The 461,373-nt window shown below is 39.5% G+C and carries 376 protein-coding genes, 6 tRNA genes and 1 pseudogene (2 of these 383 running past the window's edge); 181 read left to right on the top strand and 202 right to left on the bottom strand.

What is annotated here, in order from left to right:
* Positions 1-759, bottom strand: the 5' portion of a protein-coding gene (locus tag G7B20_RS05180; RefSeq protein WP_164108944.1) for a branched-chain amino acid aminotransferase. It extends 309 nt beyond the left edge of the window; only the first 759 of its 1,068 coding nucleotides appear in the window; its start codon is at positions 757-759; its stop codon lies off the left edge, out of view.
* 155 nt (positions 760-914) lie between these two features.
* On the opposite strand from G7B20_RS05180, the gene G7B20_RS05175 reads away from it, so the two are divergent.
* Positions 915-2,681 carry an OmpA family protein gene (locus G7B20_RS05175; protein WP_164108943.1) on the top strand — a complete coding sequence of 589 codons (1,767 nt, stop codon included), beginning with the start codon at positions 915-917 and terminating at the stop codon, positions 2,679-2,681.
* A gap of 243 nt (positions 2,682-2,924) precedes the next feature.
* Here G7B20_RS05175 and G7B20_RS05170 read toward each other — a convergent pair whose 3' ends face one another.
* Positions 2,925-5,501 (bottom strand): CHAT domain-containing protein, encoded by a 2,577-nt coding sequence (locus tag G7B20_RS05170; RefSeq protein WP_164108942.1) that lies wholly within the window; start codon positions 5,499-5,501, stop codon positions 2,925-2,927.
* Positions 5,502-5,504: 3 nt separating this feature from the next.
* A complete protein-coding gene (locus G7B20_RS05165; RefSeq protein ID WP_164108941.1) occupies positions 5,505-7,655 on the bottom strand; it encodes a PKD domain-containing protein in 2,151 nt (716 codons plus the stop codon).
* A gap of 180 nt (positions 7,656-7,835) precedes the next feature.
* On the opposite strand from G7B20_RS05165, the gene G7B20_RS05160 reads away from it, so the two are divergent.
* A complete protein-coding gene (locus G7B20_RS05160; protein WP_164108940.1) occupies positions 7,836-8,402 on the top strand; it encodes an RNA polymerase sigma factor in 567 nt (188 codons plus the stop codon).
* A complete protein-coding gene (locus G7B20_RS05155) occupies positions 8,402-9,115 on the top strand; it encodes a tetratricopeptide repeat protein (protein ID WP_164108939.1) in 714 nt (237 codons plus the stop codon). Before G7B20_RS05160 ends, G7B20_RS05155 begins: the two co-directional genes overlap by 1 nt.
* On the opposite strand, the gene G7B20_RS05150 is transcribed toward G7B20_RS05155, so the two are convergent.
* From G7B20_RS05150 to recJ, 3 genes are all read right to left on the bottom strand, one after another.
* Positions 9,112-10,629, bottom strand: a complete 1,518-nt coding sequence (locus G7B20_RS05150) for a GH3 auxin-responsive promoter family protein (protein ID WP_164108938.1) — start codon at positions 10,627-10,629, stop codon at positions 9,112-9,114. The two genes, G7B20_RS05155 and G7B20_RS05150, sit on opposite strands and share 4 nt — an antisense overlap.
* 18 nt (positions 10,630-10,647) lie before the next feature.
* Entirely contained in the window at positions 10,648-11,382 is a 735-nt protein-coding gene (gene lptB, locus G7B20_RS05145; protein WP_164108937.1) for an LPS export ABC transporter ATP-binding protein, read from the bottom strand.
* Between the two features lie 81 nt (positions 11,383-11,463).
* On the bottom strand, positions 11,464-13,164 hold the full coding sequence (gene recJ / locus G7B20_RS05140) for a single-stranded-DNA-specific exonuclease RecJ (RefSeq protein ID WP_164108936.1): 1,701 nt from the start codon (positions 13,162-13,164) through the stop codon (positions 11,464-11,466).
* A 116-nt stretch (positions 13,165-13,280) separates the two neighbouring features.
* Here recJ and G7B20_RS05135 point away from each other — a divergent pair, with 116 nt between their 5' ends.
* The 3 genes from G7B20_RS05135 to G7B20_RS05125 all read left to right on the top strand — a co-directional run bounded on the left by G7B20_RS05135 (position 13,281) and on the right by G7B20_RS05125 (position 15,944).
* On the top strand, positions 13,281-14,069 hold the full coding sequence (locus tag G7B20_RS05135) for an MBL fold metallo-hydrolase (protein WP_164108935.1): 789 nt from the start codon (positions 13,281-13,283) through the stop codon (positions 14,067-14,069).
* Positions 14,070-14,150: 81 nt separating this feature from the next.
* Entirely contained in the window at positions 14,151-14,630 is a 480-nt protein-coding gene (locus tag G7B20_RS05130; RefSeq protein WP_164108934.1) for a cation:proton antiporter regulatory subunit, read from the top strand.
* A gap of 6 nt (positions 14,631-14,636) precedes the next feature.
* The gene (locus G7B20_RS05125; RefSeq protein ID WP_164108933.1) at positions 14,637-15,944 is read left to right on the top strand and encodes a cation:proton antiporter; all 1,308 of its coding nucleotides are present in this window, start codon (positions 14,637-14,639) and stop codon (positions 15,942-15,944) included.
* On the opposite strand, the gene G7B20_RS05120 is transcribed toward G7B20_RS05125, so the two are convergent.
* Together G7B20_RS05120 and G7B20_RS05115 are read right to left on the bottom strand one after the other, a co-directional pair.
* On the bottom strand, positions 15,941-16,255 hold the full coding sequence (locus tag G7B20_RS05120; protein WP_410528434.1) for a metal-sulfur cluster assembly factor: 315 nt from the start codon (positions 16,253-16,255) through the stop codon (positions 15,941-15,943). The two genes, G7B20_RS05125 and G7B20_RS05120, sit on opposite strands and share 4 nt — an antisense overlap.
* A complete protein-coding gene (locus tag G7B20_RS05115; protein WP_164108931.1) occupies positions 16,230-17,435 on the bottom strand; it encodes a glycosyltransferase family 4 protein in 1,206 nt (401 codons plus the stop codon). The genes G7B20_RS05120 and G7B20_RS05115 overlap by 26 nt, the downstream gene beginning before the upstream one ends.
* Positions 17,436-17,657: 222 nt before the next feature.
* Here G7B20_RS05115 and G7B20_RS05110 point away from each other — a divergent pair, with 222 nt between their 5' ends.
* Both G7B20_RS05110 and G7B20_RS05105 read left to right on the top strand, forming a co-directional pair.
* Positions 17,658-18,635, top strand: a complete 978-nt coding sequence (locus G7B20_RS05110) for a polyprenyl synthetase family protein (protein ID WP_164108930.1) — start codon at positions 17,658-17,660, stop codon at positions 18,633-18,635.
* A 75-nt stretch (positions 18,636-18,710) separates the two neighbouring features.
* Positions 18,711-19,487, top strand: a complete 777-nt coding sequence (locus G7B20_RS05105) for an amidohydrolase (RefSeq protein ID WP_164108929.1) — start codon at positions 18,711-18,713, stop codon at positions 19,485-19,487.
* Positions 19,488-19,500: 13 nt separating this feature from the next.
* Here the strand turns inward: G7B20_RS05105 and G7B20_RS05100 are convergent, their stop codons facing one another.
* Entirely contained in the window at positions 19,501-19,908 is a 408-nt protein-coding gene (locus tag G7B20_RS05100) for a hypothetical protein (protein ID WP_164108928.1), read from the bottom strand.
* Positions 19,909-20,018: 110 nt separating this feature from the next.
* Between G7B20_RS05100 and G7B20_RS05095 the strand changes: the two genes are divergently transcribed.
* Positions 20,019-20,459 (top strand): MarR family winged helix-turn-helix transcriptional regulator, encoded by a 441-nt coding sequence (locus G7B20_RS05095; RefSeq protein ID WP_164108927.1) that lies wholly within the window; start codon positions 20,019-20,021, stop codon positions 20,457-20,459.
* A gap of 66 nt (positions 20,460-20,525) precedes the next feature.
* On the opposite strand, the gene G7B20_RS05090 is transcribed toward G7B20_RS05095, so the two are convergent.
* The 5 genes from G7B20_RS05090 to G7B20_RS05070 all read right to left on the bottom strand — a co-directional run bounded on the left by G7B20_RS05090 (position 20,526) and on the right by G7B20_RS05070 (position 27,700).
* Positions 20,526-22,085, bottom strand: coding sequence for an FMN-binding glutamate synthase family protein (locus G7B20_RS05090; protein ID WP_164108926.1), 1,560 nt, complete (start codon positions 22,083-22,085; stop codon positions 20,526-20,528).
* 129 nt (positions 22,086-22,214) lie between these two features.
* Entirely contained in the window at positions 22,215-22,985 is a 771-nt protein-coding gene (locus G7B20_RS05085; protein WP_240465982.1) for a Rossmann-like and DUF2520 domain-containing protein, read from the bottom strand.
* A complete protein-coding gene (locus G7B20_RS05080; protein ID WP_164108925.1) occupies positions 22,985-25,459 on the bottom strand; it encodes a heme lyase CcmF/NrfE family subunit in 2,475 nt (824 codons plus the stop codon). Before G7B20_RS05080 ends, G7B20_RS05085 begins: the two co-directional genes overlap by 1 nt.
* Before the next feature lie 38 nt (positions 25,460-25,497).
* Positions 25,498-25,905, bottom strand: coding sequence for a cytochrome c maturation protein CcmE (locus G7B20_RS05075; protein ID WP_164108924.1), 408 nt, complete (start codon positions 25,903-25,905; stop codon positions 25,498-25,500).
* Positions 25,906-26,479: 574 nt separating this feature from the next.
* The gene (locus tag G7B20_RS05070; protein ID WP_164108923.1) at positions 26,480-27,700 is read right to left on the bottom strand and encodes a dicarboxylate/amino acid:cation symporter; all 1,221 of its coding nucleotides are present in this window, start codon (positions 27,698-27,700) and stop codon (positions 26,480-26,482) included.
* Positions 27,701-28,049: 349 nt separating this feature from the next.
* On the opposite strand from G7B20_RS05070, the gene G7B20_RS05065 reads away from it, so the two are divergent.
* Complete coding sequence (locus G7B20_RS05065; protein WP_164108922.1) at positions 28,050-29,015, top strand: lipid A-modifier LpxR family protein; 966 nt, start codon at positions 28,050-28,052, stop codon at positions 29,013-29,015.
* A 73-nt stretch (positions 29,016-29,088) separates the two neighbouring features.
* Complete coding sequence (gene mnmD, locus G7B20_RS05060) at positions 29,089-29,754, top strand: tRNA (5-methylaminomethyl-2-thiouridine)(34)-methyltransferase MnmD (RefSeq protein WP_164108921.1); 666 nt, start codon at positions 29,089-29,091, stop codon at positions 29,752-29,754.
* A gap of 51 nt (positions 29,755-29,805) precedes the next feature.
* Here mnmD and G7B20_RS05055 read toward each other — a convergent pair whose 3' ends face one another.
* The 3 genes from G7B20_RS05055 to G7B20_RS05045 all read right to left on the bottom strand — a co-directional run bounded on the left by G7B20_RS05055 (position 29,806) and on the right by G7B20_RS05045 (position 33,200).
* A complete protein-coding gene (locus G7B20_RS05055) occupies positions 29,806-30,306 on the bottom strand; it encodes a peptidylprolyl isomerase (RefSeq protein ID WP_164108920.1) in 501 nt (166 codons plus the stop codon).
* Between the two features lie 20 nt (positions 30,307-30,326).
* Positions 30,327-32,339 (bottom strand): thioredoxin domain-containing protein, encoded by a 2,013-nt coding sequence (locus G7B20_RS05050; protein ID WP_164108919.1) that lies wholly within the window; start codon positions 32,337-32,339, stop codon positions 30,327-30,329.
* 360 nt (positions 32,340-32,699) lie between these two features.
* Entirely contained in the window at positions 32,700-33,200 is a 501-nt protein-coding gene (locus G7B20_RS05045) for a SixA phosphatase family protein (RefSeq protein WP_164108918.1), read from the bottom strand.
* A gap of 221 nt (positions 33,201-33,421) precedes the next feature.
* Between G7B20_RS05045 and G7B20_RS05040 the strand changes: the two genes are divergently transcribed.
* On the top strand, positions 33,422-34,654 hold the full coding sequence (locus tag G7B20_RS05040) for a hypothetical protein (RefSeq protein ID WP_240452787.1): 1,233 nt from the start codon (positions 33,422-33,424) through the stop codon (positions 34,652-34,654).
* A gap of 12 nt (positions 34,655-34,666) precedes the next feature.
* Here G7B20_RS05040 and G7B20_RS05035 read toward each other — a convergent pair whose 3' ends face one another.
* From G7B20_RS05035 to G7B20_RS05015, 5 genes are all read right to left on the bottom strand, one after another.
* Positions 34,667-35,413: a hypothetical protein gene (locus G7B20_RS05035; protein ID WP_164108917.1), complete on the bottom strand. Its 747-nt coding sequence runs from the start codon at positions 35,411-35,413 to the stop codon at positions 34,667-34,669.
* Positions 35,414-35,586: 173 nt separating this feature from the next.
* Positions 35,587-36,444 carry a glycosyltransferase family 2 protein gene (locus G7B20_RS05030; protein ID WP_164108916.1) on the bottom strand — a complete coding sequence of 286 codons (858 nt, stop codon included), beginning with the start codon at positions 36,442-36,444 and terminating at the stop codon, positions 35,587-35,589.
* Positions 36,445-36,447: 3 nt separating this feature from the next.
* A complete protein-coding gene (locus G7B20_RS05025; protein ID WP_240452788.1) occupies positions 36,448-37,266 on the bottom strand; it encodes an alpha-1,2-fucosyltransferase in 819 nt (272 codons plus the stop codon).
* 35 nt (positions 37,267-37,301) lie between these two features.
* Complete coding sequence (locus G7B20_RS05020) at positions 37,302-38,120, bottom strand: family 6 glucosyltransferase (RefSeq protein ID WP_164108914.1); 819 nt, start codon at positions 38,118-38,120, stop codon at positions 37,302-37,304.
* A gap of 18 nt (positions 38,121-38,138) precedes the next feature.
* Entirely contained in the window at positions 38,139-38,993 is an 855-nt protein-coding gene (locus G7B20_RS05015; protein ID WP_164108913.1) for a glycosyltransferase family 2 protein, read from the bottom strand.
* A gap of 156 nt (positions 38,994-39,149) precedes the next feature.
* Here G7B20_RS05015 and G7B20_RS05010 point away from each other — a divergent pair, with 156 nt between their 5' ends.
* From G7B20_RS05010 to G7B20_RS04995, 4 genes are all read left to right on the top strand, one after another.
* Positions 39,150-40,178, top strand: coding sequence for a hypothetical protein (locus G7B20_RS05010; RefSeq protein WP_164108912.1), 1,029 nt, complete (start codon positions 39,150-39,152; stop codon positions 40,176-40,178).
* A gap of 376 nt (positions 40,179-40,554) precedes the next feature.
* Positions 40,555-41,367, top strand: coding sequence for a glycosyltransferase family 2 protein (locus G7B20_RS05005; RefSeq protein ID WP_164108911.1), 813 nt, complete (start codon positions 40,555-40,557; stop codon positions 41,365-41,367).
* Between the two features lie 62 nt (positions 41,368-41,429).
* Entirely contained in the window at positions 41,430-42,434 is a 1,005-nt protein-coding gene (locus G7B20_RS05000) for a hypothetical protein (RefSeq protein ID WP_164108910.1), read from the top strand.
* A 76-nt stretch (positions 42,435-42,510) separates the two neighbouring features.
* Positions 42,511-43,539, top strand: a complete 1,029-nt coding sequence (locus G7B20_RS04995) for a glycosyltransferase family 4 protein (protein ID WP_164108909.1) — start codon at positions 42,511-42,513, stop codon at positions 43,537-43,539.
* Positions 43,540-43,566: 27 nt separating this feature from the next.
* Here the strand turns inward: G7B20_RS04995 and G7B20_RS04990 are convergent, their stop codons facing one another.
* The 13 genes from G7B20_RS04990 to gltB all read right to left on the bottom strand — a co-directional run bounded on the left by G7B20_RS04990 (position 43,567) and on the right by gltB (position 62,586).
* Positions 43,567-44,691 (bottom strand): glycosyltransferase family 4 protein, encoded by a 1,125-nt coding sequence (locus G7B20_RS04990; protein WP_164108908.1) that lies wholly within the window; start codon positions 44,689-44,691, stop codon positions 43,567-43,569.
* Positions 44,682-45,698: a glycosyltransferase family 9 protein gene (locus tag G7B20_RS04985; RefSeq protein WP_164108907.1), complete on the bottom strand. Its 1,017-nt coding sequence runs from the start codon at positions 45,696-45,698 to the stop codon at positions 44,682-44,684. The genes G7B20_RS04990 and G7B20_RS04985 overlap by 10 nt, the downstream gene beginning before the upstream one ends.
* 8 nt (positions 45,699-45,706) lie before the next feature.
* Positions 45,707-46,312 carry a DUF4254 domain-containing protein gene (locus tag G7B20_RS04980; protein WP_164108906.1) on the bottom strand — a complete coding sequence of 202 codons (606 nt, stop codon included), beginning with the start codon at positions 46,310-46,312 and terminating at the stop codon, positions 45,707-45,709.
* Between the two features lie 106 nt (positions 46,313-46,418).
* The gene (locus tag G7B20_RS04975; protein WP_164108905.1) at positions 46,419-47,906 is read right to left on the bottom strand and encodes an NADH-quinone oxidoreductase subunit N; all 1,488 of its coding nucleotides are present in this window, start codon (positions 47,904-47,906) and stop codon (positions 46,419-46,421) included.
* 5 nt (positions 47,907-47,911) lie between these two features.
* A complete protein-coding gene (locus G7B20_RS04970) occupies positions 47,912-49,516 on the bottom strand; it encodes a NuoM family protein (protein WP_164108904.1) in 1,605 nt (534 codons plus the stop codon).
* A 1-nt stretch (position 49,517) separates the two neighbouring features.
* Positions 49,518-51,524 (bottom strand): NADH-quinone oxidoreductase subunit L, encoded by a 2,007-nt coding sequence (gene nuoL, locus G7B20_RS04965; protein WP_164108903.1) that lies wholly within the window; start codon positions 51,522-51,524, stop codon positions 49,518-49,520.
* On the bottom strand, positions 51,524-51,829 hold the full coding sequence (gene nuoK, locus G7B20_RS04960; protein ID WP_164108902.1) for an NADH-quinone oxidoreductase subunit NuoK: 306 nt from the start codon (positions 51,827-51,829) through the stop codon (positions 51,524-51,526). Before nuoK ends, nuoL begins: the two co-directional genes overlap by 1 nt.
* On the bottom strand, positions 51,826-52,368 hold the full coding sequence (locus G7B20_RS04955; protein ID WP_164108901.1) for an NADH-quinone oxidoreductase subunit J: 543 nt from the start codon (positions 52,366-52,368) through the stop codon (positions 51,826-51,828). The genes nuoK and G7B20_RS04955 overlap by 4 nt, the downstream gene beginning before the upstream one ends.
* A gap of 5 nt (positions 52,369-52,373) precedes the next feature.
* Positions 52,374-52,934, bottom strand: a complete 561-nt coding sequence (locus G7B20_RS04950) for a NuoI/complex I 23 kDa subunit family protein (protein ID WP_205600178.1) — start codon at positions 52,932-52,934, stop codon at positions 52,374-52,376.
* 89 nt (positions 52,935-53,023) lie between these two features.
* The gene (gene nuoH, locus G7B20_RS04945; RefSeq protein WP_164108899.1) at positions 53,024-54,097 is read right to left on the bottom strand and encodes an NADH-quinone oxidoreductase subunit NuoH; all 1,074 of its coding nucleotides are present in this window, start codon (positions 54,095-54,097) and stop codon (positions 53,024-53,026) included.
* 274 nt (positions 54,098-54,371) lie between these two features.
* Entirely contained in the window at positions 54,372-56,357 is a 1,986-nt protein-coding gene (locus G7B20_RS04940; RefSeq protein WP_164108898.1) for an FUSC family protein, read from the bottom strand.
* A gap of 242 nt (positions 56,358-56,599) precedes the next feature.
* Entirely contained in the window at positions 56,600-58,066 is a 1,467-nt protein-coding gene (locus G7B20_RS04935; protein ID WP_164108897.1) for a glutamate synthase subunit beta, read from the bottom strand.
* A gap of 20 nt (positions 58,067-58,086) precedes the next feature.
* Positions 58,087-62,586: a glutamate synthase large subunit gene (gltB, locus tag G7B20_RS04930; RefSeq protein ID WP_164108896.1), complete on the bottom strand. Its 4,500-nt coding sequence runs from the start codon at positions 62,584-62,586 to the stop codon at positions 58,087-58,089.
* Positions 62,587-63,006: 420 nt separating this feature from the next.
* Between gltB and G7B20_RS19580 the strand changes: the two genes are divergently transcribed.
* Positions 63,007-63,699 carry a LuxR C-terminal-related transcriptional regulator gene (locus G7B20_RS19580; protein WP_164108895.1) on the top strand — a complete coding sequence of 231 codons (693 nt, stop codon included), beginning with the start codon at positions 63,007-63,009 and terminating at the stop codon, positions 63,697-63,699.
* 53 nt (positions 63,700-63,752) lie between these two features.
* Here the strand turns inward: G7B20_RS19580 and G7B20_RS04920 are convergent, their stop codons facing one another.
* From G7B20_RS04920 to G7B20_RS04890, 7 genes are all read right to left on the bottom strand, one after another.
* Complete coding sequence (locus G7B20_RS04920; RefSeq protein ID WP_164108894.1) at positions 63,753-64,451, bottom strand: DUF3575 domain-containing protein; 699 nt, start codon at positions 64,449-64,451, stop codon at positions 63,753-63,755.
* A 299-nt stretch (positions 64,452-64,750) separates the two neighbouring features.
* Positions 64,751-65,455 (bottom strand): LuxR C-terminal-related transcriptional regulator, encoded by a 705-nt coding sequence (locus tag G7B20_RS04915; RefSeq protein ID WP_164108893.1) that lies wholly within the window; start codon positions 65,453-65,455, stop codon positions 64,751-64,753.
* A gap of 329 nt (positions 65,456-65,784) precedes the next feature.
* Entirely contained in the window at positions 65,785-66,729 is a 945-nt protein-coding gene (locus G7B20_RS04910; protein WP_164108892.1) for a hypothetical protein, read from the bottom strand.
* Positions 66,730-66,735: 6 nt separating this feature from the next.
* The gene (locus G7B20_RS04905; protein WP_164108891.1) at positions 66,736-67,428 is read right to left on the bottom strand and encodes a hypothetical protein; all 693 of its coding nucleotides are present in this window, start codon (positions 67,426-67,428) and stop codon (positions 66,736-66,738) included.
* A gap of 83 nt (positions 67,429-67,511) precedes the next feature.
* The gene (locus G7B20_RS04900; protein WP_164108890.1) at positions 67,512-68,522 is read right to left on the bottom strand and encodes an OmpA family protein; all 1,011 of its coding nucleotides are present in this window, start codon (positions 68,520-68,522) and stop codon (positions 67,512-67,514) included.
* A 147-nt stretch (positions 68,523-68,669) separates the two neighbouring features.
* Positions 68,670-69,302, bottom strand: coding sequence for a response regulator (locus G7B20_RS04895; RefSeq protein ID WP_164108889.1), 633 nt, complete (start codon positions 69,300-69,302; stop codon positions 68,670-68,672).
* The gene (locus G7B20_RS04890; RefSeq protein WP_164108888.1) at positions 69,292-71,253 is read right to left on the bottom strand and encodes an ATP-binding protein; all 1,962 of its coding nucleotides are present in this window, start codon (positions 71,251-71,253) and stop codon (positions 69,292-69,294) included. Before G7B20_RS04890 ends, G7B20_RS04895 begins: the two co-directional genes overlap by 11 nt.
* 164 nt (positions 71,254-71,417) lie before the next feature.
* Here G7B20_RS04890 and G7B20_RS04885 point away from each other — a divergent pair, with 164 nt between their 5' ends.
* On the top strand, positions 71,418-72,524 hold the full coding sequence (locus tag G7B20_RS04885) for a serine hydrolase domain-containing protein (RefSeq protein ID WP_164108887.1): 1,107 nt from the start codon (positions 71,418-71,420) through the stop codon (positions 72,522-72,524).
* A gap of 371 nt (positions 72,525-72,895) precedes the next feature.
* Here the strand turns inward: G7B20_RS04885 and G7B20_RS04880 are convergent, their stop codons facing one another.
* On the bottom strand, positions 72,896-74,188 hold the full coding sequence (locus G7B20_RS04880) for a M64 family metallopeptidase (protein ID WP_164108886.1): 1,293 nt from the start codon (positions 74,186-74,188) through the stop codon (positions 72,896-72,898).
* A gap of 148 nt (positions 74,189-74,336) precedes the next feature.
* On the opposite strand from G7B20_RS04880, the gene G7B20_RS04875 reads away from it, so the two are divergent.
* The 4 genes from G7B20_RS04875 (at position 74,337) to rdgB (ending at position 78,066) form a co-directional block, all read left to right on the top strand.
* Entirely contained in the window at positions 74,337-75,434 is a 1,098-nt protein-coding gene (locus G7B20_RS04875; protein ID WP_164108885.1) for a mandelate racemase/muconate lactonizing enzyme family protein, read from the top strand.
* Positions 75,435-75,749: 315 nt separating this feature from the next.
* Positions 75,750-76,730, top strand: a complete 981-nt coding sequence (locus tag G7B20_RS04870) for a deoxyhypusine synthase family protein (RefSeq protein ID WP_164108884.1) — start codon at positions 75,750-75,752, stop codon at positions 76,728-76,730.
* A gap of 159 nt (positions 76,731-76,889) precedes the next feature.
* Positions 76,890-77,423 carry a hypothetical protein gene (locus G7B20_RS04865; RefSeq protein ID WP_164108883.1) on the top strand — a complete coding sequence of 178 codons (534 nt, stop codon included), beginning with the start codon at positions 76,890-76,892 and terminating at the stop codon, positions 77,421-77,423.
* A gap of 67 nt (positions 77,424-77,490) precedes the next feature.
* Complete coding sequence (gene rdgB, locus G7B20_RS04860) at positions 77,491-78,066, top strand: RdgB/HAM1 family non-canonical purine NTP pyrophosphatase (protein ID WP_164108882.1); 576 nt, start codon at positions 77,491-77,493, stop codon at positions 78,064-78,066.
* A gap of 258 nt (positions 78,067-78,324) precedes the next feature.
* Here rdgB and G7B20_RS04855 read toward each other — a convergent pair whose 3' ends face one another.
* Positions 78,325-80,646 carry an OstA-like protein gene (locus G7B20_RS04855; protein WP_240465981.1) on the bottom strand — a complete coding sequence of 774 codons (2,322 nt, stop codon included), beginning with the start codon at positions 80,644-80,646 and terminating at the stop codon, positions 78,325-78,327.
* Positions 80,647-80,740: 94 nt separating this feature from the next.
* Here G7B20_RS04855 and tilS point away from each other — a divergent pair, with 94 nt between their 5' ends.
* The 8 genes from tilS (at position 80,741) to G7B20_RS04815 (ending at position 86,619) form a co-directional block, all read left to right on the top strand.
* Entirely contained in the window at positions 80,741-82,084 is a 1,344-nt protein-coding gene (tilS, locus tag G7B20_RS04850; protein WP_164108881.1) for a tRNA lysidine(34) synthetase TilS, read from the top strand.
* Between the two features lie 73 nt (positions 82,085-82,157).
* The gene (locus tag G7B20_RS04845; protein ID WP_164108880.1) at positions 82,158-82,643 is read left to right on the top strand and encodes a hypothetical protein; all 486 of its coding nucleotides are present in this window, start codon (positions 82,158-82,160) and stop codon (positions 82,641-82,643) included.
* Positions 82,644-82,823: 180 nt separating this feature from the next.
* Positions 82,824-83,156 (top strand): DUF4834 family protein, encoded by a 333-nt coding sequence (locus G7B20_RS04840; protein WP_164108879.1) that lies wholly within the window; start codon positions 82,824-82,826, stop codon positions 83,154-83,156.
* A complete protein-coding gene (gene recF / locus G7B20_RS04835) occupies positions 83,157-84,260 on the top strand; it encodes a DNA replication/repair protein RecF (RefSeq protein WP_164108878.1) in 1,104 nt (367 codons plus the stop codon).
* Positions 84,253-84,567, top strand: a complete 315-nt coding sequence (locus G7B20_RS04830) for a DUF721 domain-containing protein (protein WP_079641095.1) — start codon at positions 84,253-84,255, stop codon at positions 84,565-84,567. Before recF ends, G7B20_RS04830 begins: the two co-directional genes overlap by 8 nt.
* 68 nt (positions 84,568-84,635) lie before the next feature.
* Positions 84,636-85,550 (top strand): EamA family transporter, encoded by a 915-nt coding sequence (locus tag G7B20_RS04825; RefSeq protein WP_205600170.1) that lies wholly within the window; start codon positions 84,636-84,638, stop codon positions 85,548-85,550.
* A complete protein-coding gene (locus tag G7B20_RS04820) occupies positions 85,547-86,125 on the top strand; it encodes a Crp/Fnr family transcriptional regulator (protein ID WP_164108877.1) in 579 nt (192 codons plus the stop codon). The genes G7B20_RS04825 and G7B20_RS04820 overlap by 4 nt, the downstream gene beginning before the upstream one ends.
* A gap of 44 nt (positions 86,126-86,169) precedes the next feature.
* The gene (locus tag G7B20_RS04815) at positions 86,170-86,619 is read left to right on the top strand and encodes an SRPBCC domain-containing protein (protein WP_164108876.1); all 450 of its coding nucleotides are present in this window, start codon (positions 86,170-86,172) and stop codon (positions 86,617-86,619) included.
* 9 nt (positions 86,620-86,628) lie between these two features.
* On the opposite strand, the gene G7B20_RS04810 is transcribed toward G7B20_RS04815, so the two are convergent.
* The 14 genes from G7B20_RS04810 to G7B20_RS04745 all read right to left on the bottom strand — a co-directional run bounded on the left by G7B20_RS04810 (position 86,629) and on the right by G7B20_RS04745 (position 99,642).
* On the bottom strand, positions 86,629-87,249 hold the full coding sequence (locus tag G7B20_RS04810) for an L-threonylcarbamoyladenylate synthase (protein WP_079641099.1): 621 nt from the start codon (positions 87,247-87,249) through the stop codon (positions 86,629-86,631).
* A 102-nt stretch (positions 87,250-87,351) separates the two neighbouring features.
* Positions 87,352-88,797, bottom strand: a complete 1,446-nt coding sequence (gene asnS, locus G7B20_RS04805) for an asparagine--tRNA ligase (protein ID WP_164108875.1) — start codon at positions 88,795-88,797, stop codon at positions 87,352-87,354.
* 102 nt (positions 88,798-88,899) lie between these two features.
* Positions 88,900-89,673 carry a tryptophan synthase subunit alpha gene (gene trpA, locus G7B20_RS04800; RefSeq protein ID WP_240465980.1) on the bottom strand — a complete coding sequence of 258 codons (774 nt, stop codon included), beginning with the start codon at positions 89,671-89,673 and terminating at the stop codon, positions 88,900-88,902.
* Between the two features lie 75 nt (positions 89,674-89,748).
* Positions 89,749-90,933 carry a tryptophan synthase subunit beta gene (gene trpB, locus G7B20_RS04795; RefSeq protein WP_164108874.1) on the bottom strand — a complete coding sequence of 395 codons (1,185 nt, stop codon included), beginning with the start codon at positions 90,931-90,933 and terminating at the stop codon, positions 89,749-89,751.
* Positions 90,908-91,549 (bottom strand): phosphoribosylanthranilate isomerase, encoded by a 642-nt coding sequence (locus G7B20_RS04790; RefSeq protein WP_164108873.1) that lies wholly within the window; start codon positions 91,547-91,549, stop codon positions 90,908-90,910. The genes trpB and G7B20_RS04790 overlap by 26 nt, the downstream gene beginning before the upstream one ends.
* A 115-nt stretch (positions 91,550-91,664) precedes the next feature.
* The gene (gene trpD / locus G7B20_RS04785; protein WP_164108872.1) at positions 91,665-92,654 is read right to left on the bottom strand and encodes an anthranilate phosphoribosyltransferase; all 990 of its coding nucleotides are present in this window, start codon (positions 92,652-92,654) and stop codon (positions 91,665-91,667) included.
* Positions 92,655-92,901: 247 nt separating this feature from the next.
* Positions 92,902-93,357 carry a hypothetical protein gene (locus G7B20_RS04780; RefSeq protein WP_164108871.1) on the bottom strand — a complete coding sequence of 152 codons (456 nt, stop codon included), beginning with the start codon at positions 93,355-93,357 and terminating at the stop codon, positions 92,902-92,904.
* A 230-nt stretch (positions 93,358-93,587) separates the two neighbouring features.
* Positions 93,588-93,809, bottom strand: a complete 222-nt coding sequence (locus tag G7B20_RS04775; protein WP_002996718.1) for a DUF2795 domain-containing protein — start codon at positions 93,807-93,809, stop codon at positions 93,588-93,590.
* A 111-nt stretch (positions 93,810-93,920) separates the two neighbouring features.
* Positions 93,921-94,700 carry a lysophospholipid acyltransferase family protein gene (locus G7B20_RS04770; RefSeq protein WP_164108870.1) on the bottom strand — a complete coding sequence of 260 codons (780 nt, stop codon included), beginning with the start codon at positions 94,698-94,700 and terminating at the stop codon, positions 93,921-93,923.
* 154 nt (positions 94,701-94,854) lie between these two features.
* Positions 94,855-95,766, bottom strand: coding sequence for a molybdate ABC transporter substrate-binding protein (locus G7B20_RS04765; RefSeq protein WP_164108869.1), 912 nt, complete (start codon positions 95,764-95,766; stop codon positions 94,855-94,857).
* 11 nt (positions 95,767-95,777) lie between these two features.
* A complete protein-coding gene (locus G7B20_RS04760; RefSeq protein WP_164108868.1) occupies positions 95,778-96,251 on the bottom strand; it encodes a DsrE family protein in 474 nt (157 codons plus the stop codon).
* Between the two features lie 6 nt (positions 96,252-96,257).
* Positions 96,258-97,226, bottom strand: a complete 969-nt coding sequence (locus tag G7B20_RS04755) for a c-type cytochrome (RefSeq protein ID WP_164108867.1) — start codon at positions 97,224-97,226, stop codon at positions 96,258-96,260.
* Between the two features lie 105 nt (positions 97,227-97,331).
* Positions 97,332-98,219, bottom strand: a complete 888-nt coding sequence (locus G7B20_RS04750; protein ID WP_164108866.1) for a LysR family transcriptional regulator — start codon at positions 98,217-98,219, stop codon at positions 97,332-97,334.
* A 52-nt stretch (positions 98,220-98,271) separates the two neighbouring features.
* Positions 98,272-99,642 carry a dipeptidase gene (locus G7B20_RS04745; RefSeq protein WP_164108865.1) on the bottom strand — a complete coding sequence of 457 codons (1,371 nt, stop codon included), beginning with the start codon at positions 99,640-99,642 and terminating at the stop codon, positions 98,272-98,274.
* Positions 99,643-99,827: 185 nt separating this feature from the next.
* Between G7B20_RS04745 and G7B20_RS04740 the strand changes: the two genes are divergently transcribed.
* Together G7B20_RS04740 and G7B20_RS04735 are read left to right on the top strand one after the other, a co-directional pair.
* A complete protein-coding gene (locus G7B20_RS04740; RefSeq protein ID WP_164108864.1) occupies positions 99,828-102,548 on the top strand; it encodes an outer membrane beta-barrel protein in 2,721 nt (906 codons plus the stop codon).
* A gap of 8 nt (positions 102,549-102,556) precedes the next feature.
* Entirely contained in the window at positions 102,557-103,345 is a 789-nt protein-coding gene (locus G7B20_RS04735) for a GLPGLI family protein (protein WP_164108863.1), read from the top strand.
* Between the two features lie 71 nt (positions 103,346-103,416).
* Here G7B20_RS04735 and G7B20_RS04730 read toward each other — a convergent pair whose 3' ends face one another.
* On the bottom strand, positions 103,417-103,599 hold the full coding sequence (locus G7B20_RS04730) for a histone H1 (RefSeq protein ID WP_164108862.1): 183 nt from the start codon (positions 103,597-103,599) through the stop codon (positions 103,417-103,419).
* Positions 103,600-103,719: 120 nt separating this feature from the next.
* A complete protein-coding gene (locus G7B20_RS04725; RefSeq protein WP_164108861.1) occupies positions 103,720-105,858 on the bottom strand; it encodes a S46 family peptidase in 2,139 nt (712 codons plus the stop codon).
* A gap of 127 nt (positions 105,859-105,985) precedes the next feature.
* Between G7B20_RS04725 and G7B20_RS04720 the strand changes: the two genes are divergently transcribed.
* Genes G7B20_RS04720 through G7B20_RS04705 form a run of 4 tightly spaced genes read left to right on the top strand, consistent with a single transcriptional unit; the run spans position 105,986 to position 108,404 of the window.
* The gene (locus G7B20_RS04720; RefSeq protein WP_164108860.1) at positions 105,986-107,347 is read left to right on the top strand and encodes a DEAD/DEAH box helicase; all 1,362 of its coding nucleotides are present in this window, start codon (positions 105,986-105,988) and stop codon (positions 107,345-107,347) included.
* Position 107,348: 1 nt separating this feature from the next.
* On the top strand, positions 107,349-107,588 hold the full coding sequence (locus G7B20_RS04715) for a hypothetical protein (protein WP_240452790.1): 240 nt from the start codon (positions 107,349-107,351) through the stop codon (positions 107,586-107,588).
* A 56-nt stretch (positions 107,589-107,644) separates the two neighbouring features.
* Positions 107,645-107,995, top strand: a complete 351-nt coding sequence (gldC, locus tag G7B20_RS04710) for a gliding motility protein GldC (protein WP_164108859.1) — start codon at positions 107,645-107,647, stop codon at positions 107,993-107,995.
* A 1-nt stretch (position 107,996) separates the two neighbouring features.
* Positions 107,997-108,404, top strand: coding sequence for an EVE domain-containing protein (locus G7B20_RS04705; protein WP_164108858.1), 408 nt, complete (start codon positions 107,997-107,999; stop codon positions 108,402-108,404).
* 46 nt (positions 108,405-108,450) lie between these two features.
* Here G7B20_RS04705 and G7B20_RS04700 read toward each other — a convergent pair whose 3' ends face one another.
* The 6 genes from G7B20_RS04700 to ileS form a co-directional block, all read right to left on the bottom strand.
* Positions 108,451-108,975, bottom strand: coding sequence for an acyl-CoA thioesterase (locus G7B20_RS04700; protein WP_164108857.1), 525 nt, complete (start codon positions 108,973-108,975; stop codon positions 108,451-108,453).
* The gene (locus G7B20_RS04695; RefSeq protein WP_164108856.1) at positions 108,976-109,893 is read right to left on the bottom strand and encodes an SDR family oxidoreductase; all 918 of its coding nucleotides are present in this window, start codon (positions 109,891-109,893) and stop codon (positions 108,976-108,978) included.
* 1 nt (position 109,894) lies between these two features.
* Positions 109,895-110,836 carry a M20/M25/M40 family metallo-hydrolase gene (locus G7B20_RS04690; RefSeq protein ID WP_164108855.1) on the bottom strand — a complete coding sequence of 314 codons (942 nt, stop codon included), beginning with the start codon at positions 110,834-110,836 and terminating at the stop codon, positions 109,895-109,897.
* Positions 110,837-111,147: 311 nt separating this feature from the next.
* Complete coding sequence (locus tag G7B20_RS04685) at positions 111,148-111,798, bottom strand: lipoprotein signal peptidase (protein WP_164108854.1); 651 nt, start codon at positions 111,796-111,798, stop codon at positions 111,148-111,150.
* An 88-nt stretch (positions 111,799-111,886) separates the two neighbouring features.
* Positions 111,887-112,273, bottom strand: a complete 387-nt coding sequence (locus tag G7B20_RS04680) for a TraR/DksA family transcriptional regulator (protein WP_164108853.1) — start codon at positions 112,271-112,273, stop codon at positions 111,887-111,889.
* 3 nt (positions 112,274-112,276) lie between these two features.
* A complete protein-coding gene (gene ileS, locus G7B20_RS04675) occupies positions 112,277-115,690 on the bottom strand; it encodes an isoleucine--tRNA ligase (protein WP_164108852.1) in 3,414 nt (1,137 codons plus the stop codon).
* Positions 115,691-115,853: 163 nt separating this feature from the next.
* Between ileS and G7B20_RS04670 the strand changes: the two genes are divergently transcribed.
* Complete coding sequence (locus G7B20_RS04670) at positions 115,854-117,293, top strand: DUF4419 domain-containing protein (RefSeq protein WP_164108851.1); 1,440 nt, start codon at positions 115,854-115,856, stop codon at positions 117,291-117,293.
* A gap of 168 nt (positions 117,294-117,461) precedes the next feature.
* On the opposite strand, the gene G7B20_RS04665 is transcribed toward G7B20_RS04670, so the two are convergent.
* Positions 117,462-117,815: a HesB/IscA family protein gene (locus tag G7B20_RS04665; RefSeq protein ID WP_164108850.1), complete on the bottom strand. Its 354-nt coding sequence runs from the start codon at positions 117,813-117,815 to the stop codon at positions 117,462-117,464.
* A gap of 219 nt (positions 117,816-118,034) precedes the next feature.
* On the opposite strand from G7B20_RS04665, the gene G7B20_RS04660 reads away from it, so the two are divergent.
* From G7B20_RS04660 to purE, 9 genes are all read left to right on the top strand, one after another.
* Complete coding sequence (locus G7B20_RS04660; RefSeq protein WP_164108849.1) at positions 118,035-118,448, top strand: hypothetical protein; 414 nt, start codon at positions 118,035-118,037, stop codon at positions 118,446-118,448.
* 164 nt (positions 118,449-118,612) lie between these two features.
* A complete protein-coding gene (gene glyA / locus G7B20_RS04655; RefSeq protein ID WP_164108848.1) occupies positions 118,613-119,884 on the top strand; it encodes a serine hydroxymethyltransferase in 1,272 nt (423 codons plus the stop codon).
* Between the two features lie 276 nt (positions 119,885-120,160).
* On the top strand, positions 120,161-120,751 hold the full coding sequence (locus G7B20_RS04650; RefSeq protein ID WP_164108847.1) for an RNA polymerase sigma factor: 591 nt from the start codon (positions 120,161-120,163) through the stop codon (positions 120,749-120,751).
* A 245-nt stretch (positions 120,752-120,996) separates the two neighbouring features.
* A complete protein-coding gene (locus G7B20_RS04645; RefSeq protein ID WP_164108846.1) occupies positions 120,997-121,683 on the top strand; it encodes a zinc metallopeptidase in 687 nt (228 codons plus the stop codon).
* A 328-nt stretch (positions 121,684-122,011) separates the two neighbouring features.
* Positions 122,012-123,355, top strand: coding sequence for a signal recognition particle protein (gene ffh / locus G7B20_RS04640; RefSeq protein ID WP_164108845.1), 1,344 nt, complete (start codon positions 122,012-122,014; stop codon positions 123,353-123,355).
* Positions 123,356-123,482: 127 nt separating this feature from the next.
* Complete coding sequence (locus G7B20_RS04635; RefSeq protein WP_164108844.1) at positions 123,483-124,082, top strand: NADH-quinone oxidoreductase subunit A; 600 nt, start codon at positions 123,483-123,485, stop codon at positions 124,080-124,082.
* The gene (locus tag G7B20_RS04630; RefSeq protein WP_164108843.1) at positions 124,079-124,585 is read left to right on the top strand and encodes an NADH-quinone oxidoreductase subunit B; all 507 of its coding nucleotides are present in this window, start codon (positions 124,079-124,081) and stop codon (positions 124,583-124,585) included. Before G7B20_RS04635 ends, G7B20_RS04630 begins: the two co-directional genes overlap by 4 nt.
* 15 nt (positions 124,586-124,600) lie before the next feature.
* Complete coding sequence (locus tag G7B20_RS04625) at positions 124,601-125,743, top strand: 5-(carboxyamino)imidazole ribonucleotide synthase (RefSeq protein ID WP_164108842.1); 1,143 nt, start codon at positions 124,601-124,603, stop codon at positions 125,741-125,743.
* A 3-nt stretch (positions 125,744-125,746) separates the two neighbouring features.
* The gene (gene purE / locus G7B20_RS04620) at positions 125,747-126,253 is read left to right on the top strand and encodes a 5-(carboxyamino)imidazole ribonucleotide mutase (RefSeq protein WP_164108841.1); all 507 of its coding nucleotides are present in this window, start codon (positions 125,747-125,749) and stop codon (positions 126,251-126,253) included.
* Between the two features lie 31 nt (positions 126,254-126,284).
* Here the strand turns inward: purE and G7B20_RS04615 are convergent, their stop codons facing one another.
* From G7B20_RS04615 to bshA, 4 genes are all read right to left on the bottom strand, one after another.
* Positions 126,285-127,262: a sugar phosphate isomerase/epimerase family protein gene (locus G7B20_RS04615; RefSeq protein WP_240452791.1), complete on the bottom strand. Its 978-nt coding sequence runs from the start codon at positions 127,260-127,262 to the stop codon at positions 126,285-126,287.
* Positions 127,263-127,556: 294 nt separating this feature from the next.
* Entirely contained in the window at positions 127,557-128,120 is a 564-nt protein-coding gene (frr, locus tag G7B20_RS04610) for a ribosome recycling factor (RefSeq protein WP_164108840.1), read from the bottom strand.
* A gap of 20 nt (positions 128,121-128,140) precedes the next feature.
* Positions 128,141-128,845, bottom strand: a complete 705-nt coding sequence (gene pyrH / locus G7B20_RS04605) for a UMP kinase (RefSeq protein WP_164108839.1) — start codon at positions 128,843-128,845, stop codon at positions 128,141-128,143.
* Positions 128,846-128,924: 79 nt separating this feature from the next.
* Entirely contained in the window at positions 128,925-130,058 is a 1,134-nt protein-coding gene (bshA, locus tag G7B20_RS04600; RefSeq protein WP_164108838.1) for an N-acetyl-alpha-D-glucosaminyl L-malate synthase BshA, read from the bottom strand.
* 125 nt (positions 130,059-130,183) lie between these two features.
* Between bshA and arfB the strand changes: the two are divergent.
* From arfB to G7B20_RS04580, 4 genes and pseudogenes are all read left to right on the top strand, one after another.
* Positions 130,184-130,549 (top strand): annotated as a pseudogene (gene arfB / locus G7B20_RS04595) (alternative ribosome rescue aminoacyl-tRNA hydrolase ArfB); the annotation flags it as partial.
* Positions 130,550-130,677: 128 nt separating this feature from the next.
* Positions 130,678-131,046 (top strand): BlaI/MecI/CopY family transcriptional regulator, encoded by a 369-nt coding sequence (locus G7B20_RS04590; RefSeq protein WP_164108836.1) that lies wholly within the window; start codon positions 130,678-130,680, stop codon positions 131,044-131,046.
* Between the two features lie 37 nt (positions 131,047-131,083).
* A complete protein-coding gene (locus G7B20_RS04585; RefSeq protein ID WP_164108835.1) occupies positions 131,084-133,108 on the top strand; it encodes a M56 family metallopeptidase in 2,025 nt (674 codons plus the stop codon).
* A gap of 13 nt (positions 133,109-133,121) precedes the next feature.
* A complete protein-coding gene (locus tag G7B20_RS04580; protein ID WP_164108834.1) occupies positions 133,122-133,961 on the top strand; it encodes a hypothetical protein in 840 nt (279 codons plus the stop codon).
* Positions 133,962-134,024: 63 nt separating this feature from the next.
* Here G7B20_RS04580 and G7B20_RS04575 read toward each other — a convergent pair whose 3' ends face one another.
* The 14 genes from G7B20_RS04575 to G7B20_RS04510 form a co-directional block, all read right to left on the bottom strand.
* Positions 134,025-134,708, bottom strand: a complete 684-nt coding sequence (locus G7B20_RS04575; RefSeq protein WP_164108833.1) for a phosphoribosylaminoimidazolesuccinocarboxamide synthase — start codon at positions 134,706-134,708, stop codon at positions 134,025-134,027.
* 32 nt (positions 134,709-134,740) lie between these two features.
* Positions 134,741-135,484, bottom strand: coding sequence for an SDR family NAD(P)-dependent oxidoreductase (locus tag G7B20_RS04570; protein ID WP_164108832.1), 744 nt, complete (start codon positions 135,482-135,484; stop codon positions 134,741-134,743).
* A 247-nt stretch (positions 135,485-135,731) separates the two neighbouring features.
* Positions 135,732-136,007 (bottom strand): chaperone modulator CbpM, encoded by a 276-nt coding sequence (locus G7B20_RS04565; protein WP_164108831.1) that lies wholly within the window; start codon positions 136,005-136,007, stop codon positions 135,732-135,734.
* 1 nt (position 136,008) lies between these two features.
* Positions 136,009-136,920 carry a DnaJ C-terminal domain-containing protein gene (locus G7B20_RS04560; RefSeq protein WP_164108830.1) on the bottom strand — a complete coding sequence of 304 codons (912 nt, stop codon included), beginning with the start codon at positions 136,918-136,920 and terminating at the stop codon, positions 136,009-136,011.
* Positions 136,921-137,064: 144 nt separating this feature from the next.
* Positions 137,065-138,636, bottom strand: a complete 1,572-nt coding sequence (locus tag G7B20_RS04555; RefSeq protein WP_164108829.1) for a M28 family peptidase — start codon at positions 138,634-138,636, stop codon at positions 137,065-137,067.
* Positions 138,637-138,676: 40 nt separating this feature from the next.
* Positions 138,677-139,108: a ribose 5-phosphate isomerase B gene (rpiB, locus tag G7B20_RS04550; RefSeq protein WP_164108828.1), complete on the bottom strand. Its 432-nt coding sequence runs from the start codon at positions 139,106-139,108 to the stop codon at positions 138,677-138,679.
* A 22-nt stretch (positions 139,109-139,130) separates the two neighbouring features.
* Positions 139,131-139,997, bottom strand: coding sequence for a twin-arginine translocase subunit TatC (gene tatC, locus G7B20_RS04545; RefSeq protein ID WP_164108827.1), 867 nt, complete (start codon positions 139,995-139,997; stop codon positions 139,131-139,133).
* Between the two features lie 80 nt (positions 139,998-140,077).
* Positions 140,078-141,433 carry an acetyl-CoA carboxylase biotin carboxylase subunit gene (gene accC, locus G7B20_RS04540; protein ID WP_164108826.1) on the bottom strand — a complete coding sequence of 452 codons (1,356 nt, stop codon included), beginning with the start codon at positions 141,431-141,433 and terminating at the stop codon, positions 140,078-140,080.
* Between the two features lie 150 nt (positions 141,434-141,583).
* The gene (gene accB, locus G7B20_RS04535) at positions 141,584-142,075 is read right to left on the bottom strand and encodes an acetyl-CoA carboxylase biotin carboxyl carrier protein (RefSeq protein WP_164108825.1); all 492 of its coding nucleotides are present in this window, start codon (positions 142,073-142,075) and stop codon (positions 141,584-141,586) included.
* Between the two features lie 145 nt (positions 142,076-142,220).
* Complete coding sequence (locus tag G7B20_RS04530) at positions 142,221-143,210, bottom strand: beta-ketoacyl-ACP synthase III (protein ID WP_164108824.1); 990 nt, start codon at positions 143,208-143,210, stop codon at positions 142,221-142,223.
* A 6-nt stretch (positions 143,211-143,216) separates the two neighbouring features.
* Positions 143,217-144,155: a phosphate acyltransferase PlsX gene (plsX, locus tag G7B20_RS04525; RefSeq protein WP_079641206.1), complete on the bottom strand. Its 939-nt coding sequence runs from the start codon at positions 144,153-144,155 to the stop codon at positions 143,217-143,219.
* Positions 144,156-144,258: 103 nt separating this feature from the next.
* A complete protein-coding gene (gene rpmF / locus G7B20_RS04520) occupies positions 144,259-144,450 on the bottom strand; it encodes a 50S ribosomal protein L32 (RefSeq protein WP_079641208.1) in 192 nt (63 codons plus the stop codon).
* A gap of 16 nt (positions 144,451-144,466) precedes the next feature.
* A complete protein-coding gene (locus G7B20_RS04515) occupies positions 144,467-145,009 on the bottom strand; it encodes a YceD family protein (RefSeq protein WP_164108823.1) in 543 nt (180 codons plus the stop codon).
* A gap of 69 nt (positions 145,010-145,078) precedes the next feature.
* A complete protein-coding gene (locus G7B20_RS04510) occupies positions 145,079-145,741 on the bottom strand; it encodes an epoxyqueuosine reductase QueH (RefSeq protein WP_164108822.1) in 663 nt (220 codons plus the stop codon).
* 189 nt (positions 145,742-145,930) lie between these two features.
* Here G7B20_RS04510 and G7B20_RS04505 point away from each other — a divergent pair, with 189 nt between their 5' ends.
* Positions 145,931-147,052, top strand: a complete 1,122-nt coding sequence (locus G7B20_RS04505; RefSeq protein WP_164108821.1) for a hypothetical protein — start codon at positions 145,931-145,933, stop codon at positions 147,050-147,052.
* Here the strand turns inward: G7B20_RS04505 and G7B20_RS04500 are convergent.
* The 10 genes from G7B20_RS04500 to G7B20_RS04455 all read right to left on the bottom strand — a co-directional run bounded on the left by G7B20_RS04500 (position 147,049) and on the right by G7B20_RS04455 (position 162,672).
* Complete coding sequence (locus tag G7B20_RS04500; RefSeq protein ID WP_164108820.1) at positions 147,049-147,897, bottom strand: transglutaminase-like domain-containing protein; 849 nt, start codon at positions 147,895-147,897, stop codon at positions 147,049-147,051. The genes G7B20_RS04505 and G7B20_RS04500 overlap by 4 nt on opposite strands.
* A gap of 47 nt (positions 147,898-147,944) precedes the next feature.
* A complete protein-coding gene (locus tag G7B20_RS04495; RefSeq protein ID WP_164108819.1) occupies positions 147,945-148,610 on the bottom strand; it encodes an ABC transporter ATP-binding protein in 666 nt (221 codons plus the stop codon).
* Between the two features lie 66 nt (positions 148,611-148,676).
* Positions 148,677-151,076, bottom strand: coding sequence for an ABC transporter permease (locus G7B20_RS04490; RefSeq protein ID WP_164108818.1), 2,400 nt, complete (start codon positions 151,074-151,076; stop codon positions 148,677-148,679).
* Between the two features lie 22 nt (positions 151,077-151,098).
* Positions 151,099-153,516 (bottom strand): ABC transporter permease, encoded by a 2,418-nt coding sequence (locus G7B20_RS04485; RefSeq protein WP_164108817.1) that lies wholly within the window; start codon positions 153,514-153,516, stop codon positions 151,099-151,101.
* An 814-nt stretch (positions 153,517-154,330) separates the two neighbouring features.
* The gene (locus G7B20_RS04480; RefSeq protein WP_164108816.1) at positions 154,331-154,552 is read right to left on the bottom strand and encodes a helix-turn-helix domain-containing protein; all 222 of its coding nucleotides are present in this window, start codon (positions 154,550-154,552) and stop codon (positions 154,331-154,333) included.
* A gap of 173 nt (positions 154,553-154,725) precedes the next feature.
* Positions 154,726-155,634: a hypothetical protein gene (locus G7B20_RS04475; RefSeq protein WP_164108815.1), complete on the bottom strand. Its 909-nt coding sequence runs from the start codon at positions 155,632-155,634 to the stop codon at positions 154,726-154,728.
* Between the two features lie 28 nt (positions 155,635-155,662).
* On the bottom strand, positions 155,663-158,071 hold the full coding sequence (locus tag G7B20_RS04470) for an ABC transporter permease (protein WP_164108814.1): 2,409 nt from the start codon (positions 158,069-158,071) through the stop codon (positions 155,663-155,665).
* Between the two features lie 12 nt (positions 158,072-158,083).
* Complete coding sequence (locus G7B20_RS04465; protein ID WP_164108813.1) at positions 158,084-160,465, bottom strand: ABC transporter permease; 2,382 nt, start codon at positions 160,463-160,465, stop codon at positions 158,084-158,086.
* A gap of 199 nt (positions 160,466-160,664) precedes the next feature.
* Positions 160,665-161,342, bottom strand: coding sequence for an ABC transporter ATP-binding protein (locus G7B20_RS04460; RefSeq protein ID WP_164108812.1), 678 nt, complete (start codon positions 161,340-161,342; stop codon positions 160,665-160,667).
* A gap of 79 nt (positions 161,343-161,421) precedes the next feature.
* Entirely contained in the window at positions 161,422-162,672 is a 1,251-nt protein-coding gene (locus tag G7B20_RS04455) for an efflux RND transporter periplasmic adaptor subunit (RefSeq protein ID WP_164108811.1), read from the bottom strand.
* 266 nt (positions 162,673-162,938) lie between these two features.
* On the opposite strand from G7B20_RS04455, the gene G7B20_RS04450 reads away from it, so the two are divergent.
* Genes G7B20_RS04450 through G7B20_RS04435 form a run of 4 tightly spaced genes read left to right on the top strand, consistent with a single transcriptional unit; the run spans position 162,939 to position 167,523 of the window.
* Positions 162,939-164,252, top strand: coding sequence for a TolC family protein (locus tag G7B20_RS04450; protein ID WP_164108810.1), 1,314 nt, complete (start codon positions 162,939-162,941; stop codon positions 164,250-164,252).
* Between the two features lie 51 nt (positions 164,253-164,303).
* A complete protein-coding gene (locus G7B20_RS04445) occupies positions 164,304-165,716 on the top strand; it encodes a sigma-54-dependent transcriptional regulator (RefSeq protein ID WP_317164265.1) in 1,413 nt (470 codons plus the stop codon).
* A gap of 3 nt (positions 165,717-165,719) precedes the next feature.
* Positions 165,720-167,039 carry a sensor histidine kinase gene (locus tag G7B20_RS04440; protein ID WP_164108809.1) on the top strand — a complete coding sequence of 440 codons (1,320 nt, stop codon included), beginning with the start codon at positions 165,720-165,722 and terminating at the stop codon, positions 167,037-167,039.
* A gap of 28 nt (positions 167,040-167,067) precedes the next feature.
* Entirely contained in the window at positions 167,068-167,523 is a 456-nt protein-coding gene (locus tag G7B20_RS04435; RefSeq protein ID WP_164108808.1) for a hypothetical protein, read from the top strand.
* A gap of 4 nt (positions 167,524-167,527) precedes the next feature.
* On the opposite strand, the gene G7B20_RS04430 is transcribed toward G7B20_RS04435, so the two are convergent.
* The gene (locus G7B20_RS04430) at positions 167,528-168,673 is read right to left on the bottom strand and encodes a BamA/TamA family outer membrane protein (RefSeq protein WP_164108807.1); all 1,146 of its coding nucleotides are present in this window, start codon (positions 168,671-168,673) and stop codon (positions 167,528-167,530) included.
* A gap of 484 nt (positions 168,674-169,157) precedes the next feature.
* On the opposite strand from G7B20_RS04430, the gene G7B20_RS04425 reads away from it, so the two are divergent.
* From G7B20_RS04425 to uxuA, 16 genes are all read left to right on the top strand, one after another.
* A tRNA-Thr gene (locus tag G7B20_RS04425) sits at positions 169,158-169,230 on the top strand.
* 26 nt (positions 169,231-169,256) lie between these two features.
* Positions 169,257-169,337, top strand: a tRNA-Tyr gene (locus G7B20_RS04420).
* Between the two features lie 32 nt (positions 169,338-169,369).
* Positions 169,370-169,442: transfer RNA gene (locus G7B20_RS04415), tRNA-Gly, on the top strand.
* Between the two features lie 85 nt (positions 169,443-169,527).
* Positions 169,528-169,599, top strand: a tRNA-Thr gene (locus tag G7B20_RS04410).
* Between the two features lie 75 nt (positions 169,600-169,674).
* On the top strand, positions 169,675-170,859 hold the full coding sequence (tuf, locus tag G7B20_RS04405; RefSeq protein WP_079641244.1) for an elongation factor Tu: 1,185 nt from the start codon (positions 169,675-169,677) through the stop codon (positions 170,857-170,859).
* Positions 170,860-171,013: 154 nt separating this feature from the next.
* Positions 171,014-171,084, top strand: a tRNA-Trp gene (locus G7B20_RS04400).
* Positions 171,085-171,108: 24 nt separating this feature from the next.
* A complete protein-coding gene (gene secE, locus G7B20_RS04395; protein ID WP_164108806.1) occupies positions 171,109-171,300 on the top strand; it encodes a preprotein translocase subunit SecE in 192 nt (63 codons plus the stop codon).
* Positions 171,301-171,320: 20 nt separating this feature from the next.
* Positions 171,321-171,866, top strand: a complete 546-nt coding sequence (gene nusG, locus G7B20_RS04390; RefSeq protein ID WP_164108805.1) for a transcription termination/antitermination protein NusG — start codon at positions 171,321-171,323, stop codon at positions 171,864-171,866.
* Between the two features lie 229 nt (positions 171,867-172,095).
* Entirely contained in the window at positions 172,096-172,539 is a 444-nt protein-coding gene (gene rplK, locus G7B20_RS04385) for a 50S ribosomal protein L11 (RefSeq protein ID WP_079641248.1), read from the top strand.
* A 22-nt stretch (positions 172,540-172,561) separates the two neighbouring features.
* Positions 172,562-173,260, top strand: coding sequence for a 50S ribosomal protein L1 (gene rplA, locus G7B20_RS04380; RefSeq protein WP_021068873.1), 699 nt, complete (start codon positions 172,562-172,564; stop codon positions 173,258-173,260).
* A 2-nt stretch (positions 173,261-173,262) separates the two neighbouring features.
* Positions 173,263-173,781, top strand: a complete 519-nt coding sequence (rplJ, locus tag G7B20_RS04375) for a 50S ribosomal protein L10 (RefSeq protein ID WP_164108804.1) — start codon at positions 173,263-173,265, stop codon at positions 173,779-173,781.
* A gap of 75 nt (positions 173,782-173,856) precedes the next feature.
* Positions 173,857-174,234, top strand: coding sequence for a 50S ribosomal protein L7/L12 (gene rplL, locus G7B20_RS04370; RefSeq protein WP_002992785.1), 378 nt, complete (start codon positions 173,857-173,859; stop codon positions 174,232-174,234).
* Positions 174,235-174,398: 164 nt separating this feature from the next.
* Positions 174,399-178,208, top strand: coding sequence for a DNA-directed RNA polymerase subunit beta (gene rpoB, locus G7B20_RS04365; protein ID WP_164108803.1), 3,810 nt, complete (start codon positions 174,399-174,401; stop codon positions 178,206-178,208).
* Between the two features lie 73 nt (positions 178,209-178,281).
* A complete protein-coding gene (gene rpoC / locus G7B20_RS04360; RefSeq protein ID WP_164108802.1) occupies positions 178,282-182,559 on the top strand; it encodes a DNA-directed RNA polymerase subunit beta' in 4,278 nt (1,425 codons plus the stop codon).
* A 159-nt stretch (positions 182,560-182,718) separates the two neighbouring features.
* Positions 182,719-183,540, top strand: a complete 822-nt coding sequence (locus G7B20_RS04355) for an SDR family oxidoreductase (RefSeq protein ID WP_164108801.1) — start codon at positions 182,719-182,721, stop codon at positions 183,538-183,540.
* A complete protein-coding gene (uxuA, locus tag G7B20_RS04350; protein WP_240452792.1) occupies positions 183,509-184,717 on the top strand; it encodes a mannonate dehydratase in 1,209 nt (402 codons plus the stop codon). Before G7B20_RS04355 ends, uxuA begins: the two co-directional genes overlap by 32 nt.
* Here uxuA and G7B20_RS04345 read toward each other — a convergent pair.
* Genes G7B20_RS04345 through G7B20_RS04335 form a run of 3 tightly spaced genes read right to left on the bottom strand, consistent with a single transcriptional unit; the run spans position 184,710 to position 189,190 of the window.
* Positions 184,710-185,747: a LacI family DNA-binding transcriptional regulator gene (locus G7B20_RS04345; RefSeq protein WP_164108800.1), complete on the bottom strand. Its 1,038-nt coding sequence runs from the start codon at positions 185,745-185,747 to the stop codon at positions 184,710-184,712. The genes uxuA and G7B20_RS04345 overlap by 8 nt on opposite strands.
* A gap of 60 nt (positions 185,748-185,807) precedes the next feature.
* Complete coding sequence (locus G7B20_RS04340; RefSeq protein WP_164108799.1) at positions 185,808-186,467, bottom strand: LolA family protein; 660 nt, start codon at positions 186,465-186,467, stop codon at positions 185,808-185,810.
* A 32-nt stretch (positions 186,468-186,499) separates the two neighbouring features.
* Positions 186,500-189,190 (bottom strand): FtsK/SpoIIIE family DNA translocase, encoded by a 2,691-nt coding sequence (locus tag G7B20_RS04335; RefSeq protein WP_164108798.1) that lies wholly within the window; start codon positions 189,188-189,190, stop codon positions 186,500-186,502.
* Between the two features lie 143 nt (positions 189,191-189,333).
* On the opposite strand from G7B20_RS04335, the gene G7B20_RS04330 reads away from it, so the two are divergent.
* Positions 189,334-190,041: a DUF4397 domain-containing protein gene (locus G7B20_RS04330; RefSeq protein ID WP_164108797.1), complete on the top strand. Its 708-nt coding sequence runs from the start codon at positions 189,334-189,336 to the stop codon at positions 190,039-190,041.
* Between the two features lie 14 nt (positions 190,042-190,055).
* Here the strand turns inward: G7B20_RS04330 and G7B20_RS04325 are convergent, their stop codons facing one another.
* From G7B20_RS04325 to G7B20_RS04305, 5 genes are read right to left on the bottom strand one after another with little or no spacing between them, the layout of a single operon-like run.
* Positions 190,056-190,490, bottom strand: a complete 435-nt coding sequence (locus G7B20_RS04325) for a hypothetical protein (protein ID WP_240452793.1) — start codon at positions 190,488-190,490, stop codon at positions 190,056-190,058.
* A complete protein-coding gene (locus G7B20_RS04320; protein WP_164108796.1) occupies positions 190,490-191,272 on the bottom strand; it encodes a hypothetical protein in 783 nt (260 codons plus the stop codon). The genes G7B20_RS04325 and G7B20_RS04320 overlap by 1 nt, the downstream gene beginning before the upstream one ends.
* 33 nt (positions 191,273-191,305) lie before the next feature.
* Positions 191,306-191,851: an RNA polymerase sigma factor gene (locus tag G7B20_RS04315; RefSeq protein WP_164108795.1), complete on the bottom strand. Its 546-nt coding sequence runs from the start codon at positions 191,849-191,851 to the stop codon at positions 191,306-191,308.
* Positions 191,852-192,805 carry a transketolase family protein gene (locus tag G7B20_RS04310; protein WP_164108794.1) on the bottom strand — a complete coding sequence of 318 codons (954 nt, stop codon included), beginning with the start codon at positions 192,803-192,805 and terminating at the stop codon, positions 191,852-191,854. It lies immediately after the preceding gene.
* A 34-nt stretch (positions 192,806-192,839) separates the two neighbouring features.
* Entirely contained in the window at positions 192,840-193,688 is an 849-nt protein-coding gene (locus G7B20_RS04305; RefSeq protein ID WP_164108793.1) for a transketolase, read from the bottom strand.
* 165 nt (positions 193,689-193,853) lie between these two features.
* Here G7B20_RS04305 and G7B20_RS04300 point away from each other — a divergent pair, with 165 nt between their 5' ends.
* On the top strand, positions 193,854-195,461 hold the full coding sequence (locus G7B20_RS04300) for a mucoidy inhibitor MuiA family protein (protein WP_164108792.1): 1,608 nt from the start codon (positions 193,854-193,856) through the stop codon (positions 195,459-195,461).
* A gap of 172 nt (positions 195,462-195,633) precedes the next feature.
* Here the strand turns inward: G7B20_RS04300 and G7B20_RS04295 are convergent, their stop codons facing one another.
* The 3 genes from G7B20_RS04295 to G7B20_RS04285 form a co-directional block, all read right to left on the bottom strand.
* On the bottom strand, positions 195,634-196,047 hold the full coding sequence (locus tag G7B20_RS04295) for a hypothetical protein (RefSeq protein ID WP_164108791.1): 414 nt from the start codon (positions 196,045-196,047) through the stop codon (positions 195,634-195,636).
* A gap of 82 nt (positions 196,048-196,129) precedes the next feature.
* Positions 196,130-197,866 (bottom strand): M28 family metallopeptidase, encoded by a 1,737-nt coding sequence (locus G7B20_RS04290; RefSeq protein ID WP_240452794.1) that lies wholly within the window; start codon positions 197,864-197,866, stop codon positions 196,130-196,132.
* A gap of 85 nt (positions 197,867-197,951) precedes the next feature.
* Positions 197,952-198,590, bottom strand: coding sequence for a SprT family zinc-dependent metalloprotease (locus tag G7B20_RS04285; RefSeq protein WP_164108790.1), 639 nt, complete (start codon positions 198,588-198,590; stop codon positions 197,952-197,954).
* A 160-nt stretch (positions 198,591-198,750) separates the two neighbouring features.
* Here G7B20_RS04285 and G7B20_RS04280 point away from each other — a divergent pair, with 160 nt between their 5' ends.
* The 7 genes from G7B20_RS04280 (at position 198,751) to G7B20_RS04250 (ending at position 209,888) form a co-directional block, all read left to right on the top strand.
* Positions 198,751-199,644, top strand: coding sequence for a DUF4835 family protein (locus G7B20_RS04280; protein WP_164108789.1), 894 nt, complete (start codon positions 198,751-198,753; stop codon positions 199,642-199,644).
* Positions 199,645-199,666: 22 nt separating this feature from the next.
* On the top strand, positions 199,667-201,328 hold the full coding sequence (gene recN / locus G7B20_RS04275) for a DNA repair protein RecN (protein WP_164108788.1): 1,662 nt from the start codon (positions 199,667-199,669) through the stop codon (positions 201,326-201,328).
* Positions 201,329-201,484: 156 nt separating this feature from the next.
* Positions 201,485-202,069: an RNA polymerase sigma-70 factor gene (locus G7B20_RS04270; RefSeq protein WP_164108787.1), complete on the top strand. Its 585-nt coding sequence runs from the start codon at positions 201,485-201,487 to the stop codon at positions 202,067-202,069.
* Between the two features lie 78 nt (positions 202,070-202,147).
* Positions 202,148-203,308: a FecR family protein gene (locus G7B20_RS04265; protein WP_164108786.1), complete on the top strand. Its 1,161-nt coding sequence runs from the start codon at positions 202,148-202,150 to the stop codon at positions 203,306-203,308.
* 137 nt (positions 203,309-203,445) lie between these two features.
* Positions 203,446-206,907: a SusC/RagA family TonB-linked outer membrane protein gene (locus G7B20_RS04260; RefSeq protein ID WP_164108785.1), complete on the top strand. Its 3,462-nt coding sequence runs from the start codon at positions 203,446-203,448 to the stop codon at positions 206,905-206,907.
* Positions 206,908-206,944: 37 nt separating this feature from the next.
* The gene (locus G7B20_RS04255) at positions 206,945-208,546 is read left to right on the top strand and encodes a SusD/RagB family nutrient-binding outer membrane lipoprotein (protein WP_164108784.1); all 1,602 of its coding nucleotides are present in this window, start codon (positions 206,945-206,947) and stop codon (positions 208,544-208,546) included.
* Positions 208,547-208,550: 4 nt separating this feature from the next.
* Positions 208,551-209,888 (top strand): aryl-sulfate sulfotransferase, encoded by a 1,338-nt coding sequence (locus G7B20_RS04250; RefSeq protein WP_164108783.1) that lies wholly within the window; start codon positions 208,551-208,553, stop codon positions 209,886-209,888.
* Positions 209,889-209,940: 52 nt separating this feature from the next.
* Here the strand turns inward: G7B20_RS04250 and G7B20_RS04245 are convergent, their stop codons facing one another.
* The 6 genes from G7B20_RS04245 to hemA form a co-directional block, all read right to left on the bottom strand.
* Complete coding sequence (locus tag G7B20_RS04245; protein ID WP_164108782.1) at positions 209,941-210,360, bottom strand: hypothetical protein; 420 nt, start codon at positions 210,358-210,360, stop codon at positions 209,941-209,943.
* 160 nt (positions 210,361-210,520) lie between these two features.
* Complete coding sequence (locus G7B20_RS04240) at positions 210,521-211,333, bottom strand: hypothetical protein (RefSeq protein ID WP_164108781.1); 813 nt, start codon at positions 211,331-211,333, stop codon at positions 210,521-210,523.
* 134 nt (positions 211,334-211,467) lie between these two features.
* Positions 211,468-212,778, bottom strand: a complete 1,311-nt coding sequence (gene hemL, locus G7B20_RS04235) for a glutamate-1-semialdehyde 2,1-aminomutase (protein WP_164108780.1) — start codon at positions 212,776-212,778, stop codon at positions 211,468-211,470.
* A 26-nt stretch (positions 212,779-212,804) separates the two neighbouring features.
* Positions 212,805-213,776: a porphobilinogen synthase gene (gene hemB, locus G7B20_RS04230; RefSeq protein ID WP_164108779.1), complete on the bottom strand. Its 972-nt coding sequence runs from the start codon at positions 213,774-213,776 to the stop codon at positions 212,805-212,807.
* Positions 213,777-213,842: 66 nt separating this feature from the next.
* Positions 213,843-215,432, bottom strand: a complete 1,590-nt coding sequence (gene hemC / locus G7B20_RS04225; protein ID WP_240452795.1) for a hydroxymethylbilane synthase — start codon at positions 215,430-215,432, stop codon at positions 213,843-213,845.
* Positions 215,433-215,538: 106 nt separating this feature from the next.
* Positions 215,539-216,780, bottom strand: a complete 1,242-nt coding sequence (gene hemA / locus G7B20_RS04220; RefSeq protein ID WP_164108778.1) for a glutamyl-tRNA reductase — start codon at positions 216,778-216,780, stop codon at positions 215,539-215,541.
* A gap of 350 nt (positions 216,781-217,130) precedes the next feature.
* On the opposite strand from hemA, the gene G7B20_RS04215 reads away from it, so the two are divergent.
* The 6 genes from G7B20_RS04215 (at position 217,131) to G7B20_RS04190 (ending at position 221,541) form a co-directional block, all read left to right on the top strand.
* Positions 217,131-217,529, top strand: coding sequence for a hypothetical protein (locus G7B20_RS04215; protein WP_164108777.1), 399 nt, complete (start codon positions 217,131-217,133; stop codon positions 217,527-217,529).
* A gap of 16 nt (positions 217,530-217,545) precedes the next feature.
* The gene (locus tag G7B20_RS04210; RefSeq protein WP_164108776.1) at positions 217,546-218,613 is read left to right on the top strand and encodes an AI-2E family transporter; all 1,068 of its coding nucleotides are present in this window, start codon (positions 217,546-217,548) and stop codon (positions 218,611-218,613) included.
* 359 nt (positions 218,614-218,972) lie between these two features.
* The gene (rbfA, locus tag G7B20_RS04205; RefSeq protein ID WP_164109083.1) at positions 218,973-219,344 is read left to right on the top strand and encodes a 30S ribosome-binding factor RbfA; all 372 of its coding nucleotides are present in this window, start codon (positions 218,973-218,975) and stop codon (positions 219,342-219,344) included.
* Between the two features lie 19 nt (positions 219,345-219,363).
* Positions 219,364-220,041 carry a leucyl/phenylalanyl-tRNA--protein transferase gene (gene aat, locus G7B20_RS04200; RefSeq protein ID WP_164108775.1) on the top strand — a complete coding sequence of 226 codons (678 nt, stop codon included), beginning with the start codon at positions 219,364-219,366 and terminating at the stop codon, positions 220,039-220,041.
* Positions 220,042-220,633: 592 nt separating this feature from the next.
* The gene (locus tag G7B20_RS04195) at positions 220,634-221,281 is read left to right on the top strand and encodes a hypothetical protein (protein WP_079641315.1); all 648 of its coding nucleotides are present in this window, start codon (positions 220,634-220,636) and stop codon (positions 221,279-221,281) included.
* Positions 221,282-221,337: 56 nt separating this feature from the next.
* Entirely contained in the window at positions 221,338-221,541 is a 204-nt protein-coding gene (locus tag G7B20_RS04190; RefSeq protein ID WP_164108774.1) for a dodecin family protein, read from the top strand.
* A gap of 61 nt (positions 221,542-221,602) precedes the next feature.
* On the opposite strand, the gene tsf is transcribed toward G7B20_RS04190, so the two are convergent.
* The 4 genes from tsf to rplM form a co-directional block, all read right to left on the bottom strand.
* Entirely contained in the window at positions 221,603-222,439 is an 837-nt protein-coding gene (tsf, locus tag G7B20_RS04185) for a translation elongation factor Ts (RefSeq protein ID WP_164108773.1), read from the bottom strand.
* Positions 222,440-222,605: 166 nt separating this feature from the next.
* Positions 222,606-223,412 carry a 30S ribosomal protein S2 gene (gene rpsB, locus G7B20_RS04180; protein WP_079641319.1) on the bottom strand — a complete coding sequence of 269 codons (807 nt, stop codon included), beginning with the start codon at positions 223,410-223,412 and terminating at the stop codon, positions 222,606-222,608.
* A gap of 18 nt (positions 223,413-223,430) precedes the next feature.
* Positions 223,431-223,817, bottom strand: a complete 387-nt coding sequence (gene rpsI / locus G7B20_RS04175) for a 30S ribosomal protein S9 (protein WP_079641321.1) — start codon at positions 223,815-223,817, stop codon at positions 223,431-223,433.
* Positions 223,818-223,828: 11 nt separating this feature from the next.
* Entirely contained in the window at positions 223,829-224,272 is a 444-nt protein-coding gene (gene rplM / locus G7B20_RS04170) for a 50S ribosomal protein L13 (RefSeq protein ID WP_079641323.1), read from the bottom strand.
* Positions 224,273-224,543: 271 nt separating this feature from the next.
* On the opposite strand from rplM, the gene G7B20_RS04165 reads away from it, so the two are divergent.
* The 5 genes from G7B20_RS04165 (at position 224,544) to G7B20_RS04145 (ending at position 230,213) form a co-directional block, all read left to right on the top strand.
* Complete coding sequence (locus tag G7B20_RS04165) at positions 224,544-226,256, top strand: tetratricopeptide repeat protein (protein WP_164108772.1); 1,713 nt, start codon at positions 224,544-224,546, stop codon at positions 226,254-226,256.
* Positions 226,246-227,016, top strand: a complete 771-nt coding sequence (locus G7B20_RS04160) for a DUF4292 domain-containing protein (protein ID WP_164108771.1) — start codon at positions 226,246-226,248, stop codon at positions 227,014-227,016. The genes G7B20_RS04165 and G7B20_RS04160 overlap by 11 nt, the downstream gene beginning before the upstream one ends.
* A 98-nt stretch (positions 227,017-227,114) precedes the next feature.
* Positions 227,115-228,380, top strand: coding sequence for a murein hydrolase activator EnvC family protein (locus tag G7B20_RS04155; RefSeq protein WP_164108770.1), 1,266 nt, complete (start codon positions 227,115-227,117; stop codon positions 228,378-228,380).
* 84 nt (positions 228,381-228,464) lie between these two features.
* A complete protein-coding gene (locus G7B20_RS04150) occupies positions 228,465-228,665 on the top strand; it encodes a twin-arginine translocase TatA/TatE family subunit (protein WP_079641331.1) in 201 nt (66 codons plus the stop codon).
* Between the two features lie 108 nt (positions 228,666-228,773).
* On the top strand, positions 228,774-230,213 hold the full coding sequence (locus G7B20_RS04145; protein ID WP_164108769.1) for a LysM peptidoglycan-binding domain-containing protein: 1,440 nt from the start codon (positions 228,774-228,776) through the stop codon (positions 230,211-230,213).
* 29 nt (positions 230,214-230,242) lie between these two features.
* On the opposite strand, the gene G7B20_RS04140 is transcribed toward G7B20_RS04145, so the two are convergent.
* Both G7B20_RS04140 and G7B20_RS04135 read right to left on the bottom strand, forming a co-directional pair.
* Positions 230,243-230,758 carry a phosphoribosyltransferase family protein gene (locus G7B20_RS04140; protein WP_164108768.1) on the bottom strand — a complete coding sequence of 172 codons (516 nt, stop codon included), beginning with the start codon at positions 230,756-230,758 and terminating at the stop codon, positions 230,243-230,245.
* A gap of 126 nt (positions 230,759-230,884) precedes the next feature.
* On the bottom strand, positions 230,885-231,460 hold the full coding sequence (locus tag G7B20_RS04135) for a C40 family peptidase (protein ID WP_164108767.1): 576 nt from the start codon (positions 231,458-231,460) through the stop codon (positions 230,885-230,887).
* A 524-nt stretch (positions 231,461-231,984) separates the two neighbouring features.
* Between G7B20_RS04135 and thrA the strand changes: the two genes are divergently transcribed.
* The 4 genes from thrA (at position 231,985) to G7B20_RS04115 (ending at position 238,221) form a co-directional block, all read left to right on the top strand.
* Positions 231,985-234,432, top strand: coding sequence for a bifunctional aspartate kinase/homoserine dehydrogenase I (thrA, locus tag G7B20_RS04130; protein ID WP_164108766.1), 2,448 nt, complete (start codon positions 231,985-231,987; stop codon positions 234,430-234,432).
* Positions 234,433-234,555: 123 nt separating this feature from the next.
* Complete coding sequence (locus tag G7B20_RS04125; protein ID WP_164108765.1) at positions 234,556-235,539, top strand: homoserine kinase; 984 nt, start codon at positions 234,556-234,558, stop codon at positions 235,537-235,539.
* Positions 235,540-235,583: 44 nt separating this feature from the next.
* Positions 235,584-236,891 carry a threonine synthase gene (thrC, locus tag G7B20_RS04120; RefSeq protein WP_164108764.1) on the top strand — a complete coding sequence of 436 codons (1,308 nt, stop codon included), beginning with the start codon at positions 235,584-235,586 and terminating at the stop codon, positions 236,889-236,891.
* 145 nt (positions 236,892-237,036) lie between these two features.
* Positions 237,037-238,221 (top strand): class I SAM-dependent rRNA methyltransferase, encoded by a 1,185-nt coding sequence (locus tag G7B20_RS04115; RefSeq protein ID WP_164108763.1) that lies wholly within the window; start codon positions 237,037-237,039, stop codon positions 238,219-238,221.
* Between the two features lie 247 nt (positions 238,222-238,468).
* On the opposite strand, the gene G7B20_RS04110 is transcribed toward G7B20_RS04115, so the two are convergent.
* Entirely contained in the window at positions 238,469-239,515 is a 1,047-nt protein-coding gene (locus G7B20_RS04110; RefSeq protein WP_164108762.1) for a 3-oxoacyl-ACP synthase III family protein, read from the bottom strand.
* Between the two features lie 151 nt (positions 239,516-239,666).
* On the opposite strand from G7B20_RS04110, the gene G7B20_RS04105 reads away from it, so the two are divergent.
* The 3 genes from G7B20_RS04105 to G7B20_RS04095 all read left to right on the top strand — a co-directional run bounded on the left by G7B20_RS04105 (position 239,667) and on the right by G7B20_RS04095 (position 241,783).
* On the top strand, positions 239,667-239,948 hold the full coding sequence (locus G7B20_RS04105) for an ATP-dependent Clp protease adaptor ClpS (RefSeq protein WP_164108761.1): 282 nt from the start codon (positions 239,667-239,669) through the stop codon (positions 239,946-239,948).
* 494 nt (positions 239,949-240,442) lie between these two features.
* Entirely contained in the window at positions 240,443-240,613 is a 171-nt protein-coding gene (locus G7B20_RS04100) for a hypothetical protein (RefSeq protein ID WP_164108760.1), read from the top strand.
* A 360-nt stretch (positions 240,614-240,973) separates the two neighbouring features.
* Positions 240,974-241,783, top strand: coding sequence for a DUF1080 domain-containing protein (locus tag G7B20_RS04095; protein ID WP_164108759.1), 810 nt, complete (start codon positions 240,974-240,976; stop codon positions 241,781-241,783).
* A gap of 59 nt (positions 241,784-241,842) precedes the next feature.
* On the opposite strand, the gene G7B20_RS04090 is transcribed toward G7B20_RS04095, so the two are convergent.
* A complete protein-coding gene (locus G7B20_RS04090) occupies positions 241,843-242,544 on the bottom strand; it encodes a YjjG family noncanonical pyrimidine nucleotidase (protein WP_164108758.1) in 702 nt (233 codons plus the stop codon).
* A 96-nt stretch (positions 242,545-242,640) separates the two neighbouring features.
* Here G7B20_RS04090 and G7B20_RS04085 point away from each other — a divergent pair, with 96 nt between their 5' ends.
* From G7B20_RS04085 to G7B20_RS04060, 6 genes are read left to right on the top strand one after another with little or no spacing between them, the layout of a single operon-like run.
* Positions 242,641-243,516, top strand: coding sequence for a sensor histidine kinase (locus G7B20_RS04085; protein WP_079641605.1), 876 nt, complete (start codon positions 242,641-242,643; stop codon positions 243,514-243,516).
* Positions 243,506-244,225, top strand: a complete 720-nt coding sequence (locus tag G7B20_RS04080) for a response regulator transcription factor (protein ID WP_164108757.1) — start codon at positions 243,506-243,508, stop codon at positions 244,223-244,225. The genes G7B20_RS04085 and G7B20_RS04080 overlap by 11 nt, the downstream gene beginning before the upstream one ends.
* 5 nt (positions 244,226-244,230) lie before the next feature.
* Positions 244,231-244,746: a hypothetical protein gene (locus G7B20_RS04075; RefSeq protein ID WP_164108756.1), complete on the top strand. Its 516-nt coding sequence runs from the start codon at positions 244,231-244,233 to the stop codon at positions 244,744-244,746.
* A gap of 6 nt (positions 244,747-244,752) precedes the next feature.
* Positions 244,753-245,787, top strand: coding sequence for a uroporphyrinogen decarboxylase (gene hemE, locus G7B20_RS04070; RefSeq protein WP_079641360.1), 1,035 nt, complete (start codon positions 244,753-244,755; stop codon positions 245,785-245,787).
* A gap of 50 nt (positions 245,788-245,837) precedes the next feature.
* On the top strand, positions 245,838-246,389 hold the full coding sequence (locus G7B20_RS04065) for a CopD family protein (RefSeq protein WP_164108755.1): 552 nt from the start codon (positions 245,838-245,840) through the stop codon (positions 246,387-246,389).
* A gap of 3 nt (positions 246,390-246,392) precedes the next feature.
* On the top strand, positions 246,393-246,893 hold the full coding sequence (locus G7B20_RS04060) for a porin family protein (RefSeq protein WP_164108754.1): 501 nt from the start codon (positions 246,393-246,395) through the stop codon (positions 246,891-246,893).
* Between the two features lie 15 nt (positions 246,894-246,908).
* Here G7B20_RS04060 and G7B20_RS04055 read toward each other — a convergent pair whose 3' ends face one another.
* The 4 genes from G7B20_RS04055 to G7B20_RS04040 all read right to left on the bottom strand — a co-directional run bounded on the left by G7B20_RS04055 (position 246,909) and on the right by G7B20_RS04040 (position 251,613).
* The gene (locus G7B20_RS04055; protein WP_164108753.1) at positions 246,909-248,339 is read right to left on the bottom strand and encodes an NAD-dependent succinate-semialdehyde dehydrogenase; all 1,431 of its coding nucleotides are present in this window, start codon (positions 248,337-248,339) and stop codon (positions 246,909-246,911) included.
* Between the two features lie 81 nt (positions 248,340-248,420).
* Positions 248,421-249,635 (bottom strand): bifunctional 3,4-dihydroxy-2-butanone-4-phosphate synthase/GTP cyclohydrolase II, encoded by a 1,215-nt coding sequence (locus G7B20_RS04050; protein ID WP_164108752.1) that lies wholly within the window; start codon positions 249,633-249,635, stop codon positions 248,421-248,423.
* A 75-nt stretch (positions 249,636-249,710) separates the two neighbouring features.
* On the bottom strand, positions 249,711-251,168 hold the full coding sequence (locus G7B20_RS04045) for an LptF/LptG family permease (protein ID WP_164108751.1): 1,458 nt from the start codon (positions 251,166-251,168) through the stop codon (positions 249,711-249,713).
* A 67-nt stretch (positions 251,169-251,235) separates the two neighbouring features.
* Positions 251,236-251,613 (bottom strand): START-like domain-containing protein, encoded by a 378-nt coding sequence (locus G7B20_RS04040; protein ID WP_164108750.1) that lies wholly within the window; start codon positions 251,611-251,613, stop codon positions 251,236-251,238.
* A 240-nt stretch (positions 251,614-251,853) separates the two neighbouring features.
* Here G7B20_RS04040 and G7B20_RS04035 point away from each other — a divergent pair.
* Positions 251,854-251,927: transfer RNA gene (locus tag G7B20_RS04035), tRNA-Met, on the top strand.
* Between the two features lie 317 nt (positions 251,928-252,244).
* On the opposite strand, the gene G7B20_RS04030 is transcribed toward G7B20_RS04035, so the two are convergent.
* The 27 genes from G7B20_RS04030 to G7B20_RS03900 form a co-directional block, all read right to left on the bottom strand.
* A complete protein-coding gene (locus G7B20_RS04030) occupies positions 252,245-252,640 on the bottom strand; it encodes a helix-turn-helix domain-containing protein (protein ID WP_164108749.1) in 396 nt (131 codons plus the stop codon).
* A gap of 26 nt (positions 252,641-252,666) precedes the next feature.
* Positions 252,667-254,580 carry a polysaccharide biosynthesis protein gene (locus G7B20_RS04025; protein WP_164108748.1) on the bottom strand — a complete coding sequence of 638 codons (1,914 nt, stop codon included), beginning with the start codon at positions 254,578-254,580 and terminating at the stop codon, positions 252,667-252,669.
* A gap of 9 nt (positions 254,581-254,589) precedes the next feature.
* Complete coding sequence (locus G7B20_RS04020) at positions 254,590-255,645, bottom strand: GNAT family N-acetyltransferase (protein ID WP_164108747.1); 1,056 nt, start codon at positions 255,643-255,645, stop codon at positions 254,590-254,592.
* 10 nt (positions 255,646-255,655) lie between these two features.
* The gene (locus tag G7B20_RS04015) at positions 255,656-256,726 is read right to left on the bottom strand and encodes a GNAT family N-acetyltransferase (RefSeq protein ID WP_164108746.1); all 1,071 of its coding nucleotides are present in this window, start codon (positions 256,724-256,726) and stop codon (positions 255,656-255,658) included.
* 19 nt (positions 256,727-256,745) lie between these two features.
* Positions 256,746-257,240, bottom strand: a complete 495-nt coding sequence (locus G7B20_RS04010; protein ID WP_164108745.1) for a GNAT family N-acetyltransferase — start codon at positions 257,238-257,240, stop codon at positions 256,746-256,748.
* A gap of 173 nt (positions 257,241-257,413) precedes the next feature.
* Positions 257,414-258,400 (bottom strand): hypothetical protein, encoded by a 987-nt coding sequence (locus G7B20_RS04005; protein WP_164108744.1) that lies wholly within the window; start codon positions 258,398-258,400, stop codon positions 257,414-257,416.
* Positions 258,401-258,433: 33 nt separating this feature from the next.
* Entirely contained in the window at positions 258,434-259,237 is an 804-nt protein-coding gene (locus G7B20_RS04000; protein ID WP_164108743.1) for a phytanoyl-CoA dioxygenase family protein, read from the bottom strand.
* 68 nt (positions 259,238-259,305) lie between these two features.
* Positions 259,306-260,337, bottom strand: a complete 1,032-nt coding sequence (locus G7B20_RS03995; RefSeq protein WP_164108742.1) for a GNAT family N-acetyltransferase — start codon at positions 260,335-260,337, stop codon at positions 259,306-259,308.
* 44 nt (positions 260,338-260,381) lie between these two features.
* Positions 260,382-261,530 carry a glycosyltransferase family 4 protein gene (locus G7B20_RS03990; RefSeq protein WP_164108741.1) on the bottom strand — a complete coding sequence of 383 codons (1,149 nt, stop codon included), beginning with the start codon at positions 261,528-261,530 and terminating at the stop codon, positions 260,382-260,384.
* A 97-nt stretch (positions 261,531-261,627) separates the two neighbouring features.
* Entirely contained in the window at positions 261,628-262,977 is a 1,350-nt protein-coding gene (locus G7B20_RS03985) for a polysaccharide lyase family 1 protein (RefSeq protein ID WP_240465979.1), read from the bottom strand.
* A gap of 233 nt (positions 262,978-263,210) precedes the next feature.
* Positions 263,211-264,311 carry an NAD-dependent epimerase gene (locus G7B20_RS03980; RefSeq protein ID WP_164108739.1) on the bottom strand — a complete coding sequence of 367 codons (1,101 nt, stop codon included), beginning with the start codon at positions 264,309-264,311 and terminating at the stop codon, positions 263,211-263,213.
* A gap of 46 nt (positions 264,312-264,357) precedes the next feature.
* Positions 264,358-265,455: a glycosyltransferase gene (locus tag G7B20_RS03975; RefSeq protein ID WP_164108738.1), complete on the bottom strand. Its 1,098-nt coding sequence runs from the start codon at positions 265,453-265,455 to the stop codon at positions 264,358-264,360.
* A gap of 56 nt (positions 265,456-265,511) precedes the next feature.
* Complete coding sequence (locus G7B20_RS03970; RefSeq protein WP_164108737.1) at positions 265,512-266,393, bottom strand: hypothetical protein; 882 nt, start codon at positions 266,391-266,393, stop codon at positions 265,512-265,514.
* An 83-nt stretch (positions 266,394-266,476) separates the two neighbouring features.
* Positions 266,477-267,586 carry a glycosyltransferase family 4 protein gene (locus G7B20_RS03965; RefSeq protein ID WP_164108736.1) on the bottom strand — a complete coding sequence of 370 codons (1,110 nt, stop codon included), beginning with the start codon at positions 267,584-267,586 and terminating at the stop codon, positions 266,477-266,479.
* A gap of 29 nt (positions 267,587-267,615) precedes the next feature.
* A complete protein-coding gene (locus G7B20_RS03960; protein ID WP_164108735.1) occupies positions 267,616-268,212 on the bottom strand; it encodes a sugar transferase in 597 nt (198 codons plus the stop codon).
* Positions 268,202-269,521: a DegT/DnrJ/EryC1/StrS family aminotransferase gene (locus G7B20_RS03955; RefSeq protein ID WP_164108734.1), complete on the bottom strand. Its 1,320-nt coding sequence runs from the start codon at positions 269,519-269,521 to the stop codon at positions 268,202-268,204. The genes G7B20_RS03960 and G7B20_RS03955 overlap by 11 nt, the downstream gene beginning before the upstream one ends.
* Before the next feature lie 100 nt (positions 269,522-269,621).
* Positions 269,622-270,722 carry a glycosyltransferase gene (locus tag G7B20_RS03950; RefSeq protein WP_164108733.1) on the bottom strand — a complete coding sequence of 367 codons (1,101 nt, stop codon included), beginning with the start codon at positions 270,720-270,722 and terminating at the stop codon, positions 269,622-269,624.
* Entirely contained in the window at positions 270,712-272,544 is a 1,833-nt protein-coding gene (gene asnB, locus G7B20_RS03945) for an asparagine synthase (glutamine-hydrolyzing) (RefSeq protein WP_164108732.1), read from the bottom strand. The genes G7B20_RS03950 and asnB overlap by 11 nt, the downstream gene beginning before the upstream one ends.
* A gap of 1 nt (position 272,545) precedes the next feature.
* The gene (locus G7B20_RS03940) at positions 272,546-273,718 is read right to left on the bottom strand and encodes an O-antigen ligase family protein (RefSeq protein ID WP_164108731.1); all 1,173 of its coding nucleotides are present in this window, start codon (positions 273,716-273,718) and stop codon (positions 272,546-272,548) included.
* A gap of 41 nt (positions 273,719-273,759) precedes the next feature.
* Positions 273,760-274,644 (bottom strand): glycosyltransferase family 2 protein, encoded by an 885-nt coding sequence (locus tag G7B20_RS03935; RefSeq protein WP_240465978.1) that lies wholly within the window; start codon positions 274,642-274,644, stop codon positions 273,760-273,762.
* Positions 274,631-275,764, bottom strand: coding sequence for a DegT/DnrJ/EryC1/StrS family aminotransferase (locus G7B20_RS03930; protein ID WP_240465977.1), 1,134 nt, complete (start codon positions 275,762-275,764; stop codon positions 274,631-274,633). The genes G7B20_RS03935 and G7B20_RS03930 overlap by 14 nt, the downstream gene beginning before the upstream one ends.
* 29 nt (positions 275,765-275,793) lie before the next feature.
* Positions 275,794-277,236 (bottom strand): lipopolysaccharide biosynthesis protein, encoded by a 1,443-nt coding sequence (locus G7B20_RS03925; RefSeq protein WP_164108729.1) that lies wholly within the window; start codon positions 277,234-277,236, stop codon positions 275,794-275,796.
* Positions 277,237-277,239: 3 nt separating this feature from the next.
* Entirely contained in the window at positions 277,240-278,535 is a 1,296-nt protein-coding gene (gene tviB, locus G7B20_RS03920) for a Vi polysaccharide biosynthesis UDP-N-acetylglucosamine C-6 dehydrogenase TviB (protein ID WP_164108728.1), read from the bottom strand.
* Positions 278,523-279,077: a UpxY family transcription antiterminator gene (locus G7B20_RS03915; RefSeq protein ID WP_164108727.1), complete on the bottom strand. Its 555-nt coding sequence runs from the start codon at positions 279,075-279,077 to the stop codon at positions 278,523-278,525. The genes tviB and G7B20_RS03915 overlap by 13 nt, the downstream gene beginning before the upstream one ends.
* 279 nt (positions 279,078-279,356) lie before the next feature.
* Entirely contained in the window at positions 279,357-281,645 is a 2,289-nt protein-coding gene (locus G7B20_RS03910; RefSeq protein ID WP_164108726.1) for a GumC family protein, read from the bottom strand.
* 19 nt (positions 281,646-281,664) lie between these two features.
* A complete protein-coding gene (locus tag G7B20_RS03905; RefSeq protein ID WP_164108725.1) occupies positions 281,665-282,423 on the bottom strand; it encodes a polysaccharide biosynthesis/export family protein in 759 nt (252 codons plus the stop codon).
* 613 nt (positions 282,424-283,036) lie between these two features.
* The gene (locus G7B20_RS03900) at positions 283,037-283,471 is read right to left on the bottom strand and encodes a helix-turn-helix domain-containing protein (RefSeq protein WP_164108724.1); all 435 of its coding nucleotides are present in this window, start codon (positions 283,469-283,471) and stop codon (positions 283,037-283,039) included.
* A 212-nt stretch (positions 283,472-283,683) separates the two neighbouring features.
* Here G7B20_RS03900 and G7B20_RS03895 point away from each other — a divergent pair, with 212 nt between their 5' ends.
* From G7B20_RS03895 to G7B20_RS03885, 3 genes are all read left to right on the top strand, one after another.
* Positions 283,684-284,730, top strand: coding sequence for a cyclic nucleotide-binding domain-containing protein (locus G7B20_RS03895; RefSeq protein ID WP_164108723.1), 1,047 nt, complete (start codon positions 283,684-283,686; stop codon positions 284,728-284,730).
* Between the two features lie 220 nt (positions 284,731-284,950).
* Positions 284,951-285,781, top strand: coding sequence for a universal stress protein (locus tag G7B20_RS03890; protein ID WP_164108722.1), 831 nt, complete (start codon positions 284,951-284,953; stop codon positions 285,779-285,781).
* Positions 285,782-286,265: 484 nt separating this feature from the next.
* Complete coding sequence (locus G7B20_RS03885) at positions 286,266-286,904, top strand: outer membrane beta-barrel protein (RefSeq protein ID WP_164108721.1); 639 nt, start codon at positions 286,266-286,268, stop codon at positions 286,902-286,904.
* Positions 286,905-286,962: 58 nt separating this feature from the next.
* Here the strand turns inward: G7B20_RS03885 and G7B20_RS03880 are convergent, their stop codons facing one another.
* The 5 genes from G7B20_RS03880 to rpsL form a co-directional block, all read right to left on the bottom strand.
* A complete protein-coding gene (locus G7B20_RS03880; RefSeq protein WP_164108720.1) occupies positions 286,963-287,679 on the bottom strand; it encodes a 3-ketoacyl-ACP reductase in 717 nt (238 codons plus the stop codon).
* Between the two features lie 75 nt (positions 287,680-287,754).
* Positions 287,755-288,060 carry a 30S ribosomal protein S10 gene (rpsJ, locus tag G7B20_RS03875; RefSeq protein WP_013667229.1) on the bottom strand — a complete coding sequence of 102 codons (306 nt, stop codon included), beginning with the start codon at positions 288,058-288,060 and terminating at the stop codon, positions 287,755-287,757.
* 73 nt (positions 288,061-288,133) lie between these two features.
* Positions 288,134-290,257: an elongation factor G gene (gene fusA, locus G7B20_RS03870; RefSeq protein WP_164108719.1), complete on the bottom strand. Its 2,124-nt coding sequence runs from the start codon at positions 290,255-290,257 to the stop codon at positions 288,134-288,136.
* A 129-nt stretch (positions 290,258-290,386) separates the two neighbouring features.
* Positions 290,387-290,854: a 30S ribosomal protein S7 gene (rpsG, locus tag G7B20_RS03865; protein ID WP_022829265.1), complete on the bottom strand. Its 468-nt coding sequence runs from the start codon at positions 290,852-290,854 to the stop codon at positions 290,387-290,389.
* 19 nt (positions 290,855-290,873) lie between these two features.
* Positions 290,874-291,287 (bottom strand): 30S ribosomal protein S12, encoded by a 414-nt coding sequence (gene rpsL / locus G7B20_RS03860; protein ID WP_002993550.1) that lies wholly within the window; start codon positions 291,285-291,287, stop codon positions 290,874-290,876.
* A 729-nt stretch (positions 291,288-292,016) separates the two neighbouring features.
* On the opposite strand from rpsL, the gene G7B20_RS03855 reads away from it, so the two are divergent.
* The 15 genes from G7B20_RS03855 (at position 292,017) to G7B20_RS03785 (ending at position 315,074) form a co-directional block, all read left to right on the top strand.
* Positions 292,017-295,370, top strand: coding sequence for a DEAD/DEAH box helicase (locus G7B20_RS03855; protein WP_164108718.1), 3,354 nt, complete (start codon positions 292,017-292,019; stop codon positions 295,368-295,370).
* 90 nt (positions 295,371-295,460) lie between these two features.
* Positions 295,461-297,680, top strand: coding sequence for a heavy metal translocating P-type ATPase (locus G7B20_RS03850; protein ID WP_164108717.1), 2,220 nt, complete (start codon positions 295,461-295,463; stop codon positions 297,678-297,680).
* 33 nt (positions 297,681-297,713) lie between these two features.
* Positions 297,714-297,935, top strand: coding sequence for a heavy-metal-associated domain-containing protein (locus G7B20_RS03845; RefSeq protein WP_164108716.1), 222 nt, complete (start codon positions 297,714-297,716; stop codon positions 297,933-297,935).
* A gap of 135 nt (positions 297,936-298,070) precedes the next feature.
* Complete coding sequence (locus G7B20_RS03840; RefSeq protein ID WP_164108715.1) at positions 298,071-299,222, top strand: alpha-hydroxy acid oxidase; 1,152 nt, start codon at positions 298,071-298,073, stop codon at positions 299,220-299,222.
* 137 nt (positions 299,223-299,359) lie between these two features.
* Positions 299,360-299,962: an RNA polymerase sigma factor gene (locus G7B20_RS03835; RefSeq protein ID WP_164108714.1), complete on the top strand. Its 603-nt coding sequence runs from the start codon at positions 299,360-299,362 to the stop codon at positions 299,960-299,962.
* A gap of 86 nt (positions 299,963-300,048) precedes the next feature.
* Positions 300,049-301,233, top strand: coding sequence for a FecR domain-containing protein (locus G7B20_RS03830; protein WP_164108713.1), 1,185 nt, complete (start codon positions 300,049-300,051; stop codon positions 301,231-301,233).
* A gap of 283 nt (positions 301,234-301,516) precedes the next feature.
* The gene (locus tag G7B20_RS03825; RefSeq protein WP_164108712.1) at positions 301,517-304,792 is read left to right on the top strand and encodes a SusC/RagA family TonB-linked outer membrane protein; all 3,276 of its coding nucleotides are present in this window, start codon (positions 301,517-301,519) and stop codon (positions 304,790-304,792) included.
* 10 nt (positions 304,793-304,802) lie between these two features.
* Positions 304,803-306,221, top strand: coding sequence for a RagB/SusD family nutrient uptake outer membrane protein (locus G7B20_RS03820; RefSeq protein ID WP_164108711.1), 1,419 nt, complete (start codon positions 304,803-304,805; stop codon positions 306,219-306,221).
* A 5-nt stretch (positions 306,222-306,226) separates the two neighbouring features.
* Positions 306,227-306,988 carry a DUF4843 domain-containing protein gene (locus tag G7B20_RS03815; RefSeq protein ID WP_164108710.1) on the top strand — a complete coding sequence of 254 codons (762 nt, stop codon included), beginning with the start codon at positions 306,227-306,229 and terminating at the stop codon, positions 306,986-306,988.
* 21 nt (positions 306,989-307,009) lie between these two features.
* Complete coding sequence (locus G7B20_RS03810; protein WP_164108709.1) at positions 307,010-308,662, top strand: PKD-like family lipoprotein; 1,653 nt, start codon at positions 307,010-307,012, stop codon at positions 308,660-308,662.
* Positions 308,663-308,682: 20 nt separating this feature from the next.
* The gene (locus G7B20_RS03805; protein ID WP_164108708.1) at positions 308,683-310,467 is read left to right on the top strand and encodes an alpha/beta hydrolase family esterase; all 1,785 of its coding nucleotides are present in this window, start codon (positions 308,683-308,685) and stop codon (positions 310,465-310,467) included.
* A gap of 191 nt (positions 310,468-310,658) precedes the next feature.
* A complete protein-coding gene (locus G7B20_RS03800; protein WP_164108707.1) occupies positions 310,659-311,855 on the top strand; it encodes a thioredoxin family protein in 1,197 nt (398 codons plus the stop codon).
* 21 nt (positions 311,856-311,876) lie between these two features.
* Positions 311,877-313,073 (top strand): thioredoxin family protein, encoded by a 1,197-nt coding sequence (locus tag G7B20_RS03795; RefSeq protein WP_164108706.1) that lies wholly within the window; start codon positions 311,877-311,879, stop codon positions 313,071-313,073.
* A 2-nt stretch (positions 313,074-313,075) separates the two neighbouring features.
* Positions 313,076-314,224: a peroxiredoxin family protein gene (locus G7B20_RS03790; RefSeq protein WP_164108705.1), complete on the top strand. Its 1,149-nt coding sequence runs from the start codon at positions 313,076-313,078 to the stop codon at positions 314,222-314,224.
* A gap of 136 nt (positions 314,225-314,360) precedes the next feature.
* Positions 314,361-315,074: an AAA family ATPase gene (locus tag G7B20_RS03785; RefSeq protein WP_164108704.1), complete on the top strand. Its 714-nt coding sequence runs from the start codon at positions 314,361-314,363 to the stop codon at positions 315,072-315,074.
* A gap of 34 nt (positions 315,075-315,108) precedes the next feature.
* Here G7B20_RS03785 and G7B20_RS03780 read toward each other — a convergent pair whose 3' ends face one another.
* The 8 genes from G7B20_RS03780 to G7B20_RS03745 all read right to left on the bottom strand — a co-directional run bounded on the left by G7B20_RS03780 (position 315,109) and on the right by G7B20_RS03745 (position 328,697).
* Positions 315,109-316,521, bottom strand: a complete 1,413-nt coding sequence (locus G7B20_RS03780; protein ID WP_164108703.1) for an arylsulfatase — start codon at positions 316,519-316,521, stop codon at positions 315,109-315,111.
* 180 nt (positions 316,522-316,701) lie between these two features.
* Positions 316,702-318,093 carry a sulfatase gene (locus G7B20_RS03775; protein ID WP_164108702.1) on the bottom strand — a complete coding sequence of 464 codons (1,392 nt, stop codon included), beginning with the start codon at positions 318,091-318,093 and terminating at the stop codon, positions 316,702-316,704.
* Positions 318,094-318,156: 63 nt separating this feature from the next.
* A complete protein-coding gene (locus G7B20_RS03770; protein ID WP_164108701.1) occupies positions 318,157-319,944 on the bottom strand; it encodes a RagB/SusD family nutrient uptake outer membrane protein in 1,788 nt (595 codons plus the stop codon).
* Between the two features lie 18 nt (positions 319,945-319,962).
* Complete coding sequence (locus tag G7B20_RS03765) at positions 319,963-323,424, bottom strand: SusC/RagA family TonB-linked outer membrane protein (protein ID WP_164108700.1); 3,462 nt, start codon at positions 323,422-323,424, stop codon at positions 319,963-319,965.
* Positions 323,425-323,572: 148 nt separating this feature from the next.
* Entirely contained in the window at positions 323,573-324,640 is a 1,068-nt protein-coding gene (locus G7B20_RS03760; RefSeq protein WP_164108699.1) for a FecR family protein, read from the bottom strand.
* Between the two features lie 88 nt (positions 324,641-324,728).
* Positions 324,729-325,271, bottom strand: a complete 543-nt coding sequence (locus G7B20_RS03755; protein WP_164108698.1) for an RNA polymerase sigma-70 factor — start codon at positions 325,269-325,271, stop codon at positions 324,729-324,731.
* A 222-nt stretch (positions 325,272-325,493) separates the two neighbouring features.
* The gene (locus G7B20_RS03750; protein WP_164108697.1) at positions 325,494-327,314 is read right to left on the bottom strand and encodes a serine hydrolase; all 1,821 of its coding nucleotides are present in this window, start codon (positions 327,312-327,314) and stop codon (positions 325,494-325,496) included.
* 90 nt (positions 327,315-327,404) lie between these two features.
* Positions 327,405-328,697, bottom strand: a complete 1,293-nt coding sequence (locus tag G7B20_RS03745; RefSeq protein WP_164108696.1) for a MutS-related protein — start codon at positions 328,695-328,697, stop codon at positions 327,405-327,407.
* A 359-nt stretch (positions 328,698-329,056) separates the two neighbouring features.
* On the opposite strand from G7B20_RS03745, the gene G7B20_RS03740 reads away from it, so the two are divergent.
* The 6 genes from G7B20_RS03740 to G7B20_RS03715 all read left to right on the top strand — a co-directional run bounded on the left by G7B20_RS03740 (position 329,057) and on the right by G7B20_RS03715 (position 338,481).
* Positions 329,057-329,617 (top strand): sigma-70 family RNA polymerase sigma factor, encoded by a 561-nt coding sequence (locus G7B20_RS03740; protein WP_164108695.1) that lies wholly within the window; start codon positions 329,057-329,059, stop codon positions 329,615-329,617.
* A gap of 86 nt (positions 329,618-329,703) precedes the next feature.
* Complete coding sequence (locus G7B20_RS03735; protein ID WP_164108694.1) at positions 329,704-330,900, top strand: FecR family protein; 1,197 nt, start codon at positions 329,704-329,706, stop codon at positions 330,898-330,900.
* Between the two features lie 181 nt (positions 330,901-331,081).
* Positions 331,082-334,501 (top strand): SusC/RagA family TonB-linked outer membrane protein, encoded by a 3,420-nt coding sequence (locus tag G7B20_RS03730; RefSeq protein WP_240458423.1) that lies wholly within the window; start codon positions 331,082-331,084, stop codon positions 334,499-334,501.
* Positions 334,502-334,506: 5 nt separating this feature from the next.
* Positions 334,507-336,063 carry a SusD/RagB family nutrient-binding outer membrane lipoprotein gene (locus G7B20_RS03725; protein WP_240458424.1) on the top strand — a complete coding sequence of 519 codons (1,557 nt, stop codon included), beginning with the start codon at positions 334,507-334,509 and terminating at the stop codon, positions 336,061-336,063.
* Between the two features lie 23 nt (positions 336,064-336,086).
* Positions 336,087-337,655, top strand: a complete 1,569-nt coding sequence (locus G7B20_RS03720; RefSeq protein ID WP_164108691.1) for a DUF5689 domain-containing protein — start codon at positions 336,087-336,089, stop codon at positions 337,653-337,655.
* 10 nt (positions 337,656-337,665) lie between these two features.
* The gene (locus G7B20_RS03715) at positions 337,666-338,481 is read left to right on the top strand and encodes an endonuclease/exonuclease/phosphatase family protein (protein WP_164108690.1); all 816 of its coding nucleotides are present in this window, start codon (positions 337,666-337,668) and stop codon (positions 338,479-338,481) included.
* A gap of 189 nt (positions 338,482-338,670) precedes the next feature.
* Here G7B20_RS03715 and G7B20_RS03710 read toward each other — a convergent pair whose 3' ends face one another.
* The gene (locus G7B20_RS03710; protein WP_164108689.1) at positions 338,671-339,303 is read right to left on the bottom strand and encodes a hypothetical protein; all 633 of its coding nucleotides are present in this window, start codon (positions 339,301-339,303) and stop codon (positions 338,671-338,673) included.
* A gap of 159 nt (positions 339,304-339,462) precedes the next feature.
* On the opposite strand from G7B20_RS03710, the gene G7B20_RS03705 reads away from it, so the two are divergent.
* The 3 genes from G7B20_RS03705 to G7B20_RS03695 all read left to right on the top strand — a co-directional run bounded on the left by G7B20_RS03705 (position 339,463) and on the right by G7B20_RS03695 (position 342,855).
* Positions 339,463-340,653: an ATP-binding protein gene (locus G7B20_RS03705; protein ID WP_164108688.1), complete on the top strand. Its 1,191-nt coding sequence runs from the start codon at positions 339,463-339,465 to the stop codon at positions 340,651-340,653.
* Between the two features lie 24 nt (positions 340,654-340,677).
* Entirely contained in the window at positions 340,678-341,607 is a 930-nt protein-coding gene (locus tag G7B20_RS03700; protein ID WP_164108687.1) for a polyketide cyclase, read from the top strand.
* A 162-nt stretch (positions 341,608-341,769) separates the two neighbouring features.
* Positions 341,770-342,855, top strand: a complete 1,086-nt coding sequence (locus G7B20_RS03695; protein ID WP_164108686.1) for a TlpA disulfide reductase family protein — start codon at positions 341,770-341,772, stop codon at positions 342,853-342,855.
* Positions 342,856-342,857: 2 nt separating this feature from the next.
* Here G7B20_RS03695 and G7B20_RS03690 read toward each other — a convergent pair whose 3' ends face one another.
* From G7B20_RS03690 to G7B20_RS03680, 3 genes are all read right to left on the bottom strand, one after another.
* Positions 342,858-343,058 (bottom strand): hypothetical protein, encoded by a 201-nt coding sequence (locus G7B20_RS03690; protein ID WP_164108685.1) that lies wholly within the window; start codon positions 343,056-343,058, stop codon positions 342,858-342,860.
* A gap of 346 nt (positions 343,059-343,404) precedes the next feature.
* Positions 343,405-344,085 (bottom strand): hypothetical protein, encoded by a 681-nt coding sequence (locus G7B20_RS03685; protein WP_164108684.1) that lies wholly within the window; start codon positions 344,083-344,085, stop codon positions 343,405-343,407.
* Positions 344,086-344,234: 149 nt separating this feature from the next.
* Positions 344,235-344,735, bottom strand: coding sequence for a hypothetical protein (locus G7B20_RS03680; RefSeq protein ID WP_164108683.1), 501 nt, complete (start codon positions 344,733-344,735; stop codon positions 344,235-344,237).
* A gap of 637 nt (positions 344,736-345,372) precedes the next feature.
* Between G7B20_RS03680 and G7B20_RS03675 the strand changes: the two genes are divergently transcribed.
* Both G7B20_RS03675 and G7B20_RS03670 read left to right on the top strand, forming a co-directional pair.
* A complete protein-coding gene (locus tag G7B20_RS03675; RefSeq protein ID WP_164108682.1) occupies positions 345,373-349,065 on the top strand; it encodes a SusC/RagA family TonB-linked outer membrane protein in 3,693 nt (1,230 codons plus the stop codon).
* A gap of 12 nt (positions 349,066-349,077) precedes the next feature.
* Positions 349,078-350,496, top strand: coding sequence for a RagB/SusD family nutrient uptake outer membrane protein (locus tag G7B20_RS03670; RefSeq protein ID WP_164108681.1), 1,419 nt, complete (start codon positions 349,078-349,080; stop codon positions 350,494-350,496).
* A gap of 80 nt (positions 350,497-350,576) precedes the next feature.
* Here the strand turns inward: G7B20_RS03670 and G7B20_RS03665 are convergent, their stop codons facing one another.
* From G7B20_RS03665 to G7B20_RS03645, 5 genes are all read right to left on the bottom strand, one after another.
* The gene (locus G7B20_RS03665; protein ID WP_164108680.1) at positions 350,577-350,951 is read right to left on the bottom strand and encodes a hypothetical protein; all 375 of its coding nucleotides are present in this window, start codon (positions 350,949-350,951) and stop codon (positions 350,577-350,579) included.
* 260 nt (positions 350,952-351,211) lie between these two features.
* A complete protein-coding gene (locus G7B20_RS03660; RefSeq protein ID WP_164108679.1) occupies positions 351,212-351,799 on the bottom strand; it encodes a hypothetical protein in 588 nt (195 codons plus the stop codon).
* A gap of 82 nt (positions 351,800-351,881) precedes the next feature.
* The gene (locus G7B20_RS03655) at positions 351,882-352,580 is read right to left on the bottom strand and encodes an ATP-binding protein (protein ID WP_164108678.1); all 699 of its coding nucleotides are present in this window, start codon (positions 352,578-352,580) and stop codon (positions 351,882-351,884) included.
* An 8-nt stretch (positions 352,581-352,588) separates the two neighbouring features.
* Positions 352,589-352,981, bottom strand: coding sequence for a four helix bundle protein (locus G7B20_RS03650; RefSeq protein WP_164108677.1), 393 nt, complete (start codon positions 352,979-352,981; stop codon positions 352,589-352,591).
* 32 nt (positions 352,982-353,013) lie between these two features.
* Entirely contained in the window at positions 353,014-353,970 is a 957-nt protein-coding gene (locus G7B20_RS03645; RefSeq protein WP_164108676.1) for an AvrD family protein, read from the bottom strand.
* Positions 353,971-354,271: 301 nt separating this feature from the next.
* On the opposite strand from G7B20_RS03645, the gene G7B20_RS03640 reads away from it, so the two are divergent.
* Together G7B20_RS03640 and G7B20_RS03635 are read left to right on the top strand one after the other, a co-directional pair.
* Positions 354,272-355,264 carry a hypothetical protein gene (locus G7B20_RS03640; protein WP_164108675.1) on the top strand — a complete coding sequence of 331 codons (993 nt, stop codon included), beginning with the start codon at positions 354,272-354,274 and terminating at the stop codon, positions 355,262-355,264.
* Between the two features lie 168 nt (positions 355,265-355,432).
* Positions 355,433-355,816 (top strand): hypothetical protein, encoded by a 384-nt coding sequence (locus G7B20_RS03635; RefSeq protein WP_164108674.1) that lies wholly within the window; start codon positions 355,433-355,435, stop codon positions 355,814-355,816.
* Between the two features lie 118 nt (positions 355,817-355,934).
* Here the strand turns inward: G7B20_RS03635 and G7B20_RS19575 are convergent, their stop codons facing one another.
* Positions 355,935-356,066, bottom strand: a complete 132-nt coding sequence (locus G7B20_RS19575; protein ID WP_262886554.1) for a hypothetical protein — start codon at positions 356,064-356,066, stop codon at positions 355,935-355,937.
* A gap of 482 nt (positions 356,067-356,548) precedes the next feature.
* Between G7B20_RS19575 and G7B20_RS03630 the strand changes: the two genes are divergently transcribed.
* From G7B20_RS03630 to G7B20_RS03615, 4 genes are all read left to right on the top strand, one after another.
* Entirely contained in the window at positions 356,549-357,178 is a 630-nt protein-coding gene (locus G7B20_RS03630; protein ID WP_164108673.1) for a fibronectin type III domain-containing protein, read from the top strand.
* A gap of 240 nt (positions 357,179-357,418) precedes the next feature.
* Positions 357,419-357,856, top strand: coding sequence for a DUF5675 family protein (locus G7B20_RS03625; protein ID WP_164108672.1), 438 nt, complete (start codon positions 357,419-357,421; stop codon positions 357,854-357,856).
* Between the two features lie 47 nt (positions 357,857-357,903).
* Positions 357,904-358,098: a hypothetical protein gene (locus G7B20_RS03620; protein ID WP_164108671.1), complete on the top strand. Its 195-nt coding sequence runs from the start codon at positions 357,904-357,906 to the stop codon at positions 358,096-358,098.
* Positions 358,099-358,162: 64 nt separating this feature from the next.
* Positions 358,163-358,330, top strand: a complete 168-nt coding sequence (locus G7B20_RS03615; RefSeq protein ID WP_164108670.1) for a hypothetical protein — start codon at positions 358,163-358,165, stop codon at positions 358,328-358,330.
* A gap of 83 nt (positions 358,331-358,413) precedes the next feature.
* Here G7B20_RS03615 and G7B20_RS03610 read toward each other — a convergent pair whose 3' ends face one another.
* Entirely contained in the window at positions 358,414-360,651 is a 2,238-nt protein-coding gene (locus G7B20_RS03610) for a glycosyl hydrolase family 95 catalytic domain-containing protein (RefSeq protein WP_164108669.1), read from the bottom strand.
* A 340-nt stretch (positions 360,652-360,991) separates the two neighbouring features.
* Between G7B20_RS03610 and G7B20_RS03605 the strand changes: the two genes are divergently transcribed.
* From G7B20_RS03605 to G7B20_RS03550, 12 genes are all read left to right on the top strand, one after another.
* The gene (locus G7B20_RS03605) at positions 360,992-361,606 is read left to right on the top strand and encodes a Crp/Fnr family transcriptional regulator (protein WP_164108668.1); all 615 of its coding nucleotides are present in this window, start codon (positions 360,992-360,994) and stop codon (positions 361,604-361,606) included.
* A gap of 236 nt (positions 361,607-361,842) precedes the next feature.
* Positions 361,843-369,123, top strand: a complete 7,281-nt coding sequence (locus G7B20_RS03600) for an MBG domain-containing protein (RefSeq protein WP_164108667.1) — start codon at positions 361,843-361,845, stop codon at positions 369,121-369,123.
* Positions 369,124-369,190: 67 nt separating this feature from the next.
* Positions 369,191-370,078, top strand: coding sequence for a PorP/SprF family type IX secretion system membrane protein (locus G7B20_RS03595; protein WP_164108666.1), 888 nt, complete (start codon positions 369,191-369,193; stop codon positions 370,076-370,078).
* A gap of 618 nt (positions 370,079-370,696) precedes the next feature.
* The gene (locus G7B20_RS03590; RefSeq protein WP_164108665.1) at positions 370,697-371,341 is read left to right on the top strand and encodes a phage tail protein; all 645 of its coding nucleotides are present in this window, start codon (positions 370,697-370,699) and stop codon (positions 371,339-371,341) included.
* A gap of 6 nt (positions 371,342-371,347) precedes the next feature.
* Positions 371,348-371,890, top strand: a complete 543-nt coding sequence (locus G7B20_RS03585) for a phage tail protein (RefSeq protein ID WP_164108664.1) — start codon at positions 371,348-371,350, stop codon at positions 371,888-371,890.
* A gap of 12 nt (positions 371,891-371,902) precedes the next feature.
* The gene (locus G7B20_RS03580; protein ID WP_164108663.1) at positions 371,903-372,463 is read left to right on the top strand and encodes a phage tail protein; all 561 of its coding nucleotides are present in this window, start codon (positions 371,903-371,905) and stop codon (positions 372,461-372,463) included.
* Between the two features lie 141 nt (positions 372,464-372,604).
* Positions 372,605-373,750 (top strand): ABC transporter substrate-binding protein, encoded by a 1,146-nt coding sequence (locus G7B20_RS03575; RefSeq protein WP_164108662.1) that lies wholly within the window; start codon positions 372,605-372,607, stop codon positions 373,748-373,750.
* 14 nt (positions 373,751-373,764) lie between these two features.
* Entirely contained in the window at positions 373,765-382,527 is an 8,763-nt protein-coding gene (locus G7B20_RS03570) for an MBG domain-containing protein (protein WP_164108661.1), read from the top strand.
* Between the two features lie 83 nt (positions 382,528-382,610).
* Complete coding sequence (locus tag G7B20_RS03565; protein WP_164108660.1) at positions 382,611-383,492, top strand: PorP/SprF family type IX secretion system membrane protein; 882 nt, start codon at positions 382,611-382,613, stop codon at positions 383,490-383,492.
* A 266-nt stretch (positions 383,493-383,758) separates the two neighbouring features.
* Complete coding sequence (locus G7B20_RS03560) at positions 383,759-385,432, top strand: calcineurin-like phosphoesterase C-terminal domain-containing protein (protein ID WP_164108659.1); 1,674 nt, start codon at positions 383,759-383,761, stop codon at positions 385,430-385,432.
* 274 nt (positions 385,433-385,706) lie between these two features.
* Positions 385,707-388,763, top strand: a complete 3,057-nt coding sequence (locus G7B20_RS03555; RefSeq protein ID WP_164108658.1) for a SusC/RagA family TonB-linked outer membrane protein — start codon at positions 385,707-385,709, stop codon at positions 388,761-388,763.
* A gap of 11 nt (positions 388,764-388,774) precedes the next feature.
* The gene (locus G7B20_RS03550) at positions 388,775-390,400 is read left to right on the top strand and encodes a RagB/SusD family nutrient uptake outer membrane protein (RefSeq protein ID WP_164108657.1); all 1,626 of its coding nucleotides are present in this window, start codon (positions 388,775-388,777) and stop codon (positions 390,398-390,400) included.
* Between the two features lie 12 nt (positions 390,401-390,412).
* Here the strand turns inward: G7B20_RS03550 and G7B20_RS03545 are convergent, their stop codons facing one another.
* The gene (locus G7B20_RS03545) at positions 390,413-391,810 is read right to left on the bottom strand and encodes an aldehyde dehydrogenase family protein (RefSeq protein WP_164108656.1); all 1,398 of its coding nucleotides are present in this window, start codon (positions 391,808-391,810) and stop codon (positions 390,413-390,415) included.
* A 247-nt stretch (positions 391,811-392,057) separates the two neighbouring features.
* Here G7B20_RS03545 and G7B20_RS03540 point away from each other — a divergent pair, with 247 nt between their 5' ends.
* The 7 genes from G7B20_RS03540 to G7B20_RS03510 all read left to right on the top strand — a co-directional run bounded on the left by G7B20_RS03540 (position 392,058) and on the right by G7B20_RS03510 (position 403,976).
* Entirely contained in the window at positions 392,058-394,304 is a 2,247-nt protein-coding gene (locus G7B20_RS03540) for an alpha-L-fucosidase (RefSeq protein ID WP_164108655.1), read from the top strand.
* 23 nt (positions 394,305-394,327) lie between these two features.
* Positions 394,328-396,079 carry a DUF4091 domain-containing protein gene (locus G7B20_RS03535; protein WP_240465976.1) on the top strand — a complete coding sequence of 584 codons (1,752 nt, stop codon included), beginning with the start codon at positions 394,328-394,330 and terminating at the stop codon, positions 396,077-396,079.
* 15 nt (positions 396,080-396,094) lie between these two features.
* A complete protein-coding gene (locus tag G7B20_RS03530) occupies positions 396,095-396,931 on the top strand; it encodes a glycoside hydrolase family 16 protein (protein WP_164108654.1) in 837 nt (278 codons plus the stop codon).
* Positions 396,932-397,379: 448 nt separating this feature from the next.
* The gene (locus tag G7B20_RS03525; protein ID WP_164108653.1) at positions 397,380-400,136 is read left to right on the top strand and encodes a DUF1553 domain-containing protein; all 2,757 of its coding nucleotides are present in this window, start codon (positions 397,380-397,382) and stop codon (positions 400,134-400,136) included.
* 11 nt (positions 400,137-400,147) lie between these two features.
* Positions 400,148-401,644 carry a DUF1501 domain-containing protein gene (locus G7B20_RS03520; RefSeq protein WP_164108652.1) on the top strand — a complete coding sequence of 499 codons (1,497 nt, stop codon included), beginning with the start codon at positions 400,148-400,150 and terminating at the stop codon, positions 401,642-401,644.
* A 38-nt stretch (positions 401,645-401,682) separates the two neighbouring features.
* A complete protein-coding gene (locus tag G7B20_RS03515) occupies positions 401,683-402,570 on the top strand; it encodes a sugar phosphate isomerase/epimerase family protein (protein WP_164108651.1) in 888 nt (295 codons plus the stop codon).
* Entirely contained in the window at positions 402,519-403,976 is a 1,458-nt protein-coding gene (locus G7B20_RS03510) for a c-type cytochrome domain-containing protein (RefSeq protein WP_240465975.1), read from the top strand. Before G7B20_RS03515 ends, G7B20_RS03510 begins: the two co-directional genes overlap by 52 nt.
* 142 nt (positions 403,977-404,118) lie before the next feature.
* Here the strand turns inward: G7B20_RS03510 and G7B20_RS03505 are convergent, their stop codons facing one another.
* From G7B20_RS03505 to G7B20_RS03490, 4 genes are read right to left on the bottom strand one after another with little or no spacing between them, the layout of a single operon-like run.
* Complete coding sequence (locus tag G7B20_RS03505; RefSeq protein ID WP_164108650.1) at positions 404,119-405,105, bottom strand: metallophosphoesterase family protein; 987 nt, start codon at positions 405,103-405,105, stop codon at positions 404,119-404,121.
* Positions 405,106-405,128: 23 nt separating this feature from the next.
* Positions 405,129-405,863, bottom strand: coding sequence for an HAD family hydrolase (locus G7B20_RS03500; RefSeq protein ID WP_164108649.1), 735 nt, complete (start codon positions 405,861-405,863; stop codon positions 405,129-405,131).
* Complete coding sequence (locus G7B20_RS03495; protein WP_240465974.1) at positions 405,856-407,103, bottom strand: MFS transporter; 1,248 nt, start codon at positions 407,101-407,103, stop codon at positions 405,856-405,858. The genes G7B20_RS03500 and G7B20_RS03495 overlap by 8 nt, the downstream gene beginning before the upstream one ends.
* On the bottom strand, positions 407,103-408,203 hold the full coding sequence (locus tag G7B20_RS03490; RefSeq protein ID WP_164108648.1) for a zinc-binding dehydrogenase: 1,101 nt from the start codon (positions 408,201-408,203) through the stop codon (positions 407,103-407,105). Before G7B20_RS03490 ends, G7B20_RS03495 begins: the two co-directional genes overlap by 1 nt.
* 174 nt (positions 408,204-408,377) lie before the next feature.
* Between G7B20_RS03490 and G7B20_RS03485 the strand changes: the two genes are divergently transcribed.
* From G7B20_RS03485 to G7B20_RS03475, 3 genes are all read left to right on the top strand, one after another.
* Positions 408,378-408,959, top strand: a complete 582-nt coding sequence (locus tag G7B20_RS03485) for a helix-turn-helix domain-containing protein (RefSeq protein WP_164108647.1) — start codon at positions 408,378-408,380, stop codon at positions 408,957-408,959.
* A gap of 187 nt (positions 408,960-409,146) precedes the next feature.
* Positions 409,147-410,463: a DUF5690 family protein gene (locus tag G7B20_RS03480; RefSeq protein ID WP_164108646.1), complete on the top strand. Its 1,317-nt coding sequence runs from the start codon at positions 409,147-409,149 to the stop codon at positions 410,461-410,463.
* 36 nt (positions 410,464-410,499) lie between these two features.
* The gene (locus G7B20_RS03475) at positions 410,500-411,663 is read left to right on the top strand and encodes a TIGR03364 family FAD-dependent oxidoreductase (RefSeq protein ID WP_164108645.1); all 1,164 of its coding nucleotides are present in this window, start codon (positions 410,500-410,502) and stop codon (positions 411,661-411,663) included.
* A 77-nt stretch (positions 411,664-411,740) separates the two neighbouring features.
* Here the strand turns inward: G7B20_RS03475 and rnr are convergent, their stop codons facing one another.
* The 3 genes from rnr to fsa form a co-directional block, all read right to left on the bottom strand.
* Complete coding sequence (gene rnr / locus G7B20_RS03470) at positions 411,741-413,870, bottom strand: ribonuclease R (RefSeq protein ID WP_164108644.1); 2,130 nt, start codon at positions 413,868-413,870, stop codon at positions 411,741-411,743.
* 614 nt (positions 413,871-414,484) lie between these two features.
* Entirely contained in the window at positions 414,485-414,946 is a 462-nt protein-coding gene (locus tag G7B20_RS03465) for a Fur family transcriptional regulator (protein ID WP_164108643.1), read from the bottom strand.
* A 348-nt stretch (positions 414,947-415,294) separates the two neighbouring features.
* Positions 415,295-415,954: a fructose-6-phosphate aldolase gene (gene fsa, locus G7B20_RS03460; protein ID WP_079645082.1), complete on the bottom strand. Its 660-nt coding sequence runs from the start codon at positions 415,952-415,954 to the stop codon at positions 415,295-415,297.
* Between the two features lie 174 nt (positions 415,955-416,128).
* On the opposite strand from fsa, the gene G7B20_RS03455 reads away from it, so the two are divergent.
* Positions 416,129-417,382, top strand: coding sequence for an MFS transporter (locus G7B20_RS03455; RefSeq protein WP_164108642.1), 1,254 nt, complete (start codon positions 416,129-416,131; stop codon positions 417,380-417,382).
* Here G7B20_RS03455 and ispG read toward each other — a convergent pair.
* Positions 417,342-419,348 (bottom strand): (E)-4-hydroxy-3-methylbut-2-enyl-diphosphate synthase, encoded by a 2,007-nt coding sequence (ispG, locus tag G7B20_RS03450; protein ID WP_164108641.1) that lies wholly within the window; start codon positions 419,346-419,348, stop codon positions 417,342-417,344. The genes G7B20_RS03455 and ispG overlap by 41 nt on opposite strands.
* Before the next feature lie 29 nt (positions 419,349-419,377).
* Entirely contained in the window at positions 419,378-420,286 is a 909-nt protein-coding gene (locus G7B20_RS03445) for a LiaI-LiaF-like domain-containing protein (RefSeq protein WP_164108640.1), read from the bottom strand.
* Between the two features lie 216 nt (positions 420,287-420,502).
* Between G7B20_RS03445 and G7B20_RS03440 the strand changes: the two genes are divergently transcribed.
* From G7B20_RS03440 to G7B20_RS03430, 3 genes are all read left to right on the top strand, one after another.
* Positions 420,503-421,237 carry an MlaE family ABC transporter permease gene (locus tag G7B20_RS03440; RefSeq protein ID WP_164108639.1) on the top strand — a complete coding sequence of 245 codons (735 nt, stop codon included), beginning with the start codon at positions 420,503-420,505 and terminating at the stop codon, positions 421,235-421,237.
* Between the two features lie 66 nt (positions 421,238-421,303).
* On the top strand, positions 421,304-422,059 hold the full coding sequence (locus G7B20_RS03435) for an ABC transporter ATP-binding protein (RefSeq protein WP_164109061.1): 756 nt from the start codon (positions 421,304-421,306) through the stop codon (positions 422,057-422,059).
* Between the two features lie 43 nt (positions 422,060-422,102).
* Positions 422,103-423,002 carry a class I SAM-dependent methyltransferase gene (locus G7B20_RS03430; RefSeq protein WP_164108638.1) on the top strand — a complete coding sequence of 300 codons (900 nt, stop codon included), beginning with the start codon at positions 422,103-422,105 and terminating at the stop codon, positions 423,000-423,002.
* Positions 423,003-423,037: 35 nt separating this feature from the next.
* Here G7B20_RS03430 and G7B20_RS03425 read toward each other — a convergent pair whose 3' ends face one another.
* The 4 genes from G7B20_RS03425 to G7B20_RS03410 form a co-directional block, all read right to left on the bottom strand.
* Positions 423,038-424,813: a hypothetical protein gene (locus G7B20_RS03425; RefSeq protein WP_164108637.1), complete on the bottom strand. Its 1,776-nt coding sequence runs from the start codon at positions 424,811-424,813 to the stop codon at positions 423,038-423,040.
* A gap of 260 nt (positions 424,814-425,073) precedes the next feature.
* Positions 425,074-426,927, bottom strand: a complete 1,854-nt coding sequence (locus G7B20_RS03420) for a DNA topoisomerase IV subunit B (protein ID WP_164108636.1) — start codon at positions 426,925-426,927, stop codon at positions 425,074-425,076.
* Between the two features lie 78 nt (positions 426,928-427,005).
* Positions 427,006-427,797 carry a DUF3575 domain-containing protein gene (locus tag G7B20_RS03415; protein WP_164108635.1) on the bottom strand — a complete coding sequence of 264 codons (792 nt, stop codon included), beginning with the start codon at positions 427,795-427,797 and terminating at the stop codon, positions 427,006-427,008.
* 61 nt (positions 427,798-427,858) lie between these two features.
* Positions 427,859-428,359, bottom strand: coding sequence for a phosphoheptose isomerase (locus G7B20_RS03410; protein WP_164108634.1), 501 nt, complete (start codon positions 428,357-428,359; stop codon positions 427,859-427,861).
* A gap of 102 nt (positions 428,360-428,461) precedes the next feature.
* On the opposite strand from G7B20_RS03410, the gene G7B20_RS03405 reads away from it, so the two are divergent.
* From G7B20_RS03405 to atpG, 9 genes are all read left to right on the top strand, one after another.
* On the top strand, positions 428,462-430,699 hold the full coding sequence (locus G7B20_RS03405; protein WP_164108633.1) for a helix-turn-helix domain-containing protein: 2,238 nt from the start codon (positions 428,462-428,464) through the stop codon (positions 430,697-430,699).
* Between the two features lie 68 nt (positions 430,700-430,767).
* Positions 430,768-430,995 carry an AtpZ/AtpI family protein gene (locus G7B20_RS03400; protein ID WP_164108632.1) on the top strand — a complete coding sequence of 76 codons (228 nt, stop codon included), beginning with the start codon at positions 430,768-430,770 and terminating at the stop codon, positions 430,993-430,995.
* Positions 430,996-431,039: 44 nt separating this feature from the next.
* The gene (locus tag G7B20_RS03395; protein WP_164108631.1) at positions 431,040-431,447 is read left to right on the top strand and encodes a hypothetical protein; all 408 of its coding nucleotides are present in this window, start codon (positions 431,040-431,042) and stop codon (positions 431,445-431,447) included.
* Positions 431,448-431,557: 110 nt separating this feature from the next.
* Positions 431,558-432,610, top strand: a complete 1,053-nt coding sequence (gene atpB / locus G7B20_RS03390; protein WP_240458426.1) for a F0F1 ATP synthase subunit A — start codon at positions 431,558-431,560, stop codon at positions 432,608-432,610.
* 36 nt (positions 432,611-432,646) lie between these two features.
* Positions 432,647-432,835, top strand: coding sequence for an ATP synthase F0 subunit C (atpE, locus tag G7B20_RS03385; RefSeq protein WP_079645055.1), 189 nt, complete (start codon positions 432,647-432,649; stop codon positions 432,833-432,835).
* A 100-nt stretch (positions 432,836-432,935) separates the two neighbouring features.
* On the top strand, positions 432,936-433,436 hold the full coding sequence (locus G7B20_RS03380; RefSeq protein ID WP_164108629.1) for a F0F1 ATP synthase subunit B: 501 nt from the start codon (positions 432,936-432,938) through the stop codon (positions 433,434-433,436).
* A gap of 50 nt (positions 433,437-433,486) precedes the next feature.
* Positions 433,487-434,032: an ATP synthase F1 subunit delta gene (gene atpH, locus G7B20_RS03375; RefSeq protein ID WP_164108628.1), complete on the top strand. Its 546-nt coding sequence runs from the start codon at positions 433,487-433,489 to the stop codon at positions 434,030-434,032.
* 58 nt (positions 434,033-434,090) lie between these two features.
* Positions 434,091-435,665 carry a F0F1 ATP synthase subunit alpha gene (atpA, locus tag G7B20_RS03370; RefSeq protein WP_164108627.1) on the top strand — a complete coding sequence of 525 codons (1,575 nt, stop codon included), beginning with the start codon at positions 434,091-434,093 and terminating at the stop codon, positions 435,663-435,665.
* Between the two features lie 83 nt (positions 435,666-435,748).
* Positions 435,749-436,627 (top strand): ATP synthase F1 subunit gamma, encoded by an 879-nt coding sequence (gene atpG / locus G7B20_RS03365; RefSeq protein WP_164108626.1) that lies wholly within the window; start codon positions 435,749-435,751, stop codon positions 436,625-436,627.
* Positions 436,628-436,765: 138 nt separating this feature from the next.
* Here the strand turns inward: atpG and G7B20_RS03360 are convergent, their stop codons facing one another.
* Entirely contained in the window at positions 436,766-439,684 is a 2,919-nt protein-coding gene (locus G7B20_RS03360) for an alpha/beta hydrolase family protein (protein WP_164108625.1), read from the bottom strand.
* A 124-nt stretch (positions 439,685-439,808) separates the two neighbouring features.
* On the opposite strand from G7B20_RS03360, the gene argH reads away from it, so the two are divergent.
* Entirely contained in the window at positions 439,809-441,140 is a 1,332-nt protein-coding gene (argH, locus tag G7B20_RS03355; RefSeq protein WP_164108624.1) for an argininosuccinate lyase, read from the top strand.
* A gap of 228 nt (positions 441,141-441,368) precedes the next feature.
* On the top strand, positions 441,369-441,812 hold the full coding sequence (locus tag G7B20_RS03350) for a hypothetical protein (protein ID WP_240465973.1): 444 nt from the start codon (positions 441,369-441,371) through the stop codon (positions 441,810-441,812).
* Positions 441,813-441,892: 80 nt separating this feature from the next.
* Here G7B20_RS03350 and G7B20_RS03345 read toward each other — a convergent pair whose 3' ends face one another.
* Positions 441,893-442,381 carry a dihydrofolate reductase gene (locus G7B20_RS03345; protein ID WP_164108623.1) on the bottom strand — a complete coding sequence of 163 codons (489 nt, stop codon included), beginning with the start codon at positions 442,379-442,381 and terminating at the stop codon, positions 441,893-441,895.
* 42 nt (positions 442,382-442,423) lie between these two features.
* Positions 442,424-443,245 carry a thymidylate synthase gene (locus G7B20_RS03340; RefSeq protein WP_164108622.1) on the bottom strand — a complete coding sequence of 274 codons (822 nt, stop codon included), beginning with the start codon at positions 443,243-443,245 and terminating at the stop codon, positions 442,424-442,426.
* A 197-nt stretch (positions 443,246-443,442) separates the two neighbouring features.
* Between G7B20_RS03340 and mtaB the strand changes: the two genes are divergently transcribed.
* Positions 443,443-444,762, top strand: a complete 1,320-nt coding sequence (gene mtaB, locus G7B20_RS03335) for a tRNA (N(6)-L-threonylcarbamoyladenosine(37)-C(2))-methylthiotransferase MtaB (protein WP_164108621.1) — start codon at positions 443,443-443,445, stop codon at positions 444,760-444,762.
* A gap of 127 nt (positions 444,763-444,889) precedes the next feature.
* Here mtaB and G7B20_RS03330 read toward each other — a convergent pair whose 3' ends face one another.
* From G7B20_RS03330 to tyrS, 4 genes are all read right to left on the bottom strand, one after another.
* Positions 444,890-447,154 carry an inorganic phosphate transporter gene (locus G7B20_RS03330; protein ID WP_164108620.1) on the bottom strand — a complete coding sequence of 755 codons (2,265 nt, stop codon included), beginning with the start codon at positions 447,152-447,154 and terminating at the stop codon, positions 444,890-444,892.
* 81 nt (positions 447,155-447,235) lie between these two features.
* Positions 447,236-447,982 (bottom strand): GDSL-type esterase/lipase family protein, encoded by a 747-nt coding sequence (locus tag G7B20_RS03325; protein WP_164108619.1) that lies wholly within the window; start codon positions 447,980-447,982, stop codon positions 447,236-447,238.
* 45 nt (positions 447,983-448,027) lie between these two features.
* The gene (locus G7B20_RS03320) at positions 448,028-449,215 is read right to left on the bottom strand and encodes an aspartate aminotransferase family protein (protein WP_164108618.1); all 1,188 of its coding nucleotides are present in this window, start codon (positions 449,213-449,215) and stop codon (positions 448,028-448,030) included.
* Positions 449,216-449,339: 124 nt separating this feature from the next.
* Positions 449,340-450,623, bottom strand: coding sequence for a tyrosine--tRNA ligase (gene tyrS, locus G7B20_RS03315; protein WP_164108617.1), 1,284 nt, complete (start codon positions 450,621-450,623; stop codon positions 449,340-449,342).
* 155 nt (positions 450,624-450,778) lie between these two features.
* On the opposite strand from tyrS, the gene G7B20_RS03310 reads away from it, so the two are divergent.
* Together G7B20_RS03310 and G7B20_RS03305 are read left to right on the top strand one after the other, a co-directional pair.
* The gene (locus tag G7B20_RS03310) at positions 450,779-451,450 is read left to right on the top strand and encodes a hypothetical protein (protein WP_164108616.1); all 672 of its coding nucleotides are present in this window, start codon (positions 450,779-450,781) and stop codon (positions 451,448-451,450) included.
* A gap of 54 nt (positions 451,451-451,504) precedes the next feature.
* Positions 451,505-453,205: an amino acid permease gene (locus tag G7B20_RS03305; RefSeq protein WP_164108615.1), complete on the top strand. Its 1,701-nt coding sequence runs from the start codon at positions 451,505-451,507 to the stop codon at positions 453,203-453,205.
* Positions 453,206-453,298: 93 nt separating this feature from the next.
* Here the strand turns inward: G7B20_RS03305 and G7B20_RS03300 are convergent, their stop codons facing one another.
* Positions 453,299-455,242 (bottom strand): KUP/HAK/KT family potassium transporter, encoded by a 1,944-nt coding sequence (locus tag G7B20_RS03300; RefSeq protein WP_205600175.1) that lies wholly within the window; start codon positions 455,240-455,242, stop codon positions 453,299-453,301.
* 216 nt (positions 455,243-455,458) lie between these two features.
* Here G7B20_RS03300 and G7B20_RS03295 point away from each other — a divergent pair, with 216 nt between their 5' ends.
* Positions 455,459-455,875, top strand: a complete 417-nt coding sequence (locus tag G7B20_RS03295) for a T9SS type A sorting domain-containing protein (protein WP_164108613.1) — start codon at positions 455,459-455,461, stop codon at positions 455,873-455,875.
* Between the two features lie 26 nt (positions 455,876-455,901).
* On the opposite strand, the gene G7B20_RS03290 is transcribed toward G7B20_RS03295, so the two are convergent.
* The 4 genes from G7B20_RS03290 to G7B20_RS03275 form a co-directional block, all read right to left on the bottom strand.
* On the bottom strand, positions 455,902-456,399 hold the full coding sequence (locus G7B20_RS03290) for a retropepsin-like aspartic protease (protein WP_240452807.1): 498 nt from the start codon (positions 456,397-456,399) through the stop codon (positions 455,902-455,904).
* A 122-nt stretch (positions 456,400-456,521) separates the two neighbouring features.
* Positions 456,522-457,460, bottom strand: coding sequence for a malate dehydrogenase (locus G7B20_RS03285; RefSeq protein WP_164108612.1), 939 nt, complete (start codon positions 457,458-457,460; stop codon positions 456,522-456,524).
* A gap of 636 nt (positions 457,461-458,096) precedes the next feature.
* Positions 458,097-460,409 (bottom strand): BamA/TamA family outer membrane protein, encoded by a 2,313-nt coding sequence (locus tag G7B20_RS03280; protein ID WP_240452808.1) that lies wholly within the window; start codon positions 460,407-460,409, stop codon positions 458,097-458,099.
* Positions 460,399-461,373, bottom strand: partial view of a translocation/assembly module TamB gene (locus G7B20_RS03275; protein WP_164108610.1) — the 3' portion only. Its footprint extends 4,314 nt past the window's final position; only the last 975 of its 5,289 coding nucleotides appear in the window; its start codon lies off the right edge, out of view; its stop codon occupies positions 460,399-460,401. The genes G7B20_RS03280 and G7B20_RS03275 overlap by 11 nt, the downstream gene beginning before the upstream one ends.

Here is a 461,373-nt window from a genome sequence, read left to right as displayed (position 1 = left end):
ATCTCCATGCGGCGTAATGATCGTATCTCCAATACGGAAAATTAAATTGGCAGTACCTGCTTCTTCAATATATTTGTGTTCTGCAGCATCTGTCCACATTATTTGATCATAACCTTCGTCATTAGCCAACTGTGTAGGGTATAAAGAAAGCGCATAATTACCCGCATTTTTCGAGAACCCAACACCACCTTCAGCAGCCCGTGTATAGTGTGTTTCTACTTTTAACGAGATAGGTTTGCTGTAATAAGCACCTACCGGACAAGTGATAATGATAAATTTGTATGATATAGAAGGGTGTACACCTAGTGCTGCTTCTGTAGCAAACATAAATGGACGTATATACAAGGCAGTTCCCTCTTTAGATGGGATCCAATCACGGTCGATATCTAATAGTTTCTTTAATCCGTCCAAGAATATGTGTTCAGGAACTTCAGGCATTTGCAAGCGTGCTGCAGATTTATTGAAACGTTCCCAGTTTTTGTCCGGACGGAAGATACTCACCGTACCATCCTCAAATTTATATCCCTTAATTCCTTCGAATATAGCCTGTCCGTAATGTAAAGCAGACATAGAAGGGCTGACAGCGATATCGCCATAAGGCACAATGCTGACATCTGTCCATTCTCCATTATTGTATTCGGCCACGAGCATGTGGTCTGACATAATCTGCCCGAATTTTAAATTGTTAAAGTCTACCTGCGAGAGTCTTGATTGTTTAGTTGGCTCTACGCGAATTGAAATTTGATCTACCGCGCTCATATCAATGATATAGTTTTTGAAAGTCGCAAGTTAGGAAAAAAAAACGTTGATTTTTTTCATTTAGTGGGTAACAAATAACAAATCGACATTATATATCAATAACAAAGTGAATCCTAAAGGAGGAATAACAAATTGTAAACAAAAAAAAGATGAATATGAAAAAACTTTTACTCGCATTAATGTTATTGGGAATTACATTTTTAGCAAATGTTCAAGGGCAGGAGAAAGGGGACCTGCAAATTGGTGTTCAGGGAGGGGCAAGCTTTCCCATTCAGAAATACAAAAAGATTGGTGAAGTCAAGACGGGTTTTTACTCTGGGTTGTTTGTCGATAAGTATTTCAATGGAAATAAATTTGGATTGGGAGTCGATGCACGGTATATCCGTAATGATATATCCAAAATGGATAGTTTTTATTTTGTGAATGGAAGTATATCCACTGCCTATAAGAATGACTCGAGATTTGAAAATTACCTTTTCACCTTAGGGCCAACTTATAAATTCACTAAGAATAGGTTTCATGCCGAAGCATATGTCCGAGGCGGGGTGATGATACAGTATTTTCCGGAATATGTACGTACAATGAGCTATTCGGATACTAGGGGGACTTACGACTATCCCATAAAATCTACCGACAACGACTCTACGAACAAGGCAAATAGTTGGGCGGGACTCGGAGGTCTACGATTTAACTACATGCTGGGATCTAATTTTGCGGTGTTTGCGCATGTCGATTATGTCCAGACGTTTGGTGTCAAGTTTGGTAATAAAGCAAGTAAGTTTGCCGTAAAGGAAAGTGTCGAAACAGCCAATCCTATTGAATCCACAACAACGATTAAAGGATACCTAGACCATTATGAGGAGGTGCCAGTGGTACGTAATACATTCCATCAAACGGTACAAGCTGGGATCGGAGTTAAATACCTGTTTGGGAAGTCCAAACGGCCAGAGGCCCCTCTAGTTGCTCCCGATAAGCCTAGATACGACGAAGTTGTCCAATCTAAAACGGAGTCAAAAGACCTACAGATTATGGTACGGGATAAGCAGACCAATTTGGCGTTGAGTGGCGTTGTCGTTTCTATCGATGGACCAGAAACACAGGAGAAATCAACGACAGATGCAAACGGGTTAGCATCTAAGTTGATGGCAGTCAAAAATGGAAGATATGAAGTGGTTGGAGAGAAAAATGGTGTAAAGACGCCATTGCTAATCTTGACGGATGCCGATTTTAATACGAATAGCAAAGTTATTTTCAAGGAAATATTTCACGATGATCCGCGGTTTACGCTGATTGGAGAGACATTTGACTGTACTGTAGAACGTAATTTGCCGAATATTAATACGGTCTTGACCAATAGCGCTAATAGAATCAATTCTAACCAAATATCTGATAGTGAAGGTAAGTTTATTTATCAGTTGGATCCCCAAGCGGATTTTACTGTTGTAGCCAATCAGCAGGGACGATACTCGCAAACTGAGTTGGTGACTACCAAAGGATTAGATCGTAGTCAGACGTTGTATGTAATCTTAAAATTAGGTGTATGTGATCTGGAAAAGGATGGAAGCTGGGTGTTAAAGAATATCTTGTACGATTTTGATAAAAGTAACATCCGTTCTGACGCAGCGTTGGTTTTGGATAATGTAGTCACCATAATGAAGCAGAATCCAAGTCTACGGATAGAACTGTCAAGCCATACCGATAGTCGGGGCGACGGTATTTATAATCAAAAGCTATCTCAACGTCGAGCGGATGCAGCTGTAGCATATTTAGTCTACAATGGAATTGCTAGGGATAGATTAATTGCTAAAGGTTATGGGGAATCAAAATTATTGAATCACTGTGAAAATGGTGTCGAATGTTCTGAAGAAATGCACCAAGAGAATAGAAGGACTGAAATTAAAGTTTTGGCATACGTGAAGTAGCAAAGTTTTGCTGATCAACGTTTATTAAATAATCAATAAACTTAAATGATATGAAATATCTTTTTAGCAATAACTGCGCAAGCACGAATGACCGCGAAGCTGTATGCATACCACTTTGCAGCAAAAACGTGCATAATATAGTCGGATATTCCATAAAGCAGTTGTAAATCAAATCATATACACATGAAAGAAGAGATAGAAGAAGAACTTTGGTATCGTGACGAAGATTATAGGCAGATTACTCTATTTAGTTTTATTGTTGGCTTTTTTGTCTTTATTTTCAAACGTTTTATAAAACCATAGTGTCACAGGGTATTGGAGAGCTAGTACGAGTAGTGCTAGCACTCCAACAGTAAAAAAAGGTAGATTTGATCGTTTTTTCAAACCTATTTTGTTCCCTATACCTGTATAATTGATATTGGCCCAGTACCAAGGATTTTGTTGAACGGGGGGCGCTGATTGTAGGAATGTTCGTTTTGCTTCTGCTAATGCACAAATTGGATCATCGTTTTCAAAGAGTTCTTTGTAGAACGAAGTGGTAATGTTTAGCATGGTTTCGTCATTTGCAAACCAAAATGTCGATATAACTGAAGGAACGTTTTTACTTAAAAATACCCGTTGTATACTTTCGGTACCCTCCGATGGGAGAGGACGACCGTGACCAGTATTGCATGCAGAAAGAAAGACTAGTGGTGCATTCATTTCATAAAACCGGAGCTGGTTGGTAGAAATTGGTTCATTGAGGTATATGACTGGAGCAGTAGTCGTATCCAATATGGTATGTGCTGCGATATGAATTACATTGGGCGTTGCAAATTGTTCTCGTATTATAATATCGTTTTGTTTTCTAGGTCCGATTTTATTTACAGCGTATCGTTTGGCTATATTTTGTACTTCTTGTTTGACAAACTGGAGATTAGGGAGAGGTTCGGGATAAGTGGAGCGGTACATTAATGCTATGGCTGATTTTTTCTGAGGTTTTGCGGTTAAAAGGTCGAATAGTAAAAAGGAATTCAGATAAGCAAAATTATGAGTCTTGATTAAAAAATCATTTTTATACAGGGCGTCAAAAGGGAAGCCGTACAACTGCCCATCCAATGATACGAAAATATTACGCTGCGTATCTTCAATGTTGGGAAGGAGTTCTTCGGCAAGATACTGCGCTTCGAGATTATATTCCTGTGGGTTTTGATTGTAATTGTTGGGGCTGCTGCCAAAGTATTTGTCTTTGAAAGCCATGAGACGTACTAAAGGTTCTGCTGTACTTATTCTTTTGAACTGGAGATCGTGTTTTGATGTATAGATAACACTTATACTGCTATCATTGTGGATAAAATAAGTATAGAAATCACTGTTTGGCTTGTTTAGATGGCTTAGAAACTGTGTTTTTTGCGGTTCAAATCGTATCGCCTCAAAATACTTTTCTGACAATTCGAATTCTATCATAACCTGTTGGATCCGCTTAGATAGTTTTATTTTTTCATTTTGATCCGAGGATGTGTCTATTTGATGGTAGAGCTGGCAAATGGTCTGTATTCCTTTTTTTGTTTTTTCAGAAGCGCCTAGCCACTCTTCGGATCTACTAATTTCATTAATTAATAATCGTGCTTTGCTTAGTTCGATACACCAAAGAAGTTGTTGTACAACCTCTTTTTGCTGACTAAGGCCTGGTTTGTTCTCAATGAGTGTAATTATGCTTTCAATGGTTTCTTTGTTAAGTATATTGTTTCGTAGCTGATCCCTGCTGCTGACGATCAGTTGTTGGGTTCTAAAGTCATTTTCTATAGCCCATTCATAATAGTATAATGCGGAGTCCAGTTGTTCCATGACCACATGTATCTTTGCTTTCCCTAAAAGTGCTTGAGTATACGTATAATCTAGTACATATGATTTGCCTTCCGGTTTGAAGTAGTATAGGGTTTTGTCATAAGCATCGAGTGCATCCCGATAGAAACCTTTGTCCCGTAAGAGGTTTCCTTTCATCAGGGTCAGCTTAGCTTTGAATCTATTTTGTTCGTTAGGAAAATCTTTTTCTACGAGATTGATAGCTCTTGTGACAAGTCTATTATCTTGTACTAAACAACCTTTTAATCCTAGGGCGGAGGCATACCAAAGCTGTGCCTCATCTTTCAGAGGAGTCTTTTCAAATTCTTTTACAGCAAGATTGTTATAAAATTTGCTTTTTTCTTTATTTCGTTCTTCTTCATATACAGAAGCTAATGTATTATACAATAAAGCCTTTGTGATTGAACTTGCCTTGTACTTCATAGCTTGAAATAAGACTGTCTTGGCACTGTCCAATTCGGCATTGTATAAATAAGCGTTTGCCAAGTTGTTGCTTAGTTCCACAATTTCATTTTCATTTTTCATTTTTTGTAGCGTAACTTTTAGCAGTGTGATTGACTTTTGTGTGTCATTGATTTGAATATAGAGATTAGCTAAAGGCTTGACGATTTCTGTATTAATATCTCGTATTTGGACAGGAGTTGATTTTATGTAATTATAGGCTTTCTCATAATATTTGGTACTTCCCAAATTATCCCCATGTTGTAAAAGGCCGTATCCCATAAAAATAAGACCATAGAGGTACATCTCTTTTTGATAGCTGCTTTTGGCGCTAACAGTCAGTTGGTTGAAAAAAGAGTCAGGGTCGTTAACATAAGATGCCGGGTTTTCATAGGCGATACCCTCAAAAACTTCGAAAATAGAATCTAACTGTTCCTCGCTAAAATGTAGTTCATTTTTTTTTAGAGGCTCAGAATTAGGTTTATTACAGGCGACTAGTAGGAGTATGTGTAATGCAAGACATTGTATTCTCATCTGCTAAAAGCGAAATATACCATAGATACCTCCATTCCATTTTTGGTGCTTATCATAGGTGAATCTCAATCCAAGTGCTGGGCCTAGGTTGACACTACCGACGTTTAGATCGAGAAAAGGGTTTATCTTGATAGCACTGTTTGTTTTAGATAAATCTTTTGATTCACTCATCTGTGCGATTTCCATTACCCCATTAGCCCCCATTCGTTCGAGGTAATATGTCGTCTGTCCAGAAGCTTTGATGTTAAAGTCTTTTCGGGCACTTGCACCTGCTCCCATGGAAAAGAAAGGGTTGAAGTTATAACGAATCTGTACGGGTATTTGTAATGTGAGGTATTCCCGTTTTTCGAAATCGCTGACAGCATTGTAGACAAAATAGTTGGTTTTTCCATCGACCAAGTAGGGGTGTTCTCCTTTTTTATCTCCACGAGGAGATTGACTCTCTCTCTTGAAATAACTTGTATATAATTCTATCTGCCAGTATGGTTTACGATAAGGGGCGGTCGGAGCGATACCGAAGCCAATTTGATAACCTGTCTTAAATTTATGACTGAGCTCGTTCTCTTTGGGGGTTCCGAAGGTACTTGTGGCACCTATTGTGATAAATGGAGATAGTGTGCGTAAGAATCGTGTAGTTGCTGTATTGGTTTTGATAGGAGGGTTATTATCAAAATAGATATTAGTGTACGCCTCAAAGGACTTGTTCTTAAGCTTTTTTTGTGTCTCTACTTCAAAGAGAATAAATCCCTTTGTACTATCCATATCTGTAATATCTTTTGCTGCTGTTCCAGGGAGGGATATATCCTTGAAATGAAAGACTAACGTACCATCATCTTTTAGATAGTAGCGATAACAACCACGGCTGCTGCTTGTTTCACAGCTGTCACATTTGGGGTATAATGCTTTTAATTTAAAAGAGTTTTTGATAATTTCATCCGGGATGCGCATCTCTAATCGCACATTCTTGGCATCGCCTTCGCCATCGTTTTGAAATTGAACCTTGTAGGTCAGTGTCTTACGTTTCTTTTGAAAGCGATAGTTCATCCTGGCGGGCTTTATAGACATCTTGTTGGGGTCATGGGATTTTACAACTGGGATATCTACTTGGTGGACATTTGCGAGACCATCCTCTGGTATAAATACACCGGTGATGGTGACAATGGCATTCGTGTCTACCAACATATCTTCGGTTACATCAAGATTAATCAAGGAAAATTGCTGATCTCCGTTCGAAGGGTCGATATCATAGGCCGTTAAAGAATTATAAGCATTATAAAGATGTTTGAAATAGTTGATGGCCTGTTGTTGATCTTGAAACGTGGATACCTCTTTTATACCGTAGTCTGGAGATCCAGTCTTAGTGAATGTAGACTGCTTTACACTGGCCCACATACTGGATAATGCTTCTGCTTTTACCAAGCTATCAATGTTTTCTTTATAATAGGTGCTTTGGTGGGCGAACTGAAACCCGTTAAGCCCAGCAATCTTCTCATTAGAGAGTAGATATACTTTACCTTTCTTACCTTCGGTTTGTACACCGAGAATTAATGAAATATCTTCCCCCGGTTTGGCATCGGACAGCTTAAAAATCTGAAATACACCGTTGGACGCAAAGAAATTTTGCTCAAAGGTATTAGACGAACGATGTGCTAATGCTGATGGCGGAGCTGTATTTTTTATTTTTCGTATTGGTCGTTTCGGCTTGGGACCATTCGAGTAATTATTAACAGCATAAAGAGAGACCTCATACTCACCAGGTTTAGCATACTGATGTATAGGCTCTGCCTGTGTGCTAAAGTGGCCATCCCCAAAATCCCATAAGTATTTGTAATAAGGAGTTCGTCCACCAGGAACCTGTATTAGCGGCCTTAAGATAGGTTTGAAAGATACGCCATTAGGAAGCTGTTGAAAATCTATTTTACTTTCAAAGGTATCTATTGGTATAATAGTGCTGTCTTTTTGTGCAGATGCTGAGTAAATATTCAGTATGAAATATCCATACAAAAGTAGCCGCATAAACACGAATGACCGCGAAGCAGCATGCTCACCAATTACAATACATCGTGCATAATGCGATTTGGATGTTCCATATGGCCATTGAAAATTAATTTTTTTACATATGAAAAGTAGGGTAATAATCCAGTGTATTTTCATAATAGTTTTACCTTAAGGTATATTGGAGCTGTTAATGTTAAATAAACATAATTAAATTTCTTATTAATTGCAATATAAGCCCCTCTTATTACGGTCAAAGTTCTGTGTCTCTGGTTCAAAATCAGGATAATTTTATTATCACCGAAATATTTTTAAATTTACAGTGTAATGGCCAATTAAATGCACATAGACCAAGTATATATTCAGTACCTCAAGGATAACGATAGCAAAGGCATACAGCTTATATATAATAAATATGCAAAGCAAATTGTTACCCTGATTATACAAAATAGTGGAACTGAAGATGACGGATATGATATTTTACAAGAATCTTTGGTGGATATTTATCATATGGCTCGGGACAGGAACTTCGTATTAACAACAAGCTTTTTGGCTTTTTTAAGTCTGGTGTGTAAACGTAAATGGTTGAACGTGTTGAAGAAAAGGCAACGTATGCTGGTAACAAATAGCGAAAATGATTTATTATATGTGGAGGACAAGTCGTATGGGGAATGGGATGAACTGTTCGTGCAAATCGATAGAGAGAATTATGTAATGACAGTTTTGGGCACTATGGGGCAAAGTTGTCAGGATATAATACGACGTTGTCTGGTGGAGAAGCAGCAGGAAAAAATAGCCGAATCCTTGGGGATTAGTTACGCTTACTTGCGTAAGAAAAAAAGTGAATGTATGTCGATCCTGATAAAAAAGGTTAGAGAAAGTAATATTTTCAAAAGTTTAAAGTAATGGAGAACCATTCAGAGAAAATACAGGATTATATTGAGGGACTGCTAGAGGGAGAGGAGTTAATGCGGTTTGAAGCCCGGCTTGCTGTCGACAACGAACTCAGAAATATGGTAGCACTACAACGCGAAGTATATGAGATTCTAAACCGTAGAGTGCCAGCGCAAGACGATTCCTTGAAGACGACGCTGGCTGAAGTGAACGAGCGCTATAGAGAGTCCTCAAAATCAACAACTCCCGGTATCAAGAGATGGTTACCTGTAGTAGCAGCAGCTTGTATTCTTTTGGTGGGATCACTTTTTTTCTTTAAGGGCTCTTATGAGGTATATGAGTTGCCTTTGATGCGTTCAGAAATTGTTCGTGGAGAGTTAGAAAACACTTCCTATGAGAAGGCGGTGACAGCTTTTAATGAGGGACAGTACGCTGTCGCTGAAGAGCTGTTGTCCGTTTTATTGGAAAGTGATCCTGAACAGATACAGTATCAATATTATTTAGCTTTGAGTTATATCGGTACCAAAAAGTGGGTCAGTGCTATTGATTTATTATCCCCAATAGCGAGTGGTCCATCGGTGTTTGCATTAGAATCTAACTACTATTTGGCCATAGCTTATTATGAAAAAGGAGATCTGGATAATGCCAAAATGTGTTTGAATAAAATCCCTGCAGAGGGAGATCTTGGTGAGAAAGCTGCTAAACTACGGAAAAAGATAGATTAGGAATTACGCATGACCTCCAATAGTGTGTCCAGATATTCTCTATTATTCGACAAACGGGGGACTTTATTTTGTCCACCTAATTTACCTCTGGACTTCATCCAGTTGTAGAACGTAAAGGTAGGGGCATTATGAATAATAGGCTGTCTTAACGCCATGTTTTTATAGCGTTTAGCATCATAATCGGAATTGATTTCACGGAGTTTCTGATCTAGAATTTCGCAGAATTTTTGAAAATCAGATGGTTTTTTCTCAAACTCGATAACCCACTCATGTGCCCCGGCCTCATTTTCTTTAAAGTATATTGGCCCTGCGGTATAATCCCTGATGCTAGCATTCGTCTCGCGACAGGCTATTTGGAGAGCTTGTTCGGCGTTGTCCACGATTACCTCTTCTCCAAAAGTATTTATGTATTGCTTGGTTCTTCCTGAAATCTGAAAACGATAGGGAGACAAGGATGTAAAACGGATGGTGTCTCCAATTTTATAGCGCCATAATCCCGCGTTGGTAGATATAATGAGTGCGTAATTTTTACCCAGTTCTACTTCGTCCAGATTTAAAGTTTTTGGATCCTCCTTATCTAGATTTTCCATTGGTAAAAATTCATAATAGATTCCATAGTCCAACATGAGTAATAAGTCCTCAGAATCTGATTGATCCTGTAGTCCGAAATAGCCCTCAGAAGCGTTATAGTTTTCTAAATAGTACATTTCGTCTGATGGAATCAGTTGCTTAAACTGCTCGCGGTAGGGTTTGAAGCTGACACCACCATGTCCATAAAATTCTAGGTTAGGCCATACTTCTAAGAGATTGTCCTTTTTGGTGATTTCCAAAATCCGCTTTGCCATGACGATGTTCCAAGTAGGGACTCCTGCTAAGCTGGTCACATCTTCTTTAATGGTATGTTGTGCTATTTGCTCGATTTTTTCTTCAAAATTTGGATTTAAGGTAACATCTAGGTTGGGGGTGCGTTTAAATTCTGCCCAGAAAGGTAGGTTACGAATTAATATAGATGATAAGTCTCCATAATAGGAGTCCGGACTGAAGTTGTTAATTTGCGACGACCCACCGATAACCACTGACTTACCCGTGAAAAGTTTGTTGTCGGGTTTATTGTGGCAGTAGATAGACAGCATGTCCTTGCCCCCTTGATAATGACATTCCTCCAGCGCTTCCATACTTACAGGGATGAATTTGCTCCGGTCTGAAGTAGTTCCTGATGATTTGGCAAACCATTTTATGTCCGAAGGCCATAGAATATTCTGTTCTCCTTTTATCATACGGTCTATATACCCTTTGATGTCGTCGTAATCGCTAATAGGAACCCTTTTTTTATATTCCTCTGGGGTAAGGATGCTTTTGTAATCGTATTTTTTGCCCCATTCGGTTGCCTCTGCTGCTGATATCAAGTTTTGAAACCATTCTTCCTGTACATCGTGTGGATATTTCATGAACAGCTCGATCTGATGTATACGCTTTTTCATGATCCATGTGAAGATAGAATTCAATAGTTCCATAGTTCTTGTTATTAGAGGTTATAGGTTTTTGCGCCTTAAGACGAAATTTTGGCCCAGATAGAATTTTCGTGCCATTTCGCTGTCTGCTATTTCTTCTGGAGTACCGGTGAGCATGATTTTTCCCTCCGTCAAGAGATAAGCACGGTCTGTGATGGAGAGTGTTTCTTGTACATTATGGTCGGTGATTAACACACCGATATTTTTGGCCTTTAGTTTGGCGACGATAGTTTGGATTTCTTCAACGGCAATAGGATCTACCCCTGCAAACGGTTCGTCCAATAGGATAAAATGTGGATTGGCGGCAAGCGCTCTTGCGATTTCTGTACGTCGACGTTCTCCACCAGAGAGTAGGTCTCCGCGGTTTTTACGGACACGGTGCAGACTGAATTCGGTTAATAATTCTTCTAATCTTGCTTTTCGCTCTTCTTTATTTGGGTGGTGAATTTCTAATACTGCTAGAATATTGTCCTCTACCGATAGCTTTCTAAAGACGGAGGCCTCTTGAGCGAGATATCCGATGCCTTTCTGAGCGCGTTGATACATCGCATCTTTAGTTATCTCTTCATCGTCAAGGAATACATGGCCATCATTGGGTTTGATCAGCCCTACAATCATATAAAATGAAGTTGTCTTTCCGGCGCCATTGGGGCCTAAAAGACCAACAATTTCACCTTGCTCTACGTGGAAAGAAACATCGTTTACCACTGTACGCTGTTTGTATTTCTTGATTAAGTGTTCTGCTCTTAGTATCATCGATTTATTATCCGCTTAATGCAAACCTAAATAAAATGCTTTGTATTCACCAATGTCCACAATTTAAAAAATAGAAGTAATTTAATAACGGATTCCTTTGATGTTTAACTGGAGGTTCTTTTTACCTCTCCAATTGTTTTCTTCTATACTATAGCAAATATCAAAAGGCCTCTTGCTATTGAGGTGATGGATATGTTCGGCCAGTCCAAAGGCAATACAGTCAAAACTAGGAGATCCTTCTTGGAGACTTGTAAATTTTAAATGATTAGATCCGACAATATAAGCACTCCCGTGAATCTGTACGTTTCTGGATACAAATATAGGGGCTTCGTTCTGCGGGCCAAAAGGTTCAAATTGCTTAAGAATGCGATAAAATTTGTTGTCGATATCTTTCAGCTCAATTTCTGCATCGATAGAAACTTCTTGTTGCAGCATTTCAGGTTTAATTGATCGTTGCACAACTTCTTCAAAGCGAGCCTGAAAGAGCGCGATGTTTTTCTCCTGCATCGTTAGTCCGGCAGCGTATTTGTGCCCACCAAATTGATCTAGTAAGTCACTACATTCACTAAGTGCTTCGTAAAGGTCAAAACCTACTACAGAGCGTGCAGATCCTGCGATATGGCCATTTGTTTCGGTAAGAATAATGGTGGGACGATAGTATCTTTCTGTCAGTCTCGAAGCAACTATCCCTATCACACCTTTGTGCCAATCCGATTTATAGAGTACTGTTGATTTTTTGAGTTTATCACTTTCACTATTTTCAATAATAGCCAATGCTTCTTCAGTTATTCTCAGGTCAAAATCCTTTCGGAGATTATTCTGATCATCTACCATTGCCGAGTAGTTGGATGCTTCATCTTTTGATTTTGATATCAAAAGGTTTACTGCCCCTTTAGCATGGTCTATTCGGCCAGCAGCGTTTATTCTGGGGCCTATCTGAAACACAATGTCGTTGATCGAAAAAATTCCGGTTCTGTTGGAAGAAAGATCTATAAGCGCTTGCAATCCTACTGAAGGATTGGTGTTTAGTTTTTTTAGCCCAAAGTGTGTTAATATCCTGTTTTCACCGGTAATCGGAACAATATCAGAAGCAATACTTACCGCGACTAGATCGAGGTATTGATAGGCTTCATCCATATTCATTTCATTCTTTTTTATAAATGCTTGGATGATTTTAAAGCCTATTCCACATCCTGATAGTTCTTTATAAGGGTAGGGACAGTCAGCACGCTTTGGGTCCAATACAGCACAGGCATCAGGGATGGTGTCGCCTGGAAGATGGTGGTCTCCAATAATAAAATCCACACCACGCGTATTGGCGTAGTCAACTTTATCCAAAGCCTTGATACCGCAGTCTAAAGCTATAATTAGGGAGAAATCATTGTCGGCAGCGTAATCTATACCTTGCGTAGAAATTCCGTATCCCTCCGCATATCTATCGGGAATATAATACTCAATTCGGGAGTGAAAAGCGCGAAAAAAACTGTAAACGACTGCAACAGCCGTTGTCCCATCGACGTCATAATCTCCGTAGATCAGGATCTTCTCATTGTTGCCTATAGCTCTTTCGATTCGGGAGATCGCAACATCCATATCCTTCATTAAGAAAGGGTCTGGTAACCTCTCCAATGAAGGCCTAAAGAAGGTCTTGGATTGCTCAAAAGTGTCGATGCCCCGATTTACCAATAGCCGAGCAACAATAGGGGTTACCCCCAGTTCTAATTGTAATTTGCTAATTTTGTTGCTGTCATTTTTTGGTTTTAGGACCCACCTTTTTTGCATATCTTTGCACTATATTTTGTATGTAAATATACATTTTCTAGGTGCTTTTACCTAATGTTGGTCATTGTATTTAGTGGTTTGTAGGCCTAACTGTCATATTTACAAGATTATAAAAGATGATACAAGCATATTCCCTTTTTGAAGGTTCATTCTCTGTCGACGGATCAAAGAAATTCATTCCGTTTGATCCATTAAAGGATGATCCGAAGAGCCGTCCGGGTTCTTTATTTGTTCACGTCCATCCCTTCTTGATTGTTGCTCGCTCTGGTTTAATCTTATGTGATGCAGGTTTGGGCTATCGCACTGCCGAAGACGAACTTTTGATCCATTCTAATATCCGTAAGCTTGGGTTTGAACCGGGTGATGTCAAATACGTGCTGATGTCTCATCTCCACAAAGATCATACAGGAGGTATGGTAGATTTCAAACAAGGGGTCGGCCGTATAGCCTTTCCTGATGCAGAATATATCGTACAACGAGGAGAATGGGAAAACGCGTATAGTTCGGAATCGGATTCGTACCGCACCGAGGTATTTGACGTGTTACAGCGTAGTGGCAATTTGACATTAGTCGAAGGAGAGGGAGTTGTTAACAGTGAAATTCGTTATGAGATTAATGGGGGGCATACCGAATTTCATCAGGCTTTTCATATTGAGACTGGAGGCGAGCATTTCTTCTTTGGTGGAGATGTTCTTCCCGAACCTGAAGAGCTTTTTAAAAACTTTATTGCTAAATATGACTATGATGGCCGCGCAGCTCGTGATCGTCGTATGGCGTATTGGGAGCAAGGTGCTCCGGAGGGATGGATTTTTCTGTTCTATCACGGTAAATCTTTGGCTTTAGGAAGGCCTAAGCAGAAAGACGATGGGGCCTATATCCTTTTGGATGCGAGTAAAGAGGGGTAGCCTCTCTGTTACGGGTTGTATACAAAAGTAATTTTCGTTAAGTTTGATTAATATCTAATTTTTAAACTAATAAAACTAATCATGTCGGTAGTTAGAGAAAGTGATCTTATTGGCATTGGGAAGAAGTATCAGATCGAAACTGAAGCTGGGGATAATATGGTTGTAGTCATTCATGATGATGGTAGGCGAGAGCTATACCGCCATGATGAAGAAGATAATGATACGCAGTGTGTCATGACGCTCTCGGATGAGGAGTCGAGGCAGATCGCGGGTATTTTAGGTGGCTTGTCTTATAAACCCAAGGCCTTAGAAACAATTGAGGTGGCTTTAGATGATTTACGTATTGAATGGTACAAAGTAGAAGCTTCTAATGATGGTGCGGATAAAACTATCGGAGAACTCGACGTTCGACAAAAGACAGGAGCGTCTATCATAGCTGCTATTCATGATAATGAAACAGTTATAAATCCCGGGCCTGAGTATATTATAAGGCCTGACGTGACTTTAGTTATTGCCGGTAAAGCAAAAAATATAAAATTATTGAAAGAAATCCTGCTATAAGATTATATGTCGCATATTATAATACTTGAAATAGGAATTGCCGTTTTGTTGGTCGCGTCAGTTGGCTTATTAGCCAATAGGCTGCGCTTTTCGGTCATCCCATTTTTTATTATTATAGGAATGCTGTTGGGAAATAAAGAATATCCCAATTTTTTATTACAATTTTTAGAACAGGCAAATAACCCAACACTGACATCGACCGTTGATAAGGTATGGAACTTTTTTACCTTTTCTGAAAGCAAACCCTTTATCGAGTTTATGGGACGATTGGGGGTACTCTTTTTACTTTTTTATCTAGGTCTTGAGTTTTCTGTTGGGCGATTGATCAAATCCGGTAAATCTATAGTGACCGGAGGATCATTGTATGTGCTACTTAACTTTGTGTCGGGCCTGTTTATCGGTTGGTTAATGGACCTTCCCTTTAAAGAAGTTATGGTCTTATGTGGTTTGATGACGAGTTCTTCTACTGCTATAGTAGCTAAAGTGCTTACCGACCTCAAGCGTACTGCTAACCCGGAAACTGAAGTGATAATGGGGATGATTATGTTTGACGATTTATTTATCGCGATGCATATATCTTTCTTGTCAGGTCTTATTTTAACAGGAGGGACGTCAGTTCTTGCCGTATTAGGTACGTCTTTATTAGCACTGGGGTTTATATTAACATTTCTTGTTCTTGGCCGAAAATTAATCCCTTTTATCGATCGCTTACTTCAGGAAAAATCCTCGGAGCTCTTTATTCTGATTATATTTAGTTTATTGTTTGTTATTGCCGGCTTTTCCGAAACCATCCATGTGGCCGAAGCTATTGGAGCACTAATGGCCGGTCTGGTATTTGCGGATTCGAAGTATATCAAGAAAATTGAAGCGATGGTATTACCGTACAAAGATTTCTTTGGAGCTATGTTCTTTTTTAGTTTCGGTTTGTCGATTGATATATATACGTTAAGCGGTGCGATAGGTTGGGCTACGCTTGCTGCTGTAATTACTGTTGTCTGTAATGTAGCTTCGGGCTATTTTGCTGCTCATTTTTCAAAAATGAAGCCTCGTGCTTCATTTGATATTGGACTGACATTATCGGCAAGGGGGGAGTTCTCAATCATTATGGCCAATATCGGTAAAGCAGGTGGCCTGTTACCTATATTGCAATCTTTTGTTGTAGTTTATGTTTTGATCTTATCTGTTGTATCTCCTTTATTGACAAAAGAGTCTAGAAAAATCTGGAACGCTTTGTTTGGTGAAGAGGAGAAGATTACTAAGCCGAAGAAGACACTCGCTGCATTGGAAGCAAGCGTCTCTTCCAAAAAAGATTAAAGAAAGCCCAATTCCAATTTTGCTTCTTCGCTCATCATGTCTCTATTCCAAGGAGGATCAAATGTAAGCTCCACCAGTGCTTCGTTGACCCCTTCAACAGCGGCGACTTTACGTTGTACTTCATCCATTATTTCTCCAGCTACAGGGCAGCCAGGAGCTGTTAATGTCATGACAATCTTCGCTATTCCGCCTTCTTTGGTGATGATCTCGTATATGAGACCTAAATCTACAATATTGGCAGGCTTTAATTCTGGGTCATAAATTGACTCAAGCACCTCCTGAATTTTAGGTGCTATATTTAAGTGGTCTATTATGATGATACTCATTATTTTTAGCATTGTGATCTATCGCTTTTATATATATATCCAACAATAAATCAATGTTTTTAATTGCGGTGTATTTTTCTATATAGATTGCTCTACAGTTTTTACTTATGACTTCTTTATCATGACTACTAAGCTCTATCCATTGGGCTAGAGCCTCTCGAATACTCTGTGATGAATAAGGGTCGAAATGTAGTCCTGTTTGTAAAGGTACGACCATTTCCTGTAAAATACCAATGTTGCTGCTTAGTACAGGGGTGCCTAATCCATATGCTTCTAATATGGTCATCGGCATTCCTTCATAACATACCGATGGTACCACAAGGGCAGTTGCTTTCTCTATATGTTGGCGAAGTATATCCGGAGACTGAAAACCCAAAAATTCGATATGGTGGTTTTTTTGTATGATTTGAACTACCTCTTTTTCTAAAGGTCCAGTGCCGAGTATTTTGAGATTATAGTCTGTCTTTGCGATTGCATTGATCAATTGCAGTATGCCTTTTTCAAGCGACAGTCTTCCTATATAAAGAAAGAAGTCCTTTGGTTTCTTTTCAGGCGTGTAGCTTACATTGGCAAAGTTGGGCTTTATACTGAAGTGATTTTCTGTTAAACCAAGTTTAGATTGGACAAATATATTTTTAGAAAAATCGGAAAGAACCAAAAATTGATCTACTTGTGTCCATGTGCCTATTTTCCTGTGCCACCAATAGACGAAAGCTGTAATGAATGTTTTTACAAGGTTGTTGTCCAGTACTTTCTTTTTAACGGCAGTCCAAGGGAAATCTTCCCTAAGACTATTTGTAAATAGCCGATCCTTGAAAAAAAGTGTTGCTGAGGGACAAATAAGTCGAAAGTTATGCAGTGTCATCACAACGGGTATACCTTTCCTCTTTAATATACGTATGATCCAAGGGCCTAAGGCATAATGAATATTGTGAATATGTACGATGTCGGGTTCGAATGCCAGGACATCCTTTATTATTCTTTTTGCTTTCCAGATATTAAAGGGATAAAGGAAGAATTGGTATAAACCTTTTAGGCCTCTAGTGTTTTTCGTTGTAATGACTTTTATCTGGTTGCTTTTTGAAAGTTGTTCAGCTTCTTGCTGCACGACTATATCTTCTCCTCCCCGGTGCTGATAAAAGTTATGAATAAGAAGAATGCGCATATCCAAGTTGTTGTCGTCTGTAAATGTTAGTACTCAAACTGCTGGAGACCCGAAGCTGTTCACGCTTGTTGTCCAGTTTTTGATGTACGTTAAGAGCTTTTTTACAAACTTAGATAAAATGAATGTATTCATGTGTATTAAAAAGGTTAATTCATGTAGGGTAGACAGAACACAACGGAATTTATTACTTATCTTCGTGGCAGCATTTTTTAGAAGATCGATATGTTTGGAAATCCAATTTTTGCGGAAAAGATTAGCACAGCATTAACTCACGCTGATTTGCCTTCCTCTCCAGAAAACCTGTACCTACCCATAAAATACATACTTTCGTTGGCAGGAAAGCGGATTCGACCTCAATTGGTGATATTGGGAGCAGACCTTTTTGGTTGTTCAAATATGGATGAAGTAGTGCCGGCATCTGTTGCTGTCGAATATTTTCATAATTTCACATTGATTCATGATGATATTATGGATAAGGCGCCATTACGACGTGGACAGGCTACTGTTCATCAAAAATGGAATGAAGATGTCGCTATACTATCTGGAGATGCGTTGTTAATTAAGGCTTATGAACAGTTAGCTAAATGTCCTCCGGTGTTTGTCCCTATCTTATTAAAAGCCTTTAATAAAGTTGCGTTGGAGGTTTGTGAAGGACAGCAGATGGATATGGACTTTGAGAGAAGAGACAATGTTACAGAAGGGGAGTATGTGAATATGATTCGTTTAAAAACCTCTGTCTTATTAGGCGGGGCGTTGGAACTAGGCGCTATTATCTCAAATGCTTCGGACGAAGATCGATTGAAGTTATACAATTTTGGCGAAAATCTAGGTATTGCTTTCCAACTACAGGATGATATCCTAGATGCATTTGGCGATCCAGGGACCTTTGGAAAGCAAGTTGGTGGAGATATAATCGTTAATAAGAAGACTATATTACATATTTTGCTTAAACAGGGATTAGATAACGAGGATCTGGATCTGTTTAATGCTATTTTAGATCTACCATTATCTGAATCGATCGCAAAAATTGAGCAGATGAAAATGTTGTATGACAAATACGGTATTTTGCAGAAAGCGAATGCACTAAAGGAATCTTATACGCAATACGCTTATGCAAGCCTAGATGATATAAACGTAGCGGAGTCTAGAAAAGAAGATCTTAGAAGTCTTGCTGATCGTCTGATGCATAGGGCTAGGTAAGAATTAACTTAGGATTTTTGGTGTAATTTTGTTAAATTGGTTGTTTAGTATAATATAATCGAGTCGTAAACATTTATGGAAAATATAAAGATCACGGTATTTCAGGCGTATTTGTTTTGGGAGAATGCAGAGAAGAACCTGCAAAATTTGGGGTTGCGCTTGTCTTCACTAAAAGGTAAGACGGACCTGATTATACTTCCAGAGATGTTTAATACTGGCTTTACGACGAATGTTGAAAAGTGTGCAGAGCGAATGGATGGAATAACTATGCGCTGGATGTATAATACGGCTAAGTCCTTTGAATGCGTTGTAGCCGGCACGCTTATCATTGAAGAGGAAGGTAGATACTATAATCGTTTTGTGTGGATGTCACCAGATGGCAGTTATGTCCATTATGATAAGCGGCATTTATTTGGTATGGCGAATGAAGATAGCATTTTTACAGCTGGAACGTCACGTGTTATCGTTGAGCTGAAAGGTTGGAGAATATGCCCAATGATTTGTTACGATCTTCGCTTCCCTGTATGGTCCAGAAATCAAGAAAATGGTTATGATTTGTTGGTGTACACGGCGAGTTGGCCAGACAAGCGTTCTGCCCATTGGAGAGCGTTAATTCCTGCCCGTGCTATAGAGAATCAAGCATTTGTGATCGGTGTCAATCGGGTAGGACACGATGGTAATGAGATATATTATTCGGGAGGGTCTATGTGTATTTCTCCTTTAGGAGACGTGGTCTACTACAAACCTGAAGACGAAGATCTGTATACATTTACGCTAAATCCCAAGGATCTTGAAAATGCGCGCCGACAATTCCCATTTTTGCAGGATGGCGATAAATTTTCGCTATTATAGATTACATACAGTTTTATTTATAAGGGCGGTCTAAAATTGCAGCCTGGATTACAGCTTGTCTCAAGTCAAATGAAACAGGTTGCCTCTCGAATTGTCCTTCGTTATCCAATCTATCTTTTCGTTCGATTGGTTTTACTTTTCTATTTTGTTTTGCGCGTTGTACTTCCTCAGGAACATCTTGTATTATATTACTTTTTGTTACAAATGGGTTTGCTACTTGTTGCTTAACAGTCTTCGGGATAGGAGGTCTTGTTGGCGCCTGATTATGGGAAGGCGATAGAGGGGGATTCCCCGTGTTTCGTTGCTGAGATTGCCTTTGGGGATTACGCTTGGCCGATTTTGCCATTTCTTCTTTATAATTTGAATATATTTTATACACGATCGACCCGACGAATACCAATATTATCAGCAAATTTTCCATACGAATAAATATAAGAAATTTTGAAGCAAAGTTAGAATGTTAAAATAAAATTTGGATATTGAATATGGATTTCCTTAATTGCATAAACAACCTATAATTATTACTAACTAATGAATGAATCGACATTAATTTCTGAGGAGTTTTTTTCCTTTTTATCGGGGAAAGCATCTACAGCTATTTCGAGAAGGCTACATCGTAATCTGAAAGAGTTTAAGGTGAACATAACTGCTGAGCAATGGAGTATCTTGTACTATCTTTGGATGGAAGAGGGACTCACTCAGCAAGAGCTCGCAAATTTGACGTTCAGGGACAAACCTAGTATTACCAGACTCATTAATAATCTCGAGAGGGATAGTTTAGTGATACGGGTAAATGATAAACAAGATCGACGTTCCAATCTGATTTATTTGACGAAAGAAGGGCGTAAATTGAAAGAAATAGGAATGAGACAAGCATCTCAGACAATTCGTGAATCTGTCGAGGGGATTGACGAGGAACAATTGAAAATGGCGCAACAAATACTGGAAAAGGTTTTTCAGAACTTGAAATGAACAGCATATCGTGCTGTAATTAAAAAGACCTAATCTCAGGAATTAGGTCTTTTTAATGATGTCATATTATTGATCCAGGAATTCTTCCTTTGCAAAGGAGTTTTCCTTTTTGTTCAATCTTCCGGTTTCTTTAAAGTAAATGTCTTGGAAACTGAGTGTAGTGATGTTGTCTGTCTTTCTGAAAAACTTATCTGCAGTTACATCATCTAATGTTTTAAACCCACATGCTTCCATGATTTCCACTGTAGCACGAAGCGTGTTTCTATGAAACTGTGCCACGCGCACATACTTATCTTCTACATCTAAGCCTTTGTATAGGTGAGGTCGTTGTGTTGCTACTCCAACAGGGCAGATATCTTCGTTGCATTTTAATGCTTGGATGCAACCTAATGCAAACATCATACCTCGCGCACTATAACAAGCATCAGCGCCCAACGCGATAGCTTTTAGGAGATCAAAACCGGTTACAATTCGACTCGAAGCAATAATTTTAATGTGTTTCTTCAAACCAAAGTTGATCAATGTTTTTGTAACGAACGTTAATGCGTCGTATAAAGGCATACCGAGGTTGTCTGTGAATTCTAGGGGTGCAGCACCTGTTCCCCCTTCTGATCCATCTACAGAGATAAAATCTGGGAATATCTGTGTCGTTTGCATAGCATGACAGATCTCGATAAATTCCTGTTTATCTCCAATACAAATCTTAAAACCTACTGGTTTACCGCCAGATAAGTCTCTTAATCTCTGTATAAATCCCATCATTTCTAATGGAGTAGAAAAAGCACTGTGTGCAGGCGGAGACATAACATCCGTTCCTGGGACCACGTGACGGATAGCAGCAACCTCTGGTGTGTTCTTTGCCGCCGGAAGTATTCCTCCGTGACCAGGTTTCGCTCCCTGTGACATTTTTAATTCAATCATTTTTACATAAGGCCTGCTTGCCTTTTCTGCGAAAAGATCATCATCAAAATAACCATGTTCGTTTCTGCAACCAAAATAGCCTGTACCAACCTGCCAGATGAGGTCCCCGCCGTTTATATGATAATTACTGATACCGCCTTCTCCTGTATTGTGTGCAAAGTTCTGTAAAGCAGCACCCTTATTTAGGGCTGTAATTGCCGTTTTACTAAGCGCACCATAACTCATCGCAGAGATATTATAGATACTTAAACTATAAGGTTTTTTACACTGGCTGTTTCCAACCATCGTACGCAGATCATGATTCTCTATATGTGTAGGAAATATAGAATGTGCAACCCATTCGTTACCGATGGCTTGAGGGTCTGTCTGCATACCAAAAGCTACCGTCTCCCGTTGGTTTTTAGCTCTTTGGTAAACAATAGACCGTTGTCTTCTGTTGAATGGACGACCGTCTGTATCTGATTCCCAAAAGTATTGTCTTAGCTCTGGGCGGATAGATTCGAATATATATCTAAAATAACCAACTAAAGGATAGTTGCGGAGGATTGCGTGACTTGTTTGAACGCTATGGTAGATCGCAATAATGAGTAATGGAATTGGAACGATTAAAAGCCAAAACCAACGTGGTGTAAAGATAATCCCAAAAGAAATGATGATTACATTTAACAGAATAATGGATACAAGAATTAGTTTTCTAACTGCCATGATATATATGAAGTTACTCTATAAACAAACGTTTGTTATTAACGTTTGTTTTAATTTTCAGCAAAATTAGCAAGTAATTTGGGCTTTAGGATGGAGGTTTAAACTTTTATTTTTTTTGTAAACAATGTGCTATTTATGTCTGCTTTTTATAATGAAATCAGACAAATGTTGATAGATTTGAGTTAGCTCATTTGAATAACTTAGGAATTGCAAATGCCTGTTTATCGTGCCGATGTCATTTCTTGCGGCTGGGCCGGTCTGTACGTCTGTAGGGAGGTGATTTTGGACCTTACTTGCTGTTTCTAGAATGATTGGACGCAGGAGATCAAAGTCCATATTTTCGCGTTCTAGGATTTGCTGTGCTATGCTAAATAACGCATTGGGGAAGTTGTTAACAAGGACTGCCGAAACGTGTAGTGCTAATCGTTGTTTGGAGTTGCAAGAGAAGATGCGTACAGCTATAGGGGATAACAAGTTAAATAGTAAGTCTGCGGTCTCGAGCGAATTCGCTTCAATTCCGAATGGTATAAGTGAAATATCGATCTCGAGTTGTTTGCTTATGCTTTGAGCAGGGTATAAGACTCCTGTTTTGTCAAAACGCTGCAAAACTTCGATGGGAGTGGCTCCAGAGCTATGTACTACGATTCCTTTTGTTATTTCTGGCATTTCAGAAATTATTTGGGAAATGGCTGTATCAGAAACTGCTATAAGATAGAGGTCAGCTCTTGGGTCAAGATTTGAAAGCTCTGAGATAGCGTCTGCTTTAACGGCATCAGCCAATGCAAATGCATTGGCTGATCGTTTGCTGAAGACTTGTTTTATCACGTGACCATGTTTATATAACGCTTTTGCAAGGTGCGTTGCAACATTTCCACTGCCCAATACAACAATTTCCATCATTAGTATTTTGTCGGATTATTTTTAGCTTCTTTGATTCGTCTGTATATCGCCATACAGAAACCAACTGTCATAACAATTGTTCCTAGCCAGAAGAAGTTGATGTAAGGAAATTTGATAGCTTTGAAGACAATCCATTTCTTCTCCGGCAGAGGTTTTTGGTAAACCATAATTTCCAACTTGTCTTTTTCAGGCAAGATATTGGTAAATCGAAACTTCAAACCCTGTTCGCTTACGTCTTTATTAAAGTCATAAGCGTTACCTTCTTTCAGCAAGAATGTAGGTTCTACATCGTATGATTTCTGGTCTGCTGCGATGACTTTAATTTTGAGGCCTACTATGACATCATTGGGTTTTAATGGGATGTTTTCTAGTTTAGCATTTTTATTGATGCCTTCTATTACAAAAACACCGTTCCTATAGCGTAAAGTGTCTCCGATATTCACCTGATAGGTGGCCGGTTCATCATAGTCTTCAAATCCGGTTTTCTCTTCTTCTTTAATCTTGCTCATGGGAGCTTGAGAATCCGCGGCGGCGGCCGTAATCAGGGTGTAGACATCGTGAGTCAGGTAGTGTTTGGTTGCAGGAGTACCGATCAACCCGCCCATGTCCGGATTATTCTGTGCAAATGGACTCAAGATGAAATGCTCTTTTACTTTTCCACTCTCTTCGTCCAGACGCTCGTATTTGATGTGATAGTATACGTTGGGTGGAGCAACACTATCGCCTACATATGTGATTTTATAGTCTCCCATTTGAACAGGTTCGCCTTCTGTCAAGAATAGATTTTCTCCAGGATCAGTAAACTTGTCACCTTCTTTTCCGAAATTTTGAACACCGATATAACCACTTTCATTGATCGATATTACCTCATTCGTAGCGGCTGCAATTAATGCACCCAGTACAAGGAGTCCAAATCCGATATGGGATACTGCAGATCCTGTAAGTTTCCATTTGCCTTTGAATGCATCACTCAATATACGAATATTGGCAACGACACAAAATACAGCTGTAAATGTGATAAGCATATACATGACATTGCTGTATACTTTTGTGAAATAGATCACAAGTGCCCCTATTAGGATTGCAACAATTAGTGAAGCCAGGATCGAGGCCCAGAATTTTTTACTATCTGTGCGTTTATATTTCAGGAATTGAGCTACAGCAGTAAGCAATAAGATGACGACCGCGAAGGCACCTTGCCATTTGTTATAGTGTGCAATAGGGTCAATAGGTGGGGCCACTTTTGTGCCAAAAAGAGCATTAAATACAGGGATTGAAGTTGTTGCAATCATTTGTACACATGCTACAGTAAGCACTAGGGCGCCGATAAACAACCAAAACTCGCGGGAATAAATGTCTTCTTCCTTTTGAGAATTAGGAATCTCTTTTCTTCTCCATACCAACAGGCCGATCATAATGAGGAGGAAGGTCAGGTTAAACCAAATTAACTGTCCCGACATACCTAAACTAGTAAACGAGTGTACGGAGGTCTCGCCCAATATGCCTGAACGTGTTAAGTAAGAAGCATAAATTACAAGGACGAAACTAACAAGAGAGAGTAGGGTGGCTGTGAAAAAACCATGTCCTGAATGCTTGTACGCTAGAATTACGTGTACTGCTGCTATAAGGGTAAACCATGGAATAATGGATACGTTTTCTACAGGGTCCCAAGCCCAGAAGCCACCGAAATTTAGCGCTTCATATGCCCAGAATGACCCCATTATAATACCTGCACCTAATATCATTACTGCAAAAAGCGCCCACGGTAGGCCCGGCGTCATCCATTCTTTATACCTTTTTTGCCATAAACCGGATGCGGCGTATGCAAAAGGGACGATCATAGACGCAAAACCCAAGAACAGGGTCGGAGGGTGGATGACCATCCAATAGTTCTGTAACAATGGGTTTAAGCCTCTTCCATCGGCAATCATAGAAAGATAGTTCGGGTCTTTCAAGATCGGGATGTCTAGTGCATCGCGAAGTAGTATAAATGGTGAGCTGCCGATACGACTTCCAAATATTTCTACACCAATCAGCATACTTGCCAAAAATGTCTGACAAAGCATCACGAAGGTCATGACAGGAGTTTCCCAGCTTTTGGCTCTAAAAACAAGAACAGTGCCTAATACAACCTGCCAGAACATCCAAAGCCAGAAACTGCCTTCTTGCCCTTCCCAAAAAGAGGATATAATGTAGTGTGTGGGGAGAGATCTTGAAGAGTGACTCCAAACATAATGATATTCAAAATAGTGACTGTATATTAAGTAAAAAAGAATTGAACCGATGATGACGATTGATAGCGCGTTTAAGAAAAAACCGATACGACCTAATTTTTTCCAATGCCGCTCTTCGGGATTCTTAGTCGCAAAGAAGTAGCTGATAAGTGAAAGTAAGGATGCTCCAAAAGAAAGAATAACAAAAAATTGACCTATCTTTCCTGGCAATAGGTGCTCGCCTACGTAATTAATATCCATTGTTATATGTAAGAAATTAGAAGTAAGAAGTTGGTAAATTATAATGAAGCTGTAGTTGTAGCTTCAATTACTTCAACTTGATCCTTATTGTATTTTGACGGGCATTTCATCAGAATTTTACTTGCATGAAAGGTATCACCTTCCATTTTTCCCGTTAATACGATTTGTTCTGACCGTTCGATATCCTGAGGTTTTGAACCATTGAATACGATCTGGCATTCTGTACTATCTTTATCGTACATGTAGAATGAGAAATGATTGGCATCTTTTACCGGGTCATAATGAAGATCCTTTTCTTTATTCAATACGCCGACCACATAAAGTTCTGTGTTCTTTTCTTTAGCTTCCGCAAAAGTAGAATATGTACTTGAATCTGTGTAGATAACCAAAATCATGGCAATTGCTATTGCGATGATTACAATTAAAATGATCGAACTTTTTTTCATCCGTATATAATTTGTTTTTTAGGGTGATGAAGCTATCAGATTTATTCTCCCGTATGGTCCGCCAACTGACAGATCATAATAGTTTCATCTGTGTATTACTTTTTTTTTATCTGTCATTAACTTGTCCCGATTGCCTTCAATGCGCTCCTTGTAGTCAGTTCATCGGGATGGATTATTTTTAGAGCGTACCGTTTCATTTTTGTAAATGAGTATGTTGCACTCTGACTGTTTTTGTACAAAAATACGAAATGAGAAATGAAAGGAGGAATTTAGCTAACGGATCATATTATTTAGAGACAATCTAAACAACTGGTCAGCGTTGGTTAACCCCTTTTTGTGAGTTGTTAGGTAGTGTTTTTTTATCCTTTTAACAGACACTAGTTTAGATATGCTATTGCATCATGAATATTACAAATCAGAACTATCCCCTTGGTGCATATTTTAGGATTTACGTCTTGTTATGTTTTTTTTCTGGACGTGTACGTTTTATTGATCGATTTATGTTTTTTAAGGAATCAATGGGTTCATTTCATTAGATTCAGTGTCCATCTAGAGATTGGAGCCAAATTGTAAATTATTCGGACGAAAACTTTTCACCAGAGAATCGGGTAACTAACATGGATGCTACAGTATCGCCCGTTGCATTCAAAATTGTAGCTAAAGGATCGACCAAAGCTCCGATAATCATTATCGCCGGTATCGCTTCATTGGGGATACTGTATACGGAAATCATGAGCATCTCGCCAATAAAGCCACCATTTGGGATTCCTCCGGCGACCATACTGACCAAGAGTGTGATGGCCACGGCCATAAATAGGGTTGATGGTTCGAAAAAATCCCAATCTAAAATAGCAAAGGCTACATAAATTTTTAGGATCGATGAAATTGCTGAGCCATTTTTGTAGAGAGTATTACCAAGTGGTATGACGACATTGGCGACACTATTTGGGATACCTATTTTCTTGGCGGCAAGAAGATTTGTAGGTAAAGTTGCCAAACTACTGCATGTGCTTAAAGCCGTAAGAGAGGGGGTGATGTTATTGTTCCAGAAAAGAGGGACTCCCTTTCTTCCTTTAGCAATAAAAGCATATAACGAGAACACCACAAAGAAAAAGATCGTTCCGAAAATGTAATAAAATGCTAACGGTCTTGCGTAAAAACCGAATAATTCGGGACCTAAATCATGTACTTGGTAGGCGAAATAGGCTCCTAAGCCAATCGGGCCTAATTTCATGACTAATCCTAACATGTTTTTCATAACTTCATTTCCTGCTATCAAAAAGCGAAGAAAAGGTTGAGCTATTTCACCGCTTTTGCGGACAGAGGTGCCTACCAAAAAGGAGAAGATAACGAAGGCGAGTATATTTTGTCGGGATAGGAGGTTGACGAATTCGGGAACGGTAACAAATCGAACGATTTTATTGCCCCAACTATCATTTGGATCTGCTAGCATGGTATCATCGAGACCTCGGCCATCACTAATTGCGGTGACCGGGAAGATCCACAGGCCCAATATTGTCAGGACGGATGCGATGACTATGGTAATCATAAATACGAATACCATTGTAGTGAGTATCCGGCCTAAACGATTATCCCCTTCGATACTTGCAACAGCAGATGAGATCGCAAAAAAGAGTAATGGTATTACGGCAACAAATAGTAGGTTTAAGAAAATATCACCAAACGGTTTTATATATGGAACAAAATTGGGTAAAAATGCACCGATAAGGCTTCCAATACTGATACCTACCAAAAGGAGAATTATGTTGCTATAATTGTTAACAATGGATTGCATAGTGAATAGTCTTAAGCTAAAATAGTTTTTTTTTATCATTATCCGTATATCGTTATCAATATGGGTAGCAAAAACCCGTTTTTTTGCTTATTTAACCGTTTTGACGCTATCTCTCTCGTTGTGGAAAACCACGAAAGACTCAGCGTAGCTAGATCTAACGAAATAGATTTCACCAGATAGTAAATAGACCTCTGCATGAGGCGGAGGTGACTTAGCGTGTAAAAATGGAAATCTGTCGTGCTCCCGAAGGGAAGGATTGGCTGGTAAGGCATTTGTTTTTGCTAAAATAAGCTTAGATTTGAGATTGATATTCGATTATCTTATCCTTTAGAAAGGTATACCTATTTTAATGATAAAAATACAAATGAGTGTGAGCAGTCAGTTACTTCTATTCTTTAGCAGGAGGTTGCTCCTTATGATGGGGATTTTTTTTTCAGGAGTCATCGCGTTTGCTCAAGCGAAAAGAAGTCATGCCATATGCTTGCAAACCGACAATGACTCCTACCTTCTACAAGGGCAGGATCAATACTATACAAATGGACTTGTGCTTACTTACGACAAGCTGTTACAGTATTCTCCTGCGCATATTGATTTACTGTCGATACAATTCGGACATCAGCTCTTTAACGGTAAATATATAGGTGGGAGAAGCGACTTGAACTGGGATCGGCCATCCACAGGACGTTTTTTCTTTAACGGAAGTTTTCAACGTAGTTATACCAGCGAGTTGGTATGGCGAATTAAGGCAGAGGTCGCTACTGTTGGTGAAGCAGGTAAGGGGCAACAGATACAACGGTTTATACATAAGACGTTCAATATGTATGAGGTAGAAAGTTGGGAGTCTTCCCTTAACAGTGCTGTGGGACTGGATTTAGAAGCTTCAGTTTTGAAAAAACTGTGGCGAAATGAAACAGATCGTTTTGAGCTCGCAGGAGAGACAAGCGGTAGGGCTGGGATGAATTTCTCGAATGTCTCTGCTCAATTCACGATTCGTTTCGGTAAATTGGCACCGTATCGCCATAGTCAGTTCGCTGGAAACGGTGGTTTTTTGTCAAATGATAAGGAGTATTATTTCTTCTATACGCCGAGTTATATGTACCAGTTTTATAATGCGACTATACAAGGAGCTTTGTTTACAAGCCAAGTGGAGGGGCAGTATGCAATATCTAAACATTTATTGGGTCAGAAGTTTGGGGCAGTTTATTCGCGCGGGATATTTTCTATTGAAGCTGCAGTAATTTTTAATACAAAAGAAGGAAAGGAGATGTACCGTAACCACCAATTTGCACGCATCAAGGCTGGCTTCCGGTTTTAAGTTTTTCAAGAGAGCGGTTTTGTAGGTTCTGCTTACGTTGAATTTGCGTAAGTTTGTGAAAAAATAGCTTATTATGGATTTTGTTGTTACAGCCGATGGCTCCAGTACTTTATATCATGCCGAAGTTGGTGAGCATTATCATTCGAAACATGGAGCTTTACAGGAGAGTAAGCATGTATTTGTCCAGTCTGGTTTAGCATATTATATCGAGAAGGAGAATACAAACACAGCTTCCATTCTGGAAATAGGATTCGGTACAGGACTTAATTTTTTGCAGTCAGCTGACTACGCTTCTAGAAATAAACTCAAACTGAATTATTGTGGAATAGAAGCTTATCCTCTGGCGGAGAATATTATATTTGGTACAGGATACGATCGTTATGTTACACCGGTCATCTGGCAGTCTTTTAGCGATAAATATAGTGATGCTTTGCATCAATCGGTCAATCTTAATACGGAGATAGCGTGGGAGGTGGTCCACAGCAAAGTACTGGAATTCGATAGTGATCGATTATTTGATATAATTTATTTTGATGCTTTTGCAGCGATCCATCAACCTGAAATGTGGACTGATGAGACTTTAGCTCACGTCTGTCAATATTTACGTGTGGGAGGCGTATTTGTCACTTACGCTATTACAGGAAATCTGAAACGCTCGATGAAGGCTTTAGGTTTTAAAGTTGAAAAGGCACCGGGAGCCCCAGGGAAAAGAGAAATGTTGCGTGCTGTAAAGCAATAAAAAAAGCTGTCTCAAAGACAGCTTTTTTTATTGCTTTATGGTGGAGTCGGACTAGTGTCCTTCTGTACCGTCTATGCCATGTGAATGACCGTGCGAAAGCTCTTCTTCTGTCGCAGGGCGAACTGCTAGTACTTCAATGTCGAAGTTTAATTTTTTACCAGCCATTGGGTGGTTTAAGTCAGCTACCACAACTTCAGGACTCACTTCTACTACTACAGCTCGGAACTGATTTCCTTGGTTATCTTGTAACGGTAATACTTCACCTACTGGAGGCAGACCAGTTTCGTTAAACATATCAGCCGGTAATTGTGCCATGGCTTTGTCATCTCTTTCTCCGTAAGCATCTTCAGCATCTAGTTCAAAAGATGATTTGTCACCGATTTGAAGACCAGCAATGTTTTCTTCAAATTTTGGTAACATCATTCCCACACCATATAGAAATGTTAGCGGATTTTCAGTTGTTGTTTGTTCTACAAACGTTTTCTCTCCGTTTTCTTCAATTGTGTGAAGAATGTAATTCAACGTTACTACGTTGTTGTTTTCTATTGCCATTTTTTAATTTTTAAAGAGGTTTAAACCTCATTGCTATTTATTAATTCAATCAATTGTGTAATCGACGATTGCGGAAGACTACAGGTTTTGCTTCGACAAAGGTATGCTTTTGATTCCAATTCTTGCTTATTTACTAACAAAGGAAGTGTAGATTTTGTTCCCCCCAAGATTATTTTATTTGGGATATAGCACTTCTGATCCAATTCTTTGCGCCATTTTGTAGCATTTTCTCCTGTTAGTGCAATCTCATAAGTCCCAAAATGAAATTCAAGTAATTGTATTGCCCAATTGGAGTATGCCGATCCATAACTGGCGATATTTTGAAATACATTGGCAAAGACCTGATCAGCTATTGCTGTGTAATTTTCTTCGTCAAAGAGTAAGGCCATTTTGTAGAGTTGGCGTACTATACTGGAGGATGATCCAGGGATCACATTATCCATAACCTCGCTTTTACGAGCGATGAGCTCCTCTCCTTCATTTGAGGTATAATAGAATGTAGCTGTTTTGGACTCATAAAATAGAGAAATCGCGCGATCCGCCAAGTTTTTTGCTTTATGTAGCCAATCTTCTTCAAATGTTGCTTCATATATAGCAATATAAGCTTCTATCGTAAGCGCATAATCGTCGAGAAAGCCAGGGATTTGTCTGTTTTGATCTTTGGGTTGATGTAGTAAAGAATCTTCTATTGTACATTCCTTGACGATAAAGTGGGCAATGCCAATAGCTGTTATCAGGTAAGATGGCGTATCGAAAATTCTATATGCGTCTACTAGTCCTTTTAATAAAAGTGCATTCCAGCTGGTCAGTTGTTTATTGTCCAGACCAGGGCGAATCCTCGTTGCTCTATAAGCTAACATTTTGGTTTTAATTTCGGTCAAATATATAGACCATTCATCTGTTGAAAATCCAGCTTCACGAATGAGGTGCTCATTGTTGCTATCTACGTAAGGGATATTCGTTTGCTCTTCGCTCCAGTTTCCTTCGTTTGTGATGTTAAAATAATTTCGAGCTAGATCGGCATCATCACCCAAAAGATCGAATTCCTCGGACTGGAACGTGTAAAATTTACCTTCTATCCCCTCGCTATCGGCATCTAATGCGCTGTAGAACCCTCCGTTTTCAGCCTTCATTTCGCGAATAGCCCAAGCGATAGTTTCTTCAACGACTTGTTTATATAATAAGGAGGGCGTTTGTTGATAGGCTTCGCTATAAAGGGAGATCAACTGACCATTGTCGTACAGCATTTTTTCAAAATGGGGGACATGCCATCGTTCATCTACGGAGTAACGAGAAAATCCTCCTCCAATCTGATCGTATATTCCACCATTAGCAATCTGTTTTAACGTGAAATGCACATGAGCCAACAGGTCCTGATCTTTGGTCAATACGGCATAACGCAAGAGAAAGACCCAGTTATTAGGTAATGGAAATTTTGGAGCTTGTCGATAGCCACCGTTCTTGAAATCAAATTGTTCCTTCCAGGGGAGTACGATGGTTTTGAGGTCTCGTAAAGTATATTGTTCGGGTATATCAGCTATAGGAAGGCGCTCTGCCTGTTGTATTCCAGTGGTTAGCTTTTCTGCATAATCAATAGCTGTTTGGGGTGATTCTTCCCACATTTGAGCTATTTGCAATAAAATGTTTTGCCAGTCGTGAGGTTTGAAGTAGGTCCCCCCGTAGATGGGACGTCCATCCGGAAGACAGATTGCATTAAGTGGCCATCCGCCCGATTTGGTCATCAATTGTACGGCTATCATATAGATCTGATCGATGTCGGGGCGTTCTTCACGATCTATTTTTATGGAGATATAAAATTTATTCATGGTCTCGGCAATAGCTTCATTTTCGAAACTTTCCCGCTCCATGACATGGCACCAATGGCATGCCGAGTAGCCTATACTGATGATGATTAACTTGTTTTCCTGTTTTGCTTTAGCTAAGGCCTCCGCTCCCCATGGCATCCAATGCACCGGGTTGTGCATGTGCTGCTTGAGGTAGGGAGAGGTTTCGTTTTGAAGTTTGTTTGCCATATAGCGAAGATACGTAAAAGTTAATGATAAGCTCCTTATAGCTGTTGTATTTGGTGGAAATAATATTTCTTGATACGACTTATTTTTATTGTTTAAAATAATACAGGTGTATTTTAAGGAGTTTGTTTAAAAAGACTAGATACTTTTCTTCAACTGTATAGATACTTTTTGTCGACTCTACTTGTTGTCTTCGGAAAAAGGACGGGGTTCTTTTGACTTTTTTCTTGATTAATTTTTTTCGATAAAAATCACTTCGTTTGCAAAGACAAAATTAAGTGATTTGAGCGCTTTTACTTTTTAATTTAAGGGTATAAAAATTCAAACTTGCTTTTAATTGAAGTTAACTTTTGGTTAAGCGCGTTATAGTTGTTCTGTGATGATTTGGTTTAATGAACCCGTTCCTCCCGATAGGCTACCAAAATCGATTCCTTCTTCCAGCGTTACGACAGCGCAATGCGATGTTTTGAGTTGAATATAGCTATTGCAGATGTAGTTGGTTAAGTCAGATAAGCCAGGGTTATGGCCAAATATCAGCAGTGTGTCTACAGCGCTGGGGATTTGGTTGATAATTTTTAATATATCGAGATAATACGCTTCATATATGGATTCCGTCTGGAATATACGCTGAAGAGGGAACTCTAATGTGGTACAGAAGATATGAGCCGTCTGTATTGCCCTATTAGCAGTCGAAGAAAATACAGCTGTATTGTCATCAATCGTGAGTATGTCTTTTAGTTTGTTGGCTATATGTTGGGCTCGAGCACCCCCCTTGTCCATAATATTCCTTCCAAAGTCTTTCTCTCTCCAAGTTGGTAATTCTGCTTTTGCGTGGCGGATTATATAGAGTGTTTTCGTGTTCATTTTGATGTTGTACTTATTAAAATAAACCTACAAAAAGTCGTCTTTATACGCAATGTAATTGCGCTGAAATATAAAAACAAGTTTTGTAGCTCTCCTCCTCCTCCTCCATTTTAATTTTTATTATTGAGGAAATATACATAATTTTTGTTATAAATTAGCGTCCGCTCAGCGTTGTCTCTTGACAATAGTTTGGTAAGACGAATATTATTAACCTAGGTAAGATGCATTTAAGGAAGTATGCTTATTTTTTGATGCTTTGCGTATTTTGGACAGCTTGTTCAAAAGATGAGGCATCAGATATACCGCCAATGGGCGAAGAGGGGGGAGAAGAGGATATCGTTTCTTCGCATATCTTTAAGGATTTGGGAAGTATGGATATTGCTGTTGAGGCCAACGGTAATTATTGGGGCGGCAGTGACTTGGCACTTATTAAGGATATATCGGGCAAGCGGTATAGCTACTGCCATCCCGATGTGGAATATTTTGCAGATGGATTATATGGCTATAAATATTGGATGGTCTTTACGCCTTACTTTGGTCAGGTCGGGAGTAGTGGTAATGCTATTTTGTATGAAAATCCCACAGTGGTAGTCTCTAATGACGCGCTTCGCTGGACTGTTCCTTTTGGTTTGGTAAATCCGATACAACGGCCTCCTATGAAAGAGGACGGCGAGCTTGACGATGCTCAGAATCGGCGTCAAGGGTATTGGTCTGACGTAGATTGGATGTATCATAACGGGACCTTTGAGCTTTATTACCGTGGTAATGGAGTGTCTCAAAAGAGTCTTGAGCGTATTTGTAGTAATAGTGCTAATAACACTAGAAAATTAAGTGAAAAAAGTGCTGGACGTAATATTGTACGGCAGACCTCTGTAGACGGGGTAAAGTGGAGTTCTGTAGAGATTGCTTTTACAAGTAATTACCCGGCAACTCTGTTTGATAATCACGTTTTGTCTCCTTCTTTTGTGCGTGTAGGAGATGATATCGTTTCCTATGAAGTAGGTTTTAATACGGGTAAGGAAGGATATAAAGAAAATGATCCCTCCTTTGTATTGCAGCGGGTCTCTAAAAATGGATTAGACTTTACAGATTTTGACAAAAGTAAAATTATACACTTTGTTAATAAGCCTTGGAGTTCTGGAAATAAGAATTATTCGCCATGGCACCTGCACGCCTGTTACCGAGAGGGGTATTATTTTCTTACCTTGGCCGTTGGAGATGTGAAAAGATATACCTCCGAAGAGTTATATCTTGCTTTCTCTAGGGATGGGGTTAATTTTAACGTTTTTCCAAAAGCTATTGTAACGTCCAATGTCTATAGATCCTGCATATTCCCAATGGGAGAGAGTAATGATAAAATAGAATTTGGAGCCGTCATCGGTTTACGCACTGGTGAATTTAAATATCGAAAATTCTCTATTAAGAAGCAGTTACTAAGAAAACTGGTGGGTTAATTCCGCCGGATTTTACTTTAGATAATTACCTTTTGTCTTAAATCGAATAAAGCCATCTTTTATACGGTACGATGCTCCCTTCTCATTGTACACATTCAATTCGAATCGGGCCTCAATACACAATACATCATGTTGCAAAGTGTCGATTTTTATAATATGAAAGTAAGAGTCGTCTTGTAGTTGATTGTCCAGCTTCGAGCGCAGTAATACCGAATAAGCAGGTATAGATGTGGTCAATACTTTTCCCGTTTGCAGTGGGTATAGTTCGAGGCTGACTCCTTCTGCCGTATTTTCAAGATTATTGTCGGTCGCAAATTGAGCAGGACCTACCAAAAATGTGGAATCGTTGCTCTTTGGAGCCAGTACAGCCGTTTTTTGAAGAAGTTTGTTTTTCTCATACTTTTTGCTAAAGCCAAATGAGATGCTTGAAAATTCGGGCGACTTGAATGAAAATGTTTGTTCGAATAATAAAGAATCACTTTCTCCATACCACCAATATCCGCCTGTGGCATAAGCAGTCTCCCTGTTTTTGATTGCAGAAGAATAAGGTTTGATATTAATCTGTTTGTTTGAAAAACCAAAGCCATTCATTTCATTGGAGCTATAGGTCTTATCGTTTAACGTAAATGAGATACTGTCTCTATTTGTAGGATCTGTATTCCATTCTTGCTCGTCAACCGATATTTCTTCCCCGTCCTTCTGACAAGATACCAGCGATATCATGAAAAAAAGTAGTATGACTGGTACTGGTAATTTCATGGTTTATAGTTATTCTATCAAATATAGTTATTATTCGGTGAGTTTTTTCGTTTTATTTGAGTTTTTTAGTAATCTATATTCGTTACCTTAATAGGCTTTGTATCAAATGACAAAAGTGACCTCATCTTAAAGCTCCCTCGTGTAAATCTACATTAACATGATTTTTTGTAGTATTACTTAAGAATATTACGAAGTTGTTCATATGCTTTAAATAATCCGATCTTGTACCCCAGCTTAGCCCATTTTGATTTTAAAGGTCTTCGAAGTTTTTCCTTTAATACATTTTTTGAGATGAAATTATCGACGAAAAGGGTCTCTATATTTGTATTAGTTCTTTCTGCCATCTTTATTAGAGCGACCCAGTGCCAAAAAAGAGCTTTGTTGGAGTTATCGTGGGATGAAATACTTTGATTGTGTACCCTATATAAGTATAGGGTATCGTCTATATATTTAACAGGGGCAACTTCACACATCTTCATGTATATGTCCTTATCTTCTGCGCGTTTAATAAAGATGTCTATACCGGTTGTCTGTTCGTATATTTCTTTTTTAAAGCTAGCAAAGTGTGAGATTTCTGCATTAAAATTCAAATAGTCTTCATTGAGATCATCGACTTGTTTGGCATGGCTTATATTTAAACGATTTAGGCTATGATCGCAATACGTGAAATTTGAATAAACGAGTCCTGCTTGTGGAAATAATTCATGGGTCTCAATTGATTTTGCTATGGCATGGGTCTCAAGAGCATCATCTGGATCGAGCCGTGCAAATAAAGGAGACTTCGAAAGTTCAATTCCTTTTATTAACGTTTTTTGATAACCTAAGTTTTCACTGTTTTGGTAGAATCTAAACCTTGGGTCTTCTTTTATTAGTTCATTGATGATAGCAGAAGAATCATCCGTTGATTTGTCATCAATTACAATGGCCTCCCAATCCTGTGAAGTCTGGTTTACCAGACTTCTGAAACAGTCATTAAAGAAATGACCGTTGTTGTAATTGGCTATTATTATGCTGATTTTTTTAGTGCTCATAACTCATATTTTGATCCAAGAACTAGGGATAATATCATCTATGTTGTAATCTACAACCTCGTTATTAAACCAATTTTTTGGAGCTATTTTAATTCCGTTTGAATATTGCGATAGCCAGGCTCCCCACCAGCTAAAGGAACTATTAGCAATAATATGATGTTGGCAAGCGCTCATTAAGGACATGTCTTTCCAACTTGCTCCTTCATTTCCGCTAACAATGTAAACGTTGTTGTATTTTTCAAAATGTAATCTGCAAAATTGAGGATCATCCGAAAATATAACTAAGTCTAGCCCCACGAGTCGATGTTGCAGATATGAAATAGCTTGCTCATAATAACTCAATGGTAGTATACCATGGTATTGTGCAACTGTTGGCTTTAAATAATCTCCCCTTCTTACATGTATTGCTACACTGTTTGGTGTCGCGAGAATCTTTTCCTTTAGAGATTGGTTTTGCTGGTCTAGTTTGGGAAATTGAAATTGCTGTAGTATTTCATTTCTTTTACTAACAAAATATTGTTCAGATTGAAAATAGCCATCTAGATAGATGTTATTAGCTGCAGGGATTTGAACAATTTGGTTATCTTTTTGAGTAACTGTTGTTATTTGACTTAGTTTTCTTAAGTATTTGTAAATTGCAGCATTAGAGAGAAATATTTTTCGTTTAAAGTTTGACAATTCTCTGTAACGAAGATTTGGAAAAAGTTCAAGTGCAAAGTTTCTTTGTGTAAAGCTCTGTGTACTCTCCGTTTTTTTGTTAATGAACTCTAAATCCAAATATACGGTCGGGTCTATTGTAAAAGCTGTTGCAAATTGAAACATCTGATTCCCTAATCCACCCTGTATTTTGCTCACTATCATTTCTTGAATAGATTTCTGAAAAATGTACTCACGCTATTTATAAAATTAGGTTTATCTAACGGTGATGGTAAAATAAACGGATTTGCATATTCTTTGTTAAAATAGTCTCCATAGTGTTTTGCTTTATTTAGAAGGACAACCTTTGGAGAAAATGGATGGGGTTGATCTTCTGGAAAACCATACAAAGCAGGAAGTACAAGAATGGGTTTTCCTAAAAAATAGGCGTTGATGTGAGATTCGTCATGAAAACAAGCCATTATGCCTTTATTTTTGTCCTCTAGAATATTGTTTCTGCATACCTCACACAGTTCTAAGAATTCTTGCGTCTTTCCTCCATTAAATCCGCCCATAAAATAATGATACTTTATCCCCTTAATAAATGGGATATAAGCCATGGATTTTGGATTGCGTTCATAAGGTAGTTCATTTTTCTTAGAATTGTAATATCCAGGATGAAGAACTCCAGTTAGTCCAGAGGGACTTGATATTGGTAGTATTTCCTTTCCAACGAAGTCGATAAATAGCGTGTTTGCATTCAAGAAGAATACATAGTCCATATTCAACAAATCTTTTTTTATAGACAGGAGCATATCGAATCGTTTAAAGGAGTCCGCCGGAAAGCCTTCGGGTTCTTTGTAATATATATGAACGTCGTCACTGGGTTTAATAGAGGTGTCATCAGTAAACACGAAATAGTGTTTTTCGATGTCGGTTTCTTTTAATAGAAATTGCTCGGATGATTCGAAGAAGTTTTTCCAAAACACCGAGTAACGGCCTGTGCATATATATAATATTCCTACTTTGGTTTTATTCATAAGACACTTTCAATAGGATTATCTAAATTTAAAGAGATGCTTAAAAAATCTTTTAATTCTGTTGCTTAATTTTCTTTCTCTTTTAAGTTCTTGGTTTCTTCGAATATCTGTTAGCTCAGCCCTTAAATCAAGGGTTTCGGACGAAAAGCGTTCAAAAAATAATTGTCTATTTTCTTGACTCAGACTGTTGTATATTTTTAAGTGACAGATTTGTTTATGAGTAGTCATATGACTGGTATCTTGCGTAATGCTTTTTTCATGAAGCCTATAACAAACAAGTGTTTCATCAAGAAAATATGTAGTAGGATTTTGTTGATAAATAGCAAGCCAAAATAACCAATCCTCACCTGCTCTCACATCTATATCGAATTGAAATCCTTTGAGTAATTTACGTTTGAATAAACCACAGTGTATAGGGATTGAGAAGGCTTTGTCCCACTTTAAAAGAATAGATTCGTAATTAAAATATTCTCTTTGAAATGTGCAGAAGGGGGATAAATGTTTGTCTTTTTTTAAGTGATCAAAGGAAGTGATGATGATTTCGCTTTGTCCTGCGCATTCTAACGAACGATTTAACTTATCTTCATATAGTAAGTCATCACCATCTAAAAACTGGATGTAATCTCCTTGAGCCTGAGTAAGGCCATAATTTCTGGCTGAACTAAGCCCTCCATTGACTTTTTGTAAAACTTTGAAGCGTTTATCTAGCTTACCCCATCTATTCGCAATAGAAGCTGAATCGTCACTGGAACCGTCATCGATAATAAGACATTCCCAGTTCCTGTATGTTTGATCAGCAACCGATTTTAATGTCTCATTCAAGAATTGGTCTTGATTGTAACAGGGGATTATTATAGAAACTTTTGGGCTCATTATTACGTTTTTTCAAATTAAACGTAGCGCATCGTAAATCTTTCACGTTATGCTACTATGAAAGACTAAGAGATGTTAATAATTGCACCCAAATTTAGCTACAATTTTAGATATAATTGTCATATTTTTGGTTTTTTAGATTTCTAAATTTCAAACATGTTAAAAAAAAAGTTTTTATTGCTGGCTCCGAATACATTTAATTTATATGAGCTAATTGTTGAAAATTTAGAGTTTTTGGGTTATGAGGTTACTCATATAGAGAATGAGGGATATTTATTTAGGTATCGTTCATTATGGCAAAGATTCTGTAATCTAGTGCATAAAACCTTCTACAATAATGGAGAATATAAAGCTAGATTGAGGGAAGAATATGTGTTGAACCAACAAATTGAAATTCTCGATAAAGTAGAAAAATATGATTATTCACTTGTAATAAGAGCTGATTTATTCGATAAGGAATTGATAAAAAAGGTAAGGGCTAAAACTGATAAGTTATTAAGTTTTCATTTTGATGGTATTTCTAGGGATCGCTCTATTTTAGAATATATTCCTCTATTTGATCAATTTTATGTTTTTGATCCAGCTGATGTTCTTTCATTTCCTAATCATAATTTATTCTATTCACCCAATTTTTATTTTGATTATCCAGAACTTTTGATAGATATCGAGACGGAGACGAAGGTGAGCCATGTATATTACGTCAGTTCTCACCATCTTAGTCGTGAACAACATTTGATTGATGTTCATAAATATTTGTCAAATAAATTTAAGTCTGTGAATTTTATTGTGGTATGTCAAGAGAAGAATCTAGGATTTGTATCTGCTTACATTAAAAAGCACATGACAATACTACATGAACATGTAAATTTTGAAGAGCAGATCAGGCAGATTAGGAGATCAGATATCATTATTGATTTAGTGATTTCAGATCATAAAGGTTATTCCTTCCGTATATTTGAGGGAATTAAGTATGGGAAGAAAGTAGTTACTACTAATCCCACCGTAGTAGAGGCGGATTTTTATCACCCTAACAATTTCTTTGTATTAACAAATGATAATTGGGAAGAATTAGACAGATTTCTTGACAGTCCGTTGGTTCAACTTGATGAAGGTGTTAGAGCTAAGTACGCTTTTTCGGATTGGCTTAACTCTAAATTGGAGGCGGCATTGCTATTAGCTAAGTAATCACAGATTTCTAATGTCCTATGAAAAAGCAAATGACAAAATCTGGATGATAATGATAGCTGACTTTATATCCGGTAGGCTTTTTTCTAGCAGAGGTTGGTTTTCTTAGCAAAAGCCGTCTGCTTTAACAAAAAAACTATAAATTTGCCTCCAAATACAGGGTGTTGTTTTGTGTTTTATGTGGTTGTTGGTGAGGGTTTTACGGTTTGAGTTTTTTTGGCAAAAATATTTGTCGATTTTAGGTCATAAAGAGTATTCATCTTTATTCAAAGGATATCTTCTTAAGATGGGCATATCGTAAACTGTCTAAAGAAGAAGTTAATAAATAAAGTTTTGAGAATTGGTTAAATACGAAATTAGTGTAAAATATTAGGAAATGGGGAATTTGGTGAGTGTGATAATACCAACTTTTAATAATGTCGATACGATTATTGATACTTTACAATCCGTTTTTGGTCAAACATATGAGTGCATTGAAGTCATTATTGTAAATGATGGTTCAACGGACGGAACTTTGGAAAAGGTAGAATATTTCATTAAAGATAAAGACAACTTTTATCTTTTTAGTACCGATAACAGAGGCGTTTCGGCGGCTAGAAATTACGGTTTCGAAAATTCGAAAGGGGAATTAGTCGTTTTTTTGGATGCGGATGATCTTCTTGATGCTAATTATATTAAGCTCTGCGTTGATCAATTTGATACAGATCCGTCAATACATTTGGTATATACTAAAGCTGTTTTTTTTGAACGAATTGAGGGCGTTTTCAAGTTGCCAGATTTTTCTATGCAGCGTCTACTTTTTCAAAATTGTTTCACCGTTACTTCGATGCTTAAAAGCAATGATTTTAGGGAAGTGGGTATGTTTGATGTAAATCTTAGTTATGCTGAAGATTGGGAATTTTGGATTCGTTTGGTAAGTAAGTACCCAAAAGTTGTAAAAATAGAAAAGCCACTTTTTTTTTATCGTCGGAGAAACTCTTTGAATTCCGCAACAGATTTACGTGATATTAAAAATGTTGCTGAGTCATCTATGTTTTATATCTATAAGAAGCATCATGAGCTATATCTGAAACATGGCTTAGGTATTGATTCTCTATTGAAAAGTAAAGCTGATGCCATTAAGTATAAGCAGAAATACTATAATATCTGGTATAAAAAGGTGTTTTATTTTTTCAAAAGAGAGAAGTAACTGTAGCATTTTGTAGATTTAGCACGATTTATGTGTGAGTTGTATATCAAGGAATTATTAAAGTGAAGAAAAAAAGTATTATATTAGTTGTTCCATTTCATTTTGAGTTGTATAAAGAATTAATTTTGTCTTTACAAAGAGAAGGTTTGGAAATTATATTCTTATTTGTAACCGATCAACCATTTAATTATAGAAACCTGTTGCAAAGAGTACATAGTTTTCTGCAGAAAAATTTGTTTTCAAATAAGGATTTTAAAAAGCAACTAGTTTTTGCTAGAGAAAACCATAGGTTAATTTCTCAATTGGAGCAGATTGATACGGATGTAGACTATGCGCTGATTATTAGAGCTGATTTACTGGGATTGGATACTCTATCTATTATAAAGAATAGGGTCTCTAAGTTCGTTGCTTATCAATGGGATGGTCTCGATAGGTTCCCCGCTATATTTGATAGAATTAGTTATTTTGATAAGTTTTTTGTTTTTGACAAAGGGGACTATGAAACTTATACTGCTAAATATCTCAATTTACACTATACCACAAATTTTTATTTTGAAATACCAAAAATTGAGAATATTGTTGTTAAGCCTAAGAGTGTCTGTTTTGTAGGGAGTTATCTTGAGGGACGGATGAATCGTATTCAGCAGTTAACTGAGTTTTTACAGGGTGAGGGGATAGATATAGATGTAAAACTATTGTGTTCAAGTACGAGTACGATTGATAAATATAAGGATTCAGGTATTGATTTTATTACCAAGCCTTTTACATATAATCAAATGGTGGAACATGTTCAAAAATACGAAGTTCTATTGGATTTTGATAATTCATTAATTCATAGAGGCTTGTCATTTCGCTTTTTTGAAGCTCTTTTTTATAAGAAGAAAGTGATAACAAATAATTCATTAGTTAAAAGTTTTGATTTCTATCATCCGAATAATGTTTTTATATGGAATAGTAATAATTTGTTATCGCTGAAGGAATTTCTTGAGGTGCCCATGGTAAAAATAGATCAAAGTATTGTTGAGAAATATTCTTTTGGAAATTGGATACGACGAGTTTTAGATTAGTATTAACACATAAAAAGAGCTATTTTTGTTTATTACTACTATGAGGAAATCTAGAATTGTCTTTGATGCAGAACGTATGAAGTATCAACATACTGGTCTGTATTACTTTTGTTTGCATTTAGGGAAAGCAGTGTTAGATCTCTGTCCAGAAGACAAGGAATTTCAGTTTTATTTAAATAGGAAGCTCTCTATCCCTTTCGGTAGCCAAGCACAATATATTAATCAGAGGTCTTTACATAAGTTTCTAAAGCCAAGGTATGAAGGTGTAGATCTATGGCATTCAACATTTCAGCTTTCATCTTATATACCTTCAGATAAGAAAATCAAAGTAGTCTCAACTATTCATGATTTAAACTTTTTGAAAGAAGACAAATCTTCTCAAAAGAGAGCTAAGTATTTGAAAAAAATTCAATCACTCATAGATAGATCTTCTTCAATAATAGCTATTTCAAACTATGTAAAACAAGACCTGTTGGAACATTGTGAATTAGGGGAGAAGACTATTCAAGTTATTTATAATGGTTGTAATATTGATGAAAATATTCATTTAAGATATGAGAATGATATTCCACTAATCCCTGGGGAGTACATTTATTCTTTAGGTACAATTGCTAGAAAGAAAAATATACATACTCTTCCTTACCTTTTAAAGGGTAATAACTTAAAGCTTGTGATTAGTGGTATTGTTCAAGAACCAGATTATCTAGAATATATTAAACGTATCGCAAGTAGTATAGGAGTTGCAGGACGAGTTTTTTATACAGGCCCCGTTACTGAAAGAGAAAAATTGAATTACCTAAAACACTGTTCCATTTTTGCATTTCCGTCTATTGCTGAAGGTTTTGGTTTGCCAGTGATTGAAGCTATGTCGTTGGGAAGAAAAGTTTTATTGTCTACTTACACATCCTTACCTGAGGTGGGAGGTCCCGAGGCTTTTTATCTCGAAGAAACATCAATAGAGTATATGGAGAGTTTTGGAAAATTACATTTAGAGGATATTTTAAATGGGCCTAACCGTGAGGAGGAAATTAAAGGGTGGACATCTCAGTTCTCATGGAAAGAAGCCGCAAAAAAATATTGGACTTTGTATGAGCGACTATTGTAAGTGGAAAAATATTTCAAAAGGGCTAATTTATAACTTCCCCATTAAAAAAGAGGTATACAAAGTATTCCATTTTTCAGCAATCACTTCGTCATTAAATCTTTGTACATATTTCAAACCATTTTCAATCATTTCATTACGTATCTGTTGATTGTCTAATATTGAGTTTATTGCATGTTGCATTTCCTCAATATTTTTTGGGTCTATATAATAGGAGAAAGGTCCACCTGCTTCTGGAAAAACCCCGGAGTTGGTTGTAATGACAGGAACGCCTGAATATAAAGCTTCGATAATCGGAATTCCAAAACCTTCATATATGGAAGGGTATATGAAGATATCTGCCATGGTGTATATTATTGAGAGCTCTTCCATAGATAGACCCTGTAAAAACAGTACTTTTTTATTCAATCCCTTTTCCGATACATATTTTTTGATTTCATCAGCGTATTTGGTGCCTTTTCCCACCAGAACTAATGGAATATCGAGGTGTTCTATCGCTTTAACAATACTAAAAGCATTCTTTCGAGGTTCTATGGAACCTACATTTAATAGAAAGCGCTCTGGAAGGTCAAGCTTGTTTCTAATTTCTTCCTTTTGGACTGCGGTCTTCGGAATCTTAAATGCCGGATGGCAACCTTGATAGATCACATCTATTTTCTCTGCCGAAATTCCGTAGTATGCTACTATATCATTTTTCGTCTGTTCACTGATTGCAATGATCTTGTCGGCATGGTTAACAGCATACTTAAACTTTTTATTATAAATGTACCGATCAATGTGACTGTAAAGTTTGGGGAATTTTAAAAAAATAAGATCATGAATTGTTACAACAGATTTAATTTTTGCTTGTCGCAAGCCCACGGGAATCTCTCCTGAAAGACCATGAAATATTTCAATCTTGTCGCACTTAAGGTCCTCGATGATTCTCCGATTCCTCCAAAGACTTGGGAATAGTTTATTGAAAGTTCCGGTAGGTAATTTTGTTGTTATCCTGAGTGCTTTCGTATAAAGATTGCCTTCGTCAATCTTTGGCGTATATTTAATATAGTTATTTTCAGGATAATATTGCTCAAGTATACGAATAAGGTCTCGGCTGTAATTGCCTAATCCAGTCCTATTCAAAAAATAACGTTTTGCGTCAAATCCTATCCGCATATTTCCTTAATACGATTTATTACCATTTGCGAAGATACTAAATCTATGGCTTCCATACCATCACAGTCACAAGGCTTATTCCCGTATACCGAACTGGGGCGATTTGGATGCTCTACCTGTATGACATCCGAAGTACTTTGGCCATAACCTAGAAATCCAGCAAAGGGATGCGTGGCTCCCCAGAGAGAGAGGCATCTGGTGCCAGCCAAAGATGCCATGTGCATTCCCGAGCTATCCATGCTAATCATCAGATCAAGATGAGAAATGATATCCAGCTCTTGTTTTACAGCGAATTGACCTATAGTATTTCTTATCCCTGGATAATTCCTAGACCAGGTTTCAGCAACTTCTTGTTCTTGTTCTCCTCCGCCAAATATGTAGACGCTATAGTTGTTCTTCGACAGGTATTGAATGAGCGATTCCATTTTTGGTAGCGGAAATACTTTATAGCTATGTTGTGCAAATGGAGCAATGCCTATTTTTGTTGTAGGCTTTGAAAAACTGTCTACGAGAGACACCGGAAGGGGGCGATCCATCTTCTGTCTTTGATGACTCAATGTGAGGCCAAATCCTAAATTTCTAAAAACATCCGCATAACGCTCTGTTGTGAACCTCAACTGACGCTTTATTTTATGGTGTTTGCGTGTTAAGGCTTTCTTTTCCGAACGTCCCTTATCCAAGGTTCCCACTTTATAGCCTGTAAAACGGAATAGCATACCCAATATTCGAGATCGAATATTGTTATGCAAGTCAGCTACAAAGTCAGGATTATATTTTTTTAGTTCTCTAGATAGTCGAAATAATCCTCTTATCCCTTTATGCTGGGTCTTAGGATCAATCGGATGAAAGATTAATCTAGGGATATGTTCGAAAAAGGCCGCGAATAATTTTCGCGACACCATTACGATTTCAGTGTCTGTATGCTGTGCTTGAAACTCGGCGATAACTGAAGCGACCATAGCCACATCACCCATTGCTGAAAAACGAGTAACTATAATACGCTTCATGTTAAATCTTATTTTTGAGTTCCGTATAGCACAGGATTTAATGAAGGATCGTTGTACATCTTCATTTGTTTGTAGGCTTTCATGTATTTCTGTCCGGCCTCAATATCTTCCAATAGCTCATCAATACTTTTTGATAAGTCGGTGCGTTGTTCCACAAGTACGTTAAGCTTTTGTTGGCAGGTATCAATATGATCTTGTCCGACGTCAGTACGAAATGTTTCTTGCTGCATGTGAAATATTTTCAATGCCAAGATAGATAGTCTATCAATTGCCCAGGCCGGACTTTCGGTATTAATACGCGCATTGACCGCGGGTTTTGTATTCGCATATTTTGTTAAGTAGTAGCTGTCAATATACTCGACGGTATCTGTACGTACCTGATTTTGCTTGTCAATTCGTCTTTTCCAATACAAACCTTCTTTGGGATCGATCTCTGGATTTCGTACCACGTCTTCCATATGCCATTGAGCTGTATCTATCCAACATTTCAAATACAGTAGGTGTTCCAAAGAGCTAGACTCGTAAGGGTTTTCAATAGGATGGTCAATCTCATCATGAACGTGATAATCATTGATTACACGTTGGAAAATAGCATTTGCAATTGCAGTGATCATAATGCAAACTTAGATAAAATGCTTTGTATTCGCCAGTCCCTAATGCAAAATTCTTCTTCTAGATCCTTTCTCCAATAGCTTTTTTAAGAAGGTATAAGATCGTTGTTTAGGCAAATAAGCTGGATAGCAAATCTGGGAATATCCCAAAGAGTATGGTCGCTACCCCCATTAGGATGATTATCCCGTATACAAGTGCGGATCCTGATACAGCCTGCACAGCAGTCTCTTCTTTGCGAAGGAAAGCATATAGTGGCACTTTGAAATAGTAAAATAAGGAAATTACCGAGGTGAGGGCGCCTGTTATTAGAAGAAGAAGAATTGGAATATCTTTATTGCTCTGGTAAAGATCAAAAGTAGATGTAAAAACCAAAAGTTTGCCTATAAAACCCGCTGTAGGAGGCAGGCCTACTAGCGAGATTCCTAGTATAGTAAAGAATGTAAACAATAGCGGGAACTTTTTGCCGAACCCGCTGTAGGACGACAGTTCGGTGGAGCTGATTGACTGTTCCAGTGACTGTATAACTGCAAATACCCCTATGTTCATAATGGTATACACCGTTAGGTAGAAGAGTAAGACATTATGATCAGAGCTAGGAGCTGTGATGATAGCCATGAGTAGAAAGCCGGTATGACCTATCGATGAGTAAGCCATCATTCGTTTTACATTGGATTGACGTAGAGCAATTAAATTACCGATCAACATCGTAACGATAGCCACTACAACAACGAAAAGGAGGGTAAGCTCACTAAAGTAAAATAGTGTAGAAGCCCATGCCTGAAATAGGCGCTCAAATAATATCAAAGTTCCGATTTTAGGAATTGTCGAAAGAAAAGCTGTAATAGGAGTCGGCGCTCCTTCATAAACATCGGGCGTCCATAGGTGGAAAGGTACGAAGCCTAATTTAAAACCTATACCTACAAAAACAAAAAGTAAGGCTATACTGCACATCACTTGCGGTGCAGCGATTAATCCTTGGATGTGCGCTGTACTGTTAAAATCCAGATTCCCCGTGAAACCGTAGATTAACGAAAGCCCATACAGCATGACCGCAGCTGATACTGATCCGAAAAGTACATATTTCATGGTGGCTTCCGATTGCACCTTACTTTCCGATAGGTAACCTACCAAAATATAGGAGCTTATGGAGACGGTCTCTATGGCGATGAATACCATCAGCCAATTCGTACTGATCGTCAATAAGTTCATGCCTATAGCTGCAGCAAGCAGTACAGAATATATGTCTCCTAAGTTTTTTACCCCTCTAACTCGGGCATATTGTTGAAGCAAAATTAAGATCGGTAACAAGGCTAGTAGCATAATTAACCTTGAATAGACTGCTAGAGAGTCGATCGTTAGCATACCAAAGAAACCGGTATCAGGTCTGCCTAGTTGTAGGAAAACGAAGTAAGCAGAAAGTAATATGCCAAACACGGTAATACTAAGGGAACCGTATTTCCAGCGTTGATCCAAAAATAGGCTGGATAGAATACTTCCAAGGAAAGCGAAGATAAGTACCAGCTCCGGTTTGAATACCGGAATGGATACCATAATCTGATCTAGAAGAGAGGTGAGCTGCGTGGTAGATCCTTCCATAATTGCTACAAATAAGGAGACAATAACGAGATTAGATGGAGTACACTGCTGTTAACAGTGTCAAAGATTATAGCCGGCATTACACCCAATGCGAGTGCTAGTGCTAAAGCAGGGAATACGACGATACGTTCTCGCCAGGATACATCTGTTAGAGAAGTAGCCCAAGGCTCTCCACCCTTCAGCCTTGTCGTTCCAAAGAACATTCGTTGTAGTGTCCACAAGAAATAGACTGCACTGAGGAGTATTCCGACAGAGCCTGCGATAGCCATCCATCTGGGGATACCAGTTCCTACACTTTCGGCATTGAACGTGCCAATGATTACGAAAGCTTCGCCGATAAAGGCAGAAAACCCCGGTAATCCTAACGAGGCAAAAAAAGCGACGGCCACAAATCCCGTATAGGCAGGCATTAACCCTGCCAGACCTCTAAAATTATATATGTTGCGATCATGTACACGATCATAGATAACCCCCACCAAGAAAAAGAGCGCAGCCGAAAGGAAACCGTGGCTGACCATCTGGAACATAGCTCCAGAGACACCCTCTGCTGTCATCGAGGCTAGTCCAAGTAGAACAAAACCCATGTGAGATATCGAAGAGTATGCGATCAGACGTTTTAAATCGGTTTGTGCCAAAGCATTTAATGCCCCATATAAAATAGACACGACGCCGATAAGACCCAGCCACCAGTTGGCATCAACGGCAGCATCTGGGAATATACTAAAGCAGACGCGTATGATACCGTATCCTCCAATTTTTAGTAAGATACCGGCCAGAATAATCGATACAGGTGTTGGTGCTTCGACGTGTGCGTCTGGCAACCACGTATGTAGGGGTACGATAGGTACTTTGATAGCAAAGGCGATGAACAGTACAATAAAGCCGAGCATCCGTGCTGGAATGCCCAACACTTCGTTGTAGTTATTGAGATATGCAAAAAAGGATCCGTCGACATAGTTGTCCGGATTCATCATATATAGCATATTGAAGGTATGCGCTCCTGTAGCTGGATTGATAACAGAAAAATAGAGACCTACAATGATGAGTAACATAAATACCGATCCAAAAAGGGTATATATGAAGAACTTCATTGCTGCATACTCCCGGTTAGCACCACCCCATATTCCGATCAAGAAATAGAGTGGGAGCAACATAATTTCATAGAAGATATAGAACAAAAAGAAGTCTAAAGCGGTGAAAATTCCGATTACAGCCATATTGAGCAGCATCAATAGTGCAAAGTATCCTTTGGGACTTTTACTCGTATTCCAAGATGCACCGATAGCCATTAACATGACAAAGGTACTTAAAGCGAGAAGAGGTAGGGATATGCCATCTACACCTAAGAAGTAGTCGATTTCTAATTGCCCAAGGTCGCCCAATGCGAGTCGTATCCAAGGTATTTGTTCAACAAACTGATAGCCTTCTACCGTATTGATTCCTACGGCTGCTTTGTCAAACTGTAGATAAAGGATACCCGCTAAGACAAACTGTACAAGGGTGATGCCTAATGCAATGTACTTGTAAGCCTGTTTCAGGTTGGATGGTAGCACCAAAATTAATAGTGTGGCTACTAGCGGTAAAAATACGAGTAATGATAGTAATCCCATGCTATCGTAATATCAAATAAAGTATTCCAATTAAAACAACGGTAAATGCAAATCCCAGATAGTTTTGTATGCGTCCATTCTGAACCCAGCGAAGCAGATGGCCTAAATAATAAGCTGTTCCGGCTATGCTGTTGACGATACCGTCTACGATGTGCCTATCCCACCAGGCTGCTATCTTGCTCAGACTAATAACAATATTGCGGACTACGTTTATGACGCCATCAACAAGAGTTTTGTCTACCCAAAAACTTATTTTACTCAGAGTTAAAGTGCTTTTTACAATCTTGTTGTTTATAAATTCATTCATGCCTAATTGGTTTGTAGCTGCTCGGATCCATCTACTTTCTGCATTTAAGGGATATCTATCCAATACATACCATCTGTAACCAATGATCCAGCTCAGGAGGGCTGTCAGCGTAAGTACGACGGGTATAAATACATGTAAACTATGTATCTCAGCGAATGTATAATTAACTGAAAAACCTGCTAATATTCCAGATTGATGGTAGGAAATCGGATTGATCGAGAAAACAAAAAACAAAGAGCAGATCGCTAAGAAGTACATGGGGTATAGCATAGTGGTGGAAACCTCATGTATATGCTTATTTAGTCCCTGTGGCAAACGCGATGGACCTAAGAAGGTTTTGAAAATTAAACGTCCGATATAGAATGCGGTAAGAATGCTTACCAATACCAACAGTATTGGAATCGCAATAGCGCCGCCCCCTTGGTCCAGCGCCCATTCAAAAGAGGCAATTACGATAGCGTCCTTTGATAAAAAACCGGAGGTCAAAGGAAAACCTGCTAACGCTAAGGAAGCGATGGTCATCAAGACAAATGTTTTTGGCATCGGTATACCGAGTCCACCCATATTGCGTAAATCCTGTGGGTCAAAATCTTGCCCCGATTCTGCTTTAGCATGTGCCACTTCATGGATAACAGCCCCAGCACATAAGAAAAGAAGACATTTAAAAAAAGCATGCGTAGCCAAGTGGAATAAGGCCGCATCCCAAGCGCCAATACCGACCGCAACCATCATATAACCGAGCTGAGATATCGTGGAGAAGGCCAGTACTTTCTTGATGTCGTATTGCCCTAGTGCAAAATAAGCCGCTGAAACAGCAGTAACGGTACCGACAATCGTAATGATCAACAGGACATTTTCATTGAATAATGGGAATATCGTGCACAGTAAAAATACGCCGGCAGCCACCATGGTAGCGGCATGTATCAGCGAAGATACCGAGGTCGGTCCCTCCATGGCATCGGGTAACCAGAGGTGCAATGGAAATTGAGCTGATTTGGCCATGGCTCCAAGAAAGAAACCAAGACCTGCTAGCGTCATTAACCCTGTGTTTTTATCGATAGCTGTATATAAAAGTCCTTGTTTACCAAATAGCTCCACCAGATCTAATGTGCCAAATGATGTAAATACAGCCGCTATACCGATCAGGAATCCCAAATCTCCAATCCGATTGATGAGAAAAGCCTTTTTGTTCGCTGCGACAGCCGCATCTTTGGTAAACCAGAAGCCAATCAGCAGATAAGAAGCAAAGCCGACAAGCTCCCAGAAAATATAAGATACCAGTAGATTTCTAGAAATACATAGTCCCAACATGGCAAAACAGAAAAGACTAAGATACATCCAGTAGCGATGTATCCCAGGATCTCCCTTCATATACACTTTGGAGTAGATATGGACAGGTAATGCTACAATACAGACGATAAATAGCATCAATACCGTGAGGTTGTTGAGTAGGATCCCTATATTAAACGTTTTATTGCCTATACGAAACCAGTCGTAACTGACATGTTGTGGTATGTTGTTCCAGATTTCGGTAAATACAAACCATCCGGAAAGTACAGTGCTTAATGTAATAGCAATGATGGAGAGTAGTCCCGAGGTGGATTTCTTTCCTTGTATTGCCTGAATAAAGAAGGCAAGAAGAGGAAATAGCACAACGAGTATACTGGCATTAATTGGCGATATATTTAATAACTCCTTCATCAGTCGCGCAGATCAGTGATATTATCTGGATTAATAGTTTTGTAGTGTCTGTATACGTTGAGAATAATAGCTAGGGCAACAGCTACCGAAGCGGCTGCCAAGACAATTGCGAACAGAGCAAACACCTGACCTGAGTAGTTTATTTTGTCATAACGGCCGAATGCTACAAAATTGAGTATAGCTGCGTTAATCATAAGTTCGATACCGACCAATATCATTATAGCATTTCTTTTAGCTAGTACGGTATACAGTCCGATGCAAAAAATACAGGCACTGACGACTAGAAAGTGAGTTAACGTAATCATTTTTGTTCCTCCTTCCTAGATAGATGTGCTGCACCTATTAGCGCCATCAGAAGAAATACCGAAATTACCTCAAAGGGTAATACGTATTGGGTCATGAATTTTAAGCCTAATTGTTGGATATTGTTGTCTGTTGGTTGGATGATATCTCCTTGTTTTATATTCTGGATAATCCAATCTGGGGTTTGCTCTTGCCACTCCATTACCCCCCAAAGCATAACTACAAGAAAGCCTAGTGCTAGGAGTAAAGATTGCCAGTTGGGCAAGGACAGAAATCTTCCAGACATATTTTGGAGATCCTTTAATAATTCCTTGTTGGATAGCATAAATGCAAATATCATTAATATCAATACCCCGCCTACGTAAACCATTACCTGCGTTATGGCAACAAAATCCGCTAAAGCGAAGATAAATAGGCCTGCCATAGCAAATAAAGTGACGAAAAATAGAAACAAGGCACGAGCTGTGTTTTTTAAGTTGACCACAAGAAGAGCCGAGATGATGGCCAGAACTGCGAAAGCATAAAATATAAATTCTTCCATATCTTTTACTTTTTCTTCGCTGCCTCCTTTTCAGCTTGAAATCTAGTCCATTCTGCTTTACGTTGTGCTATCTCATTATCCGACATTTCTCCAAATCCATAAATCAGATCCGTAAGTTGTGTCGTGCTGCGGTCGTATTGATTGGTCATGGTGATACATTCGGTGGGACATACGACAGTACATAGCCCACAGTACATGCATTTGGCCATATCAATATCGAATTGTGCGGCATATAGTCTTTTTACCGACCCATCTGAAGTTTTGCCAATGGCTTCTGGCGATTTGATCGATTCAATCGTGATACAATCTACAGGACAAGCCTTTGCGCATAGGTCGCACACAATACAGTCATCAATGTCGACCTCCAATTGATAACGCGCCACCTCGGGGATGGGCATTTTTTCTTTTGGAAATTGTACTGTGGTAACCCCTTGTTGCTTTTCAAAGTAGTCTTCTTGGCGAATATCTAAGGATTGCCGTGCCTTCCGCGCACCAAAAAGGTGCCGGATCGTCAAAAGTAATCCTTTGACAGCCGTAGTAAATCCTTGTATCGTTGTTTTTAAAATCAATTTTTTATTGTTATTCAGTTATCCAGTTATCCAGTTATCCAGTTATCTTGTTCACTTGATAACTCGTTTACTTGATAACTTGTTCACTATACCATCACCAAAATACGCCATAACCCTGATATTGCCATGCATACGAATGCAATAGGAATCATTATTTTCCAGCATAGGTTCATCAGCTGGTCAGCCCTAAAACGCGGCAATGTCCAGCGTATCCATATCTGTATCCCGACAATAGTGAGTGATTTAATTAAAGTCCAAAAGATACCCCATCCCAGGCCTGTCGTCCAGTCTGCAAGTTTTGCAGCTCCCAGATTGGGAAGAGGCGTGTTCCATCCACCCAAAAAGAGGACGACACCTAGTACTGCTACTAAAAACATCATAGCGTACTCTGCCAAGAAAATGAATGCAAAGCGTATTCCTCCATACTCTGTATGAAAGCCACCGATCAATTCGGATTCTGCTTCCGGAATATCAAATGGGGCGCGGTTACACTCCGCCAATGATGCGATAAAGAATATGAGATATACGACGATAAGGTGTGGCGCCTGAAATATATTCCAGGCCAGAATTCCGCCGATATCATTGACATTCCAAATACCCAGAAAGAAAATATCCTGATTAGCCATTATACCTTGCTGCATCGCAATATCATTAAGGTTTAAGGTCTGGGTAATCATGACTGCGGCAATTAAGGATAACCCAACAGGGATTTCATAAGATACCATTTGTGCAATAGCGCGTATAGAGCCCAATATCGAGTATTTGTTGTTCGATCCCCAGCCAGCCATTAAGATCCCTATGGCATCAATGGATACTACTGCCATAATAAAGAATAGTCCGGTATGTGTATTTGCAGGCAAAAAGTCAGGAGCCCATGGGATAACAGCATAGCCTACATATACAGCTCCAAATATGACAATAGGCGCTAGCGCAAATAAAAGACGATCGGCAGCCTTCGGTGTAATGAATTCTTTCTGTAAAAGTTTGAGTATATCGGCTACTGTCTGAAGAAGACCATATTTTCCAGTTTCCATCGGTCCTAGACGATCCTGTACAAAGCCGGCAATCTTGCGTTCGGCATATACGGCGAACAGCGTGAATAACGCAATAAAGCCAAAGATGGCAACAGGTACTATGATATGGATTAAAAGCTGGGTCACTAATCTCTTTAGAATAATTCTTAATTACGTGCAAACATACATAAAAGGTAGCAAAAGAACCATAGGAAAACTATCATGAAGATGTCATACGTATCAACAATCTTTATCTTGTTTACATCTGTCCCAAAAATAAGCTATTTCCTTGAAACCATTATTCAATTCAGGTCTGTTTACCACCCGAAATGAGTAAAATTTCGCAATATTCGCATCAATACGTAAAAGTATATTATTTTTCTGATAAAATATACTAGAATGGTAGACTATTGTTGGTTAACTAAACTGTTGTGTATGTTTTAGGTGTCAGTTTTTCGGATTTCCCCATTGCATTGAGGTCATGGATTAGTAATTCAATATTGTCGAGTCGTTCTAAAAGGGCTTTATCATTTTCATAGGCTATTGATTTGGTGATACTAACTGATACTCCGACCAAAAGTGCATTTATACGATAGGCCAGCGTTTGAAAAGAAGCAATATCACTCCAATCTTGCTTCTTGTAACGCGGCTCTTTTTGAAATTGATCCAGGTTATCGTAAAGCTGCGCCAGTGAAGTCTGGGCATGCTTTCGAACCAATCTCAGTTCCTGAAAGTCTACGGTATTTTCGCAAAGTCGGGAGCGTAGCTTATGATAGTAGTTTTGGTAATTGTCGATAAGCGTGTCAGATAGGTTTTTCATCGCGCTACGGTGGTTTACTGGAAATGCAAAACATCCTATGATTGCGAAAATCGAACCCAATAAAGTGAAAGCTAAGCGGCTACTAAGCAAGTCCCCGATATTGCCCTCGTATAGATGGAGAGATAAGATGGCGGCAATGGTGATGAATATGACGCAGATCAAATAATTTGGTTTGTTGAATAGGAAAAATCCATAGAGTGTTATTGCGGCAATTAGTAGTACTGATAGGGAATCGTGTATGACGAGCGTAATAAGTAGACTGGCTGCAATACCAATTAATGAACCGACAATACGCTGATAGTTTCTTTTTTGCGTATTAGCATAGCTAGGTCTTGCGACAAGAATGACTGTCAGTATGATCCAGGAAGCATAGCGGTATTCAGGTAAGGTATAGCCGACCAGGCCTGATAGTATAAGTAACGTCGCCATGCGTATCGCATAGATAAATACAGGAGATTTGGTTTTTATATGTTTTGCAATTACCTGCCCTTTATGGGTAGACGGGACAAAGTTTTTATAGGCAGCAGTGCTTACCCAGGTCGGGTCTTGTACTACGGTTGATTTTTGAATTTGTTGAACAATAGATAAAATATGTTTGATGTGGATCAGAATAGGATTGACCAGTGATCTACTTTCGAGATCTGTTTTCATTTGTATCTGCTCCAACTTGAATATGTCTGCAGTGATTTGCTTCTCGTTGTCCAATATATGTGAGCTATTTCTTGACTTTTCTAAAACCCTTATCTCGTCGGAGAGTAGTAAAAGGATATGCCTGATTATAGGAAGAGCTTCCGAATGTTTTAGTTTTTCTCGGATAGTTTCATAATCTGTATCTATTCCCATGAGTAGTTCATAAAGGTCAATCAAACGATAGATTTTGTTTAACCATATCAGTTCGGAGTTTTGACAGGATGAGATTAGCGTCTTTTCGCGAAGCAACAAGGAACGTATACTTTCCAGTTGTTCAGAGATTTTAATATGTAGTAAGCTCAATTCTCTATACACCTGTTCCAATGGTGTTTTTTCGTCATAGCACTTTATTTTTACCTCCAACAGAATAGCCATCTGTTCAAAACCTTCCTTCATGGCATATTTCAAAGAGCGGTAAGGTGATACATAAGCTTGGATTAGACTCACGGTAAAGAAGCTTAATGTTCCAAGTGTAAAGTATAAGGAAAAACTTAACGGATCAAGCGGCTTAAGACCTATTGTGAAGCTGATAACAATAAGCGTCAGATTGCCAATAACGCCCCACCTCGGGCCTAAAACTATTAGCATGGTACATATGAATCCCCAAACAGCTAAAATCGGTAGTATACTCCACGATAGATAGTGAAGAGCTGCGGCTGTGGAAAAGGCCGTAAGGGCAAATAGTGGGGTACACCATATTGCAGTCATTGTTTTGTCCTGCCTGTTTCCAGGAAGGTCGGTCAATGATGACAATATGACACCAACGGCGAAAGCTATTGCAGCATGTAGACCGATGGTGTAGAAAAGAAGTATGGAAGGGAGTAGGATCACCAGGATGTTTCTTAATGCATCCTTGGCAAACTCTTTTCCGAAAAAATGATTGATCTTACGAATCATAAAGCCTATTTACAATTGATCTTTTTAATCGATTGCAAAAGTACTAAAAAAACATATTTATAGAATATGTTTTTGGTAACTGATTTTAACTCGAAATATTATTTTGTTATTCTTGACAAAAAGACCTTTCCGAGAAATCGGAAAGGTCTGACAGAAAAAACTTTCATGTGATGAAAGTTCTTGATGTCCATTAAAAACAGACACTTTCAGAAAAAATATAGATTGATGATTAGAAACAAGGGTTAGGCATATTGCTGTACAGCTTCTTTGCTTTCAAGTTCGGTTGTGCCCATTAAAAATTCATCTACCTTTCGTGCACATTCTCTTCCTTCGGATATGGCCCATACCACCAATGATTGGCCACGGCGCATGTCACCTGCCGCAAAATATTTATCCGTATTAGTACGATAACTGCCTTCAGTAGCTTTTACGTTGCCACGCTCATCTAGTGCTATGCCCAGTTGTTGTAATAAACCTTCTTTCTGCGGATGAAGGAAGCCCATAGCGAGTGTAACCAGTTCGCAAGGGATTTCCCTTTCAGAGCCTTCAACCTCTTTGAATTTTGTAGGTCTTCCCAAAGTATCGGTTTCCCACTCCAAGTCTACTACGAGGGCAGCTCGTAAATTTCCAGCCTTATCGCCAAGGAATTCTTTGGTACTGATGCTCCAATGGCGCTGACAACCCTCTTCGTGTGAGGTTGTTGTTTTTAATAACATTGGATAACTAGGCCAAGGCATCGCTTCGGTACGACTTTGAGGTGGCTGGGGCATCAGTTCAAATTGCGTCACCGATTTGGCGCCATGTCGGTTGGATGTGCCTACGCAGTCTGATCCGGTGTCTCCACCTCCGATGATCAGCACATTTTTACCCTTTGCATGGATTTCCGGTACGGCGATAGTAGAGTTGCCGACACGCTTGTTCTGTTGTTTTAAAAACTCCATGGCGTAGTGGACACCTGTCAGATCCCGACCGGGAATGTTTAGGTCACGGGGGATTGTCGATCCGCCGGATAGAACCACAGCATCATATTGATCTAATTCTGTTGCTGGGATATTACCGCCTACTTCGGCATTGGTACGGAATACTATGCCAGATTCTTTCATGATATTGACCCGACGGTCGATGACTGATTTATCTAATTTAAAATCAGGGATGCCATAGCGAAGTAGTCCACCCACTTTATCATCACGTTCGTAGACTACAACATCGTGGCCTGCTTTATTTAACTGAGCTGCTGCTGCTAGCCCGGCAGGACCTGATCCTATGACAGCGACTTTCTTGCCTGTCTTGATGTAGGACTTGTTGGGTTTTACATAGCCCTTTTTGTAGGCTATTTCGATGATATGCTTTTCGATCTCCTCGATAGCTACAGGATTCTTGTTGATGCCCAGTACACATGCCGATTCACATGGAGCGGGACATATACGGCCGGTAAACTCCGGAAAGTTATTTGTAGAAGCTAAGATGTTGTAAGCCTCTTCCCATTTGCCGTCATATACCGCATCGTTAAATTCTGGAATGACATTACCTAGGGGGCAGCCTGAATGGCAGAACGGAATTCCGCAATTCATGCAGCGTGCCGCCTGTCCATTAAGTTGTTCTTCCGAATAAGGGTGAACAAATTCCTGATAATTTTGTTTTCTGTTCTCTATAGACTCTTTCTGAGGAGCCAATCTATCAAATTCTAAAAATCCTGTTGCTTTTCCCATGATATAATTCCTCTTCTATATTAAGCGACTACTAATTTTTTAAGTATTACATTTTTGTATTCCCGCGGGAATACTTTGATGAACCGACTCTTTTCTGTAGCCCAGTTGTTAAGAATGTAAGATGCTCTTTCGCTACGCGTTAGGTGTATATGTCGTTTCAGTAATGCAATGATTGCTGATTCATCTTCGGTTTCCAAAGGATCCAGGTCGACCATCTCTTGGTTGCAGTTACTACGGAATGTTCCTTGGATATCATATACCCAAGCGATACCTCCACTCATACCAGCCGCAAAGTTGCGTCCTGTCTCTCCCAGAATAAGTGCTCGGCCGCCTGTCATATATTCACAGCCGTGATCTCCGATACCTTCAACAACAGCTGTGGCACCGGAATTACGTACCGCAAATCGTTCGCCTGCCATACCATTGATAAAGAGGTGCCCAGAGGTAGCTCCATATAGCGCCACATTGCCGATAATTATATTTTCGTGCGGTATTAGACCACTTTCTTTAGCCGGATAAATGGCCAATTGTGCTCCAGATAGCCCTTTACCTACATAGTCATTGGCTTCACCTTCGAGTTCAAATGATATTCCTTTGGTATTGAATGCCCCAAAGGATTGTCCTGCAGACCCCTCGAATTTGAAATTGATGGTGTTATCTGGTAGTCCTTCTGAACCGTATGCTTTTGAGATCTCGTTTGAAAGCATTGTGCCTATAGTGCGATCCGTGTTCTTGACTCGGAAAGTTCCGAAGACAGGTGTTTTGCTTTCTAGCGCCGGTTTTGCTTGCTTCAATAGGCCCCAATCCAAAATCATTGCTATACCGTGATCTTGCTCTTCCGTGTTATATAAAGGAGAGCCAGATTCGTTGCGTGCGACATACAGTAGATCGTTGAAGTCTACTTTGCTGGCTTTCCAGTGTGCAATAGTTTCTCTTTTTTTCAAGAATTGTGCCCGTCCTACCATTTCGTTAATGGTACGGAATCCTAGTTGCGCCATTATTTCGCGCATTTCCTCAGCCAAAAATTGAAACAGATGAACGATATCCTCTGGTTTTCCTGAGAATAGCTTGCGTAGTTCGGGATCTTGAGTTGCAACACCGACGGGACAGGTGTTGAGATGGCATTTGCGCATCATAATACAACCGCCGGCGACAAGGGCGGCAGTAGCTACCCCCCATTCTTCGGCTCCCAATAGCGTTGCTATGACAAGATCACGCCCGGTTTTCATCTGTCCGTCCGCCTGTAGTACGACGCGGCTTCTTAATTTGTTTTGTACCAATGTCTGATGCGCTTCGGCCAATCCCAGCTCCCAAGGTAGTCCGGCATGTTTGATAGAACTGATAGGAGATGCACCTGTACCACCGTCGTATCCAGCGATCAAGATGACATCGGAGTGTGCCTTTGCAACACCTGCAGCTATTGTGCCTACTCCAGCCTTGGAGACAAGCTTGACGTTGATCCGTGCTTCTCTGTTTGCATTTTTAAGGTCGAAGATAAGTTGTGCCAGATCTTCGATCGAGTAGATGTCATGGTGCGGAGGCGGAGATATAAGGCCTACACCTGGTGTAGCATGCCGTACTTTAGCGATCCATTCATCGACTTTATGGCCTGGTAGCTGCCCTCCTTCGCCCGGTTTGGCCCCTTGCGCCATTTTGATTTGTATTTCATCTGCTTGGGTGAGGTAGTTGGAGGTTACCCCAAAACGAGCAGAAGCTACTTGTTTGATGGCTGAGCGCATAGAGTCCCCATTGGGCAGTTTTTCATAACGTATCTCGTCTTCACCACCTTCTCCTGTATTCGATTTTCCACCGATACGATTCATGGCAATAGCAAGGGTGCTATGCGCCTCATGCGATATGGAACCGAAAGACATGGCTCCGGTGGCAAAGCGCTTCATAATTTCGCTTGCTGGCTCCACCTTGTCAATGGATATTGGCGTGCGGTGTTTGGCAAAATCAAGTAGCCCTCTCAAGGTAAACATATGTTCCTCTTGGTTATTGATCAGTGCCGAATATTTTTTATACGTGTCAAAGTCGCCTGTGCGACAAGCTTGTTGTAGTAAGTGAACGGTCTGTGGATTCCAGAGATGTCCTTCTCCGCGCCTCTTCCATTGGTAGATACCACCTTCTGGTAGGAGGTTTTTTGGTGTGCGTGAGCTTTCGAAGCTACGCCAATGTTTGGCTAAGGCTTCTTTGGCAATATCGTCTAGGTTGAGTCCTCCGATACGGGACACAGCACCACAGAAATAAGCACCTACGACTGATTTATCAATACCGAGTACTTCGAATATCTGGGCGCCGTGGTACGATTGTAGCGTAGAGATCCCCATTTTGGAGAATATTTTCAATAAGCCATTGCATATCGCTTTAACGTAATTTTTCCTCAATTCTTCCCAAGTAAGGTCCGTGTCCAATAGGTTTTCTGCTTTTAGCGTTCGTATACTCGCTAGAGCCAGATAGGGGTTGATAGCTGTTGCCCCAAAGGCCAGTAGACAGGCGAAATGATGGACTTCTATGGCATCTCCAGCTTCAACGACTAGACCTACCGCTCCTCGGTTTCCTGTTTTTATCAAGTGGTGGTGTACAGCAGATACAGCAAGGATTGAAGGTATAGCAGCATGTTGTGAATCTATTGCTCGATCCGATAAGATAATGACCTCAAAGCCGTCTCGTACAGCATCGTCAGCGTAGCGGCAGAGACGTTCTATGCCCGCTTCAAGTGATCCTGGTTTACCATCAGCCCGGAAATAACATTGCAGTGTTTTTGCTTGAAACACCCCGGTGTCGATAGAGCGTAGTTTTTCCAACTCACTGGATGTTAATATTGGATGCTCTAGTGTGACGCAGTGACAGAATTTTTTGTCCTCAATCAATATATTTCCGGCGTTACCGATAAAGGTGGCCAGGCTCATTACCAAACGTTCGCGTATAGGGTCAATCGGAGGATTCGTTACCTGCGCAAAGAATTGTTTGAAGTAAGAGGCCAGGTGTTGAGGTTGATCCGATAACACCGCTAACGGCACATCGGTACCCATAGACCCTATAGGCTCATAGCCCGTCAACGCCATGGGAGTCAATATGGTCTCCAGATCTTCGCGCGAATAGCCAAATGCTTGTTGGTATTTAAAGACAGATTCCTTAGAAAGGTAGGTAAACGTGACACGCGGTTCCGCAAGTTCTTCCAATTTGATCTTGTATTGGTTGATCCAGTCTCCATAGGGTTGTTGACGGATTAATTCTCCTTTCACTTCTTCATCCGAGCGAATCAGGCCTTGTTCCATGTCGACTACGAATATTTTGCCCGGTTGTTGACGGCCTTTTTTAATAATCGTAGATTCATCGAGTGGTAAGGCTCCGGCTTCCGAAGCTACAATGACACGATCATCGGAGGTGATGGCGTACCGCAAAGGACGTAGGCCGTTGCGGTCTAATGTAGCGCCGATGATCTTGCCGTCTGTAAAACAGAGGGCAGCGGGACCATCCCAAGGTTCCATTAAGGTGGCGTGATATTCGTAGAATGCCCTTTTTAGGGGGTCCATTTGTGTGTTGCCATCCCAGGCTTCGGGTACTAGCATCAACATCACATGTGGTAGACTACGGCCCGAATGTAATAGTAACTCAACGACATTGTCTAAGCATGCAGAATCGGACTGTCCTTTGTCTACTACAGGAAGTAAGATCTCCATCTCTTCTTTCGTAAAATAGGGAGAAGACAGTGCGCGTACGCCTGCATAGAACCAATTTAAGTTGCCTGTCAACGTATTGATTTCTCCATTATGTGCTATCATACGGAAGGGTTGTGCCAGCGACCATGATGGAAAAGTGTTTGTCGAAAAGCGGGAGTGAACTAAGCCAAAGGCAGATACTACTCTGCTATCTTTAAGGTCTTTAAAGTACGAGCCTACCTGATAGGTTGTCAGTTGTCCTTTGTAAATTATGGTTTTGCAAGAAAGTGATGCGATATAAAGTGGTAGGGGGTAGGTTTGGTGTGTTTTTATTTTTTGAATAATCCGTCTCCGCAGTACATACAATTTACGTTCAAAATCTTCGGTGCTAGCCACTCCGTCTGGTCTTGATACGAAGAACTGTACTATTTCAGGTTCGGCACTCAAAGCTGTAGGGCCTATTCCTTCGCGATTCACGGAGACAGTTCGAAAACCGAGGAACTCCATGTTACGGTCTGCAGTAGCCTCCTGGATCACGGTACGACAGATCTGGTTTAGCTTTTCCTCTTTTGGTAAAAATACCATTCCTACACCATAATAGCCGGGCTCTTGAAGTTGTATCCCCAGCTGTATACATTCCTCCCACAAAAATTCGTGCGGTAGTTGGATCATAATACCAGCACCATCGCCGCTTTCTGGATCACAACCACAAGCTCCGCGGTGCTCCATGTTTTCTAGCATGGTCAACGCATCTTTGACCTGCGTATGTGATTTTTGTCCCTTGATGTGAGCTACAAATCCGACGCCACAGGCATCATGTTCAAATTCGGGGTTGTAGAGTCCTTCTTGCTGCATTGTTTGTTGGTATTTGGATTGAATGTATTTTTCTTCAATAGTTGGAAAGAAACCTGCTGAGTTAGTTCGTAGCTATAGATGATTGCAGGTTTTTGAAGTATCAACTATCGAGTTTGCTAATATAGAAACAAAAATACTTATATTTTATAAATAATGAAATTAAAATTTAATTTCATTGTGTATTTGTTAATTATTTTGTGTTTTTGTGGGTGTTTTTGTATTATTTTTGGTTTTTATTGCAGATTTGGAAACTTCATTCTGAATAGTGATACGATTAAAGAATTTGCATTATATTGCTTGGAAAAACTAATGTAACAGGTGTTAAATGGGTTTTTTCTCTATCATAGTTGTGAAAAAGGGTGTCTTCGGGGAATTTGACATGAAATAAGAATTGAATTAATCAGATAATTAATCTACAATATGGCTGATAAAGGTTGGGATTTTTGGTTTGATCATGGGCAGCTTTTCTCGGAAAGACCTGTTGTGAAGACTGAGGTGGTTAGTCTAAAGCGCTATCATTTTATTATGAACTGTTTTGGTAATAACTTTGAATTTGTAAGTTCATCATTAAAATCTATTTTAGGCTACGAAACTGCTGAGTTTACATCTGAATTTTTGATGTCTATTATTCATCCGGATGATGTTTCATACTGTATGGAATCTGAGAGAAAGGCTATCGAGCTTATGGATAAGCTATATTTTGAAGATCATTATCGTTTTTATTTCAAATATTCCTACAGAGTCCGTAAAAAAACAGGCGATTATATATTTATTAAACAATCTTATCAAGCAATCGAAATTGACGAACGGGGACATATGAAGCGTTCTTTAGTTTTTCATGACGTTGCAGAGGACGGCTTTCAAAGGAAGGAAAATGATTTTTTAATGATCGATCGTATGAAGAACAGGCCCGTCCACGTAGAAAATCACTATGATCTTTCTAAACGGGAAATTGAAGTCTTAGACTTAATTCTCCAAGGGAAGAGTAGTAAGGATATCGCTGCTTTGATCTTTATAAGTGAACATACTGTAAATACACATAGAAGAAAAATATTGGCCAAGACTAATGCAGAGAACTTTTTGGAGCTAAGGCAACGGTTAAATATGATTTAAATTAAATCCCCTCTGTAAGTATAGAAGAGGAGATCTAATTAGATTGACTAGCTTTAAAATCGATAACCAATGGATAGTCCTGTACGTATTCCCGCCCATGGGCTACGTTTTATATGGATATCTGTGCCATTTTCATGAATATCATATTCCATCTTAATGCCACCTAAAGGCAAATCACCCAAGTCTGTCTTTAGGTCTTCCATACTCTCTCGTAGGGCCTGTTGTTCGTCTGGGTTTAGTACCATCGTTCCAGAGGCTTTACCATTAGCGCTCCCATAGCCTGGGCCTATCAGACGCCAGTCTAAATGAAGTTGACGAGACAGCTTGAAATTGAATCCCAAAGAGAAGCCGCCTGTGAAAGAATTGATAGTTCCCTCCAAAGGGATAGTTTCTGTACGACTGAAGATTTCAGTTCCGCTCTCTTCTACCGCAACATCAAAATCAAAAGGAACAGAAGCTTTATAATTTGCGTATTTTACATACGGTGCCATATAAAAACCTCTAAATAGACCTCGTTTTGAAAGGTAAAACCTGACCTCGGGCGTAATAGAGAAGTTCGAGCTTTTGAAGTTGTTTATTAGTTTATTAAGGTCTTCGTCGTCAACCAAGTCCTGTACGGTGGATTGAAAAGGCAGTTTTTTTTCTGGACGAAAACTTATTGCAGCACCTGCGCTGATGCGGTCTGTTATGGAGCGTTCGTATTCAAAAGCGAACTTTCCTCCCAATAGGGGGAGCACATTAAATTTAACCATGTTATTGCCCTATGGTTCTGCCGTCGGTTCAGTCTGAGACCAGCTAGTAAAGGGTAGCATTGCAAGTACAAGCGTTGCGAGGATAAGTAAATTTTTATTCATATGTATATAATTATCTTCGATGAGCTCGCAAGCTCGGTTTGATTTTTAGTTGCCATATGGAATATCCAAAGTATTTTATCGGTGTTTGCGGGGCCGGTACCACATGGATATTTCATAGCTAAAATTTTATAGCAGCGAAAGTATAGTATATCGTTGTGAATATCTATACCCAAAAATAGGTATTTCTACTGTTTACTTTAGACCAGATCAAAAACCATTGCAAACCGTAATAAATCAGCAAAAGATTTACACTCGATTTTACGGATGATGTTTTTACGGTGTGTTGATACGGTATGGGAGGAGATAAAAAGTTGATCCGCGATTTCATTGCTCGATTTGCCGTTTGCTAATAGCGTTACGATCTCTTTTTCCCTTGTGGTGAGTTCAGCAAAGCGTCTATAGTTATTGCGGATGTATTGGTCCTGGTCCAATGTTTTATTGACGCGTGAGATGAGCTGGTCCATGCCGATGACGGGAGAAGAGAGCAGGATGATTTTGTTCTCTAATTGTGAGTCTTGCCTTACCTGGACAACTTTTAAAACGGTGTAAAACCAGGTGTAATCTGTTTCTTTATAGAGTTTGACCCGTTGAAAGAAGTTATATTGTTTGTCAAAATCGCCTAGCGCCAGATAGTTGTTCATGCCCTGGAAAATGCCATAAGTTTCTTCTTTTACAAAGTAGCGTTCGTAGTAGATTTCTCCCAATTGATTGACCTCTTCTACCGAGGATCCGAGATGTTCACAGCCCCAATTGTTCATATAGCTACATCCAATGGGGCGTAGACCATCCAAGTCTTGAATCATCAGTGATGCCGGGACGATGTCGCCAATGTCAGGAATATTAAAGTCACCGTACTTAAGCCCTTTGGATATACCATGAAGTTGTGTAGCTAAGGGATCCATAATTTTTTATTTATTGTTATATCATGAGACTGAAAGCCTGTTTCGATTTTTTTGTTGACTTTGTTGTCGGGGAGATGCCAGTACTCGTCATATTTATCCAGAAAGTTAACCCATGATCTAAGATAATAAAAAAATGCAACAATATAGAATAATGCTGCTATGTAATGTAATTGGCGCTGTGTGAAGGACAAAGTCTTGTTTAGTAAGAAAGAGCAAATCTTTCCGTATAGGATAAACCCTTTGTTCTTCTTGGTGTCAATAGGAAGGCTATGGCTTATGCTCATAATCTTAAGGCAGTGTGGTTCTGCCTTAAGATAAGTATTTATTTTTTAATCAGCTAATACTGCCCATCCGCTCATCATGATCGGTAAGGCTTTAAATGCCCATTCTGCACTTAACTCCGTATATATAGGCTGAGCCGTACGGCTTTGTAATTCATCGTTTTTAACAATCCGCTGTTCAATATTTTTGGGTTTCATGACCAGTGTAGGGGTTTTATCATCAATGAAATAGATGTCTAAGCGCAGAATGCCGTTTTCTTCTTGTAGATAAAATGGATGCGTAAAATTAATGGTTTTATTAAATAGAGGAGAGGTGTAAACCAATAGTTTGCGCATGTTCATGGGGGCGTCTGGGTCTATGGTTTTTGGTGTGAGTTGAGTGACGTCACATAGGTAGCCATTAATAATCTCTTGTTTATTAAGTGCGACTCTATTAAAGTTGCTGAGTTCGATAGCATTGCTAGCTCCTGCACCTGGATTGGCACTAGGTGTATATTGAGCATATATTTTTTTGTCAGTTTCAGCAATCTCATCCGTTCTGGTCAATGTTTCTAGATAGAGGCTTCCTTTATCCTGTTGTTGGTCGTGGAAGTTGTCCATCTCCCAACCCAAACCTTTTACCTTACCCAATACAACATCGCCTTTGATGTAATAGGTACAGGCTGTTGCATTCATGGATAGCGCTAACCCTGCGATCGGGTTTTGAGCAGCGATCTGTTCTACAACATTTGTAATGGCTTGAACCTCTTTGTCGTTTTTTAGGAGAGTTTGATATTGCGACTTGGGGTCAGTATGCGAGAAATCTACCTTACCGACGAGCTTGCTCAAATCTACGCCTTGTGAAAAGGTGCCCATTTCTATTGTCCCCTGGTCAAACTTCTCTGTTTTAATTTCGCCATCTATGTCATCTTCATGTGTTTCTTTACTACAGCTTGTACAAAAAATAAAAATGGCAATTAATAAACTATTCTGTATGGTGTTTATGAATCTCATGGCTTTTTATTTTACCGTGTAACTTACTAAACCGTAGCTATCGCTGTATGAATCGTCATAGGTTGTTTTTTCGAAAATGATACCGATACCTTTGGCAAGCCAGATTTCGTAGGTGATATTTTCAGTGTAGCCCGTTATGCTATTATGAATTGCTTTCTTGAGCTCCGTTTTTAAAACATCCTGATAGGCTTTGCCATTGATTGTTGTGCTAGCTACTTTTTCCAATATACGGCCTTCATTATGGTGTGTGATTGTCCCGGAAGCTTGCCCCGAGATTTGGAAGGTTACTTCTTCTTTCCATATTTCACCTACTTTCAGGTTGGTATTGATATAGGTTGCGGTCCCTGCTGAGGTGTTTATCCCCATTTGCGAAGTCGCGCCATGGAGTGAGATGAATACGCCATTATCTTCCCGGAAACCGTCATTTAACTCTACTTCGACAGTTGTTCCGACGGGTTTGAACTGGAAGTATGTTTTGCCTTCGTAGGTTAATGATTTGTGGATGATGTAGTCGGATTTGTCTTCAGGATCTTCGGGATTGACCAAATACCAAGCGTTTCCAACAGCATAAGGCCAGTAAGTCCCACTGACATAGCCCCCTTCGCCAGGAGTAGGTTCGGTATCGTAATTAGATTTACTGCAGGAACTGAATACAAATAGAAGTGCTGCTAGTGCGTAAAAGAGAGTGTTTTTCATCATGATTTTTAAAAATAGGTATATCTACCCACCTAGTTTAAATAGATAGAGATACGGATGTGCAAACGGAAAATGTTATTTGTTATCTAGTTCGTCTTTATGAGTTCGACGCGTCTATTTTTTGCTTTATTCTCTTCAGAATCATTGGCAACTAAAGGACGTTCTGCGCCAAAACCTTTTGCTAACAGTCGTGACTTATCAATACCATCTGCAACTAGTGTTTTTACTACAGATTCGGCTCGTGTTTGGGATAGCTTTTTATTATGTGTAGCATCACCGGTATTATCAGTATGACCCTCAACAGTGATTTTTAACGCTGCGTCTTTTTTTAACGCTGCGGCAATTTGATCTGTTACCTCTTTTCCATCTGTGGTGAGGTCTGCTTTATCTATATCAAAATTGATATAAAGAATGGATTTCCCTTTTTCGTTTAGATCTTTGGCAATTTCATCGGCCGTGACTTTGGTGATGGTTTGCTGAAATGCTTCTTCTTGTAAAACGTTGAGCGACGCCCCAGCGTTGTTTGACAGGTACTGTATGTAGATGTTTCCTTTGTCTTTTGTACGAAGCGCCCAGAACTTTATGTTTTGCCCTGCATAGCCTATATCACCTTCACCACCTTTATGTGGGTCTTGCTTGTTGTATCGGTCGTATTCTTCTTTGGTGATTTCGCCGTCAAATATCTTTACCGCCCCTACTGATTGCAGGTATTCCGCCATGCTCTTTTCGAAGAAGTGTTGCGAAAATTCTTCCCCACGTATAGGGGATACAAAGGTTTTATAAAGCTTGCCCTCAAAAGGGGTCATGACGCCATCTATAGGGAAGAAACAAACATCGAAAGGGCGTACTAAAGGCTTGTTCAATTCTTCTAATCCCTTTGGGAGATTGATGAATGGGAAGTCTCCGATAGCTGTTGTGGTGACTGGGATATTCGAAATATCGAAAGCTGTGGCCGCTTTTTCGTTGTTCGCGGGTTCGCTACTTGTTGCTGTATTGTTCAGACTGTCTTGGTTATTGTCTTGTTCCCCTTGTTTGGGCGAATTGTTACACGCAATCATCAATGCAGCTGAAGCGAATAATAATGTCGTCTTTTTCATTGATCTTTGTTTTTAAATACTGACTGATCTTTGTGGATTAATCATGTTAAAATACATAGAATTATCTTCTTTTACAAAAATAGTTTACCATGCAATGATTTGAAATACCTATAATCAGGGGTTTTTATCCTCCTGATTATAGGAGGGTCACAGCAGGTCTTCTTTTACGATAAGCATAAGCAGTTCAGATGTGTTTTTGACTTTAAACTTCTGAAGTAGGTTTTTTCTATAGGTATCGACGGTGAATTTACTCAAGAAAAGTTCCTCAGCAATAGATACTGTAGTCTTACCTTGCGCGAGTAACATAATTAGCTGTTTTTCTCTTTTGGTGAGGGCGGGCAATGTTTTTGTCTGCACGGGGGTGGTGAGTATGCGCATGACCTCCGGATCCATAACGACCTGTCCTTGTAGAGCATCCTGTATGCTGGATATTATTTTTTCGGAAGCGGCGCTTTTTAACAGAAAGCCGGAGGCGCCGTTATCAAACATCTTCCGTATGATGCTTTGCTCGACCTGGTTACTAAGTGCTATAATCTTGATGGTGGGATATTTCGCATGAATCTTTTTACAAATATCGAGTCCGTCAGCATCTGGCAGACTGATATCTAATAGGATGATATCAATGTCTTTTTTTTCTTCCATAAAGGAATAAAAAGCTGTCACATTGTTAAAAGCGGTTACTTTTATTTGTTCATTGTGATTTATGAGAAGGGATTTTATCCCTTCTAGAACTATGGGGTGGTCATCCAAAAGGACGATATTGATGCGCTTAACTGACATGTATTTGGATATTAATAGTAGTGCCCTGTCCTGGTTGACTGTCGATGTGATATTCACCTTGCATATAATTTACCCTATGTTGGATATTTGTAAGTCCTAGGCCGGGTGTCTTTAGTGTTTTTTGTAGTGCAAATCCTTGCCCATCATCTTCGACTGTAAGTAATATGGTTTTACCATTTTGAAGACATTGTACAATGATGTTTTTGGCTTTTCCGTGCCTTTGTGCATTGACTAAGAGTTCTTGTACGATGCGATAAATGTTGGTTTGTATCGCCTTGGAGATAGAAACTGACAAATCTGAAGATTGATATTCAATGGATGTCTCTTTCGATGAGAAGGCAACACAAAGATCTCGTAATGCATTGTCTAATCCATTGCAAAGTAAGCTTTCGGGAACCATATTGCGCGCTATATGACGTACCTCGGCAATGGTTTCTCCTAATTGAAGTATAGCTCGATTTACTATTGGGTCGGTGGATTGTGCTTTTGATTGAGAAAGCTGTATTCGGATGCCTGCTAATGTACCACCTAGACTATCATGTAGATCGCGCCCTATGCGTTGACGTTCTGTTTCTTCACCTTCTAACAGAGCTTTCGTGATTTCTAATTTGTTGTCGGTTTCTAATTGTTGTATACGATTTGCATTGATTTTTTGCTTGCTCTTGTAAATATATACGATGAATCCCAATAGTGTCAATAGCAGAACGGCCGCCGCAGTAAAAAGCCCGGTTAAGATACGCTGGTTTTTTAGACGTAATCTGGTTTCGTTTTGCTCAGCCTTCAAATGTTGAATAGCGGCGTCTTTCTCTTGTGTGCGGAGTTGGACTTCTAGGTTAGAAGTCTGTGTCGCTATCTGGTCTTTACTGACGGAGTCTCGGTGCTTGATATAGCGCTTCCAGTAGTGTGTGGCTTGTTTGTGGTCACCTATTTGTTCATAAGCCAATGCATAGGTCGGTAGTAGTTCGCTTAGGTCTACAGCTCCGAATTTGTCCGGATTGATGTGTATACTGTCTATAGGGTGGCTTTTTTTTAGCAGTTTTAAAGCACCTTGTTTGTCGCCCATGCCTGCACGGGCTTTGTATCGTTGAAAGTGAAGGTTGAGTAGATAACGTGGCGGTACCCCCTTGGTGTTAGATAGGGTGTGATTGATCAACTTTTCTGCTTTTTGATAGTTCCCGTTTTGTATGAGATGCATGGCCTCGAATGAGGTGATGCGTAGTTTCTGGGCCAAATCGGGCTGTATAAGTAATAGCTCTTTGGCTCTACGGATGCTAGAATCTGCCTTTGGACTTCTCTCTAATATATTATAGACATTGGCCAAGGAACCTAAGGTATGAATGTGGTTGTACAACAGGTTTTGCTCTTTGGGCTGGATAGATTCGTATAGTGCTACGGCCTTTTCTAGGTAGGGGACAGCTTCGTTGTACATGTTTTGATTGAAAAAGGAGCGTCCCATCTCCAGGGCAATCTCTGCGTCATATGTTGGGTTCTTGAGTTTCTGGGCGAGTGGTATGATATCTCTTTGCAGCATCGCTATCGCTTTGTCCGCGTGGGGTTGATTGATAAGCCACCTAACCCGATTTATAGCTACCCGATAGGTATAATCCCAGCTATCTGGATTGTTATGTTTACGAAATAGGGCAAGGATAGCATTTACTTCTTGTTCATCTTTGTAAGATGGGATAGACTGATAGCGGTATATGGCGTTTAAGTATTCGTTGCCTCTGGATAGGGTATTGCCTTGTTGGAGGTACTTTAAACCACGTGTTGAGTCTATGTTTATCCATATTTTGGATAGGCGAAAAGCTGCTCTTGCTCGTATGCTATCTGTTTTTCCTTCCTTTAGAATGATTAATAAGCTGTCATTCTTCGATTGATCAGGAGATTGAATCTGGGGTAAAACCTTGATGCTGAGTATAGTGAGAAATAGAAAATAAAATAATCTTTTCATGTTTTACGCTAGGTGCTTGGACGAGATGTCAAAGATGCATAATAAATAGGTAAATCGGAAGATCCTTTATTCAGGGGGGCTTTTAAATTTTTGATATCGAGGATTAGTGGTAAATAAGTTGTATATTAGGTAGGTAACCTTAGATTTTCCTAAAGTATATAGATATGAGGAGAATACACTTCCTATTTTTTTTGGTACTGATTAGTACCTCGATTTTGCTTTCCGCTTGTAAATATGGCCGTTTTGTATGGCACAATTTTGCAGATCTAAACGATTATAAAATTTTCCCGAACCGGGAATTAAAAGCTTCAGCGACTCCATTTGTATTCCATCGTGCCGTTGTGGAGGTGCATCCTGCAAATACCAAATATCAGGATGTGGAGATGTCTTTTGATAATTTTTTAAAGGAGACTAAATCCGTTGCTTTCTTAATTATCCGTAACGATAGCATTCTGTACGAGCGATATTTCGATAAGTATGAGGAAACGTCCATAGTACCGTCATTTTCGATGGCCAAATCAGTTACTTCTATGCTTATCGGATGTGCTATCCAAGATGGCTTGATAAGTTCTGTGCAGGATCCTGTCAGTAAATATGTGCCGGAGATGGCCAAGAATGGATTTGATAAGGTGACGATAGCGCACGTCCTACAGATGACCTCAGGTATCAAATTTAACGAAGGGTATTACAATCCGTTTGGTGAGGTAGCTTCATTTTATTATGGTACAAACCTGCGTAAAGATACGGAAAAGCTGAAGGTTGAAACTGAACCGGGGACACACTTTGCTTATGCAAGTGGCAATACACAGATATTGGGCTTGGTGTTGGAGCGCGTGCTTAATGGTAAGACGATCACGGAATATCTGAATGAGAAGATCTGGATACCTATCGGAATGGAATATGATGCTTCGTGGAGTATTGACAGAAGAGAGAATGGGATCGAGAAGACATTTTGTTGCCTGAATGCTCGCGCACGAGATTTTGCTAAGTTGGGACGCCTGTATCTTCACAAAGGGAATTGGGAAGGCCAACAGCTGGTACCTGAAAACTGGGTAAGAGAGTCAACCAAAGTGGACAGCACTGCAGGTAGCTACAAACGGTATCAATATCAGTGGTGGTTACCTACGGAAGACGGTGATTTTGCCGCGAAAGGTATCTTAGGGCAGTATATTTATGTGAATCCCGATAAAAACCTAGTTATTGTACGTTTGGGGCATAAAGTGAGTACGAATTGGTTTAGGGAGTTTGTCCGATTGGCCAAAGCGTATTAAATGTTGTAGCTTTCTAATCTGAGTTCAATTAATGCAGAAGCTGTCCATCTTCTAAAAGTCGCTTTAGCAGATTGGCAATAGTATTTGGAGGCACTTCCGTTATATCGATACGGTACATCGACGAGTTTAACTTCGCTTAACTCTACTTTGTTTCGGTTTTTGCGTACTTTTTTTGGAAAAAAGTATGAGCCCGTCCGGCTTGAGGGTAAATAATAAAATGCCGTTGATAATCATTGAAATAATTAATAATCGAGCTGTGGTTTCTAATCTTTTGTTATTGTATTCCGAATGTTTAGGAATGTGCAGCTATTGGCTATAGTTAGCGCCCGCAAATAGAAGGATACTAACTATAGCTGTAATATCTTTCTTTATTAAGCTTCGTCGCCTGTATAAAATAGAATAATCTCCTCTATTGCACGACTACAAACCGGACAAAAGTCTTTGGGTTTATTGGCCTTCATTCTGCAATCGTGTGATGGAATGTACAATCCATTTCCTTTTAAACCTTCGAAAGCGCCTATTTCAACGGTTCCTAACAAACTTTCAGGGGTAGGGATTGGTGTGTTTTTAGAAATCATATCAGCCCATTTGCTCTGGAAGTCAGCTAATGAAGTGTTGTTCTTTTCCCAAGGTTCTATCTTTTCAACGGCCTTGTTTTCAAAAACATCTACTGCATAGAAATATTCATCGGCCAATCCTGCAAAGCTATGACCAAATTCGTGAACGACCACTGGTGCGAATTGTTCATTTTTAGTTGTGGTAAGAGCGTAAGAATTCAATATTCCACCACCACCATATACGTCAGTATTTGCCAGAATGATAATGTGTTGGTAAGGTATGTTTTCTAATAAGTTATGTAATAGTTTGGTGTGCGAAGTCGTCAGGTATCTTTCTGCGTAAAAAGTGTCAAAATTAGATTGGACAGCGGTAGACCGCCATAAACCTTTTGAAGGTACACTCACGTTGGAGTCTTTGGAAGGCGATTTTACAGCAACAATTTCGAATGAATTTTCGTGTTTCTTAAAGATTTTATGCTGGAATAAGCTTTGAACAGTTTTATGTGCATAATCCATGAATTCGCTCATCTCTGCTTCCTGATAGCCTTCTGCTACTATGGCAATTTTTATCGGGTTAGCAACGGATGCGCTATGGATTACTTCATAAGGCGTGTCATTTTTGGAGGCTTTCTTAATTAGAATGTCGGTCGGATCTATATGATGTGTCGAGAGGATAGTTTCTTTGTGCTGCGCGTCAAAGAAGGAGACCTGAACCTTGGCTTTTGCTTTTGGATAAGGAATTAAATAAGAGTTTTCAAAACTTTTAGTCGTTTGGTTGGATTCCTCTTGGGTCAGCCATTCCTGGAACAGGCTGCTGAAGGGCAGGACGTAAATCAGTTTGTCCGTTGCTGCATCGTATACTTTTATCTGACCATTGCCCTGAATGGGTGTTGTACTGAGGTTGCCTTTTCTACCGTCCCATCGGTTCAATTGTACCAAATCAGCTAAATATACATGTTGGTCGGTGCTATTTCCTGCGAAAATATAATCTAATCTTAATGTTTTTTCGATGAAATGATCATCAAATTGTTGAGCCTTTGCCGAAATATAGGATAGAGAAATAGTACATACGAGTACGAGCTTAATTACTGCTTTATGTAAAGTCATTCTGATATATTGATTGTTTATTTACGCTTAATCTGTTCTGCTTTGGACAAAAATAGGGGTTTACTTTTGTTTCTTGCTTATTGTTTCAAAAGTCTTTAACTTTCGTCGATAAAATAAAACAGCATTTAATAACCTAAGCAGTACATCGATGATTATTACTAAAATAGAAATATACAGGTTAAGCATTCCTATGGAGCCTTTTGTTATTGCAACAGGTACGATGGATTATGCCCAAAATACTTTTGTACGGGTCTATACCGATGCCGGCATCTACGGAGTCGGCGAATGTTCGGCATTTCCGATGATTGTTGGAGAAACACAGAATACCTGTATTGCGGTAGCGCAGGATTTTGCTAAGATTTGGAAAGGAAAAGATGCGTTGGCTTTGGAGGACCGTCTGGCGGAGCTGCATCTGTATATCGCAGGTAAGGCTACGATAAAATCTGCTTTTGACATGGCGCTGTATGATATCGCTGCTAAGCATGCTGGGCTACCTCTATATCGTTTTTTGGGAGGGGAGAAACGTGAAATCACTACGGATATCACGCTGGGGATAGCGTCGGCAGAGGAGATGGGAGAGAAGGCATTAAAACTAAAAGAAGGCGGGGCTTTTGCGCTGAAGATAAAACTGGGTAAGAAACCTGTTGATGATATCGCTCGGATTAAGGCTATCCGCAAGGCGGTGGGTTTTGATTTGCCGATCCGTATTGATGCTAATCAAGGTTGGTCTTATGAGGGAGCTGTGGAGGCATTGCAGGGATTGGAAGCGTACAAAATCCAATTCTGTGAGCAACCAATGCGCACGTATAATGATCACTTGTTGCCTGAATTGCGTACCCAAACTATTGTCCCTGTAATGGCCGATGAGTCGGTGTACACACATCGTGATGCCGAACGCTTATGTAAAGCGGATGCCTGTGATTATATTAATATCAAATTTTCAAAGTCTTCGGGTATATACGAAGCGCTTAAAATACAGGCGGTGACCGCAGAATATGAAGTGCCTTGTATGATCGGTGGTATGTTGGAGTCGAGGCTCGCCTTGGCTGCTAAGGTTCATTTTGCTTATGCAGCACCGAATGTGAAGTTTTATGATCTGGACACCTGTATGGTTGGACATCTCGAAGATCCTGTGGAAGGAGGTGTCCAATACAAAGGCTACCATATAGCAGTTTCAGAAGAGGCTGGTATCGGAGCAGATATCAAGCAGGAGTTTTTGGATAAATGTGAAAAGTGGGTGATTTGAGGTGAAGAAAGTTAACAAGTGAACAGGTTATCGAGTTAACAAGCCAACTGGATAACAAGATAACTAGGTAACTCGATAACAATAAAACATGAACAATACAACTTGGAGTATAGGAATGTCAGAGATTGTAATTCTCCTGATTATGGTGCTTATCTTGATAGGGGCATTTTTCTTTGTGATGAAAGTTATCCGAAGGAAATAGCTTTTTTATCATTTGTTAAAAAATAGTTTCCCTCCACGGCTTTGCAGGTACTGGAGGGGCTAAAATAAATTATATTCAGTACCTTTGCTGGACTTGTTAAAACACGATAAAAGATGAGTACACAAAAAGGGCCTATCAGCCAATTTATTGAGCACAATTACCGTCATTTCAATGCAGCAGCTTTAGTAGATGCAGCAAAAGGTTATGAAACACACCTATTAGAAGGAGGAAAGATGTTGGTCTCCTTGGGAGGTGCAATGTCAACTGCAGAGTTAGGTGTATCCCTAGCCGAGATGATTCGTCAAGATAAAGTACATATTATCTCTTGTACAGGTGCCAACCTGGAAGAGGATGTCATGAACTTGGTGGCACACTCGCACTACAAGCGTATTCCCAATTGGAGAGATTTGACTCCAGAGCAAGAACGCGAATTGTTGGATACACACTTCAACCGTGTTACGGATACTTGTATCCCTGAAGAAGAGGCTTTCCGTCGTCTTCAAAAGCACTTGGAAGATGTATGGCATGCTGCTGAAGATAAAGGCGAGCGCTACCTGCCGCACGAATTCTTGTACCAAGTGGTAAATTCGGGCGTATTGGAGCAATATTATGAAATTGACCCTAAAGATTCTTGGATTGTTGCAGCTGCTGAAAAGAATTTACCAATCGTATGTCCAGGATGGGAAGACTCTACTACGGGTAATATCTTTGCATCTAATGTAATCAAAGGTAACTTGAAAGCTTCTACCGTAAAATCGGGTATCGAGTATATGATTTACCTGACCGAATGGTACCGTGCTAATTCGGAGGGCAAAGGTGTAGGTTTCTTCCAGGTCGCTGGTGGTATCTCTGGTGACTTCCCTATCTGTGTCGTACCGATGATGTATCAGGATTTAGAATGGACTGATGTTCCTTTCTGGTCGTACTTCTGTCAGATTTCAGATTCTACTACGTCTTATGGTTCATATTCTGGTGCTGTTCCAAATGAGAAAATCACTTGGGGTAAGCTTGATGTCGATACCCCTAAGTATATGATCGAGTCGGATGCAACTATCGTGGCGCCATTGATTTTTGCTTATATTTTAGGACAATAGAATTGAGGGGCTAGTTGCCGTCATTCCGACCGGAGCGGAGGAATCTATGGACTTGATGTCTGTTGGATATACATATAAGTCGTTAGATCCCTCTGTTCCGCTTCGCTACAATCGGGATGACGCCGCTATCTCTTTTATCTCTCATCTCATATTTATAAAATGAACAACCTCCTTACAGATAGCCCAGTCGCACTACAGGCTTTAATGTCGGAAACAATATTTTCGACAGGTTTTTCTGTAGATAGTGTGTTATCAGCGCGACAAGCAGAGACTGAAATGGTCGCTTTTGATAGTTCATCTGAAGAGTTCGTCTTTCAGGGTGATAAAAGCACAGGTGTACTATTTATACTTCGTTATCCAGAATTTCCTTATTTTTCACCTCAGGCCGAAGAGGCTTTTGTAAAGACGATAGGAGCTTTGCAACTGACACCGAATAATGTTGCGGTAGTAAATTTGGCTAATCCCCAAAATCCGAATGAGTTCAAGAAGATTATGGAGTTCTTTAAGCCTACTAAGATTACCCTCTTGGGCGTAGAACCTGCTTCTTTGAAATTACCGGAAATAGCGCACAACTCATACATGCGCGGTAAGATTGCTACGGTTTTCAATACATTCTCTTTTGAGGAGATGTTTGCTGATATCGAGAAGAAAAAGCTCTTTTGGGGAGAGTTTAAGACCTTTATTAATGGTTAATTGTTATCCAGTTAACGAGTTATCCAGTTAACTAGATCACATGTTCATAAGATCACATCATAAAAATATGTTAGAATTAGTTTTTGCTACGAATAATGCCCACAAGCTTGAAGAAGTACAGGCGATGGTTGGGAGTAAGTTTTTGTTGAAATCGTTGTCTGATATTGGTTGTGTGGATGATATTCCTGAAACGGGTATAACGTTCCAAGAGAATGCGCAGCAGAAGACGGATTACTTGGTACAGCGTTTTAAGGTAAGTTGTTTCGGTGATGATTCTGGACTAGAAATAGACGCGTTAGATGGCGAACCAGGCGTATATTCGGCCCGTTATTCGGGGACTCGCGATATGGAGCAGAATATAGATCTAGTGCTGGAACGTTTGAAAGGAACTAAGTCTAGAACGGCTAGATTCAGAACCGTCATTTCGCTTTTCTTAGCGGGAAAACAATACTTTTTTGAAGGTGCTATCGAAGGACGTATCATCGAAGAGCGTCGGGGAGATGGCGGATTTGGTTACGATTCTATATTTATACCAAATGGTTACTCACGTACGTTTGCCGAAATGTCGGCTGCCGAAAAGAACTTAATCAGTCATCGTTCGATAGCGGTGTCCGAAATGGTCGAGTTTTTAAAAGGGTTTTAACATAAAACAAGGCTGTCTAAAGAAACAAAAACTACTGTCATTTGGACTGTGTTGTAGCGGAATGAGTCATTAATTTGAATGCTTTCTGAGAAAAGTAAATTTTAAGCAAAAGCCGTACACTTTAAAACATGTCGCCTAAGAAGTTTTTGGCGATTGCAGGTGGATGCACTATCATACTGCCAAAAGGTTCAAGCGACGATTTTTGGTTACTTTTGTGTAAAAGTAACATGCTCTGCGCCGGCATAGAGGCGCGAAGAACTAATTTCCTTCTTTTTTCGATTCTTCTTTTTCGGGCACATCTTCTAAATCCTCTTTGATACTTTCCTTGGATTTTTCTTTACCCTTTGTGTCCTCTTCTTTACCCTCCTCAGCTTTTGGTAACTCTCTTTTTCTGTTTAAAAGATCTTCTTTTGAGGTAGGTCTATCTTGCGGTCGCCAGATGAAGCCGGGTAATATTTCATTCTCTTGGGTTACTAGTTTCAATGGATATACTTTTTGGTCAACTTTATGAATGGTTTTATAATCGATAAGTTTCTTGTTCTCCATCTTGACTTTAATCCGTCCCCCGCGATCGTGGAACATTTCAGTTAATATTCCTTTATTTTCACTAAATACTAAATTTTCTGCATTTCCATCCACAAACAATTGATCTATGCTGTTATTTGCAAAGAAAGCTGTGATTTTACGGCCTTTCAATTGGTTGAATTTGACAGAGTCCAATACAGCGTTAACCATGAAGGCATTGTCTTTTAAGAGCGCATTGTCCAGCTGTTGATTGACAATCTGCATAAATATGGTGTCTGCAGAGATTTGAGATCCTTGTGACCAAATCATTGGTCTTCCCATAAACCGGAACATTGAGTCTTGCATACCGTAGTAAACGGAATCGGCCACAGCCTGCAAGTCGGATTTAAATAACCTGACGTTGTAATATGCACGTACTATTCGGGTTTTCGCAGTGTCGCTTTGAGCTTTGGGTAGGCTGTCTGTCTTGTTGATTACGGTATCGGGACTTTGAGCGATTCGCAGTGCGTTGTTGATCAGTGTGTCAGCCTGATTGGCTATAGGTACTACAGCCTTTTGTCGTAATACGGAATCTGCTTTGAGTGTACTGCCTATATTTTGTCGGTCGCCAATTCGATTTGGAATTCCTTGAGCAGGTTTGTTTTTTGCAGGAGCGGTCGTTTTGACGGTATCCTTTTTTATTAATGGTTTACTGGAAGCAATCTCTTTTTCTACGATTGGCTTTAACGTGTTTTCAATATCACTTTGTACACTATCCTTTTGATTAGTTAGCGTAGAATCCGATACTCCGTCATTTTCATCACCATAGTCTATCTCTTCATCCACCTCCATTTTACCGCCATCACGACTTAGGTTGAGCTCTAAAGGTTTATAGTCTTTTACAAGAATCATTTGGGAGAAAAGCGTGTCAGCTGTCATGTATACCGAGTCCATCTTGGACTCTCGTGTGCTACTATCTCGGACGGAACGCACAGGAGGTAATTCCGTGTTTTTATTGCCTTTTTCTTCTGTATTAGAAATTTCTGTCTTTGCTTCTTTCTTGCTTTCCTTCGTCGTTTTTTCTTTTTCAACTACCTTCGGTTCAGTTGATGTCGCGGTACTATCCGATTCGGGTGTAGGACTATCTTCTTTAACGACGGTGATGATATACGGCTTGTCCGTCATTCGAATAGATTCTTCAGATTGGGTATACAGCCCCTGTCCACCGAAAGCATAGAATTTGTCTGTGGTATCTACAAATACAACGTTTCTGAAAGCTTCGCCGACTCCTTTTGCGCGTTCGTAATGTAAACTGTCACCTTTGAGAAATTTAGATCCCTCCGTGTAAAGGTTATTTTTATTGAAATCAGCTATACCTGTCCCCGTGTTGTAAGTGCCACGTTCGGTATACAGGTTTTCATTATTGCCTTTTTGGCTGCTAACAGGTTTAATATTGGTAGGGCCAAAAAAGTACGTCATCTTACTTTGTGAATTGTAACGCATGGTGTCGGTATATACCTTCACGTTCTGACTGCGTACAACTACTTTGTGCCTGAAATAGGCATCCGATGTGAGTTCAAAGTAATAGGCGTTCTTGGAGGTTATAGTGTCTCCTTGAGAGATGATCCTTCCACCGCCGGTATAAGTGCCCACTTTTGAGCGCATGTTGTAGGTAAGATGGTTGGTCGTTAATGTCGATCCTTTGTCTACCATCTTGACATTACCTGTCAGTAGGGCATGTTGTGCTGCTGCGTCGTAATGTAGGTAATCGGAGTAAATAACGGTGCCAGATGGTTGTGTAATGACGACGTTGCCAAAAGCTTCAAAGAACTGTCTTTTTATTTCATCCTCATAGATGTAACCACTGTCTGCGGATAGGGTATTGCCCTTATGCTCGTAAACCGGGATGTAGAATACCATGTGTCCCGTCTTAGCATTGATTCGTCCGCTATTGGACGATACAAGATTCAGACGATCGTTTCCTTCCTGTTGAGTCTTCGTGCCACCAATAGGTGTTTGCCCAAATGCGGATGCAATGGTTAGGATAAAAGTTAAAGTTAGAAGCCAATTTCTCACGAAGGCAAAAATATGGATTTTAATAGCAAAAAAATGTTAATTGAACGAAATTTAATGCTAAATAAAATTAAAGATTTTTGGTTAAGTTTGGGGTATGGATATCGATGCTTGTTTTAGTGCGTATGTGGAAGATTATAAGTTGTTTACAAGAGCGGATAAAGTGCTTGTGGCGGTGAGCGGCGGGCGGGATTCTATGTTATTGTTGACGCTGCTTCACCGGTATGGGGTAGAGATGGAACTGGTACATTGTAATTTTCAATTACGTAATGAGGAATCAGACGGAGACGAAGCATTGGTCCTTAAATACGCTGCCCAGCTTGGGATCAAAACACATGTTCGACGTTTTGATACGATAGCTTATGCCAAAAAGCATAAGATGTCGATACAAATGGCCGCACGGGAGCTTCGTTACGATTGGTTCGAGAAGGTAAGGGAGGAACGGGCATGCAAGTATATTGCTATAGCTCAACACAAAAATGATCACGTAGAAACCGTGTTGTTGAATCTGTCTCGTGGCACTGGATTGTTGGGGATGCAGGGGATACTACCAAAGCGAGGTAGACTATTGCGCCCCTTGTTATTTATGACGAGCAAGGAGGTATTGGAGGCTGTCAACATATTGGAAATCCCTTACCGGGATGATTCTTCCAATTTTTCTAATAAATACGCCCGAAATAAGATACGTCTCGATATTATCCCGCAGTTTGAACAGTTAAGCCCTGACTTTATCCAGGTTATGGAAGATAATATCGTGCGGTTTCAGGAATCACAACGCGTCCTGCAGTATTTTGTAGAGCAGAAAAGGAAAGAGCTTTTGGTGAAAGTCGGGCCTAATGAATGGGAGATTGCAAAAGAATCAATCCGAGGACAGGATCTAGCGCTGTTGTACTTTCTTCTTGAACCGTTTGGTTTCTCAAAAAATGTCCTAGTCGACCTTGTACAGTCTTTAGATAAGGAGTCAGGACGTATTTTCGAATCGGATAGTTATCAATTGCTCTTGGACAGAACTAAACTGAGACTTCGATATAACCGCTATGAAGAAGAGGTGGCGCAGCTAAATGCAGATCAAGAGAATTTGATCTGGCGAAATTACAGTTTTATGGTGTCTACTTCTCAAGATCTGTCCATTGATAGGGATGCTTCGGTAGCGTTATTAGATTATGATAAGTTGGTCTTTCCGTTAAAAGTCAGATCTTGGCAGGAAGGTGATATTTTTCAGCCATTGGGGATGGAAGGAAAAAAGAAGGTGTCAGATTTTTTAATACAAAAAAAGATTAATTTATTTGATAAAAGAGAGGTTCCTATCTGGTTCAACGGTAATGGAGAATTGATATGGATTGCTAATTATCAAATAGACAATCGCTATAAGATTACCGAAAATACGCAAAAAGTCCTTAAATTAGTTTGCAATATTAGTAGATATGAAATATCCATGTAGCGCAGACTGCACAAACACGAATGAATATAGTTTGGATATTCCATATGACAGATGAAAATCAAATTATATACATATGAATACAAATAGTTTATTTGTTGAACGTCAGTACCTGGGTAGAGATATGACATGGATTAGTGTTCGGATGGTATTAGCTTTGTTTTGTTTTATAGTATATTACTTGAATATGGATCACTTGGCTTCACGGCAGTTGTTCTTTATCGTAGGTAGTTGCATTATTGTGGTGTCCATAATCATGATGTACCTCGTGCACTATAAAACTGCAGTGACAACGAATAATATTACACTGAGCGGGTTGTGGACAACAAGTCTGGTGAAGATTGATCTCTCTTCGCTGGTTAATGTTGAAAAGAAACCGTATAGCAATTTTGTTTTCAATAATCCCGTGTACAATTTGCACAAGAATGGGAAGATACGGTTTTATGCCGGAGGGAAGGATGCTGTGTGGCTTACAGACAGGGATGGACTTGTTTATATAATTGGTACGCACAAGCAAGAGGAACTCTATAATGCAATCGTCAAAGCCAAAAAGGAATCTTAATAAATGTTAAGATTTTCAGTCTGACACTTCTTTGACCTTCTCTGGAACTGAATTTGTTATTTTTACGCTATTAAAAGTTATAATTGGTGGAGTAGAGCTACAGGATTACAGTTATGGGCGCAATGATATTGCGCGTGATGGCAAATTTATGTAGGTTTGAATAAATAGAATTAGAAAGAAATGGGTTTATTATATTTTATATTATTTGTTGTTGCTTTTTATTACATCTTTAAGTTTTCGATGCGTTTGTTATTGCCGTTTGCAATGCGCAAGTTGACCGAACGAATGATGAAGAAAGCTCAACAACAGGGACAAGGACAATATAATTACGGAGGTGCAGGTAATCCCTTTGGTTCAGGTAATCCTTTTGGCAATACTGATCAACAGCAATCCTATAAAAAGCAGGGTGCAAAGGATGGGAAGGTAACTGTCGATTATGTTCCTGCTCAAGATCCGAAACGTAAAGGCACGGCTACAGCAGGCGAGTTTATCGATTTTGAAGAAGTGAAGTAGATGTGGCTAAAGCAAATTTCGCTGTTAAATTTTAAGAATTATACGGAATCCACATTAAACTTTCTACCTGAAGTAAATGCCTTTACTGGAAAAAATGGTGCAGGTAAGACTAATTTATTAGACGCCATACATTATCTTTCTTTATGTAAGTCCTATTTCAATCCTATAGATTCGCAGCATATAAAGAAAGGGGAAGACTGGTTTATTGTGCAAGGGGAGTTCGAGCGGGATGAAAGAACCGACGCTATTTCGTGTAGTCTGAAGCGTAACCAAAAAAAGCAATTCAAAAAGAATAAAAAGGACTATCCAAGACTTGCCGATCATATCGGCCAGTTCCCGTTAGTGATGATATCACCTAGCGATAGCGAGATCATTACCGAGGGTAGTGAAGAGCGAAGAAAATTCGTGGATAATGTTATTTCTCAAACTGACAATCGTTATTTGGATACGTTGATATTGTACAATAAAGTGCTTCTTCAAAGGAATATGTTATTGAAGAGTATCAAAGAACGTGGTGTTTTTGATGTAGGACTTCTCGAAGTGCTCAATATGCAACTGGTTGAGGTTGGAGAAAGAATATATGCGCGTAGAAAACGCTTTATGGAAGAGTTTAGCCCAGCTTTTCAACGCCATTATACCTATCTCACGGATGAAGCCGAAGAGGTTGCATTGGTTTATGAATCTCCATTGCATGAGAAGGACTTTCTGACACTGTTAAATTCTAGTTTAGAAAAAGATAGGGTATTAGAGCGTACTACACAAGGTGTACATAAAGACGATTTACTCTTTACTATACATGGAGAAATGTCTCTTAAGAAATTCGGGTCACAAGGGCAGCAGAAATCTTTTCTCATAGCCCTTAAACTGGCCCAATATAGCTTTCTTCAAGAACAGAAACAGTTCTGCCCTTTATTATTGCTGGATGATATTTTTGATAAGCTAGACGATAAACGTACTAAGAAGCTTATGCAGATGGTTTCGAATGATGAATTTGGACAGATTTTTATCACGGATACCAACGCTGTCAGAATTCGTGAAATATTTGATGAAATCGCTCAGCCAATACGTATCTTTGATATAGAAGGAGGACAGGTTCATGTATAAGAAGAAATTTGACGAAATACCGACGCGTGACGATATTAGTATGAAGCAGGCGGTTGAAAAATGGTTAGAAGTATACCGTTTGCGTCGAAAATTTGATGAATCATCTGTAGCTTCCTTTTGGGGAGAGATAATAGGCCCCTATATAGAAAAACGTACTCAAAAGATCTTTGTTAAGGATAAGAAGTTGTTTGTTAAGGTAGAATCTGCTGTCGTAAAGCATGAACTGACATTGATGCGGAGACAGGTTATTGGTCGTATCAATGAACACGCGGGTCAGGTTCTTATCGAGGAGCTAGTTATTTTGTAAGAATGGTTATCAAGTGGCCAGGGGCACTCGATAACTACATAACCCGATAACATGTTTACAACCTAATAATGCAATTTAAGTATTACGCTGCGGCACTTTTTTCATTTATCGTTTGGGGAATGTTTAGTTTAGTGCTACGTCCATTAAGTGCCTATGCCTCGTTAGATATTCTATTGTATCGTATTCTTTTTGCCACCGGAGCAATTCTTCTGATTAGTTTTTTGTTTCGACCGAAGGTTACGAAAGAAAATATAAAGATTATTCGCGCATTATCACATCGCGAAAGAAGGTCGGTGTTTTTGCACGTATTTTGTAGCGCAGTGATGCTGTCGCTCAATTGGTTTTTGTTTATCTATGTGATGAATAATGTCAGTGTGAATGCTACTTCATTGGCCTATCTCATTTGTCCTATTATTACGACGGTGTTGGCTAGTGTGTTTTTAAAAGAACAATTGAATCGCGGACAATGGTTAGCAGTGGGACTTAGTGTGTTAGCTTGTCTGATGTTGGCCTATGGAAATTTTATGGATATGATTTATAGTGTCGTTATCGCATTCACCTATGCCACATACCTCGTTTTGCAAAAGCGGAATAATAGGCTGGACAAATTTTTCACGTTGAACTTACACATTATTGTAACATCTATTTTGTTGACTCCGATGCTTTATATTTTGCCAGAAGGTGTTACGTACGGAATGGATTTTTATGGGTACGTATTGTTGATAGCCTTGTTATTTACGATTATCCCTTTGTTTCTGAATATGTATGCATTGAAAGGTTTAGATTCATCTGTAGTTGGGATACTGCTCTATATAAACCCTACGATAGCGTTTCTATTGGCTATTTTTTATTTTAAGGAGGAAATTAATCTCGTTCAGATTATGGCTTATGGTTTGATTTTTCTTGCGGTAATCATCTTTAATGTAGCTTATCTCCGGCAGTATCATCGGTCGAGAAAACAAGAGATCTTAGCTGCTGGATGATGAAAATAGAAAGCCGATTACGGGAAATTTTTGATCTTCCCTCCAAGCAGATTCAGGAGATTAGTCGGTATTTTGTAGAAGAACGTTTCGAAAAAGGACAGATTTTTCTTGATCAGGGACAGCGTGCAGAGCGATTGAGTTTTATAGCATCAGGGATATTTAGAGTATTTGCCCAGACAGAGGCGAGAGAGGTGACACAATGGATTGGAGGGGAAGGATACTTTATTACAGATTTATCCTCCTTTCTGTTTGATCAATCCTCGCGTTGGCAGATTCAGGCATTAACCGATGCCCGTGTGTTTTCTCTTCGAAAGAGTGATTATAGACGTTTTGAAGTATTGGTGCCTCATTGGAACATCCTGGAAAAGCGTTTTATCGCAAAATGCTTCATGGTGCTTGAGAACCGTGTATTTGACTTTATATCACTTTCAGCCGAAGATCGCTATATGCAATATTTTGAACAACATAAAGAGTTTTTCAACCAAGTCCCATTGCAATATATTGCTTCTGTATTGGGGATGACCCCAGAAACTCTTAGCCGTATTCGAGCCAAGCTGGCTGTAGGTAATTCTTGATAAATGTCAAGAGCATTGTTACTATCCCATGGTAACTTTGTACAATGAAACGAAAGCTAGAAACTACAATTTTAATTAATGCCCCCATAACAGCAGTGTGGTTGGTTCTGTCCGATTTCGCTAAATATCCAAGTTGGAGTCCTACGGTACAGTACTTCGAAGGGAAGCCTAAAGTAGGGGAACGCACTAAAGTTCTGTTGAAACAACCTAACGGTATGCAGATCAAAATGAACCCTATATTCTTAAGTATAGATCAAGATCGAGAGTTGCGTTGGAAAGGTAGACTTTGGATGAACGGAATCTTTGATGGCGAGCATTATTTTCTTTTAAAATCTTTACCGAATGGACAGACCAAGTTGATCCAAGGTGAGTTGTTTTCGGGAATTTTAATTCCGTTCTTAAAAAAAATGATTGATGGGGAGACTAAAAATGGATTTACACTGTTTAATCAAGCGTTGAAAGATCGAGTTGAGAAGTTTGTATCGGAGATTTAGGGCGGATACCTATAGGTACAGCTCTAGGTCTCCTTTGCCCTCACGTATGACTTCAAACTCGCCTTCGGTCAAGTCGACTACGGTAGAAGCTACATTGTCTCCATAGCCGCCGTCGATTACTAAATCAACGAGGTCTTGGTATTTTTCATAGATCAATTCTGGATCTGTAGAATATTCGATTATATCGTCTTCATCGTGGATGGAAGCTGTTACTATTGGATTTCCCAGCTGTTTTACGATCTCGCGGACAATATTATTGTCTGGTACGCGGATACCCACTGTCTTTTTCTTTGAACTCAATAGCTTAGGGACCTGTCCACTCGCATTGAATATGAACGTAAAGGGGCCAGGTAGTGCTTTTTTGAGCACACGGAAGACTGTCGTATCGAAGGGTTTAGTATATTGCGAGATATCGGTAAGGTCGTAACAGATAAAAGACAGGTTGGCCTTGTCGGTTTTTAGCCCCCGTATTTGACAAACGCGCTCGATTGCCTTTTGATTCGTAATATCACAACCTATACCATACACCGTATCTGTCGGGTAGATGATTACACCTCCTTTTTTCAAGATATCGACCGCCTGATCTATATATTTAGTATTGGGTTTGTCTTCGTATATTTTTAATAGCATTTTTCGTTCGTTAGTATATTGCGTTTTTGGATAGTTTGACGTATCGCCTCTCTTTTAAAATAACAACAGCCAAAATAATTTGTTTTGGCTGTTGTTATTTTATTAAAACTCCGCGTTCTTCGGTGTGCGGGGAAATGGAATTACATCTCTTATGTTTGTCATTCCTGTGGTAAATAAGACTAGACGCTCAAAACCGACACCGAAGCCTGAGTGAGGGACTGATCCGAAGCGACGTGTATCCAAAAACCATTCCATCTCTTCCGCTTCGATGCCGACTTCGGACATACGCGTTAAAAGTTTCTCTAGGTTTTCCTCACGTTGCGATCCTCCAACCATCTCTCCGATACCGGGGAAAAGGATATCCATAGCACGTACGGTGTGACGACCTTCAGCATCCGGTTGGTTTTGCTTCATGTAGAAAGACTTGATTTCTCTAGGGTAGTCCGTGAGAATCACAGGTTTCTTAAAATGCTTTTCTACGAGGTAACGTTCGTGTTCCGATTGAAGATCAGCTCCCCAACCTTCAATAAGATACTTAAACTGTTTCTTTTGGTTGGGTTTGCTGCGCTGCAATATTTCTACGGCTTCTGTATAAGTTAGACGTTCAAATTTATTTTCCAAGACGAAATTTAACTTTTCAACAAGATTTAATTCAGAACGTTCTGCTTGTGGTTTGGACTTCTCCTCTTCCAACAATCTGTTCTTTAAAAATTCGATCTCGTCAGGACATTGTTCTAACGCATGTTTGATTACATATTTCAATAGATCCTCAGCGAGGTCCATATTGTCTTCCAATTCATAGAAAGCCATTTCAGGCTCAATCATCCAAAACTCGGCTAAATGCCGGGTTGTATTGGAGTTCTCTGCACGGAAAGTCGGTCCGAAAGTATAGATATTTCCAAATGCTAAAGCTGCAAGCTCTCCTTCCAACTGACCGGATACAGTTAGGTTTGTAGCTTTACCAAAAAAGTCCTCTTTGAAATCGACCTTGCCATCTTCCGTCAACGGAGGGTTGGTAGGATCTAAGGTAGTCACTCTAAACATCTCACCGGCTCCTTCTGCATCCGATCCCGTAATAATAGGGGAGTGGAAGTATACAAAATCGCGTTCTTGAAAGAACTTATGGACCGCGAAAGATAGCGCATTACGAACTTTGAAGATTGCGTTGAATGTACCTGTACGTACACGTAAATGTGCGATTTCGCGAAGAAACTCTAAACTATGCTTTTTAGGTTGTAACGGATACTTCTCCGGATCAGATTCTCCGATTACCGAAACTTCTGTCGCTTTAACTTCTACACGTTGTCCCTTTCCTTGAGATTCAATAAGATTACCTTTCACACGAACAGCAGCACCAGTATTGATTTTCTTGAGAATCTCATCTGCTGTGTTTTCGAAATCAACTACGGCTTGGATATTATTTATGGATGAACCGTCGTTAATGGCTATAAATTGGTTGTTACGAAATGTTCTAACCCAGCCTTTGACAATAACTTCTTTTCCAAAATCTTCCGATTGTAATAATTCTTTAATTCGTGTGTGTTCCATTTTTTTTAAGGAAATTTTTTCTTTTTATTCTAGTGCAAAAATACGCTATATTATTGGCTAATTGTTAACAAAAGCGCAAAATGTTAATGCTTCTGACTTTTATCAACGTAGGCTCTGTATAAATTCAGGGATTTTTTTCAAATAATCTTTATCAGCTAACAATTTGACAAAAGCGGTACCTACTATTGCGCCATTGGCGTAGGTGGTAGCTTTTCTGAAGGTCTCCTGATTAGAAATCCCGAAACCGATGATAAAGGGATTGTCCAGATCCATATCCTTGATGCGTTTGAAGTAGCTCTCGGCTTGATCTTTTACTTCAAGGTTTTTACCGGTTGTCGAGTTGGAGGACAAGAGATAGATGAAGCTACTGGACAATTTGTCTATTTTACGGATGCGTTGTTCCGAAGTCTGTGGAGTCACTAAAAAGATGTTACTGATACCATTTTCTTCAAATGTACTTTTGTACAGTTCCTCATATTCATACATAGGAAGGTCCGGTATGATCGTCCCATTGACGCCCACTTCTTTACATGCTCTGCAGAAATTCTCTACCCCAAATTGAATCACAGGGTTGACGTAGCCCATGAGAAAAACGGGGATGGATACGTGTTTGCGTAGATCTTTTAGCTGGTCGAAGAGTACATGTAAATTCATGCCATTTTTTAAGGCCTCTTCTGAACTATGTTGTATGGTAGGACCATCGGCGACAGGGTCGGAGTAGGGAAAGCCTATCTCTAGAAAATCGACTCCAGCCTCTTCGAGTGCTTTGGCGATCTGTACTGTACTATCTAATGTGGGATAACCAGCCGTAAAATATATAGATAATAGTCCGTTTGCGTGTTTGTTGAGTTGCATGTTGTTATAGTTTGTTAACATGTTATCTTGTGATCTTGTTATCGAGGAGTCTTCGTAACTTGTTAACTCGATAATTTGTTCACAGGATAACTAATACTACAAATTAAAATACTTCATATAGTTGTCTAAATCTTTATCTCCTCGGCCTGATAGACAGATGACGACCGTTTCATCCCCCTTGAATGTCATCTTTTCAAGATAGGCTAGGGCATGCGAGCTTTCAATCGCAGGTATAATTCCTTCTAGTTGGGTTAAACGTAAACCTGCTTGCATAGCCTCGTCATCGGTGATGGAGACATATTCGCCGCGACCTGACTTAAACAACCAAGCATGTTGAGGACCAATGCCCGGATAGTCAAGCCCTGCCGAGATGGAATAAGGTTCTACCACCTGTCCGTCTGCAGTTTGCATCAGGATAGAGCGACTCCCGTGGAGTACACCTTCTTTTCCTAGAGCTGTGGTGGCAGCTGTCTCGCCCGAATTGACACCATGACCGGCTGCTTCTACCGCGATAAGACGAACAGCCTCTTCATCCACAAAATTATAAAACATACCAGCCGCATTAGAACCGCCTCCCACGCATGCCATTACGATATCAGGGGTTTCTTGTCCTGTTTTTTCCAAGAGCTGTTTTCTTGTCTCGGCGGATATAATTGACTGAAAACGTGCCACCATATCAGGATAAGGGTGCGGACCAACTACAGAACCGATAATATAATGTGTATCTACGGGATTATTTATCCAGTCTCGCAATGCCTCATTCGTCGCGTCTTTAAGCGTTTGGCTGCCAGAGGTAGCAGCCACCACCATAGCTCCCATCATTTTCATCCGTGCTACGTTGGGGGCTTGGCGTTCAATATCTATTGCTCCCATATAAACCACACACTCTAGCCCTTTTAATGCACATACCGTCGCTGTTGCTACTCCATGTTGTCCAGCGCCTGTTTCTGCGATAATTCTTTTTTTGCCCAGTCGTTGTGCCAATAAGATCTGACCGATGGTATTGTTTATTTTGTGCGCTCCCGTGTGATTTAGATCTTCTCTTTTTAAAAAGATTGTTGTACCATAACGGTCTGATAATCGTTTGGCGTGGTAAAGCGGAGAGGGCCGGCCCACATAATCTTTTAACAGCTGCTCAAATTCAGCTTTAAATGAAGGGTCGTTCATAATCTGTAAATATTGCTGCTCCAGTTCCTCTACATTTGGATACAGCATCTCCGGAATATATGCTCCGCCAAATGGTCCGTAATATCCCCTATTGTCTACCTGATATTTGCTCATGATGTATAATTGATAATGCTTGTGTTACTGTTTTTATGTCTTTTAAACCAGGCTCCAATTCAAATTTAGAGTTTAAATCTAACGCATACAGCCTGTCGTCTTCTATTGTTATTGCTTGTTCTAGATTGTCCAATCCCAGACCTCCACTCAAAAAGTAAGGCTTGGAATAAGGATAATTCATTAACTGCTGCCAGCTAAAAGTCTGCCCCGTACCTCCATGTTGGGTGCTCTTGGTATCGAATAGAAAAAAATCCACATGGTCAAGGTATCTTTCTAAAACAGACCAGTCGAATGCATCGTCGATCCCGAAGGCCTTGATAATCTCTAGTCCGGCTTGTTTTAAAGACGCACAGAGTTCAGCTGTCTCGTTACCATGCAGCTGTATACAGGTAATGCCATATGTGTCGACCTTATCTATTATCACAGGGTATGTATCATTGACAAATACTCCTACTTTTTTTATATTTTCTGGAATAGCCTTCCGGATACCATCCTGAACAAATCGCGGTGATTTTGCGTAAAAGATAAAACCGATATAGTCTATAGGCAGACGGACGAGCTGCTGTATATTATCCAGATCCCGCATTCCGCAAACTTTTATTTTAACGTTGTTCATGTTTGTTATCTTGTTAACCTGTTATCTAGTGCCTGGTTTACTCGTTCACGTCCTATCCTGTTATCCAGTACCTAGTTAGCTTCTTAACTCGTTCACTAGATAACTTATTCACCTCTTAACTTCCTACTAACTTCTTCAGGCTATTCAATGCCTTTAACCCCAATAGAGAGCTTTCTGCTTCGTAATAGCAATCTGCAAAGCTCTTCTCTGGATGGAAGGTTTTTATGGCAAAAGCAGCATTTGTTAACACCACACTGTTCTGTTCGTTGTTACCCTCTCCGTGGATGATTGTGTTGAAAATCCCGGCAGCTTCTTGAATACTTTCCCCTCCTGTTATAGCTGTGGCTAATACAGGGGTAAATCCCAACTCTTCTACTGTATAGCGACTCTCTCCTTTATTATTTATTAGCTTAAAGTCACCGGTTAGAGATATCTCGTCGTAGCCATCCAAAGCATGGATAATACTATATTGTTTATCCGAACTTTGGTATAAATAGGTATACAAACGAGCTAATTCAAGACTAAATACACCTACGGATTGATATTTTGGATTAGCAGGGTTTGTAAGGGGGCCAAGCATATTGAAAAAAGTTTTGACACCAAGTGCTTTACGAATAGGCGCTACAGTTTTCATCGCTGGGTGGAACAGCGGAGCATGGAGAAAACAAATGTATGCATTGTCGAGTTGACGCTGGAGCGTATCCTTGTCATTGGTGAATTGATAACCCAAGTACTCCATTACGTTTGATGAACCGCACCCTGAAGAGACTCCTACATTACCATGTTTGGCAACGTGATATCCTGCGCCAGCAACAACAAATGAGGCTAAGGTCGATATGTTGAAGGTGTTTTTACCATCACCACCGGTACCACACATGTCGATGAGGTCATAGTCCGTAAAGTCTACCTTTAGACAGAGGTCGTACATCGCATCGCGAAAACCGGCTAGTTCCTCCACACGAATGCTGCGCATACCATAGGTGGTCATGAATGCCGCAATCTGATGCGTATCATACTTGCCAGTAGTAATATGCGTTAAAATATCGTAAGCTTCCTTACGACTGAAGGTTTTATATTCGAATAGGTGTCTTAATATCTCTTTCATCTGTTAAAGTAAAAAGTTAATAATACAAAGGACTAATTGGCCAAAATTTTATAAATAAAAAAGGGGCTCGCCGATATGGCAAGCCCCACTATTTTTTGATTGTATCAATTTTAAGCGATAGACATCTGCCACAACATTATCTGTTGTGCCACCACCAGGCATTATTGATTACAAAATTGTTCATTTCTTAATTGTTACTAACAAATATCAAATAAGTTTTTAAAAATGTCAAGTTTTTTTTGATTTTTTAATAAAGAACAAAATGCGCTTTGTTATTTCCTTTTGAAACTAAAGTAAAAGAAGCGATCTTCCCATTCTCTATATACACGGCCAACATCTGTCGTTTTCTGTAGTTTAGGAAGTACATTTGCTCTGTATTTAGGTCTTCGGGATCAATATCCTTGATATCCTTTGTTGGCATTTGACTGTAAGGAATATAGTTAATTTCCTTTAAGTCTTTGGATAATAAGTTAATACGAACTTCCTCTAAGGACACCTCAAGATAATCGTAAATTTCATCAGATGGGTTTTCTATAATGAGATATTTACTTAGCACAATGTCTACTGCCTTATTCTCATCCGCTAGATCCTTGATAAAAGACTGAATAGTACCTATATTTTTCGGATGATCTGTAGCTTGCACTTTCTGTGCCCACAGATTTGATGTAAATAAAATTAGTAAAAAAGTGAATACTACTCTCATAAATGAAGTTTTTATTGTTTGACGAAAGTAATTGAATAAGGATTAATCAAAAGAAATACTCATGTTTAGCGAAGCACAAACACCCATGAGTATTCCATATGGCTGTTAAAAAACAAAATGCGAAGCATTCATGAATACCAATGAAAGCAAACATAAATAAATAATTATACACATATGAAAACGTACATAAATAAAAATCGCACTTCTGAAAGTGCGATTTTTATAATGGATTAATATTCGTCTTCATTGAAAAAGAAGTCATCTTTTGTTGGATAATCCGGCCAGATTTCTTCAATGTTTTCGTAGGGTTCGCCGTCATCTTCCAAAGCTTGAAGGTTCTCGATTACTTCTACTGGAGCTCCAGAACGAATTGCGTAATCAATTAATTCATCTTTAGTCGCAGGCCATGGTGCATCTTCTAAGTGTGATGCTAATTCTAGGGTCCAATACATAGTATTACAATTTAAGTTCTACCTTTTTCCGCAAAAATAGTATAATATTTTAAATAAGCAAGTTAATTATGCGTTAAATGATTTTTTGTTTGTTATCTTGCTTAATATCAATTATATGTTTTTATTTGTCGGTGTTTTTTTTACATCTATAAAGCTATTGAATTTATTCCAATGGGTACTCATCTTGTCGTAAACGAGCGACTGGATTTCATCCGCTTGCACGGATGTTATATTCTTGGTGTCGATTGGTGCGAGCACCTGAATATGTATAATTCCAGGTTTGGAGCCAAACTTCTCCCCATTATCCCATAGGGTTTGCCAAGCATCTTGGATGACTACCGGTAAGATTTGTACCTGATTATCTACGGCTAGTTTGAACGATCCGGACTTAAACTCGTGAAGGCGGGGCGGATATTCATCGTCAATTTTCCCTTCTGGAAATATGACGATTGATTTGCCTGTTTTTATCAAATAGTCTGCTTTTTTGAAAGCTTTGTAAGCTGATATTTTACTTTTTCTATCCACCACGATATCTATACTTCTGAAAAAAATGCGAGTGACCGGATTACGCAGCAATTCAATTTTTCCCATAAAGGAAAATGATTGGGGACACATAAATGTTATCCCTGTAATATCTAGGATAGAAGTATGATTCGGGCAGATAACATAAGGCTTGGACCAATCTATACACGACTCATATTCAATTTTGAAAAATATACCGGAAAATGTTGTGCCGAGAACCGATATTATGCGTCTTAAGCTTGCAATAGTTGAATAGTACCTGTCAGGATTTCTAGTTAATATGTATAAAAGAGGGAATAGTAAGATAAAAAAGAATAAAACACATAGTAGATACCATATTCTATGAAGCTTTTTTAGGATTATCAGCATACGATTCACATTAATGAAAATCGAAATTAAAAAGAAAAAAGGATACCTAGGTATCCTTTTTTATAAATATCTATGTAGCAGAACTAGATAAGCAATCATGAGTCTGTTAGCTTGCTGATGACAGATAAAAACAAATTATACATCTATGAAAGTTTTATTTTATACTGAAACCGTATTTCAGATAAATTTGTTTTGCGGTATCTGTTGCCATAAAGTTCATGAAATCCTCCGCGGCTTTTGGATGAGGAGCCTTTTTTAATTGAGCCGCCATATAGGTCGCTGTAGAATTGAGGGCTTCAGGAATTTCCACAACATCAATGGGGTGGCTGATCATTTTTTGATATACAACTTCGGATCTCCATACCGGAGCGACATCGGCATCACCATATAAAACGCGCATTGGACTCTCTCGGTGATGTATCCGAGTCAAGTAGGTTTTGCCTGTAGTTACTTTGTCTTTCATGATTTTATTGACCAATTCATCTCCGCCAGCTTTTTTATAAGAGGCCTGTATTTGTTCTCCGATCCCTTCCCATAATGGATTTGGCATTGCGATACGTACATGGTCCTGTGCTAGGTCATTGAGAGAGGTGATTTTTGCAGGGTTATTTTTAGGAACCATAAGACAGATATTGTTGTAGCAATAAATCTGCGTACGGCTGAAGTAATCTTTCATGTCTTCAATGGTTCTTTTGCCTGCTGTGTATACATCCGGTATATGCGTAATTCGAAGGTTACCCAATGTCAAAGAACCTCCTTGGATTTGCTTAGCTAATATTCCAGGGGGAAGTGTTTCTACGAATATTCTTTCGTATTGTGGATAATCCTTTTTGAATGCTGCCAAAAGGTCATCTACAACCATAAACTGGTTCCCGGCGAAGAAAATTGTCAGCTGTGGATCTACGATGTCTCCATATAAGTCGGGCACGTTGTTTATTCCAGGCACCGTAAAATTAACTGCAGAAGAAGGAGGCGTATTCCATGGCGGGTCAAAATGGTGGTCTTGTGCCTTTGCTACTGTAGCGACGGCTAATAATAGAAATATTGATAGATTTTTATACTTCATCGGAACTTAATTTATGGTTTTATAATGATCCATCCTTCACTGGCACGTAGAATTAATTCGCCATTACCGCTCGGTACAAACGCTAGAAAATCATAGAGTTCACTTTTAGCGATCTTGCGCTCTTCTAAGGTATTAAGACATTGGACTACATGTACCCCCTTTTCGATCAGATCCTTTAGCGCTGCTTCGTATTGACTGTTTGATTTTTTAAAAGCCTCTGTTCCTCCAGAGAAAGCGATTAGTTCGATCTCTAGCCTGCCTTGAAGACGAGGATCCTTTAGTGCATTATTGATATTTCTAAGTGCTTTAGCAATAATTTTAGGGTCGTCGCTGTCCAGTTGATAAATTGCTTTGTAACTCTTCTTTTTGGCGATAGCGCCTTGAAAGCTTTTGTTTTTGGTCAAAAGATGATTTTCCTGAGCGAATGTTTGTGTCTGCAATGCAACAGCAAATAGAAACAAACAAGTGATGATGATGTTTTTCATGTTAAATTAAAAATTAAAAGGTCCATATTTATGCTGTAGTGCACTAATTTTGTCCGGATAAGGTGGATACGCACAGTCTTTCGGCTTTTTAGCGAGGTTAGGATAGTCGTTTTCTTTGTGGGCTTTTTGAGGACGATCAAACGAATTGATATAGGCTGCTACATCAAAAGCCTCTGCATCACTCAATACAGGCTGATCATAGGTGGCTCCAAGAGGCATATTTGCTTTAATAAAGCGTGCTGCTGTAAGAATACGTGCCATTCCGGCCCCATCATTATAGCTGTCGGGTCCCCACAAAGGAGGGTAGAGGTAACCTCCGGCATCTTGATTTTTCTGTCCCTGTCCTTGTTGACCGTGACAGCTTAGGCATTTGTTGCTATAGATGAGCTGCCCCTGTTTGAGATCTGCGGCTCGATCAGGAATTTCTATCTTCACAAAGCCTTGGCCCTCTAGGCGTTTGTCACTTATGATATGACTGCTTATCTGCTTAATGTATGTAATAATAGCACGCATTTCTTTGCTATTCTCAGGGATAGCTCGACCATTCATACTGCGCTCAAAGCAGCCGTTGATACGTTCTTCAAGCGATTCTATTTTGTCTTCTCGACCGATATAGGTAGGAAAGACTTGGTGAAGACCTACATAGGGAGCCGCAAATGCTTTGGTGCCGCTGTTTAGGTGGCAATTACTGCAGGCTAAGTTGTTCCCTATTTTTTTTCCATCTTCATAAAAATAATCGTATGTATTTTTAATTAACTTTTCGCCATAACGGGCTAGTTTTCCTTCAGTATCCTCCTTGAAAGTTATTGGGACATAATTTGCCACATGTGTAATAACACTATCTGTTTTTGTTGTGCTTAAAGCCTTAGGCTGTCGTTTATAAGCAAATAAGAATACACAGACACATAGGATTAAAAGTAATAATGATACCCCTCCAAGAGCCTTTACATAATTGGTTAGTTTCTTATACTCCATGATTTTATCATAATAAAATGTTTTAGCAAAGAAACCTTATTTTTAAATCTTCAAAAAGAAAGGAAATATTATAAGGTATAACCAAAAGTTATTTGCAAATGTTAATTATCTCATACAGAATTGTAAAAATTGGTTGGGTACGCCAGTTAAGCCTCCATATATATGCGTAAAATGGAAATAACGTTCGATCTGTAAATCAGGTATGTCTACGATTGTAAGTCGATCTTCCAATATTTCTTTTTGTACAGAGTGGATGGAAAGAAAGGCGAAACAGTCACGTTCTTGGATATAACGCTTTATACTCTCTGTTGAAGCCAAAACCATCTCGATGTTTAATTTTGAAAAATCAATCCCAAGACACCGAACTTTGTTTTCGATAATCGAACGTGTACCTGAACCAAGTTCGCGAACGACTAAGGAAATTTTGTATAAATCCAGTACCTCAGGTTTTTTTAGTTGTTTTAACATAGGGTTTCGACTATTCGTGACTAAAACAAGTTCGTCTTTCATAAAGGGAATATATTTTAAGGCCCTGTTGTCTGTTGCTCCTTCAGTGATGCCCAGGTCGATTTTCTGTTCAATCAATAGTTCTTCTATCGCACGGCTGTTGTATTGTGATACTTCGATGTGACTGTTGGGATGTTCATTCAAAAACTTGGCTAATAAGGAGGGAATGATATATTGAGAGATGGTCGTGCTTGCACCTAGGATCAGGTGGCCCTTCATATTGGATTGTAGATCAAAAATTTCTTGGTCTGCCTTGTTGTAAAGTTGGATGATTTGACCGGCATACCGAAATAGAATTTCTCCTGATTTAGTGAGGATTAAGTTGTTGCCTTTTCTTTCAAAAAGCGAAACACCAAGTTTTTTTTCCAACTCAAGGATATTCTTGCTTACTGCTGGCTGGGAAATATAAAGAACAGCAGCTGTTTTAGTAAAGTTGAGCTGTTGCGCTGCAGTGTGGAATACCTTAAGTCGAAAATCAAAATCCATAGAAAAAGGGTTATTTTTTTAAAAATAACCCTTTTATTCGTTTTATAGTAAATTACTTACTTAATTCAGCATAATATTTGTGAAACAAAGGGATAGTTTCGATACCTTTTAAGTAGTTCTCAATGCCATATTTCTCGTTAGGCGAATGCAAGTTGTCACTGTCTAATCCGAATCCGAGCAATACTGTTTTGATTCCTAATTCTTTTTCAAACAAAGCAACAATTGGAATAGAACCACCGCCTCTTGTAGGGATTGGTTTCTTGTTGAATGTGTCTTCCAAAGCTTTTTCAGCAGCCTTGTAAGCGATGCTATCTGTAGGAGTGACCACAGGTTCGCCGCCGTGATGCGGTTTTACTTCTACTTTGACCGATTTTGGTGCTATTCTTTCAAAGTGGTCTTTGAATAATTTGGTGATCCGTTCTGAATTTTGGTTTGGTACCAAACGCATAGAGATTTTTGCATAAGCTTTCGATGGTAAAACCGTTTTTGCCCCTTCACCGATATAGCCGCCCCAAATACCATTCACTTCAAGAGTCGGACGAATTCCTGTGTGTTCGATCGCTGTAAAGCCTTTTTCGCCCCAAAGTTCGTCTACACCTAGGTCTGTTTTATACTCCTCAATATCAAAAGGTGCTTCATTTAAAGCTTTTCTTTCTTCAGTTGTCAGTTCAACGACATCGTCATAAAATCCTGGGATAGCGATATGATTGTTTTCGTCATGTAATGAAGCAATCATTTTAGATAAAATAGTAGCCGGATTGCCTACTGCCCCACCATATACACCAGAGTGCAAATCACGATTTGGTCCAGTGACTTCTACTTCTACATAAGAAAGACCACGAAGACCGGTCTCGATAGACGGATTTTCTAAGCTGATCATCGATGTGTCGGAGATAACGATTACGTCTGCTTTCAAACGTTCCTTATTTGCAGCAACGAATATACCTAGATTTGCAGACCCCACTTCTTCTTCTCCCTCAATCATAAACTTGATGTTACAAGCCAATTGATTGTTTTCCATCATGTATTCAAATGCCTTTACGTGCATATAGAATTGGCCTTTGTCATCAGCAGCTCCACGGGCGTATATTTTTCCGTCACGCACAGTTGGTTCAAATGGAGGAGTATCCCATAATTCTAACGGATCGGCCGGCTGTACATCATAGTGACCATAAACCAATACTGTAGGTAATGAAGGGTCAAATATTTTTTCACCATATACGATAGGATATCCCGCCGTAGGACAGATTTCTACATTGTCAGCACCTGCATCTTGAAGTTTTTTAGCTACGAATTCAGCGGTATTCAATACGCCCTCTTTGTACTGAGGGTCAGCACTTACAGAAGGGAAGCGCAATAGTTCAAATAGTTCGTTTAAGAAGCGCTCTTTATTAGCTTCTACATAATCTTTGATGTTTTGCATGTCAAAAAATGATTTAACACAAAGGTAAGTATTTTGAAACGGTATTTCTGATTTTTTGAATCAGTCTTTGGATTGTGGGGATATGTATGCTTAAAGAACTTTTTTTTGAATAATCTGTAACGTTCTCATGAGTCGAGCAACTAATACGGAAGAAGATTTAACATATATTATTATTCGATCCTTTTATGAGAGGTATATTTTTGTTTTTTATGTTACTATTTGCGGGGTATATGGAAGGTTACTCCCAAAGTTTGATCACGGGTAGGGTGGTTGATGCCACAGACAAATCAAAGCTTGAAAATGCTACGATAATGCTTTTACAAGCGCAAGATTCAGCATTAATTGCGTACGACCGGGCGGATGTGACGGGGCAATTTCAATTAAAGAAGCCGTTATCCGGCGATTATTTCATCGTGATATCCTATCCAAAGTACGCCGATTTTTATGAAGAGTTAAAAGGTGGAACTGCGGTTTCTGACTTAGGGGACTTGGGATTAACCAGTGTTGCGCATCTTATTGAAGAGGTTGTTGTCAAGAGAAGAGCGGCGATTACCATCAAAGGTGATACGACCGAGTACGATGCATCACAGTTTAAGATGGAAAAAAATGCTAAAGTTGAAGATCTGCTAAAGGCGCTGCCAGGGATCACGGTTGATGCGTCTGGTAAGATTACTGCACAAGGTAAGACTGTGAAGAAAGTATTGGTGGATGGCGAAGAGTTCTTTGGGAATGACCCTACTTTAGTGACACGCAATTTACGTTCGGACATGGTTGATAAGGTACAGGTCTACGAGAAGAAATCGGATCAGGCCGAACGAACAGGTGTAGATGACGGTGTACGTGAGCAGACCATTAACGTACAACTTAAAGACGATGCTAAAAATGGGATTTTTGGCAAGGCATTAGCAGGCGGGGGGACAGACAAATATTATATGGGACAGCTGATGATCAATAAATTTAAGGGCTCGCAAAAGATATCTGCATACGGACTATTTGGAAATAATGGGACTACTAGTATGAACTGGGATGATGCGCAGAAATATGGGATAGAGGTGGACGCTTCTTTTGATGGCGGAACTATGGTCGTGAATGATCCTTTTTCAGGTAAGGGTGTCGTGGGGATACCGAGAGCGATTAACACAGGTGTTAACTTTACCGATAGGTGGAAGAAGGATAAGTATCAAATAAACTTAAATTATAAATACGGAAAGATCTCTTCGGATGGTACAGAAGAGACGATGATGTCTGGTGTTGTGAATAGTAAAACAAAGAGGACCGTCGATACGGATAATGATCAACATCGCATCAATTTGAGATTGAATGCAAAAATAGATTCTTTAAATGAAGTCTTAATCAAAGCTTCGGCAACCAAGAAGAAGCTGTGGAGTAATACAATTACAGAATCGAAGAATTTCACAGATGGCGTAACCGCTAATAACAGTAATGAATATGTAGACAATAATGTTAATAATTATGACTTTGATGTGTTGTATACAAAGAGATTCCTGAAGAAAGGACGATCATTATCTTTTAATGCAGTCGGAAGTAAAAGTGAGACCGAAGGGACGGGTACGCTACGTTCAACACTGAGTACAAAAACTACAGGGGCTGAATTTCAAACAGACCAGTCTAAAAACACCCAGCAAGATGTGAATAAATGGCAAGGGCAGGTGACCTATACAGAACCTCTCTCAAAGCTCTTGAACCTGTCATTAGGTTATCAAATCGTGAATGTAACCAATAGTTCTTTGCTGGAATCTCGGAATAAAGATGCTGCTGGAGGGTACAATATTCTAGATGAAAAGTATAGTAGTAGTTATGATTTCAATAGGTTGAGCAATAATTACGATGTCGCGCTGGGCTATAATAGCGAAAAGCTAAAAGCTAATCTGACGAATACATTCAATGATGATCGTCTAAACCAAATCAATAACTATAACGGTAAATCGTTGAAAAGAGACTTCTTTACCTATAATCCTAGACTGACAATGACTTATAACTTTTCAATGGCTAAGGCATTGCGGTTGACCTACTCTGGAAGTAATCAATTACCATCGTTGAACCAAATTCAACCGATAATGAATAATTCTGATCCATTGAATCAGTATGAGGGAAATGAGAATTTGAATCCTTCATTTATAAATACGCTGGAGGGCTTTTACCACAGTTTCAATTTATTGTCCAATCAGTTTAAGTACATAGGTGGTACGATTGCGCTTACGAAAGATCCTATTTCACAGAATATTACGACGATAAAAGATAGCCTCGGCAACTTGATTAATTATTATCGCTGGAATAATATGAATGGGAAGAAGGATTTTAATGCAGCGATGTATGGAGGTTATCATTTCAGGTTAAACAAGGCACTGGTATTGGACAATTCTCTCAGCATAGTTTTTAATGTGGGGGAGAACAATAACTTCTTTAACAGCGAGGCCAACCTTATCAAATCTCAGAGTTATACGTTCAGCTACGAAATAAAGAGGGAGACGAAAACAGGTTTGAATTTTCAGACGAAGTTGAGTCCTCAATATAGACAGATGAAATCCAATTTAAGTCCTGATCAGGATAATAATGGTTTTGTGATGGGGGTGTCGGGTGGATTAGAGTATTTCTTTTCGAGTTCGTTTAAAATATATACGAACTATGATTATTCGTATGAGGCGCCAACAGCAGCATTTGATCAAAAATTAGAGCGGTTCCTTGTTCATCCAGGTATTAGCAAAAAATTCCTGAAGAATGAGTCTTTAATGTTGGATTTTACAGTCAATGATGTGTTTAATAAAAATATAGGGTACTCCAGATCGCAGTCTAATTCGGTGTTTACACAGCGCAGATATGATACCATCCGACGTTATTATATGTTGAAGGTATCATGGGATTTCACTAAAATGTTTGTAAAGTAATGGTTAGTATGAAGAATATAATAATAATGTTAGTTGGGCTATCGATATTGGGATATAAAGCTAACGCACAGTTTGCGATGTTTGGAAAATCAGGGGTAGTAAGCTATGACAAGACTATGTATATCAAGAATATCATGCGTAAGCAATATATAGAGAAAGCGGATGAACGGTCTAAAACTCAATTTGAATCCATGTTGCCTACTATACCTGAAAATATGGTGTTGAAGAAAACGCTTAAATTTAAAGGGAATGAAGTTGTGTTTGAGCCGGTGAAGCAAGAAATAGATGTAAAGACGAAACAGATTATTATGATGTTAGCTTTAGATTTCGATGCGGTTACATTGTCTGATTTAAAGACGAAGGAGTACAATCGATTTAACGACATCATTGGACAAAAAATAATTATTCAGGATACCGTTAAAAAAATTAATTGGCGTATTACGGATGAATATCGCGAAATTGCAGGCTACAATTGTCGAAGAGCAAATGGCATAACGTCAGATTCAACTTACGTGATAGGCTATTATAGTAATGAAATACCTATCGATGGAGGACCGGAATCCATTAATGGTTTACCTGGGCTAATCTTAGGATTGGTAGTACCGAGTCAGCACGTTTCTTATTTTGCAACCAAGGTGGATATTATGGATAATGTGGTTTTGGATAAGAAGGTATTTGAAAATACCAAGACTAAACGTATGACAAGGTCAGAAATCGCGGCGATGATGACAGAAACATTTAGTAACTTCTTAAATAAGGCGACTATTGAGTATGTGGTAAAACTGGCACTGATGTAAGCGAGCAAGATGTCACAAAAAAACCGTTTTGGATATCCAAAACGGTTTTTTTATTTTATAACCTTTAACGATTATTTTTTATCAACGTTTTTCTTAGCTGTTACTTCGTTACGGATGTCTTGAGCTAAAGTCTTGATGTCTTGTAATCCCTTACGTACGCGAGTACCTGCAGCAGAATTACCATTGTTGAAAAATTTTTCAGCATCAGCTTCGATTGAAGCAACCAGTTCTTTTAATTTAGTGTAGTTTTCCATTTTAATTAATATAATTTAGTTTCTAAATATTTGCACTAAGATGTAATAAATATACAAAAACAACAAATACAAAAGTAATTAAATCCTATTTTTTTGTTGAAAAAAGCAATTTAATAGCTATTATTCTACAATAGTCAGTTCATCTATGATGTTTTTAGCCCCAGCAAATTTGTCAATGACAAATAGAACATATCTGATATCTACTGAAATTGTGCGTTGTAATTTCGGATCAAAGATGACATCACCCGCCATAGCTTCTATATTTCCATCAAAAGCCAAGCCAATTAATTCACCTTTCGCATTTAATACTGGAGAGCCGGAGTTTCCTCCCGTTATATCTTGATCACTTAAGAAGTTAACAGGCATGTGACCATCTTTGTCTGCGTAGCGACCATAGTCTTTTTGTTCGTACAATTCAATAAGTCGTTTCGGAAGATCAAATTCCTCGTCATTAGGTTTATACTTTGCGATAGTCCCTTTCAATGTGGTGTAATTATTTACTTTAGCATCGTTTCTTGGGTCTGCAGGTAATGCTCTAACCGTACCGTAGGTAAGACGTAATGTGCTGTTTGCGTCAGGGTAGTACTTGCCTTTGGGGTTCATCTCCAAGAATCCAGCAATATATTTGCGGAATGCTGTCTGAAAATTGTCTTCACGCAATTCCTGTTCTGGTGTACGCTCACGATATTTTGTCATTAAAGCCGCTGATATTTTATACAATGGATCTTGAGCCACTGTCCCTGCAGTTGGATTTGCTAGATAGGCTTCCAATTTTTCTCTAGATCCAAATATGCTGTTTTCAAAAGCAGACTTTACTACACTGTTAAAATTACCGTTATTTTGTTTGGCAAGTTCAGCAATATAGGGCGCTATCTGTCCTCCTTTGGCACTATACAGGTTTAATTCGTCTGCAAGTACATCGATTTCAAGAGGAATATAAGCTTTTTCGTAGCTCTCCTGTATCCCGGCTTCAAATCTTGGTCGCATGTTTGCGCGAGCTGCTTCATTTGCTTCTGCATATTGACTCAAGGCGCCACCTAGACTAAAAGGAAGAGCTGCAAATGTAGAAGAACGGATCATTCCGATCAGGTAATTATCGTGACGGGATTTTTCATTAGTAGCAGCGTAATAATCATTAATTGTTTTTATTACGTCCCCATATTTTGCTTTATTTTCTTTTTTACTGGCCCATTTTTGAAAGTTGTTTTCCAATTTACGTTTGGCTGCTGCTGTCCGGTGTTTGGATAGGGCATCAATCATACCTTGACGGTTTTTCCAGTAGTTTGCCACACCCGAGTATTGTGAAGCATAGTTGATATTTACTGCTTGATCTTTGTCCATGTGTTTTTTCATGGCATCCATACCCGTTTTAGAAGCTTCTACCCAAGCTGGATAGGCATACTTTACGTTTTGGTCGATTCCAGCAGCAGGCATCCAACGGTTTGTACGTCCTGGATAACCTAAAATCATGGAGAAATCACCTTCTTTTATTCCCTTTAAGCTAACAGGTAGGTGGTATTTAGGTTTTAATGGGATATTTTCTTTAGCGTATGGCGCTGGGTTTCCGTTTTTGTCTGCATAAACGCGGAAAAGAGAGAAATCCCCGGTATGACGTGGCCATTCCCAGTTGTCTGTATCGCCACCAAATTTGCCAATGCTGTTTGGAGGTGTACCTACCAGACGTACGTCCTCATAATCTTGATACACGAAGTAGTAGTACTCATTGCCATTGTAGAAAGACTTAACAGAAACAACGTATTTCCCATTGTCACTATTTTCTTTTTCAATTTTTGCAATCTCTTGATTAATGATTTTTTGTCTTTCTTTCTCGGACATGTTATCATTAACTAAACCCAAAATGCGCTTTGAAACATCGTCCATACGTACAAAGAAGCGTACGGATAGAGATTTTGGTTTTAGCTCCTCGCTATAGTTTTTTGCCCAAAAACCATTCGTTAGGTAGTCATGTTCAGGTGAAGATAACTCCGCTATCGCGCCATAGCCACAGTGATGGTTGGTCAGCACAAGTCCAGAACCGGATACAATCTCTGCAGTACAGCCGCCACCAAATTGGACGATTGCATCTTTAAGACTGGAGTTATTAATGCTGTAGATTTCTTCGGCGGTCAGTTTAAGACCCTTTTTTTGCATATCTGCCTCGTTGAGACGCTTTAAATGCATGAGGAACCACATGCCCTCATCTGCCATCGTAGTCAAACTGACTACGCAGAGGATTAATAATGATACTATTTTCTTCATTCTATTCATTTTTTCTAAAACAAAATTGCTGTAAATCGCTGGTAAAACAAAATTTTTGTATGTGATATACGCAAATTCACAATACGCATTACTTAATACTCACTACTATTTTCCCTATCTTTGTAAGATGCAGGTATCGTTCGAAGATTTTAAACTCAATAAGCAAATACTAAATGCAATCACGGATGCTGGTTATGATAAACCTACCGAGATTCAGCAGAAAGCCATAACGCCTATTCTGGCAGGACAAGATGTGATGGGGATAGCGCAGACAGGAACAGGAAAAACAGCTGCTTTTGTATTGCCTATGTTGATGAATCTGAAGTATGCTCAGGGTACCGATCCTCGAGCGCTAATACTTAGTCCGACGAGAGAACTTGCTATCCAGATCGAAGAGCACATCCGTCTTCTTTCCATCAATTTAGATTTGCGTACCGTACTTCTTTATGGTGGACTTGGACCTAAGACACAAAAGGAACTATTGGAGAAAGGCTGTGATATTATTGTAGCAACACCAGGACGTTTTCTGGACCTTTACCTTGAGGGACATATAAATACAAAGTCCTTAAAGTTATTGGTCATGGATGAGGCCGACAAGATGATGGACATGGGATTCATCGGTAAGATCCACCGTATATTGGAAGTTGTTCCCCGTAAACGCCAAAATTTACTTTTCTCTGCTACGATGAGCGAGTTGGTACGTAAGATCGCGGGTGATTTTCTGGCTTTTCCTACCGTCATTGAGGTTACTGAACAGGCCACGCCGGCTATAACCGTTTCCCAAGCGTTGTATGCCGTGCCGAATCTTAAGACCAAAATTAACTTGCTGCAACATTTGTTTAAAGATGATGAGGCTTTTCATCGTGTTATAGTCTTCTGTAAGACAAAGGAAGTGGCTGATAATGTTTTCGGTTACTTAGAGCGCAAATACGGTGAGGATAATGTTCGGGTAATTCATGCAAATAAAGGACAGAATACACGTATAAATTCTATTAATGCGTTTAAGGCCGGTGAGGTACGATTCCTTGTGGCTACAGATGTCGCTGCTAGAGGGCTAGATGTGTCCAATGTAAGTCATGTAATCAATTTCGATGTCCCTATTGTAATCGAGGATTATGTCCATCGTATAGGTCGTACAGGCCGGGCTTTTAGCAAGGGAGATGCTATTACTTTTGCTAATCCAGCGGAAGAATATTATGTGTCAAAAATAGAAAAGTTGATTCGTCAATCTATCCCGGTGTTCGAGCTGCCAGAAGAGGTTTTTATCGAGAAGACCCCGTATGAGGAGAAACAAGCCATTGCACGGGAAATAGACAATCAGAAAAAGAAGGATAATCCTGATTTTAAAGGGGCTTTTCACGAAAAGAAATTTGTGATTAAGCAGAAGGAAGCAGCTAGGTCAGGTTATAAACCTAAGAAAGCGGCAAGCAAGTCTTCGACAAAATCTTCCGGGTTTAAGAAAAAAGGAAAGAAGTTTAAGAACAGTTAGGGTGAAACTGACACCACTTAATATCGCTTTAGCCTGCATCTTGGTTTGGATGATATCCGAATGGGGAAGTGAACAGGAGCAGATCATGTCTTGGGGCTGGTTGTTGGCACTAGCTATCGTTATTTCTTTGGTTGATTTAGGCTTTAGACTGTTATTTAAAGATATAAAACGAGTTTGGTTTTTACAGATCGGTTTTATATTGGTGGTCGGTATATTAATGGTGATATTAAAATTGCAGTAGAGAATCTAACTACAAAAGAATAGATTCGTACTTATCATAGAATAGAGAATAAATAGATGAAAACAGCGGAGATAAAACTAAACGTCGAGCTTGACGAAAATAATGTTCCAGAAATAATTCAATGGTCTTCAACTGATGGTGAGACTTCAGACACACTTCCTGCAAAGGCTATGTTTTTAGCGTTATGGGATGCGCAGTATAAAAACTCGTTACGAATTGATTTGTGGACAAAAGATATGCCTTACGATGAAATGAAACGCTTTTTTTACGAAACTATGCAAACTATGGGGGACTCATTTTTGAGAGCCTCAGGAGGAGATCCTATGGCCGAGAAAGTAATAGGTGATCTTCGTGATTATTGTGCACATTTTGCAGAAAAAATGGAGGTATTAGAACAACAAGGTTAACATGAATTATTTTTTAGTAAAATCTGAACCGTTTAAATATAGCTGGGAGCAGTTTAATAAGGATGGCGAGACCTTTTGGGACGGCGTTCGGAATTATCAAGCCCGAAACAATCTCAAGGCAATGAAAAAGGGAGATTTAGTACTCTTTTATCACAGTAATGAAGGAAAGGAAGTAGTTGGTGTGGCCAAGGTAGTTAATGAGTTTTATCAAGACCCAACGACAGAGGATACCAAATGGGTAGTGGTCGATTTATCACCAGTTGAAACCTTAAAGAGACCGGTAACACTGGAAACCATAAAAGCAGATGAATTTTTGCAGAATATCGCTTTGGTAAAGCAGGGACGTCTTTCTGTTATGCCACTTAAAGAAGAAGAATTTGACCGGATTTTGGAGTTGGGGAATGGGTAATTATAGTATAAAAAAGGTTCAGCGATAAGCTGGACCTTTTTCTGTGTCAATGGCTTTTAGCAAAGGTTATTAACTTTTTTAAGCTTTTTGTATCTTTCATCGCCATTTTTCCTGCCAGTATAAGACGTAGTTCCCTGCGTTGTAAAGCTTCTTCGTAGAGGTTTATTTCTTCCTCGCTTTCAGGAATTAAGTCAGCGACCTTTCGTGGTTTATTGTTTTCGTCTATCGCGACAAAAGTGTAATAAGCTTCGTTGCTTTTGACTTTTGTACCCTCGGGTAGGTTATGTGCGAATATCTCCATGCGGACTTCCATCGATGAACTGAATGCACGAGAAACTTGCGCCTGTATGGTTACCACCTCTCCGAGTTTAATAGGTCTTTTGAAAGAGACATTATCCACAGAAACCGTTACGACAGGGCTATTAGAATGTTTCTGTGCAGCCATCGCTGAACATATATCCATCCAGTAAAGTAACCTTCCTCCCATGAGGTTTCCGAATGTATTGGTGTCATTTGGAAGTACCAACTCATTCATCTCTGTATACGAATCTTTCGCTTTTTTCCCGTCCATCTATCTGTTGTATTGTTTTAATTGTTCTTCAATTTTTTGCAAAGATACTATAAAAGGAGTAGGGGTAAACCCTAAAATAGTCTTGGCTTTGTCAAGAATAAATCCTGTCCGTTGGGGTCTGTTTCGATCTTGACCAATTTCTTTAGCAGCTATAGGCTGTATTAAAGACTCGTCTAATTGCCAGTAGTCTGCAACATGCCTTACCGCAGATTCGATACTCAATTGCTCTCCTCCGGATATATGGAAAATACCTTTGGCAGTTTTTTCCATACTGAGGAAACAAGCTCGCGCCAAGTCGTCTACCCATGTTGGCATGCGCCATTGATTATTGACTACTTTGATGGATTTTCTTGCTTCTAGTTGCTGCTTAGCCCATAGAACGAGATTAGTACGTGTAGTATCTGCTATACAGCCATAAACTAGTATAGTCCGGAGGATCACTATATTACCGTTTAAATCAAGCAAATGATGTTCGGCTTCGACTTTAGTCTGTCCATACGCATTGACGGGAGCCGTCGTATCGGTCTCCCTGTAAGACTCCTGTCGACGACCGTCAAAAACAAAATCGGTAGATAAAAACGTAAGGTGAACGTTGTGATTCGTAGCATACTCACCGAGGAATTTCGTTAATTCTACATTGACAGCTTTGGCTAATCCTGGATTTTCTACACAGGCTTCCACACTGCTGATCGCCGCTGTATGTAGAATATGTGTAGGGCGAAATTCAGATAATATGACGCCTAGTTTTTCTAAATCAGTGAGATCGCATTGAACGAAGCATTCGGAAGAGAGGAATTTATTCCTATTAGGGGATTTTGAAACGCCTAAAAATGGATTGTTTTCCGTCGTTTGACAATATAATTCGCAAAATTTTTGAGCGACAAAACCGTTAGATCCAGTAATAAGTATACGCATCATTCTAGTTGGTCCAGGTAAAATCCATTTTGGGATGTTTCATCGAGTTATTTATTGCGTCGATTTCAATTTTCAATATTTTCTTTAATGCAGTATAGTCTATTTTCTCAGCATCATCACCTGTTTTGTGATAGTCTGGATGGCCACCAGTATGAAAGAATAGGACAGGAATGTTTTTTCTATAAAATGAGGTTTGGTCGGATCCTCCATTGCCATCTTTACTGAGGTTGAATTTGATATCGCTACGTATGTCTTTAAATATGGTCGTGAATTGAGGGCTAGTGCCATAGCCTATAATAGCAAGCCCATTATCTGGGTTGTATCTTCCAATCATATCCATGTTCAACATCCAGTGGATTTGAGCTAGAGGAACTGTAGGGTTTTCTGTCCAGTGTTTAGAGCCTAGCAGTCCCAATTCTTCTGCGCTGAAAGCTATAAACAGAATGTTAAAGTTTTCTCTGACAGAATTGCTGGAATAGTGGCGGGCTAATTCAAGCAAGCCCGCAACTCCAGAAGCATTATCGTCTGCTCCGTTATGTATTTTACCTATGTTAAGCGTATCTCTTGATCCACCGAAATTTCCAAGACCTAAATGGTCATAATGAGCCCCTATGACAATCGTTTTGGATGCGCCATTATCTAAAAAACCGATGATGTTTTCTGCCCCACGTATACTGTCTGGAACAACAACCCGACGCACTTTGGCATCAAATTGTTGCCTATAACCTTTAGTGCCTTTTGGCGATAGTTTGTATTTCTTGAATTCCTTTTCAATGTAGTTCGCTGCTTTTTGTAATTGCTTGCTCCCCGTTGCCCGTCCTTGCATATTGTCGGAGGAAAAATAGTATACATGTTTTTTTAACTTGTTTATATCTACTTCTTGAGCAAAGGATGCCCCAGTGTATAGACAAAAGACGAATAGAAGAAGGAGGTTTAGTTGTTTCATGTTGCTATGGATAATGCTAGTTACAAACCTACATAAATTCGTATTTACACGCAATATAATTGCGTTGTATTGTAAAAGCGAATTTTGTAACTCTGCTCATACATTTAGAATTTTTTATAGTACATTAAACTGAACGAAGAGAGCTCAATGATGCCTTGAAATATAATGTTGAATCAATAATACGGATACTTTCAGAAAAAAATTTCATGATTCCATTGAATCACCAATAGAGATGAAAGTTCTTGATGGCCTCTGAAAACATACACTTTCAGAAAAAAAGTAGAGCGGAAATATCCCGCTCTACTTTTTTTCTAGTCTTCTAATACTTCACTGTGAACACTGTCCTTTTCCTGATGTTCTTCCTTAAAATATCGCTTTTGGAAAATTAATATTAGGAAGACACCTACAGAAATTGCGGAATCTGCAATGTTAAAGACAGGTCGGAAAAATAGGAAATGCTCACCTCCCCATATCGGAAGCCATTCCGGAAAATTTCCTTCAATTAATGGAAAGTACAGCATATCTACCACTTTTCCGTGGAGAAAGGATGCATAACCACCTCCTTCAGGAAAGAGCGTAGCCTTTTCGTAGAAAGTGCTTTCACTAAAAATTAGGCCGTAAAATGCCGAATCGATAATATTACCTAATGCACCCGCGAAAATCAAAGCAACATTAAGAATAAAGCCTCTATTGTATTTGTTTTTTACCATGTAGTAAAGACCATAACCGATGCCCGATACTGCAATTATCCTAAAGACGCTCAAAAATAGTTTGCCGTATTCGCCACCAAACTCCATCCCATAAGCCATTCCTGGATTTTCGATGAAATGAATAAGGAATTTATCACCAAGAACTTTAAAGTCTTGGCCAATAGTCATATTCAGTTTAATCCAAAATTTTGAAATTTGGTCTATTAATAAAACGATGATAATTAATGTAATAGGTCTCGTATAGCCTTTCATAGTTGATTCATAAAATGGGGCTGACTAAAAAGAAAACGTCGAAGTGACGATAGTTTCTCTTTTTAGACAGCCCCATCTGTCATTTTTTTTAGTATTGTTTGTTTTTCGCTTCGATGCTTAAAGTCGTATGTGGGACTGCTTTAAGGCGTTCCTTTTGTATCAATTTACCGGTCTCCCTGCAGATTCCATATGTTTTGTTCTCAATGCGGACTAAAGCAGCCTCAAGATTGTCGATAAACTTTTTCTGACGTGCAGCCAGTTGATTAGTTTGCTCTTTTTCGAGGGTGGCAGATCCGTCTTCAAGTGTCTTATAAGTACCAGCTGTATCGTCCGTTCCATTTGCGTTACCTCCACTTAATGTTTTTGTTAAGGCTAGGAGCTCCTCCTTTGCGATTCTTAACTTGTCCAATATAATGGTTTTGAATTCTAATAATTCAGCGTCACTATAGCGGGTTTTTTCTGTGTTCTCTCCCATACTTTAATTTTTTTCGATTAATACCTCAAGTTTACTTTCATTGATTTCAATACTATCACCACCCGTGATTTTATCTTCAAAATCAAATGAATCAGCTAATATTTCCGTGCAAATATACGATAAATTATTCGTGGCAGCTTCCTTAATCTCATTATTTTGAGACAATCGAACTCGTATTCTGTCAGTTACCTCAAACCCCTTCTCTTTGCGAAGATTTTGTACGCGGTTTATCAGTTCTCTAGCCATCCCTTCCTGTCTCAATTCGTCACTGATTTGTATATCTAATGCTACCGTTAGATTGCCTAAATTGGCAACTTGCCAACCTGCTACATCTTCAGCAATAATTTCTACATCTTCAAGACCGATAGTATAAGGCGTACCCTCTAATTGTAACGAACCCGTCTTTTCCAATTGACTGATCTGCTCCAAAGTAAATGCCTGAATTGCAGTGCTAACTGTCTTCATATCTTTACCTACTTTAGCTCCCAGTGCTTTAAAGTTAGGTTTTATCTTTTTCTTGATAATACCAGCAGTATCAGTAATAAACTCGATATCTTTGATATTCGTCTCCGATAATATTAAGTCTTTTACTTTCTCCACTTTAGTTTGGAAAGAAGCATCGAGTACAGGGATTAAGATTTTACGCAAGGGTTGACGTACATTGATACTCGTTTTCTTACGTAGAGATAATGTCAATGAAGAAATGTCTTGTGCCAAAGCCATACGTTCTTCTAGTTCTTTATCTACTAAATCTGCGTGATAAACAGGGAAGTCTGCTAAATGTACAGATTCGAAAGCTTGTTTGTTCGTTGCTGCATTTAAATCGAGATAAAGTTGATCCGCAAAGAACGGAGATATTGGCGACATTAATTTGGCGATTGTATCCAGGCAAGTATACAACGTTTGATAGGCCGAGATTTTATCTTCGGTATAATCACCTTTCCAGAAGCGACGACGACATAGACGAACATACCAGTTGCTTAAATGCTCATCTACGAAATTTTGGATAGCACGGGCTGCTTTGGTTGGTTCGTAATCGCTGTAATACCCATCCACTTCCTGTGTAAGGCTATTTAGCAAAGACAATATCCATCTATCGATCTCAGGTCTGTTTGCTAAAGTGATCTCAGGCTCTGCGTAGTTGAAATTGTCAATGTTTGCATATAATGCAAAAAAGGCATAGGTGTTATAGAGTGTCCCGAAAAATTTTCTACGTACCTCATCCAGTCCCTCTTCATTAAATTTTAAATTGTCCCAAGGAGCAGCATTGCTGATCATATACCAACGGGTAGCATCAGCGCTATATTTCTCAATAGTAGCAAAAGGATCAACACCATTTCCTAGACGTTTCGACATCTTGTTGCCATTTTTGTCCAATACAAGGCCATTGGATACGACGTTTTTAAAGGCAATAGAACCTGTAACCATCGTCGAAATAGCATGTAATGTGAAGAACCATCCGCGAGTTTGGTCAACACCTTCCGCTATGAAATCTGCCGGGAATGCGTTATCATACTCCGATTTGAAAGGTAGTGCATCTCCTTTAGCCAGCTTGTCATAATCCAGTCCCCATTGAGCATAAGGCATAGCTCCCGAATCAAACCACACATCGATTAGATCGAGCTCACGGTAGAGCTTTTGACCAGCATCCGAAACTAATACCACATGATCCACGTACGGACGATGAAGGTCAAGTTTGTCGGTTCCGAATTTTTCTAAATATTCTTTATTGATAGCTTTTTCGGCGTCTGTCAAAACGGGAGACGCTAAAGAAGCTTCTAAGTAAGATTTCAATTCGGACATAGAGCCAATACAGATCTCCTCGTTTTCATCCTCAGAACGCCATATGGGTAATGGAGTACCCCAATATCTCGATCTGGAAAGATTCCAGTCTACCAGGTTCTCCAACCAGTTCCCAAAACGTCCTGTTCCGGTAGCTTCCGGTTTCCAGTTAATTGTTTTGTTTAAAGCAACTAACTTATCTTTGACAGCTGTAGTTTTGATAAACCAGCTATCTAAAGGGTAATATAAAACAGGCTTGTCCGTACGCCAACAGTGTGGGTAGGTATGCTCATATTTTTTAACATCAAATGCCTTGTTGTCTTCTTTTAGTTTGATGGCTATTAATACATCCGTCGGACGGAAATCTTTGTCTGCACGTTCTTCTGCTGAATAATATTCTTCTTTGACAAACCGGCCTGCAAAATCAGTAACTTCTTTGACAAAACGACCTGTACGATCTACAGTAGGTACATCTTTGCCATTTTCATCTTTCACTAAAATGGCAGGAACCCCATTCTCTTTCGCTACTCTAAAGTCATCTGCGCCATATGTAGGGGCAGCGTGAACGATACCTGTACCATCTTCGGTCGTTACAAAATCTCCTGGAATAACACGAAAAGCCTTCTCGACCAATTCTTCTGACGTGATGTAGGGTAACAGCTGATGGTATCTGATACCTACTAATTCTTCTCCTTTAAATTCTGCGGCTTTTTCCCAAGGAACGATTTTATCTCCTGTTTTATAATCTTGGAAAGAGGCATTCTCGCCTTCAGCTTTAAAGTGTTTACTGATTAGGTTTTTGGCCAAGATAACAGAAACAGGCTCGCCAGTATACTGGTTGAACGTTTTGACTTTAACATAGTCAATGTTTTTGCCTACGACCAACGCTGTATTACTTGGTAAAGTCCAAGGTGTAGTGGTCCACGCGATAAAAGCTACATCTTCATCCGTAGTCTCTACCAACGTAGACATCATCGGATGTAGTTGGGTTTTGTCTAGGCGGAACTGTGCGACAATAGTGGTGTCTTTTACATCTTTATAGGTTCCTGGTTGATTTAGTTCATGTGAACTCAATCCTGTCCCTGCAGCTGGAGAATATGGTTGTATCGTATAGCCTTTATATAAAAGCCCTTTCTTATACAGATCTTTTAATAGGAACCATAATGTCTCGATATATTCGTTTTGATAAGTGATATATGGGTTTTCTAAATCTACCCAATATCCCATTTTTTCGGTCAGATCATTCCACAGGTCAGTGTATTTCATAACCTCTTTACGACAGGCATCATTATATGCTTCTACCGTGATCTTGACACCGATATCTTCTTTGGTGATCCCCAAAGACTTTTCTACGGCCAGTTCTATTGGCAGACCGTGAGTGTCCCACCCGCCTTTACGCTTTACTTGGAATCCTTTTAAGGTTTTGTAACGACAAAAAATATCTTTAATAGCGCGCGCCATCACGTGGTGAATCCCTGGGGTACCATTTGCTGAAGGCGGGCCTTCATAAAAAGTGTAAGGTTTGCTAGAAGGACGATTGGAAATACTCTTTTCAAATATATTTTCCGTTTCCCAACGCTTTAATACTTCTTTGCCGATTTCCGGTAAATTTAACTGCTTATACTCCTTGTACATCACGTATTTATAAATCAAATTTTAAAGGTCGCTAATTTAATCAATTAACTTGAAAAAAGGAAGGTCGTTTGTGTAGAAATGATTGCCATTGGGCGATGGAGAATAATTTTATTAGCTTTATGGAATTATAAGTAAAGCTACATCCTTTGTGAAATTATAAACTATGAAAGCTACTATTTATTGTTTGATCGTTGTTGTTTTTCTGCATTTGGACTGTCCTTTTTCGGCTGTTGGACAGGTGCAAGAAAAACATTCTCTTAGGAAAGTACTCATTAAAGCCAGCGATATCTCTACTGCGGGGGACACGATTACTTTGCACGCCTCTAGTACCCGGTATATGATCAATGATACCTTGCTGAAGCCTTCGAATGCTTTGCGACGGGTTTCTAAGCAAGCGCTGATGGATCAGTTATCTACTGAAGAAGTAGAATATTTTTCCATTGGCCCCGATAGTTTGGTGCTATTCGGTGCGCACCCGTTTTTGGCTGGTGCATTCAAAGCTTATCAAGAACATCGCCCTATTATTATCTCTCCCGATATTATATGGACATTAATAGAACAAGGTTTCGCCAGACACATTGCGCTGTATGCCGAAAAATTTCGTGACCGATTGGTGGACTTTCAGGGAAAAAGGGAGATCACGATCGTAGCGAATAAAGATGATATACAATTGGGTAATCCAAATAGTAAATGGGGGTCGGTATTGCCACAGTTTACCGAACAGATTGAAAAATTTACAGGCAAGGCGTATACCAGCAATTTGCGGGCAGATTTCTCTACAACAAATACGGATAGTAGGATTGCATCCGAGATTATTTTGATGGAGTCTGTCAAGTCTTTTTTTGATTATCGAATGATGGTTATGGGCTGTGGTATTTCTGCTGTTACGCTCGAGGGTTCTGTTGCTGACTGGGAACATGTGTTGAAAAAAATGGATTATATCGAAACATTTGACCTGTCCTGGTGGACTAATGAGCTGCGTCCTATCGTCCAACAGATCGTTCAAACTAAAAAGGGAGACCTAGACAAAGGCTTTTGGAGCGATATGCTTCAGTTGCGGAATAAGCAGGCATATGCTCCACATGAAACGATCGATGGGTGGATTGTTAAGTTTTACCCTTTTAATGATAAAGGGGAGCAAAGGGAGCTAGAACCGATAGGTAATATAAGCACGATTGCCGCTGAATATGTCAAGGTACCGTTTGTATTAGAGGATAAAGAAAAGGATATGCAATACACTATGGAGATTTGGGCAGGCTTGTTTGGTATGGAGCAGGATCAAAAAAGCTTTAGCCTCAAACCCGCTATTGGCTGGTCTATTGTGCACCGTGGTGGGGTAGTTTCGAATGATCTTCCTCAGAAGGAATCGTATGACATCGTGAGTCTGAAAAATATCAAAGAACTGCCGGAAAGTATTTATAGTATTAAAAGTATAAAGTCGCTAGAACTTGGTTTTATCGGTAAGGTTAATGTAGCTGATAAGATAAAGTCGATCAATATCAAAAGGCTAACAATCAAAGGTGATATCGATGCAGATGGCATCAAGCGTTTAAAAGAGCTTATGCCGAAAGCATGGGTTATTGTTAATGATAAAAAGATTTAATCTGTTCTAGATTTGCGCCGTTGGAAGTAGATCTAGCGCAGTGATTCATTTGTCATTTTCCACAACGCAAAGCGGATTAACAAAGCCTTAAAAAAGAATTGTTATTTATTGTAATCGGTTTATAGGTAGCCGTTTGGAAAGAAATGACCAAACGGCTTTTTTATCTTTTTAAGCAGAGAAGCTTGATCCGCAACCACAAGTACTGGTTGCATTAGGATTATTGAACGTAAAGCCGCGTGCATCTAAACCATTTCTAAAATCAACTTCCATTCCCGCAAGGTACATTCCGTGCGCTTTGTTCATAAAGACACGGATGCCTTCTATTTCGTATTCGGCATCACCTTCTTTCTTTTGGTCAAATCCGAGGATATAATTCATACCTGAGCAGCCGCCGCCCTCTACTCCTAGACGAAGTCCAAAGTCAGAACTGATCTCTTGTTGGCTTATTAATTTTTTTAATTCTTGGACAGCACCAACGGTTAGTTTAACCGGTGCTGCATCTGTTGTATGTTCGATACTCATTTTGTCTTGCCTTTCCCTATTGTTGATAGTTAAACAAAAATACATATTTTTAGCCGAAATAAATATGTGCAGATTATTTTGACACTATATAAACAAGATTGTAAAATGGAATATGTTGATTTTTTTAAAGAGCTTTTTGTTTTGGCTTTTGGCGTTTTTGTCGCGTTAGTACTTGCTTTCTATATCATTTGGCCGAAAATTGAAAATCTTTTGCTAACAATGAGTAATATAAATGAGAACAAAGCGCTGCTCAGAGATAAAATGCAATTGCGATTTACCGCTTACGAACGCTTGGTTTTATTTGTACATCGGATGTCTCCAGATCAATTGATGATAAGGCATCATGCGAAGGGAATGTCTGTCAGCCAATTTAAGCAGGCAATAATTGCTGATATTGAATCGGAGTTTCAACATAATTTTACGCAACAGCTTTATGTCTCGGACGCAGCATGGACTATTGTGAAGGATCTGAAAGTAAATACCGTAGACCTCTTGCGCAATGCTGATAGAGGATTGTCTAATGATGTGTCTTTGGACGGATACGTAGAAATAGTCATAAAGCATTTGAAAGGGCTTGAGCTTAATCCTTATGATGCTGCGCAAGTTTTGTTGAAAAAAGAGCTTTCGATCTGATGAGGAGCGAACTTGCATGAAAGAAGGATGCCTTTGATTGTTAAATATTTAAAATAGGGAGTGTTTTTCAAAAGATGCACTAAAGAATTCCTTTAAAAGATAAGATAGTCGTATATTTGCGGCAAAATAAATTATTCTCAATACCCAATAATAATTACACAGGAATGGAAAGAGATCAAGCTATCTTTAATCTAATCGCAGATGAGCTAAAGCGCCAAGAAGAAGGCATTGAATTAATCGCGTCAGAAAACTTCGTGAGCAAACAAGTAATGGAGGCCGCAGGTTCTGTATTGACCAATAAATACGCTGAAGGGCTCCCAGGAAAGCGTTATTATGGAGGTTGTGAAGTGGTCGATGAAATCGAGACAATCGCTATCGAGCGTGCTAAAAAACTTTTTGGTGCAGAGTGGGTGAATGTTCAGCCGCATTCAGGAGCTCAGGCTAATGCAGCGGTGTTCTTAGCTACAATTAAACCTGGAGATAAAATTTTAGGCCTTGATCTATCTCATGGTGGACACTTAACACATGGGTCGCCTGCGAATCTATCAGGTAAAATTTATCAACCATTATTCTACGGGGTAAAAGAGGATACAGGTCTGATCGATTACGAGCAACTGGAAGAGACCGCACTTCGTGAGAAGCCTAAGATGATCATCTGTGGTGCCTCTGCGTATTCACGTGATTGGGACTATGCTCGCATACGAAAAGTAGCTGATGAAATCGGAGCCTTACTATTGGCGGATATTTCGCATCCGGCAGGTTTAATTGCTAAAGGTTTATTAAATGATCCATTGCCTCACTGTCATATCGTTACTACTACGACTCATAAAACATTACGTGGGCCTCGTGGTGGGATGATCATGGTGGGTAAGGATTTTGAGAATACTTGGGGAGTGAAAACACCAAAAGGAGAGACGCGTACCATCACGCAGTTATTGGATTTGGCTGTGTTCCCTGGTACACAAGGTGGACCATTGGAACATACTATTGCTGCAAAAGCTATTGCGTATGGCGAAGCTTTGAGTGATGAGTATTTAACCTATGTCAAACAAGTGCAAAGTAATGCGCAGGCATTAGCGCAGTTCTTTGTAGATCGCAATTATAAGATTATTTCTGGGGGTACGGACAACCACTTGATGTTGGTAGACTTGCGTAACAAAGATGTTTCTGGTAAAGAAGCAGAAGCAATATTGGGTATGGCCGGTATTACTACAAATAAAAACATGGTTCCATTTGATACCCGTTCACCTTTTGTTACTTCTGGTGTTCGTTTCGGTACAGCTGCGATTACCACACGCGGGGTGAAAGAAGCAGAAATGGTTCAGATCGGTGAGTTGATCGATGAGGCATTAAAAAGCCGCAGTGATGAAGCTCAGTTAGCAAAAATAGAAGGTAAAGTGAAGGCGATGATGGCTCAATTTCCTTTATATAGTTAAGAAAATATTAGATACTATAAAAAGTGCCGCGGATTTTGCTCCGTGGCACTTTTTGTTTAAAGTTGTCCCGAAGAAATGTGGTCTAATTATTGCTTTTGATAATTGTGAATTTATGTTAAAAGTCTCTTGTTAAATTTGAAAGATCATTTTTTTTCATCTACTTTGGAAGAGATAACGGTATTTAAACATTAAAAAATAGAAGCCTATCGAAACACGCTTACTCATTAAAAATGAATTGCTTACATGCTCTATACTTAAAATTTTAGGGGAATTATTATGAAACTACTGAAAAGCAAAACCGACCAGGAGTTAATCCGAGCCTACATAGATGGCGATGAAAATGGATTAAGCGTGCTAATAGATCGTTACAAGAGTAAGATATACACTTCTATCTATGTCCGTGTCAAGGATGAGTTCCTTGCGGAGGATATTTTTCAAGAAACCTTTATCAAGGTAATCAATACATTTAAAACGGGACGTTATAATGAAGAGGGGAAGTTTTTGCCTTGGGTGATCCGTATTGCACATAATATGGTTATTGATCATTTTAGGAAAGAAAAGAGAGGCCCTTCTGTTGTTAATGGAGATGGTTACGATATTTTTGAAGTACTTAATTTTGCGGACGAAGATGCAGAACACAAGTTGATGCGTCATCAGGTCGACGTCGATCTTAAGAAATTAATTCAGTTACTTCCAGACGACCAGAAAGAGGTATTGATTATGCGCCATTTTTGTGACATGAGTTTCAGGGATATAGCCGAGATTACAGATGTTAGTATCAATACGGCATTGGGCCGTATGCGTTACGCGTTGAGTAACCTTAGAAAGATGATCGAGGATCATAATATGACATTTCAGTTTAACTAGCATTTATCATTATTGGCTAAGGAAAGGCTTTCGGGGACAGACCGGGAGCTTTTTTATATTTAGGTTCATAAGGTGAATCGATTGTTACAGCATGTGGATTTTTTGACTGTTTTCTGAAAATTATGGAGCTTTATTTGTCAAAATGACAGAAAATTTATGTTTATTTGTTGTTTTTCAGGTTTTGGAATCTGTTTTGATGGTATAAAAGAGTAAAGATTTGATTTTAGTTTTATAATAGAAAAAATATGGGAATTTGGATTTTATTAATTGTTATCGGCATCGTTAGTATGATCGTCCAGACAAGGTTTAAAAATAAGTTTAAAAAGTATTCGGAAATGCCGTTGACTTCAGGGTTGTCCGGTGCGGAGATTGCACAAAAGATGTTGCATGATAGTAATATTTATGATGTCAATATTGTTTCGGTAGATGGGCAATTGACCGACCATTATAACCCTGCTAATAGAACTGTAAACTTGAGTCCAGAAGTATATCATGGGCGAAGTGTTGCTGCTGCGGCTGTAGCGGCCCACGAATGTGGGCATGCTGTGCAGCATGCGACGGCGTACTCTTGGTTGCAGTTCCGTTCTTCGATGGTTCCTATTGTTAACTTTTCCTCAAAGATCGTGTCTTTTACCTTAATGATAGGGGTGATGTTGGCTATATTCTCTAACAATTATCTTTTATTGCAGATTGGGGTAGCAGCGTTAGCCGTTACTACTGTTTTTAGCTTTATAACTTTGCCTGTAGAGTTTGATGCATCTAAGCGCGCATTGGCATGGCTGGATGCAGCAAATGTTACGCACAGTAGAGAGGAGCATGATGGTGCAAAAGATGCCTTAAAATGGGCCGCTATGACTTATGTTATTGCTGCTTTATCTGCACTTGTTACCTTATTGTATTATGCCTCTATTCTTTTGGGAAGAAGAGATTAAGAAAAGATATATAATATCATTGATAAAAAAGCCGAAGCAATATTGCTTCGGCTTTTTTATCAATGTGTTGCGCTGTTTTTGTATACAATGAAAATAAAAGTTCTTCTTGCTAAAGAAGGATCAGGTAGGAGGCTATTAACTTAAACATGTTTTAGAAGAATAATAAAGGTATTTAAACAAATGTCCATTGCTAGTCCACTGGTGAATAGGGGAAGCTGATCGACCGATCTTACATAAAAGAAGTCGAAATCGGTAGGTCACAGAAGTTGAGAAAAAGCAAAATATTATTAACTTTGCAACTTAGCATAAGAGTTTCAAAAAATTAACTATGTTTTCAAATCTTCAGGATAAGTTAGATAGAGCCTTTAAGGTATTAAAAGGTCAAGGGAATATTACCGAAATCAATGTCGCTGAGACGATGAAGGAAATTCGCAAAGCGTTGTTGGACGCCGATGTGAATTACAAAACAGCCAAGACTTTTACGGATGACGTTAAACAAAAGGCTCTTGGTGAAAATGTATTGAGCAGCATTTCTCCTGGACAATTGTTGACAAAGATCATGAATGATGAACTGACCAGTTTAATGGGAGGTGAAGTTAATGAGTTAGATCTATCTAAAAACCCTACGGTAATTTTGATAGCGGGTTTGAATGGTGCAGGTAAGACAACTTTTACAGGTAAGCTTGCTAACTTTTTAAAAGATAAAAAAGGTAAGAAGCCTCTTTTGGTAGCAGGTGACGTATATCGTCCTGCTGCGATAGACCAATTGGAAGTATTGGGAAGTCAGGTAGGAGTGCCCGTTTATACAGATAGAAATTCAACTGATCCTATCGCAATAGCAAAAGCTGGAGTAGAGGAAGGTAAGCGTAATGGACATAACGTAATCATCATCGATACTGCAGGTCGTCTGGCTATTGATGAGGCATTAATGAATGAAATAACAGCAGTTAAAGAAGCAACGCAACCACATGAAATTTTGTTTGTTGTAGATGCTATGACTGGACAGGATGCGGTTAATACTGCAAAAGCCTTTAATGATAGACTGGATTTTACTGGAGTAGTTCTGACCAAGTTGGATGGTGATACACGTGGTGGTGCGGCATTGTCGATCAAGTCTGTGGTGAACAAGCCAATCAAGTTTATCGGTACGGGAGAGAAGATGGAGGCATTGGATGTATTTTATCCAGATCGTATGGCTTCCCGCATCTTGGGGATGGGTGATGTTGTATCTTTGGTTGAGCGAGCGCAACAGCAATTTGATGAAAAGCAGGCTGCAGAACTTCAAAAGAAAATCCGTAAAAATAAATTTGATTTTAACGACTTCAGGTCTCAGATTCAACAGATCAAGAAAATGGGTAATATGAAAGATTTGATCGGTATGATTCCTGGAGCAGGTAAGGCTCTTAAAGACGTGGAGATCGAAGACGATGCTTTCAAACCGATTGAAGCTATTATTGATTCAATGACTCCTTTTGAGAGGGAAAATCCCGATGCTATTGATCAGAAAAGAAGAGGTAGGATTGCGAAAGGATCAGGTACGAATCTTGATGAGGTAAACAAGCTCTTGAAGCAATTTATGGATATGCGGAAGGTGATGAAGCAGATGTCTAATCCGGCTATGGCAGCAAAGATGATGCGGAATATGCCAAAAATGCCAGGTAAGCCTTTTTAATAAAAACTATAAAGTAAGTAATAAGATAAAGGGCCAAGGTGAAATCATCCTTGGCCCTTGTTTGTTTTAGACCTAAATTTGACGGTTATTTTTAGAAAGAATAGAATTAATTATTAATTTTGTGATTATGGACGACCATCCCACGCAACTTTCAGCTTATGGATCTATTCTCCTTATGGGGATTATCGGTATTTTATTAGTATGCGTTACGATTTTTTTAGCCAAACTGATCGCTCCGAAGAAACCTAACCCCACCAAAGAAAGCACATACGAATGTGGCGAGGAAACTGTCGGCTCTGCTTGGGTCCAATTTAATCCCCGGTTTTATGTTATTGCACTGATTTTCTTGCTTTTTGACGTAGAACTTATCTTTATATTTCCTTGGTCTGTAGTTTTTGGAAATGATTCGTTGATTTCGGCCGATAATCGATGGGGATGGTTTACATTGGCTGAGATGGGGATTTTCTTGTCTGTATTGATCATTGGATTAATATATGTCTGGCGTAAGGGAGATCTTAACTGGATTAAGGCGACCTATAAGATACCGTCTGTCAACGTTAATATCCCGTCGAGTGCCTATACAGCATTGAATAATAAGGAATATGAAATCAGAGATTTCAGACCTGTGGAAAGTACTGTTGAAACGATGGACAATTCCCTTAAAGGGAATAATTTGGCTAAGCCCTCTGTTGGTTTTAAACCAAGATTTAAAAAGCCAGGATTATGAGCAGTATAGACCAACAATTGCGATCAGATGGTGTGATCGTCGCTAAAATAGACGATTTGCTAAATTGGGCACGGTTGTCCTCCATGTGGCCAGTGAGCTTCGGTATTGCATGCTGTGCGATAGAAATGATGGGTGCTATGGCCTCGACATATGATTTAGATCGATTAGGGGTCTTTCCTAGACCATCACCAAGGCAGTCCGATGTGATGATTATAGCCGGGACAGTCACTTTTAAGATGGCCGATCGGATCAAACGCCTATACGAGCAGATGCCCGAGCCTCGTTATGTGATTTCTATGGGATCCTGTTCCAACTGTGGTGGACCCTATTGGCAACACGGGTATCATGTGGTAAAGGGCGTAGATAAAATTATTCCGGTGGATGTCTATGTGCAAGGCTGTCCACCGAGACCAGAGGCGCTGATCGGTGCATTTTTAGAGTTACAAAAAAAGATAGAGAAAGAGCAGATTTTTCAGGATAAGTATTTTGAAGAACAAGCCTAAGTATATAAGTTAATTATGGGAAAAGATTTTTATGGTGAGTTGCAGTTGGGTATTCTTGGCGGAGGTCAATTGGGCCGAATGCTGATTCAAGAAGCAATAAATTATAATGTAAATGTACACGTATTAGACCCTGACAAAAACGCACCTTGTCGTAAGCTTTGCAATCACTTCGAATGTGGATCGCTTAGTGATTATGATACGGTTTATAATTTTGGTAAGGATCTGGATATGGTCACTATTGAAATAGAAAAAGTGAATGTCGACGCACTTGAAGCATTGGAGGACAAAGGGGTAGTGGTATATCCACAGTCGCGTGTCATTCGGTTGATTCAAGACAAAGGATTACAGAAGCAGTTTTTTAAGCAGAATGATATACCTACCGCTGCCTTTCAATTGATTTCCAATAAAGAGTCTCTTCGTAACGCAAATCTATCGTTACCGTACGTACAAAAGATGAGGAAAGATGGATATGATGGAAAGGGAGTGAAGATGTTACGTACAGAAGATGATCTGGCGAACGCATTTGAAGAACCTAGTATCATCGAAGAAATTATACCATTTCAAAAGGAAATAGCTGTCATTGTGGCTCGTAATGATCGAGGAGATATGAAGACATTTCCAATGGTAGAGATGGAATTCAACCCGCAAGCTAATCTGGTTGAGTTTTTGATTTCACCGTCTACTTATAGCTTTGAAATACAGCAGCAAGCAGAAGAATTGGCAAAAAAGGTAGCTAATGACCTCCAGATAGTAGGTCTGTTGGCTGTAGAGATGTTCTTGACAGAGGATGGCGAGATTTTAGTCAATGAGTTGGCTCCGAGGCCACATAATTCGGGGCATCAAACGATAGAGGGCAACTTTACCTCGCAGTTTGGACAACATCTTCGTGCTATTTTTAATTTACCATTGGGCAATACTGAAGCTAGATCAAACGCAGTTATGATAAACCTATTAGGCGAGCCTGGATATGAAGGATTAGCAACGTATGAAGGTATAGAAGATATTCTAGCCATGGATGGTGTTTATCTGCATTTGTACGGGAAAAAATATACGAAGCCATTTCGTAAAATGGGACATGTGTGTATTGTCAATGCGGATAGGGAGGTTGCAATTAGCAATGCACGTAAAGTACAGGAAATATTGAAAGTAATAGCATAAATAATGAGTGCACAATCAGTTCAAGTAGGAATTATTATGGGGAGTAAATCGGATCTCCCTGTCATGCAAGACGCGGTGGAAGTTTTAAAGGAATTAGGAGTAGGGTTTGAAGTCACTATCGTATCTGCACACCGTACACCACACCGTATGTTTTCGTATGCAGAAGAAGCTGCCTCGAGAGGTATTAAAGTGATTATTGCAGGAGCCGGAGGAGCGGCGCATTTGCCAGGTATGGTTGCATCTATAACGCATCTTCCTGTAATCGGAGTGCCTGTGAAATCATCTAATTCAATTGATGGATGGGATTCGGTGCTTTCGATTTTACAGATGCCTAATGGCATTCCTGTAGCAACTGTCGCTTTGAATGCCGCTAAGAATGCGGGCATTTTGGCTGCACAGATCATCGGAACAAACAATGATGAAGTAGCAGGGAATTTAATAGCCTTCAAAAAAGGCTTGAAAGAAAAAGTTGAAGAAACAGCCCTAGAAGTCGAAAATATGAAATTTTAAAAGTAAAAAAGGCTGTAATTTACAGCCTTTTTTACTTATTTAAGAAGCGTTGAACATAGTCATAGCTACTTTTAATGCTTTCAAATTTGTTCGGGAGATAAATATCATCCTGCTCTATAAAAGCATATTCTAAGCCGGATTGTTTCGCACCTTGAGCGATGTTAATATAGTCAATCTGTCCTGTTCCTACTTCCGTAAATCGTATCTGCTTTTGGATAGAGTCGAAAGGTAGTTTATCAAACTTTTCGCCAACGATTGGTTCTGCGTAATTCTTGTCCATATCTTTTATATGCCACATGGCAAAGCGGCCTGGATATTTTTGAAAATAGGATTGGGCACTAAACCCTGCTTTTTCAATCCAATAGATGTCTAATTCAAAGCTTACCAGATCGGGCTCGGTGAAGGCAATTAAGATGTCTAATCCCTTGGTTCCATTGGCAAAATCCCGAAACTCCCAGAAATGGTTATGATAAGCTATTTTTACCCCTGCTTTTTTTGCTAATTCTCCGGCCTTATTGAGTTGTTCTGCAGCGTATTGATAATCTTCAGGCTTTAAATTATTTAGATCATCCATTGGCGTTACCGGAGCTATCACATACTTTTGCCCCAGTTCGACAGCAGTTTCAATATACTTTTCTATATTCTCCTTGTCCGTGTGGTGTCGGCTTAGATATTTACTAAGGTCGTAGTGACCACTATGGCTTTTTAGATCAATGTCGGCCATTATCTTTTTTAATTCAGACACTTTCAATCCCCAAAATGAATTGTCGGCGATATTCAGGCCAAATGTCTCAATGTGGCTATATCCGATACGTGCGACAGTTTCTAAGGTGAGTTTAGGATCTTGTACTATAAGATCCCGGAGAGAATAGATCTGTAAGCCGATGTTTGCAAAAGGGCCTTCTTTTTTTAGTGATTTTTGAGCGCATGCACTTAAAACAGAAGATCCAAAGTAGGCACTTGCTAATCCTAGGCCAGTCTTTATTATAAAATTACGTCTTGTGGTCATTATTTGTTGTTTGAAGGAATACTAAAATTAGTAAATGATAATCAGAAATCCCAGCAATAAAACTTTCATGATCCGCCAGCTAGCGGACTACCAAGACACATGACCGATCCCGATCTTATCGGGAGAGCTTTTGAATCCTAATGCAAAAGAAAACATCATGAAAAAAGTTCATGATGTCCATTGAACCGCATGAAGTAAGCTCATTGATTCCATAAAGAATTAAAACGAATTTATTATACGAACAATAAAAAAGCTATCCCTAGGGATAGCTTTTTTATTGTTCGTATAATAAGTTTATACAGTCATGATATCTTTTTCTTTCAACTCAGCTAGCTGATCTACTTTTGCGATATAACTATCTGTTAGTTTTTGAACTTCAGCTTCGCCAAGCTTTATTTCATCCTCAGAAGCACCATCATTTTTTAGTTTTTTGATGGATTCGTTAGTGTCTTTACGGATATTACGAACACCGACACGTCCTTTTTCTGCTTCTTCTTTTGCTTTTTTTACTAAATCCCGTCTTCTTTCTTCTGTAAGAGGAGGAACAACCAAACGTATTACAGAACCATCATTTTGTGGATTTAATCCTATGTTGGATTCCATGATCGCTTTTTCAATGGTAGTAAGAAGATTCTTTTCCCAAGGTTGAATGACGATTGTACGTGCATCAGTAGTATTGATGTTACTGACCTGAGATAGGGCAGTAGCAGAGCCATAATAGTCAACATGGATACCATCTAACATAGACGGGGTAGCCTTTCCAGCACGAATTTTAGTAAGTTCTGATTCGGTATGCTGCACTGCTTTTGTCATTTTCTCTTTGCAGTCATCCAATTCTATTGATATCAGTTCGTTCATATGTTTGTAGTTTTATTTCTTTAGCTAACAACAGTTCCGATATGCTCTCCCTCAGCAAGCTTTCTCAAGTTGCCCGGCTTATTCATGTCAAAAACAATAATTGGCAGGTTGTTTTCCTGACATAATGTAAAAGCAGTCATATCCATAACATTTAACCCTTTTTGGTATACCTCGGTAAAGGAAATATTATCAAAGCGGGTTGCGGTAGGATCTTTTTCAGGATCTGCAGAGTAGATTCCATCCACGCGTGTACCTTTTAATACGGCATCTGCATTGATTTCAATAGCTCTCAAAGACGCTGCTGTATCGGTTGTAAAGTAAGGGTTTCCGGTTCCGGCTCCGAAAATTACTATTCTCCCTTTCTCTAAATGTCTCACAGCCCTTCTACGAATAAATGGTTCACAGATTTGTTCCATTTTGATAGCTGTAAGTAATCTTGTTTTAAGACCTACTTTTTCTAGAGCATCCTGTAAAGCCATACTGTTGATTACTGTTGCCAGCATTCCCATGTAATCTGCCTGCACTCTATCCATTCCTGCTTTTTCTGCACTCAGACCTCTGTAGATGTTTCCTCCTCCGATGACGATTGCAATTTCTAAACCTTGTTCGTGAATTTCTTTAATGTCTTTAGCATATTGAGCAACTCTATTGATGTCAATACCATAATTATGCTCTCCCATTAGAGCTTCACCGCTGAGTTTTAGTAGGATACGTTTATATTTCATGCTTGATTTTTTTGGAATATTTCCAAAAGCCAAAGATATAATTTTTTTTTTGCCTATAGCGTGGTTAATGTTATTTGTTTTACTTTTTCACGCTTTCAATCGCTTTATGATAGTACCCCTCGTACAGCGGAAGTATTTGTTTGATATCAAAGTCCTTTGCCCGAGCATAAGCTGCTTTTTTAAAGCTTTCTAGCCGCTCACAGTCTTCCAAAATATAGATGGCATTTTTAGCCATATCGTCTACATCGGCAATGTCACTAAGGAAGCCGGTAATCCCGTTGACGTTTAGTTCGGGCAATCCCCCTGTATTGGACGAGACAACAGGGACACTACAGGCCATAGCCTCTAACGCGGCTAACCCGAAGCTCTCCGAGGAAGAAGGCATAAGGAAAAGGTCCGAAACAGATAAAATCTCCTCTATAGCGTCTTGTTTTCCAAGAAAACGTACGCAATTGGATATTCCCAGTTGTCTAGAAAGTTCTTCGGCGTTTGTTCTTTCAGGACCATCGCCAACCATTAACAATTTACTCGGTATCTTTTGGTTTACCTGGTGAAATATCCGTACAACATCACTTGTGTTTTTTACCTTTCTGAAGTTGGATGTATGTACCATGATGCGCTCATTGTCCGGCGCTATAGCTCGTTTGAAATGTTCTCTTTTTTTGTTTACGAATCTGTTTAGATCGATAAAGTTGGGAATGACTTCAATATCCCGGGTTATGTCAAAAAATTCTAAGGTCTGCTTTTTTAAGCTTTCTGATACTGTTGTTACTCCATCCGATTCGTTTATCGAAAAGGTAACTACGGGTTTAAAATTTTTGTCTTTTCCTACCAACGTGATATCGGTGCCGTGCAGCGTGGTGACTACGGGGATATCAATACCGAAGCTCCGCAGTATCTGCTTCGCGAGGTAAGCCGCAGATGCGTGGGGAATGGCATAGTGTACGTGTAGTACGTCGAGTTTTTCAAAGCGTACAACATCAACTAACTTGCTGGCTAATGCGGATTCATAAGGAGGGAAATCAAATAGGGGATATTGAGATACCGCTACCTCATGATAGAATAAGTTTTCGGAGAAAAAGTCCAATCGTGCAGGTTGGCTATAGGTGATGAAATGTACTTGATGTCCTTCTGAAGCCAATCCTTTCCCTAACTCTGTCGCTACTACTCCCGAACCACCAAATGTGGGGTAACAAACTATTCCTATTTTCATGAAGTTTTGTTTATATATTTATAACATTCAAATTTAAGTAAGGTTTTACAATGATTTTGCAATAAAATCGTAAAGTTTATCCGATGAACATTAATTTAGAAGCATTAAAAAAAGAAGTCGTATTTAAGACATCTCGTTCGGGGGGGGCTGGTGGGCAAAATGTGAATAAGGTAGAAACCAAAGTGACTTTATTGTGGGATGTCATAAACTCTAAAATATTTTCCTCCGTACAGAAAGACATCATTCAATTCAAGTTAGCCCATCGTATATATGCTGATGGATTATTGCAGTTGGACGTTTCTAAAAGTAGGAGTCAACTGGCAAATAAGGAAATAGCAGTTGAGCGGTTGTTTGATTTGCTTGTAAAGGCACTGATGCCTACAAAAAAGCGTATTCCTACGAAGATACCACGAGCGAAAGTTCTGGCTCGTTTAGATCGGAAGACAAAGCAATCCGATAAGAAATCCAGCCGAAGATGGCGTATGGATTGATTTCGATAGATATGCGGTAACTTTTCTCTTCCTTAAACTAAAAAAATAGTTGTAAAACTAAAAATTTAGTTTTAACTTAGATTCATAATCGATTATAGACAGACGTGTCTTTATTAATAAATAGTATTATGGACGAGATTAAAGAACTTACTAAAGCAGAGGAACAAATCATGCAGGAGCTCTGGGAGATGGAGGGTGGATTTGTGAAGGAAATAATCGATCGATTACCTGAACCTAAGCCTGCATACAATACAGTTTCTACTATTATCAGGATCTTAGAGACCAAGGGTTTTGTGGATCATCAAGCGTTTGGCAAAAGCCATCGCTATATTCCGGTTGTTCAAAAAGAAGATTATAAAAGGATTGTTGCGGGCAAGTTGTTGAATGGATATTTCGATAACTCTCCCAAAAGTATGCTTTCTTATTTCTTGGAAGAGAACAAGTTGAATGTAAAAGAATTAGATGAAATATTGACGTTGATCAATAAGCACAGGTAGTAATCCTATTGCTACTTGACTATAAACTTAAAGATTTATGATTTACTTACTCCTAGTAAACATCGCGATGGGTATCGGGTTTGGATTATACCATCTTTGTTTCCGTAAATTAACTTTTTTCCAATGGAATCGTGTGTATCTATTGGGCATTGTTATGGTGCCCTTATTGATCCCAATAGGACTCTTTGTTGATCTTTCTGGGTTTTCTGTAGAGGAACAGATACTCCCCGTTGTGAATCTAGAAGAGGTTATAGATGTGGACTATATCCCTTATGCTTCCAACGAGCGGTCGTATCGTTTGTTGGATATGTTATCGATCTTCTATTGGGTAGGTGTTTTCGTTGGCGTATTACTATTAACTTGGCGTTTAATAAAAGTCAGAAAGGCCTTTCATTTTCGAAACGAGTACACCAGTTTTTCTTTTTTTCGGAAAGTATTTCTGGGAAGTAAGGTTCAGAATGAAAAGATGATAGGCGATCATGAACAGGTTCACGTAGATCAAGGACACTCCTATGATATCCTTTTGGTAGAAATTGTTAGTGTTTTAAATTGGTTCAGCCCCATAGTTTATCTAATTCGTAAAGAGTTAAAGTTTCAGCATGAGTGCATTGCTGATGAAATTTGTTCGCAAGACAAAGTAGCCTATGCAGAGTTATTAGTTGCGCATGCAATGCGTACTAATCCAAGTCATCTGGTACATGGTTTTTCGAATCATTCATTTTTAAAAAAGAGAATTATGATGTTGTTTAAAAATAAATCATCAAATAAGAATAAGTTGTTTTATCTGGCAGGGATCCCAGTTTTACTTATTGTAGTGTGTTCAACACTGATATTCAATACGAGTAGAGCCCGAGCTGTGGTGGCGGATATTGAATCTAAAATAGTCGATGCTGATTTTCTGATAGGCGAACAAAAATCCGGAACCATTTTCAATGGGAAAAGCGAAGTATTTGTAATACAGGATACTTTAAAAAAGGGTGGAAAAATCCGAGAAGTAGAAAATAGTCAGGAGAAAGCTGCTGTGATTCTGGAAGGCAGTACTGAGCTGTTTGAATCTGTTGAGATCCAACCTGAACCTCCAGGGGGAATGGTAGCTTTCCGTAGATGGATCGCTGAGAATTATCAATACCCAAAATCTGCCTTAGATGCTGCAGTAAAAGGGATCGTTTTGGTGTCTTTTATTGTTGAGAAGGACGGTGCACTAAGCGATCTTAAAATTACAAAAGATATAGGTCACGACACAGGTGATGCTGCTGTGCGCTTATTGAGTAAGTCTGCCAGATGGTCTCCGGGAGTTCAGAATGGAACAGCGGTTAGAGTAGCGTATGTCTTACCTATACGTCTAGATTTAACCGCCATGGGGCAACAAAAGAAGATTTATCGAGCAAAGCCAGAAATAGGATATGACAGACTTCAGGATTGGTTGGTAGTCGCGTATAAATCGCCAAGAAAATTGACCTCTGATGATTTAGATCCTTATATGTCCGCGACCTTTGATGTTGCTTCAGATGGTTCCCTTTCTAATTTTGCTGTTAGGTCTGAGCTTGATGAAGACTTTAAGTCTCGCTTTGTCAATTTGTTGAAGAATACAAAGTGGATTCCTGAAGAAGAAGATGGTATCAAGCAGAAATCTAGGGCTTGGGTTGGTTTAAATTTAGCCGGTAATGGGGCCGTTCGTTCAAATAATGAACGTGTAGAGGTATCACCAGAACCAAAAGGAGGGATGAAGCAGTTTATGACGAGTGTTGCTAATAAAATTAATTTTCCTGCTGTATTAAAGAGCTTGAAGCACGAGAGTACCTTGGTCGAGTTGGGCTTTGACGTATTGCCAAGCGGAGAATTGGGTAATTTTAAGGTTCTTATAGAAGCACATGCAGGTATGGCAAATGATGTTATCTCCGCTGCTAAAAGTTATGGACTATGGAATCCTGGTATAATAGATGGGAAAAGGACGGTTACGTCTTATGTTTTACCTGTTCAATATTCGATTGTAGATGGGGAGGGGCATGTGAGAATTTCGGGATTAAGAGGGGGAAATATGAGAGTGAGTAGAACAAATTAGGATAGGAAAATTTATGATTCGATTTGGGATACTATTATTTTTTTTTCTGATTCTTTTATCGGGTTGCAGATCTCCTCATTTTGCAAAAGGTGGAGTGTTTGTTGAAGATGTAGACCGATACTTTAATACTCATTTGCAGAATTCGAATGTCTGGTTGTACATGGATTTGAAGCCATTTAATGGCGGAAAATCTGGATTGAAAATAGCTGGAACCTACGAAGAAGACATGAGGATTTTGAAATCTGTCGATGTAGATCTGAAAGGTACCCGACTGTTGTTTTCTGCGGTACCAGAGTCTAGTCCGAGATATCATCTTATTGCCTTATACCACAAGAATGGTGTGAAAAAGTTGGATGGATATGAAAAAAAGGATTATCAAAATGCTCATTATTTTCAGAAGGACCTGGAGAGCGGAAGATTAGATGTCCGTCATGTTTATATTCCTTATAAAGACCAGGCTGGTCTGAGTTTGATCTATTACATAAGTACCGAGCAACATCTAAATTGTCGCTTTTGCAAAATAGACTATTTGGCCCGTATTAATGCACAACGGTTACAGGAAAAAAATACTGATAGCTTGAAGTGGCAGATATCGAACTGTGAGGACGACGTGAAAAGGAAAAATGTAAGTATCGAACCTAAATTGGATTTCAGAACAATCGATCAGATTAACTATGTTAAAGTCTATATCGATTTCTTAAATGGAAATACAGGAATCCAGTATTTTCAAATTTTTAAGTCTGGTGAAGCGAAGAAACTGCAATTGGAATTATGCCCTGGCAAGTATTACGTCGAATATCAAGATGCTAAATTTAATGTACTGTACCGCGATACATTGCATTTTGATAATTGATCTAATCCTACACGTATAGACAAAAAATAAGAGCTGGTTTTAATAAAACCAGCTCTTATTTTTTTAAGATAAAAACTCTTTTTCTAATGCTAAGGGGGCAATGTAAGTGCCGTTTTTATAAACGCGCATGTTGCCTCCAGATATTTCATCGATTAGAATAATTTGTTTGTTTGTCTTATCGTATCCAAATTCTAGCTTTATGTCGTACAGCTCCAACCCTTTCTTTGCAAGTTCTGTCTTCACGATATCACATATTTTGACCGTCAAGGCTTTCAGCTCTTGGTATAGTTCTTTACTTAGGATTCCAAGGTTTTCTAAAGCATCTTCCGAAATAACCGGATCTCCACGCTCATCGTCCTTGATTGTAACCTCTACAAATCCATTTAGGTCTTGACCTTCGGTACAATATGCTGCATAGCGTCTGTAGAAACTACCTACTGCTTTGTAACGGCAAATCACTTCTAATCCCTTACCCAAGACTTGTGCTTCTTTGACGATCATGCTTACCTCATCCAGATCAACAGCTATTAAATGAGTAGGAATCTGAAGACCATTTAATAATTCATAAAAGTACTTGGTCATTTTTAAACCAGATTTTCCAGCACCATCAATAGTTAATCCTACTGTGTTAGCTCCTGGGTCAAAGACACCGTTTTCACCAGTGACATCATCTTTGAATTTTAATAGATATTGGCTGTTACCCAAATCGTAGACATCTTTCGTCTTACCTTTATAGATTAATTGCATGACAGGTTAAGTTTTAAGCGCGCAATTTAGTACTATTTTGCCAAATATCCTCCATCAACCGGATAATAGGAAGCTGTTACGAAAGAAGATTTATCTGTAGCAAGCCATAATGCAAGTTCAGCGACTTCTTCGGGCTTACCTAAGCGTTGAAAGGCATGTTGGCTTGCCAAGTATGTTTTTGTGGCATTATCGAGTGCATTTTCGATTAACGGTGTTTCAATAAACCCAGGTCCTATAGCATTGACACGCACACCTTTTGTGGCGTATTCCCAACCAGCTGTTTTAGTTAAGCCCAGCACACCATGCTTGGCAGCAACATAAGCCGCTGCATTCATAAATCCAACGGAGCTTAGTATAGATGCGATGTTAATGATACTACCACCCACTTTTGCAATCTCTGGCAATTGATAATGCATACCATAGAATACACCATTTAAGTTAATATTAATAACCTTATTCCAGCCATCAATAGAAAGATCACCCACGGGATTGGATTCTCCGCCAATACCGGCATTGTTAACAGCAATGTGTAATGCCCCAAAATTAGCGATAGCAGCTTCTACAATCTTCTCATTATCTTTTGGTGAAGAAGAATCAGCTTTGACAAAAATAGTATGGTTGCCGCCACAATTATTTATAAATTCATTCCCAGCCTTTTCATTTAAATCAGAGACTACCACTTTAGCTCCCTCTTTGATAAAGATCTCGACAATAGCTTTACCTATTCCCGAGGCACCACCGGTGACGATGGCTACCTTGTTTTCTAATTGTTTCATATGTGTTTAATTCAATTTTCATCTGCCATATGGAATATCCAAACCGAGTGTAACGAGTTCACGAAGTAATTACATTCATTTGTGTTTGTTCAGAACTGCTACATGGATAGTTCATGGTTTTTCTTTGTTTATGTATATATACAATTTAAGAAATATATACTTGATAAGATACTCGGATCTCGGTTTGATGGTTGATTATGACGCTAATAGGAAAAAAAGAACAAAGATTTACAGTACTGTGAAGACGCTAGTGTGATCGTTTTAGAAGTTTTATTTCGTGCTGAAGAAATTCAATCTTCTGTAAGAGATGCTGTACGACTTCTATTCCTTGGACGTTGAGTTCTAAATTGTAATACCAATTATAATATCTTTCAATCTGGGCAACTTGATCTTCCGGAACAAACTCTTGACTCTCAATCACGGTAATATCTATTAGGCCGCTTTGCTGTAGTTCTTTGATAAAGGTTATCTCGATATTATTAGATCGACATATATCAACAATTTTGAATAAAGTAACTTCCATATTATTTTTTATTTAAAGCGGCTGCTTGTTCAAATAGTTTCCGCTGTTCATCATTTAAATCAGTTGGTATTTTTACATTTATTTCGGCGTAGAAGTCGCCAAATTTGCCTTCCTCTTTATAAACCGGGAATCCCTTGTCCTTTAGTCTTATTTTTGACCCGTTTTGTGTGCCGGCTTTTATATTAACTTTTGCTTTTCCATTCCAAGTATTTATAATTGCTTCTCCGCCAAGTAAAGCGGTAAAAAGATCAATTTCCAATTTACTGTATAGATCATTCCCTTTTCGGGTCAGCTGTGGATCTTGAGCAACGTGGAAAGTGATATAAAGATCTCCTTTCGGACCACCATTTAGACCAGCAGCACCTTGCCCTTTCAGGCGGATCTTTTGACCATCTTGAACCCCAGCGGGAATAGTGAAGCGAATATTTTTTCCATTAACGGTAAATGTTTGTTGATGTGTAGTACCTGCCTGCTGAAGCGTTAATTCCACCTCGGCATTATAGTCTTGTCCTTTGTAAGAACTTTTTCGTCCTCCTCCAAACCTAGAACCAAATAGTTGTTCGAAGAAGTCCGAGTATTCACCAGTATCATAGTTTCCATTATAATCAAAGCCTTCAAATGGATTTTGTTGTCCAGAACCTCTCGATGTATATCCTTGCTGTTGCTGTGCGCGCTCATATTCATCACCGTGTTTCCAATGCTCGCCGTACTGATCATATTTTTTCCTTTTTTCAGGATCTGTCAGAACTTCATTAGCTTCGTTGATCTCTTGAAATTTCTTTTTTGCAGCCTCATCATCCGGATTCAGGTCGGGATGATACTTTCTCGCGAGTTTTCGATAAGCTTTCTTAATATCCTCTTGACTTGCCGATCTGTCAATTCCTAAGGTGCTATAATAGTCTACAAATGCCATTTGATTATGTTAATTAATTCTATAACGAAGTAGAAGTGTTTTTGTTTGTAAAATATCCAAACTAAAGGAGGATATTGGCGTTATTTGAAAACAAAGAAGCCCGATTGGAATTCCAATCGGGCTTCTTTGTTTTATCTTAATCTTTTATTTTTTATTACTATCTACGACAAGTCTTTTTGCTCTATTTGCTATTTCCCAAGTGGTATGGAAGATTAGCTTTTCACGTTTTACCATCATCAGGAAATCAATTTTGTCGACTGTGTCTTCCGGTGTGTGGTAATGGGGGTGAAGACCTGAAAAGAAAAATGCCGAAGGTATTCCTTTTTCTGCGAAGTTGTAGTGGTCAGATCGGTAATAAAGTCGCATAGGCTCATTAGGATCATTATAAGAGTAATCTAATTCGATTCCGACAAAATCTTTATTCGCTTTTTCAGTTACACTTTGGAGCTCCGAGCTTAGTTTATCTAGCCCTATCGCATGTAGATAGTTGTGGTTGCCGTTTAGGTGCTTGTCATCTATTCGTCCGATCATGTCAATATTGATACAGGCTACTGTGTTTTGAAGGGGTAATATTGGGTTTTCTACGTAGAATTTTGACCCCAAAAGCCCTTTCTCTTCTGCCGCCAACCCCATAAAAAGAATACTTCTACGAGGCCCCTTACCCTCTTTTTTAGCAGCTGCAAAAGCGCGTGCTAGCTCTAGAATGGCCACTGTCCCGCTACCGTTATCATCAGCACCAGGAAAGAAAGTGCCGTCAGGTAAAATGCCATCATGGTCGTAGTGTCCACAGAGCACTATAACCTCCTCTTTTAAGTCTGATCCTTCGAGAAGCCCTAATACATTAGGGTCGTCCAGTTTGTCTTTAGTTACGCCCATCTCGGCCTTTAACTTATTATTTATAACTAAAGATTTTTGGACCTGTGAAGATGCTTGGGCTTTAAATTTAGTAATCGAGCTATTGGCCTTACTTAAAATCTGATCAGCAATTTTTTCGCTAACATTAACCACAGGGATGGGTTGCGTAAGCATACGGTTATTATTGCCATTATCTAATGCAATACGTCCGGAAGTCAATCGGCCTTTCATCCTATCCATCATATCGGAAACTTGAGAATTGGTCGCCAGTATAAGCTTAGGTTGTAATTTGATAAGTTCCTGTATTCTTTTGAATCGGCTGCTAGACCAGTCTGACTTCGACTTTGTGCCCGTTAGGAGTGAGTTTCCTGCTTTATCAAATGGCTCTCCTTCATTAATGACTAGTACCACCTTGCCTTTGATATCTGTGCCTTGGAGTTCGTTATAATTTTCGTGTTGTAAGCCGTAACCTATAAAAACAATTTCCTGAGATTCGAATTTGGAAAAATCATTGTCGCCCTGTACGAAAAAGTCTTTTCCATTTTCCAAAGCAGTTTGATCCAATACAAAACTAGTTACATTATAGCCTATCTTTAATAAGGATACTGGTTGAAAGTAGGAGTTGCCATTTACTATAGGAGTTAATCCATAGGACTTGAAATGGTCCGCTATATAATTAGCTGCTTTCCGACCACCTTCTTGTCCTGTGCCTCTTCCCTCGAATTCTTTACTTGCTAATATGGTCAGATGTTTTCTGGAACTTTCTTCCGTTATTAATTCTGCGTATTTTTTTTGTACTTGCGCTAAACTACAACTGTACAATGCAGGTATAATGAATAAAATTGAAAATAATCTTTTCATATGTGTATAACTATCTTTGATGACTGTTATTAAAACGGGTTTAGCAACAAGCAATCTTATCTACGCGATTAGCGTGACGACCGCCTTCAAACGGTGTTGTTAAGAAGGTATGTGCTATTTTTTTTGCCAGAGCAAGGTCTATAAATCGTGCAGGAATACATATAACATTAGCATTGTTGTGTTGACGGGCTAGTGCTGCAATTTCATTTTGCCAAGCTATAGCCGCGCGGATTCCTTGATGTTTATTAGCTGTTATGGCTACACCATTGGCACTTCCACAGATCAAAATGCCTAACTCATTTTCTTGAGTTTCTACAGACGTTGCGACAGGGTGTGCAAAGTCAGGGTAGTCTACAGAATCAGCCGTCGTAGGTCCAAAATCTTGTACTTCGTAACCTAAGGCGGTTAAGTAGGGGATAATCTCCGTTTTATAATCAAATCCAGCGTGGTCGCTTCCTATCGCTATTTTCATAAGTGTATTATATTGTTCAACATTAACTGTTATAAAATTCTTTTTCCTTTAGGTCTTTTTGCTTTTTAACATTGGCCGATACCATGATACTCAACTCATATAGGATAAACATCGGCGCACTAACTGTCAGCAATGTAATAATGTCGGCAGTAGGTGTTATGATAGCACCGATAATTAAGATGATGACGGCAGCATAACGACGGCTAGCTCGCATAAACTGTGGAGTCATTAATCCCAGTTTAGAAAGAATGAAAATTAGGATAGGTAGTAAGAATACGATACCACAGCCTAGTGTCAAAGTAGCTATCGTCGATAAGTAAGAATCTATCGTGATTTGATTGGTGATTTCTTGACTTAGTGATACATTTGCAAGAAAATTTACCGATAAAGGTACTACTATATAATAGCCAAACAGAGCACCTATTACGAAGAGCATTGTTGCATAAAAGACAAAACCTCGTGCAGACTGTTGTTCTACATCTGTTAGGGCAGGCTTTACAAATAACCAGACTTCAAACAAGAGATAAGGAAACCCTAATGCTAAAGCCATCAGTAAGCAGGAGTTTATTTGTAGCATAAATTGTCCAGCTAACTCTGTATTGATAATATTAAAAGGGATACGTTCTACACAGAAGCCATCTAAATTCATCAAATCTCCAACTTTACACATCATACGATAGGTCCAAAAGTCAAGGTTTTTTGGCCCCATAATGATTTGATTGAATACAAAATCGTAGAAAGTAAACGATAGGATGGCAAATAGGGCGATAGCAATCACAGAACGGATGATATGCCACCGTAAAACTTCCAAATGTTCAAAGAATGACATTTCGGCTTCTATATTCTTTCCTTTTTCTTTAATAGCGTCGATTAGTTTTTTACTGGACATATGTGTACTTATATGAAAACAAAAATACCATTCTTTGGGATAAGAATGGTATCTTTTAATATAAAACAAAAATTTTACGTTTAATCTTCGTCTGGATATTCCGTTAAGTCAAAAGTTTCCATGAATTTGGTGGTAAAATTACCTGCTCTGAAATTAGGATCACGCATTAACCGTAGGTGCAATGGGATGGTAGTCTTAACTCCTTCGATGACAAACTCACTCAGAGCGCGTTCCATCGTACTTATGGCTTCTTCTCTTGTTTGAGCTACACATATTAACTTAGCAATCATTGAGTCATAGTTAGAAGGGATCGTATATCCTGCATAGACGTGTGTATCTACACGTACACCATGACCTCCTGGAGAGTGAAAGTTTGTGATCTTACCCGGAGAAGGACGGAAGTTATTAAATGGATCTTCGGCGTTTATACGACATTCTATAGCATGCATCGTAGGCTCATAGCTTTTTCCCGAAATAGGGATACCTGCTGCTACTTTTATTTGTTCTTTGATTAAATCAAAGTTTATAACTTCTTCAGTAACCGGATGCTCTACTTGAATACGTGTATTCATCTCCATAAAATAGAAGTTACGGTGTTTGTCCACTAAGAATTCTATAGTACCTGCCCCTTCATATTTAACGGCCTGTGCTCCTTTGATTGCCGCTTCACCCATTTGAGCACGTAACTCAGGTGTGATGAAAGGGGAGGGAGCTTCCTCAACTAATTTTTGATGACGGCGTTGGATAGAACAATCTCTTTCAGAAAGGTGACATACGGTGCCGTATTGATCCCCAATTACCTGAATTTCAATATGACGTGGTTCTTCAACAAATTTCTCTAAATAGATACCATCGTTACCAAAAGCAGCTGCAGCTTCCTGACGTGCGGAATCCCAGTTAGGTTCAAATTCTTCGTCTTTCCAAATAATACGCATACCACGGCCACCGCCTCCAGCAGTTGCTTTGATAATAACAGGATAACCGATTTCTTTGGCTAACGCAATACCCGTTTTTACATCGGGTATAAGCCCCTCTGAACCGGGTACCGTAGGTACACCAGCTTTTTTCATCGTATCTTTTGCGGAAGCTTTATCGCCCATCTTTTCAATCTGATCCGCTGTAGCACCAATAAATTTAATGCCATATTCAGCACAGATAGCTGAGAATTTTGCGTTTTCAGATAAAAATCCATAACCAGGGTGTATTGCGTCTGCATTGGTTAACTCTGCCGCTGCAATAATATTTGGTATATTTAAATAAGAGTCTTTACTCGCTGGAGGTCCAATACAAACTGCCTCATCAGCAAATCTTACGTGAAGACTGTCTCTGTCTGCGGTTGAATATACAGCTACACTCTTTATTCCCATCTCGCGACAAGTGCGGATGATACGTAATGCGATTTCGCCCCTATTTGCTATTAATATTTTTTTGAACATAGTGAATAACTTGATGAACAATTAACTGTGTATTATTACGCAGTTTCGTAGAAGTTTTTATTTAGAAAAAACGGAATAAATCCCTAATGTTAGGGGAGATATTCCAGTTGTTTTTAAATTTAAAAAGCTGCTTAATTAAGCAGCTGGAGATTATCTTGGATCAACTAAGAAAAGAGGCTGATCATACTCGACGGGTTGAGCGTCGTTCACTAATATTTTTACAATTTTACCCGATACTTCTGACTCGATTTCATTGAACAATTTCATTGCTTCAACAATACAAGTTACTTTTCCAGGTGTGATATCATCGCCTACATTAACAAATGGGGCCTTATCTGGACCTGAGGAACGATAAAAAGTACCTATCATTGGCGATTTTACGGTAATGAAATGAGATTCATCGTCAGCTGCAGGAGTCGTAGCAACTACCGCTGCCGGTGTCGCTGTTGGAGCTGCGGCTGCAGGTGCGCCTTGAACAATAGCGGGAGCCACAGCAGCAGGTAAAGATGCTGTAACATAAGTTGGTTCTTGATTCGTTTTTATTGTGATCTTGAAATCCTTTTCTTCAATCGATACTTCATTCACTCCTGATTTAGAAACAAATTTGATCAGGTCTTGAATTTGTTTGATATCCATACTCATACTTCAGTAGGTTTTATTTTTAAATAATTTTTAAAATAGCGTATAAAGATACATAAAAACTTTTATGATTCTATTGAATTGCCAACAGTCGTGAAAGTTGTTATGACTTTTGTAATAGTAATATTTTTAGCAAAATGGGTAACTTTTAATAGGCCCATTTTAAATATACAGAGCCCCATGTGAACCCTCCACCAAATGCCGCAAGAATTAAGTTGTCTCCTTTTTTTAATTGACTTTCCCATTCCCACAAACAAAGTGGAATGGTGCCACTGGTTGTATTACCATATTTATGGATATTTACCATTACCTTATCTTCCGGAAGCCCCGCTCGTTCAGCTGTAGCATCGATAATGCGTTTATTTGCTTGATGCGGTACTAGCCAAGCGATATCATCGGCAGTAAGCTGATTACGTACCATGATTTCGTGAGCTACATCGGCCATGTTTGTAACAGCAAATTTAAATACTGTCTTTCCCTCTTGATAAGCGTAGTGCAAACCTGCTTCAACAGTTTCATGCGATGCCGGATTTAGTGAGCCTCCTCCTTTTATATTTAAGTACTGACCGCCTGAACCATCTGTTTTTAAGATCGTGTCTTGTATGCCATTACCTTCTGTATTGGGCTCTAATAGTACTGCACCGCAACCGTCTCCAAAAAGAATACAGGTATTACGATCACTATAGTTTACCACTGAGGACATTTTATCTGCCCCAACGACCAAAACTTTTTGATGTTTGCCCGATTCAATGAATTGTGATCCAGTCGTTAATCCAAATAAAAAACCTGAACAAGCGGCTTGTAAATCGTAACCCCAAGCGTTCTTAGCTCCAATTTTATCAGCTAGAATATTAGCCGTAGCTGGAAACAACATGTCAGGGGTACTTGTACAGAAAATAATTAAGTCGATATCCTCAGCTGTGATTCCTCTTTTTTCAAGCAATCCTTTGACAGCAGGGACTGCTAAATCGGAGGTTGCAAGTCCTTCACCCTTTAGAATACGACGTTCTTTGATACCAGTCCGTGATACAATCCACTCGTCATTGGTATCAACCATTGTTTCTAGTTCCTTGTTTGTTAATATATATTCCGGAACATACCCATTTACCGCCGTAATAGCTGCATGAATTTTAGACATATTATCTTAGTTAAAAGCAGATTTAATCTTGTCAATGAATTTTGATTCGATCATATCTTTGGATAGTAATACCATGTTTTTTATTGCTTCAGGTGTAGAGATACCATGACCAATAATGACTGGAGCATTGACACCTAATATTGGACTTCCACCGTATCGTTCATAATTGAACCTGTCAAAAAAGTCATCTTTAAAGCCCTTTTTCAATGTGACTACATAGAAAGATTCGGCTAATTTTAGAACAACATTGCCCGTATATCCATCACATACATATACATCAGCCTGATCTGTAAACAAATCACGTCCTTCTGCGTTACCTATAAAATTGATTTTGGGGTTTGATTTTAGTAGGGGATAGGTCGATATTGTTAGAATGTTTCCTTTTTCTTCTTCTTCTCCAATGTTCAAGAGGCCAACCTTTGGATTTTGTACGCCGTATACATGTTCAGAATACAAGCTGCCTAGTAAGGCAAACTGATTTAACATTTCGGGTTTACAATCTGCATTGGCTCCAACGTCAAGAAGAATTCCATAACCATTTTTGAGTTTAGGAACATTTGTTGCTATTGCTGGTCTTAATACTCCAGGGATAGTTTTTACACTGAACATAGCTCCGACAAGCATAGCACCAGTATTTCCCGCAGAAGAGAAAGAATCAATCTCCCCATTTTTTAATAACTCGAAGCCTTTAGCTACGCTCGAGTTAGGCTTTTGGGTGATAGCTTTAGTAGGATGTTCATGCATAGAAATGTTTTCCGGAGCATGCACGTAATCAAATAGTAGTGGATCTACTCCAGCTTCTATTATCCGATTTCTGCTATCTTCTTCGTCTCCGAACAACACGATACGTTGATCGTTTTTAAGAACTTTTTGTGCTTCTATAGCACCAAGAATTGTGGAATTGGGAGCATAATCTCCACCTAAGACGTCTAATCCAATCTTCATCCGTTATTATTTTTCTAAATCAATAATACGCAAAAAACATCCCAAATTAAAGCAAATTGTTAAATAATTAAGCTTTTTTGGGATGTTTTTTAAAAGATATTTTTTAGACAGCAGCAGTGTTCTCGATAATCAATTTACCGTTGTAGTATAAATTGCCATCTACTTCATATGCTTTATGAGGTACGTGTACTGCACCTGTTTCTTTACATACTGTCAATGTAGGTTTTTCAGCCTTATAATGTGTTCTTCTTTTGTCTCTTCTTGATTTCGAAGTCTTACGTTTTGGATGTGCCATCTCGTATTATGTTTTTTTAATTGTTTTTAATATTCTTTAATGCGGCCCAACGGGGGTCAATACTTTCATTTTCTGTCACGGATTCTTCTTCTGCGTCTACTGTTCCACTGATTTTTGATAACATTTCAGGATCACATATCGCATCTTCGCCTTGTTCGCTACATTTAGCATAGTAAGGAACCTGGACGTTGATGTATTCATATAGTAGTGTAGCGATGTCTAATTCATGATCCGTCTTGTTTAAGACAATGACCTCTTCCGTGTCATCAGCCCACTCTTCATTGATAAATTTCACAATTACTCGTTCCGAAAAATGAACTGGAGATAGAATCTCCGCTAAACAAACATCGCATATTAGCGAGATCTTTCCGCTAATATCGAAATTGACGATTAGCATGCTCTCTTGCTTCTGTAGTGATACTTTAGCAATAAGATCTCCTTTTTTTACTAATGAATGCTCAAAGCAGTCAAAGAACTTGTTGTCAATCTCAAAGTCAAAATCATGTTTCCCTGCAGCAAGCCCTGAAAAGGGTATTCTATATTGTTTTAGATACTTCAAAATCTTGTATTTGAGCCTGCAAAATTAATGTTTTAAAATCAAGGATGCAATTATTTTGTGAAATAAATTTTATTCCTCATCTCCGTAGTATTTTGTGCCTAGTTCTATCTTTTCACGATTGTTGGCCATGCGCCATTTATTGGTGTCACGAAGTGAATACGCGCAGCCACAGTATTCTTGCATGTAGAATTTCTCACGTTTACTGATTTCTAACATACGGGCTGACCCCCCCTTTTTGCGCCAATTGAATGTCCAGTATTCCATATCGGGATGGCGTGAAGCAGCGCGTAAACCACAGTCATTAATCTGTTCCATGTTTTTCCAACGGGATATTCCAAGAGAACTTGATATGACATCGAACCCATTTGCCGCCGCATATTCCGCAGTTTTTTCAAAGCGCATGTCAAAGCACATTGTACATCGGATACCTTTTTCAGGCTCATGTTCCATGCCCTTGGCTAATTCAAACCAATGATCTACATCATAATCGGCGTCTATAAATGGAATATTGTGTTTCTCTGCGAACCGAATGTTCTCGTCCTTACGGATGTCGTATTCCTTCCTTGGGTGAATATTGGGGTTATAAAAATAAATAGTGAAGTCAATATCGGAGGAAATTAATGCCTCCATGACCTCACCAGAACAAGGTGCACAGCAAGAGTGTAATAACAGCTTCTTGCCGTCTTTGGGTAACGTTAGTTTTTCCCTGTTGAATTCTTTAGTACTCTCCATGATTATTTTCTTCCCGATTGCAATTTTACGGAAAACTCTCTACATTATAAAGTTTATTGTTGTTGTGGCGATTGCTCTTTCGTTTTCGTTAGGTAATTGGGAAAGCTGTTTCCTGCCAAATTTTCGAACAGGAGTTCGTGAATATAAAGCATTTTATATAAGTTTGCATATTAAGAATTAATCCATAGCATGAAGAATTATCTCTTTTCTATAGTTGCAGTATTTATAGTAGTTTCGATTGTAGCCTGTAAGCGCGACGATGATGAACCAGAGCGTGTGCGAAAGTCTATATCTAGATTGTATATTTCTACGGAGGATTATGCGAGTGGCTCAGCGGCAGCTGACCTGTATAATGTGTGGGCTTTGGATAGCGTTGATGGTGAGAAACTGCCTAAGACTTTCTCTTTCAAGATAGCATCCGGTGCAAAGGGAGGAAATATGATTCACTTTAGTCCGTTTTCTGGTGGATCACTCTTTCATGGGAGCTTAAATAGCAAGTCCAATCTCGACACTGCGGTACATGTATTGGAGGTTAGTAAGACAGGAGTGATTAGTAATGGAACAAGTATAAGAAATCGAATTTATGATAAAGTGAGAGGATTATATTATACCGTAGTCAATGATGACAAGTTCTCGGAAGACTTTCTCCTCTTTGCAAATGCTTCAGATACGACCAAAGGAACCCCCGCTACTGAAACAGCAGTACCAGACTATACTTTGTTTGCGATTGATAGGCCACGTAACAAAGGAAACTTTACAAGACCACGGTATCGTATGAAACTTGACCATAATCCATGGGGAGTTATAGCCATTAAAAATGATTTAGTTATTTCTAATGCAACAGAGAAAGATGGTGGAGTAGTCGTTTACAAGAACTTTATACCTCAGTTATTAAATAAAGGGGATACGCTTATGAAAGCCCCCGAAAAATATGTTTTGAAAGTTGCCGATGCACAGAATATCAGAGGATTGTCCTATTCTGCCAGTGCTGATATTTTATTGTTGACAGACTACGTTCAAGACCAGGCAAATTCTGGAAAGATTTTGGTTTTCGAGAAGTTTTCACAATATCAGTCTTCACAAACGATAACACCGACACGGATTGTAACGGGTGCTCTTACGCTGCTGCAAGAACCCATAGATGTGGCTATCGATACCAAAGAAGATGGGAAATACTTCTTTGTGGCCGACCCTGTTGCGCGGAGAGTTTTTCGTTTTCTCATTAGTGATACAGGAAACGTCGCTCCCAATGATGAAATTACGATTGAAAACAACAGACGTCCTCGGTCAATCTCTTTAGACTCTCGTTAATTCAAATCGGATAGTAGGAGTAGAAGGGTATTCACTTCTTCTCTTTTTTCGATATTCCCCAAATTGTCGTAAGCAGTCATTAAATTGCGTAATACACGCTTGATGATAGCAATGTTTGTACAGGGCAGCGTGTAGTCTTCTTTGGGAGGAAGATTCAGTTGCTTAAGAAAAGAATAGATATCATCGTGTTTCATGACTTGTCCCCGATTGAATACATTAATATAAAATAAAGGACTTTCGTGTTCTTCCTCAATGTAAGCAACTATGAAATGTTTTGGAAGGTTAATACCATAAATCGGAATATCAAGACTTTGAGCGATAATGCTGTAAATGCAAGCAAGGGAGATAGGGTTCCCTTTTTTTGATTCGAGGACTTTATGCAGGAAAGAATTTTGAGGATCGTGATAGTTTGTTGTATTACCCGAAAGTCCAAATTCCCGAAAAATGATATTGTTTAAAAGTTTAACCTTTTCTAATGGGCTCATTTCGTACATAAGTTGGAACCAGGCATTTCTTCGTAGCTCCGCTAGTTGGAAATGGACCGCATTCTCATCTAGATTTGGGTATTGATACCTGTTGATCGTCAATAAACCATCTAAAAGATCCTCATTGTTCTGTAAGGCCCAGATTTGAAGATCATTTTGAACCTGATCGAATTGGATTTTATGGATTATATTTTCAATGCGGGTCTGGGACAAAGGATCAAACGAAGACTCCCAGCTCGCTTCGAGTTGGGGTATCACCTCTGGTCCGCAAGTGATCAACTGCCGCTCCACTTGATTGAAAATCTCCGTGTCTGGATCATCCAATAAAGAGATAAGCGCTTTCAGTTCCTTTTCCTCCATATATACTAATTTAGGAAAAAGAAAGCGCTTGTACAATATTCTGCTCTTTATTTGTCTTTTAATTGACCATCTAGCATGTTGATGATACGGTGGCCGTACTCCGCATTTTTTTCGGAGTGGGTTACCTGTATGATTGTAACTCCTTCCTCATTCAGCTGTTTAAATAATGTCATGATATCTTCTCCTTGCTTGGAATTGAGATTACCTGTAGGTTCATCTGCCAATAATAATTTAGGCGATGATGCCAATGCCCTAGCAATGCCTACAACCTGTTGTTGTCCGCCAGAGAGTTGAGATGGAAAGAGGTCTTTTTTACCTACAATACCGAATCTGTCTAACATATCAGCGACAATCGCTTTTCGCTCTTTACCTGATAGATCTTTGTAGATAAGTGGAGTCTCTATATTTTCATAAACAGTAAGCTCGTCAATCAAATGGTAAGATTGAAAGACATAGCCCATATGTGATTGAAATAAGGCAGCCCTTTTTTTCGCTTTCAGTGCAAGCACATCTTCCTCCATAAAATAGTAGTTCCCTTCATTGGGATCATCAAGTAACCCGATTACATTCAGTAAAGTGGATTTTCCAGATCCGGAAGGCCCCATTATAGAGACAAAATCCCCTTGATCGATATTCAAATTAATGTCCTTTAGTACAAATGATCGTGCACCACCCACGTTGTACCATTTAAATATGTTTTCTAGTTTTATCATTTTTAGATATTAGATTTGAGTACTAAGAGCGCGATTTTTAGGTCTAGCTCTTTTATTCTTTGTTTTTTATTCATCTCTAAGTGCATCGATAGGGTTACTTCTAGCAGCTTTAAGGGATTGAAAACTGACTATTATTGTTAATATAAAAGCTATAACACCAATGCTTAGGATAAATATCCAAGGCGTAATACTCACCTTATAAGCAAAGTTATTTAGCCAGTCCTTCATCAGAAAATAGGCTATTGGTATTCCTAGCACACTAGCCGTTACCAATATGTAAATATATGTTTTATTGAGATGGAATAAAATATCCTTTGTGGTAGCACCTAAGATCTTACGAATTGAAATTTCCTTGTTACGGACGACAATATCGTAAGCCGAGACACTGAATATTCCGAGCATAGCGATAAAAAGAGAAAGCATCGTGAATCCATTCAAGAGTATTTCTAGCTGGCTCTGTTTTGCATGCAATTGGGCGTAAGCTAAATCTAAAAATTCATAATCCAGCGGCAGAGATTCTGCAGAAGGATTTTTAATCCATTCCTCTTTTACCGCCTGTATGGCTTCTTTCGTTTTTCCTGCCTTTGTTTTTACGATTACGGAAGTTTTGTATCGTCCTGGGCCACATTCATTTTTATAGGAATAAACGGTAGGAGCAATTTTATTCTCAAACCCGTAAGCAATTATGTCTTTGACGATGGCTGTGACGGTAAAATCTGTTTCACAACCGGTTATTTTTACTCCAAAGGGACTTCTAATGCCCAATTCTTTGGCCGCAGTTTCATTGATTACCGCATAGTTTTCCGTACTGTCTTTTAGAAGTTGGTCTAGGGATATTTCGCCTGCTCCGGCTACATCTGCTATATCTAAAGTCTCGAAATAACCGATATCAATACCTATATGATCGAGCTCTATGGTTTGATTTTGATAGGTGAAATGTTTTTTTGGGGGGGCATCAGCGCCCGCAGGAATATTTGTTGCCGAGGATACGGATACTATATTTGGGCTTTGGGTCAATCTTCTTTTGAAATCATAAAAGGTTCCATCAGGTTTCATATCATAGTACAGACCTACACCTTTGAAGTTAATGACCTGATCGGTGCTGAATCCTTTATCTGTTTCTTTGACAAATTGCATTTGTTGATATACCAAGAGAGCTCCACAGATAAATGAAAACGCTATAAAAAACTGAAACGCTAAGAGTGAGTTACGGAGGTATACACGTTTCGGATTCGTTTGTAGTTTTCCTTTGATGGTAGTACCGATTTTATAGCCAGCTAAAATTACGGCAGGATAAAATCCAGCAATGATGCTGGTGACACAAATGGCCGATAACAATTGAAGTAGGGTCGTCGTATGAAATAAATAGTCTATTAGATCTTCGTTCAGCCAGGTCTTCAACATATTTCCGGTCAAGAGCAGTACAAGACCAGCTACACAGGCCGCTAGCAAACACTGCGTAAGGATCTCTCCCAGTAGTTGTAATGTGATCGACGATCTTGAACTACCGAACATTTTTTTTATACCTATTTCTTTTGCACGACTATCAGCTTGCGCCATGGTGAGATTAGCAAAATTGATTGCGGACAAAACTAAGGTCAGTGCGGATAAAATTCCCAATATCCAGAGCGTAAGATAAGGGCCGTTTGATCCATCTTTGGGCCGTAGATGTAGATTGGATAACGGATCCAGATAGATCTTGCCTTTGGCAAAGGAGGAATGTTTGATCAGGCCTTCTTGTGCTGTTTGCTCCTGATATATTTTAGTTATTTTGTCCGCTAGCAAGGAAATGTTTGTACCAGGCTTTGCTTGAATATAGGTGTGGTAATTGTATGGGTTTCCTTGTTGCTCACTGTCGATCTCTTTTATAAGGAGTAAGTCGTAGTCAATAAGTGACAAAGCTCTATCTTTACCTATACCATAAATTTTTTCTTTAAAACCATGGTGAATACTTAGAACCGAAACGTTCTTTGGTGCCGAAAAATCTAAATATTCTTTTCCGAAAAGGCGTTTTCCTAACTCTTCACTCACCAAAGAGGCTTCCTGTTGACCCGTGGATTTGTAAAGCGGACCTGTCATCGATTCAATCTGAAAGATTTTCGCAGCGCCCGAGTCTATCAGCAATGTTTTTCTGACGTTGACAGATTCTTTACCAAACATGGGGTAATTACTGTATGAATAGTCTAAGATTAAGCCTGCTTGTTCAATCTCTGGCAATTGACTTTTAATCGTCTTAGCCAATGACGGCGGGGTGATCGGAGAGTAATTGCCCTGATATGTTAGTCCTATGCGGTAAATGTACTCGTAATTCGGGTTCCATTGATCGTAGCTTCTTTCGCGGTTGATATATTGATAAGCTAATATAAAGCCTGCAAAACCCAGTGCCAATCCAGTGATATTTATAAGTGCAAAAAACTTGTTGTTTAACAAGCTTCTAAATAGGAAGGTAAAGAAGTATTTTGTCATTATTGTTTCTTTATATTAATTGCTATTCATCTCTAAGTGAGTTTACCGGATTTACACTTGCTGCTTTGATCGTATGTATACATATGGTGAGGCAAGCCAAAGCCATCATGGCTAATGCGCACAATAGCAGTATTCCTGGATGAAAGTGAAAGCGGTAGGAGAAGGTGTTGAGCCATTCGTTGGAAATATACCATGCAATAGGTAGCCCCAAGATCAGGGATAAAGCTACAATTCGTAGAAAATCTTGCGATAGTAATAAGACCAGTTTCCAGATTGTACTTCCCAATACTTTTCGGATACCGATTTCCTTTACACGCGTACTGATAGCCACGAGAGCAGCGGCAAAAAGCCCCATACAGGCTATTATAACTGCAATGATCCCACCTGCGCTTATAATTTTCATCATCTGCTGCTCTTGCTGGTACATACGGTCCGTATTTTCGTCGAGATAAGACGCGTCATTTTTGTAATCCGAATAGATGTTTTTCCATATGCTTTCCACCTCTTTTAAGGATTGTACTAGGTTGTTGGATTTGATACGAACTAAGATGTATTTGATGTTAAATCCCAAACCCGGATCGATAAATAGGGATAAAGGCTCTATACCTTGTCTCAGGTCTTTGAAATTGTAATCTTTAACGACACCAATAACCGTCATTTGCTTATCAAATAAAGGAAGAGGCTTGTTGAGTATATTTTCCACTCCGCCTAGTTGAGCAGCCATTTTTTCATTAATGACCAAGGCTGTTGAATCTGCTGGTCTTTCTGGAGAAAACTCCCGGCCTGCAATCAATGGAATATCTAGGGTACTGAAATAATCAAAATCTACACGTTGCCAGTTCGTGGTAATTCCCTTGTCTTGATAATCAAAACCTAGCTGTGAAGTGGATTGGCTACCGTCCCGACCGAGCCCGAGGTTGATGTCGGAGGCTGTAACTCCGGTTACCAGGGGATTAGAGGAGACTGCTAAGCGCATTTTTTGTAGGGCTTGACTTGCATCTATCTTCGGACCAATTGGAATGCTGATGACTTGTTCTTTTTCAAATCCCAAAGGCATTTCTTTAATATGGTTGATTTGCAAAACAACTACAACACTACAGACCATGAGCACGATAGCAATTGTAAATTGAACGAGTGGCAATATCTTTTGCATGCTCCAACGGCTCTGGATACCCGATTTGCCTTTTACGAGTGTAGAAATGCTTTGTCTCGTGATACGTAAGGCAGGATAGCCACCGGCAATAATACTGATGATCAGGAATGAAAGACAGGTTATTATGAGGTGTGTCCAGGAAAACAAGTCTTCCAACTTTATCCGGTAATGGGTATTCGCGTTATAAAAAGGTAGGAGTATCCAAGCTAATAAAAAACCTAAGGCTAGTGATACTATGCAACAAATTAGTGTCTCTAGCCACAACTGTATACTAATCTGTACGGAGCTACCGCCCAATGTTTTTTTTATAGCTACCTCTTGGCTACGTGAAATGGATGTGACTAATTGGATATTTACAAAATTACTGACTGATATTATTAATATCAGCAGGGCCAATCCTAGCAAGAGTTTAGGAAGGGTGGGGCTAGTGGTATTTCCTATTTGTAAATCATTGAGGTGATAGTCTTGAAAGGGGATGAGTGATAGTGCCAAGTAACTTCCATCTTTGTTGGGACTAGCTCCATCTCGTTTTAGCTTGTTGATGTCTTCAGCAAAATACTTCTCTGTAAATGGTTTTACGGCGTTAGCAAAAACATGAGCATTGATGGGTGATTCTTTGCTGAGAACAAATACATTGTGATTTTTATTAGACCAGCTGCTTTTATCAAAAGAATTAGGAAATTTTTCGAACCGGAGTAAAGATTGGAAGGTTAAACTAGAATTTGAAGGGGCATCTTTTATAATAGCAGAAATCTGCATGTTCTGCCATTGTCCATTGATATTGACTTCGATTTGACGTCCGACAATGGTTTGATCTATATTTCCGAAAAGATTCTCGGCAGTAGATTGTGAAAGGACAATATTGTCAAGGTCATCTAATGCATGGCTATTTCCAGTTGCCATTTCAAAGCTGAAGATGGAGAAAAAATCAGGATCTACATATTTAGTGCCTATGCTGATCTCTTTCTGTTGTGTTTTTAAAACTAATCCGCCATTGCCCACACGTGTAGCTTTCTCAACATAGGGGAGTTCTTGCTTCAGGGCTGTGGCAAGTGGAACAGGCATAGAATTGTTGGCTGTACTTTTATGGTTCTCTTGCGATTCGAAGTATAAAGCTCCTATACGAGCGCTATTTTGATGAAAATTATCAAATGATAGTTCAAAGCTAGCGGATAAGAAAAGGATTACACCTACGGCAAAAGCCAACGTGAGGCTACTGATTTGGATAAAGGTCTGTAGTTTACGTTTTCTTATATTTCTCCAGGTGCTGTAAAGGGCATTTTTCATTGCGACATAATTGTTTGTTTGAACCGTTTAGTGATTCTTTCAAATCGCAAGCCGTTTGTCTAAAGTGTTGTTTATTAGTGTTTTATTATTTTTAGTTAATGTTTCATTGTTCGATTTCGGACAGTGGCTGTACATTTATGGACAATAATACTCTCAGGAAATAAAATTGCTTAGTCATCACATATGCAACTATCTTTTTTTTTGGTCTTTAAGTAGCCCGAACAACATGTCACAAATCTCTAACAGGTGACAGTAAAGAGACTGGTTATTTACAAGTCCTATCTTGCTTATATGATAACAGATAGTAACTCGTATCTTAATAGAGATATTACAGATGGTTTCTAGTGTTTTACCTCTATGAACCCTCTATAAAACCTCTATTATAACTCTATAATATCACTATAAATATATAATCAATAATATAGGTGTTTAGAACTTGTCATAAAGGAGATAAAAACGTTAGGAAACAAATTCGTAATCAAATTCAAGAACCTCTGACTAGGTGGTAAATGTGTGGATAAAACAATACTTGTAAAAACAACTAAATGATTGTTCCAACTTAATTCGGAGCGAGTATTTGAACGAATGTATCCGTGCCTGGAGAAAGCTAAAAATTTTTGCTATCAGTGGCTTTACGAGGTGATATTGAAAGATTTTAAATGCAATAGACTAACGCTTAGATACTCAGGTCAAACTCTTAGTTCAGCTGTACTTCTGCGACTCAATTAATCAGAGCGTAGAAGCACAGCGACAAAGGATTTTTTAGAGAGCTCTTTTTTGTGACTTTGGTCAGGTTTGATATTTGAAAAGAAGCCTATTTCTCCTCTTGTAGAGCCAGATCCTTACAAAGTGTGTTCATCATTTCACACGGATTGGTATCGATAGCTAGGGCAATTAGATACATTTCGTCGAGGCGTAGTTTGGAGGTATCCGTCATTGTTAGTTCATTAATTCTCGCTTTACTGAGTCCAGTTTTACGGGCGATCATTGATTTATTTACCGATTTTTTGGCTAAGTATTCTCCAAGTCTAGTCATGTTCGTGTGTTCATCTATTTGTATGTATAGATAAATGTATAAAATGTATGGATTAGTTTAATGAATATTTTAATGTTAATTGTTTTTCTATTGTGTTGTACTGATAAACTATATAAATATCATCTTTGCAAATTTTTATTCAGCAACCTACGGCTTGTTTTTATGATGATAGCCTACTTAAACTCAAGTGATATGGATCCACCTGAAGTACTTCCGCTAATTTTTTTACCACCGCCATTGATTGTTCCTTTTGCAAACGTTTTTTTAGAAATACCACTGAAGTTGGCGGAAGAGGGTAGGCTAACACGTGATCCGTTGAGGTCTATAATATAGCTTCCTTGTGGAACATGGATTCTTATACTTCCACCAGCAGTGGAGAATGCGATATTATCCGACACATTTAGCATATCCATGGTAATACTGCCACCGCTCGTTTGTCCTTGGATAGTGCCCGATAGTTTTTTTCCATTAATAGAGCCTCCACTGGTTGAAACAGTAATTTTGCCCGTAACCTGATCCAGATTGATGGAACCGCCCGAAGTTGTTAATTGGATAGTTCCGTCGCAGTCCACAGCGTTGATACTTCCCCCAGCAGTCTGTCCACTGATCTGTCCAGATATTGTTTTTAAATTTAGACTGCCTCCTGAGGTTTGAAAATTTTGTAGTCCGCTAAGCGTATTTAAATTGATGCTTCCGCCAGCGGTTTGAAGGTTGGTATTGATCTTTTGAGGGACGATAACATGGAAAGCCACGGATAGCGGATTGTTACCGCGCTTTCCATTTTTGCGTTTAGCAGTGGCGCTAAGTTTTCCTCCTTGCAATTCAATACTTACATCGAAATGTTCTCGAAGTAAAGCCTCTAGATTGTCCGAAGAGCTAAGACGGGATCCATTTCGGGATACCCAGACTTCTATCGAGGCAGGCCCGGTTTTCGTTCCGTCAACTTTAATTTGCCCGCCAGAGGTATGGACTACCAGCTCCTTTATTTTGTTTAGGTCAAAGGTTTCCTTTTTTACCATTTGTTGACCTATAGCGTGATTGGCTATGAGCAGTAATACAATTGTCTTAATTAGGTTATTCATGTTTTTATGTTTAAGGTTTCAAATATGTTTATTCATTTCTTAAGCTATCAACAGGGTTGGCCTTAGCAGCAAGGAGTGTTTTGGATAAAAGGACAGCCATAGCAACTGTTATAAGGCCAAATGTTGAAATTACGAATATCCACCAATTTATATCGGTTTTGTATGCAAAATTATCTAACCACTTATTCATAAGGTACCATGCTATTGGAAAGGCTATTAAGCAAGCTACTAAAACCAGGCCAAGCAGATTTTTTAACAGTAAGAACACAATTTGTCCAACGGAAGCACCTAGTACCTTGCGGATACCGATTTCTTTTGTACGTTGGTTGGCTGTAAATATAGCAAGTCCAAAGAGCCCTAGCCCTGCTATGATTACAGATAGGATTACTGACCATCCTAATAGTTGGGACAATTGTTGTTCCGCCTTATAGAAGTCTTCCACAGTCTGGTCGAGGAAGGTGTAGTCAAATTCGTCATCGGGAAAAATGGATTTAAATGCAGCCTTCATTTTGTCCAAAGCGATTTTCCAATTTTCGGGATGCATCGGATCTAGCGCAACATGCATAACATACCCATCTTTGGTGCCCCAATACATCATTGGAGCTATTTCGGTACGAACAGACGCGATGTTAAAATCTTGTAGTACACCGACAATTTTTTTATCTCCATTATTAAAAGTCTTACCGATTGCTTCTTCGGGAGATTGAACATGGAGTAGTGCTAGTGCTTTTTCGTTGATTAGCATTTCGCTGGTTGAATCTAACAAGCGGATATTGCGACCTGCTATGAGCTTTAGATTGTATACATCGATATAATTTTCGTCACCATTACGGGCGTCCATAGTTATGTTTTCGGAACCATTCACTCCGTCATACCCTAGCGTGGAGGTCATCGTTCCTAAAAATGCCGGAGATTGGTTCCCAAAACTTACCGCTTTTATTTCATGAATGTTGCTCAGTTTAGTTTTTAATAATTGGCCTTGCGCTGAGTTTCGAAAACTGCCGGGGATGTAGAAGTTGACAATAGCTTCTTTTTTAAAACCCATATCTTTGTTTGTAGCAAAATTGATTTGCTTTACGACGATAAGTACGCAGATTAAGAACAGTTGTGCTAGCACAAACTGAAATACAGTAAGACTTTTACGCACCCACACACTTCGGGATAGATTGGTGTTTTTAGAGACTTGATTTTTTAGGGCTAATGCAGGCGAATAGCCCGTTAATATCCATGCTGGGTAAAAACCGGCTAAGAAGGTCACTATGAGAAGTTGAACTACGAGGAAAATACCCATGTCCAACTTGGGCATATCCGTCCATTTCAACCCTTGCGGAATAAAGCCCTCGAAGGCATGTAGTAGGAGCGGTAGCAGCAGTAGAGCAAATACACTAGCTGTAAGTGCGATAACTGAGGTTTCTGTTAAGAACTGTAATGCCAGTCTTTGTTTTGAACTACCTAAGGTTTTGCGTATTCCCACCTCTTTGGCGCGTTCGATAGATTGTGCTGTCGATAAATTGACAAAATTTATAATACCCAAAGTAAGAAGAAATAGGGCTAATAATATAAGATTGCGGGTAGTGTCCGATTTAACAGCGTTGTAATTAAAATCGCTATTAAAGTGGATATCGGACAGTGGTTGCAGTGTAAAAGTGCCGGCTTTCCAACCATTTTCCTCTTTGGGCTTGTGTTGTTTGAGGATCTGTTTGATTTCGGATTCTATTTTTGATGGAGTCGTTCCGGCGGTTACTAAGGCGAGGCATTGGTATGCGTCTGTATAGTTATTCCATGCATCCCAGCTGAATATCTGTTTAAGGGACGGATATACAGGGATAGTTGCGGTTGAAATAAAGCTGTTAAACTTAAAATCAGAATTTTGAGCCATCTCCTGGACGACACCTGTCAGGGTAAGAATAACAGAATCTGCAAAAATCAGTGTTTTTCCAATCGCTTCTGTAGGGCGCTTTTGAGGGAAATAGCGCCTAAAATCCTTTTGTGTCAGTACAATGTTGTTTGGTGTATTTAACGATTCAGCGTTACCGACTAACCATTGATGTGGATATAGACTGAAATAGTTGCTGTTGGTAAAGACTACTCCTGACTCTTTAGGAAAGACCTGGTATTCGGCTGTACTGTCCTTATATATTTTTAGTTTACTCTTATGGCTGCGATATAAGGGGACAATTGTTTCGATACTGGTGGACTCATTCTCCAATGCACGTACTAAGGGAACGAGTACACCAGGGTTTTTAAACTCCCCATCACTTACGATCCGATATATTCGATCGCTATTCTCTACTTTTTTATCAAAACTGTAGTCGTATTGAATTAATAGAAATATGACTAAAGTAGCACTAATGCCAATGGCTAAGCTCATAACATTGATTGCGGTAATCAATTTATGTTTACGGATATGTCTTAATGCGGCGTTTAAAAATTCCATTGTCTTATTTTTTTATTCGTCTCTAAGGGTACTAACTGGATTGCTTAGTGCAGCTTTGATGGCTAAAGTACTAATGGTGATAAGTGCAAGAACAACAGCTAAGGCTCCTGCCAGAAGAAATGTGCCTGGTGTAATATCGATTCGATGTGCAAAGCTGTCTAACCATTTATTCATAATCCACCAAGCTATCGGAGAAGCTATTAGTATGGCGAGGATCACTAGCTTTAGAAAGTCTTTTGATAACATCGAGACGATACTAGCTACCGATGCGCCTAATACTTTACGTATACCTACCTCTTTTTGTCGTTGGATGGTGGAGAAGGATACTAATCCGAAAAGACCTAAACAAGCAATAAAAATGGCTAATCCGGAGAATAGGCCTGTGAGTCTGGCCGTACGTTTTTGATTAGCAAATTTTTGAGTATATTCTTCATCCACAAAATGCAGATCAGTTGGGAAATCTGGATTGAATTTTTTCAATAAAAGTTCAATGTTGGCGATGTTAGACGCTAAGCTTTTTGATGGATTCAGGCGGATGTGTATATAATCCGACCAGTTCGGACCTTGGATCAGCATAGGTTCGATATCGTCGTAAGGAGACTGCCATACAAAATCCTGAATAATGCCAACGACATTCAACGTCCGTTCGTAAGGTGTACCTTTTGCTGCTATTATCTGAGCACCAATTGGATCTGAAAGTCTCATGCGCTTTATCGCTGTTTCGTTTAATAATACCGCTGTAGAGTCGGAAGGGTGTTTATCAATATCGATATCTCGTCCTTCCAGTAGACGGATTCCCATTGTTTTGATAAAATCCCGATCTGCATTCATATTATTGAATACAATATCGTAATCTTCAGGCTTTGAATTAGGCCAGGTATACCCCCAACTATTACTGCCGTAACGGCTGATACGTCCCCATGATTTCGTAATACTGCTTGCAATATCCTGCTGAATTAGCTCATTTCTTAAGGCTTCGTAATTGTCGTTCAGTCTCCCCTCCAGCGGGAGGTACACCAAATTGCTTTGATCGTAGCCACTGTCTCGATCCTGACCGTAGCGTATTTGCTGACTAATAATAAAAGTGCAGATCCCTAAGCATATCGATATGACAAATTGTAGGATAACCAGAATTTGTCGGGGTTTTAGGCCTGATCTTAAAACTGGTAAATTACCTTTTAAGGTTTTTGTCGGTTCGAAAGAAGACAAAATAAATGCGGGATATATGCCTGCACCAATAGCAGATATAATTAAAATTAAAACAAACAGGCTCCAAAAAAAGAGAGATTGATCGTTGACGGAGATGTTTCCTTTAATAATGCCATTGAATATCGGTAGAGCCAATATAAGAAGTGCAAGGGCAACAATACCGGCAAGAAGTGTCAGAATGAACGACTCTAATAGAAATTGTTTAACTAATGATCTTTTTGAGGCGCCGACGACCTTGCGGATGCCAACTTCTTTTGCACTTCGCTCTGCGCCTGCTGTGCTTAGGTTGATAAAATTGATACAGGCGATCAAAAGAATGAACAATCCGATGAGTGCAAACATCCGTAAGGTGACCATATTACCTTCTACCATCTGTCCGTTGACTGATTTATTGTAGAGGTGCCAACGGCTTGCTGGATATAGATAGATACTGGCTTTGGTGTCCCCATTGGTATGGTTTGCAACAAGTTTTTCAATTTTACTATCGACCGCGGTTAGATCTATTCCTTCTTTTATAGAGACGTAGGTCTGATGGTTATAGGCTGTCCATGAATCGGTAAATTTGTGGCCTGTTTTGGAAAGATAGTTCCATGAACAGAAGAAATCAACTCCTTCAAACTTGGAATTGTGCGGGATATCCTCGATAACGGCCTCTACGGTAAGAGAGGTCACTGTATCCAAATCTAGATATCTGCCAACGACATCTAGAGAACCAAATAGTTTCTTCGCCATAGACGCTGTGAGTACGATAGCATCTGGACGATCAATGGGTGTTTGTGAATTTCCGTTAATAAATTGAAAATCAAAAAGATTAAAGAATGCAGCGTCGCTAGCAATACCTGTTGCTTTGAAACCAGATGTGCCTTCTGAATGAATACGATGATCTATATTCCATACTCGGGCCATGTACTCAATTTCTGGATGTTCTGATTTTAGAATAGGCCCCAGTACAGCAGGTGTACCTCCCCAGGTATGCTGTTGACCATCAAATGCGTCCCGGGTGTAGACTTGGTAGAGCCTGTCTGTTAGGGTATAAAAGCGGTCGTACTTTAATTCGGAATTGACCCATAATGCAATGATTAAGGTTACACTGATCCCTAATGCCAAACCCAATATATTGATGACGGAATAGACTTTGTTTTTCCAAAGTTTTCGCCAGGCGATTTTGATATAGTTTTTGATCATGTCTTTAGTATTAAGATGTGAGTATTGTGTACGGAGACATTCGTGTGGTCTTTACATGTTACTCATTAATCATTTAACATTAATAATCATTCCTTATTCGTCCTTCAAACTCTCTATAGGATTGCGTCTAGCTGCCTTTAGTGTTTGGTAGCTTACAGATAATAGAGCAATAAAAAGTGTACTACATCCTGCTAAATCTCTAAACAGTTTGAGTTTCCAATATCACTTGTCCGTCCAGCATTCTTATTACACGGTCTGCAAATTTTGCATCGTGTTCGGAGTGTGTCACCATTACGATGGTTGTTCCAGATTCGTTGAGCTCAGTAAGTAATTGCATCACTTCGTTACCATTGGTCGAATCCAGATTACCAGTGGGCTCATCCGCAAGAATTAACTTAGGGTTGTTCACCACAGCTCTTGCTACGGCGACACGCTGTTGCTGACCTCCTGAAAGTTGTTGTGGAAAGTGGTTACGTCGGTGCATAATCTGTACTTTTTCGAGAACTTCTTCGACACGTCGTTTGCGCTCAGCTGCAGGAATGTTGGCGTACACTAGGGGGAGCTCTACGTTTTCAAATACAGTAAGCTCATCGATGAGATTGAAACTTTGAAATACAAAACCAATATTGTGTTTTCGAAGATTGGAGCGGTTGCCCTCTTTGAACTTAGCAACCTCGGTGCCGTTAAAGAGATAACTACCTTCATCCAAATCGTCAAGAAGTCCAACAATGTTGAGTAGAGTTGATTTGCCGCAACCTGATGGCCCCATAACAGCGACAAATTCGCCTTCTTTTATGTGGATGTTTACGTTGTTCAATGCAACTGTTTCAACTTCCTCGGTGCGGTAGTACTTTTGCAGGTTAGTTATTTTTATCATTGTTGTTAAGTTATCTTATTATCAAGTTATACCGTTATGAAGTCCTAGATTATAGAGAACGTATCTCAATACCCACTACTTATTTAATATTTAACTCCTGTATCTTATCATAAGTCTCATAGCTAGACACAATTACTTCGTCACCCGGCTTCAGTCCGCTGATTACTTCATAAAAATCTGGGTTTTGTCTGCCCAATTGTATGTCTACACGATAAGCTGTAGATCCAGATTTGTCCAATTTGAATACCCAATTGCCTCCGGTTTGTTGATAAAAACCGCCTTTGGCCAGTAATAATGCTTTTGTTTCGTCACTCAATGATAAACGTATTTGCAGTGTCTGTCCTCTTCTAATTGTTTTTGGAGCTTCTCCTAAAAATTCCATGTCGACCTGAAAGCGACCATTGGTTACTTGTGTATAAACCTTTTTGATTTTTAATTTGTAAGGTGTTCCACTTAATACGAACTCCCCAATTTGATCAGTAAAGATTCTGTTGATATAGTGCTCATCTATTTCTGCGCGTACCTTAAAGCCGGTCAGTACATCAATCTGACCAAGACGTTCTCCCGCATTTTTGTTTTGCCCGATTTCTGCATCGAAGGATGTTAGTTGACCGTCAACTGGTGCTCTTAGTATAAGATCGCCTACTTTACGACGCATAAGTTCCAAGGCGCTTTGTGTACGTTGATAAGTCTCTTGATCTTGTCTGCTTTTTTGGTTTGTTGAGATCGAGTCTTGACGTAAGATCTGTTTAGTTAAAGCTACTCTTTCCTTTTGATAGTTGTATTCATTTTTTGATTTTTCGAACTCTTGCGATCCTATCGCTTTTTCAGCAAATAGTTTTTTGTTAAGGTTGTAGACTCTGGCAGATTCACGGAAGGCTTGTTCAACATCGGCCATTTGGTTTCGATTGTTTATCGATACCTGTTCGGCGTTGGTGCGAGCGATCTGTCCTTGGGTAAGTAGATTTAATACTTGTGTTTCTTGCTGAACTAAGCTAAGCTCTTGATCGGTATTTGATAACTTCATGATAGCATCTCCTTTTTTCAGGATCGCACCATCTTCAACATATTTTTCTTCTACGCGTCCTCCCACAGATGCATCTAAATAGATGCTGCTGATAGGCAATACTGTGCCGTTGATAGGGATGAACTCCTGAAAGGTCCCCTCTTTTACTTCAACAATGCTGATGCGGTCGGCTTCTACATTGAGACGGCTATTTCCACTGGTGAAATAATAACTGGCGCCTATTAGGGCGATAACACTTGCAATTCCGGCGAAAGTGAGAATACGCTTGGTGTTCCATTTCTTTTGTTGTATTGGTCTGTCCATTAAATAAAGTAAAAATCTATTTTTTGATGTTCTATTTTGTCGTAGGGACATCATGATATATGTTTATTCAATCTTGTGCCATTTTTGTAAAACGCTGTTTTGTAGTTGTTTATTTGTTTTTGGTGTTTTCCTGTGTCCGTATTCGAACACTTGTTGTCCGTCAGTGGACACTTGTGCCCAATTTTCGTTTATACGATATTGGTTTATAGTTGTTTATGTTTTTGGCACGTGCTGTGGATGGCTTATTGTAATTTTAATTATTGAAAATGAAGTCTATTGTTGGAGTTATTGTTTTGTGTTTATTTACTGTTTGTTTTATGTTGGCCAAAGGACAAACGGGCAGTTTGTCCCTTGCCGACTGTATTGATTTAGCATTGAAGCGGAATCCCAGATTGCAACAATCTGAATTAAACCTGTCGAAAAATGAAATCGCGCTTAAGCAGGCTAAAAATAATAGGTTGCCCAGCCTGAATGCGGAATTAGGACATGGCTATAACGAAGGTAGAAGTGTAAACCCGACTACGAACCAATTTGTTGAACAGAACTACTTTTCGGGAAATCAGTCTTTAAATTTGAATGTTCCCATATTCAACGGTTTTCAGGTGTTGCATACAGTACGCATGCGTGCGAATGCAAAGGAGGCGGGTAAGCTTGAGTTTGACCATGCGATTAATGAACTCAAGCTCGATGTTTTAGAAGCTTATGTTCAAGTCCTGACCGCAAAAGATATATTGGCACAAACGGAGGGGCAAATGAAAGTTACGGCAGAAAATGCAAACCGTACTGCTGTATTGCATATAGAGGGAGCGGTAAACCCTGGAGATTACCATGACCTGCAAGGACAACTTCGAGCGGATCATAATGCTGTACAAGAGAGCAAGCGTCTGTTAAATATCAACAGACTGAGGCTGGCATCTCTTCTGGATATGCCATTGGATAGTATAAGTGATCTCGAACCTCTTGGATTATCTGTAGAGGCAGCTGTTAGATCTGGAGAGGATCTATATACGAGAGCTTTGCATACCTTGCCTCAGTACAAGGCTTTTGATTGGCGTATAAAGGAAGCTGAGAATGGAATAAAAGTGGAAAGATCGGCCTATTTCCCGTCGTTGACATTCAGTGGTGGACTTTGGTCCCGTTTTTCCAGTCTTAATGAAAGCAACTATTGGGAGCAGATGAATAATTATTTGTCGAAGGGATTTTCTTTAGGACTCAGTGTTCCTATATTTAATAAGTTCCGGGTCCGGAACCAGGTTAAACTGGCGCAGTTGAGTTTGCAGGAAGCGATTTTGAATAAAGAGATCGCTAAAAATGCTCTTCGCCAAGAGACTGCTAAAACTGTGTTTAATCTGGAGATATTACAGGTGAATGTCGTCAATCTTCGGGAGCAAGAAAAAAGTTATGCCGAGTCTTTTCGTATTGCGCAGGTCCATTTTGATGCTGGAAATAGTAATTCGGTAGTTTTCCTGACTGCCAAGAATAAAATGGATAATACTAAAATGCAGTTGTTGATTAAGCAGTATGAAATGATACTGCAAAAATATATCAATGATTATTACGCTGGAACGATAAATTTATAGTTATTTTAGGTCTGATGAAACCATCATAATTTATTCAAACCACATAAGGGGATGAATAAATTTAATAGCTTCATCACTTTTAAAAAAAACGTATTATATACGATGAAAAAAGCCAACGTATTAATAGTTGATGATGATCAAGATCTACTGACAGCAGTAAGGATCTTATTGAAGCCTTTGGTCAACGAAATTCTGGTAGAGCGGAATCCTGAGAACCTGTTGAATATGCTATCAAAGCATACAATAGATATTATTATGCTGGATATGAATTTTAAAAGTGCAATCAATACAGGGAATGAAGGGCTATTTTGGCTTGGAAAGATTAAAGAAATATACCCTCACATACGGGTGGTGATGATTACTGCTTATGGAGCGGTAGATCTGGCCGTCAAGTCGTTAAAATTGGGTGCTTCTGATTTTATCGTTAAACCTTGGCAGAATGAGCAATTGCTCAGCACACTGGAATCGGCTTACGGTGAGGTAAAGGAAAAAGGAAAAAAGAAAACTGTGGCGATCCAACGTGATGAGGATGATTTGGTAGGGAGTTCGGGGATAATGGAGGATCTGCAATATAAAATAGATAAGGTGGCTCCGACGGAAGCAAATATCTTGATTTTGGGAGAGAACGGAACCGGGAAAGACCTTATTGCAAAAGCTTTACATAAGCGTTCGTTAAGAGGAGGAGGGGCTTATGTAAAGGTGGACGTGGGGGCATTAACAGAGACGCTTTTTGAGAGTGAGCTGTTTGGTTATAAAAAAGGTGCTTTTACGGATGCTAGGGAAGACCGTTCAGGACGTTTTGAAGCTGCACAGAAAGGGACTTTATTTTTGGATGAGATCGGTAACATTAGTCTACATCAACAGTCTAAATTACTTAGTGTACTGCAAAACCGGCATGTGACACCTTTAGGATCCCACACCGGGATAGAAATAGATATACGATTATTGAGCGCTACAAATGTGCCATTACGGGCGTTGGCAGATGAGAACCGATTTCGAAAAGATCTTATTTATAGGATTAATACAGTAGAAATTCAAGTACCACCTTTACGTGAACGGGGAGAAGATATTGTGCTTCTGGCTAATCACTTTTTGAGGTTTTATAATAAGAAGTACCATAAAAATCTAGAAGGTCTGGAAAGAGATGCTTTACAGAAGTTAAGATCCTACCATTTTCCTGGCAATGTCCGGGAGTTGCAGTATAGTATTGAGCGGGCTGTCATCATGAGCGAAAAGCAGAGTATACAAGATCACGATATACTTTTTTCACCGATAGAACAGGTCGCTTCGCCAGGGAATACCCTAGAAAGTAGTCTTTATGGAAATCGAAGTCTGGAGGAGATGGAGCGTAAAGCTATACAGTCTGCTATTGAACGATTCAACGGTAATATTAGTAAAGCCGCTAAAGAATTGGGGTTGACACGCGCTGCATTGTACAGAAGAATGGAAAAATATAATATCTGATAAATGGGCAAATCCAGTTTTTTCTTCTTGCTAAAGGTTGGTCTTTTATTGGTCGGGTGCACGGGAATAGCTTATCTATTATTTGAGAATTATGTTTTATATGCTGTATTACTTTTCTTGGTGCTTTTTGGGATAGCTTATTATTGGTTGAGTGTCGAAAGACGCTTTTTGAGTTATGTGTTGGATTTTGCTGAAGCTGTCCGGTATAGAGATTTTACTCGAAGATTTGTTGTGAAAAATCTGAAAACTGTTGAGGGAAAATTATTTACAGCTTTTAACGATGTTAATTCAGTATATAAACGCATCAGTATAGACCAGGAAATACAACATCAGTATTTAAACAAGGTTATCAATATGTTGGATTCGGCTATTATATTTTATGAGGCAGGATCCGGTAAGGTGGTGTGGATTAATGATGCCTTTAAGCAATTATTTAATACTCCGCATCTTGGAAATATTAAAGGTTTGATCAAGCGGCATCAGGAGCTGTATGAAAAGACGATAGGGCTTAAAGTCGGCAAACAGCAGACAGAAACAATAAATTCTATCCGGGGAAAGATTAAACTTTTAATGAATAGTTCAGAATTTGAAACCCAGGATGGACTGTTCCGGATTGTAGTCTGTCAAAATATAAATGAAGCTATCGATGAGGCCGAGACTAAGGCCTGGCATAAATTACTCCGTGTATTGACCCATGAAATTATGAATTCTATTGCTCCGATTAGTTCGTTGGCAGAGACCTTACATGGGCGGTTGGCAGCAGGATATAGAGACGAAGATACGGAAGATCTTAGGGTCGGGATCTATACTATAAAGCGACGTAGCGAAGGTTTGTTGCAATTTGCAAAGAGTTATCGGATGATTAATAAAGTAGATCATCCTGATTTTAAGAATGTATTACTTATCGATGTTTTTGAAGAGATCTACCAACTTTTGGAACCGACTATGCTCCAGAAGGGAATTGATGTTGATATCATCATAAAGGATACACGGTTGCTTCTGTATGCGGATAGGAATCTAATTGAACAGGTTTTGATTAATTTATTATTGAATGCAATGGAGGCAGTGAGTGACTGTAAGAATCCTTATATTAGCATAACAGCTAAGGCTAAAGACGGAAAGGTGCGTATCGAAGTGACAGATAATGGTAAGGGTATGTCTACAGAACTACAAGAACAGATATTTACACCTTTTTTTACGACACGGAAAACTGGGACGGGTGTAGGATTGACACTCAGTAAACAGATTATGCTGGTTCATGGTGGAAATATTATGGTGGATAGTACAGAAGGAAAAGGGAGTGTATTTACTTTGAATTTCTAATATCTGGTTTAAAGCCTATTTTTGCAGTATGAGGTATTTCTGGAAAGGGGTGATACATTTTCTCACCTCGAATAGTCGACATGGCACACATTCTCCATTTGTGTATAAATTGGCGGATGAAGCCATCTATGCTAAATCCAAGAAACATGCTGTTGGCAGTAAACAGGATGAACTATTAATGGATGTAGCCGATTACTTTGAAGTGACTTATGTCCAGTCTAACCTAGATTTAGGAGCAGATAGGGCTTTGATTGTTGAAAAGTCTACGATGAATGTGGAGGAGCTTGCAGTGCTCGTTCGAGAGTTTAAGTATTTGGTAATTCCGAATATCTATAAAGATAGGACGATAAGGCAGACCTGGCATTTGGTATGCCAAGATCCGCGTTTTATTGTCTGCATAGATTTGTTTTACTATGGTTTGGTTTTTTACCGACGTGAGCAGCCTAAGGAATTTTTTAAGTTGCGGTTTCCGTATTGGAGATGAAGGGCTAGAATGCTTCGCTAACACTTAGATAAAATCCAGATTGCCTTTTTTCTCCAGCTCTTTTTTCTCCAAAAGCATAATCTAATCGAATACTACTACTGTGTTCTATACTAAAGAAGTAGCGGATCCCGCCACCGTAACTAGGTACCAAACGCAGATTGTTTGATTTTGAAAATGTACTTCCTGTGCCTACAAAGCCAGTTGCAGCAAATCGAGGCATAAATCGGTAACGTAATTCAGCTTGTGCTGTAGCATAGTTGTTGTCTTTATAGCGACCTAGATAATATCCTCGCATACTCATATCTCCACCGAGATCGCGCATAGCATAAAACGGAATGTTATTTCCATATGTGCCCCGGTATATTCCCTGTGTTGCTAAGCTGACTTTAGTTGAAAAGGGATAATAACCACGCATATCTACTTCTATCATATTCCCTTGGTAATTCTCTTTACCGAAGAAATCGGGCGCGTAGGCGTATTTTACTCTTCCGTAAAATCCTTTTGTGGTGAATGTCGTTACGTCCCGGGTATCGTAAAGTGCAGAAACGCCCAAAGCTAGAAATTGCCCCCCTGACTTACCGTATATTTCTGGAGATTCAAAGATTCCACCGGCTTCGATATCACTGAATTTGAAATAATCGTAATTTGCGTTTACACCCAAGTAAAATTTTGGTGCAAGTCTTTTTTCTACGTCTACTTTGAATCGGTATAAAGTCTGTTCTAGATAGTCTTCATCTACTTCCCAGGTGTCGTTGCCTATCCCATAGAAGTTGAACGGCCAGTCACGGAGACGTATGTCTGTAAGTATGTGGTATTTGTTGCCTTTGGTCCATAGATCGGAGGTCAAGTTTACTTTCTTTTGTTTTTCGGTCGTCACGGTGGCGATAAGCATGACGTTTGAAGTCTTGCTCTGCAGGTCAGTCCGGTCCATGTAGAAGTTATAAGTGCTTGCTATACCTATTTCCAAACCTGTTTCCTGGGCGTAGGCAACAGCTGGTAAAACCATGAAACTAGGACCCCTCGTACTATCGTTTGTGGAGGAAAATACTTTTTTAATAACCTTTTTAATCAGGTTATCTTCTTTTTGTGCAACAGCGGATAAGGAGATCCCTGTAAAGAGAAGACTGCATAATAGTTTGTGTCGAATCATGTAATATGAAAATTCAAAGCATCAAACTTAGATAAAATGCTTTGGAATCTCGAATACGAACTGGAAAAACTAAGGTGGAATTGGCCTATTTGTACTTCTTTGGTTAAAAAAGTGAAGGAAATCATTTTTCTGTTTTTTACTTCAAAAGGCGTTTTCTTTTCATCGGACTTTCAAATATGAACTTGCTTATTGCTATTTCATATTTGAAAGTGAAAATTATTTACTTGCATATCAGCGTAATGAATATCTAGTCGTGTTTTTTTTAGAAAAATATTTTTGATAAGTCATTTCTGTGTCTATCTTTGCATCATCGAAAACGGAAACATCGATTGTTTCTTTAGGATTTGATAACGTTCTTTAAGAAGAAAAAAGAAAAAAGTTTTTTAAAATATCTCTTGCAAGTTTGAAATAAAATTTTGATTTTTGCACTCGCTGTTCAGAAGTAACAGATGTTCTTAGAGATTTTGAATAAAATGTAATAAAAGCCTCCTTAGCTCAGCTGGTAGAGCAACTGACTTGTAATCAGTAGGTCATTGGTTCGATTCCGATAGGAGGCTCTAAATGCGACGAAAGTTGCAGGTCTGGAGGGGTTCCAGAGCGGTCAAATGGGACGGACTGTAAATCCGTTGCTTCGGCTTCGAAGGTTCGAATCCTTCTCCCTCCACACTTTTTATGACCTTGTAAAAGAGGTCAAAAGCGGAAGTAGCTCAGTTGGTAGAGCGATAGCCTTCCAAGCTATAGGTCGCGAGTTCGAACCTCGTCTTCCGCTCTTTAATTTCAAGATTTTTAGTCTCTATCTTTCGTAAATTATGATGTTAGGTGGGGGCATAAATCTGTAAGTAAGCTTTTATAAAGCCGAAGTAGCTCAGGGGTAGAGCACTTCCTTGGTAAGGAAGAGGTCGTGGGTTCAAATCCCATCTTTGGCTCGATAATTTAGTTTATTATTTTTTTTTGTATAAAATTTAATAAAGAATATTTAATAATTACTAATTCGCATAAACATGGCAAAAGAGAAATTTGACCGTAGTAAACCGCACTTAAACATTGGTACTATCGGTCACGTTGACCACGGTAAAACAACGACTACAGCTGCTATCACAAAAGTATTGGCTGATAAAGGTTTATCAGAAGCTCGTTCATTTGATTCAATTGACTCTGCTCCTGAAGAAAAAGAACGTGGTATCACGATTAACACATCACACGTTGAATATTCAACAGCTAACCGTCACTATGCACACGTTGACTGTCCAGGTCACGCCGATTACGTTAAGAACATGGTAACTGGTGCTGCTCAGATGGATGGCGCTATTATCGTAGTTGCTGCTACTGATGGTCCTATGCCTCAAACTCGTGAGCACATCCTATTGGCTCGTCAGGTTGGTGTTCCTGCGTTAGTAGTTTTCATGAACAAAACAGACTTAGTTGATGATCCAGAGTTGTTAGACTTAGTTGAGATGGAAGTTCGTGAGTTATTATCTTTCTACGAGTTCCCAGGTGATGATATTCCAGTAGTTAAAGGATCTGCTTTAGGTGCATTGAACGGTGAGCCTGAGTGGGTTGAGAAAATTATGGAATTGATGGATGCTGTAGATAACTACATTCCAATTCCTCCACGTTTGACTGATCTTCCTTTCTTGATGCCAGTTGAGGACGTGTTCTCGATCACAGGTCGTGGTACAGTTGCTACAGGTCGTATCGAAAGAGGTGTAATTAACTCTGGAGATCCAGTTGAGATCTTAGGTATGGGTGCTGAGAACTTGAAATCTACAGTAACTGGTGTTGAGATGTTCCGTAAAATCTTAGATTACGGTGAGGCTGGTGATAACGTAGGTTTATTGTTACGTGGTATTGAGAAAACTGATATCAAACGTGGTATGGTTATCTGTAAACCAGGTTCAGTAACTCCTCACGATCACTTCAAAGCTGAGGTTTACGTATTGTCAAAAGCAGAAGGTGGACGTCACACTCCATTCTTTAACAAATACCGTCCTCAGTTCTATTTCCGTACAACTGACGTAACAGGAGAGATCTCTTTACCAGAAGGTACTGAAATGGTTATGCCAGGTGATAACGTTACAATTACAGTGAAATTAATCTCTGCGATTGCAATGGAGAAAGGTTTACGTTTCGCTATCCGTGAGGGTGGTCGTACAGTAGGTGCTGGTCAGGTAACTGAAATCATTTAATCTATATAGATTAATATAAAATAGGAAAAGCTAATCAGTGAAAGCTGATTGGCTTTTTTTATTTTATATCAGTAAATTATTCTGAAATAAAAGTAAAAAATATTTGCTGCAAACGGTTTAAAACACTATATTTGCAACACAAAATAAGAAATACACGGGCATAGTTTAAAGGTAGAACGAAGGTCTCCAAAACCTTTGGTCTGGGTTCGAGTCCTGGTGCCCGTGCATAATAACTTAAATAATCAAAAAATGGCTAACGTACTTGGTTTTTTTAAAGAGTCATACGAAGAGATCACACAGAAGGTTACTTGGCCTACTTGGTCTCAGTTACAAAACCACGCTGTGGTTGTACTTATAGCTTCCTTAATAATCGCTATGGTGGTGTTGGCAATGGATAAGGCTTCAAGTAATATTTTGGAGTTGTTGTACGGTACTAAGTAAGCAATCTATCAATTAGTATTATGGCAGATCAAACGTTGAAATGGTACGTAGTGCGTGCTGTGAGTGGTAAAGAGAAAAAGGTAAAGCAATATATAGAGGCTGAAGTAAATCGGTTGGGGATACAGCATTTGATTCCTCAGGTGTTAATACCGATGGAGAAGTATTACCAAATGCGTGATGGTAAGAAAGTTGCAAAAGAGCGAAATTACTACCCTGGATATGTATTGATTGAGGCAGCTTTGGATGGTGAGATTGAGCATATTATCAAAAACCTAAATAGTGTTATTGGCTTCTTAGGAGATAAAGCTGGCGTAGCCATTCCGTTGCGTCAGGCAGAGATTAATCGTATCTTAGGTAAGGTGGATGAGATGGCTGAGCAGGGAGAGTCTATCAACATGACTTACTTTGTCGGTGAATCTGTTAAGGTAATCGATGGTCCGTTTAATGGATTTACTGGTGAGGTTGAAGAGGTGCATGAAGATAAAAAGAAATTAACGGTTATGGTTAAGGTGTTTGGACGTAAGACTCCTTTAGAACTTAACTATATGCAGGTTGAAAAAGAATAGTCGGTGCTTATTAATAAGTGATAAGATATTGTAACCAGTTCATTTTTTGGGCTGGTTTTTTATTTGTAAAAATAAATCAACAATAGTCTTTTTTAATTAAAAACTTCTTATTATCTTTGCACCTCGTTTAGTTGCGTAAATCTAATGATCGGTGACTTTTCGAAATAAATGTTACAAGTATTGCTTCCAACTTACTAACAAACATTTAACACATTAAATAACAAACAAAATGGCAAAAGAAGTCAGTGCGTTAGTAAAATTACAAGTAAAGGGCGGTGCAGCAAATCCATCACCTCCAGTAGGACCTGCTTTAGGTGCTAAGGGTGTGAATATTATGGATTTCTGTAAACAGTTCAATGCTCGTACGCAAGACAAACCAGGACAAGTATTGCCCGTTGTAATTACTGTTTATGCTGATAAATCATTTGATTTTATCATTAAGACTCCACCGGTAGCAGTTCAGTTGAAAGACGCTGCTAAATTGAAAAGTGGATCTGGCGAACCTAACCGTAAGAAAGTTGCTTCTATTACTTGGGAGCAAGTGGAAACGATCGCTAAAGATAAAATGCCAGATTTAAATGCATTTACTGTAGACGCGGCAATGAGAATGGTCGCTGGTACGGCACGTAGTATGGGTATCACTGTTTCAGGTGACGCTCCTTGGAAAAATTAATTAACGAAATCAGTTTAAGAAAGTGGCTAGATTAACAAAGAATCAAAAAGCGGCACTATCCAAAATTGAAGCTGGTAAGGCGTACACTTTAGCTGATGCTGCGGCATTAGTTAAGGAGATTACTATGACTAAATTTGATGCTTCTGTGGATATCGACGTGCGTTTGGGCGTAGATCCACGTAAAGCGAATCAAATGGTTCGTGGTATTGCAACATTGCCTCACGGAACTGGAAAAACTGTGCGTGTTTTAGTATTGTGTACTCCTGATAAGGAGGAAGAAGCTAAAGCAGCAGGTGCAGATTACGTAGGTCTTGATGACTATATCAGCAAAATTGAAGGTGGTTGGACTGACGTTGACATCATTATTACTATGCCTTCGGTGATGGCTAAAGTAGGTAAATTGGGACGTATTTTAGGCCCAAGAAACTTAATGCCTAACCCTAAGACTGGTACAGTAACTACAGAAGTAGGTAAAGCTGTAACAGACGTAAAAGGTGGTAAGATTGATTTCAAGGTTGACAAAACAGGAATTATTCACACTTCAGTTGGAAAAGTGTCTTTCCCTGCAGAGAAAATTTACGAAAACGCATTAGAAGTATTGCAAGTTATCAGTAAGTTGAAGCCTTCTGCAGCTAAGGGAACATACTTCAAGAGTATTCACATCTCATCAACAATGAGTCCGGGTATTCATGTAGAAACTAAATCAGTAGCAGGAATTTAATCATGAGAAAAGAAGAAAAACAAGAAATTGTTCAAGCTTTGGCCGAACAGATTAAATCCTACGGTAATTTCTATATTACTGACACTGCTGATTTATCTGTTGAAAAAATCAATGGAATTCGTCGCAAATGTTTCGAGCAAGATATTATCATTCAAGTTGCTAAGAACAGCTTGATCGAGAAAGCATTGATCGAAGCGGGGATTGACTCAGAAGAACTTAAAGGTGTCTTGAAAGGCGCTTCTACAATGATGTTCTCTGAGAATGCTAATGCGCCGGCAAAATTGATCAAGCAATTACGTAAAGAAGGAGATAAGCCTGTATTAAAAGCGGCTTATATACAAGAGACTACTTTCGTAGGCGACGATCAGTTGAATGCACTAGTTAGCCTTAAATCTAAGGAAGAATTGGTTGCAGATATTATTGCGGCATTACAATCACCTGCGAAGAATGTTATTTCTGCTCTTCAATCGGGAGGAAATACAGTTTCAGGTTTGTTGAAAGCTTTAGAAGATAGAGGCTAACGAACGTCTCTCAAATAAAAGTTCGTGAACTATTAAAAAATAATTATTTAAGAAAATTTTAAAAATCAAAATAAAATGGCAGATTTAAAACAACTTGCTGAACAGTTAGTTAACTTAACGGTAAAAGAAGTTAAAGAATTAGCTGATATCTTAAAAGATGAGTACGGTATCGAGCCTGCTGCTGCTGCTGTTGCAGTTGCTGCTGCTCCTGCTGAAGGTGGCGCTGCTGCTGCTGAAGAGAAAACATCATTTGACGTTATCTTGAAAGAAGCTGGTGGTCAGAAATTAGCAGTAGTTAAATTAGTTAAAGATTTAGCAGGCTTAGGCTTGAAAGAAGCTAAAGATTTAGTTGACGGTGCTCCTAAAGAATTGAAAGCTGGTGTTTCTAAAGACGAAGCAGAAGCTTTGAAAAAGCAATTAGAAGAAGCTGGTGCTGTTGTTGAAATTAAATAATTTCGCATAACGCCCAAAAGAGATTAGACTCTGATAGTTTCTATCAGAGTCTATTCCTGTTTTAATGTATTGAAGTAGGTCATACGTGTACTGTCGTATGATTTAGAGAGTGACAATTAGCAGTACAATTAAGCTCAGTTTTTTTAAACTAAAATCTTATTCCCTTGGCAAACAATAATATTCAAAAGGAAAGAGTGAACTTTGCTACAAGTAAGAAGGTAATTGATTATCCGGATTTCTTGGACGTGCAATTGGAGTCTTTCAGGGAGTTTTTTCAATTGGAAACTACTTCTGATAATCGCCATCAGGAAGGGTTGTACAAGGTTTTCGCGGAAAACTTCCCTATTTCTGATTCAAGAAACATTTTCGTGCTAGAGTTTTTGGATTATTTTATTGATCCGCCTCGTTACGATATTCAAGAATGTATCGAGCGTGGTCTAACTTATAGCGTGCCTTTAAAAGCAAAGTTAAAGTTATCTTGTAATGACGAAGAACACGAGGATTTCGAAACTATCGTACAAGATGTATATTTAGGTACGATCCCGTACATGACACCAAAAGGTACTTTCGTGATCAATGGTGCCGAACGTGTAATCGTATCTCAGTTGCACCGCTCTCCTGGCGTATTCTTTGGTCAGAGTAGACACACAAATGGTACTAAACTTTATTCTGCAAGGGTAATTCCTTTTAAAGGGTCTTGGATCGAATTTGCTACCGACGTTAACAATGTCATGTACGCTTATATCGATCGTAAGAAAAAATTCCCAGTTACAACGCTGTTACGTGCTATCGGTTATGATTCAGATAAAGATATCTTAGAATTATTTGACCTAGCTGATGAAGTAAAGGTTAGTAAATCGGGACTAAAAAAATACATTGGCCGTCGTTTAGCGGCAAGGGTATTGAACAAATGGACTGAAGATTTTGTAGACGAGGATACAGGTGAAGTTGTATCGATCGATCGTAACGAAATTATTTTTGAACGTGAAACTGTTTTGGAAGAGGATCACATTGACTTGATCATCGATGCAGGTGTAAAATCGATTATACTTGCTAAGGAAGATGAATCAAACAATGCGGACTATTCTATTATATATAATACCTTACAGAAAGATACGTCTAACTCAGAGAAAGAAGCGGTAGAGCATATCTATCGTCAATTGCGTAACGCTGAACCACCTGATGAGGAAACTGCTCGTGGTATCATCGATCGTCTATTCTTCTCGGACAAACGTTATGATTTAGGTGATGTAGGTCGTTACCGTATCAATCGTAAGTTACAATTAGGTAAAGACGCCGATACGAAAGTATTGACACGTGAGGATATTATTGCTATCGTTAAGTACTTGATCAATTTGATCAACTCTAAAGCTGAGGTAGATGATATCGATCACTTGTCAAACCGTCGTGTACGTACGGTTGGTGAGCAGCTATATGCTCAATTTGGTGTTGGTCTGGCACGTATGGCTCGTACAATCCGTGAGCGTATGAACATCCGAGATAATGAGGTGTTTACACCTACGGATTTGATTAATGCGCGTACATTATCGTCGGTTATTAACTCGTTTTTCGGGACCAATCAGTTGTCTCAGTTTATGGACCAAACGAATCCATTAGCTGAAATTACGCACAAACGCCGTCTATCTGCGTTAGGTCCAGGAGGTCTTTCTCGTGAGCGCGCCGGCTTTGAGGTTCGTGACGTTCACTATACACATTACGGCCGTCTTTGTACTATCGAAACACCAGAGGGACCAAACATTGGTTTGATTTCTTCTTTGGCTGTTCATGCGAAGATTAACAATTTAGGGTTTATTGAAACACCATACCGTAAAGTTGAAAACGGACGTGTGGTTGTAGAAGAGCCTGTAGTGTATTTGTCGGCTGAAGACGAAGATGAGAAGACAATCGCGCAAGCGAATGCGATATATGACGATAAAGGTAATTTTGAAGATCCAAAAGTAAAAGCAAGATACGAGGGTGACTTTCCGGTTATCGAGCCGGAAAAATTGGATTTGATGGACGTTGCTCCGAACCAGATTACTTCTATTGCGGCTTCGTTAATTCCATTCTTGGAGCATGATGATGCCAACCGTGCATTGATGGGATCGAACATGCAGCGTCAAGCTGTTCCATTATTACGCCCTCAAGCTCCGATTGTAGGTACTGGTCTTGAAGGACGCGTAGCGTCCGATTCACGTACGTTGATCAATGCAGAAGGTTCTGGTGTTGTGGAGTATGTTGATGCTGAGGAGATTAAGATCCGTTATGACCGTACTGATGATGACCGTTTGGTTTCATTTGACGACGACGTAAAAACTTATCGCTTAATTAAGTTTAAGAAAACGAATCAAAATACTTGTATTAACCTGAAGCCAATTGTTAAAAGAGGTGAGAAGGTTGTTAAAGGTCAGGTATTATGTGAAGGATATGCAACAGAAGATGGCGAGCTGGCATTAGGCCGTAACCTGAAAGTTGCATTCATGCCTTGGCAGGGTTACAACTTTGAGGATGCGATCGTAATTTCTGAACGTGTAGTATCTCAAGATATTTTCACTTCACTTCATATTGAAGAGTTTGAATTGGAAGTCCGTGATACAAAACGTGGTGAAGAAGAATTAACTGCTGATATTCCTAACGTATCCGAAGAAGCTACTAAAGACTTAGACGAAAACGGTATTATCCGTGTCGGAGCTGAAGTAGGAGAAGGCGATATATTGATTGGTAAGATTACACCAAAAGGAGAATCTGATCCTTCACCAGAAGAAAAATTATTACGAGCTATCTTTGGTGACAAAGCAGGTGACGTAAAAGATGCTTCTTTGAAAACTCCTCCTTCGATTAAAGGTGTCGTTATCGATACGAAGTTATTCTCTCGTGCTAAGAAGATGTCTAAAGAAGTCGAAAGAAAAGCTTTAGAGAAGTTGGAAGTTACGCACGAAAAGAACTTAAGAATATTGAAAGATCGTTTGGTTGATAAATTATTTACAATTGTAAATGGTAAAACCAGTCAAGGTATCTATAATGTTTATAAAGAGTTGTTGCTTGCGAAAGGAGCTAAGTTCACTCAAAAAATCTTAATGGATCTTGACTATGCAAATGTCAACCCATTTGGATGGACTACGGACGATGAGAAGAATGATATGGTGAAAATGGCTCTTCATAACTACAATATCAAGTTGAATGAAGAGTTAGGTGCTTTCAAACGTGATAAATTTGCTGTTTCTGTAGGTGATGAGCTACCTTCTGGTATCGTACAGATGGCTAAAGTTTATGTTGCTAAGAAACGTAAATTGAAAGTGGGAGATAAGATGGCTGGACGTCACGGTAATAAAGGTATCGTAGCACGTATCGTACGTGATGAAGATATGCCTTTCTTAGAAGACGGTACACCTGTTGATATTGTGTTGAATCCACTAGGGGTACCTTCGCGGATGAACCTGGGCCAGATCTATGAAACCGTTCTTGGTTGGGCAGGTCAAAAATTAGGTATGAAGTTCGCAACTCCAATCTTCGACGGTGCCGAAATGGATCAAGTAGAAGAGTGGGTAGACAAAGCTGGATTACCTCGATCAGGGCGTACGTATTTATACAATGGTCTTACAGGAGATCGTTTTGACCAACCGACTACTGTTGGGGTTATCTATATGTTGAAATTAGGGCACATGGTTGATGATAAGATGCACGCTCGTTCTATCGGACCTTACTCGTTGATTACGCAACAACCATTAGGTGGTAAGGCACAATTCGGTGGTCAGCGTTTCGGTGAGATGGAGGTTTGGGCCTTAGAAGCATTCGGTGCATCTAACATCTTACAAGAGATCTTGACTGTGAAATCAGATGACGTTGTGGGACGTGCTAAGACATATGAAGCAATCGTCAAAGGTAATAATTTGCCTACTCCATCTGTTCCTGAATCGTTCAATGTATTGGTACATGAGCTCCGTGGTTTAGGTCTAGATATCACATTAGATTAATCAAGCAAAGAAATGAGCTTAGGAGGTCTTCGATCTCTTAAGCTTTTACATACATCTTTAAGTTATACAACGTATGTCTTACAAAAAAGATAATAAAATTAAAAGTAACTTCACTTCCATTACCATTAGTTTGGCCTCTCCAGAGACTATTTTGGAGCGTTCAAGTGGAGAGGTTACTAAACCGGAAACAATCAACTACCGTACCTATAAGCCGGAACGTGATGGTTTATTCTGTGAGCGTATCTTTGGTCCTGTAAAGGATTATGAGTGTCACTGTGGTAAATACAAACGTATCCGTTATAAAGGTATTGTCTGTGATCGTTGTGGTGTAGAAGTTACCGAAAAAAAGGTGCGTCGTGAGCGTATGGGACATATCAACTTGGTAGTTCCTGTGGCACACATTTGGTACTTCCGTTCACTTCCTAATAAAATCGGTTACTTATTGGGACTTCCAACTAAGAAGTTGGATATGATCATTTATTACGAGCGTTATGTTGTTATCCAGGCGGGTATCAAAGAAGATGACGGTATCTCGTACATGGATTTCTTGACTGAAGAAGAATATTTGGATATTTTGGATACACTTCCAAAAGAAAACCAATATTTGGATGACAATGACCCTCAGAAGTTTGTTGCCAAAATGGGAGCAGATGCTTTAGAGGAATTATTGAAGCGTCTTGATTTAGATCAATTGTCTTATGATTTACGTCACCAAGCTGCGAATGAAACTTCTCAACAGCGTAAAAATGAAGCGTTAAAGCGTCTTCACGTGGTGGAAGCCTTCCGTGGTGCTAATACACGTATCGAAAATAGACCGGAATGGATGATCGTTAAGATTGTTCCTATTATTCCACCAGAGCTACGTCCTCTAGTACCTCTAGATGGTGGTCGTTTTGCAACTTCCGATTTGAATGACTTATATCGTCGTGTGATTATCCGCAATAACCGTCTTAAGCGTTTGATCGAGATTAAAGCTCCTGAAGTAATTTTACGTAACGAAAAACGTATGCTTCAAGAGGCTGTTGACTCGTTGTTTGATAACTCACGTAAGGTAAATGCAGTGAAAACTGAAGGTAACCGTGCGTTGAAATCATTATCTGATATTTTGAAAGGTAAACAAGGTCGTTTCCGTCAAAACTTATTAGGTAAGCGTGTTGACTATTCGGCTCGTTCGGTAATTGTTGTAGGACCTCACCTGAAGTTACACGAGTGTGGTATTCCTAAAGATATGGCCGCAGAGCTTTACAAACCATTCATCATCCGTAAGATGATTGAAAGAGGTATTGTTAAAACTGTAAAATCAGCGAAGAAAATTGTAGATCGTAAAGATCCAGTGGTATGGGACATCCTTGAAAATGTATTAAAAGGACACCCTGTATTACTAAACCGTGCACCTACGCTTCACCGTTTGGGTATTCAGGCTTTCCAACCCACCTTAGTAGAAGGTAAAGCGATTCAATTACACCCATTAGTGTGTACAGCGTTCAACGCCGATTTTGATGGTGACCAGATGGCGGTCCACTTACCTTTAGGTAATGCTGCAATTTTGGAAGCCCAAATCTTAATGTTGGCAGCTCACAATATCTTAAATCCCGCAAATGGTTCTCCGGTTACTGTACCTTCACAGGATATGGTTTTGGGTCTGTATTATATTACAAAAGGCCGTAAGACGGATGATTCTCGCAAGATGAAGGGTGAGGGAAGTATCTTCTATTCTCCAGAAGAGGTTATCATTGCTTTGAACGAGAAACAAGTTGATCTCCACTCTTGGATAAAAGTACGTACCAATACGTTGGGAAGTACAGGTGAGATCGAGAGACAGATTATTGAAACTACCGTAGGTCGTGTTATCTTTAACCAGATTGTTCCTGCAGAAGTGGGATATATCAATGAGATCTTAACAAAGAAATCTTTGCGTAATGTAATCGGTGAGATTGTAAAATCAACCGGGATGGCACGCGCAGCTAAATTCTTGGATGATATGAAGGAACTTGGTTTCCAAACAGCATTCAAGGGAGGTTTATCCTTCAACTTGCAAGATTTGAATATTCCTGCTGCTAAAGCAGAATTGATTGCGCAAGCTACAAATGAAGTAGATGAGGTGATGAACAACTATAACATGGGTTTCATTACAAACAACGAGCGTTACAACCAGATTATCGATATTTGGACGCGTATCAACAACAGATTGACTGCGCACGTAATGGATATCTTGTCTAATGACAACCAAGGATTCAACTCTGTATATATGATGTTGGATTCTGGAGCCCGTGGTTCGAAAGAGCAGATTCGTCAGCTATGCGGTATGCGTGGTTTGATGGCTAAGCCTCAAAAATCAGGTAATTCAGGTGGTGAGATTATCGAAAACCCGATTTTGTCAAACTTTAAAGAAGGTTTGTCGGTATTGGAGTACTTTATTTCTACGCACGGTGCGCGTAAAGGTCTTGCGGATACAGCTTTGAAGACAGCGGATGCTGGTTACCTGACACGTCGTCTACATGACGTAGCACAGGATATGATTGTTGTTGATCATGATTGTGGAGGTCTTCGCGGTATTTATACTACAGCGTTGAAAGATAACGATGATGTTGTTGAACCATTATACGATCGTATTTTAGGACGTACGCCACTTCACGACGTTTATCATCCTGAAACGGATGAGTTGATTGTTGCCGCTAACGATGATATTACAGAAGAGGTAGCTGCTGCAATTGATGAGGCTGGTATAGAAGGTTTAGAAATCCGTTCGGTATTGACTTGCGAGGCTAAACGTGGAGTTTGTGCTTGTTGTTACGGACGTAACTTAGCGTCGGGCAAGCGTGTTCAAATGGGGGAAGCTGTCGGTGTAATTGCAGCTCAGTCTATTGGTGAACCAGGTACACAGTTAACACTTCGTACATTCCACGTAGGGGGTACCGCATCGAATATTGCCAATGAGTCTACTATTATAGCGAAGTACGAAGGTACTATCGAGTTTGAAAACGTGCGTACGGTAGAAAAAGAAGGTGAAGAAGGTTCTTATCATGTTGTCTTAGGACGCTCCGGTGAAATAAAAGTTGTTAATGCTGACCGTAAAGTCCTTTATCAACAAATTATTCCTTACGGATCTAACCTTTATGTTAAAGAAGGTGATAAGGTAGAGAAAGGCACTAAGCTTGTTGATTGGGATCCATATAACGCGGTGATTATTTCTGAGTTTGCGGGTAAAGTCGAATTTGATGCTATTATCGAAGGTGTTACTTTCCGTGAAGAGTCTGACGATCAAACTGGACACAAGGAGAAGGTTATTATCGAAACACGTGATAAGACGAAAAACCCGACGATCAAGGTTCTTGATAATAAGGGTGAAGTTATCCGTTCGTACAACATTCCTGTTGGAGCCCACGTTTCGGTATCAGATGGTCAGAAATTGAAAGAAGGAGCTATCTTGGTTAAGATCCCTCGTTCAACAGGTAAGACCCGAGATATTACAGGTGGTCTTCCTCGCGTAACGGAATTATTTGAAGCACGTAACCCTTCAAACCCTGCTGTTGTTACTGAAATTGACGGTGTTGTTTCTTTAGGTGGAGTGAAGCGAGGTAATCGTGAGGTTTCTATTGAATCACGAGATGGTCAAGTTAAGAAATACTTAGTGCCACTTTCGAAACACATCCTTGTACAAGATAATGACTTTATCAAAGCGGGTATGCCTTTATCTGATGGACAGATTTCTCCAGGCGATATATTATCGATCAAAGGTCCTTCAGCGGTACAAGAATATATCGTTAACGGTATTCAGGAGGTCTATCGTCTGCAAGGTGTGAAGATCAACGATAAGCACTTTGAAACAATCGTACACCAGATGATGCAGAAAGTGAATATCGAAGATCCGGGAGATACACGTTTCTTGGAGAGAGAAGCTGCAAACAAATGGGATTTCATGTTAGAAAACGATTCGTTATATGATAAGAAAGTGGTTGTTGACGCAGGAGATTCAAATTCATTACGTCCAGGACAAATCGTTACTTTACGTAAACTACGTGAGGAGAACTCTAGTCTAAAACGTCAAGACATGAAGTTGGTTGAAGTACGTGATGCTATCCCTGCTACATCTAGCCCATTGCTTCAAGGTATTACTAGAGCATCATTGGGCACTAAGTCATTCATTTCTGCTGCGTCTTTCCAAGAGACAACGAAAGTATTGAATGAAGCAGCTATAGCTGGTAAACGTGATGATTTATTGGGACTGAAAGAAAATGTAATTGTAGGACACTTAATTCCTTCAGGTACAGGACTTCGTCACTACAGCAATATCATTGTTGGATCTCGTGAAGAGTATGATCAGTTATTAGCTTCTAAAGAGGAAGATTAATTTCCTTTTTGAAAGTACGCTATAACAAAGGGGCTGTCCAAGTGGATGGCCCCTTTCTTTTTTATTCGGTGTACACGAAAACGTTTTCGTACATATCTCTCTTGCTTTGCCTTTTTTGTTAGTTAACTTTATTATTATTGTGTTAAATAATAATAAAGTATGAGCATTTTAGAACGTTTTTCTTTATCAGGGAGAGTGATTGTTGTAACTGGAGGAACAGGTATATTAGGTAGAAATTTTGTCAAGGCTATAGCTGAAGCAGGGGCTAAAGTCTGTATTATAGGAAGAGATTTGAATAAAGCGCAGGAGCGCGTTCGTCTCGTTGAAGGAATAGGAGGGGAAGCTTTAGCTTTAGTCGGCGATGTCTTAGATGAAAATTCTATGCGGTTGGCATGTCAAGCCGTTCTGGAAAGGTGGGGTAAAGTTGATGCATTGGTTAATGCTGCAGGAGGAAATATTCCAGGAGCAACCATTGGGCCCGATCAGGATCTTTTTGAATCCAATGTTCAAGATACGATTAAGGCTATTGAGTTGAACTTATTTGGTACGATCATTCCAACCCATGTTTTTGGAAAGGTGATCGCAGAACGAAGCAAAGGAACTATTATTAATATTGGATCGCTATCTTCTAGTCAAGCTATTACCCGAGTGTTGGGCTATACTGTAGCTAAGAATGGTATTATAGGCTATACCAAATGGATGGCTACGGAATTAGCGCTACGATATGGAGATAAGGTAAGGGTAAATGCAATCGCTCCTGGAGTGTTTTTAACGGAGCAGAATAGAACCCTTTTGACCAATCCAGATGGATCGTATACGGATAGGGCACAAAGGTTTGTCAATGGTACACCTTATTCCCGTTTAGGTGAGCCTTCTGAACTAGAAGGGACATTGATTTATTTACTCAGTGATGCGTCTGCTTTTGTGTCTGGCGAAACAGTATATGTTGATGGCGGTTTTAACGCTTGGACTGGGGTTTAACAGAATAATGATGATGAATAAATTTGAGCAAACCTGGAGATGGTACGGACCGAATGACTCGGTATCCTTACAGGATATTAGGCAGGCTGGTGCTACCGGTGTTGTTACTGCATTACATCAGATACCTCACGGAGAAGTATGGCCTGTATCTGCGATTTTGGAGCGAAAGGAGATAATTGAAGCCTCAGGCTTAATGTGGTCTGTAGTCGAAAGTGTTCCTGTACATGAGGCCATTAAAACTAGGCGTAGTGATGCGAATAGCTATATCGATAATTATAAGAAAACGCTGGAAAATTTGGCATCCTGTGGCATCCACGTGGTTACGTATAATTTTATGCCTGTATTAGATTGGACAAGGACTGAGTTGGGATTGGAATTACCTAACGGAGCTAAAGCTCTTTATTTTAATTGGATAGATCTTGCAGTTTTTGATATTTATATTCTAAACCGAATGGGGGCATTCGATGATTATCCCCAAGAGGTGGTAACTGAAGCTAAGCTACGTTTTGATAAATATTCTGATGTAGAGTTGGAGCGTCTGACACGTGTTATATTGATGGGAATTCCTAGTGAAAAGGCGACGTCAATAACGGATCTAAAAGATAGTTTGAAAGTGTACCAGGAGATCGGATTAGAGGGTCTTAGGGATAATTTGCTGTGGTTTTTGAGTGAGATCAAAGAGGTTTGCGAATCGCATGGTATTCTCATGGCTTTGCATCCAGATGATCCGCCATATCCAATATTGGGTTTGCCTAGAATAGCCAGCAATAAAGAAGATTATCTTAAGATAATTAATGGCGTGGATCGCCCATTTAATGGTATTTGCTTTTGCTCGGGTTCATTAGGGGCAGGTGTAAACAATGATGTTGTCGAAATAGCTACAGCAGTGAAGCACAGGGTGCATTTTGCACACTTTAGGAATGTGAAAAAAGATCGGATGGGTAACTTCTTTGAAGCAGACCATTTAGATGGTGATGTAAATATGGCAGCAGTTCTCAAGATTTTTATTGAAGAAAATCAAATACGTAGTAAACCGATTCCGTTTAGACCGGATCATGGTCATCAGATGTTGGATGATTTGAAGAAAGTAACGAATCCTGGATATTCTGCTATCGGTAGACTTCGGGGGCTAGCTGAGTTGAGAGGGCTTGAATTAGGTTTAATAGCTATTATGTAAGTATTGTGGATTTTCGGAGTTGGATAGTAGTTTCTAACAGCACAGTTTGAAATTCGATCTGACTCCGATCCCTTTTGGAGTTTATAAGATTTAAAAGTAATTGTAATGCTGTGCTCGCCATTTCTTCGGTCGGTTGGTGGACCGTTGATAAGGCTGGGTTTAGACTGTTGGCAAACTCAATATTCGAAAATCCGATCACAGCAATGTTTTCAGGGACATGGATTTTAAGATCTGCCAGTACACCAAGGACACGGGTAGTTAATGTCTCTGTTGTACCTATTATTGCGTTTGGAACATCCTCTGATGTCATGCATTCTGAAATTATTTTTTCAAGGTCGTCATCTATCTTTTTTAGCGACTTGCTGTAGTCTATATAAATCAGATGTTTCTCGTTAATTGGAATATTATAGTCCTGCAGAGCTTTTTTATAACCTTCAAGCCGATACTGGGTCACACCAATGTTCTGACCACATAATACTATTATTCTGTTTCTGTTTATTTTTAGAAGTTCCTCTGTCGCTCGATAGGTACTTTCTATATTATCAATTCCTACTTTATGCGTGTCCAAATTGTAATGAATACGGTCGAAGATAACGACAGGACAAATGTTGTCATGGATATTGGCTATTAATGATAGATTTGAGGTTTCACTGACAGGTGCAATTACAATTCCATCGACCCCTTGGTTAGTCAATGTTTTTAGTGCTTTTTCTTCTTCTTCTTCTTTGTCTAAACTTTGCATTAAAATAATATTGTAACTATTTTGGATTGCTTCTTGGTGTAAGTATTGGACAAGTTGAGCGGTAAAGGGCGTACGGACACTGGGTAATACAACGCCGATACTATTGGTTTTTCCCAACTTAAGATATTTAGCTAGTGGGTTGGGTTGATAATTATATCTTTCAGCTAATTCCCTAACTTTTGCTTTCGTTTCTTCACTGATTTCATAGCTGTCATTTAGTGCTTTTGAAATTGTAGATGGGGATAGATTTAATTTTTGAGCAAGTTCTTTTAAGGTTATTTTAGCCATGATAATCGGTTACTTCTTGTCTACAAGATAAGAAAAAAGAAGGGTATTCCCTTCTTTTCGTTACCTTAAATCTATAATTTCATAGTCTTTATACCTTTCCTTTGCGAAGCGAAAGATACTCTCTTCAAATTTTTGGCCTAGGTATAGTGTTTTGATAGTATAGGTAAATCGATTTCCGGATTTATCAAATATAGAAACGTCGTGTATATGGTTATTTTTGTTGATACGTAATTTTATTTTGAAATAATTTGTTTTGGTATCAGTGGGAGATAGTTCGACAACTCGCAATATTTCTGATTTTCCATTTTTTGTCAGTTTCTCATCAGTCATACTTATATATTTGTACCCATTTTTATAAAAAGAAAACAAATTGTTGGGACCTATTGTATTATCATCGTGTTCGGCGTCTGTAACCTGTACCTCTTTTATATCTTTCGATATATTCCAAACTGTGCGGCCATCTGAGAGAATCTCTTGCTCAGGAAGTCTGATGGCATATTGTTTTTTCGGCTTGTTAAAATACATAGTGCCAGAGCTATTGTAGCTTTTCTTTTCTGCGTCCTGTACTGTCAGATCGAATTCGGAACGGATGGTTTTATAAGAATCGTATCGCTTGGATACATCATTTAGCATTTTCTTTGCAGCAGGGTCTGTCTGCGCCAATGCCCCTATTGTAACTATGCTTATTGTGTAGATTAGCGTAAATAGTAATTTCTTCATATGTGTTACTTATTGTTATATGTCATATGGAGTTAGTTTTCCTTTCTCAATGACTCCAAATATTGTTCTAGGGAGTATTCGTCTGGATAGAGTACTTCTCTGGCTTTACTGCCTTCAAAAGGTCCCACAATGCCTGCTGCTTCCAGCTGATCAATGATCCGGCCAGCTCTATTGTATCCTAATTTTAACTTCCTTTGTATGAGTGATGTCGAACCCTGTTGATGCATGACGATCAGTCGGGCCGCTTCCTCAAATAACTGATCTCTGTCAGATAGGTCAAAGTCCATAGAGCCTGAACCTTCGCCTGATTCATCAATATATTCTGGAAGCATAAATGCTGAAGGATAGCCCCGCTGTCCTCCGATAAAATCGGAAATACCTTCTACTTCTGGTGTATCTACAAAGGCACACTGTATACGTATCAGGTCACTTCCTGTTGCCAATAACATATCTCCGCGACCTATCAGTTGGTCTGCACCGCCCGAATCCAGGATCGTCCTTGAGTCTACTTTCGATAATACTCTAAAGGCCAGACGTGCGGGAAAGTTGGCTTTGATCGTACCCGTTATAATATTTACAGATGGGCGTTGTGTCGCAATAACTAAGTGTATCCCCACAGCCCGAGCTAATTGCGCGAGTCGTGCTATCGGTGTTTCGACTTCTTTACCTGCGGTCATCATTAAATCTGCAAACTCATCTACGATCAATACTATAAAAGGTAAGAATCGATGACCCTCCTCAGGGTTTAATCGTCTATTGACAAATTTTGCATTGTACTCTTTTAAGTTACGTACTTGCGCATTTTTTAGTAGGTCATAACGTTGATCCATTTCGATGCACAGCGAATTTAACGTATTAATTACCTTTTTGGTATCGGTGATGATGGCCTCTTCTTCATTCGGCAACTTTGCGAGAAAGTGGCGTTCAACTTTTTTGAATAGGGAGAGCTCAACTTTTTTTGGATCGACCAATACGAACTTTAGCTCCGCAGGGTGTTTTTTGTAAAGTAGTGAAGTAAGTATGGCGTTAATTCCAACAGACTTACCTTGACCCGTGGCTCCAGCAACGAGTAAGTGCGGCATTTTTGCCAAATCCGCAATATAAACTTCATTGGATATGGTCTTACCGAGTGCGATAGGTAAATCCATATCCGTTTTCTGGAATTTTTCAGTAGCCAATACAGAACGCATGGATACCATTTCGGGCGTACTGTTAGGAACCTCAATTCCTATGGTACCTTTACCTGGCATAGGTGCGATGATACGTATTCCCAAAGCCGCTAAACTTAACGCAATATCATCTTCTAAGTTTTTAATTTTCGAGATTCGAACACCTGGTTTGGGAATAATCTCGTATAGCGTGACGGTAGGACCGATAGTCGCCTTTATATGTTCTATTTCAATATTGTAGTTTCTTAACGTATCGACGATTCTGTTTTTATTTGCCTCTAATTCTTGTTGATTAATTGTTATTTTGCCTGTGCCGTAGTCTTTAAGTAAATCTAGTGTAGGATGTTGATAACTGGACAAATCTAACTTTGGATCATATTCTCCAAATTGAGCTACTAGATCGTTTGCAGAAATTTGTTTTTCTTCTTTTTGTTTCTCGATAAATAGTGTCGGTTCGTCAATATCTTCTTCTTTCGTAGTCTCAATTTCCAAAGGTGTATCGACGGTCAGTGCTATCGATTTGTCCTCTACCGATCGGACTGGCGTTTCGAAAGTCGGTTTGGTGTCAAAAGTGACACTATTTTTTGTTTCTAGCTCATCTAGTTCGAGTTCTTCGTGTTCAGATTCTTTGTATTCTTCACGAAGGTGCGCATATCTATCATTCAATGTGGCGGAGAGGGGCGGGGTATTTCTGTTTCGTAATGTATTAGATACTTCAATTATAGCACCGTCAATATTTTCCTCTTCTTGCTCTTCTTTTTCCTGAATTATGATAGGGTCTCTCTTAACTGTTGTCTTTCTCGATAAGAGTTCTTCTTCTTCTTGGTTACTGATAGATTTATTGGATTGAAATGTAAATTTCAAATCCAGATTGTAAATCAGGATTAATGCTGTGAGGTAAGCGAAAATCAATATACCTCCGACACCATATTTCCCAATTTGGGCATTTAGGAGCTGGTTGGTCCAGAAACCAAATTTGCCTTCTAGGATGTGTGGTGTCTCGGTAATATATTCCTGTATGAACCCAAGGGTTATGGATAAAAAGATTATTCCTATTGAAGCGTATAGGGTCGTTTTCCATACAGGTAGAATAGATTTTTTGTAAAGTAGTTTATAACCAAGGACAAATAATATCAAGATAAACAGAAAAGAGGCGATACCAAACCATTCAAAAATAAATTGATTAGCTAAAAGAGCGCCTAATTTTCCCAGTTTATTCGCTACAATAGGTAGTTCTGATGTTTCATCACGTAGTTCTTCGGATGTGTCAAACAAGGTTCCCCAGCCGCCGTTTGTTGCCGCAATATAACTTTGATCTTCTTTCCAGGTAAATAAGTAGGATGTAAAAGCAACTGCCAATAAGAATGAACTCAGTATCAGAAATAGGCCGAGTATCTTCAACGCTTTTCTTTGTCCTTCAGAAAAATTAATATTATCGAAGGATTTGAATAATGAAGGTGCTTTTTTATTAGAAGAGATTGCTGCAGTCTCCTTTGTCTCTTTACTACCTCTGTTTTGACTACTATTTTTAAATGTATTGCCTTTGTATGCCATGAAAATGTGATACTTTACCTAATACAAACTTATTAAAAAAAAAGGGAGAAATGCAGTGTTGTTCCCGGATTTATATTAGATCTGTAGCGGTAGGTCCTTGTTGTCCGTTTTAGTGAATAAAATAGTATCTTGTCGTGTTGACTATGAAGAATATATATATCACCGCTCTTTTTTTTGTATTACTGTTTTTGAACAGTTGTATCAAAGACAATGATTCAGAACTGTACGGTAGCCCTAGTAATTTTGCAGGACTAGCCGTATTTAATGCTATTCCGAACTCTACTGCAGTCAATCTCTTAGTGGAGGGGAATCGATTGAATATGACAAGCGAAAAATTACCGTTTGGTGGGTATATATCGCATCGTAATTTATACCCGGGTGCAAAGGTGATCACCGTAGAGAATCAAAATTCGAAGGGAGAAACCCAAAGGATTACGCAAAATACTTCTTTGATTTCTGGAGATATTTATAGTTTGTTTTTGTACGAAGAGAATGGTATCAAATCCCTACTTGCTAAAGATAATATGGTAATTCCTCGTAATGGCTATGCCAAGATAAGGTTAGCAAACATGGTGAAGGATGCTCCCGATTTGGCTATGTCGAGTGGAAAGGAGCCCCAAACTCTCTATGCGGACGTTCCTTTCAAAACGGTGACTGAATTTATTGAAGTTAAAGCAGGTGAGCCGTTGACGTTTAGGATCGTTCCGGCTGATTCAAAAATAAACTTACCCGAAATCGTTTTGGAGAACTTTTCCCTAGACAATAAAGCGATTTATACGTTTATGGTAAAAGGTCTATTAAACGCAGCTCATGAAAATGAAGAAGTTTCTCTAACGGTGATAAAATTTTAAAGGTCAGTATGAATTTATCTTCTTCTGCCTTTATTTTGTCGCTCTTGAAGAGTGCTTCGTAGTAAATCATTAAAATCTTCTTCGACCTGAAAAAATTGAGAGGCGCGAGCTTGTCCGATTACTTTCGCAAATTCTTCTCTGCATTGTTTCTTTATCTCTACTTCTTTAGCGTCAAAAGCAATTACATCGCGCCTTCCACCATTAAAAGAGTTTGCTTGCTGTGGTGTTCCTCCGCGTTTAGCTTTTTTTAAATCCCTTAATTGCTCGGTGTATTTATTATATATAGGGAAGAATTTTTGTGCTTCACTTGGTGTTATTTTTAGCTCTTTAGTGATATAGGCTATTTTTTCACTTTCAATAGCTTCAAAGTTATTTTGCTGGGCAAATGATGCTATGTGTAAAATGAATATTAGTGAAAATGTGGTTAAAATATACTTTAATCGTAACATTATAACATGTAATTTAAATATTCTTTTATATCCTCGTCGTCTATTCTTTTGTCAATTTTATTCTGACTGGAGGTTTCATTCTCTACAAATTTTGTAAGATGGATTAGATCTTCTCCTTCAGAAACCTGTGCAAGGTAGTCGAGTATTTCCTCGTTACTTACATCATGTAAATTAACCTTCGCACTGTTCGCTTGTAAATCAGGTTCAGTAATGGCCGGTGCGGTAGCGTCTTTTTGTACAGCGAAATACGAACCAATACCTATTAGAAACACTACGGCAGCGGTAGAAGCGTAGCTGAACCATTTTTTTCGCTCCGAAAAAGAAATAATAGTTGTGTTTTCAGGATTTTCATTATCCAGTTGCTTTGTTGCCTTTTTGATAGTATCAGTTAAGGATTCAAAGTAATCTTGAGGAACATTAAAACCTGTGTCAGAGACCGCGTCTTGAAGTTTATTTTCTGCTAGCCTACTCTGAATCGAGTGCTCCAGCGTCTCAAAATATCCATCGGGGACTTGGTAATCTAACGTAGCCGTCTGATTCTTAAGTTTGCTTTCTGATACTTTTGATAAGATCTGCTCTTCCAATTGATCAAAATAGTGATCCGGTACAGGATAAGTAGTCGAGTCTGCGTTTAATTTGCACTTCTCAATAGTCAATTGCGCTACAATCGATTGCTGCTGTACACCGAAGAAATTTTCTGGAGTAGAAAAAGGTGTGACACGTAGTGAATCCGGAAGTTTATTTCTTCCTATGGGCTCGTTATGTGTATCTTTTTCCTTCATGGTCTAATATAGATGCTTTTTCGATGAAAAGGTTTAATCGTTGTTGTTAAAAAAAGATTCGACTTTCTTTACAGCTAAGTGGTACGATGCTTTCAGAGCTCCTACGCTTGTTCCTAGAATTTGGGATATTTCATCGTATTTTAAGTCTTCAAAATATTTCATATTGAAGACCAATCGTTGTTTTTCAGGAAGAGTCAGAAGCGCTTGTTGTAACTTCATCTGCGCTTTATCCCCATTGAAATAACTCGTGTCGGCTAAGGTTTCCGATAAGTACGATGAACTGTCTTCATCCAAAGAGATGTTATACTTTTGCTTTTTCTTATTTAAAAAAGTGATGCATTCATTTGTCGCTATACGATACAACCAAGTATACAGCTGCGAATCTTCTCTAAACTTTTCCAGGTTGCGCCATACTTTTATAAAAATATCTTGGGTCACGTCATCCGCATCGTCATGGTCAATAACCATGCGTCTGACGTGCCAATATATTTTCTGTTGGTATTTTTTTAACAAATGACTGAACGCTGCTTCTCGCGTGCGTTCATCTGCAAACATAGAAATGATTTGCGCGTCTTCCATTTATTTTCTACTAATAGCTTTACGTGCCGCAGCCACAATGCTATTGGCATTTAACCCGTATTTTTCCATTAACTGAGCAGGTGTACCGGACTCTCCGAAGCTATCATTTACGGCGACGTATTCTTGTGGGGTTGGCAGTTTTTGTGCGAGCACTTGTGCTACACTGTCGCCAAGACCACCTAAGCGATTATGTTCTTCAGCCGTTACTATACAACCTGTTTTTGCTGCTGATTTAAGAATTGCTTCCTCATCCAGTGGCTTAATTGTGTGGATATTGATGATCTCTGCATTGATACCTAATTTTTCCAACTCTTCGCCCGCTTGAATGGCTTCCCATACAAGGTGTCCGGTAGCGATAATAGTTACGTCAGTTCCTTCATTTAGCATAATGGCTTTACCAATCTCAAAAGTTTGATCAGCAGGAGTAAAGTTAGGAACGACAGGACGGCCAAAACGTAAATAGACAGGTCCCTGATGATTGACTAAAGCAATAGTAGCTGCTTTTGTCTGGTTATAATCACAAGTGTTTATAACAGTCATTCCTGGGAGCATTTTCATTAATCCGATATCTTCTAGGATTTGATGCGTAGCTCCGTCCTCTCCCAAAGTAAGACCAGCATGGGAAGCGCATATTTTTACGTTTTTATCTGAGTACGCGATAGATTGTCTAATCTGATCATAAACACGCCCTGTAGAGAAGTTTGCAAATGTTCCTGTAAAAGGGATTTTTCCGCCAATGGTAAGACCGGCAGCAATACCCATCATATTTGCTTCTGCAATACCAATTTGAAAGAAGCGTTCGGGGAACTCTTTGATAAAGGCTTCCATTTTAAGGGAGCCAATTAAATCGGCGCATAATGCCACCACATTATCGTTAGTTTTTCCAGCCTCTAAAAGGCCAGCTCCGAAGCCGGAGCGAGTATCTTTAGATTCTGTGAAAGTATATTTTTTCATTTTTTAGCAGTATTAAGTTTTTGGATAGGAAATATTAGTAATCACCGATTGTTCTCGGAATTTGGTCTAAAGCAGACTCTAATTGTTCATTATTAGGTGCTGCACCGTGCCATTTATGAGTGCCCATCATGTAGTCTACTCCAAATCCCATCTGTGTATGCAATAATATAACGACAGGCTTTCCTTTACCGGTACGGGATTTGGCTTCTTCTAGACCAGCTATTACAGATGCCATATCGTTTCCTTTTTCTATTTCCAGAACGTCCCATCCAAAAGCCTCCCATTTTGCTCTTAGGTTGCCTAAGGATAGTACTTGATTGGTCGGGCCATCGATCTGCGCACCATTGTAGTCGACTGTAGCAATGATATTATCTACTTTGTTGTGAGGAGCGTACATTGCCGCTTCCCAAACCTGACCTTCTTGAAGCTCTCCATCTCCCATTAATACATATACCAAACGGTTGTCGTTGTTTAATTTTTTAGCTTGCGCTGCCCCTATAGCTACGGATAGACCCTGACCTAGTGATCCAGAAGCAACCCTTATACCAGGGAGGTGTTCATGTGTGGTGGGGTGTCCTTGAAGACGAGTGTTGAGCTTACGAAAAGTAGCTAATTCACTAACAGGGAAATAACCGACTCTAGCTAATGTACTATAAAACACTGGAGAGATATGTCCGTTGGATAAGAAAAATAGATCTTCATTTTTTCCATCCATTTTAAATGAAGTATCATGTTTCATTGCATGAAAATACAGTGCTACAAAATAGTCTGTACATCCTAAAGACCCTCCTGGGTGACCCGATTGACATGCATGTACCATACGTACAATATCACGTCTTACCTGAGAAGCAACTTGCTCGAGATTGTTAATATCTACACTCATCTTTAATTAAATATCATAATGTTTATGGGTAAAGGTAGTGAATTTTGAATATTTAGGGGTATTATTTGCATTTTTAATTGTTGTTAACTATGGAATTTTATGTAATACTGCATCCGTATGAAAATCATGGATTGAAAACATTTAAATTAATAAGTATAATAATATATGAAAAAGTTGTTTTTTTGTTTTTCGCTTCTCAGTTCGGTACTATACAGTACTGCACAGCATAAAGTCAGTACAAATGCAGAAGTAAAGGAAGTGACCGTTTATGCGAACGGAGCTCAAGTATTAAATAAATTTCAGGTTCTGTTGCCATCAGGGAGTAGTGATTTGATTATCAGTAATGTTGCAAATGATCTAGACGAACGGAATGTCCAAATTAGTGGCCCTGATCATGTTTCTGTATTATCGATCGTGAAGACAAGTGCAGAGGAATCTCAGATCACAAACCCTTCACATCAAAAGCTAAAGGATTCATTGGATCTGCTGGCTGTAGATCGAGAGAGTGTGTACAACAAGCTGAATGCTGCTAAAGGTGCACTACAGATCTTAACCAATAATGACTTGTTGGGAGGTGGAGATGGAAAGATTGATATTGGAGATTTATCCAAGTTAGTCGATTATTATCAGATCAAGTCTGTGAATCTTAATAAAGAAATTTCTACGTTGAACAAAGAAATAGCTGAACTTGATAAAAAGATCGTTCGGTTTCAAGAGGCGTTACGTACCTACGTAGGTAGTGGTGGTCAGTTAAGGTTGCAAGTCAATTCAGGGCGTAGTGGCAGTGTCGCTTTAGAGGTACGTTATATGACACGCTCTGCACATTGGCAAGCTTATTATGACCTGAAAGCAACTTCAGTATCCGCTCCATTGAAGATGTTTTATAAAGCGGGTGTGTCGCAAAGCTCAGGTGTGGATTGGAGAAATGCGAAATTAATTTTATCCACTGGTAATCCAGCGGTAGGGGGGACTGCGCCTGTTTTATTGCCTTCTTATGCTGTAGTCCGTAATATAGAAGATGAGATGTTTACTACTCTTACGGTACAGAATCGTGTACAGAATAAAATACAGAGCTTGGATGCGAAAGCCATAAGAGGAGTTGCTGTCATGGATGAAGTTACCGTTGGTGAATTGGCTACTCCGTCTATTTCTATGGTTGAAAACCAGTTGAGTACAACCTTCGATATAGAAGTCCCTTATACCATTCTATCGAATGGTCAGCCACATAGCGTTGCCTTGAAGGAGTTTACGCAGCCAGCGATATTTAAATATTATGCTGTTCCTAAATTAGATAAGGATGCTTTCTTAATGGCTGAAATAACTGATTTTCAGAAGTTAAATCTGATACCGGGTGAGGCGAATATCTCTTTCGAGAACATGTTTGTGGGTAAGTCTTATATCAATCCCAATGTGACTACAGATACCCTGAACCTAAGTCTGGGGAGAGATAAGGGAATCTCTATAAAAAGAGAACGTATAATGGATCAAAAAAGTACACAGATTTCAGGTAGTTCTAAAAAACAGATCTTTACCTATGAAATTAAAGTCAGAAATAATAAGTCTAATGATGTGGATATTCTGTTAAAGGATCAATATCCGATTTCAACGGATAAATCTATTGAAGTAGAGCTGCTAGAGACAACAGCCGGGAAGGTTAATACGGAAACGGGCGTTGTGACTTGGATGCTACGGGTGAAGCCGAATGAAACGCAGACTTATCGAATAAGCTATTTGGTGAAGTCACCTAAAGATAAGGTGATCAGTTTTAATTAAGGCTAAGAAAAAAGGCATCGAATCTATTTATGATGCCTTTTTTTCTGAAAGTGTCCGTATTATTGATTCGACATTATAATTCAAGGCATCAATGAGTTCTCTTCGTTCGGTTTAATGGAAATCAAGAACTTTCATGCTTGCTGTTGATCCACCAGCAAGCATGAAAGTTCTCTTAATTTAAAATAGACCAAGTGGACCAAGGTATTCTACTTAATATAAGTATCAATCCTATAGTGTACATAATGAAAACCTTTTGGTTCGCAGCATAGTCTTCTTTTGCTTTTTTCGCTTTGGAATATCCAATGGTAATCAGAACTATTGCAATCAGCATTGTCACTGGATGTTCAATTATCTTAAACCGTAGCTCCGGGCTTTTCATAACACTCCCTGAAAACATGGTGTGGTATTTAAGCGTGAAAAAGTAAACTAGACCGATCAATAGCTGAAGGTGCGCACTGATAAATCCGATTAAAGCTATTTTGCGGTTGTAAGGTTTCGCTTTGAAATAATTGATTGCTGTAATTACAATAGAAATAACCAAAGCAATTAATAAGATGATGGCTAAGGTAGAGTGTAAGTGTTTCATTCCTGTTAACATGATTTATTTATTTAATTTCTCTCTTTTTTTATTTCTCTTCTCCGTGCAAGGTCCCGATTTCGTAAAAGTACTACTTTGCGGTGCGCTTCTCACCTAGCTCACGAAATTCTGACATTATTTTGAATTGTGGAAATGTTTTTTCCAAACTTAGACTGTAGCCTACATCAAAAAATAATTTAATATCAGCCATTATGCCTTCAAAGTCCCAGTTCTCATCCAGTTGGTCGGCAGGTGTGTGGTATTTTCCTGTTAAGGCCTTTTTTCTGTTGGCGATAGCAACAGTATCATTTGAAATCAATTCGCTTCCGCTCCCCATAAATAAGCCTGGTATTCCTTTCTTTACGAAGTTGAAGTGATCTGACCGGTAAAAACCACCAGATGTCGGATTGCTCTCTCCATGTACGATCCTTCCGAATTTGTGTGCCGACCGGACTACATAGTCGTCGATCTCTGACTGGCCAAAACCTACGATGGATACATCTTTAGTCTCTCCTAGAGGGCTAAATGCGTCCATATTTAAATTTGCTGCGGTCTTGTTTATTGGATATATTGGGTTATTGCTGTAATAAGCTGATCCTAGCAAGCCCTGTTCTTCTGCGGTGACCGCCATAAAAACGATGGTACGTTCAGGTTTTACTTTCGCTGCCTGAAAAGCTTTCGCAATTTCAAATAAAGCGGCTACACCAGCGGCATTATCTACTGCGCCATTATAAATGGAGTCTCCGTTGACAGATTCGCCAATGCCCAAATGATCCCAATGCGCTGTATAGATAATGGTTTCGTCAGGTCTTTTGGTACCTTCTATTTTTGCAATTACATTGTTTGATTTAGCGTATTTAAAGCTGTTTTTAAGTTGGATGGAAGTCGAGATGGCTAACGGTACCGCTTTAAACCCTGGTTTTTTAGCGGATTCAACAACTTCATTACTGATCCCTGCTAATTTAAACAGACGTTGCGCAGTATTAGCGGAGATCCAGCCTTCATATTGGGCTTTAGGTTCGCCCTTCTCTTTGTTGTCTAGATCCATTTGTGGGCCGCTCCATCCTGTACGTACGACGTCCCAGCCGTAGCTGGCAGCCTTGGTGTCGTGTATGATTAATACCCCGGCGGCTCCCTGCCTTCCTGCCTCTTCAAATTTGTAGGTCCAGCGACCATAGTAGGTCATGGTGTCGGCTTTAAAAAGATTTTTGTCATAATGACCAGGATCGGATGCTAATACAACAACGGTTTTGCCTTTTACATCCAGGTTTTCATAATCGTTCCATTTGTATTCTGGTGCTACAATCCCAAAGCCTGCAAACACCAAGTCGGTGGAGGCTATGTTAATCTGTTCTTCTAAACGGCGTGTACCGATGACATAATCGTCGAGATATTGCACCGATAAAGATCCTTTCTCTCCTTTGAGAGTTAGTGTGGGAGTGGTTGGCTTGGAAGAAATCTCGACCATCGGCACCTCTTGGAAAAAGGATGTCCCATTTCCCGGTTGTAACCCCAGATCTTTAAACTGACTCTCGATGTAATTGACTGTAAGCGTATCTCCTTTTGTAAAGGGCTTTCTACCTTCAAATTCATCCGAAGATAGAGTCGCAACATTTTTTGCATAACTATCCGCACTAATAGCGGCTATGGCGGTACTATCAATGCTGTCTTGACTATGCGTCGTATTCTTATTGTTCTGTATACAGCTCACCGATAGGATAGATGCTGATAAGATCGTAAATAGTTGTGTTTTCATCTGTCTAATAACTACTTCTTGACCGGCCAGAGAGCAGGTCGGTTTGACCTTAAAAGTACAGTTTTTTTTCATCCATATACAATTATTTCATGAGCTCGGAAGCGCGGTTTGTTTTTTTAGGTGATTAAGCTATCAGATTTATTCACCCTGTTTGGTTTTAGTAAATCATGATGGTTTCTTCTTCGCTAATAAATACTTCGGCAATTGGATGGAACAGGTATATTTTATTTGTAGCGATTTCTAAACATTTATAGCGTTTTCTGACTTTTTCCATCTTTTTAAACTTTCTTCCGTTTTCTAATACAAATATGGCATCTAAGGGGAGATCTTCCACTACAGTTGCATCTTCAGCAAGGACTTTGCTGTCGTATTTTTTTAAGGCTCGGTAGAGTGTTAGATCTGTGCAGGATGAAGCTGCAGGATTATTCATATACGACGATATCGCCATTAGAATGTCACTTGGAAATATGGAAAGCTTGATAAAAGGCTGTATCAGGTTTACGAAGTTTTGTTTCCACTCTGCGCCATGTGGTTTTACCGTGCTTTTATAATCTTGATAAGTCTTTAGGTGAGCAAATTCATGGATACTCGTGATTAAAAAAGAGTATGGGTTAAGGTCATGGTTTACCGTAATCTGATGAGGACTACCTCTGAAAGGAGCTCTATAATCTCCGAGTTTAGTTTTACGGCTGCGGCTTACTTTAAATCGGCAGGAGGTATCATTGATCCATTGCGATATGATTGGAGCCGCAGCTTCGGGCATATATTTACTGAGTTGTTTGCTAAAGTCTGCCATGAATACAAACATATTGTTTTCCGTCGATATTTAAGGTAGATTTTGTGTTTCTTACTTTATTTTGAGCGTGCCTCTTATTAATTCTAACCTGATTATTTCTAATTCGTATTCGTGATTATAAAGCATTTTATCTAAGTTTGGTTTAGATATTTAAATTCTTATGGCTAGGATTATTTTTACCTTACTTTTTGTTCATGTTTACTGTTTGTCTTGGGGGCAGGAGCTATTAGCTCGTGTCGAAGTGTCCGCTCCACAAGTACAGAATGCGAATTCAAGAACGATTGATTTTTTGAAAAAAGTTATTTCGGATTATTTGAATAACAGGTCCTGGACCGAAAATAAAGTTAGGCCTGAAGAACGGATTGATTGTAGTTTCAATATTGTTATCTCTTCATTTGATGGATCTAGTCAGTACCAAGCTACTGCTCAGATCAATTCTGCCAGACCAATTTACGGTACCAACTATAATTCTCCGATTCTCAGTTTCAAGGACAAGTACTTTAACTTCAGCTATACGGAAGGGGATCAGTTGGAGTTTAATGAAAATCAAAATATGGGAGCACTCTCTTCTCTTTTAGCATTTTACGCGCAGATTATCGTGGGCGTAGATATGGATACTTTCAAAAAGATGGGAGGGACAAGCATACTGGGCAAAGCCCGGAATATTGTGAACTATTCGCAGTCGACACAAAGTGAGGGCTGGCGTGCTATGGATGCAACGGATAATAGATACTGGTTGATTAATAATTTATTGGATCGTAAGTATTTCCCGTATAGGGAGTTTTTTTATAGTTATCATCGAGAGGGATTGGATAAGATGACCGAGAATGAACAGATAGCCAAGAAGAAGATGTCTGAGCTTTTGGTAAATCTTAAGGAAGTAGACCGTTCGAATACCGGTAATGTGTTGACGAATGCTTTGTTCACGGCCAAGTCAAATGAGTTTGTCGGTTTGTTTTCCAAGATGCCCGGAAATGAGAGTGTTAAGGTGTTTAATTTGTTGGTCGATTTAGATCCGACTAATACCGCTAAATACGAGAAGTTGAAGAATTGATTTTTTGATCGAATATTATTGTATGCTAGTACGATTACTAATAAAGAATTATGCGCTGATAGATAGTTTAGATATATCTTTTGACAAGGGACTGAATATTATCACAGGGGAAACGGGGGCTGGAAAGTCGATATTGATGGGAGCTTTGGGGTTGATATTGGGCAGTAGGGTAGAAGGAAGGCCGTTTTTTGACGAACAAAAGAAATGCGTTATCGAAGGTTACTTTAATGTAGCCGCTTATGGATTAAAGCCTTTTTTTGAGGAGGAGGATTTAGACTATGAAGAAGAGACCATTATTCGGAGGGAAATAGCATTAGACGGAAAATCCAGAGCTTTTATCAATGATTCTCCAGTTACATTGACTACTTTAAAAGGTCTTGGTGAAAAGCTTATTGATATACATTCACAACATGCTACTATGCAGGTGAATACAGAAGAGTTTCAACTTTTTGTTTTAGATAGCTTGGCTGGAAACGAAGATCGACTGACCTTGTTTAGAGAAGCGTTGAAAGAGCTTCGTATCTTGGACAAGCAGCTGAAAGTTCTCCAGGAAGAGTTGGATAATGCCAATGCCGAATCGGATTACAATCAGTTCTTGTTTGAAGAGCTGGAGAAGGTAAATGTGCAAGCTGGTGAGGTGAAAGAACTGGAGGTGGAACAGCAACAATTGGCCAATGCAGAGGAAATAAAACGGGGGTTGAATGCAGCCAGCTATGTGCTGGTAGATGGGGAGCAGACTGTGCTGTCTATGCTCAAGGAAAGTATAAATCAGGTACAGCATGTAGGACGATATTTTGGAGATGCGGTCCCACTGGCTGAACGTATGCAAAGTGCATTTATCGAGTTAAAGGATGTAGCGAGTGAGCTCGTTGCACAGGAGGGATCTGTCCATTTGAATGAACAGCGGCTGGATGAAGTAAATACGCGTTTGAGTGCTATTTTCGTCTTGTTGAAAAAGCATCGCGTAGATTCGGAAGAAGAGCTTATACAGCTAAAGGATCAACTTGAAAGTAAATTGCAGCTTGTGTTAAATCAAGACCAAGCCATTGAAGAGTTGAGCCGTCAACGAAAAAGACAGGCGGATAAGGTATTGGTGTTGGGCCAGGAGATCCATGAGCATCGGAAGGTGATTATTACGAGGGTCGAGGCGGAGATTCAGCAAACCTTGAGTCATGTGGGGATGCCTAATGCAAAGCTGAATATCGAATTGCATTTGCTTCCTTTTGATAAAGCCAGTACCAGAGGTATGGACAGTATTCAATTTTTGTTTTCAGCGAATAAAGGACAATCGATGCAGCCAATTCATAAGGTTGCTTCTGGAGGAGAATTGTCTAGGGTGATGTTGGCTATTAAGTCATTGGTTGCTAAGTCTTCCGCATTACCGTCTATTATATTTGATGAGATTGATACGGGGATATCGGGTGAAGTTGCACTACGTGTCGGTGAAGTGATGGCTGGACTGGCTGCTCATATGCAGGTAATAGCTATTTCGCATTTACCTCAGATTGCTTCCAAAGGGCAGGCACACTTTAAAGTGTATAAGGAGGATCATGGCGAAAAAACACAATCTAATATACAGTTGTTGACTAGCGATCAGCGTGTTGTGGAGATTGCGCAAATGCTGAGTGGGACGAATCCTGGAGATTCGGCGATTCAACATGCGCGAGAATTATTGAATGCATAAGAAGCTTTTTTACTATTCGTCAACATGAAAGAAAGCGTTACGCGTTAGCTAATAGACTTATTTTAAAGATTATTTATGGCGAAAGTATCGAACGTCAGCCATTTTGTTTACTAAGAAATTTTTATTTCAACTTTTTTAACTCATATATGTTATGAAATGAATAGTTACCATACCTACTCAGATTATCAATTAGCTTGTTCCTTAAAAAAGGGAAGTCAAGAAGCTTTTACTGCTATCTATCATCGTTTTTCTCGGCAATTATTGGCTATAGGATATAATTACGCTAAGGATATGGAATTGGCCGAAGAAATTGTGCAGCAAGTTTTTAGTGTTTTGTGGGAGCGCAGAGATCAGGTGCAGATAGATACTTTAGGACCTTACTTAGCGACTGCTGTTAAATTTTCCGTTTTCAAAACATTACATCGTAAGAAACGCCAGGAAGAAATGGCAAGACAGCATTATCAGCCAAAAATTATCGAATTGGCAGAAGAAAAAATTGATGCAAAGTTTTTAGAGGAGTATATCAATGGAATTGTTGAACAGTTACCTGAGAAGTGTAAACTTGTTTTTGTATGTAGTCGTCGGGAAGGGATGACAAATGCGGAGATAGCGGAAGAATTGGGTATTGCTGAAAAGACGGTTGAAGGCCATTTAACAAAGGCATTGAAAAAAGTACGAAAGGGATTAAAGGGATTAGGCCTTTCTGTAGTTCTTATCGAAATGCTATTAAAAGATTTTTAAGAAAAAAAGTTCATTTATAGTGCAAGGGTTACCTAGCCCTTTGTGGTACATGTTCATATATTAATGCCAATTTTAATAATGAACGAATCTGAATTACCTGATTTAATAGAAAAATATATTGATGGTACGGCTACTTATGAAGAACGTGAGCGTCTGCTTGTCTGGTATCGATCTTTTGATCATTCGGAGGTATTCATGCCGGATGAAGACACCGTAGAAGAATCCTTGCAATTCATTTTAACCAAATTAAATGCTACACTAGATTTTCCTCTGCGGAAAAAAAGTATTGTTCAAAAAAATCATCCTTGGTATTGGGCTGCGGCAATCTTACTCATAGGATTTTCTATATCACTTTTTTATATAGAAAGGGACAACTTGTTAACCGAATCAGTTAAGCAGGTCCCTAAGGACAGTCTCCTACAAATCCAGCCTGGAACGGACAAGGCCATATTAACCTTGGCAGATGGGTCGGTGATTCCTCTTGATGAGGCTGGTAAGAAAGTGCTTCAAAATAATCAAGATCAAAATTTTGGGATAGAAAGTGAAGGTGTGTTGACCGTGAAAAGTAAGCAGGTAAGTATAGCAGCTTCTAGTCAAAGAATCGTCCAAAATCGACTGAGCACACCTAGAGGGGGGCAATATCGGATCATATTAGATGACGGTACCGCAGTATGGCTAAATGCCGGTAGTATTTTGACCTTTCCGAACCACTTTGTCGGTAAAACACGTGAGGTAAGCTTAGTCGGCGAGGCTTATTTTGAGGTCGCAGAAAATAAAAGTAAACCATTTGTCGTTCATGCAGATAAAATACATGTTCGTGTACTAGGAACGCACTTTAATCTGAAAGCTTATCCAGAAGACAAACAAATTCGGACAGCATTAGTGGAAGGGTCGGTGCAAGTAAATACAATTAATCATACATTAAAAATAAAACCGGGCGAACTCGGATTATTTGATAAGTCTAAAGGGGACCTATCTTCAAAACGAATCGATCTACAGTCAGATATCGCATGGAAGGATGGTTATTTTATGTTTCGTAATGAACCGATTACCGCTATTATGCTCCAATTAGCGCGTTGGTACGATGTAGAAATTACCTACAAGGGGGATTTAGATAATAAAATATTTACAGGTAGAATTCTTCGGAAAAGTACGATTAATGAAGTTTTGAAAAAATTAGAATTAACGGGGGGAATACATTTTAAAATCGAAGGAAGGAGGATTATTGTCATGCCATAGACCGGATCTATAGAGTCTTTGATGATATCTTAAAAATGCAAGAGCGCTTCCGACGCTCAAGCATTCTAGCTTAGGATCATTGAATAAAATATGTGGAACATTTTACTAACAAGATTAAACCCTAAACAATCAAAAATATGAAATTTTATTTAACGGGGAAGAACTATTTCTTCCTTAAGATGCTGTGCATTATGAAATTTATACTAATCTTATTGCTAGGTACCTTTATGCATGTAAGCGCGCATACCTATGCGCAGAAAATCACCTTGCATGCCCAGAATAAGACACTAGAAGAAGTATTGCAAAAAATAAGCTTGCAAAGTGAGTATGACTTTGTATATAGTGCTAATATGTTGAAAACTTCGATCCCCGTAAATGTGGATTTAAGAGCGGTCGATTTAGAGAAAGCTTTAGACATATGTTTTAAGAATCAACCTGTCACGTATACGTTGTGGGATAATACGGTGATTGTCAAGCTGCGTGAAATAAACGATATTGAAAAGCAGTCTCAGCATGCTGTTTCTGGGGTCGTTCGTGATGAAAAAGGGACGCCGATGTCAGGTGTCGGAGTCCGGGTAAAAGGAACGAACGTGGGCACAGTAACAGCAGCAGGTGGTTTATTTTCACTTCAGGTACCTACGCAAGATGCGGTTTTGATTTTTAGTTTTTTAGGATACAACAGCAAAGAAGTTACGGTAAATAAGCAATCACAACTACAAGTCACATTGACCGAAAAGCCAGAAATACTGGATGATGTAGTCGTAACAGCGCTCGGAATTAAGCGCCAAAAGAAGGAGTTGGGTTATGCTGTTTCAGATATTGACGGAAAGGATATTACAGGTTTTGGAGAGACCAATGCTATTGCTTCTTTAGCAGGTAAAGTGGCCGGTGTCAGTGTTTCAACGACGACAAACGGTCCGTCGAGTTCGAGCCGTGTGGTGATTCGAGGCATTCGTGAGCTACAGGGAAGTAATCAACCACTCTATGTCATTGATGGTGTTCCTGCTGTGAATGGCAACATCGGTTCGGCCGATAAAGATGGTGGTTTTGATTTGGGGGATGGCTTAGGCGATATTAATCCCAACGATATTGAAAATATTTCTGTACTAAAGGGAGCTTCTGCCGCAGTACTTTATGGCTCTCGGGCATTAAATGGTGTGATTTTAATAACGACGAAAAATGGTGCGTATAAAAAGGGGTTGGGTATAGACTTCAACAGTACCTTAACGACGGAAACTATTTCGACCAAATTCGATGAAGAGCAAAAAATCTATGGTCAAGGTTCGAATGGATTACTACCACGAGATGCGACGAATTCAAATAATATAGCCTCGAGCTGGGGACCACGTTTTACGGATGCAGAAACTATCTTTCAAAAAGATGGGTCAGTACGACCGTATAAATATATAAAGAATAACATTCAAGATTTTTTTCAAACGGGTGTTACAGCGATGAATACTATATCGCTAACAGGAGGAAATAAAGATCATAATTTATATGCATCCTACTCGAATGTGACGAATAAAGATATTGTTCCGACTGGAAAATTTGATCGTAATAATATTTCTTTTAAAGGAAGTAGTAAAATATTTGATCAACTTACCTTAGATGTTAAAGGTTCTTTGATGTTTGAGAAAGTTAAAAATAGACCTGCATTGACAGATGATATCAACAATATTGGAAATGCTTTACTCAATATAGCAGCCAATTTTGACCAATCATGGTTGCAAAATTATCAAAATGAAGATGGCTCATACATCGACTACACCGGTAATCCTTACCGAGCAAATCCATATTGGACACTGAATAAAACATTGAATGATAGTAAAAAGGTACGCACAGGAGGATCAGCAAACTTAACGTACAAGTTCAATGAGAACTGGTCGGCGAATGCATCGGCAGGAACAGATTTCTATAAGTTTGATTTTTTTAATTTCTACGACTTATATACACCCAATAGAGCAGGTGGTTCATTACGTATGAATCAATTAAATGTTAGAGAGGATAATTTTCAGGCTTTATTAAATTTTAGTAAGGATATTTCATCCAAATTTAAAGTGGATGCTATGGCAGGTGGAAATATTATGAAATTTAATCGAGATCAAATCTTAACAAATGGAGCCGAGATTAATGCGCCAGGTAAACCCTTGATTACCAATTTTAGAGAAGTACAGGTCATTCCTTCTAATCCAAGAAAGGAAATTCAGTCTTTGTTTGGCAATGTAATGTTTGGCTATAATCAATTTTTGTTTTTAAACTTACAAGGTAGGAACGATTGGTCTTCTACACTTCCAAAAGGAAACAACAGTTATTTCTATCCGGCTGCTGATCTATCAGTAGTACTTTCAGATGCATTCAATTTCAGTTCGTCGGCTGTAAATTATGCCAAATTAAGAACCTCTTACGGCCAAGTAGGAAGTGACACCGACCCTTACAAAACCAGTTTTATGTATAGCCTGACGGGGCAATCTATGAATGGGTTGCCGATGGGTGAAATTTTAGGTGATGTGATTCCAAATGCTAAATTAAAGCCGCAACGTAAAAACTCCTTTGAAGTAGGTGCTGACTTAAGTTTCTTTCAAAATAGAATTGGTTTAGACTTCACCTACTACAACGAGATTACAAAGGATGTCCTGTTAGATCTCCCGGTAAATGAAACTACGGGTTTTCGTTTTGCGTCCTTAAATGCAGCAAAATTAAAAAACACGGGTGTTGAAATTTTATTGAAATCAACAGTGTTGAGTTTAGAAAATAGCTTTAAATGGAATTTGAGTTTAAACTTTGCAAAGAACTATAATACCGTGCTGGATATAACAAGTGGACTGGATGCCTATACTGTTGCAGAAGCACGTTGGGCAGGAACGACAATTATTGCTGAAAAAGGAAAGCCTTTTGGATCAATTATAGGGCGCACGTTTGTATTAGATGAACAAGGTAGAAGAGTGCACGATAACCAAGGTATCCCTATCTACACGACAGATCCTCAAACATTAGCTTCCACGCTTCCTGATTGGACCGGTGGGATGACGAATTCCTTTCAATTTAAGGGTTTTGAATTGCGTACAGTTATTGATATTAGAAAAGGTGGAAGCATGTACTCCATTACCAATCGGACTATGCATGAAAATGGTACCCATTTGAATACGCAAGAAGGACGTGATAGTTGGAATGAATACAATCAGGAACGCAGAGCCTTTGAAAATGCAGGAGGTGATCCTGATGAGATAAATCGTAATAATAGAGGCTTTGTCGGTGCTGGTGTCAACGAAAAAGGTGAAGCTAATACGATCGGAGTAGATCCATATATCTATTGGCGTTCTGTAGTTGATAATACAGCTACTCCATTTATATATGATGGAGGGTATGTGAAACTACGTGATGTTGGTCTTAGTTACACCCTTCCAAAAGGTATGATCAAGAATTTTCCTCTTCATAATCTGTCACTGGGCATCGTAGGACGAAATTTATGGATAATGTCTAAGCATGTACCTAATATTGATCCAGAGTCAAATTACAATAATGGAAATGGACAAGGCTTAGAATATGGTTCATTGCCAGGACGCAGAAGTATAGGTTTTAATCTGAAGGCTAGTTTTTAAGATCGGTGTCATGATAGAATTAATAAAAAGAAATAGAATGAAAAGAGTAACATATTTTTCGATGATAGCTTTGGCATTAGCCTTAGGCAGTTGTACTAAAGATCTCATCTCTATTAACGATAATCCTGCAGGTTTTAGTACGTTAGAACCTGGATACCAATTTACCAAAGTTCAAGCTGGATTAGCAGGAGATCGGGATGAGGCTTGGCGTACCAATTTATTGCTTACCTCGCCTATGATTCAACATTTAGGAGGAGCTTGGGGGATTCAAGCGGGGGGGCAATATAATATTTTTGAAAGGATCTATTGGGAGACCTTATGGAATACCGTTTATCCCCGTGACTTAAAAAATATACAAGATGTAGTCGACAAGACTAAATCAGACCCGGAGCAAGTTAACATGCACGCCGCGGCTAAAGCCATGCGTGTCTTTATCTATGCTAAGATGACCGATTTGTATGGAGACATCCCTTATTCAGAAGCAATCAAAGGGTATACTGAAGGGAAATTGATGGCAAAGTACGATAAACAGGAAGATATTTACATGGATTTTTTCAAAGAATTAGATGAAGCCAATGCATTATTTGATTTGTCAAAAGCGAAGGTAAAAGGAGATATTTTCTATGATGGGGATGTTGCGAAATGGAAGCGATTTACCAATTCACTTCGATTACGGTTAGGTATGCGGGTGAGCAATGTAAATCCAGCTGAATCGAAAAAGCAAGTTGAAGCCGCATTGAAGGCAGGCGTGATGACGAGTAATGCTGATATCGCTATGACTAAGCATATGGCCATAAATTACGCAGATGGAGAATTGCGAGGTAATGGAGTTTCGCAAGTTTTTAAAAGCGGGGATAACTCTATTGGATTCAAATTAGTAACTACCTTGGTAGATTATATGAAAAATAGCAAGGATCCACGATTGACCATTTATGGAGGTACTTATTTAAATGACGGGGTGATCGGTGTTTCAAGTTCAGTCATTGACATCTCCAAGATATTCCGTCCTATCGGTGTTCGACCAGGTGCGATGAGTTGGTCTTATTCGAATACAGGTACAACAGATCCCGATGCTAATGGGGTGAGATATCCCGTTACAAACGCCCATGCTTACGTTCAACCCAGTGTTTATGTTTCGGCACTGAATGCACCTTCGTTTCACTTGACTTATGCTGAAGTTGAGTTTCTAAAGGCGGAGGCTGCCCTAAGAGGTTGGGGGGGATTAGCTAATCCAGTTGATTTCTTTGATAGAGGAATAGAAGCGAGTTGTGCCATGATGTCTCTTTATCCCAATGCACCAAGCATTGCTACTGTGAATGTGGAAGAATTGAAAAATGCTTATAAGCCATTCCCCACTAGTTTTGAAGGAGCGATGGACGCTATTCACGGACAGATGTGGGTAAACTTCTTTTTGAATGGTCCTGAGGCTTATTCGAATTATAGACGAACAGGATATCCATCGGTGGTAGTACCTTCAAAGCCACCAGCAAATTATACTACTTCAACTGATGGTGTTATTCCAAAAAGATTTATCTATCCAATGAATCAGGTATTGCAAAATAAGGAGCAGTTGCAAATAGCACTTGATCGCATGGGGGGTAAAGATGATTGGTTATCACCAGTTTGGTGGGATAAATAGGCAAATGAAGACATCTTATTATTACTTATATATACTGTTGTTTTCCCTTTGTGCGCTCGTATCTTCGAGTTGCACAAAGGGCACCCAACAGGACGATACTTTGATTGCGCAAGTCAAGGTCTTAAACGATGAGAATTCTGCGCTCTCGGCACGAATAATTATTGAGTTAACAGGAGCTGATGTTGTTTCTTTGCGATATCGAATAAAGGGAAGTGGGGAGAATTGGAATAGTGTGAGCGCTGAGAAGTCTCTTTTAAAACATCGAATTCCTTTGTTGCATTTACTGGAAAATACCGTTTATGAATTTGATGTTTTGATAAATGGAAAAAGTGTTTCTGGTTTAAGAAGCTTTACCACGGCTAAAATTCCGCAATGGGTAAAAGACTTTTACAATTCCAATGATGAAGGAATAGTCAATCAATCGGAAGGTTATTTTTTGTTTTCGAATATGACAAGTCCTAGCTGCACCTATGTATTGGATCATCGTGGCCAATTAGTTTGGTATCGCATAGGCCCAAATGTTGTAAAATCGGTTCATATGACTGATGATCATGCTGTACTAATGATCGAAGATGAGAACAAGACAAATTATGCAGATGGTAATATTGTTATCAAATGTAGCTTAGCAGGAGATACCTTGTTTTATGGAAAGGTAGGCAATAAGGGGTTCGATCAAATGGTTCATCATGATTTAAAACAAAGTAATGCGGGTAATTATGTGTTAATTACAAATACTTTTAAGGATGGGAGGATTTGGGATGGTTTAGTACAATGGAGTAGTTCAGGAAGCAAAATTTGGGAATGGAACACGAGCGAATTCAAGACCTATTTTCCATCTTCTTTTGAAGAGCAACCTTGGATTAATTCGGTATTTATAGATCGGGACGATAATTACTTAATATCGATTCGTGCTCTCCATCAAGTATGGAAAGTTCACTCCAAAAATGGAGAGGTGATTTGGCGATTGGGAGAAAATGGAGATTTAGTAATGGATCGCTCATCTGAATTTGTACTTCAACATTACGCACATCGAAATCATAAAGGTGATATTATGCTATTTGATAATGGTCATGTAAAAAGACCTTACTCGCGTATATTAGCTTTTGAGATAGATGAGAGATTAAAAGTTGCCAAAACGAAATTAGTTGTAAATGTTCCATCTACTTATTACTCGCCCATAATGGGAAGTGTTATTTTGATGAAGGACAACAGTTTATTAGTAACAAGTTCTACGACAGGTACCTTTATGAAGCTGGACTTGACGGGTAAACTGCTTTGGAAAAAGAAAGTCAATGGGATGCTTTATCGTGTGGAGTATTTGGATGCTTTTAATGGCGTGTAAATTCTTTTGCATCATCCCATCAAATTAAAAAAGGAGGCTTAAGCCTCCTTTTTTAATTTCCAATCTCATTGTCAGTAAGAACTACCTTAATATACATATCTCCTGGAGGCGAAACTGTACTTCCGCTACCAATATCTTCAGCGAATATCCTAACTACCCCAATAGAATAATTCGCACTGTAGTCAAAATCTTCAATTGTTGCAGGTATTATTTCGTAAGTTGTTTTATTGTTGTCGTAAGAGATTGCTACGCTTACATTTCCATCTTGAAAATAACGGTCATCTAAATCTCCAATATTTTGTCTGAATTCAAACGTATTTGTTCCGCTTATCCTAGTCCATTGGTTAGACTTTACAGGATATACATAACTAACTCCAGGGAGTGAATTATTTGTAATATACTCCTTTGTACAGGAGCTTAAGGTGGCTAAGGATGCGCCTGCTATAGCGAGTGCGAGTAATATTCGTTTCATATTTTCAAGATAAGTTTCAAAAATGATTTAATTGTTCTGTTTTTTACATAAGACAATCAAAGTCAATAATAGTTTAACCTCAACAAAAATACTGCCATAAAAAACAAAAGGCCTAAATCACTGTTCATGGATTTAGGCCTCGCAATTGTATTATACTAACTTATTCGGCAACGAGTGTTATTTTCCGTTCTACGGAAACGTTATCCCCGGTTAGGGCATTACCATCTTTATCGATCAATGTTAATTTGATTATATTTTCGCCCATAGGGAGATTAAGAATTTCATAAGGGGCCCATTGATCTAAAAGAAATTCTTGTCCATTAATGTTGGCCTTGACCTTATTTCCGTCTGCTGCTAGTGTTGTGTTTTCTATAAAAAAGTCCAATAATACAGTCTTTGTGTCCGCACCTTTGTATTCTCCTTTAGGCCGACTGTAGAATAGGGAAGGTTCGGTGACCTTTGGCAATTCTTCGATCTTTGCATCGGCGGTAACTTTAAATTTTAAAAGTCTTGAAGCATCAACTGTTTTTATCGACTCATGAAAGGATCTGGAGAGAAAGGACATTAAATAATGTTCAGAATTGAGTGGTACAGTTGCTGTATGTTCGGGTTTGTATAATGCAGCATATGGCGTATTATCTAATATAAAATGGATATGCTGTCCCTCATGGGAGTTGGCCATATGATGCGTATGTTCAGTCTGTTCGGTAAGGTTGAAATTATGCACGTTGTATTTTACGGTAAGTTTGGCGGAGTCGGTGCCGATTTTTTCAGCCTTGATACTGGAGACACTTAAAGTAGCTTCGGGAAAATCTTTTGCATGAGCAATAGGGTTTACAGCAATGGCTCCCACGGAGTCCTTTAGGGCAGTACTGTCTTTCACTTCACCAGAAGTATTTTTTGTAGGATTGTTACAAGCGCTAAATAGTGAGAGAACTGTTAAGGCTGCTAAGCCAAGTATCTGATATTTCATACTATTTGTGTTTATGTGATTATTAAATATAACGTATACAACAAGCCGATCGTGCTATTTGTTTTGGAAAGTAAAAAAAATAGGCTTACCAATTAAAGGAAGCCTATTCAGTTTTTGTATGTTTTGGGCTGGAACTATGCTTCAAAAGCAATCAATAGCGATTCTTTGATAGCGGAGATAGCCATGGCTAAATCTTCGGCGCTATGTGCTGCAGAAATAAAGCCTACCTCATAACCGGAAGGGCCGAAATAGATGCCCCGGTTAAGTAGTTCTCTGTGCATCTTTTTGTAGTAAAGCATAGAGTTCGGGTCTATCTGATCTGCACGTTGAATTTTTTCTTTGGCTTCGAATGCAAACCAAAATATAGAACCTACTGTTGAAATCTGTACGTTCAATTTGTGCTCGGCAATGAATGTCTGTATTTCATTTACAAATGATTGTGTCGTTTGCTCCAGACCCTCATAAAACCCAGGTTGCGCTAAAATCTGTAAGGCTGCAATTCCTGCCGCCATAGCAACAGGATTTCCAGAAAGGGTACCCGCTTGGTAAACATTTCCATCTGGAGATATATTGGACATGATCTCTGCAGAAGCACCGTAAGCCCCCACAGGCATGCCGCCACCTATAATCTTACCGTAGGTAAGGATATCGGGCTGTATATCATAATGTTTGGCGGCCCCCTCAAATCCTAGACGGAAGCCAGTGATAACTTCATCAAAAATTAAAAGTGCTCCATTTTCCTTTGTGATATCCCGCAAAAATTGGATGTATTCTTTGTCCTGAATAAGAAGGCCGTTATTTGCAGGAATACCTTCGATAATGACAGCAGCAATTTGGTCTTTGAAATCTACAAATACCTGTTCTAAAGCTGCAGTGTCATTCAAGGCAATTACGATAGTTTCGTCGGCAAACGATTTTGGTACGCCAGCAGAAGAGGTCTCTCCGAAAGTGACTAATCCGGATCCTGCTTTTACTAAAAGAGAATCAGAGTGGCCGTGATAACAGCCTTCAAACTTGACGATCTTGTCTCTTTTGGTATATCCGCGGGCTAATCTTATGGCAGACATTACGGCTTCCGTTCCAGAGCTTACGAAACGTATTTTCTCGATGTATTTATTGTTCGTTAAAATGAGCTCCGCCAATTCGTTTTCTAAACGGGTAGGTGCTCCAAAACTCAAACCTTTGCTCAGTTGCTCCTGTACTGCTTCGCGCACTTCTGGATTGTTGTGTCCGAGAATTAATGGACCCCAAGAGCAGCAAAAGTCTATAAATTCATTGCCATCGGCATCCCAGAGATGAGAACCGTCACCGCGCTCAATAAAAAGAGGGCTACCATACACCGATTTGAATGCACGCACCGGAGAATTTACGCCTCCAGGGAAATAGTTTTTTGCTTTTTCAAAAAGCTGTGTCGATTTTTCTCTTGATATATCTTGTATTGCCATATCGTTTTTAAGATTTTTTTATAGATCTACTTTAACCAGCCTTTTTCTAGTACTTCTTTTGCATGATAAGTTAGAATAGAAGTAGCTCCCGCGCGACGGAAACTCATTAGGGTCTCCATGATCACTGCTTCGGATAACCAACCGTTTGCAATTGCTGCTTTAAGCATTGCATACTCTCCAGATACGTTATATGCAGCTATTGGTAGATCGAAATTGTCGTGTAATAATTTGATAATATCTAAGTAGGGGAGACCTGGTTTAACCATAAGGAAGTCAGCTCCTTCTTCGGCATCCAGCTGTGCCTCGATCAAGGCTTCTCTGCTGTTCGCAGGATTCATCTGATAAGATTTTTTGTCTCCATTTTTTGGTGCTGAACCCAATGCGTCACGAAATGGTCCATAATATGCAGATGCGTATTTAGCGGTATATGACATCAATGATACATTGGTAAATCCGTTGTTGTCCAAGATACCACGTATGTATCCGATACGTCCATCCATCATGTCAGAAGGAGCAATGATATCTGCCCCGGCGTGTGCATGAGCTAAAGCCATTTTACCGAGCACCTCTAGGGTTTCGTCATTGAGGATTTCTCCGTTCTGAACAATACCATCATGTCCATCTGAGCTATAAGGATCCATCGCTACATCTGTAACTACGCATGCTTCTGGAAAATTCTTTTTTACCGCTTCAATTGCACGTAGATAAAGCGTGCCTTCACGGTAACTTTCCGTAGCATATTTGTCTTTCAATACTTCTTCAACTGCAGGGAATAAATCAAATGCTTTTAAATCTAACTTAAGGCAGCTTTCTACTTCTCTTAATAGATTGTCGATAGAATATCGATAAATGCCAGGCATAGATTTTACTTCTATCTTTTGATTTTCGCCATCTACGATAAATAATGGAAAGATTAGATTGGAGGGCGATAAATGTGTTTCCTGAATCATGTCACGAATGACGGCTGATTTTCTATTTCTTCTAGGACGTTGTAACATTTTATGGTGTATTGTGTATTGCGTATTGAGTTTTGATAAAACCTGAACTCAACGCACAATTAATCATTAATAATTAATTCCAAATATTGCTTCGGCCAACCCCATCTCATCGGGAGAGAAAGGTAGGCTGTATTTTAGCCCCATTTCTTCGATTGCCTGTGCGGTAGAGTAACCTATACAGATAATTTTTTGTCCTGGGTCCGCAAGGTTTTCTTTGAAATAAGCCTGTACATTACTTGGACTAGTGAAGACCAATACGTCTGAATTTGATTTATCAACATCTTCTTCCAAAACCGTTTCATAGATAGGCATATCTATAATTTTTGTATTAGGTGTTAATGCTTTCTGTATGCTTTGTAAGGAGTCCTTGGCTCTTGGGATGAGGACCGTTTGACCGTCAACTAGCTGCGCAAAGGCCTTTGCAATATCTTCTGTTCTAATACCAAGATCATCGCCAGAGAAGTCGGCTACTCTTCCAAATTTACGCAGGGTGGACTCAGAACCCCGACCTAATACCGCTATTTTTGTTTTCTTTAAGATGAGTGGATCAAGATTGAAAAAGTGTTCGATTGCATTCTTACTGTTAAAGAATATCCAGTCTGCTCTCTTTAGAATGAAGGAGTCCAATACATTAATTGTTGGGTATATTTTTATTAAGGAGCGTGCTTCAATCTGTATATTGTGTTTGCCCAAATACCTTGCTAGGTAAGAGTTTTCATCTAGGTCACGGGTTATAAATACGGAAGAAGGTAGTTTGCGTGACTTGTCGTATTTAGCAAATATTGATTCTGCTAGACCTTCGATGCTATTGGACTGTAAGTAGAGACGGTCTGGAAAATCTTCGTTATCTTCTGCAATCGATGTCCATACTTCGTACTTATCATCGCGTTTTCGGCAATAGCAACCCAATGGAGCATGACAACCGGCATCGAACATATTTAATACTCTTCGTTCTACACCAATTGTTTTTGCTACTTCCGTGTTGTTTATCTTTTGTAATATCTCAAATAGTTCATCATCGGATTCTCTAATCTGAATGGCTAATACGCCTTGAGCAGGGGCTGGAATTATTTCTACAGGAGATATTTCTTCGATATGGAAGTCTGAAAGGTCCATGTTAATACGGCTTACACCAGCTTTGGCAAGTACGATGGCATCATACTTTTCATCGCGTAATTTCTGGATACGGGTTTGTAAGTTGCCTCGGAGATCTTCGAATTCTAAATCTGGGCGTACCGATAGAAGTTGTGCTTTTCTTCTGTTGGATGAAGTCCCTACGGTAGCCGCGTGTTTTATTGATAGCCTTTTTTTGATATCAACACAGTCTTTATGTATTATTATTATCTCTGATGGATTCTCCCTTTCAGAAACAGCCGCAATAATCAAGCCTGGAGGGTTTACTGTAGGCAGGTCTTTATGCGAATGTACTGCTAGATCTATCTGGGCAGATAACAATTCTTCTTCGAGCTCTTTGGTGAAGAATCCCTTACCTTCCAGTTTATCAAGTCTAAGGTGTTGGATAATATCTCCTTGTGTCTTGATGATCTTTAATTCGGCATCTATGCCAATTTCCGCTAATCTGTCTTTTACAAAGTTAGCCTGCCACAGTGCAAGCTCACTGCCTCGTGTTCCAATAATTAGTTTTCTATTCAACATGGATTATTTATGTTACAAAAATGCCAATGCAAATTTAGCCAAATACCCTAATAATCTGATCATGTTATGTCAGAATAAAGTATCTTTTAAGGAAGATTTTTGTAAATTAGTTGTTTTCGAATTCGGTATTCTTTATCAAGATTTCTTTAGCCATAACCATTGGAACTTTGATGTATTTTTTTTCCATATAGTTAATGACTTTTTCCAAAACTTCACGTGCCTGAGGATCAAGTTTATTTACGTCTTGCGCAAATATCTCATTGAGCGCTATCTCCCGAATTTCTTTTATCTTGTTCGGTACTTGACGCATAGCAACCTCTACACGACGTTGTTTAATAAGAGGCAAAAACTCCTTGATGTTATCCTCGATTATTTTTTTTGCATGGTCTAGTTCGCCATAGCGTTCTTGTAGATTCTTTTCAGCTATAGCCTGTAATCCGCTGACTTCAATGTAATGTATTGGGTTGTTTGTCACGACATCTGCACAGATGTCATTTGGTATAGCTAAATCAACAATGATCTTTTTGTCTGTTTCCTCTTGGAGTAAAGTCTCGTAAAGGTCGGTTCCTATAATAGATTCAGAGGCTCCAGTACAGGTAATCATAACGTCAAATCCACCTTTATATTTCGAAAGTTCACTTAGTGGATAGGCTTCGCAGTTCAGTTCCTTTGCGAGTGATTTTGCATTCTCAAGAGTTCTGTTAAATATAACGAAATTTGATAGCTTATGTTTTTTTAGATATTTGGCTAAGTTTTGATTGGTTTCACCAGACCCAATAACAAGTATTCTGGGGTTTTCAAGAAGTTTTATTTCTTTTAGCTTACGATAGGCTAATGAAACGACAGATATAGGATTGCGAGAAATGTTTGTATGGGTATATACTTCTTTCGCTGTTTTAACGAGACGATCCATCATAAGACGTAAAAAGTCTCCCGTAAATCCTGCTCCTCTACATTTCTCGTAAGCTCGACGCACCTGTGCCAATATTTCCTTTTCGCCAACTACTAAACTTTCAAGGGAACAGGACATTCGGAAAAGGTGATTGAGGGCTTCAAGTCCTTCATAACGAGTTACCTGACCTAAGTAGCATTGAAGTCGCTCGGAGGGAACACAAAAGTTCATTTTGTCCATGAAAACAGCAATAAAATCGTCTGTCAATTCATGAGCTCCATAGAAAACAAATTCCACACGGTTACATGTAGCAATATAGAATATCTCAGGTATGTCTAAATTGTTTTTAAGATTAATCAATCTGGAATCTAACTCTTCATTACAAATCACCAGATTGCCCAGATCTTTTAGGTCAACATGTTTGTGAGTAAATGCTATAACTTTTAAATTCTTCAACGCCTTGGTAATCTAGCCTCAATTATATTGATGCAAATGTAGATTAAAACCTCCGTTGTTATGTCAAAAATCTGTCAAAGGAGGTAATTTAGAAGGGTTATAAATAGTGTTAATTTTATGTTAAAACTCGGTTTTGTTGCTTTTGTAGATTTGTTTTCTGGCTTAGATTAGTCGTCTAAGTATAGTTTTTGAAGCAATTTGATCAATCTAGAAGCAGAAATAAATAATGCGACAGTTGATTTTTAAATTCTTTAAGGATGGCTAAAGCACATTAGAGGATTTAGTGATCGACTCTTGTTATTTACGTTTATTTTTTTTGACATTCAACATTTGAGATTTACCTTTACGTCATGTATATACTCAACAAAATTTACGCTATATTAGGGATAGCTATTGTAGCGCTTTCGACTATATTTTGTCCATTTCTTAAAGTACCTTTGGCAGGTAACTGGAATTTGTATCAGACGGATGTTGTGCTATTTGGTCTAACGATCGGATTATTGTCACTTCTCGTTTTGTTTCTTTTTTTAAGAAAGTTAAGTCTTTTTCGTTTTGGAACTTATATATTTCTTATTTGGTGTATGGTTGGTTTTTTGGGTGTTTATTTTAAGATCAATAATTATTTCGGGATGAAATTTGTTGACGGTATGTTGGCCAAAACGCTTCATTTAAAATGGGGATGGTCTTTCTTGTTTATAGGCGCAGTTGTTATTTTATTGAGCGTGAAGAGGGTCAAAGAAATTAAGTAAAGTTATACAAGGAGATATGAGAAGTAAACAGATAAACAATACACCGATTAATCAGATTATGCTCATTCTGGTTATTCTGCTGATTTGTATTTTGGTGTTTAAAAATCTATTATATTACTTACCGGGATTCTTAGGTGCGGTGACTTTGTATATTTTGTTTCGTAATTCCTATATTTCGCTTACGGAGGGTCGTAAGTGGAATAAGCCACTTACCAGTGTGATGTATGTCTGTATTTCAGTTGTATTTATCGTTCTTCCTATATGGGCGATTGTTGATTATTTGACTCCGCAGCTATCGACCTTTCTGATGAATACAGATCATATCGTCCACCAATTCAATTTACTTAAAGAGTATATGAACAGTAAAGCATTATTGAAAGATATCGATATGTCTGACGAAGCTCTTTTGACTTTTTTGCAGAACTTGACTCGGTATATCCCTAACGTAGTGAATTCGGTGGTAGAGGTGGGGATCAACATTGTAGTTGCTTTATTTGTTCTTTATTTTATGCTGGTGCATGGCAAGCGTATGGAAGCTTCTATCTACAGAGCGATTCCCTTCTCGATCCGGAGTAAGAATGAGATATGGAACGAAGTGAATCTTATGGTTCGGTCGAATGCGTTGGGGATACCTATTTTAGGTATATGTCAGGGCTTGGTTGCGATGCTGGGTTATTGGGTGTTTGGGGTAGAGAATTTTGTTCTTTTAGGGGTTCTGACTGGTGTTGCGTCGATAGTCCCTGTTTTAGGAACAATGACTATTTATGTTCCAGTTAGTGTTATGGTGCTGGCTTCGGGAGAAACTGCCAACGGTATTGGTCTTGCTGTGTATTGTTTTCTTTTAGTAGGAGGAATAGACAATATATTGCGTTTCACCATTTTGAAGACTTTAGGAAATGTACCGCCTATGATAACCGTTTTTGGCGTATTACTGGGCTTAAATATGTTTGGTATGCTTGGTTTGATTTTTGGACCGTTGATCTTGTCTTCTGTCGGTCTGTTGATCAGAGTGTATAGTAATGAGTATGGAAAGGGAAGCCATTTGATATTGATGGAAGAAGATTCACAGTTGAACGATAAATGACCATTAAAAGTGACCACTTACTTTTTTTTAAAATATATTTTTGGTTATCGTAAATATCTACTTATGTTTGTAACACAAAGGGAGATGAAAAGAAATATATTGTGAGTATATACTCACAATGGTAACCAAAGGAGTAAACAACTAAATATTGATAGACCTCAAAGTCTTAAAACTTGCAAGAAATTTTTCTACCCAATTATAAACTAATTTTGATGAAGACTTGTCCAATTGCCCGCGACAAGTCTTTTTTTATGACATGTATTGGCGAATACAAAGCATTTTATCTAAGTTTGTAGTAGATAGATGTGCTATAATGTGTATCTATGAATTTTTATATATTATTACATAATCGATACAGCATGGGAACGGAAAGTAAGCGACAACAGAGATTTGCGGGGGTAATTCAACAGGATCTTGCCGAACTATTTTTACGAGACGGAAAAAATTGGGCTCCAGACGCTTTTATAACGGTGACGAAGGTCCGTGTTACTCCTGATCTCGCGATAGCTCGGGTGTACCTAAGCTTTTTGAATGTTAATACGGCAAAGGCTGATATTGCTAGTATCAAGGCTAAAACGAGTGAAATACGTTATAAGCTTGGTGCCCGGATTAAGAATCAGGCTAGAATTGTCCCGGATTTGGAATTTTTTCTTGACGATACCAATGAATATGTAGATCATATGGATCGTCTTTTCGACGAGATCAGCAAGGAGACTAGACAACCCGATTAGTCCCCATCGTTTAGTTGTAATGATATTTCAATTGGATAATGATAGTCACCGATTTCCAGAAGTGGCAATGGCTGAGGAAGATGGGCTTTTGGCCATAGGAGGCGATTTAAGTACTGGGCGGTTATTGCAAGCTTATAAACGCGGTATATTTCCTTGGTATAGTGAGGATACACCTATATTATGGTATGCTCCCCATGAGCGTTTCGTTCTTTATCCATCACAAATAAAAGTGAGTAAGTCTATGGCTAAATTGTTGGCTAGAAATACATTCGATATTTCATTCAATAAAGATTTTGGGCATGTGATGCAGTATTGTTCGACAGTTTCTAGGCGGGACCAGGATGGTACATGGATCGTTGATGATATGCTTTCTGCCTATAAGCGACTGCATGAAGAAGGTTACGCACATAGTATAGAGGTGTGGCAATCGGGGAATTTGGTAGGGGGCTTGTACGGGGTACTGGTTGGTAAGGTTTTTTGTGGAGAGAGCATGTTCTCTAAAGTGGCTGATTCTTCCAAAGCTGCATTAATTTATTTATGTCAAAATTTTGATTTGGAATTGATAGACTGCCAGATTTATTCTTCCCATTTGGCCTCGATGGGAGCAACGACTATAGATGCTTCTTTTTTTTACGATATATTGGAAGTACAAGTTATAGAATGTAATGGATTACAAAAGCTATTTCGATATGCCTAATGGGTTAACTTATTTTAATACCCCTGGAAACGGGGAGGTGCCCAAGATACATCATCAATGGCGTAGACAAAGGAAGAATGCTTTTTTTGCCCTATCTAGTGATCTTAGGGATAGACAGGTCATATTTTTATAAGAGATAAAGGAGGGAGTAGCAACGATGTTCGATTGTCCTGAAGCGAACATTTACTGTGTCCCTAATTTCTCATGTGGTTACAATGCTTTACTCGATGGGCTTCCTTCTGATACGAGGTTCGCTATGTTGGAGGAGGACAATGCTTCATTAAACTATACCATTATAAGTCTTGGGTTCTCCTTTGAGGTTTTGAAAACAGTAGAGGGGAATCTGGAAGAGGCATATTTGTTTATGAAAAGTTTTTGGCAAGAGACTTGATATTAGCAGTTGTTGCAGAAAGGACCTGTTGATCATTATTGATCAATTTGAAGGTACCACAGGAATGTTATCGTATTTTGTGGGGGCGGAGGTGATAAAGTGTTTTCCTAGAGGTACTGTAATTCGAATCGGTATCCGTTTATACAATTGTAAGGAAGATGTAGAATGTTTAGTTAAACTTTTAGATAAGAATATAGCAAGATGAATTTTAAGATAGGGGATTTGGTCCGATTTGTAGAGGAGCCCATTGAAGGGCATATTACTTCTATTCAAGCAAATGATATCATAGGAGTGACGGATACTACGGGTTTTGAGATACCGGTTTTGAAATCCAAAGTAACATTAGTGCATGGAAATATGCGAATGCCAGAGGATGATATTGAAGATGGGGAAGCTAGCATAAATCTACCTTTTGTTGACAAGGGGATTTTTGTAGGGATAGCAGGGGAGCAAAAGTTGGGATTGGCTAAGTTTTACATTATTAATGAAACCTCATTCGAGCTGTTGGTTAGTATTTCCGAGTTATCGGGTACAAAAGTTACAGGTGTATTTGGTAATTTAATTCCGAAGCAGGACTATGCGCAATTTTATATAGCAAACTTTTCAGCTGTCGGCAAGTGGCCAACATTTAATATACAGATTATCACGCATAGTAAAATAGCTCATGTGCAAAGGCAGCCGCTTAGTAAAGAGTTTCGTGTGAAACCTTTAGAATTAATAAATTCTAAAGAGCGCGTAGAGATGCTGAATGATAAAGTCTGGTTGTATGAATTGGATAAAAAGGAAGAGGATATTGGTTTAGATAAGTTAAAGTCTCATTTCATATCCCACAGACCAAAGGGGAGGTAACTGAAAACATAATTGCCTAAATCTTGTTTATCTATTACACTAAATAAATAAATGATATGGCAATTGTAAAAGTAATCGAGCTTATAGCGTCATCGGAAAAGAGTTTTGAAGACGCGATCCAGCAAGCAGTAAACGAAGCTTCAAAGACCGTTAAAAATATTGATTCGGTATGGGTTCAAGATATGAAATGTCACGTTAAAGACGGTCGGGTATCAACCTATGGTGTGAACTGTAAGCTATCTTTTCGTGTAGAAAAATAGAAGAAAAGCCCCTGCTTAAAAATAAGTAGGGGCTTTATCGTAAGTGCTGTAAAGCACTTAATTATGCACCTAACTGCACGCGTTTGAATGCAGTAACAGTTAATCCTTTAGAGACTGAGTCTAAGAATTGAGCGATATTTTTAGAGGAGTCTTTGACAAATTCTTGGTTTAATAAAGTCGTATCTTTAAAGAATTTGTTTAATTTACCTTGAGCAATTTTCTCTGCCATTTCAGCTGGTTTACCTTCAGCGATGATTTGATCTTTAGCAATAGCTATCTCACGATCAATTGTGTTTTGATCTACACCGTCTTTGTCGATAGCAACTGGGTTCATAGCAGCAATTTGCATAGCTACATCTTTACCAGCATCATCAGCACCTGCTACGTCAGCAGAAAGACCAACCAATACGCCTAAACGGTAGTTGCCATGGATGTAAGCTACAACTTTTTCACCTGTTACGATTTCGTATTTAGAAACGTCAATTTTCTCACCGATTACACCTGTTTGCTCAATTAAAGATTCTGAAATAACTTTTCCATCAACAGTTAAAGCTTTCAAATCTTCCAAAGAAGCAGGCGTGTTAGCCAAAGCTACGTCAGCGATTTTTTCTGCGAAAGCAACGAAATCAGAGTTTTTAGCAACGAAATCAGTTTCACAGTTAACTTCTACTACTATACCTGTTTTACCGTCAGCCGAAGATTTAGCAATGATAACACCTTCGTTAGAGTCACGGTCTTGACGGCTAGCAGCTACTTTAGCTCCTTTTTTGCGTAAGTAGTCAACAGCGGCTTCAAAGTCACCGTTTGCTTCTACTAAAGCTTTTTTACAATCCATCATACCTGCGCCTGTTTGTTGACGCAATTTGTTTACATCTGATGCAGAAATTTGTACTGACATGATATTTTCTTTTTTTTATAAAATTACAATTGTGGGGTTAACAAATGCTTGTCCGATAGGTAAAGCTATTGTTAACATTGAAAAAAGAAACCGGATAGACATGCAAGGTTTAGGAAGCTTTTCTTCCAGAAACCAACACTTGTCCATCCGGCCCTATATAGAATAATTATTCTACGTCTTTTGCTTTACGAGTGCGTTTTCCTGGAGTAGCATCTGCTGCTTCACCATTGTCTACTGCCGCCTTAGCTGCAACAGCTTCTTTTTCCGCATCTTCTTCTTTGTCGCGTTTGCGCTCTTCCAAACCTTCAACGATTGCTTGTCCGATAATTCCTGCGATTAAGCTAATTGATTTAGTAGCGTCATCGTTTGCAGGGATTGGGAAATCAATGTTAGTAGGATCAGAGTTTGTATCTACCATCGCAAAAGTAGGAATGTTTAATTTGATAGCCTCAGCTACAGCAATGTGCTCTTTTTTAACATCGATGATGAATAAAGCTGCTGGTAGACGGTTCAAATCAGCGATACCTCCTAAAAGGTTTTCTAATTTGATACGCTCACGCTGAATCATTAATTTTTCCTTTTTAGATAATACATCGAATGTACCATCTTTTTGCATTTTGTCGATGTTAGACATCTTTTTGATAGACTTACGCACTGTTGCGAAGTTTGTAAGCATACCACCTAACCAACGCTCAGTAACATAAGGCATGTTTACATCCTTTGCTTGTTGTGCGATGATTTCTTTTGCTTGTTTTTTCGTTGCTACGAATAAAACTTTACGACCTGATTTTACGATTTGTTTGATAGCTGAAGCAGCTTCTTCTAATTTCGTAAGGGTCTTGTTTAAATCGATAATGTGGATACCGTTGCGCTCCATGAAAATGTACTTAGCCATTTTCGGGTCCCATTTACGTGTAAGGTGACCAAAGTGAACACCTGCATCCAATAAATCTTGATAAGTAGTTCTTGCCATTTTTTGATCCTCCTTTGATTAACGTTTACTGAATTGGAATCTTCTACGAGCTTTCTTGCGTCCTGGTTTTTTACGCTCAACCATACGGTCATCACGTGTTACTAAACCTTTCGCGCGTAAAGCTGGTTTTACTTCTGGATCTAGCTCAACTAGTGCTTTAGCGATTGCTAAACGTACAGCTTCTGCTTGACCTTTTACTCCACCACCATGAACGTTAACTTTGACATCAAAGTTTGCTAATGACTCGGCTACTAATAAAGATTGAGTAGCGATGTATTGCAAAGGTAATGTTGGGAAATACTCTTTGTAATCTTTACCATTAATGATAATGTTACCACTTCCTGCTCCTAAGTAAATACGAGCAACAGCAGTTTTTCTTCTTCCTGAAGTGTTAGTTGTTGACATAATAGTGCTCCTTAGAATTTAACTGGTTTTGGATTTTGTGCCTCATGTTTGTGCTCACCACCAGCGTAAACAAATAAATTTTTGAATAACTGACGGCCAAGACGGTTTTTAGGTAACATACCACGAACCGCTTTTTCGATGATGCGCTCAGGATGCTTCGCCATTAATTCTTTAGGAGAAACAAAACGCTGACCACCTGGGTAGCCTGTGTAGCGAACATAAGTTTTGTCGCCTAATTTGTTTCCTGTCAACTTAATTTTGTCCGCATTGATAACAATAACGTTATCACCGCAGTCTACGTGTGGGGTAAATGTAGGCTTGTGTTTTCCACGAATTACTTTCGCAATTTCACTGGCCAAGCGCCCCAAGATCTCGCCCTCAGCGTCAACAACGATCCACTCTTTGTTAACGGTGTTCTTGTTGGCAGAGACAGTTTTGTAACTTAACGTATTCACTTGCTTTTATTTAATTAATTAATTTTGTTATCTTCTCAATCGTAATCACTACAATCGGATTGCAAAGGTACATTATTTATTTCTTATTTTGCAAAGGATAGTTCTGTTATTTTTTTAGGCTGTGGTGTATTGCAAGTTTTGTCCTTGTATTTTTAGGTGGGTCCGTTGTTTAACATTTATTAATATAATATGTATTAAACTTTTTGATACTATTGTACTCTTTTTCTATGGCAATATGCTACCTTAGTAAGGTGTTATAATGGATTCGAAGATGATTTTAAATAAAAAGATGGCGTCTCACATTAAGAAAATGGTGTTTTTTGGTTTATTGCTGACTTGTGGCCTTGCTACGGCTCAGACTGTTGAACCACCGTATAAGATGCAATTGGCCAAGGTTGAAGAACGGCTAAAGGTAGGAGATTTTAGAGAGGCTATGAGTGAGATGGATCGTATCACGAACCAATATCCGAAAGCTGCCGAGGTATATTACGCCAAAGGGTTATTATTTGGACAGACAGGTAATTATGATGAAGCGTTAGAAAATGCAAAAACAGCTTACGCGTATGATCCTAATATTATGCACGCTAATTTTGTTGTCGAGCTTTATAAAAGTAAACAGAATTGGGCGGAAGCAGTGCCAATACTGAAGGATCTTCGTGTCAAATATCCTGGTTTGTCTTCGGTAGGAAGAGATTTGATGATGATTCTATCTAACGATAAGAAGTTGGATGAGGCCGTGTCGGTGTATAAGGAGGAAGTGGTAAAGGGGCTTGGTTCAGATACATTAGATGTCGTTTTAGCGGATGTGTATGTCATGAACGGTAAACATAAGGAGGCGAGAGAAGTGTTGGAACCCTGGGATGGAAAATCTAGTTTGAGGCACGTTTATGGAACATTGGGATATATCAATTTAGAAGAGGAGAAACCGAAGGAGGCCGTTGGAGTGTTGGAACGAGGTGTTAGAATTAGTAAAGATCCGGTTTTGTATCTTGATCTTGCTGACGCTTATAAAGCGGAGAATAGGAATAAACAAGTCTTCGAAACGTTGAAGCTGGCTTTTGAATCAAATAGAGTGGATTTTGTCGATAAACATCGTGTTATGCAAAGCTTGATGCATCCTGGGTTTAAGGATTTCTCAATCGGTCAAATTCAGGAATTGGCAAATAGCTTAGTGGTGGTACACCCAAGGATTGCAGAAAGCCATGTTGTTAAGGGCGAGGTGTTGTGGCGAGGAGGGAATGCCGCAGAAGCACGTTCTTTATTTCTTACCGCTGTAGGGCTCAATCCGAGGCATGTGGATGCTTGGCGTATGTTGATCAATACAGATCTGGGACTTAATCAGGTAAATGAAGCGATACAGCACGCTGATGAGGCGATGCTAGCGAACCCTGGGAACGCTATGCTCATGTATTTCTCCGGATTGTCCTTTATGGTAAAGGAGGATTACGAAAAGACCAGGTCTATGTTGGAGATGGCTTTGGATCATAGTGAAGAAGAAAACACCTATTTGAGGTCGATTATCTACAGTGGATTGGGAGATCTTTATCATCAATTGAAGATGGATGCTGCATCAGACGTGGCTTACGAAGAAGCTATTCAGCTGGACAGTACGAATAGTACAGCGATGAATAATCTTGCGTATTATTTGTCTATCCGTAAGCAAGATCTGGATAAAGCGGCCGAGTTTGCTCGACGGGCAAATGTGTTGGATGCGAACTCGTCTACTTTTCAGGATACTTATGCATGGGTTTTATTTCAGCAAGGAAATTATCGTGAAGCTGCTGTCTGGATGGAAAAGGCTATAAAATCTTCCTCCTCGCCATCAGCACTGTTGTTTGAACATTATGGGGATATCTTGATAAAGCTGGGACGGGAAAAGGAAGCTATTAAACGATGGGAAAAGGCATTGTCATTGACAAAAGATAATCAGGTCGATATCGAAAAAATAAAATTAAAAATAAAGGAGAAACGATATGTGGACTAGGTATTTGTTTTTTTTACTTTCATTATTAATTATTGTGGGGTGTGGAAGTAAGAAGAAGTTGATAGGTACGCATCCGGAAACCAGTACGGAAAATAGAACTACGGCAGAAGGGTATTTGATTAATAATCTAGATTTTCGAACTTTTAACGGAAGGGCAAAAGCAAAGGTTGAGTTTGATAATGAAAAACAAGATGTAACATTGCATATTAGAATGCAACGCGATCAAGCTATTTGGATTTCTGTAACTGCTACTATGTTTAATTATGAGGCTGCCCGTGTCAAAATTACGCCGGACAGTATTCAAATATTGAATAAAATGCAAAGTACTTATATTTCGAAACCTTTCGAGTATGTACATCGGTATACGGGTGCGCGGATTTCATTTTCTGCTTTGCAGGACCTTTTGATGGCGAATGTATCGCAGTCTTTATTGAGGACAGATCAGATCACTGTAGCTAGTGCATCGGATGAGGTACAGATTGTAGGCGTCAAAGGAGATCTTTCCTTTCAGTATAGTCTGAATGAAAAAAATAGGCCGAAGGTATTTCGATTGAATGCGGTAGGTGCCAGTGATAATCTAGAGTCGTATTACAGTAGTTTTGTGATTTCTGATGGTTATAACTTTCCGCAGAATCAACATATCAAGTTGAACGCAGCAGGAATGAATGTAAGTGCAGTTTTGAATTATAATAAAGCAGAATTTAACCAAAATGTAGAAATGCCTTTTCTCGTTCCTTCAAAATATAAGATGATACCGTAAGATTGTAGGTGTTAAAATACGATTTTTATTAGGCAAGTAGACGATATATGTTTATTTTTGGAAGCTTTATAAAGGGCTAAATTAAGAAGTAGCAGTTCATGATTTTGAAGAAAATACTATTCATTATATTTATAATTGGCGCATGTGTGCATTTTTCCTACGGTCAGAGTAGTGCTGAGTTGAAAAAGCAGCTGGAAAAGATAAATGCCGATATTTCTGCCCTAAATAAAGAATTGAGTGCAAAAACAAAGGAGAAGCTTCTTTCACAAAAGGAGGTGAATGCCCTTAGTCGACAGCTTAATCTAAGAGAGGATAAAATTACTATCATTAATAAGGAACTTGGTAACCTTTCCTATCAAATTAATGAAAATACGAAATCGGTAACTGGATTGAAGGCCGAATTGGAGCGCATCAGAAAGGATTATGAGAAGATGATCATGTTTGCATTTCGTAACAAAAATGGCTATAACAAGATGATGTTTATTTTCGCTTCAAAAGATTTTAATCAAGCCTTTAAACGTGTCAAGTATCTTCAGCAGTTTAATGATGCACGGAAGATCAAGGCTGCGGAAATAGAGGGCGTAAAGAAAGAAATCGAACTAAAAATTGCCCGATTAGAAGCAGACAGGAAAGCACAAAGAGAGCTTTTGGCTGAGCAGCAGAATGAGAAGAATATTATCGCTAAAGATCGCTCCGCCCATCAGGTAGAGTTAAGTCAATTGGCGAAAGAAGAAAAATCCTTCAAAGGAAAACTGAGTGCTAAACAGCAAGAGAAGAAGAAAATGGAGGCGTTGATCCGGGCTGCGGTACAACGCGAGATAGCAGAGGAAAGACGTAAAGCAGAGGCTGAACGAAAACGCTTAGCAGAGATTGAGGCTAAACGGACAGGTAAAACTGTGGAAGAAGTCGAAAAGAAAACGCCTAAGAAGACAGATAGCGAAGTGTTGCGTTCGACACCAGAAGCTGAAAGATTATCCGCAGATTTTAAATCTAATAGGGGTCGATTACCTTGGCCTGTGGCTCAGGGTAATATAGTGCGTGGATTTGGAATGCGGATGATTGAAGGTATTTCTACTTTTGAACCGGATATCGCTATTCGTACGGCATCAGGTGCTGCTGTGAGAGCGGTTTTTGATGGTGAAGTTGTACAAGCGGTATCAGGGGTTATCGTAATCCGACATGGTGAGTACTTTAGTTTCTATTCTAACTTAGCCTCTGTAAGCGTACGTAGGGGACAGAAAGTAAGTAGAGGGCAGCAAATCGGTACGTCGGACGATGATCCAGATTTAGGATTCCCTGTTGTCAATTTTGGGCTATCTCAGGGAACTAAGGAATTTGATCCATCTTCTTGGATAGCAAGATAGTTACGGGATATTAATTTATTAATAACTATATTTGTGTTGACGGAGTAATTATTGTAAGAGTTTTTATACGCATAAAAGAATAAAATGTATACATCAAATTTATTATTTATAGGAACCCAAGAGATTATCATTATCGTGGTGTTGGTTCTGTTGTTGTTTGGAGGAAAGAAAATTCCTGAGTTAATGCGTGGTTTGGGACGTGGTGTGAAAGAATTTAAAGATGGACAAAAAGAAGAGCCATCTGAACAAAAAAACAATACATCTGATAATACAAGCAATCCTTAATGATTGTATTACAAAGGAAAGGAAGGATTTGATCTTGCTATCTGCTTGATCAAATCCTTCTTTTTTATTATAAATCTCGCCCACTAGTCGGCTTAAAAACTAGATATCATGAAATTTTCTATTATTTTATTAATAGTTACTGTATTTGTACTGTCTACTAAAACTAGTGCACAAGAAATAACAATTGATAGTCAAAAGGAAGAACTGAATAGTTCGATGGTTACTTTTATAGAACTTCAGCAAAAGCAGCTCGCTTCTCATTTGGATTCTATAAAAGAGAATTTCGATCCCAATTTGGAAATTACTCCAGAAGATATCGGTATTTTAAGACGTCTTAAATCCGTTTCGAAAGAGGTCCCCTTAGAGTTTAATTCGCATGTAAAGGGATATATTGACAAATATATTTCACAGAATTACAGACCTTATATGAACCGACTCCTCGGGTTAAGCCAGCATTATTTTGGAATTTATGAAAAGGTATTTAAGGAGATGGGCCTTCCTGAAGAAATTAAATACCTCTCTTTGGTTGAGTCCTCACTAAATCCACATCTAGTGTCGACGTCGGGTGCGGTAGGCCCTTGGCAATTTATGTTTGCTACAGCTAAGTTTTATAACTTGGAAATGAATAGCAATATAGATGAGCGTAAAGATGCGTACGCATCCAGTTATGCGGTGGGACAGTATATAAAAGAAGCTTATGATCAATTTGATGATTGGCTTTTAGCATTGGCATCTTATAACTGTGGAAGAGGTTGTGTAAAGCGAGCTATAGAGCGTTCCGGTTTACATAATCCTACTTACTGGGAATTATCAGCCTTTCTTCCGAAAGAAACCCGGAATTACATACCAAAGTATATTGCCATGACCTATGTTTTATCGAATGCAGATTATTATGGCATTGAAGCGGCGTCCACCGAACTTGGATCGTCAAGTAACCTGGTTATGGTAGATCGAAAAATTGATTTAGACAATGTGGCGAAAGCTTTAGGTGTATCGATGCAGCAGTTGAAATATTATAACCCTGCTTTTAAGCAGCGTATCATAATAGGCTCTATTGAAAAGCCGAAGCGTTTACTGTTGCCGGTGACTGAACAGACAAACGACAGTCTTCTGTATGTTGCATTGCGCGAAATTGAACCTGTCCAAGAGTCGACCCGAAACAGTAACGAACTTATGTTGGCCGATGAGGAACAAAAACAAAAAAAATATAAAGTCAAAGCGGGGGAAACGTTAACATCTGTGTCTCGTAAGTTTGGTATTTCAGTTCAGAATTTAAGGGCATGGAATGAGTTGTCCTCCAAAAGTAGAATAATCGGACGCTCATTAATTGTAGAAAAGCCTGTTGATAACCGGCTTGCCAAAAATATAAAAACAGCATCTGTCTCCGCAAAATCCAATGTAATAGTTTATACTGTTAAAAAAGGGGACTCCTTGGACCGTATAGCAAATAAATTTAATGGAAGTACGGTCTCGAAATTGAAAGCTGATAATGGTTTGAAAAGCAGTATGATTAAGCCTGGGATGAAACTCAAAGTTAATAAAGGATAGAGTGGCGGACTGTTTATCGAAGATGCAGCTTAGTAAAGCCAAGCTGCATCTTCTTCATTATCAATTTCCTCTAATCGAACTTCAACATGTTCTTTCAAAATCGTCGAGAGTTTGGTTCCGTAAAAGTCACTAAATATTGGGAATTGATGGTGACTCCTGTCTATAAGAACAGCTGTGCGCATCTTTTTTAAAGGAACATTTATAAAAGCTGCTAGCGCGTATGCTAAAGTTCTTCCACTATTCAAAACATCATCAACAATTATAACAGCTTTATTTTTTGCCATTTCTACAGGTTGGTCTGTTGTAGCTTCAAGTGTTCTTTTATTTTTTTCAATACTAACTTTAATGAGCTCTATCTCTTTTTCCGGAGCTATTTCTTTTAGTATTACCTGTAGACGTTTAGCAAAAATATAGCCGCGCTCAGCAATTCCTACTAATACAACGGCCTTCTCTTCAAAGTTATCTTCTAGAATCTGATAAGCAATTCGTTTTGACTTTTGCTGTATCTGTTCTTTATTTAGTATTAAAGTTTGTTTTGTTGGCATAACGATTATTTGACCATGCTAATTTAAGAAAACTCTATATAAGTTTCAGTATAATATTGAATAGTATAAAAAAAGTCCGAATGATACACTCATTCGGACTTTGGAAATTTCTTTCGACAAAGACTCTTATTTACCGTCTTCTTTGTAGTTCGTTGCGTCTGCAGTCATGATTCTGTCTTCATCTTTTTTAGGTCTTCCTCCATTATAATAATAACGTTTCCAATACGCTTCATTAAGGCTGCTAACCATTACTCCTTTGCTAGATGAAGCATGAGCAAATTTGTCATCTCCTAAATAAACCCCCACATGTGTAATGCTCTTACTGCGGATTTTAAAAAAGACCAAATCTCCTGCTTGAAGCTCACCTTTTCCTATCGGGGTGACATTATCATATTGATTTCTGCTGTTATATCCAATTGTGGTGTTGAAGACATTTTCATATACTGCTAATGAAAATTTGGAACAATCGATTCCTTTTTTAGAATCTCCACCTAAACGATAAGGTGTTCCTAACCAATCATAAACGAACTGATAAAGTTTAGTGCTTGTTGTAGCATTAACGGCTACACCCATGATTTGAGAAAAGTACTCTTTTGCAAGATTATCCTGATCTCCAGTTTTACTTTTGTTTGTTGTTTGTGCGTGCGACACTAGACAAAAGCCTGTCAATAGCAAACCTGCTATTAGTTTTTTTGTTTTCATTAAATCGCTTTATGTTTAATTACAACTTTTCTTCCTGTAAGTACACAATTAAGTATACAATTGTATAACTTATGTCAACGAAGATAAGACTTAAAGCCATCTAATCCAAGCAATTTTACTTTTTTTTAACAAAACTTTAACTTTTGATGTTTCTTAAAGTGTTCTTTTTGAGTGTGTTGCTTTTTTTTGGTGGGGTAATGATTGTAAACGGAGATTGTATTGTTAATATGGTGTACAAAACGTTTACAAACGGTTCACCATATGACTCATTATTTTTATTCTATTTCTATTTTATTAAGTTAAATTTGCATTTAATAAAAATATTGTATTATCTTTATCTAAAATTTGCGAAAAGACATGATTTTAAGCGTTATTATTTCAACAACTATTATTACCACTGGGATAACTCAGAGGGAGGTAGTTCTATGTTGAAATAATACGTGTCATAAATATAGAAAGCCTTCCTCGAAATGAGGAAGGCTTTTTTTGTGCTATTTTAAAACAAACAAACTAATATAGAATCAATGAAGGTATTAAAATTTGGAGGTACATCCGTAGGTACCGCGTCGAGTATAGAAAAGGTACTGTCAATTGTTAGGGACTCTTTTGAGAAAAATGAAAAGCCGCTTGTGGTGTTGTCAGCGATGTCTGGAGTAACCAATTTATTGACACAGATGGCTGAGGATGCCGCTGAGGGGAAGGGGTTTAGTGCAAATCTGGAGGTAATCGAAGAGAAACATTTTGATGTTGTCCGAAAACTGATAGCCGTCAAATTTCAAAATCCGGTATTTACAAAACTAAAACTAATGGTCAATGATCTCGATGATATATTGCAAGGTATAACTGCCTTGAGAGAGTTGAGTGATCAAAGTAGAGATTTGGTACTGTCTTTCGGAGAACGCTTTTCCAATTACATGGTTTCCAAAATCATGGAACAGTATGTTTCTGATTCGGAGTACATTAATGCGGCCCATTATATCAAAACTGACTCTAATTTTGGAAATGCACATATAAATGAAGATTTGACTACTCAATTGATTCAGGCGCTATCGTACACTCACACAAATAAGTTATTATTTGTTACTGGATTTATCGGATCTAATGATAAAGGAAGGGTTACAACATTAGGACGTGGCGGTTCAGACTATACTGCAGCGATATTCGGTGCTGTATTAGGAGCTTCCGTTATTGAGATCTGGACAGACGTGAATGGTATGCTGACTGCGGATCCTAGAATCGTAAAAAAGGCTTTTTCGCTCCCTATCTTATCGTATACAGAGGCAATGGAATTGTCTTATTTCGGTGCTAAAGTCATTTATCCACCAACTATGATTCCTGCATTTATGAAAAAAATTCCGATTGCGATTAGAAATACCTTCGAACCTCATTTGTCTGGAACCCGTATCCAGTTCGAATCGGATAAGTCGAAATATCCTATTAAAGGTATTTCATCTATTTCAGATATATCGATCATCAATCTTACGGGAAGCGGAATGATTGGTAAATCTGGGTTTTCAGGACGTTTGTTTACTTTATTGGCTCGCGAACAGATTAATGTTGTGTTAATCACACAATCTTCTTCGGAGCACAGTATAACGTTTGCGGTCAATCCATCTGATGCGACTAAGGCGTTGGTTTTGATCGCTTCAGAGTTTGAGCTGGAGTTGGCTGCAAGTAAGCTGGTGATGCCAGAGGTGGAAGAAAACCTCTCTGTATTGGCCATTGTTGGTGAAAATATGAAGCGAACACCAGGTATGTCGGGAAAATTGTTCCATGCGTTAGGAAGGAATGGTATAAATGTTCGTGCCATCGCTCAAGGGTCTTCTGAGTTTAATATTTCCGTTATTATTTCCAAAGAGGATCTTGCAAAAGCGTTGAATGCGGTACATGATGCCTTTTTTGCAGAACTAAAGAAGACACTACATGTGTTTAACCTTGGTACTGGTAATATAGGTGCAACACTGTTTAAACAGCTATTTATGCAGCATGATTTCTTATTAGAAAGCAATGATATCGAAATTAAGGTTGTGGGCATCTCTAATTCAAGAAAAATGTTATTTGATGTATCCGGAATTGATTTGGGTGCATGGGAAGAAGCGTTGGGAGCTAAGGGGGATATTGCAGACTTGACTAGCTTTATAGAACAGATGAAAGCACTCAATCTACCCAATTGTGTGTTTATTGATAACACAGCTAGCAAGTTGCCCGCAATATATTATGAGGATATTTTTAGATCCAATATCTCTATTGTGACTTGTAATAAAATAGCGAATTCGGGAGATTATGCACAATATCAATCGCTGCATGAAGCGGCACGCAAACATGGTGTAGACTTTTTTTATGAGACTAATGTTGGTGCAGGGTTGCCTATTGTCCGCGTGTTAAAGGACCTAATGATGAGTGGCGATCGTATTTTAAAAATAGAAGCAATTTTATCCGGAACGATATCTTACATCTTTAATAATTTTGTGGGAGATGCTTCATTTTATGAGGTCGTGAAGAAGGCACAAGAGTTGGGGTATACAGAACCGGATCCCCGAGATGATTTAGGAGGCGTTGATTTTATGCGAAAAATGCTGATTTTGGCTCGTGATGCTGGATATCCGATTGAATCTTCAGACGTAGATTTAGGAGCGATACTTCCAGAGGCTTGTTTGGCAGCATCATCTGTAGATGAGTTTTATGCAGAATTGTTGAAGGCTGAACAATATTTTAATTTGTTAAAGGATCAAGCCGCTGCAGCCGGTCAAGTAATCCGATATATTGGCAAATTGGAAGAGGGAAAAGTTTGTATTTCTTTACAAATGGTGGACAGTACGCATCCATTTTATGCACTTTCGGGAAGTGATAATATCATATCTTTTACTACCGAGCGGTATAAAGAAAGACCTCTTGTGGTTAAGGGACCTGGTGCGGGTGCTGAAGTAACTGCAGGAGGAGTTTTTGCAGACTTGGTAAATGTCGGAGCATAACATTTCATAGATTAGATTACCCCTTGCAATAAAAAAATGAAATATCCCCATTTAGCAGCATTACACTAACACGATAGTAATCTAGATCCGCCAGTTGGCGGATAAAAAACAAATTATTTACATATGAATCAGAATAAGTTAGATAAGAAGATAAGTTTCGATAAGATCTTGGATAAAGTGCGCGTTTTTGCTCCTGCTACTGTGGCAAATATGATTTGCGGATTTGATATTTTGGGATTTGCGGTAGATAAGCCTGGTGATGAAGTCAAGATGTATCGAGTGGCAGAACCCGGTGTACGAATTCGCTCTATAACAGGAGATGATGGTCGACTACCTCTGGATCCTGATAGAAATACAGTAAGCGCCTGTGTCAAGATGTTATTGTCTGATTTGGGGCTCTTAAATGATATCGGAGTAGAGATTGAATTGAATAAACATATGCCGATTGGTTCAGGATTGGGATCAAGTTCTGCCAGTACGGTAGCGGGGCTTTTTGCGATAAATGTCTTATTGGGAAGCCCACTTTCTAAAACAGAGCTTATGCCCTATTGTGTGGAAGGGGAGCGCTTGGCATGTGGATATGGTCATGCTGATAATGTCGCACCAGCTCTTATGGGAGGTGTGACGTTAATTCGAGGTCAAGTCGAGCTGGATGTTATTAAACTTCCAGTTCCGGAAGAATTGTTTGTCGGCATTGTGTTTCCACAGGTTGATGTTCCGACCCGTGATGCTAGAAAGCTGATCAAGGATAAGGTGCTTTTAAAGGATGCGGTGGTGCAATGGGGGAATATTGCAGGATTGGTGGCCGGACTTTTTCAGAATGACTATAGTCTGATAGGAAGAAGTATGCAAGACGTGTTGATCGAGCCAACTCGTGCTATTTTAATTCCTGAATTCTATGAAATGAAGCGAATAGCCTTAGAAAATGGTGCATTAAGTTTCGGGATATCGGGTTCAGGTCCTTCTGTTGTCGCCGTGTCTCGAGGAGAAGCTATGGCTCAGCTTATTGTCGATAAAATTAAAAGCCATTTGTCCACTAGAGAAATCGATAGTTATCAATATGTATCTGCTATTAATGTAGTAGGCCCTAGGGTGCTGGAGTTTTAAGCCTAGTGCTGAAATTTTAAATCTAATATCTTAAATCTAAAAAAATGAAATTTTATAGTACGAATAATAAGAATCTGCGTGTTTCTTTCCAAGAAGCCGTATTCAACTCTTTGCCACAGGATAGAGGCTTGTATATGCCTGAGGTTATACCTCAATTGGATGCTTTGTTTATCCGGAATCTCCAGCAGTATTCTCTGCAGGAGATCGCTTTTACTGTAGCAAATGCAATAATTGGAAATGACATTCCGAAAGAAGATTTAAAAGCCATAATAGCAGATGCAATTAATTTTGATGCACCTGTTAAATTTTTGGATGCCCAAACTGCTGTTTTTGAACTTTTTCATGGTCCCTCATATGCGTTTAAAGATTTTGGGGCGCGTTTTATGAGTCGGGTGATGGGGTATTTCTCTAAAAATGGAGATCGATTATTAGATGTGCTTGTTGCAACATCGGGAGATACTGGCGGCGCTGTTGCGTTGGGATTTCTTGGCGTCGAAGGAACGCGAGTTACCATTCTATACCCTAAAGGAAAAGTTTCTAAAGTACAGGAAGAGCAATTGACAACGAATGGGCAAAATATCCGGGCAGTAGAGGTGGATGGTACGTTCGACGATTGTCAGGCTTTGGTAAAGCGAGCTTTTAGTGATCCTGAGCTTAACACAGCACTGCGTCTCACTTCCGCAAATTCTATCAATATTGCCCGTCTAATTCCACAGACCTTTTATTACTTTTGGGCTTATGCACAATTGAAGGTACAGGGGGTTCATGAAGTGGTGTTTACTATTCCTAGTGGTAACTTTGGCAATATTGGAGCTGGTCTATTGGCTTATAAAATGGGACTACCAGTGAAACATTTCGTGGCCGGTACAAATGTGAATGATACAGTGCCACGTTTTCTAAAGTCAGGATCTTACGAACCTAAACCGTCTATTCAAACATTGGCTAATGCGATGGATGTAGGGGATCCAAGTAATTGGGTTCGTATTAAAGATTTATTTCATGGAGATTTGGAGGGTTTGCGCAATGTTATCTCTTCGTATGCATATACAGATGAGGAAATAAAAGTGGCTATGAATGAGCTTTTTGAGAAATATAGCTATGTGGCATGTCCGCACACTGCAATAGGTTACTTAGCCGCTCAAGCCTATCGTAAAGATTGTCCTGGGGAGTATGGTTCTGTGTTTTTGTCCACGGCACATCCCTGTAAATTTCCGGAAGCAATCGATACAGCGATATTTGCAAAGGTAAAGCTACCACAAGGAGCTTCTGATCTGTCTAATAAGCCTAAGGTAGCTACCGCCGCTTCTATAGATTTTGAGAAATTTAAAGACTATCTATTGAACAGGAAATAATCAAAGATTCAATAGGGGAGTTGTTTTTACAGAGGTCCTGTCTAAATGAACTTTAAATTGGCAAAAAGTATAGTTTTGAAATAAAATTTTGAAAAAATAATCAAAAAATAATATTATTTGTTTTTTCAGTTTTATTTTTGTGCCAATGAATAAGATAATCCTTCATAAAGGAAAAGATAAAGCCGCTTGGCAATTGCATCCTTGGGTGTTTTCAGGGGCTATAAGTAAAGTAGTTGGTCATATTCAACCGGGAGAGGTTGTTTCGGTATATAATATAGACGATGAGTTTATTGCATATGGCGTATATAATAATACGTCTCGCGTTGCTGTCCGGTTACTTGAATGGAATCCCACCAATGAGATTGATGAGCAATGGTGGCGGAAGCGTGTTAAAAAGGCTGTTCAAAATAGAGAACACCTATTGAGCATTGACAATGATAGTGTACGTTTGATTTTTGCTGAAGCAGATTTTTTGCCGGGTTTGATTGTGGATAAGTATGCTGATTTTATTTCGATACAGGTTCATGCGGTTGGTGTAGAAAATGTAAAAGCAGTTATTGTCGATGAATTGGTGAATATTTTGTCTCCAAAAGGTATTTATGAACGAAGTGATCTTAAATCTCGGGAGTATGAAGGGCTTAAGGATCAAAATGGTTTGTTATGGGGGGAAATACCGCCCGAATTTGTAGATATTGTTGAAAATGGGATTCACTATCGCGTGAATATCATTGACGGTCAAAAATCTGGATTTTATTGTGATCAACGCGAAAATAGATTGTTGACTGCACAATATGTGAAAGGGAAACGTGTTTTGGACTGTTTTTGTTATTCCGGTGGCTTTACGTTGAATGCACTTCGTAATGGTGCGATCGAAGTGGTTTCTGTAGACAGCTCTGCTTTAGCTGTCGAAACATTGAAAGATAATATCGTCTATAATAAATTTGATGCTTCTCTGCATAAAGCGATACAGTCTGATGTTAACAAATATTTGCGATATTTGGGGGAGCAAGGTGAAAAATTTGATTTGATTGTCTTGGATCCGCCCAAATATGCACCCTCACGCTCCACATTGGAAAAGGCTTCCCGGGCATACAAAGATCTGAATAGACGGGGATTGATGTTGTTGAAAAGTGGGGGGCTATTGGCTACTTTCTCTTGTTCAGGGGCTATGGATATTGATACGTTTAAGCAGGTTTTGGCCTGGGCAGCGTTGGATGCTGGCAAAGAGATTCAATTTATACGGCAATTTTCTCAGCCAGAAGATCATCCCGTAAGGGCTTCTTTCCCAGAAGGGGAGTATCTAAAAGGTTTGTTAGTCCGTGTAATATAGAAAGCTAATTTTTTCCTTAGTGACCTTAATTTTGGTTACTAAGGAAAAAAACTTTAATGATCCTTTTGGGATCGGCAGCAGATGTGAACTGATTCCTATGTTATCGGGAGAGCTCTTGAACGCCAATGCAAAAGAAAACATCATGAAAAAAAGTTCTTGAATTGCATTGAACCGCAATGAGTAAGCTCATAGATGTCATACAGAGTTAAAACGAATCAATAATACAGAGACTTTTAGAAAAATTAGATTACCAGCGAATTAAGGCAGCCCCCCAGGTAAAACCGGCACCAAAGGCTGCAAGACAGACCAAATCCCCTTCTTTTACTTTTCCTGTTTCCCACGCTTCAGAAAGTGCGATAGGCACCGAAGCAGCAGTTGTATTCCCGTATTTTTGAATATTGTTAAATACTTGATCGTCTCGTAGACCTAAGGTTTTCTGTACGAATTGAGATATACGTAGATTTGCTTGGTGTGGTACTAGTAGATCTATATCTATGCTTTTTAAGTTATTTTTTGCTAAAGCCTCTCCAATTACTTCGGGAAATTTGACTACAGCTTTTTTAAAGACCGCTTGTCCGTCCATATATGGGAAAGCAGAGCCATCTTTTAGCATCTCCACGGTCATCAACATACCTCCCAATTCCTGGTCGGGCCACTTTGGTCTGTTTTCTAATCCTTTTCCGCCTGAAGCTCCTGGATAATACATCGCGAGTTTCTCTGCTTCAGCACCATCCGAATGTAAGTGTGTGCTCAAGATACCTTTTCCTTCTTCTATAGTCGGTTGAAGTACTGCTGCGCCGGCTCCATCACCGAAGATAACGGAAACAGCTCTACCTCGAGTAGAAAAATCCAGGGCATAAGAGTGTTTTTCAGATCCGACAACAAGAATGTTTTTGTACATTCCTGTTTTGATAAATTGATCGGCGACGGATAAGGCATATATGAATCCCGAACATTGATTCCGGATGTCCAATGCTCCGATCTCTTTCATTTCCATTTCTCTTTGCAAAAGTACGCCACACCCTGGGAAATAGTAATCCGGAGACAGGGTCGCGAAAATTATAAAGTCTACCTCATCTTTTGTGATACCAGCTCTTTCGATGGCGATTTTAGCAGCTTCCACGCCCATGGATGTTGTGGTTTCCTCGAGACGATCGGCGTATCTTCTTTCTTTAATCCCTGTTCGTTCTTGGATCCATTCATCACTGGTATCCATAAAGCGCTTCAGGTCATTATTAGTGTATATGTTTTTTGGTACGTAGTGACCTAAGCCGGCAATTTTGGACTGAAACATTTTCTGTTGTTATTTTGTAAATGGTCAATTCTATTATCATTGTCCTTGTTTTTTTGCAATATCGGTATACATGGTGACATCACATTTTATAAAACAAAAGGAAATTGCTGTAAAATTACGCATTTTTTCAAAAATACACTACTTTTGCGCTATGGGGGTAGAAACCGCACAAGAGACCTTTACGCTGGAAGAAATATTAGCGTCAGTTAAGGAGAGTCATAAACTGATTCTTTGGAATGATGATATCAATACATTCGATCATGTTATTTATTGTCTGATGCACCATTTGCAGTACACGGAGTCCCAAGCTGAACGTATAGCGTGGAAGGTGCATAATGAAGGAAAATGTGCGGTTTTGGAAGGATCTTATGTTGAGGTTGAAGTCTATCGCAAGATACTTAAGTCTGAAGGGTTGACTGTTTCTGTCGAATAGTTTTTGAGCGGTAATAATACAGTTACGATTATCCTCTTTTCTTTTTTAATTATACATTTTTGTAGCTTACGACAGTAAGCTAACATTTGCGACTTAATTTCCATTATTTATTTATGCGCAATAGGCCAATTTAAGGTACTGGTTGTCGAATAAGCAACGCGCCAAACGATGTTGGGCGTTAGTGTCTCTTTGTTGGATCCGTAGTCTAAAATACAAGTTAAAGGGAGGCAGACTTATACCGATGAGATTTCTATTGTCGAGGCGGTTAATCCAGGTAATTATATCGTTAGGGTCAATTTTGTCGGTGTGTTGGATTATGAAAAAAAACTGTGGTGATTGCCGCCAATAAAACTAGGGATATCGGTACGGTGAAGCTTGGGAAAATGTCGGTTCTAGAAATAACGCTGGATTTGAGCTCGTGTCTAAGGTTAATGTTTTTCCGTTGTGGGATTTGGCAGGTGATATCAACTTATTATATTTTAAGGTGAATTTCAATGCCGTACTTGAGGTTAAAAGTACAGAGGGGCTTTGCGAAATGGAAATCTGACGACCAACGTAAATCAAGTAAAAGCAACTTCTGTGTAGGTGCGGGGGATCGTGTGGCCATGCATAGCCTTCAAGGAAAAATGAAAGCTATGCATGGGGTATATGTGGCTGTCAAATAGGATGTTTTCAAAGGAACATCGACGATCACATTCAATGTGCGTGATCTGTTTAGTTATCGACTTTTTGGTGCTAATAGTTATCTAACTTCACAATACCCAGATCGTTATTTCCGATGATCAAAGCAGACGTTTAATCTCGGCTTCTCGTATAGATCCGGTATTCAGGATCTGAGTAAAATTAAAACAGGAAATGAAGAGATGTCGTCTAGCGAAGGTCAATGCGTGTATTCGTATAATTTAAATAGTTTCTAAGTGTAGGAATTACATTAAGTAATTGTATATTTATAATTATAACTGTGGTCTTGAGTTTGTTGAGTAAACTGAAGATCGTATGAAAATCCATTAATACACTATAACCGAATGAATAAGAAACTTATTGTAACCTGTTTAATGGCTGGTTTTTTGTCATTAACAGCTTTATACGCACAAGGAAAGAAAAACTTTGAGACTGTCACGCCGACTTATGAATTACTCAATCTACCCAAGATAGATCTTACTAAATTTAAAAAAAATAAAAGCGGTGCATATGTGATTTTTGACGGTAGTTCTTTAGAGGGCTGGCGTGGCTATAACAAGACTTATGTGCCGAATAAATGGAGTATAGAGGCTGGGGCTCTTAAATTTTCAAGACAACCTAACGTCGATAAACCTGAAGGTGGTGATATTATTTTTGCCCATGATTTCAAAAACTTTGAACTGGAGTTTGAATGGAAAATTTCGGAAGCAGGTAACTCTGGTGTTTTTTTCTTAGCAAAAGAGATAAAGGGACAGCCGATATATATATCTAGTCCAGAATATCAGATACTGGATAACGAAAAGCATCCCGATGCTTCAAAAGGTGTTGACGGTAATCGTAAATCAGCTTCGTTGTACGATATGATTCCAGCAAAGCCGCAGAATGCAAAAGCTGTGGGAGAATGGAATAAGTCAAAAATTGTCGTGAAAGGAGAGAAGGTCGAGCATTATCAAAATGGTAAAAAAGTCGTTGAATATACAATCCGGACACCGGAATGGAGAACATTACTTCAGTCGAGCAAGTTTAGTCAGAATAAGTGGCCATTGGCTTTTGAGTTGTTGTCTAAAGTCGGAGCAGATCCGGGTGTAGTCGGGTTTCAGGACCATGGCGACGATGTATGGTATCGCAATATAACAGTAAAAATCTTGAAGTAACAAAAGGCTTTAATCGATGAAATGATAGGCGGGGTATCCTTTTGGGTGCCCCATGTTATTTAAAAAATATATTGAAGCTCTTTTAGGTCTATAATCATGTGATTGATATCTACTGGTTTCTCTGTTCCGGTACTGTTGAAGAAGATAGCTTCTAAACCCGCATTTTGAGCACCCCTCACATCGGCATCCAGATTGTCGCCAATCATAATCGAAGAGCTTTTCTCGGCTTCACCATTGTTGACTGCATAGTCAAATATGCGTGGGTCAGGCTTGTTCACTCCAAATACTTCGGAGATCACAATAGTCTTAAAATAATCTTTGAGGGCACTATGTTTTAATTTCAGTTCACAGGCTTCTTTAAAGCCATTAGATATCAGATGCAGGTTGTATCGACCTTGAAGATATCGGAGTGTCTCGTGTGCGTGAGGAAATAGGTTCGTTTTAGTAGGGCATATCTGTAAGTATTCTTCTTCAAATGCCGTTGGGAATAAGACTGGGTCTACACCGAGTTGGGTGAAGGTGTCTGCAAAACGTAGTTTTCTAAGAGTGGACTTGTCTATCTTCCCGTGATGATACAGATCCCAAACACGATGATTATTGATTGTATATGTTTCTATAAATAAATCTGAATTACTTTTACCAAAAAGACGGTCAAATTGAAAACGGTGATAGAGTTCTTGTAATGTTTCTTCTGCATTTTTATCAAAATCCCAGATGGTATGGTCCAAGTCGAAAAAGATATCTTTTTTTTGTGTAAACATATGCAAAGATACCCCCTCTTTTTCTTATTAGTGTCATAAAACACGGGCTATTTTATTATGCACCTATATTTGCCTATTTTTGTTGAAATAGCATTTATGAGAAGAGCTCTCTTTTGGTTTTATTTACTGGCACTATATGCGCTTTGTCAACTGATAGGTTGGGGATATATGTTTATCAAACATGTACCTGATCGAAAAGGAATGATTATAGGTGAGGGATTGATATTTATTGCCATTTTTGTGTTGGCGGTGATTAAGTTGAAGAAGCATCTAGAGCGTGAACGTTATTATCAACAACAACAACAGAATTTTCTTCTTTCTGTAACTCACGAATTAAAATCTCCACTAGCGTCTGTCAAGCTTTATTTGCAGACCATACTAAAACGAGACCTAGATAGAGAACAACAAAAGACTTTTTTGTCCAATTCTTTAAAAGATATTGAACGTTTGGATTATCTGGTTGAAAATGTGCTGTTGGCCACAAAGTTAGAGAATAGAACATTCATCTTACCTAAGGAAGATTTTGATTTTTCTTTACTGATAGAAGAGATTTTAGATAGACTACAGAAGAATGCTTGTAAATCAGAGATTATTAAACCGTATATTGAACCTGGAGTGATATTACACGCTGATAAATTTGCAATCACGAATGTGGTGACCAATCTTGTGGAGAATGCGATAAAATATTCTCCTCCCTGTGCTAATGTAGAGGTGAATCTTAAAATAAAGGATAAGGATCTTGTATTTTCGGTGTCGGATCATGGTGCTGGTATACAAGATGAAGAAAAGCGACTTATTTTTAATAAATTCTATCGTGTAGGAAATGAGTCTACCCGCAAAACCAAGGGAACTGGTTTGGGGTTATATATAGTGAAATCTGTATTGCAAAAACACGATGCCACGATTAGGGTTATGGATAATAAGCCTTCCGGAAGCATCTTTGAAGTAACATTTGAAAATTATGCAAGCTAAGCAAAGGATACTCTTGGTCGAAGACGAGGAACACTTGTTGGAGGCAATCAAATTGAATTTAGAACTTGAAGGTTACCGTGTTACTACGGCAACCGATGGAAAGAAAGCGTTAAAAATTTTTAAAGAAGAGCGCTTTAACCTAATTATTTTGGATGTTATGATTCCGGAAATAGACGGTTTTCAGGTAGCGGAGACTATTCGTCTCCAGAACACGGAGGTGCCTATTATGTTTTTGACTGCCAAAAATAGCAGCGAAGACCGTATTACCGGACTTAAAAAAGGTGCTGATGATTATTTGGTGAAGCCTTTCAATCTTGAAGAGCTGATTTTGCGGGTTGGGAATCTAATCCGTCGCGGTATGAAAGGGGATGAATTGAAAGAACTGAATTCGTATACGATTGGTGATAAAACCATTTATTTTAACTCTTACGAATTACACTTGCCAGATGGTACAGTGACCTCTCTTACTAAAAAAGAGACGATGTTATTGAAGCTTCTTATTGAGCGACGTAATGAAGCTGTTTCAAGAGAGCAGATTCTGGAAACTGTTTGGAATTATGATGTATACCCTTCTACAAGAACCATTGATAATTTTATCCTGACATTCAGAAAGTATTTTGAACCGGACCAAAAGCACCCGATCTATTTTCACTCGATACGAGGGGTAGGGTATAAGTTTACAGATACTCCCGAAGGCCAAGGCGAATAACTTTTATGAATACACGGTTTCGGATGATAGTAGTGTCAATAGCGGTCGTAGGCTTAGCCTATTCCGTTGTTTTCAGACACTACAATGTTTGTGTTTATCTCTTGGGGATTATTGGATATTTCATATGGAGTCAATATCGGGAAGGAACAGTTTTTCTCGCCACCCAGGCATTTCACAAACAAGATTACGAGAAAACAAAGAGATTACTTGCAGAGATCAAAAATCCAGACCATCTAAGGAAAGGACGACGTAACTTTTATGAATTTATGCTGGGTAATATAGCTTTGAAAGAGAATCGGGTCGATGAGGCAGAATATCATTTCCAGCTGGCTTCCAGATTGCCTTGGCGCCGAGATAACGAAAAGGGTATGGTGTTGATAAACCTAGCAAATATCAACCTGCGGAAAAAAGAGTATGAGCGTGTTTTGACATATTTAGATCTGGCTGATAAGTTAGCGCTGACGCAGCGGCAAAGTGATATAGTTAGGAAAATTAGAGAAGACGTAAAAAAATATAATTAAGAAATAGTGAGTACAATTTTACAGAACGATTTGTTTATCAAAGCTGCGCTTTCGCAGCAAACAGAAAGACCTCCGGTGTGGATGATGCGTCAAGCAGGGCGTTTTATGCCTGAATATTGGGAAATCAAGAATAAGTATAGCTTTTTGGAGATGTGTAAGACACCGGAAATTGCCGCAGATGTCACCATGTTGCCTGTGGACCTTCTGGGGATCGATGCTGCTATTCTTTTCTCAGATATTCTTGTTACTGCCGAAGCTATGGGAGGGGACTTGTCCTTTGAACAAGGGGTAGGGCCTCGTTTTTCAAATCCGGTTCGATCATTTGCTGATGCTGAAAAGCTATCTGTAGATTGCTTAGACAAGCTTCAATACGTAGCCGATGCGATTAAAGTGATTCAAGAACGCCTAAATGGACGTATCCCACTTATTGGTTTTGCCGGTGCGCCATTTACCATATTAAGCTATTTGGTAGAAGGGGCTTCTTCAAAAGATTTTAAGCTAACAAAACTTATGCTTAATAATGAGCCAGAACTTGCTCATCTTATTTTACAGAAGATTGCTGACTTGACAATAGCCTATCTGAATATGCAGATCGATGCGGGGGTAAACGCAGTACAGTTGTTCGATAGTTGGGCCTCGGCTTTGTCTTGGAATGATTATCACACATTCTCTCACAAATACAATAAGTATATTATCGACAATTTGAAACGCACGGTCCCGGTTATTTCTTTCGCAAAAGGAGCTTCCGTATTTGCACCGGTTATGGCAGAGACTAAACCCGATGTCATTTCGGTCGATTGGAATGCGGATCTGTTAAATATTAAAAAGAGTCTACCTGCTGGTATGGCTGTACAAGGAAATTTGGATCCATTCATCATGTATGCTAACAAGCCTGTTATCAAAGCTAAGATACACGAACTTTTTGAACGTATGCGAGGAGAGAATGGTTTTATATGTAATCTGGGACATGGTATCATGCCGGATATGCCTTTTGACCACGTCAAATACGCTGTCGAAGTAATTAAAGAGTTTAGGTACTAATAAAATCAAGAAGGAAAAATTATTTAATTTTTCCTTCTTACTTTTGTATTATGATATATCTATATGCTAAGGCAGTACATATCATTTTTGTGATATGTTGGATGGCGGGACTTTTTTATACGCCCCGTCTTTTCATTTATCATACAGAAGCCAAAGGAAAGGAAAAGGTGGAATATAATGTGTTGCACCGACAGTTTACAATTATGGAAAACCGTCTTTGGTGGGTGATCACAACTCCTGCCATGTACATTACGATTGCTTCTGCTTTATTAATGTTGTATCTAAACCCTGGGCTACTCTCTTTAGGTTGGATGCACGTCAAGTTGTTGTTTGTCGGAGGAATGGTTTTTTATCATTTTAGAACCCAACGGATAATGTTTAGGTTGAGGGATGAAGCTTCTACATGGACTTCACATCAATTACGGCTTTGGAATGAAGTATCTACAGTGCTGTTGTTTGCTATAGTATTTGTCGTTATTTTGAAATCAGCGCTAAGTTGGATTTATGGTGTGTTAGGATTATTGATATTAGCAATTTTACTGATGATACTAGTTAAACTTTATAAGAAATATCGAAAATCAAAAGGAGAGAAGGTAGACTAATTTATGATGAAAAGAGTTTTTTTGACAGTCATACTTATGACGGTGTTATCGGCACATTCGTTTGCACAGGAACACAATTGGGCGTTTGGTTTTTATGGCGATATGAATGTAAAATCAGCAAAAGAAAGTAGTTTTGGCGTGCAAGGGAAGTATGACCTGGATAACCGTAGTTCAGTACAAGCTCAGGTCCACGGAAGAAGTAATTTTGTTTCTGTTGGTGCAGACTATCTTTTTTCATTTTTAGACAAGCGAAAAAGTAATTTTAACGTTTTTCTCGGAGCGGGAGCAGCCGAAGATTTTATTAGTTACCAAGAGGTCGACGTCAAGGAGTATGTATTTGTAAAGGATGAAAGGTTCGTTCTCAACGGACAGCTCGGATTGAGCTATTACTTTAAGCCTGTACAATTATCTGTTTATACAGGGTACAAGGTGAAGTATCTTGTCGAAGATGAAACGTTTCTGCCTAATTATTTAACACTCGGTGTACGGTATCATTTGTGGTAATATGTTGCGGAGCGACTATGCTCCATAACATAAATACTTAATTTCGAGATATTCGTCTATTCCGTATCTAGCACCTTCTCTACCTATTCCGGATTGTTTTATACCCCCAAAAGGAGCGGATGCATTGGAGATTAGGCCTGTGTTGATACCGACCATTCCCGCTTCTAAAGCTTCGCCCACCCGATGGCAACGATGGATGTTCTCGCTGTAGAAATAAGCAGCTAGGCCAAAAGGCGTATTGTTTGCTAATTGAATAGCCTCTTCTTCATTGCTGAATTTAAATAGGGCACATATAGGACCGAAGGTTTCCTCTTTGCTTATTATACTATCGGGAGCGAGATCCGTGAGTACCGTAGGTTCGAAGAAATTTCCATGAAGTGGTTTTCCTCCTGTTAAAATTTTGGCTCCCCGGCCTACTGCATCTTCCACGTGTTTTTTTACCTTTTCTAAACCAGCTTGATTGATTAGAGGGCCTACCTGAGTACCTTGTGTAAATCCATCGCCAACTTTTAGTACTTTAACAGCCGTACTAAGCCTTTTTGCAAATTCGTCGTAAACAGCCTCCTGAATGTAAAATCTATTTATTGAGACACAGGTCTGTCCAGAGTTTCTAAATTTTCCCGCAATAGCTCCCAAAACAGCTTTGTCAACATCTGCATCGTCAAATACAAGGAAAGGAGCATTTCCACCTAGTTCGAAAGAGATTCTCTTAAGGGTGCTGGCCGCCTGTTGCATGAGTGTCTTTCCAACAGCTGTGGAGCCTGTAAATGTGATCTTTTGCACGATGGGATTTGTAGCCAGTTCCTCTCCAAATCCTTTACTGTCTTTGGAAGTAATTACAGAAAAGACGCCCTTTGGTATTCCGGCCATTTGGGTCAGCTTAGCAAGGGCTATTGCTGTAAATGGGGTTTGCGAAGCTGGTTTTAGGACAACAGGGCATCCTGCTACTAAGGCAGGGGCTAGTTTTCTCGTAATCATTGCTAGAGGGAAGTTCCACGGTGTGATAGCAGCTACTACTCCTACAGGTTGTTTGATGGTCATCAAACGATTGTTACCTTTGAGTGAAGGGATCGTCTCTCCATACGTACGCTTACCTTCTTCGGCAAACCATTCAACAAATGAAGCTGCATAGTCAATCTCTCCCAGCGATTCGGTTAGTGTTTTTCCACATTCTAACGTCATGATCTCTGCAAGCTCGTCTTTGTGGCTGAGGATGAGTTCGTATATTTTATAAACAGCTTGACAACGTATGCCAACAGGGGTTTGCCGCCATAGGGAGAGTGCTGATTCGGCAGCCTTAATCGCACTTTTACAATGATCAATATGAAGATTCGGTACGGTGCCAATTGTTTTATTTGTAGATGGGTTTATGACTTCAAAAGTGTGCTCTGAATCAATAAAGTCTCCGTTGATATAAGCTTGTTGTACAAAAAGTGCGTTTGTCATGATTTCTCTTTTATGTAGGTAACAATTGTTGATGTAGTTTGCTATCTATAAAAAAAGAGGAACTCGTCCTCTTTTTTTATTTTATAAATTCTTAAGGATCGTATGTCCCATTCGATCTCGCTTGGTTTTCAAGTAATCCTCGTTGTATACGTTCGGTTCGATTTCAATGGGTACGTTCTCGACAACCTCTATTCCGTAACCTATTAGACCAGCTCTTTTAGTTGGGTTGTTTGACATCAGCCGCATTTTTGTAACTCCCATATGGCGGATTATCTGCGCACCAACGCCGTAATCTCTTAAATCTGCTTTAAACCCTAATTGTGTATTCGCATCTACTGTGTCTACTCCTTCTTCTTGAAGTTTGTAAGCATGGAGTTTGTTGATCAGTCCTATACCACGACCTTCTTGATTCATATATACGATAATTCCTTTCCCTTCTTTCTCGATCATTTCCATTGCTTTGTGGAGTTGAGGACCGCAATCGCAACGACATGAGCCAAAAATATCTCCCGTCATACAGGAACTGTGTACACGAACTAGCACTGGTTCGTCTTCTTTCCACTCTCCTTTGTAGATAGCAAGGTGTTGTTGTCCAGTGTTTTTTTGAGTGAAAGCTTTCATTTGAAAATCCCCGTAGACGGTTGGCATCTTTACAGATACCTCTTCTTTGATAAGTGTGTCATGTTTCAGACGATATTCGATTAAATCTTCAATGCTTATTATTTTCAGTTCAAATCGTTTTGCTACTTCCATCAAATCTGGAAGCCTTGCCATTTCGCCATCATCTTTTAATATTTCTACGAGCACACCAGCTGGTTCAAAACCAGCTAGTCTTGCTATATCAACAGTGGCTTCGGTGTGCCCCGTACGACGTAATACGCCTCCGTCAATAGCGATCAATGGAAAGATATGCCCTGGGCGCCCCAACTCCTCAGGCTTTATATTAGGATCTATTAACGCTTTAATTGTTTTTGAGCGATCTGAGGCCGATATCCCTGTGGTACAGCCGTAGCCTTGCAAATCTACTGATACCGTAAAGTTAGTTTCATATATAGCTGTATTTTGACCTACCATCGGGTGTAAATCTAATTCTTTACAGCGTTGCTCGGTCAACGGGGCACAAACTAATCCCCGTCCATGAGTCGCCATAAAGTTTATAATCTCAGGTGTAGCATTTCTCGCTGCGGTTACAAAGTCTCCTTCGTTCTCCCTGTCTTCATCGTCTACAACGATGATTACTTTCCCTGCTTTGATGTCTTCAATAGCTTCTTCGATCGTGTTTAATTTTATATCCATTGATATATGAGTTTTCGAATTACAAAGGTATGTCTGATTTATTTTCTTTTAATAATAAAGAAGTCAAAATTGCGATTAGACCTTTTGTTTTTTGATATTTAATTTTTCTTTAATCCATGACAAAGCATACTGAGCCTTGATTTTATACTGGTCTATATCAAATAAGGCCGAGTCTGTGGTCGATTTATAAGTAAGGAATGCTGCTAATGGGGTTAAAACAATGATTGCCATCCACATCCCCCAAAATGGGCTGATAGCGCCATCCTTAGCTGATTTCTCCGCTACGGTAGAGATAATATGATATATCAAGAAGAATATGATGGATATCACTACCGGCGCTCCCAATCCCCCTTTTCTAATGATAGCTCCTAGCGGTGCTCCTATAGCAAATAGGAGTAGACAAGAAACTGCAAGCGTAAATTTACGGTGATACTCAATATCGTAACGAAGATCTTTGTCTACCAATGCTTGGTATTCTGCAGATCTATTGAATGTTCCATCCTTAAATTGTTGGATCTGTCCCAAGGCACTACTTACAATATTTCTTTTTGCAGATGCTGGAACGTTGTCTAATAGACTCCCTTCAATTTTTAATTTAGACTTTTGATGAATGCCTTCGTTGTAATACCGCGAAGTAAAGAGGATGTTGTGTTTCAGTTCCTGTGCACTGATTCTTGATACACTATCCAACTCCATTCTGTTGGTGTCAGACTTGAGCTTAAGCTGACGAAGATTTAACATCTGGTGATGTTGTTTAAAAAGGTTTTCATCTGTCCGCTTCATTTCAAAAGCATCCATATTAAACTTTGTCTCTGTCTCCTTAAAATAGAAACGGGTAAACTGCTGACGCGGGTCATAGGTTTTGGCATTGCTCGCACGGGAGTCTTCATAACGTACACCATCAATAAGCTTCAGAATCATGAAGTTTTGATCCCGCGAGTTGTACATATATCCTTCTTTAGCGACCAGTACGTCACTGCCAGCTGTACCTTTCGATTTGTCATAAATAGTCAGATCGTATAATACTGTCCCATCTTTACTTTTGCTTTTTGCTCGAATCGAATACCCTGGTATAGTACTGTTAAAAATTCCAGGTTTAATTAGAAAGTCGGCCTTTTTATTGCGCACATCCCAAAGGAGGGATCCCATCTTTAGGTTTACGACAGGAAGTATATAATCTGAAAATAGAAAGGATCCTGACGCAAATAGTGCGACTAGAACAAAAAGCGGGCTCATGGCCTTACGAAGTGATACACCAGCAGCTTTAATCGCAACTAATTCATAGCTTTCTCCAAGATTACCAAATGTCATAATCGAGGATAAGAGCATAGATAGCGGAAGTGCCATTGCTAACTGTACGGCGCACTGATAGCCAATCAGTTCCATTATAACATACCACTCAAATCCCTTTCCGATAAGGTCGTCAATATATTTAAATAAAAAAAGCATCAAAAGCACAAACATCACAATACAAAATGTGACTATAAAGGGCTTAATGAATGCTTGTAGTATTAATACGTGTACTTTTTTCATGCATCTTTACGCATAGCCTTTCCTAACTTTGTGTTAGGCTACGAGCGACAAACAAAGATACAGAATTTTAAGCACCAATTACACTCTGTAGATAGCTTATCGAGTTGTCCCAGATTTTTTTTCTATCATCTACATTTTCGTCTTTTGCATAATCTGTTATTGCTAGAGCAACATCGTTTGTCAATTCGTCCTGCATGATCTCTAATTCGAAAAAATGAGGGTCATCGTCTATCCATTTGAATTTGGCGTATTTGTTTTCTTTATATGCGGCAAGCTTGGCTCTGTGGTGTTCTCCATCCCAGATAAATTCGTAAATTCCGTCATGGTAGATCACGTCATCGGCAAACCATTGCGATAAGTCATTTGGTTCAACCAGATAAGGGTATAGAATACGGGGAGAAGAGTTAATTATATATTCAAGTTGTATTTTAGTTTTTTCCGACATAGACAGGTCACTTTTTAGTTTACATTCTCGTATTGATTTCTGTAATGATACATATTTTTATTTTAAAAGAGTAGCAAGTCAGATAAAAAATGTTCACATTGAAAAAGTTGTCAACATCTTACGTCTTTCATTTATAGATAATTGCATTGAAGGTCCTTTTAAGGGATTAATAATTTATTAAAATCTCTAAATAATTCCTTTGAAAATAATTCCTTATTACTATATTTGCATCACCGAAACGGCGGGGTAGCTCAGATGGTTAGAGCGCAGGATTCATAACCCTGAGGTCGGCAGTTCGATCCTGCTCCCCGCTACTAGATAAAGCTTCACTGAAAGGTGAGGCTTTTTTTGATCTTAATTGGATTACATGCCGTCAACTGCTGATAGCACAGTTCAATCCTGTTCTCTATTACAAAAAAAGCCTCAAGGATACTTGAAGCTTTTTTTGTAATAGGGGTGAGCAATGTTTGCTGCTATTTCAATGGAAAGTGTTCCTGGTAGTGGAATGGCAAAAGTGAAGTGCCATACTAAAGGTCATGGAATACGTTGAGCTGACGTTAGAGGATTATAACCAGTAATTAAGAAGTAAAGGTGGTGATAGGAGCTATGCTTTGTGGTTCTCATTTTTAAGTTAGAAATAGTCGTTTTTTCCTGTCATTTTCTTATTTGAAGCGGAGTTCTCAGAAATGAGATTTAAGAGATCGCTATATTTTTCTAACAAACTAATATATTTATTCATCCAAAAATAAACAGAACTATTATCAATATCTGCATTGGTTATAGAAGATGAATCCTCTGCGTTAAGCAAGTGAGGATGGTTTTTTATTAATGTTTCAGGCAATTCGGCCGTAAAATCGTGTCCGATTATATTACCAACTTCTAAGAGAATTTGGAGATTCAAATTCTCTTGTTTAAACCAATTGTATATTGTTCTTCTGCTTACTTTGAGCTTTCGGGATAATTCGCTAATCCCAATACGTTCCATCCGAAGAACCTGTTCCAGAACATTTCCTACATGTATGCCCATAATAAAAATATATTGTAAAAGTTGATCTAATTAGCCTCAAATAAGTCTAACTCTTCATATTTGGAATTGTTGCTGATGAAATCTGGTATAATTTCTTTCATCTTTTTAACAACATGATAATCATTTCCTATTTTATTTAATGCAAGTAAATCTTCTATAGCTTCATTAATATGAAAGTAATCATAGGCTATATTTTGAGAAATTTTGATTTTAGGGTGATGAGTTAAGATAATTTTTTCTTCCACAAGCAATAACTCTTCATAAATTTTTTCACCTGGGCGAAGACCTGTGAAAATAATATCAATATCTATATAAGGCTTTAATCCAGCAAGTTTAATCATATTTAAGGCTAAATCTATAATTTTAATAGGTTTACCCATGTCGAATAAAAAGATCTCTCCTCCTTTTCCCATTGCAGCAGCTTCTAGCACCAACTCTACAGCTTCAGGGATTGTCATGAAATATCTTGTGATATCAGGATGTGTAACCGTAATCGGAACTCTTCGATCGATTTGGCTTTTAAACCTTGGTATTACGGACCCGCTTGACCCTAGAACATTGCCAAATCTTGTCGTTACAAAGCGGGTTGTATTAGTTGTATAATTATCTGTTCCATTTAGCGATTGAATATAAATCTCTGCCAACCGTTTAGAAGCGCCCATTACGTTCGTAGGCTTCACTGCCTTGTCGGTAGAAATCATCACAAATTTTTCTACCGAAAATTCTAGACAGATATCGGCTAAATTTTTAGTACCTAAAACATTGGTTAATATTGCTTCAGATGGATTATCTTCCATCATTGGTACATGTTTATAAGCTGCGGCGTGAAAAACTATCTCTGGTCGGTACAATTCAAATAGTGTTCTGATACGGTCTGAATTCTGAATATTTGCTATGAAAATTTTAATTCTATCAGATTGCAAATTATCTTCCAATTCTAGTTTCAAATCGTGTAAAGGAGTTTCTGCCTGATCGCAAAGTATTACCATTTTGGGATAATAATCAAGCGCTTGCCTTACGATTTCAGACCCGATCGATCCCGCAGCTCCCGTTATTAAAATTCGCTTCCCCTTAATCTCGTTAAGGATATTTTTTTTGTCAAGTTTTATAGGTTCTCTCCCTAAAAGGTCAGCGATATTTAAATCTTTAAGCTGGTCACTATCGAGTTTTCCGTAAAGCCATTTATCAGAAGAAGGTACCGTTACTACTTTAATACCCAGTTCTATACATTTTTCAATTACTTTCTTTTTTCCACTAACATTCAAATCGTTTCCAGCTACTAAAACCTTATTGATGGCGTATTTTTTCTTAAGTGTTTCTATAAAAAATAGCGGATATACTTTTTTTTGTTCTATATGTTTATTTATTCTATCCAGACCATCATCAATGAAACCAAGCACATTTATAGGTACTTCATGACAGGTGTCCAGTGCTTTTTTTACGAGAATTGAAGTACTGTCAGTTCCATAAATTAAAACATTATCCGCTACATTTTTGGACTGTAAATCTTTTAAATATCCAAAAATGTGTTTAACGGCTATTCTCAAAATAATTAGCAAGGATGAAGAAATAAAAAAGTTCAATAACAGTACTTTGTCAAACCATTTCCATGGAAACTTAAAATGTGGCGCAACTAGCAAGTTGCTAATAAGCATAAAGCCAATACTGGTTATTAGTACTGCCATGAATACGCGAAAGATATCTTCTGTATTAGAGTATCTTATGATTCCTGTATGAATTTTCATCGTAATAAATACGAAAATAGACACCACACTGTACAAACCTATGTAAAGGATATCACTGGCGTAAAACAATTCAGCGTATTCAATTTTTTTGGTCAGCAATAAGGATATAAAGAGGGTCCAGATTACGATTAATTGATCAATCAATAATATTAGCCATCTTGAATGTATCTTATCACTAAATAGTAAATTTTTCATAGGAGTATTTTAGATAAATGACAGCGAAGAAAATAAGGTAATAAAAGCCCTGTATAAAGGAAAATAATCGGTCTCTGTTTTCCTGTCAACACCTTGCTTATCAAGCAAAGAGTTGTAAGCTTTGTGATTTGCAATGAATCGGAAACTTTTATAGTTGAGGAACAGATCTGAAAAAGCCGATTTCCATCGAAACAAGGAATCTTGTTTAAAGCAAAGCCCTCCACCTAAATGAAAAAACTTCATTCCTCTTTCCCGGCCAATGATAGTAATTTCATCAACCAAAAATTTTGCAGGAGATTCATTTAGATATGCTGCTTTAGTAGCAACCAGATGTGCTTGAATAATTCCATGGGAGAATGAGATGATCGTTGCACATGTTATTTCTTCACCTAAATAAACCAATAATAACCTGCAGTCAAACTCATCTGAATGAATCAAGTCGATAAAATATTGTTTATTAAACAGGTAGAAGTCGGTGGAGCCGATTCTACGCATGTTTTCCGTATAGATCTCAACAAATGTATCGATATCTTCTTGTCGTTTTGATTCCTTAACATAGTATCCTTTATCACGAGACCTTTTGATTGATCTAGAGGTCGAGCGATCGTACTTTTTTCGCTGCACATCTAAAGGCAAATTCAGATCAAGCGCAACAGTAAGTCCATTTTCATGAATTCCTTCGAATTCTTTCATCAAAATATGTTGATCAAAAAAAGGATGCAACCTGGAAAATACCGAGACTATCTGTTCGTTTTTTAGAAATTTTAAAAATGACTTTTTAAAATTATCGATTAGTCTTTCATCCAGGTGTTCGAATTTTTTACTTGCAATTGGTCCAGGATACCCATAAACAGAACTTAAGTCAAAAAATGAAGAATCAGGAATATTTCTTTTAAGGAATGGAAAGGCTACAAAATCTTCCCCTTCCTCATAAATCAAGAGTATAGGATTACCACTTTTGTCTAAAGCATGATAATGCCAGGTATGATAAAAATCGTGTATAAAAGAGCGTTTAACGTAAGAATTCCATTCCTTTCTCTCGTTAAGGGTAATTAATTTAATCATAATTGGAATTTTAGATAGGTACAAGATTTGGATATTTATCACTATTTACCGGCACAACGCCGAATCTGTATAGAGGGAAATAATCAATATTATTATTAGGATTGATTCCTATACGATTAACCAAGGAATTATATATTCCTTCATTGGCAACATAGCGCCAACTTTTATATTCTAAAAACAGATCTGAAAAACCAGCTTTCCAGTTAAATAAGGAGTCTTCTTTAAAACCTAATCCACCACCCAAATGATAATATTTCATGCCTAGTTTACGTCCGAGGATGCTAATTTCATCTGTTAAGAATTTGGCTGGTGATTTATAGAGATATTTAGTTAAGGTAGCTACCAAATGGGCTTCAATGATACCGCATGTACAGGTGATTACGCTTCCACAAATTATCTTATCTCCAGCATAAACCAATACAAGACGACAATCAAATTCATCTGTATTAATGAGGTCTATAAAATATTGTTGATTAAAAAAATAGTAATCTTCTGCTTTAATCCGTGTCATATTTTCTGTGTAGATGTTAAAAAACACATTGATATCTTCAAGATCTTTTGTTTCTTTTACTGAATATCCATTGCTCCACGCTTTTTTTATATATTGATAAGTTGATTTCCTGTATTTTTTACGCTGCTGATCAATTGAAATGGTCAAATCAATGGCGACAGTTTTGCCATTTTTGTAAACCCCTCCGAATTTTTCAATTAATAGATATTGGTTAAAGAAAGGATGTAGCCTGGAAAATACAGAAATATTTTGTTCTTCATCTAGAAAATCTAGGAAAGAGCTTTTAAAATTATCCATCAGACTTTCTTCGAGGTCTTCAAACTTTCGGTTAGAGATAGGTCCGGTATAACCATATACAGAAGCCAGATCTGAAAATGGAGAATCTGATATTTTTCTTTTAAGCAAGGGTAAAGCAATATAATTATCCCCTTCTTCATACACGAAAAGGAAAGGATCCCCGCTTTGATCTAAAGTATGATAATGCCAGGTATGATAAAAATCATACTCTACTGAGCGTTTTACATATTTTATCCATTGCGTTTTTTGAAAAAGAGTGATTAATTTTCTCATGGCAGTAAGTAAACATATGTTAAAGAGAAAATTCTGTTTTGTTTAGTTTCATTTTAATAAATCCATTATTTTTATTGGTACCAGTAGAAACAAAACCTATTCTTTCGTAAGTTTTACAAGCAGAAATATTTAGTTTATTTACTTCTAATAAAACACTTTCTAATCCTAGCTGAGAAAAAGCATATTTTAATATTAGTTTTGTAGCTTGCTGGCCTATTCCTTTTCCCCATAAGGTTTTTTCTCCAATAAATATATGAAAGGAAGCTAGTCCGTTATTTATATTTAATAGCTGGATATTTCCTATATATTGATTGTTCTCTTTAAGGCAAATGGCAAAACGTCGTTCATTTTTTTTCTCTAATTTGCTTTTTAACCATTCTTGCTCAGCTTCTAAGGAAATATAACTATCAGGTTTAAACTCCGTAAACTTCCAGATATTAGAATCATTTCTCCATCGGTAAGAGATATTCGCATCGCTTAAAACCAATGGTCTTATATAAACAGAATTATCCATCCTAATTTTTTAGTTAAAAACAAATTCACGATATGAAATATCCATTTGGCAACGGCTGTATAAGTCGAATGAAAATTCTTGGGGTTCGCCAACTGTTAACTGGCCGTTAAAAGGCAGAGCGAGCTTCCGAATTCATACATAGAAAAAAAATAAAAGGAGTTTTATACAGAGCATTAAAAAGTCAGATTATGTATTATATCTTTTAACACGCAAACTAATAATTTCATGTCTTCTATAGTATATCGATGATCTATTGGTAGAGGCACTAGGTGTTTGGCCAGATGATTTTCAAACATACGTTCGTTTGTCCATTTCAAGACATTGGGCCAAAAGGTAGGCACAAATATTTTTTTCTCTATTAGTTTAGTTTTAACTTTATCATTTGAAAGAAGAAAAGGATATATCATAGGGACGGAATCTATAGACATTTCAAGATCAAGTTCATTTATTCCTGCCAAATTTTCCTGCAAATAATTAAAGTTTTGTTTTCTTATTTTTTTGCAATTTTGGTAATTAATTCCGGAAAGAATTTTCTGAGTTAGAACGGACATATTTTTAATGTCGTTATTTTCAAGACTTTTTTCGTTTGCAACAAAATTCTGGTAAGCATTTTCATTCCCGACTTCAATACTCTTTATAAGGTGTAGAAATCTATCAACAGATATGTCCGTTTCTAGTTTCAATCGGAGACTACTATTAAGCTGTAAATAAGCACCATCGGAAACTCCGAAAAATTTCCTGCATGAATATATGGTATCTATCTTATCTAATGGTTTTGAAAAGAAGGCTTGCGAATTATCAATAATTAAATTTTCAAGGTTTTTGCTTAGTTTTTCTACAGTATTCTGTTTTAGACCAAAATAATTGGTGTACAAAAAGCATTCTCCATATCCGATTTCGAAATCAATTATAGGGTCTAACTGTTTGTCTAATGTATAAAACTCATATGGAACGGCCAATTTTAGCATCGGCTCCAATATGGTGTCACACGTAAAATAGGGGATATATATTTTAGTATAATCTTTAACTCTCAATATATATTCTAAAGCATTTCTCGTTGTATTTAATTTTAGGAGTGAAGGATAGTATTCTTCGCCATTTGAAAGTTGCAACTGAAAAAAACCTCCAATGGTTTTCTCAAGTTCTTTTTGATCTTTCATAAAACTGAATGTTAGATTTTCTCAAAAAAACTATTAACCCTGATTTGATAAATACATTCTTTTATGAGGGGGTTGATAAAACTCGTACAAATCCGCCGGAATTCTGGCATTATAACCAACAACTTGCCTCAAATTTTCACTTAAAGATTCTCCAAACTCATAACCTAAGTATCTTGGAAAATCAAACATCGGTTTAAAGAATGGTTTGGTGAAACTTATTGTTAATGCTTTTCTCGCATTTTCTGTATAATTTTTACCCGCAGCATGCCACAAGTTAGAATCAAATAAAATGATACTACCTTTTTTTGTTATTGCCCGGTCAGCATGTTTGTAAAAATATTCCTCATTTGGTTTAACATCTTCCTTGTGTGAACCGGACAGTAAATAAGTGGCACCATTCTGCTCTGTAAAATCATCAAGCAGTACAATCATTTGGATCATCATTTTATTGTTTCCAGTAAAACTTCTTAAATCCCGATGAATATTTTGAACATACGGCCTATCATTTTTCATATTGATAACTCCGCTCAACCCATTTAAGATATAGTTTCCGCCTAAAAAATAGCGTATTTCCTTATCACAAAACATTTGTTCTAAAAAATGTAAGCTAAAATTATCACATTCTAATAAGTGATGGAGGGTGCCCTCCATATTTGCTTCAATACCGTTTTGGGTTTGAATTTTCCTTCTTTGTAGGTAAGCAGGTTCCAAGTCATTAATAATTTGAGCAATTAGCTCTTCATGAAGAGCATTTTCATAAATAACCCAACCGAACTTATCAAATGCATTCTCAAAGTCACTAATAGTAGCTTCGGAATAATTAAATATATTTTTCAAAGTATACAGATTTAATGGTTGAAAATTTAATTAGTTTAGAAAATCCAAAATTTAATATTGGATTGTTTTTATTTAATAGCCATTTCAGGACAGCGATACAAGGGGAAATAATTCATATCTAAATTGTTCTTCATTTCTTTCACAAGGTCATTATATACGAATCTATCAGATATAAATTTCCAGGTAGAATCTTCTAGAAACAAATTGGAAAAGGATGATTTAAATTTAAATAGAGAGTCTTCCCGACCGCCCAAACCACCACCCAAGTGAAAATATTTCATCCCCAGTTTTCTACCTATTATACTTATTTCGTCTGTGAGTAACTTGCTGGGAGATTGGTTTATATAATCGGCAGCTGTCGCCGAAAGGTGGTTTCGGATGATACCTCCGCAACACATAATAATTGCTCCGCAAATCATCTTGATTCCATCATACATCAGGATCAACTTACAACTATCCTCTTTAACGATTTCCGCAAAATAATCTTCGTTAAAAAAATAGCTTTTTTCTGCTTTCAGCCGGAGCATATTTTCATTATACATCTCGGAAAATGACGCTATTTCGTCTCTAGTATTAGCTTCTTTGATAATATAAGGCATCCTTCTCAACTGTCTGATTTGCCTACCCATCCTTTTTTCATAGCCCACTCTTTGCTCTTCAATAGAAATGGACAAATCGATATACACAGTTTTGCCATTGTTGTAAATACCTCCTATTTTTTCAATTAACACTTTTTGGTCAATGAAAGGATTAAGTCTGGAGAAAACACAGATATATCTTCCTGTGTTAATGAAATTTAAGAAGAAGTACTTGAAATTTTCAAGTATCTGGTCACTTATGTCTACAAACTTCTTGTTGGAAATTGGTCCAGAATAACCATACACAGACGTCAGATCATACAAACCTGAATTTGCAATTTCTCTTTTTAGCAGTGGCAGAGCAATGAACACATCCGATTCTTCATAAACGAAAAGAAATGGTTCCGCGTTTTTCTCGAGTGAATGATAGTGCCATGTATGATAAAAATCATAATTTACAGCGTTACGGACATATGCTGTCCATTCTTCCGATTGTTGAAAATTGATCAAGCGATATGACATGACTTATAATATTAAAAAAAACTACAGTTTTTTAGATGCTTAAGCTAGCCAACGTTCATGATTTTAAGCATTTCTGCATTGACAAGATTCACATCAAATTTCTCTAAGGCGAATTTCCTACCATTAATACCATACAAGATAATATCTCGGGTATTATTTATATAGTGCTCCATTTTAGAAGCAAGAGCTGGAATATTTTTTACTGGAACCAAAAAGCCATTGGTACAGGAAGGAGAAGCATTTACTGTTTCTCGACATCCAACAGAGTCACTAGTAATGATGGCCCTCCCCATAGCCATTCCTTCTAGGATACAACGGGGAACACCTTCTCCATAATATGACGGTAGTACAACGATAGATGAATTTTTGATATACGGCCTTACGTCATCCACTTGCCCAATATATTCTACGGTATCTCCAGATTGGATTTTGGAATAAAGTTCTTTGTTAATGGAATCAATATTATCATCAAAGGAACCAATAAGCCTGAATTTTATAGCAGGATATTTGGATCTGATCGTTCTAGCTGCTTCAAAAAACTCGTTAACCCCCTTCGCATTGATGAGACGGGATATCATTAGAAAGCTGATATTGACAGTTTCAGGCTCAGAATAATCGTAATGGCCTAAATCCACACCAGAACCATTTACTACAAATGCCTGATGTTTAATCCCGATTATACCTGATTCTATTAATTTATTATAATCGTCCCTATTTTGGAAAATGATTCTGACCCTTCGGTTTTCCATTAGACTGAACTTCAATAGCGCTTTAGTGATCAGACTTATTAGTACTTTTTTAGATCCATTATCGGCAAAATTATAACCAAGACCAGTTAACATTGGGGTTATACAATCTATTCGACAAAGCTTTGCTACAATTGTTCCATAGATAACAGGCTTAAATGTGTAGGGAAAGAAAATATCTGGTCTGAGTCTCTTGATAACCTTATACAATTGAATAATGTATGTAAGGTCGGAAAAGATCGATACATTACTCCCGTTCAGATGATTTTCAAAAACAGTTACTCCAAGATGCTTTAGTTTTTCCCGAACATGCTGTTGTGTGATTTTCGGGGTATATACAAATACCTCATTCTTTTTGATAAGTTCTTCAATGAGTTTACCTCTAAAATCAAGTAATGTACGCGAAGAATCACAGGCGATCAATACTTTTTTTCTAATCTCTGCCATAATAAAGGAATTAAAAAGAATGATACATAAACCAAGAAGCCACCTGACTTACAGTCAGATGGCCTTGTTTTTGAATGTTTTAAGCTATTTCTGTTTATTATAAAGTTGCGCCTGCGCCTTTCATTACAATAGACGGAACATTTGCTGCAGCACTAAGTACTGATTTGTATTCGTAAGTAGGTACCCAGCTTGATGGTGCAGTAGTAATTTTGTTTTTTCCACTGTTATCAAATATATTGGTACTTTCACCACTAATAACACCAGCTACAGGACTAAGTTCTGTTCTGATTGGAAGTGTCGTGTTTTTGAAATAACTGTTTTCCACTCGTACAATTGCCCCCATAAGAGAGCTAATAAAACCAGCGTTGTCATAATAGTTATTGAAGGTATGCACAGTTCCATATCTTACGTTCGGGCAGCGTTCTGAAACATTATAGAAATAGTTATTATGTACAGTAACACGAAGTTTACCAACAGATTCAGGCTCGTTGTAGCTAAAACCGATTAACATAGCTTTATGGTTATCGTACAATTTATTCCATGATAATGTAACATAATCGGCACCAGTTCCGACGTCTAATAAGCCATCATAGTAATCCCAGTCACTTACACGTTCTGATGAAAGATCACAATGATCCACCCATACGTGGTGTGCACCTCCTTTAATAATTATATTTGAGTATGTTTTAACTTTACTGATTGTCATATTCCGGATAATGATATTGCTCTTTCCGTAGATAAACAAACTTGCTCCAATTAGTTTAGAACCGTTAAGGCCCAGAATCGTTTTATTAGATTGCACCCTAAGTAATCCAGAACCAGTAATCGTTCCAGAGACTTGTATAATTAATGGTGCTGAGGATGATACCGCATTTTGAAGCGCTGAGAAAGTTGATACAGTTACCGTCTGACCACCTGCACCTCCTGTTGTTTTACCATTTACAGATGCATATCCTATAGGTTCACTGGTTGATATAGGAGGATTAGTGGTTTCTGTTGGTGGAACAACAGGGCTTATTGTGCTTTGACCACCTACAGTATAAGTATACTTCTTACCATTGGTTCTCGGATTTGAGTTATCAGAAGCCGAAAGAAACAAAAAACCTGTTTTATGACTGAAACGGCCTTTGCCTAGATCTCTGATTTCCTGATGTGAAGAGTGTGCAGGGCCTATTTCAACGCCATTTTCAAATACTCTTACGGTTGAAGCACTTGGCTTATCATTCGTGTCGCTTGTTAAATTGGCGTCCATCGGAATTCGTACGGCAAATCCGCCATCCGAAATACCTTTTGAAACATTTACTGTGAATATAGAAGTTGAAGTTGTTGAAACAGCACTCTGTGCATCCACATCGTTAGGAACATCAATTGTTAGATTTTCTACCCCTTCTTTCTGGCATTGACTAAAGGTAAAAATAGTAAGCAGTAGTGAGCTAAATACTAGCACTTTTGTAATTAATTTTGTTTTCTTCTGCATGAATTTTTGTGTTTTAAATTTACATCTTGGGCGCAAACCTAAAGGATTTGTAATTTAAAACACAATGCAGATAATGAGGTAGTTATATCTTTTAACTGAAAACTGCATTTTATTTAACCTTGTTATTCAGTTAGTTGTGATTTTTCAAATTTTTGTTTTCAAGTAAAATTATTGAAGTTGTTAAAAAAGTTTATGTTACAATATTATGACAAACCATTTGCAATTTGTATAATTTTTGTCTGATTTTGATAAGGTTCTGTATAATAGTTGTTGTACCAGTTTACAAAATTTTTCACTCCAGTTCCCACACTTGTTATTGGTTGATAATGAAGCTTATTCGTCAAGTCATTAATATCAGCAGAAGTTTCGGCTACATCTCCAGCCTGCATAGGCAAAAAGGCTTTATTTGCTTTAATACCAGTATGTTTTTCAATTTCATTAATAAATTTCAACAAACTTACCGGTTCTCCTCTTCCAATGTTGTACACTGCATAAGGTACTTTTGAGGTGGCAGGATCAGGATCTTTTGCATTCCAATTTGGATCTGCTTGTGCAGGAGCATCAATTACCCGAACAATTCCTTCAATAATATCATCTATGTAGGTAAAATCTCTGCTCATTTCTCCGCTATTGAAAACTTCTATTTTTTCACCTTCTATTATTGCTTTAGTAAAGATATACAGAGCCATATCGGGTCTACCCCAAGGACCGTACACTGTAAAAAACCTTAAACCCGTTGTTGGCAAATTAAACAAATAGCTATATGCGTGAGCCATTAATTCGTTACTTTTTTTAGAAGCAGCATATAAAGAAACGGGATGATTTACACTTTCATGTGTCGAAAAAGGCATTCTTTTATTTAATCCATAGACACTCGATGAACTGGCATAAAGCAAGTGCTTAATTTTAAAATTTCTACAGCACTCTAAAACATTCAAAAATCCTTTGATATTGGTGTCTATATAAACTTCAGGATTGGTGATGCTATACCTCACACCAGCCTGTGCAGCTAGATTACATACAGCGTCAAACTGAAAAGATTTAAAGCAAGTCGTTAATTCTTCACTATCACAAATATCCAATTTCATGAACGTATATTTTGGATATTTAGTGCTTTTTACTGCTTTCCCATATTCAAGTTCTGTCACGTTTATTCCAGTTTCTATAAGCCTGTCGTGCTTTAAATTGACATCATAGTAATCATTGATGTTATCGATTCCCACAACTGTATCTCCTCGTTCTAACAAACGTTTGGCCAAATGAAATCCTATAAAGCCGGCTGTACCTGTAACCAATACTTTCATAACAATTAAGTTTATAGATGAATTATAGATTATTTGATTATTCTTATTAAAAGTTATACAAGCTATTTACTCGCTGAACCTCCTCCAGAATGGAACTAATAAACAACTCAGGACTACGATCTTTAAGGTAATCTTCTCTTCTGTCGTTTTTCTGAATGGGATAATCAGCGAGAGCAAACTCCATAGCTGATGTTAAAGTGCTTATATTATCGGGCTCAACTTTTAGAATGGAGGATATTTTTTCAATTCCGCCCGCACAAAGTGTTGAAACAATGGAATCATTTACGGCCATCATTTCAAGTAAGACATTTGGAAATCCTTCTTTAATAGATGAAACGATACATAGTTTTGCTTTTTTAAAATAGGGTAGAGGGTTGTCAATATGTCCCATCAGGATTACTCTTTCTTCCAGGCCGGTTTTTTTTATAAGCGTATTGAGGTTTTTCCTTTCTCTACCTTCTCCTAATATCAATAACTTTAGGTTCTTTTGCTGTTGCGCAATATTTGCAAATGCATGAATTAATACTGAAAAACCCTTTTCTGGAATCAGCCTGCCAGCTGAGCAGATAAAATCTGAATCTGCCAGATCTTCATCTATAGACTCCCTTGCTTTTTTTAATATATGATTTAGATCAATCGGATTATCTATTATTACAGCCTTATCGTTTGGGATAAATTTATTTTGCGCTAACAACTGATTTCGCATAATTTCTGTCTGACATACGATTAAATTAACTGCCGGATAACCTAATTTATAAGCTATCTGATAGCTTAATTTTTTGATACCTGCGTAACGGGTAAATACCGATGTGCATTCACGGACAACCAGGTTTGACTTTATATATCCAACACGTTTGAGTAGGCCTAAATAGGCATTAAGATAAGGATGTGTACTTATGATCGTATACTCTCTTCTGTAAGGATAGAGCACTTTAACAAGCTTAAAAAAACCTATCAACAGAGACCTTTGAGTTAAATACTTTACCTTCTGTTCTTTGGGTATGAATAGACGGGAATTAAATAGGTGTTTCAGAAAGATTAAAGGACTGTCTGTTACACCTGCTACCATACGTAAGATATTTTCCGCTCCTCCGGCAGTATCAGACATGGATACAAACAATAGTCTTTTTGAAATCGTCTCCATCTTTTGAAAATAGTTGTATTTTTCAACTCACTTTACACCCAATAACAGCTAGTATTTCAGTAAAAAACTTTTTTTAGTAATCTATGTACAGGAGTAATTGGTGAATGAGTCCTTCTCTTCCCATCTACAACAATCAAATCGTTTCCGAAACTGATGTTATGCATGCCTTCCAGGTAAGGGGCTTCTGGTAACAATTCAAAATCAGGCTCTGATTTGAATGAAAGTTCAGAAAGTTCAGAAATCTTATTGATAATTATGGATCCGCCGTAACGGATTTCCAAGTTCTGAGTTGGACGATAAAGTTGTCCATTTACTATAAATAAGTTTCCTGCCCCCCTGCAATTTTTGGAACTCACCGGAATGGGGTTTAATGCATGTGGTTTAAAATCTTCCTCTAACGAATCTGAATAGTAAATGTATATATCATTTAACAGACCATCTATATTGGTAAATAACCAATATTTTTCCTTGTAGTGGATAATAGAGGTATCTACATAGCGGGATCCCTCTAGCAAAACCCTTTTTTTCTTTAACTCTGTGGAGTTTTCATAATCCAGCTGATAGAGACTTACTTCACCAGCATCTGCTGTTTCTGGAATGCAATAAAAGTTTGATTTTTCCTCAAAAATGTATGGGTATGAAAAATGGATGCCTTTTGGTGTAAGACCTGATATTCTTTGTTTAGTGCCAAAATTAAAATTTTTAATTCTAGAAATTTTACCCTTAATTTTCCAAAAGTTAAGCTCTTCATAGTAGATGAAAAGACTGGAGTTTATTTTAACAATAAAAGGATCAGCCGAGTAATGTGCCTTATCTTCCTCTAGCCATAACACTTTTCCATTAAATTTTTTTCTCCGAATTAAATCTTCAGCAGATTGTTTTACAAATCCTATATTCCATTTGTCTGCACCGAAATACCTGTCGATTACTTTATTCATTTTTACATCAAGATTAAATAACAAGAATTTCATTATCCAAATCTGGTTATGCAAATTCTTAAAAGTTTCTGTTTATTCTGTATCTATTGCTTCATGAAATATGCCTCTACATGTTTTTTACAGGAAGCTCCTATGTGATAGTGTTGCTTAAATGAATTAAGGCTATTTTCTTTTATCTTCTGTTGGTCCGGATAGAAAACAGCTCGCTTTATAGTTTGATAATATGAATCCACACTGTTATCATCACTCAAAAAGCCTGTATCTTCATTATTAATCATATCTTTAATACCCCCCACTTTGGTGCAAATAGGAATACATCCAACTGATAATGCCTCAATTAAGGATATAGGCATTCCTTCATAATGGCTTGATAAGCAGAAAAAGTCTGCCATACTTAAAAAATCAGCTATGTTGTTTTTCCCTCCAAGAAATTCGATGTAAGGGTCTTCTTTTATCAATGCGTGAAGTTGATTGTATAAGGATTGATCGCGAACATCGCCGATTATCAGTAGTTTACATTTCTTCGTTTCATTTGCATTAAACTTTTGTACCGCTTCAATTAATAGTTGCTGATTCTTCACTTTCATAATTCTTCCTACATGAATTAATAGGAAGGAGTTTCTATTTTCTTTATATCTTTTAATAAGTACTGGGTATTCATCCGTCAAGGTTAAAAATGGACGACCATTTTCAATTACAATAACATTATTCAAACCATAATATTTTCTAAATGAGTTGCTTCCATCGTTTGAAACTGCTACAGGAATTACTTTATTATTCTTGTACAGCGTTTTACGAAATGACTTAATTAAAAAATTGGGACATTCAGCTTGGGCTGTTGAATGGATCGTATGAAAAAACTTGCAATTACCGCTCATAAATCTATACAAAATCAAATATTCAAAAGCGTTTAAGTGTGTGTGAACAATATTCGCTTTTTGCTGAACCAGCCAGGTCGTCAATTTTAGCAGGACCTGAAAGTTTAAGCCTTTGCCTTTGCGTAGGGATAAATAACTTATCTTATCGCTGATTTCATTAAGAAAAGTTGTATCAGCATCATTGTCACAAAGAGAAATTAAATATATTTGATACTGATCGGTTTTTGCCAACTCATTACATAGATCGACTACAAAGCGTTCTGCGCCCCCTTTCCTGAGTGAACCTATAATGTGTACTATTTTCAGTTTGTGCATGAGTTCTTGAATCGTATTAATTGACGACTTTATCCGATCGCAATTTTTCTTAAGGTCAGAAATATGATTTTTAGATCAACCCATAAATCATGATTATTGATGTATTTCAGGTTTTGTGTAATTTTTAAGGGGATTATTTCTTTTATATAAAAATTCTCTGGATCATTGGATTTGGCTAAAAGCTCACATTCATCGGAGAATTCAATTGATGCCCAATCTGTAATTCCTGGTTTGACAGAGAGCACCATTATTTGTTCATCGTTATAAAGATTTACATATTTACGAACCTCAGGACGCGGACCAACAAAACTCATATGGCCTTTTAATATATTCAATAACTGCGGCAATTCATCCAGTTTATGTTTTCTCAACCAATGTCCAATTTTTGTAATACGAGCATCGTGATTACCTATAGTAAGCAGCTGCTGGTCTTCTTGGTGCGTATACATTGTTCTGAATTTCAGTAAAGGAAAATCTTCTACGTTCTTTCCGACCCTAATCTGACGATAGAATACCCCACCTTCTGAATCTAAAAGTATGAGTATAGCAATTACGATAAAAACCGGACTAAGTACAATCAAGCCAAATGAGGCTAAAATAATATCAAATATGCGTTTAGTGTCCATAGCCAAAAACTCTTGTTGAAACGTCTACTAGTGTTGGAATATTTACTCTTCTTGTTTTCTTAATTTTTTTAGATTCGACCTCTTCCACTGACGGTTTGTTGAGTTGGATTTCTACGGTGGCAATTACAGATTCAATAATGAATTGTATTTCAGAATCTGAAAGTTGAGGATAAATCGGTAAAGAAATTTCACATGAATATTGCTTATAAGCAACAGGATAATCTTCTATACGATACCCAAGGTTTTTAAAATAAGTTAGCATTGGCATCGGTATAAAATGCACGTTCGCAGCTACCCCAAGCTGGGCTAGATCATCAATTATTTGATCCCGTTGTGTTTCGGTAATACCTAAAACTCTTAGCGGAAACAAATGGTGGGAGGATTCTCTCTCGTCATCCTGCAGTGGTGGTTTTATAAACCATTCCATTTGTCCCAGACCCTCACAATATTTTGAAGCTATTTCTTTACGTAGGGGCAACAACTCATTACTGTATTTTTTTATTTGTGCCAGACCGATAGCTGCACATATATCGGGCATATTAATTTTTAGCCCTTGAAATAAGATATCATAACGCCAGCCACCACCCTTTGATTTGGCCAGAGCATCTTTGTTTTGTCCATTAAGTGTATATATCTTTAGATATTCATATTCTGCCGTAGCATTAAAAGTGGGAGGAAGATTTAAACAGATACATCCCCCTTCTGCCGTAGTGATATTTTTTACCGCATGAAATGAAAATATCGTTATATCACTCATTTTGGCCGAAGACAGACCGTCATATGTTGCACCTATGGAATGTGCTGCATCAGCGATCAATAAGATGCGTCCTAAAAGCTCCTGCTTCTCGGATTCTGCAGTAAACATATTATTCACCTCTGGATCCCGGATGATAGCTTTTAGTTCAGTGTAATTACACGGCCATCCTGCAATATCTACAGCTATAATAACTTTTGTTTTCGAAGTTATAGCGTTTCTGACCTTTTCAGGATCTATACAAAAATCATCACTGATATCCACCATTACAGGAATAGCTCCACAATGTAAAACACTTAGGGCAGTTGCACAATACGTATAAGCGGGTATGATTACTTCATCTCCCTCTTTAATCCCAAACCATTTTAACATGAGTATTGCTCCCGATGTCCAGGAATTCACACAGACTGCAGCATCAGAATCGGTAAGCTTAACGATTTCTTCCTCTAAAGATTTAACTTTAGGGCCAGTTGTAATCCACTTATCTTGAAGTGATTGCACTACTTGATCAATAACCGTTTGATCAATAAACGGAGGTGAGAATGGAATATTCATAGTTCTGAAGTTTAATGTGGTTGAATATCTGTTTCAATAAAAGACAAACCGATCTGCCAGCTGGCGGATGACGTATAAAAAGAAAGGGTATTAATAAGAGTTATGCATTAGGCAATATTAAATCTTTCCATTGGGGGAGAATATTTTCTATAGAATTTATTTTATTTATTAACTGCGCATTGCTGGCAACTTTTACTCTAAGGCGTTCATCGGCTAATAAATTATCCATTGCGTAAGCAAGTTTACCTATATTATTTGCCTCAATTAAAATTCCATTTGCTTCATTTTCTATTATTTCTGATGGACCAAATTCGCAATCCATTGCAATACATGCACAGCCAAAACTCATCGCTTCTATTAATGCATTTGGATATCCTTCATTTCTGGATGGTAGCACAAACAATTCAGCTTGCTTATAATAATCTTGTAGATTATCTTTTGGTCCAAGTAGTTTTACCCTGTTACGCATACCCAATTTTTCAATTTGATTGGATAGATTTTCATATTCACTTCCGCCACCAACAATTAGTAAATCAACACCATCAGTTTTAATTTTGCTATACGCTTCAATTAGTTGGTCAAATCCCTTGATAAAGGAAAGCCGACCAACTCCTAAGATGAATTTCTTAGTGTTTACAGGATTAACGGACGGCGATTTGAAAACATTTAACGGATTTCTGATAATTTTAAAATTATTTAATTTTTTAAAAGATTTATGGTTTTTAATGCAGTCCTCTATTCCTTTGGCTGGTATAACAACAGCCTTAGACTTTTTATATATGATATAGGAAATTCTTTTTAAAAAGAAGTTGAATGAATTAATCGTATGATCAGGAGTGGTTCGTTCTGAAACTATAAAAGGTATATTAATTAAAGAACAAGCTAAACCGGTCCATAAGTTTGCTGTGGTCATAAATGAAATAACACAAGTTGGTTTTTCTTTAATCAGCAATCGGGACAATCGTATAAAAATTAGCAATGCATATTTAATACGATTAAAAATATTTTCTTTGCCCCGCTTTTCTAATAAATTAATCATCTTGACATGAGCTGAGATTTGATACCCAGGCTCGGCTTCATTAAGACATATAATAAAAACGCTCAGGCCTTGTTTACTAAATTCATTTGCTAGTATGGATAACACCCTTTCTGCCCCTCCACTATGAAGGTTATTAATAACAAAAAACAACTTATTTTTCATAACCAACAGCCATTTTTTTATAGAATCCAAATTCCTGATACCATTTAGATAAAATATATACTCTCCAGATAAACGACGAATAGTCATGTTTTCCTTCTAAATGCTTTTTAAAAATATCTTTAAACCTAGATACATTTAAAATAGGAATCTGACGTAAAAAATCGTCATTTAGATTTTCTTCAAATTCACTACGCAGTTCATTTCTTATCCATCCTGCTAATGGTACAGCAAATCCTCTTTTGGGTTGATCAAATACCTCTTCAGGAATATATTCTTTTAGAATATCTTTTAATATCTTTTTTCTTCTGCCTTTTTCGTAGCGAAATGATACAGGCAACGTTCTTGCAAACTCAATAATGTTGTAATCCAGAAAGGGGCTTCTTACTTCTACTGAATGAGCCATACTGGAACGATCTACTTTTACATTGCTGTCGTTTTCTAACCACAATTTAATGTTTAAATCAGCTGTTGCCTGTAGTAAATCTTTCGACCATATTTTATAGCCATTATAATGGGACAACCAATTAAAGTTTCTCTTCCTTAACAGCGAATCATATCCAACAAATATGCCTGCAATAAAATCATATTTTGAAGCGGCATTGAGTATTCCTTTATAAGAAAGTGCCCGGGCACCCAAAACATTAAAACTCAACATCCGGGCAGCCATTTTTCTCAAAAAATACGGTACAAGCGTAATTTTATTTGCGTAAGGCACTAATCTAAAATGGTTGTATCCAAAAAAGCTTTCATCACCACCATCTCCCGATAAGACCATCGTAACGGATTGTTTGGTGATCTTATTCAACAGTAGAGAAGGCAGAGCAGAGCTATCGGCAAAAGGTTCATCGAATACTTTTACCAATTGAGGTATCATTTCCAAAATATCTGTTACTTTACAAATTGTTTCGGTATGTTCAGAACCTATAATTTTTGCATATTGAGCGGCGATTTTGCTTTCATCATATTCCGGGTCTTCAAATCCAATTGAAAACGTTTTGATAGGATTCTTTGAAACCCTTGAAGCGATACTGGATATCAAGGCTGAATCTATTCCTCCGGAAAGAAATGATCCAAAAGGTACATCAGCTTGCAGTCGTATTCTTACTGCGTCTTTTAACAGATTGTGTAACTTCTCTTTGGCCTCAGCGTAAGATAATCCCACTTCGGTTACCTCCTTCAGATTCCAATACTCTTTGACAGCGCATGTTTGTTTATCCAAATCAATTTCCAGATTATTCCCAGGAGGTAATTTATAGACATTTTGATAGATCGTGTATGGGCTAGGAATATAGCCACAATCCAAATACATCGAAATAGCTTCGTTGTTTATCCGTTTGTTTTGACTTATCGGACGTAATTGACTGCAAATTTCAAGTTGCCCATCCTTCCATGAATAATAGAAGGGTTTTACACCTAAGCGGTCGCGTGAACAAAATATTTTTCGTGATGTGTCGTCATATATCGCAAAGGCGAACATTCCGTTTAGTTTAGGCACTACAGCTGCCCCCCATTCTTTATAGCCTTTTAATAATACTTCCGTATCGCTCGTTGTATCAAACCTGTGCCCTAAAGTTATTAAATCGGCTTTTATCTCTTGAAAATTATAGATTTCACCATTGAACACGATGACGAGATCCTCAAATGTCATAGGTTGATGTGAACGAACATTTAAATCTAAAATGGATAGTCGTAAATGCCCAAACGTTAAATCAAATACTTTTTGAACTCCTAGATAGTCCGGTCCTCGGAATTGTATGGATTCCAGTTTTGATTTTACGACCTCCTCATCAATAGGAATATTAGTTAAATAAATTCCACACATATCAAAAGGTATTTACATTGAGCGATTTAACCTGGTAGGTGTTGATTTGATGAATATCTAGATGTTTTTTTTCATAGACTTTTTTACCGATATCTATTTGAATATACAGCCACATTGAAACAAATAATACCAGGTTATTTTCAAAATAATTATGATTGGTAAGCATGTACATTACTAAAGAAAAAGAAATGAGAAAAATCATCGGGTTATCGTTAAACATTTTAACTCCGTTAAATAAAAAGGACCCATATATCCACAGAAAATAGAGGAGAACAAAAAAACCCGCTTCACCAATAACCATTAAAAATGTATTGTGTACACCATTTTTAATGGTGAAAGAATTGTATTCGGGACCAAAAATTTCTCCGCTAAAGGAGTGGTAACCATTACCCCAAATTGGATTATTTAAAATTTCATTATAATAGTGTGACCATGTCTCTGTTCTAGACTCTTCCGCTAAATCATCATTAACTTTGCCTTCAAGTATTCCAGAAAATGCATGCATTCTTTTTGTGCTTAAATCCAACCTATCTCCAAATGAAAGAAATAGCCCAAATAAAACAACACCTACTAGAATTTTGTAAACATTCTTATAATTAATTAGCAAGGACAGTAAATTAATTAATACCCAGATCAATAAGAAAGTTCTGGAGAAGGTAAGAAATCCGGCAACTGAAAATAGTAATTGACCAATGATTTTTAATTTTTTATTATCTATTGAATAGCTGAGCGAATACCCTAATATACAAGCATAACCTGCAGCATTAGGGTTTATATAAAATCCCCTATATCTTCCACCAATACCTTCAATAAAAATAGATTCAAAAATTATACTTAAAGATCCCAATAAAAGAACTATATAGATATCCTCCTTTGTGGTATCGGTTACAACACTTGCTCCCATAACTATGATGATAAAATATTTAATAAGTGTTACTAAATAGCCATCGTCATTTTGTGCGCTCACTATTATTGATATCAAAAAGAATAAAAGTCCGAATACTATAAATGGAATTATCGGCTTCTTATTCTTACTAAATAAATAATAAGCGATTATAAGAAGGAAGGTGCTGTAGCTTAAAAGTTGACCAATTGCGGCATTAGCTTTAATCAAAAAATAACTTGGAAGATTGCAAAAAACTAAGAAGAGGATAATAATCTTAAGATATTTCATGTCGGAAATTATTTAATATACAATTACACTTCCCTAATGACTTACAATATTGTTCGTATTGTACCCAAGGCATTTTGTAAGCTATGATCTCTAACTTCAAAAAGAAAATATTTTCTCAGGTAATAGAAAAGGAGCCTGATTTTTTGGATTCTGGAATATTTAAAAATCTTAATAATTAAATATAAGTCGTCAAGTGTTTTTTGTTTCTTGGTTTTTGCTTTTAACATACTCCAGATGCCTCCTTCATGCTTTCTATAGGTACCCATTACTTCTGGTAAAACATAAATTTTCTTTCCAGAGGCAAAGGTCAAATACAGTTTAAGAAATCTATCGGGCGCATGAAATCTAAAAAACCAATCTGTCGAGTAAATTTCTTTTATTTCGGTACTGTTTCTGAAAAGAACGGAGACCAGTATCGTTTCAAAATCATTATCGAATAATATGTCCTCAAACGAATATATTATTGGTTTTGGGCTTAAGTTCAAATAATATATTTCATTATTTTCTTTGATCCTTTTCGAGTAATGACAGCACATTATATACTCCTGGTTTTGTTCTAAAAAATCAACTTGCTTTTGTAGTTTTAAAGGATCTGTCCAATAGTCATCTCCGTCACATTGCGTCAAATATTTTCCTTTTACCTCTTTATATAGCCTTACCGCATTGTTGTGGGTGCCCACATTGGATTCTGAAGTAATTAACTTTATTTTATCAGGATACTTTAGCACATATTCCTCTACAATTTTTCTGGTATTATCAGTAGAACAATCTTCTCCGATCAGAATCTCAAATTTAAAAGTCGTTTGTTGTTTTAAGTAACCCTCAATAGCCTGTGCAATATATTTCTCATGATTATAAGTTACACAGCAGATACTAACCATCATTTCATCTTCTAGACTTTTCATAGCGAACTTATTTTTTTTCATGACCATTAATGACTTTTTCTATGCGATTGGCAATCAGTTCGCCAAAGCCATTTTGTTTATGTAAGGTTCTCACGGGATATTTCTGAGCTCTCAATAATATGCGTGAAATCATATCCAGATCGGGGAGGGTGAGTGTATCATACAGGGGCAGGCAAACAATTCTCTTTACCACAGAGTCACATACGGGCATACTTTTGTTGTTTACAAACGGTAATGCAGCCAAAGAAGGGAAGAAGTACCTTCTGCAATATACACCTGCCAATTCCAGTTTAGCAAGACAAACATGCATCAGTTCTTCTGAATCAAAAAGAATTGGACAATAGGCATAATTATAGTCCTGATCGGAATCAATTAATTGAAATTTAACTTTTAACTTTTTCAGGTTCTCTCTATAATGCAGAGACAACGATTTCCTCTTTTCTAGAATGGTATCAATATGACTCAGGTTACATAAGCCCATAGCAGCATGAAACTCTGAATTTTTAGCATTAATACCTACCAACGCAAAGGTGTCCGGGCCACTGTAGCCAAAATTACGCATAAATGCCATTTTCTCTAATAACTCCGGTTTTTTAGTAAAAACAGCTCCACCTTCTATGGTATGAAACAGTTTAGTTGCGTGAAAGCTTGTGGTACTAATATCTCCATACTCAAAAACTGATCTATTTTTATATTTTGTCCCGAAACAGTGAGCTGCGTCATATATCACCCTTAAGCCATATTTATCGGCAATGTTTTGTATAGCATCAATATTACATGGGTTGCCATAAACGTGAGTTGCCAAAATCGCTGAAGTTTTAGGGGTAATCGCGGCTTCGATTTTGTCTGGATCAATATTGAAAGTATCAGGATCGATATCCACATATACCGGTTTGCAGCCCTGCCATAAAATGCTATTGGTTGTAGCTACAAAAGAAAATGGAGTTGTAATAATTTCTCCTTTCAATTCCAATGCTTTAATAGCCATTTGGAGAGCTGTAGTACCGTTGGAAACGTATAGTAAATAGTCTAGATTCAGGTACTGCTTGAGTTTAAGTTCCAGATCATTAACCAGGGGACCGTTGTTAGTTAACCATTGGCGGTCCCAAATACTTTTTACATAATTTTCAAATTCCTCCATTTTGGGAAGAAATGGCTTAGTTACTGGTATCATCTTTTTAGAATTAGTTGTTTAAAATCTATTATTGCCCTAAGGTTTATAAGATTGCTGAAGCTTAAATAAATAGAGAAGTAAAACAATGCACTTATAATAATTCGTGTCAAATTGTTAATATGAAAAGAATCCACTAAGAAAGAATCAAGAAAATAAGCTGAAATACCGATAGTGGCCGATAAGATTATAGTTGGTAAAATATCGAATATCTGTTCTTTGACCGGATAATTAATCAGCTTTCCGCTGTAAAATGTATTGATATAAAATCCAATAAAATTAAAGGATAATTGGAAATATAAAAGACCATAAATACCAAATGGTATTACGCTCAAAATACCTATTACACTTAGTACTTTCTTTATAATCTCCAATTTTAAAAATAAATCGCTGCGGCCTTTAACCTTTAAAATATTCAAATTGTACGCATGAAGAGGATACATTACACCAGCAATGCAAAGTATTTGAAAATAAGGCACTGCTGGCAACCATTTATCGGTTAATAAAAAACTAAAAAGAGGCTGAGCTGCTACACACATAAAAATCAGTATGGGAGCATTCCAAAAAATAACCTGCTGCATTACTTTTCTGTTTACCCTTTTTAATTGCACATTATTATGGGATATTTCCGCAAACATCGGATAGGTTACTTTATTGACAGCAGCAGAAATATTTGCAGTTGGTAGCTGACTGATAGAATCGGCTCGAGAATAATATCCTAATTGAGTAGGAGAGTAAAATTTACCTATAATAAGTGTATATATGTTCTGATAAAGTGTATCAAGCACTCCTGACAGGGTCATTTTATAGCCAAAATGAAAATGACGGTTAAAACTTATTTTGTCAAATATCAAAGCCGGACGCCAGTCTGAATATATCCAATGAAGTAGAGTTGACAAAAATGAGGTAAATAACCCCATCCAGACGAGGCTCCAAACTCCATATCCACTTTTAGCAAGGATAATTCCTAAAATTCCTCCAGCTAAAGATGAAGGGATTTGTATGTTTGTTTGTGTTTTAAACCTCATCTCTTTTACAAGAAGGGTGCTTTGGATACCGAAGAAAGCATTTAAAATAAATATTAGACTGTAAACACGAATGATCGTTGTAAGAACCTCCTGACGGTAAAATGATGAAATAAAGGGGGCGCAAAAAAATAAAATAACGTAAAGTATGGTGCTCCCTATCAAATTAAAATAAAAAACGGTAGAAAAATCTTTTTGATCTGCATCGGGGGTCCGTATAAGGGAAGAAGTAAGGCCCCCATCTAATAGTGTATTTCCGATAGATATAAATACGGATAACATAGCTATCAACCCAAATTCTGCCGGCGTTAGAATGCGGGCTAGCACTATGGTTATAAAAAAACTGATTAGTTTAGAACCAAATTGCTGACCCATTGACCATATCACGCCAGAGATTGTCTTTTCCTTTAAAGTCATTTGTTATAAGCGTGCGCTGACCATTGTATTTGGCAAGATGGACTTGATGTCGTAAACGACTGTATTTTCTTTGCAGAGCTTTGTAAGGTCGAGGTCTTTGAACTCCTTATGGGCAACGGCAATTAAAATTGCATCGTACTGTCTCTTTTTCGATTCTCCATTCTGACAAATTACGCCATACTCCTTTTTAACCTGATCTGAATTGGCCCAGGGATCATGAATGCAGACCTTTACTTTATATTCTTCTAACCTCCTGATGATGTCGATCACTTTCGTGTTTCTTACATCGGGGCAATTTTCCTTAAAGGTAAATCCTAAAACCAGCACTTCTGCATCTATAATGTGCGTGCCGTTATAGATCATTTGTTTAATAAGCTGATCCGCTACATAAGCCCCCATTCCATCGTTTACACGACGACCAGCCAGAATAATTTCAGGATGATAGCCAACTTCCTGAGCTTTCTGTGCAAGGTAATATGGATCCACCCCTATACAATGTCCTCCCACTAAACCGGGTCTGAAATTCAGAAAATTCCATTTTGTACCAGCAGCAGTAAGCACTTCGGTGGTATCTATCCCAAGTCTGTTAAATATCATTGCCAATTCATTAACAAAGGCTATATTGATGTCTCTTTGTGCATTTTCTATAATCTTTGCCGCTTCTGCCACCTTAATAGAGGAAGCTTTATGGGTGCCAGCATGAATAACTGTGCGATACAATTGATCTACAATTTCCGCAGTTTCCGGGGTGGAGCCAGAAGTTATTTTAAGAATATTGGCTACGGTATGATTTTTATCTCCTGGGTTGATACGTTCCGGAGAGTATCCGGCAAAAAAGTCAATATTATATCTGAGCCCCGAAGTCTTTGCCAATACAGGAACACATTCATCCTCTGTTACCCCAGGGTATACAGTAGACTCGTAAATCACTATATCCCCCCTTTTTAATACTTTTCCTACCGTTAAGCTGGCCTTAATCAACGGATTTAAATCCGGTCGGTTATTTTTATCAACAGGTGTAGGTACGGTAATGATAAAAACTGTACAAGATTCTAGTTTATCTATCTCGCTTGTGCAATACAATCCGTATGGAGTTGAATGATCTAAGGTAAGTACATTCTTAAGTTCTTCTTCACAAACTTCTAATGTATTATCCTTCCCATTTTTAAGTTCGTCTACTCTTTGTTGAAGAATATCAAAACCAATAACTTTATGCTTCTTAGCAAATTCTACTGCGAGGGGAAGTCCAACATACCCAAGGCCAATTATGGCTATTCTTACAGGTGCTATCGCGTACATAATGCGTTATTTAAAGGTTTAGCTTTAATCAGTTGATTAATTTCAACCCGGGTTACTAAGGCGCAGTCTATATGATCGAGGGACATCAGAACAGTTTTACCCTGTATTTTGATAATTTGTCCTTCCTGATTATAGAATAAACCACTTCTAATTCTTACCCTATCTCCGGCGGAGAGATCATTAATATTAATTATCTCAAGGTTATTATAGGTTTTCACCATTTCCTTAAGCTGTTCAATAGCGGCGTCTTTGATAATAGCTGGTTTCCCCATGAAATAAATGTAGTTAACAACACCAAGCGTATATCTGACTTTAGTAAGGTCTCTATCATCTATTCTAACAAAAACATAGCCTGTAAAAAGAGGAACACTTACTTTCTTTTTTCTATCTGCCCATTGGTTTTCCGTAGTTTTTAGCGGACAGAAAGTTTCAATTCCCTGATCTTGTAATAGTCTGTCTACTTTTTTTTCCCAACGTGGACGCACATAAATAACCAACCAGTTTTTTTTAAGATTTCTTTTGTAATTCAATCCAATTTCCATAACTAAATTCTTTAAGAGGAATTAAAAAATGTCATTTTTTTTAGCCCTATTCAAATTTTTAGGGCGTTGTGTAGGTTTATACCCGCTACATTACACAACAGGGCTTCGCCATATCACTTACAGTGATGTGTGGGTAAATTTTGAAAAGTAATTAGAGAAAAAAATAAATTGGAAACGGCTATTTAAATATTTGCAGAGGGCTTATTTCATTACTGCAGATAGTCTATTATTTATTCTATGCGTTTTACTATATTATATAATAATCAGTTATTAGATTTATTAGTTTGCCATATCATATCCATAGCCACCATAACCGTATTTATGATACCTTTCTCTTTTCGCATCATTAAATACGACCATTAGGTTTTTAAGCTTATTTTCGTCGTAAATATCTTTAAGAATAGTCAAATGATAATTGTTTGTATAGTTGTATCTTACGAGATATATACTCACATCTACAAAAGGTGTCAAACTAAACGCATCTGCAACCTGCCCGACAGGCGATGTATCTACGATAATATAGTCAAATCGTTTTCTTAGCTCTTCCAGAAGGACGTCTACTTTTGGGTTCAATATTAATTCTGCAGGATTTTCTGGAATTTCAGAACAACCGATTACACTGACATTATCAGACACTAGGCTAGGTTGGATAATATCATCGACAGAAATATAGTCATTATCCAGATAATCTGTAACACCCAGCGTTGATGTCAAGTTTAATTTTTTTAACAAGGCCGGTCTTCTCAAATCAAATTCTACGATACAAACCTTTTTATTGAGCATACCCAATGTATTGGCCAGATTAATGCTAAAGAAAGTTTTTCCTTCACCTTTCATACTTGAGGTCACTAATATTACTTTATGAACTTGGTTTAGCATAAATCCTAAATTCATACGTATATAGCGAAATAACTCTGAGATAGTCGAACGCTGGTCTGCTCGAAACACATCGGTACTTTTATCCAGATTGTGCGATAGCTCACCAAGCAATTTTACGCCTGTTAGTTCAATTGATCTGCTATCCGTAACTTTATTGTTTAAAAATCCTTTTGCATAAATAAAACCAGCAGGTACGACACATCCCAATATGAAACCACATAAGTAAAGCATGTCTGACTTTGGCGAAATCGGTGTTGTATTGTAAGCAGGTTTGTCAATAACTTGTGAAGTCGGTACTGTAGTAGATAATGACAATGCTGTTTCTTCGCGTTTTTGCACTAAGTACTGATACAGCCCCGTCTTTACGGTTTGCTCCCTACTTCTTTCTAAAAGTCCTCTTTCAATTGTAGGGACAGATTTACTTTTGCTATAGTACTGTGCATAATTTTTTTGTAAATTACTTTTCTCAATATTAAATCCATTTTTTATTGAATTTAGGTTTTCCAAAATGTTGCTTTTCAAACTGGACAATTGATTATCCAAATTCAAAACAAGTGGATTTTCGGCATTAGCCGTACGTAGCATTCTATTTTTTTCTTGCTGAAGGTCATTAAATTTCACGATCATACTATTCAGTATCGGATCTTGAATGCCCATTGCGCTAGGTGCTAAACTGCTCTGTGATTCCTTATTTAAAAAATAGCCTTCCATAGACTTAACCAGGTTAAGCTGCGTAGTTGACTCCGCTAATAACTGATTGTATTCGCCTGATCTTGTCGCATTTAATTGTGCATCAATATCTAGGTTTGTTACCTGATATTTTTGTTTAAAGTTCTCAACGTCTTGTTCTGCTCCTGTCAGATCACTTATCAAATATTTCAATCTGTTATCTATAAACTTAATCGTGTTTTCCGCGATTACATTTTTATTGTTTACATCGTTAATATTATAGTTTCTGATAAGATTATTCAAAATATCTAATCCCCTTTCTGGAATGTTATCGTTCAAACTAATTACAATAGTATTCGCATCCTTAACTATAGGATTTATTTTTAACCTCCCTAAGTTATATGATTCAGTAAGTCTATACAGGTCTTTAAACTGAATGTCTATTTTTCCATACTCACTTTTAAAAGCAGGTCCCTTATTTACACGTATTGCATAGTTTTTATTTTTAATAAGTTTGTCATAGGGGACTATCAAATTAACAGTACTATCGGTAAAGTTAAATAAGCTATCATTTATAGACGTAATATTTATTTTTCTAGAATAAGCTCCGCTGTTTAACTCTTCAACTTCTATTTTTATAGGCAATGTGTTGCCATACAATTCTTTAGTTTTTAAACCTGATTTTTGAAAGTAAGAGGTCTCCATATGGAGATCTTGAAGAACTTTATTAATTAAATCTTTAGATCGCAGAATCTCCATTTCATTATCAACTGTTTTAACAGTTTGGAACATGTTCAAATCGCTAAAGGCTGTGCTGTTAGAGATTGCTGCACCTTCTTTATCATCCTGTATTAATAATGTACTACTGATCCTATACACAGGTGGTGTTAGAGATAAATAGCCATAAACTAAGGCCATAGCCACTATAATACTCGTTAATATATAAGGCCAGCTCTTGATAATTCTTTTTAAGACTTCTGCAAAATCATTAGGCCTGTTCAAGTTCTTTTCCGCAAACATAATCTTATTCTTTAAATGACTAATTTCTTAAAATAGCTGATATGAGTACAGCAACCGCTGAAATTGATGCTATCACAATAGGCATAATTCTAGTGCTTGGGCTATACTCTATTGCTTTAGATTTATCTGGCTCAACGTAAACTATATCATTTTGCATCAGATTAAAAAAGGGATCATTAAGAACGTTTTGTTGGTTTAAATCCAACCTTTTCATTGTTCTTTTTCCATTTTGTTCCCTGATAATTAAAACGTTTTCTCGTTTACCATACACTGTCATATCGCCGGCCATACCAAGCGCTTCTAATAAATTAATATGGTCGCCAGGTATCGTAAAACTGGAAGGTTTGTTTACTTCTCCGATTACAGTAATTTTAAAATTTAAAAGCTGCACCTCGACTATCGGCTCTTTAACATATTTAGTTAATTTTTCTGTTAGTGCATCTTGAGCTTGTGTAATAGTGAGCCCCTCCATTTTAATATTGCCTATCACTGGAAGAGTGATCATTCCGTCTTTAGCTACTCTATAACCTGTTGGCCCTTCATAACTACCTGTGGCAGCATTTTGACGGTTGACCGTAAATAGCGTGTTTGACTCTGGGTTAAGACTATTTATATTTATCCGTAAAAGGTCATTTTGTTGTATTTTTATTGGCTGGTCTTGTATTGTTTCTTCAGCCCTTTGTTGTGCCAAATTGCTAAAATAAGCCAAATCTCTTTTTTGCGCACATGAGCAAAAAATAAGCATATATATAATAATTAGTAGGTGTTTTGTTTTCATGATTTTTTGTGTCTAAAAATGTGAAAAACTTCTTTACAACTAAGTTAGATATAAAACTGTCAAAAATTTCTAGGGCAAATCACTTTGTATTTAAAGTGTATAAATGGCATACATACTTTACAAAAAATTACAGTTTTATTTAACAGATTCAACAAGTCTTGTAAAAAAAGTGCAGTATTGTATGTACAATTATTGATTGTATTGATTTTACAATAAAAATATTTTTTGTTGTATATCAATCTGAGAAAAATTGTAAAACAGCAGATTTGAATCTCTCGGTCTAAATATTTGATTTTTTTAGAGCTTTAAACGATGGATAATCAGAATAAAACATTCATGATCTGCAAGCTGGCCGATCCTCAATAGAGACCATAAACTTATCCATCAAGTAAACGCTTTTAGAAAGGAATGCATATAGAAGGGAGCGTGGAGGAAGGGATAAGTATTGTGCAGCCTCTATGCGAGCTATATAAAGACTGACACAAATCAAGTTATAATCTTCAAAAGACCATAAATACGAAGTCTTAGTGGTTTTATTCGTATGAATTAGATATAGGAATCCAATTTTAAAAGAAACAGGAAATATCTTTTAAAGAAGATGTTGAAGCAAAATTTATTTAGGTTCGTGATAATGGTTTTGACTTATTAGACACTCGTTGTATTTTTCTAATAAAAGGATGTATTTCCTTATCCAATAGTCAATTTTTTCATTTTCTGTAAATTGGTTTTGTAAAGGGTGCTTTTCTAATTTAGCTTCTGTGTTTGAACAAAAAATCTCGGGGAAATCAGAAGAAAAATCATAATTAATGTAAGATCCAATTCTAACTAATATATCAAAAGGTAAAACATCATGCTCAAACCAATTGTACAATGTACACCTGCTAATTTTCATATATCTGGCGAGTTTACTTATGTTATGGCCTTGTTTTCTAATTATAGATTCTACGATACTGCCTGCATGCTTTTGCGAATATTTTAAGGCGGATCTATTACTTTCGTTTTTTAAACTAATTTTAAAAAAATCAATCCCTGGTTTGATAGCGCTCATAATTCTCTTCAATTTTAAGTTCCTAATTAATTTTCATTTAAATTTCCTTCAAATGATTTGCTTATAAAATGATGCTTATCAGGATTTATAGTGACGATGATCATGTTTTTAATTTCGCTTTGTCGCTGAAACGCTACACTTTTTAAGAAAAAATTGCCGTAAGATATAATTAGAAGTAGATTTATAAATAGGATTCCATAGGTATTAACAAAATGAAAAGTATTTTAATTATCGAAAATAATCCAGAGTTACTGGGTAAATATTCTGATATATTAAGAAATTCAGGATATCAGGTAACAATAGCACTTAATAGCGACTTGGGAATTAACCTTGCAATAAGTGAACTTCCTAATTTAATATTATGCAATACAGTCTTGTCAAACATAGATGGTTTTGGTGTGCTATCTGTGTTATCAAAAAATCCTTTAACTAGCAAAATTCCCTTTGTGTTTTTAAATTCCCAATCGACGCCAGATATCATAAAAAAAGGGATAGCATGGGGGGCGGACGATTTCGTTACCAAACCATTTCATGGTAATCAGCTTATTAGAGCTGTTGAGGCAAGAATTAACAAGAATAAGGATCATAGTTGGGCATCATTGCCGATTATTGAATCCAATAGCAATCATCGTCATAAGGGTAAAGGCATGGAAAGGTTGATAGACCTTATTTCTCAATGTAAAATAAGGCATGTTAAGAAGAAACAAACTTTGTATTATGAGAGCGATCATTCGCAGTGGCTTTACCTATTGGTCGAAGGTTGTATTAAAACATTAAAGTTAACGGCTGACGGTCGACAAATGATTACAGGCTTGTATAAACCCAAAAGTTTTATTGGTTTAGATACTTTATTGCTGGATGAGCCTTGGCCTGAAAGTGCTGAAGCGACGCAGAACTCATCTCTCTATTTTATATCTAAAAGTGCGATCATAGATTTATTAAATGAACATGTCGAACTAAATCAACACTTCATTAAAATATTGTCTGCCAACTTACACGAAAAAGAAGATCAACTAATAGAGCTTGCTTATGAGTCTGTTAGAAAAAGACTTGCCCAAGTATTGGTTAGGTTAAACAAGGATACAATTCCAATAGATCAAATTGATATTTGTAGGGATGAACTTGCTGGCCTTGCAGGTATTGCTACAGAAACCGTTAGTAGGATACTTACTGATTTTAAAGAAAGAGGATTAATAGAAAGAAATGGAAGTCAAATTCAGATTATTGACCTAGACGGATTAATAAAGATGAAAAGTTAAATAGCCAATTTTTAGCTCTATTCTCTTCTTTAATAATTTATAATTAATAGTTCCCTCGCCAAAAACATCTGTGTAAAGTGTTAATTGTTTCTCTTAATACGTGTATATTGTAAAATTAATGTGAACCACATTTCACGCTAGTGATCAGTGTTTTAAATGATAATCGTCATTGTGTTAACTATATTCAACAAGTAATTTTGAAGCAAAATGACGAAGATTTATGGAAAAAATTCTGGTAGCTACAGATCTTTCGGCTAATTCTACTTCAGCGATTCATTTTGCCTATAAACTTTCACAATTAAAAGGTGCGACTTTGATTATTGTGCACGTGTATCATCTTTCGAAGCCCAAAAGCTGGCGATCTCAAAGATTTGAAAATTATCATCAAACTAGAAGGGAATTTATATTAGCTAAGTTAAAAAAGATATTGGATCGAATTTTTAGTGGCATCGAAGCGCCAGTTGTCAATGTTGAGATAGATCTTCAGATGAACACAAATATAGTTACCTCTATTTTAAAATGTGTGGCCAAGCATAAATGCACCTGTATGTGTATTAGCACCCAAGGCGCAGGAAAGATTAAAAATACAATCGGCACATCAACAAGTAAACTAATTGCCAAAACTCGTATTCCTGTAATTACTGTACCTAGTTCTTATAAGATAAAAACCATAGACAGCATTTGTTATGCATCCGATATGGCTAATTATCAAAAAGAAATCAAAAAGATATTGGAATTTGTGAAATCACTTAATATCGAAATTAAATTACTACATATAGTGTCTCCTCTAAAGATTCTTCTAAAAACTACGATTTTAGAAGCTCGGTTGCTTAAAAAAGTAGGAATCGTGGTTAAGGTTAAATATGTTCTTAGAAACCCCACAAACACTTTAATTGAAGATATTGATATTGCGGTTCGAAAAATAAGACCCTCTGTGGTTGTTTTCTTCATTAATAGATCTAAACATTATTTAAGTTCAATATTTTATGCTTCAGCTATACAGCCCGTACCTCTTTTTAGAAAAATCCCTATATTAACCTATAAGAAGTAAATAATTCCTGTACGAGTTCTGATCTTATTTTGGTGCTTACATATAGATACTCTGATCGGATAGGTGCTAGGGCAGTCACTAACTTTTTCTGACAGTAAGCACTATTAGCGGAAGTACTATCGCGCTGTTGGCCCACTGTCTGGAACGAGGAATACAGCGGTGGCGACGAATATTATGCTGGATATACATTTTGTAATGAATTTTCAAAGCTTGTTGATAATAGTTATATTTGAAACTTTTTAAATAATTGACCTTTTTAATTATATAGTCAACATTCGTAAACCTTTACCTGTGTTAAAATGACACCAAATAGCTGTTTTTTTTTGATTTATAATAAAAAACACAATTGTTACACTTGTAAACCTCTGGTTTGTAGTCGATTGTGTTTTTTATTTGGTTGTTGTGACATTTGGCAGACTTTTTAACCTTTTTTTGCTTTCAAAAAGTTCTACATTTGCCAGTGTTAAATATAAATTAAAAAGATATGAAAAAATTTTTACTTACATTAACTGCTGTTGCAGGTTTGACTGCTGCTTCTCAAGCACAAGAATTTGGTTTTGAAAAAGGTAACTTCATCGTAGAAGGTAACTTTAACTCTTCAAATACAAATAACAAAAATACAAAAGAGAAAAATTCTGCATTTAACTTTAATCCAAAAGCTGGTTACTTCGTAACAGATAAAATCGCAGTAGGAGTTGACTTCGGTTTCGGTCAAGACAAAAATACTACTTATGTATCTGATGTTAAAAATGTAACTACAGACAAAAACTTTGGTGTTGGTGCTTTTGGTCGTTACTATTTCTTAGAAGTTGGTTCACGTTTCAAAACTTACACTGAAGTAGGTGTTGGTTACATGAACGAGAAAGTTGGTGAGAAAAAAGTTGGTGATGTTAAAACTGATGCAGCTAAATTCAATGGATTTGGTGCTAATGCAGGTATCGGTGCTAACTTCTTCTTAACAGAGAAAATCGCTGTAAACTTTGCTTTCGCTGATGTTGTTTCTTTCAACTCACGTAAAGCTGATGTGGATGGTGCTAAAGCTGAGACTGAATTCAATACTAACGTAAATGTTTTCAACAACTTCTTTAACACTGCTAAATTCGGTTTGACTTTCAAATTCTAATTTGAATAGAAGTTCAAAAAATAGAAAGCCTCACATTTTGTGAGGCTTTTTTTATTATTTATGGATTTGTAGACCAAAGCGAAGCCGATTTAAGCATGGCTCTACGTGGCAATTTTAGATTGGCGACGATTAACTCTGCAAAGTCTTCCGGTTGTAGTACGGTTTCCGGGTTTCCGTCCGTTAAATTCAGTTCTTTGGACATATCTGACGCAATGGTACTCGGCATCAAGGTGCATACACGGATATTATTCTTACGTACTTCACGCATTAGGGAGTCCGAAAAACCAATAACACCAAATTTGGAAGCACTGTAAGCAGACGTCGTTGCTGCTCCGTTAAGACCTGCTGTAGACGATACATTGATGATATCACCTTCATTTTTTTCGATTAACTGTGGGAGTATCGCTTTAGTGACATAATAGGTGCCCAATAGATTCGTTTCTACGATATCTTTCCAGGTGTTTGGGTCCATATCCAGAACAGATCCAAAGGCGGCTATACCTGCATTGTTTACCAGAATGTCGAATGTACCAAAGTCCGCGTTTAGTTCGGTTATGGCAGCAGTCACATTATCAAAATCAGCCACATCAAAGACCGCATAAGCCGCTTGTACACCTAGAGCAGTCAATTCAGAGACGGTCTCTTTCAATAGTTGTTCGTTCCTACCCGTGATGGCAACATTGATACCTTCTTTGGCAAATGCCAAGGCAGTAGCCTTTCCTAAACCTCTACCGCCACCGGTTATGAGCGCATTCTTTCCTTTTAAATTCTCCATATACAAAGCTACTTAATAAAACCAAAAAAGCCTTCTCATTAGAGAAGGCTTTTCTTTTTCAGTTACTGAAATCTATCACACTTTGATCTCAACTTCAACACCTGAAGGTAATTCTAATTTCATCAACGCATCAACTGTTTTTGAGTTTGATGAATAGATGTCTAACAATCTCTTGTAAGAACACAATTGGAATTGCTCACGTGCTTTTTTGTTAACGTGTGGTGAACGTAATACCGTATAGATTTTTTTCTCAGTAGGCAATGGAATAGGTCCACTAACAACTGCACCTGTAGGTTTTACTGTTTTTACGATTTTCTCAGCTGATTTGTCAACTAAATTGTAATCGTAAGATTTCAATTTGATTCTGATTCTTTGGCTCATTTTTTATTTGTTTTTAAAGATGACCGCTGATTAGAGCTATTCGCAACCAGCGGTCGATTTATTTTTATCTTAACTATTCTTCGATAGCTTTGATCTTACCTTTAGATTTTGCAATTACATCGTCTTGTACGTTACGAGGCGCCTCAGCATAGTGATCAAACTCCATTGTCGAAGTAGCACGTCCTGAAGTAATCGTACGTAATTGAGTAACGTAACCGAACATCTCTGAAAGAGGAACGATAGCTTTGATTACTTGAGCACCATTACGTGTATCAAGACCTTGCATCTGACCACGACGACGGTTCAAGTCACCCATTACATCACCCATATTCTCTTCCGGAGTTAATACTTCTACCTTCATGATAGGCTCCATCAATACTGGAGAACATTTAGGTAGTCCTTGGCGGTAAGCCATTTTTGCTGCCAATTCGAATGACAAAGCATCTGAATCCACTGCGTGGAATGAACCATCGATCAAACGAACTTTCATGCCTGATAAAGGGAAACCTGCTAAAACACCATTTTTCAATGACATCTCAAATCCTTTTTGAACAGAAGGGATGTATTCTTTAGGGATAGCACCACCTACGATTTCATTTACGAATTGAAGCGCTGATTTTGAAGTGTCATAATCTTCATCAATTGGAGAAATAACAACTTTGATATCCGCAAATTTACCACGACCACCCGATTGTTTTTTGTAAACTTCACGGTGTTCTGTGCTACCGTTGATAGACTCTTTGTAAGCTACCTGAGGAGCACCTTGGTTTACTTCAACTTTGAATTCACGTTTCAAACGGTCGATCAAGATATCTAAGTGAAGCTCACCCATACCAGAGATTACAGTTTGGCCAGTCTCTTCGTCTGTTTTAACGACGAATGTAGGATCCTCTTCTGCTAATTTACTTAAACCAATACCTAATTTATCAATATCAGCTTGAGTTTTAGGCTCGATAGCTAAACCGATAACCGGCTCTGGGAATTGCATAGACTCAAGAACAATAGGGTTCTTTTCATCACATAACGTGTCACCGGTTTTGATGTCTTTGAAACCAACAACAGCACCGATATCACCAGCACCGATACGTTCGATAGGGTTTTGCTTATTAGCATGCATTTGGAAGATACGGGAAATACGCTCTCTGTTTCCTGAACGGGTATTCAATACGTAAGAACCAGCTTCTAATACACCTGAATAAGCACGTACAAAGCATAAACGACCTACGAATGGGTCAGTAGCAATTTTGAAACCTAATGCTGCGAATGGCTCTGCTTCAGATGGTTTACGCTCGATTTCTTCACCTGTGTTAGGGTTAGTACCTTTTACCGCTTCGATATCAAGAGGTGAAGGCAATAACTCCATTACTAGGTCAAGCATGGTTTGTACACCTTTGTTTTTGAAAGATGAACCACATACCATAGGTACGATCGCGTTATCCAATACTGCTGCACGTAAAGCGTTCAAGATCTCACGCTCAGTCAATGAGTTTGGATCTTCGAAGAATTTCTCCATCAAAGACTCGTCATAAGAAGCTACTGCTTCTAATAACTTCTCACGGTACTCAGCTACTTCATCCAACATGTCTGCAGGGATTGGAACTTCTGTAAAGGTCATACCTTTATCAGCTTCATTCCACACCATACCGCGGTTGTTGATTAAGTCAACTACACCTTCGAAATCATCTTCAGCTCCGATTGGTAATTGTAAAGCAACAGCATTAGATCCTAACATGGATTTTACTTGGCCAACAACTTTTAAGAAATCAGCACCTGAACGGTCCATTTTGTTTACGAATCCAATACGAGGTACTTTGTAGCCATCCGCTAATCTCCAGTTGGTCTCTGATTGAGGCTCAACACCATCAACAGCAGAGAACAAGAAAACTAATCCGTCTAGTACACGCAATGAACGGTTTACCTCAACCGTGAAATCCACGTGTCCAGGAGTATCGATTACGTTTACTTGATATTTTTGATTACGGTAGTTCCAGAATACAGTTACAGCTGCAGAGGTGATCGTGATACCACGCTCTTGCTCTTGTGCCATCCAGTCAGTCGTAGCCGAACCCTCGTGTGTCTCTCCCAATTTGTGGTTTACACCAGAGTAGAATAAGATACGCTCTGTCGTGGTAGTTTTACCAGCATCGATGTGAGCAGCGATACCAATATTTCTAACTAATTTTAAATCTTTTGCCATTTTATTTTTGCAGTTTGCCTTGGAAGGCTGTTTAATTTTAACAGTTTAAATAAGTACACCGATCTCGATAACGATTTAAGTCTATTATCAAAGATCGGTGTAATCATATTTGTTTTGTCGTTTTCAAAATTAGAATCTGAAGTGTGAGAACGCTTTGTTAGCCTCAGCCATTTTGTGCGTATCTTCTTTCTTCTTAACAGCAGCACCTTCACCTTTAGAAGCTGAAATGATCTCTCCTGCTAATTTTTCGAACATAGTTTTCTCTCCGCGTTTGCGAGCGTAAGAAATTAACCATTTCATTCCTAAAGCGATTTTACGCTCTGGACGTACTTCCATAGGAACTTGGAAGTTGGCACCACCAACACGACGAGATTTAACCTCTACTGCAGGCATTACGTTGTTTAAAGCTTTTTTCCAAGCTTCCAACCCGTTCTCTTGTGTTTTTTGTTCTACTAATTCTACTGCATCGTAAAAAATAGAGTAAGCGATAGATTTTTTACCGTCAAACATCATATTGTTTACAAAACGTGTTACCTGAACGTCGTTAAACTTTGGATCAGGTAAAATGATTCTCTTTTTTGGTTTTGATTTTCTCATTTTTCTTTCCTCCGTTTAATTATTTCTTTTTGCCTTTTGCTGGAGCTGCAGCTGCTTGTCCTGGTTTAGGACGCTTAGTTCCATACTTAGAACGACGTTGGTTACGACCTGCTACACCTGAAGTATCTAATGCACCACGGATGATGTGGTAACGTACACCTGGTAAATCCTTAACACGACCACCACGAATCAATACGATCGAGTGCTCTTGTAAGTTGTGACCTTCTCCAGGGATGTAAGCGTTAACCTCTTTACCGTTTGTTAAACGTACACGAGCTACTTTACGCATTGCTGAGTTTGGTTTTTTAGGGGTAGTAGTATATACACGTGTACATACACCTCTTCGCTGTGGACATGAGTCCAACGCTGGCGACTTACTCTTGTCTACCAGAGCTACTCTACCTTTTCTAACTAATTGTTGAATAGTAGGCATTTACCTTTTTTTGTTTTTTAATTTGTAAAAATTAATTTTTTAAAGTCTGCAAAGATATAAAGAATATTTTGAACTCTAAATAGTTAGCTTTAAAATCTTTCAAAGATTTTGTTCACACAGGTTGTCTTTTGAAAATATAGCGGGGAGGGGGAGTCTTGTGATTCGATCAGCCTGTTAGATTTCGTGATTTCGTACATATAGCATGTATCCTGACTTAATATATGTTGGACTTTTTATTTGATATGTGTTTAATTACTTCGTGAACTCGCAAGCTCGGTTTGGTTTTCAATTGTCATCCACAAGCGGACAGATCCAAAGTATATGATGCATTATGTATTAACTGGCGTGCATTCCGCTTCGCGGTCATTGGTGTTTGTACAGTTCTGCTAAATGTATATATTTCATATGTGTGTGATTTGTTTTTGTAAAAGCCACATGGAATATCTAGATTATCTCCGATGAGCTCAAAAGATCGGTTGGTTTCAGCGGTGCTTATGCTTTTCTGTTACATGGATATTTCATAGGAAGGATCCAGCAGTTTTAGAAAATTTTGTAGCCATGGTCGGCAGCATTCCTGATCGAAAAATACATGAAACCATACCTTTCGCATTCCGTTTAGTTTTTTTGTAATAGGAGCAGCTTTTTTAGAAAACTTTTTTTGCGCAACTTAATACATGTCGTATGCGCTCGTATTCCTATCTTTAAAAACCAAAAGCAGGATCCGTACACATGCAAGAAAAACATACCGTAGTCTTACAACATATAATTTTATCGTCCTGTTCCGTATACGATCTGATGCGATATTTGGCTGCAGGTAGCACGGGGCTAGATCTAGACCGGTATGCCACCATTTATCCTTTGCATATCGATCTGAATGAAGGCTTGTTTACAAGAGAATCTGTGGATACGACTCCTCCAACAGTAGGGGTACTTCAAGAGGAATACACTTTGACATTAACCTGTACCTGTACTTCTATTTCTGATAAATTGTGCATTCATCAGCTCGAGGTTATCGATGCCGTATTGAGACAGGAGGATTACCGGATATTCTTTGATTCACGACTACGGGACAGTTGTTTCCGGTATTTGGCAAGGGATTATGGCTTAGATAAAGAAAAAGAGATGGATGCCTTTTTTTATTTGCAGTATGAAGCCGGCAAAACCAATGTTTATCCAAAAGAGAGAGGCTTACTTCGTATAGATAGGACATTTTACAAGAAAAATAATTTTGCCCGCACCAAGTCTAAACGAGATGTTGCCTCATTTTCAGCGGATAGTAAGAATTGGGTGTTAGTCTTGAGTAAACATCGGTTTTACGATCAGATGCAGTTTTTACTGTATGAGGTTTCTTTTTCGCAACACGGAAAATTGAGAAGCCCCATTACGGCTGTCGACTTGACTAGACAGATTCTTGCAGAGAGTGACGTCGCTTATCTTAAGTTCCTGACGGCAATGCTCAGTTTGCAGAGTCGATTCGAAGGCGGAAGTAATGAAATCGAAACGTTGGCCTTGAAAGTCATTGCGTCGAATCCCTTGGATCTACCGGTATACTATCATGACAGGTCCAGATCTGACACCATATCTGCAAAAAGTTTGTTTCCTGTGAAACTAACCGCTGCTAGGCCTGAGTTGCACTTATCTATTTTACAGCGCGAATCTTACTATGAGATTAAAAGTGTACTTACCATCCTAGGGGTAGATTTGCCCATGTCGCAGCTGGTATTGAAGAATGCTTGTTTTATATTTTTTAAAGATCAATATATTTATGTCTCAGACCAAGATCTGTTACGTGTGCTACGCTTTTTAAAAGAGCATGGTGATACATTGCTTATTCATACCAGTAAGTATGAAACCTTTACTGCTCAGTTTTTGGATCCTATTGAGGAGTACGTACAGATAGCTTATAATTATATCTATAAAGTAGCAGAAGAGCTGACAACACAGCCTGATTATGAACTCCAAAAAATAATCTACCTCCAAAAAGAAGGTTTGTTCGTATCTATCACCCCTGTAGTTCGTTATGGAGATACAGAGGTCGCTGTATATTCCCGTAAGCAACTGTATGGTACCGACGAGATTGGCCGGCGTTTTAAAATCAATCGTGATACAGCGTTTGAAGAACAATTTACAGCATCGGTCTTGCTACAGCATCCCGATTTCGAAGAGCAGCTACAGGATCCGACATACTTCTATCTCTATAAAGATAAATTTTTTGACGAAAGTTGGTTTCTTTCAGCTTTCGGATATTGGCAACAGGAAGGGATAACTATTCTTGGATTTAGTGAACTTGGCGGACCGCGGATCAATCCTTATCAAGGTAAGGTTGATATCAAGGTCAATAGCGGTAAAAACTGGTTTAATGTCCATTTAAAAATAGATTTCGGAGGGCAGGTAGTCCAACTTCGGCATTTACAGCGAGCATTCAAAAATAAAAGCAAATTTGTCGAGCTGGGCGACGGTACGCGTGGCCTACTACCCGATGAATGGATAGCGAGGATAAGTCCCTATTTTAGCCTTGGGCATATCGAGAAGGAATTATTGCATATTCCTAAGGTGCGATTTTCCGAAGTAGCCGCACTTTTCGAACAGGAAGTATTAGCTTTAGAAACAAGAGAAGAGCTGCGCTCTTTTCAAGATAATTTTTTGAATGCGAATGAAATACCTGTAACTCCTATACCGATAGGGCTTAAAGCGACATTACGTGGGTATCAACATCGTGGGTTTGATTGGCTTTGCTTCTTAGATCGTTTTGGTTTTGGAGGCTGTCTCGCCGATGATATGGGACTGGGTAAGACGGTACAGGTAATTACTTTTTTACTATATCTCAAAGATAAATATGGGCCACAGCCCCATCTTGTCGTAGTACCGACCTCCCTGCTGTTCAACTGGCAAGACGAAATCGCGCGATTTGCACCAGAACTTCGGGTAGGTTGTTATTCGGGGGGATCACGGCAGCGTATGGTACAGCACTTCGATACTTACGATGTTGTCTTGGTAAGTTATGGTGTTCTTTCTTCCGATATTCACTTGTTCAAGAAGAAAGCTTTTCACTATGTTATACTAGACGAAGCACAGTTGATCAAAAATCCCAATTCTGAACGATATAAAACAGTTTGCTTGTTGCGGTCGACCAATAGAATAGTATTGACGGGTACACCTGTCGAAAATAGTACCTTCGATATCTTTGGGTTATTTTCTTTTGCTTGCCCTGGTCTATTGGGAAACAAGCAGTTTTTCAAAGATACCTATGCTATTCCCATTGATCAGTTTGATTTTCAACGGCGGACAGTCGAATTGGAGCAACGTATCAAACCCTTTATGCTCCGACGTACCAAGAAACAAGTGGCCCAAGAATTGCCCGATAAGACAGAATCGATTATCTATTGTGAGATGGGAAATGCCCAACGTACTGTGTATACGAGCTACGAAGAAGAAATCCGAAGCTACCTCACAAAAACCAACCAAGATCTATTGGAAAAGGACCGACTCCATATTTTAGCGTTTCTGACCCGTCTGCGGCAGATCTGCAATTCTCCGGCATTGCTACAGGAGGGACATCCCAAGGCGCATAGCGTTAAGATTGATATACTTGTCGAACAGATCCATAATAAAATGCGGGAGCATAAAATATTGGTATTTTCACAGTTCGTAGGTATGCTCGAGTTGATTAAAAACAGGTTGGATAAAGAACAAATCTCCTATACGTACCTTACGGGACAGACGCTCGATCGGAAATCTATTGTGGATGATTTTCAACAGAATAATTCGGTCAGGGTATTTCTGATCAGTCTAAAGGCAGGAGGCGTAGGACTCAATCTCACCGGAGCTGATTATGTATATCTGGTCGACCCTTGGTGGAACCCTGCTGTCGAACGCCAGGCTATAGACCGGAGCTACCGTATCGGGCAAGAAAAGAAGGTTACAGCAATACGTCTTATTTGTACCAATACGATCGAAGAGAAAATCGTTGATCTGCAACAGCGTAAACAACAGCTTGCAGGAGATTTGATTACGGCCGATAATAACTGGTTTGATACCTTGTCCAAGCAGGATCTGCTAGATTTGGTGAGCAGGACTAGCTAATCCCCGTAATTCTATAACACATTTTCCAAATCCTATAATAGGAATGAGGCATAATTGCTCAACTTTGTAATACTAAATAGAAATATTGTTATGCAAGTTGGACAATCCACACAAATAAAAAAATCGTACCCCGTGCTGCACATGAGTTGTGCCAGTTGTGCTTCGAGTGTCGAAAGCATGGCCCAGACGGTAGAAGGAATTATAGATGCATCCGTTAACTTTGCGACAGCAACTGTCACAGTAAATTTTGAACAAGGTAAGTCTGACCCCACCAAATTACAGAAGGCATTACAGGATATTGGTTTTGATATATTAGTCGAGGCTGAGGAGAAGCAACAAGAAATTTTAGAAGAACTCCATGAAAAGAAATACAAGGGCTTAAAGACAAAAACAATTGGATCGATAGTATTGTCTTTGCCTGTAGTGATCATCGGGATGTTCTTCATGCATATGCCCTATGGCAATGAGATCATGCTGGTGTTTTCCACCCCTGTAGTTCTTTGGTTTGGAAAAGATTTCTTTATCAACGCCTGGAAGCAGCTTCAGCATAAAAAGGCAAACATGGATACTCTTGTTGCGTTGAGTACAGGTATCGCGTATTTGTTTAGTATATTCAATATGCTGGCGAAGGACTACCTAATGGCACGAGGCATCGAGGCGCATGTCTATTTTGAGGCTGCTGCTGTTATTATTGCATTCATCTTATTGGGACGTCTTTTAGAAGAAAAAGCCAAAGGCAATACCTCGACCGCCATCAAGAAGTTGATGGGGTTACAGCCCAAAACCGTATTGGTGATATTACCCAACGGAGAGGAACAAGTCGTTCCTATTGAGCAGCTCATGATTGGCGATACGGTCTTGGTTAAACCAGGAGAAAAGATCGCCGTAGATGGCAAAGTCACGTCGGGCAGTTCCTTTGTCGACGAGAGTATGCTCAGCGGTGAGCCGGTACCCGTCGAGAAGAAAGAAGGGGAGTCGGTCTATGCCGGTACGATCAATCAAAAAGGTAGTTTTCAATTCCGTGCTGAAAAGGTCGGCAAAGATACCATGCTAGCGCAGATCATTCGTATGGTACAGAACGCACAGGGTTCTAAAGCCCCAGTGCAGAAGCTAGTCGATAAGATTGCTGCTGTATTTGTACCTATCGTGATGGGTATTGCTATTATCACCGCTATCCTTTGGGCTTTACTTGGTGGAGAGCATGCTTGGGTGATGGGGCTGATATCTGCTGTCACAGTATTGGTTATCGCCTGTCCATGTGCACTGGGACTAGCTACTCCAACAGCGATCATGGTCGGTGTAGGTAAAGCTGCAGAAAGTGGGATATTAATTAAGGATGCGGAGAGTTTACAGCTTTCCAAGAATATTACGGCTGTCGTCTTGGACAAGACCGGTACGATTACTGAAGGAAAACCAAAAGTTGTGGCAGAATACTGGAAGGTGAATGAAACACGGATTAAGCAGATCCTGTTTTCCATCGAGCGGCAGTCCGAACACCCGCTTGCTGATGCTGTGGTCCAACACTTGGAAGGATATACATCCTTAAGGTTAGATGGTTTTGAAAGTATTACTGGTAAAGGAGTACAGGCTACATTGGATGGAGAGATTTATCTAGTTGGTAACCCAAGCCTTCTGGCCGAGTACAAAATAGCTGTTCCCGAAGAAATCGTCGAAATGGCGACGTCTTGGGCAGATATGGCCCGGACGGTAATATGGTTTGCTTCTGATCGTGAAGTACTTGGTATTATGGCTATAGCCGATAAGGTCAAGGACACGTCGAAAAAAGCGATAAAGGAATTACAGAGCAAAGGAATCGAAGTATATATGATGACCGGTGACAACAATGCTACGGCTGGGGCGATTGCCAGACAAACCGGTATTAAGGATTATAAAGCAGAGGTATTGCCCCACCAGAAAGCGGAGTTCGTCAAGGAGCTACAGGCCAAGGGGTATGTCGTAGCGATGGTCGGCGACGGTATCAATGACAGTAGTGCATTGGCTACTGCCGATGTGAGTATTGCCATGGGCAAAGGGTCAGATATCGCAATGGATGTGGCTAAAATGACAATTATCTCGTCCGACCTGTTGAAGATCCCACAAGCCATAAAGATATCCAAACAGACCGTAGCTACGATCAAGCAAAACCTGTTTTGGGCCTTTATCTATAACTTAATCGGGATTCCATTAGCAGCGGGGCTACTGTTTCCGATCAATGGATTCCTGTTGAATCCGATGATCGCTGGAGCAGCCATGGCGCTAAGCAGTGTCAGTGTCGTCAGTAATAGCTTAAGACTAAAACTCAAGAAATAAGAATAGATTTTAATAACAATAAATAAGTATAATATGGAAACTCAAAAATTTCAATTCAAGACAAATATCAACTGTGGTGGCTGCGTTACAAAGGTAACTCCGCATTTAGACAAAGCCGAAGGTGTCGACTCCTGGGAAGTAGATATCGCCAATCGGGATAAGATTCTTACGGTTAACTCAGCGGGAAGCTCTGTCGAAGATATCATCCAGGTCGTCAAGGATGCCGGCTTCAATATCGAACAGGTAGAAGGATAAGGAGTAGGAAGAGGAGCTTTTTCAAGCTCCTCTTCCTTTTTTATGTTAATAATACGTATTGATCGGGTAATATTCTGTTATCGGGAATCCCAAAATGAGCGTAATTTTATTTTTTACGATAGAGACTAACCCAACATGTTGTATAATTCCAAATACCCATCTATAGGGGACTTGAAGAAAAAAGCCAAGTCCCGCATACCCAAGTTTGCATTCGATTATTTAGAAGGCGGATGCAATGAAGAACTCAATCTGCTACGCAACGAGAACGACTTTGATGATATTTTACTCCAGCCCCGCTATCTGCAGGAAGTAGGCAAGATCGATATGTCGGTGGAGCTTTTTGGGAGAAAATATAGTGCACCTTTCGGGATATCCCCAATAGGACTTCAAGGATTAATGTGGCCCAACGCTCCTGAAATATTGGCACGGGCGGCCGCGGAGCAAGATATTCCTTATACCTTAAGTACGGTGTCGACAGCCAGCATCGAACGGATTGCCGAGGTATCAAACGGTAAAGCCTGGTTTCAGCTGTATCACCCGACCGAAGATCGTCTTCGTGACGATATTTTAAGGCGACTGAAAGATGTAGAATGCCCCGTACTGGTAGTTTTGGTAGATGTGCCTTCCTTCGGGCTGCGCTATAGGGAAATCAAAAGCGGACTTTCCATGCCTCCAAAACTCAACCCATCCACCATCTTACAAGCCATGCGTTGTCCGACCTGGGGCATCAATACGTTACGCGCTGGTATTCCATCGTTTGCGACTTTAAAACCTTATATGGAGAAAGGTTTGGATCTGGCACAGTTGGGACAGTTTATGAACCGTACATTTACCGGTAAGGTGACTGTCGAGAAAATCAAAGCTATCCGCGATATCTGGAAGGGGCCATTGGTCCTGAAAGGAATAGCTACGGAACAAGATATGGAAGATGCGTTACATATCGGTGTGGATGGCGTTATCGTATCCAACCATGGTGGTAGGCAGCTGGATGCAGCAGAGTCTTCGTTACACTCCTTGATGCGATTGACCAGTAATGAGCGTTACCGTGACCGTATGACGATTATGCTCGATGGAGGTATTCGTTCGGGCGTAGATCTAGCGAGAGCGCACGCTGTAGGATCAGCCTTTAATTTTATGGGTAGGCCATTTATGTACGGTGTGGGGGCATTAGGCGATGAGGGAGGGAGACATACCATTAATCTTTTCAAAGCACAACTGTATCAATTGATGCAACAACTTAGTTTAGAGCGCGTAGAACAATTTTCCGAACGGCTGATTAAAAGATAATAACGTTTTTACGAAAAGGAGTTAACCTAGCCGATAATCGTACTTGCATTGTTTTTGAATATAATTTATATTTGACTCCCAATTGGTTGGGCCGGAGAAAGGTGGTAGAAGAGGTCAGTTAGTGGATATACATAAATATGTTCAGCAGGAATAGTTTTAGTAGTGATTTGGAGGAACGGGAGCAGCTAGTGCTTTTGAAGAAAGGAAATTATGCTGCTTTCGATGCACTCTATACGGAATACAGCCCACGTATTTTAGGCCGGTTGATACGTCTTTTGGGCCATGAGGATACCGCCGAAGAACTTCTACAAGATCTTTTTCTTCGGGTCTGGGACAAAAAATCGCAGATAGATATTGACCAATCTTTTAAAGGATACCTATTTACGATCGCTCAAAATCTTGTTTATGACTATTTTAGAAAGCAGAGTTTAGATGAGCGCTATCGAGCTGAATTCGTGAAAACCTACTCGGAGTTCTACGGCCATATCGAAGAGGATATGGTGTTTAAACAGACCGAAGAACGTCTGATGAGTTCGATAGAAAAGCTGCCACCACAGTGTAAACAGGTATACATTCTTTTCAAGTTGGAAGGAAAAAGCTACGCTGAGATCAGTGCACTTTTAGGAATCAGTAAATCAACGATAAATAATCACCTGACCAAGGCAAATGCCATTTTAAAGAAAGAGTTTCCTTTCCTGTTTTTTTGGATCACGGTCGCCCTATTTAATTTCCTCAAGTAGTTTTTTACTTTTCCGAAAAAAAAGTAAAATTACAATAGGTACTTTTTAATACTTCTCCGTATAAGCTTATAAAAGGACCTAATCAGTTGAAACTAGAAACGAATATAAAAGAGTTATTTTCAAAATACCTCAGCGGACAGGCGTCTGCTCGTGAGCTTTTACAATTGTTGGATTATTTTCAAGAAGAAAGTGATTCAGGACAGTTGCGTGATCTTATTTTGGACGAACTGAGAGAAGAACGGGAGTTAGAAGTGACGAGTGATCAACGAGCTATTCTTGCAAGAGTTTCATTGGCGTTACACGATCGTATTCAACTGCCACGACAAAAAGTTCGCCGTTTATATTGGAGTTGGGGGGCTGCCGCTGTACTTCTGCTTGTTGGATTATGGGGTAGCTACTTATGGATGAATAACAATGACATTTTAGAGATGTCCGAGGAGCAGCTCGCTATACTACCGGGCGAAGATAAAGCGACATTGGTACTCCAAGATGGCAGTATCATTGCCCTAGATAGCAGTACCGATATTGAAGGTAAAGAAAGCTTGGTATTTAAAGATTCCAGCGGAATGTTGACTTTCAGTACGGCGAACTTGCCAACACAGGACAAAGGAGAAATACGTACAGTGCGTACACCAAAAGGAGGACAGTTTGCCGTTGTATTGGCCGATGGTACCAAAGTCTGGCTTAATGCAGAGTCTTCAATCACTTTTCCTACACAGTTTAAACCTAATACGAGAGAGGTCGATATCACGGGAGAAGCCTACTTTGAAGTCGCTAAACGGGAAGAGCAACCATTTATAGTTCAGACCAGAAAGCAGACGATCAAGGTACTGGGGACACATTTTAACGTGAATGCTTATCCCGAGCGTGGAGGAGTACAGACCAGTCTATTAGAGGGGCGTGTGGCAGTTACAGCAGGAGGGCGACAGATTTTCTTACGTCCGGGAGAGATGTCCGTATGGGACGAAAATAAAGGTGGGTTAAATGTTGAAAAGATCGTGGGTATGGAAAATCTTTTAGCTTGGAAAGAAGGAATGTTCAGTTTTGACAATAATACTATTACGGAGATCATGCAGACCCTTTCGAGATGGTACGATATCGATATCGCTTTCGAAAAAGCTGACTATAGCGATTGTGTATTTGACGGTATGGTACCCAAAAAGGAGAATATCGAACAGGTATTAAAAATACTGAGCGTATCTCAACAATTACATTTTGATATCAAAGGAAGAAAAGTAATCGTCTCTCGATTAAAAAGCAATAAAAACTAACAACAATATATTTTAAAACCTAAGAAATGAAGAAAATGCCTATGTGATATAACGATTTACAAGACGACAAGAAATTAAAAAGTCCCGACGGCCATCGGGACTGATATTAGAGCTAGCCTCTATCCATTTTACACTGTTTATTAACTAACTCTTAACCAAAAGTATGCAAATCTACTCGGATAAAAAAGCACCTTTTGCAAGGTGGCTATGCCGTATTAATTTGTCCTCTCCGATCGACTCATCGGAAACTCATCGACTGAGGACGCAAAAAATCTGGAGAATTATGAAATTAACTGGAGTTTTAACGCTTGTTCCGTTGTTACATCTCAGTGCCGCTGTCTATTCACAACAGGTCACATTGAAGGGACAACGTGTAAAAATAAAGGATGCACTACGCACCATAACCAAGCAGACAGGCTATGGATTCCTTTATAATTCGAGAATGCTGGATGTCGAAAGCAGTATTTCTATCGACTTAAATAAGGCCCCTTTGTCCAAAGCCATAGAAGAGATTCTCGAATCCAAGGGGTTGACCTATAAGATTGAAGAAAAGACGATTGTCCTGTTGCCAAAAGAAAAAGATCATTCTACTGTACTTAATGTAGAAGTTCAAGATGGTGTTATTATCAAAGGAAAAATTACCAATGAAGCAGGGAAACCCCTGGTTGGAGCGACTGTGCAAGTCGAAGGGCAGAAGCTTGGCTGCACTTGTGGCAATAATGGTGAATTCGAACTTAAGGTACCTAAAGAAGGGATTAATTTAATCGTTTCATTTGTTGGTTATGAAAAGCAGACAGTCAAGGCCAAAAAGGAGATGACTATCGTGTTGAAATCTTCCAGCAACATTGACGAAGTGACGGTTTCTACTGGTTATTTTAATCGTACTAAAGAAAGTGCTACGGGATCACAGGTTGTAGTATCAGGTGAAGATTTGAAAAAAGTAGGATCATTGAACTTGATGCAGGCATTAAATGCATTTGACCCATCGATTCGTGTAGCACCAAATTTAGAATTTGGATCCGATCCGAATAGAGTACCGGAGATAACCGTTCGAGGCGAGAATGGATTTGACTTACGTTCCAGTGCAGACGATGCGAGAAGCAATCCCAATGGTCCACTGTACCTTTTAGATGGTATTGAAGTGTCACCAACTCGTATCTACGATTTAGATATGAACCGTATTGAGTCCTTCGTGATATTGCGAGATGCCTCTGCAACTTCTCTATACGGTTCTAGAGGCGCAAATGGAGTAATTTTAATTACAACCATTCCACCTAAAGAAGGGGATGTACGAATTACTTTCAATAGTACGACCAACGTATCAGTACCAGATTTGCGGGATTATAATCTGATGAATTCATCGGAAAAGTTACAATATGAGGTCTTAGGAGGGGTGTATAGAGGTAATGGACGAGAAGAACAAATTCGCAAAGAGCTCCTCTATAATGAGCGCTTGGCAGAAGTTGCTCGCGGAGTGGATACCTATTGGTTGTCCAAGCCATTAACCACCTCTGTCAATCAGCGATACACTGCTTTTGTGGAAGGGGGAGATCGTACATTCAGATACGGTGTTAACTTAAACTATGATAAAGATAAAGGGGTAATGAAAGAATCAGGACGTGATCGGTATGGTATCAATGTGAGTTTCAATTACTATCCGAAATCAGGTTTTTTGATTCGTAATGATGTGACAGTGAATAATGTCAAAGGCTATAATTCGCCCTATGGATCATTTAGTGCATATGCAAGATTAAATCCCATTGAACGGGTTTTTGATGCAGAGACGGGGCAGATGATCCGTTCTTACGGATTTAATAATGCGATAAACCCTTTGGTAGACGCAAGTTTACCTAATATAGATTACAATAAATACACCGAAATCCAAGATAATTTTAATATCGATTGGCGTATTAATAACAGCTTTCGAGTTACAGGGCGTGCGTCATTAACGAAGAAGCTTACAAAAAATGAGAAATATATTTCTCCATTATCTTCATCTTTCGATAAAGAGACCGATTCTAGCAAAAAAGGAAGTTATTATATGTATGATCAAGACGATTTGGATTTTGATGGTACCGTTACAGCTTCTTACAACAAAGTTTTTTTAGAGAAAATAACTACGAATATTGGTGTTGGTGCTAATACGGTAACAACATCAGGAATTGGAGAAGGATACACAGCGACAGGTTTTTTGAGTGATAATATGAACTTTATCCAATATGCACAGAAGTTTAAGGAAAACTCTAGGCCTAATGGTTACTTCGATAAGTCTAAAATGATCGGTTTCTTTGGTAATGCTAATATTGGATATGAGAATCGTTATTTTGTGGATTTATCCTTCCGTACGGATGGTTCGAGCCGTTTTGGTAAAAACTCACGTTTTGCGCCATTTTGGTCAGCCGGTGCAGCCTGGAATATGGACCGAGAAAAATGGTGGAATAGTGATGCTACATTAAAGTTACGTGCCTCAATAGGAAGTACAGGATCTGTTAATTTCTCAGCAGATCAAGCGCTTACCAAATATTTTTACGATGCCGACTACGAGTATAATGGGTACTACGGCGCACAGCTACTAGGTTATGGCAATTCTTCTTTGAAATGGCAAAATACAGTTCAAAATAACATCGGTGCAGATTTAGTCATGTTAAAAAATCTAGTAGTTTTGAACATTGATGCTTATGTGAAAAATACCCAAAATTTATTATTGCCAATTGATGTGGCTCCATCTACAGGATTTTCTAGTTATACCGAAAATCTGGGTTCCATGGAAAATAGGGGTATGGATTTGCGCTTGCGTTTCAATGTACTTCGTGGAAGCGAAAATCCAGTCAATTGGAATTTCACCTTAGGTGCTGCTACGAATAAGAATAAGATAAAGAAGTTATCCAATGCTTTAGAGGCGATGAACTTGGAGGCTGCCAAAGATTCGATTGTTACAGGACCTAAACCATTGCGTGTATATGAGGCAGGCCGTTCGCAGAGTGCACTTATGGTGGTAGAGTCCTTAGGTATCGACCCGATGACCGGTAATGAGATCTATAAAAAACTGAATGGTGATTTGACCTATACTTACGATCCGAAAGATAAAATTATCGTCGGGGATATGAACCCAACTTGGATGGGTACCTTTCAGTCTAACTTGTTGTATAAAAACTTCAACTTGTATTTCATTTTAGCTTATGAATACGGGGCTAAAATTTACAACTCTACACTGGCGCAAAAAGTGGAAGGCTCTGACCCACTTTATAATGCGGATAAACGGGTATTATACGACAGGTGGAAACAACCTGGTGACGTAACATTGTTTAAAAGGATTGATGATACGACCCCTCCTTACCAGACAACTCGTTTAGTACAGAAAAATGATTTTCTAAGGTTGCAGACCTTAACATTTTCTTATGAATTACCAAGGGAACGTATAGAGCGAATGAAGATTGAGCGTGCTAAAATTATGGTGACTGCCAATGATCTTTTCCGCTTTTCTACAGTAAAAATGGAAAGAGGAACAAGTTATCCTTTTGCACAAACAGTTTCTCTAGCACTTAACTTGACTTTCTAAATTTAAGAATATGAAAATAAAATATTTAATTCTACTATGTTGTACTTTTCTCTTTAGTGGCTGTGATAAGTGGCTAGATGTAGAACTAGCAGATAAGGTTACGGAGGAAAAAATGTTCAGCACGCCACAAGGCTATCAGGAGGCATTGGCTGGAGTATATAGTAAAATGGCTTCTCCAGGTCTTTATGGTAAAAAGCTAACGATGGAGGATATTGATCTTCTTGCTCAATATTATAGTTATGATGGTGTTTCAGCTACTTATGAGAAGTGGAAAACCTATAATTATGAAGATGCAGGTTCACAATCTCGAATATTGGAAATATGGAAAGCACTATATTCTGGGATTAGTGGTGCAAATAATATCCTCAAGTGGGCAGAAAAGGATGCAGGAGTCTTATCAGCAGAACAAAAAAATCAAGTTTTAGGTGAGGCTTATGCCTTACGTGCTTACCTGCATTTTGATTTAATTCGACTATTTTGCCCTGATGTAAAACGATCACCAAAGGCGCAAGGTGTCCCTTATAACTTAGAGTTTGGCGTATCATTACCTCCCATCTACAGTGTAGAGGAATGTGTGCAGCTCGTGGTCAATGATTTAAAGGAAGCTGAAAGTTTATTGGCTTCAGATCCGATAACGAGGGTTAAGCCTTACGAGTTTGCAAATAAAAATGAAGCGGACAAGTATGTCGCACGTTTAAGCCTTTATGGCGTAAAAGCATTGTTGGCCCGTGTTAGTTTAGCCCGGGGAGACAAAGCCAGTGCTATTAAGTATGCTACCGAAGTCGTCGATTCTGAAAAGTATAGACTGTTAGATTTTTCAAGTGTAGATAAGTCTGAAAAAGAGATTGATATGTTGTTTTCGGACGAGCATATTTTCTCTTTGAGGAACAAGAAAATGTCAGAATATACGATAGCCTTACATTATCCTGAGATTACAGATGTGAGTACGAGGTTTGCGTATTTACCGTTTATTAGTATGTCACCAATATTTGAAGGAAACAACGATGATGTTCGTTATATCAAGTGGTTTTCAACAAGTAATGGAAATTTTGTTAAGTATAATGTTGATAATAAGGATAAGTTTTTCCCAAAGATGCCTATGATTAAGCTATCAGAAATGTATCTTATTTTGGCAGAATCCTATTTAGGGCAAGATGATCAGCAGGCACAAACTTACATGAATACCTTACGGAATCACCGTATCCGCAACAATGCACCATGGTCTTTCCTTACGCAGGATTATATCATGCAGGAGACAAAGAGAGAATTTGTTGGCGAGGGGCAGCTTTGGTATGCCTATAAGCGATTGAATTTAGGAATACAAACTAGCAATGGTATCATTGGTGTCATTGCTCCGAGTGATAAGATATTCGTATTCCCAATGCCATTGAAAGAAATTGAAACAGGGAATAGAAATTTAAATAATTAGAAATTATGACACGAATACATTTTTCAATCATAGCCTCTATATTGCTGGTAGCGATAGGATTTTCCTCTTGTGATCAAGAGATTGATAATATTTATAAAGAAAAAGCTCGCATTCAATTTAAATACTACAGTTTAGATTTTAATCGGAAAATGGTTATCGAAGATGAGACTATATTCTCTTTCGGTATGGCTGATGATGACGTGAAAATCGATACTGCACGTATAGTAGTTGAGTTTTTAGGAATAGCTTTAGATAAAGATAGAACTTATCAAGTACGGGTTAACACAGATTCCACTACAGCGGTAGAGGGAGTGCATTATAAGTCCTTTTCAATGACGCAGACTTTCAGAGCTAACCGACTTAAGGACACCTTGAAAATACCTGTAATACGTGAAAATTTAAGTCCTAGCTTTAATAATCCAGAGGATAAACGACTTACTTTAGAGATGGTCGCTACTGATGATTTCGATTTAGGTATGAAGGGAGGCTTAAGAACGGATCTTTATATCAATAACTACCTTTCCGAACCAAAGTGGTGGTCATCTAGTTTACGCCGCCCCTATATTGGATTTTATCATCCTAAAAAGTGGAAAATACTGATTAGTTATAATATAGGTTTTACAGATCCTGTAAACTGTCCTTTTGATTACAATAACCAAGGAAGATCTTATTTTCAAGGATTAAATAACGAGTTAAATGCGAAACCTACATTTGATGACGAAACTGGTTATCGCATCTATCTTAATTCATTGGAACCAAGGAAATAATTAATTGCAAAAACAGTAAAAATGAAAAAACGTAATATATTACTAATCGTATTCGCAGGATGTTTCTTGAGTTCTTGTTATAAAGACTTGGGGACAGGCGAAGGAGATTATCACGATATAAATGAACTTAGCATCGAAGGTATAGAAGCACACTATTCTAGGGATGTTGATGATAGCTTAAAGATTACACCTATCGTCAAGGGTACGATGTACAGCGATACAAGCAAGTTTCATTATGCATGGGAGATTGATAACAATATTTTATCTGACAGCGCTGCGTTAGCAATTAAAATAGATATGCTACCTGGGAATAAAATATCACGTTATATAGTTACCGATAAAATTACGGGGGTGAAGAAATTCTTCCGATTTGATATCAATGTTTCTTCATCCACTGCTGGAAACTTAATAATGGTGCTGAGTAAATATAAAGGTAAATCAGAGTTATCTTATTTACGCTTAGATAAAAAGGCTAACTGGGCCATAAATTATTACGAATCTCGCTTTAAAAAGCCGCTAGGTACGAATCCACAAAAACTCGGATTTATCATGGCTGAGGCATCCTCTGCGGCTAATGCACCATTTGTCAACCGCTATGGAAGAGTGCTAGTTTTGACAGACGATAAATTAGCTTTAATAGATAAGAGTACATTACAGCCTGATCCTGTAGATTATTTAGAGGGCGCGGCCTTCACAGGTACGGCCTCTTACCCCCCTCCAGATATTTCAGGATACAAGCCTGAGTTTTTTGATCAGGAGCCAAGTATATGGCGGGCCAATGCGTATGGTACAGGTTTTCAACATCAGGTTTATTTTCAGTTGATTTCAGGAGGATCACTATACTTTGCAGCATTAGCGCCAAACGTATGGTCGCCCTCTTTTTCTTACAATAAGAAAAGTGTGTACGGCCCAACGGGTTATTTCTCCGCTTATGGATATTTTGATAAGTTGGTACCAACGCCAGATAATAACTTATTTCAACATGGTTATGACTTGGGCAACTTTATGCTCTTTGATAAGACGTTTGGCCGTTTTTCATATTCCAATTATGGATCCGTTTATTCCATTCCTACAACAGCTATAAAGGCATTCCCAGCGCATGATCTTATATACGGATCCGTTACGAGTCAATCTGGGACATCCTTTGCGGTGTTAAAAAATTCAGCTTCAGCGCTTAGATTTCTTTTAATCGGAAAAAACGGGAATAACTATAGTCTGGTAGGTGAGGTGAGTGGTGGAACAGCAACTGCAAGCAGTAAGTTTTATAACATGAAGACTTCTCCTTATGTGTTTTATACTGCGGGGAATAAATTGTACAAATACAATATTTTAGAAGTGATGTCAAGTACTTCACCAAATGAAGGGAATGCTGTTATTTCCTTAAGTTCATTGGGTTATGATGCCAATGCTGTGATTACAAGTATGACCGTATCCCGTACAGAGAAAACAATGATCTTAGGCGTTTCAAGGTATGGTTCTGATACAGAGGGGGCGGGTGATGAGATTAAAGGCGATATCTTGGTTTTTAACCTTGATAAAGTAAGCTTAGGCTTGACATTGAAAGAAAAATATGTTGGTGTAGCTGGAATACCTGTAGATGTTAAGATCAAATACCAAACGCATTGGCGTGATGGTAAGTCTAATGGAGGTGTTACCGAGTTAGATAATATTTAATCAATTTAAAGGAAAATAAAATGAAATTAAAACTATATTTTTCTCTCGTAATTGCTGCAATATTCTTTTTTGCCTCTTGTACTAAGGATACCAGTGCGTATCTTTCACAGGATAAAAAAGATGTAGTCGTTGACGATTATAGTACTGATGGCACTACCCCAGGAGGTAGTGAGGGGGAGTTAAAGCCGGGTATCAACCTTGTTAAGTTGATGGTGACTCATAATGGTGTTGAAACTGAACGGAGGTTTAAATACATTATGCCTGTTTCTATAGATAGGACAAAGCCGATATCATTGGTGTTCAATTTTCACGGCAGTTACGGTACTTTAGAAGACCCTATACAGTCGGTCTCGCTTACACACCCTTTATCGCAGCTTGCTATCAAGCAAAATTTTATTGCTGTTTTTCCAGCAGGTGAGGACACAGGTTCAGCAGTAAACTGGCAAAATTCGGAATATCATTTACCATTTGTTGACGCTATGGTTGAATATTTTAAAAATCATAGTCCTATGATCGATCCTAATCGTGTATATACCTGTGGTCATTCGAGCGGAGCTATTTTCTCATTTGTACTCGCCTACAAGCGTTCGGAAGTGTTTGCGGCAGCAGTACCTGTAGCCGGCCAAATGAAAATAGCAGACACAAGCTATCCAAGTAGAGCAGTGCCGATTAGAGCTTTTAATGGTACTACAGATGCTACGGTAAGCCATGCGGCGGCAATGGATAATATCAAGATTTGGGCTAACCTGGTTGCAGGTTATTTCCCGTCCGATGCGGTGTTGAGCGATACATTAAAGATAGACAATTACAAATCCTATCTGAAGACAACTTGGGGTGGAGGCAAGACCGATATTGAGCTGTTCTCCATAGTTGATGAGGGGCATAATATCAGTTGGCCAGCAATTATGCCTTTAATGTGGGAGTTTATGCAGTCGCACCCAAAAAATGTAGGTAGTTCGGGATTGTATTTATCGTCTCAATTGAAACGATTTGATGCCATAGAAGGACAGACATTTGTTTCAGAGATCCGTCATACAGAAGGAGCTTCATTGACTATTGAATCGGCTCCTTCAGATTGGCAGGTAAGTTATACAGGAGGAAAACTGACGGTGAAAGCTCCGGATGATTTTTTTGCGGCTAGTACTGTCAATAGAAAGGGAGAAATCAAGCTTAAAGCAGTTTACAACGGCACTTCAGCAGTATTGACAATTCCATTTTCTCTTGCAGCTCCCAAGGCATTTTACGAAGTTGGTGATTTGGTTTATGACAGTGATTACAAACCAATGGGGGTAGTATGTTGGGTAAATCCTTCTAATATCAAAGAAGCGAAAATTATTGCTTTAGAAGGGGTAACAAAGAAGTTTGGAGCTGTAGGTACCACATTTTTTACGCCAAGTAAAACAGATGGCTATAGCAATACGCAAGCTTTGGTGGCAAGGAACAACACATTTACCACTAAGTTAACAGCTGCAACTAGTGCATTTATTTACGCTTACGAATATAAAGCAAGTTCTGGTACGACCAGTGGTTGGTACTTGCCTGCGGTTGATGAGTTGAAATCAATCGATGAGAATTTGATAGAATTAAATAAAGCTTTAAAGATACATGGTACGCCGTTAGAATTGGTGGTAGCAGCAAGTTCTTCTTTGATGTCATCTACGATGATAAATGAAAGCGGTAAAAAGTTTTATACATTCAATTTCAACAATAATGCAGCTAGTCACGGTTATAATGTCGTAGCCGCAAAAAGTGATGATACAGGTTTTATTATGACAAGACCGATTAAAAAAGTAAGTAAATATTAGTTTTGTTGAGTAATATCGTATCAGATTACTATAGAGAAAAGCGTCTGAATTATAATAAGCTGTAAAAAGTTTATTCTTACTTTCAGCCGCTTTTTTAAATAACAAATTGCCATATGAAATATGAAGGTTTCAACGAACTACAAACAGCAATGAGTATTCCATATGACAGATAAACATCAAGAAATACACATATGAAGAAATTAAGCGTCCTATTTTTTCTTTTTGTAACCTTAAGTGCGAGTGCACAAGAAGGTATTAAATTTAATGAAACTAAGACCTGGGAAGAGACACTTAAAGCAGCTGGAGCAGATAATAAGTTGGTCTTTGTCGACTGTTATACCGATTGGTGCGCTCCATGTCGGTGGATGGATGCCAATGTGTTTTTCGGAGGGCCGGTTGCCGATTACTTTAATGAGCAGTTTGTAAATATCAAAATTGATATGGAAAAAGGAGAGGGTATCGCATTAGCAAAACAATACAAAATACAATCGTATCCCACTTTTCTGTTTGTGAATAGTAAAGGAGAAGTTGTACACCGTACAGGAGGTAGGATGTCCATGGAAGAGTTTTTGGAAGAAGGCAAAAATGCCTTCGATCCAAAAAGACGAATCAGTTACCTGACAACACAATACATATCAGGTAAGACCGATTTACCATTCTTATATAATTTTTATACCGCTCTAAATAGAACAGATCGTTCGAAAGCAGAAAAGATTGCTAAAGAGATTACAGATAAAATATCGAATGATGAGCTGAAAACCGAGTTGGGGTGGAAGGTTATTCAAATGTTAGCTCGTAATGAGAACGACAAGTTAGGTGCTTTTTACATGGCCAATCAAGCTGCATTTAGTAATTGGAGCAGCGAAGAAGAGCGTTATGAGTTAAAAAAACGCTTGATTACAAGTACTATGTATGGTCTTATGAGAGGAGATAATGAGCAATCCTTCATGAATAAACTTGATTATTTCAAGAAATCAAAAAATGGCGAACTTAACAAGAAAGGTATCATGTTAGAGGCCGAATACTATTTCAGTAACGATCGAACAGCAGATTATTTGAAATTGACCCGTTCTGCACTTAATAAGGAGTTGAAAGATGAGGCCGAGAATTTAAGTTTCTTGGCTAGGAGATCAGCAGGATTTCGTACGAATATGCCCACAGTTTCTGAAGAAGTATTAAAGCAAGCATATTTAATGGCCAAGCGTGCAGTAGAGTTGGAACCTGAAAAATACAGTATTCAGTCTACGTTTGCACAAATCTGTCTGCAATTAAAGAATAAAGAAGAGGGGCTTCCTGCGGCCAAGAAAACAAGAGTCCTGGCCGAGCCTCTAGGATCAAAAATACAACGATTAGCGCAAGAGCTGCTTGATAAAGTAGAAGCATTATAATAACATACTAAACAGAAAATCATGAAAAAATTAATAGTTAGCTTAGTCCTCCTAATAGGGATTTCAGGTCTACATGCCCAAGACCATATCGCTTTCCAGAAGTTCAGTTTTTCGGAAGCCAAAGCGAAAGCCAAAAAGGAAAATAAGCTCATCTTTTTGGATGGCTATACCTCTTGGTGTGCACCTTGTAAATGGATGGAGGGCAATGTCTTCAATCAGAAAGAAGTTGCAGACTTTTATAATTCCAACTTTATAAATACCAAATTTGATTGTGAGGTCGGTGAGGGAATTGACATTGCTAAAAAGTACGGTATCCGTAGTTTTCCGACCTATCTGTTCTTGGACAGCGAAGGTGCATTGGTGTACCGTACAGGAAACCGTATGGAAGTTGAAAAGTTTCTGAATGAAGGCAAGCAGGCGATAGACAAGAATTTTCAAATTCCTACACTAGAAGCTCGTTTTGCTACAGGTGACCAAGACCCTGCATTTTTGTTGCGTTACATCGCTGTAATGGCATCTGTACAGCCAAATCGGGTGCAGGAAGCGCGCAAAATAATGGATAACATTGCTGATGACAGTTTTCTACGTAGCAAGATTGGCTGGGAAGCGATCAAGCAGTTGGGGCAGAATGGCAGTGATAAATACGGAAGGTTTTTCCTGGCCAATAAGGCATACTTGAAAAGTAGCGTTCCAGAGCAAGAGTATAATCTAAAAGACAAGCAGCTGCTGCGCTTTTCCATGTATGGGTATATACGGGACAATAATAAAGTAGAGTTTGACCAGGGCGTAGCTTATTTTGAAGAAAGCGATGAGGTCGAAAGCAAAATCGATGCAGCCATGTTTCGTATCGATTGGGTTACAGCGCATGGAACCGACAAAGAGTTTGTGCAATTGACGAATAAACTGCGTAAAGGTATTCTTAAAGATCAGGGTGAGAGTTTAAGTTTCATCGCTCGCCGTAATGCGGGTAAGTATGTTCAGGACAAGGAGCCCTCAAAAGTACTTTTGAATCAATGTTATGTTTTGGCCAAGCAAGCTGTAAAATTAGATGCCGCGTCCTATTCGAATCAAGGAACTTTTGCGGATATCTGTATCAGTTTAAAGAAGAAAAAAGAAGCTGTTAAAGCCGCAGAGGCAGCAAGAGCATTAGCCGAACAAGAGACATCCAAGATTATCAAATTAGCAGATGCATTGGTAGAAAGAGCAAAAAGTATTTAACGATGAAGCATATTTATACGATAGTTACAGCCTGTTTGGGTTTAATGGGTGGAATCCTTAGCGCCCAAGAGCATCCGTTTGAAATCAAGCTAATAGCGCAAGAACAAGTTAACAAGCAGGCCAAAGTTTTTGTTCGTTATTTTAAGGATAGACAGTTGGTGTTGGATTCGGTGCTGTTTAACCAGAAAAACCCGATCTATAAAGGTACGGCGAGTGAGCCTACCTTAGTCAATCTGTATTATGCCCCCGAAGGAGGTTCATTTTTTGGCAAGAACCGTGTAGGTCGTTGGGATAAAGTTGACCTATATGTAGATCAGGGCGCTACGACAGTTCAGTTTGGTAGTCAGATAGCAGATGCTACCATCAAAGGGGGCGCACTGCAGTCGGCATTTGCGCATTATGCAGATTACATGAAGCGCTACGATCAAGAAGCGGATAGATTGAATGCTAAGCGTTCAGAATTGTATCAGCAAAAAGAAAAAGACCCAGGAGGCTTAAAAGAAGTGATGCAGCAGCTCAATGCTGTTCAAAATAAGAAAAGTCAGTCGAAGGAAGCTTATATCAAAAGTAATCCGAAATCCTATTTCAGCCTGTTGGCATTAAAAGAAATAGCCGGATATAGTATCGACGTAGCACATATTTCTCCGCTTTTTGAACAGTTGGATTCTTCTTTGAAATCACGCAAGGAGGGCAAAGAATTGGCTAAGGCCCTTGATATCGCCAATCGACTGGCGGTTGGTAAGGAGGCTCCTGATTTCTCGCAGCCTGATTTGGAGGGTAAACCTGTCAAACTATCCGATTTCAGAGGGCAGTATGTTTTGCTAGACTTTTGGGCATCTTGGTGTGGTCCATGTCGTGCTGATAACCCAAATTTAGTTAAAGCTTATCAGCAATACAAAGATAAGAACTTTACGATATTAGCACTGTCATTAGACCGTCCGGGCAAGAAGGAAGATTGGGTGAAAGCCATTGAAAAGGATGGCTTACCGTGGCATCATGTGAGTGATCTGAGCGGTTGGCAAAATGAGGTCGTAGGATTGTATGGTATACAAGCCATTCCTCAAAACTTTTTAATCGATCCACAGGGTAAAATCGTAGCTAAAAACCTTCATGGAGATCAATTAGGCAAATTATTAGGGAAGTTATTATAAGGTGTTGTCTATACGAAGAGTCTCCAAAGATCTAGCTTTGGAGACTCTTTTGTTAGTTTACTTAGTTGTTAAGTTGTTACTTTTAATTTTTAAGTTCGGCGTCTAGGCGATAACTAAAATGTTATAATTTAGTAAGATGATTTATATCAGTAAAGTACGTAACAACAGGCCTTTGGAATCTCGAACATCATATCCTTACAATATTCCATCGATTTCCATTTTGAATGAATTAAGCTTTCGAAAGGAAGTGACTTTTATTATTGGTGAAAATGGGGCAGGAAAGTCAACCTTAGTGGAGGCGATTGCTATCAATGCAGGATTCAATGCGGAAGGAGGAAGTCGCAATTTTAATTTTAACACCAAAAGTTCGCATTCCGAGCTGTTTGAAGATATACAACTTATTCGTACAGCTTATCGTAATAAAGACGGTTTTTTTCTTCGTGCGGAGAGTTTTTATAATGTAGCAACCGCTGTAGACGATTATGAAGCACAGGATAGTTATGGCGGGTCACTACACGAACGTTCGCACGGAGAAAGCTTTCTTTCGCTGATGCAAAATCGGCTTTATGGTCAGGGACTCTATATTTTCGATGAGCCAGAGTCTGCTTTATCTATGGTCAGTCAGTTGAATATGTTGAGACGCGTCAACCAACTTGTTGAGAAGAACTCTCAATTTATAATAGCTACACATTCACCGGTTTTGATGGCGTACCCAGGTGCAGATATTTATGAAGTTTCTTCCGAAGGAATTAATCTAGTGGACTATGAAGATACAGAGCAATTCCGTTTGACAAAGTACTTCATGAATAATAGAGAGAAAATGTTATCCGACTTGGGGCTGGAGTTCTAGTTCCAAGCCCAAGTCAGATTGCTGTAATGATTTTTTAGTTCCCTTGATACAAAGGAAAAACAACACTTTCTTTATGCGCTGCTTCTAGCTGCTTAGTAAGCTTCTTAGTGATTTTGGGGTGTTGGTTGATAAGATTACGACTTTCTTTCGGATCTTTTTTAATGTTGTAAAGTTCGAATACCGGTTGCTTACTTTTCGCTTTTAGTTTGATTAGCTTCCAATTGTCTACCAATACGGCTTGTCTTCCGCCGTCCTCATGAAATTCCCAGTACAGGTATTCGTGTTTTTTTTGTTTACCGTTACCGAGTAACGTTGGCAAGAAGGAAATTCCATCGGTATAGGAGTCCATCGTATTTCCACTCAACTCGACAATTGTTGGCATAATATCCCAAAATGCAGCTGGGTGATTTGCTGTTTTGTTCGACTTTATTTTAGAAGGCCAAGAGACGATGAAAGGTGTTCGTATTCCCCCTTCATAAAGATCTCTTTTGTACCCACGTAAACCAGCGGTACTGTTAAAGAACATAGGATCTGCCCCGCCTTCACGGTGTGCCCCATTATCGCTTGTAAACATGATTATGGTATTATCTAATAGGTCAAGTTCACGTAGTTTGTCCACGATCTGGCCGACATAATGATCCATTCTACTTACCATCGCAGCGTAGGTAGCCCGAGGTTTTTCAACAGAGGCATAACCTGCTATCGTAGCTTTGGGGCCATAATCGTTACCCTTGTGTGGAGTTTCAGGAAAAGTATTCTTGTACTTTTCGTAAAACGCATCGTCCGGACCTACCAGTTCGGCGTGAGGCAGTACGGTTGGAACAAACAAGAAGAACGGTCTGTTTTTATTTGTTTCAATAAATGCTAACGTTTTCTCCTGTATCAGTTCCGGCGCATAATGCACTTTGCTAGTAAGATCATTACCTGCTAGTTCGATACGTTTGCTATTGTGCCATAGATGGGTAGGGTAGTACCGATGAGATTGTCGTTGACAATTATAACCATAGAATTCATTAAATCCTTTTTTGTTAGGATCTCCACTGGTTCCAACCATGCCGAGTCCCCATTTACCAAAGGCTCCTGTTGTGTAGCCTGCCTTTTGTAATGACATGGCCATCGTTATGACCGAGTCTGCGAGATGTTGCTGGCCTTCGGGTTCAATTTCTTTATTTCCTCTGACGAAGGTATGTCCAGTATGTTGACCGGTCATTAAGGCCGATCTAGAAGGAGCACACACAGAAGTGCCGGCATAAAAATTGGTAAACCTAGTTCCCTTTTTTGCCAGTTCATCGATCCGAGGTGTGCTTATTTTAATCTGGCCATAGGAGCCTAAATCTCCAATACCTAGGTCATCAGCCATGATTAATACAATGTTAGGTTGTTTTTGTTGCGCATACGTCCCGGTTAAGAGACAGACGGCAATCATTAATAATCCTATTTTTTTCATATGTTAATAATTTGTCTTTTATCTGTCATATGGAATACCCAGATTATTTTCATCGATGTTTGTGTTTTTTAAACGTGGGTATTTCATATGTGTATATCTGTTTTTTATCTGTCATCATCTTGTCCCGACTAGTCGGGATGGAATACTCAAGGTTCTTTGTGCTTCGCTAACAAGAGTATTTTATAATTCGTTCTTATAGTTCGGATTTAGTTGACTTGGAATTTTAGCATTTGTATCCAAAATTTTCTTTTTTAATTCTGACTTCATTTTTTTCAAGATATCAGGGTATTCAGAAGCTTTATTTATTCGCTCTCCAACGTCTGATGATAGATTATATAAAAGGTATGCATCATCTTCATAGTAATGGTGGAGTTTCCAGTTTTTAGATCTTATGCTACTTCCGGGACGGGTTCTGAATTTCGGATCACGACCATCATCCTTTGATGGGTTGTAGGCTTCAAGATAAATAGGGAAATGCCAGAACAAAACTCGATCTTGGAGATCATCTACTCCGCGTATATTGTTCCATAATGATTCGCCGTCTAGTAATAGGGACGATTTGTCTTCTACAATCTCCTTTATCGTCGGTAACAGGTCAAGATGACTGACTAAGGTGCTGCTGTCTCGACATGGCTGAATTTGGTTAGGCCAGTGTATAAAGAAAGGAATTCGAACTCCACCTTCAAAGTAAGAACCTTTACCTGCACGAAGAGGTTGTTGTGGCGAGATGGTATTTATACCACCGTTGTCCGAGCAAAACCATAGGATGGTATTCTCCAGTAGTCCTTGATGTTTGAGTTTAGCTACAAGCTTGCCAATATTATGATCCAAAGATTCGATCATGGCTGCATAAACAGGATAGTCCCGCTCACCGGTTCCTTTTATACCTTTATACTGATTTTGCAACGAATCAGGCGCTTCTAGAGGGGTGTGCACCGCGTAATAAGAAAGGTACAAAAAGAAAGGAGTGGTCTCTTTTTGCTGACCGATATAATCGATGGCTTCGTTCGTAATTCGGTCTGTCAAATATTCACCCGCTTTTCCATCGGGAATTGTCGTGTTTTTATAAGGAGAAAAGTACTTATTATGTCCGCTATGGTTACCTCCAAAACTGTTTGAAAAGCCATGGTCGAGAGGAGAGTCACTGAGATGCCATTTGCCTATTGCCGCAGTTTGGTATCCTTTCCTGCTTAAGAGCGTAGCTATAGTAGGAAGATTGTTATCCAGTATATTGTTATTCTTGATGGGAATTAATTTTCTATCTTCGGTTTTGCCCCTTTCTGAAGAGCCTACAGTATATATACCATGTCTATTAGGTAATAAACCAGTCAAAATACTTGCACGGCTAGGAGCGCAGTTGGAGGCGGCGGCATAGGCCTGTTCATACACGATAGATTCTTTTGCCAAGCCGTCCAAATGAGGAGTACGATAAAAATTTCCACCCATAAATCCTACATCCTTGTATCCGAGATCATCCACTAATATAACTATGATATTGGGAGGAGCCGTTTGTGCATCAGTTTGTGTTATGCAACAGACGATTAATAGGAAGAGGATATATAAGATTTTCATAAGTTACGTTAGTAATAGAGGCTGTCTCCATGAGATTTAATCATTTAGACAGCCTCACATTTATTATTTCCATTCCGGATTCTGCTGTATTTTCGGGTTCATTGCGATTTCGGCAGAAGGTATAGGGTATAAGTAGTAATAGTCGGGAAATGCAGGGGGCTCACCTTCGTAAGCAATGTATCCCGCTGTAGCGCCATTTAGAATAGGTATAGGTGCCGCTTGGGGTACATCTACTCCCTTGGTTAAGTATCTTCCTAACTTTTGTTTGGCAGCATAGTTCATTTTTTTCCATCTTCTCAGATCATCAAAACGGAAACCTTCACCCATTAACTCTACCGCGCGTTCACGACGTATTTCCCATAGTAAAGGAGTTACCTCTGAATCTCTGCTCGGATCCGTCGGTATAGTGCTTATCTGTAGCGCTGCTACTTTTCCTCGATTCCTAAGTTTATTGACGGTCTGATTGATGATATCCTGACTTATCTGCCCCAGTTCATAAGCTGCTTCTGCATAGTTGACAAATACTTCCCCCATTCTAAAGATTGGCGCATCGTTGACATCTTCATTCTGTAGCATTTTGATCTTATTGCTGAATTTGTAAAAACGATATCCGGTGAATGTCACATTAAAGGGTTGTCCATTTGTATAATCCGCATAATGAGGCTCCTGTCTCAAAACCAATCCCTGCCAATTTAATGTAGGCAGTGTTTTTCTTGTAGCCACTGATAAGGTATTCATGAGGTCGATATACTCTCTATCCGTAGCCACTCCTGTATGTGCCCAAGCATAGCTTGGATGCGCTACAGTAACTTTGAATGGTGGCGGTACGGTATAATATAACCTAATATCACGATTTCTAAATTCACTGTTGGGGGTTTTATCTCCATCAAATGTAGGACTTGTCCAACGGGTTTGTCCATCCTTCATAAGGTATAGATCTGCAGCAGCTTTGGTCAGATCCCAGCGTCCGGATGAGTTTCTCGCCAGAGACGATAAGGAATGCGTGATTTGATTGACCTCATATTGCTTGTAAAGCAATACTTCTTGGTTATTGGCGAGAGATTCACTGTTGAACAGTTCGTCATAGTCTGCATGAAGGTTCGGAATTTCGGTCACTAAAGCCTTCGATGCATCCATTGACAGCTGAAGGTACTTGTTAGCGTCATTTAAGCCATGATATTTACGCCAAGTTCCTTCCCGTAAACCAAATCGTGAAATAAGCGCTCTTACAACAGCCTTCGTTATGGTGTTTTTGCCGTCACCATTTGTTTTTATGTTTTGCTCGGCATAGCTGAGCATATCTGCGATTTTTTGAGCGATTTCGTCTCTGGATGAAGGTGTACCATATAGGACATCCGTATCACCGTCATCAACAGCATTTTCTACCCATATGACACCACCATATTTGTTAAGCAGATCCATATAATTGTAGGCTTTGAAAAAAAAGCCTAAGCTTCTGATATGTTTCTTCTCTACATCGGTAAGAAAAGTTGAAGTTTCAATATTGTCCAATAGGATATTAATAGACCTGATTTTTTCATAGGGCACTTTATAATCATTCGACGATCCTGGGGTAACCACGCGATTCCATAACCAGTCCGATGTAGCATTTGTGCTTGCCTTGGCAAATAAATCCCCATTTATTTCTGAGTCGGGAACACTACTGGAATACCCCGGAAATACGTCGTAAAATTGCCAGGCGTAGGTAATGAAGTTGTTATAAGAAGTAAATGTCGTTTTCTCGACCAATGATCCTTCTGGACTTAGATCCAAAAGATTAGAGCAGCTCACGCTTGAAAAACCGATGGCAGCTGCAAGAGATATATGTAAGAATGATTTTATTATTTTCATCGTAGTAAGAATAAAGGGTTAGAAATTAATATTAATACCAGCACTGAATTTCTTTAGGTAAGGATAGATCCCTCCTGAATTAATATTCTCAGCGTCGGCCTCTATCCCCTGAGGAAGTTTATCAAACAAGAACAGATTCTCTCCTGTAAAATAAAGACGGATGTTTTCAATCTTTTTGGTTTTTAACAGCTCTTTTCCTAGATTATATCCCAGTGTAACATTACGAACCCGCAGATATGAACCATCTTGTAGATATTTGGTTTGTACGCGACGATTTGCTCCGGAGTTCAGTCCTCCGTTAGCATATACACGGCCATAATAAGCGTCCTGATTTTCAGGAGTCCAGTAGTCCAAAGTGTGTTCATATAGTGTTGCAAATTCATTGGTGAATGGCCAGATAACAGGATTACTCATCCAAAGATCTCTTTTTCCTACACCCTGTAAGAAGATGGATAAGTCTATGTTCTTGTAACTGAAATTACCGTTAATACCGAATTGGTAGCGTCTTCGGTTATTACCGATGATCTGCATGTCCCCAGGATTACTTATAGTTCCGTTTCCAGAAAATAGAATACCGTCACCATTTAGATCTTTGTATAGTACATCGCCTGGATTTTGTGCCACGCCATTGAAAGAAGGAATACCAGGTTTTAGTTTTCCTCCAGTAAGATCAGCTTTTAGTGAACCTGGCTCAAAATCATCAACCGTGTAGTAGCGGTCTGTCACATAGCCCCATATCTCGCCCATTTGGTAGCCTTTATAATAACTGCCAATTGTACCTGCTGCGTTATTGATTTTTGTGATGGTTCCTTTGTTGTCGGACAAGTTGAAACCAAATGAATAAGTAAAGGCATTGATTTTATCTTTCCAGGTCAATTCCCATTCCCAACCTTTAGACTCTAGATCTGTTATATTCTGGTAAGGAGGGGTTGATCCCAGTACAGCAGGTAAATCTGCTCCAGGATATAACATTCCTATGGTTTGTCTTCTGAACCAATCGAAACTTGTCGTTAGTTTATTGTTGAATAATCCTAGATCCGCACCCAGATTTAATGTTCTTACTTTTTCCCATGTAAAAGTTGAAGATACTAAGTCTGGGCGGTTGATCGTCAAGTAGCGGATTCCTGTCTCTGGATTGATCCATCCTGCATTAGTAGTTGCCATTTCTGGATTTACAGGGAAATAATTTAACGTTTTGTCCGTATTATACACGACCTGATTTCCTATCTCTCCGAACGATCCTCTTAATTTTAACAAGGGTACCCAATTACGAAATGAAGACATAAAATCTTCTTCGGTCACGTTCCATCCCGCAGATACCGATGGAAAGAATCCAAATCTAGACCCTTCTAAGAAACGAGATGATCCATCAAAACGTCCGTTTACTTCAAGTAGATATTTGTTTTTATAGTCATAGTTGATACGTCCAAAATAGCCCAATACCGCATATTGACCAAAAGAGTCTGCCACGTTTTGTGTACCACTACTGGTTCCTAATGATGGCGACGTAGGGCTTAGAATATCATATCTTGTTGCGGTAAAGCTTTCAAAATGACTCTTCTCATAGTTGGTTCCCAATAAATACTTGAGATTATGATTGCCCACACTATGTGTGTAGTTGGCATAGAGATTTACAGCATTATAGTTCGTTATACGATTTCTTCTCCTATAGAATTGATTGTTGAACAAGTATTCTTCCGTGTAGTTGTTCGGGTTCATATACTTGTTTTTAGTTTGGAAGTACTTGTTGTTCTCATTCTTTTTGTTGAATGTGTACTCCGCAGTAACTTTTAGTCCTTTTAAGAGGTTATATTCAGCTTTACCAAAAAGACGCAAGTCATCGTTATAATCCTGTTCGGGTTGTTCATATTTTAAGTAATTGTTTGGCGTTCCATAAGGTATCATCGTGCCATCCATAGCCTCCGCATATCCCGGGTCTAAGTAAGAACTAAAGGTAATCGCACGATAAAACATCTCATTCATATTCATCGGAGTTGTTCGTTTATCGTTCTTGTAGAGTATATTGGCACTTACATTTAGATTTTTTGCCAGTTCCGTAGTGACGTATGCATTTAGGTTGTACCTCTTGTATTTATCGTTGCTGGTTGTCATGATCCCATCCTCGTCGGCATACATTCCAGACAGTCGATAGGCTATCTTTTCACTACCGCCGCTAAATGATAGGTTGTGAAGCTGTTCAAAGCCCGTTGTGAATACCTCATTATAGAGATCATGAGTTTTTAATGGATATTTTGTATTACCCACCGTGGTGATCCCATCTGGATATTTTGCGGGGTCCGCTTCATATTCCTTTAATAAGTTTAACCAAGTGTCCACGTTTTGCCCCGTCCAGTTCGTCGTGTTCCCAAAATCTTTCAAGCCCTGTACAAATTGTAAAGGACTTGCTTTCTCTGGCAGTGTAGTTGCCTTAGACGAGGTCAAATTGCTCGAATAGTTAAATCGGGTCGGTTGGTTTTTTCCTGCTTTTTTTGTGGTAACTAGTATTACACCATAAGCCGCTCTTGCACCATAAATGGAAGCAGCAGCAGCGTCCTTTAAGATGGTTACGTTCTGAATATCTTTTGGATTTACATCATCGATATTCATCGGTACATTGTCTACCAATACCAGCGGTTCACCGCCGTTAATAGAGGTTACACCCCTAATATTTAATGCGGTTCCTTGCCCTGGTCTACCACTCCCAAAAGTGACTTGCATACCTGGCATAGCTCCTTGTAGTGCTTGAGAAGCACTGCTTACAGGTCTATCGCCAAGGACCTTGTCCATATCTACCGAAGAAACAGCTCCCGTCAGATTAGCTTTCCTTTGCGTACCATATCCGACGACCACAACTTCGTCCAAGGAAGAAATGTCCTCTTGCATCACAATACGCATTTCCTTACCTGCACTGGTGATTTCCTGATTCTGATAGCCTATATAGCTCACGATAAGTATGGTTTCGTTTTTACTTACAGTCAGTTCAAACTTTCCATTCTCGTTGGTACTCGTTCCGTTGTTAGATCCTTTCTCAATAATGGAAACTCCTGATAATGGTGTTCCTGTATTGTCAACGACGATACCTTTTACAGTTTGTCCTTGAGGTTTTCTTTCCATGGGTGTGATGACGATTCTGCTATCTTCCAGTTTCTTTAGAGATAGCCCTGCTTTGTTTAACAAGGGGAGAAGCACTTGTGTCCAAGGCTGGTTGGCTACATTAATATTACCTACTTCTCCATCCAGTAAGAGGCCGTCCAGATAGATGAATTTTACCTTGGTTTGCTTTTCGATCGACTTGATTACCCCTTTAAGGTCACTGTCAAAAAGGCGCAATGTAACGCGTTCTTGTGCAATGGAGTTATTTGCCAAAACAGGAGCCGAAAAAATGAACAATAAGCAAATGATTGACTTAATCATTAGTAGAATCTTTAAAGATAAGGGAATCTGCACACGCGCATTGTTGGCATGTAAATTAATTTTCATAATTTTGATTTGATTGATTTTTAATAAAGTACCTTACTTTCTCAGGGCGGGGTACTTGTTAATTGATTAATCTTATGTATAAAGGGTACATCTTTGATGTATCCTTTATTTAGTATCAGGATTTACTTCATCACCATTGATTTTTATGTTAGTAAATAATAATTTTTTCATTAATTTTTTTGTATCTGAATTGAGCCCCTCCCATTTGTAACACTTTCAGTAGCTCCTCTACACTTTCTTCTGTAAAAGTACCCGAGATGGCAAGTTGGGCCAGTGTTGTATTTTGCAATTCTATTTTCGCGTCATACCATTTTTCCATCTTTAATAAGGCCGTTGATAATGCTTCACTATCGAAGGCTAATTTATCTTCCCTCCATGCTATTTCTGACGGTGTTTCATCTTGATTTTCTTTACGGAATGAAGATTTAAGAATTTCATATTCTCGGAATTCTGCTTGTTCCGGGAACGATTGTTTGTTCGAAGCATAAGAAGCTGTATTGTCCAGGATCTTTATTTTTTCCCCGGGTACGAGATGATATACCTGCTCTTTTGATTTATCCTGATCACTTACGTACAATTCTATTTTACCTTCTACGAGACTTGCTTCATAGGAGTTTTCGTCATGATACGATTTAATGTTAAAAGACGTGCCGACGACCTTGACCTTGATTCCTTTTGCAGCTATGATCATGGGCAAATTCTTATTGGGCATTACATCAAAAAAAGCTTCTCCGTCCAATTCTATGTCACGATCTGTTTTTCCAAATGAAGGAAGGTAAGATATTGTACTTCCACTATTTAACCAGACTTCGGTACTGTCTGGTAGTATAATTTTTTTTCGCTCTGCATTTTTGGTGTTTATAGTCTGTGCCAAGGCTGGAGCATCTACCGATTTGTTTTGTAGTCGGGGTACTATAAATAGAAAAATAGCACCAACAACAGCCGCCGCAGCGATTGAAATTTTATAAATAGGGAATTTTAACCATTTTCTCCGCGAAGTGGAAAGTGTATTCTTCTCAGAAGATATTATATTGTCAAATTTGGACTGTAACTCGGCTAATGAACTCTTTTTTACGCTTGACGTTGTTAGTACATCAAATAAGATACGTCGCTGTCCATCTTCCTCCAGATTTCTTTCTAAAAGAGACTGCTCTTCTGGAGTAATTTCCTGCTTTAGATATTTATGTACAAGCTCGTAAAAATGGTCTTCGTGCATGGTGTATTCTTGGCTATTTGTAGGTAAGACAAGCCAAGAGACAAAAATCACCAATATAAAATTTAGTTTTTTTTCAATTGCCTGGTTGTTAGTTGTTTATTTTTTTTAGAAAGTCTCTAATATGGTTTAATGCCATTTGAATATGTCGATCGACCGTGTTGATACTGACTTCCATTATTTCAGCCGTCTGCTTGTAAGTTAGCGAATTATCCTTTACCAAGGTGAAAGCCATTTTCATCTTAGGGGGCATTTTGTCTATTACTTCCTCCAGTTGTTTGCCAAACTCCTTACTTAGCATCAGTTGTTCCGGCGTATAGGGGTGTCGTATTTCCAATTCGGACGCTTGGTACAGTGTTCGGGTTTTCTGTTGGGATAGGTAATTGAGAGAACTGTTTTTGACTGCTTGGAATAAATAGGTCTTTAAGTTAGATACTTGTTGAAATTTGTCTGCATTTGTCCAGATTTTTGACATCAGTTCAGACACGATATCTTCCGATACTTCCGTATTTTTTGTAATAGATAGTGAAAAATGCAGGAGGTTGTCGTAAAAGTGAAAAAAAATCCTTTTAAAAGCTATTTCGTCCTTGGACATAACAGCTTCCAAAACACCTTCCCATTCTATATCGGTCATTTTCTTTAACATCTGATTCTCCACCTGGAGGTCTAAAATATCAATAAAAATCGATTTAGATAAAATCTACTTAAAAAACTATCGCTAGATTACCTTCGACACCGACGTTTGTTCGTCACTAAAAGTGATGGATCAATTTATAGGTTAGACCATCTTAATTTTCAATATGCCACAGGTGGGACGTTTGTAATACCGTATTTTTATGTTTTTTGTTTTCCTGTGTCAGTTGTTTGTGTTTGTTTTTTTTGCGATGTAATTTCCGTTAGGCTGCATGAATGTGACCTGAATAACCTGCCCTTGTGCGTTAGCCGCAAATTGTAGATAATATTCAGGTAGTACTTTTATCGCAAATTTGTCTTTCCCTACAGCCAGCAGCTCGTATTCCGGCTGCCCAGGTACCAGTGCATAAAGCGTTTTGTTGTTTTTGACAAATAGTTTTACAGTCATATCGGACAAGGAGTAGTCGCCGACAAACTTTTGAAGGTCTTCTTCAGAAAGCTTTATTTCGCCCAGTTGCCGTTTAAAATCGATAGGCTTAGTACTACCTTCTAGTGGGATGCTAAGGTTGCTGATTTCGCCACGAGTGTTCAGGTTGAATTGAGCGGTCATCGTGCCGTCAGCCTTCGGGTCTATTCCATCGCTAGGGTCTACATAGATCAAGTCAAAGCTGTTAAAGTTATTATGTTTTAACCAGAATTTTTTAGAACCAGTTACAAATAAGGAGTCGCTTATCAAATCGATTTTGACCGTTCCATATCCTGGATTCAGGTAAGATCCCGAATAGTCTACTAATGGGTGAGTCGCAGGACGGTTGGTCTCGACTGCTGCTACAGCGTCTGTCGAGTCTTTTGCCGATTTAGCTTTTTTTAGCTCCTTTAATAGATCAGCGTTCCAATCAAAAGAGGGTAGACCTAAGACAGCGTCGGCAATTATATTTCGGATGGCATGGATAGACGAGGAGTTGTTTTGATTGCTCAGTACCACGATACCTAGGCTGTCGGTCGGGAAGAAGACTGTATTCGCACTAAAACCGTCAATATTACCCCCATGCTCTACACGGTAGTGACCTTTATAGCTTGAAATACCCCAGCCAAAACCATAGTTAGAAAACATTAGATCCGGTTTTTCTTTGCCCGGTACGCCTGGGCTTACAATAGCTTGAGATGAAATAGCTTCCCTTCTATAGCGAGCTGGTATGACCTCTTTTTCTTCAAATTTGCCATCGTTTATCCAGGCTTTTAGCCAGTTGGCCATATCATTGGCACTGCTGTTTATTGCGCCTGCAGGTCCCATACCTGCAATGTCGTAGTAATCCATTTTTTTAATAGCACTATCATTCTTGACCGTATATCCTACAGCAGCATTGGGGTCTGCCTTCCATTCAGCTAGCGTGCTATTTGATCGGTACATATCTAGCGGGATGAATATCCTTTGCTTTACATCCTGTTCCCAGCTATTTTTGGTTAGGTACTCATCCATATGACCTAGTGCCGTGTACATAAAGTTATTGTACTGCCATTTAGTTCTTATAGGACTGCTAGGCTCTAGATATTGGATGCGTGAGATCAGACTGTCCCTGGAATGCGAAGGGAAGAAGTACCATGAAAAGTCATGTCTCGGTAGCCCTGTTGTGTGTGCCAGCATATCCCGTACCGTGACTAGATTGTTCATTTGATCGTTGTAAAATTTGAGGTTAGGTAAGTAAGATATAGCAGGTTTATCCAGATCGATCTTCTTCTCATCGACCAGTTGTCCGATCAGGGCTCCTGTAAAAGCCTTACTGCATGAGCCTATCGCAAATAATGTATTCGCATCTACAGGTAGCTTTTTTTCGACATCTCTATACCCAAAACCTTTGGCATAAATTACCTTATCTTTTTGCACTACTGCTACGGAAAATCCCGCCATATGCCAGTCTTTAAGAATCTGATCAAACGTTTTTTCCAGACTTACTAGCCGATTAATCAAGGTGGGTTGCTGCTTTTTTTGAGCGAATACGGTGATATGCAGCAATAGGCATAATGCAAGAGTTAGTCTTTTCATGTTAAATTGGATTGGTCTTATCTATAGAACTTTACATCAAATTGTCCTAAAGATAATCGATTAACACGTAGTACAGGTGTTTTGTTTTGACTATTTACTTTTTCTGACAAAACTTAATAAATCATTCAAGCCTTCTTTTTTGAATAGCAATTGACCAATTTGAAGATTAGACCACCCTGGTTTTAGGATATAGGAAAAGATAGGGGTTTCAGCTTTTATTTCACAGTCTATATAGTAAGGGGAGACGGAGATCGGATTTTGAGCCAGTTCACTTTTCAGTTCGGCGATATGGGTCGAAATCAAAAAAGTGGAAGATTTAAATTTTTGAAGACCATGGATTGTCTTTATACTTATCGCCAGAGCATCCTCATGATTGGTTCCTTTAAACAGTTCATCAAAGATAGCAAAGCATCTTTTGCCCGATTCAGCCTGTACTACTACATCTTTTAGTTTGACGATTTCATTCATAAAGTGGCTGTATCCATTTTTTAGATCATCACTGTCATTGATCTGCACAGATATAGTGCCATAAAAAGGTATTTTACCACTTTCAGCAGGGATAGCCAGCCCCAGATGACTGAGGTAGACGCACAGTCCTAGCGCCTTAAGCAAAGTCGATTTTCCAGACATATTGGCGCCAGTCAGTAGTACGACATTATTTTCTACTTCAATATCGTTTTTGATAGGAGCTTGTAGCAACGGGTGGTAGAATCCAAGCAGTTGAGATCGGTTGTCATCTATTTCAGCAAAGTGGAACTTATGTTTCGAAATACCCTTGCTTAGGGAGATATAAACTTCTAAAAGCGTGAGCTTTTCAAAGAAAGCATGGGTATCACCGTTTTTACGGTTTTTAGATACAATAGCATTTAACTCTTGGATCGATTTATAGCCAAATTTATCTTTTCCGATCTTTGATTTATAGTGTTTCGATCGGAATGAGCGCAAATAGTTTAGGATGAATCGAATCTCTTCCTGGTAATATTTTGGAAAAGCTTTGATATTCAGATTATCCCTTAGTTGCTGTTCGATTTTCGCCAGGAAATAAATCAATTGCTGGTATTCCCCCAATAGGACATTTCTCTTTCTCTTTTTGAAGAGATAGCGTATATAATCCTGTTGGGTTAGATCCTCTAGCGGAAAGCTAGACAGAAACCGATGCGTATCGATATACTCTATTTTACGATATTCATATTCGTTCCATAGCGGCTTGGAAGCAATTATCTGTCCGAGTATAGCCTGTCTATCTTTAATCTCGGCGACGGACGAGAGCGGCTGTTGTAAAAGCTGTTCTAGTTTCGACCTGCTATCTGGATTGAGCGTGTAGTCAAATAAAGGAAGTATATCTTTTGATAAAAATAAGTCTTGTGTATTGTTTATGGTCATTCGTGCACAATCCAATAAGAAACATCTAGATTACAAGTTAAGCTTTTTTTATAAGTATTTAGCCTTACCTGTATTAATATCTTTACTCATGAGATAGTTGATCTTGTAGAAAGCTGTTTTTTTCTTGGTCTCGGCGTATGACTCGAGTCTGCCAGCTGGTTGAGGTACTAAAATGCTAATTATTTATTCATACTTACCTAACATTAACTTTTTATTATTGCTGTAGCTTAGCACACGCTATCTAGCAAAAGAATATGGAAATGTATCCGAAATTTATTAATTTTAATTGCAGTAACTAAAAGTGATTTTTTAAATCAATAAAATCGATTACTAGCAGTAGACCTAGATAGAAAACCAATATGATGAGCAGTGCTACAGGTAGGGTGGATGCTGGGATCCGAGATTTTCAAATGATATTTGATACATATCATGATAGATTGGTATTCTTTAGTCTACAGATGCTAGCTGATGTAGAGAAAGCGCAGGATATTGTACAAGAGGCCTTTGTGCGCTATTGGACGAGCAAGGATACTATTTCTAAAGATTTACCGGCGATTAAAAATTACCTATACAGTACCGTAAGAAATTTGAGCTTGAACCAGATTCGGCATGAAAGGGTCGTGGCAAATTTTGCAGACATGCAAACTGGAGGTGAACCTTTAGCACGTTGTACCATGGAGGCGATAATTACAGCAGAAATGTTGTCTGAGATTCATACCGCGATTAATGCATTGCCCGAGAAATACAGAACATTATCTTGGTTGGCATTTGTTGAAGGTAAAAATAATATCGAGATAGCCGAAGAATTAGGCCTCTCGATAAATACGCTTAAGAAGCAAAAACAAAAAGCCACATCCTTGTTGAAGCTAAAGCTTCGGCCGGATATCCTCGCATTGGTCCTCTCGCTGTATAACCTGTAGACAGTGATACCATTCCGTCTTTTTTATTTTTTTAAGATTTCTTTATCCTCTTCTTCTGTATAAGTGTCTTTACTGTATAAGACGCTATGGATAGATTTGAAGAATATTATGAAATAGGCGAGTTGTGCGCTAAGTATTTGAAAGCAGGGTTAACTGATACGGAAGAACAGATCCTGATGACCTGGGTAAACGCATCGGATGAAAATAAACTGTTTTTTGATGAGTTGACAAATGCCGAACAGGTCTCTAGGAAGCTGCAAGACTTTGGTAGAGCAGATCGGACCAAAAGCTGGGAAATCGTTCAGGAAAGAATTGCACCTAGTACCCAAAAACCTCAAATAAATAAATGGAAAAAAATCTATAAGTACGCGGCAATCATATTGTCCTTGCTTCTCCCATTAGCTCTTTTCACCTATAAATACTTAAGTCAGCAGAAAGCGACTATTGCGGTTACAGAAGCTGTAGACCTAATTCCACCGGGTCAGGACAAGGCAACTCTTGAGCTGGCCGACGGTACAATTGTCGATCTCGAAGGAGCGCTAAAAGATGATTTGGACGATATCGATGGGATTTCGTTGCATAGAGACAGTATCGGGCGGCTGGTTTATACGTTGAAAGAAGGAGCGTTATCTGATAAAAATTCAACGAAGCATACATTCCATACTATCCGCACTCCCGTGGGGGCCAACTATCAATTGTTATTAACGGATGGGACAGCCGTCTGGTTAAATGCCCATTCTACATTACGCTTCCCTGCTCAATTTGTAGGAGGGACCCGCGATGTGGAGCTTTCAGGGGAAGCTTATTTTGATGTCGCAAGTAATAAGGAAAAACCTTTTGTGGTGAAAGCAGGCGATACCAAGGTACAGGTATTGGGGACTGAATTTAATATAGCTGCCGATGCGGACAAGGCTAAGGTGTATACCACTTTGCTGGAGGGGTCTGTTAGCGTAATCCAAGGTCATACCAAGCGGATATTGGTGCCCGGTCAACAAGCTATTTCTGAAAATGGAAAGCTTTTAGTAGCCCAGGTTGATACTGACCCTATAGTAGCATGGAAAAACGGATACTTCATCTTCAGGAAAACACCTATCCATGAGCTAATGACCATGATATCGAAATGGTATGATGTAGAGGTAGATTACAGCGGAGATATGAATGGTGTTGAGTTTGGAGGTAAATTTTCTAAGTCAACAAGTCTGCAAGAATTACTGAAAAGTCTAGAACTCACAGGATCCGTGCGGTTCAAGATTCAAGGAAGGAGGGTTACTGCAATGAAATAAGCTTAGGTTATGAAAGAAATCGAGAGAGGTGACAACTCTCCCGATTAAAGGCTGGGTCCTGATTCAACTAACAATCGAATTTATTAAATATTGAATACGATATAACCCATATCAAATGTATAAAAAAAACATTTTAATATGTAAGAAGAACGCTTACATATCAAATAGAATCATACTGATTATGAAATTAGTTGGGATTTTGATGATTACTGTGTTTTTGCAGTTTTCTAGTGCAGAGAGTTTTGCGCAGCGCATTACGATCGTAAAAAAGCAGACTACATTGCTCAATGTGTTGACCACACTCGAGAAACAGTCGACGTACAATTTTGCCTATAATGCCCGTTTATTAGAGGGTACAGCTTCTGTTACGTTAAATTTAAAAAATGCAACAGTTACCGAGATTTTGGATAAAATCTTTGAAAATCAACAGTTGACTTATGTATTAAATGGAAATACAATCGTTATTCAACGCAAGGCGACAGTAGCGAAAGTCCAAGAAATGATTATTACTGGGCAAGTGCGCGACAGTAAAGGCAATTCGTTAGCAGGGGTGACCATCCGTAACAAATCCAATAACCAAACTGTTATCAGTGCTGCAGATGGTAGTTTTCGTATCACTGTAAAAGATGCGCAGGATGTGTTGATGATGAGTTTGCTTGGGTTTAAGCAAAAGGAACTCGTAGTAGGTCAACAGCGACAGTTGCAGGTTACCATGCAAGAGGATGAGCAAGAGCTGAATGAAGTTGTGGTGACAGCTTTGGGGATAAAAAGGGAAGAAAAGGCTTTGGGCTATGCTATTACAAAAATTGATAGCAACCAATTGACAGACGCCGTATCCGGCAATTGGTTGGATGCTTTGTCTGGTAAAGTACCAGGGTTGAATATGGTGCGCTCAAATGGAGGCCCCACAGGATCTAATAAAGTCATCTTACGAGGAGAGAATAACTTAACCGGAGAAAATGAGGCTCTGATCGTCGTTGATGGTGTCGTATTAAATAGCGGTAGTGGCAGGCGTACAGCTTCGGGGTCCAATGCTGCTGGACCTGAAGATGGTGTGCAACCTACAGATTTTGGTAGTGGTATTAATGACATCAATCCCGAAGATATTGAAAGTGTCACTGTGTTGCGCGGTCCAGGGGCTTCTGCATTATACGGTCAGCGCGGAGCAAATGGTGCAATCATTGTAACAACAAAATCAGGAAATAAGAAAAAAGATAAATTACCTAGTATTACCTACAATAGCAATTTAGCTTTTGAACAGCCCAATCGATGGCCAGACTTGCAGTACGAATACGGCCAGGGGCTAAATGGCGCCTCAACCTATGTGTACGGTACTAATAGTGGTACCAGTTTGGCCTGGGGACCACGTTTCAACGGACAGTCCTTTATCCAATATAATCCAGAGACGCAAAGTGCGGGTTTGGAGCCCACTCCTTGGGTGCCTTATAAAAATCAGGTCAGAGACTTTTTTCAGACGGGACAAACATGGACCAATTCGCTAAGTATTAATGGAAGAGTAAAAGAGACAACCTACCGATTCTCCGCTACGCATGCAGATAACGACTGGATCATTCCAAATACGGGGTATAGAAGAACCAACTTATCTCTTTCTGCAAATAGTAAATTGACTTCTAAGTTAAATCTTTCTGTTAAAGCTAATTATACGAATAAGTTTAGTGACAATCTTCCTGGTATGGGGTATGGCAACCAGTCTGTGATGTATTGGTATGTATTCTGGGTACCCAATGGTGACATTAATTGGCTCAATGATTACTGGGTTAAAGGCAAAGAAAACGAAGAATTGAAAGATGTCTTTACGACATCCCCAGAAAACCCTTACGCTATCTCTTACGAGTTTATAAATGGATCGAATCGCAACGGGCTGATGGGAAATGTGCAATTGAATTATGATTTTACAAAAGAATTAAGTCTACAGCTACGTGCCACGATGGATCGCTCGGAAGAGTTAAGAAAGCAGAAACGTCCCTGGACTGCAGCCCGATTGCCGAAAGGGTCGTATCGTACACAGGATATTGACGTTCAGGAAATAACAGCAGATTTCCTGTTAAAGTATAATAAAAAAATTAACGAGGATATTCAGATTAATACATCACTGGGAGGAAGCTTACTAAGAAATAGGTATTACAAGGACGAGAAGAGAGCAGATGGTTTGATCGAGCCTAATCTGTACAGTTTTGATAATGCGGCTTACGATCTTGTTGTTATTCCAGATACCAGTAGGTTTCATATCAATAGCGTTTACGGATTGATGTCTGCTTCGTACAAAGACTATCTTTATCTGGATTTGACGGCTCGTCAAGATTGGAGTAGTACGTTAGCTAATCCGGTAAGGCGAAATAATGTTGGTTTTTTTTACCCCTCAGCGAGTTTGAGTTTCGTAGCGTCTGATTATTTCACTATGCCAAGATATTTTGATATGGTAAAGGCAAGACTGTCTTTATCCCAGACAGGAAGCAGTGGTACTATTCCGTATCGTACGGCATACACTTATCCATTAGCTGATAATGGGATCTACCCCGGCAATGCCTTGACAAATCCCAATACCCTACCTAATCCCGACCTTAAGCCACTTAAGACCGTTACTTATGAAGTAGGAGCTGATGTCAAGATGTTTAAGAAAAGGTTAGAGTTAGATGTCGCGTTTTACAAAGGATATACAAAAAATCAGATTTTAGATCGTATTGTAGACCGATCGTCTGGATACACCCGTCAGATTATCAATGCTGGACAGATTAATAATCAAGGTATCGAAGTGGCTATTAATGGTACACCTATCCAGAATAAAAATTTTAAATGGAAGACGTATTTAACATTCTCGCACAATAAGAACAAAATCATGTCTATGGCCAATACAGACAGTACCGTTATCTTGCGTTCTTCTGCTGTTGGTGGTGCACAGATCGTTGCCAAAGTTGGAGGCAGTTTAGGGGATATGTACGGGATCGGATTTGAAAGATCGCCCGATGGACAGGTCGTTTATGATGCCAACTCAGGACTTGCAAAATTATCAGCTACCCCCGTGTATTTAGGAAATACTATTCCGAAGTATAAAGGAAGCATAGGTACAGAATTTAGCTACAAGGGGTTCAGGCTTAATGTCTTGTTTGATGCACAGTTGGGAGGTGTCGGACACTCTTATACGCATGGCCGTTTAGCCGATTTTGGAAAGCTTACGGCTACATTACCTGGACGTTATAGCGGTATTATCGGAGATGGTGTCGTACAGAATAGTGATGGTTCCTATAGTCCCAATACAACGATAGCGAAGGATATTACTTCTTTTTACAATTTTACCATGGGTACAGCAAATGGAGAAGGTGCTACCTACAAAACTGATTTTATCAAATTCAGGGAGGCTCGTTTCGATTATTCCTTGCCGAAGCAATGGATTAAATCGGCCAAGCTTTCGCGGGTCACCATGGGGGTATATGGTCGAAATCTATTTATCTGGTCCAAGTGGCCTTTGTTTGATCCTGAATTTGGAACACTTAGTGGAACAGACATTGTGACCGGATTTGAGGTCGGACAGTTTCCATCCACCCGTTCTTTTGGTTTTAATTTAGTGGTAGGCTTAAATTAATGGTTATGAAAAAAATATTTATAGGGTTTTTACCCTTATTTTTCCTCTTATTGTCAAGCTGCGAGCATGATTTTGAAGAGGTAAATACGGATCCGATCAGTGTACTGGATCCCGCTCCAGAAAAATTGTTAGCACCCGCTATTGTGAATATGGCAAAGGCCAATATGCTGCGCAACCGTAACTTTAACAATGAACTGATGCAGGTGACAGTATTACAGAGTGAAGATGAAAATGCCGTGTTTCGTTATGATTTTAGACCCACATGGGCTGATTATACCTGGAATGCATGGTATTCTGAGCTGACCAATTTTAGAGATATTTATCAAATTGCTTCAATGGACAAATATGAGAATACCGCCTATAAAGGAGTCGCTTTAATAAATGAGGCCTGGGCTTTTTCCTTGCTGACAGATACCTATGGTGATGTACCGTACACCGAGGCCAACAGAGGAAAAGAAGGCATAATGGAACCGAAATTTGATAAGCAGAAGGATATCTACTTAAGTTTGTTTGAGAAGCTGGAAGAAGCCAATTCATTATTAGCACAAAATGAAGACGAAATCGTACCACTTAGTGATCCTATATATGCAGGTAATGTGGATCACTGGAGAAGGTTTGGCAATAGCTTGTACCTTAGGTTATTGTTGCGGGTTTCGTCTAAGGATGAGGTAAAAGGCCAAGTAACAAGCAAAATTAAAGAGATATTGCAGGATAATACGTTGAAGTACCCCGTTTTTGAGAGCAATGGACAGTCAGCTACCGTAAAATGGACAGGCGATGTAGTAACGACAGATCCATTTACCAATCCCTATGTGACTGGTTTGAGGGAAGCCGATTTTACGATTGCATCGTTATGCAATTTTTTTATCTTAAAACTAAGCGAATGGAATGATCCACGCATTGATATATCCAATAAATATGGCAAAGATACGCGTAATAGACTTGGGATAGCGCCTGGGTCATCTGGTTTTTTAGGTGTAGACAGCGGCTATGAGCCAGGTGGTAAAGAGTTAAAGCAGTCTTATTTTTATTCCTTTGGAGGTTCAGAGTTTTCTTTACAGAAGAGTAAGTTGGCTGGTATATTGATGACTTATGCAGAGGTGGAGCTGATTAAAACCGAGGCTATAGCAAAAGGATGGATACAAGGAGATGCTGCAGAGAGTTATTACAAGGCAATTGCAAATTCTATTAATTATTGGGTTCCTCAATTTACCACAGATATCAATAATCAGGAGTTTACCGATTATGTAGCAACTGCTGGTCTGCAGTGGGATGATAATCTGCCGCTAGATGCCGGAGATGCGGCGAGCAAAATGGCAAACATACAGTTGCAAAAATATTATGTGCTTTTCCTGACAGATTTTCAGCAGTGGTTTGAACAGAGACGCACAGGTCACCCTGTTCTTCCCAAGGGAGCGGGTCTGAGAAATGGTGGGAAGATGCCTGTTCGGCTCAATTACCCCGTATATATTCAATCTGCAAATGCTCAAAACTACAGGGATGCTGTAAAAAATATGGGTGCAGATGATATTAATACATTAGTTTGGTGGCAAAAGCCTTAATACTTTATTAAATACTTTAGGTTATGAAAAGGTATATTTTCAATGTGTTTTTTTGTGTAGGAATACTAATTTGTTGTTGGGGCTGCGATACCGTGGGTAATTTTCCTGGGGCTACCGTCAATCCCGATATCGCGATATATGATCTGCGCAGTTTTTATAAAGGTCAGGATCTGAAACTGACCGATGAGACGCTATTGGGTGCTACAGGTATTACGGGGACGGTGGTCTCTGATCATTCCGGTAAGAACCTACCTACAGGGTTACTTATGGTACAAGATCGATTGCGTCTCAATGAGCTTAGAGGGATAGCCATACAGATTGGTGATGCAGCAGCAGAATATGTACCAGGAGATTCGGTGCGCGTTAACCTTATCGGCGGCGTGATGAAGCGCGAAAGCGGTCTTTTGGTGATTCAAGGTGTTGATAAATCGGCTGTTAATAAAATTGCTTCCGGGCGTGCCATTGCAGTCAATCGAATACCGAGTAGTTATATTCTAGCTGATCCAGATAAATATGAAAGTACAGAGCTGGTTATTGTAAAGGGAGGCTTTGACCCGATACCCGAACCAACAGATACCTATGCTGGTGATAGGTTGGTTAACGATGGTTTTGATAATTTTGTACTACATACGGATGCTTCAGCGACCTTTGCACAACAAGTACTTCCAGGTATGGCTAATTTTTTTGGCGTAGTAGGGTACACACAAGTCGACGGTAAGTGGGTCCCGCATTTGCGGATTCGTAGAGATTCGGATATCACGGTACTAAGCTCTACCGTTAGTCGTGCTTCTATCGTAATTTCCGGTTATATCGGAGATGTAGAAGGTACTGATCTGGATGGAGAGTATATTCAATTTTTGGCAACACAGGATGTTGATTTTTCTAAAACACCATATTCTGTTGTCACACACAATACCAATTCGGGCTATCAACCTACCGGTGTTCCTGTGAATGGTTGGGCTGCCGGAGGTAAGCGATCTTATAAATTTGATCTTAAAAGTGGACAGGTTAAAAAAGGAACCTACTTCTATGTTGGTAACTCGGCTAGACTAATAAATGGGGTAGGATCGACCTCTATCAGTGATGCCAACTGGATCGTGTCAAGGAAGACCGGATCGGTCAAGGGGGATGGTTTTGGAGATGTAAATACAGATTTATTTTTAAATGGTACGAGTGCTTTTACAGATGCGATAGCCGTATTTGAAGGAACGACCGTGACAAAGAATTCGATCCCAATTGATGTAATCGTCACCGGATATAATGGTGCCATATTGAATGTCGGTCAACAAGCAGGTTTACGGATTGCAAATACGGATTGGTACGATATTATAAATCCAGTAACATTACAGCAGCAGCCGTTTTACAAACAAGGGTCTAATACCATTTACCTTGCTAGACCCGCTCCTTCAGATGCAGGATGGTTTTATAAATTAGGTGGCGAGTACAATGTACGTTTGGGCAGATGGGTAAAGGCCCGGTCGCAGCGTACAGTTGATCTGTCAAAGCAGTCAACTATAGAGGAAATAGAAGGCGAGTTCCCGAAAGCAAATGGGACAAATGAAGGATGGTATGCAACAAAAGTGATCGAATAGAATGTTTGTTATGAAAAATAGTAAGCGATTACACCGATTCAGAAGTTTTTTCTTTTTTATCTTTTCGATAGCCTTATTAGGCGGCTGCGCGATAAAAGCTAAGAAAGAACCTTCAACCTTAGCTAATCTAAAGGTTTTAAGTTATAATATACATCATGCCAACCCACCCAGTAAACCCAATTTGATTGATATAGACGCAATTGTTGGTGTGATTAAATCGGCAGATGTAGATTTAATTGGCTTACAGGAAGTCGATAATGGGACAGCTCGTAGTGGACATAAAAATCAGGCGAAATTGATAGCGGATAAGTTAGGGTATCAGTACCGTTATTTCAAAGCTATAGATCATGATGGAGGAGAATATGGTTTAGCGATATTGAGCCGTTTATCCATCGATACTTCTGTGTTGGTGCAGCTGCCGCAAAAAGTGGTAGCCGAAAAACGGATTTTGGCTGCCGTGCAGTTAACGGTAGGAGGACAACCCGTAATATTTGCAACAACACATTTGGATGCTACACGAGATCCTATCAATCGTCAGGTACAGATAGAACATATCGTTGACTATTTTAAATCTGAGAAAAAAGCGGTTATACTGTGTGGCGACTTAAATGCCGTTCCCGATAGTAAAGTTATACAGACCTTAGACAACGCGTTCAGACGCAGTTGTGTGGAGGGCTGCGAACATACGGTTCCTCAGATTCAACCTAGGCGCACGATTGATTATATTGCCGTCAAGAATGCTAACTGGACTGTTGTATCGCACCATGTCCTTGCGGAGTCCTATGCTTCAGATCATCGGCCTGTTAAAGTGATTTTCGGATTTTAGATTATATTTTAGGTCGTTTGGTTTTCCATTGGAGGATAAAATAAATCCTCCAATGGAAATTTAAAATCTATTTTGTCGTCATATTTCAGCTCTCTTTCTCTCCGTCATATTTTACCATTACTTGGGGGGCATAAGCTTAGGTGCTTTAAGCGAGTGAAATTTTGTTATAAAAGTCTGTCGCTTTATTTTTTAAACAAAACCTTTAAGGTAGAAAGCGGCTACGATTGCCGAGAAGATCAAGACCGGTAACGCTATATTGAGGATTGCCTTCCAGATCGAGAACTTCTGCGTTACCGCAATTCCAACGATAAAAAAGAAAGCAACATTAATTGCCAGGATACTCTGGACGACTTGGTATACCATTTTAAACGTATTTATACTCTGATCTGTACTTACTGCCCAGAATGCTTTGGTAAAATAAGATGGGCCAAATAAGGAGATACCGACTATATGCAAAACAAGGAGTCCTATGCCCGGTATTATAGCATAGCACATGACACGGAATATATCTTTGCTTTGGGCAGATCCCGAGATCCATTTTCCTGTTAACGAGAGTATAAATGCAAATAGTTGATAAAAGATTATGGTGAGGATGGCGTTTACAAGAAAAACCTTTATGAAGATAGCCATTGGTGTAATGTTGTCAACCTCAATCTCTCTAAATCTACTGAGGTTTCCTGCCAGTATGCCGAAATAGAAAAATATCCACATGTATCTTTCAAAGCGCTGGTCTGTTATATAGTTAAAAAACCAGCGTGGTCTATTCCATATATTGGAAAATATAAACGAGAATGAATTGTCTTTACGCTGTTGCTGTAGCATTGGTTTGTATTTGGTTTTTAAGTTTACAATTATGTTTAAATATACAAAATATTTAGATTTTTTGAAGTTTATGTCTGCTCTTTGTAAAAACCATTAATTTGTTATTTTGCTCTTTATAAAGAGCAAAATTTGATATATTTGTTTTTTGTAGAGAGCAATATGGAAGCTTTATTTGAAAAGTCTTATCAGAAATTTCGACGTATCAACGTACAGCACAAGCGTTATTTAATGGACGAAATTGATTGGAATAGTAGGTTAATTGGGATTAAAGGGGCTCGTGGAGCCGGTAAAACGACTTTAATGCTACAATATGCAAAATTGAATTTGCCTATTGGCAAGGAGACTTTATATACTAGCCTAGATAGTCTTTATTTTACTGCTAACACCTTGGTTGATCTAGCTGACCAATTTGTTAAAAAAGGCGGTAAGTATCTCTTATTGGACGAGGTGCATCGTTACAGCAATTGGTCTCAGGAGATAAAAAATATCTATGATGATCATCCTGAACTTAAGGTGATTTTTACGGGCTCTTCAATCATGCATATCAATCGTGCAAAAGGAGATTTAAGCCGTAGAGCTGTGATGTACGAGTTGTTTGGTTTGTCTTTTAGGGAATATCTTAATTTCGTATTGGAAGAATCTTTCAAGCCGATATCCTTTGATGATTTAATACATTCTCATACAGCTGTAGCTATGGATGTTGTCGAAAAAGTCCAGCCACTTGCTCATTTTAGTAGCTATTTAGAACATGGGTATTATCCTTATTTTTTGGAAGGAACTTCCGTATATGCTCAAAAGCTATCCGAAACAATATCGCTTGCTATCAACATCGATCTTCCGGCATTTCATGATATTAATCCGGGCAGCGTTGAGAAAATTAGGCTTCTCTTATACATCATTGCGCAGTCGGTCCCTTTTAAACCCAATATTTCAAAATTGAGCGAGCGAATAGGAGTGAGTCGCAATAGTTTGGTTCAATATATCAGATACTTAGAAGATATGCGTATCATTCGAGGGCTTTATGCGGATGCCAAGGGGATTGGAATGTTGCAAAAGCCCGAAAAGATCTTTCTTCAACACCCTAACCTCCAATTTTCATTAGCAAAAGAAAACAGCAATCTTGGCAATGTGCGCGAGAGTTTTTTTATCAGTCAACTGTCCAACCTTGGAGATGTGAACTACACGTCCGACGGCGATTTCGCTTTTAGAGATTATGTTTTCGAGATAGGTGGTAAGAATAAAACCAGTAAGCAGTTAAATAATATAAAGAATGGCTATGTCGTGGCTGATGAGATGGAGATCGGACACCTTCATAAGATTCCATTGTGGTTATTTGGCTTTTTGTATTAAACCTTATTAATCAAGGCGATCTATATGGATAAAATTCTAAGGGACCGTAGTTTTCGGTTGTCGATTATTCTTACAGTTATTTTCTTTGGGACAGGTATCTTTTTTCTGTTTATTGGTACAGCCCCATTAGGTTGGGCTCTTTTTATTGTTTTACCTATAGTTTTAGGTATTGCTATCGGTGCTATGCCCAATGCAAAGTATATCGTATGGGGAGCTATCGGCTCGGCAGCTATTATTCTTACAGCACTCGTTATTCCTGGGTTATCCGGTTTGTTGTGTATTGTGATGACATTGCCCTTGGTTCTTCCACTTATCTTTGCCGGTTATATTATTGCGCATTTGGCGAAGCGATATCGTCAGATACGGGGTACAGACAGATTGCCGGTGTTACTACTCCCTCTGTTGCCTTTTCTAATTGCAGCACCAGTAGAACAATATCTAACGGCGGATAAGGATGAAGTTATTGAGGTTGCTACCGAACAGATCTTTGATTATACCCCAGAGCAGGTGTACGATGCCATAAAATCTGTTGATACCCTCGATGCAAAAAAAACCTATCTTATGTATTTTGATCTCCCTATTCCTACCAAATGTGTTTTGGAAAAAGAAGAAGTAGGAGGGTTGAGGACCTGTTATTTTAAAGCCGGAAAATCCAGCGCAAATGATTTTGGCAGTGGTACTATCGTGGAGCGTATTACAGCTTTAGAGCGCGGAAAGGTTTTGAAAATGGATGTCATCGACTATAAGTTGGTAGGGCGCAGTTGGCTCGGTTTTAAGGAAGCTATATATTATTTTGATAAAGTAGGCGAGGACAAATGTAAGCTGACACGCATTACAACCTATACCTCCGTTTTAAAACCCAGATTCTATTGGGAACCGTTGGAAAAACTAGGGATAAAACAAGAACACGATTATGTATTCAGTAATCTGCTCAAGGATCTGACCAAAAAATAAGGTTATATTAATTTTCTTTAACGGGTTGCAATATGTTATTTTGAGATCAATTAAAGATTTGAAAGGCCTTTTTATAGAAAATACTGTTCAAATACTAAATAGAAAATGTTAAATTAAAGCATGGTTTTTTATGTATTAAAGGATTAATAAAGTAATAAGCGTATGTTAATAGGTCTGAAGTCTAGGAGTGCACTTCATTTTAAAGTACTCATTCTAATGTTGTTTCCTTTTTCTCTGTTTTGTCAGACTATTTCGGTAGAAGGAATATCAAATAGTGGTAACTCTTTTATTTTTGTTTCGTATTCGCTTAAAGGGGAAGCTTTGACAGATTCAATATCGATAATCAATAATCAATTCAAGTTTGATCTCAATGTTAGTGAAAATCAAAAATACAGATTGAAATTTGATAAAGAAGATAAGGCATATTTCGATTTTTATAGTACAAGCCCAATTACGCAACTAGATCTAAAAAAAGATATTACACAATCATTTGTCAAGAACCCATCGGAACTACAAGTTGACTTTTTACGGCATCAAGAATTCGTCGATAAATTCTGGGAAAAAAATAAAAAGTCCATGGTCGACTCAGAGGAACTCCAAGATTCTATAAATAATCTGAGAATCACACAAGAACTTGAATACCTCAGGGACTATCCAAACTCGTTGAGTTCTCTCGAATCTATGGAACTTTTGTTAAAGATGAAGTATGGAAGAGCAAGGTACTTGGAGTTTAAGGAAGTCCTAAATCGGCTTTCTGAGGATATGTCTAAGACGCCTTATGCCATATCAATGCGAAGTTTTGTAGATATCCTCGATAAATATCATGCATTAAAAAAGCTACCAGTTATTAAGGCGCTAGATCAAGATAGTATAGAAATTGATACCCGTAATGTTGCACAAGGAAAATATTTACTTCTTGACTTTTGGGCCAGTTGGTGTGTACCCTGTAGGCATGATCATCCTGCTCTTAAAGAACTTTATGCGGCTAACAGGGATAGGCTTGAAATCTTGCAATTTTCCATTGATGAAAATACAGACTTGTGGCGCAAGGCAATTTTAGAAGATAAGCTTGCACTTTGGAGGCATGTTTCAGTTAAGGAAAATGATCTAAAAACAATTAGACGAGATTTGTTGATTTTTAGTGTCCCTGTTAAAATCTTAGTTGATCCGGAAGGTCGGATAATTAGAAGATGGGAAGGAGCAGATGATATCTTTTTAGAAGAGATAAAAGATCTCGTGAAGAGGTAGTGCTATTTCGAATACATCAACACCCCGTCAATAGATTCTTTTTGTAAAAGCTGTTGACCTGTGCCACATAATACCTTGAGGCATTTTTCGAGCTCGCTGATACGGAATTCGAGGTTTTCAGCCTTCAGCTTTTTGTAGATTTCCAGTGCATTTTGGTTCTGGTCGAAGTAACTGTCAGCTATCCATTGCTTCAGTACGGCCAAAAGCACTTCATTTGTCTTGCGCGTGCTTCCTTTTTGAGCCTGTTTCTTCTTCCATATGACGCAGGTACCCCCGCCATCCTCGCTGTAAATGATATGCGAAAACCCTTTATACCCATCTTCGTTAATCTTTTTGGTATGATGGAGGTGTATATCTCCAGATGGTGTGCCATTGACGATGATTCTCGAGAAAGGACAATCCAGCAGGTAGGGTAGATATAAATATATATTAGTAAGAGTGCTAGGGTTTATTCCAACATCAGAGGAAGAATAAGCATTGCTCGTTCAGGTAGCAGTTCCATGCTTATGGATACACCTCTCTGGAGAGAGGCGAGAGCTTGGGGGATTGTCATATACTCTTTATTTGCCTGATTTTGTTTGGTACATTATCAATTGACGAAAAGAACGGAGTGATTTTGGGATCTAGCCACGATATCAATTCATATAGTGTCAGATGGATATCCTCGGCAATGGAACAATCTATAACTGTTCCCTTGAAGCATATTGGCTCACAATGATTTATTCTGTTTCTAAAATCCTTTAGTTTTTCCAGCTTGCTGTGGATAGTCGCTCGATTTTCAGTGGATAGTTTATTTGGAAATGCCCTCATGGGACATCCACTTAATAAAGCGTAATGATGGCTTAGAAAGAATGATGTCCAGAATCCCAGCGTCTGATCCGCGAGTAGTCTAGCACTAGTGATTGAAAGCTTTCTACGATGAAACTTCTTTTCTGAGCTCAGGATAGATTCTTTAAGGAAGTACCGCGACTTCGAAAGAGAAGGGTGAGACATAAAACCATTTTTTTGGTTTAGTACCCAATTACCATCATTAAAATGAATGGTCAATACGCGATGAATTGAATTACGTAGTACTACTTCAAATTGAGTTAGTAGGGGATGAAAAGCCTGAGCCAATCTTATGTTTGCATTGTATAGCTGTTTGGCTTTTAATAGGTTATATTGAGTAGCTTGTTGATACCTATTATACCGTGTTTTGGATAAATATTTATGTCGGAGCTCTATTCTCATTTGGTAATTGGTCTGATATTTGGTATATTTGCTGTGTTAGACTTAGTCAAGCCTCTTGTCTGCAAAGATAACGTAACTAAGTAGAGATTAAAGGGATGCCATAGGTGTCCCTTTATTTTTTTAATAGTCTGTTGGTTTTATATAAGAAACTATATTACGTTTATATAGAAATTTTTATTAGAAACCTTAGTGCTCCTTAACATGTCAAGTTTCACAAGTGGCCTCGCTTGGTCTGTTATATCTTTGTTTGTAAGCTTTTCGTTTATGAATTCTTCGTCCTTTGTTATCTCATCGATTATTTGCTTTACTGATTTTTCTATTTTGAAAAAATCGTCATCAATCATCGAAATCAATTTTTCTTTTATAGCGTTTGCTTTCGCTAGGGATTGTTTTGGATCTTTTTTGGGAAGTATTTGTTGAACAGTATTTTCTGGATAAAAAAGTTGTGGAGATATATTTAGGTCTAGTGCAATTGCGTTGATTTGATCATGTGTATACATCTCTCCACGATGTGGATTTTCAACATGACCAATATAACCATCACTAACATCTAATAACATAGCAATGTAAGACTGCGATTTTTTATGTTCGGTTCTTATTAAAATACTCTGTTCTACAATTGCTAATTCGAAAGCAGATTTTCTTGACATAATATTTATTTTTTTTGCAATCTCTATAGTTATTACTATATTTGTCTATAGTTGTAACTATAGAAATGATTGTTGATATGATGAAATAGTATTTAAATAGTATTTTTAGCACTTCTATTCGAACTTAGAATAGTGGGTGTTTGCTTTATGATCTCGTTCGAGCAATGTGGTAATTGATTAGGACACGAGCGGTAAGTGAACACCTCGGAACAATATATTTATTGGGCCGAGGTATTACTGATTGTGTCTGGTAGTTTACTACCCCCGATTACCACCGGGAGCTCGAACTTCAGTAAGCCTCGGCCTAATATTTTTAGGTGATATTAGAGGCTCATAAAAGTTATAAGTAAAATTTATGAGTATGAAAAAGCAACTGTACAAAAATTTGATTTCTGCTCCCGAGTAGCTCAAGACGAATGTCATCAAGGATGACCCCGAATCAATGTCGCCAATTATAACCGCAAAATCCAATTGAAAACCGAGAGTGCGCATTTAGATTCATTCATTATCAATTTTATTTATTAACCGTGTGGCCTGATTAGTTAATGAATAGAGGTCTTTAGATTTCTCTGTTCCGCTTTGCTCCAATCGAAATGACGAGGTGGGGTGATTGTGTCACACTCAATGATCTTTAGAAATGAAGAATTTTTTAAGGGGTGGGAGAGGACTGTCTATATTTGGCCGACAAGAGGTGCCTGTCTATCAAAGCGAAAATAAAGAAGAACTATGTTGTTTAGATTCTTCGACTACGTTACACTCCGCTCAGAATGACGGGGAAGGAAAGCTTAAAGCTTATAGCCTATGGCCTAAAGCCTGTATAATAATATTCTGTGTGTTGTTTAGTACGGTCTCGGTTACTCCTGCCTTGGGGCAGGAGGGCCAAGGCCTAAAATCTCTTCAAGCAATCCGAATAGGTGATATGCTGCCCGAGGCCTTTTGGCAACAGCGATTAAAGGCATATACTACCGATGGGGATAGCTCGTACATCTCATTGTCTGATTATAGGGATAAGCTTTTGGTATTAGATTTTTGGGCTACATACTGTGTGCCTTGTGTTGCTTCTGTGGACAAATGGAACGAATGGCAGGCCTCTTTTGGAGAGCGGGTAAAAGTATTGCCAATAGCGCTTTATAACTTCAATAGATCAGTGCTCCCATTTATACAGAAAAGAGGATGGAGCCTTCCTGTTGTATTTGGCAATAGGGGGGATACGCTCTTGAATGAAATGTTTTATTATAAACGGAGCTTTGGTCAGGTATGGATCCGTGATGGTAAGCTCTTTGCAATCCCCAACTCGGGGACGCTTACCAAAATAGATGTACATAATGCATTGCTGGGCGCTCCACCCAAAGAAGCAAATTATAAATATAGTTTTCAGGGGAGGCCGAAAGAGCAACAGAAAGAGCAACCGATAGACACGCTGGAGAAGGACGAAACCAATATTATTGATGAGGTCGTGGTCAATACGGGATATTATACAATTCCTAAAGAGCGGGCAACAGGTTCTTTTACACACATCGATCGTAAAGCACTTGATCGTTCGGTAGGAGGCAATATCTTGGAAAGACTGGAAGGAATCGCTTCAGGGCTTCAGTTTGACTATCGAAGCCTGAGCGATGATGACCCTACAGCAACTCCTCAGTTGCGGGTCAGGGGAGTGAGCACATTGGAGGCGAATGCCTCACCTTTGATTGTTATTGATAATTTTCCTTACGAGGGAAATATAGACCAGATCAATCCAAATGATATAGAGAATGTCACCATTCTCAAAGATGCTGCTGCGGCTTCCATCTGGGGAGCACGGGCAGGTAATGGTGTCATTGTGATTACAACTAAAAAAGGAAGTCGTGCGGATAGATTGCGTATTAATTGGACCAGTAATATAGGACTATCCCGTAAACCCGACCTGACACGTAATCCTAATTATCTCCCCGGCTCGACAGTGATGGCGATACAGGAGGAAAAATTCGGTAGGGGTGCGTACAGAGAAATGGACGCCCTATTACTCCCTGCCTATGTAGAGCTATTGATAAAAAAAAGAGACAAACTGATCAGCGAAGAAGAGTTTGCAAGAAAGAAGGCATGGTATGCTCAGAATGATCTACGAAAAGATGTGTCAATGCATATGCTGACGAACGAGCGCAGAGAACAGCACTATCTGAATGTGAATGGTGGGACTGAGGATAATTGGTTTGCATTCTCGGCTGGGTATGATGCACAGGATTATAGCAAGCTAGGGGACAAAAGTAAACGTATAAACTTACAGGCTCAGAATGGCATACGGTTTGGAGAAAAATTCGATCTTTCGGCACAGCTCAACTTTTCGAATCTAGACCGAGATCTGAATAGTACCTCTAGTTATGCTCAGGGAGATAGCTATGAGAGTCTATTCGATGAAGCAGGGGGCGCGGCAGGGATAGGAGGAGCATATCGTATAGCTTATCGGGAGAAAGCAGAAGAGAGCCAGCTCTTGAATTGGATACAACGGCCGCTTGATGAACCCTTCCTGATCGATCAGAACCGTAAAGAGTCGCAGATGCGGTTTTATGGGGTGTTCAGTTATAGACCTATTCCAGACATCAAACTATCTGCAAATTATCAATACCAGCTGGGATTTAATCGTGGTCACTTGTTTTATGACGAGGATAGTTTTTATGCCCGGACTCTGATCAATCGATATACGCAGGTTGACGGCAAACGAATTATACCATTGGGAGGTATCCGCAAGTATGATGCTCCGCAAACTAGCCAGTCGCATGCTGTCCGGTTGCAGACCAATTGGTCCAGAGCGATAGGGACTTGGAGTAATCTGGATCTTTTGGCCGGAGCGGAGGTAAGGAGTCTAGTGACAGAGTCAGGAGTGAATAGTACCTTATATGGCTTTGACAAAGATAGCTGGAAAATGGCAACGATTACCGATTACGGTACCCGTTATCCACTGCGTCCTACAGGAACCGGAAATATAGCCAATCCTGTAAGCTGGCCTAACATCATATCAGGTAGGTACCTGTCATACTTTGGGAATGTCGGGTATTCTTTATGGGATAAGGTTATGTTGAGTGGCAGTATGCGCTGGGACGGCAGCAATCTATTAGGGGTCAATACTAACCAGCGAGGTACGGCATTATTCTCTATCGGAGGTGCGTACAATCTGCATCGGGAAGTATTTGTACCTAAGTTTTTCGATGAATTGAAATTGAGACTGACTTACGGAAGTGCAGGTAATATTGATAAAAGCCAAAGCCATTACCCGACGATATCACTGTCCACTAACACAATAACAGGGCTTACGCAAGCAGGAATCTCACACCCCGGAAATCCAGATCTACGGTGGGAACAGGTCAATACCTGGAATCAAGGGGTTGACTTTCGTATACAAAAATTAGGCATTGAAGGTTCTATAGAGTTTTATCAGAAAAAGGCCAACCATCTGCTTGGTCCCACCATAATGGATCCAACTTCTGGAGTGCCCAGGAGTATGAATTATAAGACAAACTATGCGGGACTACAGACTAGAGGTTGGGATATCCAGTTCTCATATGCGAGATCTATTGGTGTATTGCAATGGAAAACAACTGTTCTGATGTCGGCAACAAGGAATAGGGTCGATAACTATAGTGGCCCTCCTGCAACCTATTCCGCAAATTATATTGATCGCAGAATCCCATTATTAAATGAATCGATAGATCAACTGTATGCTTTTCCCTGGTTCGGGCTCAGCTCGAAAACAGGTCTCCCTATTGCTTATACCGAGGGTAGGCTAATCGAAGATCCGAAGGATTTTACGCGCTATTACCTTGATCTTCCGATGGATAATTTGGTTCGGGTAGGGTCCGAAGTACCATTGCTATTCGGGTCGTGGATGAATAGTGTGACATGGAAGAGTTTTAGCATTTCTGTCTTGTTGGGATATAAGGGCAGATATTTTTATCGTAGAAACTCTCAAGGCTCGGGCGAGGAATTACTTGATCTGCCCAAATACCATATGGATTATTTTAAGCGCTGGAAGCAGTCAGGTGATGAACTGTATACGCATGTGCCTGCATATACACCTTCAGTATTGAATGATAGTCAAAATGAATTTTATAAAAACTCAGAGATCTTGACTGAAAAGGGGGATCATATCCGACTACAGGATATAAGCGTATCCTACCGCTTACCGAAGAAATATACCAGCAGTCTGAAAATGGAGCAGGTACGGTTTTATGTCTATGCCAAAAATCTAGGTCTGCTCTGGAAGTCTAGTAAAATAGATATAGACCCGGATTATCATCAACTGGAGTATCCCGCACCTTTACGTATATCAGCCGGTGTACAATTGGACTTTTAATTTAATTTCATCATGAGAAGATTATTTTTAAAAAATATACTATTCATATTGTTATTGGCCGTGATAGGCTGTGGCAATCAATTCTTAGATATCAAACCCAGCAAAAATCAGCGGGTGCCGACAAGTATTGAAGACTATCAGGCTATCTTGGACAATCCGAACAATAATGGTATGCCGATGAATGTTCTTTCCTCTTCTTATTTGGGTATTGTCGGGTCAGGCGAGTATCATATAGAAGATGCCTATTACAATGCAATACCTACCGGAGCAACTTATTCTTATCAGAAAAATGCCTATGTCTGGGCCAAAGATGTCTATTTGGGCGGAGAGGGAGGTACTACTAACCCTACGGATTATGATATGGCCTACCAGCGCATACTTTATTGTAATATTGTGTTGGATGGGGTAGAAAGAATCGCCAAGGGCGAGCATGATGCTGTAGCTTTGGCACAGCTGAAGGGGGATGCGTTATTTCGTAGATCGCTCGATTTTTATAACCTTGCACAATTGTATTGTGAGGTATATGACGAGTCAAGAAAAAATCTTGCGTATGGTATTCCATTGCGATTGAGCTCATCGCTAGACGAACATAAAGGAAGAGGGACATTGGCGCAAACCTATGATCGTATCGTTAGCGATTTATCAGAGGCTTTGGCATTACTGCCCAATCTGCCGGTAAATGTATTCAGACCATCTAAAATTGCGGTTTATACCCTTCTTTCAAGAGTATATATGCAGAAGGGAAATTATGATATGGCACTTCAGGTGCTGGTGGAAGCATTGAAGATAAAGGCTGATCTGATAGATTTTAACAGCCTGTCTGTAGGGAATAATTATAGGTTTCCGCTTTATGGTATCGGCAATAAGGAGGTGATCTTTACCAATGCAACCAACTACAATGTTGGCGTAGATGAAAGCCGTGTAACGGTAAATGCGCAGTTATTGGGGCTGTATGCCGAAGATGATCTGAGAAAAAAAGTCTATTTTTTTAAAGACAATAAGAATAAGACCCTTTTTTATGGAAGTTACTATGGGAATAGAAACCTCTTTACAGGTTTAGCAACGGATGAACTCTATCTTTCCATATCCGAATGTTTGGTCAGATCGGATCGGACAGAAGAGGCTTTGGACTGGTTGAACCGCTTATTACGGAAAAGAATGGTAAATAAAAATTTTGAACCGGTTCTAATAAAGGATAAAAATCTGCTGCTGAAGTTCGTTTTAGAGGAAAGGCAAAAGGAGCTTTTATTGCGAGGAATCAGGTGGGAAGATATGCGGAGGTTAAATAAGGAAAGTGAAATTTTGACTACACTCCGGCGGGTGGTAAACGGGAAAGAGTTTGTGTTAGCACCCAGAGGTAAAAATTGGGTGTGGCCATTGCCTTTGGAGGCTGTCCAATTGGGTGGGTTGGAACAGAATGAAAGAGAATAGCTACATATACATAAAGAGCCAGGTCCAACTAGAATCTGGCCCTTTATATATTCGAGAGTACAGAGATCCTCCTTTTCTATTTATGGACGGAAGGAATCGCCTGTCTTTGTCGCTCCTGCATTGAGGAACTCTTGTAGTGTCGGATCGGTCTGTAGTGGGTCTTGCATCCTGTCATAGAAGGCTTGTAATACCTCGCTATCTACATGCTGCAGATCAAGCTGTACTGCACATAAATCACCTGCAATTTCATCACAGGGGGCTGTTGGACTTGTGATTTCGTCCGTGATATAAGTGTTGGAGCCAGAATCTGCCGCATTGAACCACACTGTGGTTGTTGCAATTTTCAATGTTTCTCCATTGATTTTTTTATCCATCGCTTTGACACCTAATATCAGTCCCAATACGAGTGATACCCCTGTTATGGCCTTCAGCCACGATTTTTTTAAATTTTCCATGTGTTTAGTTTTACTGTTGGTTACTCTTATATTTCAACTCCTAGAGAACCTTTAAGAGTGCATTTGCTATCGGAGCCAGTCTCTACGTTGTACGAAGCCAGAGCCGTCTACGCTGATAGTCCGAAACACCTTTTGGCCGGTGCGCCCTTCCCCCAGATTACCTCGCATCCGAGTTCCGCTGTACTTGCGTTTTGACAATACTAAGGTAGGAGAGCTGTGGTTGTCTGCCGTCTGTTATAACAGTTAAATGAAAATAGTTTTTATGATGGTTCTCGGCGGTTATTGAAATAATCTAATGCCCGATAATACTGCCTGTCATCACTGTAACCCAGTAAAGAACAAAGCTGCTTAACGGTCATTTTTCCTTTTACCTCGGGCAAATGATCAAACAGATACGCTATTCGTTCGTCGCGCATAACGCTGGGAATACTTAAGAAGATTTCTCTTATATCCAATTCATGCTGCTTCATAATATGGTAAATCTCATTTAATTCGGCGAATTTTCTGATTCCTGTCTTGAGGTCTTCATTGGAGATCATATAGATGGTACTGGGTTGTAGAAACTGTATAGCGGTTCGGGGTCTGCTTTTGCTGAATATGTGCTTTGTACCCACAAAGTAATGATTGGTAGGGCATAGCTTTATCAATTTTGAGTTTCCTTTCTTGTCGATAATTTGATGGCCCACCAATCCCTCTAATAAAAAACACCAATTGTGTTTTGTCTCATGTTGAAAGAGGAAATATGCGTTTTTGGAGAAATACATTATTTTTCCATATTGTCGCAAATACTCTTTTGCTTTTGTTGTCAGAAGACCGTATTTCTCCAAATATTTCTCAATCCTATCCATAATTCTGCTTTTTCGTTTAAAAATCTCCCCACAAACCGCGCTCTAACCCATAGGGAGATTATAAAGGATGATCTGGGGCATGTTAGGTTTCTAGGTTGACTTTGTCAAAGCGATCGCGCCTTGTTAAAGTAGCATGACGTATATAATATTCGATTGGATACTGGGGTACAATTTTAAGTGCTTCCAGTGCTTTGTTGATCCGCTCTTCCATGGATCCTGATAGAATGATGGGGCTTATACCCATCTCCGTATAGGTGGCCAGCAGTCGCTTTTCGGATTCCATCCTGAATCGCTCGGAGGTAGGTCGGTGACCATCGGCTACAAAAGGAAACTCCACCGGCAGGTGGAAGAAAAGATCGTAGTGGCTCCGGGTATAGGCTTTTACCATGCCTTCAAAGGCTGTAAGTAGTTTTTCGAAATCGCGGTAGCTGCGGTAGTGCCATAGCTTTTTGAGCTTCATCTTCCAGGGGTACTCGTCGGGATAAGCTCCCGTGATGAGTCGCGTACTACCGTATAGCCACTCTTGAAGTGGACATCCATCAGAGATGAATCTTCCAGGTAGGCTGGCCTCACTACGTATACGGTCTTCAAAACGCCGCATGCCCAGAGTAATGAGTTCTGCATAGTTACATTGCCTGAGGCTCTTGCCCGGATAGAGTATAGGAAGAATCTCGCGCATGGTGAGCGCGTGGGTAGTGGATATGCCTGTTGCTTTTTCCAGTGCGAGACTGAGCGTGGTCTTGCCTGTGCAATAGGTGCCGGAGATGACGATGTTTTTCATAGTTGTTTTTATGTTAGTGACTGGTGACGCGTTACTGGTTTCGCGTTACGGTTCTGTACAGATTTAATTAACCCCACCAGCATTTTTCTTACTCTATCATTTCTATCTAGCAGTAAAGTTGATTGTTCTTCATTATAATAGTTTAGATTTTTTGCAATCAAGAGCTGGGTTTCCAGTTCCGAAGCACTACCTAACGCTATATATAGAAACTGTATGTATTCTTTGTTATGCTTTCTTGCAGCCCCCTCAGCTATGTTGGATGGTACAGATACTGCAGATCTTCTGATTTGATTTGTCAGACCGTAAGTTTCTTCCTTTGGAAAGTATTTTGTCAGTTGGTAGATAGCTGTTACCAGTTCCATGCTCTTGTTCCAGACATCGAGGTCTTTGTGTGTTTTCATATTTTAATTGGTTACGTGTTACGAGTTACGCGTCACTGGTCACTCGTTACTTGAAAAGCTACCTCAAATTTTCCTTCATAATTGCCTACTTTGCCGCTCAGGCTGATGAGGTTCCAGTGTTTGTCGCCTTGTTTTACTTCTCTGACCTGATCAAAAGTAAGGGTACCTTCTGTTGTACCTGAAAAGTGCTGCCGCTCGAGGTTAAGTGACATTTTACGTAACCAGATATTGGGACATTGTATGCGGTCACTTTTGTTGAGTTTATAAGCTAGGATCTGCATGAGTTGACCGAAGACGCGTGTGGCATCTGTAGAAAGTAGGCTCTCGCGCGAGCTGCCTATCCCCTGCATAGTGCCTTCAGTAGTGAGCTGCTTGTACTGAATATCGCATCCGATCTGTTTTTTTGCTAATCTGTACTTTATATTGTCTATCAGCAGCTCGGTGTGTTTGTAACCAAGGCTGTGCATATTCTCCATGTCCAAAGGCAGGGTCTCCTGTGACGGGAGATCAATAATCCGTCCGCCACCTCCATGATCCACCCCGATGATAATTCTATTTTTACCGATATTGATCTCAAATGTGGAGATTCTGCCCTGCATGCAATTGTCATCCCATTTACTATGTAGTAGCCTGCAGGTAAAAGGGTATGTGCCCATTTCGAGTGTGGTGCTAATGGTGAGGGTGTATTGGCATAGAAAGGAATAGTTTAAAATCTGCAGTTTATGCCTGCCCAACCTATTCAGTCCGTAGCTGGCTATTCGCAGGGCTAGACTGAGGTATTCGATACTGCCCAGATGGGGTGCCTCGTCGCGTGGACGTTGGGGGCCATAATAACCGCATTTTATCTTACCGGTTATCTTGCTATCCTCGGCTTTAAAGTCTACTATCTTGCTATTGAAGTATTTGAATCCTTCGCCGAAGTAGCGCTCGTCAGTATTGCCCAGTAGCCTTTCTGTAGCTGTGCGTTTTGTCTTTTTTGTCGTTTCCATATTTTTAAAATACTTGTGATAGACGAAGCTACTGTATAGATAGAAGCGGAAAAACCCCATTATACGGGGAGGGTTGAGCCGAAAATAAAATTGATCCCCGTGTAGATAGGAACTTTTTCCAAAAAGGGTAAAAGTTCCCCTTCTGGCGGGGAACATTATTTTGACTTCCTCTCCGGAAGGGGAAGAATAGCATAAATGAGCAAAAGTTCCCCAGATAATGGGGGGCTTTTGGGTTTTTATTTTAATAGTTAATTTGGTAAGTTTGAGGTTAACCAGATCAGTAACTTAAATCACGACGTTTATGTTCTACACCCAGAAAGAATTATTTGAGCGCATAGCCATACACTATAAATCGAAAAATGCCCTCTGTAAAACAATTGCAACAGCGATGAGTGCGAGTGAAAAAACTGTAGAAAAATGGATCAGTGCCGATACGGTGCTTAACTATGACAGGCTATATGATATCGTCAACTATTTAAAGCTGACTCCTATTGATATATTTAAGGATAACCAAGGCTGGGTATATTTTAAGTTCATGCCTCTGGATATGAACGATCTGGATAAATATTACAGTTACATCAGTACGCTAGCGCTTATGTTCAGGAGGTTGGCCGATAATAGGGAGGGGAAAATCTTCTTTATGGCCGATGAGATTCCGATCTTTCATTTTATGCCATTCAAGAATCTGACCTACTTTAAGCTTTACCAATATTACTGTGATATGCAAAAAACAGAGGATAGTCATGAGGATAATGTGTCGCTTAAATATGAGGATTTTGCTGCTGAGCTTGATAAATTGGACCTCGCTCCGCAGTTTGAAGCTATTCATGGTGCCTACGAGCAGATAACCAGTAGGGAAATCTGGGATGATACGATTCTGGATAGCCTGCTTTATGGACTTTACGAATTGAGGTCGTTGCATAGGTTTAGAGAGCCCAAAGTGATACAGTCTATATTGGCTGAGTTGAAAGAGCTGATCGAAAAGTTTAGAATAAAAGGCAACAGGGGCAAAAAATCTGCCGGTGTGCGTATAGATGTCTTTAAAAAACGTACGCCGGTACGCCAGGGGTTTATGGTGTGGAACTGCCCGGGGCAGGAATTCCTGAGTATGAAGCTGGATACTATAAATAGTATGCTCACTTTTGATTCGGAGATGATACGTATGTTCAAAAGTAAATTTAAAGCTGATATGGACAGGTCCAAGGCTTTTGGTATGGGAGATGTAGGTGAGCGTATTTCTTTCTATGATGGTCTTATCGAAAAAATTGAAAATACGATGGAGGAATTAGGGTGAGGATGGTAAGATGAGGGTGTTTCTTTTCAAGAAGGGATTTGGGGAAATTCACTGAAATTTAACTGGCCTTATCATCGTTTCTGCGGTAGCAACTATTTGTTCTGTGAGGTACGGATGGCCTGCGCTGCGCGCTCCAGAGGTGCTGCTGAGGCACATTCTTAATCTACCATGGAAAGATTCCTCCACCTACTGGCCGATCAGGCGGTCAGAAGCAATGACTTATTAGAAAACCAACAGCAGACCATTCGGGTACAACAGTCAATTTTAGAAAACCAACAGAAAGAAATGGCGGCTATGTCACGCCGTATAGAACGTATCGAAGACCTGATGCTACAGATGGCAGATATACTGGATCGTGACCTCTTGTCGTTGTTAGACCAGCCGCTGCTGTTCAAGCAGGATGTGATGGCCAAATTGGATATCTCGGACGCTACCTTTCGCAATTACGTAGCGGATGAGAGGCTCGATCCGATGAAGCTGGGTAAGATTGAGTATTTCTTTGCACGTGACCTGGCCAAGCAACTACTGAAGACCAAAAGATCGTCCCTGTAAATCAAAGCGACCTTAATCCGTAGACTGAATGGTGCCGGGGGTGGGGCAACAGACTTGTTGCAGCTCACAATGTGTTTTAGGGAGAAGCTGTGCGGTGTAGGCTGTTTGACAAATAGGTTCAGGAAGCTAACGTACTGCATGCAGTATCTGCCGTGCTGGTATCAGTAGGTACTGCACTAGCCTCAGTACCTGAGCTACTTTGATCAATAGCTCGTGTACTCATCCCGACAAGTGCGCTATCGATCTGCATACGCTGTGTACTGATGTGAGTAGTTCGCCTACTGATGTGAGTATATTTTGTACTGGCTCCCGAAACTGGTCTACTGAGATGAGTAAATCTTCTACTGTTATGAGTGTGTCGCGTATTTACAGCAGTGCTAATTGTACTGTTATGTGTACGCTGGCTACTGCTATGAGTGTGGCCCGTACTGATACGAGTACCTTACGTACTGAATACAGTAAATGCTATGTCTGTGGTTTTTTCGAGGTTTTGGGTTAGCGCGAATTAGCGTGAAATGTAAAGAATAGGCCTATCTTAAGTTTTGGCGCTAATACGCGCTAAGGGCTTCATTTCGGGCTTTTTGGGGCTGTATGTTTGTGGTGTAAAGGGGAAGTTAAGAGGTTACAATGTTACATAGTTATGAAGTCGTAAGGACAATGGTTTTATAGCTTTTATAACTCCGGCATGGTCGGGAGTACCTCCCCCATAACTTTCATAACCAGATAAAAAATATGGCTACAAAAATGAGAGCACTGATCGGGTTTGGCAGTATGCTGGACGATCAGTTATTGACAGCGGCGACTACAATAATAGCTGCTATGACAGGAAATACAAATTTTCCTACCCCAACACCGGCACTGGCCGATATTCAGGATCTGCTGGATGATTTTTCCGCAAAACTGGCTGCTGCACGTAAGCGTGGGTCGCCCGAAGATACGGCTATTAAAGATGAAAGTATCCCGGCGCTGGTGTCGGCCCTACAAAAGCTAGGGTACTATGTTAATTCCATTGCGGATGGACAGCTATCGGTGCTGTTAAGTTCGGGATTCCCGACCAATGCACCGACTACAGCTTCGCAGGTTCCATTTATCGTACAGGATGTAAGATTGTCGGATACGAACCAGTCGGGACAGGCGCGGCTGAATTTTGCTAAACAGGCCAATGTCCGCGTATATGAGTATTGCTATCGTAAGGTTAGTATACCCGAGGAACCCTGGAGTGACCGCATGACGACGACCTCATCGCGCAATAATACCATAGCGCCTCTGGATCCCGGACATTATTATGAGGTACGTGTACGCGCCGTCAACAGCAAAGGGGTAGGGGATTGGAGTAATACGGCGAAATTGTTGGTAAGGTAGAGGGGCGAATCAAATTGAGCACTAAAACTGAAACAAAGCTTCGCATAATTTCTAAGGTTTTATTATCTCAAGTTTGATTCTAGCATGTGGATGAGGAAGGTAGAGGGGGGAATCAAATTGACCTCAAAAGCTGGAGCCTTTTCTGACGAAAACTTCCTAGGCTTTCTCTGGTCAATTTGATTCTTAAGTTTTATAACCTCTATAACTTTCATAACGGTCATAACTTTTATCAATTAAAACATGAAAATTGAAGTTAAACGTATCAAACAGGGAAAGAACAGTACCCTGTCTGAAATCTATATCGACGATGATTTTTTTGGCTATGGACTGGAGGATTCGGTACGCGATATAAAGATCAAAGGATCTACGGCTATACCGGCAGGCACGTACAAGCTGCGACTGAATATGTATGGCGCTATGAATGCACGCTACAAACGTAAGTTCCCAGATATGCACCGTGGTATGATCGAGGTCCAGGATATCCCCAACTTCAAGTACGTGTATATTCATATCGGTAACTACTTCTCGGATACAGAGGGTTGCCTATTGGTAGGCGAGTACTTCAAACTGTGTGATGGCGATTATGCGGTGTACGATTCGACTAAGGCTTACAGGAGGTTGTATGAGATGTTGGTAGAGGCGGTGGGGAAGGGGGCTGTAGTATTGAGTATTGAGTAGCGAGTAACCAGTGACGAGTAACGATTTTACTCTTTTAGATAAAAAATATGCACAAAATCATCAAAAAAATAAGCCAAGCGGTACAGGTGTTGCTGCTGGCTCCGATCAAATTGCCGGGCAAGGCATTGAATATTATTAAATACGTCGCAGTAGGGCTGGGGGTATTGGAGGCGGTGACGAGGAAGGAAGCAGGAAGTGACGCAGTGACGAGTGACAAGGAGGAAGAAGGGAATAATGGTTAATGATAAATGGTTAATTATTAACGAAGGCCTATAGCTTAGAGCATATAGCCTATAGCATTAATAAATGAAACTAAACGAAATCCGTGCAGGTACCCTAGGTGGTACACTCTGTTCGATATGGGCTTCGATCACATTAGGTGACATGTTACAGACAGTGATCACAGCGGTGATAGGCACCGTAGTCAGTTATATCGTCAGTCAGCTTCTACAAAGAGGTAATCATAAGCGCTAGCTAAATAAAGAACAGCGCCTGAGCAATCGGGCGCTGTTTCATAATATCTAGTGTTGATTGTTGTTTTATTCTACCTTAGGAGCTTATGAATTAGCCCTTAACTCGATAGTCTGCCCCTTCTTCAAGGTGACGATATAATACCCATCTTTTTTGACGGCCCTATTTTGAGTTAAGTTTAAGCCCACAAGTGAATCTTCTTTAATCCGGAGGGTGCCACTGTGGGTAGCTTTAATCTTGACGTACTGTAGTCTTCCCTTTGATTTGGCGGCACTGACCAAAAAGCCACCCTCGGTCCTGAGGTCATCAAAAGAAACATCCTGCCAGCTGGATGGTGTAGCCGGGAAGATCTCGATATAGCCACTTTTGCTCTGTAAAAGCAGTTCGTGGATGCCTTGTGCAAAGGCAAAATTGCCTTCCAGTGTAAAAGGTCTATACGTAAAACCTGAATATTGACCGCCTTTTTGATCGCCGTTGAGATGAAAGGAGTTGATCGAACAAAAATTGCTGGCGAAGCGTTGTAGATTGGTTACCGCTTGTTCACTTTGTTTGGCCCTCGCATGTAGACAGGCCATCCATCCGAAAGAATAGCCGACCCAGGCTTTTGTACCCAGACTTTCTAAATGACGCAGTGACCGGGTGATTAGTTCATGGTCGGCGGCGTTGTTGATATCCAGTAGGGATAAGGGATAAATAGCCATATAAGGCGACATATGTCGATGCGAATGCTCCATAGCATGATCGACAGCAACCAATATTCCGCTTTCGTCTGCCGCAAAATCAGGTAGTTCTTTTTTGATTTTAAGCCAGGTCGCTGCTTCGCTACTTTGGTCAAGAGCGGTGCTTACCTCGGCTGCTGCTGAAAATATAAAGTGGGCTAGTCCCAGATCGAAATTGGTCCAATTGCTAAACCAGGCATCCACACGATTGTCGTTATACTCCGGGCTGCTGCTCAAAGGTATATACCGCTTTCCATCTTTTAAGTAACTGATGTTTTTCAGAAAGGTAGCAGCTTCAATGATATAGGGATACGCTTGGCTTTTAAGGAAATCATCGTCCATGCTGTATTTCCATTGCCAATAGAAATGCTGCGCTGTCCATGCACTTACCGTAGGAGAAAGGGAATACTGGATCCAGCCTCCCATGGGGTAGCCATTCAGGGTAAGTACGCCGGGGATATTCAGCCCCTCGACCCCAAAATATTGCTTGGTGTATTTCAAATTCTCAGGTCGGACTTTCCAAAGCCAGTCTGTAAAAGTTTTTGCTTCGGAAAGGTGATTGGAAGTATAAGCTGGCCAATAACTCAGTTGTGTGTTTAGATCGTTGTGAAAGTCTCCTTTCCAAGGAGGAAGTCCCCCATTATCGGCCGTCCAGACGGCTTGTAAAGTGATGGCTGGGGCTCCGGGGCGCGCTACGGAGCCTAGCTTGTACATATCCAGATAGTATTGCCTCTCGAGCAATGGATCTGGGATGGATACGCTGGATCTCGACCAGTATTCTTGCCACCAGGCTTGGTGGCTTTTGAGGAAAGATGAACCGATATTTGCATCCAATGTAGCCGTGGTATTATTGGTGATCGTCCAAAAGCCTGTCACTTTCGTCGCCGATACCTGCTTCCACTGCAATAGCACTTCAAAGTACTTGCCGTCATAGGTAGTTTGATGGATACGTTGCTGATAAGGATCTTTAGCTAGTTTTCCTTGGTTATAGCCCAGTCTGGAGAGACTTTGGCCACTCACTACCGATGCGGCGCCGTCATCGCGGTTGGTAGACTGGTATTGATGCGGAACCAAAGCAGGTACTGCACGTGCGGCATGGGCTCCTTCGATCTCAAAGTATCCGATAGGTGCTGTCGCATGTATGAAGCTTTTTAAAACGGTACCATTGTCAAAAGTAAGGGTATGTGTCGCGGTATGGATATCCAATATGTTGGAGGTCACTTTGCCCAAGGCCTTTAAATCAAATGTCAAAGCGGCTGCCGGAAGCTTGGTCGGATAGGGCGAAGCATCGTACGGCCGATCTCCCCATTGATGGACCACGGAGTAATCATTTTTTTTAACCTGTTGTACGACCCAGTTGAAATCGTGTTCTTCAACATTAAAAGCTTTCCTTTCGTCCCACAGGTCTGCTCTGTCCAGGGAAAAGCGTAAAGTATTTTCTTTTTGCCATACGAGGGCACCCAACATCCCATTTCCTAGAGGAATAGCTTCGTCCCATCGGGAAGCTAGATGATCAAATGCTAAAGGATGTTCTTTTGCTTTTTGAGCAGAGGCCGGTAGGCAGTGTATGCATATAATAAGGCCTAAGAAAATTTCTCTCATCATGAAGTCTATAAATGTGTCTAAGACAAAAATAAATAATGATTGTCTTCTAGGATATAACGATGTTACCCACTATTATTCCAAAATTAACATTTTTCGGAGCGCGTTTGTTCATTTGTCCCCCATTTGTCCCCTATGCGTGGTCTTGTTTTCTTTTATTTTGTTTTATTTTTGTGGGTACAATATCCAAACCAAACAAAATTACCATTATGAATAGAATCAACATACGACAGATGTTGTTACGGTGTCTCGGTCAATTAGCTTCCCGAATACAATCACGGATTGTAGGGGTCTCTTTTGCGAAATTAAAAGAAGAAAAACTCTTATTGTATATAGGCTAGTTATGACCCGAGTAGTACAACCTAACCCGACGGGGTGTAAAGAAATTGTATATTTCTTTGATCAGATACATCCGGTATCGCCCGATGCTGCCCAATTTTTACTAAAGAATACAGAATATGTCTTTATAAAAAAAGGCAAATTCCTCCGGAGCCCAATTGATCAATCCGATGTGGTGTATTTTATTGTCCAAGGTATGATACGAGGCTTTATCAAAGACGATGGCGTGGAGATCACAACCTGGATCAATGAAGAACGGAATATCGTAGGTAGTATCCGTAATCTGGGACTGGACTATGAAACGGATGAATACCTCCAGGCGCTAGAAGATACGCTGCTGATAGAAATCAGTCGTGCCTCACTGGAAAAGCTCTATGATAATTTTTATGAGGCAAATATTATCGGCCGCAAAATTCTTGAACTCTATTATCGGGATGCCGAAGAAAGAGCTTACCTGTGTCGCTTGCCTAGTGCAGAAAAGAGATATCGTCGATTTGCAGGAACTCGTCCTGCGCTCTTAGGTAGGGTGTCTCTTAAGTACCTTGCGTCGTATCTAGGCATGAAGCAAGAAACGTTGTGCCGGGTCAGGGCCAAGTATCAACCTTCTGTTAAGCGGTAGTTGTAGTATAATATTGCATCGATATGGGGTCAAAAAAGTGATGTAAATCACTTTTTTGACCCCATATGCAATTATAGGTTGATATATGTCAATAAATGCAATCGAGCTACAGAAAGGAACGTGGAAATAAAATACTTTTACATGTGTTTAGTTATCGCAACGGGTATCAGCATCCCTGTTTGAACCCTTTGCGGCATCTAAAGATCCAAACTACTTGTGAAAATATTAACTTGACTATGAATACACTATCGTCGTACCAGCGAAAGCAAAGGGACAGTTTGTTGTCCAGATGCAGGCAGAGAATAGCTGACTCGCTCCGCTATTTCGCATTTCTATTTTTTATGTTGCTCTATATGGGCACCGCCAAAGCGCAGACAACTCTTGCAGCAGGGGATATCGCTTTTATTGGTTATCAAACTAATGTGACAGCTCCTGGAGGTGACGGTTTTTCTTTTGTTACACTTAAAGATATGCCTTTTGGTGAGAAGCTCTATTTTACAGAACAGGGATGGGGTGGAAATAATTGGATGTTGAACGGAGAAATGCATTTAGAATGGAGTATTCCCTCAGGTATAACAAAAGGAACAATTGTAACTGTATTATATAACAATTCTACGACTAGTTTTTCCATCACTTACGGTACGCTGAATATTTTTCGTCTTGCAGGGCAAAGTCCCACAACCTCATTTTTATCTGGAGGGGATCAAATAATAGCATATCAATCTACGACGGGATTATTTGCTCCCTCTTCTCCGATTTTTATAGCGGCTGTCCATGGAGATTATAATAGCACCAACTATGACAATGGGACATCTTGGAACTCAAGTGTTAATACAGGGGCAGCAGAGAGTCTTGTTCCAACAGGCTTGACCAATGGGATTAACTGTGTGTCTTTATTCCCCGCTCCAGGGCCAGAGGTGGCTAATAGTAAGTACACAGGTACACTGACCGGAACTGCGGCTGCTGTGCGGGCGAGTATTAATAACTATCTAAACTGGGGGCATCATGCAAGTACAGATTTAGGGATTGTCCCTTCAAACTACCCTACTCCTAACATCACTGTCGGTGTCCCGGCTACGCTGACGACTACCGCTGCCACAAATATTGGCGCTGTAAAAGCTACCTTGGGAGGTAACGTAATACTAGATGGTGGCGCAAACGTGACGGATCGCGGTATTGTATGGGGTACCTCTGCCAACCCAACCATTGCGAATAATAAAGTCGTAATGGGGGCGGGTACGGGTGTTTTTAGTGCTACAGTAAGCAACCTGACTGCGGGAACCACGATACATTTTAGAGCCTACGCAACAAATGGTGCGGGGACAAGTTACGGTGCTGATGCATCATTTACGACCGCAGCAGCATTGACAGCAACAGCTAGTAAAACGGATGTGAGCTGTAATGGTGGTGGCAACGGTACGGCTACAGTGGTAGCCAGCGGTGGAGTGATACCTTATACCTATAGTTGGTCTCCGTCAGGAGGTATAAATGCTACAGCTACAGGACTTAGTGTAGGACCCTATACTTGTACCATTACGGATGGTGAGGGTACGGAAATAACAAGAAACTTTACGATTACACAGCCTCCGGCACTTAACGGAACAGTTTCTACAACTTCAGTTTCTTGTTTTGGAGGAGCTAACGGAACTGCGACAGTTACACCTTCAAGTGGTTCACCTGGCTATACATATTTATGGTCTACAGGAGCGACTACGCCTACTATAACAGGTTTAATCGCTGGTACTTACAGTGTAACTATTACAGATGCGAACACTTGTACCAAAACAATCAACAATATTACCATAACACAACCTGCAGCGGCTCTTAACGGAACAGCTTCTACAACTTCTGCCTCTTGTTTTGGAGGAGGGAATGGAACTGCTACTGTTACACCTTCAGGAGGAACACCGGGATATACCTATTCATGGGCACCATCAGGTGGTACTGCAGCGACTGCTACTGGATTGGCGGCGGGAACTTACAGTGTAACTATTACAGATGCTAATTCCTGTACTAAAACGATTAGCGGCATTGTAGTGGGGCAGCCTGCTGCCGCACTTGACGGAACGGCTTCTACAACAACTGTTTCCTGTTTTGGTGGATCTAATGGAACTGCTACCGTTGTCGCTTCTGGAGGTACTCCGGGATATACCTATTCCTGGTCTCCATCAGGAGGTACTGCTGCGACTGCTACAGGACTAGCGGCTGGTACGTACAGTGTAACCATTACTGATGCCAATTCTTGTACTAAAATAATTACCGGTATTGTAGTGGGTGAACCCGCTTCAGCCTTATCTGCTGCTACTGGTGGCGGAAAGACGGATGTAAGTTGCAATGGTGGCGGCAATGGTACCGCTACGGTAGCACCTACAGGTGGCACACTCCCATATACCTATAGTTGGGCACCAAGCGGTGGTACGAATGCCACAGCTTCAGGGTTGTCCGTCGGGGTATATACGGTTACCGTTACCGATGCGAATGGCTGTACGACAACACGTTCTTTTACAATCACGCAGCCTACAGCCCTATCCGCTGCTAATGGTGGTGGAAAGACGGATGTAAGCTGTAACGGCGGGGCTAATGGTACAGCTACGGTAGCACCGACAGGTGGTACACCTGCATATACCTATAGTTGGGCACCTAGCGGTGGTACAGGAGCTACTGCGACTGGATTGACCGCAGGTACCTATACAGTTACCGTTACAGATGCGAATGCTTGTCAGACCACGCGTACTTTTACGATAAATCAACCCGCTACAGCCTTATCTGCAACAATTGCTTCGACAAATGTTTCTTGCAATGGCGGTGGTAATGGTACGGCTACGGTAGTTGTCTCAGGAGGGACGCCAAGTTATACCTACAGTTGGGCTCCATCTGGAGGAACTAATGCTACAGCTACAGGTTTAGGGGTGGGTACATATACCTGTACGATAACGGATGCGAATGCCTGCTCTATAACACGCTCGGTTACTATTACACAACCCACAGCGATGTCGGCAGTGACGAGCAAAACAAATGTAAGCTGCAATGGCGGTAGCAATGGTACCGCTACTATAGTTCCTTCTGGAGGAACTGGGCCTTACACCTATTCATGGGCTCCATCTGGGGGGACTAATGCTACAGCTACAGGATTAGCCGTAGGTAATTATACCGTTACCGTTACCGATGCGAACAATTGTACAATTACTAGAGGATTTACAATTACACAGCCCACGGCCATGAATATTACGACATCGAGAACGGATCTGGCTTGTAATGGAGCGGCTAACGGTATAGCAAGCGTAAATGTTACTGGAGGTGTTCCTCCGTATAGCTATAGCTGGGCACCTTATGGTGGTACAGCGTCGATGGCAACAGGATTGGCCGCTGGAACATATACAGTGACGATCACTGATGCAAATTCATGTACAGCGACACGTAATTTTACGATTTTACAACCTCCAGCATTAGTGGCAAGCCCTTCGACGCATAGCAACGTCAGTTGCTATGGTGGGGCTAATGGTTCGGCAAAGGTAACGGTGACAGGTGGTACGCCAGGATATAGCTATAGCTGGGCACCTAGCGGTGGTACAGGAGCAACAGCTTCTGGATTATCTGCAGGTACGTATACGGTGACGGTGACTGACGCAAATGCCTGTACAACAACACAAAGTTTTACAATTACACAGCCCGATGCTCTAGTAGCTACGGCTGGTGCCCAGACCGATGTGAGCTGCAATGGTGGTAGTAACGGGTCGGCTACGGTGGCTGTTACTGGTGGTATTGCGCCATATACTTATTCTTGGTCTCCTACCGGTGGTGCGGCGGCTACGGCGACAGGTTTGATGGCTGGGACTTATACAGTGACGGTAACCGATGCGAATGCTTGTACAACAACGCAAAGTTTTACGATCACAGAGTCTCCTGCTTTAGTGGCGACGCCTGTTAGTCAGACTAATTTGAGCTGCTATGGTGGAGCAAATGGATCTGCGACGGTCGAGGCAACAGGCGGTACTGCGCCATATACTTATTCTTGGTCTCCTACTGGTGGAACGGCAGCAACGGCGACGGGTTTGATGGCCGGGACCTATACGGTGACGGTAACCGATGCGAACGCTTGTTCTACAACACAGAGCTTTACCATTACACAGCCTTCAGCTTTGGTCGTGACGCCTTTTAGTCAGACAAATATAGCCTGCAATGGTGCTGCTACGGGCTCAGCAACAGTTACAGTGGCGGGGGGTACAGGTACTTATACGTATAGTTGGGCACCATCTGGTGGTACTGCCGCTACTGCTACCGGTTTAGCGGCGGGCACGTATACCGTGACGGTGACCGATGCGAATGCTTGTTTTACAACGCAAAGTTTTACCATTACACAGCCGTCTGCTTTAGTAGCTACTGCTGCAAACCAGACTAATGTGAGCTGTTATAGCGGAGCGAACGGTTCGGCGACGGTTGCTGTGACAGGTGGTACGCCAGGATATACCTATAGCTGGGCACCTAGCGGTGGTACAGGAGCAACAGCAACAGGATTATCTGCAGGTACGTATACGGTGACGGTAACCGATGCGAACGCTTGTACAACAACACAGAGTTTTACCATTGCACAGCCCAATGCTCTAGTAGCTACGGCTTCAAGTCAGACTAATGTGAGCTGCAATGGTGGTGGCAATGGTGCTGCTACGGTGGCTGTTACTGGTGGTACTGCGCCTTATACTTATTCTTGGTCACCTACTGGTGGAGCCGCGGCTACAGCTACTGGTTTGTCTGCCGGTACGTATACGGTGACAGTGACTGATGCGAATGCTTGTACAACAACACAAAGCTTTACGATCACCGAGTCTCCTTCTTTAGTAGCAACAGCTGCAAGCCAGACCAACGTGAGCTGCTATAACGAAGCTAATGGCTCGGCAACGGTTGCGGTAACAGGTGGTACAGGGACATACACCTATAGCTGGGCACCATCTGGTGGTACAGCAGCTACAGCGACAGGTTTATCTGCAGGTACGTATACCGTGACGGTGACTGATGCGAATGCTTGTACAACGACACAAAGTTTTACCATTACACAACCATCTGCTTTAGTAGCCACAGCTGCTAGCCAGACCGATGTGAGCTGCAACGGCGGAGCGAACGGCTCGGCGACGGTTGCTGTGACAGGGGGTACAGGGACCTATACTTATAGCTGGGCACCATCTGGTGGTACAGCAGCTACAGCAACTGGTTTGTCTGCTGGTACTTATACGGTGACTGTGACGGATGCGAACGCTTGTACAACAACACAAAGTTTTACGCTTATGCAGCCTGCAGCTTTGGTAGCTACTGCTGATAGCCAGACCGATGTGAGCTGCAACGGCGGAGCGAACGGCTCGGCGACTGTTGGAGTGACAGGGGGTACAGGGACCTATACTTATAGCTGGGCACCAAGTGGTGGTACAGCAGCAACGGCTACAGGATTATCTGCAGGCACTTATACGGTGACCATTAAGGATGCCAACCTATGTGAGACTACACAGACTTTTACGATTATACAGCCTACTGCTTTAGTCGCTACAGCTGCTAGTCAAACCGATGTGAGCTGTAATGGTGGAAGTAATGGTGCTGCTACGGTGGCTGTTACAGGCGGAACTGCTCCATATACTTATTCGTGGTCTCCTACAGGTGGGGCGACAGCTACTGCTACAGGTTTGATGGCCGGCACTTATACGGTGACTGTGACAGACGCTAACGGATGTACGACAACACAGTCTTTTACAATCATACAACCATCCGCTACTATCGCAGTACAGACAGTCGATGCGACGCTTGTCTTTGCTGGGGGAGCTACATTGGGTGGTGATATCGGTAATGCTGACTGCGTGGTTGAAAAAGGAATTGTTTATGGAACAATGCCTATACCTACGGTAACCGATAATAAAGAAATAGCACTAACAACGGGAGGTCAGTATCAGTTGCAAGTCAGCAATCTTAATGTGAATACCACATATTACTACAGGGCATATGCTATTATAAATAATGTAGTAAGCTATGGATCTGTCAAATCATTCCAGACGATTAAATATGATCAACAGATTAATTTCCCGGCTATAGCAACTAAAAACTATGGTGATGGGGTGTTTGCGCTGGGTGATAGTCATACGGATCGTGGTTTATTGATTACATATACCGCTGCGGATCCGACCAAAGTGAGTATTGTAGGCAATCAGGCAACTATCTTGATGGCTGGTACGACGGCTATTACCGCTACGCAATCCGGGGATCTAACGCACAACGCTGCAACTTCGGTACAAAGAACGATGACCGTGGCAAAGGCACCACTTACGGTGACAGCAGATGTCAAGACCAAAGTGTACGGAAGTAATGATCCGGCCTTGACATATATCGTAAAAGCAACTGACCTTAAATACGCTGATGCGGCGTCAGTAGTGTCAGGTAGTCTGGAGCGTCTGGGATTACAAAACGTAGGTAACTATACGATCAACAACAAAAATCTGACAGCTACCAACTATGCGATCAATTATGTGAGCGCTGATCTGACTATCACAAAGGCTCCACTTACGGTGACGGCCGATGCGAAGACGAAAGTCTTTGGAAGTAATGATCCGGCCTTGACGTATACCGTAAAAGCGACCGACCTTAAATACGCAGATGCCGCGTCGGTAGTGTCCGGTGGTCTAGAGCGTGCCACAGGAGAAAATGTGGGCAGCTACCTGATCAATAATAAGAACCTGACGGCTACCAACTATGCGATCAATTATGTCGGAGCAAATCTATCGATTACTCGAGCAACGCTAACGGGACTTAGCTTCGCTAACAAGGACTTTGTATACGATGGTACGACCAAGAGTCTACAGCTAGGCGGTACGCTGCCTGCAGGTGTGACTGTGGTTTATCAAAATAATGATAAAATCAATGCGGGGACTTATGAAGTGACTGCCGTGATTGCAGAGACACCAAACTATTTTGGCACAAGTTTGAAAGCGAATCTGTTGATCCGTAAAGCAACACAGGTAATTACGTTTACAGCACCTGAGGTATTACGTCGTGATGTCGGTAAAGTGGCATTGGATGTCCGTACAAGCAGCGGTCTGCCTGTGACATTGAATGTGGACGACCCAATGGTGGCTATAGTGACAGGAACCGATTTGGAGGTATTGCGCCTAGGTACGGTGCGTGTCACAGCTAGTCAAGCTGGAAATGAAAACTACGAAGCTGCAACAGCAGTAACGGAAGTGATTCGTGTGGCCAATGAGGAATTGGCTGAGCTGCCTATTATCGTCCACCCGGCAGTGTCTCCAAATGGAGATGGCGAAAATGAGTTTTTGATCATAGAAGCTATCCGTGACTATACAGACAACAAGGTGACCATCTTTGATAAGAACGGCGTGGTACTGGCTGAGATTGTCGGTTACGATAACATCACGAAAGTATTCTGGGGAACAGGACACCGAGATGGTACGTATTTCTATTACATTGATTTCAAGGATGGAAATACCTGGAGACGTAAAAAGGGATTTTTTGTGATTAAGAGATAAATTAAGTGAACAAGTTACCAAGTGAAGAAGTTATGAAGCGATCTCGATAACTCGATAACATGAGAACATGAAAACAATAAACATAAACATAATCATAAGCCTGTTGATCCTACTGCCTCTGTGCAGTAGGGCACAGCATGGAGTAAGCTATAATCAATTTGGTCAGCTTAGGAATTCGTTCAACTCTTCGTTGAGCACGATGGACAGTCAAGGTAGTTTTTCGATGCTAGGACGTACGCAATGGGTGGGCGTAGATGGAGCGCCAAAGTCATTATGGGCTACGGGGCACGGACAGGTCAAATCTCTCGGTCTTGCTATCGGCGCAGATGTCAAACACGCCGGACTGGGAGTTGTAAAGGAAAACGAATTGTCCGTATTTGCTGCTAAAGCCGTGCGGTTGGACGAAGACGAATACTTGAGCTTGTCCATGGGCGGTGGGTTTCTGTTTTACCAAGGTGATTACAGTCAATTGGATGGAACCGACCAGGCTTTTAGGGAAGATGTCCGGGAGTCTACAGGGATATTGAGTATTAGTACTTCGTACTATAAGAAAGACAGGTATTATGTAGGTCTGTCGATGCCTCGTTTTACCTTGGCTAGAGACAACCGTCAGGAGTATGAATTTCGTAACGTATATTATATCTCTGCAGGCGCGTTATTCCGCTTAGATGATACGTTTTACTTACGTCCCTCATTTTTGGTAAGCCACATGGATAATCTGACTCCGCGTTATGATGTAAGTGCCTTGGTATTTATGGGACGTAAATTTGGATTGGGAATGGGCGTGCAAAACCAAGGGGATCTCTCCGGGTTAATGCAGCTCAACTTTGGTAGTTTTGGTGTAGGTTATAGCTATCAGTTTAGTGTGAATGGACATACACTGAACCAGCGGATATCTAACAATACCCATGAATTTGGTTTACGCTATAAAATAGGCGGTATCACGATACTGTAGTTTTTTTAAATTTTTAGATTTCAGGCCTCAATATGATATTGGGGCCTGTTTTTTTTGCTTTTAACTTATCCGTGTAACTTCATATTATTCATATAGCGGTCAAAAAAGTGATTTATGTCACTTTTTTGATCAATACATGGATTTATTTATTGACATATGTCAATAAATAAATTTTGTATGAGAAAACATCATAGAAATGAAATACTTTTATTCTGTCTTAAGAATTCGTCATCGGTAGCGCCAGACGTATATGCTAGACCAAACTACTTATTGAAAAGAATAACTTGACTATGAAAACTACGTATTGGTTATCATCATTTATCTAACGTATTAATTATTGCTATCTCAGGAGTCTGTTTGGAGGAGTCGGATTGGACAACGTAAGCTACTTTAGAATTTATTTATATGCTTAGCATTTAGTGATTTAAAGTGTGTGTCTTGAAATTGTCCCCCAATTGTCCCCCCCTCGGATACTGTTTTATTTTGGTTTTTAATTTAATTTTAGCCACACAATTATTAAATAACATCCCGTGAAAAAGAATTTGAATATTACTAAATATCTGTTAGCAGCGGTGCTTTTGGAATTGGGTAAGACGTTCGAAAAAATATAATCTTACGATGAATAATAATAACAGACGTGATTTTTTAAAGCATAGCGGCTTGCTTTTGGGCGGGCTCTTATTCAATTCGAGCAAAGTGTTTAGCGGAGCAGACAGCGGATTTTTAGCAGGAGATACTCCTTTTCTTTCCGAAATCGCTATTTTTTCGTTTGGATTTGCGCCGAGAGGCTGGGCACAATGCAATGGACAACTTTTGCCTATCAACCAGAATCAGGCCCTTTTTTCTTTATTGGGTACAACTTTTGGTGGAGATGGCCGTGTTAATTTTGCCTTGCCGGATCTTCGTGGACGAGTGCCCATGCATGTGGGCAATTCTCATCTATTGGGCGAAATAGGCGGGCAACAAGCACATACCCTGAATATCGGCCAATTACCAACGCATGTGCACTCGGGCCCCATTTCGATCACACCACTGATTGGTGGAAATGCAGACCAGTCAAATCCAATTGGAGCATTACCGGGCAAAAACAACAGTTATGCCAATCGTTTTTCGACGTCGAGTGACGAAATGATGGAAATGACCATTCCTGCTTCGGACAATAACACGATGATCGGCGGCAGTCAGGCTCATCTGAACATGCAACCTTTTCTTACATTGAATTTTTGTATCGCTTTACAGGGAGTTTTCCCTTCACCAAATTAAAAGACTATGGCAGCAACAGATCCATTTGTAGCAGAAATATGTATATTCCCATTTAACTTTGCCCCGAAGGGTTGGGCTTGGTGTGATGGACAGCTATTACCTTTATCTCAAAATACAGCTTTGTTTTCGCTATTGGGTACGACTTATGGAGGCGACGGTAAATCTAACTTTGCCTTACCCGATATGCAGGGGCGTGTCCCAATGCATCCTGGACAAGGCTCTGGACTGTCCTTACATGATTTGGGAGAAAGTGGTGGAGCAGATACCGTCACACTACTATCTAGTGAGATTCCTGCCCACAGCCATCCCATTAAGAATGTGAGCTATCCGGTAGCAGCGGGGGCCGATACGGCAAGTCCTGTACAGACATATTTCGCAGAAGTACCAAATGTAAATTTATATAGCAGTACCGCTACACAGGGCACCCCCCGGCAGATGACTATTGTGGATCTACCGGTAGGCGGAGACCAGCCCCATAATAACTTACAACCTTATTTAACACTTTATTTCTGTATTGCTCTGCAGGGAGTATTCCCCCCAAGAGGTTAAAATTATTAGACTATGGCATCTTATGTTGGTGAAATAAGAGTATTTGCTGGGAATTTTGCCCCGGCAGGATGGATGTTCTGCGAAGGACAGCTATTACCTATCGCGGAGAATGAAACATTATTTAACTTAATTGGCACTACGTATGGTGGTGATGGAGAGTCAACCTTTGCCTTACCCGATCTTCGAGGACGTATCCCTATCCATCAAGGCAATGGTTTTATACTCGCCGAGACAGGGGGAGCTGAAGAAGTAACATTGACCGTAAGTCAAATCCCGGCACATAATCATTTTGGTGCAGGTCCTGAAACTGTACAGGCAAAAATATCCGGATACGCGCAGGGTTCACAGACCGGTTCTTCGGCAGACCCGACGGTAAGTTATCCGGCCATAGTCCCTGGATTAAAGCAATTCGGGAAAGTAAAATCTTCCAATACAACCGCAAAATCGGCCACCGTAGTGGCTAACACACAGACAGGAACGACGGGCGGGAACCAGCCACATACCAATTTTCAACCCTATCTCTGTGTCAATTTTATTATTTCGCTATACGGAATTTATCCATCTCCCACTTAATAGATCCCTATAAGATAGGATCACGAAGGGACGCTGTAGACTCCCGGATATACGGCTGAAAGTAATGCAAATATTCTAAATAATTAATGAATAACTCAGATGGGAACGATAACCTCATCTTTAAAAAAATAACTTATTCCAATGAAAATAGCTGTACTGATACCTAGTTCGACAACTCATCCGCAGTTGGGCTATGATTTTTATTTATCGTTGCAGTATACTCTAGCACAGCATGATATAGTCGTCGAGTGGATGAGTGCATCTATCGGATTTGGTGTCGATGACGTCGATATGCTGGCTAAAGCCGAAGATCTGCTACTCAATAAAGGGGCAGATCTTCTGGTTGCTTTTGCGGATTATCCAAAGATAAGTAAGCTTTTTCCGTTGTTGGAAGCTGTAAATAAAGAATTGCTCGTTGTCAACATGGGTGCAAAATTACCCTTAGATTGGCATCCACATCCCTTAGTATTCCATCTTGGTTTGCAAGAAAGCCTATTGGCTTATGTAACGGGCAAAACAATATATGAAGAAGGGAGTAAGCAACTCGTATTGGCTAGCAATTATTATGAAGGGGGGTATGCCCCCTGTCAACTTGTAGTCGACGCTTTTATGCAAGAAGGAGGTGAGATCATTTACAATTTTATACCGCATAGTAAAGGGGAAGCATTTTCGTTGGAACCGCTGACGACATACCTTACCGAATCCAAAAATAACCTTACGGTCTTCGCCAGTTATTCGCATCCGCTTACTACGGTGTTTTGGCAACAATGGTCGCAACAGTTCTTTTCGCAGGAACATGGACTTTGGGGCAGTTCTACCTTTTTGATGGAGTCTCTGGTTAATCATCGAGATATACTAATCCATAATAATCAGACTTCTGGTTTTATAGCCTGGGATAGGGCACTGGACAATGCAGAAAATACCCTTTTTTTACGTGTATTTGAACAAAAATTAAATCGTGTAGCGAGCTGTTTTGCAGCGTTGGGATGGGACGCAGGCCTGTTGATTGCCAAAGCCTTGCAAGATAAGCAAAGGAATTCATCTTTTAGTCTAATCGTTTCAATGGCAGATCTTGTAGGACCGATTAGGTTGACTAGGGGGGAGGCTATCGTAGACAAAGACTTTCAGACACTGATAGCGCCAGCATACCGGTTATCGGTAACAGACAAAAATAAACAGTATCAAACCATAGCGGCGTTGAAAATGCTTTCTGTATGGCAGGATCTTAAAGCACAACATCCTCAACCCAACCAAAATGGTTGGTTTAATACCTATTTATGTTCCTAAAGAACAATTAGATTATGAAAAAAATATTCTACCTTTTTTGCGTTGCACAGATCATTATTCAATTGCTGGCGGGCAAAGGTTTGCTGTATGCACAGTGTAATGATACGAATGGACTGATCGCTTTTACGGGATATCAGATCGCTGATGCTGCAAATCCCCAAGGGCAAAAAGACAAATTCTCCTTTGTAGTGCTAGACTCACTGCCTGCTAACACAGCGATCCGATTTACGGATAGAGGATATACGGGAGAACCATTTCAGTCTTTCACCGACGCACGCTCCGATGGAGAGTTGGTATGGACTTCTACACAAGGGATAAGTCCCAGCACGACGATTGTCATTACGCTGGACGGTGCCAATACCATTGCCTCAAAGGGAGGTATCAGCGGCTATCAGGGAAATTTCGATTTAGGACTTGCCGGCGATCAGCTCTTTGCGTACGTTAATAGCCCATTTAAGATACATGCTGCAATGCTTATCAATAAAGCAGGATGGGATACAGAAATGGCGCAATTGGAATATTATCCCATATTATCTTCTTCAAAGTCCTTGAATCCGAACATAGCGCCACGGCAAACCGTTATCATATCCAATCTGGGAGAAGATGCCTATCAGGCCAAGCTAAACCCGATAACATTGACCGGCAGCAGAACAGCCTTGCGCAGTCAGCTGTTTGCCGGAACATTTAATATATCCAACAGTCTGAGCGCTAATCTCGTTCAGCTTTCTGCTTCGCCTATTACATGGAGTGCAAGCGCACCAACCTATACAGCCATAGCCCTTAATAATACAACATTATCAAGCACCGTTTCCGATGCCTGTTATATCCAATGGCAAAGCAGTACCGATGGAACAACATTTAACGATGTTATAGACGGAGCAAATTTCACTGGCGCTAAGACTGCAAACCTTACACTGGTCAACAAGCCGCTCACGCAAGATACCTGGTTTCGTATGCGCCTTACCGGTGCAGCGACCACCTATACGCCTGCTATACACCTGACCATTCCGGCTATAAGCGATCAGCCTGACAGCGATATGGTATGCACAAACAGTCCAACCTCTTTCACTGTTGCAGCCACGGGCACAGCCCTGAGCTACCAATGGCAGGTCAATGCCGGTAGCGGATTTACCAACATTGCAAATAGTACGCTATATAGTGGCGCTACCGCGCCTACGCTAAACATTAGCAATGTAACGCTTTTGAATAATTATAAATACCGAGTTGTCGTATCCAGCAACATAGCTATTTCGGACACCTCTACCGAGGCGACACTTTCGGTGAATCAGCTTAGCGTACAACAACTTGCAGATAATGTATCTTGTTTTGGTGGCAATGATGGCAAGGTGGGTTTACATGTTCTTACTCACGGCGTACAGCCTTATACCTATAGCTGGGTGCGTCAAGGAACGACCACAGTGATCTCTACCGATGCGATAGTTTCCGGTCTTTCTGCCGGTAGCTACACCGGAACCATTACAGATGCAATGGGTTGTTCGATTACGCGCACAATCATCGTTGAGCAACCGGCTGCACCTTTGGAAGTCTCATCTCACGGCAAAACCAATGTTTCCTGCTATGGCGGCGCAAACGGCACGGCCAGGGTTGTCGTAACTGGGGGAACATTGCCGTACACCTACAGTTGGGATTATGCCCCATGGATTACAACGGCTGAAGCAACAGGTTTGGCGGCCGGCACTTATACCGTTACCGTAACAGACGCTAAAAACTGCCAAACTACGCAGCAGTTCATCATCACTCAGCCGGCAGCGATCTTATCCGTTTCGTTTGTCGATGAGGTGCACGTCTCCTGTCATGCTGGTACGAACGGCCAGGTCACAGCAGCCGTAACCGGAGGAACGCAACCTTACACCTATAGTTGGGTACGTCAGGGAACAAGTACCCAGATAGCTGATACGCAAACAGCTTCCGGTCTTACGGCTGGCACCTACACTGTTAACGTAACAGACGTTAATTACTGTCAGATAATTTCAAACTTCACCATTACGCAACCTGCTTCGGCATTATCCGTCACATTGTACAATAAGACCGATGTAACAGCTTATGGCGGAAGCGATGGCACTATCCAGGTGACGGCATCGGGCGGTACACCTAACTATAGCTATGTATGGCAGCGTCAGGTTGGCGCTGGTTGGACAGCGATAAATCAAAGTTCAAATCCTGCGACTAATCTTACCCCCGGCATCTACCGTGTAACGGTAACGGACTACAAGGGTTGTTTGCAAACCTCAGCGGGAATTATCGTCACCCAGCCTCCTAATCAGGCGCCCGTAATTTCTAATCTGAATAGCGATGCAGTTGCTTGGGCGGGCGTTGGAAATACCGTTACGCTAGATGCAAGTGGTAATGCAGGTGTGAGTGATGCCGAGATGGATGCATTGAATGGAGGGTTGGGTAACTACAGCGGTGCTTCTTTAACATTACAACGCGGAGGGAATATTACATCGGCTGATGTTTTTGGATTCAATACGCTGAATTCATCATTTAATGTGAGTGGCAATACTTTACAAAGTAGAGGATCTACGTTTGCTACTTTTACAAATACGGGCGGTGTATTGACAATATCCTTTACTAGTTCGGGGACAGTTGCGACAAAGGCATTGGTCAATGAAGTGTTACAGCGTATCATGTATCGAAACGATACGCCTGCGGGGGATGCCACTATTGGCTTTACCTTTAGTGACGGTATGGCAAGTTCATCAGCTAATGTATTGGTTAATACGGATAATATTTATATCACTAACACAATAGATACGAATACCATTAATGTAGCCGATGGAATTAGCTTTAATGAAGCCATTGCTATTGCCTTGGCAGATGCCACGGGTACACAGACGCTAATCTTTGCCAACACATTTGCCAACCAAACCGTTAACATATTAAATACTGCCATCAGTGAGAATTTAACCCTAGATATATCGAATGCTTCCGGTCTTGTTTTGACAGGTGGTCCGATTACAGTGTCAAGCGGTAATATTTTGACTTTCTCCAACAGTGCAGGTAGCGCTGCAACAATAAGTTCTTCTATTTATGGCAATGGTGGAATTAATAAAGCCGGCGCTGGTCTGATTACATTAATAGGGGTAGGGTCGTACACAGGGCCTACACAAGTAACGGCAGGCACATTATCTGTTAGGGGAAGCTCTATTTCGGGGCTGTCTGTAGCCTCTGGTGCTACCCTTGCAGGAACTGGTAATGTTAAAAGCATCACGTTACATAATGGAGCTATTTTGTCTCCGGGAGCAAGTGGAAATGATATTGGTACGCTGACTGTAAACGAAAATTTACAGCTGAATGCTGGTGGTACCCTCGCTATCCAGATCAACGGCGTCACTGCTGGTACAGAATATGATCAAATCGTGGTGAATGGAACTGTATCCATTCAAGGAACTTTGTCTGTGACGCATGGATACATGCCGGGACAGGGGGATAATTATTCTATAATTGTCAACGATGCGGCCGACGTAATTACTGGTACGTTTACAGGTCTACCTGAGGGTGGGACAATTACTGCAGCAGGCAACAGTACTATATTAACAGCTAGCTATATAGGAGGTACAGGCAATGACTTTACGTTGACGGCTCCTATAAATGAAGCTCCTGTTATCAGCAACCTGAATGGTGACGCAGTTAGTTACACAGAGGGGGGCGCTGCTGCATCTATCGATGCAGGTTCCAACGCAACCGTAACGGATTCGGACTCTCCTGATTTTAATGGAGGTAATGTGAGGGTTGCTATTACAGCTAATCGTGTAAGTGCAGAAGATGTACTTTCTATTCGCAATGAAGGAACAGGTGCGGGACAGATAGGGGTATCGGGTAGCAATGTGACCTACGGAGGTACTACGATAGGTGCCTGGACTGGTGGGACAGGTGTTAACGATTTGGTTTTCAGTTTTAATGGTAACTCCAGTGTAGCTAGTGTGCAGTCATTGATCCGCAATTTGGAGTATAAGAATACCAATACGGCGGACCCATCCACGTCAGTGCGTACCGTAACTGTAACGGTTAATGATGGCGATGGTGGTACAAGTACTCCGGCTAACGTTAGTGTACAGATTACCGCCGTCAACGATGCACCTACTCTTACTGCAACAGACTTAAACCAAACTTTCACCGAGGGAGCTTCTGCTGTTTCGTTATTCAGTGGAACTACTATAAGTACAATTGAAGTTGGGCAGGCAATAAGTAAACTAACGCTTACTGTAGCTAATGTGTCGGATGGTAATCAGGAGATATTGAAAATAGATGGTTTTGATGTTCCGCTAGTAATTGGCACAAAGACCACAGGAACAAACGGGCTTACACTAGATCTTTCTGTAAGCGGATCATCGGTGATTGTGCAGCTGAGTAAAGTTGGGGGTATCTCTCCTGCTATTATGCAGGGCATAGTTAACGGAATAACTTATCGTAATACAAGTACTAATCCAAATACAGCAAATCGTATTATAACGTTATCTTCTATACAGGATAATGGTGGTATAGCTAATGGCGGTGTCGACTTAACAACACTATCGATAGCATCTACTGTAACTATAGTGGCCGTAAACAATGTGCCGATAGTTACTACTAGTGGTGGCAATACAACATACACTGAAGGAACAGCGGCTGTAGTAGATGCTGCTCTTACAGTTTCTGATCCGGATAATACAACCTTAGCCTCGGCAACAGTAGCGATTACGGGTAATTTCCAATCTGGACAAGATGTGTTGGAATTTGCCAATAATGGGACTACAATGGGTAACATTACCGCTGCTTATAACGCCGGTACCGGAATGTTGACACTTAGCTCCGCTGGATCCACGGCGACTTTGGCGCAATGGCAGGCGGCTTTGCGTACGGTTAAATATGGTAACTCGTCGCAAAATCCGTCAACAGCAAACCGTACCATAAGCTTCAAAGTACACGATAGTGGTCAGGAATCTGTGGCCGCTACGAAAACTGTCTCCGTGATCGCAGTCAACGATGCGCCGGTTGCAGTAGATGACTATGTTACGGTGACAGAGGATATACCAGCAACGGGCAATGTGTTAACGAACGATTCGGATCCTGAAGGTAATGCCTTAACGGCATCCTTAGTCATAGCGCCTGTTAACGGCACGGTAGTCCTGAATGCGGACGGTAGTTTTACGTATACACCTAACGCGAATTACGCGGGTAGGGATAGTTTACAATACCAAGTGTGCGATAATGGAGTTCCTTCTAAGTGTGACACAGCATGGTTGTATTTAACCGTTAATCCGGTAAATGATGCCCCTGTAGTTAGCGTACCTACGAGTATCGCTGTAACAGAAGATGTTGCTTCTGCACTCACAGGTATAAGTTTTAGCGACGTAGATGCGGGTGCGAATCCTGTGACAGTTACGTTGTCTGTGCCGACCGGTACGCTCAGTGCGACATCAGGAATGGGTATCACAGTAGGCGGAACGGCAGCAATCTTGACACTTAGTGGAAGCGTTTCTGATATCAATGCCTTTGTCGCAGCTGGTGCTGTTACATTTACCACGGTGAGTAATGCAACTTCTAATGTGATATTGACAGTATCTATTACCGATAATGCACACACGGGCGGAACTGCCTTGTCGGATTCCAAAACTACTCCATTATTGGTTACGGCTGTCAACGATGCACCGGTCAATTCCGTACCGGGTGCGCAATCTGTGGATCAGGATGCTACATTGGTATTCAACAGCGCAAATAGCAATTTGATCTCCATATCGGATGTGGATGCTGGATCTTCAGATGTTCAGGTCAATTTAGTCGCAACGAATGGACGAATGACGCTTGGCAGCACTAGTGGACTTTTGTTTTCTGTGGGTAATGGTACAAATGATGCATCCTTGACTTTTAAGGGAACTATTGCAAATATTAATACGGCGTTGAATGGACTTGTATTTACGCCAACCCCAGGTTATAATGGACCGGCTTCCTTACAGATAATAACAGATGATCTGGGCAATTCGGGCTCGGGCGGCGCTAAAACGGATACCGACTATATAGCTATTACAGTCAACTCGGTTAGTCCGAAAGTAATTTCGGTCAGCGCTTCGACGGCTAATGGTACCTATAAAATAGACGATGTCATTGCGCTGACAGTGACTTTCGATCAGACCGTGATGGTCAATACAGTTGGAGGTACACCTACACTTTTATTGGAGACAGGAGCAATCGACCGGATGTCAACTTATGTAAGTGGTAGCGGAAGTAATACGTTAACGTTTAGCTATACGGTACAGCCTGGTGATATCTCTGCAGATCTAGACTATACATCGACTGCGGCACTTTCTTTGAATGGTGCAACTATTGAAAATATCCACAATGACATTGCTATATTGACTTTGCCAACTGTTGGTGGATCTAATTCAATTGCTGGCCAGCGTGCTATTGTGATAGATGGAGTTGTACCTACAGTGGCAATGGTAGCTGTGCCTACCAATGGCTATTATTTACTTAATCAGAACCTGGACTTTACGATTTACTTCTCGGAGGCTGTGCTTGTAGATGCGATAGGAGGAACGCCTCGACTATCGCTGACGATCGGAGGACAGACGGCATATGCGGATTACCTGTCTGGTTCTGGAAGCCCTGCACTCGTATTCCGATATACAGTGGCTGCAGGATTGGAAGACCATGATGGTGTTGCAGTGGGCGCTTTATCATTGAATGGGGGTACAATCACAGACGCTGCAGGCAATAATGCGGTGTTGACGCTAAACTCGGTTGGAAATACTACAGGTGTAAATGTAGATTCTAATCCGCCAGTTGTTCCTGCTAATTTTACAGCTACAGGTCAGGATGCGCAGATATCGCTGGCTTGGGAAGCGAATATGGAAACTGACTTTGAGAAGTATATACTCTATGTTAAACCTGATGGTGGCGTAAAAACGTATTTGACAGATATAGCAAAAGGAACAGAATACTATACGTATTCGGGGCTTCCTAACGGAGCTTCTTACGAATTTTTCCTAATCGCTATAGATCAGCGAGGTCATCAGAGTGGGGAAGCATTAGCATCTGCAAAAACGATGGGCGAGCAGTCGATCAGTTTTGCGGCATTGGCCAACCTAACTTATGGTCAGCAAGGGGTAGTATTGACGGCCTCAGCAACATCGAATCTTCCTGTGTCGTTCGTGTCGTCTGACTCGAATATCGCTGAAGTATACCAGGACAACAATGATGGCGGTAAATGGAAAGTCAATGCTAAAAAGGTTGGAACGGTGACCATTACAGCTGCTCAAGGTGGAAATAATGTATACTTGCCTGCCGCATCTGTTCCGCAGTCATTAACCATAGTTCCAGCTATGCTTACTGTAACAGCGGATGCGAAGACTAAGGTCTATGGCGAAGTAGATCCTGCGCTGACCTATATGGTGAAGGCTTCGGATCTTCGTAACGGCGATGCAGCGACAGTAGTAAGTGGTAGACTGACACGTGCACAAGGTGAGGCTGTGGGCAACCACGATATCACGAATGTGGATCTTGCAGCAGACAACTACGCGATAAACTATGTTAAATCCCAGTTGAGCATCACGAAAGCGGTATTAACCGTAACAGCGGATGCGAAGACGAAGGTCTATGGCGGAGCAGATCCTGCACTGACCTATACGGTGAAGGCTTCGGATCTCCGTAACGGCGATGCAGCAACAGTAGTAAGTGGTAGCTTGACACGTGCACAAGGGGAGGCTGTGGGCAACTACGATATCACGAACGTGGATCTTGCTGCGAGTAACTATGCGATCAACTATGTTAAATCAGCATTGAGCATCACGAAAGCGGTATTGACCGTAACAGCGGATGCGAAAACGAAGGTGTATGGTACAAACGATCCTGCTTTGACGTATATCGCTACCGGATTCAAACGGTCAGACAGTAAATCAATACTGATCGGAGGTCTTACACGTGTGGAAGGTGAGAATGTCGGTAGTTATGCTATCCAAAGAGGTACACTGGCGGCAGGTGATAACTATACCATCAGTTATACAGGTGCCAATCTGATGATCACCAAGGCGACCCTATCGGGATTGAGTTTTGTGAACAAGGATGTGGTCTATGATGGTGCTGTTAAATCCATCCAGCTAAACGGTACATTGCCTACTGGGGTGACCGTAGTCTACCAGAATAACGATAAGATCAATGCGGGAAGTTATGATGTGAAAGCAATTATAGCAGAAACAGCAAATTATTTTGGTACAAGTTTTAATGCGACCTTATTGATCCGTAAGGCCAAACAGACGATTAGCTTCATGGCACCTGAGGTCTTGGCCCGCGACGCTGGTAAAATCTCTCTGGATGTGCAGAGTAGCAGTAATCTTCCGGTTCAGCTGATGGTCGACGATCCTATGGTCGCCACGGTTTCGGGAACTGATCTGAATGTGTTGCGCCTTGGTACGGTTCGTATCACAGCGACACAGGCTGGTAATGAAAATTACGAAGCAGCAGCTCCAGTAAACGTATCGGTGCGTGTAGCAAATGATGCATCGGCTAAGTTGCCTATTATCGTACATCAAGCGGTATCGCCGAATGGAGATGGTATCAACGAATTCCTTATAATCGAAGGTATCCGTGATTACATAGACAATAAGGTGACCATCTTTGATAAAAATGGTGTTGTATTGGCTGAAATACAAGGGTATGACAACAGAGATCGCGTGTTCTTTGGAAAAGATCACCGTGATGGTACCTATTACTATTACATCGATGTAAAAGATGGAAATACCTGGAAACGTGAAAAAGGATTTTTTGTGATTAAGAGGTAAATTAAGTGAACAAGTTATCAAGTGAAGAAGTTATCCAGCGATCTAGATAACTCGATGACATGATAACTCGATAACGTGATAACATGAAAACATTAAACATAATTATGAGCCTGTTGATCCTACTGCCCCTGTGCAGTAGGGCACAGCACGGCGTGAGTTACAATCAGTTTGGCCAGCTGCGCAATTCATTTAACTCTTCGCTGAGCACAATGGATGAACAGGGGAATTTCTCCCTATTAGGAAGAAGCCAATGGATGGGAGTCGATGGTGCTCCCCGTTCGCTATGGGCATCGGGACATGGGATGGTATCTAAATTGGGATTGGCCATCGGTGGTGATATTAAACACGCGTCACTGGGAGTCGTCAAAGAAAATGAAGTGACGGCATTTGTCTCGAAGGCTGTACGGCTAGATCGGGACGAGTATATAAGTCTCTCTATGGGCGGAGGGGTCTTGTTTTACCAAGGTGACTACAACCAATTGGATCCAAATGACCCGACCTTTAAAGAAGATATTCGCGAAACGGCAGGTGTCCTTAGTATCAGTACTTCATATTATAAAAAAGATAAATACTATTTCGGTGTTTCGATGCCGCGATTTTCGTTGAATAGGAGTGCGGATCAGGAGTATGAATTTCGCAATGTGTATTACGTGACCGGGGGAGCTTTATTCAAGCTGGACAATAGTTTTTACCTACGCCCCTCGTTTTTGGTCAGCCATATGGACAATATGACACCGAGATATGATGTCAGTGCCCTGGTATTTATGGGGACCAAGCTGGGACTCGGTATGGGCGTACAGAATCAGGGAGATCTTTCGGGATTACTACAGTTGAATTTTGGGTCTTTCGGGATAGGGTATAGTTATCAGTTCAGTCCTAAGAGTAATACGCTCAATCAACGTATTTCGAATAATACCCATGAATTTGGCTTTCGCTATAGAATAGGTGGTATAGGATTGTTATAGCGGTAAAAGTACTGGGTTATCAGGATATGTAATTATAGAAAAAGGCCTGAAGCGGGGAGCTTCAGGCCTTTTTAACTAACCAATTATTAACCTAAATTATGAATACTTAGATAGTAACCATAACTGTGCCAAAAAATTATCCTGTACGGTATATTCTTTGTAATAAATCTGTTGTACAATAGTTTTATCTTCAAGTAGCTTCGTTTTGTTTCGATTTTTACTTTTGATTTGCTTTATATTTGTTCAGTAACCTTAAAAGTAACTATATGAACACATTTCGTCCCTTTGTACTCTGGATGGCATTAAGCCTATTCGTCGCATCTTTTGCGATAAGCTGTTCGCAGCGTGTTGTTAAGTCTACAGATAAGATGCTTGCGGTATCCATCCCCGACAAAGAAGGAGCTACAGTAAAAGGAAGGGTTTATGCCAAAGGAAGAGGGCTGGCCAACGTTGTGGTCTCGGATGGGGTAGAAGTGACTACTACGAATGAAAATGGTATCTACTATCTGGCTTCTGGGAAAAAACAGGGCTATGTCTTTATCTCGATTCCGGGCAATTATGAAGTGAGTACCGTAGGCAATCTTCCACAGTTTTTTAAGTATTTGACAGCAACCCCAGAAGAGGTAGAGGTCGTAGACTTTGAATTAACTCACGTTCCTAATGACAACCATAGTGTCGTGGTCATGACAGACTTTCATCTAGCCGATCGAACAGACGATCTGTCGCAGTATGCCCGATTTGTGAAAGATGTAAATGGCAGTATTCAAGAACTTCGTGCACAAGGGAAGAAGGTTTATGGGCTGACGCTGGGTGACCTGTCTTGGGATAATTATTGGTATTCCAGATCTTTCGCCCTACCAGAATACGTGTTACAGATGAATAAATTGAATACGACAGTATTTAATACGATTGGCAATCACGATAATGATCCATATATAGAAGGGGATTGGGACAGTGGAGCTGCCTATCGTAAATTTATAGGACCCACCTATTACTCCTTTAATATCGGAAAGATCCATTATGTGGTGTTGGATAATGTCGTGTACTTGAATAAAGGTGGGAAGCTAGGAAAGATCGGCGAACGTAATTATAAAGCATCTGTGCTCGAAGAACAGATGGAATGGTTGAAGAAAGATTTGGAGACGGTGAAGGATAAATCTACCCCTATTGTATTGGCTATGCACGTACAGCTTAATAATGCCCCTAAAGCGGACCAGTCTGCTACGCAACGGCTGGATAATGCTACTGAATTGTTGAAGGTATTGGCACCATTTAAAAGAGTGCAGGTATTGACGGGGCATACGCATGTAAACTATACAGTCGAAAATACCCCCAATCTAATGGAACATAATATTGCTGCGGTATGTGCGACATGGTGGTGGACCGGCAAAAATGGCTATACCGGTAATCACATTTCGCAGGACGGTTCGCCCGGCGGATACATGGTCTGGAACATGTCGGATCGGAATATCGATTGGTACTATAAAGGAATTGACAAGGCTAGAGATTATCAATTTAGAGCATATGACTTGAATAAAGTTAAAATCACTGCAGCGAAGTTTGCACCGAATAGTACCGATACAAAATTAAAGAACTATACCAACGGTTATGAACTGCTGAATAATAAAAATGAGGTATTGATCAATGTTTGGGGGTATGATCCACAATGGAAAGTAAACGTCACGGAAAATGGTGTACCCCTGAAGGTGACGCGGGTACAAGCCTATGATCCATTGCATATCGTGTCTTATGCAGCGATGCGTCTCCAAGATAATGCGACCCCGTCGAAGGGTTTCGTGACTTCAAAGTCCGCCCATTTTTTTAAGGCAACAGCCTCGTCGGCGAGTAGTACGCTGGATATCAAGGTGACTGATCGCTTTGGTAACGTCTATAAAGAATCTATGGTGAGACCAAAAGAATTCACCACTAAGATGATGTAATACAGTGCCACAAAAAATGCCTGAAGCGGGGAGCTTCAGGCATTTTTAACTAACCAATTATTAACCTAAATTATGAATACGGAGATAATATCCAGTAACGTGCCAAAATAGGATAAAAGGATTTTTTTTCTGTAACAAAAATATGCTGTAGTCATATCGTTAATTCAGAAAGAAAACGTTTTCGTAGTTAATGCAATCGATTGTCTACTGTTCTGTCATTTGAAAGGGCTGGGTTATGGTTTATACTTGTGTCAACATTATACACCACAATCTTATGATAAGACGTTTTATAAAGACACAGGGAAGACGGTATCTATGCCAAAATTTAATCCTGATCAGTCCCGCCTTTTTCTTGGCTGTACCTAACCTTGTACAAGCGCATAATGCTTCTTTTTCCTCGGAGTTGATGCAGGCGGTTGTGAGGGGAACAGTGAGGGATACGGATGGGAAGCCGTTGGCCGGAGTTACCGTTGTGCAAAAGGGAAATACAGCATCGACATCGACCAATGAACAGGGCGCATTCGAGATCAAGGTATCTTCGATGGACGCAATTTTAGTGTTTAAATCGATAGGTTATCAAAATCAAGAGGTGAAGGCATCTGCCGCAACGAATGTAGAGATGGTATCGGATACAGAAAACCTTGAAGAAGTGGTCGTTGTGGGATATGGTGCCCAGAAGAAATCGGACCTTACGGGGAGTATTTCGACCATATCAACGAAATCGTTGGAAGGTATAGGTGCTCCTAACATCGTGGATAAATTACAAGGAAGAGTTGCGGGACTTAATATCAATACCGGCAACGCTGCTCCCGGAACAACAGCAACATTGTCTGTGCGTGGTGAAAATTCTATTTCAGCCTCAAACGACCCTTTGATTATTTTGGATGGAATTCCTTTTAGTGGCTCCTTGGGAGATATTGCTTCCAATTCGATCGAGAGTATCTCCGTATTGAAAGATGCTTCTTCTACAGCAATCTACGGTTCTCGTGCAGCCAATGGGGTGATCCTGATTACATCGAAGAAGGGAATGGCCGGGAAACCAAGGATTAATTATAACGGTTATGTAGGAATACAGAACGTCGAGAGACGTCTTAACCTGATGAATGGCGCTGAATATATTGAATATTTGAAGGATTACCAACGTGCAAAAGGTAAGACCGGAGATGATTTAAATCCTGAAAAATACTTGTTTGCCAATGTGTTGGAACAATGGCAAAAAGGAATAGAGGTAGATTGGCAAAACGAGATTTTCCAAAGAAATGCTCCAATCACCGAACATCAGCTTAGCTTTTCCGGTGCCGGAGAGAGATCGGATTATTATGCAGCTATTTCCTACTTGAATCAAGATGGAGTCGTTAAGAACTCACCATTCGAAAGGGTGAATCTTAATCTAAACCTCAACCAACAATTAACAGATTGGTTAAAATTGGGGCTTATGATGCAGGGAAGCCAAGGTAATCGTAGTGGTGTACAGCCTGGGATAGACAATGCGATCAAGATGAGCCCTTACGGCAAAAACTATGATGATAATGGAAAGATGGTGATGTATCCGATGTATGCGCAAACGTTATTTTACCATCCTTTTGCGAACCAGGAGGGTACTAAAGATTATTTAAAGCGTACAGTATATGCCAATACATTTCTGGATGTGAAACTACCTATCGAAGGTTTGAGTTTCAAAACATTGTTCGGAACCAATTATGAAAACCTGGAAGACAATTATTATTATGGATCAAATACATTCGATGGTCAAGGAATACGAGGTAAGGGAGAGATCAATAATAAAAATAGGTACGACTGGACCTGGGAGAATATTTTGACCTATGACCGTACATTTGGTGATCATAAAATCAATATTGTCGGGTTATATAGTGCCTCCGAGTCGCAGGAAAAATGGTCTAAACTGTATGGAGAGGACTTTGTTTCCGATGTAGGCTACAACAATCTAGGATCTGCAGCTAAGAACCAGAAAATTTCTTCAGGTATTACCAATACCGCATTGGTTTCCTATATGGGGCGTATCAACTATGGGTTGAAAGAACGTTATTTCTTGACGCTTACAGGACGTACAGATGGTTATTCCGCATTTAGCCGAAATGATCGTTACGCCTTCTTCCCGTCGGTAGCGTTTGCTTGGGCATTGTCCAAAGAAGATTTCTTTCAAAGCGAATCGATCAATAACCTGAAGTTACGCGTGTCCTATGGTAAAAACGGAAATCAGGCGGTGAGCCCTTACCAAACTTATAACAGGCTATCGAAAATCGAGTACATCTTTGGTGATGGAGCACCGGTATCCAATGGTTTGGTAATGAATTACAACGGTAGGGGCAGTTCGAGCCTGAAGTGGGAAACAACCAAAGCGTTGAATGCAGGTATAGATTTTGGACTGTGGAATGATAGAATCAGTGGAAATGTGGATTTCTATACCTCCCGTACAGAAGACCTGTTGATGAGCCGTCAGGTACCTGTTATGAATGGATATAATACCATAATGAGCAATATTGGTATCACCGAAAATATTGGTATTGAGACGGGATTGAATACCCGAAATATGGTGAAAGACAATTTCTCGTGGTCGAGTAGTGTCACTTTCGCCTGGAACAAAAATAAAATTGTCGAATTGCGTGGGGATGGAAAAGATGATTTGACGAACGCCTGGTTAATTGGACAACCTATTCGGGTGTTTTATGATTACAAAGTCATAGGCATATGGCAAGAAGGGGATGATATCAAAAATTCGCATCAACCTAATGCCAAGCCGGGAGACGCTAAGCTGGCTGACATAAATGGGGATAATAAGATCTCCGCTGCGGATCGTACCGTGATGGGTAAAAAGCTACCCGCATACACCCTTGGTATAGGTAATGATTTTACGTATAAGAACTTCTCTTTATCTATTTTTATGAACGGTGCATTTGACGTGACGAAAGAAGATAATTTTAGAAACATCGAACGCTTCTTACCTAATAATGGAGCCAATTATTTATCGGATATGGAGTACTGGACACCAGAGCACCCTAGCAACGTAGCACCTTCACCAGGCTATACGCCGGTAAACAACCACAGCTACTATATGAATGCATCATACTGGCGGATTAAAGATGTGTCCTTGGGATATACATTCTCAGGTGCAAAGTTGGAGCGGTTGAATATTAATTCTATCCGTGCATTTATTAACGGAAGAAATCTATACACATTTACTAAGGTACGAGGCTTTAATCCAGAAGCGATAGGTGTAAGTTCGGTAACAGGTAATCCGACAACAACGAACGTATTGTCTCCGTATCCTGTTGCTAGAACGTTCTCGTTGGGTGTTAATGTACAATTTTAATGATTTGGAAGATGAAGAAGCTTAATAAAATAACAATAATAGCGCTTGCCGCTCTGACAACTATAGGTTGTAGTGAGAATTTTCTGGATGAGGATACCAGCGGATTTCAAGCTCCTGACAATACTTACACCAATACAAATGGCTTTGAAACAGGGTTAACTGGTCTGTACGCCTTTGCGAGACTGGAGTTTCAGACCTGGAATAACCCTTTCTTCAGTCAGGGGGCTACCCCGCAAGAGGCACTTCAGGTAGGAACAGATATTGTGGCCATCAAAGGGACGGGTACCGATGCTACGTTAGCCCCTTTCTCGAATTATACGCTTAATCCGGCTTCATCGTATGTTCGCAATTATTGGAAGTTTGCCTATGGCCTTATCGGTAATGCCAATTTGATACTGGAAGCACTGAACAACACCGGTATTGATTGGAAAGATCCACAAAAGGACCCAATGTTGGTCAAAGGGACAGCATCGTATTTTAGGGCATACGCGTATAGGTATCTTATCAGCTTGTATGGCGATGTGCCATGGGTGGACAAAGTGACAAAGGATCCAAGGACTGACTTTACAAGGACTCCTAAAATGGAAGTTGTACAACACATGATTGAAGATCTGAAATCGGCGGCAGCGAACCTCCCGGAGAATCCAGCGAATGTTGCAGAAGGTAAATTGACTAAATGGGCAGCATTGCATTATCTGACCGAGGCCTATCTATGGGCGAATAAGCCCGACTCTGCTATTTGGGCGGCCAATCAAGTGATCAATTCGGGATTTTATAGACTCAATGATCAGCGGTTTGGGGTAGGAAAAGATAATGAAGGGGACTATTTTCACGACATGTTCATAGAGAACAATCAAAATAGAAAATCTGGAAATATGGAAACCATTTGGGCTATGCAATTGGAATATAATGCGCAAGGTGGGGGGGACTTATATACGGATTGGAGCAAACGGGCTTGGGTTCCTTTTTACGCGCAGCAGGCTGGTTTTCTGTTGGCAGATTCCTTAGGTGGTCGTGGATTGGGACATATAAGGCCTTATGATTGGTGGTTGAATAGCTATGAAACTAATGATGTACGTAACTCCAAATACAATATCAAGCGCGATTGGTATCATAATAACCCTAAAAGCTCTTTGTATGGAACTAAACTGAATATCACAAATGCTATTAAAGAATCGGGAAATGTGTTTGCTACCACAACGAAGTTTTTCTATGGAAAGACGACTGACAATCCTGCGTACGAAGGAAATATGAAAGACCGTGTTAAAATACGTCTTGGCGAAACTTACCTGTTATTAGCGGAAGCCTATCTGCAAAAAAATGATCCGGCAATGGCAGCCAAAGCGATCAATGAAGTAAGAGGCCGTGCGAAAGCAACTCCAGCTCAAGCATCGCAAGTCAATGTGGATTATTTACTGGATGAGCGGGCTAGAGAACTTTTAGGGGAGGAGATGCGACGAATGACACTCTCCCGGTTTGGCAAGGACGTCTTCTTAAGAAGGCTAAAAATACTGAATACGCAATCTAGTGCGATTATAGCGGGTAAAGAAGATATGGTGCCACTATGGCCTATACCTCAGGAGGTTATCGATGCAAATTCCGGTGCCGTTCTTCCTCAAAACCCAGGCTATAATTAAGAGGAGTCGAATTTACATCCATCGTTTTAAAAATTTCAATACCCATCCTTTCTTTGAATAGGGTGGGTATATTAGTTTTGAAATAGGAATCCGAGATTGGTACATCACTGAACGTTCGTGTGAGAATGCTTTAAAGCCAAAATATCCGTGGCTACCACCCATTCCACTGTGGTTAACTCCCCCAAAGGGAAGGTGTGGATTCGATACGTGGAGTATGACATCATTGACACAAGTACCCCCGGCAGAGGTAGATTTAATGATGTGTTGTGTAGATTTTGTGTTGCTGCTAAATATATACAATGCCAATGGTTTGGGTTTTGACTGAACAAAATCTAGCGCTTCGTCTAGATCGGTATAGGTGACTAGAGGTAATAAAGGCCCAAAAATTTCTTCTTCCATTATACGGCTTTCTATGTTTACTTTCCGCAATAATGTCGGTGGAATACTATCCTCCAAATCATTGTCTCCCTGCCAGACGACTTCTGCCCCCTTTCCGATGGCGTCTTCCAAAAGGAGCTGAAGTCGGCTCATATGTCTGGTATTAATAATCTTTGCATAAGTGTCTGGATCAATCATACCATTTTCCCTATATATTAATCGAGTGGCTGCAGCACTGAAGTAATGGATGAATTCTTTTTCTTGGCTGTGATGGAGAAGAACATAGTCCGGAGCAATACAAGTTTGTCCTGCATTGATCAGCTTACCCCAAGCGACCTTTTCCGCCGTTTTCTCCAGGTCAGCACTCGGGTCTATCAGCACAGGAGATTTGCCGCCTAATTCTAATGTGATGGTACTGAGATGTTCGGCAGCAGCCCGCATAACAATCTTGCCGACCGGAGTACTTCCCGTAAAAAAGATATGATCGAAAGGTAGTTTTAGCAGAGCTTCTGAAACCTCCTGCCCCCCCTGAATGCAGGCAACAACGGATTTGTCAAAAGCTTCGTCTAGAATTGTAGCGAGGACGGCAGCAGTGTGAGGACTATATTCCGAAGGTTTGATAATCACGCTGTTGCCTGCAGCGAGAGCAGAAACCAAAGGACTCATCGTTAGCTGAAAAGGATAGTTCCATGGAGCTATTATCAGACAGTTTCCTTTAGGTTCGTAGATAATTCTATTTTTGGTGAATAGACTAGAGACCGTTGATTTTGCCCGTTGTGGTCGAACCCAACGTGATAAATTCTTAAGGGCAAAATCGATTTCCGAATAGACGAAATAGATTTCGGTGACAGCCGCCTCAAACTTACTTTTGCGGAGGTCCGCAGACAGCGCTTTGAATATTTCCGGTTCATACCGATGGATTACATCCTTCAGTTTTTTCAAATGATGGATACGTTGCCGAACTTCCAATAGCGTGTTGGAAGTTCGGGACGTTTTCTGTTGATGAAATAGTAGATCTACGCGCTGCTGCATACTGTAATTATTTTAAGCAAATTTAGTGGTTAATATTAATATTGAATGCTTTATGATCTCTAATTCCAAGTTGATTTGACACTTTTCATCACTTTCCTGATTAATTGTTGGCTTTGTTTTAAAAATGCTGAAAATAAGGTAATAAAAGCTTGAAGTAGGTTAATATTCTTTAATAATACAATGTTTGTTTTATATATTTTTAAGCATTGCTGAGGAAAGCCCTAATTTTATAACATAAGTAGATACCATGACAATTTTTAATCAAATACTATGGGCGGGTTGCGGAGTGTTCTTCTCTTGGCACGCAGTTGCTCAACAAAAGAATGTCGCAAATATACTTCCAACAAAGAATACCTATGCTATTACTGCCGTTGATTCACAGGCCGATATTATTCAAAAGGCAGCGCACGTGGTGCCCACGGCTAGGCAATACGAGGCATTACAGGACGAATTCATCGCCTTTATACACATGGGACCCAACACCTTCACGAAAATGGAGTGGGGGAACGGTAAAGAAGATCCACGTATTTTTGATCTGAAGGAATTGGATACAGATCAATGGTGCCGTACCATGAAATCTGCCGGGATGAAAAAAGTGATTCTGACAGTCAAGCACCATGACGGATTCGTTTTATGGCAAAGTAGGTACACAGATCACGGTATCATGTCTACGGGGTTTAAAAATGGGAAAGGGGATATATTGAAAGACCTGTCTTTTTCTTGTCAAAAGTATGGATTGAAATTGGGTATATACCTTTCCCCGGCAGATCTGTTTCAGATTGAAAATGAAAAGGGATGCTACGGTAATCTAAGTAAATACACCAATCGGACTATTCCCAGACGGGTTGAAGGTAGACCATTTGAGAACAAAACCACCTTTCAGTTTGAGGTAGACGATTATAATGAATATTTCCTGAATCAGCTTTTTGAATTGCTTACAGAATATGGCCCCGTGCATGAGCTCTGGTTTGATGGCGCCCATCCGAAAACAAAAGGTGGGCAAAAGTATAATTATGCCGCCTGGAGGGAGTTAATTAACATGTTAGCACCCAATGCTGTTATTTTTGGAAAGGAGGATGTCCGTTGGTGTGGTAATGAATCCGGTGCTACACGTAAGACGGAATGGAACGTGATTCCTTATGATGCCGACCCGCACAGCTTGGAAGGATTTAAGGATCTCACCGATGAAGATTTAGGAAGCCGGGAGAAATTATATTCTGCCAAATATCTTCATTACCAGCAGGCAGAGACCAATACTTCTATACGTGAAGGTTGGTTTTACAGAGATGATGTGTATCAGAAAGTACGAAGTGCTGATGATGTTTTTGATATTTATGAACGGGCCGTTGGGGGTAACAGTACGTTTCTTTTAAATATTCCTCCAAATCGTGAGGGGAGATTTTCTGACGAAGATGTGCAGGTGCTGACAGAAGTGGGCAAGCGAATCAAAGAGGGATATTCTACTAATCTCCTTCAGAAAGCAACAGCGCCTAAACAACTCTTGGATGACAATCAAGCTACAGTATTTAGAGTAAAAGAGGATGCAATAGAATTTAAAACAGCACAGCCCATACGTACGAATCGCTTTGTATTGCAGGAGGCTGTACAGCAAAATGGGGAGCGTATCGAAAGACACGCGATTGATATCTGGAAAGACGGGGGCTGGAAACAGATTGCCGAGGGTACGAATGTGGGGTACAAAAGGATATTACGATTCCCTATGGTGGAGGCTAGTCGATTCCGATTGCGTGTGTTAGAAAGTAGAGCAATCCCTGTGTTGACAACTGTAGGAGCCTATTTGGTTCCGGTGGGACCTCCTCAGCTTGCTATTCACCCGGATTTGGACGGTAAAGTCGAAATTAGACCTCACCGACACGAATTCGGCTGGAAGCCGCATGGTGAAGATGTGCTGGCCAACTTGCAATCTGAATACCGTATTTATTATACAATAGACGGTTCTGAACCAACGAGTAAATCGCCGTTGTACACGGGACCTTTCTTACCTACCACTAATAATATAAAGGCTGTGGCCATAGATAGCGATGGGCAAAGAGGGGCTATTGTAGAGGAAATTTTAGGTATAGCCAAGAGGGATTGGAAAGTGCTGTCGAGTAGTGGAGCGCGTGAAAAGTTCGCTGTGGATAAAGCTATCGACGGAAATGAAAATTCATTCTGGCATTCGCCATCTAGGGGGGCAGATCAATTTGTAGAAATAGACTTAGGTCGTGCCTATGATGTCTCTGGATTTGCATATACACCCCAACGGAAGCATGGGGAGGGGATGATGGCCAAGGGGGTATTAAAAGTAAGTCTGGACGGTAAAAATTGGCAGGGCGCCGGGAGTTTTGAATTCGGTAATTTAATTAACGATCCTTCGAAAAGAAAGCATCTATTCGGAAATAAGGTGAATACACGTTATATTCGTATTATATCAACCGAAATCACAGGAGGAGGCAACTCATTGAGTATCGCCGAACTGGATTTTTATAACTAGTCACTAAACTTAATGTATATATCTTGAAGACTTTAGTAAAAATAGGAATAGTAAGTCTCGTACTGTGGTGCCAAAGTGTTACAATACAGGCGCAAACGTCTGCGAAAGGGAGGACATTCGTAGAGATGGCAGACCCAACGGCGGATACGCTTTCAGACTGGTCTACTGTAAAACCAGGACTTAACAGTTCTTTTGTTTCGCTGGACAGGCGCTATGCACGGTCTATAGCACCACAGGTTCCCTTGCAAAAGAAAATGTTGATAAAAGGATGGAAAGGTGAGCGTGTCTCTGCACAGCTTCTTTTATGGTCCAGCGAAGGCATCGGGAATGTCTCTTTAGATGTTGGTGATTTTCGTTCATCAAAGCGCTCTGAGATCAAAGGTAATGTGGCAGAAGCCCGTTTTGTACGCTACGTGATGACTGATGAGTTTGGACCTGGCTGTGGTTATCGTAAGCCAAAGGATTTTGCGGCGTCATTGTCACCGGATATGCTGGATGACCTGGATAGTTATGATATTAAGGGGAAGGAAGTACGGCCAGTGTGGGTGACTGTGGATATCCCCCGAGATAGCGAAGGAGGTATATACACCAGTACGGTCGTGGTTAAAGCAGGTGAAAAGAAGATCGAGACGTTGACATTGGAATTGGAAGTGATCAATGAGATACTGCCGCAAGTCAGTCAGTGGACATTCCATCTGGATCAATGGCAGCATCCATCAGCCGTGGCACGTGTAGAAGGGTTGACGATGTGGTCAGACGCGCATTTTGCGGCATTGAAGCCTGTGATGAAGCGCCTCGCAGATGCAGGACAAAAGGTGATCACAACGACGCTTAATAAAGATCCTTGGAATGTACAGACCTTAGATCCTTACGCGGACATGATTATCTGGAAGAAGAAAAAAGATGGCTCTTGGCAATATGATTATACCGTCTTTGATCGCTGGGTTACACTTATGATGGATCTCGGTGTGAAGAAAATGATCAATTGTTATTCTATTATTCCATGGAATAATAGGATTCATTACAAAGACGAAGCTACAGGCAAATTTGTGGATGTGGAAGCTAAACCCGGAACATCCGTTTTCGAAGAAATGTGGACACCATTTCTTACTGATTTTTCTGCGCATCTAAAAACAAAAGGATGGTTGTCGATTACTAATATTGCAATGGATGAGCGTGAACCCGATCAGATGGAAGCAGCTTTCGCCTTGCTGAAAAAGATCGCACCAGAATTGGGTGTATCGTATGCGGATAATCAAAAAACCTACAAAAAATTTCCGGATAGCAGAGACATCAGTATCGCTTCGGGACACCCTTTCTCTAAACAGGATCTAATCAATAGACGGGCAATGGGATTGAACAGTACATTTTATGTCTATTGTGGCAACTCTTTTCCTAATCAGTTTACGTTCTCTGATCCTGCGGAATCGACCTACCTTGCCTGGTATGCTTTAGCAGCAGGTTTTGATGGGGTGTTACACTGGGCCTATAATTCATGGGTAGAAACTCCATTGCAGGATTCGCGGTTTCGGACATGGCCCGCTGGAGATACCTATGTTGTATACCCGCAAAACAGAAGCTCTATACGTTTTGAACGGATGCTAGAAGGTATTCAGGATTATGAAAAAGTACTTGTATTACGTAAGAAATGGACCGATGCCAAGGATCAGGATAAGTTGAAAGCACTGGAAACTATCATCCAAAAATTGGATAATCCGAAACGTACCGAGACCTGGAATGAAGACCTTAATATGGCTAAAGCGTTATTGAATTAAAAAACAAATAGCTGAATGACAGTAGGTCAGATTACTTATACTATATTAGGAGGAGTTAGTATACTGTTAGGCTCGTGTTCTGTATCCAACAGACTGGCTGAGCACCCTCAGGTCTATATTCAAAAGGAGGGGCGTGAGGCGAAAGAGTGGAAGTTGATTTGGAAAGATGACTTTAGTGAAAGTACATTAGATACGAATAGGTGGAGTAGGATACCTGCTGGAACAGCCGATTGGAATAGGCACATGAGTACTGATGATAGGTGTTTTGAACTAAAAAACGGACAGTTGCATCTTCTGGGGATCAATAATCCCGATACTGTTCATGATAAGCGTCCTTTTATCACCGGAGGTATCTGGAGTAAAGGGAAATTTGCTTTTCAATATGGACGAATTGAGATTCGGGCCAAACTCGGAAGTGCTCAGGGAGCCTGGCCTGCTATGTGGATGTTGGCAGAGTTGGATAAGTATGGTAAGTACCCCAAAAACGGAGAGATCGATATTATGGAGCACCTAAACTTTGATAAAATCATTTATCAGACGACGCATTCCTATTATACATTGAATTTAGGCCAAAAGACAAAACCACCGCATTATGGAACGGCAGCTATTGATGCGGGAGTCTATAATGTGTATGGCATAAGTTGGTATCCGGATCGTATCGTATTTCAACTGAATGGCAAAGATACGTTTACCTATCCCCGAGTGCAGGGCGTAGATCCTTCTCAATGGCCCTATGATCAACCGTTTTTTATTCTAATTGATCAACAGCTTGGAGGTAGTTGGGTGGGCAAAGTCGACCAAAAGCAGCTTCCTGTAGTGATGGAAATCGACTGGGTCAAAGTGTATCAATAGAAGGGGAAATAAGATAATCATGATATAGGGGCGACAGGAAGTGTTTTAACTTTCTGTCGCTTTTTTGTGTTTGATTGCGACAAAAACTGAATCTAATAAGTTTGGAGGGTTAATATAGTTTTAAAAACTGTCAATATAGTGTTAGTTGCTTCTCTGTAAACTTCCTATTTTTACGTTAACCAGTGGATAAACAAAAGTTCCATAAGCTAAATCGTTTCCTATAGTTATTAATACCAACAAGGGGGCGTGGAACGTATGTATGCCAATTGTAAGAGAATGAAGGTGTTCAAAAAGTAAGCAATAGTGTGCATTGCAAACTTGAGGAAAGAAGGTGTACTAATCTACTTCATTATAGTGTAGGTTACCGTGTCTTACCTCCTTGCAAGGGCACGTTTAAGATTGGGTAAAATACTTTTTAGATCCCCTCACTACGTGAATATTTAAAACAATGAAGAAACGTGCTTTAGTAATTTCGATAATACTTATTGGAGTTTTGGGTATCGCATTTTTTTCCATTCGGAAAGAAAGCCCCGTTGATTTTAGTGCAGAAGTAAAACCAATAATCAACAAACATTGTATTTCCTGCCATGGAGGTGTGAAAGCCAGTGGTGGTTTAAGTCTATTGTTTGAAGAAGAAGCTTTTGCTAAGACAGAATCTGGTAAATCTTCAATTATCCGTGGAGACGCTGATCATAGTGAACTTTTCAAGCGGCTTATTACGGACGATCCTGAGTTAAGGATGCCCTACAATGCCGCGGCTCTAAGTGAAGATGAAATCGATGTAATGAGACGCTGGATTAATGAAGGCGCTAAATGGGGTGAGCATTGGGCTTATACCTTACCAGAAAAGGTGGATGTACCCAAGCCATTTTCGTTCGCAGGTCTGTTCGGATTTAATCCTTCCGGAATAAGTAATGATATCGATTTTTTTATTCAGGATAAGTTCTCCGAAAAGGGGCTTGCATTTGCACCAGAGGCTGATAAGCCAACCCTGTTGCGGCGTTTATATTTAGATATTGTAGGCGTCCCCCCGACGCTCGTAGAGGTAGAGTCCTTCGTTGCAGACAAGCATGAGGATGCCTATGAAAGACGTGTGGATAGCTTACTCAATCGGGACGGGTATGGAGAGAAATGGGCTTCGTGGTGGTTAGATATGGCTCGATACGCCGACACAAAGGGATATGAAAAGGATGGAGCTCGACAGATATGGGCTTATCGGGACTGGGTGATCCGATCTTTGAACAAAGACATGCCTTTCGATCAATTTACCATCGAACAACTTGCTGGGGATTTATTGCCGGAGCCTTCAAAGGATCAATTGATCGCGACGGCGTTTCATCGGAATACGATGAATAACGATGAGGGCGGTACCGATAGTGAAGAGTTTAGAATGGCGTCTGTATTGGATCGGGTGAATACGACCTATCAGGTTTGGTTAAGTACGACTTTTGAATGTGTACAATGTCATAGTCATACCTATGATCCTTTTAAATTTGAAGAGTATTATAAGTCATTGGCCTTCTTTAATAATACGAGGGATGAGGATACGCAAGGTGACCATCCGAAATTACGCTTTTACCGAGCGGAGGATGAGCGACGAATCGATAGTATCAAGTCTTGGTTGGGGCAATATGGTGATAAGCAAATGCAACGGTCTGCGGATGTCTTTTTACATGCTTTGGAGCCTAAAATACATGCACACTACAGTGATCAACTGGTTAATGCTGCGCTTTACGATACAAAATGGTTAGGTGTTAGAGATGGAGGTCATGCGCGGCTAAAACAAATTGCTTTGGATGGTAAGGAACAGCTGTACCTTAACTACTGGACAGGACTAGAGGGGGGCTCTATGGAGATTCGAAAAGGTACCCTTCAGGGCCCTGTATTATTGCATACCAAGCTGGGCAGTACCAAGGGACGTCAGGTGATAGCCTTAGATTTTAAAGCAGAGAAAGGTGTTCATGATCTGTATCTTATTTTTAAAAATCCAACTGCCGCCAAAGATCAGCCCGTGTGTATGATCGAGTGGTTTGCTTTTAGAGAACCCCTACCAAAAGCGAATGAGGTCGAGGCTAGCAGGATGCAAGACGTGTTTCTGTCGCTTATTAATACACACCCAGAGTCTGTACCCATCATGATTGAAAATCCCTTGGATATGAAACGCAAGACCCATGTTTTCGAAAGGGGGAATCGGTTGACCTTGGGCGAGGAGGTGCAACCTACTGTGCCGGCAGTACTAAATGATTTTCCAAAAAATGAACCGAAAAACCGTCTTGGATTTGCTAAATGGATTGCGAGCAAAGAGAATCCTTTAACGGCTCGAACTTTGGTGAATCGTGTATGGGCACAACTGTTTGGCCGCGGGCTGGTTGAGCCATTAGGCGATATGGGTACGCAGAGTAATCCACCTATACATGGAGCTTTATTAGATTATCTCGCATTGGATGTGATGCACGAGAAGAATTGGAGTATGAAGAGCCTGATTAAGGAGATTGTAATGTCATCCACCTATAAGCAGTCTTCCGATCTGAATACCGATGACAGCAAGAAAGATCCGGATAACCATTACCTGGCTAGAGGGCCGAGATTCAGGCTTACTGCCGAACAGATCCGCGATCAAACACTGTCCGTTGCAGGACTGTTAAGCAAAAAAATGTATGGCCCCCCGGTTATGCCTTATCAGCCAGATGGTGTTTGGATGACGGTGTACAGTGGCGAATCTTGGAATAAAAGTCAGGGAGAAGACCAATATAGACGTGGGGTGTACACCTTTCTAAAGCGCACCAGTCCTTACCCATCTTTTATATCTTTTGATGCCTCAAGTCGAGAGGTGTGTCTAGTGGATCGAATACGGACCAATACACCGCTACAGGCACTGACCACCTTGAATGACCCTGTGTATCTAGAAGCTGCAAAACACCTCTCGGAGTTTATGGAAAAGGAAAGCAAAGGGGATCTGCAACGGGCTTTAGAGATGGGGTATAGAAGGGTGATGCTCCGGAGTCCTGTTAAAGAAAAACTAAGTGCATTAGAAAAATTATATGGAAGTGCAAAACTCGATTTTAGTAAAAAGCCAAAGGATGCGGAACGATTCTTAGGGGTACAGTCGGGTAAGTTGACTAACGAGCAGGTGATTTCGCAAGCAGCGTATATGGTTGTCGCGAATGCACTATTGAATTTGGATGAATTTTTAACGAAATCATAAGGCGGAAAGGGATGAAAGACTTTAATAAATTGTTTAAGGAATTAGAGCAACAGCAATTACAGGCTGTGACACGTAGACACTTTTTAAAAGACTGCGTTGCCGGAATCGGTAGTATTGCTTTAGGTAGTTTTCTCGCGAGTTGTGCAGGTAATCCAGGAGGTGCCGGATCAGGTATAGACCTGAATGCATTGAATCCACTAATCCCCAGAGCACCGCAGTTTCCGGGCAAAGCCAAGAGCGTGATTTATCTCCACATGGCAGGAGCTCCTTCGCAATTGGAACTTTTTGACTATAAACCAGCATTACACAAATTACACAATCAACCCTGTCCAGAATCACTTTTAGCTGGAAAGACTTTCGCTTTCATCCGGGGCGTTCCAAAAATGTTAGGGCCTCAGGCTACCTTTGCCCAGTATGGACAGAGTGGCGCTTGGATTTCAGACCACTTACCTCATTTTACAAAAGTAGCCGACGAAGTTAGTTTTTTAAAAGCAGTACACACCGATCAGTTTAACCATGGTCCCGCTCAATTATTTATGCATACCGGTAGTCCTCGTTTGGGTAGACCGAGTATAGGTTCCTGGGTCACTTATGGTCTAGGTTCTGAAAACAGTAATTTACCGGGTTTCGTGGTATTGACCTCAGGAGGTAAGACGCCCGACGCAGGCAAGAGCGTGTGGGGATCCGGGTTTCTGCCTTCGGTATATCAGGGTGTACAATGTCGTTCTAAAGGAGATCCTGTATTATATCTTGCCGATCCAGACGGAATGGGAAGGGACTTGAAGAAGCAAACGATAAGTGCGATCAATGAAATTAATAAAGCTGAGTACGATACCTATAAGGATCCAGAGACACTCTCTCGGATAGCACAATATGAGATGGCTTATAAAATGCAGGTTGCCGTCCCTGAAGTTATGGATATCAGTAAAGAGCCGGAATATATTCACGAATTATACGGTACAGAACCAGGTAAGGAATCTTTTGCAAATAACTGCCTATTAGCGCGTAAATTGGTAGAGCAGGGTGTGCGCTTCGTGCAACTTTTTGATTGGGGATGGGATAGTCACGGTACAGATTCTTCTACGTCTATTGATCTCGGGTTCAGAAATAAATGCAGGGAGATAGATCGGCCTATGACAGCTCTTTTGTTGGATCTAAAGCAGAGAGGTCTTTTGGACGAAACATTAGTGGTTTGGGGAGGAGAGTTTGGACGTACACCGATGCAAGAAAATCGGGATAATAGCGATATGCCATTTCTAGGAAGGGACCATCATACGGATGCCTATACCATTTGGATGGCCGGTGGAGGGGTAAAGAAAGGAGTGACCTATGGTGAAACGGATGAAATAGGGTTTGCCGGAGTTTCGGGAAGGGCATCTGTACATGATGTGCATGCTACTATGCTACATCTATTAGGGTTTGATCACGAGAAGTTTACTTACGAGTTTCAAGGTAGACCTTTTCGACTTACTGATGTACACGGAGAGTTAATTAGTGCAGTCGTGTAGCGTGTGGTTTATTTAACGTTAAGGAATTTAATACATATATGAAGAGGATACGATATTCTATATTATGGTTGTTATTGTTGGTCAATACAATGGCGGGTAGTGCACAGTCGAATGGGGGATTAAAAATTAAAATCTATTGCACAAACTGGGGAATGACAGATAGCTGGGATGTGTTTTGTGCCAAGGTAAAGGATGCCGGATTTGATGGAGTAGAGACCTGGCTGCCCGGAACAGATACCGAACGTAGTGACATGTTGGAGGCCTTAAAACGATATGAATTGTCACTTGGCTTGCTATGCGGTGGGGGTGGACGATCATTTCAGGAATATCACGATAGTTTTGTGAAGAATATTGAAACGGCTATTCGTGTCAAACCAGATTATATCAATTGTCATACCGGCAAAGATTATTATACGTTTCAACAGAATAGTACATTGATCGATGCTGCAAGTAAGCTCAGTAAGTTGAATAATCTGCCTATCTACCATGAGACACATCGTGGCCGCTTTAGTTTTGCAGCCCATGTTACCAAGCGGTTTTTGGAAGAGCTTCCCGCACTTAGCCTTGCTTTGGATATCTCGCATTGGTGTAATGTTCACGAGTCCCTATTGAGTGACCAGAAAGAGACGGTAGAATTAGCACTTCAACGTACCGGGCATATACACGCACGTGTTGGACATCCTCAGGGCCCTCAAGTCAACGATTTTACGGCTCCAGAGTGGAAAAGCACGTTGGAACAGCACTTAGCTTGGTGGGATAGAATAGTGCAGTTGCACAAAGAAAAGGGGCGCGGGACCCTAACTATTACGACCGAGTTTGGCCCTGCCGGTTATCTGCCCACGTTGCCCTATACCCAGCAACCTGTGAGCAGTCAATGGCAACAAAACGTATCCATGTTGAAACTTTTACGAGCGCGATACAAATAATGGGACAGTTTTTTGAAGAGTTAGGCGAATTTATCGGCCGAGCCCATCCATTGTTGGTGCATCTTCCCATAGGTATGTTGGTTGTAGCTTTTTTTATGGCTGTTCTCGCCAAAAGAGAGAAATATAAAGAGATACATGTTGCTATTCCAGTAGTGTTATTTTTCGGGAGTATGACTGCTATTTTAGCCAGTATTGCGGGATACCTACTGTCCTTGCGAGGTGGATACGAACAACAAACTTTAGATTTTCATCAATGGTTGGGGATAGCAGTTGCGGTTATTTCGGTATCCGTATATTGGATGTACCGAAAGAAACGGAATTATCGGTTTTTGGTATTCAGTGTACTGTTTCTACTAATAGGGGTGACTGGTCATTTCGGAGGGACGCTGACACACGGCGAAGGGTATTTTAAAGAGGCAATCCCTACAGTGATAAAGGATATGTTGGGCCTAAAAAGTGAGGAATTCCAAATGGCTAAAATTGAGAATGTTCAGGAGGCGGCTTTATATCAGGAGATAATAGCACCGATTTTGATGCAGCGCTGTGCCTCTTGTCATGGAGAGAGAAAGAAAGAAGGTGGCCTGGCAATACACAGTCAGGAATTTCTTTTAAAGGGGGGAGACGGTGGCGTCGTACTAAAACCAGGAAAGATGCCCGAAAGCGAGTTGTATGCTAGATTGGTGCTACCAATAGGTCATGAGAAGCGTATGCCTCCTAAAGGTAGGACTCCGATTACCGCCGAACAGATCAAGTTGATCGGTTGGTGGATTACCGAAGGAGCCAGTTTTACAAAGAAGGTGAATCAAACAAATCAATCTCCTGAAATAAAAACACTATTAGCACAACTGGAACAGGGTGGAAATGAGACCGAACAGTTGGAATACGCCGATCTTCCTGAAGGAAATGATCTGCCCGAAGAATTTGTCCGAAATCTTCAAGCAAAAGGGATCAAAGTATTGCCCGTTGCGGTTAATAGTCCTTACGTTGCCATAAATGCGATCAATTATCCAGAATTTTCAGATAAGGATTTAGAGGAACTTTTGCTGATAAAAGATAATATTGTACAGCTCAAACTGGCGCGAACAGCCGTAACCGATGCGGCTATGGCGAATGTTGTAAAAATGCCTTATCTGCGGAAGCTTCATTTGGAACATACAAAATTGTCTGATGAAGGACTTGCTTTGCTTAAAGCAAGCAAATCGCTGCGCTATATTAATTTGTTTGGGACAGTTATTTCCGATAAAGGGCTTAGCCATCTCGGACAGTTACAAGGTTTAAAGCAAATTTATGCTTATCAGACTAAGGTGACGGCTAAGGGAGTTGAAGATTTAAAAGCTGTGGAATTGTATGTGGATTCGGGAAAGTATCAACTTCCTTTTTTAAACTCAGACACGATGAAATACTAGTGTTCTGTATTTTTACGGTACAGGAGACTCATATTTTTTAGGGCAGATAAAAACATAATGTATATGTTCGATGGGGAAGAAGCGGTCTGATGCAGGATTGAGAAGCAAAGAGACCGCCAAACGAGGCTCTTTGCGTGCGTCACTAATAACTTAGCTCTCGATTATCGATTTCGGCAGTGATTGGATAGGTATCTGCTATACCTGATGGTGCTGTCTGATCGTCGCCAGCGAATCTACTTTTCTTGCCATTAATCTTTATTTTGTTTTTACCATCAATTTCCACAATGGCCCATATCGGGTCTTCATATACGATGGTATGACGGAGTATGGGGTGTTTTTTGTAGAAATCTTCAGTAAATGCAGTACTCTTGTAAGACTCGTCCACCCAGTAGTAGGAAGAACTGTTAATTTGTACGTAATGAATATTATTAATGGTGTTGTGATAATTGGAATGATGATGACCAGTCAAGACAAGAATAATTTTGTTAAACCCAGCTTGCTGATTAATCTGTTCAAACAGGTAGCGGACTTCCATCCCATTGTCCAAACCATTGTTGGTATTGTCTAGTCCTTGATGACAGAAAATAACAGTTCTCAAATTGGTCTTTTGTAGGTCTTCCTTAAGCCACGCAAGTTGTTTTTTGTCAATAGTTCTTGGATATCCTTGAAGTTTAGAATTAACAGGCTTCTCGTTACCATCTAAAATTACAAAATGAAAGTCTTCTTTGTCAAAGGAATAGTATGGGCGATTGATATTCCAAAAACGCAGGGCCTGATCTTTTGTAAAGCCTCCGTCGGTGTCATGATTGCCCAGTACATAGTGCTTTTCGCCTTTAAATTTATTCCAGGTATCCATTAGCGGTTGGTTCTGTGTTTTTGGCACACAGAAGTCGCCAAGGCTTATAATGAAATCGGGTTGCTCCTGGTTCATGGCACTGATAAATGCTTCTGCACGCTCCCCCGCATCATGCATCAAATCGTAATGTAAATCGGTGATTACGCCGAACTTTAGGCCCTTCTTTTTTATAGTGTGATCAATCTCATTCAGAGATGATGCTAGGCTATTTTTAAAAAAAAGACCGGACACCCCTAGGGTGCCGATCTTGATGAAGCTTTTTCGGTTTATCATGGTGTAATATGCTATTTAAACTCTTATTCACTTAGTTTTTTGATGATATCAATCATTTCGATTGGCTTCGAAATGAACTGATCATGTTTATAGCTTTGTAGCTCTTCATGACTATGCGTGCCATATAGAGAACCTATAGAATACAGTACGTTAGCAGCCTCTGCCGACTGAAGGTCAGAGGGGGTGTCACCCAGGTTGATTACCTGTTTCGGGTCTTCAATACCACATTTTTTCATAGCCAAATGGATCATATCCGGTGCTGGTCGTCCCTGTTCTACATCGCTGCTGGCGATAGAGCAGTTAATGATATTTTCGTTGCTGTTCGCTAAGCAGGTATAGTCGCTGTTTAATCCTTTGTCCCACCCCAGTTTTTCTAAGATGATATCGGTTACCTTTCGGTAAAAACCTGTTGTCAGCGCTACTTTGATCCCGTTTGATCTACAGTAGTCGAATACCTCCAATACGCCCTCATAAGGCTTGGCGCCAACGGTTTCGTAGTGCTCTTCCAGTGTCTTGGTGAAATAATTGTAGGATTCTTGGACCTTTTTCGAATAATCCGGATGATCTTCACCGATTTCTTCTTTCCATATGGTCTCAAATACAAGGATTTTCGACCAGCCCATCATGCTATTAATCTTTTCCCTTGATACATTCAGATGGGTAGCTTTTATCGCATCATAAAAACACTTTTCAACTTCACGTTCATCTTGGACCGTTGTTCCAGCCATATCAAAGATGGCTAATTTTACTTTACTCATGATTATTTATGGATTCTTTAATTTTAACAAATGATATGATACATGCACAAAGGGCGCAGATAAGAGCTACAAATAAAAAAATATTAGCTGTATCTCCTGTGTAGTCAATTAGTTTACCAAATAAAGGTTCACCCACAGCAGCAAATACATAGGCAAACATATTCATAATGCCTATCCCTGTTCCGACCAGTTTGGTGCCCAGTAAGTCAGGACTCAGTGTCCAAAAATTGGCTTGGGGTCCGTATACAAAAAAGCCTGAGGCAAACATGAGTACCCCCATCATAAGGTGGTTTTCGATCGGAACGAGGTATATAAGTACTGCAATGACACAGCTGATCAACATACCCGCACGTATCGACTTGCTCCTGTTTTTTTTGAACAGGATGTCCGAGATATAACCAAATGAAACTGCGCCAAGAGCCATGCCAATAGGAATGAGGAGGGTAAGCCATAGGTTGCCACTCGATTGTTTATAATCATTTCCAAGGAAATGTATAGGTACCCAAAATATGAGACCGTATCGCGCCATACTTTGAAAGCCTATCGCTACAGAGGCGATCATAAAATTTTGGTTCCGAAATACGGCTTTGTAGGCTTCCTTCCAGTTTTGAGTGGTCGCAGTTGATTCCGATTCATCCTCTTCAAGGGGGGTGTATCCTTGGTGTTTAGGATGACTATATGCCAGAAATAGAAATAATAAAAGTGCCCCCGCTAAAAATAGAATAGGGTAGCGGAATAAAGTTCGCCAACTCTGATCTTGATGAACTAATACAAGAGCCATCAAAAATGTGAGGACAGAGGAACTTCCTGCTGCCATGGTATAAAAGCCAAATGCTTTTCCCCGTTCGTCGCTGCTCCACCAATTGGATATTAATCGACCTCCGGCTCCCCAGGCCATAGACTGGAAATATCCATTCAATGTCCATAATAAGAGTATTGCCGTGTAGCTATCTGCAAAACTGATGGAGAGATTGCACAGTATGGAAAGACCACCCCCTGTAATGATCATCGTCTTGGGGCTAAGTCGATCCGCAAGGTTTCCGTTGATCAGCTGACCGATGGCATAGCCCATCAGCATCGCAAAACTGATCCAACCTACCTGTTGAAAACTGATGTCGAGCTCTTCAGCAATCCCTTTCGCAGCCCAGCCAAAGTTATGTCGTCCTGTGTAGAAGAATAAGTAACAGAACATGGTTACAAATAGCATCTTCCACTGGTCTTTTCTAAATGCAGTGCCCATTATTCTTCGGTTTTCACGGGTGGGTGAGACATATATAGACCGGCACGTATCGGTTTGTTTGTTATTGCAAACTGGATAGCTTCGTTGATATTGGATAGTGGAAAGTCGCGTTCAATTAATGACTTGAAAGGGTATTTCTTCCAGTGTTTAACAATAAAATCCACCGCATTGGAGAAATCCGTATAGTTGTAATTATGCAGACCTTTGATCGTAAGCATTTTTCGTATCATCTGTTCGGCATCAATACCTGTCTTACGTTGGTTGAATACGGCTCCAACAAATACAGCTTTGCCATGTAGTTGTAGCGTATCCACACCAAGTTCCATCGCATCAGGGGATCCGCTCATATCTATAAAGCAGTCTATAGAAAGCTTTTTTAGTACTGTGTCAGAGTCCTGTTGTTTCAGGTTTAGCGTATGTGTAGCTCCAAACTCTTTAGCGAGTTTCAGCCTATCTTCGTTTATATCCGAAGCAACGATATGATGTGCACCCATTTCTTTACACATGGCGATCGCGACAAGCCCGAGTAGTCCTATCCCAGCAATATGTACGTTTTTGTTAGCGACCGATTCCGTAAGACGGATGGCGCCTGCTGAGGTTGCTATAGCACAGTTGATCGTGGCCGCTATGCCTAATGGGATTTCCTGGGGTAATACTCTCAGACAGGTGTGTGGCCGTAAGATGATGTGCGAAGCTAGTCCTCCATGAAAACTATCTTCGGCTGTTATCTGCCGATGACCATATTTATAAAGATCAGAGTTTTTCTGAGGAGTTTCAGCCTGATAATTGGTCGTGTTCGGGTCGCTGGCAAATACGGTCCAAGTCACGAGATCTCCTATATGAAGCCGTGTTCCGATAGCGTCCACACCGCTATGACTTGGAGAAATCTGCTCAATTACGCCAACAATCTCGTGGCCTAATATGGTTGGGCATGGCTCTTGTCTAAAGCCACAATAAGTATGTAGGTCACTGCCACAGAGCGTGGCGTAGCTGATGTTTACTAAAATTTCGTTCTCTCGGAGGTCCGGCAGGGGCATTTCAACCTTTTCTAAAGGTTGAAATGCCTTGTGGAATATGTAATAAGTGCCTTGTTCTTTCATATCATTGTATAAATATACATATGTTTTGCAATACTAAACAAAGTTTATTTATGCTATATTTTTATAGCGTTAATTTATTATTAAGTTTTATGGGGGTGGAGATATTTGTACGAAATCTGCTTTAATAAATTAATATTAATTAGCGGATATATTTACCTATTTTTGAAGAGTAACATGGAAGACAATACATTATTTAAGATAAGTCAAAAGCTGAAGGAGATACGTAAAGAGAAAGGTATTACTATTCAGGAGCTGGCAGATCGGGCAGGAGTTAGTAAAGGTTTGATTTCCCAGATTGAAAACAACAGGACGATTCCTTCTCTTTTGGTCTTGATCAATATTATAAAATCGCTCGAAATAGACCTTAATGAGTTTTTTAAAGATTTTAATTCGGATGAAGACTCGGGGCCGATTATTGTCCGTAAGAAGGATTCCTATACAGCATTTGAAAAGGAGCAAGCATTAGGTTTTTACTATAAACGTATTTTTACTACCTCCATAGACAGTTCAACATTGGATATTGTGTTGTTGGAACTGTTGCCAGATGCCAGTCGCCCTATGGTTGAGACAGAGGCTTATGAGTATAAATATATAATCAGCGGTAAGGTTGAGTATGTATTCGACGATCAAGTCATTGTATTGGAAGAAGGTGATTCAATTTTCTTTAATGGGAGACTCGCACACACACCTAGAAATATTGGTGAGCACAAGGCCTTGATGCTTATTGTCTATTTTTTTGACCAGAAGCTTAAATAGAAAATGGACTTAGAATTTATAATCAAAGCCCTAAACGATCCGTTTAGGGCTTTTTTAGTGTTTTACAAATGCTAAAATATATTGTTATTATTGTTTACAAATACTTAACTCTAGTTTAGTGTTTTGTTAATAGCATAACTATACTTTTGGTTGCTTAATAAGATTTTTTACCAATAAGTATACGGTTATGTCACTGAAGCATACTCTAAAAAAAAGGTTTACAGGTTTAGATGAACGATCTGTCGCAATTGTTCTTGCATTGGCGGCTTTCTTTTGTTATACGAGTATGTACTCTTTTCGGAAGGCCTTTACAGCAGCGGGATTTGCGGATGAACAACTATTAGGAATCAGTTTTAAGGTATGGCTTGTAATTGTTCAAATGTTGGGATACATGTTAAGCAAATTTTATGGCATTCGATTTATCGCTGAGAGTAAAAATAAAAATAGAGCGCGTTATTTAGTGGTACTTATTTTGATCTCTTGGTTTAGTCTATTTCTGTTTGCATTGGTATCTAAACCTTGGAATATCGTATTCATGTTTTTTAACGGATTTCCATTGGGAATGATTTGGGGCTTGGTTTTTTCTTATTTGGAAGGAAGGCGTTTTACGGAGATTATGGGGGCTGTTATGGCTGTGAGTTTAATCTTTGCTTCGGGCTTGATTAAGACAGTAGGCCGTTGGTTGATGAGTTCCTTTGCTGTCACGGAGTATTGGATGCCTTTTTGCACCGGATTGTTGTTTTTTGTGCCTTTTCTATTGTGCGTTTGGGTATTAGGAATGGCTCCTGAACCGACCTCTGCCGATAAGCGTTTAAGAACAGAACGTGTCGCTATGGACGGAAAGATGCGTAAAAAGTTTCTGAAACGTTTTATGCCAGGGATCGTACTGACGGTGCTTGTTTATATGTTATTGACTATACTTCGCGATGTGAGAGATAATTTTGAGATAGAAATCTGGAACATGTTGCATATTAAGGATAATGGTATTTATGCGAAGGTCGATGGGGCTATAGCCCTAATTGTGCTGTTTATGATTTCGATGCTTATCCTTGTAAAAGACAATCTGAAGGCATTTAAATTGATTCACCTACAGATTATAGCGGGGTTCCTTATTTCCGGCCTTTCTACGTATTTCTATACTCTTCATCTGCTGGATGGTCTTACTTGGATGTTGTTAGTGGGACTGGGGTTGTACATGGCTTATATACCCTACAATGCCATCTTTTTTGAACGGATGATAGCTACCTTTAAGGTGAAGAGCAATGCGGGATTTGTTATGTATCTAGCGGACTCTATAGGTTACTTAGGTAGTTTTGTTATTATGATCAATAAAGAGATGCTGCCCAATACGCTGAGCTGGGGAGGGTATTTTATACAGCTGGTGTTCTTTGCATCTTGTATAGGGGGCATTTTGTCTGTTCTTTCGCTGATTTATTTTGTTCGCAAACAGAAATCTCCTGTAAAAGTGCGGCGTCCCAAAACGCGGGTTTTGTTATGGGGATGATCTTAGATTTTTAAAAATGTAATAAATATAGAGTTGATGAAATACAAGAAATATGATCTTATAGTTGTGGGAGGAGGGGTGTTGGGTACATTCCATGCCTATCATGCCTTGGTAAAAGGCCTTCGCGTACTGCATGTCGAGAAAGACAATTACCCGCAGGGATCTACGGTTCGTAATTTTGGACAGGTCGTACCGTCCGGCATGGCTGGAGAATGGTTTGGATACGGGGTAAGAGGATTGGACATTTATCAATCCATACAGCGGGAGACGGATATATCCATCCGTAACAATGGCAGCATCTACATTGCTTCAGATCAGGATGAAGTACAGGTTATTCACGAATTGAGCGCACATTATCAGCAGGTAGGTTATGCCCACGAAATTTGGTCTAAAGAGCAGGTTCTAAAAGCTTATCCTATGTTGAATGGGGGGTATGTGAAAGAAGCTATTGTATTTAAGCAGGAACTCAGTGCAGAACCGGATTTAATGATCAGGAAGATTCACGATTACCTGAAAGGGAAATTTTACAATTATACCTTGCGTTACGATACCGCAATTGTGGGCTGTGAAGAGGTGGGAGATACTGTTTCTCTAAGATCCAGCAAAGGCGAAAGTTTCGATGCGGATAAGGTGGTGATTTGTAATGGTTATGAGTTTAAATTGTTGTTTAGAGATCTTTTTGAAGACAGCGGTTTGAAAGTGAGTAAATTGCAGATGATGCGTACCAAGCCTCTGCCGCATTTGAGGATGCCGGGGAATATTCTCACCGGACTTACCGTACGTCGGTACGAGAGTTTTGAAGCTTATTGTCCGTCTTTCCATACCATACCTGTTCCCACACACTATGAAGAATTGCGCAAATGGGGGGTGCATATTCTTTTTAAGCAGGCGGTAGATGGCAGTATCATTATAGGCGACTCGCACGAGTATGCTTTAGGCAGTCAGATCGACGACCTTGGTTTTTCTATTAATAATACGATCAATAGGCTGATGCTGGCGGAAGCGAATAGAATCATGCCAGTAGATGAAAGTATGATCGAGTCAACTTGGGCCGGTTATTATGCGCAGCACGATAAGCAGATTTTTGAAATCGATGTGTCGGAGCGTATACATGTTCGTACGGGGATAGGAGGGAAAGGGATGACGGCTAGTGCCGGTTATGCGGAGAAGAGTATTGAAAAGATTATTTTTAATATATAAGCCAAAGATGCTTGCGAAATGCACTACCCCATAAAGTGTCTAAATTTTTTGGGGCAGTGCAAAAAATGCCTTACTTGTTAGCTTAATAAAGTAAAGTCTATCTGTCTTTTCTCTAGATCAACTTTCTTGACTTTAATCTGTACAGTATCCCCCAGTTGATATACTTTTTTCTTTCGTTGCCCAATGATTGCAAAGTTCTTTTCATCAAGCGTATAGAAATCGTCCGTGATGTCGCGTAAGCGTACCATTCCTTCACACTTGTTCTCCTGAATTTCGACATACATTCCCCACTCGGTAACTCCCGAGACAAGCCCTGTATATTCGACGCCTACCTGATCTTGTAGGAATTCTGCTTGTTTATATTTTATGGAGGCGCGTTCTGCTTCAGCTGCCTTTTTCTCCATTTGTGAAGAATGTTCGGCCATCTTTTCGTAATGCTCTACATTGACTTTTGTGCCTCCATCCAAGTAAAATTGGAGTAGACGATGCACCATGACATCGGGGTAGCGACGTATAGGGGAGGTAAAGTGCGTGTAGTAGTCGAATGCTAAACCGTAATGCGATGACTGTTTTGTGGTATAGATTGCTTTTGCCATCGATCTGACAGCAAGGGAAGTCAGTAAGTTCTGCTCTTTACTACCTTCAATTTTGGTCATTAGAGCATTTAATGATTTTGCTGTTTCTTTGTCTGATTTTATGGTCAGTCGGTGCCCAAATCGAGATGCAAATTGAGAAAAGCTCGTTAGTGTCTCTGGGTTGGGGGTATCGTGAAAACGATAAACAAATCCAAGCTTATTTTTTCCTTTTCCTTGTTTGCCTATATATTCGGCTACCTTTCGGTTGGCCAATAACATAAAGTCTTCAATCAATTTGTGAGCATCTTTTCTAATTTTGGTGTATACACCCAACGGCTTCCCATTTTCGTCAAGATGGAATTTGACCTCCTCACTTTCAAAACTTATTGCTCCATTTTTAAATTTACGATCGCGAAGTATATGGGCCAATTCATTCAATTTCAAAATTTCGGAAACAAAGTCTCCGGCTTTATTTTCAATGATTTCTTGGGCCTCTTCGTAGCTGAATCTTCGGTCTGAGTGTATGATAGTACGGCCGAACCATTGATCGATAATATTTGCTTTTTCGTCCATCTCAAATACAGCAGAAAAGCATAACTTATCTTCATTCGGACGTAGAGAGCATAAATTATTGGATAAGCGTTCGGGCAGCATGGGGATTACCCGGTCCACCAGGTAGACAGATGTTGCCCTCTCGAAAGCTTCTTTGTCAAGAATACTTTCTGGGGTTACGTAATAGGATACATCTGCAATATGTACGCCGATTTCATAATTTCCATTTTCTAATGTTTTGAATGATATGGCATCGTCAAAGTCTTTGGCATCGGCGGGGTCAATGGTGAATGTAAGCGTATCCCTAAAATCTCTACGTTTGGCAATCTCTTCTTTACTGATTTCTTCGGGGATCGCATTTGCAGCATCGTCCACTTCCTTGGGAAACTGTAATGGAAAACCGTAGTCTGCAAGGATGGCATTCATCTCAGTGTTATTTTCACCTTTGACACCTAATACTGTCTTGACTTTACCTATCGGATTTTTTGCGTTTTTTGGCCATTCGATAATGGTAACTAATACCTTTTCTCCGTCTTTCGCTCCGTTCAAACTGTCTAAAGGGATAAAGATATCGTGGAGCATTTTTCGGTCATCAGGCAGGAAGAAAGCATAGCTCTGAGAGATGTCTATTGTACCTGTAAAATCTGTCTTTGCACGCTGCAATATTTCGACAACTTCGCCTTCTCTTTTGCGTCCTTTTTTTCGCTCGTATACATGCACTTTTACCAGGTCTCCGTGTAGTGCCTGTCGTAGTTTTCGAGGAGCTACAAAGATGTCGTTTTCGAACTCATCTTGAGGGACGATATAGGCTGACCCATCCGCCGTCATGTCTACTTTTCCGGTGACGTAGACCTGTAGTTGACGTAGCTTAAATTTGCCTCTTTCAGGTTGAGCGAAAGGACTGCTTTTGGAAGTGTCGCTAAGGATGTCGGCAATGGCTACTTTAGCATCGGTATCTGTTACATTCAGCTTTGAAGCTACCTGTTTATAGTTGAGATGTGGGTTCCCCGATTTTTCAAAAACATCAATAATCAGTTGGGTTAAAACTTCCTTGTAGGGATTTTCTTTTTTTGATTTCATTCGTTTTTCTGTTGTAAGTACTGAAGCCTCTAGTTGGACTAGGTTCGCTTTATTATATCAAAGGGGAGTCGTGTAAATGGGCAGAACAATTCTTTACGGATGCCCGTGGTACTCTCTCTTGAAATATATAGGAAATATACAAAAATGATGCGGGAGTTTGAGGAAACAAGAAGATTTTTATTTTTAAAATATTCTTTATTAATTTATTGTTTGTTTTAGCGTTATGAATTACTTGATAATTAGTTTCTTAATTTTATTTAGCTAAAATTCAATGGTTTTGGTGTAGGCTAACTAAGGGAGTTAAGGTTGTTTTTGTCTTTTTACCTGTTTTAAAGGTTTTTTGCTAATATTTTTTAGTTATATTTTTGATATATTTAGTTGGTTATAATAATCTTATTGTTAGATGTTTAATTATTTGTTTGCTAATTTTGTGTTGTTTGTTTTTTAGCTTGTTTTTAGCTTGTTTTTTCTCTTTTGAACTCCTGTTTTCGGACTAATGCTGAAAAAGATGGTAAGGGGATTTAGCGGATGGAAATAATGGAAATTAACGTATCTGAGTGGAGGTTTTATTTAGAGTAAGGGTATTGGGAAAGGAAAATGTAAGCAGCAAGGTATTATGCGTTGCTGCTACATTTGTCACACAGACCTACAGCATTTATAGCTATGGAATGCAGTGCAAAATTATTGGGAAGGGTAATTTTGGGAATGCTGACTTCGTCGAGACAGTACACACTGTTGCAAACCGAACAGATAAAATGTATGTGCTGGTCGTGGTGGTGGTGGGCTGTGCATTTGGTTGAACAGATGGCGTAGGTTGCTGTGCCGTTAAGATCAAAAACCTTGTGCAGAATTCCCTTCTCATCGAAGCTTCCAAGGATACGGTAGAGGGTTACTCGATCGATATCTTTGCCTACAATTTTCTCTAACTCGGGTTGGGATATGGCAGACTTTTTTTCGGAAATAATTTCTAAAACGCGTAGACGTGGTTGGGTTATTTTAAGTTTATTTCTTCTTAAAATGTCCACAAATTCTTCGTTGATTGTAATGTCTTTTACCTGTTTTTTTTCAATACTCATTTTGCCTGTCTTGGTATGTGTTTTTTCGTTTGGTTCAATGGCTGTCTTAAAGAGTAAACTCAAATTTTTTTTTTCTGAAAGTGTATGTTTTATTGATTCGACTCGACTCTTCAAGGCATCCATGAGCTCTCTTCGCTCGGTTTAATGGCCATCAAGAACTTTCATGTCTGTTGGCGATTTGCCAGCTGGCGGATCATGAAAGTTTTCTCAACGTCATTCCGATTGAAGCGAGGCGGAATCTAAGAGTTAGAGTTTCTAGATTTGCTTCTCAGAGCTCTTTGAGGTTTCTCGACTACACTTCGTTTCGCTCAAAATGACGATGTTGGGTCACAATTGGAACAATACCTATTATTTGCCAGAAGCCTTAGCATGGTCTGCTAAAAATTGGGCAAGACCGCTATCTGTTAATGGGTGTTTCAAAAGTGCTGTGATCGCCGATAATGGGCCAGTCATGACGTCAGCTCCGATCTTAGCACAGCCTAGTATATGTGCGCTATGACGTACCGATGCCGCTAAGATTTGTGTAGTGAAACCATAGTTGTCATAAATTAATCTTATCTCTTCGATCAAGCCCAGTCCATCGACAGAAATGTCGTCGAGACGCCCGATAAATGGGGATACGTAAGTTGCTCCTGCTTTAGCCGCCAATAAAGCCTGACCAGCAGAGAATACCAGTGTACAGTTTGTTTTGATACCTTTCTTGCTGAAGTATTTGATGGCTTTAATACCATCTTTGATCATAGGCACTTTGACAACAATTTTGCTATCTAAAGCTGCAAGAGCCTCGCCTTCTTTAATCATGCCTTCGTAATCGGTAGAAATAACCTCTGCGCTGACGTCGCCGTCCACGATGTCGCAGATTGCTTTGTAGTGATTGATTACGTTCTCGTCTCCACTGATTCCTTCTTTAGCCATTAAGCTTGGATTAGTCGTTACACCGTCTAATACACCTAGATCTTGTGCTTCTTTAATCTGTGCTAAATTAGCCGTGTCTATAAAAAATTTCATGTTTTTGATTGATTATTGTTTACAAATTATTGTCAGTGTCTAAAAACGATCTCTTGTTTTAGCTGTTACAAAGGTAGTTAATTCTTTAGAGTTTTTTGAGAAGACTACGTTTTCTCAAGGTCATAATGTCTCACGAATTAGGTTTCACTCCATCGATTTAAGTATATTGTTCATATGGATATTTTCAGGTCGCTTCACTACCCCAATTTTAGGCTACATACTATAGGTCAGTCTATTTCTCTGTTGGGCACCTGGATGCAACGTATAGCCATAAGCTGGTTGGTTTATAAGCTCACAGATTCTGTATTTTGGCTGGGATTTGTCTCTTTTATTTCGTTGTCACCTTCCTTGCTGTTTTCTCTTTTCATCGGAAGCTTTGTGGATGTACGTTCTAAGTACAAGCTGGTCGTTGTTACTCAGGTGCTTTTAATGATACAGGCTGCCTTACTCACCACCGTAGTTTATATCGATTGGGTGTCTGTGTATTGGCTTTGTGCATTGGGTTTTGCACAAGGCGTTATCAATGCTTTTGATGTGGTGTCCAGGCAGGCCTTGTTGGTTTCCTTGGTAGATCACAAAAAAGATTTGCCCAATGCCATTGCGCTTAATTCCTCTGTTTTTAATGCAGCACGAATGGTAGGACCGGCTATCGGAGGGATTCTTTTGAGTACATATGGTGAGTTGATTTGTTTCTTTATTAATTTCTTAAGTTTTATTCCAGTCCTATTTACCTTGTCTTTAATGCGCATTGAAGAATCTTATTTCCCCCACACAAAGCAATTGTCCAATTGGCAAGGAATGAAAGATGGGTTTGATTATTTAAAGCGCTCTCCGCATATAGCGTCGCTTATCATAATAATGGTTTGTTCTAGTTTTTTGGTGATTCCTTACACCTCTTTATTACCCGCTGTCGCTAAAGATCTGTTTGCCGGTGACGAACGTACTTTTTCTTGGTTTGAAAGCGCTGCAGGGTTAGGAGCTATGATTGGAGCAATTAATATGGCTCGGTTGAAGTCTGGTGAAAATCTGCGTTATCGGGTCTTATTTTCTGCTTTGATCATGGGGATTGCTCTTTTATTACTCGCTTATGCGCATTATCTGGTTTCCGCATTGCTATTTACTGTTGCTGTATCTTTTGCGATGATGATGCAGAATTCGAGTATCAATACCTATATTCAGACACATGCCATTCCCACATATCGAGCGCGAATTATGTCTTATTATGTTATGGCATTTCAAGGGGTTTTTCCTATCGGAAGTCTTCTTATAGGTGCCGTTGCAGAAGGCGTGGGAATTAAATATACCTTGTATTTAATGGGAGCTGCAGGAGTTATGATAGCACTGGGCTTTTATATCTATCTCCGGCAGCATATACATAGACGTCTGTTTAAATTTCCTCTTCCGCTACCCAAAGGCCGTCATTCTTGATGATTTCTATCAGCTCGTCAAGAGCATTGACCGAACTGACGTTTTTCTTGACAACTTCTTTGCTTCTATACAGCGTTATTTTGTCCGGTCCCGCGCCTACATATCCGTAGTCGGCATCGGCCATTTCTCCTGGGCCGTTAACGATGCAACCCATGATGGCTATCTTGAGGCCTTTGAGGTGGTTTGTTCTGCTGCGAATCATTTGGGTAGTTTCCTGCAGATCAAAAAGGGTACGACCACAACTAGGGCAGGAGATATACTCTGTCTTAGAAATTCGTGATCGTGTGGCTTGAAGTATGCCAAATGAAATAGAAGATAATTTATCTGTAGGAACGGATTTGGCATCAATCCAGATACCGGAACCTAACCCGTCTACCAATAAAGCTCCAAAATCGGTAGCTGCATACAGCTGCAATTTAGAGATGGGTTCTTCGGGATTCATAACGTCACCAATCGGACCAGAAAAATCTGCGGTAGCATAGCTGCGTTGTAGGATAATCGGAGTATCAATACCTATTTCCTGTAAGTTTGCGAAAAACTGACGTTGATCTGCCATCCCATGTAGATGGCTAGTCTCCAGTAGAAAAACAATACTATCGTCTAATTGCAGTAATTCGAAATGTGTTGACTGCAAGAGTTCGTTGCTGATCCGTATGATATTTAACACCGGATCTTTGGAGCCAGCTGCGTTAAATTCTTCTAGGGTGAATATCGGGTGAACGTTTGTTCTGTTTGTCAGTTGGCGCCAAGTAGGGTAGTTGTATAACTGCTTCAGGTTGCCTGGCATCGTAAATGAGGGCAGCTGGTCGCCCAGGTATACGAAATCTACAGACTGATCGCCCATATGGTATTTGTCGTTGATGAGATCGTATCGGTAACCTACATCCGACAAGATAAAAGGGTCTTTTAGGTTTTTGTCCGAAATATCTACGATAATACGTGGAACCAAAGATCCTCCTACGAATGTGTTGACTTCTTTTGAGGTGTAAGGAATAGTTTCCGTAGCAGCAGAGAAGACAAGAATTGGGTGTTGTTCTTGTGCCTTTATTTCTTGTTCTCTTTTCGAATAGCGATTTACTAAAGCAATTGCTACCGGTGCTTCTTTTTCGGGTTCTTCTGTCAATGATACGCGTACGGTATCGCCCAATCCATCTTCTAGGAGAGTGCCTATGCCGACAGCAGACTTGATACGCCCATCTTCGCCATCACCGGCTTCAGTGACGCCCAAATGTAAAGGATAATTCATTCCCTCGGCTACCATTCGCTCGACAAGTAAACGGTAGGCCTGTACCATGACCTGTGGATTGGAAGATTTCATGGATACGACAAGATTGTAATAATTCAAATCTTCGCATATACGCATAAATTCCATAGCAGACTCGACCATGCCCTCCGGGGTATCACCATAACGACTCATTATCCGGTCTGATAGTGATCCGTGGTTGGTGCCGATACGCATTGCTGTACCGTATTCCTTACAGATACGGACTAGTGGAGCAAATTTTTTGTGTATCCGTTCCAGTTCAGCCTGATAGGCTGTATCCGTGTAGTCAATTTGATCAAATTTTTTCTTGTCGGCGTAGTTGCCTGGATTGACCCGTACCTTTTCGACAATGCGAGCCGCTACTTCGGCTGCATTGGGGGTGAAATGTATGTCGGCTACCAGAGGAACTTGATAGCCTCGTGCCCGAAGTTCACGTTTGATGTTTGCTAAATTTTCGGCTTCTTTGATGCTCGGAGCAGTGATGCGTACATATTCACAGCCTGCATCTACCATTCGGATGGTTTGCTCCACAGAACCTAATGTATCCATCGTATCGATGGTAGTCATGCTCTGTATGCGGATCGGGTTGTCCCCGCCCATAGGAATGTCACCTATATTTACTTCTCTCGTTTTGAATCGTGAATATTCGAGTTTCGAATTGCAATAACCTCCCGGTAATATCAACTTTGTGTTTGCCTTCATCGTAAGGACAAAGTTAGGTATTTGTAGGGTTAATATCTACTTATGTTTAGAGAATTAGCAGCGCCGGTAATCTTGATCAGGTACTTCTTTTCGGCGGTGTCGTAATTTTCGGTTTGTTGGGCATTTTCTTTTTTGTGAAAGCCCTCGAATTTTTTAGAAGTTAGAATGCTTTCCATTTCTAATCTACAAGCAGCATCTTTTGGAATACTTATTTTACAACTAGAAGCCGCGCTATTTATTTCGATTACCGATGTCTTGGTTTGCGGTAAGCCAAATGTCATGTTTATGGATGCCGCCCCTGCGTTGATTTCCATCTTATCCACTTTATGATTCCTAAAATCACCTGTAAAGCTTGCTGCACCCATATTGATGGATAAATCCCAGATAGGCGAGCTGTGGAGACCTAGATGTATTTTGTTATTGTTATTATTATTGTGTTTTACGACAGAATTAAGTTCTAATTCGGGGGAGAGGCTATCTCCTCTAGTTACTAATTTTAAACCAATATTCCCATTTGGAGTAGATGCCTCCAGTAGTTGGGAAGAATGGACTGTGTCTAAGATGGTGGCTGATGCACCTACGTTAAACTCTAATGAAGCTGTTTCTGTGCCCTTGATAAAGGGCGTATTTATAGATGAATTCGTTCCAATAGTATCGCTGTTGGTACTGTAATTGATTTTATCTCCTAAGTTAAAGCGTTCTGTAGAGGTCAGTCCTTTATAGCCTAAGAAAATACATAATACAATATTGATCACGCTGAGAATCAATGTTCCATAGGGACGCTGTTGGAAAATCAGGTTAGCTCCAAGTGCTATTACTAATAGCGGCCAATAAGGAAGAATAGCCCAGAAATTAAAGTTAATCACATCAAAATTATGAAGTAGAGCTATGATCCCAAAAAATATAAACCATATGCCTGTTGAAATTTTCCCTTTCATATCGTGAATAAATATAGTATTTAACTTTGTTATTTGCTACAAATGTACTGTGCTATTTCCAACTTTACCCATAGAATCAGGCTATCGATTTAGAAAAATCGGTAAATCAAAAGGTTTTGTCGGTGAATGGAATGACCGGTTGAATAAATTAGGATAAAAGAAATGAACTTTTTTGCTATTAATATGTATTTTAGCATAAATAGTAAACAGCAACATATGTTTTTTTATCATTTTGGAGAGTATGTACTTTTGCTAAAGAAGGTGTTTAAAAGACCTGAAAAGTGGAAGATTTATTGGCGGGAGACTCTACACGAGATGAACGAGATTGGAGTTGGCTCAGTGGGACTGATCGTTATCATTTCTACTTTTATCGGTGCGGTAATGACGATGCAGATTGCATTTCAGTTGGTGTCCGATTTGATTCCGAGCTCAGTCATCGGTCAGATTAATAGGGATTCTAATATTTTGGAGTTAGGCCCTACGATATCAGCATTGGTTTTGATGGGTAAAGTGGGATCTTCAATATCTTCTCAAATCGGATCTATGCGGGTCACCGAACAGATTGATGCTTTGGAGATCATGGGGATTAATGCGGCGGGATACCTCATATTACCGAAATTGATTGCCGGTGTTGTTATGGTCCCAGTTTTGGTTACTGTAGCTATTTTTTGTGCTATCGTCGGCGGGCTTTTGGGAGGTGCGCTAACCGGTGCAGTGACTGCTAATGAATATATCATGGGGATTCAGGGGGGATTCAATGGATTCACTATTGTAGTGGCTATGGTAAAAGCTTTTTTTTACGGTTTTATCATTACGACAGTGCCTGCTCATAAAGGATTTCACGTGCGTGGCGGTGCATTAGAAGTTGGACAAGCAGGAACACACGCAGTCGTCATCGGTTGTATCGCAATATTGGCAAGCGATTATATCATTACTGCGTTGATGCTTTAAGAATTCGCGATGATGCAAATACGCAGATTCGCAAATTTGCGAATAGGCAAGTTCAATAAGAAAAATATGATTGAAATTCAGAATATTCATAAAGCATTTGGTGATAATGTGGTGTTGAAGGGGATAGATGCGGTTTTTGAACCGGGTAAGGTGAGCCTCATTATTGGAGGCTCGGGTTCGGGCAAGAGTACATTGTTGAAATGTATTGTCGGATTGCATACGCCGGAGCAGGGGAAGGTTTTTTTTGATAAGGAAGAATTTACAGCGATGGACTTTGAGGAGAAAGTGCCGATAAGAAAGGAGATCGGAATGCTTTTTCAGAATTCGGCGCTTTTTGATTCTATGACTGTCGAACAGAATATCATATTTACGTTAGATATGTTTTCGGATATGAGTAGGGCGGAAAAGGTAGACCGTGCTAATTTTTGTTTGGAACGTGTCAACTTGGCGGGTAAAAATAGGCTTTATCCAGCTGAGCTTTCGGGCGGCATGAAAAAGAGGGTGGGGATAGCCCGGGCGATCAGTATGAGTCCGAAATACCTTTTTTGTGATGAGCCCAACTCTGGGTTAGATCCTGCAACAGCGATATTAATTGATGAATTGATCCAGGAGCTTACCCAAGAGTATGACTGTACCACTATTGTTGTGACGCACGATATGAACTCTGTCATGGGAATCGGTCAGTATATTCTATTTTTGCATCAAGGGCAGAAGTTTTGGGAAGGATCGAGTCAGGACATGTTAAATTCGACAACCAAGGAGCTAAATGATTTTGTCTTTGCGAGTCCTTTAATGAAGGCTGCAAGAGAGGTCATAAAATAATGGGACTTTTGTTTACCTTTGCTCCAAATTAAATATTAGTATTTTGTCTACAACTACGAACATACAATTATTAACACCGCAGCACTGGAAAGATTACGAGTTGGTTGATTGCGGTGATTTCGAAAAATTAGAACGTTTTGGTGATTTGCTCTTGATTCGCCCTGAACCACAGGCTGTTTGGCCTAAGGTATTAGGCGATTCGGAATGGAATAAAACGCACCACATAAAGTTTAAAGGTAGGTCTGCAACCAGTGGAGAGTGGATGAAAAAGAATCCCAAAATAGCTGATCGCTGGCATATCAGCTACAAGAATAATGATGTTGCGATCAAGTTTCGATTGGGGTTGACTTCATTCAAACATGTAGGGATATTTCCGGAACAGGCCGTAAATTGGGATTATATTTCGGAAAGTGTAAAGTCATTCAAAACACCCAACCCCAAAGTGTTGAACCTTTTCGCCTACACAGGTGGAGCTTCTTTAATCGCGAGAGCGGCCGGTGCTGATACGACACACGTCGATTCTATCAAACAGGTCGTAACCTGGGCCAATGAAAATCAAGAGCTTTCCGGTGTTTCGGATATTCGCTGGGTAGTGGAAGACGCTTTGAAATTTGTTAAAAGAGAATTAAAGCGTGGGAATAAATACAATGGTATTATATTGGATCCGCCTGCTTATGGGCATGGACCTAAAGGGGAAAAATGGAAGTTAGAAGATCACATTATGGAGATGATGCGTGATGTGGTTCAGCTTTTGGATCCGGAAGAGCATTTTCTAATCTTGAATACCTATTCCTTGGGCTTTTCTTCGGTTATCGTGGAGAATCTGATTAGGGCGTCTTTTCCGAAGGTGGAAAACTTGGAGATAGGAGAACTGTATCTGCAGGCGACAGCAGGTCCTAAACTGCCTCTCGGTGTGTTTGGGAAATTCAGGAAATTTAAATAAAAGAAAGAGGCAATTAAAAACTGCCTCTTTCTTTTTTACAATGCCGTTAGTTTTATTTGTCCATCGACCAATTGTTGGGTGAAGGTGTTTCGTTGGGCCAGGTCTGTTGGGAAAAGCTGCTCTGCTATTTTGTTATAATAGGCAATACCCGAGTTTAGTTCTTTCTTAAATCGAGCAGCAAACTTTTCTTTTTTATCATCCATGCGCAACTCGTTATCCCGCAGGTATTGCTCGAGGTATTCGATGTAGAGATTCAACTCGTTGATGAATAAAGATGGCCTATCCGAACTGGCCAACAGATTCTTACGCCCGTAGATATGATCCACCATATCCTGTAGGCTGTAGATACTGTTGAAGTAAGCGGTGTTTGGACCCGGGCAGATAGCTACGGCATCATCTTCTTTTTTTTGTAATATATCATATTTTAGGTAGGCTGAAGTGGCTAGCCCTTCACAAAGGCATGTTTTTTCGGTGATTTCTTCTAGTTTTTTTTGGTAATCGGAGGTTTCTCCTTCAAAGATTTCCAGTTCTTTTAATTTGGTATATTGGTAGATGCGTGATGCGGTACAGATCGGTTCATCTGAATATTCTGCATTTGAGATCAGGTATTTCTTGGTGCAGGGAGCGCCTGGACGTCCTTTCTGTATGCGTTGTAGTCTGTTTAATTCAGCTGAGCTTTTTTTGAAATTGTTAAACGGTACTCCTAATGGTGATGCCCCGCTGGTATAAAAATCTTCTTTCTGGGCAGAGGCTAGTGCCTGTAAAGTCTGATCGTCTACTGTTGTCGCTTCGGGAACTAAAAGGAATGGAGATCCCCAGCCCGTAGCGGCTAATCCATAATGACTCAATAAAAAGCTTTGTTCGGCAGCTGTTCCTATTCCCCCTTGCGCCGTGATACGTATCTGAGGATAGTTATCGAGTACATGACCTTTTGCCTTTAAGCTATCGGCGTAGATACTGCTTAGTTCGAGCTGTAACGCCGGGCCGTTTGTTTTGAATTCCTCAAGTATAGGGCCTAACAGAAGCCCTTCGGTGGCAAAAGCATGACCTCCGCAGTTAAGTCCAGATTCGACGCGGAATTCCGAAACCCATACGCCCTTTTTTGCTAGAAATTTAGCTTGTATAAGAGCAGACCGATAATCCGATACTTTTAGAATGACTCGTTTCTGAAACTCTCCTTTTTTGTTTGGAATGAATTGCGGTAATTCGCCTAGATAACTGTATAGTCTGGGGTTCATACCCGCAGAAAGGACCAGACCGCCCTGAAGATTGCTCATGGCAAATCCGCGTAATGCAGCACTCGCATCGGAATATAGATGATCTAGAACATTTCCTGCCGCGTCTGTATTGATTTTATCAACCTTGGACATAATATTGACATTAATATCTCCCGGTTGTACGTTCATCATTAAAGTCGCTTTAAGGTGAGCTTTCTTGTTGGGTTCTATCTCTTGGAGGTAGTCACTATATATCTTTTTGACACTTGAGGTCTCTGGGAGGAGCTCGAAATACTTTTGCAGATCTGTACTGTGATCCAGATCTGCAGTGCGAAGTTGCTGTATCTGTTTTTTCACGATCTCCTGTACGAGGTCAAGATAGGCTGTTATTCGTAGTGAACGACTGTCTGTAGCTTTGGGGCCAATAGGGATGTAGGGTAGAAAATGTTTTTTTGCGTAGTATTCTCGCATACGCTCGACGAGCTCGTCGTCTACGATAGACATGACAGAAGCTATACCGAATTGAGCGACTTTAAGCGGACTATCTATAGAAAAAGCTAGACCAAGTACAGGGATATGAAAAGTGTGTTCCATTGCGATCTTTTGATATGCAAAGAGCCATAAAATTGGTGGAATAAAAAATGTTGCACACCATTAAAAAAGGTGTAATTTATCACTTTTAGCGACTTTGACTTATTTTTACGAGAAGTAAACTGTTCATCGAATCGATCGGAAGGTTCTATGCCAAGGAGATAGCGTCTATTCGTTGTCGGGTAAAGAGGAAGAGTAGGGTAGCGCTGAAAATGGGAAATATACCTGCAGAAAATGTGATTTCTGCAGGTAAGTATATGTTTTTAGCCTGCTTTTTGTGCGAGCTCAGCTTCAAGATCAATTTCAACACGGAGATTGTCTACAATATGGCGTTGTCTATCCGGTGTGTTTTTGCCCATATAATACTCTAATAGCTGTTGTAGTCTATTGTCTTTTGAAAGTATTACAGGTTCCAAACGCATGTCTTCTCCAATGAATAAACCAAATTCGGAGGGAGATATTTCACCAAGACCTTTGAATCGCGTGATTTCAGGTTTATTACCTAATTTAGCAATGGCACGTTGACGCTCCTCATCCGAGTAGCAATAGATAGTTTCTTTTTTATTACGGACCCTGAATAAGGGTGTTTGTAAAATAGAAACGTGGCCCGCTTTAACCAAGTCTGGAAAAAATTGAAGGAAGAAAGTCATCAATAACAAGCGTATGTGCATACCGTCGACATCGGCATCTGTCGCTATCACAATATTGTTATAACGGAGACCGTCTAAACCGTCTTCAATATTTAAAGCGTGTTGCAGCAGATTGAACTCTTCATTTTCGTAAACGATCTTTTTGGTCAATCCATAACTATTTAATGGTTTTCCTTTGAGACTGAATACGGCCTGTGTCTGTACGTCACGTGATTTGGTGATAGAACCGGAAGCTGAGTCTCCCTCGGTGATGAATAGCGTAGTTTCTAGGTTTCTCTCACTTTTGTCGCCGAAGTGTAATTTGCAGTCGCGAAGTTTTCTGTTGTGTACAGAAGCTTTTTTTGCCCGTTCGTTGGCTAGTTTTTTGATTCCGGCGATATCTTTGCGTTCACGCTCTGATTGCATAATCCGCTTTAATAAGGCATCTGCCGTGGTTGAATCTTTGTGTAGGTAATCGTCTAATGCTTTCTTAACGAAGTCATTGATAAAAGTCCGTACTGTAGGACCCTCAGGACCTATACTTTGCGAGCCTAGTTTTGTTTTGGTCTGTGACTCAAAGACAGGTTCCTGTACTTTGATCGCGATAGCTCCAATGATAGAGGCCCGGATGTCTGAAGCGTCAAACTCTTTTTTGTAGAATTCACGAACTGTCTTTACCAAAGCTTCACGAAATGCCGCTTGGTGCGTTCCTCCTTGTGTGGTATGCTGTCCGTTGACAAATGAGTAGTATTCTTCGCCATACTGTTGACCGTGGGTCATTGCGATCTCGATATCTTCTCCTTTGAGGTGAATAATCGGATAGCGCATGCTTTCGGTGTCCACGTTACGTTCAAGAAGATCTTTTAGTCCATTCTCTGAAATGAATTTCTGCCCGTTGAAGTTAATGGTAAGTCCCGAGTTGAGGAAAACATAATTCCAGATCATGTTTTCAACAAATTCTACTCGGTACTTATAATGTTTGAATATACTTTCGTCGGGGTAGAAAGTTACCGCAGTACCATTTCGCTGTGTAGTTTCTTTTTGTTCGTCTTCCATGAGTTCACCTTTTGCAAATTGCGCAATGCGGGTGACACCTTGTCGGTAGGATTGAACCGTGAAGTTTGCCGAAAGAGCGTTGACGGCTTTCGTACCGACTCCATTCAGACCAACGGACTTTTGGAATGCTTTACTGTCGTACTTACCTCCTGTATTTATTTTTGAAACGACATCCACCACAGATCCGATAGGGATCCCGCGGCCATAATCCCGTACCGATACCTTATTCTCATTGACTGTGATATCGATGGTTTTTCCTGCTCCCATCACAAACTCATCGATGGAATTGTCTACCACTTCTTTCAATAAAACATAAATGCCGTCGTCATAGGCAGAACCATCTCCCAACTTACCGATGTACATACCAGGCCGTAATCTGATATGTTCTTTCCAGTCGAGGGATCGTATACTATCTTCGTTATATGTAGTCATGTACCGTAAAATATGAAGTATGTACAAACTTAGATAAAATGCTTTGGATTCACGAATGCCGCAAGCAAAAAATAGCCGCTAAAATCGGTAACCAATGGAAATTGCAGACGTGATTCCGATGTTTGCGCCTTTAGGTTTTAGCTCGACACTATTTTCCGAAACGGTATGGGGAAAGGAATAAAAAGGCAAGTCATCCAATTTTTGAAGTGACTTTCGGATCTCTTCTTGTAAGTCCTTCGGTAGCGCTTCGGTTGATGTTACAGATCCTTTGCCAAAAAGGAAACCATAATGGGTGCCGATGATTTTCCAGTCTAGGTAAAGTGATTTAAGGATCTGGAATTGTAGTCCCACTGCTATACCAGCGCTTAATGTGTTAATATTTCCCGAAATTGGGACTTCAATAGGAATAAGCGTTGAGGTTGCTTTATTTACGACGTTGGAGTTGTAGAATAAAGTGCTACTGGTTTGGTAGCGAGAATATTTGATATAAGGAGAGGTGTAAAAACGGGTGAATACGTCTCGATCTCCAAAATAAAACCGAGCTTGGGGAATTATTGAAAACTGATTAAAACGCGTTTCTTCGACGCTTTTCTTAGCGTTTTCATTGGTAATTTTGTCTATTATAGAACCTTTGAAAGGTAGATCCCGTTTGGGGGTGAAAGATACATCTACGCCGATACTGATGTTGGGCCTGAATGAACGTTCGTATTCAAGATTAAACGTCTTTAAGGGAAGGTTTAATAAATTGGTTTTTAAAAGATGATCAGTTCCCTTGTCTCCCCATTTACAATACTTCTGCGCCAAGGTAGGTGAAACCATAGAAATTAATAAACCTAAAAAACAGAACTTTAAGTATCTGTAGGGAAACATAAGACGTGTTTTAAGGTTGTAATAAGATATATGGTTTCACTGCGATGGAATAAGGACTTAATTATCTTCCAAAGTCGTCTTGAACGCGTACGATATCATCTTCGTCGGAAGGACTTTCTGAATCAGTGTGTTGCCATATTTCTGCTATCACACCATATTCGCCTAAGCCTACCAAACGGTGGCGCTCGCCTTGTGCCAAGCGGATGAATTCGCCTTCTTTTAATATTTTTAGTTCATGTTCGCTATCATCCGGACTTGTTACTACGCCGACTTCTCCTCTAATGACTCTCCAGATTTCGGCTCTGCGGTGATGATATTGCCAAGATAGTCTCTTTGAAGGTGCTACAACTAGGATTTTGGGGCTTAACTTGCCAGATATCTTCAGGTCTTTAATGTCTAGACCATCGAAATATTGGTTCGCAAATTGTTGAGCTTGATCTTCGTTGATTACGAAAAATCCTCCCCAAGGCCTGTTTTGGTCAATGTTTTCGATCGTAAAACCAGCATCGGTAATTTTAGTTTCAATCTGGTTGAATAGTTCCGCTTTATCTATATACGTCATGTTTTTTATATTTCTAAAGGTTAAGTTAATACTTCTAGTCGAAAGTACATAAAGTTAATTGTTTTTTTGAGAACTTCAAAACGCTTACTTTTGCAGTATATCATGAAGCAACAATACGATAACGAAAATAAGATCTTTAAGAAAGCGGTAGCATTTGTCAATCAGACAAACCAAAATCTATTTCTTACTGGAAAAGCCGGGACAGGGAAAACCACATTTCTTCGCTACATACGCGACAATTGCTATAAGAAAATGGCGATTACAGCCCCTACAGGGGTAGCGGCAATGAATGCAGGAGGTACTACGCTCCATGCTTTGTTTTGGTTACCCTTTGGTGTTTTTATTGAGGATTATGCTTTAAAATGGGACGAGCAGGACCATAATATTTATAATAAAAGCCGTCTTTTCAGTACGATTAAATTAACTAAACAACGTCGGGCTATCTTACAGGAGCTAGAATTGTTGGTTATTGACGAGGTTTCTATGGTGCGGGCTGATACCTTGGATGCAATAGATGTTATTTTGAAATCTGTACGTCGGGATATGCGGCCTTTTGGGGGAGTTCAGGTACTGTTTATAGGTGACCTCTATCAGTTACCTCCCGTGGTTAAAGATGCCGAATGGCAAGTGTTGCGTGGTCATTATTCCAGTATGTTCTTTTTTGATGCTAAGGTGTTGCGAAATAGTGCCTTGGTTAAGTTGGAGCTGCAGCAGATATATCGTCAACAGGATACAGGGTTTATATCGGTGCTCAACAATATTCGGAATAACCAGTGTACGGCTGCCGATCTGGATTTGTTGAACAGTCATTATCACGATGCGTTCGTGCCGGCACAAGATGACCAGTATATTACCTTGACTTCGCATAACCGTATCGCGGAGCAGATAAATCAAGAAGAACTGGTGAAGCTTGCGGGAAGAATGCATAACATTAAAGCTATTGTCAAAGATGATTTTCAGCAAGGCGCTTTTCCGACAGAGGAGACCTTAGCGCTGAAGGAAGGGGCACAGGTCATGTTTATCAAAAATGACGTGGGTGAAGATCGGAAATATTTTAACGGAAAGATCGGCTTTGTTAAGGAACTGTTGTTGGATAAACATCAAATCGTGGTGGGGTTCAAAGACGGAGGGGAAGATGTGGTGGTAAAGCGAGAAACCTGGGAGAATATAAAATATAAGTACAATAAAGGGGAGGACAAAATAGAAGAGGAGGTTTTGGGTACTTTTTCGCAATATCCATTACGTCTGGCTTGGGCGATTACGATCCATAAAAGTCAGGGGCTTACGTTTGAAAAGGCGATTATCGACGCCGGTACTTCGTTTGCTTCTGGACAGGTCTATGTTGCACTCAGTAGGCTGACTGGTCTAGAAGGGCTGGTGTTGCGGTCAAAAATAGCAGCACATGCGATACGGACAGATTATCAGGTAGTTGATTTTATGAAGCAACTGCTTGATGAAGGAGAAATGGATAAGGTTTTGGTACAGTGTCAACGCGTTTTTTTAGGACAGATTTTACTCCAGAGTTTTCGATGGACTACACTCACGGAGGCTGTTCAGGAATTGAGTGATTCGTTAGCCAATCGTAATATTGATAACAAGCCTGGGGTGGAAGCTTTTATGTTGGGAGTGATGACCGCTGTTAAGCAACAAGAAGGGGTGGCTCATAAATTCGTTACGCAGTTGTATGGTATGCTGGCCAATCCGGAAGATGTTGATTATCAAAAAATATGTGACCGTACATCGTCTGCTGTCCAGTGGTTTTTACCACGTATGGAGTCTGAATTGATCGATGCCACCTTCCAGCATATTGAGGAATGGCAAGTGCGCAAACGTACCAAAAAATATATTCAGGAGTTGAAGGCCCTACTTTTGGATTTTAAAAGAAAATATGAAGTGTTGAAGCATTGTCTGACCATCGCTACAGCTTTGACCAAAGAGGAGGGGATTGAAGATTTGGCTTTGGTGGGGAATATTGTGAAGGATGACACGGTAGCCATCGCCGATGAAGGGGATGGTAAGGAGCTCGATACCAAACAAGTCACCCTGGAAATGTATCTTGACGGATTTGATATAGCCCAGATTGCTGTCAAGCGAGGGATGGTAGAGGGGACTATTTATGGTCATTTGATTCATTATGTAGGTGCAGAAATCGATGCCGAAGATCTTATCTCGAAAGAGAAATTGGATCATATCTTGATGGTGCTAAAGACCAATGAAGGTAAGTCTTCTTCAGAAATTAAAATGATTCTTGGTGATGCGTACGGATACCCGGAGATTAAGATTGGACAGAAGGTTTTAGAGACCTCCGATACCAATCAGGAAGTTGGTGCTGGGAATTGAATTATTTAGGCAGATATAGCACGAATACCAAGCTTTTTATCTAAGTTTGCAGATCAATCTTTAATCATTTGAAAGAAGAAAAGTCTCCTAAGAAAGTAAGTAAGTGGATTGTTTTTACGTCCATGCCCTTTCAGATGGGGGCAACAATTTACTTGTGTTATTTGCTTGGAGATTGGGTTGATGAACGATTTGGAGTTGAAGGAGGGTGGTGGACAAAAGGGTGGACCATGTTTGGAGTGTTAGCTTCGCTGGTGCAGTTCATCCGGCAAGCCAAGAGAATTAGTAAAGATGAATAACCGAACGAAGTGAGCTCATGGCTTCCTTTAGATACAAACAAAAGATGAATAACTATATTAAGAATATTTTGATGTTGGTGCTGCTTTCAGTAACTGCTTATTTTGCACATTATCTGGTTTTGGATGGTATGGAATTGAGTACGCTTTGGTCGCAATCGGGGTATAGCTTATTGGGCATGTATGCTGTTGGGGCTGTAGGTTCTTTGTTCGCATTAGTCTTAATTATGCTTACCAATTGGGCTATGCCCAAAAATTTGGGTTTTGTCTTTTTAGGGATCATGACGATCAAAGTTATTGCAGGGTATATTTATATTCGAAAAGGGCTGGGCGTCTTTGAGAATGATTTTATAGAGTATAACTTTTTAGTTGTGTTTTTTCTGTTTTTGTTTTTCGATGTTTTCATTGCCTTTCAGGCTTTGAATCAAGAGGATAGAACTGTTGAAAAAAAATAACAAAAAGTTTTAGTCATTTGGTATTTTATGCCAAATAAAGTTGTATTTTTGCCCAAAATTTTTCATTATTCATATAGTAGTCTAAAATGGTGAGTCTTAAGAGAGCAATTTTGCTTTTTACAGTAATCTTCTTTACAGTTAATCCGTTCACAGTTCGAGCTCAGGCTTCGGAAATTTCTACGCCGGAGGAAATAACGGCTTATTCACAACATCACGTCAAAGATGATTATTACTTTTCCTTGTTCAGTCACAAAGCCTCAGGCAAACATTATGGTTTTGCGTTGCCGGTTATTTTGATTGATAATGGTTTGAAAGTATTCTCTTCTGCTGAGTTTCATCATGGTGAAGCTATTGTTGAGAAGGATGGACAGTTTTATAAGTTATACCACGGCAAAATTTACAAAACTGATGTGGCAGGTACTATAACTTATGATGAAAAAGGTCACCCGACCAATGCAAAGCCATGGGATTTCTCGATCACGAAGAATGTGGCAGGTTTAATTATTGCTACAATCTTATTGTTTTGGGCATTCTTGAGCTTGGCGACAACATATAAAAAGAGCGTTAACGCTATCCCGACTGGTATTGGACGTATCTTAGAGCCATTGATTATTTATGTGCGCGATGAAATGGCTCGTCCTAATATTGGACACCGTTACAAAGAGTTTATGCCTTATTTGTTGTCTGTATTCTTTTTGATCTTCTTGTTAAATCTGATGGGCCTTACCCCAATTGGCTTCAATGTGACAGGAAACATTACTGTAACATTTGGTTTGGCTATTGTTACGTTCTTAATTACCAATATTAAAGCAAATAAAGCATATTGGAAGCATATTTTTTGGATGCCAGGTGTTCCTGTTCCTTTCAAGATTTTGTTAGCACCGATCGAGTTGTTGGGGATCTTTACGAAACCATTCTCGTTAATGCTTCGCTTGTTTGCAAATATGACTGCGGGTCACTTTGTGATCATGGGTTTCATTGCTGTAATTTACTTGTTTCAGAGTCAACTGACGTTAGGTGGTAGTATTGGTATTTCCATGTTATTGACGTTGATCATCTTTGTTTTAAAGCTATTGGTTTCTTTCCTACAGGCCTTCATTTTTACAATGTTGTCTTCGCTATTTATAGGTATGGCGGTAGAGGAGCACCCAGAGCATCATTAATCAGAATTTTTTGTTAAATTTTATAAAATAATTATTATGTACAACTTAATTGGAGCAGGATTAATCGTAATCGGTGGAGGTTTAGGCTTAGGTAAAATCGGTGGTTCAGCTATGGAAGCTATCGCTCGTCAACCAGAAGCTGCTTCTAAAATTCAAACTGCGATGATCATCATTGGTGCATTAGTTGAAGGTTTGGCACTTGCTGCCCTAATCTTAGGTAAATAAGCCCATTTTTGACACAAGTACAGGACATCATTTGCAACGGTTGGTTGCAAATGATGTTACTTAACAAAAAACAAACATTAAAAAATATTAAACATATATAATGGAAGCTTTAATTCACGATTTTTCCTTCGGTTTATTTTTCTGGTTGCTAATTGTATTAGTGATCGTAGTGGTTTTATTGGGTAAATTTGCTTGGAAACCAATCATTAATGCATTAGACGAACGTGAACAAGGTATTTCTGATGCTTTAGCATCTGCAGAGAAAGCTAAATTAGAAATGGCGCGTTTGACGAATGAAAATGAGCAGTTGTTAAAAGAAGCCCGTGTAGAGCGTGACGCAATTCTTAAGGAAGCAAAATTATTGAAAGATAAGATTGTTGCTGATGCGAAAGAGGCTGCGCAAACAGAAGGTGCTAAGTTGATAGAAAACGCTAAGCGTGAAATTGAAGATCAAAAGTTGAAAGCTTTAGCAGAAGTTAAGAACCAAGTTTCTTCTTTATCTTTAGATATCGCACGTAAGGTTTTAACTAAAGAGTTTGAAGATCAAGGCAAGCAAGAGGCGTTAGTTTCTGACTTGTTGAAAGATGTTAAATTGAACTAGTGATCAGCTCACTATTTAATTTTTAATTTTTAATTTTTAACTTTTTTAACATGTCAGTATTCAAAGTTGCTTCTAGATACGCTAAGTCTTTATTAGATTTGGCAAAAGAGCAAGGCCATGTAGAGGCTGTAAAGGCCGATATAGAGCAGATTGTAGCGATAATTAAGTCGAGCTCCGAATTACAGGCTGTTTTAAGTAATCCGATTATTAAAACAGACAAAAAGGAGAATATTTTATCTGCTCTTTTTAAAGACAAAGCGAGACCTGAAATAATGGCTTTCTTTGGCATTATGATCCGCAAAGGACGTGGCGAATTGATTTATGCTACAGCTTTAGAATTCATCCGTGAATATAATGAGCTGAATGGTATTGTTAAGGCCGAGGTCCTTTCTGCAGCGGCATTGTCAGCAGAAAATATTCAAGCGTTAAAGACTGCTATTGGTCAACAGATCAATGCTGAAGTTATTTTAATCAATAAAGTAGATCCTACGTTAATCGGTGGATTTGTGGTTAAAGTAGGCGACAGACAGGTTGATGCAACAATCGCAGGCAAATTAAATAAACTAGAAAGACATTTCGTAACACAAGGTGTTTAAGCACTTGTACGAAATCGATAAATGTAATAGATTCTAAAACCCCTTATACGAAGTTAAAATGATAGAGGTAAGACCAGATGAAGTTTCGGCAATTCTAAGAGAGCAATTGTCGGGCTTTAAGTCAGAAGCCGAATTGGAAGAAGTAGGTACCGTACTACAAGTTGGTGACGGTATTGCTCGTGTTTACGGCTTAACAAAAGTTCAATCCGGAGAGTTAGTTGAGTTTGCTAATGGATTACAAGGTATTGTAATGAACTTAGAAGAAGACAACGTAGGTGTTGTACTTTTAGGCCCATCAGACGAAATTAAAGAAGGAGATACAATCAAACGTACTAACCGTATCGCATCTATTAAAGTAGGTGAAGGTATGTTGGGGCGTGTAGTAAACACATTGGGACAACCTATTGATGGTAAAGGACCAATCCAAGGCGAAACTTACGAAATGCCTATCGAGCGTAAGGCACCAGGGGTACTTTTCCGTCAACCTGTTACTGAGCCATTACAAACAGGTATCAAAGCTATCGATGCGATGATTCCGGTAGGTCGTGGTCAGCGTGAGTTGGTAATCGGTGACCGTCAGACTGGTAAGACTGCGGTTTGTATCGATACGATCATCAACCAAAAAGAATTTTATGATGCAGGTCAGCCTGTATTCTGTATATATGTTGCTGTTGGACAGAAGAACTCTACAGTAGCGAACATCGTACGTGTATTGGAAGAAAAAGGTGCTATGGCTTATACTGTTGTTGTTGCTGCTTCTGCTGCAGAGCCTGCACCACTTCAATTCTACGCACCAATGGCAGGAGCTGCGATCGGAGAGTTTTTCCGTGATACAGGTCGTCCGGCATTGATCGTATACGATGACTTGTCAAAACAAGCGGTAGCTTACCGTGAGGTGTCTCTATTGTTAAAACGCCCTCCTGGTCGTGAGGCTTATCCTGGAGACGTATTTTACCTTCACTCTCGTTTATTGGAGCGTGCGGCAAAAATCAATTCTTCCGACGATATCGCTCGCGAGATGAATGATTTACCGGAGTCAATCAAGCATTTGGTAAAAGGTGGTGGTTCATTGACTGCTCTTCCTATCATCGAGACACAAGCAGGTGACGTATCTGCGTATATCCCTACCAACGTAATTTCGATTACAGATGGTCAGATTTTCTTAGAATCCAATTTATTCAACGCGGGTATCCGTCCAGCAATCAACGTAGGTATCTCCGTATCACGTGTGGGTGGTAACGCACAGATCAAGTCGATGAAGAAAGTTGCCGGGACCTTGAAGTTAGACCAAGCGCAGTACCGTGAATTGGAAGCTTTTGCAAAATTCGGTTCGGATCTTGATGCTGCTACTAAAGCTGTATTGGATAAAGGTATCCGTAACGTTCAGATTTTGAAACAAGGTCAGTTCTCTCCGGTATCTGTTGAAAAGCAAGTAGCTATTATCTATGCAGGTACAAAGGGATTGTTGCGCAATGTTCCTGTGGATAAAGTAAGACAATTTGAAGAAGAATACTTGACACAATTGGAACAACGTCATCCAGAAGTTTTAGCTGCATTAAAAGCTGGTAAATTCTCCGACGAGTTGACAGATGTGTTAGAAACAGTAGCTAAAGAATTAGCTTCAAAATATTAATAAGTAAAAGGTATTTAGTGTTTAGTACTTAGATCTCTAAGTCTAAATACTAATTACTAAATACTTCCTACTTAAATTGGAATATGGCAAATTTAAAAGAAGTTAGAAACCGGATTACCTCGGTTACATCCACGCAACAGATTACCAAAGCGATGAAGATGGTATCTGCTGCGAAATTAAAACGTGCGACAAATGCAATCGTGCAGTTGCGTCCTTATGCCAATAAATTAAGAGATATTTTAGCTCAAGTTTCCTCTTCTGTAGAAGGTAGTGATTCTCCGTATACACAGGATCGTGTTCCTACAAAAGTACTGGTGGTCGTTATTACTTCGAATAGAGGTTTGGCAGGAGCTTTCAATGCGAATGCTATCAAAGCAACCAATAACCTTATCTTCAGTAAATATGCGGAGCAACATGCCCTTGGGAATCTTAGTGTCATCGCTATTGGTAAGCGTGGGCACGATTTTTTCACAAAGCGTGGTTTTAACGTTATTGGCAATAACAACGAGCTATTCAATAACCTTGATTTTGAAAATGTTTCTAAGGTTACGGAGTATATCATGACGGAGTTTAAGGACGGTAATATAGACCGCGTTGAAGTGGTTTATAACCGATTCCAGAATGCTGCAGTTCAGATTTTGACTTCAGAACAGCTTTTACCTTTGGTACCGGAGGAGAAACAAGATAATGTAGCTGAGCTTGATTATATCATCGAACCGTCTAAGGAGAAGATTATTGAAGAGTTAATCCCTAAAGCGATCAAAATTCAGCTATACAAAGCAGTTTTAGATTCTAATGCGTCAGAACATGGTGCACGTATGACTGCGATGGATAAAGCAACAGATAATGCAGGAGATTTATTGAAAGCATTGAAGCTGTCTTACAACCAAGCACGTCAAGCGGCTATTACCACAGAGCTTACCGAGATTGTATCCGGTGCAGCTGCATTGTCAAATGGTTAATAATAAAACAAACTAAATATGTAAAAGGCGTTGAAGATTTTCAACGCCTTTTTTATGTTTTATCTTTAAGTTGTGTGTATGCTTTAAGCATTAGGCAATAAGCTATGAGCCCATAGCCTATTACCCATAGCCTATTGCCTAAAACGCTCTTTCTTCTAAGTGCTTTTCTAAGTCCATATAATCTACTCCTTTTGACCACCAGCTTGGGGCTTCTTTACCTTTCAAGTAGTAATCAAAGTATTCCATCATACGCACAGCGTAATCTTTTTTATTTACTTCCTTAGCCAAACCATGGTTTTCGCCGTTGTAGGTAAGCATTACCACTGGTTTATTAAGCCTTCTCAAGCCGTTGTAATATTCGACACCTTGCGTGTAGTCTACAGCGCCATCTTTATCGTTGTGCATGATGATTAATGGGGTGTTAACCTTTTTGATGTGAAAGATCGGTGAGTTGCGCGTATACGCTTCCCAGTTGTCCCAGTATCCTGTCGTCAGGCGTCCTTGACTGGATTCGAAGATCGCTTGGTTGGATGATCCGGAATTCCAATAGATTAAAGAATACATCGAAATCATATTGGTGAGTGGGGCACCAGCAACAGCTGCCTTGAAGATATTTGTTTGCGTGATTAAGAAAGCAGTTTGGTATCCTCCCCAAGAATGTCCGTGGATAGCAACATTTTTCTCATCTACAATACCTGTGGCTACGGCTGCTTTTACCGCTGGAATTACGCAAGCTACAGCTGACATACCGGGATCGTTCAATTTGTATTTGATATCGGGCATCAATACAGCATAACCATTGCTATTATACATTGCTCTATTAAATCCACCACCTGGATAGCCCGGCTGTGTGTACGTGTTTTTGTCGTCCGTCAATCTTTCATAGATATAGGTTATCGTAGGATAGGATTTGCCTTCTACATAGTTCGCAGGAAGGTATAGGGTAGCTTGCAGGGTGTCTCCGTGATCACTCACATAACTGATCAATTTTGATCCTGCCGAAAGATCGTATTTGTCTTTGTTACCTGTATTGGATGTTAGTTGGCTTTCGCTTTTTAGAAACTTATCCTGACTGACGTAGTATTCAGGCGCTTTGTTGCTGCTCTCTACGGTATAAAACAACGCATTACTGTTTTTTACTTTGTTTATTGGGCCGATATTAACATCATCCAATTTTAGAATCTGCATCTTGTTTTGACCAGCAGCTAATAGCGCAATTCCTTTTTGTTTGGTCTCCTGACTGATGATGCCAAAATACTGATCTTTTTTAAGATCTATATTTTCATCGTCTTCATAAAGTCTGCTAACAGCTATCGTTGCTAATTTTTTTCCTTTCCAGTTGTCTGTCAATGTGGTAGCTGATTTGCCGTCGGCAGATACTTTCCAAAGATCGAAGTTGTCTTTTAATAGAACAGACTTGCCATCTGCTGTCCAACCGTAATTGCCTGTCGCTACTTTTGATACATTGTGATCGTCATATATATCCACAAATGAAGAAGGAATATTCTCGGTAATATTCTTTGTTTGAAGGCTGTTTACATTCAACGTATAGTAGTTACCATCATTGTAATACAATAGAAAATTACTATTAGGCGAGAAGGAGAAGGCGCGCGAGGCATTAAGGTATACTTTTTTTACAGCAAGTCTTTTTGCTCCTGTCTTTACATCGATAATGTATAGATCACCATATCCTTGACCATCGAGATTAGACTCATACTCATAAGGTGTAAAATCTAAACCATAACCAATCGTTTGGTTTGGTGCTAATGCAATAGATTTAACCGCGCTATCTGCTAGTGAAACAAACTTATTGGAGGCAATGTTCCATGCGCTCATGATCATAAAGTTCTTATCTCTTTGCAATTGCGTGCGTTGAGCAGATTGTAGGCGTTTGTCTTGCCAGTTCCAGATAATCATATCGGGTTTTTCCAGATCTTTTTTGTTGACTTCAGGCTTCTTAGGCGCTGTTTTCGCTACTTTTGTTGCAGTAGCATCCTTACCAATACTGTCTTTCTGTGCGATAGCAAGTTTATTGTTCGTCGAATCCTTGCCTAAATTATCAATCTTTTTTTCTGTGCTTTTCGGTTCTTCTGTTTTTTCCAGCTTGGCAATACCAAAAAACACAGTACTTAAGTCTTTGCTCCAAGATGGAACCGTATTTTGACTTATTCCGAAGCCAGCCATGATCTGGTTTTCATCTAATCCAGCGTAGGTAAAAGTTTCTGCCTGTTGGCCTTTGATGTTTTTTACACCGATTAGGGAGTATACTGGTGTTTTGTATTTTTTGTCCTTTTTGGACTTTAGCAGAGCAAAAGCAGTTCCTTCTTTGTTCCAATTAATCTTTGAGAAGTTGGCATCGTCATTTTGAAGGGCAGTCGTCAAGCCTGTAGCCATATCCATCAAGAATATACCGTTGCCGTTTTTGCCGTTTGCGTCTACGGTATAAGCTAGATATTGGCCAGATTTGTTGAATTTATAGTCGCTGACATTACCTAGGTTGAAGCTCTTTTTTGTAGATAGATTATACAACAATAGATCCTTGCCACGGCCAGCATCTTCTCCTCTAGGAGTACCTGGAGCTGGGGGAGCACTTTCGAAACGGATTGCGATCCATTTGTTGTCATCGTTAGAAAAGTTAAAGCTTTGTACCTTGTCAAAGGTTATTGATGCCGTATCTTTTAAAGCTACAATTTTTAGTGTTTTGCTACTTGGTTTTTTTGCTTTTTCATTGGCTTTGATTGCCTTGAAATTTGGTGATTCGAAAAAACCAAGGTATTGACTGTTATTAGAGAAGGCTATTGGAGTGCTTTGCCTACCTATTTTATAACTGTAATTCAGTGTATCCTGTGTCTTTTTTAAAGTCAATGTAAGGTCGCCTTCCGAAGGTCCGGCTACATAAGCAAACCAATTCCCGTCAGCTGATGGCTGCGCTCCATTCATCCGAATATAGTGCCATGACGGAATCTCTTGCCATGTTAATGGCTTTTTACCTTCTTGCGCCTGTGGTATAAACCAGGACAGTTGACACGCTAAGAATAATAAAGTCTTTTTGTTCATTAAAGATAAGTTAGATTTTCAGCCTCTAAATTATTGATTTTTAGTGCTTGTTTTATAAGGAATATGCATTGTATAGAATATTTTACGATGTATTTGGTACTTTTGTACTTCAAAATAGAATTTAATGAAAATTTGGCAAAAAAATATAGATGTAGATTCCTTTGTCGAATCGTTTACCGTGGGCAACGATCGGGAAATGGATCTACAGTTGGCAGAAGCTGATGTATTGGGTTCTCTGGCGCACACGAGAATGTTGAACAGTATCGGTCTAATGACAAATGAAGATTTGGCATTAGTTCAGCAGGCGCTGAAGAAAATTCATGAAGAGATACTGGAGGGGACGTTCGCGATTGAAGATAGTGTCGAAGACGTGCACTCGCAGGTGGAAATGATGCTGACACAGCGTATTGGAGAGGCCGGTAAAAAGATCCATTCCGGTCGGTCACGCAACGATCAGGTATTGGTCGATCTAAAGCTGTATTTTCGCTCCGAGATACAGGGTGTTTTTAACAATACCGAGCTTCTGTTTAATCAACTTTTGCGATTAAGTGAACAGTATAAAAATGTCCTCATGCCAGGATATACGCATCTGCAGATTGCTATGCCATCTTCCTTTGGGCTTTGGTTTGGGGCGTATGCCGAAAGCTTAGTTGATGATTTGCACCTGTTAAAGGCCGCTTGGAATATAAGCAATAAGAATCCCTTGGGCTCAGCCGCTGGTTATGGTTCGTCGTTTCCGTTGAATCGTACGATGACAACAGAGCTTCTCGGATTTGAGGACTTGAACTATAATGTGGTGTATGCACAAATGGGAAGAGGGAAGACGGAACGTATCGTAGCACAGGCCATGAGCTCGATCGCTGCTACGTTGGCCAAATTTTCAATGGATGTGACCTTGTATATCAATCAAAATTTTGGATTTATAAGTTTTCCTGCTCATCTGACAACAGGGTCGAGCATCATGCCGCATAAAAAGAATCCTGATGTATTTGAACTCATTCGTTCACGTTGTAATAAAATACAAGCGCTACCGAATGAAATTGCTTTGATGACGACCAACCTGCCGATGGGCTATCATCGGGACTTACAGTTATTGAAGGAGAATCTGTTCCCAGCTTTCGAATCGTTGAATGATTGTTTGGCTATGGCTACTTTTATGCTAAAGCATATTAGTATCAAGGAAAATATACTGGACGATCCTAAATACGATTATCTATTTAGTGTCGAGGTGGTCAATAACGAGGTGCTCCAAGGTATTCCATTCCGCGAAGCTTATAAAAATATCGGTATGGCTATAGAAAAGGGAACTTTTCAACCCTCGAAAGAGGTGAAGCATACGCACGAAGGAAGTATCGGAAATCTTTGCAATGATCAGATCGAGCGGATGTTTGAAGAGGTCAAAGCGCAGTTTGGATTTGAGAAAGTAGAGAAAGCTTTGAATGAACTTCTGAAGTAAATATTAAGAAATAGAAGTAAATGATATCCCTAATTGCGAAAGGCAGTTGGGGATTTTTTGTTGTTGGATATTGAGTAATAATATGTTATAGTTAAAACTGTGTTAATGTGCTTGATAAGTAGTGTGTTGTTTTTGGTATTCCTTTTGAGCACTAATGTGTAGTGTATTTATATAATTTTATTGGTTATGGAAACCTTAAATTTTTAAAAAAAAATAGCAGCATTAGCTGTGTTTGTAGCCACATTAGGAATAGGAGCTACACAAGCACAAACAGTTGAAAAGGTAGAGACCCAACCGGCTAAAGCAGAACAGAAAGCAAACGAGATCTCACCCAGGAAAATGGAACAGCATCCCAAGGCTGCCATTGAGAAAAAATCTTTAATAATAGAACCGAAAGCTCATCAAGCTGTCGGTAAAAAGGGTAGCAAAGCAGAAAAAGCTGTTGGTAATGTAAAGCCAATGGAATACAAGGAACCAACCAAAGTAAACCATGCGGTCAAAGCAGAGAAAAGTGCGGCGAAAGCTGAAACTAACAAAGCAAAATCGGTTACTAATGGGGATAAGCTAACAGGAGAGAAACATAATGGACATCCTGTCTATGAAGGTCCTAAAGGGGGGGATATTATATTAACGCAAGCGGAAATAAAGAGTATATTAAATAAATCTGATTAAGATAGTGGTTACGAAGGTTTATTAGGAAGATTGAAGCGTAGCGGAACGAAAGTGAGGGTTCTTTTGGACCCTCACGTTTTTTATTTTCTTTCCCAGACCTCAAAGGTGTAATCATAGGCGTGTTTTCCGTCCTTGGAATGCCTGTCTTGACTGACCAATATCCAATCTGAAGGAGGTAACTCTGGGAAGAAAGTATCACCAGCTATTTCGGCGTGTACGCGAGTTAATAGTACTTTTTGTGCCAGCGGTAATGCCTGTTTGAAAATATCAGCACCACCGATGATAAAGATTTCACGTTCATCGCGGCAATAGGTCAGAACCTCCTGTATACTATTTGCGACATCTACTTCGGGATTGTTATAATGTTGATCTCTGGTGAGGATAATATTTCTGCGTTCTGGCAAGGGTTTTCCAATAGAGTCAAAAGTCTTGCGGCCCATTACAATGGAATGCCCCAGTGTAGATTTTTTAAAATATTTAAAATCATTGGGTAGGTGCCAAGGCATTTGGTTATCCTTACCTATGGTATTGTTTTCTGCGGCTGCGACTACGAGTGTTATTTGTGGCATAGTAAAGAAGTTACGAGATTACAAAGTTATGATGTGACAAAGCTACACGGCTACAGGTGCTTTGATATGTGGGTGAAATTCGTAGTTCACTAATTCGAAATCTTCAAATTTGAAATCAAAGATGTCCTTGACTTCTGGATTTATTTTCATCTGTGGTAGAGGCTTTGGCTCCCGGGACAATTGCAATTCTGTCTGCTCAAAGTGATTGCTGTAGATGTGTGCATCACCTAGGGTATGAATAAAGTCGGCGGCCTCCATGTCACAGACTTGTGCGACCATCATGGTCAATAATGCGTATGAAGCAATGTTAAAAGGTACTCCTAAGAAAATATCGGCGCTTCGTTGGTATAATTGACAGGATAGCTGAGGCTTCAGTAGACCTTTCTCCGGTTGAGCAGGAGCCACATTAAATTGGAAGAATGCGTGACAAGGAGGAAGTGCCATATTCCCGATTTCGGCAACATTCCATGCAGATACGATAATACGACGAGAATCTGGTGTATTTTTTAGTTGATCTATGATTTGAGCGATCTGGTCGATATGTCCACCGTCTGGAGTGGGCCAGGACCGCCATTGCGAACCATAAACCGGACCTAGGTTGCCATTTTCATCAGCCCACTCGTCCCATATACTTACTCCATTTTTTTTCAGATATTGGATGTTGGTTTCGCCTTTTAGAAACCAGATTAATTCGTGAATAATAGAACGTAGGTGAAGTTTTTTTGTCGTTACTAGTGGAAAACCGTCTTTCAGATTGAAACGCATCTGATAACCAAAAACACCACGGGTACCTGTTCCTGTTCTATCTGTCTTGTCAACACCCTCTATGTAAACGTGTTTTAGTAAATCTAGATATTGTTTCATTTTTATCTTTTTTTATCTCCCCTAAGGTCGATGATGATGATGATTTTTTAGGAATATCCAAAGCTAAGGAAATTACAGCTAATGTTGAAATCCTTTAATTTATTACTGTCATTGTCATCTCATATCTGCAATCTCTTGATCTAAATCTGTATTCTGAAATCTCATATCTATAAAAATGTGTATTTTTGCAGATCGATATGAATAAAAAAGTTGCTTTTTACACACTGGGATGCAAGCTGAATTTTTCAGAAACATCCTCTATAGGGCGTATTTTTAAAGATGCGGGCTATGAAACCACGCCTTTTAATTCGCAGGCAGATGTTTATGTAATCAATACGTGCTCCGTAACGGATCACGCAGATAAGAAATGTCGTAAGGTGGTGAAAGAAGCATTAAAGCATTCGCCCAATGCTTATATTACCATTGTAGGCTGTTATGCGCAGCTCAAACCGAAGGAGATTTCCGAAATTCCGGGAGTAGACATGGTGTTAGGGGCGGCTGAGAAGTTTAATATCATCGAACATATCAATGATCTGACTAAGCAGGAAAAGGCTATCATTCATAATGCACCAATAGACGAAACGAATCAATTTGTGTCTGCATTTTCTATTGGAGATCGTACGCGAACGTTCTTAAAAGTCCAAGATGGATGTGATTATTCGTGTACATTCTGTACGATTCCATTGGCTCGTGGAGCGAGTCGCTCGGGCAAGATCGAAGATATCGTTAAGCAGGCCGAAGAGATAGCGGCCTCTGGTGTGAAAGAAATTGTATTGACAGGTGTTAACATAGGTGATTTTGGTATTAGGGATGGTAAGCGTCAGGACAAGTTCTTGGATCTGGTAAAAGCCCTGGATGAAGTTGAAGGCATTGACAGAATTCGTATTTCTTCTATTGAGCCGAATTTGTTGGCCAATGAGGTGATTGAGTTTGTGGCTCAATCGAAGCGTTTCGTGCCTCACTTTCATATGCCATTGCAGTCGGGATCTAATAAGATATTAGCACAGATGCGCCGACGCTATAAGCGTGAGTTATATGCAGAAAGGGTTGCGAAGATAAAAAGTTTGATGCCTAACTGTTGTATAGGTGTGGATGTCATTGTAGGATTTCCTGGAGAGACACGGGAGGAATTTATCGATACCTATAATTTCTTAAATGAAATGGATATCTCGTATTTACATGTGTTTACCTATTCTGAACGGGAGAATACAATTGCAGCTCAGATGGAAGGTGCGGTACCAGGGGCACAGCGATCAGACCGAAGTAAGATGTTGCATATTTTATCGGAGAAGAAGCGTCGTGCTTTCTATGAACAAAACCTAAGTGACATAGGAGAGGTACTGTTTGAGTCGGATATTAAGGATGGATATATGCACGGCTTTTCTAAGAATTATGTAAAGGTACGTACACCTTATGATCCATTATTGGTGAATGAGATTGCACCGGTTCGATTTGTTTCTATCTCAGAGAATGGGGAAGTCGATATTGAAGAGCTGCCGGAGGTATTGACACATTAATAAATAATCAAAGTAATAAAGAAGGGCTTGTGTAATTTACGCAAGCCCTTCTTTATGAGTATGTTATTTCTTTAAGGGTATCAAGAGCTTTCATGATCCGCCAGCTGGCAGATCATGAAAGTTTTGCTTATTTCACTTTCTTGTTATTTATTTTGAACTCTTCAAATTCTTTGTTTAATCGTAGTAATTTGAATGTAGAACTAATAAGTTCATTTGTCTCCAAGAGAATGGAAAAGTAGAGCTTTGTATTCTTTGGACTGTTCTCTGTTGTACGGATGTGATCAATCTGTTTGTCCAATAGGGTGTTGATAACCTTTTGCAAACGATCACGCTGTTTCATCGTATTGTCAATCTTTAAAAAGTCACGTCTTCTATACATATTATATACCTCGGCATACCAGTTGCCCAGTTCTGAAGCCACGAGTTGTAGATCATTGCCTTGGTAGTCTTTCAGCATCTTGTGGTTATTATCGACATGGCTTTGCGCATTGCCTGCGATGACATAAAGATTCTCAACGATATCTTGTAGATAACCCAAAGACATAATGTAAAACCGGCTGCCCTTTGCTGAATGGTCATCTAGATTGCGAATGAAGTTATAGAGATTGTCATTGGTCGAGTCCAAATCACGTAAGAATTTCTTGATCAACTTTTTGTTCATGGAAAGCGTAGTGAGATCATTCTTGATTAACCCGTCCACAATCTCTTTATAGAAGATATTCGATTTTGCAAAGACCTCACTGATCTGATCTGAACTAGCTTCGGTTACTTGTTGAAGAGTATGTATATCTTCTTTAGCAAGTTTTAGCTTTCTCTTGGTTTGTTCTGCTACTTTTTTCTTATGGCTTTTTGCATTAAATACCAGAAGAACAGCAAGAAGAACAAGTGCTCCTGCAAAGGTTATGATACCACCTATTTTAAGTAAATAGGCAATAATGAAAGCTCCTAAAAATGCACATCCTGCTGTAACAAACCATCCGCCTATAACATGAAATACTCCCGATACGCGGTATACGGCACTTTCTCTGTCCCAAGCACGATCTGCAAATGCGGTCCCCATGGCTACCATAAATGTTACATAGGTGGTGGATAAAGGTAGTTTCATGGATGTTCCTAGAGCGATCAAACTACTGGCAACCATAAGATTTACAGATGCACGTACCATGTCAAACATAGGTTCGTCTTTTTTATCTTTTTTTGATAGCACCCCCGTGTTGTCAAAACGGCTATCAAGTCTTGATTGTAGGACTCTAGGCATCAAATAGCTAATCCCTGTACCTAAATTTACAAATCCTCGGACAATGAGTCTCGAAAGCGTGTTGGGTTGGAACTTCTCAGTTGCACCAGACTGGCTACTGAGATTCATTTCCGTCTCAATGACCGTTTTAGCTTTCTTAGAGGTCCATAGCGTGAATAACATAATGGCTCCGGAGATGAACAAAATCCATATCGGTGCGACAATATCAGCAGATCCAAGCTCGCCCATCATGTAGGTGTCGGGATTTCCTCCTGCAGCCTGAAAAAAGCCGATGGCTTGAATGGCTGCTACAGGTACGCCAATAAAGTTGACCAAGTCATTTCCAGCGAATGATAACGCCAAAGCAAATGTTCCGATTCCAATAATAACTTTTAGTATATTAATCTTTAAGCGGATTAGTATAAAACTCAATACGGTGAATACTACAAAGCTCCCCGCAATGAGTAATAATTCGTGCGTATTGATCCATTCTTTTGTGGATTTGTCGATGAAACTAACGGTTTTTAGTCCTTTGATAATGATAAAGTAACTGATGGCCGCAAGTGCTATACCACCAAAAAATATACCAAAAGTCTTGATCTTTTTCTCATATTGAAAGGTGAAGATCAAACGGGATAGATATTGTACTAACATCCCTACACTGAAAGAAAGGATAACTGACAATAATATGCTGAAAACAATCTCGGAAGCTTTCTTGGTGTTTATAAATTGGGATAAGGTGTACCAATCTCCCGTGGTAGTGGCAATTTTATATAAGGCTAAACAAACAGCTCCTCCAAGTAGCTCAAAAACAATTGAAACAGTGGTGGATGTAGGTAAACCAAAATAATTGAATACGTCTAGTAAAATAATATCCGTAATCATTACTGCGAGAAATATGATGAGTACGTCATTGAAGCTAAACATACTCGGTACATAGATTCCGCTCCGTGCAATCTCCATCATTCCACTTGAAAATAGCGCTCCACACAGTATACCTGCGCTGGCTAAGATCATGATTAACCGGAAAGGAATTGCTTTGGAACCAATGGCAGAATTTAAAAAGTTGACCGCGTCATTACTTACACCAACCATAAGGTCTATTACGCCTAAAGTAATCAATGTGATGATGACTAAATATAAATAATTGTCCATAGTTTATTTTTTTGCAAAGCTATGAACAAAAAATGAAGCGTATATTAACTTAATGTTAAGTGTTGTTTTTTTTGGCTTAGTTTACCTAAAGCAATCGAGCCAATGTTGAGCCATTAAATTTGCTCCTGCAAGAGAAGTGTGTACACCGTCCGTGGTCCAGTAATCACCAGCAGACCGATCAGTCGCTTTGTCGAATATGCTTTGATAGGGAAGGAGTATCGCGTTGTATTCCTTAGCAATCTCATGGGCTACACGCTGATAGTCTGCAAATTCAGGAAACCAGCTGTCATCTACATGCTTCACATTTTTTACGGCAAAAGGTTCTCCGATTATTAGTTTTACGCTTGGTAAATTCTTTAATGTAGTGTCCAGTAGTTTTTGATATTGTTCTTTATAGAGCTGAGGTGTCCCCTCATAATTACCGTTTCTTGTATGCCAATAATCATTTACACCGACCAAAATGCTCAATACAGAAGGGGATATGTCAATACAGTCGGATTGCCATCTATCTTGCAATTGAGGTACTTTATTGCCACTGATGCCGCGGTTATACACTTTAATGTTCTTCTCGGCATGTCTCTGTAATAACGTGCTTGCGGCAAGCATAGCATATCCCCGCCCCAGTGCTTGGCTATCATTGTGTAGCATATTATCTCTGCTTCGACCGTTGTCTGTGATGGAGTCACCTTGGAACAGGATGATGTCCCCTTGTTGTATCTCTATCTTTGATCGGTTAGCAATAGATTCGGCTTTCAAAGAATAGCTAGACAGGCAGCTTGCACCTAGGGCTAAAGCTGAATTTTTGAGAAATGTTCTTCTGTTGTTCATGAATTAAAGGTTTAAATGGACCTGAAATTAAGGAATAACGAATAACTAACAAAATTTATCAATCGCTTCTCGAATGATTTTACAAGCTTCTATAATCTCATCGTTCGAAATTGTCAATGGAGGGGCGATGCGTAATGCTGTTTCGCAGTGTAAGTACCAATCGATCATGACACCGTGCTCGGCACAGTATTTACTGATATTATAGACTTGATCAAAGTTTTCTAATTGAAGACACATCATGAGTCCTAAGCCCCGAATCTCTTTTACTTTGGGGTGGGTTAGTTCTTTTCTAAACAAGGCGGCTTTAGTAGCAACTCCCTCGATAAGCTTTTCCTCTAGGATAACCTCAAGTGATGCTACGGCTGCAGCACAACTGACTGGGTGTCCTCCAAACGTCGTAATGTGACCAAGCATAGGGTTGTCTTTGATTACATCCATTATCTCTTTTGAAGAAACGAAAGCACCCAAAGGCATCCCTCCGCCGATTCCCTTTGCAAGCATCAGGATATCAGGGATAATATCAAAATGTTGAAAGGCAAACATCGCTCCTGTTCGTCCAAATCCAGTTTGGATTTCATCAAAAACTAGAAGTGTCCCCGTCTCTGTGCATCTTTGACGTAAGGCCTTTATATAGGTCATGTCGGGGACGCGTACCCCAGCCTCACCTTGGATGGCTTCTACAATAACAGCTGCCGTGGCCGTTGTGATACGTGATATATCCTTGCTGTCGTTGAATGTGATAAACTCAATTTCGGGCAATAAAGGCGCATAAGCTTCTTGATAGGCGGGATTACCAATGAGGCTAAGCGCTCCTTGTGTACTTCCATGGTACGCTTTCTTAGCTGCTATAATCTGCCTTCGTCCGGTGTATTTCTTTGCTATTTTCATAGCTCCTTCTACGGATTCTGCTCCTGAGTTTGTCAAATAAACCGATTGAAAGAAGGAAGGAAGTTGTTCTAATAATTTGGTAGCGAATTTTACTTGTGGTGCTTGCACGAATTCACCGTAAACAGTGACATGCATATATTTGTCCAGTTGAGATTTAATAGCGTCAACAACCTTAGGATGTCGGTGACCAATATTACTAACGTTAAACCCCGATACAAGATCTAAATATTTTTGTCCTTCTGGACTGTACAAATACGAACCCTGAGCTCGTTCGATTTCAATAAGACGCGGGCTGTTTGAAGTTTGAGCGGTGTTTTGTAAGAATAACTCTCTATTACTAATCATGGCACAAAGGTAGGAATAAGATGTTGGAAAGTTATAAGGTTATAACCTTACAAGGGTTATTGAAATAAAAAACAGCAGCCACTTATTTTCGGAAGTGGCTGCTGTTTTTTATTTAATTCTTCGATTATTCCGCTATTATCAAAAAGTAGTTCTTTTTTCCTTTTTGTACTACAAGATACTTTTCGTTGATCAGATTCGTGGCGTCTATTGTTTGTTCCACATTGTTTAGCTTTTCTTTGTTTAAAGAAACACCGCCTCCGGTAAGCATTTTTTTAGCTTCTCCTTTTGAGGAGAATACCTGAGACTTGAGAGCTAATAAATCTAAAATATTGATACCTTCGATCAGCTCATTTTTGTCAATTGTAAATTGAGGTACACCATCGAATGCATCTAGTACGGCTTCGTGATCTAAACTTGTTAAGAATTCTAATGAACCATTTCCGAATAGGAATTCCGAAGTTTTGATCGCCATTTCATACGCCTCTAAAGAATGTGTACGGATAGTAATATCTTTGGCTAGAGCTTTCTGTACAACACGTAAGTGCGGAGATGTATCATGCTCGGAAATAATGGAATCCAATTCGTCTTTACTTTTTAAAGTGAAGATTTTAATCCAGTTCTTAGCATCATCGTCTGTCGCATTCAACCAAAATTGGTAATATTTGAACGGAGATGTCTTTTTTGGGTCTAACCATACAGCGCCAGATTCCGTCTTGCCAAATTTCTGCCCATCAGATTTTTTGATTAACTGAGTAGTAACAGCAAATGCAGTACCTTGATCTTGACGTCGTATCATTTCGGAACCGGTAACGATGTTACCCCACTGATCCGATCCACCCATTTGGACTTTACAGTTATGATACTTCCATAGATAATAAAAATCATAACCTTGAATTAGTTGATAAGTAAACTCGGTGAATGATAAACCATTGTCACCTTCTAAGCGTTTCTTTACCGAATCTTTGGACATCATGTAGTTGACTGTAATCAACTTACCCACATCACGAATAAAATCCAAAAACTTGAAATCTTTAAACCAGTCGTAGTTATTTACCATTTTGGCGTCGTTTTCACCGTCACCAAAATTTAAAAACTTAGCTAACTGATTTTTTAAACAAGCTACATTGTGATTGAGTGTAGTCTCGTCCAGAAGATTTCTTTCCGCCGACTTGAATGAAGGATCTCCAATCATTCCGGTAGCACCACCAACAAGGGCTACAGGTTTGTGTCCGGCATTTTGAAAATGGATTAAGGTCATGATTTGGGTCAAATGACCAACATGTAAAGAATCGCCGGTTGGGTCAAAACCGATATATCCAGCTACTTTTTCTTTATTAAGCAACTCTTCGGTTCCGGGCATGATATCTTGAAGCATGCCTCTCCAACGTAATTCTTCTACAAAATTCATATGCGTATAAATTGTTTTTTATCTGTCATATGGAATACTCATGCGTGTTTTTGCTTCGCTAAACATGAACATTTCATATATGTATAATTTTTATTAAGATTGCAAAGATAAGATATTAAGATGTATATTACGATAATTTAAAATATACTCCTGTTGTGAACTTTTTGTCGCATTATTATTTTGAACGCTATGCTGTAGATCCTGAGCAAGTTTTGGGAGGGCTTTTGCCTGATCTATTAAAAAATGTAGACAAAGGGTATTCGTTTCAACTCCATAAATATGAGCCGGCGTTGTCATCAACACCCAAGTCGAAATCGATTACTGCGGGTTGGGAAAGGCATGTGGAGGTAGATCGTTTATTTCACAATTCTGATTTTTTCTATAAACATACCCATCAATTACGGATCGTGATTGAACAGGATATTCTTGATCTGCCGATTAGAGCCTCTTTTCTAGCTCATATTGCTTTGGAATTATTATTAGATCATGAACTTATCGCTCATGATTTATTGAATGTAGGACGACTGTATGAACATTTGGAGGAGGTGGATCGAAAAGCTGTAGCCATCTATCTATATGGGCTTGGAAAAGTCGATATTGACCGTTTTTTTATTTTTTATGATAAATTTATAGCTTCAAAATATATCTTTGAGTACGCTAAGGTTGAAAACCTACCCCATGCACTCTTTAGTATATGTAAACGGATATGGAAATTTGAAGTGGGTGATACGCATATACAACAATTGGGAGAAAGATTGGAAGATTATCAAAAGGAACATATGTCTGGTTTTTTGGAAATTTACAATTACATAACACAGAAGCTTTAATGAACTTTTTTATCTTTTAACCTTATAACTTCTTAACATTCTAACTTTATAAATATGAAGAATCAACTTTTCAGAAAGAAAAGTGTTGACCAGATACTAAGCGATGCTCAGAACCACGGTTCTGGCTTAGCAAAGATATTAGGTGTCCGAGACTTGGTGTCTTTGGGAATCGCGGCTATAGTAGGTGCTGGTATATTTAGTACCATTGGGTTGGCTGCCTATAATGGTGGTCCAGCTGTATCACTTCTGTTTGTTTTTGTTGCGTTTGCATGTGTGTTTACAGCTTTGTCCTACGCTCAATTTGCCAGTACAGTTCCGGTGTCTGGATCGGCTTATACCTACGCTTACGTCGCTTTTGGGGAGTTGTTTGCTTGGATAATAGGATGGGCATTGGTTTTGGAGTATGCTGTTTCTAATATGGTGGTTGCGATTTCCTGGTCACAGTATTTTGTGTCAATGTGTGAAGGGTTTGGGCTTTCTATCCCTAAATGGTTGACCATGGCTCCAGCATATGCTATTGAGGCCCATGCCAAGATGCTTGAGATAGGAGCCGATAAATTGACTGGGATTGATAAAATAGCACTTGAGGCGTACAATACCGCGCCCAAAATTGGTGGTCTACCAATTGTCTTTGATTTGCCTGCCGGATTGATTACCGTTTTAGTGACGTGTTTGGTATATATTGGAATAAAGGAATCGCAACGTGCCAGTAATATCATGGTTATGATTAAAATAGGAATCATAATAGCTGTTATCTTGGGTGGAGCTTTTTTTATAAAGCCAGAAAATTGGACTCCTTTTGCGCCTAATGGAATGGGAGGCGTGTTGAGTGGTATTGCTGCGGTCTTTTTTGCTTTTATCGGTTTTGACTCTATATCAACTACGGCAGAAGAATGTAAAAACCCGCAGCGTGATCTCCCTAAGGCAATGATTTACTGTTTGATAATATGTGCGGTATTGTATGTTCTTATCACGTTGGTTTTAACAGGAATGGTAAACTATACGGATCTAAATGTGAAAGATCCGTTGGCTTATGTGTTTCAGTATGTAGGATTTGATCATATGGCTGGTATTATCTCAGTAACCTCTGTTATAGCGATTACGAGTGCACTACTTGTGTTTCAATTAGCTCAGCCTCGTATATGGATGACTATGAGTAGAGACGGTTTGCTCTGGAAGAAATTTGCGACTATCCATCCGAAATATAAGACGCCTTCTTTTGCAACCATAGTAACAGGTTTTGTAGTTGCTGTTCCAGCATTGTTTTTCAAAATGGACTTCTTTGTTGACCTTACTTCTGTCGGTACTTTTTTTGCATTTATCCTAGTGTGTGGTGGTGTGCTTTATATGGATAAATCAGGGCTTTCAAAGAAAGCTAAATTTAGGGTTCCCTACGTTAATGGTAAGTATCTGGTGGGGCTAGGCTTTATCTCGGCTATGGTCCTAATGTATATTTATGGTCAAGACAGTTTGAAGGAATGGCAGACCTTAGGTACAAAGGATGTGATCATACACAAGTCGCTCGTTGTGGTATTCTGGGGTACTTGGTTTATTTTAAGCATATACAGTTTTAAATATAATTTCTCGTTACTTCCAGTTATAGGGATACTTGTTAATTTGTATCTAATGAGCGAATTGGGAGCTAGCAACTGGATTATATTTATAATTTGGCTGGGAATAGGGCTGCTTATCTATTTTATTTATGGGTATAAGCACTCGAAGCTGAATAAAGATGCTAAAGAGGTGATTGGTTAGTGGGTAAGGTTGATAAGGTTTTGATAGGGTTTATAAGGTTGATAGGGTTCGTAACTTTATAAACCTTCTTAACCTTATAAACCTTCTTTAATCTTATTTCAATCTTCTTAACTTAATGTTTTCGGTATTCGGAATGTTTAGTGGGACACGCTCCAACGTCACAAAACTACTGTCAAGCCCAAAGCCTTTTTCTTCACTTAAACTGAAATGTTTAAGTATTTTGTAGATTTCCATAATGATGCGGTCACCCCAACTGAGGTCGGATGTCTTCGTAAAGACTTTCTCTAAAACGACAAAGTTGAAATCTCCTGGGATTTTGTGTTTCTTTAATGTGTTATATTGACTGGTAATATCTATTTCACCTTTATTCACCATGTCTTCGATCACTTTTCGTAAAAGTAAACTGATTTTCTGTTCCTCTCTGAATCCTAACTTAAAGTCTACCCGGATTAATTTTCCCGGAATAAGTTGATGGACGGTGTAATCACGTGAATGTGGGGTATCCATTACATCAACGTGTACTAGCCAATAGACATCGGCCCGCTTGGGCTTTTTATTGATAATGGAATATATAATTTTTGTCTCTATTTCTTCGGTGTTATTAGCGCTGGTAAGATATACAAGCTGTGAGGCAAATGTCGGAACTGAAGTGTCTTCACTTAACTCTGAGATAATAGGGTAATATTTCTTTATATCGTCAAAACGAACGTATTTATTCTTGATTTTACGTGCACCATACCAAGCAAACATGACGGTAAATATGCTAGATGCTAAGATCAGCGTAAGCCAACCTCCATGTGCTATTTTTACCCCATTACCTGCTAAAAACCCTAGTTCTACGGTAAAATAGACTACCGCAAAAAGAATGATCCATATTTTATTGATGCGTTTACGTGCCATAAAATAAATAACGAGGATGGTCGTAGATAGAAAAGTTAAATTAATTGATAGACCATAAGCTGCCTCCATGTTACTAGATTTTTGGAATATAGCGATAACCAGCATACAACCAATAAATAGGATTAAGTTGATAGATGGAACATACAATTGCCCTTTTTGGTGGCTGGGGTATCTAATGGCCACTTTTGGCCATATATTTAAGCGTACGGCTTCTGAAATTAATGTATATGATCCAGATATCATAGCCTGACTGGCGATTATGGCAGCAACGGTAGCGATGGTTATACCGTAGATCAAAAACCAATCCGGCATTATTGCATAAAAGGGGTTGTGTTCACCAATAGAAGTCCCTTCATGCATAATTAACCAGGCTCCTTGACCAAAATAATTTAAGATTAGTGTCAGCTTAACATAAATCCAACTAATGCGTATATTGGACTTGCCACAATGTCCCATATCGGAGTAGAGCGCTTCTGCCCCCGTAGTACAAAGGAAAATAGCACCTATAATAAATAAAGCATTGGGGTAGTTGATTATGGTTTCGATAGCGTAATAAGGATTTATTGCCTTGATTACTTCGGGTGCATAATGTATGTAAGAGAATCCTAATAATCCGATGGTTGTAAACCACACGAGCATTAAAGGACCAAAAACTCGGCCTACGATAGAGGTGCCAAAACGTTGGATAAGAAATAACAAGGATATAATAATTACGACAACAGGTACCGTAGGAAAGGATGGATTATGTATAGCCAATCCTTCGATAGCGGAGGAAATCGTAATAGCGGGGGTAATCATACCATCTGCTAGTAGGGTGGAGGCACCGATGATGGCTGGTATAATAAGCCATTTGGCTTTTCTGCGCACCAGCGAATACAGGGAAAGTATGCCCCCTTCTCCTTTATTGTCGGCATTTAGGGTAATCAGAACGTACTTTATGGTCGTTTGCAGGGTCAAGGTCCAAAACACACATGAAATACTCCCTAAAACGAGGTCTTTGTCGATGGTGCCTTGGTTAAAAATTGCTTTGAAAACATAAAGTGGAGAAGTTCCAATATCTCCAAATATGATTCCTAAGGAGATGAGTAAGCCGCCCATACTGAGGCGATTCAATGTGTGTTTATGGTCTGAGCCCATAGTCATTATTTACTGTGTTACTATTAAATATGGAGCCAAGATAGAGCAAAATCTTGACGTAACGAATTTTCTTGTTAAAAATTGTTAAAAGCAGAATATATATATATTATCATGCACATTTAGCCTTTTAAAAAACTAACTTTGTATTAGGAAGTTTGATTGGTATTGATTAGATTTGATTAAACCATTTCCAATTGTGTGTTGTCTAAATTAACAATGAAAGTAAATATCCTTAAATACGCGAAAATAATGTGCACCAGCTGTTTTATACTAGCATGTGTACATGCTGCCCATGCTAATACTGGCGGTAGCGTTGGATATGAGTTGAGCGGGGTATCTGTCTCAGCAGCTAAAGATGACGTGGCAGAGAAAGTAGTGACAAATGTAAAAGTGATGTACAATCCGGTTGCAGAGCAGATAAGTGTTTCATTCAAATTGACCAAGCAAAGTAATGTTGCTATTAAGTTGATGGATGCTTTGGGTAATGAGGTAATGAATCTTTCAAACTCTACGCTTGATGCGGGTAATCAAAATCTTTCTTTTGAAACCGAAGGTAAGGTATCCCCTGGGTTTTATTTTGTACGTGTCGGATCTGGCACCGAAACCGTCGTGAAACGAATCTCGATCCGTTAGTTATTTTTAGATTATTTTCTCTGATGTTATAGCACGGCCATTTGTTCGTTTTGTTTGCGTCTGTTTTTATTTAGCCTAAGCGTTCTTTTTTTGTAATCGATGATTCCGCCAAATTGTACTAGAATATCTCCTCCCAATACGCCGATAATAGGAGGTATACCCATTTGGGTGTAAGCATAATTAATCGTTGATAAATCTAATACAGCTACCTCAATTGATTTACAGGACCAATCGGCAATACTAAAATTATCTAATTTGAAAGTATGACTTTCCATTGCGTTGGTACCTAGACCTGTCGAAAGTATATTGGATGTGATAAGCGCAGTTTCTGTCATGCCCGCTTGGATCAACATACTTTTGTCTAGGACTGTTTTACTCGCGCCTGTGTCAACGACCATCTTATGGACTGTGTCAAAAAGTTTGACCTCCACTAATATGTGATAGCCCTGCTGTTCCAACGTAAGGATCTGCAAAGGAATTATATGCATATAAGTTTTTGTTCCAGCGGCATTAAATGTTGCCACCGCTATAATTTAAAAGTCAAACCTACATAAATTCGCCTTTACACCCGAGATAATGCGTCGTAATATAAAAGCGAATTTTGTGGTTCCTTTATCCATTTAGATTTTTTGTAATGGAAATATTACTATATAACGTTACTCTCTTTAAGTATAGCGTTCATATTCCTGACGGCTTCGACGCTCGCTTTAAACGCTTTTTGTTCCGCATCATTGAGTGTCAGAGGTACAATTTTATCCCAACCTTTTTTATTAATAATAACTGGAACACCAATGTTAATATCTTCTTGGCCCATTTCACCTTCTAAATATACGGATGCGGTAAAAAGTTTGTTTTCATTTAGAACTATGCTCTTAACCATTGCTGCGGTGGCTGCTCCAGGAGCGTACCAAGCTGAAGTACCTATTAAAGCAGTTAATGTAGCTCCACCTACCATCGTATTTTTAATGATATCTGCTTGCTCTTCATCGGACAGAAATGCGCTGACTGGAATACTATTCCAAGTTGCTTTACTAATTAAAGGTATCATGGTAGAGTCTCCGTGTCCGCCGATGACAATTGCATTGAGATCTGAAGCGGAAGCGTTTAGTTTAGAGGCTAACTGATATTTAAATCGAGCAGAGTCGAGGGCTCCTCCCATGCCGATGATTCTGTTTTTAGGAAGGCCACTTGTCTTTAGCGCAAGGTATGTCATGGTGTCCATCGGATTGGATACTACAATAATGACAATTTCTGGGGAGTGCTTTATTAGATTTTCAACAACTGACTTAACGATGTTGGCGTTGGTTCCTATTAATTCTTCTCTAGTCATGCCAGGTTTGCGCGGGATCCCAGAAGTGATCACAGCGACCGTGCTGCCTGCAGTCTGACCATAATCATTCGTAACACCTTTTATTTTTGTGTCAAAGCCAAGCAATGCTGCTGTTTGCATCATGTCCTGGGCCTTCCCCTCAGCAACACCTTCTTTAATGTCTAATAATACAACTTCTTCTGCAAAATTACCTCTTGCTATGTTATCTGCAGTAGTGGCTCCTACGGCACCTGCTCCTATGACTGTTATCTTCATACTTTTGTTTTTTATAGACCATTTAGAATAAATGATGTAATCGTATTTATATTAAGTAGTTTGAAAAGACTTTTGACAACTAGATCAACATTCGCTTGATTTCAATAACTAAATATACTTAATATTAATCGTTTTAAAAAGCTCTTGAACAAAACTTTAATGATGCTGTCTAAAAAGTAACCAATAATCGTCATCGCGGACCTGAGGAGTAGCCTGTTCCTGGAATCGGGAACGGTGTAGGGGGCTAATTTGTTTAAATACAGATTGCTTTGCTATGCCATCTGCCTTCGGCAGTCGTCATTCTTTACTGATAAACCGAGCAAAGGAGCTCGTCGAAGACAATCGGTACAAGCTCTACCAATGACAGATTTGTAAACTATGTCGTCTTCTCGACCGAAGTGGAGAGATCTAGAAGCTATATATTAATTCTATACAGTTTGCAGACCTCTCTATTACAATCGAGGTGACGCTTACTGTTATTAAAACTCCGCTGTGTTTGTTAAAAACACTTACCTATCGCAAAGGCGAGAATTTAGACAGCCACACTAAATATCATGAAAAAAGTTCTTGACATCCTTTAAATAACAAACACTTTCAGAAAAAAATACATGGAACCGACAATAGCAGGACAACCATTTAGAAAGGATATCCAATCGCTAAGTTGAAAATCAAATTATCTTTTCGCCACTTGGAACTTCGTAGATCAATATCTTTAAATACCCAACGATCTCCTTTAGGTAGGTACGGAACTCGGAATGGCATTGCGAAATCTGTACGAATAATCAGAAAATCGAAGTCAAAACGTAAACCCGCACCGCCACCGACTGCAAGTTCGGATAAGAATTCTTTTGATAATTTTCCTCCGGGCTTGTTGCTGTCAGCTCTTTGTAACCACACATTCCCAGCATCTACGAATGCTGCCCAATGAACAAAACCAGCAAGCTTAGAGCGATACTCGGTATTTAACTCAAGCTTATAATCCCCCGTCTGATCGGCAAAAAAATTGTTCGCTCCGATATTTTCCGGTGCGGATGAACCCGGTCCAACAGCCCTTGCCCTAAATGCTCTTAGACCGTTAGGACCTCCGGTATAATATTGTTTTAAATAAGGTAAGGCATAGGAGTTGCCGTAAGAATAACTCGTTCCGATCATAAGTCTAGATGCTAGTTGGGCATCCTTACCTAATTTCATATAATGTCTGAAATCTCCTTCAATACGAACGAACTGGCTGTAGACCGTACCAAAAAGAGTACGTGTTTCATCATTTTTATAACTTGCACCTTGAATTAGACCCAACACATTACCCGAAAGATTTATCCCTCCTTTGAAGTAAAAAGTGTGTTTAAGGTTTTGGTCCATCGAATTCGTAAAAGTGTAATTATAGTTTGGTCCAAAAGAAAATTGTGGGTCGACAATACGCTTTAATGTGGGAACCGTATCCATCTGGGCTTGATATTCGGCGGATATATTTCGAGGTTGCACATAAATAATCTCAGCTAAGGTAAGGTCATGTTGTTTTTGGTCGTTTTCTTTCCACATATATCCATAGTTCAGCGTGGACGAGTTGAGTACATAAGCCGTTCTTCTATTTAAGAACTCATAGCCCAGTTTTAAGTACGTTTTGGGGATATAACGTTTGGATGGAGCCCATTTGTAAGGTGATAACAAACGAGGCCATGTAATTCCTACTTCGGCTCCATATCTGTAATAGGCCGAGTTTAAGTTAACTTTTCCGCCTGTCTGCGTTTCGTAGCCTCCAAAAACGTTAAGAGTGACAGTTTCAGCACCCTTAAAAGCGTTGCGTAATGTCCAGGTCACGTTGGCCTCTGAACCATTGTAGACTGTCGCTGTCTTTCCTAAAATTTCAAAGCGTAGTGATTTCTTGGGAAGCGGGGTAAGATAATAGTAGATATCTAGTGTGTTAGCAGAATCCGGATTGTTCTCAAAATTGTTCTTTACAAATTTGAAGGTGTTTAGATTGACCAAATGATTGATGGTTTGGTTATGATCGTGACGATTATAGAGTTCCCCTTTTTCAAAGAAAATATGGTTGGCCAATACCTTTTTACGGAATGTATTTTGTGGATCGATAAAGTAGATGTTTTTGTCATATAATTCCATATTACGTGGATTTCTTCTGGTGTATCCTGAAGACCCTAAAGTGTAATTGGGGTAAACGTAAATATTTCCGATGCGTTGTGGTTCCTTAGCTTGTGTGGTAGTTTCAGGCTTTATGGTTACAAACATGTCTACTTTATGATTCCCAATGGTGCTATCGACCTCCACTAAAATATTATCAGGATTGAAATAATAATACCCTTTGTTCTTAAGTTCGTTGTCTATTCGTTCACGTTCGCTGATAATTGCATCTAAATTATAATTGGAACCGATGGTCAATAACGACCTGTCTTTTACATCGTAAATGTCGCGACCAATATGAGTAAGGGAATCGATATTGTATGATAAAGAATTGATCCGATATATCTTTCGAGGTATTGCTGTATAGAGAACACGCGCATACTTGCCTTTTACAATGGTGTCTGAGCTTACTGTAGCGTGGAAAAAACCTAGATTTTCCATCCGGTTTCGCAGTAGATTTTCGTTGTATTCTCTATTTACGTCACCTAATAAAACGGGGGCTTCGCCTTGCTTTTTTAACCAGTTACGAACTAAGTTTTTGGAGGTGTCGTAACCACCGCCCATATTCCAGAACAGAAGCTTCCAGGGGACACCTAATGCTTTCTTGTTAGGTTTGGGCATGAGCAGTGACGTCAGATGTTCTTCAAAAGCAATCTTCCGTTCAGGACTCGATATGCTATCCATTTTTAAGACGACTTCTCCACCTGTATATAGTTTTTCACCTTCGGCAATATACTTCGTCGAATTGCATGAAAATACAACCGTGGTGAATGTGAATAATGCGATAATAGGAACTATTCTATTGTTCATCTTGTTTCCTTTCTTCTTCCTCATTTCGGATAGCTGAAATTACTTTTTCAGTTTTTAGCCCCTTATTGGTACTGTCTTTTTTATTTTTACTGGGATCCTGGCCTTTTTGTAGGCGCTCTTCTTTTTCTCGCTCTTGCATTCGTTTACGAAACTCTGGGCTGTGTATCATTAAACTATCCCTTACAACTGTTCGCACACTATCTCGGTAAACCGAATCAGTCTCCATACGTTCGACATTGAATCGTTTTCTGAAGTTACTATTATCACTGTTATAATATTGTTCGAGAGCTTTGGAGCTCATAAAAAGTTCTCTAAATCTATTGTAGCTCATGTTGATGATAAAACCTATACCAGTCTCTACAAATTGGCCTTGAAGCGTGGCTTGATATTGGTTCTTGCGGTATACCCGAGCAAAATAGCGTCCATCTTTTGATAGTTGGTAATCAATTGATATATCTCCGGCAATATTGTTGGGTTTTTCACCTGGTCGGGTATTTCCTTCTACTTCAAAGTTAGAACCCACGGTAATCTTTAATCGGTCATCAAAAAGCATTTTGGAAATACCAACGTTTAGATCTGTACGGTTTTGCCCAGAACCGGTCAGATAATCCTGCTCAGACTGTAGATTGAAGTCTAGTTCGACTCCCTTGATTAAATTGGACGCCAGACTGTTCAATTGACTGGAAAGGAAGGAACTTACAGAACTACGAGCCATACCTTCGACTCCGCCGCCTCCCGAAAGACTTTCAAAAGGATTGGACGACATAAAGCGACCCATGATTATCAACGAGAAAACCTGTTTATTCAGTTCGGCAGGGTCGTCACGAAGCGCTGCAAGACCGATGTTGACCTTCGAAACCACATCTTGTGATACGATAGCATTATTTTCGTCCAAGTCAATATCAAATCGAATATCCGGTTTGAAGAGTTCGCCGGAAAGGATCAATTTTACGTTGAAAGGCAC

It is taken from the genome of Sphingobacterium sp. xlx-96, from assembly GCF_011007365.1.
Taxonomy (GTDB): Bacteria; Bacteroidota; Bacteroidia; order Sphingobacteriales; family Sphingobacteriaceae; genus Sphingobacterium; species Sphingobacterium luzhongxinii.
Note: the sequence above shows the minus strand (reverse complement) of the source record. Positions and strands in the feature narration are given on the sequence as shown.

What these genes read in the sequence shown, in the direction of transcription:
- G7B20_RS05175 (WP_164108943.1), top strand. Translation starts at nt 915, where the DNA reads ATGAAAAAACTTTTACTCGCATTAATGTTATTGGGAATTACATTTTTA.
- G7B20_RS05170 (WP_164108942.1), bottom strand. Translation starts at nt 5,501, where the DNA reads ATGAGAATACAATGTCTTGCATTACACATACTCCTACTAGTCGCCTGT.
- G7B20_RS05165 (WP_164108941.1), bottom strand. Translation starts at nt 7,655, where the DNA reads ATGAAAATACACTGGATTATTACCCTACTTTTCATATGTAAAAAAATT.
- G7B20_RS05160 (WP_164108940.1), top strand. Translation starts at nt 7,836, where the DNA reads ATGCACATAGACCAAGTATATATTCAGTACCTCAAGGATAACGATAGC.
- G7B20_RS05155 (WP_164108939.1), top strand. Translation starts at nt 8,402, where the DNA reads ATGGAGAACCATTCAGAGAAAATACAGGATTATATTGAGGGACTGCTA.
- G7B20_RS05150 (WP_164108938.1), bottom strand. Translation starts at nt 10,629, where the DNA reads ATGGAACTATTGAATTCTATCTTCACATGGATCATGAAAAAGCGTATA.
- lptB (WP_164108937.1), bottom strand. Translation starts at nt 11,382, where the DNA reads ATGATACTAAGAGCAGAACACTTAATCAAGAAATACAAACAGCGTACA.
- recJ (WP_164108936.1), bottom strand. Translation starts at nt 13,164, where the DNA reads ATGCAAAAAAGGTGGGTCCTAAAACCAAAAAATGACAGCAACAAAATT.
- G7B20_RS05135 (WP_164108935.1), top strand. Translation starts at nt 13,281, where the DNA reads ATGATACAAGCATATTCCCTTTTTGAAGGTTCATTCTCTGTCGACGGA.
- G7B20_RS05130 (WP_164108934.1), top strand. Translation starts at nt 14,151, where the DNA reads ATGTCGGTAGTTAGAGAAAGTGATCTTATTGGCATTGGGAAGAAGTAT.
- G7B20_RS05125 (WP_164108933.1), top strand. Translation starts at nt 14,637, where the DNA reads ATGTCGCATATTATAATACTTGAAATAGGAATTGCCGTTTTGTTGGTC.
- G7B20_RS05115 (WP_164108931.1), bottom strand. Translation starts at nt 17,435, where the DNA reads ATGCGCATTCTTCTTATTCATAACTTTTATCAGCACCGGGGAGGAGAA.
- G7B20_RS05110 (WP_164108930.1), top strand. Translation starts at nt 17,658, where the DNA reads ATGTTTGGAAATCCAATTTTTGCGGAAAAGATTAGCACAGCATTAACT.
- G7B20_RS05105 (WP_164108929.1), top strand. Translation starts at nt 18,711, where the DNA reads ATGGAAAATATAAAGATCACGGTATTTCAGGCGTATTTGTTTTGGGAG.
- G7B20_RS05100 (WP_164108928.1), bottom strand. Translation starts at nt 19,908, where the DNA reads ATGGAAAATTTGCTGATAATATTGGTATTCGTCGGGTCGATCGTGTAT.
- G7B20_RS05095 (WP_164108927.1), top strand. Translation starts at nt 20,019, where the DNA reads ATGAATGAATCGACATTAATTTCTGAGGAGTTTTTTTCCTTTTTATCG.
- G7B20_RS05090 (WP_164108926.1), bottom strand. Translation starts at nt 22,085, where the DNA reads ATGGCAGTTAGAAAACTAATTCTTGTATCCATTATTCTGTTAAATGTA.
- G7B20_RS05085 (WP_240465982.1), bottom strand. Translation starts at nt 22,985, where the DNA reads ATGATGGAAATTGTTGTATTGGGCAGTGGAAATGTTGCAACGCACCTT.
- G7B20_RS05080 (WP_164108925.1), bottom strand. Translation starts at nt 25,459, where the DNA reads ATGGATATTAATTACGTAGGCGAGCACCTATTGCCAGGAAAGATAGGT.
- G7B20_RS05075 (WP_164108924.1), bottom strand. Translation starts at nt 25,905, where the DNA reads ATGAAAAAAAGTTCGATCATTTTAATTGTAATCATCGCAATAGCAATT.
- G7B20_RS05070 (WP_164108923.1), bottom strand. Translation starts at nt 27,700, where the DNA reads ATGCAATCCATTGTTAACAATTATAGCAACATAATTCTCCTTTTGGTA.
- G7B20_RS05065 (WP_164108922.1), top strand. Translation starts at nt 28,050, where the DNA reads ATGATAAAAATACAAATGAGTGTGAGCAGTCAGTTACTTCTATTCTTT.
- mnmD (WP_164108921.1), top strand. Translation starts at nt 29,089, where the DNA reads ATGGATTTTGTTGTTACAGCCGATGGCTCCAGTACTTTATATCATGCC.
- G7B20_RS05055 (WP_164108920.1), bottom strand. Translation starts at nt 30,306, where the DNA reads ATGGCAATAGAAAACAACAACGTAGTAACGTTGAATTACATTCTTCAC.
- G7B20_RS05050 (WP_164108919.1), bottom strand. Translation starts at nt 32,339, where the DNA reads ATGGCAAACAAACTTCAAAACGAAACCTCTCCCTACCTCAAGCAGCAC.
- G7B20_RS05045 (WP_164108918.1), bottom strand. Translation starts at nt 33,200, where the DNA reads ATGAACACGAAAACACTCTATATAATCCGCCACGCAAAAGCAGAATTA.
- G7B20_RS05040 (WP_240452787.1), top strand. Translation starts at nt 33,422, where the DNA reads ATGCATTTAAGGAAGTATGCTTATTTTTTGATGCTTTGCGTATTTTGG.
- G7B20_RS05035 (WP_164108917.1), bottom strand. Translation starts at nt 35,413, where the DNA reads ATGAAATTACCAGTACCAGTCATACTACTTTTTTTCATGATATCGCTG.
- G7B20_RS05030 (WP_164108916.1), bottom strand. Translation starts at nt 36,444, where the DNA reads ATGAGCACTAAAAAAATCAGCATAATAATAGCCAATTACAACAACGGT.
- G7B20_RS05025 (WP_240452788.1), bottom strand. Translation starts at nt 37,266, where the DNA reads ATGTTTCAATTTGCAACAGCTTTTACAATAGACCCGACCGTATATTTG.
- G7B20_RS05020 (WP_164108914.1), bottom strand. Translation starts at nt 38,120, where the DNA reads ATGAATAAAACCAAAGTAGGAATATTATATATATGCACAGGCCGTTAC.
- G7B20_RS05015 (WP_164108913.1), bottom strand. Translation starts at nt 38,993, where the DNA reads ATGAGCCCAAAAGTTTCTATAATAATCCCCTGTTACAATCAAGACCAA.
- G7B20_RS05010 (WP_164108912.1), top strand. Translation starts at nt 39,150, where the DNA reads ATGTTAAAAAAAAAGTTTTTATTGCTGGCTCCGAATACATTTAATTTA.
- G7B20_RS05005 (WP_164108911.1), top strand. Translation starts at nt 40,555, where the DNA reads ATGGGGAATTTGGTGAGTGTGATAATACCAACTTTTAATAATGTCGAT.
- G7B20_RS04995 (WP_164108909.1), top strand. Translation starts at nt 42,511, where the DNA reads ATGAAGTATCAACATACTGGTCTGTATTACTTTTGTTTGCATTTAGGG.
- G7B20_RS04990 (WP_164108908.1), bottom strand. Translation starts at nt 44,691, where the DNA reads ATGCGGATAGGATTTGACGCAAAACGTTATTTTTTGAATAGGACTGGA.
- G7B20_RS04985 (WP_164108907.1), bottom strand. Translation starts at nt 45,698, where the DNA reads ATGAAGCGTATTATAGTTACTCGTTTTTCAGCAATGGGTGATGTGGCT.
- G7B20_RS04980 (WP_164108906.1), bottom strand. Translation starts at nt 46,312, where the DNA reads ATGATCACTGCAATTGCAAATGCTATTTTCCAACGTGTAATCAATGAT.
- G7B20_RS04975 (WP_164108905.1), bottom strand. Translation starts at nt 47,906, where the DNA reads ATGGAAGGATCTACCACGCAGCTCACCTCTCTTCTAGATCAGATTATG.
- G7B20_RS04970 (WP_164108904.1), bottom strand. Translation starts at nt 49,516, where the DNA reads ATGGGATTACTATCATTACTCGTATTTTTACCGCTAGTAGCCACACTA.
- nuoL (WP_164108903.1), bottom strand. Translation starts at nt 51,524, where the DNA reads ATGAAGGAGTTATTAAATATATCGCCAATTAATGCCAGTATACTCGTT.
- nuoK (WP_164108902.1), bottom strand. Translation starts at nt 51,829, where the DNA reads ATGATTACGTTAACTCACTTTCTAGTCGTCAGTGCCTGTATTTTTTGC.
- G7B20_RS04955 (WP_164108901.1), bottom strand. Translation starts at nt 52,368, where the DNA reads ATGGAAGAATTTATATTTTATGCTTTCGCAGTTCTGGCCATCATCTCG.
- G7B20_RS04940 (WP_164108898.1), bottom strand. Translation starts at nt 56,357, where the DNA reads ATGATTCGTAAGATCAATCATTTTTTCGGAAAAGAGTTTGCCAAGGAT.
- G7B20_RS04935 (WP_164108897.1), bottom strand. Translation starts at nt 58,066, where the DNA reads ATGGGAAAAGCAACAGGATTTTTAGAATTTGATAGATTGGCTCCTCAG.
- gltB (WP_164108896.1), bottom strand. Translation starts at nt 62,586, where the DNA reads ATGCAGCAAGAAGGACTCTACAACCCCGAATTTGAACATGATGCCTGT.
- G7B20_RS19580 (WP_164108895.1), top strand. Translation starts at nt 63,007, where the DNA reads ATGGCTGATAAAGGTTGGGATTTTTGGTTTGATCATGGGCAGCTTTTC.
- G7B20_RS04920 (WP_164108894.1), bottom strand. Translation starts at nt 64,451, where the DNA reads ATGGTTAAATTTAATGTGCTCCCCCTATTGGGAGGAAAGTTCGCTTTT.
- G7B20_RS04915 (WP_164108893.1), bottom strand. Translation starts at nt 65,455, where the DNA reads ATGGATCCCTTAGCTACACAACTTCATGGTATATCCAAAGGGCTTAAG.
- G7B20_RS04910 (WP_164108892.1), bottom strand. Translation starts at nt 66,729, where the DNA reads ATGAGATTCATAAACACCATACAGAATAGTTTATTAATTGCCATTTTT.
- G7B20_RS04905 (WP_164108891.1), bottom strand. Translation starts at nt 67,428, where the DNA reads ATGATGAAAAACACTCTCTTTTACGCACTAGCAGCACTTCTATTTGTA.
- G7B20_RS04900 (WP_164108890.1), bottom strand. Translation starts at nt 68,522, where the DNA reads ATGAAAAAGACGACATTATTATTCGCTTCAGCTGCATTGATGATTGCG.
- G7B20_RS04895 (WP_164108889.1), bottom strand. Translation starts at nt 69,302, where the DNA reads ATGTCAGTTAAGCGCATCAATATCGTCCTTTTGGATGACCACCCCATA.
- G7B20_RS04890 (WP_164108888.1), bottom strand. Translation starts at nt 71,253, where the DNA reads ATGAAAAGATTATTTTATTTTCTATTTCTCACTATACTCAGCATCAAG.
- G7B20_RS04885 (WP_164108887.1), top strand. Translation starts at nt 71,418, where the DNA reads ATGAGGAGAATACACTTCCTATTTTTTTTGGTACTGATTAGTACCTCG.
- G7B20_RS04880 (WP_164108886.1), bottom strand. Translation starts at nt 74,188, where the DNA reads ATGACTTTACATAAAGCAGTAATTAAGCTCGTACTCGTATGTACTATT.
- G7B20_RS04875 (WP_164108885.1), top strand. Translation starts at nt 74,337, where the DNA reads ATGATTATTACTAAAATAGAAATATACAGGTTAAGCATTCCTATGGAG.
- G7B20_RS04870 (WP_164108884.1), top strand. Translation starts at nt 75,750, where the DNA reads ATGAGTACACAAAAAGGGCCTATCAGCCAATTTATTGAGCACAATTAC.
- G7B20_RS04865 (WP_164108883.1), top strand. Translation starts at nt 76,890, where the DNA reads ATGAACAACCTCCTTACAGATAGCCCAGTCGCACTACAGGCTTTAATG.
- rdgB (WP_164108882.1), top strand. Translation starts at nt 77,491, where the DNA reads ATGTTAGAATTAGTTTTTGCTACGAATAATGCCCACAAGCTTGAAGAA.
- tilS (WP_164108881.1), top strand. Translation starts at nt 80,741, where the DNA reads ATGGATATCGATGCTTGTTTTAGTGCGTATGTGGAAGATTATAAGTTG.
- G7B20_RS04845 (WP_164108880.1), top strand. Translation starts at nt 82,158, where the DNA reads ATGAATACAAATAGTTTATTTGTTGAACGTCAGTACCTGGGTAGAGAT.
- G7B20_RS04840 (WP_164108879.1), top strand. Translation starts at nt 82,824, where the DNA reads ATGGGTTTATTATATTTTATATTATTTGTTGTTGCTTTTTATTACATC.
- recF (WP_164108878.1), top strand. Translation starts at nt 83,157, where the DNA reads ATGTGGCTAAAGCAAATTTCGCTGTTAAATTTTAAGAATTATACGGAA.
- G7B20_RS04830 (WP_079641095.1), top strand. Translation starts at nt 84,253, where the DNA reads ATGTATAAGAAGAAATTTGACGAAATACCGACGCGTGACGATATTAGT.
- G7B20_RS04825 (WP_205600170.1), top strand. Translation starts at nt 84,636, where the DNA reads ATGCAATTTAAGTATTACGCTGCGGCACTTTTTTCATTTATCGTTTGG.
- G7B20_RS04820 (WP_164108877.1), top strand. Translation starts at nt 85,547, where the DNA reads ATGATGAAAATAGAAAGCCGATTACGGGAAATTTTTGATCTTCCCTCC.
- G7B20_RS04815 (WP_164108876.1), top strand. Translation starts at nt 86,170, where the DNA reads ATGAAACGAAAGCTAGAAACTACAATTTTAATTAATGCCCCCATAACA.
- G7B20_RS04810 (WP_079641099.1), bottom strand. Translation starts at nt 87,249, where the DNA reads ATGCTATTAAAAATATACGAAGACAAACCCAATACTAAATATATAGAT.
- asnS (WP_164108875.1), bottom strand. Translation starts at nt 88,797, where the DNA reads ATGGAACACACACGAATTAAAGAATTATTACAATCGGAAGATTTTGGA.
- trpA (WP_240465980.1), bottom strand. Translation starts at nt 89,673, where the DNA reads ATGTTAACAAACTATAACAACATGCAACTCAACAAACACGCAAACGGA.
- trpB (WP_164108874.1), bottom strand. Translation starts at nt 90,933, where the DNA reads ATGAGCAAATATCAGGTAGACAATAGGGGATATTACGGACCATTTGGC.
- G7B20_RS04790 (WP_164108873.1), bottom strand. Translation starts at nt 91,549, where the DNA reads ATGAACAACGTTAAAATAAAAGTTTGCGGAATGCGGGATCTGGATAAT.
- trpD (WP_164108872.1), bottom strand. Translation starts at nt 92,654, where the DNA reads ATGAAAGAGATATTAAGACACCTATTCGAATATAAAACCTTCAGTCGT.
- G7B20_RS04780 (WP_164108871.1), bottom strand. Translation starts at nt 93,357, where the DNA reads ATGAGAGTAGTATTCACTTTTTTACTAATTTTATTTACATCAAATCTG.
- G7B20_RS04775 (WP_002996718.1), bottom strand. Translation starts at nt 93,809, where the DNA reads ATGTATTGGACCCTAGAATTAGCATCACACTTAGAAGATGCACCATGG.
- G7B20_RS04770 (WP_164108870.1), bottom strand. Translation starts at nt 94,700, where the DNA reads ATGCTGATAATCCTAAAAAAGCTTCATAGAATATGGTATCTACTATGT.
- G7B20_RS04765 (WP_164108869.1), bottom strand. Translation starts at nt 95,766, where the DNA reads ATGAAGTATAAAAATCTATCAATATTTCTATTATTAGCCGTCGCTACA.
- G7B20_RS04760 (WP_164108868.1), bottom strand. Translation starts at nt 96,251, where the DNA reads ATGAAAAACATCATCATCACTTGTTTGTTTCTATTTGCTGTTGCATTG.
- G7B20_RS04755 (WP_164108867.1), bottom strand. Translation starts at nt 97,226, where the DNA reads ATGGAGTATAAGAAACTAACCAATTATGTAAAGGCTCTTGGAGGGGTA.
- G7B20_RS04750 (WP_164108866.1), bottom strand. Translation starts at nt 98,219, where the DNA reads ATGGATTTTGATTTTCGACTTAAGGTATTCCACACTGCAGCGCAACAG.
- G7B20_RS04745 (WP_164108865.1), bottom strand. Translation starts at nt 99,642, where the DNA reads ATGCAAAACATCAAAGATTATGTAGAAGCTAATAAAGAGCGCTTCTTA.
- G7B20_RS04740 (WP_164108864.1), top strand. Translation starts at nt 99,828, where the DNA reads ATGAGAGGTATATTTTTGTTTTTTATGTTACTATTTGCGGGGTATATG.
- G7B20_RS04735 (WP_164108863.1), top strand. Translation starts at nt 102,557, where the DNA reads ATGAAGAATATAATAATAATGTTAGTTGGGCTATCGATATTGGGATAT.
- G7B20_RS04730 (WP_164108862.1), bottom strand. Translation starts at nt 103,599, where the DNA reads ATGGAAAACTACACTAAATTAAAAGAACTGGTTGCTTCAATCGAAGCT.
- G7B20_RS04725 (WP_164108861.1), bottom strand. Translation starts at nt 105,858, where the DNA reads ATGAAGAAAATAGTATCATTATTAATCCTCTGCGTAGTCAGTTTGACT.
- G7B20_RS04720 (WP_164108860.1), top strand. Translation starts at nt 105,986, where the DNA reads ATGCAGGTATCGTTCGAAGATTTTAAACTCAATAAGCAAATACTAAAT.
- gldC (WP_164108859.1), top strand. Translation starts at nt 107,645, where the DNA reads ATGAAAACAGCGGAGATAAAACTAAACGTCGAGCTTGACGAAAATAAT.
- G7B20_RS04705 (WP_164108858.1), top strand. Translation starts at nt 107,997, where the DNA reads ATGAATTATTTTTTAGTAAAATCTGAACCGTTTAAATATAGCTGGGAG.
- G7B20_RS04700 (WP_164108857.1), bottom strand. Translation starts at nt 108,975, where the DNA reads ATGGACGGGAAAAAAGCGAAAGATTCGTATACAGAGATGAATGAGTTG.
- G7B20_RS04695 (WP_164108856.1), bottom strand. Translation starts at nt 109,893, where the DNA reads ATGATGCGTATACTTATTACTGGATCTAACGGTTTTGTCGCTCAAAAA.
- G7B20_RS04690 (WP_164108855.1), bottom strand. Translation starts at nt 110,836, where the DNA reads ATGAAACAACTAAACCTCCTTCTTCTATTCGTCTTTTGTCTATACACT.
- G7B20_RS04685 (WP_164108854.1), bottom strand. Translation starts at nt 111,798, where the DNA reads ATGAAAGGCTATACGAGACCTATTACATTAATTATCATCGTTTTATTA.
- G7B20_RS04680 (WP_164108853.1), bottom strand. Translation starts at nt 112,273, where the DNA reads ATGGGAGAGAACACAGAAAAAACCCGCTATAGTGACGCTGAATTATTA.
- ileS (WP_164108852.1), bottom strand. Translation starts at nt 115,690, where the DNA reads ATGTACAAGGAGTATAAGCAGTTAAATTTACCGGAAATCGGCAAAGAA.
- G7B20_RS04670 (WP_164108851.1), top strand. Translation starts at nt 115,854, where the DNA reads ATGAAAGCTACTATTTATTGTTTGATCGTTGTTGTTTTTCTGCATTTG.
- G7B20_RS04665 (WP_164108850.1), bottom strand. Translation starts at nt 117,815, where the DNA reads ATGAGTATCGAACATACAACAGATGCAGCACCGGTTAAACTAACCGTT.
- G7B20_RS04660 (WP_164108849.1), top strand. Translation starts at nt 118,035, where the DNA reads ATGAGTAATATAAATGAGAACAAAGCGCTGCTCAGAGATAAAATGCAA.
- glyA (WP_164108848.1), top strand. Translation starts at nt 118,613, where the DNA reads ATGGAAAGAGATCAAGCTATCTTTAATCTAATCGCAGATGAGCTAAAG.
- G7B20_RS04650 (WP_164108847.1), top strand. Translation starts at nt 120,161, where the DNA reads ATGAAACTACTGAAAAGCAAAACCGACCAGGAGTTAATCCGAGCCTAC.
- G7B20_RS04645 (WP_164108846.1), top strand. Translation starts at nt 120,997, where the DNA reads ATGGGAATTTGGATTTTATTAATTGTTATCGGCATCGTTAGTATGATC.
- ffh (WP_164108845.1), top strand. Translation starts at nt 122,012, where the DNA reads ATGTTTTCAAATCTTCAGGATAAGTTAGATAGAGCCTTTAAGGTATTA.
- G7B20_RS04635 (WP_164108844.1), top strand. Translation starts at nt 123,483, where the DNA reads ATGGACGACCATCCCACGCAACTTTCAGCTTATGGATCTATTCTCCTT.
- G7B20_RS04630 (WP_164108843.1), top strand. Translation starts at nt 124,079, where the DNA reads ATGAGCAGTATAGACCAACAATTGCGATCAGATGGTGTGATCGTCGCT.
- G7B20_RS04625 (WP_164108842.1), top strand. Translation starts at nt 124,601, where the DNA reads ATGGGAAAAGATTTTTATGGTGAGTTGCAGTTGGGTATTCTTGGCGGA.
- purE (WP_164108841.1), top strand. Translation starts at nt 125,747, where the DNA reads ATGAGTGCACAATCAGTTCAAGTAGGAATTATTATGGGGAGTAAATCG.
- G7B20_RS04615 (WP_240452791.1), bottom strand. Translation starts at nt 127,262, where the DNA reads ATGACCACAAGACGTAATTTTATAATAAAGACTGGCCTAGGATTAGCA.
- frr (WP_164108840.1), bottom strand. Translation starts at nt 128,120, where the DNA reads ATGAACGAACTGATATCAATAGAATTGGATGACTGCAAAGAGAAAATG.
- pyrH (WP_164108839.1), bottom strand. Translation starts at nt 128,845, where the DNA reads ATGAAATATAAACGTATCCTACTAAAACTCAGCGGTGAAGCTCTAATG.
- bshA (WP_164108838.1), bottom strand. Translation starts at nt 130,058, where the DNA reads ATGAAAATAGGAATAGTTTGTTACCCCACATTTGGTGGTTCGGGAGTA.
- G7B20_RS04590 (WP_164108836.1), top strand. Translation starts at nt 130,678, where the DNA reads ATGGACGAGATTAAAGAACTTACTAAAGCAGAGGAACAAATCATGCAG.
- G7B20_RS04585 (WP_164108835.1), top strand. Translation starts at nt 131,084, where the DNA reads ATGATTTACTTACTCCTAGTAAACATCGCGATGGGTATCGGGTTTGGA.
- G7B20_RS04580 (WP_164108834.1), top strand. Translation starts at nt 133,122, where the DNA reads ATGATTCGATTTGGGATACTATTATTTTTTTTTCTGATTCTTTTATCG.
- G7B20_RS04575 (WP_164108833.1), bottom strand. Translation starts at nt 134,708, where the DNA reads ATGCAATTAATCTATAAAGGTAAGACGAAAGATGTCTACGATTTGGGT.
- G7B20_RS04570 (WP_164108832.1), bottom strand. Translation starts at nt 135,484, where the DNA reads ATGAAACAATTAGAAAACAAGGTAGCCATCGTCACCGGTGGTGCCTCG.
- G7B20_RS04565 (WP_164108831.1), bottom strand. Translation starts at nt 136,007, where the DNA reads ATGGAAGTTACTTTATTCAAAATTGTTGATATATGTCGATCTAATAAT.
- G7B20_RS04560 (WP_164108830.1), bottom strand. Translation starts at nt 136,920, where the DNA reads ATGGCATTTGTAGACTATTATAGCACCTTAGGAATTGACAGATCGGCA.
- G7B20_RS04555 (WP_164108829.1), bottom strand. Translation starts at nt 138,636, where the DNA reads ATGAAAAGATTATTTTCAATTTTATTCATTATACCTGCATTGTACAGT.
- rpiB (WP_164108828.1), bottom strand. Translation starts at nt 139,108, where the DNA reads ATGAAAATAGCGATAGGAAGCGACCACGCTGGATTTGATTATAAAACG.
- tatC (WP_164108827.1), bottom strand. Translation starts at nt 139,997, where the DNA reads ATGTCCAGTAAAAAACTAATCGACGCTATTAAAGAAAAAGGAAAGAAT.
- accC (WP_164108826.1), bottom strand. Translation starts at nt 141,433, where the DNA reads ATGTTCAAAAAAATATTAATAGCAAATAGGGGCGAAATCGCATTACGT.
- accB (WP_164108825.1), bottom strand. Translation starts at nt 142,075, where the DNA reads ATGAGTATGGATATCAAACAAATTCAAGACCTGATCAAATTTGTTTCT.
- G7B20_RS04530 (WP_164108824.1), bottom strand. Translation starts at nt 143,210, where the DNA reads ATGTCTAAAATTCATGCAGCTATTACGGCGGTAAATGGGTATGTTCCG.
- plsX (WP_079641206.1), bottom strand. Translation starts at nt 144,155, where the DNA reads ATGAAGATTGGATTAGACGTCTTAGGTGGAGATTATGCTCCCAATTCC.
- rpmF (WP_079641208.1), bottom strand. Translation starts at nt 144,450, where the DNA reads ATGGCACATCCAAAACGTAAGACTTCGAAATCAAGAAGAGACAAAAGA.
- G7B20_RS04510 (WP_164108822.1), bottom strand. Translation starts at nt 145,741, where the DNA reads ATGGAGAGTACTAAAGAATTCAACAGGGAAAAACTAACGTTACCCAAA.
- G7B20_RS04505 (WP_164108821.1), top strand. Translation starts at nt 145,931, where the DNA reads ATGAAGAATTATCTCTTTTCTATAGTTGCAGTATTTATAGTAGTTTCG.
- G7B20_RS04500 (WP_164108820.1), bottom strand. Translation starts at nt 147,897, where the DNA reads ATGGAGGAAAAGGAACTGAAAGCGCTTATCTCTTTATTGGATGATCCA.
- G7B20_RS04495 (WP_164108819.1), bottom strand. Translation starts at nt 148,610, where the DNA reads ATGATAAAACTAGAAAACATATTTAAATGGTACAACGTGGGTGGTGCA.
- G7B20_RS04490 (WP_164108818.1), bottom strand. Translation starts at nt 151,076, where the DNA reads ATGACAAAATACTTCTTTACCTTCCTATTTAGAAGCTTGTTAAACAAC.
- G7B20_RS04485 (WP_164108817.1), bottom strand. Translation starts at nt 153,516, where the DNA reads ATGAAAAATGCCCTTTACAGCACCTGGAGAAATATAAGAAAACGTAAA.
- G7B20_RS04480 (WP_164108816.1), bottom strand. Translation starts at nt 154,552, where the DNA reads ATGACTAGACTTGGAGAATACTTAGCCAAAAAATCGGTAAATAAATCA.
- G7B20_RS04475 (WP_164108815.1), bottom strand. Translation starts at nt 155,634, where the DNA reads ATGAATAACCTAATTAAGACAATTGTATTACTGCTCATAGCCAATCAC.
- G7B20_RS04470 (WP_164108814.1), bottom strand. Translation starts at nt 158,071, where the DNA reads ATGGAATTTTTAAACGCCGCATTAAGACATATCCGTAAACATAAATTG.
- G7B20_RS04465 (WP_164108813.1), bottom strand. Translation starts at nt 160,465, where the DNA reads ATGATCAAAAACTATATCAAAATCGCCTGGCGAAAACTTTGGAAAAAC.
- G7B20_RS04460 (WP_164108812.1), bottom strand. Translation starts at nt 161,342, where the DNA reads ATGATAAAAATAACTAACCTGCAAAAGTACTACCGCACCGAGGAAGTT.
- G7B20_RS04455 (WP_164108811.1), bottom strand. Translation starts at nt 162,672, where the DNA reads ATGGACAGACCAATACAACAAAAGAAATGGAACACCAAGCGTATTCTC.
- G7B20_RS04450 (WP_164108810.1), top strand. Translation starts at nt 162,939, where the DNA reads ATGAAGTCTATTGTTGGAGTTATTGTTTTGTGTTTATTTACTGTTTGT.
- G7B20_RS04445 (WP_317164265.1), top strand. Translation starts at nt 164,304, where the DNA reads ATGAATAAATTTAATAGCTTCATCACTTTTAAAAAAAACGTATTATAT.
- G7B20_RS04440 (WP_164108809.1), top strand. Translation starts at nt 165,720, where the DNA reads ATGGGCAAATCCAGTTTTTTCTTCTTGCTAAAGGTTGGTCTTTTATTG.
- G7B20_RS04435 (WP_164108808.1), top strand. Translation starts at nt 167,068, where the DNA reads ATGAGGTATTTCTGGAAAGGGGTGATACATTTTCTCACCTCGAATAGT.
- G7B20_RS04430 (WP_164108807.1), bottom strand. Translation starts at nt 168,673, where the DNA reads ATGATTCGACACAAACTATTATGCAGTCTTCTCTTTACAGGGATCTCC.
- tuf (WP_079641244.1), top strand. Translation starts at nt 169,675, where the DNA reads ATGGCAAAAGAGAAATTTGACCGTAGTAAACCGCACTTAAACATTGGT.
- secE (WP_164108806.1), top strand. Translation starts at nt 171,109, where the DNA reads ATGGCTAACGTACTTGGTTTTTTTAAAGAGTCATACGAAGAGATCACA.
- nusG (WP_164108805.1), top strand. Translation starts at nt 171,321, where the DNA reads ATGGCAGATCAAACGTTGAAATGGTACGTAGTGCGTGCTGTGAGTGGT.
- rplK (WP_079641248.1), top strand. Translation starts at nt 172,096, where the DNA reads ATGGCAAAAGAAGTCAGTGCGTTAGTAAAATTACAAGTAAAGGGCGGT.
- rplJ (WP_164108804.1), top strand. Translation starts at nt 173,263, where the DNA reads ATGAGAAAAGAAGAAAAACAAGAAATTGTTCAAGCTTTGGCCGAACAG.
- rplL (WP_002992785.1), top strand. Translation starts at nt 173,857, where the DNA reads ATGGCAGATTTAAAACAACTTGCTGAACAGTTAGTTAACTTAACGGTA.
- rpoC (WP_164108802.1), top strand. Translation starts at nt 178,282, where the DNA reads ATGTCTTACAAAAAAGATAATAAAATTAAAAGTAACTTCACTTCCATT.
- G7B20_RS04355 (WP_164108801.1), top strand. Translation starts at nt 182,719, where the DNA reads ATGAGCATTTTAGAACGTTTTTCTTTATCAGGGAGAGTGATTGTTGTA.
- uxuA (WP_240452792.1), top strand. Translation starts at nt 183,509, where the DNA reads ATGGCGGTTTTAACGCTTGGACTGGGGTTTAACAGAATAATGATGATG.
- G7B20_RS04345 (WP_164108800.1), bottom strand. Translation starts at nt 185,747, where the DNA reads ATGGCTAAAATAACCTTAAAAGAACTTGCTCAAAAATTAAATCTATCC.
- G7B20_RS04340 (WP_164108799.1), bottom strand. Translation starts at nt 186,467, where the DNA reads ATGAAGAAATTACTATTTACGCTAATCTACACAATAAGCATAGTTACA.
- G7B20_RS04335 (WP_164108798.1), bottom strand. Translation starts at nt 189,190, where the DNA reads ATGGCATACAAAGGCAATACATTTAAAAATAGTAGTCAAAACAGAGGT.
- G7B20_RS04330 (WP_164108797.1), top strand. Translation starts at nt 189,334, where the DNA reads ATGAAGAATATATATATCACCGCTCTTTTTTTTGTATTACTGTTTTTG.
- G7B20_RS04325 (WP_240452793.1), bottom strand. Translation starts at nt 190,490, where the DNA reads ATGTTACGATTAAAGTATATTTTAACCACATTTTCACTAATATTCATT.
- G7B20_RS04320 (WP_164108796.1), bottom strand. Translation starts at nt 191,272, where the DNA reads ATGAAGGAAAAAGATACACATAACGAGCCCATAGGAAGAAATAAACTT.
- G7B20_RS04315 (WP_164108795.1), bottom strand. Translation starts at nt 191,851, where the DNA reads ATGGAAGACGCGCAAATCATTTCTATGTTTGCAGATGAACGCACGCGA.
- G7B20_RS04310 (WP_164108794.1), bottom strand. Translation starts at nt 192,805, where the DNA reads ATGAAAAAATATACTTTCACAGAATCTAAAGATACTCGCTCCGGCTTC.
- G7B20_RS04305 (WP_164108793.1), bottom strand. Translation starts at nt 193,688, where the DNA reads ATGAGTGTAGATATTAACAATCTCGAGCAAGTTGCTTCTCAGGTAAGA.
- G7B20_RS04300 (WP_164108792.1), top strand. Translation starts at nt 193,854, where the DNA reads ATGAAAAAGTTGTTTTTTTGTTTTTCGCTTCTCAGTTCGGTACTATAC.
- G7B20_RS04295 (WP_164108791.1), bottom strand. Translation starts at nt 196,047, where the DNA reads ATGAAACACTTACACTCTACCTTAGCCATCATCTTATTAATTGCTTTG.
- G7B20_RS04290 (WP_240452794.1), bottom strand. Translation starts at nt 197,866, where the DNA reads ATGAAAAAAAACTGTACTTTTAAGGTCAAACCGACCTGCTCTCTGGCC.
- G7B20_RS04285 (WP_164108790.1), bottom strand. Translation starts at nt 198,590, where the DNA reads ATGGCAGACTTTAGCAAACAACTCAGTAAATATATGCCCGAAGCTGCG.
- G7B20_RS04280 (WP_164108789.1), top strand. Translation starts at nt 198,751, where the DNA reads ATGGCTAGGATTATTTTTACCTTACTTTTTGTTCATGTTTACTGTTTG.
- recN (WP_164108788.1), top strand. Translation starts at nt 199,667, where the DNA reads ATGCTAGTACGATTACTAATAAAGAATTATGCGCTGATAGATAGTTTA.
- G7B20_RS04270 (WP_164108787.1), top strand. Translation starts at nt 201,485, where the DNA reads ATGAATAGTTACCATACCTACTCAGATTATCAATTAGCTTGTTCCTTA.
- G7B20_RS04265 (WP_164108786.1), top strand. Translation starts at nt 202,148, where the DNA reads ATGAACGAATCTGAATTACCTGATTTAATAGAAAAATATATTGATGGT.
- G7B20_RS04260 (WP_164108785.1), top strand. Translation starts at nt 203,446, where the DNA reads ATGAAATTTTATTTAACGGGGAAGAACTATTTCTTCCTTAAGATGCTG.
- G7B20_RS04255 (WP_164108784.1), top strand. Translation starts at nt 206,945, where the DNA reads ATGAAAAGAGTAACATATTTTTCGATGATAGCTTTGGCATTAGCCTTA.
- G7B20_RS04250 (WP_164108783.1), top strand. Translation starts at nt 208,551, where the DNA reads ATGAAGACATCTTATTATTACTTATATATACTGTTGTTTTCCCTTTGT.
- G7B20_RS04245 (WP_164108782.1), bottom strand. Translation starts at nt 210,360, where the DNA reads ATGAAACGAATATTACTCGCACTCGCTATAGCAGGCGCATCCTTAGCC.
- G7B20_RS04240 (WP_164108781.1), bottom strand. Translation starts at nt 211,333, where the DNA reads ATGAAATATCAGATACTTGGCTTAGCAGCCTTAACAGTTCTCTCACTA.
- hemL (WP_164108780.1), bottom strand. Translation starts at nt 212,778, where the DNA reads ATGGCAATACAAGATATATCAAGAGAAAAATCGACACAGCTTTTTGAA.
- hemB (WP_164108779.1), bottom strand. Translation starts at nt 213,776, where the DNA reads ATGTTACAACGTCCTAGAAGAAATAGAAAATCAGCCGTCATTCGTGAC.
- hemC (WP_240452795.1), bottom strand. Translation starts at nt 215,432, where the DNA reads ATGTTGAATAGAAAACTAATTATTGGAACACGAGGCAGTGAGCTTGCA.
- G7B20_RS04215 (WP_164108777.1), top strand. Translation starts at nt 217,131, where the DNA reads ATGTATATACTCAACAAAATTTACGCTATATTAGGGATAGCTATTGTA.
- G7B20_RS04210 (WP_164108776.1), top strand. Translation starts at nt 217,546, where the DNA reads ATGAGAAGTAAACAGATAAACAATACACCGATTAATCAGATTATGCTC.
- rbfA (WP_164109083.1), top strand. Translation starts at nt 218,973, where the DNA reads ATGGGAACGGAAAGTAAGCGACAACAGAGATTTGCGGGGGTAATTCAA.
- aat (WP_164108775.1), top strand. Translation starts at nt 219,364, where the DNA reads ATGATATTTCAATTGGATAATGATAGTCACCGATTTCCAGAAGTGGCA.
- G7B20_RS04195 (WP_079641315.1), top strand. Translation starts at nt 220,634, where the DNA reads ATGAATTTTAAGATAGGGGATTTGGTCCGATTTGTAGAGGAGCCCATT.
- G7B20_RS04190 (WP_164108774.1), top strand. Translation starts at nt 221,338, where the DNA reads ATGGCAATTGTAAAAGTAATCGAGCTTATAGCGTCATCGGAAAAGAGT.
- tsf (WP_164108773.1), bottom strand. Translation starts at nt 222,439, where the DNA reads ATGTCAGTACAAATTTCTGCATCAGATGTAAACAAATTGCGTCAACAA.
- rpsB (WP_079641319.1), bottom strand. Translation starts at nt 223,412, where the DNA reads ATGGCAAGAACTACTTATCAAGATTTATTGGATGCAGGTGTTCACTTT.
- rpsI (WP_079641321.1), bottom strand. Translation starts at nt 223,817, where the DNA reads ATGTCAACAACTAACACTTCAGGAAGAAGAAAAACTGCTGTTGCTCGT.
- G7B20_RS04165 (WP_164108772.1), top strand. Translation starts at nt 224,544, where the DNA reads ATGATTTTAAATAAAAAGATGGCGTCTCACATTAAGAAAATGGTGTTT.
- G7B20_RS04160 (WP_164108771.1), top strand. Translation starts at nt 226,246, where the DNA reads ATGTGGACTAGGTATTTGTTTTTTTTACTTTCATTATTAATTATTGTG.
- G7B20_RS04155 (WP_164108770.1), top strand. Translation starts at nt 227,115, where the DNA reads ATGATTTTGAAGAAAATACTATTCATTATATTTATAATTGGCGCATGT.
- G7B20_RS04150 (WP_079641331.1), top strand. Translation starts at nt 228,465, where the DNA reads ATGTATACATCAAATTTATTATTTATAGGAACCCAAGAGATTATCATT.
- G7B20_RS04145 (WP_164108769.1), top strand. Translation starts at nt 228,774, where the DNA reads ATGAAATTTTCTATTATTTTATTAATAGTTACTGTATTTGTACTGTCT.
- G7B20_RS04140 (WP_164108768.1), bottom strand. Translation starts at nt 230,758, where the DNA reads ATGCCAACAAAACAAACTTTAATACTAAATAAAGAACAGATACAGCAA.
- G7B20_RS04135 (WP_164108767.1), bottom strand. Translation starts at nt 231,460, where the DNA reads ATGAAAACAAAAAAACTAATAGCAGGTTTGCTATTGACAGGCTTTTGT.
- thrA (WP_164108766.1), top strand. Translation starts at nt 231,985, where the DNA reads ATGAAGGTATTAAAATTTGGAGGTACATCCGTAGGTACCGCGTCGAGT.
- G7B20_RS04125 (WP_164108765.1), top strand. Translation starts at nt 234,556, where the DNA reads ATGAATCAGAATAAGTTAGATAAGAAGATAAGTTTCGATAAGATCTTG.
- thrC (WP_164108764.1), top strand. Translation starts at nt 235,584, where the DNA reads ATGAAATTTTATAGTACGAATAATAAGAATCTGCGTGTTTCTTTCCAA.
- G7B20_RS04115 (WP_164108763.1), top strand. Translation starts at nt 237,037, where the DNA reads ATGAATAAGATAATCCTTCATAAAGGAAAAGATAAAGCCGCTTGGCAA.
- G7B20_RS04110 (WP_164108762.1), bottom strand. Translation starts at nt 239,515, where the DNA reads ATGTTTCAGTCCAAAATTGCCGGCTTAGGTCACTACGTACCAAAAAAC.
- G7B20_RS04105 (WP_164108761.1), top strand. Translation starts at nt 239,667, where the DNA reads ATGGGGGTAGAAACCGCACAAGAGACCTTTACGCTGGAAGAAATATTA.
- G7B20_RS04100 (WP_164108760.1), top strand. Translation starts at nt 240,443, where the DNA reads ATGCCGTACTTGAGGTTAAAAGTACAGAGGGGCTTTGCGAAATGGAAA.
- G7B20_RS04095 (WP_164108759.1), top strand. Translation starts at nt 240,974, where the DNA reads ATGAATAAGAAACTTATTGTAACCTGTTTAATGGCTGGTTTTTTGTCA.
- G7B20_RS04090 (WP_164108758.1), bottom strand. Translation starts at nt 242,544, where the DNA reads ATGTTTACACAAAAAAAAGATATCTTTTTCGACTTGGACCATACCATC.
- G7B20_RS04085 (WP_079641605.1), top strand. Translation starts at nt 242,641, where the DNA reads ATGAGAAGAGCTCTCTTTTGGTTTTATTTACTGGCACTATATGCGCTT.
- G7B20_RS04080 (WP_164108757.1), top strand. Translation starts at nt 243,506, where the DNA reads ATGCAAGCTAAGCAAAGGATACTCTTGGTCGAAGACGAGGAACACTTG.
- G7B20_RS04075 (WP_164108756.1), top strand. Translation starts at nt 244,231, where the DNA reads ATGAATACACGGTTTCGGATGATAGTAGTGTCAATAGCGGTCGTAGGC.
- G7B20_RS04065 (WP_164108755.1), top strand. Translation starts at nt 245,838, where the DNA reads ATGATATATCTATATGCTAAGGCAGTACATATCATTTTTGTGATATGT.
- G7B20_RS04060 (WP_164108754.1), top strand. Translation starts at nt 246,393, where the DNA reads ATGATGAAAAGAGTTTTTTTGACAGTCATACTTATGACGGTGTTATCG.
- G7B20_RS04055 (WP_164108753.1), bottom strand. Translation starts at nt 248,339, where the DNA reads ATGACAAACGCACTTTTTGTACAACAAGCTTATATCAACGGAGACTTT.
- G7B20_RS04050 (WP_164108752.1), bottom strand. Translation starts at nt 249,635, where the DNA reads ATGGATATAAAATTAAACACGATCGAAGAAGCTATTGAAGACATCAAA.
- G7B20_RS04045 (WP_164108751.1), bottom strand. Translation starts at nt 251,168, where the DNA reads ATGAAAAAAGTACACGTATTAATACTACAAGCATTCATTAAGCCCTTT.
- G7B20_RS04040 (WP_164108750.1), bottom strand. Translation starts at nt 251,613, where the DNA reads ATGTCGGAAAAAACTAAAATACAACTTGAATATATAATTAACTCTTCT.
- G7B20_RS04030 (WP_164108749.1), bottom strand. Translation starts at nt 252,640, where the DNA reads ATGGGCATACATGTAGGAAATGTTCTGGAACAGGTTCTTCGGATGGAA.
- G7B20_RS04025 (WP_164108748.1), bottom strand. Translation starts at nt 254,580, where the DNA reads ATGAAAAATTTACTATTTAGTGATAAGATACATTCAAGATGGCTAATA.
- G7B20_RS04020 (WP_164108747.1), bottom strand. Translation starts at nt 255,645, where the DNA reads ATGATTAAATTAATTACCCTTAACGAGAGAAAGGAATGGAATTCTTAC.
- G7B20_RS04015 (WP_164108746.1), bottom strand. Translation starts at nt 256,726, where the DNA reads ATGAGAAAATTAATCACTCTTTTTCAAAAAACGCAATGGATAAAATAT.
- G7B20_RS04010 (WP_164108745.1), bottom strand. Translation starts at nt 257,240, where the DNA reads ATGGATAATTCTGTTTATATAAGACCATTGGTTTTAAGCGATGCGAAT.
- G7B20_RS04005 (WP_164108744.1), bottom strand. Translation starts at nt 258,400, where the DNA reads ATGAAAGATCAAAAAGAACTTGAGAAAACCATTGGAGGTTTTTTTCAG.
- G7B20_RS03995 (WP_164108742.1), bottom strand. Translation starts at nt 260,337, where the DNA reads ATGTCATATCGCTTGATCAATTTTCAACAATCGGAAGAATGGACAGCA.
- G7B20_RS03990 (WP_164108741.1), bottom strand. Translation starts at nt 261,530, where the DNA reads ATGGCAGAGATTAGAAAAAAAGTATTGATCGCCTGTGATTCTTCGCGT.
- G7B20_RS03980 (WP_164108739.1), bottom strand. Translation starts at nt 264,311, where the DNA reads ATGAAAGTATTGGTTACAGGTACAGCCGGCTTTATAGGATTTCATTTG.
- G7B20_RS03975 (WP_164108738.1), bottom strand. Translation starts at nt 265,455, where the DNA reads ATGGAGACGATTTCAAAAAGACTATTGTTTGTATCCATGTCTGATACT.
- G7B20_RS03970 (WP_164108737.1), bottom strand. Translation starts at nt 266,393, where the DNA reads ATGAATAAAGTAATCGACAGGTATTTCGGTGCAGACAAATGGAATATA.
- G7B20_RS03965 (WP_164108736.1), bottom strand. Translation starts at nt 267,586, where the DNA reads ATGCACAAACTGAAAATAGTACACATTATAGGTTCACTCAGGAAAGGG.
- G7B20_RS03960 (WP_164108735.1), bottom strand. Translation starts at nt 268,212, where the DNA reads ATGGACACTAAACGCATATTTGATATTATTTTAGCCTCATTTGGCTTG.
- G7B20_RS03955 (WP_164108734.1), bottom strand. Translation starts at nt 269,521, where the DNA reads ATGAATATTCCATTCTCACCTCCGTTTATTGATCAAACGGTTATTGAT.
- G7B20_RS03950 (WP_164108733.1), bottom strand. Translation starts at nt 270,722, where the DNA reads ATGAAAAATAAGTTGTTTTTTGTTATTAATAACCTTCATAGTGGAGGG.
- asnB (WP_164108732.1), bottom strand. Translation starts at nt 272,544, where the DNA reads ATGTGTGGAATTTATTTAACTAATATTCCTATTGATGAGGAGGTCGTA.
- G7B20_RS03940 (WP_164108731.1), bottom strand. Translation starts at nt 273,718, where the DNA reads ATGAAATATCTTAAGATTATTATCCTCTTCTTAGTTTTTTGCAATCTT.
- G7B20_RS03935 (WP_240465978.1), bottom strand. Translation starts at nt 274,644, where the DNA reads ATGAAAAAAAATAAGTTCGCTATGAAAAGTCTAGAAGATGAAATGATG.
- G7B20_RS03930 (WP_240465977.1), bottom strand. Translation starts at nt 275,764, where the DNA reads ATGGAGGAATTTGAAAATTATGTAAAAAGTATTTGGGACCGCCAATGG.
- G7B20_RS03925 (WP_164108729.1), bottom strand. Translation starts at nt 277,236, where the DNA reads ATGACTTTAAAGGAAAAGACAATCTCTGGCGTGATATGGTCAATGGGT.
- tviB (WP_164108728.1), bottom strand. Translation starts at nt 278,535, where the DNA reads ATGTACGCGATAGCACCTGTAAGAATAGCCATAATTGGCCTTGGGTAT.
- G7B20_RS03915 (WP_164108727.1), bottom strand. Translation starts at nt 279,077, where the DNA reads ATGGAAATTGGATTGAATTACAAAAGAAATCTTAAAAAAAACTGGTTG.
- G7B20_RS03910 (WP_164108726.1), bottom strand. Translation starts at nt 281,645, where the DNA reads ATGTTTGCGGAAAAGAACTTGAACAGGCCTAATGATTTTGCAGAAGTC.
- G7B20_RS03905 (WP_164108725.1), bottom strand. Translation starts at nt 282,423, where the DNA reads ATGAAAACAAAACACCTACTAATTATTATATATATGCTTATTTTTTGC.
- G7B20_RS03900 (WP_164108724.1), bottom strand. Translation starts at nt 283,471, where the DNA reads ATGAGCGCTATCAAACCAGGGATTGATTTTTTTAAAATTAGTTTAAAA.
- G7B20_RS03895 (WP_164108723.1), top strand. Translation starts at nt 283,684, where the DNA reads ATGAAAAGTATTTTAATTATCGAAAATAATCCAGAGTTACTGGGTAAA.
- G7B20_RS03890 (WP_164108722.1), top strand. Translation starts at nt 284,951, where the DNA reads ATGGAAAAAATTCTGGTAGCTACAGATCTTTCGGCTAATTCTACTTCA.
- G7B20_RS03885 (WP_164108721.1), top strand. Translation starts at nt 286,266, where the DNA reads ATGAAAAAATTTTTACTTACATTAACTGCTGTTGCAGGTTTGACTGCT.
- G7B20_RS03880 (WP_164108720.1), bottom strand. Translation starts at nt 287,679, where the DNA reads ATGGAGAATTTAAAAGGAAAGAATGCGCTCATAACCGGTGGCGGTAGA.
- rpsJ (WP_013667229.1), bottom strand. Translation starts at nt 288,060, where the DNA reads ATGAGCCAAAGAATCAGAATCAAATTGAAATCTTACGATTACAATTTA.
- fusA (WP_164108719.1), bottom strand. Translation starts at nt 290,257, where the DNA reads ATGGCAAAAGATTTAAAATTAGTTAGAAATATTGGTATCGCTGCTCAC.
- rpsG (WP_022829265.1), bottom strand. Translation starts at nt 290,854, where the DNA reads ATGAGAAAATCAAAACCAAAAAAGAGAATCATTTTACCTGATCCAAAG.
- rpsL (WP_002993550.1), bottom strand. Translation starts at nt 291,287, where the DNA reads ATGCCTACTATTCAACAATTAGTTAGAAAAGGTAGAGTAGCTCTGGTA.
- G7B20_RS03855 (WP_164108718.1), top strand. Translation starts at nt 292,017, where the DNA reads ATGCAAGAAAAACATACCGTAGTCTTACAACATATAATTTTATCGTCC.
- G7B20_RS03850 (WP_164108717.1), top strand. Translation starts at nt 295,461, where the DNA reads ATGCAAGTTGGACAATCCACACAAATAAAAAAATCGTACCCCGTGCTG.
- G7B20_RS03845 (WP_164108716.1), top strand. Translation starts at nt 297,714, where the DNA reads ATGGAAACTCAAAAATTTCAATTCAAGACAAATATCAACTGTGGTGGC.
- G7B20_RS03840 (WP_164108715.1), top strand. Translation starts at nt 298,071, where the DNA reads ATGTTGTATAATTCCAAATACCCATCTATAGGGGACTTGAAGAAAAAA.
- G7B20_RS03835 (WP_164108714.1), top strand. Translation starts at nt 299,360, where the DNA reads ATGTTCAGCAGGAATAGTTTTAGTAGTGATTTGGAGGAACGGGAGCAG.
- G7B20_RS03825 (WP_164108712.1), top strand. Translation starts at nt 301,517, where the DNA reads ATGAAATTAACTGGAGTTTTAACGCTTGTTCCGTTGTTACATCTCAGT.
- G7B20_RS03820 (WP_164108711.1), top strand. Translation starts at nt 304,803, where the DNA reads ATGAAAATAAAATATTTAATTCTACTATGTTGTACTTTTCTCTTTAGT.
- G7B20_RS03815 (WP_164108710.1), top strand. Translation starts at nt 306,227, where the DNA reads ATGACACGAATACATTTTTCAATCATAGCCTCTATATTGCTGGTAGCG.
- G7B20_RS03810 (WP_164108709.1), top strand. Translation starts at nt 307,010, where the DNA reads ATGAAAAAACGTAATATATTACTAATCGTATTCGCAGGATGTTTCTTG.
- G7B20_RS03805 (WP_164108708.1), top strand. Translation starts at nt 308,683, where the DNA reads ATGAAATTAAAACTATATTTTTCTCTCGTAATTGCTGCAATATTCTTT.
- G7B20_RS03800 (WP_164108707.1), top strand. Translation starts at nt 310,659, where the DNA reads ATGAAGAAATTAAGCGTCCTATTTTTTCTTTTTGTAACCTTAAGTGCG.
- G7B20_RS03795 (WP_164108706.1), top strand. Translation starts at nt 311,877, where the DNA reads ATGAAAAAATTAATAGTTAGCTTAGTCCTCCTAATAGGGATTTCAGGT.
- G7B20_RS03790 (WP_164108705.1), top strand. Translation starts at nt 313,076, where the DNA reads ATGAAGCATATTTATACGATAGTTACAGCCTGTTTGGGTTTAATGGGT.
- G7B20_RS03785 (WP_164108704.1), top strand. Translation starts at nt 314,361, where the DNA reads ATGATTTATATCAGTAAAGTACGTAACAACAGGCCTTTGGAATCTCGA.
- G7B20_RS03780 (WP_164108703.1), bottom strand. Translation starts at nt 316,521, where the DNA reads ATGAAAAAAATAGGATTATTAATGATTGCCGTCTGTCTCTTAACCGGG.
- G7B20_RS03775 (WP_164108702.1), bottom strand. Translation starts at nt 318,093, where the DNA reads ATGAAAATCTTATATATCCTCTTCCTATTAATCGTCTGTTGCATAACA.
- G7B20_RS03770 (WP_164108701.1), bottom strand. Translation starts at nt 319,944, where the DNA reads ATGAAAATAATAAAATCATTCTTACATATATCTCTTGCAGCTGCCATC.
- G7B20_RS03765 (WP_164108700.1), bottom strand. Translation starts at nt 323,424, where the DNA reads ATGAAAATTAATTTACATGCCAACAATGCGCGTGTGCAGATTCCCTTA.
- G7B20_RS03760 (WP_164108699.1), bottom strand. Translation starts at nt 324,640, where the DNA reads ATGCACGAAGACCATTTTTACGAGCTTGTACATAAATATCTAAAGCAG.
- G7B20_RS03755 (WP_164108698.1), bottom strand. Translation starts at nt 325,271, where the DNA reads ATGACCGATATAGAATGGGAAGGTGTTTTGGAAGCTGTTATGTCCAAG.
- G7B20_RS03750 (WP_164108697.1), bottom strand. Translation starts at nt 327,314, where the DNA reads ATGAAAAGACTAACTCTTGCATTATGCCTATTGCTGCATATCACCGTA.
- G7B20_RS03745 (WP_164108696.1), bottom strand. Translation starts at nt 328,697, where the DNA reads ATGACCATAAACAATACACAAGACTTATTTTTATCAAAAGATATACTT.
- G7B20_RS03740 (WP_164108695.1), top strand. Translation starts at nt 329,057, where the DNA reads ATGATGAGCAGTGCTACAGGTAGGGTGGATGCTGGGATCCGAGATTTT.
- G7B20_RS03735 (WP_164108694.1), top strand. Translation starts at nt 329,704, where the DNA reads ATGGATAGATTTGAAGAATATTATGAAATAGGCGAGTTGTGCGCTAAG.
- G7B20_RS03730 (WP_240458423.1), top strand. Translation starts at nt 331,082, where the DNA reads ATGAAATTAGTTGGGATTTTGATGATTACTGTGTTTTTGCAGTTTTCT.
- G7B20_RS03725 (WP_240458424.1), top strand. Translation starts at nt 334,507, where the DNA reads ATGAAAAAAATATTTATAGGGTTTTTACCCTTATTTTTCCTCTTATTG.
- G7B20_RS03720 (WP_164108691.1), top strand. Translation starts at nt 336,087, where the DNA reads ATGAAAAGGTATATTTTCAATGTGTTTTTTTGTGTAGGAATACTAATT.
- G7B20_RS03715 (WP_164108690.1), top strand. Translation starts at nt 337,666, where the DNA reads ATGAAAAATAGTAAGCGATTACACCGATTCAGAAGTTTTTTCTTTTTT.
- G7B20_RS03710 (WP_164108689.1), bottom strand. Translation starts at nt 339,303, where the DNA reads ATGCTACAGCAACAGCGTAAAGACAATTCATTCTCGTTTATATTTTCC.
- G7B20_RS03705 (WP_164108688.1), top strand. Translation starts at nt 339,463, where the DNA reads ATGGAAGCTTTATTTGAAAAGTCTTATCAGAAATTTCGACGTATCAAC.
- G7B20_RS03700 (WP_164108687.1), top strand. Translation starts at nt 340,678, where the DNA reads ATGGATAAAATTCTAAGGGACCGTAGTTTTCGGTTGTCGATTATTCTT.
- G7B20_RS03695 (WP_164108686.1), top strand. Translation starts at nt 341,770, where the DNA reads ATGTTAATAGGTCTGAAGTCTAGGAGTGCACTTCATTTTAAAGTACTC.
- G7B20_RS03685 (WP_164108684.1), bottom strand. Translation starts at nt 344,085, where the DNA reads ATGAGAATAGAGCTCCGACATAAATATTTATCCAAAACACGGTATAAT.
- G7B20_RS03680 (WP_164108683.1), bottom strand. Translation starts at nt 344,735, where the DNA reads ATGTCAAGAAAATCTGCTTTCGAATTAGCAATTGTAGAACAGAGTATT.
- G7B20_RS03675 (WP_164108682.1), top strand. Translation starts at nt 345,373, where the DNA reads ATGAAGAATTTTTTAAGGGGTGGGAGAGGACTGTCTATATTTGGCCGA.
- G7B20_RS03670 (WP_164108681.1), top strand. Translation starts at nt 349,078, where the DNA reads ATGAGAAGATTATTTTTAAAAAATATACTATTCATATTGTTATTGGCC.
- G7B20_RS03665 (WP_164108680.1), bottom strand. Translation starts at nt 350,951, where the DNA reads ATGGAAAATTTAAAAAAATCGTGGCTGAAGGCCATAACAGGGGTATCA.
- G7B20_RS03660 (WP_164108679.1), bottom strand. Translation starts at nt 351,799, where the DNA reads ATGGATAGGATTGAGAAATATTTGGAGAAATACGGTCTTCTGACAACA.
- G7B20_RS03655 (WP_164108678.1), bottom strand. Translation starts at nt 352,580, where the DNA reads ATGAAAAACATCGTCATCTCCGGCACCTATTGCACAGGCAAGACCACG.
- G7B20_RS03650 (WP_164108677.1), bottom strand. Translation starts at nt 352,981, where the DNA reads ATGAAAACACACAAAGACCTCGATGTCTGGAACAAGAGCATGGAACTG.
- G7B20_RS03645 (WP_164108676.1), bottom strand. Translation starts at nt 353,970, where the DNA reads ATGGAAACGACAAAAAAGACAAAACGCACAGCTACAGAAAGGCTACTG.
- G7B20_RS03640 (WP_164108675.1), top strand. Translation starts at nt 354,272, where the DNA reads ATGTTCTACACCCAGAAAGAATTATTTGAGCGCATAGCCATACACTAT.
- G7B20_RS03635 (WP_164108674.1), top strand. Translation starts at nt 355,433, where the DNA reads ATGGAAAGATTCCTCCACCTACTGGCCGATCAGGCGGTCAGAAGCAAT.
- G7B20_RS19575 (WP_262886554.1), bottom strand. Translation starts at nt 356,066, where the DNA reads ATGCAGATCGATAGCGCACTTGTCGGGATGAGTACACGAGCTATTGAT.
- G7B20_RS03630 (WP_164108673.1), top strand. Translation starts at nt 356,549, where the DNA reads ATGGCTACAAAAATGAGAGCACTGATCGGGTTTGGCAGTATGCTGGAC.
- G7B20_RS03625 (WP_164108672.1), top strand. Translation starts at nt 357,419, where the DNA reads ATGAAAATTGAAGTTAAACGTATCAAACAGGGAAAGAACAGTACCCTG.
- G7B20_RS03620 (WP_164108671.1), top strand. Translation starts at nt 357,904, where the DNA reads ATGCACAAAATCATCAAAAAAATAAGCCAAGCGGTACAGGTGTTGCTG.
- G7B20_RS03615 (WP_164108670.1), top strand. Translation starts at nt 358,163, where the DNA reads ATGAAACTAAACGAAATCCGTGCAGGTACCCTAGGTGGTACACTCTGT.
- G7B20_RS03610 (WP_164108669.1), bottom strand. Translation starts at nt 360,651, where the DNA reads ATGATGAGAGAAATTTTCTTAGGCCTTATTATATGCATACACTGCCTA.
- G7B20_RS03605 (WP_164108668.1), top strand. Translation starts at nt 360,992, where the DNA reads ATGACCCGAGTAGTACAACCTAACCCGACGGGGTGTAAAGAAATTGTA.
- G7B20_RS03600 (WP_164108667.1), top strand. Translation starts at nt 361,843, where the DNA reads ATGAATACACTATCGTCGTACCAGCGAAAGCAAAGGGACAGTTTGTTG.
- G7B20_RS03595 (WP_164108666.1), top strand. Translation starts at nt 369,191, where the DNA reads ATGAAAACAATAAACATAAACATAATCATAAGCCTGTTGATCCTACTG.
- G7B20_RS03590 (WP_164108665.1), top strand. Translation starts at nt 370,697, where the DNA reads ATGAATAATAATAACAGACGTGATTTTTTAAAGCATAGCGGCTTGCTT.
- G7B20_RS03585 (WP_164108664.1), top strand. Translation starts at nt 371,348, where the DNA reads ATGGCAGCAACAGATCCATTTGTAGCAGAAATATGTATATTCCCATTT.
- G7B20_RS03580 (WP_164108663.1), top strand. Translation starts at nt 371,903, where the DNA reads ATGGCATCTTATGTTGGTGAAATAAGAGTATTTGCTGGGAATTTTGCC.
- G7B20_RS03575 (WP_164108662.1), top strand. Translation starts at nt 372,605, where the DNA reads ATGAAAATAGCTGTACTGATACCTAGTTCGACAACTCATCCGCAGTTG.
- G7B20_RS03570 (WP_164108661.1), top strand. Translation starts at nt 373,765, where the DNA reads ATGAAAAAAATATTCTACCTTTTTTGCGTTGCACAGATCATTATTCAA.
- G7B20_RS03565 (WP_164108660.1), top strand. Translation starts at nt 382,611, where the DNA reads ATGAAAACATTAAACATAATTATGAGCCTGTTGATCCTACTGCCCCTG.
- G7B20_RS03560 (WP_164108659.1), top strand. Translation starts at nt 383,759, where the DNA reads ATGAACACATTTCGTCCCTTTGTACTCTGGATGGCATTAAGCCTATTC.
- G7B20_RS03555 (WP_164108658.1), top strand. Translation starts at nt 385,707, where the DNA reads ATGATAAGACGTTTTATAAAGACACAGGGAAGACGGTATCTATGCCAA.
- G7B20_RS03550 (WP_164108657.1), top strand. Translation starts at nt 388,775, where the DNA reads ATGAAGAAGCTTAATAAAATAACAATAATAGCGCTTGCCGCTCTGACA.
- G7B20_RS03545 (WP_164108656.1), bottom strand. Translation starts at nt 391,810, where the DNA reads ATGCAGCAGCGCGTAGATCTACTATTTCATCAACAGAAAACGTCCCGA.
- G7B20_RS03540 (WP_164108655.1), top strand. Translation starts at nt 392,058, where the DNA reads ATGACAATTTTTAATCAAATACTATGGGCGGGTTGCGGAGTGTTCTTC.
- G7B20_RS03530 (WP_164108654.1), top strand. Translation starts at nt 396,095, where the DNA reads ATGACAGTAGGTCAGATTACTTATACTATATTAGGAGGAGTTAGTATA.
- G7B20_RS03525 (WP_164108653.1), top strand. Translation starts at nt 397,380, where the DNA reads ATGAAGAAACGTGCTTTAGTAATTTCGATAATACTTATTGGAGTTTTG.
- G7B20_RS03520 (WP_164108652.1), top strand. Translation starts at nt 400,148, where the DNA reads ATGAAAGACTTTAATAAATTGTTTAAGGAATTAGAGCAACAGCAATTA.
- G7B20_RS03515 (WP_164108651.1), top strand. Translation starts at nt 401,683, where the DNA reads ATGAAGAGGATACGATATTCTATATTATGGTTGTTATTGTTGGTCAAT.
- G7B20_RS03510 (WP_240465975.1), top strand. Translation starts at nt 402,519, where the DNA reads ATGGCAACAAAACGTATCCATGTTGAAACTTTTACGAGCGCGATACAA.
- G7B20_RS03505 (WP_164108650.1), bottom strand. Translation starts at nt 405,105, where the DNA reads ATGATAAACCGAAAAAGCTTCATCAAGATCGGCACCCTAGGGGTGTCC.
- G7B20_RS03500 (WP_164108649.1), bottom strand. Translation starts at nt 405,863, where the DNA reads ATGAGTAAAGTAAAATTAGCCATCTTTGATATGGCTGGAACAACGGTC.
- G7B20_RS03495 (WP_240465974.1), bottom strand. Translation starts at nt 407,103, where the DNA reads ATGGGCACTGCATTTAGAAAAGACCAGTGGAAGATGCTATTTGTAACC.
- G7B20_RS03490 (WP_164108648.1), bottom strand. Translation starts at nt 408,203, where the DNA reads ATGAAAGAACAAGGCACTTATTACATATTCCACAAGGCATTTCAACCT.
- G7B20_RS03485 (WP_164108647.1), top strand. Translation starts at nt 408,378, where the DNA reads ATGGAAGACAATACATTATTTAAGATAAGTCAAAAGCTGAAGGAGATA.
- G7B20_RS03480 (WP_164108646.1), top strand. Translation starts at nt 409,147, where the DNA reads ATGTCACTGAAGCATACTCTAAAAAAAAGGTTTACAGGTTTAGATGAA.
- G7B20_RS03475 (WP_164108645.1), top strand. Translation starts at nt 410,500, where the DNA reads ATGAAATACAAGAAATATGATCTTATAGTTGTGGGAGGAGGGGTGTTG.
- rnr (WP_164108644.1), bottom strand. Translation starts at nt 413,870, where the DNA reads ATGAAATCAAAAAAAGAAAATCCCTACAAGGAAGTTTTAACCCAACTG.
- G7B20_RS03465 (WP_164108643.1), bottom strand. Translation starts at nt 414,946, where the DNA reads ATGAGTATTGAAAAAAAACAGGTAAAAGACATTACAATCAACGAAGAA.
- fsa (WP_079645082.1), bottom strand. Translation starts at nt 415,954, where the DNA reads ATGAAATTTTTTATAGACACGGCTAATTTAGCACAGATTAAAGAAGCA.
- G7B20_RS03455 (WP_164108642.1), top strand. Translation starts at nt 416,129, where the DNA reads ATGGATATTTTCAGGTCGCTTCACTACCCCAATTTTAGGCTACATACT.
- ispG (WP_164108641.1), bottom strand. Translation starts at nt 419,348, where the DNA reads ATGAAGGCAAACACAAAGTTGATATTACCGGGAGGTTATTGCAATTCG.
- G7B20_RS03445 (WP_164108640.1), bottom strand. Translation starts at nt 420,286, where the DNA reads ATGAAAGGGAAAATTTCAACAGGCATATGGTTTATATTTTTTGGGATC.
- G7B20_RS03440 (WP_164108639.1), top strand. Translation starts at nt 420,503, where the DNA reads ATGTTTTTTTATCATTTTGGAGAGTATGTACTTTTGCTAAAGAAGGTG.
- G7B20_RS03435 (WP_164109061.1), top strand. Translation starts at nt 421,304, where the DNA reads ATGATTGAAATTCAGAATATTCATAAAGCATTTGGTGATAATGTGGTG.
- G7B20_RS03425 (WP_164108637.1), bottom strand. Translation starts at nt 424,813, where the DNA reads ATGGAACACACTTTTCATATCCCTGTACTTGGTCTAGCTTTTTCTATA.
- G7B20_RS03420 (WP_164108636.1), bottom strand. Translation starts at nt 426,927, where the DNA reads ATGACTACATATAACGAAGATAGTATACGATCCCTCGACTGGAAAGAA.
- G7B20_RS03415 (WP_164108635.1), bottom strand. Translation starts at nt 427,797, where the DNA reads ATGTTTCCCTACAGATACTTAAAGTTCTGTTTTTTAGGTTTATTAATT.
- G7B20_RS03410 (WP_164108634.1), bottom strand. Translation starts at nt 428,359, where the DNA reads ATGACGTATATAGATAAAGCGGAACTATTCAACCAGATTGAAACTAAA.
- G7B20_RS03405 (WP_164108633.1), top strand. Translation starts at nt 428,462, where the DNA reads ATGAAGCAACAATACGATAACGAAAATAAGATCTTTAAGAAAGCGGTA.
- G7B20_RS03395 (WP_164108631.1), top strand. Translation starts at nt 431,040, where the DNA reads ATGAATAACTATATTAAGAATATTTTGATGTTGGTGCTGCTTTCAGTA.
- atpE (WP_079645055.1), top strand. Translation starts at nt 432,647, where the DNA reads ATGTACAACTTAATTGGAGCAGGATTAATCGTAATCGGTGGAGGTTTA.
- G7B20_RS03380 (WP_164108629.1), top strand. Translation starts at nt 432,936, where the DNA reads ATGGAAGCTTTAATTCACGATTTTTCCTTCGGTTTATTTTTCTGGTTG.
- atpH (WP_164108628.1), top strand. Translation starts at nt 433,487, where the DNA reads ATGTCAGTATTCAAAGTTGCTTCTAGATACGCTAAGTCTTTATTAGAT.
- atpA (WP_164108627.1), top strand. Translation starts at nt 434,091, where the DNA reads ATGATAGAGGTAAGACCAGATGAAGTTTCGGCAATTCTAAGAGAGCAA.
- atpG (WP_164108626.1), top strand. Translation starts at nt 435,749, where the DNA reads ATGGCAAATTTAAAAGAAGTTAGAAACCGGATTACCTCGGTTACATCC.
- G7B20_RS03360 (WP_164108625.1), bottom strand. Translation starts at nt 439,684, where the DNA reads ATGAACAAAAAGACTTTATTATTCTTAGCGTGTCAACTGTCCTGGTTT.
- argH (WP_164108624.1), top strand. Translation starts at nt 439,809, where the DNA reads ATGAAAATTTGGCAAAAAAATATAGATGTAGATTCCTTTGTCGAATCG.
- G7B20_RS03345 (WP_164108623.1), bottom strand. Translation starts at nt 442,381, where the DNA reads ATGCCACAAATAACACTCGTAGTCGCAGCCGCAGAAAACAATACCATA.
- G7B20_RS03340 (WP_164108622.1), bottom strand. Translation starts at nt 443,245, where the DNA reads ATGAAACAATATCTAGATTTACTAAAACACGTTTACATAGAGGGTGTT.
- mtaB (WP_164108621.1), top strand. Translation starts at nt 443,443, where the DNA reads ATGAATAAAAAAGTTGCTTTTTACACACTGGGATGCAAGCTGAATTTT.
- G7B20_RS03330 (WP_164108620.1), bottom strand. Translation starts at nt 447,154, where the DNA reads ATGGACAATTATTTATATTTAGTCATCATCACATTGATTACTTTAGGC.
- G7B20_RS03325 (WP_164108619.1), bottom strand. Translation starts at nt 447,982, where the DNA reads ATGAACAACAGAAGAACATTTCTCAAAAATTCAGCTTTAGCCCTAGGT.
- G7B20_RS03320 (WP_164108618.1), bottom strand. Translation starts at nt 449,215, where the DNA reads ATGATTAGTAATAGAGAGTTATTCTTACAAAACACCGCTCAAACTTCA.
- tyrS (WP_164108617.1), bottom strand. Translation starts at nt 450,623, where the DNA reads ATGAATTTTGTAGAAGAATTACGTTGGAGAGGCATGCTTCAAGATATC.
- G7B20_RS03305 (WP_164108615.1), top strand. Translation starts at nt 451,505, where the DNA reads ATGAAGAATCAACTTTTCAGAAAGAAAAGTGTTGACCAGATACTAAGC.
- G7B20_RS03300 (WP_205600175.1), bottom strand. Translation starts at nt 455,242, where the DNA reads ATGGGCTCAGACCATAAACACACATTGAATCGCCTCAGTATGGGCGGC.
- G7B20_RS03295 (WP_164108613.1), top strand. Translation starts at nt 455,459, where the DNA reads ATGAAAGTAAATATCCTTAAATACGCGAAAATAATGTGCACCAGCTGT.
- G7B20_RS03285 (WP_164108612.1), bottom strand. Translation starts at nt 457,460, where the DNA reads ATGAAGATAACAGTCATAGGAGCAGGTGCCGTAGGAGCCACTACTGCA.
- G7B20_RS03280 (WP_240452808.1), bottom strand. Translation starts at nt 460,409, where the DNA reads ATGAACAATAGAATAGTTCCTATTATCGCATTATTCACATTCACCACG.